General features: G+C 35.1%; 446 protein-coding genes, 2 tRNA genes, 12 pseudogenes and 2 CRISPR repeat arrays (2 of these 462 only partly in view). Of the genes and pseudogenes, 301 read left to right on the forward strand and 159 right to left on the reverse strand.

The features are described 5' to 3' along the window. Positions 1–2,169: pseudogene (locus IPH11_13625) on the reverse strand (class I SAM-dependent DNA methyltransferase) (it extends 599 nt beyond the left edge of the window). Positions 2,170–2,328: 159 nt separating this feature from the next. Here IPH11_13625 and IPH11_13630 point away from each other — a divergent pair. The 28 genes from IPH11_13630 (at position 2,329) to IPH11_13765 (ending at position 26,712) form a co-directional block, all read left to right on the forward strand. Then, positions 2,329–2,607, forward strand: coding sequence for a T9SS type A sorting domain-containing protein (locus IPH11_13630; protein MBK6914625.1), 279 nt, complete (start codon positions 2,329–2,331; stop codon positions 2,605–2,607). 56 nt (positions 2,608–2,663) lie between these two features. After that, entirely contained in the window at positions 2,664–4,025 is a 1,362-nt protein-coding gene (locus tag IPH11_13635; GenBank protein ID MBK6914626.1) for a T9SS type A sorting domain-containing protein, read from the forward strand. 125 nt (positions 4,026–4,150) lie between these two features. After that, positions 4,151–6,694 carry a T9SS type A sorting domain-containing protein gene (locus IPH11_13640; protein ID MBK6914627.1) on the forward strand — a complete coding sequence of 848 codons (2,544 nt, stop codon included), beginning with the start codon at positions 4,151–4,153 and terminating at the stop codon, positions 6,692–6,694. 711 nt (positions 6,695–7,405) lie between these two features. Beyond that, positions 7,406–7,570, forward strand: a complete 165-nt coding sequence (locus IPH11_13645) for a hypothetical protein (protein ID MBK6914628.1) — start codon at positions 7,406–7,408, stop codon at positions 7,568–7,570. Between the two features lie 421 nt (positions 7,571–7,991). Continuing rightward, complete coding sequence (gene miaB / locus IPH11_13650) at positions 7,992–9,344, forward strand: tRNA (N6-isopentenyl adenosine(37)-C2)-methylthiotransferase MiaB (protein MBK6914629.1); 1,353 nt, start codon at positions 7,992–7,994, stop codon at positions 9,342–9,344. An 18-nt stretch (positions 9,345–9,362) separates the two neighbouring features. Next, on the forward strand, positions 9,363–10,088 hold the full coding sequence (locus tag IPH11_13655) for an SPOR domain-containing protein (protein ID MBK6914630.1): 726 nt from the start codon (positions 9,363–9,365) through the stop codon (positions 10,086–10,088). A gap of 14 nt (positions 10,089–10,102) precedes the next feature. After that, positions 10,103–10,873 (forward strand): ribonuclease Z, encoded by a 771-nt coding sequence (locus tag IPH11_13660; GenBank protein MBK6914631.1) that lies wholly within the window; start codon positions 10,103–10,105, stop codon positions 10,871–10,873. 79 nt (positions 10,874–10,952) lie between these two features. Beyond that, on the forward strand, positions 10,953–12,059 hold the full coding sequence (locus IPH11_13665) for a sigma-54-dependent Fis family transcriptional regulator (GenBank protein MBK6914632.1): 1,107 nt from the start codon (positions 10,953–10,955) through the stop codon (positions 12,057–12,059). A 53-nt stretch (positions 12,060–12,112) separates the two neighbouring features. Beyond that, complete coding sequence (locus IPH11_13670; GenBank protein ID MBK6914633.1) at positions 12,113–12,622, forward strand: hypothetical protein; 510 nt, start codon at positions 12,113–12,115, stop codon at positions 12,620–12,622. 27 nt (positions 12,623–12,649) lie between these two features. Beyond that, positions 12,650–14,101 (forward strand): glycosyltransferase, encoded by a 1,452-nt coding sequence (locus tag IPH11_13675; protein ID MBK6914634.1) that lies wholly within the window; start codon positions 12,650–12,652, stop codon positions 14,099–14,101. After that, positions 14,082–14,819, forward strand: a complete 738-nt coding sequence (locus IPH11_13680; GenBank protein MBK6914635.1) for a tetratricopeptide repeat protein — start codon at positions 14,082–14,084, stop codon at positions 14,817–14,819. The genes IPH11_13675 and IPH11_13680 overlap by 20 nt, the downstream gene beginning before the upstream one ends. A 32-nt stretch (positions 14,820–14,851) precedes the next feature. After that, the gene (locus IPH11_13685) at positions 14,852–15,466 is read left to right on the forward strand and encodes a DNA-3-methyladenine glycosylase (protein ID MBK6914636.1); all 615 of its coding nucleotides are present in this window, start codon (positions 14,852–14,854) and stop codon (positions 15,464–15,466) included. Further along, positions 15,463–16,509: a glycosyltransferase family 9 protein gene (locus tag IPH11_13690; GenBank protein ID MBK6914637.1), complete on the forward strand. Its 1,047-nt coding sequence runs from the start codon at positions 15,463–15,465 to the stop codon at positions 16,507–16,509. The genes IPH11_13685 and IPH11_13690 overlap by 4 nt, the downstream gene beginning before the upstream one ends. A gap of 17 nt (positions 16,510–16,526) precedes the next feature. Then, positions 16,527–17,306 carry a DUF3108 domain-containing protein gene (locus IPH11_13695; protein ID MBK6914638.1) on the forward strand — a complete coding sequence of 260 codons (780 nt, stop codon included), beginning with the start codon at positions 16,527–16,529 and terminating at the stop codon, positions 17,304–17,306. Positions 17,307–17,425: 119 nt separating this feature from the next. Continuing rightward, positions 17,426–18,433 carry a CPBP family intramembrane metalloprotease gene (locus tag IPH11_13700; GenBank protein MBK6914639.1) on the forward strand — a complete coding sequence of 336 codons (1,008 nt, stop codon included), beginning with the start codon at positions 17,426–17,428 and terminating at the stop codon, positions 18,431–18,433. Further along, complete coding sequence (locus IPH11_13705) at positions 18,411–18,764, forward strand: zinc ribbon domain-containing protein (protein ID MBK6914640.1); 354 nt, start codon at positions 18,411–18,413, stop codon at positions 18,762–18,764. Before IPH11_13700 ends, IPH11_13705 begins: the two co-directional genes overlap by 23 nt. Continuing rightward, positions 18,761–19,576: a phosphatidate cytidylyltransferase gene (locus IPH11_13710; protein MBK6914641.1), complete on the forward strand. Its 816-nt coding sequence runs from the start codon at positions 18,761–18,763 to the stop codon at positions 19,574–19,576. The genes IPH11_13705 and IPH11_13710 overlap by 4 nt, the downstream gene beginning before the upstream one ends. Positions 19,577–19,587: 11 nt before the next feature. Next, a complete protein-coding gene (gene rimO, locus IPH11_13715; GenBank protein ID MBK6914642.1) occupies positions 19,588–20,886 on the forward strand; it encodes a 30S ribosomal protein S12 methylthiotransferase RimO in 1,299 nt (432 codons plus the stop codon). A 15-nt stretch (positions 20,887–20,901) separates the two neighbouring features. After that, on the forward strand, positions 20,902–21,285 hold the full coding sequence (locus IPH11_13720) for a hypothetical protein (protein ID MBK6914643.1): 384 nt from the start codon (positions 20,902–20,904) through the stop codon (positions 21,283–21,285). An 11-nt stretch (positions 21,286–21,296) separates the two neighbouring features. Then, entirely contained in the window at positions 21,297–21,776 is a 480-nt protein-coding gene (locus IPH11_13725) for a hypothetical protein (GenBank protein ID MBK6914644.1), read from the forward strand. A gap of 49 nt (positions 21,777–21,825) precedes the next feature. Continuing rightward, on the forward strand, positions 21,826–22,128 hold the full coding sequence (locus tag IPH11_13730) for a GWxTD domain-containing protein (GenBank protein MBK6914645.1): 303 nt from the start codon (positions 21,826–21,828) through the stop codon (positions 22,126–22,128). 41 nt (positions 22,129–22,169) lie between these two features. Further along, positions 22,170–23,111 (forward strand): 1-phosphofructokinase, encoded by a 942-nt coding sequence (locus IPH11_13735; protein ID MBK6914646.1) that lies wholly within the window; start codon positions 22,170–22,172, stop codon positions 23,109–23,111. Positions 23,112–23,120: 9 nt separating this feature from the next. Next, positions 23,121–23,450: a hypothetical protein gene (locus tag IPH11_13740; protein ID MBK6914647.1), complete on the forward strand. Its 330-nt coding sequence runs from the start codon at positions 23,121–23,123 to the stop codon at positions 23,448–23,450. After that, positions 23,428–23,748 (forward strand): hypothetical protein, encoded by a 321-nt coding sequence (locus IPH11_13745; protein MBK6914648.1) that lies wholly within the window; start codon positions 23,428–23,430, stop codon positions 23,746–23,748. The genes IPH11_13740 and IPH11_13745 overlap by 23 nt, the downstream gene beginning before the upstream one ends. A gap of 401 nt (positions 23,749–24,149) precedes the next feature. Then, positions 24,150–24,875 carry a BamA/TamA family outer membrane protein gene (locus IPH11_13750; GenBank protein MBK6914649.1) on the forward strand — a complete coding sequence of 242 codons (726 nt, stop codon included), beginning with the start codon at positions 24,150–24,152 and terminating at the stop codon, positions 24,873–24,875. Continuing rightward, complete coding sequence (locus IPH11_13755) at positions 24,865–25,371, forward strand: UbiA family prenyltransferase (protein MBK6914650.1); 507 nt, start codon at positions 24,865–24,867, stop codon at positions 25,369–25,371. Before IPH11_13750 ends, IPH11_13755 begins: the two co-directional genes overlap by 11 nt. A gap of 326 nt (positions 25,372–25,697) precedes the next feature. Continuing rightward, positions 25,698–26,333, forward strand: coding sequence for a ribonuclease HII (locus IPH11_13760; GenBank protein MBK6914651.1), 636 nt, complete (start codon positions 25,698–25,700; stop codon positions 26,331–26,333). Continuing rightward, a complete protein-coding gene (locus IPH11_13765) occupies positions 26,320–26,712 on the forward strand; it encodes a YraN family protein (protein MBK6914652.1) in 393 nt (130 codons plus the stop codon). Before IPH11_13760 ends, IPH11_13765 begins: the two co-directional genes overlap by 14 nt. A gap of 195 nt (positions 26,713–26,907) precedes the next feature. Here IPH11_13765 and IPH11_13770 read toward each other — a convergent pair whose 3' ends face one another. From IPH11_13770 to IPH11_13795, 6 genes are all read right to left on the reverse strand, one after another. Further along, positions 26,908–27,894, reverse strand: coding sequence for a T9SS type A sorting domain-containing protein (locus IPH11_13770; protein MBK6914653.1), 987 nt, complete (start codon positions 27,892–27,894; stop codon positions 26,908–26,910). Between the two features lie 32 nt (positions 27,895–27,926). Continuing rightward, positions 27,927–28,535, reverse strand: coding sequence for a hypothetical protein (locus IPH11_13775; GenBank protein MBK6914654.1), 609 nt, complete (start codon positions 28,533–28,535; stop codon positions 27,927–27,929). 17 nt (positions 28,536–28,552) lie between these two features. Next, positions 28,553–28,711: a hypothetical protein gene (locus IPH11_13780; GenBank protein ID MBK6914655.1), complete on the reverse strand. Its 159-nt coding sequence runs from the start codon at positions 28,709–28,711 to the stop codon at positions 28,553–28,555. 361 nt (positions 28,712–29,072) lie between these two features. Then, positions 29,073–29,339, reverse strand: a complete 267-nt coding sequence (locus IPH11_13785; protein ID MBK6914656.1) for a T9SS type A sorting domain-containing protein — start codon at positions 29,337–29,339, stop codon at positions 29,073–29,075. Positions 29,340–30,033: 694 nt separating this feature from the next. After that, a complete protein-coding gene (locus IPH11_13790) occupies positions 30,034–31,596 on the reverse strand; it encodes a hypothetical protein (protein MBK6914657.1) in 1,563 nt (520 codons plus the stop codon). Positions 31,597–31,961: 365 nt separating this feature from the next. Beyond that, positions 31,962–33,260 (reverse strand): hypothetical protein, encoded by a 1,299-nt coding sequence (locus tag IPH11_13795; protein ID MBK6914658.1) that lies wholly within the window; start codon positions 33,258–33,260, stop codon positions 31,962–31,964. A 1,184-nt stretch (positions 33,261–34,444) separates the two neighbouring features. Here IPH11_13795 and gdhA point away from each other — a divergent pair. Continuing rightward, positions 34,445–35,806: an NADP-specific glutamate dehydrogenase gene (gdhA, locus tag IPH11_13800; GenBank protein MBK6914659.1), complete on the forward strand. Its 1,362-nt coding sequence runs from the start codon at positions 34,445–34,447 to the stop codon at positions 35,804–35,806. A gap of 64 nt (positions 35,807–35,870) precedes the next feature. Here gdhA and IPH11_13805 read toward each other — a convergent pair whose 3' ends face one another. Continuing rightward, positions 35,871–36,326, reverse strand: a complete 456-nt coding sequence (locus tag IPH11_13805; GenBank protein MBK6914660.1) for a hypothetical protein — start codon at positions 36,324–36,326, stop codon at positions 35,871–35,873. Positions 36,327–36,587: 261 nt separating this feature from the next. On the opposite strand from IPH11_13805, the gene IPH11_13810 reads away from it, so the two are divergent. The 3 genes from IPH11_13810 to IPH11_13820 all read left to right on the forward strand — a co-directional run bounded on the left by IPH11_13810 (position 36,588) and on the right by IPH11_13820 (position 40,175). Beyond that, positions 36,588–37,937, forward strand: coding sequence for a cysteine--tRNA ligase (locus tag IPH11_13810; protein ID MBK6914661.1), 1,350 nt, complete (start codon positions 36,588–36,590; stop codon positions 37,935–37,937). 273 nt (positions 37,938–38,210) lie between these two features. Then, complete coding sequence (locus tag IPH11_13815) at positions 38,211–38,864, forward strand: hypothetical protein (protein ID MBK6914662.1); 654 nt, start codon at positions 38,211–38,213, stop codon at positions 38,862–38,864. A gap of 282 nt (positions 38,865–39,146) precedes the next feature. Then, positions 39,147–40,175, forward strand: coding sequence for a T9SS type A sorting domain-containing protein (locus IPH11_13820; protein MBK6914663.1), 1,029 nt, complete (start codon positions 39,147–39,149; stop codon positions 40,173–40,175). A 69-nt stretch (positions 40,176–40,244) separates the two neighbouring features. On the opposite strand, the gene IPH11_13825 is transcribed toward IPH11_13820, so the two are convergent. The 4 genes from IPH11_13825 to IPH11_13840 all read right to left on the reverse strand — a co-directional run bounded on the left by IPH11_13825 (position 40,245) and on the right by IPH11_13840 (position 45,681). Next, entirely contained in the window at positions 40,245–41,726 is a 1,482-nt protein-coding gene (locus IPH11_13825) for an FAD-binding oxidoreductase (GenBank protein MBK6914664.1), read from the reverse strand. A 286-nt stretch (positions 41,727–42,012) separates the two neighbouring features. Next, positions 42,013–43,341, reverse strand: coding sequence for a hypothetical protein (locus IPH11_13830; protein MBK6914665.1), 1,329 nt, complete (start codon positions 43,339–43,341; stop codon positions 42,013–42,015). After that, positions 43,338–44,246: a tRNA (adenosine(37)-N6)-dimethylallyltransferase MiaA gene (miaA, locus tag IPH11_13835; protein ID MBK6914666.1), complete on the reverse strand. Its 909-nt coding sequence runs from the start codon at positions 44,244–44,246 to the stop codon at positions 43,338–43,340. Before miaA ends, IPH11_13830 begins: the two co-directional genes overlap by 4 nt. A gap of 7 nt (positions 44,247–44,253) precedes the next feature. Next, the gene (locus IPH11_13840; GenBank protein MBK6914667.1) at positions 44,254–45,681 is read right to left on the reverse strand and encodes a cyclic nucleotide-binding domain-containing protein; all 1,428 of its coding nucleotides are present in this window, start codon (positions 45,679–45,681) and stop codon (positions 44,254–44,256) included. A 129-nt stretch (positions 45,682–45,810) separates the two neighbouring features. Here IPH11_13840 and IPH11_13845 point away from each other — a divergent pair, with 129 nt between their 5' ends. From IPH11_13845 to IPH11_13890, 10 genes are all read left to right on the forward strand, one after another. Then, positions 45,811–46,374, forward strand: a complete 564-nt coding sequence (locus IPH11_13845; GenBank protein MBK6914668.1) for a sigma-70 family RNA polymerase sigma factor — start codon at positions 45,811–45,813, stop codon at positions 46,372–46,374. After that, positions 46,371–46,616 carry a hypothetical protein gene (locus IPH11_13850; GenBank protein MBK6914669.1) on the forward strand — a complete coding sequence of 82 codons (246 nt, stop codon included), beginning with the start codon at positions 46,371–46,373 and terminating at the stop codon, positions 46,614–46,616. The genes IPH11_13845 and IPH11_13850 overlap by 4 nt, the downstream gene beginning before the upstream one ends. A 24-nt stretch (positions 46,617–46,640) precedes the next feature. Beyond that, positions 46,641–46,886 carry a zinc ribbon domain-containing protein gene (locus tag IPH11_13855; GenBank protein ID MBK6914670.1) on the forward strand — a complete coding sequence of 82 codons (246 nt, stop codon included), beginning with the start codon at positions 46,641–46,643 and terminating at the stop codon, positions 46,884–46,886. Between the two features lie 30 nt (positions 46,887–46,916). Beyond that, on the forward strand, positions 46,917–47,294 hold the full coding sequence (locus tag IPH11_13860) for a rhodanese-like domain-containing protein (protein MBK6914671.1): 378 nt from the start codon (positions 46,917–46,919) through the stop codon (positions 47,292–47,294). Positions 47,295–47,595: 301 nt separating this feature from the next. Then, positions 47,596–48,426 (forward strand): peptidylprolyl isomerase, encoded by an 831-nt coding sequence (locus IPH11_13865; protein MBK6914672.1) that lies wholly within the window; start codon positions 47,596–47,598, stop codon positions 48,424–48,426. Between the two features lie 19 nt (positions 48,427–48,445). Continuing rightward, positions 48,446–48,970, forward strand: coding sequence for a peptidylprolyl isomerase (locus IPH11_13870; GenBank protein ID MBK6914673.1), 525 nt, complete (start codon positions 48,446–48,448; stop codon positions 48,968–48,970). Between the two features lie 50 nt (positions 48,971–49,020). Beyond that, the gene (locus IPH11_13875; protein ID MBK6914674.1) at positions 49,021–51,702 is read left to right on the forward strand and encodes a TonB-dependent receptor; all 2,682 of its coding nucleotides are present in this window, start codon (positions 49,021–49,023) and stop codon (positions 51,700–51,702) included. Positions 51,703–51,734: 32 nt separating this feature from the next. Beyond that, complete coding sequence (locus IPH11_13880; protein ID MBK6914675.1) at positions 51,735–55,412, forward strand: hypothetical protein; 3,678 nt, start codon at positions 51,735–51,737, stop codon at positions 55,410–55,412. 33 nt (positions 55,413–55,445) lie between these two features. Next, positions 55,446–56,474: a PorV/PorQ family protein gene (locus IPH11_13885; protein ID MBK6914676.1), complete on the forward strand. Its 1,029-nt coding sequence runs from the start codon at positions 55,446–55,448 to the stop codon at positions 56,472–56,474. A 51-nt stretch (positions 56,475–56,525) separates the two neighbouring features. Then, entirely contained in the window at positions 56,526–58,022 is a 1,497-nt protein-coding gene (locus tag IPH11_13890; protein MBK6914677.1) for a T9SS type A sorting domain-containing protein, read from the forward strand. A gap of 555 nt (positions 58,023–58,577) precedes the next feature. Here the strand turns inward: IPH11_13890 and IPH11_13895 are convergent. Continuing rightward, complete coding sequence (locus tag IPH11_13895; protein ID MBK6914678.1) at positions 58,578–60,218, reverse strand: hypothetical protein; 1,641 nt, start codon at positions 60,216–60,218, stop codon at positions 58,578–58,580. 415 nt (positions 60,219–60,633) lie between these two features. On the opposite strand from IPH11_13895, the gene IPH11_13900 reads away from it, so the two are divergent. From IPH11_13900 to glnA, 7 genes are all read left to right on the forward strand, one after another. Further along, the gene (locus IPH11_13900) at positions 60,634–62,451 is read left to right on the forward strand and encodes a carbamoyltransferase (GenBank protein MBK6914679.1); all 1,818 of its coding nucleotides are present in this window, start codon (positions 60,634–60,636) and stop codon (positions 62,449–62,451) included. 3 nt (positions 62,452–62,454) lie between these two features. After that, positions 62,455–62,871: a hypothetical protein gene (locus IPH11_13905; GenBank protein ID MBK6914680.1), complete on the forward strand. Its 417-nt coding sequence runs from the start codon at positions 62,455–62,457 to the stop codon at positions 62,869–62,871. A gap of 94 nt (positions 62,872–62,965) precedes the next feature. Beyond that, positions 62,966–63,124, forward strand: a complete 159-nt coding sequence (locus IPH11_13910; protein MBK6914681.1) for a hypothetical protein — start codon at positions 62,966–62,968, stop codon at positions 63,122–63,124. Between the two features lie 130 nt (positions 63,125–63,254). Beyond that, positions 63,255–63,398 carry a hypothetical protein gene (locus tag IPH11_13915; protein MBK6914682.1) on the forward strand — a complete coding sequence of 48 codons (144 nt, stop codon included), beginning with the start codon at positions 63,255–63,257 and terminating at the stop codon, positions 63,396–63,398. Further along, on the forward strand, positions 63,395–64,204 hold the full coding sequence (locus IPH11_13920) for a glycosyltransferase (protein ID MBK6914683.1): 810 nt from the start codon (positions 63,395–63,397) through the stop codon (positions 64,202–64,204). The genes IPH11_13915 and IPH11_13920 overlap by 4 nt, the downstream gene beginning before the upstream one ends. A 165-nt stretch (positions 64,205–64,369) precedes the next feature. Next, positions 64,370–64,816, forward strand: coding sequence for an Lrp/AsnC family transcriptional regulator (locus IPH11_13925; GenBank protein ID MBK6914684.1), 447 nt, complete (start codon positions 64,370–64,372; stop codon positions 64,814–64,816). A 27-nt stretch (positions 64,817–64,843) separates the two neighbouring features. Further along, a complete protein-coding gene (gene glnA / locus IPH11_13930) occupies positions 64,844–66,271 on the forward strand; it encodes a type I glutamate--ammonia ligase (protein ID MBK6914685.1) in 1,428 nt (475 codons plus the stop codon). Between the two features lie 72 nt (positions 66,272–66,343). On the opposite strand, the gene IPH11_13935 is transcribed toward glnA, so the two are convergent. The 7 genes from IPH11_13935 to IPH11_13965 form a co-directional block, all read right to left on the reverse strand. Continuing rightward, positions 66,344–66,682: an ArsC family transcriptional regulator gene (locus IPH11_13935; GenBank protein MBK6914686.1), complete on the reverse strand. Its 339-nt coding sequence runs from the start codon at positions 66,680–66,682 to the stop codon at positions 66,344–66,346. A 5-nt stretch (positions 66,683–66,687) separates the two neighbouring features. Beyond that, complete coding sequence (locus IPH11_13940) at positions 66,688–68,133, reverse strand: NOL1/NOP2/sun family putative RNA methylase (GenBank protein MBK6914687.1); 1,446 nt, start codon at positions 68,131–68,133, stop codon at positions 66,688–66,690. Then, positions 68,134–68,469, reverse strand: coding sequence for a hypothetical protein (locus IPH11_13945; GenBank protein MBK6914688.1), 336 nt, complete (start codon positions 68,467–68,469; stop codon positions 68,134–68,136). Positions 68,470–68,553: 84 nt separating this feature from the next. After that, positions 68,554–68,976: a nucleoside 2-deoxyribosyltransferase gene (locus IPH11_13950; GenBank protein MBK6914689.1), complete on the reverse strand. Its 423-nt coding sequence runs from the start codon at positions 68,974–68,976 to the stop codon at positions 68,554–68,556. A 1-nt stretch (position 68,977) separates the two neighbouring features. Beyond that, positions 68,978–70,102, reverse strand: a complete 1,125-nt coding sequence (gene bshA / locus IPH11_13955) for an N-acetyl-alpha-D-glucosaminyl L-malate synthase BshA (GenBank protein MBK6914690.1) — start codon at positions 70,100–70,102, stop codon at positions 68,978–68,980. Then, positions 70,099–71,436 (reverse strand): M28 family peptidase, encoded by a 1,338-nt coding sequence (locus IPH11_13960; protein MBK6914691.1) that lies wholly within the window; start codon positions 71,434–71,436, stop codon positions 70,099–70,101. The genes bshA and IPH11_13960 overlap by 4 nt, the downstream gene beginning before the upstream one ends. Beyond that, the gene (locus IPH11_13965) at positions 71,433–71,654 is read right to left on the reverse strand and encodes a hypothetical protein (protein MBK6914692.1); all 222 of its coding nucleotides are present in this window, start codon (positions 71,652–71,654) and stop codon (positions 71,433–71,435) included. The genes IPH11_13960 and IPH11_13965 overlap by 4 nt, the downstream gene beginning before the upstream one ends. Positions 71,655–71,748: 94 nt before the next feature. Here IPH11_13965 and IPH11_13970 point away from each other — a divergent pair, with 94 nt between their 5' ends. The 10 genes from IPH11_13970 to alr all read left to right on the forward strand — a co-directional run bounded on the left by IPH11_13970 (position 71,749) and on the right by alr (position 83,677). Further along, positions 71,749–73,716, forward strand: coding sequence for an alginate lyase family protein (locus tag IPH11_13970; protein MBK6914693.1), 1,968 nt, complete (start codon positions 71,749–71,751; stop codon positions 73,714–73,716). Between the two features lie 3 nt (positions 73,717–73,719). After that, positions 73,720–74,583 (forward strand): carbohydrate kinase family protein, encoded by an 864-nt coding sequence (locus IPH11_13975; protein ID MBK6914694.1) that lies wholly within the window; start codon positions 73,720–73,722, stop codon positions 74,581–74,583. A 3-nt stretch (positions 74,584–74,586) separates the two neighbouring features. After that, on the forward strand, positions 74,587–75,498 hold the full coding sequence (rfbD, locus tag IPH11_13980) for a dTDP-4-dehydrorhamnose reductase (protein MBK6914695.1): 912 nt from the start codon (positions 74,587–74,589) through the stop codon (positions 75,496–75,498). Then, a complete protein-coding gene (locus IPH11_13985; GenBank protein ID MBK6914696.1) occupies positions 75,495–77,327 on the forward strand; it encodes a glycoside hydrolase family 13 protein in 1,833 nt (610 codons plus the stop codon). Before rfbD ends, IPH11_13985 begins: the two co-directional genes overlap by 4 nt. Before the next feature lie 3 nt (positions 77,328–77,330). After that, positions 77,331–77,564: a hypothetical protein gene (locus tag IPH11_13990; protein ID MBK6914697.1), complete on the forward strand. Its 234-nt coding sequence runs from the start codon at positions 77,331–77,333 to the stop codon at positions 77,562–77,564. A 93-nt stretch (positions 77,565–77,657) separates the two neighbouring features. Beyond that, positions 77,658–78,110, forward strand: a complete 453-nt coding sequence (locus tag IPH11_13995; GenBank protein ID MBK6914698.1) for an HAD hydrolase-like protein — start codon at positions 77,658–77,660, stop codon at positions 78,108–78,110. 254 nt (positions 78,111–78,364) lie between these two features. Next, the gene (locus IPH11_14000; protein MBK6914699.1) at positions 78,365–81,007 is read left to right on the forward strand and encodes a carbohydrate binding family 9 domain-containing protein; all 2,643 of its coding nucleotides are present in this window, start codon (positions 78,365–78,367) and stop codon (positions 81,005–81,007) included. Between the two features lie 250 nt (positions 81,008–81,257). After that, positions 81,258–81,330 (forward strand) — tRNA-Arg (locus IPH11_14005). A gap of 24 nt (positions 81,331–81,354) precedes the next feature. After that, positions 81,355–82,104 (forward strand): hypothetical protein, encoded by a 750-nt coding sequence (locus IPH11_14010; GenBank protein ID MBK6914700.1) that lies wholly within the window; start codon positions 81,355–81,357, stop codon positions 82,102–82,104. A 424-nt stretch (positions 82,105–82,528) separates the two neighbouring features. Then, a complete protein-coding gene (gene alr, locus IPH11_14015; protein ID MBK6914701.1) occupies positions 82,529–83,677 on the forward strand; it encodes an alanine racemase in 1,149 nt (382 codons plus the stop codon). Between the two features lie 24 nt (positions 83,678–83,701). Here the strand turns inward: alr and IPH11_14020 are convergent, their stop codons facing one another. The 5 genes from IPH11_14020 to kbl form a co-directional block, all read right to left on the reverse strand. Continuing rightward, complete coding sequence (locus IPH11_14020; protein ID MBK6914702.1) at positions 83,702–83,848, reverse strand: hypothetical protein; 147 nt, start codon at positions 83,846–83,848, stop codon at positions 83,702–83,704. A gap of 15 nt (positions 83,849–83,863) precedes the next feature. Continuing rightward, positions 83,864–85,321 carry an FAD-dependent oxidoreductase gene (locus IPH11_14025; GenBank protein ID MBK6914703.1) on the reverse strand — a complete coding sequence of 486 codons (1,458 nt, stop codon included), beginning with the start codon at positions 85,319–85,321 and terminating at the stop codon, positions 83,864–83,866. Between the two features lie 110 nt (positions 85,322–85,431). After that, positions 85,432–87,273 (reverse strand): peptidylprolyl isomerase, encoded by a 1,842-nt coding sequence (locus IPH11_14030; protein ID MBK6914704.1) that lies wholly within the window; start codon positions 87,271–87,273, stop codon positions 85,432–85,434. A 130-nt stretch (positions 87,274–87,403) separates the two neighbouring features. After that, positions 87,404–87,907 (reverse strand): O-acetyl-ADP-ribose deacetylase, encoded by a 504-nt coding sequence (locus tag IPH11_14035; GenBank protein ID MBK6914705.1) that lies wholly within the window; start codon positions 87,905–87,907, stop codon positions 87,404–87,406. Between the two features lie 99 nt (positions 87,908–88,006). Beyond that, positions 88,007–89,197 (reverse strand): glycine C-acetyltransferase, encoded by a 1,191-nt coding sequence (gene kbl, locus IPH11_14040; GenBank protein MBK6914706.1) that lies wholly within the window; start codon positions 89,195–89,197, stop codon positions 88,007–88,009. Positions 89,198–89,404: 207 nt separating this feature from the next. On the opposite strand from kbl, the gene IPH11_14045 reads away from it, so the two are divergent. Continuing rightward, positions 89,405–89,647, forward strand: a complete 243-nt coding sequence (locus IPH11_14045; GenBank protein MBK6914707.1) for a hypothetical protein — start codon at positions 89,405–89,407, stop codon at positions 89,645–89,647. A 440-nt stretch (positions 89,648–90,087) separates the two neighbouring features. Continuing rightward, positions 90,088–91,218, forward strand: a complete 1,131-nt coding sequence (locus IPH11_14050) for an ATP-binding protein (GenBank protein ID MBK6914708.1) — start codon at positions 90,088–90,090, stop codon at positions 91,216–91,218. Between the two features lie 365 nt (positions 91,219–91,583). On the opposite strand, the gene tdh is transcribed toward IPH11_14050, so the two are convergent. After that, a complete protein-coding gene (gene tdh / locus IPH11_14055; GenBank protein ID MBK6914709.1) occupies positions 91,584–92,606 on the reverse strand; it encodes an L-threonine 3-dehydrogenase in 1,023 nt (340 codons plus the stop codon). Between the two features lie 202 nt (positions 92,607–92,808). Further along, positions 92,809–93,222, reverse strand: a complete 414-nt coding sequence (locus IPH11_14060) for a hypothetical protein (protein MBK6914710.1) — start codon at positions 93,220–93,222, stop codon at positions 92,809–92,811. Between the two features lie 137 nt (positions 93,223–93,359). Here IPH11_14060 and IPH11_14065 point away from each other — a divergent pair, with 137 nt between their 5' ends. From IPH11_14065 to IPH11_14080, 4 genes are all read left to right on the forward strand, one after another. Further along, a complete protein-coding gene (locus IPH11_14065; protein ID MBK6914711.1) occupies positions 93,360–95,126 on the forward strand; it encodes a M14 family metallopeptidase in 1,767 nt (588 codons plus the stop codon). A gap of 76 nt (positions 95,127–95,202) precedes the next feature. Next, complete coding sequence (locus tag IPH11_14070; protein MBK6914712.1) at positions 95,203–96,138, forward strand: hypothetical protein; 936 nt, start codon at positions 95,203–95,205, stop codon at positions 96,136–96,138. Positions 96,139–96,156: 18 nt separating this feature from the next. Next, positions 96,157–96,804 carry an NADH-quinone oxidoreductase subunit F gene (locus tag IPH11_14075; GenBank protein MBK6914713.1) on the forward strand — a complete coding sequence of 216 codons (648 nt, stop codon included), beginning with the start codon at positions 96,157–96,159 and terminating at the stop codon, positions 96,802–96,804. A 60-nt stretch (positions 96,805–96,864) separates the two neighbouring features. Continuing rightward, the gene (locus IPH11_14080) at positions 96,865–98,262 is read left to right on the forward strand and encodes an MBL fold metallo-hydrolase (protein MBK6914714.1); all 1,398 of its coding nucleotides are present in this window, start codon (positions 96,865–96,867) and stop codon (positions 98,260–98,262) included. A gap of 174 nt (positions 98,263–98,436) precedes the next feature. Here the strand turns inward: IPH11_14080 and IPH11_14085 are convergent, their stop codons facing one another. Next, on the reverse strand, positions 98,437–99,558 hold the full coding sequence (locus IPH11_14085) for a T9SS type A sorting domain-containing protein (protein ID MBK6914715.1): 1,122 nt from the start codon (positions 99,556–99,558) through the stop codon (positions 98,437–98,439). An 889-nt stretch (positions 99,559–100,447) separates the two neighbouring features. Between IPH11_14085 and IPH11_14090 the strand changes: the two genes are divergently transcribed. From IPH11_14090 to fumC, 3 genes and pseudogenes are all read left to right on the forward strand, one after another. After that, entirely contained in the window at positions 100,448–100,846 is a 399-nt protein-coding gene (locus IPH11_14090; GenBank protein ID MBK6914716.1) for an energy transducer TonB, read from the forward strand. A gap of 7 nt (positions 100,847–100,853) precedes the next feature. Next, entirely contained in the window at positions 100,854–102,932 is a 2,079-nt protein-coding gene (locus tag IPH11_14095; GenBank protein MBK6914717.1) for a hypothetical protein, read from the forward strand. A 220-nt stretch (positions 102,933–103,152) separates the two neighbouring features. Then, positions 103,153–104,543: pseudogene (gene fumC, locus IPH11_14100) on the forward strand (class II fumarate hydratase). A 105-nt stretch (positions 104,544–104,648) separates the two neighbouring features. Here fumC and IPH11_14105 read toward each other — a convergent pair. Then, positions 104,649–105,074, reverse strand: coding sequence for a hypothetical protein (locus tag IPH11_14105; protein MBK6914718.1), 426 nt, complete (start codon positions 105,072–105,074; stop codon positions 104,649–104,651). Positions 105,075–105,222: 148 nt separating this feature from the next. Here IPH11_14105 and IPH11_14110 point away from each other — a divergent pair, with 148 nt between their 5' ends. From IPH11_14110 to IPH11_14120, 3 genes and pseudogenes are all read left to right on the forward strand, one after another. After that, on the forward strand, positions 105,223–105,972 hold the full coding sequence (locus IPH11_14110; protein ID MBK6914719.1) for a hypothetical protein: 750 nt from the start codon (positions 105,223–105,225) through the stop codon (positions 105,970–105,972). After that, positions 105,920–106,249 carry a hypothetical protein gene (locus tag IPH11_14115; GenBank protein MBK6914720.1) on the forward strand — a complete coding sequence of 110 codons (330 nt, stop codon included), beginning with the start codon at positions 105,920–105,922 and terminating at the stop codon, positions 106,247–106,249. The genes IPH11_14110 and IPH11_14115 overlap by 53 nt, the downstream gene beginning before the upstream one ends. Before the next feature lie 95 nt (positions 106,250–106,344). Beyond that, a pseudogene (locus IPH11_14120) lies at positions 106,345–108,354 on the forward strand (pullulanase). Between the two features lie 222 nt (positions 108,355–108,576). On the opposite strand, the gene IPH11_14125 reads toward IPH11_14120, so the two are convergent. Next, on the reverse strand, positions 108,577–111,723 hold the full coding sequence (locus IPH11_14125; protein ID MBK6914721.1) for a PAS domain S-box protein: 3,147 nt from the start codon (positions 111,721–111,723) through the stop codon (positions 108,577–108,579). Positions 111,724–112,122: 399 nt separating this feature from the next. Between IPH11_14125 and IPH11_14130 the strand changes: the two genes are divergently transcribed. After that, positions 112,123–112,890, forward strand: coding sequence for an ABC transporter permease (locus IPH11_14130; GenBank protein ID MBK6914722.1), 768 nt, complete (start codon positions 112,123–112,125; stop codon positions 112,888–112,890). Here IPH11_14130 and IPH11_14135 read toward each other — a convergent pair. After that, a complete protein-coding gene (locus tag IPH11_14135; GenBank protein ID MBK6914723.1) occupies positions 112,887–114,557 on the reverse strand; it encodes a cation:proton antiporter in 1,671 nt (556 codons plus the stop codon). The two genes, IPH11_14130 and IPH11_14135, sit on opposite strands and share 4 nt — an antisense overlap. Positions 114,558–114,613: 56 nt before the next feature. Further along, positions 114,614–115,402 carry a universal stress protein gene (locus IPH11_14140; protein MBK6914724.1) on the reverse strand — a complete coding sequence of 263 codons (789 nt, stop codon included), beginning with the start codon at positions 115,400–115,402 and terminating at the stop codon, positions 114,614–114,616. A gap of 109 nt (positions 115,403–115,511) precedes the next feature. On the opposite strand from IPH11_14140, the gene IPH11_14145 reads away from it, so the two are divergent. Beyond that, positions 115,512–115,829, forward strand: a complete 318-nt coding sequence (locus IPH11_14145) for a hypothetical protein (GenBank protein ID MBK6914725.1) — start codon at positions 115,512–115,514, stop codon at positions 115,827–115,829. Between the two features lie 60 nt (positions 115,830–115,889). On the opposite strand, the gene IPH11_14150 is transcribed toward IPH11_14145, so the two are convergent. The 3 genes from IPH11_14150 to IPH11_14160 all read right to left on the reverse strand — a co-directional run bounded on the left by IPH11_14150 (position 115,890) and on the right by IPH11_14160 (position 117,791). Continuing rightward, positions 115,890–116,501, reverse strand: coding sequence for a hypothetical protein (locus IPH11_14150; GenBank protein MBK6914726.1), 612 nt, complete (start codon positions 116,499–116,501; stop codon positions 115,890–115,892). A gap of 44 nt (positions 116,502–116,545) precedes the next feature. Next, complete coding sequence (locus tag IPH11_14155; GenBank protein MBK6914727.1) at positions 116,546–117,187, reverse strand: right-handed parallel beta-helix repeat-containing protein; 642 nt, start codon at positions 117,185–117,187, stop codon at positions 116,546–116,548. Positions 117,188–117,485: 298 nt separating this feature from the next. Further along, entirely contained in the window at positions 117,486–117,791 is a 306-nt protein-coding gene (locus IPH11_14160; GenBank protein ID MBK6914728.1) for a hypothetical protein, read from the reverse strand. Between the two features lie 197 nt (positions 117,792–117,988). Here IPH11_14160 and IPH11_14165 point away from each other — a divergent pair. From IPH11_14165 to IPH11_14265, 21 genes and pseudogenes are all read left to right on the forward strand, one after another. Continuing rightward, positions 117,989–119,040: pseudogene (locus IPH11_14165) on the forward strand (branched-chain amino acid aminotransferase). Between the two features lie 227 nt (positions 119,041–119,267). Next, entirely contained in the window at positions 119,268–119,900 is a 633-nt protein-coding gene (gene lexA / locus IPH11_14170; protein MBK6914729.1) for a transcriptional repressor LexA, read from the forward strand. A gap of 12 nt (positions 119,901–119,912) precedes the next feature. After that, complete coding sequence (locus IPH11_14175) at positions 119,913–120,152, forward strand: hypothetical protein (protein ID MBK6914730.1); 240 nt, start codon at positions 119,913–119,915, stop codon at positions 120,150–120,152. 6 nt (positions 120,153–120,158) lie between these two features. Beyond that, positions 120,159–120,584: a hypothetical protein gene (locus IPH11_14180; GenBank protein MBK6914731.1), complete on the forward strand. Its 426-nt coding sequence runs from the start codon at positions 120,159–120,161 to the stop codon at positions 120,582–120,584. A 165-nt stretch (positions 120,585–120,749) separates the two neighbouring features. Next, the gene (locus tag IPH11_14185; GenBank protein MBK6914732.1) at positions 120,750–121,571 is read left to right on the forward strand and encodes an isoprenyl transferase; all 822 of its coding nucleotides are present in this window, start codon (positions 120,750–120,752) and stop codon (positions 121,569–121,571) included. Beyond that, positions 121,540–124,034, forward strand: a pseudogene (bamA, locus tag IPH11_14190) (outer membrane protein assembly factor BamA). Before IPH11_14185 ends, bamA begins: the two are co-directional and overlap by 32 nt. Positions 124,035–124,070: 36 nt before the next feature. Further along, positions 124,071–124,598, forward strand: a complete 528-nt coding sequence (locus IPH11_14195; protein MBK6914733.1) for an OmpH family outer membrane protein — start codon at positions 124,071–124,073, stop codon at positions 124,596–124,598. Positions 124,599–124,657: 59 nt separating this feature from the next. After that, a complete protein-coding gene (locus IPH11_14200; protein ID MBK6914734.1) occupies positions 124,658–125,176 on the forward strand; it encodes an OmpH family outer membrane protein in 519 nt (172 codons plus the stop codon). Between the two features lie 2 nt (positions 125,177–125,178). Then, positions 125,179–126,225: a UDP-3-O-(3-hydroxymyristoyl)glucosamine N-acyltransferase gene (gene lpxD, locus IPH11_14205; protein ID MBK6914735.1), complete on the forward strand. Its 1,047-nt coding sequence runs from the start codon at positions 125,179–125,181 to the stop codon at positions 126,223–126,225. Positions 126,226–126,416: 191 nt separating this feature from the next. Further along, positions 126,417–127,835 (forward strand): bifunctional UDP-3-O-[3-hydroxymyristoyl] N-acetylglucosamine deacetylase/3-hydroxyacyl-ACP dehydratase, encoded by a 1,419-nt coding sequence (locus tag IPH11_14210; protein ID MBK6914736.1) that lies wholly within the window; start codon positions 126,417–126,419, stop codon positions 127,833–127,835. Positions 127,836–127,838: 3 nt separating this feature from the next. Beyond that, on the forward strand, positions 127,839–128,615 hold the full coding sequence (gene lpxA / locus IPH11_14215; protein MBK6914737.1) for an acyl-ACP--UDP-N-acetylglucosamine O-acyltransferase: 777 nt from the start codon (positions 127,839–127,841) through the stop codon (positions 128,613–128,615). Then, a complete protein-coding gene (locus tag IPH11_14220) occupies positions 128,612–129,364 on the forward strand; it encodes a hypothetical protein (GenBank protein ID MBK6914738.1) in 753 nt (250 codons plus the stop codon). The genes lpxA and IPH11_14220 overlap by 4 nt, the downstream gene beginning before the upstream one ends. A gap of 17 nt (positions 129,365–129,381) precedes the next feature. Next, complete coding sequence (gene panB, locus IPH11_14225) at positions 129,382–130,197, forward strand: 3-methyl-2-oxobutanoate hydroxymethyltransferase (protein ID MBK6914739.1); 816 nt, start codon at positions 129,382–129,384, stop codon at positions 130,195–130,197. A gap of 37 nt (positions 130,198–130,234) precedes the next feature. After that, entirely contained in the window at positions 130,235–131,350 is a 1,116-nt protein-coding gene (locus tag IPH11_14230; GenBank protein MBK6914740.1) for a hypothetical protein, read from the forward strand. A gap of 114 nt (positions 131,351–131,464) precedes the next feature. Further along, positions 131,465–132,464 (forward strand): annotated as a pseudogene (gene rfaE1 / locus IPH11_14235) (D-glycero-beta-D-manno-heptose-7-phosphate kinase). After that, a complete protein-coding gene (gene rfaE2 / locus IPH11_14240) occupies positions 132,464–132,937 on the forward strand; it encodes a D-glycero-beta-D-manno-heptose 1-phosphate adenylyltransferase (protein ID MBK6914741.1) in 474 nt (157 codons plus the stop codon). The pseudogene rfaE1 and the gene rfaE2 overlap by 1 nt, the downstream one beginning before the upstream one ends. Before the next feature lie 4 nt (positions 132,938–132,941). Next, positions 132,942–134,132: a hypothetical protein gene (locus IPH11_14245; GenBank protein MBK6914742.1), complete on the forward strand. Its 1,191-nt coding sequence runs from the start codon at positions 132,942–132,944 to the stop codon at positions 134,130–134,132. Next, positions 134,111–134,410 carry a hypothetical protein gene (locus tag IPH11_14250; protein ID MBK6914743.1) on the forward strand — a complete coding sequence of 100 codons (300 nt, stop codon included), beginning with the start codon at positions 134,111–134,113 and terminating at the stop codon, positions 134,408–134,410. The genes IPH11_14245 and IPH11_14250 overlap by 22 nt, the downstream gene beginning before the upstream one ends. After that, a complete protein-coding gene (locus IPH11_14255; GenBank protein ID MBK6914744.1) occupies positions 134,373–137,444 on the forward strand; it encodes a hypothetical protein in 3,072 nt (1,023 codons plus the stop codon). Before IPH11_14250 ends, IPH11_14255 begins: the two co-directional genes overlap by 38 nt. After that, positions 137,444–139,537: a ribonuclease R gene (rnr, locus tag IPH11_14260; GenBank protein MBK6914745.1), complete on the forward strand. Its 2,094-nt coding sequence runs from the start codon at positions 137,444–137,446 to the stop codon at positions 139,535–139,537. Before IPH11_14255 ends, rnr begins: the two co-directional genes overlap by 1 nt. A 14-nt stretch (positions 139,538–139,551) precedes the next feature. Continuing rightward, positions 139,552–142,698: a PD40 domain-containing protein gene (locus IPH11_14265; GenBank protein MBK6914746.1), complete on the forward strand. Its 3,147-nt coding sequence runs from the start codon at positions 139,552–139,554 to the stop codon at positions 142,696–142,698. A gap of 58 nt (positions 142,699–142,756) precedes the next feature. On the opposite strand, the gene IPH11_14270 is transcribed toward IPH11_14265, so the two are convergent. Further along, a complete protein-coding gene (locus IPH11_14270; GenBank protein MBK6914747.1) occupies positions 142,757–143,023 on the reverse strand; it encodes a zinc ribbon domain-containing protein in 267 nt (88 codons plus the stop codon). A gap of 94 nt (positions 143,024–143,117) precedes the next feature. Here IPH11_14270 and IPH11_14275 point away from each other — a divergent pair, with 94 nt between their 5' ends. The 9 genes from IPH11_14275 (at position 143,118) to IPH11_14315 (ending at position 150,068) form a co-directional block, all read left to right on the forward strand. Further along, positions 143,118–143,810: a hypothetical protein gene (locus IPH11_14275; GenBank protein ID MBK6914748.1), complete on the forward strand. Its 693-nt coding sequence runs from the start codon at positions 143,118–143,120 to the stop codon at positions 143,808–143,810. A 101-nt stretch (positions 143,811–143,911) separates the two neighbouring features. Next, complete coding sequence (locus tag IPH11_14280) at positions 143,912–144,862, forward strand: ribose-phosphate pyrophosphokinase (protein ID MBK6914749.1); 951 nt, start codon at positions 143,912–143,914, stop codon at positions 144,860–144,862. A 15-nt stretch (positions 144,863–144,877) separates the two neighbouring features. Beyond that, entirely contained in the window at positions 144,878–145,522 is a 645-nt protein-coding gene (locus IPH11_14285) for a 50S ribosomal protein L25 (GenBank protein ID MBK6914750.1), read from the forward strand. A 14-nt stretch (positions 145,523–145,536) separates the two neighbouring features. Further along, entirely contained in the window at positions 145,537–146,115 is a 579-nt protein-coding gene (locus tag IPH11_14290) for an aminoacyl-tRNA hydrolase (GenBank protein MBK6914751.1), read from the forward strand. Positions 146,116–146,143: 28 nt separating this feature from the next. Continuing rightward, positions 146,144–148,354 carry a sodium-translocating pyrophosphatase gene (locus tag IPH11_14295; GenBank protein MBK6914752.1) on the forward strand — a complete coding sequence of 737 codons (2,211 nt, stop codon included), beginning with the start codon at positions 146,144–146,146 and terminating at the stop codon, positions 148,352–148,354. Positions 148,355–148,424: 70 nt separating this feature from the next. After that, complete coding sequence (gene rpsF / locus IPH11_14300; GenBank protein ID MBK6914753.1) at positions 148,425–148,829, forward strand: 30S ribosomal protein S6; 405 nt, start codon at positions 148,425–148,427, stop codon at positions 148,827–148,829. 36 nt (positions 148,830–148,865) lie between these two features. Next, the gene (locus IPH11_14305; GenBank protein MBK6914754.1) at positions 148,866–149,366 is read left to right on the forward strand and encodes a single-stranded DNA-binding protein; all 501 of its coding nucleotides are present in this window, start codon (positions 148,866–148,868) and stop codon (positions 149,364–149,366) included. Positions 149,367–149,379: 13 nt separating this feature from the next. Next, on the forward strand, positions 149,380–149,610 hold the full coding sequence (locus tag IPH11_14310; protein ID MBK6914755.1) for a 30S ribosomal protein S18: 231 nt from the start codon (positions 149,380–149,382) through the stop codon (positions 149,608–149,610). 14 nt (positions 149,611–149,624) lie between these two features. Further along, complete coding sequence (locus IPH11_14315; protein MBK6914756.1) at positions 149,625–150,068, forward strand: 50S ribosomal protein L9; 444 nt, start codon at positions 149,625–149,627, stop codon at positions 150,066–150,068. An 85-nt stretch (positions 150,069–150,153) separates the two neighbouring features. Here the strand turns inward: IPH11_14315 and rpmB are convergent, their stop codons facing one another. After that, entirely contained in the window at positions 150,154–150,384 is a 231-nt protein-coding gene (gene rpmB, locus IPH11_14320) for a 50S ribosomal protein L28 (GenBank protein MBK6914757.1), read from the reverse strand. A 201-nt stretch (positions 150,385–150,585) separates the two neighbouring features. Here rpmB and IPH11_14325 point away from each other — a divergent pair, with 201 nt between their 5' ends. Beyond that, positions 150,586–151,197: a threonylcarbamoyl-AMP synthase gene (locus tag IPH11_14325; GenBank protein ID MBK6914758.1), complete on the forward strand. Its 612-nt coding sequence runs from the start codon at positions 150,586–150,588 to the stop codon at positions 151,195–151,197. Between the two features lie 14 nt (positions 151,198–151,211). Here IPH11_14325 and IPH11_14330 read toward each other — a convergent pair whose 3' ends face one another. The 4 genes from IPH11_14330 to IPH11_14345 are packed head-to-tail and all read right to left on the reverse strand — an operon-like array spanning position 151,212 to position 156,964. Beyond that, complete coding sequence (locus tag IPH11_14330; GenBank protein ID MBK6914759.1) at positions 151,212–151,985, reverse strand: SDR family NAD(P)-dependent oxidoreductase; 774 nt, start codon at positions 151,983–151,985, stop codon at positions 151,212–151,214. Between the two features lie 11 nt (positions 151,986–151,996). After that, positions 151,997–153,034 (reverse strand): AmmeMemoRadiSam system radical SAM enzyme, encoded by a 1,038-nt coding sequence (amrS, locus tag IPH11_14335; protein MBK6914760.1) that lies wholly within the window; start codon positions 153,032–153,034, stop codon positions 151,997–151,999. Positions 153,035–153,061: 27 nt separating this feature from the next. Continuing rightward, positions 153,062–154,492, reverse strand: a complete 1,431-nt coding sequence (gene pyk / locus IPH11_14340) for a pyruvate kinase (GenBank protein ID MBK6914761.1) — start codon at positions 154,490–154,492, stop codon at positions 153,062–153,064. After that, positions 154,493–156,964, reverse strand: coding sequence for an AAA family ATPase (locus IPH11_14345; protein MBK6914762.1), 2,472 nt, complete (start codon positions 156,962–156,964; stop codon positions 154,493–154,495). Positions 156,965–157,112: 148 nt separating this feature from the next. Here IPH11_14345 and IPH11_14350 point away from each other — a divergent pair, with 148 nt between their 5' ends. After that, positions 157,113–158,243: an aminotransferase class V-fold PLP-dependent enzyme gene (locus IPH11_14350; protein MBK6914763.1), complete on the forward strand. Its 1,131-nt coding sequence runs from the start codon at positions 157,113–157,115 to the stop codon at positions 158,241–158,243. An 86-nt stretch (positions 158,244–158,329) separates the two neighbouring features. Beyond that, complete coding sequence (locus tag IPH11_14355; GenBank protein ID MBK6914764.1) at positions 158,330–158,881, forward strand: DUF2911 domain-containing protein; 552 nt, start codon at positions 158,330–158,332, stop codon at positions 158,879–158,881. A gap of 49 nt (positions 158,882–158,930) precedes the next feature. Here IPH11_14355 and IPH11_14360 read toward each other — a convergent pair whose 3' ends face one another. Further along, positions 158,931–160,277 (reverse strand): phosphomannomutase, encoded by a 1,347-nt coding sequence (locus IPH11_14360; protein ID MBK6914765.1) that lies wholly within the window; start codon positions 160,275–160,277, stop codon positions 158,931–158,933. 252 nt (positions 160,278–160,529) lie between these two features. Here IPH11_14360 and IPH11_14365 point away from each other — a divergent pair, with 252 nt between their 5' ends. The 3 genes from IPH11_14365 to IPH11_14375 all read left to right on the forward strand — a co-directional run bounded on the left by IPH11_14365 (position 160,530) and on the right by IPH11_14375 (position 163,064). Then, a complete protein-coding gene (locus IPH11_14365) occupies positions 160,530–160,766 on the forward strand; it encodes a hypothetical protein (GenBank protein MBK6914766.1) in 237 nt (78 codons plus the stop codon). Positions 160,767–160,908: 142 nt separating this feature from the next. Continuing rightward, positions 160,909–162,372: a S46 family peptidase gene (locus IPH11_14370; protein MBK6914767.1), complete on the forward strand. Its 1,464-nt coding sequence runs from the start codon at positions 160,909–160,911 to the stop codon at positions 162,370–162,372. Next, the gene (locus IPH11_14375; GenBank protein MBK6914768.1) at positions 162,315–163,064 is read left to right on the forward strand and encodes a S46 family peptidase; all 750 of its coding nucleotides are present in this window, start codon (positions 162,315–162,317) and stop codon (positions 163,062–163,064) included. Before IPH11_14370 ends, IPH11_14375 begins: the two co-directional genes overlap by 58 nt. A gap of 117 nt (positions 163,065–163,181) precedes the next feature. Here the strand turns inward: IPH11_14375 and IPH11_14380 are convergent, their stop codons facing one another. From IPH11_14380 to IPH11_14400, 5 genes are all read right to left on the reverse strand, one after another. Then, positions 163,182–163,676 (reverse strand): DinB family protein, encoded by a 495-nt coding sequence (locus IPH11_14380; GenBank protein MBK6914769.1) that lies wholly within the window; start codon positions 163,674–163,676, stop codon positions 163,182–163,184. Between the two features lie 19 nt (positions 163,677–163,695). After that, positions 163,696–163,908 carry a type II toxin-antitoxin system HicB family antitoxin gene (locus IPH11_14385; GenBank protein MBK6914770.1) on the reverse strand — a complete coding sequence of 71 codons (213 nt, stop codon included), beginning with the start codon at positions 163,906–163,908 and terminating at the stop codon, positions 163,696–163,698. A 2-nt stretch (positions 163,909–163,910) separates the two neighbouring features. Then, the gene (locus IPH11_14390) at positions 163,911–164,102 is read right to left on the reverse strand and encodes a type II toxin-antitoxin system HicA family toxin (GenBank protein ID MBK6914771.1); all 192 of its coding nucleotides are present in this window, start codon (positions 164,100–164,102) and stop codon (positions 163,911–163,913) included. 144 nt (positions 164,103–164,246) lie between these two features. After that, positions 164,247–164,663 carry a VOC family protein gene (locus IPH11_14395; GenBank protein MBK6914772.1) on the reverse strand — a complete coding sequence of 139 codons (417 nt, stop codon included), beginning with the start codon at positions 164,661–164,663 and terminating at the stop codon, positions 164,247–164,249. Positions 164,664–164,844: 181 nt separating this feature from the next. Continuing rightward, the gene (locus tag IPH11_14400) at positions 164,845–165,480 is read right to left on the reverse strand and encodes an SDR family oxidoreductase (GenBank protein ID MBK6914773.1); all 636 of its coding nucleotides are present in this window, start codon (positions 165,478–165,480) and stop codon (positions 164,845–164,847) included. A gap of 275 nt (positions 165,481–165,755) precedes the next feature. On the opposite strand from IPH11_14400, the gene IPH11_14405 reads away from it, so the two are divergent. Then, on the forward strand, positions 165,756–166,736 hold the full coding sequence (locus IPH11_14405; GenBank protein MBK6914774.1) for a hypothetical protein: 981 nt from the start codon (positions 165,756–165,758) through the stop codon (positions 166,734–166,736). 9 nt (positions 166,737–166,745) lie between these two features. On the opposite strand, the gene IPH11_14410 is transcribed toward IPH11_14405, so the two are convergent. The 6 genes from IPH11_14410 to IPH11_14435 form a co-directional block, all read right to left on the reverse strand. Next, positions 166,746–167,168: a hypothetical protein gene (locus IPH11_14410; protein MBK6914775.1), complete on the reverse strand. Its 423-nt coding sequence runs from the start codon at positions 167,166–167,168 to the stop codon at positions 166,746–166,748. Between the two features lie 50 nt (positions 167,169–167,218). Then, positions 167,219–167,446, reverse strand: coding sequence for a T9SS type A sorting domain-containing protein (locus tag IPH11_14415; GenBank protein ID MBK6914776.1), 228 nt, complete (start codon positions 167,444–167,446; stop codon positions 167,219–167,221). After that, a complete protein-coding gene (locus IPH11_14420; GenBank protein MBK6914777.1) occupies positions 167,359–167,991 on the reverse strand; it encodes a hypothetical protein in 633 nt (210 codons plus the stop codon). Before IPH11_14420 ends, IPH11_14415 begins: the two co-directional genes overlap by 88 nt. Beyond that, entirely contained in the window at positions 167,970–168,836 is an 867-nt protein-coding gene (locus IPH11_14425) for a hypothetical protein (GenBank protein ID MBK6914778.1), read from the reverse strand. Before IPH11_14425 ends, IPH11_14420 begins: the two co-directional genes overlap by 22 nt. Before the next feature lie 164 nt (positions 168,837–169,000). Further along, complete coding sequence (gene gldC, locus IPH11_14430; GenBank protein ID MBK6914779.1) at positions 169,001–169,339, reverse strand: gliding motility protein GldC; 339 nt, start codon at positions 169,337–169,339, stop codon at positions 169,001–169,003. A 5-nt stretch (positions 169,340–169,344) separates the two neighbouring features. Further along, positions 169,345–169,701, reverse strand: coding sequence for a thermonuclease family protein (locus tag IPH11_14435; GenBank protein MBK6914780.1), 357 nt, complete (start codon positions 169,699–169,701; stop codon positions 169,345–169,347). A 60-nt stretch (positions 169,702–169,761) separates the two neighbouring features. Between IPH11_14435 and IPH11_14440 the strand changes: the two genes are divergently transcribed. Further along, positions 169,762–170,316 carry a hypothetical protein gene (locus IPH11_14440; protein MBK6914781.1) on the forward strand — a complete coding sequence of 185 codons (555 nt, stop codon included), beginning with the start codon at positions 169,762–169,764 and terminating at the stop codon, positions 170,314–170,316. Positions 170,317–170,515: 199 nt separating this feature from the next. On the opposite strand, the gene IPH11_14445 is transcribed toward IPH11_14440, so the two are convergent. The 3 genes from IPH11_14445 to IPH11_14455 are packed head-to-tail and all read right to left on the reverse strand — an operon-like array spanning position 170,516 to position 173,050. Further along, positions 170,516–170,821: a GTP cyclohydrolase gene (locus IPH11_14445; GenBank protein ID MBK6914782.1), complete on the reverse strand. Its 306-nt coding sequence runs from the start codon at positions 170,819–170,821 to the stop codon at positions 170,516–170,518. Positions 170,822–170,837: 16 nt separating this feature from the next. Further along, positions 170,838–172,118, reverse strand: coding sequence for an MFS transporter (locus IPH11_14450; protein MBK6914783.1), 1,281 nt, complete (start codon positions 172,116–172,118; stop codon positions 170,838–170,840). Next, complete coding sequence (locus tag IPH11_14455) at positions 172,115–173,050, reverse strand: hypothetical protein (protein MBK6914784.1); 936 nt, start codon at positions 173,048–173,050, stop codon at positions 172,115–172,117. Before IPH11_14455 ends, IPH11_14450 begins: the two co-directional genes overlap by 4 nt. Before the next feature lie 129 nt (positions 173,051–173,179). On the opposite strand from IPH11_14455, the gene IPH11_14460 reads away from it, so the two are divergent. Both IPH11_14460 and IPH11_14465 read left to right on the forward strand, forming a co-directional pair. After that, positions 173,180–174,655: an aminotransferase class V-fold PLP-dependent enzyme gene (locus IPH11_14460; GenBank protein MBK6914785.1), complete on the forward strand. Its 1,476-nt coding sequence runs from the start codon at positions 173,180–173,182 to the stop codon at positions 174,653–174,655. Between the two features lie 119 nt (positions 174,656–174,774). After that, on the forward strand, positions 174,775–175,515 hold the full coding sequence (locus IPH11_14465; protein MBK6914786.1) for a cytidylate kinase-like family protein: 741 nt from the start codon (positions 174,775–174,777) through the stop codon (positions 175,513–175,515). Positions 175,516–175,534: 19 nt separating this feature from the next. Here IPH11_14465 and IPH11_14470 read toward each other — a convergent pair whose 3' ends face one another. From IPH11_14470 to IPH11_14485, 4 genes are all read right to left on the reverse strand, one after another. Then, positions 175,535–176,281, reverse strand: coding sequence for a LytTR family transcriptional regulator DNA-binding domain-containing protein (locus IPH11_14470; protein ID MBK6914787.1), 747 nt, complete (start codon positions 176,279–176,281; stop codon positions 175,535–175,537). A 70-nt stretch (positions 176,282–176,351) separates the two neighbouring features. Then, positions 176,352–177,407 carry a histidine kinase gene (locus IPH11_14475; GenBank protein MBK6914788.1) on the reverse strand — a complete coding sequence of 352 codons (1,056 nt, stop codon included), beginning with the start codon at positions 177,405–177,407 and terminating at the stop codon, positions 176,352–176,354. Positions 177,408–177,424: 17 nt separating this feature from the next. Beyond that, positions 177,425–178,171, reverse strand: coding sequence for a hypothetical protein (locus tag IPH11_14480; protein ID MBK6914789.1), 747 nt, complete (start codon positions 178,169–178,171; stop codon positions 177,425–177,427). Positions 178,172–178,374: 203 nt separating this feature from the next. After that, positions 178,375–179,595: an aminotransferase class I/II-fold pyridoxal phosphate-dependent enzyme gene (locus tag IPH11_14485; GenBank protein ID MBK6914790.1), complete on the reverse strand. Its 1,221-nt coding sequence runs from the start codon at positions 179,593–179,595 to the stop codon at positions 178,375–178,377. Between the two features lie 265 nt (positions 179,596–179,860). Between IPH11_14485 and metG the strand changes: the two genes are divergently transcribed. The 10 genes from metG to IPH11_14535 all read left to right on the forward strand — a co-directional run bounded on the left by metG (position 179,861) and on the right by IPH11_14535 (position 189,249). Then, on the forward strand, positions 179,861–181,897 hold the full coding sequence (metG, locus tag IPH11_14490) for a methionine--tRNA ligase (protein ID MBK6914791.1): 2,037 nt from the start codon (positions 179,861–179,863) through the stop codon (positions 181,895–181,897). A 21-nt stretch (positions 181,898–181,918) separates the two neighbouring features. Continuing rightward, a complete protein-coding gene (locus IPH11_14495; protein MBK6914792.1) occupies positions 181,919–182,821 on the forward strand; it encodes a hypothetical protein in 903 nt (300 codons plus the stop codon). Between the two features lie 62 nt (positions 182,822–182,883). Then, the gene (locus IPH11_14500; protein MBK6914793.1) at positions 182,884–183,957 is read left to right on the forward strand and encodes a S8 family peptidase; all 1,074 of its coding nucleotides are present in this window, start codon (positions 182,884–182,886) and stop codon (positions 183,955–183,957) included. A gap of 134 nt (positions 183,958–184,091) precedes the next feature. After that, positions 184,092–184,319 carry a hypothetical protein gene (locus IPH11_14505; GenBank protein ID MBK6914794.1) on the forward strand — a complete coding sequence of 76 codons (228 nt, stop codon included), beginning with the start codon at positions 184,092–184,094 and terminating at the stop codon, positions 184,317–184,319. After that, the gene (locus tag IPH11_14510; protein ID MBK6914795.1) at positions 184,316–185,473 is read left to right on the forward strand and encodes a peptidylprolyl isomerase; all 1,158 of its coding nucleotides are present in this window, start codon (positions 184,316–184,318) and stop codon (positions 185,471–185,473) included. Before IPH11_14505 ends, IPH11_14510 begins: the two co-directional genes overlap by 4 nt. Continuing rightward, positions 185,463–186,068 carry a peptidyl-prolyl cis-trans isomerase gene (locus tag IPH11_14515; GenBank protein ID MBK6914796.1) on the forward strand — a complete coding sequence of 202 codons (606 nt, stop codon included), beginning with the start codon at positions 185,463–185,465 and terminating at the stop codon, positions 186,066–186,068. Before IPH11_14510 ends, IPH11_14515 begins: the two co-directional genes overlap by 11 nt. Next, on the forward strand, positions 186,034–186,462 hold the full coding sequence (locus IPH11_14520; GenBank protein ID MBK6914797.1) for a hypothetical protein: 429 nt from the start codon (positions 186,034–186,036) through the stop codon (positions 186,460–186,462). Before IPH11_14515 ends, IPH11_14520 begins: the two co-directional genes overlap by 35 nt. Before the next feature lie 185 nt (positions 186,463–186,647). Continuing rightward, the gene (locus IPH11_14525) at positions 186,648–186,869 is read left to right on the forward strand and encodes a hypothetical protein (GenBank protein ID MBK6914798.1); all 222 of its coding nucleotides are present in this window, start codon (positions 186,648–186,650) and stop codon (positions 186,867–186,869) included. Further along, positions 186,870–188,144, forward strand: a complete 1,275-nt coding sequence (locus IPH11_14530; GenBank protein ID MBK6914799.1) for a peptidylprolyl isomerase — start codon at positions 186,870–186,872, stop codon at positions 188,142–188,144. Positions 188,145–188,256: 112 nt separating this feature from the next. Further along, positions 188,257–189,249, forward strand: coding sequence for an AAA family ATPase (locus tag IPH11_14535; protein ID MBK6914800.1), 993 nt, complete (start codon positions 188,257–188,259; stop codon positions 189,247–189,249). 377 nt (positions 189,250–189,626) lie between these two features. Here the strand turns inward: IPH11_14535 and IPH11_14540 are convergent, their stop codons facing one another. The 4 genes from IPH11_14540 to ppk1 are packed head-to-tail and all read right to left on the reverse strand — an operon-like array spanning position 189,627 to position 194,236. Beyond that, positions 189,627–190,670, reverse strand: a complete 1,044-nt coding sequence (locus IPH11_14540) for an AI-2E family transporter (protein ID MBK6914801.1) — start codon at positions 190,668–190,670, stop codon at positions 189,627–189,629. A 17-nt stretch (positions 190,671–190,687) separates the two neighbouring features. Beyond that, positions 190,688–190,930 (reverse strand): NifU family protein, encoded by a 243-nt coding sequence (locus IPH11_14545; GenBank protein MBK6914802.1) that lies wholly within the window; start codon positions 190,928–190,930, stop codon positions 190,688–190,690. A gap of 12 nt (positions 190,931–190,942) precedes the next feature. Continuing rightward, positions 190,943–192,055: an Mrp/NBP35 family ATP-binding protein gene (locus tag IPH11_14550; protein ID MBK6914803.1), complete on the reverse strand. Its 1,113-nt coding sequence runs from the start codon at positions 192,053–192,055 to the stop codon at positions 190,943–190,945. Between the two features lie 51 nt (positions 192,056–192,106). Continuing rightward, a complete protein-coding gene (gene ppk1 / locus IPH11_14555) occupies positions 192,107–194,236 on the reverse strand; it encodes a polyphosphate kinase 1 (GenBank protein MBK6914804.1) in 2,130 nt (709 codons plus the stop codon). A 338-nt stretch (positions 194,237–194,574) separates the two neighbouring features. Between ppk1 and IPH11_14560 the strand changes: the two genes are divergently transcribed. Next, entirely contained in the window at positions 194,575–195,720 is a 1,146-nt protein-coding gene (locus IPH11_14560; protein ID MBK6914805.1) for an anion transporter, read from the forward strand. Positions 195,721–196,147: 427 nt separating this feature from the next. On the opposite strand, the gene IPH11_14565 is transcribed toward IPH11_14560, so the two are convergent. Together IPH11_14565 and IPH11_14570 are read right to left on the reverse strand one after the other, a co-directional pair. Continuing rightward, positions 196,148–197,194, reverse strand: a complete 1,047-nt coding sequence (locus IPH11_14565; protein MBK6914806.1) for a deoxyhypusine synthase — start codon at positions 197,192–197,194, stop codon at positions 196,148–196,150. 78 nt (positions 197,195–197,272) lie between these two features. Then, positions 197,273–198,310 (reverse strand): NAD(P)-dependent oxidoreductase, encoded by a 1,038-nt coding sequence (locus tag IPH11_14570; GenBank protein MBK6914807.1) that lies wholly within the window; start codon positions 198,308–198,310, stop codon positions 197,273–197,275. A 95-nt stretch (positions 198,311–198,405) separates the two neighbouring features. Here IPH11_14570 and IPH11_14575 point away from each other — a divergent pair, with 95 nt between their 5' ends. From IPH11_14575 to frr, 7 genes are all read left to right on the forward strand, one after another. Then, entirely contained in the window at positions 198,406–199,134 is a 729-nt protein-coding gene (locus IPH11_14575) for a hypothetical protein (protein ID MBK6914808.1), read from the forward strand. 120 nt (positions 199,135–199,254) lie between these two features. Further along, positions 199,255–199,707, forward strand: coding sequence for a 50S ribosomal protein L13 (gene rplM / locus IPH11_14580; GenBank protein ID MBK6914809.1), 453 nt, complete (start codon positions 199,255–199,257; stop codon positions 199,705–199,707). After that, a complete protein-coding gene (gene rpsI, locus IPH11_14585) occupies positions 199,708–200,094 on the forward strand; it encodes a 30S ribosomal protein S9 (GenBank protein ID MBK6914810.1) in 387 nt (128 codons plus the stop codon). Positions 200,095–200,278: 184 nt separating this feature from the next. After that, positions 200,279–201,115, forward strand: a complete 837-nt coding sequence (rpsB, locus tag IPH11_14590) for a 30S ribosomal protein S2 (GenBank protein MBK6914811.1) — start codon at positions 200,279–200,281, stop codon at positions 201,113–201,115. Between the two features lie 39 nt (positions 201,116–201,154). After that, positions 201,155–202,012: an elongation factor Ts gene (locus tag IPH11_14595; protein ID MBK6914812.1), complete on the forward strand. Its 858-nt coding sequence runs from the start codon at positions 201,155–201,157 to the stop codon at positions 202,010–202,012. 70 nt (positions 202,013–202,082) lie between these two features. Next, positions 202,083–202,796 carry a UMP kinase gene (locus IPH11_14600; GenBank protein MBK6914813.1) on the forward strand — a complete coding sequence of 238 codons (714 nt, stop codon included), beginning with the start codon at positions 202,083–202,085 and terminating at the stop codon, positions 202,794–202,796. A 33-nt stretch (positions 202,797–202,829) separates the two neighbouring features. Further along, positions 202,830–203,384, forward strand: coding sequence for a ribosome recycling factor (gene frr, locus IPH11_14605; protein MBK6914814.1), 555 nt, complete (start codon positions 202,830–202,832; stop codon positions 203,382–203,384). A gap of 570 nt (positions 203,385–203,954) precedes the next feature. Here frr and IPH11_14610 read toward each other — a convergent pair. The 3 genes from IPH11_14610 to IPH11_14620 all read right to left on the reverse strand — a co-directional run bounded on the left by IPH11_14610 (position 203,955) and on the right by IPH11_14620 (position 208,110). Next, the gene (locus IPH11_14610; protein MBK6914815.1) at positions 203,955–205,100 is read right to left on the reverse strand and encodes a T9SS type A sorting domain-containing protein; all 1,146 of its coding nucleotides are present in this window, start codon (positions 205,098–205,100) and stop codon (positions 203,955–203,957) included. Between the two features lie 173 nt (positions 205,101–205,273). Beyond that, positions 205,274–207,007: a matrixin family metalloprotease gene (locus tag IPH11_14615; GenBank protein MBK6914816.1), complete on the reverse strand. Its 1,734-nt coding sequence runs from the start codon at positions 207,005–207,007 to the stop codon at positions 205,274–205,276. Between the two features lie 26 nt (positions 207,008–207,033). Beyond that, positions 207,034–208,110, reverse strand: a complete 1,077-nt coding sequence (locus tag IPH11_14620; protein ID MBK6914817.1) for a hypothetical protein — start codon at positions 208,108–208,110, stop codon at positions 207,034–207,036. 348 nt (positions 208,111–208,458) lie between these two features. On the opposite strand from IPH11_14620, the gene IPH11_14625 reads away from it, so the two are divergent. The 10 genes from IPH11_14625 (at position 208,459) to IPH11_14670 (ending at position 218,100) form a co-directional block, all read left to right on the forward strand. Next, on the forward strand, positions 208,459–209,115 hold the full coding sequence (locus tag IPH11_14625) for a L,D-transpeptidase (GenBank protein ID MBK6914818.1): 657 nt from the start codon (positions 208,459–208,461) through the stop codon (positions 209,113–209,115). Further along, positions 209,102–209,707, forward strand: coding sequence for a hypothetical protein (locus IPH11_14630; GenBank protein ID MBK6914819.1), 606 nt, complete (start codon positions 209,102–209,104; stop codon positions 209,705–209,707). The genes IPH11_14625 and IPH11_14630 overlap by 14 nt, the downstream gene beginning before the upstream one ends. Positions 209,708–209,757: 50 nt before the next feature. Further along, entirely contained in the window at positions 209,758–211,767 is a 2,010-nt protein-coding gene (locus IPH11_14635) for a BamA/TamA family outer membrane protein (GenBank protein ID MBK6914820.1), read from the forward strand. Positions 211,768–211,833: 66 nt separating this feature from the next. After that, positions 211,834–212,709 (forward strand): YicC family protein, encoded by an 876-nt coding sequence (locus tag IPH11_14640; protein MBK6914821.1) that lies wholly within the window; start codon positions 211,834–211,836, stop codon positions 212,707–212,709. A gap of 1 nt (position 212,710) precedes the next feature. Continuing rightward, positions 212,711–213,286 (forward strand): guanylate kinase, encoded by a 576-nt coding sequence (gmk, locus tag IPH11_14645; protein ID MBK6914822.1) that lies wholly within the window; start codon positions 212,711–212,713, stop codon positions 213,284–213,286. 5 nt (positions 213,287–213,291) lie between these two features. After that, positions 213,292–213,588: a DNA-directed RNA polymerase subunit omega gene (locus tag IPH11_14650; GenBank protein MBK6914823.1), complete on the forward strand. Its 297-nt coding sequence runs from the start codon at positions 213,292–213,294 to the stop codon at positions 213,586–213,588. Positions 213,589–213,611: 23 nt separating this feature from the next. Next, positions 213,612–214,841: a bifunctional phosphopantothenoylcysteine decarboxylase/phosphopantothenate--cysteine ligase CoaBC gene (coaBC, locus tag IPH11_14655; GenBank protein MBK6914824.1), complete on the forward strand. Its 1,230-nt coding sequence runs from the start codon at positions 213,612–213,614 to the stop codon at positions 214,839–214,841. Next, positions 214,838–215,638: a uracil-DNA glycosylase gene (locus tag IPH11_14660; GenBank protein MBK6914825.1), complete on the forward strand. Its 801-nt coding sequence runs from the start codon at positions 214,838–214,840 to the stop codon at positions 215,636–215,638. The genes coaBC and IPH11_14660 overlap by 4 nt, the downstream gene beginning before the upstream one ends. Before the next feature lie 191 nt (positions 215,639–215,829). Further along, positions 215,830–217,476, forward strand: a complete 1,647-nt coding sequence (locus IPH11_14665; GenBank protein MBK6914826.1) for a tetratricopeptide repeat protein — start codon at positions 215,830–215,832, stop codon at positions 217,474–217,476. Between the two features lie 183 nt (positions 217,477–217,659). After that, positions 217,660–218,100 (forward strand): hypothetical protein, encoded by a 441-nt coding sequence (locus IPH11_14670; GenBank protein ID MBK6914827.1) that lies wholly within the window; start codon positions 217,660–217,662, stop codon positions 218,098–218,100. Between the two features lie 185 nt (positions 218,101–218,285). Here the strand turns inward: IPH11_14670 and IPH11_14675 are convergent, their stop codons facing one another. Continuing rightward, the gene (locus IPH11_14675; GenBank protein MBK6914828.1) at positions 218,286–218,537 is read right to left on the reverse strand and encodes a hypothetical protein; all 252 of its coding nucleotides are present in this window, start codon (positions 218,535–218,537) and stop codon (positions 218,286–218,288) included. Positions 218,538–218,783: 246 nt separating this feature from the next. Between IPH11_14675 and dnaB the strand changes: the two genes are divergently transcribed. Both dnaB and IPH11_14685 read left to right on the forward strand, forming a co-directional pair. Next, positions 218,784–220,115 (forward strand): replicative DNA helicase, encoded by a 1,332-nt coding sequence (gene dnaB / locus IPH11_14680; protein MBK6914829.1) that lies wholly within the window; start codon positions 218,784–218,786, stop codon positions 220,113–220,115. A 35-nt stretch (positions 220,116–220,150) separates the two neighbouring features. Then, entirely contained in the window at positions 220,151–221,026 is an 876-nt protein-coding gene (locus IPH11_14685; GenBank protein ID MBK6914830.1) for a DUF1460 domain-containing protein, read from the forward strand. Between the two features lie 13 nt (positions 221,027–221,039). Here the strand turns inward: IPH11_14685 and IPH11_14690 are convergent, their stop codons facing one another. Further along, positions 221,040–221,930, reverse strand: coding sequence for an NAD(P)-dependent oxidoreductase (locus tag IPH11_14690; GenBank protein MBK6914831.1), 891 nt, complete (start codon positions 221,928–221,930; stop codon positions 221,040–221,042). A gap of 256 nt (positions 221,931–222,186) precedes the next feature. Here IPH11_14690 and IPH11_14695 point away from each other — a divergent pair, with 256 nt between their 5' ends. From IPH11_14695 to priA, 6 genes and pseudogenes are all read left to right on the forward strand, one after another. Next, positions 222,187–222,918 (forward strand): hypothetical protein, encoded by a 732-nt coding sequence (locus IPH11_14695; GenBank protein MBK6914832.1) that lies wholly within the window; start codon positions 222,187–222,189, stop codon positions 222,916–222,918. 6 nt (positions 222,919–222,924) lie between these two features. Next, positions 222,925–223,941, forward strand: coding sequence for a dTDP-glucose 4,6-dehydratase (gene rfbB / locus IPH11_14700; protein ID MBK6914833.1), 1,017 nt, complete (start codon positions 222,925–222,927; stop codon positions 223,939–223,941). 21 nt (positions 223,942–223,962) lie between these two features. After that, on the forward strand, positions 223,963–225,396 hold the full coding sequence (locus tag IPH11_14705; GenBank protein ID MBK6914834.1) for an SLBB domain-containing protein: 1,434 nt from the start codon (positions 223,963–223,965) through the stop codon (positions 225,394–225,396). 67 nt (positions 225,397–225,463) lie between these two features. Then, the gene (locus IPH11_14710) at positions 225,464–226,507 is read left to right on the forward strand and encodes an LD-carboxypeptidase (protein ID MBK6914835.1); all 1,044 of its coding nucleotides are present in this window, start codon (positions 225,464–225,466) and stop codon (positions 226,505–226,507) included. 127 nt (positions 226,508–226,634) lie between these two features. Then, positions 226,635–227,180 (forward strand): hypothetical protein, encoded by a 546-nt coding sequence (locus IPH11_14715; protein ID MBK6914836.1) that lies wholly within the window; start codon positions 226,635–226,637, stop codon positions 227,178–227,180. Next, positions 227,180–229,643, forward strand: a pseudogene (gene priA / locus IPH11_14720) (primosomal protein N'). Before IPH11_14715 ends, priA begins: the two are co-directional and overlap by 1 nt. A gap of 32 nt (positions 229,644–229,675) precedes the next feature. On the opposite strand, the gene IPH11_14725 reads toward priA, so the two are convergent. Next, the gene (locus IPH11_14725; protein ID MBK6914837.1) at positions 229,676–230,500 is read right to left on the reverse strand and encodes a YIP1 family protein; all 825 of its coding nucleotides are present in this window, start codon (positions 230,498–230,500) and stop codon (positions 229,676–229,678) included. 169 nt (positions 230,501–230,669) lie between these two features. Between IPH11_14725 and IPH11_14730 the strand changes: the two genes are divergently transcribed. The 6 genes from IPH11_14730 to IPH11_14755 are packed head-to-tail and all read left to right on the forward strand — an operon-like array spanning position 230,670 to position 235,258. After that, positions 230,670–232,046 carry a tryptophanase gene (locus IPH11_14730; GenBank protein MBK6914838.1) on the forward strand — a complete coding sequence of 459 codons (1,377 nt, stop codon included), beginning with the start codon at positions 230,670–230,672 and terminating at the stop codon, positions 232,044–232,046. A 46-nt stretch (positions 232,047–232,092) separates the two neighbouring features. Continuing rightward, positions 232,093–232,554, forward strand: a complete 462-nt coding sequence (locus tag IPH11_14735) for a DUF4905 domain-containing protein (GenBank protein MBK6914839.1) — start codon at positions 232,093–232,095, stop codon at positions 232,552–232,554. Further along, complete coding sequence (locus IPH11_14740) at positions 232,551–232,919, forward strand: hypothetical protein (protein MBK6914840.1); 369 nt, start codon at positions 232,551–232,553, stop codon at positions 232,917–232,919. Before IPH11_14735 ends, IPH11_14740 begins: the two co-directional genes overlap by 4 nt. Before the next feature lie 23 nt (positions 232,920–232,942). Beyond that, positions 232,943–233,482, forward strand: coding sequence for an AmmeMemoRadiSam system protein A (gene amrA / locus IPH11_14745; GenBank protein MBK6914841.1), 540 nt, complete (start codon positions 232,943–232,945; stop codon positions 233,480–233,482). Between the two features lie 42 nt (positions 233,483–233,524). Beyond that, a complete protein-coding gene (gene amrB, locus IPH11_14750) occupies positions 233,525–234,343 on the forward strand; it encodes an AmmeMemoRadiSam system protein B (protein ID MBK6914842.1) in 819 nt (272 codons plus the stop codon). Next, on the forward strand, positions 234,344–235,258 hold the full coding sequence (locus IPH11_14755) for a DUF2520 domain-containing protein (GenBank protein MBK6914843.1): 915 nt from the start codon (positions 234,344–234,346) through the stop codon (positions 235,256–235,258). Positions 235,259–235,263: 5 nt separating this feature from the next. Here IPH11_14755 and IPH11_14760 read toward each other — a convergent pair. Then, positions 235,264–236,258: pseudogene (locus IPH11_14760) on the reverse strand (inorganic phosphate transporter). 1 nt (position 236,259) lies between these two features. Next, positions 236,260–236,871: a DUF47 family protein gene (locus IPH11_14765; GenBank protein MBK6914844.1), complete on the reverse strand. Its 612-nt coding sequence runs from the start codon at positions 236,869–236,871 to the stop codon at positions 236,260–236,262. Positions 236,872–237,025: 154 nt separating this feature from the next. On the opposite strand from IPH11_14765, the gene IPH11_14770 reads away from it, so the two are divergent. From IPH11_14770 to IPH11_14800, 7 genes are all read left to right on the forward strand, one after another. Next, on the forward strand, positions 237,026–238,522 hold the full coding sequence (locus IPH11_14770; GenBank protein MBK6914845.1) for a glycine--tRNA ligase: 1,497 nt from the start codon (positions 237,026–237,028) through the stop codon (positions 238,520–238,522). A 3-nt stretch (positions 238,523–238,525) separates the two neighbouring features. Beyond that, positions 238,526–239,659: a hypothetical protein gene (locus tag IPH11_14775; GenBank protein MBK6914846.1), complete on the forward strand. Its 1,134-nt coding sequence runs from the start codon at positions 238,526–238,528 to the stop codon at positions 239,657–239,659. A gap of 113 nt (positions 239,660–239,772) precedes the next feature. Then, complete coding sequence (locus IPH11_14780; GenBank protein MBK6914847.1) at positions 239,773–241,284, forward strand: hypothetical protein; 1,512 nt, start codon at positions 239,773–239,775, stop codon at positions 241,282–241,284. A gap of 168 nt (positions 241,285–241,452) precedes the next feature. Further along, complete coding sequence (locus IPH11_14785; protein ID MBK6914848.1) at positions 241,453–241,593, forward strand: hypothetical protein; 141 nt, start codon at positions 241,453–241,455, stop codon at positions 241,591–241,593. Between the two features lie 62 nt (positions 241,594–241,655). After that, positions 241,656–242,744: a hypothetical protein gene (locus tag IPH11_14790; GenBank protein ID MBK6914849.1), complete on the forward strand. Its 1,089-nt coding sequence runs from the start codon at positions 241,656–241,658 to the stop codon at positions 242,742–242,744. An 11-nt stretch (positions 242,745–242,755) separates the two neighbouring features. Further along, on the forward strand, positions 242,756–244,030 hold the full coding sequence (locus IPH11_14795) for a PQQ-like beta-propeller repeat protein (protein ID MBK6914850.1): 1,275 nt from the start codon (positions 242,756–242,758) through the stop codon (positions 244,028–244,030). Between the two features lies 1 nt (position 244,031). Beyond that, the gene (locus IPH11_14800; protein MBK6914851.1) at positions 244,032–244,538 is read left to right on the forward strand and encodes a T9SS type A sorting domain-containing protein; all 507 of its coding nucleotides are present in this window, start codon (positions 244,032–244,034) and stop codon (positions 244,536–244,538) included. Between the two features lie 47 nt (positions 244,539–244,585). Here the strand turns inward: IPH11_14800 and porQ are convergent, their stop codons facing one another. Then, positions 244,586–245,521, reverse strand: a complete 936-nt coding sequence (gene porQ, locus IPH11_14805; protein MBK6914852.1) for a type IX secretion system protein PorQ — start codon at positions 245,519–245,521, stop codon at positions 244,586–244,588. 246 nt (positions 245,522–245,767) lie between these two features. Between porQ and IPH11_14810 the strand changes: the two genes are divergently transcribed. From IPH11_14810 to IPH11_14820, 3 genes are all read left to right on the forward strand, one after another. Beyond that, complete coding sequence (locus tag IPH11_14810; protein MBK6914853.1) at positions 245,768–246,820, forward strand: hypothetical protein; 1,053 nt, start codon at positions 245,768–245,770, stop codon at positions 246,818–246,820. A 9-nt stretch (positions 246,821–246,829) separates the two neighbouring features. Further along, complete coding sequence (locus tag IPH11_14815) at positions 246,830–247,576, forward strand: polyphosphate polymerase domain-containing protein (GenBank protein ID MBK6914854.1); 747 nt, start codon at positions 246,830–246,832, stop codon at positions 247,574–247,576. A 199-nt stretch (positions 247,577–247,775) separates the two neighbouring features. Then, on the forward strand, positions 247,776–248,450 hold the full coding sequence (locus IPH11_14820; GenBank protein ID MBK6914855.1) for a DUF4956 domain-containing protein: 675 nt from the start codon (positions 247,776–247,778) through the stop codon (positions 248,448–248,450). A gap of 66 nt (positions 248,451–248,516) precedes the next feature. Here IPH11_14820 and IPH11_14825 read toward each other — a convergent pair whose 3' ends face one another. After that, positions 248,517–250,166: a phytase gene (locus tag IPH11_14825; protein MBK6914856.1), complete on the reverse strand. Its 1,650-nt coding sequence runs from the start codon at positions 250,164–250,166 to the stop codon at positions 248,517–248,519. A gap of 284 nt (positions 250,167–250,450) precedes the next feature. Here IPH11_14825 and IPH11_14830 point away from each other — a divergent pair, with 284 nt between their 5' ends. Both IPH11_14830 and pckA read left to right on the forward strand, forming a co-directional pair. Continuing rightward, a complete protein-coding gene (locus tag IPH11_14830) occupies positions 250,451–251,668 on the forward strand; it encodes an aminotransferase class I/II-fold pyridoxal phosphate-dependent enzyme (protein ID MBK6914857.1) in 1,218 nt (405 codons plus the stop codon). Further along, the gene (pckA, locus tag IPH11_14835) at positions 251,665–253,311 is read left to right on the forward strand and encodes a phosphoenolpyruvate carboxykinase (ATP) (protein MBK6914858.1); all 1,647 of its coding nucleotides are present in this window, start codon (positions 251,665–251,667) and stop codon (positions 253,309–253,311) included. Before IPH11_14830 ends, pckA begins: the two co-directional genes overlap by 4 nt. A 159-nt stretch (positions 253,312–253,470) precedes the next feature. Here the strand turns inward: pckA and IPH11_14840 are convergent, their stop codons facing one another. From IPH11_14840 to IPH11_14885, 10 genes are all read right to left on the reverse strand, one after another. Continuing rightward, a complete protein-coding gene (locus IPH11_14840) occupies positions 253,471–253,794 on the reverse strand; it encodes a hypothetical protein (protein MBK6914859.1) in 324 nt (107 codons plus the stop codon). Between the two features lie 33 nt (positions 253,795–253,827). Then, complete coding sequence (gene nuoF / locus IPH11_14845; GenBank protein MBK6914860.1) at positions 253,828–255,150, reverse strand: NADH-quinone oxidoreductase subunit NuoF; 1,323 nt, start codon at positions 255,148–255,150, stop codon at positions 253,828–253,830. A gap of 4 nt (positions 255,151–255,154) precedes the next feature. Continuing rightward, positions 255,155–255,628 (reverse strand): NAD(P)H-dependent oxidoreductase subunit E, encoded by a 474-nt coding sequence (locus tag IPH11_14850; protein ID MBK6914861.1) that lies wholly within the window; start codon positions 255,626–255,628, stop codon positions 255,155–255,157. A gap of 65 nt (positions 255,629–255,693) precedes the next feature. Continuing rightward, complete coding sequence (locus tag IPH11_14855) at positions 255,694–256,083, reverse strand: four helix bundle protein (GenBank protein MBK6914862.1); 390 nt, start codon at positions 256,081–256,083, stop codon at positions 255,694–255,696. A gap of 54 nt (positions 256,084–256,137) precedes the next feature. Beyond that, positions 256,138–257,391, reverse strand: a complete 1,254-nt coding sequence (locus tag IPH11_14860) for an NADH-quinone oxidoreductase subunit D (protein MBK6914863.1) — start codon at positions 257,389–257,391, stop codon at positions 256,138–256,140. Positions 257,392–257,397: 6 nt separating this feature from the next. Then, a complete protein-coding gene (locus IPH11_14865; protein MBK6914864.1) occupies positions 257,398–257,886 on the reverse strand; it encodes an NADH-quinone oxidoreductase subunit C in 489 nt (162 codons plus the stop codon). Between the two features lie 4 nt (positions 257,887–257,890). Continuing rightward, a complete protein-coding gene (locus tag IPH11_14870) occupies positions 257,891–258,412 on the reverse strand; it encodes an NADH-quinone oxidoreductase subunit B (protein MBK6914865.1) in 522 nt (173 codons plus the stop codon). Continuing rightward, positions 258,403–258,771 (reverse strand): NADH-quinone oxidoreductase subunit A, encoded by a 369-nt coding sequence (locus tag IPH11_14875; GenBank protein MBK6914866.1) that lies wholly within the window; start codon positions 258,769–258,771, stop codon positions 258,403–258,405. The genes IPH11_14870 and IPH11_14875 overlap by 10 nt, the downstream gene beginning before the upstream one ends. A 131-nt stretch (positions 258,772–258,902) precedes the next feature. Further along, positions 258,903–259,394 (reverse strand): hypothetical protein, encoded by a 492-nt coding sequence (locus tag IPH11_14880; protein ID MBK6914867.1) that lies wholly within the window; start codon positions 259,392–259,394, stop codon positions 258,903–258,905. A gap of 53 nt (positions 259,395–259,447) precedes the next feature. Beyond that, complete coding sequence (locus IPH11_14885; protein ID MBK6914868.1) at positions 259,448–260,518, reverse strand: glycosyltransferase family 39 protein; 1,071 nt, start codon at positions 260,516–260,518, stop codon at positions 259,448–259,450. A 138-nt stretch (positions 260,519–260,656) separates the two neighbouring features. On the opposite strand from IPH11_14885, the gene IPH11_14890 reads away from it, so the two are divergent. The 4 genes from IPH11_14890 to mdh all read left to right on the forward strand — a co-directional run bounded on the left by IPH11_14890 (position 260,657) and on the right by mdh (position 265,075). Further along, entirely contained in the window at positions 260,657–261,628 is a 972-nt protein-coding gene (locus IPH11_14890; GenBank protein MBK6914869.1) for a hypothetical protein, read from the forward strand. Positions 261,629–261,654: 26 nt separating this feature from the next. Further along, a complete protein-coding gene (locus IPH11_14895) occupies positions 261,655–263,406 on the forward strand; it encodes a hypothetical protein (protein MBK6914870.1) in 1,752 nt (583 codons plus the stop codon). Positions 263,407–263,603: 197 nt separating this feature from the next. Continuing rightward, positions 263,604–264,014 carry an ATP-binding protein gene (locus IPH11_14900; GenBank protein ID MBK6914871.1) on the forward strand — a complete coding sequence of 137 codons (411 nt, stop codon included), beginning with the start codon at positions 263,604–263,606 and terminating at the stop codon, positions 264,012–264,014. A 95-nt stretch (positions 264,015–264,109) separates the two neighbouring features. Beyond that, on the forward strand, positions 264,110–265,075 hold the full coding sequence (gene mdh / locus IPH11_14905) for a malate dehydrogenase (GenBank protein MBK6914872.1): 966 nt from the start codon (positions 264,110–264,112) through the stop codon (positions 265,073–265,075). Positions 265,076–265,149: 74 nt separating this feature from the next. Here mdh and rpmA read toward each other — a convergent pair whose 3' ends face one another. Continuing rightward, entirely contained in the window at positions 265,150–265,407 is a 258-nt protein-coding gene (gene rpmA / locus IPH11_14910; GenBank protein ID MBK6914873.1) for a 50S ribosomal protein L27, read from the reverse strand. 16 nt (positions 265,408–265,423) lie between these two features. Next, positions 265,424–265,732, reverse strand: a complete 309-nt coding sequence (rplU, locus tag IPH11_14915) for a 50S ribosomal protein L21 (GenBank protein ID MBK6914874.1) — start codon at positions 265,730–265,732, stop codon at positions 265,424–265,426. A 198-nt stretch (positions 265,733–265,930) separates the two neighbouring features. Between rplU and IPH11_14920 the strand changes: the two are divergent. Then, a pseudogene (locus IPH11_14920) lies at positions 265,931–267,373 on the forward strand (phosphotransferase). After that, positions 267,370–268,101, forward strand: a complete 732-nt coding sequence (locus tag IPH11_14925) for a nucleotidyltransferase family protein (protein MBK6914875.1) — start codon at positions 267,370–267,372, stop codon at positions 268,099–268,101. Before IPH11_14920 ends, IPH11_14925 begins: the two are co-directional and overlap by 4 nt. A 305-nt stretch (positions 268,102–268,406) precedes the next feature. On the opposite strand, the gene IPH11_14930 is transcribed toward IPH11_14925, so the two are convergent. The 27 genes and pseudogenes from IPH11_14930 to IPH11_15060 all read right to left on the reverse strand — a co-directional run bounded on the left by IPH11_14930 (position 268,407) and on the right by IPH11_15060 (position 299,278). After that, positions 268,407–270,179, reverse strand: coding sequence for a VCBS repeat-containing protein (locus IPH11_14930; GenBank protein MBK6914876.1), 1,773 nt, complete (start codon positions 270,177–270,179; stop codon positions 268,407–268,409). Positions 270,180–270,459: 280 nt separating this feature from the next. Then, complete coding sequence (locus IPH11_14935) at positions 270,460–271,467, reverse strand: hypothetical protein (protein MBK6914877.1); 1,008 nt, start codon at positions 271,465–271,467, stop codon at positions 270,460–270,462. 55 nt (positions 271,468–271,522) lie between these two features. Then, entirely contained in the window at positions 271,523–273,691 is a 2,169-nt protein-coding gene (locus IPH11_14940) for a S46 family peptidase (GenBank protein ID MBK6914878.1), read from the reverse strand. A gap of 131 nt (positions 273,692–273,822) precedes the next feature. Continuing rightward, positions 273,823–276,218 (reverse strand): annotated as a pseudogene (gene ccsA, locus IPH11_14945) (cytochrome c biogenesis protein CcsA). A 31-nt stretch (positions 276,219–276,249) separates the two neighbouring features. Continuing rightward, complete coding sequence (locus tag IPH11_14950) at positions 276,250–276,639, reverse strand: cytochrome c maturation protein CcmE (GenBank protein ID MBK6914879.1); 390 nt, start codon at positions 276,637–276,639, stop codon at positions 276,250–276,252. 5 nt (positions 276,640–276,644) lie between these two features. Further along, complete coding sequence (locus IPH11_14955) at positions 276,645–277,241, reverse strand: cytochrome c maturation protein CcmE (GenBank protein MBK6914880.1); 597 nt, start codon at positions 277,239–277,241, stop codon at positions 276,645–276,647. 9 nt (positions 277,242–277,250) lie between these two features. After that, a complete protein-coding gene (ccsA, locus tag IPH11_14960) occupies positions 277,251–277,952 on the reverse strand; it encodes a cytochrome c biogenesis protein CcsA (GenBank protein MBK6914881.1) in 702 nt (233 codons plus the stop codon). 31 nt (positions 277,953–277,983) lie between these two features. Further along, positions 277,984–278,649, reverse strand: coding sequence for a heme exporter protein CcmB (locus IPH11_14965; protein ID MBK6914882.1), 666 nt, complete (start codon positions 278,647–278,649; stop codon positions 277,984–277,986). After that, entirely contained in the window at positions 278,646–279,290 is a 645-nt protein-coding gene (locus IPH11_14970) for an ABC transporter ATP-binding protein (GenBank protein MBK6914883.1), read from the reverse strand. Before IPH11_14970 ends, IPH11_14965 begins: the two co-directional genes overlap by 4 nt. Next, positions 279,283–280,968, reverse strand: a complete 1,686-nt coding sequence (locus IPH11_14975; protein MBK6914884.1) for a hypothetical protein — start codon at positions 280,966–280,968, stop codon at positions 279,283–279,285. Before IPH11_14975 ends, IPH11_14970 begins: the two co-directional genes overlap by 8 nt. 1 nt (position 280,969) lies before the next feature. Then, positions 280,970–283,135 carry a VCBS repeat-containing protein gene (locus IPH11_14980; GenBank protein MBK6914885.1) on the reverse strand — a complete coding sequence of 722 codons (2,166 nt, stop codon included), beginning with the start codon at positions 283,133–283,135 and terminating at the stop codon, positions 280,970–280,972. Then, on the reverse strand, positions 283,062–283,541 hold the full coding sequence (locus IPH11_14985; GenBank protein ID MBK6914886.1) for an acyl-CoA thioesterase: 480 nt from the start codon (positions 283,539–283,541) through the stop codon (positions 283,062–283,064). Before IPH11_14985 ends, IPH11_14980 begins: the two co-directional genes overlap by 74 nt. Beyond that, positions 283,538–284,302: an outer membrane protein assembly factor BamD gene (gene bamD, locus IPH11_14990; GenBank protein MBK6914887.1), complete on the reverse strand. Its 765-nt coding sequence runs from the start codon at positions 284,300–284,302 to the stop codon at positions 283,538–283,540. The genes IPH11_14985 and bamD overlap by 4 nt, the downstream gene beginning before the upstream one ends. A 71-nt stretch (positions 284,303–284,373) precedes the next feature. Further along, entirely contained in the window at positions 284,374–285,003 is a 630-nt protein-coding gene (locus IPH11_14995) for a hypothetical protein (GenBank protein ID MBK6914888.1), read from the reverse strand. A gap of 41 nt (positions 285,004–285,044) precedes the next feature. After that, on the reverse strand, positions 285,045–285,899 hold the full coding sequence (gene htpX, locus IPH11_15000) for a zinc metalloprotease HtpX (GenBank protein ID MBK6914889.1): 855 nt from the start codon (positions 285,897–285,899) through the stop codon (positions 285,045–285,047). Positions 285,900–286,401: 502 nt separating this feature from the next. Further along, on the reverse strand, positions 286,402–286,797 hold the full coding sequence (locus IPH11_15005) for a response regulator (protein MBK6914890.1): 396 nt from the start codon (positions 286,795–286,797) through the stop codon (positions 286,402–286,404). A gap of 382 nt (positions 286,798–287,179) precedes the next feature. Continuing rightward, positions 287,180–287,824 (reverse strand): response regulator transcription factor, encoded by a 645-nt coding sequence (locus tag IPH11_15010; GenBank protein ID MBK6914891.1) that lies wholly within the window; start codon positions 287,822–287,824, stop codon positions 287,180–287,182. A 40-nt stretch (positions 287,825–287,864) separates the two neighbouring features. Further along, positions 287,865–291,200, reverse strand: coding sequence for a PAS domain S-box protein (locus IPH11_15015; GenBank protein MBK6914892.1), 3,336 nt, complete (start codon positions 291,198–291,200; stop codon positions 287,865–287,867). 40 nt (positions 291,201–291,240) lie between these two features. After that, positions 291,241–292,302, reverse strand: a complete 1,062-nt coding sequence (locus IPH11_15020) for a PAS domain S-box protein (protein ID MBK6914893.1) — start codon at positions 292,300–292,302, stop codon at positions 291,241–291,243. A 165-nt stretch (positions 292,303–292,467) separates the two neighbouring features. Then, a complete protein-coding gene (locus IPH11_15025; protein ID MBK6914894.1) occupies positions 292,468–293,325 on the reverse strand; it encodes a phosphatase PAP2 family protein in 858 nt (285 codons plus the stop codon). Positions 293,326–293,506: 181 nt separating this feature from the next. After that, complete coding sequence (locus IPH11_15030) at positions 293,507–293,995, reverse strand: peptidylprolyl isomerase (protein MBK6914895.1); 489 nt, start codon at positions 293,993–293,995, stop codon at positions 293,507–293,509. A 258-nt stretch (positions 293,996–294,253) separates the two neighbouring features. Further along, complete coding sequence (locus IPH11_15035; protein ID MBK6914896.1) at positions 294,254–294,559, reverse strand: hypothetical protein; 306 nt, start codon at positions 294,557–294,559, stop codon at positions 294,254–294,256. A 309-nt stretch (positions 294,560–294,868) separates the two neighbouring features. Then, on the reverse strand, positions 294,869–295,471 hold the full coding sequence (locus IPH11_15040) for a hypothetical protein (protein MBK6914897.1): 603 nt from the start codon (positions 295,469–295,471) through the stop codon (positions 294,869–294,871). Between the two features lie 8 nt (positions 295,472–295,479). After that, positions 295,480–295,941 (reverse strand): hypothetical protein, encoded by a 462-nt coding sequence (locus IPH11_15045; GenBank protein ID MBK6914898.1) that lies wholly within the window; start codon positions 295,939–295,941, stop codon positions 295,480–295,482. 119 nt (positions 295,942–296,060) lie between these two features. After that, positions 296,061–296,726 carry a response regulator transcription factor gene (locus IPH11_15050; protein MBK6914899.1) on the reverse strand — a complete coding sequence of 222 codons (666 nt, stop codon included), beginning with the start codon at positions 296,724–296,726 and terminating at the stop codon, positions 296,061–296,063. Next, the gene (locus tag IPH11_15055) at positions 296,692–297,939 is read right to left on the reverse strand and encodes a sensor histidine kinase (protein ID MBK6914900.1); all 1,248 of its coding nucleotides are present in this window, start codon (positions 297,937–297,939) and stop codon (positions 296,692–296,694) included. The genes IPH11_15050 and IPH11_15055 overlap by 35 nt, the downstream gene beginning before the upstream one ends. A gap of 112 nt (positions 297,940–298,051) precedes the next feature. Next, positions 298,052–299,278, reverse strand: coding sequence for a class I SAM-dependent RNA methyltransferase (locus tag IPH11_15060; protein MBK6914901.1), 1,227 nt, complete (start codon positions 299,276–299,278; stop codon positions 298,052–298,054). Positions 299,279–299,815: 537 nt separating this feature from the next. Here IPH11_15060 and IPH11_15065 point away from each other — a divergent pair. The 4 genes from IPH11_15065 to IPH11_15080 all read left to right on the forward strand — a co-directional run bounded on the left by IPH11_15065 (position 299,816) and on the right by IPH11_15080 (position 302,356). After that, positions 299,816–301,102, forward strand: coding sequence for a hypothetical protein (locus IPH11_15065; protein MBK6914902.1), 1,287 nt, complete (start codon positions 299,816–299,818; stop codon positions 301,100–301,102). Positions 301,103–301,486: 384 nt separating this feature from the next. Continuing rightward, positions 301,487–301,792, forward strand: a complete 306-nt coding sequence (locus tag IPH11_15070) for a hypothetical protein (protein MBK6914903.1) — start codon at positions 301,487–301,489, stop codon at positions 301,790–301,792. A gap of 18 nt (positions 301,793–301,810) precedes the next feature. After that, a complete protein-coding gene (locus IPH11_15075) occupies positions 301,811–301,981 on the forward strand; it encodes a hypothetical protein (protein ID MBK6914904.1) in 171 nt (56 codons plus the stop codon). 219 nt (positions 301,982–302,200) lie between these two features. Next, a complete protein-coding gene (locus IPH11_15080) occupies positions 302,201–302,356 on the forward strand; it encodes a hypothetical protein (protein ID MBK6914905.1) in 156 nt (51 codons plus the stop codon). A 3-nt stretch (positions 302,357–302,359) separates the two neighbouring features. Here IPH11_15080 and IPH11_15085 read toward each other — a convergent pair whose 3' ends face one another. The 3 genes from IPH11_15085 to IPH11_15095 all read right to left on the reverse strand — a co-directional run bounded on the left by IPH11_15085 (position 302,360) and on the right by IPH11_15095 (position 305,211). Beyond that, positions 302,360–302,629, reverse strand: a complete 270-nt coding sequence (locus IPH11_15085; protein ID MBK6914906.1) for a hypothetical protein — start codon at positions 302,627–302,629, stop codon at positions 302,360–302,362. A gap of 246 nt (positions 302,630–302,875) precedes the next feature. After that, a complete protein-coding gene (locus IPH11_15090; protein MBK6914907.1) occupies positions 302,876–303,559 on the reverse strand; it encodes a TonB-dependent receptor family protein in 684 nt (227 codons plus the stop codon). Continuing rightward, entirely contained in the window at positions 303,559–305,211 is a 1,653-nt protein-coding gene (locus IPH11_15095; protein MBK6914908.1) for an outer membrane beta-barrel protein, read from the reverse strand. Before IPH11_15095 ends, IPH11_15090 begins: the two co-directional genes overlap by 1 nt. A 394-nt stretch (positions 305,212–305,605) precedes the next feature. On the opposite strand from IPH11_15095, the gene IPH11_15100 reads away from it, so the two are divergent. The 33 genes from IPH11_15100 (at position 305,606) to IPH11_15260 (ending at position 336,957) form a co-directional block, all read left to right on the forward strand. Next, positions 305,606–306,298 (forward strand): response regulator transcription factor, encoded by a 693-nt coding sequence (locus tag IPH11_15100; GenBank protein ID MBK6914909.1) that lies wholly within the window; start codon positions 305,606–305,608, stop codon positions 306,296–306,298. Positions 306,299–306,482: 184 nt separating this feature from the next. Further along, positions 306,483–308,210 (forward strand): circadian clock protein KaiC, encoded by a 1,728-nt coding sequence (gene kaiC / locus IPH11_15105; GenBank protein MBK6914910.1) that lies wholly within the window; start codon positions 306,483–306,485, stop codon positions 308,208–308,210. A 463-nt stretch (positions 308,211–308,673) separates the two neighbouring features. Then, positions 308,674–309,426 (forward strand): ABC transporter permease, encoded by a 753-nt coding sequence (locus tag IPH11_15110; protein ID MBK6914911.1) that lies wholly within the window; start codon positions 308,674–308,676, stop codon positions 309,424–309,426. Between the two features lie 17 nt (positions 309,427–309,443). Beyond that, a complete protein-coding gene (locus IPH11_15115; GenBank protein MBK6914912.1) occupies positions 309,444–310,229 on the forward strand; it encodes an ATP-binding cassette domain-containing protein in 786 nt (261 codons plus the stop codon). 31 nt (positions 310,230–310,260) lie between these two features. Then, positions 310,261–311,127 carry an MCE family protein gene (locus IPH11_15120; GenBank protein MBK6914913.1) on the forward strand — a complete coding sequence of 289 codons (867 nt, stop codon included), beginning with the start codon at positions 310,261–310,263 and terminating at the stop codon, positions 311,125–311,127. 228 nt (positions 311,128–311,355) lie between these two features. Further along, positions 311,356–311,505, forward strand: coding sequence for a lmo0937 family membrane protein (locus IPH11_15125; GenBank protein ID MBK6914914.1), 150 nt, complete (start codon positions 311,356–311,358; stop codon positions 311,503–311,505). 113 nt (positions 311,506–311,618) lie between these two features. After that, positions 311,619–312,689, forward strand: coding sequence for an AI-2E family transporter (locus IPH11_15130; protein MBK6914915.1), 1,071 nt, complete (start codon positions 311,619–311,621; stop codon positions 312,687–312,689). A gap of 545 nt (positions 312,690–313,234) precedes the next feature. Continuing rightward, positions 313,235–313,486, forward strand: coding sequence for a GlsB/YeaQ/YmgE family stress response membrane protein (locus IPH11_15135; protein ID MBK6914916.1), 252 nt, complete (start codon positions 313,235–313,237; stop codon positions 313,484–313,486). 193 nt (positions 313,487–313,679) lie between these two features. Then, positions 313,680–314,096 carry a YtxH domain-containing protein gene (locus tag IPH11_15140; protein ID MBK6914917.1) on the forward strand — a complete coding sequence of 139 codons (417 nt, stop codon included), beginning with the start codon at positions 313,680–313,682 and terminating at the stop codon, positions 314,094–314,096. Between the two features lie 7 nt (positions 314,097–314,103). Further along, the gene (locus IPH11_15145; GenBank protein ID MBK6914918.1) at positions 314,104–314,508 is read left to right on the forward strand and encodes a hypothetical protein; all 405 of its coding nucleotides are present in this window, start codon (positions 314,104–314,106) and stop codon (positions 314,506–314,508) included. Between the two features lie 18 nt (positions 314,509–314,526). Beyond that, complete coding sequence (locus IPH11_15150; GenBank protein MBK6914919.1) at positions 314,527–314,712, forward strand: hypothetical protein; 186 nt, start codon at positions 314,527–314,529, stop codon at positions 314,710–314,712. Between the two features lie 76 nt (positions 314,713–314,788). After that, entirely contained in the window at positions 314,789–315,007 is a 219-nt protein-coding gene (locus IPH11_15155; protein ID MBK6914920.1) for a dodecin domain-containing protein, read from the forward strand. A 70-nt stretch (positions 315,008–315,077) separates the two neighbouring features. Next, positions 315,078–315,620, forward strand: coding sequence for a cytochrome c family protein (locus tag IPH11_15160; protein MBK6914921.1), 543 nt, complete (start codon positions 315,078–315,080; stop codon positions 315,618–315,620). A gap of 244 nt (positions 315,621–315,864) precedes the next feature. Then, positions 315,865–316,299, forward strand: coding sequence for a hypothetical protein (locus IPH11_15165; GenBank protein MBK6914922.1), 435 nt, complete (start codon positions 315,865–315,867; stop codon positions 316,297–316,299). A gap of 133 nt (positions 316,300–316,432) precedes the next feature. After that, positions 316,433–317,443: a hypothetical protein gene (locus IPH11_15170; protein MBK6914923.1), complete on the forward strand. Its 1,011-nt coding sequence runs from the start codon at positions 316,433–316,435 to the stop codon at positions 317,441–317,443. 201 nt (positions 317,444–317,644) lie between these two features. After that, positions 317,645–317,830 carry a CsbD family protein gene (locus tag IPH11_15175; protein ID MBK6914924.1) on the forward strand — a complete coding sequence of 62 codons (186 nt, stop codon included), beginning with the start codon at positions 317,645–317,647 and terminating at the stop codon, positions 317,828–317,830. A 98-nt stretch (positions 317,831–317,928) separates the two neighbouring features. Beyond that, positions 317,929–318,357 carry a hypothetical protein gene (locus IPH11_15180; protein ID MBK6914925.1) on the forward strand — a complete coding sequence of 143 codons (429 nt, stop codon included), beginning with the start codon at positions 317,929–317,931 and terminating at the stop codon, positions 318,355–318,357. Between the two features lie 359 nt (positions 318,358–318,716). Beyond that, the gene (locus IPH11_15185; protein MBK6914926.1) at positions 318,717–319,328 is read left to right on the forward strand and encodes a LysE family transporter; all 612 of its coding nucleotides are present in this window, start codon (positions 318,717–318,719) and stop codon (positions 319,326–319,328) included. Between the two features lie 30 nt (positions 319,329–319,358). Continuing rightward, on the forward strand, positions 319,359–320,030 hold the full coding sequence (locus IPH11_15190; protein ID MBK6914927.1) for a MarC family NAAT transporter: 672 nt from the start codon (positions 319,359–319,361) through the stop codon (positions 320,028–320,030). 570 nt (positions 320,031–320,600) lie between these two features. Continuing rightward, positions 320,601–321,020 (forward strand): hypothetical protein, encoded by a 420-nt coding sequence (locus IPH11_15195; protein ID MBK6914928.1) that lies wholly within the window; start codon positions 320,601–320,603, stop codon positions 321,018–321,020. Between the two features lie 522 nt (positions 321,021–321,542). After that, a complete protein-coding gene (locus IPH11_15200; GenBank protein ID MBK6914929.1) occupies positions 321,543–322,034 on the forward strand; it encodes a hypothetical protein in 492 nt (163 codons plus the stop codon). Positions 322,035–322,046: 12 nt separating this feature from the next. After that, positions 322,047–322,796 carry a PEGA domain-containing protein gene (locus tag IPH11_15205; GenBank protein ID MBK6914930.1) on the forward strand — a complete coding sequence of 250 codons (750 nt, stop codon included), beginning with the start codon at positions 322,047–322,049 and terminating at the stop codon, positions 322,794–322,796. Between the two features lie 546 nt (positions 322,797–323,342). Then, a complete protein-coding gene (locus IPH11_15210) occupies positions 323,343–324,032 on the forward strand; it encodes a response regulator transcription factor (GenBank protein MBK6914931.1) in 690 nt (229 codons plus the stop codon). Between the two features lie 427 nt (positions 324,033–324,459). Continuing rightward, positions 324,460–325,941: a DUF4070 domain-containing protein gene (locus IPH11_15215; GenBank protein ID MBK6914932.1), complete on the forward strand. Its 1,482-nt coding sequence runs from the start codon at positions 324,460–324,462 to the stop codon at positions 325,939–325,941. 419 nt (positions 325,942–326,360) lie between these two features. Further along, complete coding sequence (locus IPH11_15220; protein MBK6914933.1) at positions 326,361–328,643, forward strand: glycosyltransferase family 4 protein; 2,283 nt, start codon at positions 326,361–326,363, stop codon at positions 328,641–328,643. After that, positions 328,640–329,584 carry a glycosidase gene (locus IPH11_15225; protein ID MBK6914934.1) on the forward strand — a complete coding sequence of 315 codons (945 nt, stop codon included), beginning with the start codon at positions 328,640–328,642 and terminating at the stop codon, positions 329,582–329,584. Before IPH11_15220 ends, IPH11_15225 begins: the two co-directional genes overlap by 4 nt. A 178-nt stretch (positions 329,585–329,762) precedes the next feature. Next, positions 329,763–330,788, forward strand: a complete 1,026-nt coding sequence (locus IPH11_15230) for a zinc-dependent alcohol dehydrogenase family protein (GenBank protein MBK6914935.1) — start codon at positions 329,763–329,765, stop codon at positions 330,786–330,788. A 93-nt stretch (positions 330,789–330,881) separates the two neighbouring features. Next, entirely contained in the window at positions 330,882–331,100 is a 219-nt protein-coding gene (locus IPH11_15235; GenBank protein MBK6914936.1) for a hypothetical protein, read from the forward strand. Positions 331,101–331,529: 429 nt separating this feature from the next. Continuing rightward, positions 331,530–333,035 (forward strand): OmpA family protein, encoded by a 1,506-nt coding sequence (locus IPH11_15240; GenBank protein ID MBK6914937.1) that lies wholly within the window; start codon positions 331,530–331,532, stop codon positions 333,033–333,035. Positions 333,036–333,364: 329 nt separating this feature from the next. Then, positions 333,365–334,177 carry a DUF4382 domain-containing protein gene (locus IPH11_15245; protein MBK6914938.1) on the forward strand — a complete coding sequence of 271 codons (813 nt, stop codon included), beginning with the start codon at positions 333,365–333,367 and terminating at the stop codon, positions 334,175–334,177. Positions 334,178–334,206: 29 nt separating this feature from the next. Next, entirely contained in the window at positions 334,207–334,704 is a 498-nt protein-coding gene (locus tag IPH11_15250) for a hypothetical protein (protein MBK6914939.1), read from the forward strand. A 51-nt stretch (positions 334,705–334,755) separates the two neighbouring features. After that, complete coding sequence (locus IPH11_15255) at positions 334,756–336,165, forward strand: OmpA family protein (protein MBK6914940.1); 1,410 nt, start codon at positions 334,756–334,758, stop codon at positions 336,163–336,165. A gap of 117 nt (positions 336,166–336,282) precedes the next feature. Continuing rightward, positions 336,283–336,957 (forward strand): OmpA family protein, encoded by a 675-nt coding sequence (locus tag IPH11_15260; GenBank protein MBK6914941.1) that lies wholly within the window; start codon positions 336,283–336,285, stop codon positions 336,955–336,957. Positions 336,958–337,108: 151 nt separating this feature from the next. Here the strand turns inward: IPH11_15260 and IPH11_15265 are convergent, their stop codons facing one another. After that, the gene (locus tag IPH11_15265) at positions 337,109–337,384 is read right to left on the reverse strand and encodes a GIY-YIG nuclease family protein (GenBank protein ID MBK6914942.1); all 276 of its coding nucleotides are present in this window, start codon (positions 337,382–337,384) and stop codon (positions 337,109–337,111) included. A 385-nt stretch (positions 337,385–337,769) separates the two neighbouring features. Between IPH11_15265 and IPH11_15270 the strand changes: the two genes are divergently transcribed. Then, positions 337,770–337,997: a hypothetical protein gene (locus tag IPH11_15270; protein MBK6914943.1), complete on the forward strand. Its 228-nt coding sequence runs from the start codon at positions 337,770–337,772 to the stop codon at positions 337,995–337,997. Between the two features lie 9 nt (positions 337,998–338,006). On the opposite strand, the gene IPH11_15275 is transcribed toward IPH11_15270, so the two are convergent. Next, positions 338,007–338,699 carry a response regulator transcription factor gene (locus tag IPH11_15275; protein MBK6914944.1) on the reverse strand — a complete coding sequence of 231 codons (693 nt, stop codon included), beginning with the start codon at positions 338,697–338,699 and terminating at the stop codon, positions 338,007–338,009. Further along, positions 338,692–339,729 (reverse strand): histidine kinase, encoded by a 1,038-nt coding sequence (locus IPH11_15280; protein ID MBK6914945.1) that lies wholly within the window; start codon positions 339,727–339,729, stop codon positions 338,692–338,694. The genes IPH11_15275 and IPH11_15280 overlap by 8 nt, the downstream gene beginning before the upstream one ends. 553 nt (positions 339,730–340,282) lie before the next feature. Here IPH11_15280 and IPH11_15285 point away from each other — a divergent pair. From IPH11_15285 to IPH11_15365, 17 genes and pseudogenes are all read left to right on the forward strand, one after another. Beyond that, positions 340,283–340,945 (forward strand): DUF4395 domain-containing protein, encoded by a 663-nt coding sequence (locus IPH11_15285; protein MBK6914946.1) that lies wholly within the window; start codon positions 340,283–340,285, stop codon positions 340,943–340,945. Between the two features lie 23 nt (positions 340,946–340,968). Next, positions 340,969–342,120, forward strand: a complete 1,152-nt coding sequence (locus IPH11_15290) for a hypothetical protein (protein ID MBK6914947.1) — start codon at positions 340,969–340,971, stop codon at positions 342,118–342,120. A gap of 26 nt (positions 342,121–342,146) precedes the next feature. After that, positions 342,147–342,617, forward strand: coding sequence for a hypothetical protein (locus IPH11_15295; GenBank protein MBK6914948.1), 471 nt, complete (start codon positions 342,147–342,149; stop codon positions 342,615–342,617). A gap of 283 nt (positions 342,618–342,900) precedes the next feature. Continuing rightward, positions 342,901–343,599: a hypothetical protein gene (locus IPH11_15300; GenBank protein ID MBK6914949.1), complete on the forward strand. Its 699-nt coding sequence runs from the start codon at positions 342,901–342,903 to the stop codon at positions 343,597–343,599. Positions 343,600–343,641: 42 nt separating this feature from the next. Next, positions 343,642–344,323 (forward strand): annotated as a pseudogene (locus IPH11_15305) (alpha/beta hydrolase). Between the two features lie 164 nt (positions 344,324–344,487). Beyond that, positions 344,488–344,631, forward strand: a complete 144-nt coding sequence (locus IPH11_15310; GenBank protein ID MBK6914950.1) for a hypothetical protein — start codon at positions 344,488–344,490, stop codon at positions 344,629–344,631. Between the two features lie 315 nt (positions 344,632–344,946). Next, positions 344,947–345,534 (forward strand): RNA polymerase sigma factor, encoded by a 588-nt coding sequence (locus IPH11_15315; protein ID MBK6914951.1) that lies wholly within the window; start codon positions 344,947–344,949, stop codon positions 345,532–345,534. Continuing rightward, positions 345,512–345,967 carry a hypothetical protein gene (locus IPH11_15320; GenBank protein ID MBK6914952.1) on the forward strand — a complete coding sequence of 152 codons (456 nt, stop codon included), beginning with the start codon at positions 345,512–345,514 and terminating at the stop codon, positions 345,965–345,967. Before IPH11_15315 ends, IPH11_15320 begins: the two co-directional genes overlap by 23 nt. 115 nt (positions 345,968–346,082) lie before the next feature. Beyond that, complete coding sequence (locus IPH11_15325; protein ID MBK6914953.1) at positions 346,083–347,753, forward strand: serine hydrolase; 1,671 nt, start codon at positions 346,083–346,085, stop codon at positions 347,751–347,753. A 30-nt stretch (positions 347,754–347,783) separates the two neighbouring features. Further along, positions 347,784–348,230: a hypothetical protein gene (locus tag IPH11_15330; GenBank protein ID MBK6914954.1), complete on the forward strand. Its 447-nt coding sequence runs from the start codon at positions 347,784–347,786 to the stop codon at positions 348,228–348,230. A gap of 419 nt (positions 348,231–348,649) precedes the next feature. After that, the gene (locus IPH11_15335; protein ID MBK6914955.1) at positions 348,650–349,054 is read left to right on the forward strand and encodes a VOC family protein; all 405 of its coding nucleotides are present in this window, start codon (positions 348,650–348,652) and stop codon (positions 349,052–349,054) included. Between the two features lie 227 nt (positions 349,055–349,281). Further along, complete coding sequence (locus tag IPH11_15340) at positions 349,282–349,986, forward strand: DUF4386 domain-containing protein (GenBank protein MBK6914956.1); 705 nt, start codon at positions 349,282–349,284, stop codon at positions 349,984–349,986. Between the two features lie 174 nt (positions 349,987–350,160). After that, on the forward strand, positions 350,161–351,021 hold the full coding sequence (locus IPH11_15345; GenBank protein MBK6914957.1) for a GNAT family N-acetyltransferase: 861 nt from the start codon (positions 350,161–350,163) through the stop codon (positions 351,019–351,021). Positions 351,022–351,348: 327 nt separating this feature from the next. Continuing rightward, positions 351,349–351,744, forward strand: coding sequence for a CPBP family intramembrane metalloprotease (locus tag IPH11_15350; protein MBK6914958.1), 396 nt, complete (start codon positions 351,349–351,351; stop codon positions 351,742–351,744). A gap of 212 nt (positions 351,745–351,956) precedes the next feature. Continuing rightward, a complete protein-coding gene (locus IPH11_15355; protein MBK6914959.1) occupies positions 351,957–352,427 on the forward strand; it encodes a hypothetical protein in 471 nt (156 codons plus the stop codon). A 175-nt stretch (positions 352,428–352,602) separates the two neighbouring features. Then, a complete protein-coding gene (locus IPH11_15360; protein ID MBK6914960.1) occupies positions 352,603–353,238 on the forward strand; it encodes a phosphatase PAP2 family protein in 636 nt (211 codons plus the stop codon). Positions 353,239–353,240: 2 nt separating this feature from the next. Then, a complete protein-coding gene (locus IPH11_15365; protein ID MBK6914961.1) occupies positions 353,241–353,672 on the forward strand; it encodes a DUF3052 domain-containing protein in 432 nt (143 codons plus the stop codon). Positions 353,673–353,918: 246 nt separating this feature from the next. Here IPH11_15365 and IPH11_15370 read toward each other — a convergent pair. Further along, a pseudogene (locus IPH11_15370) lies at positions 353,919–354,059 on the reverse strand (transposase). Positions 354,060–354,478: 419 nt separating this feature from the next. Here IPH11_15370 and IPH11_15375 point away from each other — a divergent pair. From IPH11_15375 to IPH11_15460, 18 genes are all read left to right on the forward strand, one after another. After that, a complete protein-coding gene (locus IPH11_15375; protein MBK6914962.1) occupies positions 354,479–357,115 on the forward strand; it encodes a hypothetical protein in 2,637 nt (878 codons plus the stop codon). Continuing rightward, entirely contained in the window at positions 357,105–358,082 is a 978-nt protein-coding gene (locus tag IPH11_15380) for a hypothetical protein (GenBank protein ID MBK6914963.1), read from the forward strand. The genes IPH11_15375 and IPH11_15380 overlap by 11 nt, the downstream gene beginning before the upstream one ends. Positions 358,083–358,094: 12 nt before the next feature. Continuing rightward, positions 358,095–359,339: a hypothetical protein gene (locus IPH11_15385; protein ID MBK6914964.1), complete on the forward strand. Its 1,245-nt coding sequence runs from the start codon at positions 358,095–358,097 to the stop codon at positions 359,337–359,339. Between the two features lie 7 nt (positions 359,340–359,346). Next, positions 359,347–359,859, forward strand: coding sequence for an SLATT domain-containing protein (locus IPH11_15390; protein ID MBK6914965.1), 513 nt, complete (start codon positions 359,347–359,349; stop codon positions 359,857–359,859). Positions 359,860–359,885: 26 nt separating this feature from the next. Continuing rightward, the gene (locus IPH11_15395) at positions 359,886–360,152 is read left to right on the forward strand and encodes a hypothetical protein (protein MBK6914966.1); all 267 of its coding nucleotides are present in this window, start codon (positions 359,886–359,888) and stop codon (positions 360,150–360,152) included. Continuing rightward, positions 360,149–360,652 carry a type II toxin-antitoxin system VapC family toxin gene (locus IPH11_15400; GenBank protein MBK6914967.1) on the forward strand — a complete coding sequence of 168 codons (504 nt, stop codon included), beginning with the start codon at positions 360,149–360,151 and terminating at the stop codon, positions 360,650–360,652. The genes IPH11_15395 and IPH11_15400 overlap by 4 nt, the downstream gene beginning before the upstream one ends. Then, positions 360,645–361,496 (forward strand): DUF1156 domain-containing protein, encoded by an 852-nt coding sequence (locus tag IPH11_15405; GenBank protein ID MBK6914968.1) that lies wholly within the window; start codon positions 360,645–360,647, stop codon positions 361,494–361,496. The genes IPH11_15400 and IPH11_15405 overlap by 8 nt, the downstream gene beginning before the upstream one ends. Positions 361,497–361,582: 86 nt before the next feature. Next, positions 361,583–362,350: a hypothetical protein gene (locus tag IPH11_15410; GenBank protein ID MBK6914969.1), complete on the forward strand. Its 768-nt coding sequence runs from the start codon at positions 361,583–361,585 to the stop codon at positions 362,348–362,350. Positions 362,351–362,373: 23 nt separating this feature from the next. Further along, positions 362,374–363,684, forward strand: coding sequence for a hypothetical protein (locus tag IPH11_15415; GenBank protein ID MBK6914970.1), 1,311 nt, complete (start codon positions 362,374–362,376; stop codon positions 363,682–363,684). Between the two features lie 3 nt (positions 363,685–363,687). After that, entirely contained in the window at positions 363,688–364,125 is a 438-nt protein-coding gene (locus IPH11_15420; protein MBK6914971.1) for a hypothetical protein, read from the forward strand. A 13-nt stretch (positions 364,126–364,138) separates the two neighbouring features. Then, a complete protein-coding gene (locus IPH11_15425; protein MBK6914972.1) occupies positions 364,139–365,938 on the forward strand; it encodes a DEAD/DEAH box helicase family protein in 1,800 nt (599 codons plus the stop codon). Then, the gene (locus IPH11_15430; protein MBK6914973.1) at positions 365,911–366,987 is read left to right on the forward strand and encodes a hypothetical protein; all 1,077 of its coding nucleotides are present in this window, start codon (positions 365,911–365,913) and stop codon (positions 366,985–366,987) included. Before IPH11_15425 ends, IPH11_15430 begins: the two co-directional genes overlap by 28 nt. A 14-nt stretch (positions 366,988–367,001) precedes the next feature. After that, positions 367,002–367,547, forward strand: a complete 546-nt coding sequence (locus IPH11_15435) for a hypothetical protein (GenBank protein MBK6914974.1) — start codon at positions 367,002–367,004, stop codon at positions 367,545–367,547. A 2-nt stretch (positions 367,548–367,549) separates the two neighbouring features. Then, the gene (locus tag IPH11_15440; GenBank protein ID MBK6914975.1) at positions 367,550–367,783 is read left to right on the forward strand and encodes a DUF2188 domain-containing protein; all 234 of its coding nucleotides are present in this window, start codon (positions 367,550–367,552) and stop codon (positions 367,781–367,783) included. Positions 367,784–367,794: 11 nt separating this feature from the next. After that, a complete protein-coding gene (locus IPH11_15445; GenBank protein ID MBK6914976.1) occupies positions 367,795–368,142 on the forward strand; it encodes a hypothetical protein in 348 nt (115 codons plus the stop codon). 747 nt (positions 368,143–368,889) lie between these two features. Further along, entirely contained in the window at positions 368,890–370,698 is a 1,809-nt protein-coding gene (locus IPH11_15450) for a hypothetical protein (protein MBK6914977.1), read from the forward strand. 8 nt (positions 370,699–370,706) lie between these two features. Next, the gene (locus IPH11_15455) at positions 370,707–371,141 is read left to right on the forward strand and encodes a hypothetical protein (protein ID MBK6914978.1); all 435 of its coding nucleotides are present in this window, start codon (positions 370,707–370,709) and stop codon (positions 371,139–371,141) included. Continuing rightward, the gene (locus IPH11_15460) at positions 371,129–371,437 is read left to right on the forward strand and encodes a hypothetical protein (protein MBK6914979.1); all 309 of its coding nucleotides are present in this window, start codon (positions 371,129–371,131) and stop codon (positions 371,435–371,437) included. Before IPH11_15455 ends, IPH11_15460 begins: the two co-directional genes overlap by 13 nt. A 67-nt stretch (positions 371,438–371,504) precedes the next feature. Here the strand turns inward: IPH11_15460 and IPH11_15465 are convergent, their stop codons facing one another. After that, on the reverse strand, positions 371,505–372,023 hold the full coding sequence (locus IPH11_15465) for a hypothetical protein (GenBank protein ID MBK6914980.1): 519 nt from the start codon (positions 372,021–372,023) through the stop codon (positions 371,505–371,507). A 177-nt stretch (positions 372,024–372,200) separates the two neighbouring features. On the opposite strand from IPH11_15465, the gene IPH11_15470 reads away from it, so the two are divergent. The 26 genes from IPH11_15470 (at position 372,201) to cas2 (ending at position 396,340) form a co-directional block, all read left to right on the forward strand. Then, positions 372,201–372,908: a hypothetical protein gene (locus IPH11_15470; GenBank protein ID MBK6914981.1), complete on the forward strand. Its 708-nt coding sequence runs from the start codon at positions 372,201–372,203 to the stop codon at positions 372,906–372,908. A gap of 1 nt (position 372,909) precedes the next feature. Further along, a complete protein-coding gene (locus IPH11_15475; protein ID MBK6914982.1) occupies positions 372,910–373,509 on the forward strand; it encodes a hypothetical protein in 600 nt (199 codons plus the stop codon). Positions 373,510–373,532: 23 nt separating this feature from the next. Next, positions 373,533–374,432 carry a hypothetical protein gene (locus tag IPH11_15480; GenBank protein ID MBK6914983.1) on the forward strand — a complete coding sequence of 300 codons (900 nt, stop codon included), beginning with the start codon at positions 373,533–373,535 and terminating at the stop codon, positions 374,430–374,432. A gap of 128 nt (positions 374,433–374,560) precedes the next feature. Continuing rightward, entirely contained in the window at positions 374,561–374,722 is a 162-nt protein-coding gene (locus IPH11_15485) for a hypothetical protein (protein ID MBK6914984.1), read from the forward strand. Positions 374,723–374,779: 57 nt separating this feature from the next. Continuing rightward, a complete protein-coding gene (locus IPH11_15490) occupies positions 374,780–375,346 on the forward strand; it encodes a host-nuclease inhibitor Gam family protein (GenBank protein ID MBK6914985.1) in 567 nt (188 codons plus the stop codon). Beyond that, positions 375,330–375,746: a hypothetical protein gene (locus tag IPH11_15495; protein MBK6914986.1), complete on the forward strand. Its 417-nt coding sequence runs from the start codon at positions 375,330–375,332 to the stop codon at positions 375,744–375,746. The genes IPH11_15490 and IPH11_15495 overlap by 17 nt, the downstream gene beginning before the upstream one ends. A 17-nt stretch (positions 375,747–375,763) precedes the next feature. Next, on the forward strand, positions 375,764–376,519 hold the full coding sequence (locus IPH11_15500) for a DUF932 domain-containing protein (protein ID MBK6914987.1): 756 nt from the start codon (positions 375,764–375,766) through the stop codon (positions 376,517–376,519). 98 nt (positions 376,520–376,617) lie between these two features. Further along, entirely contained in the window at positions 376,618–376,815 is a 198-nt protein-coding gene (locus IPH11_15505; protein MBK6914988.1) for a hypothetical protein, read from the forward strand. Positions 376,816–376,827: 12 nt separating this feature from the next. Then, positions 376,828–377,013 carry a hypothetical protein gene (locus IPH11_15510; protein MBK6914989.1) on the forward strand — a complete coding sequence of 62 codons (186 nt, stop codon included), beginning with the start codon at positions 376,828–376,830 and terminating at the stop codon, positions 377,011–377,013. A 935-nt stretch (positions 377,014–377,948) separates the two neighbouring features. Continuing rightward, positions 377,949–379,763 (forward strand): hypothetical protein, encoded by a 1,815-nt coding sequence (locus IPH11_15515; GenBank protein MBK6914990.1) that lies wholly within the window; start codon positions 377,949–377,951, stop codon positions 379,761–379,763. 207 nt (positions 379,764–379,970) lie between these two features. Then, complete coding sequence (locus tag IPH11_15520; GenBank protein MBK6914991.1) at positions 379,971–380,447, forward strand: hypothetical protein; 477 nt, start codon at positions 379,971–379,973, stop codon at positions 380,445–380,447. 7 nt (positions 380,448–380,454) lie between these two features. Beyond that, positions 380,455–381,831 carry a hypothetical protein gene (locus IPH11_15525; protein ID MBK6914992.1) on the forward strand — a complete coding sequence of 459 codons (1,377 nt, stop codon included), beginning with the start codon at positions 380,455–380,457 and terminating at the stop codon, positions 381,829–381,831. Continuing rightward, positions 381,828–382,085, forward strand: a complete 258-nt coding sequence (locus IPH11_15530; protein MBK6914993.1) for a hypothetical protein — start codon at positions 381,828–381,830, stop codon at positions 382,083–382,085. The genes IPH11_15525 and IPH11_15530 overlap by 4 nt, the downstream gene beginning before the upstream one ends. Position 382,086: 1 nt before the next feature. After that, positions 382,087–383,445 carry a type III-B CRISPR-associated protein Cas10/Cmr2 gene (gene cas10, locus IPH11_15535; GenBank protein ID MBK6914994.1) on the forward strand — a complete coding sequence of 453 codons (1,359 nt, stop codon included), beginning with the start codon at positions 382,087–382,089 and terminating at the stop codon, positions 383,443–383,445. Then, positions 383,438–384,553 (forward strand): hypothetical protein, encoded by a 1,116-nt coding sequence (locus IPH11_15540; protein ID MBK6914995.1) that lies wholly within the window; start codon positions 383,438–383,440, stop codon positions 384,551–384,553. The genes cas10 and IPH11_15540 overlap by 8 nt, the downstream gene beginning before the upstream one ends. A gap of 2 nt (positions 384,554–384,555) precedes the next feature. Next, the gene (cmr4, locus tag IPH11_15545; GenBank protein ID MBK6914996.1) at positions 384,556–385,353 is read left to right on the forward strand and encodes a type III-B CRISPR module RAMP protein Cmr4; all 798 of its coding nucleotides are present in this window, start codon (positions 384,556–384,558) and stop codon (positions 385,351–385,353) included. Positions 385,354–385,355: 2 nt separating this feature from the next. Further along, positions 385,356–385,739 (forward strand): type III-B CRISPR module-associated protein Cmr5, encoded by a 384-nt coding sequence (gene cmr5, locus IPH11_15550; GenBank protein MBK6914997.1) that lies wholly within the window; start codon positions 385,356–385,358, stop codon positions 385,737–385,739. Positions 385,740–385,743: 4 nt separating this feature from the next. Next, positions 385,744–386,583 carry a type III-B CRISPR module RAMP protein Cmr6 gene (gene cmr6, locus IPH11_15555; GenBank protein MBK6914998.1) on the forward strand — a complete coding sequence of 280 codons (840 nt, stop codon included), beginning with the start codon at positions 385,744–385,746 and terminating at the stop codon, positions 386,581–386,583. A gap of 243 nt (positions 386,584–386,826) precedes the next feature. Further along, complete coding sequence (locus IPH11_15560; GenBank protein ID MBK6914999.1) at positions 386,827–387,102, forward strand: hypothetical protein; 276 nt, start codon at positions 386,827–386,829, stop codon at positions 387,100–387,102. A gap of 65 nt (positions 387,103–387,167) precedes the next feature. Then, entirely contained in the window at positions 387,168–389,918 is a 2,751-nt protein-coding gene (locus tag IPH11_15565) for an ATP-dependent helicase (GenBank protein ID MBK6915000.1), read from the forward strand. Positions 389,919–390,016: 98 nt separating this feature from the next. Then, a complete protein-coding gene (locus tag IPH11_15570) occupies positions 390,017–391,057 on the forward strand; it encodes a hypothetical protein (protein MBK6915001.1) in 1,041 nt (346 codons plus the stop codon). 147 nt (positions 391,058–391,204) lie between these two features. Then, on the forward strand, positions 391,205–392,329 hold the full coding sequence (locus IPH11_15575; protein MBK6915002.1) for a hypothetical protein: 1,125 nt from the start codon (positions 391,205–391,207) through the stop codon (positions 392,327–392,329). A gap of 11 nt (positions 392,330–392,340) precedes the next feature. Continuing rightward, the gene (locus IPH11_15580) at positions 392,341–393,099 is read left to right on the forward strand and encodes a hypothetical protein (GenBank protein ID MBK6915003.1); all 759 of its coding nucleotides are present in this window, start codon (positions 392,341–392,343) and stop codon (positions 393,097–393,099) included. A gap of 424 nt (positions 393,100–393,523) precedes the next feature. After that, positions 393,524–395,011 carry a CRISPR system precrRNA processing endoribonuclease RAMP protein Cas6 gene (gene cas6 / locus IPH11_15585; protein ID MBK6915004.1) on the forward strand — a complete coding sequence of 496 codons (1,488 nt, stop codon included), beginning with the start codon at positions 393,524–393,526 and terminating at the stop codon, positions 395,009–395,011. Further along, positions 394,918–396,006, forward strand: coding sequence for a CRISPR-associated endonuclease Cas1 (cas1, locus tag IPH11_15590; GenBank protein ID MBK6915005.1), 1,089 nt, complete (start codon positions 394,918–394,920; stop codon positions 396,004–396,006). Before cas6 ends, cas1 begins: the two co-directional genes overlap by 94 nt. Before the next feature lie 58 nt (positions 396,007–396,064). After that, on the forward strand, positions 396,065–396,340 hold the full coding sequence (gene cas2 / locus IPH11_15595; protein ID MBK6915006.1) for a CRISPR-associated endonuclease Cas2: 276 nt from the start codon (positions 396,065–396,067) through the stop codon (positions 396,338–396,340). 236 nt (positions 396,341–396,576) lie between these two features. After that, positions 396,577–398,512: a CRISPR direct-repeat array (repeat unit 35 nt; unit sequence ATTGCAATCGAATGGTGTCGTTGACATATTGAAAC). A gap of 378 nt (positions 398,513–398,890) precedes the next feature. Here the strand turns inward: cas2 and IPH11_15600 are convergent. After that, positions 398,891–399,229 carry a hypothetical protein gene (locus IPH11_15600; protein MBK6915007.1) on the reverse strand — a complete coding sequence of 113 codons (339 nt, stop codon included), beginning with the start codon at positions 399,227–399,229 and terminating at the stop codon, positions 398,891–398,893. A 22-nt stretch (positions 399,230–399,251) separates the two neighbouring features. Next, positions 399,252–400,570: a CRISPR direct-repeat array (repeat unit 34 nt; unit sequence TTGCAATCGAATGGTGTCGTTGACATATTGAAAC). 308 nt (positions 400,571–400,878) lie between these two features. On the opposite strand from IPH11_15600, the gene IPH11_15605 reads away from it, so the two are divergent. Together IPH11_15605 and IPH11_15610 are read left to right on the forward strand one after the other, a co-directional pair. Then, positions 400,879–401,490 carry a nucleotidyltransferase domain-containing protein gene (locus IPH11_15605; GenBank protein ID MBK6915008.1) on the forward strand — a complete coding sequence of 204 codons (612 nt, stop codon included), beginning with the start codon at positions 400,879–400,881 and terminating at the stop codon, positions 401,488–401,490. Beyond that, positions 401,483–401,893: a hypothetical protein gene (locus tag IPH11_15610; GenBank protein MBK6915009.1), complete on the forward strand. Its 411-nt coding sequence runs from the start codon at positions 401,483–401,485 to the stop codon at positions 401,891–401,893. The genes IPH11_15605 and IPH11_15610 overlap by 8 nt, the downstream gene beginning before the upstream one ends. Before the next feature lie 308 nt (positions 401,894–402,201). Here IPH11_15610 and IPH11_15615 read toward each other — a convergent pair whose 3' ends face one another. The 19 genes from IPH11_15615 to IPH11_15705 all read right to left on the reverse strand — a co-directional run bounded on the left by IPH11_15615 (position 402,202) and on the right by IPH11_15705 (position 413,875). Next, positions 402,202–402,789, reverse strand: a complete 588-nt coding sequence (locus tag IPH11_15615; GenBank protein MBK6915010.1) for a type IV secretion system DNA-binding domain-containing protein — start codon at positions 402,787–402,789, stop codon at positions 402,202–402,204. Then, complete coding sequence (locus IPH11_15620; GenBank protein ID MBK6915011.1) at positions 402,759–404,120, reverse strand: ATP-binding protein; 1,362 nt, start codon at positions 404,118–404,120, stop codon at positions 402,759–402,761. Before IPH11_15620 ends, IPH11_15615 begins: the two co-directional genes overlap by 31 nt. Before the next feature lie 25 nt (positions 404,121–404,145). Next, positions 404,146–404,715, reverse strand: a complete 570-nt coding sequence (locus IPH11_15625) for a hypothetical protein (protein ID MBK6915012.1) — start codon at positions 404,713–404,715, stop codon at positions 404,146–404,148. A gap of 242 nt (positions 404,716–404,957) precedes the next feature. Beyond that, a complete protein-coding gene (locus tag IPH11_15630; protein MBK6915013.1) occupies positions 404,958–405,284 on the reverse strand; it encodes a hypothetical protein in 327 nt (108 codons plus the stop codon). A gap of 98 nt (positions 405,285–405,382) precedes the next feature. Beyond that, positions 405,383–405,724 carry a hypothetical protein gene (locus IPH11_15635; GenBank protein ID MBK6915014.1) on the reverse strand — a complete coding sequence of 114 codons (342 nt, stop codon included), beginning with the start codon at positions 405,722–405,724 and terminating at the stop codon, positions 405,383–405,385. Positions 405,725–405,861: 137 nt separating this feature from the next. Then, a complete protein-coding gene (locus IPH11_15640; GenBank protein ID MBK6915015.1) occupies positions 405,862–406,041 on the reverse strand; it encodes a hypothetical protein in 180 nt (59 codons plus the stop codon). Continuing rightward, on the reverse strand, positions 406,038–406,862 hold the full coding sequence (locus IPH11_15645; protein MBK6915016.1) for a WYL domain-containing protein: 825 nt from the start codon (positions 406,860–406,862) through the stop codon (positions 406,038–406,040). Before IPH11_15645 ends, IPH11_15640 begins: the two co-directional genes overlap by 4 nt. Before the next feature lie 167 nt (positions 406,863–407,029). Beyond that, positions 407,030–407,734, reverse strand: coding sequence for a hypothetical protein (locus IPH11_15650; protein MBK6915017.1), 705 nt, complete (start codon positions 407,732–407,734; stop codon positions 407,030–407,032). A gap of 25 nt (positions 407,735–407,759) precedes the next feature. Beyond that, positions 407,760–408,938, reverse strand: coding sequence for a leucine-rich repeat domain-containing protein (locus tag IPH11_15655; protein MBK6915018.1), 1,179 nt, complete (start codon positions 408,936–408,938; stop codon positions 407,760–407,762). Positions 408,939–409,210: 272 nt separating this feature from the next. Next, entirely contained in the window at positions 409,211–409,591 is a 381-nt protein-coding gene (locus tag IPH11_15660; GenBank protein MBK6915019.1) for a TIGR03987 family protein, read from the reverse strand. 51 nt (positions 409,592–409,642) lie between these two features. Further along, entirely contained in the window at positions 409,643–409,912 is a 270-nt protein-coding gene (locus IPH11_15665) for a hypothetical protein (protein ID MBK6915020.1), read from the reverse strand. A gap of 82 nt (positions 409,913–409,994) precedes the next feature. Then, positions 409,995–410,177, reverse strand: a complete 183-nt coding sequence (locus tag IPH11_15670; GenBank protein MBK6915021.1) for a hypothetical protein — start codon at positions 410,175–410,177, stop codon at positions 409,995–409,997. 141 nt (positions 410,178–410,318) lie between these two features. Next, positions 410,319–410,726, reverse strand: a complete 408-nt coding sequence (locus IPH11_15675) for a hypothetical protein (GenBank protein ID MBK6915022.1) — start codon at positions 410,724–410,726, stop codon at positions 410,319–410,321. Between the two features lies 1 nt (position 410,727). After that, positions 410,728–411,009, reverse strand: a complete 282-nt coding sequence (locus IPH11_15680; GenBank protein MBK6915023.1) for a hypothetical protein — start codon at positions 411,007–411,009, stop codon at positions 410,728–410,730. 454 nt (positions 411,010–411,463) lie between these two features. Beyond that, complete coding sequence (locus IPH11_15685) at positions 411,464–411,673, reverse strand: hypothetical protein (GenBank protein ID MBK6915024.1); 210 nt, start codon at positions 411,671–411,673, stop codon at positions 411,464–411,466. 13 nt (positions 411,674–411,686) lie between these two features. Then, a complete protein-coding gene (locus tag IPH11_15690; protein MBK6915025.1) occupies positions 411,687–412,184 on the reverse strand; it encodes a hypothetical protein in 498 nt (165 codons plus the stop codon). Then, positions 412,181–412,828, reverse strand: a complete 648-nt coding sequence (locus IPH11_15695) for a hypothetical protein (GenBank protein ID MBK6915026.1) — start codon at positions 412,826–412,828, stop codon at positions 412,181–412,183. Before IPH11_15695 ends, IPH11_15690 begins: the two co-directional genes overlap by 4 nt. Continuing rightward, entirely contained in the window at positions 412,825–413,619 is a 795-nt protein-coding gene (locus IPH11_15700) for a hypothetical protein (protein MBK6915027.1), read from the reverse strand. Before IPH11_15700 ends, IPH11_15695 begins: the two co-directional genes overlap by 4 nt. Further along, a complete protein-coding gene (locus tag IPH11_15705; GenBank protein ID MBK6915028.1) occupies positions 413,588–413,875 on the reverse strand; it encodes a hypothetical protein in 288 nt (95 codons plus the stop codon). Before IPH11_15705 ends, IPH11_15700 begins: the two co-directional genes overlap by 32 nt. Before the next feature lie 455 nt (positions 413,876–414,330). Between IPH11_15705 and IPH11_15710 the strand changes: the two genes are divergently transcribed. The 11 genes from IPH11_15710 (at position 414,331) to IPH11_15760 (ending at position 423,578) form a co-directional block, all read left to right on the forward strand. Beyond that, positions 414,331–416,241 (forward strand): hypothetical protein, encoded by a 1,911-nt coding sequence (locus tag IPH11_15710; GenBank protein MBK6915029.1) that lies wholly within the window; start codon positions 414,331–414,333, stop codon positions 416,239–416,241. A 740-nt stretch (positions 416,242–416,981) separates the two neighbouring features. Next, complete coding sequence (locus IPH11_15715; GenBank protein MBK6915030.1) at positions 416,982–417,524, forward strand: NADAR family protein; 543 nt, start codon at positions 416,982–416,984, stop codon at positions 417,522–417,524. A gap of 83 nt (positions 417,525–417,607) precedes the next feature. Further along, positions 417,608–418,132, forward strand: a complete 525-nt coding sequence (locus IPH11_15720; GenBank protein ID MBK6915031.1) for a hypothetical protein — start codon at positions 417,608–417,610, stop codon at positions 418,130–418,132. Between the two features lie 242 nt (positions 418,133–418,374). Then, the gene (locus IPH11_15725; GenBank protein ID MBK6915032.1) at positions 418,375–418,737 is read left to right on the forward strand and encodes a hypothetical protein; all 363 of its coding nucleotides are present in this window, start codon (positions 418,375–418,377) and stop codon (positions 418,735–418,737) included. Positions 418,738–418,934: 197 nt separating this feature from the next. Beyond that, complete coding sequence (locus tag IPH11_15730) at positions 418,935–419,333, forward strand: hypothetical protein (GenBank protein MBK6915033.1); 399 nt, start codon at positions 418,935–418,937, stop codon at positions 419,331–419,333. Between the two features lie 458 nt (positions 419,334–419,791). Next, positions 419,792–420,337: a hypothetical protein gene (locus IPH11_15735; protein MBK6915034.1), complete on the forward strand. Its 546-nt coding sequence runs from the start codon at positions 419,792–419,794 to the stop codon at positions 420,335–420,337. Positions 420,338–420,487: 150 nt separating this feature from the next. Continuing rightward, complete coding sequence (locus IPH11_15740; protein MBK6915035.1) at positions 420,488–421,216, forward strand: tetratricopeptide repeat protein; 729 nt, start codon at positions 420,488–420,490, stop codon at positions 421,214–421,216. A gap of 22 nt (positions 421,217–421,238) precedes the next feature. Continuing rightward, positions 421,239–421,922 carry a hypothetical protein gene (locus tag IPH11_15745; protein MBK6915036.1) on the forward strand — a complete coding sequence of 228 codons (684 nt, stop codon included), beginning with the start codon at positions 421,239–421,241 and terminating at the stop codon, positions 421,920–421,922. A 420-nt stretch (positions 421,923–422,342) separates the two neighbouring features. Next, positions 422,343–423,194 (forward strand): recombinase family protein, encoded by an 852-nt coding sequence (locus IPH11_15750; GenBank protein ID MBK6915037.1) that lies wholly within the window; start codon positions 422,343–422,345, stop codon positions 423,192–423,194. 23 nt (positions 423,195–423,217) lie between these two features. Next, positions 423,218–423,346 (forward strand): hypothetical protein, encoded by a 129-nt coding sequence (locus IPH11_15755; GenBank protein ID MBK6915038.1) that lies wholly within the window; start codon positions 423,218–423,220, stop codon positions 423,344–423,346. 19 nt (positions 423,347–423,365) lie between these two features. Further along, positions 423,366–423,578 (forward strand): hypothetical protein, encoded by a 213-nt coding sequence (locus tag IPH11_15760; GenBank protein ID MBK6915039.1) that lies wholly within the window; start codon positions 423,366–423,368, stop codon positions 423,576–423,578. Between the two features lie 345 nt (positions 423,579–423,923). Here the strand turns inward: IPH11_15760 and IPH11_15765 are convergent. Further along, a tRNA-Asn gene (locus IPH11_15765) sits at positions 423,924–423,995 on the reverse strand. 498 nt (positions 423,996–424,493) lie between these two features. Between IPH11_15765 and IPH11_15770 the strand changes: the two genes are divergently transcribed. The 14 genes from IPH11_15770 (at position 424,494) to IPH11_15835 (ending at position 441,039) form a co-directional block, all read left to right on the forward strand. Beyond that, the gene (locus IPH11_15770; GenBank protein MBK6915040.1) at positions 424,494–425,384 is read left to right on the forward strand and encodes a 4Fe-4S dicluster domain-containing protein; all 891 of its coding nucleotides are present in this window, start codon (positions 424,494–424,496) and stop codon (positions 425,382–425,384) included. A 2-nt stretch (positions 425,385–425,386) separates the two neighbouring features. Continuing rightward, entirely contained in the window at positions 425,387–426,622 is a 1,236-nt protein-coding gene (gene hybB, locus IPH11_15775; GenBank protein MBK6915041.1) for a Ni/Fe-hydrogenase cytochrome b subunit, read from the forward strand. Position 426,623: 1 nt separating this feature from the next. Next, positions 426,624–427,739 carry a hypothetical protein gene (locus tag IPH11_15780; GenBank protein ID MBK6915042.1) on the forward strand — a complete coding sequence of 372 codons (1,116 nt, stop codon included), beginning with the start codon at positions 426,624–426,626 and terminating at the stop codon, positions 427,737–427,739. 11 nt (positions 427,740–427,750) lie between these two features. Beyond that, positions 427,751–429,616 (forward strand): HAMP domain-containing protein, encoded by a 1,866-nt coding sequence (locus tag IPH11_15785; protein MBK6915043.1) that lies wholly within the window; start codon positions 427,751–427,753, stop codon positions 429,614–429,616. Then, the gene (locus IPH11_15790; protein MBK6915044.1) at positions 429,616–430,413 is read left to right on the forward strand and encodes a response regulator; all 798 of its coding nucleotides are present in this window, start codon (positions 429,616–429,618) and stop codon (positions 430,411–430,413) included. Before IPH11_15785 ends, IPH11_15790 begins: the two co-directional genes overlap by 1 nt. A 36-nt stretch (positions 430,414–430,449) precedes the next feature. After that, entirely contained in the window at positions 430,450–431,619 is a 1,170-nt protein-coding gene (locus tag IPH11_15795; GenBank protein ID MBK6915045.1) for a response regulator, read from the forward strand. A 266-nt stretch (positions 431,620–431,885) separates the two neighbouring features. Next, positions 431,886–433,175 (forward strand): PQQ-like beta-propeller repeat protein, encoded by a 1,290-nt coding sequence (locus tag IPH11_15800; GenBank protein MBK6915046.1) that lies wholly within the window; start codon positions 431,886–431,888, stop codon positions 433,173–433,175. A gap of 8 nt (positions 433,176–433,183) precedes the next feature. Beyond that, complete coding sequence (locus IPH11_15805; protein MBK6915047.1) at positions 433,184–433,711, forward strand: hypothetical protein; 528 nt, start codon at positions 433,184–433,186, stop codon at positions 433,709–433,711. A gap of 471 nt (positions 433,712–434,182) precedes the next feature. Beyond that, positions 434,183–434,635: a T9SS type A sorting domain-containing protein gene (locus IPH11_15810; GenBank protein ID MBK6915048.1), complete on the forward strand. Its 453-nt coding sequence runs from the start codon at positions 434,183–434,185 to the stop codon at positions 434,633–434,635. A gap of 176 nt (positions 434,636–434,811) precedes the next feature. After that, on the forward strand, positions 434,812–435,900 hold the full coding sequence (locus IPH11_15815; protein ID MBK6915049.1) for a PQQ-binding-like beta-propeller repeat protein: 1,089 nt from the start codon (positions 434,812–434,814) through the stop codon (positions 435,898–435,900). 1,135 nt (positions 435,901–437,035) lie between these two features. Further along, positions 437,036–437,311 carry a T9SS type A sorting domain-containing protein gene (locus IPH11_15820; GenBank protein ID MBK6915050.1) on the forward strand — a complete coding sequence of 92 codons (276 nt, stop codon included), beginning with the start codon at positions 437,036–437,038 and terminating at the stop codon, positions 437,309–437,311. 560 nt (positions 437,312–437,871) lie between these two features. Further along, positions 437,872–438,504 carry a hypothetical protein gene (locus IPH11_15825; protein ID MBK6915051.1) on the forward strand — a complete coding sequence of 211 codons (633 nt, stop codon included), beginning with the start codon at positions 437,872–437,874 and terminating at the stop codon, positions 438,502–438,504. A 186-nt stretch (positions 438,505–438,690) separates the two neighbouring features. Continuing rightward, entirely contained in the window at positions 438,691–440,109 is a 1,419-nt protein-coding gene (locus IPH11_15830) for a tetratricopeptide repeat protein (protein ID MBK6915052.1), read from the forward strand. A gap of 57 nt (positions 440,110–440,166) precedes the next feature. Continuing rightward, positions 440,167–441,039, forward strand: a complete 873-nt coding sequence (locus IPH11_15835; GenBank protein MBK6915053.1) for a shikimate dehydrogenase — start codon at positions 440,167–440,169, stop codon at positions 441,037–441,039. A 186-nt stretch (positions 441,040–441,225) separates the two neighbouring features. On the opposite strand, the gene IPH11_15840 is transcribed toward IPH11_15835, so the two are convergent. The 6 genes from IPH11_15840 to IPH11_15865 all read right to left on the reverse strand — a co-directional run bounded on the left by IPH11_15840 (position 441,226) and on the right by IPH11_15865 (position 451,209). Further along, entirely contained in the window at positions 441,226–443,238 is a 2,013-nt protein-coding gene (locus IPH11_15840; protein ID MBK6915054.1) for a PQQ-dependent sugar dehydrogenase, read from the reverse strand. Then, positions 443,235–446,966, reverse strand: a complete 3,732-nt coding sequence (locus IPH11_15845) for an alpha-amylase (GenBank protein MBK6915055.1) — start codon at positions 446,964–446,966, stop codon at positions 443,235–443,237. Before IPH11_15845 ends, IPH11_15840 begins: the two co-directional genes overlap by 4 nt. A 95-nt stretch (positions 446,967–447,061) precedes the next feature. Beyond that, positions 447,062–448,237, reverse strand: coding sequence for a hypothetical protein (locus IPH11_15850; protein ID MBK6915056.1), 1,176 nt, complete (start codon positions 448,235–448,237; stop codon positions 447,062–447,064). After that, a complete protein-coding gene (locus IPH11_15855) occupies positions 448,237–449,073 on the reverse strand; it encodes a GMP synthase (protein ID MBK6915057.1) in 837 nt (278 codons plus the stop codon). The genes IPH11_15850 and IPH11_15855 overlap by 1 nt, the downstream gene beginning before the upstream one ends. Next, positions 449,074–450,210 (reverse strand): carboxylate-amine ligase, encoded by a 1,137-nt coding sequence (locus IPH11_15860; GenBank protein ID MBK6915058.1) that lies wholly within the window; start codon positions 450,208–450,210, stop codon positions 449,074–449,076. A gap of 42 nt (positions 450,211–450,252) precedes the next feature. Continuing rightward, positions 450,253–451,209 (reverse strand): hypothetical protein, encoded by a 957-nt coding sequence (locus tag IPH11_15865; GenBank protein ID MBK6915059.1) that lies wholly within the window; start codon positions 451,207–451,209, stop codon positions 450,253–450,255. Between the two features lie 239 nt (positions 451,210–451,448). Between IPH11_15865 and IPH11_15870 the strand changes: the two genes are divergently transcribed. Together IPH11_15870 and IPH11_15875 are read left to right on the forward strand one after the other, a co-directional pair. Beyond that, a complete protein-coding gene (locus IPH11_15870) occupies positions 451,449–452,387 on the forward strand; it encodes a hydrogen peroxide-inducible genes activator (protein ID MBK6915060.1) in 939 nt (312 codons plus the stop codon). Between the two features lie 5 nt (positions 452,388–452,392). Then, positions 452,393–452,794 carry an acyl-CoA thioesterase gene (locus tag IPH11_15875; protein ID MBK6915061.1) on the forward strand — a complete coding sequence of 134 codons (402 nt, stop codon included), beginning with the start codon at positions 452,393–452,395 and terminating at the stop codon, positions 452,792–452,794. Here the strand turns inward: IPH11_15875 and menE are convergent. The 9 genes from menE to IPH11_15920 all read right to left on the reverse strand — a co-directional run. Continuing rightward, positions 452,786–454,249 carry an o-succinylbenzoate--CoA ligase gene (gene menE / locus IPH11_15880; protein ID MBK6915062.1) on the reverse strand — a complete coding sequence of 488 codons (1,464 nt, stop codon included), beginning with the start codon at positions 454,247–454,249 and terminating at the stop codon, positions 452,786–452,788. The two genes, IPH11_15875 and menE, sit on opposite strands and share 9 nt — an antisense overlap. Continuing rightward, entirely contained in the window at positions 454,249–455,145 is an 897-nt protein-coding gene (locus tag IPH11_15885) for a 1,4-dihydroxy-2-naphthoate polyprenyltransferase (protein ID MBK6915063.1), read from the reverse strand. The genes menE and IPH11_15885 overlap by 1 nt, the downstream gene beginning before the upstream one ends. Positions 455,146–455,152: 7 nt before the next feature. Continuing rightward, positions 455,153–455,986 (reverse strand): 1,4-dihydroxy-2-naphthoyl-CoA synthase, encoded by an 834-nt coding sequence (gene menB, locus IPH11_15890; protein ID MBK6915064.1) that lies wholly within the window; start codon positions 455,984–455,986, stop codon positions 455,153–455,155. Positions 455,987–456,033: 47 nt separating this feature from the next. Continuing rightward, positions 456,034–456,855 (reverse strand): 2-succinyl-6-hydroxy-2,4-cyclohexadiene-1-carboxylate synthase, encoded by an 822-nt coding sequence (gene menH, locus IPH11_15895; GenBank protein ID MBK6915065.1) that lies wholly within the window; start codon positions 456,853–456,855, stop codon positions 456,034–456,036. Continuing rightward, positions 456,852–458,636 (reverse strand): 2-succinyl-5-enolpyruvyl-6-hydroxy-3-cyclohexene-1-carboxylic-acid synthase, encoded by a 1,785-nt coding sequence (gene menD / locus IPH11_15900; GenBank protein MBK6915066.1) that lies wholly within the window; start codon positions 458,634–458,636, stop codon positions 456,852–456,854. Before menD ends, menH begins: the two co-directional genes overlap by 4 nt. Beyond that, complete coding sequence (locus tag IPH11_15905; protein ID MBK6915067.1) at positions 458,620–459,090, reverse strand: chorismate-binding protein; 471 nt, start codon at positions 459,088–459,090, stop codon at positions 458,620–458,622. The genes menD and IPH11_15905 overlap by 17 nt, the downstream gene beginning before the upstream one ends. Next, positions 459,045–459,926, reverse strand: coding sequence for a chorismate-binding protein (locus IPH11_15910; GenBank protein ID MBK6915068.1), 882 nt, complete (start codon positions 459,924–459,926; stop codon positions 459,045–459,047). Before IPH11_15910 ends, IPH11_15905 begins: the two co-directional genes overlap by 46 nt. 211 nt (positions 459,927–460,137) lie before the next feature. Next, positions 460,138–461,025 carry a ribosome small subunit-dependent GTPase A gene (rsgA, locus tag IPH11_15915; GenBank protein MBK6915069.1) on the reverse strand — a complete coding sequence of 296 codons (888 nt, stop codon included), beginning with the start codon at positions 461,023–461,025 and terminating at the stop codon, positions 460,138–460,140. A gap of 139 nt (positions 461,026–461,164) precedes the next feature. Continuing rightward, positions 461,165–461,373: the 3' end of a hypothetical protein gene (locus tag IPH11_15920; protein ID MBK6915070.1), read on the reverse strand. Its footprint extends 1,225 nt past the window's final position; the window shows 209 of its 1,434 coding nt (coding positions 1,226–1,434); the start codon falls outside the window, past its right edge; its stop codon occupies positions 461,165–461,167.

Raw genomic sequence — 461,373 nt, forward strand, 5'->3', positions numbered from 1 at the left:
TAATCTAAACCTTTTTGTTTTTTCAACACGATCAATGATAAAATTTGATTTTTTCAACAAAACTGGATCAATGTTTTGTAACCATAAACACCATCTTTTTTTATTATTTATAAATTCATCACCACCTGTGTATCGCCTTATTGCCACATTTATGAATGGTTCATTTTTAATTGCTTCTTCTTTTTCCTCATCCGTTAATATCAAATGTCCTTCATCTATTGGCATACTGCCATAATTCATTTCAGGAAGCTTACAAATTGGTGTTTTTCTATTCACTAATGTGTTGTCTTTACCTTCCACTAAAAAAGGGTTAATATTTTTTACTTTTATTTCGTGTGGCTCGCCTTTAATATCTTCATATTCAAATAAATATTTTTCATTAGTATCATAATTAGCAAAGCCAATTATGACAACGTGTACTGCGGCCTTACCTCTTGCTTCGTTAGACCATTTAAATGTTCTGTGAGCAAAGTGTATTTTTATTTGGTATCTGTTAAAAAGTTCATTCCATAAAATACCAACCTGCTCACCTTGCGAAACAGAATTGGTAGAAACAAAAGCAACTTTAATATTTGTGTTTTGTATGTATTGAGCTGCTTTGATATACCAGCAGGTAACGTAATCGAGAACCCCTGCACCTTTTACACCGACAAAAATATCATCCATATTTTTTTTTGCGTTGGATTTTGTTCTTTCTTGCCAATGAATGGTGGATTACCAAAAATATATGAAAACCTATTTCCATTGGTAAGAGAATCCCATTCACAACGGAGTGCATTAATCTTATGGATATTAGCTGCTTTTCTTAAAGGCAAGCGAATATAATATTTACCAAATTCATCAGATACCTTCATATTCATCTGATGGTCGATCAACCACATTGCGACTTCAGCAATACGTGCTGGAAATTCTTCAAGCTCAATACCATAAAACTGGTCAACTTCAATTTTAACCATCTGGTTAATATTTATCTGAGCTTCATCGAGAGCTTCTTTATTGTATTTATAAAGTGTGAAGAGAGTGGTCTTTATTATTTCAAGTTCAAGTAATCGCAATTCCCTGTAAGTGATAACGAGGAAATTGCCGCAGCCGCAAGCCGGGTCAAGAAATTTTAATTTAGAAATTTTTGAGTGAAATGCTTCAAGTTTGTTTTTACTTCCCTTGGCATTCTCAAACTCATTCCAAAGTTCATCAAGAAATAAAGGTTTTATTACCTTAAGAATATTTTTTTCAGAGGTATAATGAGCACCGAGATTTCTTCTTTCGGTTGGATTCATTACGCTCTGGAACATAGAGCCAAAAATAGCAGGTGAGATTTTACTCCAATCAAGTTGACAGCATTCCAGCAAAGCCTGGCGCATTTTAGAATCAAAACTTGCAGTTGGCAATGCTTCTTCAAATAATTTACCGTTTACATAAGGAAACTCAGCAAGCTGCTCATCCAGATTTTTGAAACGATCCTCTTTAGATGTATTTAATACCTGAAATAATTCCTGAAGTTTTGGTGCAAGATCGGAGCCATCTACACCAGTCCGCTGCTCGATAAAATCCTGAAATTGCTGTTTATTAAAGATGGTAGTGTCATCTGCAAACAGACAGAATAAAAGTCTAACTAAATAAACCTCTAAAGGATGACCATCATAACCAATAGCTTTAAGCTGATCGTGCAACTTGCCCATAAGTTCGGCAGCTTTAATATTTGCCGGATCTTGTTCTTTGTAAACTTTCTTTTGAAGACCTATTAAGTAACCAAAATGCTGAACATTTTTTACAAGTTGGCTAAGTGTAAAATCAGTTTCAGTTTCTTCTTCAAGATCATAAAGTCTAAAGTTTTCAAAATCGGATATGAGGATGTATTTGGGTATTTCGTATTCTTTAAGTCCGTCTATATAATCTTTGGCTTGCTTATAGGCTTTGTCGAGGTTTTTTCCACGACTTTTCATTTCTACTAAGATGGTCCCTTTCCACAGTAAATCTATGTAACCATCCGTATCATCAAGTTTTTTTTACTCTGTGTTCAAAGGTGGAGACTTTTCGACTGGAAATACCAAAGACATTAAAGAACTCAATAAGAAAAGGCTTAGCATCAGCTTCTTCATTAGATGCATCCTGCCATTCTTTAGAGAACTTAACAGCACGGGTTTTTATTTCATTCCAACTTAAAGGCATATAAAAATGAATTATATAATTAACACTACTAATATAATTTAATGAAGATTCTACTGGTTAATTTTTATTTAGTATAGCTTTAATGATTTATACTATTGTGCCCCTCACAGTCTTAACACAAAACTCCCCCTACTCAAGTATTCCAAAACAGTAAAAGTAATTTTCAATCAGCCAAATGGGTTTGGGTTAAGCAGGGATTATACAAATCCATTTAATCCAAGTACAAAAATTAGTTGGCAGTCTCCAGTAGGCAGTTGGCAATCTTTAAAAGTTTATGATGTACTTGGAAATGAAGTAGCCACACTTGTAGATGAATACAAAGCGGCAGGAACCTATGAAGTCGAATTTGATGCAGGCAAACTCAGCAGCGGAGTTTATTATTATAGTCTGCAGGCGGGTGGTAAATCGATAAGTCGTAAGATGACTTTGCTGAAATAATATTTTGTAACCTTCGAGGTTTCTGCATAGCAAACTTGAAGTTTTTGGTTTAAAAAATGCCCGGGCAGCCGGGCATTTTTTTATTACATCAATTGATATTCTTTAATGTAATTGTTACTTTAATATTAAAAGAAAATGAAATTATATTATCAGGTGAGAAAATGAAAAGAATATTATTAACAATTATTGTTTTTGCTACAATTAATTTTGCTCAAACATATCACACTATAACGCTTGATGCCATTCTAACTGATTGGAACAATGGTGCAGAGCAATATACTGCGCCAGGCTCACAGAATGTTAATTGGTACTTTACCTGGGATAATTCTAATTTTTATCTTGCAGCAGAGAGGACATTTGGAAGTACTTTTGGAAACCAAGATGCTTTAACAATATTTATTGACACCGATGCAAATTTAACACCTGCCAATGGTACAGGTTCTACAACTGGTAATCTCTATCAAGGTGTTACAGCTACATTGCCATTTTCAGCAAATTATTCTGCAAGAATTGAACGATCTTATAAACAATCGGATCGCTGGGATGGTTCAGGCTGGACAACCATTACTAATAACATTCAAGATTTTAATAACGGTGAAACAAGAACAATAAGAGAAGTTAGTATTCCTTGGACTGAGATTGGAAATGGATCAAAACCAAATGAAATTTACTTTCTAGCATATATCAGCTACTCTACAGGTATCTTTGCCAGCGTTCCATTTGGTAACGAAACACAAAATGGAAATGGTGCTAACAAAAATTTTGGGAGCTATTTTGGTGGATTTCAAACTACATCAGGAATTAATCCGAATGGAACAACTAATACCCCTCTCCCCGTCGAACTAACCTCCTTCTCAGCAACTACTATTGGTTCTTCTGTAAAACTTAACTGGCAAACTGCAACTGAAGTGAATAATTATGGCTTTGACATTGAACGGAACACACCCCTCAATCCCCTCTCCAGAGGGGAAGTTGAAGATATGTGGGAAAAAATTGGTTTTGTAAATGGCAATGGAAATTCTAATTCACCCAAAGGTTATTCTTTTGTTGATGATAATGTTTCTGCTGGCAGTTATTCATACAGACTAAAGCAAATTGATAATGATGGACAGTTTGAATATTCCAAAGTTATTGGAGTTTCATTTATGAAACCTTCGGAGTTTAGCTTGGCGCAGAATTATCCTAATCCATTTAATCCGACAACTACAATTCAATTCACTCTGCCTCAAGCAGGTAATGTAAAGCTAACTTTGTTTAATCTGCTCGGTCAGAAAATCAAAACGTTAATAAATGAGTATAAAGAATCCGGTGTGCACACATTAAACTTCAACGCAAGCGATTTAAACAGCGGGCTTTATATTTATAAATTAGAAGCAAACGGTTTAGTCAAAACACGCAAAATGACATTGGTAAAATAACTTAATGCTGCCTTCGGGGTTGCTAATCAGAAATTTCGAAGGCAGTGTATTTAATTCACATTTTTTTAATCCTCCCCATGCTTTTAAATTCATTTAAAAAAATATCAGCACTTTTACTTATCCTATTGCTTAGCACATTTGCGACCTCTATTTTTGCGCAGGATTTTTTAATTCAAGGATGGTATTGGGATTATCCAAAAACTACAAGTGGATTTTTATGGGCTGATACGCTTACAAATAAAGCATCCGATTTGAAAAACGCAGGCTTTACTTATATTTGGCTTCCTCCACTTTCACGGGCAAGCTTCGGTAACAGCAGCAATGGTTATGATCCAAAAGACCTTTATGATTTAGGCGAGTACGGGCAGGGGGCAACCGGCTTTGGAACCCGCACCGATGTTGATGAATTAATCACTCAATTCAATTTAGTTGGATTGAAAGCAGTTGCAGATGTTGTTTATAATCATCGAGACGGTGGAAGCGCTGAAGATAATCCACCATTAAAATCTTACATCACCTCTTTTGACTGGCCGAAAGCAGACAACGGCTACAATCCATTTCCCTTTGATAGATTCAGAGTTATCCTTCCAATTGGAGGCTCAACAGGTAATGGGGCGGGGGATTACTACTTTAAAGTTAGTTCAGCATCAGCGCACAGCAGGTTTGATAATTTTAACTATCGCATTTATATGCAAACAAATCTTAAAGGCTGGCAGGATTTATCAAACCAAAGTGAGTTAGAACCAAATGGCGGATCAGATTGCGATCCTGATCAAACAAATAATGAAATAGAACTTGGACGAAATATGGATGCAATCAATGAGGATTATTCCGGATGTCGTACTGATGAATTTCATCTTTCTCTAACAGCCGGAGATTTTAATTCTGCCGGTGATACTATTTTTATTTATTTCAGTAAAGCAAGCAGTGATTACTCGGATATGCGTATTTACGGTCTGTGGTCAGGAACAAGAAGTGCAGATATTGTAAGCGAATTGATCTATCAAACCTACACTGATTTTACAACCATGCCAAGCAGCTCTGGGGCGATGAATTATGAAAACTTCAAACCAAACTCTACAAACACAACTAAACTTGACGGCGATTGGGACTGGCTCTGGTTCTTTTATGATTACGATCAAAATGTGCCGGCGACTAAAACTGCTTTAATTGATTGGACAAAGTGGTTATGGAATGATGTCGGCTTACGCGGTTTAAGAATGGATGCTGTAAAACATTTTCCGCCTGAATTTGTTGGCGATCTTTTGGACAATCTTCATTCAAACGGAATTGACCCCGGATTAGTTGTAGGTGAATTTTATGATGCTAATACTGGCTCGTTAAAGTACTGGCTTGATCAAGTTTATACCTATATGGATAACTCGACTAAATTATCAATCACTCCACGAGTGTTTGATTTTTCTCTTCGTGACGCTTTGAAAAATGCCTCTGATTCTTATGGGAATGACGTAAGAAATATTTTTACTGCAAGTGTAGTTGATGCACAAGGAGTCAACGGCTCGAATGTAATTACTTTTGCAAACAATCATGATTTTAGAGACAGCACTCAAAAAATTAATAATGATCCTATTCTTGCTTATGCATATTTACTGACAAACAATCAGGTTGGTTTGCCGTGTGTTTTTTATCCTGATTATTTTGAAGTCCCCGGCTTTACAAATGGCGGATTGAAACAGGAAATTGATGCGCTGATAAACGTTCATAAAAATTATATTTATGGATCTTCAGCCAGAGATTACCTGACAAAAGTAGGAACGACATACGACCCTTTTTACTTTTCTGGAACTTTAACTACAACACTTGTTTACCAGTTGATGAGTACTCCTTCCGGCAAAGATGTAATTGTTGGGATTAATTATGCCGGCGATCCACTCGACATGTGGGTCGGTGTAAATCCAGGCGGCTTATCTGAAGGTGCATTTTTAGGCGATCAAATTGGTAATGCAATGCTGTCAACTTTAACGGTTTCTGGCGGAAGAGTGAATATTAAACTTCCTGCACGCAGTTATGCGGTGTGGGTGGAAAATGAAAATCCATTACCAGTCGAGTTAACATCATTTACTGCTTCGGTTATTGGGAACTCAATAAGACTTAACTGGCAGACGGCAACTGAAGTGAATAATTATGGCTTTGAAATAGAACGAAACACACCCCTCAATCCCCTCTCAAGAGGGGAAGTTGAAGGTATGTGGGAAAAGATTGGATTTGTAAATGGTAATGGAAATTCTAATTCACCCAAAAGTTATTCTTTTGTTGATAATAATGTTTCTGCCGGAAGTTATTCGTATAGACTAAAGCAAATTGATAATGATGGAAAGTTTGAATACTCCAAAACAGTAGAAGTTTCATTTATTAAACCAGATGCATTTGCATTAGAGCAGAATTATCCCAATCCATTTAATCCAACAACAAAAATAAAATACACCATCCCCTCTGTCACCCTGAGCTTGTCGAAGGGTGACGTTTATGTAACATTGAAAGTTTACGATGTTTTGGGAAATGAAATCGCAACACTCGTAAATGAACAACAGCAGCCCGGAACATACGAAGTTGAGTTTAATGCTGATAAACTTTCCAGCGGGGTGTATTACTACCAAATAATAAGCGGGAGTTTTATAGATACTAAAAAAATGGTATTACTGCGATAATTTTTATTGTAATGTGATTTCGTTTATGGAAATGCCGCTGTCTCAAAAGTCAGTTTTTGTCGAGGCTGTGTCAAAAGTAATTTTTACTGTCACACTAAGCCAGTCGAAGTGTGAATTCATTAAATAATGTCAGTCTTCGACAAGCTCAGGCTGACAAAATGAGACTTTTAAGACAGCCTCCTAAATATAAAAACAGAATTGAAGCATTAGATTCCGATCCCGATTCATCGGGACGAAATAAAATTTTATAAACACGGCATTTATTTTGTAATACTGGTACGTAAATCATCAATTATGAATGTTATTTGAAGTTTTTGTTAAAGTTGGTAATACAAATTGAGTCACAAGTTTAGTTACAGTTTTATTATGAGATAAATATTTTTTTTGCAGATTTAATAAAAAAATATTGGACATTGGAGAAAAATATTTGTAGTTTCACTTGTGCTTAATTGAATTGTAGAGACAAACTGAATCAATAGACTACCTTAGATTCGATTTGTTGTTCTGTAAAATTAAACTATTTCAAAATCAAAATTATTTTTTAAGACCCGATTTTTGGGAAATCCGGATTGCTGTACGCAATACATTGATTAACAAGTTTTTCTGGATTTTCATAATCGTTAACAATCAAGCATTTATATATTGAACAATTAATTACTAATCCTGGAAGGGGAGCCAGAAATGACTCATAAAAATTAAAGGAGTAGTATTATGAACAGTGAAGCAATTCTTATTACGGTGATATTTCTTTTTCTTGCCATTGTTATCGGGTTTTTAGATACTTCATCAAACAAAGTTGAGAAGCAAGAACAGAATAATCATGTGAATGGACAAGATCAAATTTCATCGTCAGAAGCTGCCATCGTTAATAAGTAGCTTATTGACCATTGTAAATGAGTTGTGTTTTTATAGGTGCATCTCAACAGTGAGATCTTAATTTTAGAATTTAATAATAGTCCCGCTTAGTCTTGATTTAATAATGGCAGGCGGGCTATTTTTCCCTCTGCCAAAAATTTCCCTTAATTTAGTGAGTGCTTCTTAGCTTTGAAATTATTATTATTGCAATTAATTAACTACAAATAATTTAAGATTACTATGTTTAGCTTATTAAAAATGGATAAAGAGGACCTGCAAATAGGCGGGGAGATAGTTCAGGAACAACGCAGAAAACGCCGCATGGTCTCCATCGTGCTGCTTGTATTCGGATTTATAATCCTGAATTTAATTCTCTGGGCGCTGACAAAGGTGTGAATTTTTCCACTTAAATCTGTGAACGAATTTATAGCAAATAGTATTTATGCATACTAAAGATAAAGTTTATGTAGAGACCTACGGTTGTCAAATGAATGTCGCCGACACCGAAATAGTGCTCGGCATTCTTAAAAAAAATAATTATGAAGTGGTTGAAAATCCGGCTAACGCTGATGTAGTGTTATTGAACACGTGCAGCATTCGCGATAACGCCGAACAAAGGATTTACGGAAGGCTTGGCAATTTTAAAAATTTAAAAAATTCAAAACCCGAACTGGTAGTAGGTATTCTTGGCTGTATGGCAGAACGATTAAGAAAAGATTTAATTGATGAAAAGAAAATTGTTGATTTGGTAGTTGGTCCTGATGAGTACAGAAGAATACCGGAATTACTCGAAGTTGCTTTTGCAGGTGAAAAAGGAATTGGTGTTCGTCTTTCACGCACAGAAACTTATGATGATATTATCCCTTACCGCGAGGATGGTCTTCAAGCCTGGATATCGGTTATGCGCGGCTGTGATAAGTTTTGTACTTTCTGCGTTGTACCATTTACTCGCGGAAGGGAGCGAAGCCGTTCGCTCGATTCAATTATTGATGAGATTAAAATTCTTTCCGAAAGAGGTTTTAAAGAAGTTACTCTTCTCGGGCAAAATGTCAACTCATACATGGATGGGGCAAATGATTTCGCCGACTTGCTTGCTGCCGCAGCTTTAGTAAACCGCTCGATCAGAATAAGATTCACTACATCCCACCCGCAGGATTTATCCGATAAACTTCTTTATACCATTGCAGAGCACTCAAACATTTGCAAATATATTCATCTGCCGGTGCAGTCCGGTTCAAATCGTATTCTTGAATTGATGAACAGAACTTACACTGTTGAACATTATTTAAACCTAATTGATAAAGCAAGGAAAATAATTCCTGCAGTTAGCTTTTCAACCGATATTATTTCCGGCTTTCCAACAGAGACCGGGGACGATCATCAAATGACATTGGATGTCTTGAGACAAGTACAATATGACGGCGCTTATATGTTTCAGTACTCTCCCCGCGAGGGTACTAAAGCGTTTCAGATGAAGGATGATGTATCGGAGCAGATCAAAACTAAAAGACTTCAGGAAATTATTGAACTGCAGGGAAAAATAGCTTTTGATATTAATCAAAAAATTGTAGGACATGAAGAGATAGTGCTTATTGAAGGATTTAGCCGTAAGTCGAAAAATTTCTTTGCTGGAAAAACCGATTCAAACAAGGTTGTAATTATTCCTGCAAATGATAAAATAAAAGTCGGTGATTATGTTCGAACAGTAATTACTAAAGCAACCCAGGCTACTTTATTTGCCGATTTTATTTCATTAGGAAATAATGATATTATACTTGAATCCATTTCAGCCTGATTTATTCTCAGTGATAGTATGAAAAAAGTTAAGATTTTATTTTTAATTATTTCGCTGTTTAGCTGCATACCATCTTTAGCTCAGGATATTGATATTGTTCCCTATTTAAAAATGATCGAGAATGGTGAGCGGGATGCTGTTTTGCAAAAACTTCCGAAATTAAATGAAGAAAATCCCGAAAGCCCCAACCTTACATTTTTGCAAGCTGTATTGACAGAAAACGGGCAGCAGGCAGTTGTGCTCTATCAAAAAATTATTAATGATTATCCCGGCACAAGATACGCTGATGCGGCTATTTTTAGAGTTTACAGCTACTATTATGCACTCGGCTTATATCAAACAGCAAAAACTTATCTCGAAAAACTAAAACGGGAATATCCTCAATCGTCATATATTAAAATTGCGGATCAAAATATTCCTTCTAAAGACGAACCATTAAAAAATGATGAACCGGTTACGACAAATAAAAAAATAGAAGACGAAATTAAATCTGATTCTAAAAATTATAAATTCACCATTCAGGCGGGGGCATTCAGCAGCAGTAAAAATGTCGAGCAATTGAAAAATGAATTCCAAAGCGCCGGTTTGTATTCATTTATAAATGAAAAAGAAGTTGCCGGTACTATTTTTCATGTTGTGTTTGTTGGGCGTTATGAATCAAAGCTCGAAGCGGATGATTCACTTCCAGTAATAAATAAACAATTTGGAATTGAAGGCAGAGCTGTTGAACTTCAATTTAAATAACTTTTCGGTATAAATTGAAAATCCATTTTATCGGAACCGGTTCGGCTAAAACTTCTCTCAATAATTATCATACTTCGCTTTTAATTTCTTCCCATAAATATAATTTATTGATTGATACCGGCGACGGAATTTCTCGTGCTCTGCTTAAATCGAGTATTGACTTCAATTCAATCAATGCAATTTTATTAACTCATTTACATCCTGATCATTTCAGCGGGCTTGCATCTTTGCTTGTGCAGATGAAACTTTGTAAGCGTAAAAATCCATTGACTATTTTTATTCATCAGGAATTAAAAAAGCCCGTTGAAGATTTTATTTATCAATCCTATCTTTTTTATGAACGAATGGATTTCAAAATTATTTATAAAACTTTTATTCAAAATGATAAGATTGAAGTTGCCGAAAGCCTTGCTTTTATTTCAAGGAAAAATTCTCATCTCGTTCAATACGAACAATACGATAAAGAAAATAAATTATCTTTTTACAGCGGCAGTTTCCTATTCACTTGTGAAGGGGTAAATATTTTTTTCACGGGTGATGTAGGAAGCGAAAAGGATCTGCTTATATTTAATGATCATTTGATTGATATACTGATCAGCGAAGTGACTCATCTCAAATTCGAAAGTCTAATCGAATTTAAGTTCAATCACAAATCAACAAAAATTTTCCTTGTTCATCTTGATGAAATAAGTAGCAAATCATTAAGTCTAATGATCAAAAATCATAGCGAAGAACTCATCAGGGAATTTACAATTGCCAATGATGGGCTTATAGTTTCGAATTAGTACTGCATTTTACAGCCTTTAATTGCGTTTTAAAAAATCTTATATTTTCTTGTAGAATAAATTATATTCTAAAAAATAAATGACATTAGAAGAATTCAAAAAAAAATTTGGAATAATTGGCAGATCGAAAGAAATAAATGATCTTGCCGATATCATAATGCAGGTTGCTGTCTCCGAAATATCGGTTCTGATTTATGGAGAAAGTGGAGTTGGCAAGGAAGTTTTTGCCCGTGCTATTCATGGTTATAGTAAGCGGGCATCGAAGCCACTAATAAGCGTTAATTGCGGTGCTATCCCCGAAGGATTGATGGAAAGTGAATTATTCGGGCATAAAAGGGGTTCATTTACAGGTGCAGTTGAAAGCCGCAAAGGATATTTTGAAATTGCTGACGGCGGTACTTTATTTCTTGACGAAATTGGCGAAACACCTTTAACCACGCAAGTAAAATTGCTGCGCGTAATTGAAATGAAAGAATATATAAAGGTTGGGGCTGAAACGGTTAGCAAAGCTGATGTTAGATTAATTACTGCTACTAACCAAGATTTACAGCAGCTTGTCAATGCAAGAAAGTTTAGAGAAGATTTATATTTTAGATTGAAAGCAGTCACACTGCAGTTACCCCCCCTTCGTAAGAGAAAAGAAGATATTGATTTACTTGCGGAACATTTTATACAGGCGTATTGTAGTGCAAATAGTATCATGCCGCCGCAGCTAACTAATGATGCAATATTGGTATTACAGGAATATAATTGGCCTGGTAATGTTCGAGAACTTAAAAATACAATCGAAACTGCTGTGACCTTAAATCGCGGAAAAATTATTGATGCTTCAGCATTACAACATTTGCTAATCCAATCACCGCCTATAGAAGATTCTGAAAGATCACTTCCCGTTTTTCTAAAAAAATCCTCAGAAGAGGTTGACCGTGAATTGATGTATCGTGCGTTATTCGAACTAAAAAAAGATATGATTGAATTAAAAGATTTAATTAAGGAGAGAAATTCAGAAATTCTCGTTTCCCCAGCTTTTCAATCTCCGCAGGAAGTAATTCCGATTCTAGAATTAGAAAAAGAAGCCATCAAAAATGCGTTAATTGTTGCCAAAGGCAAAAAACGAATGGCTGCAAAACTGCTCAAAATGAGTGAACGAACTCTTTATCGCAAATTAAAGGACTACGAAATTTGAATTTTAGTATGTTTGAATCAAACAAGATCAACACGAATCGAATGAAGCAGAGAATGAAAAAATTATTCATCGGGTTGACTCTTATCTTGTCAATCAATGTAGGTTTAGTTAATTTTGTCGGGTGCTGTTCATATTCTTTTACTGGCGCCTCAGTTCCCGAGCACTTGAAAACTATTTCGATTCCAATTGCTGATGATAGAAGCGGATCTGGTGAACCAGGATTAAGAGAATCTTTTACGAACACACTTGTTCAAAAATTTATTGATGACAATACTTTTCAGGTAGCTGAAAAGTTAAAATCAGACGCAGTGCTTGAATGTGCAATAACCTCTTTGAAAGATGCCCCCGCAATTGTTACGGCAGGCGAAAATGTAAGCTCAAGAAGAATTACTATTTCAATACAAGTGATTTACCGTGACCTTGTTAAGCGAACTGTAATTTATGAAAAAACATTTTCTAATTATGGTGATTATATTTTGATTACAGATCGGGCACAGGCTATTCAAACTGCGGTTGATAAAATTACTGAAGATATCCTTTTGGATACCGTTTCAGGTTGGTAATATTTTGTAATTATTTTTAGGTTTATTATGGAAGACATAGTTTTAATAGGTTATTTCCTTTCGCTAACAATTTTATTCATCTTTGGACTTCATGGATTTATTATGATGTATTATCATCATAAGTACCGTGATGTTAAACATAAACAGAAAAAAGAAATTGATACAGATTCAATTGTTACAATTCAGCTTCCCCTATATAATGAAATTTATGTAGTTGAAAGATTAATTGATGCTGTCTGTGAAATTGATTATCCAAAAGATAAAATGGAAATCCAGGTGCTTGATGATTCGACTGACGAAACAATTAATGTTGTCGCAAAAAAAATTAAAGAAAAATTCGATCTCGGTTTTGATATCAAACATGTTAGACGTCAGTCAAGAGTAGGATTCAAAGCAGGTGCTTTAAAAGAAGCTATGAAAAGTGCCAAGGGAGATTACATCGCAATTTTCGATGCTGATTTTCTTCCGCACAAAGATTTTTTGAAAAAGACCTTATCATTCTTCGCTGACGAAAAAGTTGGTATGGTGCAAACAAGATGGGAGCATCTCAACGGTGATTATTCAATCCTTACTAAAGCACAAGCTCTCGCTCTGGATGGTCATTTTGTAATTGAACAAACAGTAAGAAACAAAGCAGGGTTCTTTATTAACTTTAATGGTACCGGCGGTGTTTGGCGCAAGAAGTGTATCGAGGAAGCAGGCAACTGGCATTCAGATACATTGACAGAAGATCTTGATTTAAGTTATCGTGCTCAGCTTATCGGATGGAGATTTGTTTTCTTAAAAGATTTCACCTCCCCTGCAGAACTTCCTTCCGAAATAAATGCTCTCAAAGCACAGCAATTTAGATGGACAAAAGGGGCAATTGAAACTGCTAAAAAAGTTTTACCTCTTGTTTGGAAGTCAAAAGTTCCACTAAGAATAAAATTGCAAGCTACTTTTCACTTAACCAACAACCTGGTTTTCCCTTTTATTTTGCTTGCAGCTATTTTAAATGTTCCATTAATATTTATCAAGAATAGTGGTTCGCACGAAGCATATTTTGCGATTATGTCTCTATTTGTTCTCGCTTTCATAAGCTCTTTTTTATTCTATCTTTATTCACAAAAAGATATTCGCACTGATTGGCGAAAGAAGATTGTTTTATTTCCACTATTTATGGCTGGAAGTATGGGCTTTGCTGTTAACAATTCGCGTGCAGTGATTGAAGGATTACTAAGCCGCAAAAGTGAATTTGTTCGCACCCCTAAATTCAAAGTTGAAAAGGATGGTGATAGCTGGAAAGGAAATAAATACCTCAATAAGAAAATCAATTTTTCGGTTTATGTTGAATTACTTATGGCAGTTTATTGTTTAGTGGGAATAATTTCATCTTTGTACTTTTTAGAAATTGCCGCACTGCCGTTTCAGTTTTTATTTTTCTTAGGTTTTTCTTTCGTATCATTAACTTCAATCAAACATGCCTTTCAGAAAACCTGATTTCAGTATCAGTGGCAAAAAGGTAGAAGAAATTTTTGAAGCAAAAGTCCGGCTGATTTGTGAGTACGACAGACAAAGTCCTTTGTTTGTTAAGTTAGCTGCAAATTTAATTGAAGAAAATAATGTTGAAGAAGCTCTGACAATATTAAATCAGCGGCTAAATGAATTTCCTATTAACCCCATCGCCTTAATATTAAGAGGCAAAGCTGAAACTCTTCTCGGACATTATGATGATGCAATTAATGATTTCAAACTTTCTGGTGATCTAATCAACTCACCGCAAACCTCTGAATATTACTTAAAGGAGCTTGAAAGTATTCGCAAACAACGATCGCTTTTTGAAACAGGCTCCAGAAAATCATTTTTAATGGATAATAATTTTACTCCTCCAATAACCAACCAATTCAGTTTCTCTGGTTCTCCTGGTGAGGATAATATAATTGAAATTGAAGAAAGGCTTGAAAGACTTGCTTCAGAAATATCGGGCGCTAAGATTAATATCAGCGAAAGCACTGATTTAGACAACAACGTTTCACTGGTAGATTTATCTGAAAAAAACATTATTATCTCGGAAACTCTCGCGAAAATTTATGCCGCTCAAGGCGAAATCGAAGAGGCGATTAAAGTCTACGAAAAGCTAATAAACAAGAGTCCTTCTCAAAAGGATTATTTCACTTCAAAAATTTTAGAACTCCGCTCTGAATTGGGCAATCAATAAATTACCTGCCTAAATTTCCTTTTCATTGTATAATGAAAACTACATTTACTTTTGATAAATTACCTCTAAAGTTTTATAAACGTGATGTTTTAATTGTGGCAAGGGAATTGCTCGGTAAGACTCTAATCAGAAAAAAAAATAATTTAACTTTTGCGGGAATTATTGTGGAAACAGAAGCATACAACGGAAAAACAGATCAGGCAGCACATTCCTTTAACGGGATGACAAAAAGAAACGAAACTATGTTTAAAGGTGGAGGCTATCTTTATGTATATTTTACTTATGGGAACCATTATTGCTGCAATGTTGTAACCGGTAATCCTGGTGACGGTTGTGCAGTTCTTATTCGTTCAGTAGAACCAATAAATGATATTAAAACAATGACAATAAATAGATATTCTAAATCTACTATTTCAGATAAAGAATTATTAAATCTTACAAATGGGCCGGGGAAACTTTGTAAAGCATTTTCAATTGATCTCAAAGATAACGCTGCAAACTTAAGCGATGATCAAATATTCATACTTAATTCTAATAAAAATAAATTAGGAAATATTTCAACTTCGAAAAGAATAGGCATCAGTAAATCGGTTGATCTCCCCTGGCGATTCTTCATTACTAACAATAAGTTTGTCTCACGAAAATGATCGTACCCGAAAGTTTACTTATAGTTAGAACAGATAGAATCGGAGACGTTGTTCTTTCTTTACCGATTGCAAGATTAATTAAAAAATATTATCCTGCTTGTAAAGTGACTTTCCTCGTTAGAAATTATACCGAGTCAATCGTTTGTAACAACCCCGATATTGATGAAATTATAATTCTTAAGGAAAAAGGAAAGAAGATAGCACTCAATGAAAATATTAATCAGATAAAGAAGAAACATTTTGATTCTGCATTGGTGGTTTACCCTACCTTACCAACTGCATGGATTATCTATCAAACTGGAATTAAGCACCGGGTGGGCACTGGTTACAGGTGGTATTCTTTTTTATTCAATCACAAAGTTTTTCAACACCGTAAGTATGCAGAGCATCACGAGCTTGAGTTTAATATAAAGATGCTTACCAGGTTCGGTATAGATGAATCAATTACGCAAGAAGGTATTAAATTCAATATCAGTGTTGATTCTAATTCGATATCTAAATTAAAAACACTTTTAAAGTTAAATGGATGGCAGCCAAATAAAAAAATTATCATTGTTCATCCTGGAAGCGGCGGAAGTTCGGTTGATCTTTCTCAAGAAAAATTTAGAGAACTGATTAATAAATTAAGTCCGATGGAAAATCATCTCTTAATTGTTACCGGCACCTCGTCGGAGAAATTATTGGCTGATAAATTAACTGTCAATACTCAAGCTATTAATTTAGCCGGTGATTTAAACCTGAATGAATTAATAGCACTGATAAGTTTATGCGATATTTTTATTTCAAACTCAACCGGACCTATTCATATTGCTGCAGCACTCGATAAATACACGATTGGGTTTTATCCTAAAATTGTTGAATGTTCTGCTAAAAGGTGGGGACCTTATTCTACAAAAGGTTTTGTTTTTGAACCAGCAATTGACTGCTCAAATTGCAACCGCCGGCAGTGCGAGCAATTGAAGTGTATGAATTCTATAAATACAAATGATGTATTAAATAAAGTAAACGAAATTATTTATAATTTATCTTCACAACGGAGCTAAAAATGTTCAATCGTAAAATGACAAAAATATTTGTTCAATTAGTAATACTGATTCCATTTGTAGTGGCTGCGCAAACTACTCAAGTTGATTTCAGAAAGTTAGAAAACCATGCATTTAAGGAGGGTGAGAAACTTACTTTTGATGTTAAGTATGGTTTTGTTACAGCCGGCATTGCGACAATGGAAATCCCGGAAATAAAAAAAATATCGGGAAGAAATACCTATCATGTAACATTCGAAGTAAACACAGTTCCAAGTTTCGACTGGGTCTATAAAGTCCGTGATCGTTATGAAACTTATCTTGATGTCGAGGGAATTTTCCCATGGCGTTTTGAACAACACATTCGTGAAGGTAGTTACAGCCGTGATTTCTCTGCTTTCTTTGATCAGCGCAAAGGTAAAGCAAAAACCTCCGAAGGCGAATATGATCTTCCGCGTTACACTCACGATATTGTTTCAGCTTTGTACTATGCTCGAACTCTCGACTATTCAAGCATGAAAGTTGATGATAGAATTCATCTGCAAAATTTTTATAAAGATAAAGTTTATGATCTTGATGTAAAATATCTCGGCAGGGAAACCATCAGTGTTGAAGCTGGAAAGTTTGATTGCATAATTGTAGAACCACTTGTTAAAGAAGGAGGGTTGTTCAAAAACGAGGGGAGTATTGTAGTTTGGTTGACCAATGATGCACTAAAAATTCCAATAAAGGTAAAGACAAAAGTTGTTATTGGTTCGATTGATGCTGAACTTACTAAATACGAGGGAGTTGCAGGAAAACTTACTTCGAAGAAATAGCTGACTTAACTGAAATTTTAGGAATCATTAGAAAGATTTTGATTCTCACTTTTATTTCTGTTGAGTGTGTTCCTTCCAATAGCTAACTTACTATTATCATATTATAAAAATAGTTTTAAATGGACGGACAACAAGAAATAGAACCTGATAATCACGATCCAAACGAAAAGCATTCCGGTGAAATTCAGCGGGTGAAAAATTCAGATAATATTGAAATGAATTTTGATTTTTCACCAATAGCAGCAGGATTTATTGGACTGTTCGGCGGATTTTTTCTTTACCAATTTGTTGGCGGATTTTTAACTCTTTTGGTTTTAGGGTTTGATATTGAGAATGCACCCGTCACTCCGATGCGGTTGATGACAATTGCAGGACAGATTTTATTTATACTTCTCCCGGCACTGCTGTTCGCAAAGTTTTTTTACAATAATGTTTCGGCAGTGATGAGAATTAAAATTCCTAAACTAAAAGAGTTTAGTCTTTTTACGATTGGAATTGTATTACTGACTCCCCTGCTTCAAACATATCTTTATATTCAAAATTATTTTATAGAAGTTCTTGCAAAAAATAATCAGTCTGTTCAAACGCTAAAATCATTTTTTGACTCTCTCGATCAGCTTGTTGAAAAAACTTACGGCGAATTACTAAATGCAAACTCGTTCCCCGAAATGTTGTTCGTAATAATAGCTGCTGCAATTGTACCCGCTCTCTGCGAAGAATCAATGTTTCGCGGGTTCATCCAAAAAAGTTTCGAGCTGAAGATAAAACCATTTTATGCAGCTTTAATTACTGCAATATTTTTTGGGCTGTACCATTTTAATCCTTATGGTTTGTTGCCGCTAATTGCATTGGGCTTGTTTTTTGGATTTGCTGCTTATAAAAGTAATTCGATTTTAATTCCAATCTTTTTACATTTTATTAATAATCTTACTGCTGTCATTCTTTATTTTATTTTTGGCGAAGAAGAGCTGAACAACTCCGCTGTTTTAAGCGGCGAGGATTTACTTAATCAATCGATTTTATTCTTGATTCTAATATTATTTTTTACAGCTTTAATCATATCAATAACGAAATATTATAATAAACAATCGCAAGGAGAAGAAAATGCCGGTATGCCCGAATTGTAAAAGTGAATACGTGCAGGGGATAAAATTCTGTCCTGATTGTCAGACTGCACTTGTCGAGCCTTCAGAAATTGAAGAGCACATTCTTAGTGAAGAGCAATGGGTGGTGGTTTATACTTCAAGCGAAGAATATGAAATTGAAATGCTTCGCGATAATCTGGAAAGTGCAGGAATTGCTGCTGCTATGCTTTCACAAAAAGATAGGAGTTTTCCTGCACCTGGAGATTTATCTATTGTGAAATTGTTGATTAAAAAAGAAGATCTGGAAACAGGATTGATTTTCATCCAGAATTTTCTTGATAGCAAAGAAGAAACAGAAGACGAGGATCAATGAAAGCCGGCAATACTGCCACGAGAATTATTGTCTCTATTTTTGGTATTCCGATAATTATTGCTGCAAGCTATTTCGGTAAAATTTATTTTCTTTTGTTTATTTGTGCGATTGCACTGACAGCTTTCCGGGAGTTCAGTCAGATTGCTGAAAAGAAAAATGCATTCGTGAATAAATCAATCGGGTATGCGGCAGTAATTTATTTTATACTTAATTCATACTACTCGATTTGGGATGTGTATTCATCGGTATTGGTGTTAGTGCTTATTTTGCTTTTAGTTGAACTTTTTAGAAATAATAATTCGGCTGTTATGAATTTGTCCGCCACATTGCTGGGTGTATTTTACATCGGATTTTTTATGAGTTCATTAATTGGAATGAGAGAGATGTTTATTGACCCATTTTATTATCGCGGAGGATACTTGATAATAAGCATAATGGCAGCAATATGGATTTGTGATTCTGCAGCATATTTCGGCGGCACAGCTTTGGGCAAACATAAACTTTTTCGCCGGGTCAGTCCAAACAAAAGTTGGGAAGGGGCAATATTCGGTTTAATCTTTGCCATTCTAACTATGCTTCTCGCAAAAGAAATCGTGTTGCAATTCTTGTCATTCAACTTGATATTTATAATTGGACTTACTGTTGGTGTGTTTGGACAAATTGGCGACCTGATTGAATCATTGTTTAAACGAGATGCACACATTAAAGATTCTTCATCAATCATTCCCGGACATGGCGGAGTGCTCGATAGATTTGATTCCTTGGTGTATTCAGCACCGATTATTTTTTTACTGTTGAAATATTTTTATTAGAATTAGAAAGAATGAAGTCACGCGAACATAAAATAAATGTACTTACATTAGGCTGTTCAAAAAATACAGTTGATTCAGAGCGGCTGCTTAACCAATTGAAGTTGAATAACTTCAGTATTTCCGAATCACCTGAAAATGCAGATACACTTATTATTAATACCTGCGGTTTTATCGAGTCGGCTAAAAAGGAATCTATTGATACAATACTAAACGCTGTCGCTCTTAAAAATGAGGGTAAGTTGAAAGAGGTGATGGTAGTCGGATGTCTATCAGAAAGATATAAAGATGATTTGCGAAAAGAGATTCCGGAAGTTGACAGCTATTTCGGGACTGAAGCTTACGAAGCAATATTAAAAGAACTCGGCGGCGAATTAAAACGTGAATTAATTGGTGAACGCCGCTTAACTACACCGGCGCACACAGCTTATCTGAAAATCTCAGAAGGCTGTGACCATCCTTGCTCCTTTTGTGCCATCCCAATTATGAGGGGAGGGCATAAATCAGTACCCATTGAGCAGCTTGTTAAAGAGACAGAATCTCTTGCGGCAAAAGGGGTAAAAGAATTAGTAATAATTGCTCAGGATACAACTGACTATGGGAAAGATATTTATGATAGGCGAAATATTGTTGAACTTCTCGATAAATTAAGCAAGGTGGTGGGAATAGAATGGATAAGAATAATGTATGCATATCCATCTCATTTTCCCGATGAATTGATCAATGAAATTGCTGCTAACCCCAAAATTTGTAAATACATTGATATACCGTTGCAGCATATTTCGGATAAAGTTTTGAAATCAATGCGGCGTGGTGTTACTTCAGCAAATACAAAAGCACTCGTCAAAAAATTGAGAGAAAAAATTCCGGGTTTAACTTTACGTACTACAATAATAGTTGGTTATCCAAATGAAACGGAAGAAGATTTTAACGACTTGATAAAGTTTGTTGAGGAATCAAAATTCGACAGGCTGGGTGTATTTACTTTTTCGCCGGAAGAGAATACTACAAGCTTCCCGCTTGGCGATCCAATTTCATCCAAAGAAAAATTGAGAAGAAGAGAAGTAATAATGGAGTTGCAAAAGGAGATTTCTTTTTCAAATAACCTAAAGTTCGTCGGCAAAAAAATAAAAGTTCTTATTGAATCGCTGGAAGGACAATATTATATCGGTCGCTCATATCGTGATGCACCTGAAGTTGATGGCGAAGTATTAATACTGTCCGAGGGAAATAAATTAGATATTGGTAATTTTTATGATGTGGAAATTTATGATAATAATGAATATGATTTGTTCGGAAAAATTATTTTTTAATTGAAAGTCAATTGTATGAAAGCATTTATAACTGCCTTATCAGTTTTATTATTTATCTCAAGTGCTTTTGCTCAACCGGATAATACTTCGTTGAATAAAAAGCAAAGGGTGAAATATTACCAGGAATTTTTATGTTTTTCCTCCGGCAAAGAAAACTTAACAAGGGTGGATGTTTTTATTCAAGTGCCGTATTCGGAAATTCAATTTGTAAAAAACGGGCAGAGCTTTATTGCTCAATATTCACTTACTATTTCCGTGTTCGATGAAAATCGCGAGAAGCTCATTAATGAAAAAATATGGAATGAGAAAATTATTGCTGATGATTTTGATCAAACTTTATCTAAAGAGAATTTTAATCTCAGTTTAAAATCTGTTGAGCTTAAGCCCGAAATTATGTAATTCGAACTGCAATGGAGGATAAGGATTCACGAAAAGAATTTTCGGTAGATAATAATTTTACAGTTCGCGATTTTTCTTCTGGCGTAAACATTAGCGATTTGATGTTGATAGCGAAACAGGAAGTTATTGACGGGAGTAATAAAATTCGTCCAAATGTCTCAAAGGATATTCTGGTTCAACGTGACGGCATTCAATTATTTTATGAGATTTATTCTGATTCATCCACTGATGTTTTAATGGATTATTCTATTACTGACAATGATGAAAATGTCGTTCATAAACAAAATGAAATTATTAATCTGAAAGCCGGTACAAATCAGATTTTCAAAACTATAAAAGACTCGGCTTTATCTTTAGGATCTCATAAACTACTGGTATCAATATTCGATTTAAAAGTAAACTCATCACTTCCGCCTCGAAAATTTTTATATCAAGATGGAGCGGCGTGCCCGGTAATGTTCAGGATCTGGAAAAAGCTATTGAACAGATGACTTACATTGCCTCGGACGATGAGCTTGATGTTATTGAAGAAGCAAACACGTGAGGATAAAATCAAACGATTTTAGATTTTGGAAAAGCAAAGACCCCAACCCGCAGGATGAACAGAATGAAGTCTTTAACGAATATTATCGCCGCGTGGCTTATGCAAATGAACAGTTTTCGCATTACAACGAAGGCTGGCAAACTGATCGGGGATGGTGTATATTCTTTTGGGTCCGCCAAACAATATTGATCGTCACCCTTTCGATTATGATTCAAAGCCCTACGAAGTTTGGCAATATTACGATATTAATCGTCAATTTGTTTTTCTTGATGACACGGGTTTTGGAGATTATCGTTTAGTTACTCCACTTTACGGTGATGATTACAGGTACCGCTGAAAAATGATCCTCACTGTAACCATAAACCCTCTCCTTGAAAGAAGACTTTATTTTTCAGAAGTCTCCTTAGGAAAATCGCACCGAAGCGCGAAAGAATTTCTTAAGTCCGGCGGAAAAGGCATAAATGTAAGCAGTCAGTTGAACAGACTTGAAATTCGAAACCTTGCTTTTCTTTTCCTTGGAGGAATAAACGGCAAACTTCTCCGAAATACTTTAAATGATGAAAAAATAATTTTTACCGCAATCAGCACAAAACAAGAAACGCGAAATTGCTCAGTTATCATTGATGAAAGCAAAAGTATTGCCACCTCCTTCTTTTCTCCTAATGCAATTATTTCAATTGAAGAGTCAAACGAATTTAAATTAAAACTCGATAAGATTATTCAGAATTGTGAGATGGTTGTGTTCTCCGGCAGTTCGCCGTGTGAAGAAGCTGATGATATTTTCCCCTTTGGAATTGAAGCCGCAAATAAATATGATAAAATTTCCATCTGTGATACATACGGCTCTCATCTTAGCGCCTGTCTGGAAAAATCACCCACCATTGTACACAACAATATTGACGAAGTAGAATCATCGCTGAATATTTCCTTAAAATCTGAAAAAGGAAAAACTGAATACCTCGAATCGCTGTATTCAAAGGGAATTAAACAGGCTTATCTTACTGACGGAGAGAAGGAAATTTATGCTTCCACTCTTGATTATAAATTTAAAATTATTCCTCCCAAAATTGCTGCAATTGACTCAACCGGCAGCGGCGATGCATTCACTGCCGGGATAGTTTATGGCTGGCATCACGATTTAACTTTTGACGAAACGATTAAACTTGCCTGCTCGCTTGGCAGTGTTAATGCCGGCGGTTTTTCTGTTTGTGAAGTTCTTAAACAGCAGGCAGAAAAATATTTGGATGATCGTTCAGATACTCTCAATCGGGAAAAAAAATGAAATTGTTAGATGTTACACCGAATAACATATAGCTTACTTCTTATTTTATTTTCTTTCTCATCGTCATTTCCACAATCAATAAAAAAAATTGTAGTTGGAAGCAACACTTTCACCGAAACACAAATACTGCAATGGGCTCAGGTATCTCCTTCACTTTCGGTTTATCCCGGTTTAACTGATTCAATTAAAAATAGATTAGCTTTAATTTTAGTAACCGCGGCTATCTCAATTCAAATTTCGATGGTATTCAAATTGAACCTTTATGATTCGGCGTTTGTAAACCTTACAATAAATTTTACCGAAGGAGAAGCGACTTATGTCAAAAAATATTTTTATTGAAAGAGAGGACTCCTCGATAATTGATTTTAATTCTTATTTCGATTTTCTGAAAGGACAGATTTTTAATAAATATTCATTAGAAGAATCAATCAACGAAGCATTAACATTTGCCGAGAATAACTCCTACCCTTTTATAAAAATCAAAATTGAAGGAATATTTCTTTATGATGATTCTGCTTCAGGTGAACATTTCACTGATATAAATCTACTGATTGATGATGGACAAAAAAGCACAATTGATAAAATAGATGTGAAAGGAAACACATCAACTAAAGATTATGTAATTACGCGGAATTAAGAATCGAGCAGGGGGAGGAATATTCACAAACTATGATTGAAGAACTTCCTAATCGCTTAAATAGATTAAGGTATTTTGAACCAGTTGCAACACCGCAATTTTTAATTAATACAGAAAAAGAAGGTGTGCTCTGATAGAGGTAAAAGAAAAACAGACAAATAACTTTGATGGAATTGTCGGATACATCCCTGCATCGAAGGAGGGTGAAAAGGGTTATGTCACAGGATTGGTTAATGTTTCTTCGTAATTTATTCGGTACCGGACGGGCGGCAGCATTTCACTGGCAGCAGTTCAATCGTTTCTCGCAGGATATTGAAATAAAATATCTTGAGCCCTAGCTGCTTGGTTATCCTTTCAATATTAATGGAACTTTATATCAGCGGAAACAGGACACAACTTATGTGCAGAGAAAACTGGAAGGCAGTCTTGAATATCTTGCAACTGAAGATATATCAGCCGCGGTTTTAGTGGGGACCGAATCAATTATCCCTTCTCAAAATGCTAACAATTACACGCGGATATTTAATTCGTCAATTCTAACTACCGGAGTAAATCTGAAAATTGATACACGTGATGACCCTTATGCACCAAAGGGTGGTGTTATGTTTATCAACAGTTATTCGTTGAGTAGAAAAAAACTAATTGGGCCGCAAGAATTTATTACCCCTGATCTTGAAACGAACATCAACCTTCAACGATTCACTTTCTCTTTCTGGGGATTTTATGAATTGTTTACAAATCAGGTAATTGCGGTTGGAGTAACGGGCAAAGAATTGCGCGGGTCATTTTTTGAAGAGAGTGATTTATTCAGGCTGGGGGGAAACAATTCTCTGCGCGGTTATCGCGAAGAACAATTTCTCGGTTCGCGTGTTGCATGGTCGAATCTTGAATATAGATTTCTTCTTACGCGCCGCAGTTATGCTTTCGCTTTTTTCGACACAGGCTATTATCTTCGTAATGCGGATGAAGAAAGAAATATTTTAAAGAGCGAAGATTTCAATATTGGTTACGGTATTGGTTTAAGTATCGAAACAGGACTCGGTGTGTTAGCAGTTAGTTTCGCATTGGCTAAAGGCGATTCATTCAGCGACGGTAAAATCCATTTTGGAATTATCAATGAATTTTAATAAAATTATATTGTTACTAAAACTAACGCGTCCGGTTAATTTTATAATCACCGCAGTTTCAGTATTGGTGGGTGTAATTATTTGTGCTGAAGTGCCGCCATCATTCCTGATAATTTTATTTGCAATGTTGTCCGCTGCTTTTAGTTCCGCAGGAGGTAATGTTATCAATGATATTGTTGATATTGAGATTGATAAGATCAGTCATCCCGAAAGAGCGCTTGCTTCAAATTTAATATCGGAACGAACTGCGTACATCTTTTATGTTTTGTTGATAGCTGCTTCGATTGTTTTAGCATCAATGATAAATCTTAATTCGTTCATTCTTGTAAGCACGGCAAATACTCTACTCCTGCTTTATTCATTCTATCTAAAAAAAATTCCTTTGGTTGGAAATCTTGTAGTATCAATTCTCACCGGACTGACTTTTATTTATGGCGGAGTTGTTGCTGGAAATATTAGCTTTGCCCTCGTCCCTGCAGGTTGCTTTGCTGATTAATTTCATTCGAGAAATAATTAAAGATATGCAGGATGCAGAGGGATAGCAAAAATCAGGTAATAACTTATCCAGTGAAAAATGGATTTGATTCGGCAAAAAAATAGTTCTTGTCTCTTCGATAATTTTAATCGTGTTTACTTTCTTTCCATTCATATTTAATTTTTATAAAATTGAATATTTTGTTTTAGTGATGATGATTGTAAACCCGATGCTCGTTTTATAATGTTAAATCACTTTATGATAATTATACAAATAAAAATCTTAAAGACTAAGCGGGTTACTAAAACTTGCAATGGTTTTGGTTTAGCGGCAATTTACTTTGGCAAATGAAAAATTTTGACAAATCATATTTGAGTGATAAAGTAAAATTTATCGCCGGCGTTGATGAAGCAGGAAGAGGACCACTTGCCGGACCTGTAGTTGCTGCTGCAGTGATTTTCCCGGACAATATTTTTATTGACGGAGTAAATGACTCGAAGCAGTTGAGTGAAAAGGAGAGGGAAAGACTTTTGCCTGAAATTATTTCAAAAGCAATTTGTGTCGGAGTTGCATCCGTTAGTCATGGTGTGATTGATACGATAAATATTCTTCAATCATCTTTGCTTGCAATGAAGATTGCTGTCGGAAGGATGGAGCAAAATCCTGATCTTATTTTAGTTGATGGAAATAAATCTTTTAACTCAGCAATTCCTGTTCTAACAATTGTTAAAGGAGATTCGAAATCTTTTTCGATAGCTGCTGCTTCGATAGTTGCAAAAGTAACCCGCGACAGAATTATGAAGCGCCTTTCTGTTTATTACCCCTTGTACCTTTGGGAAAACAATAAAGGTTATGCATCACGGTATCATATCAATGCAATAAAAAAATACGGTGCTTCGCCGCTTCACCGTAAAACTTTTTTAACAAGGATATTAAATCCATTTCAGCAAAATATTATTGAGGTTGAAAATGAATCACGATGAAAATGAAAAAGAATTTCCTTCTACCCGAGCAAAGGGGGATGAAGGCGAGGAATTAGCAGTTGAACTTTTGAAAGGAAAAGGATTTGAAATTGTAGAAAGAAATTACCGTTACGGTAAAGGAGAGATTGATATAATTGCAAAAGATACTGCAAAAGATTTTTTGGTTTTTATCGAAGTCAAATCAAGGAAGAATTTGGAATTCGGTGAACCGGAATACGCTATAACGCAAAAGAAAATTAAGCAGATAAAAAAAATTGCCGAGCTTTATCTTTACGAAAAAAATATTAAAGAAGCCGACTGCAGGTTTGATGTAGTTGCAATCCAGTTTGGACAAAGCGCAAAACCTCAGATCAACTATTACGAAAATGCTTTCGAATAAAAAATGGAGCAAGAATTTTATGAGAATTCTGAAAAATTAAAATAATAATTCTTGTAATGGCAATGTCAACCAGAGAGAAATCAATAGATTACCATGGCAATACAGTCAGCAGTCTCCGAAACATCAAAAAAAGGCAGCCTCCGTTAGCTGACGGATATGGCTGCCTTTATTGTTAAGAATAAATTATACTAAACTTTATTTCAGATAAATCATCTTATTTACCTTTCTGTAATTTTCTCCGCCGTTAACTGCAATTGCTTCAACGGTGTAGTAGTAAATTCCGGAAGGTAAACCGGATGCATCAAATTGGACTTGATATGTACCGGTCTCTTTTGATTCGTTTACTACCTCCCTTATATTTCTTCCAAGCTCATCAAAAATGGTCAACTTTACTTTACCCTGCAATGGAACAGAGTATTGTATTGTTGTGGTTGGATTAAATGGATTCGGGTAGTTAGCCGTCTGATCAACGAAGGTAGCTTCCTCATCCAAACTGTTGTCATCTAATGCAAGCTCGCTGTTAAGACTTGCTGATGTTTTGCTGTAGATTTTAATATCGCTATGCCAAACAGTTGAAGGATTTACTCCGACATTCAAAGTGTAGGTGTAACTGCCCATTGGTTTGGCAGAAATATCTGCGTGCTTTACTCGTGAAAAAGTTTGTCCTGCATTCAGAGTAATATTTTTATTTAATATTTGTTTGGTTCTTCCGTTGGGGGATTTCTGAGTTATCCAAATATCATAAGTCTGTGCAGCGGATTCGTTATTTGTCGTGGAGTAATTGATATCAAATATTCCATTACCCGAGGTGGGTGTAAGAGTTAGACTTGCAGTAACGTTATTCGTTGCCATGATTCCGTGAGGTCCGGGACCGCTTGGAGTGGTTTCGTGACATACTGTACATTCTTTAAGTGTTCCCGCATATCCCTGCAAAGTTATGTTTTGTAAATTGTCGTTTGCCTGAATGGTGGGGAGAATTGCGTGTGGACTGCCGTGACAGGCAGAGCAGTTTAATCCGCCGTGACCTTGGGACTCACGAAACAGCTTGCCGGGTTCTTCAGCATAATTACTTCCATGACACAAGGGATTACCGCAGCTTGGTTCATCAAGCCAGGGTCTTCTACCGTTACTTATTGATGAAGCTACTTCGCCCATTGTTCCGTGACAATTCTGACAGGTCATCGGGTTTTACGGATCTTTTCCCATTACATCTCTTAAACATTGAGTGTTTTCGCCGGGGTGACATTTGTAGCAGGTGGATATTTCATTTTGCGGAAAATGTTTTTATGCTTGTCGTGAATTACTTCAGAAAATATTCCTGCTTCGGGATCGCAGGTTGTGCCGAGTGCATTATCAGCGTGGCAATTTGCACAAAGATTAGGACCGTTTTTATTAAAGCCCGGTTCATTTTCATGCTCATCAAGAATATCCTGCTGTGAACTGTGACAGCCTGATGAAACGCAGCTAATCTCATTACTCACAGGAATAACCACATCGGTGGTAGCAAGTATCGTACTGCTTCCCACAGCCTTTGCTACAAGATGAATTAACTGATATGGATTTTCAGTTACGAGGTTTGCATCCGTGTAAGGCGTGATAGGAATTCCTGTAGCAACGAAGAAGTTCCCGCTTGGCAGAAGCGAGCCAGTCAATCCATTTCCGGTTAGTCCGACATTTAATGGAAGGGGAGTGGGAAGATTAAACAACTGCTGGGCGTAATCCCAGAAATTAGTTTTGCCAACTGAGTAAGTGTTCCCGGGAATTGAATACTCAATTGTGTAACCGGAAGTAACCACTTGAGGATCACCCGTAGGTGATTTCAAGATCAGTTGAGCGTATGTTATTGTATGGCGGCAGTACCGCTATTTTTTGAAAAGTCTTTATTCGCACAATGCATTCCGAGGTCATTCCAACCAACCAGAACATACTGTTGTGAATAAGAAGGAGAAATAAAAATGAAAAGAACAACGAAAAGAGCAATACTGAATAAGTATTTCATTTTAACCTCCTATTTAATCAACCATAAAAGTTGATTAATAGTTAATGAATACCCCCCTTAAAGGGGGCTGAATTAGTTCGATAATTATTTAGTTGACGATTAGCACATTTAGGGACATTTGACCAAAATATATTTTTTAATGTTATTGTTTTGAATAAAAAAGCGGTTTTGATAAAAGCATTAGTTGGATTTATTAAAAAGTTTTGTGTATGAATTGTTTTATCAGAGATAGTAATGATCGGACATTTTTGTTTGTCCTTTTTTAATTGATAGATAGAATAAGAAGGGGCGGGGAAATAGAAAAATATATTTTAGAGGCGAAGGATTTCTTCGCCTCTAAACTAATTTGTTTTGTTTATAATTATTTAATTAAGATCATCTTTTTATCATCAACAAGAGTAGTTACTTCTCTGCCGAGTATGTCGAAAACTTTTAGAGTTACGTTTCCGGCATTTGGAATTTGATATTTAATTGTTGTTGATGGATTGAATGGGTTGGGGTAGTTTTGTGCTAATGCATAAGTTAACGATTCAAGTTTGACTAGATATGAAATATTATCGTAGATTTTTTTACCAAGTGTTTCCGAATCATTTTGTTCATTGGATAGATGATAATAATATTCACCCATAACTTCTGTAACTAATCTAAAATAATATTCATCTGCTGTTACTTCGCTACAATCAACAGAGTAGTTGGTAATATCGTGATCAAAGAGAGTGTTTTTATCGAATGTAACTTCATCAAACAGCCCGACGACTTCACCGGAATTTGCATTTACTAACTCTATCTTATATACTATCTCATCATTATCACTTAAAACAGTCTGGGCAACCTCAGGATTTAAAACAAAATAGTATACAGAGAATAAAAGCTGGGAGGTTGGATCAATATAAAAATTTTCTGTTCTAAAATATTGATTAAATTCGCTTACCCCCGGTATTGGCAAAGTATCTGATTTCTCAATAAAAAGGATATTTTCACCATCTAACCTTAAGTCTCCAAAGCTGAATACGAACTCAGCCTCTTCCTTTCTCACAACCCCAGTTCTTGAATATCCCGGTTCGAGGGAAGTAATTTTGGACAAAAAGTTTGTATTACTCTTCTGAAGGTGAAAAGGAGCGGTTGCATTCTCAAAAACTACTGCCTTGATCTGCGAAAAATTACCGCCGCTTGATAGTTGAACTTGTATTCCGTTTTCATTAAAACTTCCTGCCGCTGTATAACCAAAAGCAGTACGCTTAATCCATCTGCAGGATTCACCATTGTTTTGAGAATAAGCAATTACAGAATTAGTGACTCCATTTTCTGTTGTAGAATTGTTATTAGAATAATTTACATTTAAAACCTGCAGCATAAAAATCACCCCCTGATGTTATCCAAAAGGGCCTGACTAAAACCCGTGATACCCAAATTAAGTCTGTTTCTTCTCCCGCTACCACTTTGCTGGGATTTTCGTGTCTGCCTGCCTTCCAGCTAATGATTGCCTGATTAAAATCTGTGAGACTTACTGAGGGGTATTCGTTTGTACTGTAGCCGGCACCCGTTGAAACGTTGTATGAATTAGGTTCAAAATATCTATTGCCGTATGGAACACCACTGACATAGCTGTGTAAATATCTAATTGAAGAATTTGACTGCTGCCATACAATATGAAGATTATCACTGTTATCTCCGACAATGGACGGATTTAAAGAGTATTGATTTGATGTTGGTAAATTGAGTGGACCTTCAGTCAACCATTGACCGCCGTTGTAATATTTACGCCAGTACTTTAAGGGAGAAAATGAAGATGGTTTGTAAACAACAAAAATCTCGTGAGCCGTATATGCTACTACGGGTTTAATATTCCCGAAATAATTTGGATCAATTCCGGTTTCCGGTATCTGGGTAATAACAGGGATATCGTTGTTCAACAAATACTTTTCAGCAAGAAAAATACCTGCTAAACCGGTCATTCCCCCTTCATAAACTGTTGCAGAAGTATACCCATCAAAATCATCAATAGATGGATTTTTCAATTGAAGATCATATTCTTCGGCAAAGATAATTTCATTTAACCAGGCGCCGTTAAAATCCGTGGTATTGCTTTGTGTGCTCCAGATTTTACCATAAGAAGGGTAAACAATATGATATTTCCCCTGACTGTCTAAAACAATCTTTCTCTGCCCGTTACTTGTAAATGCATCTGATTGAGCAGAAGTGAAATGCCCTTTGTAGTTGGCAATGAATGATCCCCCCAGGGGAATGTCGTCAGGTACTTTTATGTTTTGTAGTGTCGTACTTGTACTTCCTGTATTCCAATTAAGAAATGTCCAGTTTGTCCCATAGCGTTGTGCGGTTATTGGCAGGGCTTCGATGGTGTATCTATCATTTATAGGATCCTGATAAGTTCCAATATTATTTGAAGTGTTCCAATGACGGGCTAAATAATCAGCTCCATTGTTGAAAACAATATTCGAACTAACACTAAATCCATATTCGACTCCGTGCCAGAAATCAATATGCTCACCTGGAGTAACTTGATCACCTATAGAATATTGTTGATTCGGGAAACCAAATTCTGCTTGTGTTAATACTATTTTTTCTGATGAAAAAGATGTTCCGCTTAAATCATTTGTAATTTCGATGTTTCTGAAAAATGGGGTGAAATCTTTTTCAAGATTTCCGTGATTCTCCCAAATTTTTATTGTACTATTCATTAACAGAGGACCATAGTGTAGTATATAATTCTCATCATAATATGAATATTCAACGGTCCTATATTCATCAGTAATTGTAATTCTTATATGAATATCTGGAGAATGAGTTAATCTTTCTTTTGCCATTCTTAAATCAAGATAAAATGCAATGATTGTTTCTGGTTCAGTAGAATAATTTCTGATCACTTTTATGTAATAGTATCCATATCCGAGATCGTCATTAGAATCATCATCCAGTGCCCCGGGGTCTTCAATCCAATCAAATCCCTCGCAAGCTGTTGTTAAATTTGCGTCAACCTCGAAAACATCTTCAGCAGCATCAAATTCTTCTGTGTATTCGTAGTTAACACCATAAATTGGTGAATTGTCGCTTTTAATTGCTATTATTTTATAGCTGGAATTTTGATAGTCTTTTATATTAGTGTAAAGTTCTGGTCCACCTGTTGGACAAACGTTTGATTTTGAAAATATTACGAGCTGAAAATAAAAGTAGAACGGATAAAACTAAACAGGTGTTTAAAATCGACTTCATCGTTTGATTCTCCTTTTGATTAATTTTGAGTACCAATAAATATTTTGCCTATTATTCCTGCCCCGCCAGTAGCAAATATTTTCCCATTAGTTAAATACACACCGTAAAATGCACTGTTGGGTTGGTTCAGATCATATGAGTAGTCTTTCCAATCCACACCGTTGAAGTGAAGTAATGTAAATCCATCGCCAACTGAAACTATTTCTCCAGTCGATTTATCTGCTCTGATCTTTTCTAAAATGCCTGGAGCTTGCTGAAGTATTTCTGTTACTACACCATTCAAATATCTGTAAGTTTTTGAACCTCCGACAAAATAATCATAGGGATTCCATCCAAAAACTGTTCTAAAGAGTGTGTTACCATAATTCAATCCCTGCAATTGATCCCAGCTCGTTCCATTAAATATTAACGCAATGCTTGGTGTACTCAATGCACTTCCACAGGCAAGAATAAAATTATTTGAAGTGCCATAAATATCTGTAATTGGAATTGGGTCAGAGTTTTCGTAAACAATATTTGCATTTACCCCATCCCAGTGAATTATTTTTCCCCACGCATTCCCAAAATACATATCACTGCTGCTCGTACCCCACAGGCTGGTGTAAGGAATGTTATCTATGAATACATCATAATCTTCGGTTAGATCGCTCCACACTGTGCCATCGAAATGATAGACAGCACCTCCAACTGTCCAAATGTCATTATCTGAAAATCCGTAAATCGCAACGCCGCCGGCTTTACTGATTGGTTTCCACTCCACTCCATTCCATTTAATTATTCCATAAACCGTATCATTTATTTTAACTCCACCACAAGCCCAAACATTATTCTCATCAGTGCCCCAAACATCATAAAGTGTATTTGGGTAACCCGCATCTCCAAATGTAAACTCCTGCCAAGTGTAATTGTGGCTTGTGGGGGCTAGTGTTTTTTGCATTACTATATTACTTGTGTCTGTTTCTTCACCAAGACTGTCAACCCTTACTGCAAAGTATGTGTAAGTTGTATCAAGCATCAGCCCTATTCCGTTATCGTCATCAGTTATTGTTGTGTCGGCAACTTCAAGTGGAAATTCTGCAATTATGGTTTCTGTACTATTAAAACTTCTCAATACCTTTATTGAAGACTGAAGACCGTGAACTGTTGATTGTACCCTAAAAGTAACACTTCTGTGCGTGAAGCTTTCAATACTTACTGTGATTGTATCTTTGATAATATCCGGCGGCGGCAAAACAGGAGGCGGCTCGCTGCTGTCGCAGGAAAGTGAAGTAATGAGCAGAAACAAAGCAAAACTGAGATAACCGAACAAGCGTACCATAAAAGCACCTCCATCAAAAAACACATTGAAGAAAAATAAGGAGTGAAAATTAAATGGCAGGAAAAATTATCCGTAACCAAAATTGCACTCCATAATTTCAAGACAACGAATTGGTTAGAGCAACAATAATATCGTTACTCCCCCAAAAATTTTTGTTACAACAAAGATGAATTTTGTTTAAAAAATCAATCAGTAATAAAGTACGAAAGTGTTTTGAAAATATTTCAAGTTTGTAAATAAATGTTCGGGTAAAAATAAGTTCATTCAGGTAAATACAATAAATAAAAAGTTATTTATTAACTGATGTTACGCACTTTGTGATTTCTTAGTGTCTTTGTGACTTGGTGGCAAAAGAAAAAGTAAGAAATTAAGTCACCAAGTTTCACTAAGGAGAATTCTTGTAAATTCAATTTATGCGTAAGGTGATTTATTAATTCTGCTTTAGTCGCATTGCCATTTGTGCGGACAAAGATGGGAAAATTATAATTTAATCTAATCACTCATTTGTCGTAATAATCTAGCATAGGAATAGATAATTTAACAAGTGAGCTATAATTTCGATGGGACTCTTCTACAATTCACAATCTCCAACACAGCGCTCTTAAATTTTACGCTATTGAGAAAGCAAAAAATTCTAGACTTATTGGAGCGCTGCGATGGATAATCGTTTTATACCTAATTAGATAATTTTAACTGACATAGAATTACATAAACATATTATTATGGACAAGTTTTAAAACTAAAAATGAATAAAACAACATGAAAAGTAACAGGAGCATACTGTAAAAGCATTTCATTTTAGCCTCCTAATAATCAGATCAAACGATCAGACTAAAAGTTATAAAATACCCCGTGGGTTCCGGGGCTGAATTAGTATTCGTTTTATTTAGTTGCTGTTGAAGCTGCAATGGGACATCGCAAATAAGTAATTTCTTACAATAAGATTTTATCTGATAGCAGATTAAAAATAGTTTTGATTGCACATGCTGATGGAAGGGCAAATGGATAATTGCTTTGCCAAAGTTACTCGGTGAAAAATTTCCTGTAATAAATTTTACTACACAACTTTCACAGAAATTACTCTTTCGCTTGGTTCAACAAGGTGATAGTTTCACATCAAAAATGGAAGCGTTATTTAATCAAAAGCTTTCACTAAAATAACTGAAACAATCAAGGAGGTCTCTATGTCCGATTACGTAAAAGATCTAATGGCAGAAGTAAAAGCCAAACATCCATCCGAGCCTGAGTTCCATCAGGCTGTGCAGGAAGTCGCCGATTCACTTTCACTTTGTTTAGAAAGACACCCGGAATACCGTGCAGCAAAAATTCTTGAAAGAATTATTGAGCCGGAAAGAACAATAATCTTCCGTGTTCCATGGGTTGATGATCAAGGGGAGGTGCAGATTAACATAGGTTACAGGATTGAAATGAACAGCGCAATTGGTCCATATAAAGGGGGATTGCGATTTCACCCGTCAGTCAATCTTGGCATATTAAAATTTCTCGCCTTCGAACAGGTATTTAAAAACAGCCTGACTACATTACCGATGGGCGGGGGTAAAGGCGGATCTGATTTTGATCCCAAAGGTAAAAGCGATTTGAAGATCATGAGATTCTGCCAGGCATTTATGAGCGAACTATTTCGCCACATCGGTCCTGATACAGATGTACCGGCAGGCGACATTGGTGTAGGCGGAAGAGAGATCGGATATTTGTTCGGTCAGTATAAAAAATTACGCAATGAATTTACCGGAGTGCTGACAGGCAAAGGATTAAACTGGGGTGGTTCACTTGTTCGTCCCGAAGCAACCGGATACGGTTCTGTTTATTTTGCTGCGGAAATGTTATCTACTAAAGGACAAACACTTGAAGGAAAAACATGTCTTGTTTCCGGCAGCGGAAATGTAGCACAATACACAGTTGAAAAACTTTTGCAGCTTGGTGCAAAGCCCGTTACGCTTTCAGATTCAAACGGATATATTTACGATGAGGAAGGCATCAGCAAAGAAAAACTCGCATTCGTTATGGAAATGAAAAATGTACGTCGGGGCAGGATAAAAGAATACACAGACAAATACAAAAATGCTGTTTACACCGCCCTTGATCCGAATGCTCCATTCAATCCATTATGGAATCACAAAGCTCACTGCGCATTTCCGAGTGCAACACAAAATGAAATCAATGCGAAGGATGCACAGAATCTTGTAAAGAACGGAGTAACGGTTGTCAGTGAAGGTTCAAACATGCCCACCACCCCTGACGGTGTAAATATTTTCCTCGATTCTAAAATACTTTATGGTCCGGGTAAAGCGGCTAATGCCGGCGGCGTGGCAACATCAGGATTAGAGATGTCGCAGAACAGCATGCGTTATCCATGGACAAGAGAAGAAGTTGATAACCGCTTAAGAATGATAATGCACAGCATACATCAAACTTGTGTGGATACATCTGCCAGATTTGGAACACCGGGTAATTATGTGAATGGTGCAAATATCGGCGGCTTCCTTAAAGTTGCCGACGCAATGATGGATCAGGGAGTGGTTTGATTAATTAACAATTAAAAATGAATAATTAAAAATTAAGGCGGTCTTCGGATCGCCTTTTTATTTTTTAAGCCAATGTGATGCTGATTCCTGGAATTAATCCGAGAGTGATTTCGATAGCGCTAAGTTTTATTTCACCGATCTTTATTGTATCCGAAAAGTCGCTTGCTTTGAAAAGGCTTTTAAGCATCAAAACGGTAATTCTACTTTCACCTGCCTTATCAAGCATTTTTTGTCGTTCGTTTTCAGGTATGGACTGAAGACAATTGAATCCAATTTTTATTACAGGAGGAATAGCCAGACCGACAGTTATCCCCTTCAATTGATATCCTGCCTCAGAGAAAAGCGAAGTGTTAGTGTTCAGGCTGCTGATTATTTCCTGCAATTTAACTTCGCTGCCGGATTTGAATTGCTCAATTATTTCTTTTTTCTCTTCATCCCACAAATTTTCTTTTAAGTCAACCATTTTATTTTTGACCGAGGAGGTTGATGCTTTTACTCTTTCATAAAAATTCTCTGCCATTGTTATTCTTTCTATATAGTAATTAATCTTAATTCAAAATTACGGATACTTTTTTATTTGAGGAAAAATGATTTGTCCCTTCCTTTGTGAAACTTAGTGCCTATGCGCTTTAGTGCAGAAAATTCCTTGCAGTAATTAAAGAATAGCCACCAAGGCTCCAGGACACAAAGAAACACTAAACCTATTTTCTAAAAAATAATTTTGAGTTATTTCAGTATATTTTAAATGAAAATGAAATTTGATAATTAATAAGAAAAGATTATGCTGATACTTTATAACACACTTACAAAAAAGAAAGAAGAATTTAAACCCCTCAATCCGCCGAATGTAAATTTTTATATCTGCGGACCAACCGTTTATGATTACTTCCATATCGGTAATGCACGTTCATTTATAATCTCAGATATGCTGCGAAGGTATCTCATCTATAAAGGCTACAAAGTAAAATTTGTAATGAACATAACAGACATTGATGATCGAATAATAAAAAAATCCATTGATGAAAAAATCAGTTTCAATGAAGTTGCTTCGAAATACACCAAAGCTTTTTTAGAAGACATAAGTGCATTGAAATTAAAACCTGCGGATGTTAATCCTAAAGCAACAGAACATATTGGAGAGATAATTAATCTCATCAAGACTCTCGAAGAAAAGGGAATCGCTTACAATGTTGATGGTGATGTTTTTTATGATGTATCGAAATTCGAAGGATACGGCAAACTCAGCAGCAAAAATTTAGAGCAGCTTGAATCTGGTGCGCGAGTTGAAATAAACGAAACTAAAAAAAATCCGCTTGATTTTGCATTATGGAAAAAAGCAAAACCCGGTGAACCTTCGTGGGAAAGCCCCTGGGGCAAAGGCAGACCCGGATGGCATATCGAGTGCTCTGCAATGAGCTGCAAACATCTCGGCGAATCTTTTGATATTCACGCCGGCGGAAATGATTTAATTTTCCCCCACCACGAAAATGAAATTGCGCAGAGCGAAGGCGCTACTGGAAAACCTTTCGTGAAGTACTGGCTGCATTTTGGATTTCTGAATATCAATGAAGAAAAAATGTCAAAGTCGCTCGGTAATTTTTTAACTGCAAGAGATATTCTGAAAAATTATTCAGCAGAAGCAATTAGATTATTTTTTGCGCAGGCTTATTACCGTGGTCCACTGAATTTTAGTGATGAACTTTTGCAGGCAGCACAAAAGGGAGTGGAAAAGTTTGTTAATCTTGCTCAGAAAATTAATGATGAATTGAATAAAGACAATTCCGAAGGAGTTTATCCTGAAATAGATATTAAAAAATATTTGGATGAATTTGAAACCGTAATGGATGATGACTTTAACTCAGCGCAAGGCGTTGCTGTGATTTTTGATTTTGCGAAAGAAGTAAATAGAATCATTGCCTCGGATCAAAAAATAAAAAAAGATTTTTTTGTAGATGTAAAAAATTTCCTAACAAAAACTGCAGTTGATGTTTTAGGAATTATGAATTTTGATTTAACCGTTAAAGGTGGTGGTGAACTTGAAGATGCTTTAATTAAATTTTTAATTGAACTGCGTAACAATGCTAAAAAAGAAAAAAACTTTTTGCTTGCAGATAAGATACGCGGGGTGTAGTGTAATTTACATTGATATAGCTCATCAAATAATCAACTGGCAGCAAATTTCTTTTTCTCAAAATTGAAAAAAAAAACGATTTTTCCCGATGTTGAGAAGACAGAAATATATATCCATTGTTTTTTGTTGATTTTATATTTTAGTTTTGTGGTACAGTTGTTGGCAAATTATTATTAAGTATAAATGGAGTTAAGCTAAATTATCTAGACTAATTGGCTTTCTCCTAATTAATATTTTTTATAATTGTCAGTAATAATTCTGAAAGGGGAAAAAATGAGAAAAGTATTATTCATTCTACTCTTTATTTCATTTAACGTTTTAAAAGCACAGGAAAACAAACCTTTTTCTAATTTTGACATCGGTTTTTATGGTGGTATTAATTTTTATAATACAGACAAAATTAGAGGTGATTTTCTTGTAGAGTTTAAAACGAATCTCATATCTTCACTTAAACTGAAAGCCTCTGCAGGTTATTTTAGGACAATACAACCCTATACTTACAATTACACTGTAAGAAAATACTCTGAAAATATTATTGATACTCTTCCAAAATTTTTTGCAGCTAAATATAATTTAGTAAGCAAAAATTATGATATTTTCCTGATTACATTAGGCATTCAATATTTGATTGTTAATAGTATCTTCTCGCCATATCTTTCGGTAGATGCAGTTTATAACTTTATGAATACATTCATAGAGACTTCACCGTCTGAAGTCTGGTCTTATAATTCAATTGATGAGATACCTGATGAATTTAAGGAAAACCAAAAGGAGGAAGAGCTGCTGAATAATTCGTATGGAATAATATTGGGAGCAGGCACATCATATCATATTTCTTCAAAATTAAATCTTGATATTAGATACTTGTTCAAATACGATAGTAAGATAGTCAACACGCACCATATCATTATAGGTGTTTATTTTTAAAGTAGTAGAGAAATGGATTTAATAAATAAAACTCTTTGGATTTTGCTTCTTGGTTTTTTAGCAGTTGAAATTTTTCCTCAGGAACAATCTTATATCTCAACAAATGGAAATATTGACAATTCATTCCTCAAAAGAAGTATTTATAATGTATCAACCATTACTCAATTGAAAAATAATAATTCTGCCGAAGTTTTAGATAGTCTTATTTGTATATATTTAAACGGAATTAGAATTAAAATTACATATAATTATAATGTTGATTTATCATTAAATTTTTTCACAATGGCTGAGTGGTATAATGGCGAATGGATCATTTACGATAAACATACAAACACATACAATTCTGAAGGAAATCTTGAATTAGTTCTTTGGGAATGGTTTAATTCTTCATCAGGAGAATGGTTTAAATACGCGAAGGATGTTTATAATTATGATTCTTTAGTTAATAGGGTTGTTTATTTACGTCTGTATTTCAATGGTCAGGAATTTGAGAATGATTTTAAATATGAAAATTTTTATGATGCTTCAAACAATTTAGTATCATCAGTAAATTATGATTGGATAGATAGTATATGGACAAACAGTTCTAAATCTATTTATACATATACTCCAGAGAATGTAATTGATACAGCTTTATTTCAGATTTGGACAAACAACCAGTGGATAAATTACCAGTTGAATATTTATGAGTATGATGAAGAGCTTAATATCATTTCTAATTTAGCAAAAAGATGGCAAGAAGATAATTGGTTAAATTTTGGTTCGGGGAAATTTGAGTATGATGTTAATAATAATTTAGTGTTAGAAAATTGGGAAATAGCATATAATAATACCTGGGAAAATTGGTGTAGAATATTTTATGAATATGATGATAATAATACTTTAATTCATCTATTTGGTGAAGAATGGGTAAATGGACAGTGGGTACCGGAAAATGAACCTCTACGAGTTACAAACCCAGATGGTATTTTAATCGGGTTCATAGCTGAAGAAATATTTCTATATTATAGCCAACCTACAAGTGTGGAAAGTGAAAAAAATATTGTGGAAGAATATCTTCTTTCCCAAAACTACCCCAACCCTTTCAATCCGTCAACAACAATTAAATATCAAATTCCAAACGCCGGAAATGTAACTCTAAAAGTTTACGACATCCTTGGAAGAGAATTAACTACGCTTGTTGATGAATTTAAGAATGAAGGCAGGTACGAAGTAAACTTCAATGCAAGCAAACTTGCAAGCGGAGTTTACATCTACACAATAAAATCAAATGATTTTACTGCTTCGAAAAAGCTAATGTTGTTAAAGTAAAGTCAAACGAGTAACGTAAAAGGAAAAAGTTATAATTAAATTTAAGGGCAATCTTAGCCGGCTGCCTTTTTATATAAAAGACTGTCCGAAAATATTCCCTCTTCCCAAAATTAGATTTGGATCAAGCGCTTTTTTAATTTCAAATATCTTTAAAATTGTTTCGCGTCCGTACATTTCCAGTAAGTAATCTGTTTTAATTTTACCCACCCCGTGCTCTGCGGAGATAGTTCCGCCGTAATTTATTGCTGCAAGGCAAATCTCGTGATAAATACTTTTACCGGTTTCAAATTCATTTTGATTTTTAGGCAGCATATTCAAATGCAGGTGCGAATTTCCAAAATGCCCGTAAACCACGAAGTCTAATTTTGCATCCTGCACTAATTTTCGTGAAGCAGAAAAAAGCTGCCTGAAAAATTTATCTGGTACAGCAACATCAGTTCCGAGTTTGCGAAAATTATTTTTTACAATGTACTCATTCACCTTCCAAGAAATTGCGTGACGAAATTCTCTGATCTTTGAATTATCATTTTCAGTAAATGCAAACCACGCAGTTTCTGCATTGCCGGCGTTTTGATTTATTAGTTCAAGCCATTTGTTGACTAAAATATCTTCGCTTGCAGAGTCAGCTTCCTGCTCAAACCATATTGCTGCTTTTGCATCTTGTGGAATATTTTGAAAATCTACAGATAAGAATTTGAGTGAATGCTCATCGAAGAATTCAAGTGCGAGCGCATCAATTTCATTTTTAAAATTATTATTCCTTGCCTCAAATGAAAGACTCCGTGCAGAGTCAAGAAAATTAAATGCCGCAGTTTCATTATTAAAAAAGACTACACAGGAAATGACTTTTTCAGGAAGGGGCAGTAATCTTAATTTCGCTTTCGTTATAATTCCAAGTGTTCCTTCCGAGCCAATGAATAGATCAATCGCATCCATTCCATCTTTAATAAAATACCCCGAGGCATTTTTTGTCAGCGGCATCTTGTAATTAGGAAGATTGAGAGTGATAATTTTATTCGATTCAGTTTTTAATTCCAAAATATTATGATCTGCTTTACCCCCACCACGTTTGAGTTTAAGCGATTCACCGGTTGGGAGAATAATATATAATTCTTCAACAAAATTTCTTGTTGCACCGTACTTAAAAGTTTTAGCTCCGGAAGCATTTGTAGCAATTGTGCCGCCGATAAAACAATTCGTCTCGGTTGGATCGGGCGGATAAAATAATTTATTTTCTTTCACTTGCTTTTGCAGGTCGGCAAGAATAACAGCGGGTTGAACAACAGCAAACTTTCCCTCAGAATTTATTTCTAAAACTTTATTCAGCTTTTCAGTTGAGATTACAATTCCGTTTTGAGGTACGCGTGCGCCGGTCAAGCCGGTGCCGTTGCCTGCTATTGTGACGGAAGTTTTGCTTCGATTTGCCTCAACAATGATTTCTGCAATTTCATTTTCATTGACAGGAAAATAAACGGCATCGCAGCATCCTTTGAAGTTTGAGGCATCAGTCAAAAAGTTTTGTATTTCGTCTTGTGATTTTTTTATCAACATAATTTTTGCCACTAATTACACGAACTTTCACGAATTAAAATTAGTGTCAATTAGTGAAATTCGTTTCTGTAATTTCATTTTCATTAACAGGAAAATAAACAGCATCGCAACATCCTTTGAAATTTGAGGCATCAGTCAAAAAGTTCTGTATTTCGTCTTGTGATTTTTTTATCAACATAATTTTTGCCACTAATTACACGAATTTGCACGAATTAAAATTAGTGTCAATTAGTGAAATCAGTGGCTATCCTTTCCGGGTTTTTCTTGATGCAATCAAGTTGAATGATTAAATAATCTCCCTCAAATAATTCAGATATTTTTTTTGAATTATTAAATCCGGGACACCAATTTTATCCATCTTTATTTCGGGATTAAGATTCATCAAATGAAATAATATATCAAGAGCTTCATACATATTTATTTCGGGAAACGAAGTGTCTCTTAAATGATGAATCAATTTTAATGTATTGAACCCATCAAACCAAAATATCTTTTGCTTATTAATTTGCTCGGTACTTTTTGATCTACCGATAATCGAATTCCAGCTTTCGATAAATTTCTTTTGAATCAGGAAATTTTTCAATTCGATATGAATGTACTCGGCTTCTTTCAAATATTCTTCAGCAGTCAAAATATTTTGCGAGTTGAATATCCGCAGCCAATTGTTTAAGATTTCAAAACTTGCAGGATTAAAAAGTTTGTATTCGTCACGCGAGCTTTGTAAAAAACGATTCACTCTTTGTCCTGTTCCAAAAGGTACTCGCCACGAAGAACGTGAGGAGGGAGTGATAGTGGTTCCATTTATAGTTTGTACAAAAAAATGTTTGGCGAGTTTTTCAAGAAAATAAAAATCCTCTGCAGCTTTACGTTTATTCATTCCATCAACTTTGATATAACTTTCAACATCACAAATCATAGTTGACCCGAGAGTGTGCAATGCAAATGGTGAGTCAGCGTACTTTAGTCCGAGCACATAATATCGAAGAAAAGTTTCATAACAAATTATTGCTTTGGTGTTTTCATCATTGCCCGAGATATCATGAGCAAATCTAACTACACTGGCGTTGGATTTATTATAATTAAAATAAGAAATGATTGCTGTGAGATAATTCTTTTCAACTTTGCAATCAGCATCGAGGCAGATTAGTAATTTTTTTAGTAATGAATTATAATTATAAATATTGAGTGCTGTATCCATTCCAATTTTTCTTGCAAGCCCTACCCCGGCATCCTTTTCCGGAAGTTCATTTCCTGAAGAAGAAGCATCTATCAATGCTATTCTTAAATTACTTTCGATAATCTTATTTAAAAACTCAGCTCCATTTATCTTAAAAATAATCTTACTGATTAATTCAATCGAAGATTTATTTCCGGCTTTAATTCCATTTGAAGAAGAAGCAGAATTATTTATCACAAAAAGAAAAAGAGAAGACGAAAAATATTTCCTATCCATTTCGGAAAGGCTGTTCAGAAGAGAAATAATATTTTGATATTCATCAATCGCAGGGATGACTATTACATTGTCTATTGCCGATAAATCACTACAAATAATTTTTCGATCACTTGCAGAAAATTTGTTTAAATATTTACGAACTATTTCGGGAAGCTGACTCACGTTTTTATAACCGGGAAAAATTGCTCAACTAAGTTTTTCGTCTTTGCAAAATCAGGCTCTTCAAACCAATTGATTCGTACACCTTCTCGTTCCATTTTTCTGAACCACGTCATTTGTCTTTTTGCGAAGTTGTGAATTGCGCTATTAAGTTTTTGAAACATGTCGTTAAAACTTAATTCACCGGTCAAGTATAAACTGATGCAACGGTACTCGAGTCCGAAATAATTTAATCGTTCAGGTGTGATACCTTTTTCTAAAAGATTTTTTACTTCATCAATCATACCTTCACCTAATCTTTTTTTTAGTCTATTAGTGATTCTGTTTTTTACCTCAGATCGAGATGGAGCTATTCCGATTACTAATGAAGATAGTTTTTCGGATCTCAATAGCGGCTCATCATCGCTTTGATTAATGATAATTGCTTTTATAATTCTTTCTTTATCAATTAAGTCGGTTGTATTGTGGAGATTCCCGGAAGTTGTTAAAAGTAATTGACGAAGTTCGTCAATACTTTTATGTTCAAGTTCAGATTTTAATTTAGAATTAAACTCTGCTTTTTTCAATTTATAATTTTGCAAAATAGAGCTAAGATAAAGTCCTGTTCCACCTGCAAGGAATGGAAGTTTTTGCCTCGAAGCAATGTCATCAAAAGTTTTGTAAAATAATTTCTGAAAATCGAAAAGACTAAAATCATCAGTAGGTTCACAAACATCAACAAGATGATAAGGAATCTTCACCGTCTCTACTAAATAGTCTTCATAATCTTTTCCTGTTCCGATATTCATTGAGCGGTAAACCTGACGAGAATCGGCAGAGATGATTTCTCCGTTAAAATGATAAGCAAGTTCAGCAGCTAATTTTGTTTTACCCGTTGCGGTAGGACCAAGGATGGTGACAAAGTCCATAAAAAAATCAAGAGATAGGGAGTTTAATAATTATAGTTGTGCTTTCTCCAAGATCACTTTCAGCAGAGATAGAACCTCCGCAGTCTTCAATTATTTTTTTTGCGAGATAAAGACCTAATCCAACGGAGTTATTTTTTCCGTGAGTGAAAAATTCATCAAAAATATTTTCGAGCTGATATTCAGGAATTCCATTTCCCTCATCCTTAATTTTAATTTCAATGTTGTCTTCAAATTCATCCGCTGAAATAAAAACATTTCCGCCAAGCGGCATTGCTTCGTAAGCATTTTTAATAATCTGATAGCAAGCCACTGAAAAGTCTGCCAGGTTAATTTTTACACTTTTCTCCGCTTTTATTTTTTTGAGAATTTTAATATCACTCCGGGAAATTGCTTCCTTAATTGTAGGCAGAGAATTGTTTAATAAATCTTCAACTAATTGAATTTCACTATTGAAGAATTGAGTGTGCGTAAAAAGTTTTTTTGTGCTTGAAATTATATTTTTAGAAAGGAAAGCCAAACTGATGGCAATATTTCTGATGTTTTCCGATTCAGTTTCGATATCAGTATTAAAAACTTGCTGGATGGAATCGAAATTATATTTAATAAATGTAACATATCTTTTCTCACGGTCCACTCTGTCAGTATCATAATCATTGATAACAATGTTTTCCACAATTGCCTGTTCGATTTTAATTTCTTCAGGTTGAGATTTGTCAGAAGACTCAGATATCTTTTCCTCGATTTTATTTTGAATTTCAAAAAGATCTCTCCCTTGATTATCATCAAAAATATCTTCATCAATAACTAATGATGAACGTATTTCTTCGTCTCTATTATTTAGAAATGCCTCGTCTGATCCCTCAGCAATTATTTCATCATCAATCTTCTCTACCAGGTCGGGGGAGGGAGGTGTGTCTATTTCGAGTTCAGGTTCAAGTTCAAGGTCAAGTTCAAGGTTAGGTTCAGGTTCAAGTTCAAGTTCAGGTTCAGGTTCAAGTATTTGATCAGGATTTAATGAATTAAAAATATCGGTTGATTCACTTTTCAGATTATTAAGAAGAACATTGTCTGAGATTGTTGTCCCTCCTGCCAGAAGTTTATTTACTAATTGTGGGGCAATGCAATAAACAGTGCAATTGGTATCTGCAACCGCGGAAGAAATTCTTTGAGTGTTATCTGTAATTTCTTTTTCGCCAAAAAAATCAAAGTCAGATTTATTCAATAAAATATTTCTCTCAGAAAATTTAATTTTAACTTTGCCCTGAACAATCAAGTACATAAATTCAGGCTGGTCGCCCCTCTGAAAAATAATATCGCCTTCTTTAAATATTTTTACACCTTCCTGACTGAAATCAATTCCGGTGCGATCAATCGAGATTCCCTCAAAGATTTTATTTTTCTTGAGCAGATCAAAGGTCTTCTTATTAAGAGTCATAATTTTATTTATATTTGAAATAGAATAATCTCAAAAAACTTTTGTATAAAAATAGAAAAGTAAATAGCTATTCCGAAAACATAATTAACAAGATTATTGAATCTTTGAATTCAGAAATGCATCAAAAGTATGGACGAAATAAAAATTATCGAGCTTGCTAAAAGCGGAGATAGAAAAGCACTCGCTTCACTGGTCAAGATGTACGAAAAGACTGTGTACAACTTTGCATTTAAAATTTGCCGCGACAGAGATAAAGCGGAAAACATTATGCAGGAAACTTTTTTTAGTGTTGTAAAATCTCTTCATCAGTTTGACGGCAATTCTAAGTTGTCAACCTGGCTTTATAGAATTGTTACCAATCATTGTTTGATGGAAGCACGAAAATTTAAGAACCGTCATTTTAGCTCACTTGATGATGACGAAGATGGAATGTACGAAAACAAACAAGTTGTTGATTGGTCTGCGGTGCCATATAAAAGCACCGAGAATATTGAACTTCGAAAAATATTAGATGAAGCAATTAGTAAACTTTCACCGGAATATAGAATGGTTTTTCTCTTGAGAGATGTTGAAGAGTTCTCGACAGAAGAAACAGCTAAAATAGCCGAGCTTAGTGTGCCTGCTGTAAAATCCAGGCTTCATAGAGCGCGGGCATTTTTACGAAATGAAATTAACGAGGCATTTAGAAAATGAAAAAGGAAAAAGTAAGCTGCAAAGAAGTGATTCATCATATCTGCGAAAGTCTCGGCGAGGATTTAAACTCTGATAAATGTATTGCTATAAAATCACATCTTGATGAATGTGCCAACTGTAAAAATTATTTTCAAACTGTAGAGGTGACGATTGACTGGTATAAAAAATATAATATTGAATTACCGGATGAAGCCCACAATAAACTTATGTTACTTCTCAATTTAAACGATCAAGAAAAATAAATTAAAAATTAAAAGGAGTTCTCAATGCCCATATTTGAATATCAATGTCAGGAATGTAAAACGAAATTTGATGTATTTCATAAATCTCAAAATCAAACCGAAAAAATAAATTGTCCGAAATGTAATTCAGATAAAAGCAGAAAATTGTTTTCAACTTTTAGCGCGGCAGTGAGTAATTCTGGGAGCGATTCTTACGGCGGTTGCAGTGATGGGAATTGTACAGTACCAAATTCCGGTGGTTGTGCATCTGGAATGTGTGGGTTAAATTAGTTATAAATCATTCACAATTCAAGGTGCACAATGAAAACTTTAAATTCAGTAATTGTATTCTTATTTCTTTTTCAAATATTTGGATGTGCTCAGCAGGCGGACGAAAATAATATGATCGTTCAGCAGCTAAAAGAAGAGATGAAAGCAAATGAGAATTTAATTATTCTCGACGTTCGAACACCGGCTGAGCTTAAAGGTCCACTCGGTCAAATTGATGGAGTGATTAACATCCCTGTTCAGGAATTAGAAAGCAGGCTGGGGGAATTAAAAGAATATAAATCAAATGAAATCGCAGTAATTTGCCGCACCGGAAATCGTTCTGGGGTTGCAACCAAAATTCTGCTGCAAAATGGCTTTAAAGCTAAAAATGTTTTGGGCGGCATGACAGAATATATCAATCAAAAATAATTTTTTGCTCATTGGATATTTGAATTGTTGTATTCTCCATTCCTTCATTAACTTTTAAGTTTTTTTTAGCTAACAGCTTAAATTACTTAGGCTGTTTGAAAATAATTTTTTTTATACATCTGTAAATTAAATTTTCCCTTGCAACTAATTATTAATTTTACAATTATTGAAATGTCATTTGACAAAGTTTAATTTTTTAGTTCCAAAATTTTATAAGCATAGCAGGAGAAAGCAGATAGTAAATTTTTACAATTAGTGGTTTTGGAAAAAATTTATTATGCGTTTAATCGCAAAATAAAATATGAAGTTTCGAATTCTCATTTTATATGTAATGATTTGGTGCAATTTATTTGCAGGCACAGAAAAAAAAGACGACCCCGTATTAGCCACGATTGGCTCACATCAAATAACACTCTCCGAATTTTCTGACCGATACACAGATTATTTAGTATCCGCCGGCGTGCAGGATAAATATTATATCCGCGAAGCAATTCTAAATAATCTGATCAACGAAGTTATCCTTTATTATTATGACGATAATAAATCAACCTTCAACGATTTGGAATACAGTAACGAGATGGAATGGGTGCGCAAGCAAGCGATACTTGCATTTTTAAAAGATCAGGAAGTTTATGCAAAAATTAGCGTAACCGAAGATGAGCTTCGTGATGCTTTTGTAAAAGTTAATGAAAATATTTCAGCACGTCATTTGTTTACTGCAACGGATGACGAAGCAAACAATTTGTACAACCTGCTTCAAATGGGATTTGATTTTAACACATTAGCAAAGCAGGTTTTTACAGATTCGGTTCTGCAAAATAACGGCGGCTACCTTGGTTATTTTACTTGGGGCGACATGGATCCTGAGTTTGAAGATGCAGCTTTCAAACTAAAAATTGGTGAAATATCCAAACCTGTAAAAACAGCGCACGGTTACAGTATAATAAAATTAGAAGACAGACAACCCCACCCCTTACTTACCGAATACGAATTTCAAACCAAAAAAAACAAACTGGAACAAACTTTAAGATTGCGTAAACGAAATCCTTTCGAGCGAAATTACTTGAATCAGATTTACGACAAGAGCAAAGTAATTGGTTGTAAAAAAAACTATAAAAAAACTACAGGATAATACTTTTCTGAAATTTAAATTGCTAAATATTCTTGATGCGGCAATTGTTTCCGATTCTGAATTGATTGATTATTATAAAAATAATATTCATTATTTTACGTTGCCCGAAGAAATAAATCTTCAGGAAATTATTGTTGATCGAAAAGATCTGAGTGACAGTCTATTAGAATTGATAAAATCGGGAAAAGATTTTGGTGAACTCGCCCGAAATTTTTCGCTGAGAGATTGGTCAGCAAAAAATAACGGTGAAATTGGTTTTTCACCAATTGACAAATTTGGAAACCTGAAAGAAACATTTTCTAATTCAAATGTTGGTGAATTAATAGGTCCGGTTAGAATTGAAAATTATTATGGACTATTTAAAATTTTAGGTAAAAAAGATCCGAGACCGATTGAGTTTTCGATTATAAAAAAAAGTGTTCGGGATGCATTCATCTTCGAACAAAGAACTAAATTAAGAGATGAATATATTAATAAGATTCGAAATGGTTTGGAAATCAAAATTGATTACAAACTGTTGGCTTCTTTTAATATTTTAGGATAGTATAGTTTGATTAGCTATACTTTTAATAAAGCGTAATTAAGGAGTAATCTATGAGAAAATGTTTACTATTATTTCTTGCCCTTATTTTTTCTGTTAACTCCAATACCTTTGCGGGAACCACCGGAAAGATTGCGGGAAAAGTTACAGATAAAATTACCGGCGAGGCTCTTCCTTTTGTTAATATTACAGTTGAAGGTACTAACTACGGCGCGGCAACTGATCTTGATGGTAATTATGTGATACTAAATATTCCGCCGGGTAAGTTTAATGTTAAGGCTCAATACATAGGTTATCAGGCGGTTATTGCGCAGGATGTCCAGGTTAGCATCGACCTTACAAGCACAGTAAATTTTGAATTAGGCGAATCGGCAGTTGAACTTGAAGCTGTTATTGTTGAGGGTCAAAAAGAATTAATCAAAAAAGATATTACGTCAAGCCAGTCGTTGGTTTCTTCTGATCAGATTGAAAACCTCCCCGTACTTGAGCTTAATGATGTGCTTCAATTACAAGCTGGTGTTACTAAGGGTGCAGACGGCAGTTTTCACATTCGCGGCGGCAGAACAAGTGAGATTGCTTATTGGGTAAATGGTATTTCAATCACCGATGGCTACGATAACAGCCGGGGTATTGAAATAGACAACAGCAGTGTTCAGGAGCTTCAGGTTATTAGCGGAACTTTTAATGCCGAATACGGAAATGCGATGTCCGGCATTATTAATACTGTAACTAAAGAAGGGGGGCGAGACTTTCACGGAGACATTAAAGTTTACAGCAGTGACTACGCAAGCAACTTCACTTCTTACTTCACTCATATTGACGATTTCAATCCTTTAGCAAATTACAATTTGCAGGGAAGTTTGAACGGACCGATTCCTTTTACTAATAATGCCATAACATTTTTTGCAAATGCAAGATATGTTTATGATGATGGGTTTTTATATGGGATCAGAAAATTTAATGTTGATGGATCTGCCGGCGACGGTGAATTTGTCCCGATGAATTGGAGCAAAAGATATCTCGGTCAAGCAAACCTTTCTTATTGGGCTACTTCTGATGTAAAACTAAACGGCGAACTTCTTTATTCTAAAGAAGATTTTCAGAATTACGGGCACGATTGGAAATGGACTCCCGATGGAAATGTAAAAGATTTTTCTAATAGCTATAACAGCACACTGACTATCACTCACTTACTTTCCTCTTCCACTTTCTACACAGTCAAAGGTTCTTACTTCTTTAAAGATTTTAATGAATATCTTTACGATAATCCATTCGACTCAAGATATCAACATCCGGACTCTTTAAGCACTGTTTCTTATGCATTTCATGATAAAGGAACTAACCTTCACAGGTTTTTCCGCGAGACAAATTCTTTAATCGGTAAAATTGATTTCACAAGCCAGGTGCAAGAAAATCACTTGCTGAAAATTGGAATTGAAGGAAAGTATCACGAATTAAATTTTGATGATTACAATCTTGAACCGCTTAGAATAAACGGAGTTGAAGATTCTGTTTTCTCTCCGGCAATTCCTTCCGAGAGTGCAACGAACAGAACAAAATACACCAATGAACCAATCGAATTTGCTGCTTATGCGCAGGATAAAATTGAATTTAATAATGTAATCATTAACATCGGGTTAAGGTTGGATTATCTTGATGCAAGAGGTAATGTTTTAGTTGATCCAAGCGATCCGAATATTTACCTGCCGTTAAGACCGGGTTTAGATTCTCTTTCTATTAGTGAAAGAGAACCATTCTTTTATAAAAAGTCAACTCCCAAGTGGCAGCTCAGTCCAAGGTTTGGAATTGCATATCCTACAAGTGCTACGGGGGTGGTACATTTTTCTTATGGACAGTTTTTACAAATTCCGACATTCCAATTTTTATTTAATAATGGCTCATACAAAGTCCCTGAGACAGGGAGTAATTATGGAATTTACGGTAATCCTGATCTCGAACCTCAAAGTACAGTTATGTACGAAATTGGTTTCAGGCAAGAATTTATGGAGGCTTTTTTAATTGATGTTACAGGATTTTATAAAGACGTTCGTAACTGGATTACTGCAGGACCATTTTTCCCGACAAGAAATCTTGTTACATATTCCAAATACATCAATAAAGATTATTCAAACGTAAAAGGAATTACTCTTACCGTAAATAAAAGATTCCTTGATAATTATTCCTTTGATATATCCTATACATATCAGGTTGCCGACGGCAGTAACTCAAGCCCGGAAGATGAGTTTAACTCTCAACTCGGCAACAGCGAACCAGCTTTATTCATTTTACCGTTAGATTGGGACCAAAGACATATCCTCAATTTTAATTTGTACGTCGGCGGTGCAGATTGGGGCGCAAGTTTTCTCGCACGTTACGGAACAGGTTTACCTTACACACCCTCCATTACCCAGTTCACTGCGGATCGCGGTATCTCATCAGGCTTGCAGCGAAACAGCCGCCGCAGACCAAATCAATTTACAGTTGATGTAAAAATCAATAAACTGTTTGATGTTTTTGGCTACAATCTCAATGTCTTTTTAAGTGTGTTTAATTTATTCGACGCCCGTACAGTCGTAAATGTATTTGGGGATACAGGTCAACCGGACTATACAACCCAGGGGCAAAACATTGGCGAAGATCCTAACCGCCCAAATTCAGTTGAAGAATATCTTCGATTCCCATGGAATTATGGCGAGCCTCGTTTAGTTCAACTTGGTTTTGAATTTTCATTTTAACAACTATGATTTTTTATTCAGGAGATAACTTGATGAAATCTTTAATCAAAATAACTTTACTAACACTTTTAGTCATAACAATTTCTTCCGGTGCCTATGCACAGCATATTCCCGGCAAAGAGCGCGGGGATCCTGGTCTCCGTGCTCAAGGACAAATGGAAGGAAACAGAATTCGTACTTCTGTTTTTAATTTTGGATTGACAGGAAGAGAGAGCGGAACCTTTCCTATTTCTGTACAAACTCCTTATGAATGGCCTAAAAATACCGGACAGGTTTATCTTGCTTTGCAAGGTATCTTTGTCGGCGGTGAAGTGACAGATGATAACGGCGAACTTCAAAGAATTATTGATGTGATGAGCTACAGAACTTCACCCGAAGGTAACAGTTGGAACTTCGAACCTGTGCCTGGATATTACAGCTCTGATCGTCAGGAAATAGCCACAAGTGTTGATGAAGGCACATGGCCTGCTTTCTGGCCCGATAAGCTTGTTGATGAAGTTGATCCTGGCTGGCCCGGCAGTTGGAACGGATACTTCGGTAAAAATAAATTTAATGCGGATCAGGAAATGTTCTATCGCGCTTCCGACGATCGCTACAGTAGATACACAGCCTACTTTCCCGATGAAACCGATCTTACTCGAAAAGGATTAGGAATTCTTCTTGATGTACGAGTGCTTGCGTGGAGCCAGGTTTTAGTCGAAGATGCTTTATTCATTTTGAATAGCATTACAAACGATGGGAGTAAGGATATTAATAAGGTTGGTGTTACTATTTGGTATGCTGACTTCGTGGGTGGTAACGGCGATTCGCAGGATGATATTTCCGAGTTTGATTTGATGCAGGATATTGCATGGACTCGTGACGCTGATAATCACGCTCCTGATTTTGGAAGTGATCCTGTTGGAATGGTTTCAATAACTTTTCTTGAAACCCCGGGCAACGCAGGGGATAGAATTGATAATGATGGTGACGGCGAACTATTCGGACCTATTGTCACCGAAGCTCTGTTAGTTGGTGAAAGCGATCCTTCAATTACTGATTCCGATCCAAGAAGAACGGACGGGGTTGACAATAATGGAAACGGCTTAATTGATGAAAATAAAACTCATATCGTTTTTGATCAGCAGGAGGGTGTACAATATGCTGACTATATTGATAATAACGGTAATGGCGAATCCAATTCCCCTGTTGTCACTTCAGACATGATTAATCTTGCCAGCGGCGATCAATGGAAAAGATGGCCCGCAAATCCTGAAAATGATCCGCTTCAAAATGGTATTGTTCATTTATTAATGATTGAATCCGATGATTTAGGTCGGGCGTTTAGAGATAATATTGATAACGATGGCAACGGTGAGGATGGCAGCCCGGTTATAACTCAAGCAATGATTGATGCTGCCGCACTTGATGCTCCTTATTACCGTTATAAAGTTTCAGACAATGTCATTCTTTATGATGTTAAAGCTGAAGATCTTGGTAATAAATATGCTGATGGTGTTGATAACGATCTCAATGGGGCAATTGATGAATTTCTGGATGATGGAATTGATGAAATGGTTGATGAAGCAAGATTCGATGGTGTTGACAATGATGTTGATTGGAATGTGCTGACTGATGATGTTGGACTCGATGGCGTTCCTCAAACAGGTGACTTTGGTGAAAATGATGGTAAGCCAACCTCTGGCGCAGGAACAGGTTTACCCGGTGAACCCAATATTGATGTAACCGATGTTTCAGAAACAGATCAGATTGGTATATCAAACGCTGATTATTTACCAGCCGGCGCTTTGAATATTCAAAGTGATGCAACCATGTGGTTTGACTTTATGATTCCGGGAAAATTTTACGATCCGCAGGAAGTTGTTGCAGGTGAATATGATCTTTTTGTTTCTTCTTCGTTCTTCCCATTAAGATCCGGGCAGACCGAACCTTTTTCTCTTGCAGTAATTTTTGCAAATGCTCCGTTGCCCGATCCTAACAGCGAATTGAGGAAAGCAGAAATTATTAAGAAGCGTGGACGTGCACAGGAAACATACAATAACGATTATCAGTTTGCTAACGCACCTCTTACCCCAACCCTGACCGCAATTCCCGGTGATAACAAAATAATACTTTATTGGGATGATGTTGCCGAATCTTCCTTCGATGCATACATTGACGCTATTGGCGGTAATGGACATGACTTTGAAGGATACAGAATTTATCGCTCAACCGATCCGGCATTCGAAGATCCACTTGATATCACAAGTGCTTATGGCTCAAAAGTATTTCGAACCCCGCTTGTTATCTTCGATCTTATTGATGGAATTCAGGGATTGGACTCAATCGGTTTCGATGGCGTCAAATATCAATTAGGAAATGATTCAGGATTAAAGCATTCATACATAGATTCAACCGTGCAGAATGGTTTTACTTATTATTATGCTTTGGTTTCGTATGACTTTGGCTACAATGCAGGAAATATTATTCCATCTGAAAGTCCGGTGCGAGTTTCTTTGCAATCTGATGGATCGGTTAAACTTGGTCCCAATGTTGTGCGTGTAACTCCTGAAGCACCTTCTGCGGGGTACATCCCTCCAACCTTAGGGGATATTTCTCTTGTGGAAGGTACAACAACGAGCACTATATCTTATGACATTGTAGATATAAATAAAATAAAAGATGGACATGTTTATTACATATCTTTTGAAGACACATTGAAAATTGGCAACCCCGTCCTTTCAGAAGATGATACTCTAACTACAAAATCTTACACTCTGAAAGATTCAACTGATAACGTTGTAGTTATAGATCAGTTTAATTCAGTAAGCGCAAGTGTTGAACAGCCCCTTGTAGATGGATTCAGATTAAAATTTGACAATGAAACAAGAGTTGAAAAAAATCCCGAAACTACCAAATGGAATAATGAAAATATACCGGCTTTCGTTTTTGAATCGTTCGTATGGCCAAACCCATCATTACGAGGTCAAGCTATTCCAAACGATTATGTAGTCTCTTTTGGAGATGTCGGATTTGGTTCTTCTTCAGAAATAAAAATAGGGACATTAACTTTTCCATCGAAACCGGTAAACTTTAAAGTATTTAATCGAAGTACTAACGATTTTATTCAATATGGATTTATAGAAGCCGATACAACTTACGGAGGTCCTGGCAAATTAACTGCCAATGGCGCTGTCAAAGATCGAATTATTTTCTTGGAAAAAGATGCCAATGATTCGCTCATATTTACGTGGTGGTTTTATTTAGGCAGTGAACCCGATACTACACTTGGACAATTTTATCCTGTTAGTGGTGATACAGCCACAATCTTTTTACGTAAACCATTTCTGGCTTCTGATGTTTTTAGATTTGTTGCTCACGAAGGACAAATAAATAATCAATTAGCTAAAGAAGATTTGGAAAATATTAAAGTTGTTCCAAATCCATATATTGCAACAGCACTATGGGAACCTAAAAATCCTTACAACAGCGGCAGAGGTCCTCGATCATTGCATTTCACTCACTTGCCAAACAAGTGCACTATTCGAATCTTCACTGTTAATGGTGAACTTGTAGATGTGATTGAGCACGAGAGTCAGTTTAATGACGGCACTGCTGAATGGGACATGCTTACAAAAGATAATTTGTCAATTTCTTACGGCGTTTATCTCTATCATATCGAGGCTCCCGGGATTGGTGAAAAGATCGGCAAGTTTGCAGTGATAAAATAATTTTTGAATGGAAAAAAACTTTAAGGTATAAAAGTGAAAAAATTAAAAATAATAATCTTAGTTGTACTTTCTCTTGCAATATTTCAACCTGATGTATTTGCAACAGAAGTTAAAAAGACCGGCACAACCGCTGCAAAGTTTTTAAGCATTGGCATCGGTCCAAGAGCAAATGCAATGGGCGGGGCATTTACCTCTTTATCAAATGATGTATCAGCACTTTACTGGAATCCTGCGGGCATTGCACTGATTCCCACTTACGAAGGTATGTTTACTTACACAAAACTATTTGCAGATATAAATCTTAACTATTTTGGATTCGTAGTTCCCGCAGGCGAAATGGGTACTTTTGGGTTTGCCGTTACTGCACTTGATTTTGGTCAAATGGATGTAACAACCGAATTCTTCCCCGAAGGTACAGGTGAAAAATTCACAGCCGGCAGTTATGCATTCGGAGTTTCTTATGCAAGACAGATAACGGAAGATTTCCTTGTCGGTTTAAATATCAAATACATTCGAGAAGATATTTACAACTCAAGCGCCGATGGATTTTCATTTGACATTGGGACAATCTTTACCACCCCGTTTTACGGAGTAAGATTTTCGAGCAGCATAACAAACTACGGAACGAAGATGCAAATTACAGGCGATGATCTTTTAGTAAGGCACGATCCCGATCCATCTGTAAACGGTAATAACGAAACAATAGATGCTCGATACGCAACCGATCAGTTTGAACTCCCCCTTCGATTACAGATCGGCATATCCAAAGATTTCCATTTTATGGATGACCAAAGATTAACTTTAGCAGTTGATGGAATTCATCCGAACGACAATGGTCAATATCTTAATGTTGGCGGCGAGTTAGCATTGCTTGATGAATTAATTTTTCTTCGTGCAGGTTATAAAACCTTGTTCCTCGAGGATAGCCAGGAAGGATTGACTCTCGGTGCAGGTATAAATTATAGTGGTTTAGAATATCTAAAAATTTCAGTAGATTATGCCTATCAAGAATATGAATTCTTAGGTAATACGCACAGCTTCGGTATAAGTCTGGCGTTTTGAGAAAAACAAACAACTAAAAAATATTCCAATAAACAAAGAAAGGAATAAACAATGAAAAAAAATCTGCTACTATTTGCACTTATAATACTTGGTGCAGTGGCTGTCGTTAATGCACAAGTTAATGTGACATTTAACGTAGATATGTCCGTAAAGGAAGCCGAGGGTCAATTTACTCCCGGAACTTCCGAAGTTCAGATGAGAGGTGATTTTGACGGCTGGGGTGCCGGTGTTGTATTAACAGACCCCGAGGCTGACTTAATCTACTCTTACGAATTCACTGGTATTGCAGTGGATAGTGTTTTCAATTTCAAATTCTTTTATACCAATCCTGATACCTGGGAAGGTGATCCTAACCGTCAATTTACTGCTCCTGCAGGCGGCGGTGAATTTTCGGATTATTTCGATCGTGACAGCGTAATTAATATTACCGCTGATGGAAACATCTTATTCCAGGTTGATATGTCCGTAATGGCAGAGATTGGAATCTTCGATATAGTATCTGATTCGGTTCAAGTTAGAGGAAATTTTAACGGCTGGGGTGATGGTGAGCCTTTAAGATCTAAACTGAATCAGGATGTTATTGATCCTAATAAATTCTTCCTTGATGTTTCATTTACTTCAATAGAAATTGGAGCTACACAGAATTATAAATTCTATGTTGACTTAGTTGATCCAAGCCTCTGGGTTGATGGTTGGGAAAGACCATTATCACAGGGTGGTGGAAACAGAGACATTGATTTTGAAGGTATCAATAATCAAGTTGCTCCTGAAGTTTGGTATGATGATGTTGATCCTGATTGGGTAATAGAAGATGGTAAAAATCTTTCTGTAGAGTTCAGAGTTGATATGACTCCTGCTACCGATCCTCTGTTACAAGCTGTTCCATTCGATCCTGCTACCGATACATTATATTGGATTGGCGAACAGCCCTCGTTCGTTAGAAGTCAGGGATGGGTTGATACAGATAACATGATGGTCTTAGTGTTAACTGATCCTGATGCTGATCTTATTTATACCGCAACAGGAGATCTTGTTGACCCAACTTTTAATTCATTCCAATACAGATATGGATGGAAAAACGGAAGTAATTGGACATTAGAACCTGCCGGCTTTGGTGACTTTGCCTACAGGATCCGTTATATCGGACAGGATTTACCTCGCAGTTTCCCGGTTAACCCCTGGGTAATGCCTATTGATACCTGGACTAATGCTGAAACTAAAACCGATCAGGAATCTGATCCTTATACTTCATTAGTTAGTGTTGAAGATCCTCAGCTTAATCCTAACACTTACTACTTAGCTCAGAATTTCCCGAATCCATTTAACCCTTCTACTTTAATTCAGTATAGTGTTCCTAAAACCAATTTTGTAACTATTAAAATTTACAATGCTATTGGACAGGAAATCTCTACATTGGTTAATCGTGAAGTAACTGCCGGTGTTCACGAAGTTAATTTCAATGCTAATAATCTTAGCACAGGAGTTTACTTCTACACAATTAAAGCAGGTGATTTCACTTCTACAAAGAAGATGTTATTGATTAAATAATTTTCTTGGCTCGATTGTCTCCTTTATAAAAAGTCCCGCTGTTAAGGCGGGACTTTTTTTATAAATGTAACTGATGGAGTTGCCACCAGTACTGATTTAGTTACCGTCAGTACTGATAGGGGCATGACCAGTACTGATAGGGGCGTGACCAACACTGATAGAGGCATGACCAGTACTGATTGAGGCTCCACCAGTACTGATTGAGACACCGTCAGTACTGATAGAGGCATTTTCAGTACTGATTGAGATTCCACCAATACTGATAGCGACTCGCCCAGTACTGATAGAGGCATGATAGAGAGTTCCACCAGTACTGATAGCGACTCGCCCAGTACTGATGAAGGTAATATCAGTACCGGTGACGGATCCGCCGGCGCAGAGAGTGAGATAAACTGTACGAATTTTAACGATTTTCGAGCTTTTTGATGATTTTTAGAGGGAATGATTGATAGTGGGAAGGGATTATAAAGTGAATATTACTCGAATTATAAAAACCTCCGATAGTGTTGCCATCGAATAACATAATTATGTCTTTTGCGTAAGGTGAGTTAATAATTATTTTTGCTTAACCGCAGTTTCTAATTGTTGAAGAAGGTTTGCAGCGCCGGGGTAGTGTGGAGTTATTTTCAGGCACTCTTTAATGGAGTTTAATGCTGAGTTGTAATCCTTAATTCCAATATAAGCGCCGCATAAATTGTATAGTAATTGATCATCTTTGTTGATGAAGTTTTTAGATTGACTTAAATAATTTATTGCTGAGGAATAGTTTTTCCGGGATAAGTCAATAATACCGAGCCACTTTGTTGAGAATGCATCGGGTTGAAGATCATATCTGATTTTTAAGTATGAATAGGCTTCATCATACTTATTAATCTTCAGCAGCTCATTAGCTAAAAAATTATAATACTCAACCACAACAGGGTATTGTGAAATCAGAATATCCGCCTGTTGTTTGAATAAATCAAAATTACCTTTTTTGAGATAATAGTCAGCAACTTTTCGATGCGCCGGCTCCCATGCTATCTTATCAACTACAACATCGTAGGCAGTTGAATCAATAAAACTTTTTCGATCAATTATTTCTGAGAGAAGTTTCTTTTTCCCTTTTTGAATAAAAGGCCAATCATTCTTTAAAAGTTTAATTCTGTAATCCGCCATGACAGAATCAAAATCAGAGAATAAAAAATTGGCTGAGGTTAAACTATCCTGCATTTCGTTTGATAATTCTTGAGCAGTTGTTTTTGGCAGCAGTCCCTTTTCTTCCATCCTTTCATAAAAAAGTTTTCCTATTAACTTATAACCTTCAATGGTGGGGTGAAGATGATCGGTCATTAAATTATCACCGATAATTCCATCTGGGCTTAAGGAGTTTAACCCGGAATCTAAATCAAGCACTTCAGCCGAATATTCTTTGCCGAGTTGTTTGATTATATCATTTATCTTTTCGGGTGCACGAAAACGTAAAGCATCTAAATCCTTTGCCAGGCGGAAAAGTGAATCAGCTTCGTGAATTTTATTTTGAAGCAGCATCTCTTTAGCTAAATTAAAAACTTCATTAGCTGAAGGCAGGGTAGTATGTTTTAACGAAACAAATGGATTTTGATTTTTTAAATTGCTTGTGAGGGTTCCCATCATCACAGGAATGTCATTGTCTTTAGCCATCTCAAGTATGTCCTGCATGTTTCCTTCAAACTGTTCAAGCCCAAGATTATATTTCTCCGAATTAAGTTCGATGTATTGGTCTTTTGCCATACGCGACATCAAAGTGCCATTTTCATTTTCCTGCGGATCATCACTAAACCAACCCATTACATCTTTAATAATATTACGGAGCAATTCCACAGTTTTAAATCTACCTAAGTACAAAATAAGATTGACCATTGTTCTTGAAGTTCCGAGTGACTCCATTGAGCCGACGCCAAGCGCACCATAATATTCGTTGTGTCCGGCATAAATAATTACAAGATCAGGTTTTTGTTCAATCACGCCCGGCATCAAATCACGAAGGGTGTAGCTGTTTACGGCAGTCATTGCAATATTAACTACTTCGATTGTGGAATTAGGATAAACTAATTGAAGTCTTTGCCGCAAATATCTTGAGAATGAGCCGATCGGCAAATAAGGATAACCTGCGGCACTGCTCCCCCCCAATACAAAAATGCGGAAAGTATTTTTCTTTTTAACAGCATCAAACACATCTTGATTAGAATAAGGAAGGTTCTCGGTTGAGAAGAAATAACGACGCGCTATTTCCGGGTTTAATAATAATTTACCTTTTGCAGCATTGACCCACTGAGAATTATCGTAACCGTAACCAAAAAGGCGGAGTGATAATTCAAGAATTACAAAAAATACTACTGGTATAAAAAGAAGAAACAGGTAATAATATTTCGGAGGTTTATACTCCGGTGCAATTTTTTGTACGGCTTCAGTTTTGTGCGATTCTTTTTTACGTGCTTTAATAGCGAATCCCTCTTTAATTTTTATATCAATATATCTGAAATAGTTTTTCCTTCACGAAAATAGCTTTATAAATAAAAAATAAAAAGTATTTTTATAATAAGAATAAGAATAATTATTGATTGGTTTTAAGAATTAAAAGCTAATATTTATGTACATCCTCGGTATCTCAGCATTTTATCACGATAGCGCAGCTTGTCTTGTAAAAGATGGAGAAATCCTTTCTGCTGCTCAGGAAGAACGCTTTACAAGAAAAAAACACGATCATAACTTTCCACAAAAGGCAATAGAGTTTTGTTTAAAGGATGCGGGAATAAAAGCTGAGCAGCTTGATCTTGTTGCGTTTTATGATAAACCATTCTTGAAGTTTGAACGATTGTTAGAAACTTATCTTGCTTATGCCCCGGTTGGAATAAAATCATTCATCAAAGCAATGCCATTGTGGATAAAGGAAAAACTTTGGATGAAGGAAATGATAAAAAACAAACTCGGATATACAGGCAAGATTATATTCCCGGAACATCACGAATCTCATGCAGCATCAGCATTCTATCCATCGCCATACAACAAAGCCGCCATCCTTACTATGGATGGAGTTGGTGAGTGGACAACAACAAGTTACGGCATTGGTGATGGAAATGATATTCAACTTTTAGCAGATATAAAATTTCCGCATTCGATAGGATTGCTATACTCTGCTCTTACTTATTATACAGGATTTAAAGTAAACTCAGGTGAATATAAAGTAATGGGTTTGGCTCCATACGGTGAACCAAAATACAAACAAATGATTTATGATCATCTTATTGATGTAAAGGAAGATGGTTCATTCAGAATGAATATGGAGTACTTTAATTATTGCCAGGGACTTACAATGACAAACGAAAAGTTTAACAATCTTTTCGGAGGTCCGCCAAGAGAACCTGAAACTAATTTAACTCAAAAGGAAATGGATATTGCAAGATCGTTGCAGGAAGTTACAGAAGAAACCGTATTGAAACTTGGCAAGCACGTTTACAAAGAAACCAAATTAAAAAATCTTTGCCTGGCGGGAGGAGTTGCACTTAACTGTGTAGCGAATGGAAGATTACTTCGTGAGGGACCATTTGAAAATATTTGGATTCAACCAGCAGCAGGAGATGCAGGCGGAGCACTTGGTGCAGCTTTAATCGGTTGGTACAAGTATCACAACAATCCAAGAATTGCTGATGAAAAATCAGATTCACAAAAAGGTTCGTACCTGGGACCTGAGTTTGATGAAAATGAAATTCATTCATTCATTCAATCAAACAATCTTGCTGCAAAAAGATATGATGACGAGCAGCTAATAGAAAATGTTGCAAATCTCATCAACTCAGAAAAAGTAATTGGATGGTTTGATGGCAAAATGGAATTCGGTCCTCGCGCACTTGGTTCACGTACAATTATTGGTGATGCACGTTCACCAAAGATGCAGGCTACGATGAATATTAAAATAAAATTCAGAGAAGGATTTCGTCCTTTTGCTCCTTCTGTTCTTTTTGAAAAGGTCAGTGATTTTTTTGAGATTGAAAAAGCAAGTCCGTATATGCTTCTTACCGCTGATGTAAAAAAAGAACGAAGAATCGCAATGACAGATGACGATCATAAAAAATGGGGAATAGAAAAACTAAATGTTGTTCGTTCAGATATTCCTGCAATTACTCACGTTGATTACTCAGCCAGACTTCAAACAGTTCATAAGGAAACAAATCCTCGTTACCATAAACTTATTTCTAAGTTTAAAGAAAAAACAGGATGTGCAGTTATCATTAATACTTCTTTTAATGTAAGAGGAGAGCCAATTGTCTGCACTCCAAAAGATGCTTACAAATGTTTTATGAGAACTGGTATGGATTATCTTGTTTTAGGCAATTATATTTTAAGCAAGGAAGATCAGAAACCTTTAGAAAGTGATAGTGATTGGAAAAAAGAATTTGTATTGGATTAAAAAATGTTAAAAGATGAAATAAAACATATTGATAACTCTGATGAAGCAGTTAAGAAAACAGGATTAACTGTTGGAGTGGTATTAATTCTTGTTTCTTTATTGTTGTGGTATCTTGGTAAATATTCTTTTATGTATTTCTCAATAGCTGGTGGATTGTTTGTTATACTTGCGTTTATTGCAATTCCTGTTTTGCGTCCATTTCATAAGCTCTGGATGATGCTTGCATTGTTGATGGGATTTGTGATGTCGCGGGTTATTTTAACAATACTCTATTATCTTGTATTAACTCCTATTGGTTTAATAGCAAAGCTTGTTGGCAAAAAGTTTATACCATTGGGGTTTGATAAAAATGCAAATACTTATTGGGAGAAGAGAGAAAATACAGCTAAACAGCAAATTGATTATGAAAGACAGTTCTAAAATGCGGACAGGGCAAGCCCTATCCCTACAAAATCAAAATGTAGGGGAGTGGCTGGCCTCTCCCCAAAAAAGAAATTATTAAGGAATAAATTTTATGAGCAAATTATCTATACTATCTGAGTTGTGGGAATTTTTGAAAGTAAGAAAAAAATGGTGGCTTCTGCCTATCATTTTATTTTTGGTTCTGCTTGGCGGACTTATTATTCTTACACAAGGTTCTGCATTAGCTCCATTTATTTATGCAATATTTTAAAGCCCCACCAAACCTCCCCTAAGGGGAGGCTTAGGGCAATTGAAATACTCTTAATCTAAATGTTGTAATTTTATTTTTAAATATTTCCTTAAGCCCTCTCCTTAGGAGAGGGTTTGGGTGAGGCTGATTTATGCAAACTAAAATAATTGTAGAAAAGAAAAAGAAACGCGTTCCTGTTCCAAAGAAACCGCCAAAGGTAGAAAAGAATCCGAAAGCTTATGACAGAGATGAGGAGAAAAAGAAAACTCGTAAAAAGATTTCCGGTGAAGAATGAATCAGCCCGAAGTTTCACTAATTATATCCTTTTACAATAGGATTGATTTTCTGAAATTAGTTTTTGCCGGCTTGCAAAGACAAACTTTTAAAAACTTCGAAATCATTATCGCCGATGATGGATCAAAAGAAGAAGTCGTGAATGAAATTGAAAAACTTTCTCGTGAGATCAATTTCCCAATTGCTCATATCTGGCAGGAAGATAAAGGTTTTCGAAAGAATAAAATATTAAATCAGGCTATCGTTAATTCTAATTCAACTTATTTAATATTTATAGATGGGGATTGTATTCCTCATCGTGATTTTATCGCAGAACATTTCAGCCATCGTCAATTAAACATTTGCTTAACCGGAAGGCGGGTCAATTTATCACAAAAACTTTCCGAAAGTCTTTCAACTAAAAAAGTGAAAGAAGGAATTCTCGAAAATCAATTTTTCTTATTAAAGGACGGACTATTAGGTAAATCCACTGATGTAGAAAAAGGTTTTTTTATTCGTAATAAATTTCTCCGAAAATATTTCAATAAGAAAAAAAGAGGATTGCTTGGCTGTAATTTTTCAATCTATAAAAATGACTTATTAATAATTAATGGTTTTGATGAAAGATACATTGCCCCTTCCATTGGTGAAGACAGTGATGTTCAGTTCAGGCTTGAATTAGCTGGAGTTCGTGTCCGATCTTTAAATAATATAGCCGTGCAATATCACCTTTATCATAAACTTCAACCCCGCCCAATTGAAAATCTTCGTTTATTCGAAACCGTAAAAACAGAAAAGCAAGCTTTCTCAAAATTTGGCATAAAATAACTGCTTCGTAATATTCACTTCTTTAATTATTTAATTCTATCGGGTGATTATCCTAAATAATTCAGTAAAATTTAGCGATCACTATAAAAAATTCTTGCATAATATAATCTGCACCTTTATCTTTGCAGTGTAATTGTATTATTAGTTAAATAAATAAGGCTAAATATGCTTGATGACTTAGATATTAAAATACTAAGAACGCTCCAAAAAAATGGAAGAACAAAAAGAAATAAACTGGCAGAAGAAGTAGGATTATCAATTCCCTCTGTCAGTGAAAGATTAAATAAACTAGAAGAAAAAGGAATCATTGAAGGATACTATACAAAACTAAACCGAAAAGCATTTGGTTATGACATAACCGCTTACATTTATGTTTTAATGGAGTCTTCAAAACACTATCCTGCTTTAATTTCCCGCGTTGATAAAATATCGGAAATTCTCGAATGCCATTCAATTTTAGGTGATGGTTCACATTTATTGAAAGCTGTCGTTAAAAATCGAGAAGCTCTCGAAAAATTATTAAGTCAGATCCAATCTTTCCCCGGCGTTACTTCAACAAAGACTACTTACGTTTTATCTACAATCAAAGAAACAACTTCAATTACAATCTAAATTATTTTATAGAAAGGTGAACAACTTATGGCTAAATCGGAAACTGCAGTAAATAATATTCTAAAGTTTATAAAAGATAAAGGGATAAAATTTGTGGATTTAAAGTTCATGGATTTCCCCGGACAGTGGCAGCATTTTACAGTTCCTGTCACACAATTCAACGCAGGTTCATTTGAGGAGGGGTTTGGATTTGATGGTTCATCAATCCGCGGATGGAAAGCAATTCACGAAAGCGATATGCTTTTAATTCCCGATCCGGGAACAATGTTTGTTGATCTTTTTATCGAAGCCCCAACACTCAGTTTAATTTGTGATGTATATGAACCGGCAACAAAAGAAAAATATTCACGCTGCCCGCGGAACATTGCGCAAAAGGCTGAAGCTTATCTCATCTCAACAGGATTAGCTGATACAGTTTATTACGGGCCCGAAGCTGAGTTTTTTATTTTTGATGATGTCAGATTTGATTCGCAGCCTAACGGAAGTTTTTACGTTGTTGATTCAATAGAAGGAAAATGGAATAGTGGAAGAGAAGAAAATCCAAACCTTGGTTATAAGCCAAGATTTAAAGAAGGATATTTTCCCGTTCCTCCAACAGATTCTTTAATGGATTTAAGAAATGAAATGGTAACCAATCTTATCAATTGCGGAATTGATGTTGAAGCGCAGCATCACGAGGTTGCAAGCGGCGGGCAGTGTGAGATTGATTTACGTTTTATGCCTCTTGTAAAAGCTGCTGATCAGTTATTGATGTTTAAATACATAGTGAAGAACACTGCAAAGAAGAATAACAAAACCGTTACATACATGCCTAAACCAATTTTTGGCGATAACGGAAGCGGTATGCATGTTCATACTTCACTTTGGAAAAAAGGCAAACCACTTTTTGCGGGATCAGGATATGCAGGATTGAGCGAAATGGGATTATACTTTATCGGTGGATTGTTAAAACACGCAGCAAGCTTACTTGCATTTACAAATCCAACTACAAACTCTTACAAACGATTAGTCCCCGGATTTGAAGCTCCCGTTAATCTTGCATACTCACAAAGAAACAGAAGTGCATCAATACGAATTCCAATGTACTCGTCTTCACCAAAAGCAAAACGTGTTGAGTTTAGATGTCCAGATGCTTCAGGCAATCCTTATCTCGGATTTTCTGCAATGCTTATGGCAGGATTAGATGGAGTGATAAACAGAATTGACCCCGGTGAACCACTTGATAAAGATATTTATGATATGGAACCGGAAGAATTAAAAAATGTACCTTCAACTCCTGGCAGTTTGGAAGCTGCATTAAAAGCTCTGGAAAATGATCACGAGTATTTACTAAAAGGTGATGTATTTACTGAAGATGTAATCGAAACATGGATAAAATATAAAATGGATAAAGAAGTTAAGCCAATGGCTCTTCAACCACATCCTTATGAATTTAGTCTGTATTACGATGTTTAAGTTTTAATCTCCGTGACTCTGTGGTGAAAAAAAATAACCGCAGAGGCACGGAGACACAGAGGAATGCAAATATTATTTTTCTATCCATTCCTTCCAAACTTCCGGTTTGTAACCAACAGTAACCAATCTTTCATTTCTTACAACTGGTGTTTTTAAAAGTAATGGATCAGCTAACAATTCATCTTCAATATCAAAAACCATAAACTGCATTCCGCGATCTTTAAATCTTTTGCTCTCTCTGTCTATCAAATCGTCTAAAGGAATTACCTGGGAAATATTATCAAGTTCACCTTTAGCCAATCCTTTTTCAGTTAAATCTCTAAAGTGAAATGGAATTCTTCTCTCTTTAAAGTAGCGCTCAGCTTTTTGAGTTTCTTTACACTTCTTTGTGCCGATAATTTGGATAGCCATCTCGTTTATTTTGGAAAGTCCTTCGTAATTTCTTGCGTTCGTTTAGAGCGGGGGAAGCGGCTTTTAATACCGGTGTCGGTAATAACAGCGGTGCCTAAAAGATATTCCTGAAATTTAACTGCACATTGTCCGGTGCAATCTGATTTGGTTTTTATTGTTCCCCCCTCCACATAGGTTTTTAATCCTGATGTTGAATTAATTTGAAAAACATTTTTTGTGATCACATTCTCTAAAAATTCAGCGGCTTGAGTTTGAAGCACCAATGACCCATCCTTGTCGAAAGCAGCCAATTTAATTCCGTATCTTCTCATTAAAGAAAAACTTTGTTCTGAAAAATCTTTATTCAACATGTATAAGTCTTCATTGCGCTGAACAAATAAATACTTGTTAAATTCTGTATGATCAATACCGAAATGGTCAGCAAGATAATTTAGTTTATCGCTGATTAGTTTATCGGTGCTTTCCATCAATCTTATTGAAGCATAGGGTATTGGCATCAAATTGGGCGATTTAGTTTCGCCGGTCTTTTTAAGTTTTGCAATATAAAACCCTTCGCTGTCAATTTCCCAGGGTATAATTCTCCTCGAAAATTTAAGTGAAGTATCATAGTGCTGACCACCATACTGGACAAACCCATCGTGGGTTTTCAACGGAATATTAATGCTTACCAGTTCCAATGGATATTTATGAAGGACTTTATCAATAACAAATTCATTTTCTTCGGGTGTCATTGTGCAGGTTGAATAGACAATTTCGCCACCTACCTTTAACATTTTTATTGCGGCAACAAGTAATTTTATTTGCAAGTCTGAAAGTCGCAGTGCACGTCTGTGAGTCCACCAATTGTTAACTTCATTCCGCTTTTGCATAATCCCGAGACCGCTGCAGGGGGCGTCAACAAGAATCTTGTCGAAGTATCCTGAAAAATATCTGCTAAGATTTTCTCCTTTATTGTGAATCACTGCGGTATTTATAAGATTCATTCTTTCAACATTGTAACTCAGACTTTTGATTCTATCAGTCTGCGATTCATTAACGAGAAGTGAGCCGCGATTATTCATCATTGCAGCCATCTGTGTGGATTTACTGCCCGGGGCGGAACATAGATCTAAAACCAAATCTTTTTCTGTCGGGTTTAATATCATTGCAGGTACTGCTGATGAAAGACTTTGAATGTAATACAGCCCAATTATATGTTCAATTGTTTTTCCAACATAAATAAATCCGCTTTTAATCTTAAGTAGATTATTTGGAAAATCTAATTCTTCAGTTTCAATTTTATAATTATCATAAAGTTTTTTACGAAGAAATTCTGTGGTTGTTTTAAGAGTGTTTACCCGGATGTAAACAGCGTAGTCTTTCTCTATATATTCAAGATATTGTTTTGATGCATCTTCTCCATAAAGAGAATTTAGATAGGCGATAATTTCTACGCTTACAGGTATAGCCATTTAGTATCTTACCAGATTCAGCATTCGAAAGATTTCACTAATAATGTTTGAGGAGTATTTAATCTCTATACCCGTTTTTGATAAGGTTGAAAGAATATCTTTGATAATGTTATCAAGATATAACTCATATTTTTTTACTGACTTATTAATTTCATCTCCATCATTTGGAATCAAAATTTCAGCCGGCAGTTTTTTGTTTGAATAGATCAGATATTTGGCGCGGTTGTAATCATTAACTTGTAGAAAACTCTCGCCGTCTGAATTTAGTATTTCAAAACTCCCGAAAAATTCTTCACCAAGATGCAAAGCTTTACCGGGCAGTTTTACTTTTTGCAATTTATCTGTTGAAATAAAATCATCCGGAAAATTTTTTATTCCCCGGTAATAATTTTTTCAACATACTGCTTAATAAATTCTTTATCATTCAACTGCATTTTTCCGGATAAAATTTTTAACACACTTAGTAATTTCGTCAACTTCGAGATACTGCTTGACAGTTAAAAGTTCAGAATTGCACCCGGAGATCATAGCCGAGACTTTATCAACATCGCTGCTGTATAATGCCAGCACAGGCTTTTTCAATTGATAGAGAGTATAGGCTAATTCGAATCCAACACCTAAAGATGCTCCGGAAACTTCGGCGATTACCATCTGACAACTTTCCAACCATTTCATATCTCTTTTATAAATCTGCTTATCCGTAAGAGGGAAGGCGGGTTTGAAATTAGAATTTAATTCTGATAGTGCAGTATGACCGAGAGAGTTAACAATCGCGATAATTTCTTTATAATTTTTTTGATAAGAGGTGTCGCCTTTAATAGCACCAGCACAATAGATAATCATTTTAATTTTCTAAAATATTTTGATAATGTTTTTCATACATCGGAACTACTTTTGAAACATCGAACAACTGTACAGCGCGCTCTCGTGCATTTTTTGAAAAGAGGGAATATTTTTTTTCATTAGTCAAAAGATCAATTGCATATTTCGCCATACGTTCGACATCACCGATCTCAGCGATAAATCCGCTCTCATTATGCTTTACAAGTTCCGGCAGCCCCCCCACGCTTGAACTAATTACAGGTAAACCGCATGCCATTGCTTCAAGTGCAGCTAATCCAAAACTTTCGGATTGAGAAGGAATCAAAAATAAATCAGCCGAGTTTAGAATTTCTACAAGCCCATCTTGTTTGCCTAAGAATTTTACATCGTCGCATAGATCAAGCTGACGGCAAAGTCTTTCGCATTCAGATCGCTCGGGTCCATCTCCAACAAGTAAAAGTTTTGATGGCACTTCTTTTTTAACAAGATCAAAAATTCTGATCGTATCGGGAACACGTTTAACAGGACGAAAATTAGAAGTGTGAATTAGAATTTTTTCACCCTTCGGAGCAATGTGTCTTTTGTGTATGCAGTGCTCAAGAGGTTTAAATATTGATGTGTCCACAAAGTTTGGAATTACTTCGATGTCCTTTTCGATATCATAATTGGTCAAAGTTTTTTCTTTCAAAAATTTAGATACTGCAGTAACCCCATTGCTTTCTTCAATGCTGAATTTTACAAGCGGCAAAAAAGATGGTTCAAGTCCAACCAAAGTTATATCAGTTCCATGAAGGGTAGTGGTAATTTTTAAATCCTTTTTTGTTTTCATTACTTGTTTGGCAAGAAAAGCACTGATAGCGTGTGGGATAGCATAGTGAACATGCAGCAGATCCAATTTTTCGAATTGAGCAACCTCGGCCATTTTGCTTGCAAGAGCAAGTGCATAAAGTGGAAACTCAAACAGCGGGTAGCTGCTTGTTTCAACTTCGTGAAAAACAATATTCTCTACGAAATGATTTAGTCTGAAAGGCAAAGCGTAACTGATGAAATGAACTTCATGCCCGCGCTGCGCAAGATATTTTCCGAGTTCTGTTGCAATTACTCCGCTGCCGCCGTAAGTGGGATAGCAGGTTATTCCTATTTTCATTTTTCTTCTACTTTTTTATCTACTATTATTTTGTGATCAAGATTGGAAATATTGTCTATAATATTATAAACCAATTTTACAGTTTTTTCAATTTTATTAAAATTAATTTTTTCAAAATCGTCTGAAGGTTTATGATAATCACTCAGCATGTAATCATAAAAGAAAACAATCGGGATTCCATGCTTAGCATAATTATAGTGGTCACTTCTATAATAAATTTTTTCAGGATCATTAGGATCATCAAATTTATAATCAAAGACGAACTGAGTACTTTTATTATTTTCAGTTTCAACAATCTGTTTTAATTCGCTGCTAAGTTTATCAGAGCCAACAGAAAAGATAGTGTCTATACTTTCTCTACCCACCATATCAATATTTATTTGCGCAGAAATTTTTTCGAGTGCAGGGAAATTATTAGTAAAATACTCCGAACCAAATAATCCTTTTTCTTCAGCAGTGTGGAATACAATCAACACAGATCGTTTATTATTTCGATTGGCTGCTAAGACTTTGGCTACTTCAAGAACAGATACTGTGCCGGAGCCGTCATCATCTGCGCCGTTGTATATTTCTCCATTCTGAACGCCGAGATGATCGTAATGTGTGCCAACAGCAATATATTCATCCTTCAGTTGCTCGTCTGTGCCCTCAATGACTCCGACTACATTATATGCTTTTCGAATTTCTGAATATACGTGAAAATTAATTTTAAATTTTTCACTCATTATAAAATGCGGCAGCCTCGAATTTGATTTTGAAATTGAAACAAGCGAATCATAACTGAATGGTTGATTATCAAAAAGTCTTGGCAGTGAATTTCTATTAAATGACAGTGAGACGAAATTCTCTTTGTCTGACGCTGCATCGTAAAGTTTAAAATTTGGACGTGCGGCAAAGCGTTTGATAAATTCCCAATACATTTGATACTGCTCGGATATCGGAATTATGCATCCAAGTGCGCCGTGGTCCTTGGCATTTTTAATTTTATATTCATTTGATGAATAGTCGGTTTCGTCCTCCCCCTTAAAAAAATCTTCACTTTCGTCAGATGGCTCGCCGGAAAATAAAACAACATACTTTCCTGCGACATTAATATCAGAATAATCATCATAATTGTTTCTTTGTGCCGTTATGCCATAACCCGCAAAAACAAGTGCGGTTGTTGTGTCAGCATCAAACGCGTCTTCCATTCGGCTGAAAAAATCTTCGCGGAAATTAAAACTATGGACAAGATTATTATCATCAAGGAAATTCAAAGTGGAATTAGTATCAATCGAGCTAACCGAAACATCAAATGGTTGTAGATAGCTGGAGTCAGAAAAGAACGGCTTCACACCGTATTTTTTAATTGAGTGGAAATGTACAGCGCCGCTAATCTTTCGCCTTTCGTCGTTGCTTCTCTGCCTTCTAATTCATCCGAAGAAAGAAATTCCAGATTTGTTTTAATATTGTTGATGTTAAAATCATCATTTTTTTGGTTAATTATTGAGTTGCTGCTGCAACCCATAGCTATTGTAAGAACAATAAGCGTTAATCCAATTATTTTTTTCATAAGAATTATTTAATGATTTAATATTGATATATACCAGTCAAAAAATACTTATTCTTTTTATTTTAAACTAAACCAATTTATTAAGTTGAATTTGATGCAATTACACAAATACCTGAAACTATTCGATAGTAATTACCTAAAAGAGAAAATATTTAGGCGTGAGATTGAAAACTCATTCCCCACCGGTAAAAATTATGCTCTTCCTAAAGTAAAATATGCAACGAAAGAGTCGCTTGATAGTTTTAAAATGAATTTTCCTTTTTCTTTTTATGCGAGAAATTCCTCTGCTGATTATTCTACATGGCTTGAACGAATTGAAAATAATGCTAATACTATTTCATCGGCAGATGAACTGATTGATAATATTTTTACTTTTTTTAATGGAGAGAAATTCTCCCTTGATGAAAAAATTAATTGGAATACAGATAATAAATCTAAATTTACATGGGCTGAAGATTTAAGCTGGAAAATAGATTATCTAAACTTTCCACAGGGAGTCGATCCGGAATATGCATGGCACCTTGGCAGGTTTGAATTTGGTTTCATTTTAGCTAAAGCATATTTGCTTACGTCTAATGAAAAATATTTACAAAAATATGTTGACTTCCTTAGTGAGTTTAGCAGTATGGCGACATATTGCACAGGAATTCAGTGGGTCAAATCATCAGAAGTTTCAATTCGACTTATCAACTGCCTGTTAAGTTTCGGAATGGTTATCCATTCTCCATCAATTAATGATACAGTAATAAATTCTTTCCTAAGACTAATTTTACTTCATGCTGTTTACATAGAGAACAATCTTGAAACAAAAATATACCGCGGCTATGAGTATCTCCTCAGCCTGTTAAGTCTTGGAATGGTGGGGGTTCTTTTTGCCGATACGCAATATGGAAAAAGAAATCTGAAATTTGCCTTCGCAGAACTTGAACAGGAAATACGTTCTCAAGTTCACAAAGATGGTGTAAGTATCCATCAGTCTGTGTCGTATCACGAATTGATTATTAAAATATTTTGTTTAGCAGAAAAGTATCTTCAACAGCCGGGCAAAAAATTTTCAGAGGGTTATAAAACGATTTTGAAAAAATTATTCTTAGTTCAAAAAGAATATCTGCGAAAAAATGGCACTGTGCCTGCAATTGGCGACGACCTTAATTTTACATTGGCTCCTTTCAATCATTGCAAAAGAAACAGCGATGTTTTGGCAATCGGGGCAGTATTATTTAGCGATACCGCCTTAAAAATTGGCGATCAAAATCTAACAGCCGAAGTGTTATTTCTATACGGAATAAAATCTGCAGAAGAGTATTCTTCAATGGCTGCCTCTGAAACTGAAATTAAATCCATTGGATTTTTATCTGGCGGGCATTTCATTTCTCGAAAAGAAAATGTTGAGATATTTATTGAAGCAGGAGAAATTGGAAACAAAGGCAGGGGTGCGCCAGGGCATAATGATACTTTTACTTTTGAGCTGTACTATAAAAATAAGCCAATTATAGTTGACCCCGGGACGTATTCTTTTTATGCCGATCCAATTTTAAGGAATCAACTCCGATCGGTCAAGCGGCATAACACTTTTTATATTGATAACAAATTACTTGCCGAATTCGAAGGTTCATTCAAAATAAAAGAGGATTTTACAAAACCAAAAATCCTGGATTGGCAAACTTCAGAAACTGAAGACTTACTTTCTGTACAACACCATGCCTATGCTCGTCTTTTTGATCCGGTGATTATCAAACGGACTTTTCATTTCCAAAAGGATAAAAATATTTTAAGAATTAAAGACGAATTTTACGGCGGGGCAGAACATCAGATTTCAGGGAACCTTACTTTTCATCCGGATGTGTTGGTCACCCAGACTAATGCTAATGATTTTACAGCTGTTAATAATGATGCTGAGGTTCAAATAAGCATTAAATCATCTGCAGATAAAACTTCCGTGAAAATTCTTCCAGCCGAATACTCAAAATGTTACGGAGCATTGGCACAAACAAAAAGAATTTTTATCAATACTGTAGATAGACTTCCCTGTTTTATAATTACTGAAATAAATCTTTTATAAAAAATGAAACTCTTGATTATTGGGCAAGCTGTAGTTGACACAATAGAATTTATAGACGGTAAAACTTTATTGCTCCCGGGGGGAATCCATCATGTTTGCGCAGGAATTTCGATTGTTAGATCTGAAGATGATGAAATGTTTTTATGCACATCCTTCGATGAAGAAAGCAAATCATTGTTTGAAAAGTCTTTTTCTATTTTTAATAACAAATATGTTACGAAGGTAGATAAAATCCCTCACGTTCACCTAACCATTTATCCGGATAGGGAGCGTGAAGAAAAGTACGATAGTATTAATCAAAACCTTTATCTAAACATCAATCATTGGAATAACTTTGATGGAATCATTATTAACATGATCACCGGTTTTGATGTAACGATTGAGGAGGCTGAATACATTAGAAAAAATTTTAAAGGAAAAATTTATTTAGACGTTCATACGCTTTCACGAGGGTTAGATAAACATTTCAATAGAAATTTCAGATTAATTCCAGACATTGAAAAGTGGGCGAAGTCAGTTGATATAATCCAAATGAATGAAAGTGAAATTAAGACCATTAGTAAATTGGAATCGGAAAGAAAAATTGTTGAAGAACTTTTCAGCCTTGGAATTATAATAATTTTAGTTACAAAAGGAGCCGATGGAGTCCGTGTTTATTATAAAAATAAAACAGAAATTTCCTCTCTTTTCATTTCATCATTAAAAATAAAAGCTGTCAACACAATCGGTTGCGGTGATGTTTTTGGGGCAGTATTTTTTTATAATTATATTAAAACTAAAAATATAAATCTTGCGCTTCACAAAGCCGTTCATGCTGCATCATTGACCGCCGCAGGATTAACTCCAGATGAAATTAAAAATTACTAATAAATGTTACCGAACAGAATAATTAAAAAAAGAATATTGATAACCGGTGCCAATGGAATGCTCGGACAAAGGCTGGTGAAAATATTTTCACAGTATAATAATTATACTCTTCTTGCAACTTCAGTTGAAAACGAATCAGTTATAAGAAATATTGACTACGCTATTTGTGATATTTCAATAAGAGATGATATTAAAAATCTAATTCTGAATTTTTATCCCGACGTTGTTGTTCATACTGCTGCTTTCACCAATGTTGATCTTAGTGAGAAAGAGCGCGAACAATGCTGGAAGATAAATGTTAAAGCTGTTGAGTACATTACTGAAGCCTGCCGTGTGCTCGGTAACCATCTTATCCATATATCAACAGATTATATCTTTGACGGAACAAGTGGGCCGTACAACGAAAATGCCCCGCCAAATCCTCTTGGTTATTATGCGAGAACTAAACTTGCAAGTGAAAATGTTTTAAGAATGAGTGGAGTTGATTTTACAATTATCAGAACTAATGTGTTGTATGGCATAGCAGACAGCAGGCCTGATTTTGTTCGGTGGGTTATAAATAAACTTAAATCTAATGATAAAATTAATATTGTAACTGACCAGATAAACAACCCCACCTTTATTGATGACATGGTTCAGGCTATAAGTAAAATAATAGAATTTAAAAAATATGGCGTTTACAATATTGGCGGAAGCGAGTTCATTTCAAGATATGATTTCGCTTTGAAGATTGCCGACTTTTTTAACTTAAATAGAGATTTAATTTTTGCAATTGTTACTAAAGATTTAAACCAACCTGCACGACGACCATTAAAAAGCGGTTTGATAATTACAAAAGCTCAAGCCGAATTAAATTATAAACCATACACAATAGATGAAGCTCTCACAAGAATGAAGGAGGAATTAAATTTATGAAATATTATTTTCTCTTTATTTTTTTAACAGTTATGCTGAATCATTCTTCAAAAGTATCTGCACAAAACAACTTCCCAAACTGGGCTGAAGGAATTATTTGGTATCAGATATTTCCCGAACGATTTGCAAATGGTGATTTAAACAACGACCCCAAGCCAGAAAAGGTGTTTATTAATCAGATTAAGATTCCTGATGGCTGGAAGATTACTCCCTGGACAAGCAACTGGTTTGCACAATCTGATTGGGAAAAAAAGGCGGGTGGTAAATTCAGCGATCATCTTGTTGAAAGAAGATATGGCGGTGATATTCAGGGAATAATTGATCATCTTGATTATATCAAAGAACTTGGTATTGGGGCTATCTATCTCAATCCAATTTTTGAGGCTGTATCTATGCATAAATACGATGGATCAAGCTATCATCATATTGATATAAACTTTGGACCGGATCCTGAGGGGGATAGATTATTAATTGAATCGGAAATTCCGGATAATCCGTCCACCTGGAAGTGGACATCAGCTGATTTGCTCTTTCTGAAACTAATCGAAGAAGTGCATTCAAAAGGAATGAAAATTATTATTGATGGTGTATTCAATCATACCGGCGTGCAGTTCTGGGCGTTTCAAGATATTGTTAAGCGGGGTAAAAATTCAAAATATGCTGATTGGTATATTATAAAATCATTCGATGATTCATCAACAGAGAAAAATGAATTTGATTATAAAGGCTGGTGGAACGCAAAATCTCTTCCCGAATTTAATAGAACAAAAGAAGACTTACATCCCGGACCGAAACAATATATATTTCATTCAACAAAAAAATGGATGGACCCAAATAACGATGGTGATTGTAACGATGGAATTGACGGCTGGAGGCTTGATGTTGCTCGTGATGTACCTATTGGATTTTGGCGGGACTGGAAAATACTCGTAAAGTCAATAAATCCCGAGGCTGTAATTATTGGCGAGTTGTGGGAACTGTCTCCCGAGTACGTTTCCGAGGATGGGGTTTTTGATGCTCTGATGAATTATAATTTTGCTTTCGCTGTGAATAATTTTTTTATTGCTCAAAAAAATAGAGTGACTGTTTCAAAATTTATCGAGGAACTAAAAAAAATAGACCAAACTTATCCGAAAGATTATTTGAACCTTCTGCAGAACTTAGTGGATAGCCATGACACAGAACGAATATCTTCAATGATTAAGAATCCTGACAGGCAGTACGATCGCGACGGCTCAAATGGAAATCAAAATTATAATCCCGGGAAACCAAATGCAGCGGCTTATGAAATTCAAAAAATTATTGCCGCATTTCAGATGACATACCGTGGTTCACCGATGATTTATTATGGCGACGAAGTGGGTATGTGGGGTGCTGACGATCCGCACACGCGGAAGCCTATGATTTGGAGTGAATTAAAATATGATGATGAAATTATAACTGAGAAATCAGATTTTAAAAAAGGTTTCGGATCATACAAGGTTGAACAAAACAAAGGACTTCTTGAGTACTATAAATTGATCAATAACTTTCGTTCAAAAAATCTGGCTGTTCAAAAAGGCTCACTGGAATTTCTTTACTCGAATGATGAAAAAAGCGTTTTTGCTTTTTCCCGGACATATAATGATGAAAAAGTTATTGCTGTTTTCAATGTTGGAAATGTTGAGGATAATTTTATTATTCCGCTGGATGCCAAAGCGGTTTTGTTCAAAGAAATTTTCTCAGGTGAAGAAGGAATAATCAATTCTGATGAAACTGCCGAAGTGTCTCTATCAGTATCTATACTTCCGCACAAAGTAAAAATATTCAAAATGATAAAGTCTAAATAAACTATGATTAATAAATACGACGCTTTTATTTTTGATCTTGATGGAACCATCTACCGCGGCAGTTCCTTAATACCCGATGCAGATAAGGCTGTAAATTCTATTAAAGCGTTGGGGAAAAAGGTGATTTTTATTTCAAACAAAACTACAGGAAATGTTGATGATTATTTCTCGATATTAAATAATTACGGAATTAATACAACTAAAGATGAGATAGTAAATGCCACTGTGGTCTTATAAAAATTCTTAACTGAAAATCATGCTTCGAAATCATTCTACGCCATCGGTGAGAAAATATTTATCAAAGAGATTGAATCAGCAGGATTAAAATTTGTGGACAATCCGGATAAAATTGATTTACTTTTAGTCACGCTTGACCGCACATTAAACTATGAAAAGCTTGAAATAGCAGCCCGTGCTTTAGAGGCGGGTGCAAGATTCTACGCCGCAAATATTGATGATACCTGCCCAGTGGATGGCGGTGAAGTTTTGGATGCAGGTGCTACTATTTCCGCACTTGAAAAACGTACGCACAGAAAACTTGAAATGAATTTTGGCAAACCCTCGCAATTTATGTTTGATGAAGTGACTTCAAGATTAAACACTGCTCCTTCTAAAATTCTTTTAATTGGCGATAGACTGGAAACCGATATCACAATTGGATTTAATTTTGAAATTGACACTGCACTTGTTGACACAGGCGTAAAATTTTTTGCTAATGGAACTCCTTTAATCAAACCCACCTACCACCTCAATTCAGTTGCTGATCTCTTAATAAATTTGTAAAAGCTATTCCGTAGCAAAGTGGGAGAAATATTTTTCAGTATATTTCTTCCAAAGGATAATTTTGTAAAATCAGCCTCACTTTTGCAACTATAATATTAAAATTATCTGCCTTATCAATTATTATCACCGCTTATCTAAAACTAATTATGTCTTCCTAACATTAGAATTAGATTAACCTAAAAGATTTTAGAAAATTGATTTATTACTATACGCGTGTTTTCTTATGAGCGACAGAAAAAATTTTAAGGATTTATATGATTAAACATATTTTACTTTTAGTATTGCTTCTTTCATTCAATTTATTTGCTGGTGGAGATGACACTCTGATAGCTCCAAAGATAAGTATTGAAGCTATTCGCTTGAATGAACTTATTGAAATTGACGGAATGCTTTTAGAAAATGTCTGGCAAAACTCTAATAGTATTTCTGATTTTAAACAAAGAGATCCAATCGAGGGCGCAAATCCAACCGAGAAGACAGTCGTTTATGTCGCCTATGATGAAAATGCAATTTACATTGGCGTTCGGATGTTTGATTCATTCCCCGATTCAATAATTCAAACTTTAACCCGCCGGGATGAGTATGTTAGCTCCGATAGATTTTCTCTTTTTCTTGACCCCTATAACGACAAGCGAAGTGGATTCTATTTTACAATTAATGCTGCCGGTTCAATTTCTGATGGAGTTCTTTATAACGATAATTGGGATGATGATAGTTGGGATGGGGTGTGGGAAGCTAAGGCAGTAATTGATAATGAGGGTTGGACTGCAGAAATGAAGATACCTTTCTCTCAGTTAAAATTTAATTCTATTATTGATGCACGATGGGGTATAAATTTTAAACGGGACATTGCAAGGAAAAATGAGCGGGATTATTTAATCTATGTCCCTAAAAATGAAAATGGTTTTGTATCGAGATTTGCTGAACTATACGGACTCCAAAATATTAATCCACCCGGCAAATTAGAAATCCTTCCTTATGTAACCGGTAGAGCAGAGTATTTGCAGCATCAGCCGGGAGATCCATTTAATGATGGTTCGATTTATACCCCCGGCTTTGGTGTTGATCTTAAAACCACACTCGGTTCCAATTTGACTTTGAATGCAACTGTGAATCCCGATTTCGGGCAAGTAGAAATTGATCCAGCGGTAATAAATCTGAGCGATGTCGAAACCTTTTTTTCTGAAAAGAGACCGTTCTTTATTGAAGGGTCTTCGATTTTTGATTTCGGAGTGGGTGGGGCAAGTAATTATTGGGGATTTAATTGGGGAGGACCTGACTTCTTTTACAGCCGAAGAATTGGTCGTCCGCCGCAGGGAAGAATTTCCTCTGCAGACTATGTCGATGTTCCTGAAGGTACTCACATTCTTGGCGCTGTAAAATTGAATGGAAAGATCAATGATAGCTGGAATATTGGTGTTCTTAACGCACTGACGCAAAGAGAATATGCTGATATCAGTTTAAATGGATTTCAATCTGAAGAAGAAATTGAACCGCTTACATATTACGGAATATTTCGGGCGCAAAATGAATTTGATCAGGGTAAGCAGGGGTTGGGGTTTATTTCAACCCTAACCACACGTTCATTTCAGAATCAAAATTTAAACAGTGATTTGAACAAAAATGCATTCACCGGCGGTGTGGATGGATGGACATTTCTTGATGAATCTAAAGCATGGGTATTTACCGGATGGATGGGGCTAAGTAATGTATCCGGTTCTATAGATCGTATGACTAATCTTCAAAGAAATTCTACTCACTATTTTCAGCGGCCCGATGCTGATTATCTTGGAGTTGATTCTTCAGCAACATCTTTAACAGGCTATGCTGGCAGATTTTATTTGAATAAACAAAAGGGGAATTTCTTTTTTAACTCTGCTTTTGGTTTTATCACACCCAAGTTTGAGGTAAATGATGTCGGGTTTTTATTCCGCTCCGATGTACTTAATGCTCATATTGGCGGGGGATATTCCTGGACTGAGCCAACTGAACTTTATCGCTTTGCTGAATTAGGCGGAGCTTATTTCAGGAATTATGATTTCGGAGGAAATAAAACTGGTGAAGGTTTATTTCACTTCGGTTATGTCCAACTATTAAATTATTACTACGCAAATTGGAATCTTGCATACTATGCCCCCTCGATTAATAATAGAAGAACTCGCGGCGGTCCTTTGACATTAAATCACGAAGCCTACTCGGCTAATCTTAGTTTAGGAACTGATAATCGCAATAAATTAATTCTTGAATTGAATTACGGCACATATTTATCAGCGGACGAAGATGATTATAGTACCAGCCTCAGTATCACCTGGCGACCTCTTTCAAATCTCTCATTTTCATTTGAACCTGGTTTTGATCAGTCATTTACTAATACTCAATGGATAGGTGCTTTCGATGATCCAACTGCTGTCTCTACCTTTGACAAACGATATGTATTTGCTGAACTAAATCAGTCAACCATTTCAGCAGGGATAAGATTGAACTGGACTTTCACACCACAATTAAGTTTACAGCTTTATGTCCAGCCTTTAATTTCATCGGGTGATTATTCTAAATTTAAAGAGTTGTTAACTCCTAAGAGTTATGACTACCTTGTTTATGGCGAGGGCAATTCGACTTTCGATGAAGATAATTATATCGTTGATGCAGATGGAAATGGACCTGCAACAGAAATTTATATCGGCAATCCTGATTTTAATTTTAAATCTCTTCGCGGAAATGCGGTATTAAGGTGGGAGTATCTGCCAGGGTCTGTGTTATATTTTGTGTGGACGCAAACGCGAACACATTTTGAAAACACTGGTGACCTTAATTTTGGCAGCTCAATTGATCGACTTGGATCGGCGCGTCCAGATAATATTTTCATGGTAAAATTCACTTATTGGTTCAATATGTAATTAATATTTTTAGAATATTTTTAAGTAAGGCTGTCGAAAGGCAGCCTTTTTCTTTTCTGTAAAATCAATTGTGAGTATTTTAGATTAGTTAATTTTAGATTCTAAATCTCTGGATCAGTTCAGTGGATAGTGCATCCCCACCAAAGCGGGGTCAGTCGGAGATGAAAAAAAAATATAACTGCCCCCGTAGCTCAGTGGAAAGAGCAGTCCCACTGGGATTGGTCGGAGTTGAAAAGAGAAAAATAAGACTGCCCCCATAGCTCAGTGGAAAGAGCAGAAGTTTCCTAAACTTTTGGTCGGAGGTTCGATTCCTCTCGGGGGTACAAATAATTATGATTGCAGTTTAATTGCATTTCGAAAAAAATCAATCAAGCATTGATACAAAATTACTTCAGCAAAGACTCACCGCTCTTTGGGCATTTAGTGAGTCTGCTTTGGGGGGATTTCTTCATGCCTTTAAACTTCCATTTACAGGATTAATTGTCAGCAGCGCTGCTGTTCTGATAATTTCGGGAATAGCTCGTTACGGGTTTAAGAGGGGGGAGATTCTAAAAGCCACACTAATAGTTATTCTTGTAAAAGTTGTTGTAAGCCCGCATTCTCCAATCAATGCTCATTTCGCTGTTTTACTGCAAGGCTTGATTGGTGAAATCCTATTTGCTTCAAAAAAATATTTTACCATCACTACTGTTTTCTTTGCTGTGATAACTGCTTTGCTTTCAGCAACCCAAGAAATATTAGTACTTACTTTATTATTTGGATTCAGCTTGTGGACTGCAATTGATTCGTTCTTCAAATATGTATTGACTGAATTTCCTATCACCATTAATGCGCAATCTGATTTTTCATTCTCACAAATGATTATCAGTATTTATTTAGCGGTTCATTTTATCGTTGGTTTACTGAGTGGATTTTTTTCGGTAAGCTTATTAAAAAATATTTCTGAAGTACATGTTATCAAAAAAGATTTCAAAACAATTATTAAAAGCGCAACTGCTGATAAAAAATCCAGGCGGAAAAAAATTTTGGTGGAGGAAATCAACAGGTGCTATTTTAATCTTAATTTTAGCTGCAACGGCGGTTTATTCATATTTTAATGAGCCTGAAAACTCATTATATCTAACTATAATAATTATTCTGCTTCGTTCATTTGGAATCACAATAATTTGGTATTTTATAATTGCCCCGTTTGCTAATAAATATATTTCTAAATACTATAGCCGGCAAAAGTCAGAACACGCAAATGAAATCAATGAGATATTAAATTTGATTCCGATTTTTAAAATGATTGTTTCAGAAAGTTATTCTTTAACTGCTGATCGAAAAGGTTTGGAGAGGTATAAAACTTTTTTAATTCTTGTCCTTTCAAATATTATATTTTTCAAGGAGGAGGTAATTGTTACAGCGGAAATGAATGAATAATTGGATCTAGAAGCAATCTTTTTCGAAAGTAATCCAGCGTTGGATTAAAATGTGAATTTAGAGTTAGTTAAGTCTTATTATAAAATAATATTAGCGTAAATGAATAAAGCAGTTAATTATCCAACAATAAGTTTAGATGAGGTAATCCGCCCAACAGTTGTCGAAGTGGATTTGAATATTCTCAAAAATAATTTTATCAATATTAAATCCTATATTGGGCGAACTAAAATTATGCCGATTTTAAAAGCTAATGCTTATGGGCACGGACTAATTCGCACAGCTCAATTGTATCAACAATTAAATGCTGATTATCTTGGTGTTGCAGTTGTTGAGGAGGGGATGCTGCTTCGATTAAATGGAATCAATGTCCCCATACTTGTACTTGGTGGAATTTGGGGTAATCAAATTCCGCTGTTCTTAAAACATAAATTGACTATTACTGCTTCGTCAATAGATAAATTAAATCAGATAGATGATACGGCAGCAAAGATGAAATTAAAAGCAAAAGTGCATCTTAAAATTGATACCGGGATGGAGCGTATTGGTGTTCACTATTACTCTTCGGAGAAATTTATTGAAGCTGCACACAAGTTTAAAAATATTTTTATCGAAGGTATTTATTCTCACTTCGCAAATGCTGATTCAGGTGATGTAAGCGAAACGAAGCTACAGCTTGAAAGATTTCATTCTGTGCTAAATTATCTTCAAAAATATTCTATGAACATTCCTTTAAAACATATCTCTAATTCAGCGGCAATAGTCCAAATGCCTGAAGCTAATTTTGACCTGGTACGACCGGGAATTTTACTTTACGGCATTTATCCATCAGAAAAAATTAAAAAGAATATTTCAGTCAAACCTGCTTTAGTTTGGAAATCAAGAATAGTTTATTTTAAAGTAATTCGTGCCGGGGATCCAGTAGGTTACGGCTCAACGTGGAAAAGCGATCATCAAATAAGAGCAGTGACTGTACCTGTTGGCTATGGCGATGGATACTTCCGCAGTTTGTCAAATAAATCCGAAGTAATTATCCGCGGCAAAAAATACCCCGTGATAGGAACTGTTTCAATGGATCAGATTGTCGTTAATATTGAAAGTGACAGCGCCTTCAATGGTGATGAAGTAATTCTTTTAGGCGAAAGTGAAAAGGAAAAAATATCTGCAGCAGATTTAGCAAAACTCGCTGGAACAATTCCGTACGAAATTCTTACAAATATAAATACTCGTGTTCCAAGAATTTATAAATAGATAAACACCCGGCAGAAAAATAAATTAATGTTTTCTTACCATCCTTAGCATTTTAATATTTATTATAATAAATCTGAAAAACTGATAAATCAGATTTGTTCTCATAAATTTTGTAAATCCTGTTGGAACAGGCGGATAATAACTTTGCTCATAAGGTTTTCTTTCGTTCATAATCTCTCCAATTTTTTATTCGGGAATAATTCTCCAAAATGGTTTTGCTTTGGCTTTATAAATAAAAGCATGGTGTAAAAAATGTTTTATCCAATGCCCCGCTAAACCAATTTCACCAGTAGTATATTTTAATTGACGGCCAGTATCGGGATAAGTTTCAAAATCCGGAATAATGGGATACATAGTCATAGAAACAGCAGTACCCTTGAAAAAATTTGCACCTGCAGAAGCTATGCAAGCTGCCCCCATTTTAGCCATTGACGCATGTCTGGTAGGTCTATCCGCTTTGCCTTCCATCATATCAGTAATATTTAATGCAATTTGTCTTGCCATAACCCCCGACGGCATCCCGGTTCTGGGAGGGGTGGGGAATATAGATGTGCCATTCGGGCTTTGCATTGGCTTTGAAATAGCATGCGGAGGCGCAAATGCAATTCCGGCGACAAAGATATTTTTATACTTCGGATTCTGATAAATGCTTGGCCAATCAGACGATTTCCAATCTGAATAATTCTTCTTTGAATAATCAGCATCTACAAGCATAAAACTATTTGCTGCAAAAAGATCTTTAGTTATTTCCTCTCCTTGTTTGTTAAATGATTTTAGCCCCACACCGGAGAATGGAGGAAGAAGCATTGCAAAATCATTTTTTATAGAATGTTCAGCACCGTCAAGAGTTTCGTAAAATACTTCACCCGGTGCAGCTTCTTTCACGTGTGCCTGTGTTATCCAGCTTATTCCTCTTTCGGTGTAAAGTGATTCAGTGAATATTCTGGAATGAGTAACATAACCACCCCGTTTAATGTGCATTCCTCCGATTCCAAAATCACCAAGTTCTTTTTCATTGGATAACCAAACTAAATTTGCTTTATCGCGTACTTTGTTCTTACGAAGCAGATATTCAACATTAAAAATATACTCGAACGCAGCACCCTGACAAGTGCAGTTGCCGTGTCCGACTCCAATCAATAAAGTTTTTTTCTCGCCTTTCTTCATTCGTTGAATTAATTCATTTAATGCGCTAAAAGTTTTTGCTGCATGATCATAAGTACAAACAGATAGGCTGTTAAATTCTGGTCCAAGACCTTTTGTAGCGGCAAAATTTAATTTTGGACCGGTAGAATTAATTAGATAATCATAGCTGATTTTTTCTGTTTCACCTTTTCTACTCTCATTTGTGTACTCGATTGTAACGAAGGGGTTTGAAGTTGATTGGTCTCCGTCAGGATGAATACTAACGGCGCGAGCCTGATGAAAGTATATCCCCGTTTTTTTGTAAACCGGCGCCAACTCGAATGTTACTTGCTCTGGTCTCATAGCACCGACCCCCACCCAGATGTTTGAGGGAATCCAGTTCCATTTGCTGTTAGGTGAAATCACCACAACTTCATGTTTGGATGAAAGTCGTGTCTTAGCTTGAAGTGCCGCAGTTTGTCCGGCTATTCCCGCACCAAGAATCACTAATCTTGCCATACTTTTTCTCCTTAAATTGAGTAGAGATTTTTTGTTGAAGAAAATTAACAAGAAATCATTTACGTAATGCTTTGTAATAGACTAATATTAGAAAAAAGTATTCCGGGCTGCTAGGGTAAAAGTTGAATGTTTTTTCCAGATTTTTTCGCCCAGTTATACCAGGAAGAAAGGTAGGGGAATGCACTAATAGCTCCGCCGAAACCAATATACCGGTATGTGAACATATTCAACTGTGTTGTAGCTAAATTATTTAAAGCTGAAGAATAAATAGTAACTCCATATTTTTTTGCAAGCAATGAGGTGTAAGAATCAAACTTTTCACTTAGCTTATTTGCTTTAGCATCAATTTTTAATTGGGGTTTTAATTGTTCAAATGTTTCGTCGGGTAATTTTTCTATTTTCTTTTTCCCGATCAATTTAAACAATGAGTATCCTTCCGGTGTAAAGATGGGACCAAAAATCTCTCCCACCTCCATAGTAGCAGCATTCTTTCCAATATCTCCGTATTGATTTGAATAAAACCAATCAAATTCACCATTAGCATTTTTGGTTAATTCTCGTTCAGTAAATTTAGCAGCAAGCTCTTCGAATGATTTTCCACTTTGCATTTCTGTTAGAACAGTTTCAATCGTTCTTAAATCCTTACAAAGAATTTCAACAATTTTTAATTGAAGATTTGATTGCGCACCATTTCGGTTCATATAGAATTGATATACTTCATCATCGCTCACTTCGATTGAATCGAGAAAACGATTACGAAGAGCCTGCGAAAGGTAGGTGTCTTCCCAGATTTTCATGTCTTCGTTTACTTCAGGAAGATTATGAAGGCCCAATCGGTATCCTTCACGAGTAATTAATTCCTGTCTAATCATATACTTAACTGTTGAGGAAAGAGCACGCAGTATTTGGTTTCTGTCACTTGATCGAACAGAAAAACCTGTTTGGATCAAATCGTATAAAAACTCTTTCAAGCTCACAGGATTTTTATCAAATAGTAAAAAATCCATTGTTAGTGTATCTGCACCAAACTCATCCATTATTTGGTAAATATCAGTTTCGGACAAATAAATTTTTGAAGAATCATTAGCTGACAGAAATTTTGCATTTTCGTTGATTCTTAAAATTATTTTTTCAGAAAGGGATTTTCCAAGATCATTGTTGGCGTTTATTTTTACTCCTGAAAGTAATTTTTGAAGATAAGCATTTCCTTTATTCATGCTTCTTCTTTCATTTATAATTTTCTTTACATTATTTGTCAACTCAAGTTGCTGCTGCTCATTTAAACTTTGCGGGACTTTTTCAATCAACTTGAAAATAAACCATCCATCTTCGTAATGAATAGGTGGGGAGATTTCATTAATGTGCAAATTATAAAGTTGATTTTCTATCTCTTCATCTTTTAGATCACCAAAATATATTTTGACATTATTGGTTTGGTAAGTGCTATCGTGTTTTACAATTAACGAGTCAAAAATATCAGGCAGCATGATAGAATTAAATAATTGAAACACTTTAGAAGAATCATAAGTACTGATTACATCCATGTTCAAAATCGTTAAACTTTTTTGTAATCCGTCGTTTAAGTCTTCTTCAGAGACAGTAAATTTATTTTTAACTTCAAGGTTAAATAAAGCGTCACGTACAAAAAGTTTTTTCAACGAATTAAGACTAAACTTAATATAGTCCATATTTTCCAAACCGAGTTCTTTTGCCTGCGTAGCCCAAAGTTTTTCAGCTATAAGTGTGTAAAGAAAATTAATTTTTATGGAATCAGGATTAGTTTCGCCCGGCATAGGATGGGGCATCAGTTCAAATCTGTTTTTGAATTCTTTTGAACTAATGATCTCTTCGCTGATTAATGCAATCGGATCTTTAACAACTTGTGCGAATAAATTAATGTTTAAAGTACTGATTAAAAATAATGCGATGGAAAAAAAATGTTTCGGAATCATTTGATTTGATTGGAAGGTTTAAAAATTAGATGTAACCATCACTGGCTGATATGTTTTATTTAAAATTATTTTTTCGAAAAGTAGTTATGCTCATAAGACTGAGTAAAATTACCGAAAGTGTTTTGTAAATTTAAAGTAAATATTTTTTGTAAACCGATTCAGTTTTAGTATCAAAACAAACAAATATAACTTTTGTAATGCCTGGCTTGGTGCTGATAAATTCCTTTACGATCTTGATTGCAATTTGAGTTGCCCGCTCGAGAGGAAAGCTGTAAATGCCGGTTGAAATTGCCGGGAATGCGATTGTTTTAATTTTATTTTCGACAGCCAGTTTTAAAGAATTCTTATAACAGCTTTCAAGCAGATTATCTTCATTATATTCGCCGCCATTCCAAACAGGACCAACAGTATGAATCACAAATTTTGCGGGAAGATTATAACCATTTGTAATTTTAGCCTCACCTGTTTCGCAGCCGTTTAATTTTCTGCATTCTTCAAGTAATGTCGGTCCGGCAGCACGATGAATTGCACCATCCACTCCGCCCCCACCAAGTAAAGAGGAGTTTGCTGCATTTACAATTGCATCCATCTTTAGTTTTGTTATATCACCTTTTACGATTTCTAATTTTATCATTGTCCAAAATAGGATTAGAACTCAGATTTCTAAGATTTCCCTGATTAACACTGATCAGAGTAAATCTGCTTAATCGGCGAAATCTGCGTTCTATTGTTTTTAAATGCTCATTTCTTTCTTCACTTCAGAAAATTTTTCAACAGCAAAGTCTAAATCTTCTTTTGAATGCGCCGCAGAGATTTGCACACGAATTCTTGCCGTACCTTTTGGAACCACCGGGAAAAAAAATCCAATAACGTAAACACCTTTCTCTAACATTTTTGTTGCCATTGTTTGAGCAAGAACTGCATCGCCAAGCATAATTGGTACGATTGGATGAACACCATCCTTTATGTTGAAACCGGCAGCTTTTATTTTTTCTCTAAAATATTTTGTGTTGTCTTCGAGTTTATCACGCAGGTGAGTTGTTGAAGATAACATTTCTAAAACTTTTATTGAAGCCGCAACAATATTTGGGGCAACAGTGTTTGAAAATAAATATGGACGCGAGCGCTGTCGAAGCAGACCAACAATTTCTTTTCTCGCGGAAGTATAACCGCCGCTTGCACCGCCAAGTGCTTTGCCTAACGTCCCTGTAATAATATCTACCCTTCCCATAACATTGTTGTGTTCGTGAGTTCCTTTGCCGTGTTTACCCATAAATCCAACTGCGTGAGAATCGTCAACCATGACCATTGCGCCGAATTTTTCCGCAAGATCGCAAATATTATTTAAGGGTGCGATAAATCCATCCATCGAAAAAACACCATCGGTTGAAACTAGAATATTTTTTGCATTATTCGCTTTTGCTTCTTTGAGTTTTTCTTCAAGGTCATTCATATCACAATTTTTATAACGATAGCGCTGAGCTTTGCACAATCTTATTCCATCAATTATGCTTGCGTGATTTAATTCATCGCTTACGATTGCATCTTCTTCACCGAGCAAAGTTTCAAATAATCCGCCGTTTGCATCAAAGCAGGATGTATAAAGTATTGTGTCTTCCGTTCCCAGGAATTCAGATATTTTCTTTTCAAGTTCTTTGTGGATTTCCTGAGTACCGCAAATAAATCTAACAGAAGACATTCCAAATCCCCATTTATCAAAGCTGTCTTTAGCGGCTTGAATTATTTCAGGATTATCAGCTAATCCTAAATAATTATTTGCACACATATTAAGAACTTTCTGTCCGGTTGTAACTGCAATGTGCGCGCTTTGGGGGGTGGTAATTATTCTTTCTTTTTTAAAGAGCCCTTCTTTTTCGATGTTGATTAGAATGTTTGCGTAATGTTGTTTTATGTGTTCATTCATAATGATTCCTCAATTTTTTGAATCTGGATGTTTGATGCAGGACTCTGGATACTATATCCCGGATACCTGAATTTTATTTTGATTTTCAATTTGTTTCTTAAAATTAAGAATAAAATATTTGATATGTATAGATATAAAGTTTAGAGAACAGGTTTAACCGATGCCGGCTCTATTATTAAAGAAGGTGAAACTGCTACTGTTCCCGTTATGCTTTTCAATGCAAAGCTTTCGCAGGATGTTGCAAAGGATCTTTATGCTGAAGGAATTTATGCTGTCGGTTTCTTCTTCTCGGTAGTCCCGAAAGGGCAGGCGAGAATAAGCACGCAGTTATCCGCTGCTCACGAAAGACATCATCTTGAAAAAGCACTCGCTTCTTTTATTAAAGTAGGAACGAAGTATGATATTCCCGGAAAGACTAAGCAGGAGATTATTGATAAGTACGGGATGTGAGAAATCAAATCAACTTTTTAGATCAGAGTTGATTGAAATCATCTCTGATTTTTTGATCAATTCCAATTTCACATCTCCCCCAATTTCAATACTTTTAAACCTGCTTCACGGAACGTTGTGTGTAGTAAAGCTGCCAATAGTTTTTAATAACAATTCATAAGTGATGCTATGTACCGCAGAACCAAATACGGTATTCTGGATACTAGTTGGTTGTTGCTGGATGCTGGATATATTAAGGATGATTACAAACCTTGCCTACCGACAGGCAGGTCCCTGATACCAGATAATTATTTATAGAGTATAATTCAGTTCTCTTCCTGCCTTGATTCATATCGTTTAGCAAATTCATAACAATAAGCGATCGTAATCGAAAAATACTATAAGAATTTGCGATTATAATCGAAAAATCTTATGTTTGAACCAAAAATAAATAAAAACCTATGATAAAGAGAGAAATTCAAGATTCCATTGAATCCAGAATGTTCAAGGGAAAACTCATTGTAATTTATGGTGCAAGACAGGTCGGTAAAACTACTCTTATAAAAGAGATTGGAAGAAAATATTCTGACCAGGAAATTTATCTCAACTGTGACGAGCCGGATATTAGGAAGTTATTAACTGATGCAACCTCAACAAAACTTAAAAATATTATTGGACAGAAAAAACTTGTATTGATTGACGAAGCACAGAGAGTAAAAAATATTGGCATCACGTTAAAACTTTTTGTGGATGAATTGAAGGATGTTCAGGTAATTGCAACAGGATCGTCATCATTCGATTTATCAAATCAAATCAACGAGCCGTTAACCGGAAGAAAATTTGAATACACTCTTTATCCATTATCAATGAGAGAACTGAGTAATGAATTTGGGTGGCTTGAAACAAATAGACTTTTAGAGGACCGAATACTATATGGTATGTATCCGGATGTTGTTCTCAATCCAAACGAAAAGAAAAATCTGCTTAAGGATCTTACAAGAAGCTATCTATTTAAAGATGTTTTAAGTTATCAGGGCATTCGTAAACCGGAAGTACTGGATAAACTTTTACTTGCGCTTGCTGCACAAATTGGCAGCGAAGTTTCTTACAATGAACTTGCAGGAACAGTTGGCATAGATAAAGATACTATTAATAAATATCTCGATATTTTAGAAAAAGCTTTCGTGATTTTCCGGTTACATCCATTCAGTCGGAATATCAGAACTGAAATTACAAAGATGCGAAAAGTATATTTTTATGATACCGGAATTCGGAATGCTTTGGTGTCAAATTTTAATTCACTTGCTTCAAGAAATGATAAAGGAACTTTGTGGGAGAATTTTTTAGTATCCGAAAAACTTAAAATGAATTCTTACTTAAACATTGATGCGAAGACATATTTCTGGAGGACTTCACAGCAGCAGGAGATTGATTACATTGAAGAAATTGAAAATGATTTATTTGCCTATGAGTTTTCGTGGAATGTAAATAAGAAAAAGAAAATCCCGTTAACCTTTTTAAAGGCTTATGGCACTAAAGAATCAGAAATTATTACTACCGAAAATTATGGTAAGTTTTTAGGTATTGTGTAGTAAAAGAATTATTTAACTGACAAGGAATCTAGATCCTCAAAATGTTTAGCATAAATGGTTTTTATATTTTTTCTACCATAACCCTTAACCATTCAATATCTAATTCATTTTGAAAATATGCTTATTTGAGTGCCTACTTAATACATTTCAAACTTAGGCAATGTTATTATCGCCTTGTGAATTTCAATAGATAATTCACTTGCCAGTTTTCAAACTTCAAAGTTTTTATAACTCATAATAGTCACTCAATAACATATATTGTTTACAATTTCAATTACATTATACCTGGTATCATGAATCAGGTATCGGTTATTCTACTTCATCATAGAGAATTTAGGATTAAAGTCCTGTATCAAGTATTCAGTTTACCATTCAAGAATAACTTTACCAGAATTACCCGATTTCATTATCTCAAATCCTTCCTGGTAATCATCAATCTTGAATCTGTGAGTAATGATTTGAGTAATATCTAATCCGCTTTGTACCATTGCTTGCATCTTATACCAGGTCTCGAACATTTTTCTTCCATATATACCGCGAATATTCAGACCATTAAAAATAATTTTTGTCCAATCAACTGCACCGTTTGAAGGAAGAATTCCAAGCAGCGCGATGTTTGCACCATGAAACATTACATCAATCATATCATTAAACGCACGAATGCTGCCGGACATCTCTAATCCAACATCAAAGCCTTCTTTCATTCCAAGTTCTTTAACGATGTCTGACAATTTTTCTTTTGACACATCCACTGCGCGGGTAACTCCCATTTTTCGTGCAAGTTCCAAACGGTAGGGGTTCATATCTGTAATTACAGTGTTGCGTGCGCCCGCATGAATTGCTACTGCAGCAGCCATTATTCCTATTGGTCCTGCCCCTGTAATAAGAACATCCTCACCGAGTAAATCATAACTTAAAGCCGTGTGAACAGCATTTCCAAAAGGATCGAAAACAGATAAAATGTCTGTGGAAATTTTTGGATCGCAATGCCAGATGTTTTGAACAGGAATAACAAGATATTCGGCGAAGCAGCCGGGACGATTAACTCCCACACCCTTTGTATTTGGACAAAGATGCCCGCGACCGGCGCGGCAGTTTCTGCAAGTTCCGCAAACAATATGTCCTTCACCGCTGACTAAGTCTCCAACCCTTACGTCGTGAACATTTGAGCCAAATGCTTCAATCGTTCCAACATACTCGTGACCGACATGCATTGGAACAGGAATAGTTTTTTGTGCCCACTCATCCCAATTATAAATATGAATGTCAGTTCCGCAGATTGCAGTTTTATGAATTTTTATTAGTACATCATTTGGTCCGTAATCCGGGACGGGAACTTCATCCATCCAGATTCCAGGTTTAGCATATTTTTTTACGAGTGCTTTCATTTTTTTCATGTGCATTCCTTTTAAGAAGTGATTAATGAGGAATAAAATATGAATGACTGATTAATTTCTATTCCTTGCTTATCAAAAATAATATTTTGAACTGACAAAGGATAATTAAAGAGGTGGAATAATTTAAATACAATAAATCGAATTGGCTTTGAAAAAAAATTGCAAATGAAATTTGAAGTGAAAACTTCAAAAATCAGATTATAGAATAAAGAGAAAACTCTGAAGCAATTTTTTGAGCAGGAATTTCTTTTATTTTTTTATGCTGCTCTTCAAACCAGCTAATATCAATATTATTTACTTCAGCAGTTTCTTTTAACCAATTAATCTCAACATCAGAAATACAGCCGTCAGAATAGATTAATTTCAAAGCATCACCAAGAAATGATTTAGCAACTTCGCTGTCGTTAAACTTAATTGGATCATCGGGAATATATTTATTAGCAAGCAGTCCGCTGATTGTCTCTTCATAAAAATCATTTGCAAAACCAAGCTTTTGACAAAGTTTTTTAAGAATACTTTTTTCTGTTTCGGTTAATTGCTTGTCTTTTCTTGCTGTGATAAACAAGCCTTTTAGGTAATTACTTTTATCCAATAAGTTGATGTTCATTTCTACCTTTTTGATTTTTATATGGCTAAACATAATAAAAGTTATGTGAGATAAAAATTCAATTATTATTTCGTTTATTATTTAAATATTATTTTTATATCACTCTTAATCATCGAAAACAAAATGGAAATTCTTAAATGAAAAAAATGATCAGCAATTGTCTAACGGCATTTTTTGTTTGTTCTGCTTCATTGTTCGCGCAGGATAAATTCTCTCCCGATTGGCTTACTAAATTTGAAACTTCAAACTACCTTGAAACTGAACGCTATGACGAAACCATGCAGTACTTCAAAGCACTTGATGCAGCGTCGGAATATGCAACTCTTTTTCCGATTGGTAAATCACCACACGGAAGGGATATAAATTGTCTTGTCGTTTCGAAGGATAAATCATTCTCACTCGAGTTATCAAAACAATCCGGCAAACCGCTGGTACTGATTATGTGTGGTATTCACTCCGGTGAAATTGAAGGCAAAGATGCTTCAATGCTTTTGCTTCGCGATATTCTCGTAACAAAAGAATCGGAAAAATATTTAGATAATGTAAACCTGTTTGTTATTCCTATTTTTAGTGTTGATGGACACGAAAGATTTAGCGAGTACAACAGGATAAATCAAAATGGTCCAATTGATATGGGATGGAGAACTACTGCTCAAAACTTAAATCTCAACCGTGATTGGATGAAAGCAGATGCGCCCGAAATGCAGGCAATGTTAAAATTAGTTTCAGCATGGCAGCCGGATTTTATTGTTGATACTCATACAACTGACGGTGCTGATTATCAATATCAAGTAACGTACGGCTTAGAGATTTACGGTAACATTTATCACGGGCTGGCTGAGTGGAACAAAAAAAAGTTGATTCCTGAGATGATCAGTTATGTCGAATCAAAAGGCTTCCCTATGTTTCAATATGTCGGCTTCAAAGATTGGGCGCAAGGTGTTGAATCTGGAATTGTGGATTGGGCGTCTTCTCCAAGATTTTCTACCGGATATTTTGCACAGCAAAATCGCATTTGTCTTTTGATCGAAACACACATGCTTAAACCTTATAAAGATAGAGTATATTCGACAAAGGCTGTGCTTGAAGCAGTGCTGCAGATTGTAAATAATAATTCTACCGAGCTTCTTCAATTAAATAAAAATGCCGATGAAAATTCTATAAAAGACTTCACTATTGATAAAAAATATCTTCCCCTCAATTTTAAAACTAATGATGATTTTTCTTTTACAAATTTTAAAGGATATAAATTCTATCACGATTCATCAGCTATTTCGGGTGGGGATAAAATCGTTTACACTTCTGAACCTCAGGATTTTTATGTAAAACTTTTTAATAATGTCAAACCAACCGACTCAGTTTCAATTCCTAATGCATATATTATTCCACAGGAGTATTCATCACTTGTTGATAAAATGAAATTGCACGGAATTTCAGTTAGCCAGATTTCGGAAGAGAAACAATATCAAGTAACACGTTATAAATTTAAAAATGTGAAGTTTGATCCGTTCCCCTACGAAGGAAGACAGCATGTCAGTCTTGACTTCGACACATTTACAGAAGAAGTAAAAATTGCGGCAGGATCATTTATCGTTCCAACCGATCAGCGAACAGTTAGAATCATTGCTCAATTGCTCGAACCAAAAAGCGGCGACTCATTTGTTCAATGGGGACTTATAAATGCTATCTTCGAACAAAAAGAATATTTTGAAAATTATGTGATGGAAAAAATTGCCGAAGAAATGTTAAACAATAATAAAGACCTTCGAAAAGAATTTGAAGAGAAATTAAAATCCGATGAATCCTTCCGCAGCAATTCTTACGAAAGATTAAATTTCTTTTATCAACGTTCGCCCTACTGGGATGAGCAGCTAAATTTATACCCGATAATGAGAATTGAATAAACTGTCTTTGTTGCTATTTTTGTCTGAAGAAATTTCTTTATTTATCTATGAATAAAATATTTTCAAAGGGGTCTGTATGAATACAATTAAAAGAATAATCGCCATTGTAGTCCTTCCACTTTTATTTACAATAGTATCGCTTGCTCAGCAAACGCAGGTAAAAAAAATTGCGGTTTTGCCATTCACTTATAACGGAGTAGATTCTGTTTTTGTGCAGACTGCTGACGCAATGCTTCGACTTGAAATCAGCAGGCTCGATTCATTCAACTTAATTCAGCAAAAGCTTACTTCTGAAGTGCTCTTAAATAATGATTGCATTTTTTCAGACAATGATTGTGCAGTAAAAATTGGAAATGAATTAGGCGCTGAACAAGTTTTAACCGGTAACCTATCTGCACTCGGTGATAAAATAATTGTGCAATATTTTTTAATTGATGTGTTGACTTCCGAAGATATTATTATTGATCAGATAACTGCGGCTAATGTTGAAGATCTTGAAGTTGTTATGAAAAGAATTGCCAAAAGTATTAACGAAAAAAAATCTATTAATCAAGATGTCGAAGTTGGACAGGTTACTGAAACGGAGACAAAAAATTCATTACGACGCGGCTCAAATAAAAATTTTGGCGTTTCATTCGGGTATCTTTATCCATCAAATGGCTACGATGAAATTGATAATTCACTTGTATTTGATTTACGCTACGGCTTTGAACTTGATGAAGCTGCACTTGGTTTAATGCTTGGAATCAGAAGCGGATTTGCAATGAATATTTATGGGCAGTATCTATTTACCAAAACTGACTTTTGCCCCTACCTCGGAGGTGCGCTTGGCTTTCATTGGGTTTCGCACGATTTTTACAGCGACAAAGCCGATGGTTTTGAGTTCTCCATTAATACCGGCATCAGAGCATTCCGTACTTACTCCTTCGAGATACTTATTAATTTTGAATACATAATGACTTTCAACAAATTTAATGATAGAGCATTTGTGTTTACAGTTGGAATATTGTAATTATTCTTGAGTAAAAATTTGAAAACCGCTATCGTTATTGGTGCCACGGGTTTAGTAGGCAAATTTCTTTTACAGAATTTGTTAGTTGACGAGAGATATTCTTCTGTAAAAATTTTTACAAGAAAATCGCTTGGAATTACGAGCCCCAAACTAAGTGAACATATTGTCGATTTTGAAAAACTTCACGATTGGAAAAATGAAATTACCGGCGATGAACTTTATTCTGCTATGGGAACGACAATTAAAAAAGCCGGAAGTAAAGCTGTTCAGTACAAAATTGATTTTTCTTATCAATATGAATCTGCACTCGCAGCATTTCAAAATGGGGTCGAAAAATATTTATTAGTTTCGTCAGCGGGGGCAAATGAAAATTCGGGAAATTTTTATTTGAAAATGAAAGGTGAACTAGATAGAAAGGTTTCTTCTCTTGGCTTTAAAAATATTTTAATATTCAGACCTTCAATTCTTGCAGGTGAAAGAAATGAAAAACGTACCGCTGAAAAATATAGCATCGCCGCAATGAATATCCTCTCAATGATAATACCCCCCTTAAAAAAATACAAACCTGTTGAGGCAGAAACTATTGCTAAATTTATGATTAATAAAGCAAATGAATCACTTACAAAAAGTCAGATAATATTTGAGTTAAATCAAATATCAGTTTGATTTTTTATCAACTATCATTCTTATTTTTGCAGAACACTCATTCACATTAAAGGTGCAGATTTGAAAATTCAATTTATCGGGGCGGCTCAAACAGTAACAGGTTCTCAGCATTTATTATCCATCAATGGTAAAAAAATTTTACTTGATTGCGGCTTGTTTCAAGGCAAGCGAAAAGATGCATTCGAAACAAACCGCACTTTTCTTTTTAATCCCTCTGATATTGATGTGATGCTTTTATCGCACGCACACATTGATCACAGCGGCAACATCCCCAACCTTACTAAAAGCGGTTTTGAAGGCTCCATTTATACTACTGCGGCTACTGTTGATCTTTGTCAGGCGATGCTTCGCGACTCAGCGCATCTGCAGGCAAGAGATGTTGAGTTTGTGAACAAGCGCCGTAAAAAACAAAATAAAAATCTCTTCGAACCGCTGTATGAACAGGAAGATGTCGAAAAAGCAATGCAGCAATTCATCGGTGTGCAGTATGATCGCGCCGTTGAGGTTGTGCCCGGAGTTCGCGCGACTTTCACCGATGCCGGACATATACTCGGCTCATCGGGAATTATTCTTGATATAAATGAAAAAGGCAAAAGCACCCGCCTCGGTTTCAGCGGCGATATCGGTCGCTCCGAAATGCCGATCATTCACGACCCCAATTTCCCGCGCGAGCTTGATGCATTGATTATGGAAAGCACTTACGGCGGAAGACTTCACTCAGTAGCAGATGAAGTGGAAGAGGTTCTTATCTCAACTATTATGGAAGTGGTAGAAAGGAAGGGGAAGATTATCATTCCTGCTTTTGCTGTTGGAAGAACCCAACTGCTCGTTTATGTTTTGCACAAACTATTTAATGAGAATAGAATTCCTGTGCTGCCGATTTTTGTTGACAGCCCCCTTGCTGTTGATGTAACTAATATTTACAGAATGCATCCCGAATGTTACGACCGCGAAACTTACAGAGTGTTCCTTCAGAACCACGAAGATCCCTTTGGATTCGGCAGGCTTACTTATATCCGCGATGTGCAGCAATCTAAAGAACTGAACGACTTTAAAGGGAGCTGTATTATTATCTCCGCTTCGGGAATGGCGGAAGGCGGAAGGATACTTCATCATCTGAAAAATAATATCGGTAATCCGAACAACCTGATTTTGTTTGTGGGTTATGCCGCACAAAATACACTCGCACAAAAAATTATGGATGGGGCAGAAGAAGTAAATGTCTTTGGCGAGCCATACAAAGTAAAAAGCAAAATAAAAAAGATGGATTACTTCAGTGGTCACGCAGATCAACGTGGACTTTTGGATTATTTAGATTTTTGCCCGCAGCAGAAACTCAAAAATATATTTCTTGTGCACGGCGATCCGGAAGAAGCAGAAGTACTGCAAGCAAAAATAAAAAGCAAAGGCTACCGGGGAGTTCATTTCCCCAGGCGGGGGGATGTGTTTGAGATGTAGAGAGCAGTCTCCTTTTTTCAAATGTAGGGATCGGTCTCCTGACCGATCCGGTAAGAGGTGATACAAAGCTGAAATGTTTTTTTGAACGATTAATCAGTGCGACCCACAACGGAACGGACGGGAGTCCGTTCCCTATTATATTAGGCATTTAGAAGTAAATTTTTTTGAACAAATTTATCTAAGCAAAATCATTTTCTTTGTTTCCACAAAACCACCTGCTCGAAGTTTATAGAAATAAATCCCCGATGATAATTGCGAAGCATTAAATTCAATCTCATAACTTCCTGAGACTTTATATTCATCCACCAACCTTGCAACTTCATTACCTAAAACATCATACACCTTCAATTGAACTATTGACTCATTGCCAATCTGATAATTAATTTTTGTTGATGGATTGAAAGGGTTGGGGTAGTTTTGGGCTAACAGGTAATTCTTTTGTATACTAATTTCATTTTCTAACAACGTAGGATTACCTAAATTTCCAGCACAATCTATTTTTGAAGCATAAATATCCCAATTACCAAAGCGATGATCCTGCCAAGTTATTATAGCGCCGGCTTTACCGTCACTTACTATTTGGGCAAATGCTTGATCACCAGTTGCTGTACAGATCGGAACACCATCCAATTTCCATTGAATTACACCATCCTGATTTACTCTTTGTGCATAAATACTTCCTTGATCTCCACCATCACCCCAAGTAATAATAGCGCCTCCGCTTTCATCTTCAACAAGTTGGGGATCACTTTGTTCGAATGGAGTAGTACAAATTGGTATTCCATTCGTTGTCCACTCTACAACTCCATCTGCATTAATTTCTTGCGCATAGATATCGGAATTTAAACCATTTCGATAATCATTCCAGCAAATGATAGCGCCACCGTGATTATAGCCTACAATTGCAGGTGAATAGCCTCGAGCTGGATATCTGCAAACAGATTCTCCATTTATTTTCCATTGAACAACGCCACTAGAATCAATTTTTTGAGTAAATATTTCTTGAATCCCGTTTCGAAAATCTTCCCACGTTATAATTGCACTGCCACTGTTATTAGAGATAATTTGAGTATTTTTTTGAGTCTGTGTAGATGTACAAATAGGTACTCCATTCGCATTCCATTTAACTAAGCCATTTGAATTGATACTTTGTGCATAAATATCAGAAAAAGATTCACTGCGACTATCTTCCCATACTATTATTACCCCTCCGTTTATATCACTCACAACTTTAGGCGAACCTTGAGAATGCTCGTAATTACAAACCAAAATACCATTTAATGCCCACTGAATCATCCCCTCTGAATTTATATGCTGTACATAAATATCACTATTCGTCAATATGCGAGAATCTTCCCAGGTGACTATAGCCCCGCCTTTATTATCACTTGTTATTGTCTGATGTTTCTGATTATTATCCTCTACACAAATCGCTACCCCATTTGTTATCCATTGCACAGTGCCGGTTGAATCAATCCTTTGTGCATAAAGGTCATAATCTTCACCATTCCTGAGATCCTGCCAGACAATAATACAACCGCCATTCATATCACTAGTTATTCGCGGACGTACATATCCCGCGGCAGTCCTTTCACACACAACCACACCCTCAAGCGGCCAGCGAATTGTTCCATTTGAATCTATTCTTTGTGCATAAATATCAAAATTATAAAGAATCCCGCTTCGCTCATCAATCCAGATGATTATAGCACCCCCCTTACCATCGCTAATCATTTGAGGATAGTACTGATCATTAATAATGGTGCATATCGGATTATTTACACTTGGGTCACTTGACCACTGAGCGAGTATATTTAAGGCATATACACTTGTGAGAATTATAACCAATCGTTTCATACTAACTCCACATAGTTAATAAATCGCTTGGGTTAAACGTAAATAATAATTTCATAATTGTCCAGCGAATATTTTGGTAACTCTAAGATAATAAATCCCGCCAAAGTAAAGAGTAAATATATCGGGGCTGCTGCACAAGCTGATTCATTAACCGTAATTCTTCTTTTTTATTTACTTAACCTGTACATCAGTCACTTAGAATATTAATTGGATTTGATTTACATTTTAGTCAATAAGGGAAACTAATCATATTATTTCGTTCTCAACAAAACCAATTTTTGTTCGAATATCTCTATAAGAAATAAATAATTATTCTTAAGGTTTTGTAATGAAATTAAAATTTACTTTTGCATTGTTCTACACTTTAGTGCTGTTTCTGCTTTTAGGTGCAATGGCATTTTCTCAATCAAAGTCTTCCGATGATAATGGATATTTAGCCTTTGCTTCAGTGATGCCCGAACTGCAAGGAGGAATGAGTGTATTGATAAAAAAAATTAATTATCCTACTATCGCTAAGCAAACCGGGCTCGAAGGAAAGGTATTCGCAATGGCTTATGTCAATGAAAAAGGCAATGTAGATGAAGTCAAAATCATTAAAAGTTTAGGAGGCGGCTGCGATGAAGAAGTGATTAGAGTTCTTTTTGCGTCCAAGTTCAAACCGGGAATGCACGAAGGTAAACCCGTAAAAGTAAAAACAACGATATCTGTGGTTTTCAAATTGAAATGAGTTAAAGATGAAAAAATTTCGTGATATAACTTTTAGAGCTAAAATTCAGACTACCCTTTTCGCAGTCGCCGTAATAGCAACATTGATGGTTGTAAATAACCTTATTAATTTTTACACTATTACTTCAATAAACGAAGCTTTAAACACAAAAATTATTGTATCCCGCGATCATTTATCTCAATTAAAAACTGAATTCCAGGATTTACAATTGAACTTATTGAAATTTTCAATCACTGGATTTGAGGATCAGTTCAATACCAATTTCAAAAGGGTCGAAAAGGATAAACAAAAAATTTTGGAAGTTATGAATATTCTTAGAGATTCGACTATGAGAGAAATATTTGAAAATAATTCTAAAGATCTTGATGGCATTTTAAATGAATATTTTGGATTGGTTGTGGACGGAACGTTAAGTGCAGCCGCAATGAAAGACTTTGAGATGGCTTCTTATATTGCCACTTCCTCTGGAGAAGAACTGAGTAAGAAATTTAATGATCAACTAAACGAGGTAACTTCAAATATAGAAAAACTAAAAAGTGAATATGAAGAGCAAGCCCAGATGACAATGTCACGGGCTTTAATTGGGATGATTGCCGGGATGATAATTGGTACACTCGTCTTTTTAATTTCCTTTTTTAAAATTATACCCACAATGACAAAACCTGTTAGTAAATTCAAAGAATTACTTCACGAATATTCACTCGGAAATTTTACCGGTACAATGGAATGTAAAAACAATGATGAATTTGGTCAAATGACAAACATGCTGAATAAACTTCGCGAATCACAGCTTGAAAAGATTTCGGCTGCTGAAAAAATTGCAGCGGGTGATCTCGAGGTAAAACTGCATTCTCTTTCCGAAAATGATCTGCTTTCTGAAAGCTTTGAGAAAATGCTTGATAACCTTCAAAAACTTGTTCTCGAAATAAATCAACTCACAGACGAATCAATCAAAGGCAACAGCAGTGCCCGTGGAAGTACGGAAACTTTACAAGGCGGATATAAAAAAATAATTGAAGGAATGAATGGTACTCTTGATGCTGTTTATGACCCTATCAATGAGGCAGTAAGGGCACTGGAAAAAATAGCCGCAGGTGATTTAACCGTTGAAATAACGAAAAATTATCAGGGAGATCATCAAAGAATAAAAAATTCAATTAATCATGCTTCTGAATCACTTAGCAAAACATTAAAAGAAGTTTCAAAAGTTGTAAGTGCAGCTGTAAATTCTGCGGATGAAATAAACTCCAGTACAGAAGAAATGGCTGCAGGCGCACAAGAACAAAGCGCACAAGCTGGCGAAGTTGCAATTGCGGTTGAAGAAATGTCAAAAACAATTTTTGAAACAACACGTAACACTACTGAAGCGGCTGAGGTGAGCAGGAATGCTGGAACTACTGCAAGAGATGGCGGAAAGGTGGTCGAAGAATCAATCGCACGCATGGGCAGAATAGTGGAAGTTGTTAGTAAAAGTTCAGCAACCGTTATTGAACTTGGTAAAAGCAGTAATGAAATTGGCGAAATAATAAAAGTGATTGACGACATTGCAGATCAAACTAATCTACTTGCTTTAAACGCAGCTATAGAAGCAGCTCGCGCCGGCGAACAAGGCAGGGGGTTTGCAGTTGTGGCGGACGAAGTCCGAAAGCTTGCAGAGCGAACAACAAAAGCAACAAAGGAAATCGCTGGAATGATTAAACGCATTCAGACTGATACTGCTGACGCTGTGGAATCAATGAAGCTTGGGACTGAGGAAGTGATACATGGTAAGCAACTTGCAGAAAAAGCGGGCAGTTCATTGAAGCAAATAATTACAGGAGCTGAAAATGTCGCTGATATTGTTTCACAAGTCGCTGCGGCAAGTGAACAGCAGTCACGAACCTCTGAGCAAATTTCGCAGAGCATCGAACTTATAACAAATGTTACGCAACAAAGTGCTGTCGGAGTTAGTCAAATAGCTCATGCAGTTGAAAATTTAAATGATCTTACCAATAATTTGCAAAAACTGATTCAAAACTTTAAGCTCGACGAAGTGTTTATCCGTGAACAAAATATTAATTATCGAACGGTTATGCCTGTTGAGTAGGTGATTCAATAGGAGTCATGTGAATAATTTAAATGCCCGTCAAATTATTGATGGGTTTTTTTTGTTATTCAACCAACGATTAAACACTTTTCCCGGCTCAAAAGTTGACCTCACTAACTTACTATCTGAAAATATTTCCATAATTTTACTTTTAAGAAATAGTCAAACATAATTTAGATAGACTATAAATTATTTTTAAAGGAAAACAAGGAGAAGTGATATGACACACCGAATTGAAAAAGACACAATGGGTGAAATCGAAGTTCCATCAGATAAATATTACGGCGCTCAAACCGCCCGCTCGTTAATGAACTTTAAAATAGGGGAGAGAGATTTCCACGCGAGTTAATCCGTGCACTTGGAATATTAAAAAAGGCTGCCGCACTAACTAATAAAGAACTCGGCACACTGCCTGCAGATAAAGCTGATCTAATTGTCAAAGCTGCCGACGAAGTTATTGAGGGAAAACTTGATGAACATTTTCCATTGGTCGTTTGGCAAACTGGGAGCGGTACGCAGACAAATATGAATGCAAATGAAGTTATCTCAAATCGTGCAATTGAAATTGCCGGCGGTGAAATGGGAAGTAAAAAACCCATCCATCCAAATGATGATGTAAACAAAGCGCAATCCTCGAACGATACTTTCCCCACTGCAATGCACATTGCCGCCGTTGAGGAAGTCCATCGCAGATTAATTCCAATGGTTACAAAACTTCGCGATGCTCTTGCCGTCAAAGAAAAAGAATTTAAAGACATAATTAAAATCGGAAGAACGCATTTGATGGATGCAGTTCCATTAACACTCGGACAGGAATTCAGCGGATATGTTCAAATGCTTAATAACGGTTTGGATAGAATAAATGCCGCACTTCCAAGATTATATGAGTTAGCTCTCGGCGGTACAGCCGTTGGCACAGGATTAAACACCCACCCCGAGTTTGCTGTTAAATCTGCCGGGCACATCGCAAAGCTGACAGGAAAGAAATTCGTTACTGCACCTAATAAATATGAAGCACTCGCAACGCACGATGCACTTGTTGAATTCAGCGGTGTGTTAAAAACGCTTGCCGCCTCCTTAATGAAAATTGCAAATGATGTTCGCTGGCTTGGCAGTGGTCCACGCTGCGGCTTAGGCGAACTTAATCTACCTGAAAATGAACCGGGTAGTTCTATCATGCCGGGAAAAGTAAACCCCACCCAAAGCGAAGCAATGACGATGGTATGTGCACAGGTATTTGGAAATGATGTTGCAGTTAACTTCGGCGGTGCGATGGGTAATTTCGAGTTGAATGTTTTTAAACCTGTTATCATTTTCAATGTGCTTAATTCAATAAGATTAATCTCTGATGCCTGCGGAAGCTTTACAGATAATTGTGTCGTTGGAATTGAAGCGAACAAAACGAATATCAAAAAGCATTTAGACAACTCGTTGATGCTGGTAACTGCACTCAATCCTCATATAGGTTATGACAACTCAGCTAAAGTTGCAAAGAAAGCTCATAAGGAAAACACCACCCTTAAACAAGCAGCTATGGATCTTGGCTTGTTGACACCAGAAAAGTTTGATGAAGTGGTAAGACCGGAGAAAATGGTTGGACCGGGGAAATAAAATATAAATTTGCTGCCAGACTGAACTTGTCGAAGACTGACATAATCTAATTGTCACACTTAGAGGGAATAACCACTGAGTGTGACAGTTAAATATTAAAAATAATTACTTAGAAATAATTTCAATCAAAGCGCTTGCTACCGTTCTATCCTTGTTGTCTAACAGGAACACGCGATATAATCCCGGTTCGGTAAACTTCATATCGCTGTCGGAATTTTTCTCAAAGAAGACGTAGCTCATATCACGTTCGATTGTATAATCAAACTTTTTATAAAATTCAAAGTCCTTATTTCTTTCATTGAATTTGTCAAACTGAATATGAACATCCGTAAGGTTGAGCGCATTATCTGATTTCACCATTACGGTCAAATAACCTGTTGTGAATCTATCGCTAACTCCAACCTCGCCATCATTCGAATCATATCTTTCACAGAAGTAAAGAACAGGTTCACTTTGAGCAAAAACTGTAGTAAGCGATCCTGAAACAAAAAGCACGCAAAGAGCAAAGAGAAATAAAATTTTCTTTTTCAACTGAATATCCTTTTTTTTAATTGTTGAAATGAACATACCTGAATAATGGGTTACTAAAAAATGAAACGGAGTTTATTTTAGGGTAAGAATTATAGCATTATTGCTGGAAGAAATCATTATTTTTGATTTCAAAAATCTGGAATAAGTTTTGGATAATTGGAATGGAATAGTATCACTTTTATTTGCTTGCATAGAATTTCTGTTGCTTTTCAATCTTATCGTATTTATCGAGAAGAATCGAATCAATGTTATTGCAATGATAATGATTGCACTGCTTGCATCATATCAGACTATGGAATTTTTAATGTGCCAGGCAGGCTTACAGGCTTCATTTTATCCATATCTTGCATTTGTGGTAATAAGTTTTCTTCCGCCATTAAATTTGTATTTGTCGCTTACACTAACTTCAAATAATGAACTAAATAAAAATTATTTTTTGATTTTCATTCCGGCAATTACATTTTCAATCTATTACTTATTCGTTATTCCTAAATTTGCCGTAACAAGCTGCACTGTTTTATATGCAAGCTATCATTATCCTTTAGGGGATTTGTTTGGTGCATTTTATTATTTGCCAATTTTGATTTCGATAGCCTTACTAGTAAAATTTCTTCGTCAGGTTGGACTTGAAAATGGCAAAGCAAAGTCTATGTCGTCAAAACTGCTTGCCAAAGTTTTACTTTTTGGATCAATCTTTATCAGCGTTCCGGTTTTAGTTGGATTTACCTTAATGTTCGCCGGCAATTATTCGGTCATCTCTGCGATGGAAAGTATATTGTGCAAGTTTGCATTTGTGTACGCAGTGTGCTTAAGTTTTATTTGTTTATATAATTCACCTTTTAACGATGGACGAAATTATTTTAAATATTTATTTCGTAGTAAACAACGGCATAGTTGAAGAATTCAGAGCCGTCTCCTACAAACACGATGGCAGCGATGATAAAAAAATTGAATTCTTAAAAAGTCACGCTAAAGAAGATTTTAATAAATCTATCTTCTTTGACGCACCTTCGGACAAGAATGGAAAATTTATGAGCTATAATAAATTTTATAAACTTGAAAAACGCGGAATGCATATTCAACTGTTCGAAGAAATTTTTGAAAAGTTCGGTGTACCCGAACATCCATTGATTTGTGTAACTCCCGTAGTTGATGGTGAGATTTATTCACAATAACTAAAATTTCAAAAAAGAAATGAAAAAATTATTTTTTCGTTCGATAATATTTTTAATAACAATAACATTTTTAGGAAGTGCCTTGTACATTTCAGATAACCCAAAAAGCAGTTAAACAAAAAGCACAGTTTCAATTGAAACAAAATGAACTTGATAAATTTTACTCAGACAAAAAGCTTGGCTCATTTGTTGAAAATGGGAAAACATATTTTAGATTATTTACTCCAAATGCCGAAAAAGTTTCTCTCGTAATCTTTGATAAAGTTGATGAAGTAAATGGGAAAGAATATGAAATGTCAAGAGATGAAAATGCCGTGTGGGAAACTTCACTTTATGGTGAACTTTTCGGGAAGTTTTACAACTTTGCCGTAAAGCATAAAAATAAAAACGCTGTGATTTGCCTTGATCCTTATGCAAAGGCGGTGGCAAGCTATAATACATATTTTACTCCACGAAAATCCATTATTGTAAAAGAAGATAATTACGATTAGCAGAATGATGAATGGATACAAAGAGATTGGCGCGATCTAATCGTTTACGAAATGCATATTCGTGACATGACTGAGCACCCCTCCTCTGGTGTTACTAAACGAGGAACTTACAAGGGCTTAATTGAAAAGGAAAAACCGGCGGAATAGATTATATAAAAAATCTGGGCGTAAATACTGTAGAGCTTTTACCTGCTCAGGAATTTGCAAACATCGAAATTCCATTTAAAGATTCTCTGCGTGGAAAGTATAACACTTGGAATCCATACGAACGCAACCATTGGGGATATATGACCGCTGCATTTTTTGCGCCCGAGTCATATTACTCTGAAAATGTTCGTGAGATAGAAATGAATAAATGGAGCGGCGCTGATGCAGAAGCTGTCAACGATTTTAAGGATATGGTGAAAGCGTTTCATAAAGAAAATATTGCTGTAATTATGGATGTTGTATATAATCATCTTTCCGAATATGAGTATGGTAATTTAAAAGAAATTGATAAAGAATATTTTTTCAGATTAAATGAAAAGGGAAATTGCACGGAAGTAAGCGGATGCGGTAACGATCTTAAAACTGAAAGACCAATGCTTCGCCGCTTAATTATTGAAAGTATTTTATATTGGATGAAAGAGTATCACGTTGATGGCTTCCGTTTTGATCTTGGAAAACTAATAGACTGGGAGACTATCGAAACAATAATCTATGAAGCAAAAAAAATAAATCCCTTTGTAATCTTTGTCTGCGAACCATGGGGCGGGGGATATGATCCGGCTGGATTTTCTTTGCGCGGGTGGGGTGCATGGAATGATCAAATTAGAAATGGAATAAAAGGTGAAAATCCGATTAACGGTCCTGGCTGGATTTTCGGAAATTGGTATGGAAATAATTCTCCGCAAAGAATTAAAAGTTATGTGAACGGAACTCTTACAAAAGATTCGCTTGGCTTATTTCAAGAAGCAAGTCACTCTGTAAACTATCTCGAATCTCATGATGGTTATTCTTTTGGCGATTTTATCAGAATAGCCCTTCGTGATGTTAGACCGGATGAGATAATTAGCGACATTGATAAAAATGTTAAGCTTACTCCAACACAACTGAAGCTTAACAAACTTGGTGCACTGTTCCTTTTCACTTCGCGTGGAATTACAATGATTAGTGAAGGGCAGGAGTTTGCACGAAGCAAAGTTATTCCTCTCACAAATCAAAACGATCTGCATCGAGGAATGATTGATCACAATACTTACGATAAAGATAACGATGCAAATTATATTAATTATAATCATCACAAAGTTGAATCAGGATTTATGGGATTTCTATAAAGGCTTAATCGAACTGAGGAAAGAATTTAAATCATTCAGAAGAGCAGAATATGATGATGTTATTTTCATACCTGTTCACGATAATGATTTTGCACTCGGTTATGAAGTGAAACACAAAAATGAGGATTTCGTAGTCTTGTTTAATGCTAATCCATTAAAAGAGGTTGTTGCCGAACTGCCAGCAGGTAAATGGGATGTTCTAGTTAATTCAGAAAAAGCCGGGATAGAGGTGATTGAAACAGTTAATGGAATAATTTCCGTCCCCTCATCGTCTGGTTTGGTTTTAAAGAAAAATTAGTCAATAATTCTTTAACTCTAATTGCCGCTCAGTCCTTTGCGCAACGATTTTTCTACAGCCTGTTTCAGTACACTGATGTTCACAGGTTTACGGAATACATTTTCAATACCAAGCTCGTGATAATATTCGGTAAGATTCAAGTCTACGTCGCCGCTTAAAATTATTAATGGCGGTTTTCCTTAACCTCAGAACGTGAAATTTCTTTAACTAATTGTATGCCGTTCATTTCAGGCATATCATGATCAGAAATAACAAGGGCGGGTGTTTCGGCAATGATTTTTCTATTGCTTCTTTTCCATTCGAAGCAATTTCAACTTCATATTCAGGAGTTATGCTTCTTAAAATTTTAGTATATAGAAGCCTGTCGGTTTTATTATCATCTACCAAAAGAATTTTTGATGAAGCGACAGGTAAGGTAAATCTGAATTCAGTTCCTGCACCAAATTCACTCGATACAGAAATCTCACCACCGTGCTTCTCAATTATTTCTTTAACAAGTGATAATCCTAATCCGCTTCCTTTTTCTCCTGCAGTTCCTTCCGAAGTAAATTTAGAATCAATGCTGAAAAGTTTTTTTATGTTTTCAGGTTTTATCCCCACCCCGTCATCCTTAACTGAAAATTCAATAAACCGGGGTTCCGCAGCTTTCTTGCCGGAGATAATTATTTTTCCGCCGGCGGCAGTGAATTTGACAGAGTTAGATAATAAATTGTTAAAAACCTGATAAATCAGATTTCTATCTGCGAATATTAAAACTTCATCTCCAACAGAAGAGGAGACCGTAATTTTTTTAACTATTGCAGATCCAGTGATAGTTGTTAAAGCATCTTTGATAATTCCCGCTGCGGAAATTTTTTGAGGTTCATATTTTATTCTGCCGGCTTGAAGCCTTGTCCAATCAAGAAGTGAATTTACAAGATGGAGCATTGAATTAGATGAATCCTGAATATAACGAACGTACTGCTTTCGCTCTTCATCACTAAGTTCTTCATCATTTAAAAGCAAATCGGTAAATCCAAGAATTGAACTGAAAGGCGTGCGCAAATCGTGAGAAACGATTGATAAAAATCTATCTTTTGTTTCGCTTACTTTCAAAAGATTTTCGGTTGACTTTTTTAATTCCTCTTCAGCTTTCTTCCGGTACGTTATGTCGCTGACTAATCCATAAATTTTTTGAATAATACCTTTATCATTGCGGACAAGATTTACTTTTATTCTTACCCAAACAACATTTCCAAATTTGCTGATAATTCTCAGCTCAAACTCGCCGGTTTCTTGAATTTTACTTTTAAGAAGATTCCTTAATTTCTTTTTGAGAGTGGAAAAATCATCGGGATGAATAATTTTTATGAATAGCCTGCCATCGCTTAAAAATTCTGTCTGTGAGTATCCTGTAATTTTATCAACGGAGCTTGTATAAAAAACCGGCAGTAAAAATTTACCTGATCGCTCGAAGGTGAACAAGAAGTCGTCAATGTTTTCAGTAATGCTTCTATATTTTTCTTCTGATTCACGAATAGCTTTTTGTGCTCTTTTCCTTTCGGTTACATCGCGCGCAATTATAACGAGGTAAACGTTGTTGTCTTTTTCGAATCTCGCAACAGAAATTTCAGCATAGAAAAATGATTTGTCTTTTCGTTTAGCAAGAAATTCAAATCTGTGTGGAGCATCTTTATCTCGTTCGCGAAGTCGAAAGTACTCAGCAACTTTTAAAATATCATCGTTCGAAACAAGATCGAGAATATCTTTATTTTCAAGTTGATTGCTTAATTCATAACCAAATATTTCTGAGAAAGCATTGTTTGCTATTATTATTCTTCCTTCAGATTCAACTGCCATACCGTCGAATGCGGAGTTGAATAGGGATTGATAGAAACTAAGCTGGCTCTCAATTTTTTTATTTGCGGAGTTATCTTTCAGAAAGCAAAAGATGCAGTAAAGATTATTTTGACTGTCAAATTTTGGGAGGAAAGATGCAGTCACTTCAGTTTTAATTTCGTTTCTGCCAAGCAAATTCAACTCTATTTTTACAGTTTCATTTTTAATAAAACCTTTTAGTGCATCAAAAGAATTGAATGTGGAGGAGGGGTCAACAATTGAAAAAAAATCTTTACCGGATAACTCCGTATTGTTTAATTGAATAATATTTTGAAACGATTTATTTGAAAATGCAGTTTTTCCATCTTTATCTATCTCACAAAATGCTTCGGAAAAATCGTTGATGATTTCCATCAATTTCATTTGCGAATTTTTTATTTCTTTTTCAGCTAATCTTTTTTCTGTAATGTCTAAACAATAGATAAGCAGTTCGTTTTCAACAATTGATTTTATAAAATTTAATTCTACAGTTTTATTAGTATCCCCGACTGTCCAAATCAGATTAAGTTTTTTTATATCGCTTGTTTGAAGTTCAGTTCTAATCTCTATTAATAGTTCGGGCGTAATTTCTTTAAAAATATCAGTCAAAGGTTTCTGATTGATTGCTTCAAAATCCTGCAAGAATATATCGGAGCACCCCTCATCCCAATATTTAATAAGATTATTCTCTGAAAGTATAATTAAAGAAAAACCCAAAAGTGAGTTTGCAATTTTGTATTGATCATAATGTTTAGAATTCTCAATGAGCAAATTCTTTTCTTCTTCGGAAGAAGTGATATCGAGCAAAAAGAAATAGATAGAATCAAGTAAACCTGAATCTGTCAGATGAGGATAAATATTACAATCAAAAATCAAATTTTCCCGTTGCAGAGTTAAATTCAATTTTAGTGATTGCTGCGTTAGTTCAGTTTTAACTTGTTCAATTTTTTCTGTAAGGGCAAAATCAGAATTAAAAATAGAAGTTATCTCAATATTAAATAATTCAGACTCAAACACAGGAAATCGGGTGAGTCTATTTCCACCACTTAAAACAATATTTCCAAATCTATTTGTGACAAACACTAAACCGGGAAAATTTTTTAAAAATGTTTTACCAAATTGCGATTGCGACTTTAACTCATCGTTCGTTTCGGCAAGTATTCTGAAATCTTCAAACACAATTATTCCGCCGTCAAAGTTTTTTTTGTTATCAAAGGCAGGGGTGCATTTTAATAATAAATTAACAGTGCTGCCATTTGATGATTGAACGCTCCGGATGTCTTTTTGAAAACCATACCCGTTTTTTAATTCTTCAATATGATCATCGAGGGAAAACAGATGCCACAATTCAGATTCGTCGAATTGAGTGCTTAGAAGATTCGAAAATGGAAGATTGTATAAGTCCCCGAGATTTTCTAAAGAAGCATTGATGTACGTAACAACATAATCTCTTGAAAAAATCAAAATGCCAATTGGCGCAGAATTTAATTTATCTGATATATTATAATCCATTAATGTTTAAGCTTAAGTATCCCATATATTTTTTACTAACGACAGGACTTTATCAATAATTATGCAAAACATTGTTGGTTAATGCACTTAAGAAATTATCATTCCTTTCGTAAACCAATTCATTGGAGCTTTAAAAAATGAATTTTTAAGTGCTTAAAATTAAAACCCTTACAAGGATTAATGAATTCAGAACACTATTATTATTAATAAAGAGTTTTGAAACTAAAATTGCACAATTTTTTTTTAAGCATCGGCTTTTGTCTCATTTTAAGTTCAAGTTCAATTTAATTTTCTTTTAAATACATTAAATCCAATTTTACTTGACAGTAATTATTAAGCGCTAAAAAGTGGAATAGCAAAAAATTTATAAATTTGAATGCAAACATTAAAAAATTATCTATGAAGCTATTACAAAAACTCGGCGAAAAAAGTTTGTTGTTTTTCCAGGAGTTTGGTCAAGTTGCCAGACTATTTTGGGAAATAATAAGAAATTTTACTTCTATTCCAAAAAGCAGAAGATTAATTCTTTACCAGATGGAACACATCGGTGTAAATTCAATTCCATTGGTTTTAATCATTGCTGTTTTTACCGGAGCTGTTTCGGCATGGCAGGCGGCGTATCAACTTAAAGGTGTCGCCCCGATTTCATTTTTGGGGGGGGCAACAAGTCGGGCAATCATCACCGAATTAGGACCTGTGTTAACCGGAATTGTTATTGCCGGTCGAGTTGGTGCATCAATCGCTGCAGAGCTTGGTACAATGAAAGTGACCGAGCAAATTGATGCATTAGAAACGATGGCAATTAGTCCCGTCCGATTTTTAGCAATGCCCAGATTCTTAGCTTCCGTTATTATGATGCCGATACTTGTAACGTTTGCAATCGTAATTGCCATTGGAGGCTCTTATCTTGTTTCAAATTATTTTTTGGGTGTTTCATTTGCTGTTTTCTTTAATTCAGTAAAAAGATTTTTTATTATTCCTGATTTGGTAGCCGGACTTGTAAAAACAATTTTCTTTGGCGGAGTAACTTCGCTCATGGGCTGTCATATCGGATTTAGAACTGAGGGCGGAGCAGAGGGAGTGGGATTAGCGACTATTCGTTCTTTTGTTTTTTCTGCTGCGTTGATTCTGATTCTGGATTATGTTTTGTGGATGACAATTTTCTAAAGCGATTTCAATCTTTCGATAAAATCTGTCTCATCTTTTATTTCTAATAATTCTTCTATTTTTTCCCTATCTGAAAATTTCTTTGCAATTTCTGCAAGCAATGTTAATTGAAGCTCGGGATTGTCAGAAGGCGTGATAAGTAAAATGATAATTTTTGCCGGCAATCCGTCGGCAGATTGGAAATCAACGCCGAAATTATTTCTGGCAATTACCAGTATTGGTTTTTTGATATTCATCTTTGCATGCGGTATTGCAAGATAATTCGCTATTCCCGTCGGTGTTAATTCTTCACGTTTCAAAACATCTTCTAAAATTTCATCTTTATTATTCTTAAAATTTATTGCAGCTACCAATTCTTTTATTACATCATTTTTATTTTTCTTTATAGGTTTAATGATAGAAGTATTTTTGATAAGATTGGATAAGGAGAATAAATCTTCATTCGAAATAAACCTGCTCATTAACGGAGCGCTGACCATCGAAGTTACTAATGCCAATACTACAAGCGCAACAAAAGTAGATTCACCGATCAAACCGAAGTCAAGTGCTATAATTCCAAGAATAATTTCCATTGCACCGCGAGCATTCAAACCAAATCCAATAGTGAACGACTCTGATTTATTTAGTCCACCCAGCCTTGCACCCGAAAAACCGCCAATTAGTTTGCCTGCGAATGCGAGGAATACTATAATGACAACGATAACAATGTCAAAATTAGAAATGAAGTTTACTCTTAAACCAATTGAGGCGAAAAACAAAGGGGCGAAAATATTAATGATGAATTGATGAAGTGTTTCTTTTGTCCGTACTTTAAGATGAACAGAATCTCCAACGGCTATACCGATAAGAAATGCGCCGAGAATTGCATGCACTCCAATGTATTCTGTGAAAGCAGCGCCAAGAAATCCGCAAATTAAAATGAAATTTAATATGCCTGCTGGAAATGAAAATTTAGATTGAATAAAATTGATTGCATAACTAAATAACTTCCGAAGAGGAAATAAGACAATCAAAACAAAACCAGAAATTGCGAAAAGAGTAAAAGTTAAACCAAAATTTCTGTCGTCAGTTCCGATAAATCCAAGTAATATTGAAAAAAATATCCAGCCGATTAAATCGTTCAGCATCGCAGAAGAAATGATGATATTACCAATTTTAGTTTTAAAGATATTCATATCCATCATCATCTTTGCTATGACGGGTAATGCAGAAATTGATAATGCAATTCCTATGAATAATGCAAAAATTATTTTTGGATTTTCATTGTTCATTCCCAATAAATCAGGGAAGAAATATGCTACGGTGAATCCAAATAAAAATGGAATCAAAATTCCTAAACTGCTGACACTGAAAGAAACTTTTCTGTTACGGATTACCGTAGATAAATCAACTTCCATTCCGCTAGAAAGAAGTAAAAGTATAACGGATATTGTTGTCAATCCTTCAAGAGCAGATTTGAGAGGTCCAAAATCCGGGAATATTATTTCGTGGTAGGATGGTGCGATCATTCCAAAAACAGTCGGACCAAGAATTACACCTGCAAGTATTTCGCCTACAACAGCCGGCTGATTTAGCTTAATAAAAATCTCCCCAAACAATCGGCTAAAAATTAGCAGCAGAGAAATGCTAATTAAAAATAAAGTTACTTGCTCGGAATCTAAATTCATTCAATCACCGGATTATCAATAAATTAGAAGGCAAATTTTCGTACGAAAATTCTTCTTCATCTTGGGAAAATTCTATCAATGAATTTCAGCTTCCTTTTCTGTGCGCTGACGACAAAAAGATCAACTGCTGATTGCCTTGCATAGTCACTCGAAGCCCAACCTTCTTTTCCATAAATACATTTAGTCTTGATGTTAATACCTTTCAGGTTCAATTCTTTTACAAGCAACTGAAGTTTATCTTCTTCAGATTGAAGTTGTTCTGTTTTCAGTTTATCAATTTTTTCTGCGGAATTAAAATCAATTGTTGTTGAAGTTAGACCGGGAAGATTAAAATCTCTTACTAAAATAAATTCGTCTGCAGAGTCTGCTAATGCGAACTGGTAAGCCGTCATTATAGTTTTTTCACTTTGTTCCGAAAAATTTACATTGATACAAAATTTTTTAAACCCCGTGGGGTTTATAGAAGGCGATTTCAATATCAAAGTTGACATCGAAGCCTCACGCATAATTTTACGAGCGACCGAACCGAGGTAAAATTTTAATATGTTTTCCTTTTCGAGTGCACCGCTTATTAGAAGGTCGAGTTTTTTTTGCTCTGAAAATTTTAATATTTCATTTGCCGGATCCCCTGTTGCCCAGGTAAGATCAGTTTGACTTTCTACCAGCCCGGCGGATTCGATCAATTGCGAAATCATTTTTTTTGAGAATTCGTTTTTTTCACTCACATGAATTAGAGATAAATCAGCCGAGAACAAATCCTTCAATCTGACAGCTTCTTTTAGCAAAGCTTTCCCTGTTGGCGAAGAAGTAACCGCGAGTCCGATTTTTTGAAATATTTTTTCCATTATATTTTCTTCTAATTACTTGATGCTTCAAGTTAATACGAGTTTTAAATAAATCAAATAAAATTTTGGCGGGAAGAATGATTAATTGTTTAATTGCTGAATTGTTAAATTGTTTAGGGAAAAAATTTTTGCGAATGAGACTGACGCAAGTGTGATCAAGCATGAAACAGGTGTGGTGAAGACTGACGCAAGTCAGGTGAAGCTTGACGCAGGTGTGGTCAAGCATGACGCAGGTCAGGTGAAGCTTGACGCAGGTGTGGTCAAGCATGACGCAAGTCAGGTGAAGCTTGACGCAGGTGTGGTGAAGATTGACGCAAGTTCGGTCAAGCTTGACGACGGAATGGTTGGGCATGATTTAAGCGTGGTTGAGTCCAACGGAAAAGGCGTGCAGTCCAACCAAGCTTTGGTAGAGTTAGAAAAGTATTAAAATGAGCGAAAAACGAACCTCCGATGGCATTGACATCTGAGGTTTCTGAGAATGGATATTTTATTTCAGAAGTATCATCTTACCCATATCTGAAAAAACGGGAATGTCTCCTTCCCCCCTTACCATTATCTGGTAGATGTATATGCCTGTGGCTATGTCGCTGTAATATGGTCCCATCGGGGCTTCAAAACTGTTTGCTCTTTCTCTTTCTTCTGTGTTGGGCTGAAATACTACTTCATAATAACCTTTATTCTGCCACTGATTGACAAGGACTTTTACTAGTTCGCCTTTTATATCATACACGTAGAGCTTTACATATCCCGGTTCTTTTAACCTGTATGGAATTATTGTTGAGGGGTTAAACGGGTTTGGATAATTACTCAACAATCTAAATCCATCATCGCCAATGGGGGGATGTTCTGTCATTCCTGTTATTGTCACTGTCACTTCTTCACTTGGTTCTGATTGATTATTCTGATTATCAAATGCTGTAACTAAATAATAGTATTTTTTTTCTTTGTTAGTGATTGGGAGATTATCATAAAATAAAGTGTCGCTTGTTATTCCAACTATCCGGGTAGTGTCATAGATAAAATTAGTTACTGTGTCGCGGTAGATTCTATAATGTGAAAAATCTGCTTCAGTGTTTTTATTCCAGGTTAATTTTATCAATCCATCTTCAACAACAGCGCTTAAGTTATGCGGAGGACGTGGTGCTAAATCATTATACGTGTAACTCCAACCGTAAGGACCGCCATAGAGACCAATGTCACTTCTGCTTCCATCCTGTCAAGTATGTTGGGATCTCCGGCATCAATCAGGGGAGAATATTTTTGTAAGTGAAAATCAAGATCGCCCTTTGTTGAGTCGTCATTTATTACCATTGGGTCAACTTCAAGGTTTGTGCTGTCTGGTGTGAAACCAATATAATTAACATCGTTATTCCAAGAATTATTGTATTGAATTAATATGTTATAATCACTGAATATTTCAACACCAATGTCTGAATTTGTAATAACATTGTTTTTCAAAACTGATTGATCTCCTGTTGAGATTGCTGAAAAACGATAGGGTCCAATTATATAGTTATTATTTGCCTGAAGGTTTTGTACACCTGCATTACGAATACCATGACCAATATCATCACTTTTCGATATTACAACATTATTAAAAACGCTTGCTGAGTCGGAATCAACCAATACTATTCCAGAACTAGCTATATCATAGACTATTACAGTATTGTTTGATATTATCGGTCTCGATCCAAATGATTTAAATATTCCCATTCCTTTTAAAAATAAAGTTAGAATCAATTTCCGGATAATATAAGCTTGTGAAACCACCGGAATAAATACCATATCCCCCATCCTCATAGGTAAGTGTTGAAACATAATTATTACTAACGGAAGGACTTGAATTAAAAATATTAATGCCAATGCCAGCATCAACACAAATATTCTTATAGACTGTTAAATCAGTAATCCCGGTAATTGTTTTACTAAGTGCAATCGCAGTAGAGGCAAACCTAACTTTGTTGAGTGTTACTATACAGTTTTTGTCTCCTGTGCCAGCAATTCCCTATCCCGATACCAGGTACTAAATTTTCATTAGCAAGTACAGTAAAACCTTTCAGTAAGCAGTTATCTTCAAAAACAACTATATCATTCCACTCAAAGATAAAATTAAAGCATCAATCACACAGCTATCCATACCTGCACCAATAAGCGACAATCCGGGAATCATAACTACCTGCTCTTTGTAAGTGCCATTGGCAACGTAAACCGTATCGCCAAATGTGGAGATGTTAATGCACTCCATAATACTGTCGGCGGCGGTTTCCCAGGTTGTGTAGGGTGGGGTGCTGCTGCCAGTGGGACTGACGTACCTAACGGTACTAATTAACAATGAAGAATTAAGAATTAAGAATGAAAGCAGGAGAGGAAGGAATATTTTTGGTTTCATAGTAAAGCCCGGGATTTTTGTTTTTAATTTAAGGAAGTTATAAGAGAAAAGACAGGTGGGAGATGAAATAGATTCTGCCTCAGTTCTTTGTCGTTGTCAGTTTTTAATGGTGAATAGTTTAGCTTTATCATTTTTAAGTGTGAAGAAATTTCCGTAAAATTGAACCAAAGATTTAATCAAAAAATTCAGGCAGCATAATGGAAAAAATAAAATATCAGATTCGGGAAAGAGTCGGTAAAGTAGTCATTCCTGAAAACTTAGGGTTTGGAAAATATTTTACTGATCATATGTTCGAAATGGATTATGATCCTGTAAAAGGCTGGCATAACGCAGTTATAAAACCTGTTAATGATTTATCATTTCATCCCTCCTCTATGTTTATGCATTACGGTCAGGCTGTTTTTGAAGGATTGAAAGCCTTTAAGACCGTTAATGACGAAGTAGTGATATTTCGACCCGAAGCTCATATTGAAAGACTAAATAATTCTTCACGTCGTGTCTGCATCCCTGATGTTGATGCTAATTTTATTCTTGAGGCAATGAAAGAATTAGTCTTAATTGAAAAGATTGGATTCCAATAAAGCAAGGTGAAGCACTTTATATCAGACCATTTATTTTAGGTTCTGATCCGGTGCTTGGTGTTAAGCCTTCCTCAAACTTCAAGCTGATAATATTACTTTCTCCAGTTGGTGCTTATTATCCCGAAGGATTTAAACCCGTAAAAATTCTTGTTCAGGATGAGTACGTTCGTGGAGTTCGCAAGGGATTGGGCGAATGTAAAACTCCTGCTAATTATGCAGCAAGTTTGCTTGCCGCCGAAGAAGCAAGAAAAAAAGGTTTTACTCAAGTTTTGTGGCTTGATGGAATTGAACAAAAAAATATTGAAGAAGTAGGCACAATGAATATTTTTATCCGCTTTAAGGATGAAGTAGTAACTCCAAAACTTACCGGCAGTATTCTTCCCGGTGTAACACGAAGATCGGTAATTCAAATCTTAAAAGATTGGGGAATGACTATCAACGAGCGGTTAGTTTCAATTGATGAAGTTATTGATAAGTATAAAAGCGGAAATCTACTTGGAGTTTTCGGCACCGGCACAGCCGCAATTATTACTTCAGTTGGCTGGCTTACTTATAAAGATTTTACAATGACAATAAATAATGGTCAACCCGGTGAACTCGCAGTAAAACTATTTAATGAACTTACTTCTTTACATTATGGATTAAAACCTGACACACATCATCATTGACTTATGTAGAAAAAAAGGAAGTTGTAGTTTCATAAGCTTTATTTTATAACCTTTCTATGAATAGGATGAACTAGTTAAAAAAAATTAGTTCATCCTTTTTTTTGCTTTTTTCTGAAATCTAAAAAAAATAAAAACTTTACCCACCTCATAATTTTTAAAATTCTCAAAATTTCTCTTGACAAGTGCTTTTATGTTCACTATGTTTGTAGTGAACAAAGGAACACTTTATGAAATATAAATTAACAGACCGCCAGCAGCAGATTTTAAGTTTCATCGAACAATACCGGGATGAAGTAGGCTATCCTCCAACGCTTCGTGAAATTGGGAAAAAATTTGACATCTCCTCAACCTTTGGAGTTAAAAGGCATTTAGACGCTCTTGTAAAAAAAGGCTATTTGAATATAGAAAGCAATGCGAGCAGAGGGATAACAATTCTTCAGAATAACGATAACTATTTGAGAAGAACAAATACATTTACTCAAGTACCAATTGTCGGAAGAGTAGCAGCCGGAACACCAATTAACGCAGTAGAAAACCATGAAGGATCAATTGTTATTGATCCCCAATTCATAAAAAAATCTGAAGATTGTTTCGCTTTAAAAGTGCGAGGAGATAGTATGATAAATGCCGGCATTTTTGAAGATGATCTTTTGATTGTTTCACCAAATGAAGAAACAATCAACGGTGATATTGTTGTGGCAATGCTTGATGATGAGGTTACTGTTAAAAAACTTGAAAGAAAAAATTCGACGATAAGACTAATGCCCGAAAATGATAATTATAAACCAATTGAAGTAAGCAGCAAGAAAAATTTTTCAATTGTTGGAAAAGTCTTAGGTGTCTTTCGCTGGATAAACTAAAAGGAATTAAAAATGAAATCTGAAATATTTTCAAACGCAATTAAAAGAAGAACTTCATTACAATTTTTATACGGTTTAAATGAAATTGTGATAGACCCTTACTTTATTAGCACAGATAAACTTGGCAATAAAGTTATCTACGGCAGAATGGAAAAGTCCAGCGAAGTAAAAAGATTTGAATATAAAATGATAGCTAATATTAAGATCTTAAATAAAAAAAGATTTTCACCAATAATTCCAATAATATCATGATGCCATATGAACTTAACACAGAAAAAAAATATTGATTTATTAATTGACCATTTCTGGAAACAAGGGTATTTAACTATCAGCCGAAAATTTGGGACTTATCTTCCGGAACCGACAAAAATCGGGGGACATGAAGTTGATATAATTGCAAAGTACAAAAATGATTATGCAATTGGAATCATCCTAAGTGAAGATGATCTTGAATCATATTCATTATCGGATAAACTGACTTTCCTCGCTTCGCGTCAAACCAGGTGGACAAATAAAAAGGTAGTTCTGTTTGTTGGTGTACCATTTCAACTTTATGGGAAAGCAAAATCAATTATTCAAAGCCTTAATGAGGAAGTGAAAAAAAATATCCGATTGATTCAAATTATTGACCCTTCAATAAATCAGAAAGTTATTAGAAAAAAGCAAAGAACTCTTTTTTCCTAAAATTATTACCCTCAGATTATTAAATCCTGCAAATATCTCATTGCTTCGTACCCGGAGCAGCGGTGATTTTCTTCGTGCATTCATATATTTTAGTTATTTTAGTTACCTTGACATTAAAGTGCTATAAATTTATTTTTGGGCGCTCTTTTGGAAACAGGAAATAAATTGGCTAAAAAACAAACTGAATCAGATAAAAATACTCAATCAAAACTCAAGTCATCAGGTGAAATTCCTAAACACATTGCCATAATTATGGATGGCAATGGAAGGTGGGCAAAGAAACGTGGTCTGCCGCGTGCCGCCGGTCATAAAAGAGGTGTTGATACCGTTAGAAATATTGTTGAAACTTGCACACAGCTTGGAGTTAAATATCTTACTCTTTATACTTTTTCAACCGAAAACTGGAAAAGACCGCAAGAGGAAGTTTCAGTTTTGATGAGGTTACTGCTTCGAAGTTTGAAAGATAGAACAAGCGAACTTCATGAAAATGATATTAAACTTACAACAATTGGCGATATTTCGGCTCTGCCGGTTGAAGTTCAGAATCAATTATTAGAAGATATTGAGAAAACAAAAAACAATAAAAAAATGGTTCTGAATCTTGCGTTGAGCTACAGCGGAAGATGGGAAATTTTACGAGCTATAAATAATATTTCAGAGGAACTTAAAGAAGGAAAAATAAATGCTGGTGAGATTGACGAAAGAATATTTTCCAATCACCTCACCACATGCAACATGCCCGATCCGGATCTGGTTATTAGAACAAGTGGAGAATTTAGAGTAAGTAATTTTTTGCTATGGCAAATTGCTTATTCGGAATTTTACATTACCGATGTGTACTGGCCTGAATTTAACAGAGAACATCTTTATGATGCTATTAGAAATTTTCAGAAACGTGAAAGAAGATTCGGTAAAGTTAGTGAACAATTAAAAAAGAATGATAAAGGCGTAAAGAATGTCTCTGATTCCCCTAAAGAAATTGCTTAATCTATTTTTATTCATATTCATATTTAGTAGTCTTTTATTCGCTCAGGTAAATCCCCGAAGTTATAAAATACTTGGTATTGCGGTTGAGGGAAGTATATCCGCTGATGCCGCTACAATTATTGTAAACAGCGGACTTAAAGTTGGTGATGAAATACAAATACCCGGTGATCAAACTTTAAATGCAATTCGTCAGATCTGGTCGCTTAATATTTTTTCGGACATTCAAATTCAAATTGAAAAAGAAGTCTCTGAAGGAGTTTTTCTATTAATTAAAGTTCAGGAATATCCTCGTATTGAACGAACTGTATTTGAAGGAAATGATGAGCTTAGTGAGAAAGATATTGAGCAAAGAATTCCCTTCATTCGCGGGCAAATTTTAAAACCTCAGGATGTTGCGAATCTGAAACAACGATTGCTGCAGGATTATAAAAAAGAAGGATTGCTAAATGCTAAAATCAATCCAAAATATTATTCGTTTTTCGCCGCAGATTCTTTAGACGACGAAATCGAAGTTACCTGGCGAAATACGATTGATCTTTCCGATGAATATAAATTATCCTACGAGCCTAATGATCCTTATTATTCTAATCTTTTAACAAAAATAAAAGATAGAATTTTACTCAAATTGGAAATTACAGAGGTGGAGGCAACAACTGTCCGCGAAATAGATTTTAACGGTAATGTTTCACTTGAAGATGATGATTTGAAATCTGCGATGGATGAAACTTCAGAATCAGTTTGGTGGAAATTTTGGAGCAGTGCCGAGTTCAACCCCGACGATTACGAAAAAGATAAAGAAGCTATCATAAATTATTACAGAAGAAATGGCTATCGTGATGCTGACATTATTAGCGACTCAATTCAATATTACAACAATAACGAAGATATGCGGATTGTAATTAATGTATTCGAAGGGACACAATACAAAATAAGAAATATCAATTGGGTTGGTAATACGGTTTACACTGCAAATCAGTTGAGCGAAAGATTAGATTTTAAAAAAGGTGACATTTACGATTATGCGAGATTCGAACAAAACTTGAAAGGAAATGAAAAGCAGAGCGACATCTATGCAATGTATCTGGATAATGGATATCTAACATTCAATCTTACTACTACCGAAACGAAGATCCCGCAAGATTCAATTGATGTTACAATAAGGTTGGAAGAAAGAAATCAATTTCGAATTGGAAACGTAAACATTGCCGGAAATGACAAAACAAAAGACAAAGTTATCCGTCGCGAACTTTATACGGTGCCGGGAGATTATTTTAATCGCGGCTTTCTTTTCCGCAGTATTCAACAGCTTGCAAACCTTCAATACTTTAATGTTGAAAAACTTTATGGACCTTCGGGAATCTCTACAAAACTAAGCAGCGACAGCACAGTAGATGTCGGATTCAATGTTGAAGAAAAGTCCAGTGATTACCTGAATGCTTCCGTTGGTTACAGCGGCAGTTTCGGCTTCAGCGGTGCGATGGGAATAACCCTTACCAATTTTTCTATTGCCGAACCATTCTCATTGGGGGGTGGACAAATATTAAGCTTCAACTGGCAGTTTGGTGTCGGTTCAATTTATAGAACATTTACTGTCGGATTCACCGAGCCCTGGTTATTTGATACCCCAACCTTAGCAGGTTTTGAGGTTTTCGATACACGTCAGCAATATATTTATGATTTAAGACAGTCCGGCGGAACTTTGCGTTTGGGAAGAAGATTGAAATGGCCTGATGACTTTTTTTATCTCTGCTTGGGTTTAAATATCAATACAATAATGTTATTGAAGGACAGAATTTTTATGCAGAAGGCGTGACAAATCAATTTACCGTTGGAGCAACTTTGAGCAGAAAGAATATTGATAATCCGATCTTCCCCTCCTTCGGTTCAAATTTTTCTTTAGATGGTGAAATTTCCGGAGGTCCATTCTTACCTGGTGACGTTGATTATCTAAAAATTAGTTTTACTGCTGAGTGGTATAGAAAATTATTCAATTCAAACAGGTTAGTTCTTTACACAGTTGCTGACCTCGGTTACATTGACGAGATAGTTAAAGGCACGCAGATCCAACCATTCGAATTTTACTACATGGGCGGCAATGGATTAGTAATTGCTACATCCCCCTTGCGCGGCTACGATGATCGAACTGTCGGACCGAGAAATGCAAACGGTGATGTTATTGGAGGAAGGGTGATGACACGATTTACAACCGAATTTAGATTTGCAGTTGCTCTCGAACCGATTCCGCTTTATTTATTAGTTTTTGCTGAAGCTGGAAATGTGTTTGAAAATTTTGACAAAACAGATATTTTCAACTTACGTCGTTCAGTTGGTATCGGTGCAAGAATTTTTATTAATCCCTTAGGATTAATTGGTTTTGATCTTGGATATGGATTTGACAGGCAGCTTACAGATAGTAAAGACCCTGCATGGTTATTCCATTTTCAGTTTGGCAAAGGATTTTAGTTAATTATTTAATATTAAATTATAAAAGGAAAAAAAGTGAAAAACTTTCTGATCACAATTGTGTTATTGATTCTTCAAACAACAATTATTTTTGCTCAAGCGCCTCAAAAGACAGGCTATGTTGATTCTCAAATAATTCTTACTCAATTTCCTGAAGCTATAAAAGCTCAAGGAGACCTTGATGCTATTACCAATTTATGGAGTGCACAGCGCGACTCTATGCAAGTTGCTCTTCAACAAGGTTATGCTGATTATCAAAAACAAGCCGAAACAATGGCCCCTGATAAAAAAGCAGCAGCCGAACAAAATCTTATTAAAATGGAGCAGGACTTGCGACAGTTCTCACAGGTTAAATTTGGACAAGGAACAGGCGAAATTTATTTAAAGCAGGAAGAAATCTTCAACCCTGTAAAAGCAAAAATTTATAAAGCGATTGAAGATGTTGCTAAAGAAGAAGGAATGCAATTTGTTTTCGATAAAAGCGGTGATATAATTCTTTTATATGCTGATTCCGCTTTCGATATAACTTTTAAAGTGCTTGATAAACTAAAGCGCGGCTTGTAAATAATACGCAGTGCAAATTTTAGGTTAAATATTTTTGTGACGAAATTTTTGAGGAAACGATGAAAAAAATCTCTTTGCTTATTACTTGTGCATTTCTTTTTTTTGCTGGATCATCAATTGCACAGTTAAAAATTGGTTATGTTGATTCGGATACAATTATGGAGAACCTTCCTGATGCCCAGGATGCAAATCAGAAGCTGGATGCTTTGGTTAAGGAGTGGCAAACAGAACTTTCCAAACTCGAGCAGGAATGGAAAACCAAGTATGATGATTACGATAAGAGAAAATTAATAATGACGGATCAAACCCGTGCCGAAACTGAGCAGGAACTTGTTAAACTTGAGAAGCAGGTGGGTGAATTCCGCGAAAAGAAATTCGGGAATAATGGTGAACTTTTTCAGAAGCAGGATGAAATAATGAAACCTGTCCAGAATAAAGTATTTAATGCTATCACCGATATTGCTAAAGAAGAAGAGCTTGATTTTGTTTTCGATCGCAGCGGCGATGTACTTCTGCTTTATGCTAAAGAAGAGTATGATATTACTGCAAAAGTTTTAGAGAGATTAAAGCTCGAATAAAAATGAAAATTAAAATAAGGGATATTGCCTCCTTAATTGGAGGCAGCATTTTCGGTGATGATAAACTTGAAATACGGCGACTTTCAAAAATTGAAGAAGCATCTGACGGCGGTTTAACTTTTCTTTACTTGCCCGCATATGAAAAGTATTTTACTTCTACAAAAGCTTCCGCTATAATTGTTAAACCTGGATTCAATAAAACCAGAGATAATATAACTTATATCGAATGTGCCGATCCGAATAAAGCATTCGCAAAAATTTTAATTCACTACTTCACTCCGGATTTCCCGCTTGCGGGCATTGATTCTACAGCCTTTATTCATCCCTTAGCCAAAATAGGCTGCAACGTTGCGATTGGTAAAAATGTTGTCATCTCTGCTGATTGTAGAATAGGAGATAACACAAAAATCTTTCACAATTCAGTATTACTTGAAAAGGTCTCCATCGGCAGTGACTCTGTTATTTTTCAAAATGTCAGCATCAGAGAAGAATGCAAATTAGGAAACAGAGTAATTATTCATGCAGGTGCAGTTATAGGATCTGATGGCTTTGGATATGTTACGGACGAAAAAGGTGTTTATAACAAAATTCCTCAAATTGGAAATGTAATTTTGGAAGATGATGTGGAAATTGGTGCGAATGTTACAATTGATCGCGCAGCACTTGGCTCAACAATTTTAAAACGAGGGGTTAAGATAGATAACCTTGTTCAAATAGCTCATAATGTTGTAGTTGGAGAAGATACTGTAATGTCGGCTCAAACTGGAATCTCTGGAAGTGCCAAAATTGGGAAGCATTGCATTTTTGCCGGGCAGGTGGGGGTTGTTGGTCATATTGAAATTGGTGATAATGTAATCGTAATTGCTCAGTCCGGCGTATCAAAATCAATTAGTAAACCCGGTATGTACTTCGGAAGCCCGACAAAAGAGTTCGGCCATGCAAAACGAATAGAGGCACATCTTCGAAATCTTCCGGAGTACGTGGAGAAAATAAAAATGCTGGAAAAAGAGATTTCTATTCTCAAAGAAAAAATCGATAGTGAAAAATAGCCTCTAAATAGATATTTTTTTTCACCGAGTTATTGCATTTTACTTTCGATAGATATTTTTGATTTCACAAAATCATTTTTACAAAATGTGACCCAAGATATTTGAATGTCGCTTTAATTGTATTTCAATATCTATCTTACTATTTTTTTAAATACATTAAGAATATAAAATCAAAACTTTCAGGAAACTAAATGCTTGAGCTACAAAGAACTATTTCGCAATCAATGACTATTTCAGGGGTGGGGTTACACACAGGAACGTTTTGCACAATGACTTTCAAACCTGCACCCGAAAATTATGGAATCAGATTTATTCGCCTGGATCTGGGCGGAAGACCAGAAATTTCAGCTACGGCTGATAATGTAGTTGATGTTTCCCGCGGAACAACTCTTGGAATTGGTGAAGCGAAAGTTTATACTGTTGAGCATGTTTTGGCTGCTATTGTAGGTCTTCAAATTGATAATATAATTATTGAACTAGATGGGATCGAACCTCCTATTGGTGATGGCAGCGCGATGCCTTATGTAGAGCCATTATTAAAAGCCGGCTTTCAGCAGCAGGAAGCACCAAAAGATTATTTGATAATTGATCAAACGGTAATGTACCACAACGAAGAAAAACAAATTGATATAGTTGCACTTCCACTTGATAGTTATCGCGTAACCGTAATGGTCGATTATCAGAATCCGGCTTTGGGAAGTCAGCACACCGGTATGTTCGATCTTGAAAAAGAATTTGTAAATGATTTTGCACCGGCAAGAACTTTTTGTTTCCTAAGTGAGATAGAACAATTAGTCAATGCTGGTTTAATTAAGGGTGGTGATATAGACAATGCAATCGTAATTGTTGATCGAAATCCTTCTCAGCCGGAACTTGATACTCTTAGCGAAAAACTTGGAATACAAAATAAGCTAACGCTTGGCGAAAATGGAATATTAAATAATGTCAAAGTCAGATTTAAAAATGAACCCGTGCGGCACAAGCTTCTCGATTTGCTTGGCGACCTTGCTCTAATCGGCGCACCAATCAAAGCTCAAATACTTGCGGCAAGACCCGGTCATAGAGCCAATGTCGAATTTGCAAAGATGGTTCGAAAACTATATCAGCAGAAGAAACTAGTTAAAAAATATCAGTTTGTTAAAACTGAAGGCGTTGTCTTCGATATAAATGCAATTCAACGAATACTTCCTCATCGTTATCCCTTTTTACTTGTTGATAAGATTATTCACCTCGAACTTGATAAGAAAGTGATCGGAGTTAAATCTGTTACTGTTAACGAACCCTTTTTTGTGGGGCATTTTCCGGGTCAGCCAATTATGCCCGGAGTACTGATCATCGAAGCTATGGCTCAAACGGGAGGGGTGCTGCTTCTCAATGCGTTTATTAATCCAGCAGAAAAATTAGTTTATTTTATGCAGATAAATAATGCTAAATTCAGAAAGCCGGTTGTGCCGGGCGACCAATTGGTTCTGGAAATAGAATTGACAAGCAAGAAAAGCAAAGTTGTGATGATGAGCGGGAAAGCTTTCGTAAATGAAACTTTGGTAGCCGAAGCTGATTTTATGGCGGGTGTTGTTGATAGAGAACAATCAATGAAGGATCAGAATTAGTTTATGAATCAAATTCACCCCACCTCTATAGTTAGTCTAAAAGCAAAACTTGGTGATAGAATTATCATTCACCCTTACACCATAATCGAAGATGATGTCGAAATAGGCGACGATTGCGAAGTCGGTCCTTTTGCCGTGCTTTATAACGGAGCAAGAATTGGTAACAGAGTTAAGATAAAACAATCAGCCTCGATAGCAAATGCGCCTCAGGATATCGGTTACAAAAATGAACCCACAAATTTTTATGTCGGAGATGATAGTATTATTCACGAGTTTGTTGCATTACATAGAGGGACTAAATCAACAGGCAAGTCTGAGGTTGGTAAAAATTGTTACTTGATGGCTTACTCCCACGTTGCTCATGACTGCATTGTCGGAGATAATGTAATACTTGCTAATGGAGTGCAGCTTGCCGGTCATGTGCATATTGAAAATTATGTGACTATTGGTGGATTAACCCCAGTTCATCAGTTTTGCACTGTTGGTCAACATTCCATGATTGGCGGCGGTTTTAGAATTACACAGGATCTGCCTCCGTACATTCTTGCCGCAGGCTACCCGTTAAAGTTTTCGGGATTAAATGTTATCGGTTTAAGAAGAAGAGGCTTTTCAAACGAAGATATTTTCGCATTAAAAAAAGCTTATGGATATATTTATGATAATTCGTTAAATGTCTCCCAGGCAAAAACTAAAATTGAAAATGAGATGATAGAAAATAAATTTGTCAAAAATGTTATTGAATTTATAAATAATAGTAAGCGTGGTTTGATAGGAAAATGAAATGGAAGCATATTGACACTGGTTTGAATACCGGTTTTTTTAACATGAATTTTGATTTACAAATTGCCAAATCATTACCGGAAGATACAGCCGTTTTAAGAACTTACAGATGGCAGCCTTTTTGTATCTCATTAGGCGCTAATCAAAAAAAAGATTCTATAGATATTTACTCAGCCAATAAAGACAATATTGATATTGTTAACAGACCGACCGGGGGCAGAGCAATTCTGCATTCTGAAGAATTGACCTACTCAGTCATACTACCAATTAATTCAAATTCGTCAGCAAAAAATATTTATCATGAGATAAACATTGCACTTAAAAAAGGACTGACTTTTTTTAACCCAAAACTTGAAGCTATTCAACTTGAGAGTGTGCAAGCAGATTTTCAATCCTTGTATAAAGAAACAAAAGGGATAATCTGCTTTGCAGTACCGGCAAAGAGCGAATTAAAATACAATGGAAGAAAAGTAGTTGGGAGTGCGCAGCGAAAATTAGATAACACCATCCTGCAGCATGGTTCTATTTTATGCGGCGATTATCATCTCAATATTGTGAATTACATGAAAATATCTGATGCAGAAAAAATAAAATTAAAAAATGAAATTGAAAACTCTACAACCACACTTGGTCAAATTTTAAGCAATAACGTTGATTACGAAATTCTTTCAGAATCAATTTTAAAAGGCTTTGAAAAATATTTTGATTGTGCGTTTGACAAACAAGCCCAATTTGAATTTACACTATAACTTCAGGCATAACTAAAATGAGTACCGAACAGGAAATCAAACGGATCACAACAAAAAGTCTTGCTTTGCTAAAAAAGAAAAAGATAAAAATCACTGCTTTAACCGCTTATGATTTTATCACTGCAAAACTTTTAGACAATGCCGGAATAGATATTATACTTGTTGGAGATTCGCTCAGCAATGTATTTCAAGGTAATGAAACCACCCTTCCGGTTACGATGGACGAAATGATCTACCATACAAAATCAGTGGCAAAGGGAGTAAACAGAGCAATGGTTGTGGTTGATATGCCTTTTATGTCGTATCAACTAAGTATTGATGAAGGCTTCAGAAACGCCGGAAGAATAATGAAAGAAACATCGGCGAGCGCTGTAAAACTTGAAGGGGGTGAGAGAGTCGCCGAAACAATCAAAAAAATTACCGAAGCCGGTATTCCGGTTATGGGACATGTTGGATTAACTCCGCAAAGCATCCATCAATTCGGAAGTTATCGGGAACGCGGCAGGTCTAAAGCCGAAGCAGATGAAATATTAAACGATGCAAAGACAATTGAACAGGCTGGCGCTTTTTGTATTGTGATAGAAAAAATTCCTGCTTCACTTGCGAAAAAAATTTCGGCTTCAGTTGTTGTTCCAACGATAGGAATTGGAGCCGGTGTTTATTGTGACGGACAAATTTTGGTAACACCGGACATGCTCGGGTTGAATATGGATTTTCATCCAAGATTTGTGAGACATTATTCAAACCTTGCTGATACAATGACAGAAGCTTTTAAAAAATATATTGAAGACATAAGGGATAAAAAATTTCCGTGCCCAGACGAAAGCTATTAAACTGCAATACACTTTAAAATCCAACCTGAACTAATCAATGAGCAGCTTTAAAAAAATAGTGATCCGCGCATCTCTATTTCTCTTTTGTAGCTTAGTTTCCTTCGCTCAATCGAATACTCAAATCTTTCTTGAAGGCGCTTCAGTTAACGGTATCGAACGATTCGGCGACGAACTTTGGATTTCAACCTATGGACAGGGAATTTATAAATACTCCTATAAAAATTTAGTTTGGGAAAATTATTCAACTAAGAATAATAATCTTGAGAATGATTTATTTTATTGTATTGCGGTAAGCAAAGAATTTGTTTGGGCTGGCAGTGCTGAAGGATTATTCATTTTTAATAAAAAGAAAAACAAATGGACAAAGAAAAAATTTTCACAGGGAGGGGAGTTCGGAAATTGGATCAGGGCATTAGAATTTGATAACGATAAAAATTTACTTTGGATTGGCAGATTCAGAAACATCTCATTTTATGATGTTAAAAAGCAAACCTACACCGATATAGATCGTACTCAGGGAACCGATTTGAAATCTAATACCATAAAAGCAATCTATCTCGATGGTGATAGTTTAATTTGGTTTGGGTCAGAATCAGGCATACATAAATATTATAAAAAAAAGAGTGCGCCTGACCCTAAATCATGGTACTACTTAACAAACAAAGGCAGATATTTTAATGGTGAGGGTAAATCAGTATCAGTCTCTGATTTTCTATTCGAAGGTGGGAACATCTGGTTTGCAACTGATGAGTTTGTAACAAAAGAAGACCCGGAATTTAATCTTGGAGGTCTTTTCAAATTCAATAGAAAACTTGATTGGAAAAAATATTATAAAGGTAATGGGCTTGCTGGTAATGGAATTTATTGTATCGAAAGATCCGGGAATTATATCTGGGCAGGGGTTTATAGTTTTGATAGGAATCAGCGAAAGGAATATGGAAAAGGAATTACCATTATTAATAGATTAAATGGGAAAATTGAAACGATAGAGTTGAATGAACTCAATATCACTTCTTCTGTTGTCCACGCAATGTATTTTGATGGTAATGCAATCTGGCTGGGCACGGATGACGGGTTAGCTAAAATAAATTTGCGAAATCCGCTTGCCGACTGGACTTTAAAAAAAGAAATTAAAAAAAAGAAAAGTAAATAGTACAATCGTTGGGCTAAGCCATCATTTATTCAATGATTCTTAGGACCAACCTCTTCATAAGTGGATAAATAATAACTATTTTAAATTATTCAATTAAATTATTATGGATTACAAATGAATGATGTTGCTTTTAAGCGAATAAAATATTTAGAGAAAAAATTTTCTGGTAAAAATATTATTGTAGTTGGCGATATGATGCTTGACTGCTATTTCCGGGGCGATGTTAAAAGAATTTCTCCCGAAGCTCCCGTACCTGTGATCGAAATAGAAAATGAATTTTTCAGGTTTGGCGGCGCGGCAAATGTAGCATTAAATATCTCCAAGCTTGGCGGCAATGCTCTCCCGGTTGGAGTTATCGGTAATGATAACGATGGAAAAATATTTAAAAATTTAATCAAACAGTCAGGAATTTCTGATGATGGGATTTTCCCTGACCCGAACAGACCAACAACCACTAAAACAAGAGTGATAGCTCAAGGGCAGCACGTGGTTAGAATTGATAAAGAAACAAAAGTCAATATCAATGATAAGATTGAGGCAAAAATTCTGAGGTTCATTTCATCAAAAATTAGCTGGACTGATGGAATAATTCTGGAAGATTATAATAAGGGGGTGCTAACTGCGGGATTGATTAAGGCGATAATCGCATTAGCGAAAAAGAACAGTATAATGATTACGGTTGATCCAAAGTTTAATAATTTTTACGAATATAAAAATGTAAGAGTTTTCAAACCTAATCGAAAAGAAGCTGAAGATGTACTTGGAATGAAAATTAGTTCCGACAAAGAAATTGGATTCGCAGGAAAAGAAATTCAAAAAAAACTTGGTGCAGATTATGTGCTCCTGACTCTTGGAGAGGGGGGTATAGCTATTTTTGGAAAAAAATAAACCGGAGAGAAGATTACCAACAAAAGCAAGAGTGGTGGCTGATGTTTCTGGAGCTGGAGATACAGTTATCTCAACTCTAACTATGGCACTCGCCGCAGGTGCTGATATTTATGAAGCATGCTACCTTGCCAATTTTGCAGGAGGCTTGGTTTGTGAGGAGGTGGGTATTGTCCCAATTGAACATAAAAAATTATTTGGTGCTGTATATGGAGAGGTAAAAAAATAATGATAGTTACGTTAGAACAGATAATTGACATTAGAAATAAATTAAGGTCCGAAAATAAAAAAGTTGTTTTCACGAATGGATGTTTTGACATATTACACGCCGGTCATATTGATTATCTTTCTAAATCTAAAAAATTAGGAGACATCCTTATTGTTGGAGTAAACAGTGATTCTTCAATCAAAAGAATTAAAGGCGATAAGCGTCCTATAATGAATGAAGTTGACAGAGCTTTTATTTTATCAAACCTTAAACCCGTAGATTACGTTATCCTATTTGATGAAAATACTCCTGCTGAAATTATAGATCAGATTATCCCGGATATACTTGTTAAAGGTGCTGATTGGGAGGTCGCAAAAATTATTGGCAGAGAAGTAGTTGAAAAAAACGGGGGTGAAGTTAAAACAATTACTTTCGTTAATGATGTTTCTACTTCCAAAATAATTGATAAAATTCTGAAGAGATACACTCATTAAATGTATGAGCAAACTCACAAACAAAGGCATGGAAGAGAAATCTAAAAAAATCAAACCGAAACGAAGTTTGTTTCATAAAATTGTTAATGTGTTCATTTATACAGTTTTAACGATTTTTGTAATCTTCCTGCTCATATTAGGATTTTCTCAAACCTCCACCTTTCGTGAAATGCTGAGAACTAAACTAATCGATATTGCCAATCAAGAATTAAACGGAAAGGTGTATGTTGAAAGAATAGATGGAACCATTCTGTCTTCAATTATTCTGCACAATACAAATATTACAATGGATGGTGATACACTATTCAAATCTGAAACGATTGAATTAAAAACCAGTCCTCTTAAGATTTTATTTAAGATAATTTATCTGCGCAAATTTGAATTACGAAATGCACAATTAAATCTCACTCGCGATGAAAACGGTGAATTGAATATTGCCAGACTTTTCCCGGCGGCGGAGGATACTGATGAAGCTTCATCGCCATTCCGTTTCAAAATTCAGGTCGCTGATTTTAAACTTATAGATGTAGATTTTAATTTTAGAAATAGTGGAGTCACTCAACTTTCGGATTATGATTATTTCAATTTGGATGATCTTTCAATTAATAAAATCAATCTTGCGTTCTCGGCATTTGCAGATATAGCAAATAACTCATATTCATTAGACTTAGCGGATTTTAATTTCACATCAAACATTAAACAATTTGGTCTAAAAAAACTTTCGGGAGATTTTCTCGTTAATAATGAAGGTATAGGTATAAAAGATTTACTTCTCGAAACTGAAAAATCTTCATTGACGCTGAATGGCGCTTTAAGTAATTTTAATTTGTTCGACACCTCCGGCACAAATATTTACAGTGCCAAAATCAACTCACGGCTAATTGTGAGTAACTTTAACTTTAACGATCTTAAAATATTTACCCCATCCTCCGATATTTTACACGGAGATGCTGCTTTTGATTTACGACTTAATGGAACACTTAATAACCTTGTCTTTCCAAGTCTTGAAGTCGCATTTAATAACACCCATCTTGGCGTAAAAGGACAACTGAATAATCTATTAGATCCTGATCAGTTATACATTAATGCGGATTTTTTGATACTTATATTGATCAGAATGATATTAACAATTTACTTCCTTCACTCAAGCTGCCGGTTTATAATGAATATGGCTTGCTTCGTTTTGATAGTTTAAGCTATACAGGAAAGCTCCTTGATTTCAAATCTAATTTTCATTTAACAACGGACAAAGGCGAACTACTTGGAATTGCAGCATTAAACCTTGAAAAAGAGGAAATGGAATACGATCTAAATTTTGAAACTAAAAATTTTGATGCCGGAACATTCACCGAATTTCCACTTCAACTTAATATGAAGGGTTCTATAGTTGGAAGCGGAACAGCAATTTCTACCTTGAAAACAAATTTTATTTTGAGTGCAGAAAATTCATTACTGGGGAGTAAAATTAATTAATCAGTTCAATATAAAAGCAGCAGCGGAAAACAAAACAATTAATTATGATATTAATTTGATCTCTGATGCAGGCGATATTGATTTAACCGGTATGATTGATTTTACGAATCAGAATTCCCCTATGTACGATATTAACGGTTCTATTTTAAATTTAAATCTTGCAAACGTCTTTCAGGATTCAACACAAAAATCAAATTTAAATTTTTATGTTAACGCCTCGGGCGAAAAAATTGATCTTGATTCGACAAATTTATTTTTATCACTCATCGTTTCTAACTCAACTTATGCTGGCAAGACTATTGACAGCACGCGCGCCATTGTTGATCTTCGCAATGAAGTAGATGGAACAAGAATCATCAATCTAATATCTGATATTGCTGACATAACTATCAGTGGCAAGTATGAGCTGCTTCCAACAATATCATACCTTGTGGACGAAAGTACTTATTTAACAAAAGCATTCTCTGATAAAGTTGATCAGATATTTCCTGAACAATTACAATTCAATGAAAGTTTAATATTAGTTAATCCGCCTTATTTCCCTAATAATATTAAAAAAGTGGAGCCATTTAACCTGAGCTATTTTGTGGATTTTAAAGATTTTTACTTAGCCTCTCTTTTCCTGGGTGATAGTCAATTAGAACTTGATGGAACTTTAGACGGAACAATCTCAAACAAAGATAATCGCTTAAATATTTCTTCCACCACCCATTTGGACTATCTCAAATATTGGGGCAATGACGATGTGTTTTTCCTTTCTGATATGAACGCAAATCTCGACATTGCAAAACCTAACAATGCCTCACAGATTGAAGCACTCGATATTAAGTCAGAAGTATATCTTCGAAGAATTTTTCTGGGCAGTGATTTTTATGACTTAAAGTCTAACTTGAACATGAAAGAAGGAAAAGCTGAAATATCATTTGATGGAACCTTAGAAGATTATTCAAGAATAAATATTGACGGAAATATTAATTTAATCGGCAGTAATTTTATTTTAGAATTGGACACACTAATAGGCAGTTATCAGGATTTTATTGTCCAGAACGACGGGGTAATAAATATCTCTTACAATGAGAGCAAATTTTTTTTCAATACATTTAATTTGAAAAGACCAATTTCAGGAGAATTAAATTTGTCAGGATTTGTTTCTATTGATGGAGAGAATGATATCAAAATTAAGTTGAATAATTTTCGAGCCGCCGATCTGGGACGCAATATTGCAGGATTAAATGACATTCCTGATGCCGTTATAAATCTTGAAGCACAAATTACCGGATCACTTGATAAGCCTGTTATTAGCAGCAGTTTAAGCCTCGACAGTTTAAATTATAAAGAGAAAAATTTTGGTAGCATTACAGCAGCGCTTGATTATCAAAGCAAAAATCTTAGTACACTAATAAATTTTTCAGAACTCGATAGTGCTACTTCTACTACCGGAATAAAGATTTCTGGTAATTTCCCGATTGATCTGGGATTAAATACAAATGAAGAAAGGTTGGGCGATAATAGTTCTGTAGATTTTCAGGTACAGGCAAAAAATTTCGACATAGATATTTTTAGCACTATCATTCCCCAGGTAAAAAAGATCAGTGGTAAGTTAAATGCAGAACTAAAAGTAGAGGGTACATTGGGTTCATTGAAACCAACTGGTTTTATACAACTCGATAATGGGTATTTTATTCCATCAGCCAATAATTTAGAGTATAATGCTTCTTTAAATATTTTGATGGAAGAAGATAATGTTCGTTTTGAAAAGTTAAGTATTCGAAACATTGATCAGACAGAGGATGGGGGTGAAATATCAGGGACCGGTTTAATTATTCTGGGAGCTGATGGAATAGAAGATATCAATATTAAATTAAATGGTAAGCTAAAGATACTTGGAGAAGAATCGAAGTACGTTAGCCCCTCGGTTTTTGGTGATCTTGTTATTGCTACTCACGAGACTATTGAATTAAAACGTGAAGGCACCCGTATGTATCTTAGTGCTCCGATTGATGTTCAAAAAGCTGATTTAAAATTTACTTTAACTCAAAGTGCTTACGAAAATTCCTCGGCAAAATTTAATTATGTTTTTACGAAATACTCTAATCAACTAGTAAATCAGAGCCCTGACTTTGACAGCCTAATTTCTTTGGCTAATTTCAGAAGTAAAACCTTAGTAAGGCGGGCATCAAAACCAAGCTACTTTGATTATAAAATCAGTATAAATGTTGAAGATGAAGCTAAGGTCATTTTTGTACTTTCAAAAAAATTAAATCAGGATTTGACTGCAATTCTTGGAGGCAATTTTGAGTATGAGCATACGGGAGGGAGTACTATTGCAAGAGGTGAACTTAATTTGCTGCAAGGCTCGCAGCTTCAGTTCTTCAAGTCATTTGAAGCCGCTGGCACAATCAAATTTGAAAATGATATTGCTAATCCTTATCTCGATGTTACTGCATCGTACAGAGATTTTTATTACCCCGCCGATTCAAGTTCCTCCGGAAGCGAAATCCCGATTGCCGTTAAAATCAAGCTCAAAGGTTTATTAAGTGAGTTGAATAAAAATTTTATAAGTGATAAAGAAAATATTGCAGTCTATTCTACAAATTATAACATTGATAATGATCTTCCCGATGCAAACAGAGATGCTTCAGATGCAGTTATGTTTATCTTAACCGGTAATTTCACCGATGGCGTTAGTCAGCAGGATAGAAACGCGGCAGCTTCAACTGCCACCTCCTTAGCAGGATCACTTTTTTCGGGATTGTTAAATAAACAGTTCGGCGATTACGTCAGAAGTTTACAGCTTCGTCAGGTGGGTGCAACTACTAAGTTTTCACTTATGGGCAAAGCTGGAAATTTCAGATACGAGATAGGCGGTTCAACTGATGTATTTCAGGATTTGAGCCAGGCGAGTGTAAAAATTGAATATCCATTCTACAAAAATTTTGTTATTAGAATTGAAAGGAAAGAAGCCATCTCACAAACGACAGTCGCAAGTGAAATGATTAATGAATTAGGATTAAAATATAGGTTTGAATTTTAATGAAAAAGAAAATTGTTTCATTCTTCAAGAAAAACTCTTCTGCGTCTTTTAAAACAAAGGATATAGCACACAAATTAGATTACACTTCAGATCACGATTATCAGGAAATGAAGTCCGTCCTTCATTCTCTGACTTCAGAAGGCTACCTTTCGCGGACAGGAAAAAGATACAGGCTCAATTTAATTTCCGAATCTAATAAAGTGACCGGTATCTTCCAATTGAACGAGGGGGGATATGGTTTTGTGATTACACCTTCTAAAAATAATCCTGATATTTTCATCGCATCAAGGAATATTTCTACTGCATTTCATGGTGACACGGTTGAAGTTTTGTTATTTGCCAAACAGAAAGGAAAAAATCCCGAAGGGCAAATAATAAATATTCTTAAACGACATCGAAGCCAGTTGGTGGGGGTGTTAAAAAAATCGAATTCATTTTATGTTGTGAAACCTGACGAAGCGATGATTCACAGAGATATCTACATCAATTCCGAATATTTGCATAATGCGAAGGTTGGAGAAAAGGTAGTTGTCGGAAATATCAAGTGGGAATCATCAATGCTTAATCCCGAAGGAGAAATTTTTGAAGTATTAGGTACGCCAGGCTCAATAGATTCAGAAGTCACTTCAATTGCGATGGAATTTAACCTTCGAAATAAATTTTCACCGAAAGTGTTGAAAGAAGCAGAGCAGATTGAATTGATCACAGAGGCTAAAGAGTTGAAATCACGATTAGATTTTCGGGATGAAATCGTCTTTACTATTGACCCTGAAGATGCAAAAGATTTTGATGATGCTTTATCAGTGAACAAATTAGAGAACGGCAACTTCAAAGTTGGAATTCACATCGCAGATGTTAGTCATTATGTAAGACCCGATTCAGAACTAGATAAAGAAGCGCTTCAACGCGGTAATAGTGTATATCTTGTTGGCGCAGTGATTCCAATGCTTCCAGAAAAACTTTCAAATGGTGTTTGTTCACTAGTCCCGGGTGAAGATCGGTTAACTTACTCAGTGATTGCGGAGCTTACTTCACGTGGGAAGTTAGTGGATTATAAAATGGGGAAATCAATTATTCACAGCAAAAGAAGATTTACTTATGCCGAAGTTCAGGAAATTATAGAAACCGAACAAGGAGATTTTAAGGAACAAGTGATTGCGCTCAATTCGCTTGCACGCACATTACGGAAAAAAAGAATGCGCGAAGGCAGCATCGAATTTTTTTCTTCGGAAGTAAAATTTAAATTAGATGAGTCAGGCAAGCCTGTTGAAATAATTTTGAAAGAAGCTAAAGAAAGTAATATGCTTGTTGAAGAATTTATGCTTTTAGCAAATAAAATTGTAGCGCAGCATATTGCCCAGCCAAAATCTACCAAAGCCAATTCCTTTATCTACCGTGTTCATGATAAACCCGATCCTGAGAAGATAATTGAATTTGCACGATTCGTAAAATCACTTGGCTATCATTTTGATGCTCAATCAATGTCGTCAATAAAATTTAATGAACTCATAGAAAGTATCCGTGGTAAGGAGGAGGAAGCAGTTGTGAATGAACTTGCTATACGTTCTATGGCAAAAGCAGTTTACTCACCGCAAAATATCGGGCACTACGGATTGGGATTCAAATACTATACTCACTTTACTTCGCCAATAAGACGATATGCGGATTTATTGGTTCACAGACTGCTATTTGGATACACAAAAAAATCAGATGTAAAAAAATATTCTTTTAAGGAATTGCAGGAAATTTGTGACTATATTTCACAGACTGAAAGAGATGCAGTTGATGCTGAAAGACTATCAGTAAAATTAAAACAAATCGAATTTCTTGAAGACCATCTTGGTGAGGAATTTCATGCAGTTATTTCTGGTGTGACTTTTTTTGGAATTTTTGTTAAAATTACATCAATCTTAGCAGAAGGTTTGGTGCGGGTTAAGGATTTAGAGGGCGATTTTTATGTTTATGATGAAAGGAAATATTCCTTAGTTGGACGTAAAACAAAAAAACAATTTCGTCTCGGCGATAAAATAATAGTGAAATTAATTAGGGTTGATTCTGAAAAAAATGAGTTGGATTTTATCATTGTAGAATAATTTTGGTAAATATTATGAACAGATACATCATTAAAATAATTTTTTTACTCCTCATAAGTGCAATAAATCTTTTCCCGCAGTTCGGGAAGAACAAAGTGCAGTATAAAGATTTTACCTGGTATTACATTCAGACAAATCATTTTGATATTTATTTTTCGCAAGAAGGTAAAACACTAACTGAATTTACTGCCAAGATTGCAGAAGAGTCTATTGAGTCAATTCAGAAAAGTTTTGACTATTCAGTAAACAATAGAATCACTATTATCGTTTTTAATTCGACAAATGATTTTCAGGAGACAAACGTAATTGATTCCTACCTCCCTGAAGGTATCGAAGGATTTACTGAATTGTTTAAGAATCGAGTTGTAATTCAATTTCATGGTTCATATCAACAATTCGAACACTTGATTCACCATGAATTGGTTCACGCCGTAATTAACGATATGTTTTATGGTGGTTCGCTTCAAAATATTATTTCGAATAATATAACGCTCGATTTACCAATTTGGTTCAATGAAGGAATGGCTGAATACCAGGCGCTTGGTTGGGATGTTGATACGGATATGTTTATCCGTGATGCAGCCACAAATGAATATCTACCCGATATTCAAAATCTAAATGGATACTTTGCTTATAGAGGCGGACAATCTGTATTTTATTACATCTCGCAAAAGTACGGTGAACAAAAAATCAGCGAACTGATTAATAAGATAAAAAGCACAGGTAATTTTGAGGATGGGTTGAAAGAGAGTATCGGGATAACTCTTAAGGAATTAAACGAGCGCTGGAAAAAGGATATTAAAAAAACTTTCTGGCCTGATGTTGCAATCAGGAAAGACCCCGATGAATTTGCAAAGAGATTAACCGATCCGGAAGAGGAGGGGGGATTTTACAATACAAGTCCGGCAATTTCTCCGCAAGGTGATAAAATTGTTTTTATCTCTAACCGAGATTATTACTTCGACGTTTATCTTATGGATGCGATTGATGGAAAAGTCGTGAAAAAATTAGTTGAAGGAAACAGAAGCCCCGATTTTGAAGAGTTAAACATTTTGACCCCGGGTATTAGCTGGTCCCCCGATGGATCTAAAATAGCACTTTCTGCAAAAAGCAATGGTTGGGATGTGATCTACCTTATTGATGTTGAAAGTGAAGACAAAGAAATTCTTCCGTTAACTTTTGAAGGAATCCATACTGTGGCGTGGTCACCTGATGGCAACGACATTGCTTTTATTGGTCAAACCGCAACACAAACAGACGTTTATGTTTATAATATTGAATCGAAGCAATTAACAAATATTACGAATGATATTTTTAGTGATCTAAGCCTTTGCTGGTCAAATGATGCTAAGAAAATATTTTTCTCCTCCGACAGAGATAATTATCTAAGGGCAGATTTAACCGCTGACTCGGTAAAAATTAAAAATCACAATTATAGCCAGACAGATATTTATTCAATTGAATTATTAACAAAAAAAATCATTAGACTTACTGATACACCAATTAGTAAAGAATCATCACCTGTTTGCAGTGCTGATGGAAGTGAATTATTATTCATCTCCGATTTAAATGGAATAAACAATATCTATAAATTGAACCTTGATCAGAAAAATGACCCCATCCCAATAACGAATTCAATCAGTGGAATTTATCAGCTTTCAACTTCTACTGATGGGAAAAAGCTTACGTTTTCTAGTTTGTATGAATCATCGTTTAATATTTTCCTTCTTACAAATCCATTCGATGAAGACTTGGAGCTCGATGAACTTCCGAAAACAAATTATATTACAAAACTGCTTAATAAGAATAATGAAAAAATATTAGAGATCGAAGCATCAACTGATGAGAACGATTCATCTAAAATAGGAACAATGGAATTCTTTACCGGCAATTATGTCGATACTACCAAGGTTTATGGAAATAATATTCAAATAGATTTTGGAAATTATGTGTTCGGAAAAGATTCTGTTTTGGTCTCTGATTCGCTTAAAGAATTATCGGGCGAGAAAATAAGACCGGTAAATAACCTGGACGAAAATGGAAATTATTATGTGAATAAATATAAAATCACTTTTTCACCCGACTTAATTTATGCCAATGCCGGGTACAGTACGCTCTATGGTTTACTCGGCACAACAGTACTTTCTTTTAGTGATGTGCTTGGCAATCACAAGATAATTGGTTTAACAAGTCTTCAAATTGATCTAAAGAACAGTGACTACGGGCTAGCATATTATTATTTGCCGAAGAGGATAAATCTTGGAATTGAAATGTTTCATACCGCAAGATTTGTTTACCTCACAAGAGGATTCAGTGACAATCTTTTTCGCTTCAGAAATCTTGGTATTTCAGGTTCGGCAAGTTATCCAATAAATCGTTTTTATAGAATTGACGCAGGTCTTAGCTGGCTTAATCTATCTAGCGAAAATCTGGACGATCCATCAGAGCCGACTGATAAAGTATCGTACGTAATTCCGAGCGCAAGCTTCGTTCACGACAATGTTTTATGGGGTTACACTTCACCCGTTGATGGTACTCGATATAGATTTGATCTTTTAGGTAATCCGGGAATTGGCAAAACAAATCTTAGTTTTTACTCCATCCTTGGAGATTATCGAACATACTGGAGGTTCTGGAATGATTATTCGTTTGCGTTCAGATTATCAGGCGGTTACTCGGGTGGTGCAAATCCTCAAAGATTTTTTATTGGTGGAATCGAGAATTGGATTAACAGAAATTTTGCTTCTACAACTATCCCTCTTGAGTCAGCTTCAGATTTCGCATTTCTTACACCTGCCTTACCTTTGCGCGGTTTTGATTATGCAGAGCAAATCGGTACTAAATATTCCTTGCTGAATCTTGAATTAAGATTTCCATTAATTAGATACTTACTAACAGGTGCATTACCATTTCTTTTCTCTAATGTTGTTGGAGTTGTATTTGCTGATATTGGCACTGCTTGGAATCGGAATCAAGATCTTAAATTTTTTGAGAAAGATATTAATAACAATATTGTTTCAAGAGATTTACTAATGGGAACAGGGGTGGGTGCAAGATTATATTTGCTCTACTTCCTTGTTCGATTTGATGTTGCGTGGGCATACAATGTGGATAAATTTTCCAGCCCTAAGTTTTACATCTCAATCGGGGCAGATTTTTAATCCATCAACTATAGTCGAATTAAAGAAATATCAGATAGAAAAAATCACAGTGTTTAACTTAACCTAAATTTTCTTTTGGTTTTGGTACGCTGGTTTTTGTATTTGTAGAAGATTTTGATTTGACTGAACTGCTGGACGCAGTTTTATTTTTATAATCAGTTTGATAGAACCCGCTGCCTTTAAAAATAGGGATACCACCGGAACTAATTAATTTTTTTACCTTTCCGGCACACTGAGGACATTTTTCCACAGGCGCAGCTTTGATAGATTGAAAAACTTCAAATAAATTCCCACAATTCAGACATTTATACTCATAGGTCGGCATAATAATTTCCTAAATATTTATTCAAACATAAATAATTATCTCGAATTTTTTATAAATTTGATGCACCAATATTCAAAATTGATTCATTTGATTTATGAAAAAAAATATTCTGTATCAAAAATTATCTTTAAGTCTTGCTTTTATTTTCCTGTTAGTGTCATTTTTTATTTCTGGCTGCTTGAATTATATCCAGAACACAAGCATCTATCCGGATGGTTCCGGGAAAATGACAATAACTTACTGGATGAAAACTTCCGAACAGGAATTTTCGCGGGTAATTAATAGGATTGGAATTTTTAATGCCGATTCTATTAACCACGAATTCACTTCAAGCTTTATTCAAATTGAAAATATTAGCGTGTATGCCGATACGACTGATAGTACAACGCATGCAGTAATTAAAATTTCATTCCAGTCCGTTGACTCTCTTAATCAAACCCGTGTATTTCGGGATTCACATTTTAATTTTAGGGAGGGGGCTTCCGGTCAAAAAATATTCTCTCAATTTATATCTCCAATTGCAACTGGATTTGGAATAGACGGCTCAAAATTTCAAGTTAGTTATATTTATACTTTCTCCGGTGAAATAATAACTCATAATGCACAATCTCAAGATAAGCAGTCTTTAACCTGGCAATATTCGCTTGACGAACTCGGAAGCGGCAAAACTATTTCGGTAACCTTTAGACCTTACAAAATCAAAGAAACGCCAGTTTGGATATATGCTCATTCGGGTATAGTGCTATTAGGAGTCATTATCTTCCTTTTTAAGAAAAAAAAGGAGTAAAAAGTTTAATTCAGTAAAATTAAACTTAATCTTTTGTTGACATAACAGGGTCTATTCTTTATATTTGGCGTCTATTTTAATTACCACTTAGCTATTGAACAATGTCCTTTTTCGATTTTAAGATATTTGCAGGCAGTTCCAACTATCCACTTGCTGAAAAAATAGCAAGGCAGTTGAATAAATCCCTGGGGTTGATCGAACTAAAGCGGTTTAGTGATGGAGAAATTTGGGCTAAGTATCGCGAAAATATTCGCGGGTCAGATGTTTTTATTGTTCAGTCCACTAATCCTCCGGCTGAAAATCTATTAGAACTTTTAATAATGATTGATGCTGCTAAAAGAGCTTCTGCCAGAAAAATAACAGCGGTAATTCCCTATTTTGGATATTCGCGTCAAGATAGAAAGGATCAGCCAAGAGTTTCTATCACGGCAAAGTTAGTTGCAAACCTTATCACTGTTGCAGGCGCTGATCGAGTGATGACTATGGATTTGCACGCGGCTCAGATTCAAGGATTTTTTGATATTCCGTTTGACCATTTATACGGATCATCTGTATTCATCGGTGAGTTTGATAAAATTAAAGAGAACCTTGCAGTAGTCTCGCCAGATGTTGGCGGAATAAAAATAGCGAGGTCTTATGCAAAGCGTTTAGATTCTCCACTTGTGGTGATTGATAAAAGAAGGCCAAGCCAAAATCTTACAGAAGTGGTAAATATTATTGGTGAAGTTGATGGGAAGAATGTTTTGTTAGTTGATGATTTGATTGATACTGCTGGAACTTTTGTTGGTGCAATTGAAGCACTCAAAGCAAAGGGAGCAAAGGATGTGTTTGGTGCAGTAACCCATCCATTGCTTTCGGGACCCGCAACCGAGCGTATATTAAATTGCGGTATCACAAGTCTTTTTGTTTCTGATACTATTCCTATTCATAATGATGAAATTGTTAAAACTAAAATAAACATCGTGTCAGTAGCTGGCATTTTTGCAGAGGCTATCAGACGCACATTTAAAAATGAATCAATAAGTTCGCTTTTTGATGTTGATAAAGGATAATCTGTTGGAGAAAAAATGAAAAAAATAATATTAAGTGCAAGTAAAAGAATGACCGGGAACAAATCACTCATTAATCAAGCGAGAAAATCAGGGAGAGTTCCTGGAGTTTTTTACTCAGCTCATCATGAACCAATATCAATTGAAGTTGCTGAAAATACAATAAACCCCTTAGTTTATACTGCTAAAACTCATTTGATAGGATTAGAGTTGGAAGGTAAAGAAGAATCTGAATGCATCCTGAAAGATGTTCAGTTCGATCCTGTTACAGATAAAGTAATTCATTTTGATTTAATCGGATTGACTAAAGGTGAAACAATTGAAGTTGAAGTGCCGGTTAAAATATTAGGAAGTGCAGTCGGTGTTAAAGATGGTGGAATCCTTCAGCAAGTTCTTCACAAAGTTCAGGTAGAATGTTTACCCAAGGACATCCCGGATCATATTGAAGTTGAAGTTACAAATTTAAAGATTGGTGCTTCTATACATATAAAGGATCTGCAAATGGACGCGATCAAGTTTACTAATCTCCCTGATAGTGTAATTATTAGTGTTACACATCCTAAAGTTGAAAAAGAACCGGTTGCAGGTGAAACAGCAGAAATTACAGAACCAGAAGTTATTGGCAAGGGTAAACCTTCTGAAGAAGAAGAAAAAGAGAAATAATATTTTTTATTTCTGTGAGAGTAATTCTTGGAATTGGAAACCCCGGCAGCAGATATTCTCGAACGAGACACAATGTTGGTTTTATGTTTTTAGATTACCTGGCTGTTAGAAATTCAATTTCATTTCAACCTTCCGATTTCGATTACCATTTTGCTTCAGGCAAAATTGGAGATGAAGAATTTTTGTTAGTGAAACCCAACACATTTGTTAATAACAGTGGATTGGCAGCAATACAATTGGTTGAAAAATATAATCTGAATTTAAATGCTTTGTTGGTAGCAGTTGATGATGTCAATATTGAATTCTCTAAATTCAGAATTAGAGTTTCTGGTGGAGATGGCGGACACAATGGATTGAAATCTCTAATTTATCATTTGAACAGCGACCAGTTTGTTCGCATTAGATTTGGAATTGGCTCTGTTGATTTAATCCAGAGTTTGTCAAATTATGTACTCGGTGATTTTTTAGCAGAGGAACAAATTAAAATGAATAAAACTTTTAATTCCGCTGCTTCAATTGTTGAAATATTTATAGCTGCTGGAATCAAAGCTGCACTTGATAAAAATAGTAATTCAAATACTTTACCTAATTAATAATTCAATTTTCTAAAAGGAATTAATTATGGATCTATCATTTCATATTGTCCCATTGTTTGGTGTACTTGCCTTAATTTATACAGTTTGGAAATCGTCCTGGATTTCAAAAAAAGATCCTGGCAACGAAAAGATGCAAAAAATAGCAAGCCACATCTCTGAGGGCGCAATGGCATTTTTGAAAGCTGAATATAGAGTATTGATTTTCTTCGTTATAATTGTTGCCCTCCTCCTTGGCTTTACCGCCGATTCTGATGTGTCTTCTCCATTAGTCGGAGTCTCTTTTGTTGTTGGTGCATTTTGCTCGGCACTGGCTGGTTTTATTGGAATGAAAGTCGCAACTAAAGCAAATGTTCGTACAACTAATGCTGCACGAACCAGTCTTGGTAAGGCATTGGAAATAGCATTTGCAGGTGGTTCGGTAATGGGTATGGGTGTTGTCGGACTTGGTGTTTTAGGTTTAGGCGGTTTGTTTGTTTTGTATTCTGATATGTTTGCTTCCGGCGCAAATTTTAATCAACAAAATTTAATAAGAGTAATCACAATCATCACCGGTTTTTCATTCGGTGCTTCCTCTATTGCCTTATTCGCAAGGGTCGGTGGTGGAATTTACACCAAAGCAGCGGATGTTGGAGCGGACTTGGTCGGCAAAGTTGAAGCAGGCATTCCTGAAGATCATCCATTAAATCCTGCAACGATAGCCGATAACGTTGGTGATAATGTCGGTGATGTTGCCGGAATGGGCGCTGATTTATTTGAATCCTATGTTGGTTCCATAGTTGGGACAATGGTTTTAGGCGCATCATTTTTTGTTATTGAAGAATTCAAAGGTTATCACAATGGATTAGGCGCTGTACTCCTGCCGTTAGTAATTGCCGGAGTTGGAATTGTTATGTCGATCATTGGAACTTTTTTTGTCCGTGTGAAGGAGGGTGGTGATCCTCAAAAAGCTTTAAATTTAGGCAATATAGTTGCCGGTTTATTAATGATCTTTTCTTCATGGTTCATTATTAAGTGGGCGTTGCCCGAATCATGGTATTTTCAGGATCCACTATTTGAATGGGCTGATCCTATTAAAGGAAATTATTATAGTTCCACAGGTATATTTATTGCGACGGTTGTTGGAATAGTATCGGGTTCCTTAATTGGAATTATAACCGAGTACTACACAGGCAGCGGTAAGGGTCCCGTAAAAAGTATAGCAAGACAGTCAGTCACCGGTGCTGCAACCAACATCATTGCCGGACTTAGTATTGGAATGCTATCAACCGCTTTACCTGTGATCATACTTGCTTTTGCTATTATAATAGCATTTAATTTTGGTGGTCTTTATGGGATAGCAATCTCAGCAGTTGGAATGCTATCTATATTAGGCATTCAACTCGCCGTTGATGCATACGGTCCAATTTCGGATAATGCCGGCGGTATCGCTGAAATGTCCGAACTACCAAAAGAAGTTAGAGGAAGAACAGACAAGCTTGATGCAGTTGGTAATACCACAGCTGCCATTGGAAAAGGATTCGCGATTGGCTCAGCGGCATTGACTGCCTTAGCGCTTTTTGGCGCTTATATGACATCTGCAAATATACAGGCAATTGATATTTCGAAAGCTCAGGTTATGGCAGGCTTACTGATTGGGGCAATGATTCCATTTTTGTTTTCAGCTCTTGCAATGATGGCGGTTGGAAAAGCTGCTATGTCAATGATAGAGGAAGTAAGACGGCAATTCTCAATGATTCCCGAATTAAAAAATGCTTTAAATATAATGCGAAAGAATACAGGGAAAGAGAAATCCGAATGGTCTCAAGAAGATGTTAATGTTTTTGAACTGGCTGATGGTAAGGCTGAGTATAAAAAATGTGTGGAAATATCAACTAAGGCAGCTATCAAGGAAATGGTACTGCCTGGTTTACTTGCAATAGTAGTTCCTGTTGTAACCGGACTATTAGGCGGTAAAGAAATGCTTGGAGGATTAATTGCTGGAGTGACAGTTTCCGGTGTGCTAATGGCGATTTTTCAGGCTAATGCTGGAGGTGCCTGGGACAATGCAAAAAAAATGTTTGAAGAAGGAATTGAAGTTAATGGACAGAAATATTTTAAAGGTTCAGACGCACACAAAGCCGCAGTTGTTGGCGATACAGTAGGTGATCCTTTTAAAGATACTTCCGGACCATCATTAAATATTTTATTAAAACTGATGTCGGTGGTTGCACTTGTTATTGCACCACTTATTAAATAAATAAACAAAATAATCCATAAACCCTGCTCTCAGCAAACTGAGGGCCTAATGACCAAAGGGAGTTGTTCCTATGAAAAAACAAACTTATGAAAGTGCTGTTCTAATTAACGCAGCACTTGATGATGAACAAATTGATCAGATCCTTTCCAAAATAAAGGATAACATCACAAATAATGGTGGTGAAGTTTTGGAGATCGATAATTGGGGCAGAAAGCGTTTAGCTTATACGGTGAAGAAAAACAAAATTGGCTACTATGCAATATTTCGTTTCATTGCCCAACCAAGCATCGTTGCTAAACTTGAGAGACTGTACACTCTTGATGAAAACATTTTAAGATTTTTAACAATCAGTTTGACTAAAGAAGCACTTGAGCAAATCGAAATTAATAAAGCGAAAGTTATTGCCGAGACTGAGGAAGTTATCGTCCCGGAAGTGGTCCCTGAAGTGCTTGAAGGTGAGGGTGATGAAGAATAAAAGTGATTTAAATCTCATTATAAAAGGGAGTTATTTATGGCTGATCTAAAAATGCCTGAAATAAACTATGTTATAATTGCGGGCAATTTGACCAAAGACCCGGTCTTTAGAGAAACAAATAATCACACACCTGTTGTTAATTTTTCTGTTGCTTCTAATCGAAGATATAAGGACAGTAACAATCAGTGGCAAGAGGATGTTTGTTATGTTGGTGTAGTTGCCTGGAATAAGCTTGCTGAAAGTTGCCGTGAAAGCTTAAAAAAAGGTTCGGCTATCTTAGTTGATGGCGAACTTCAAAGCAGAACATGGAAACCGGAGGAAGGTCATAGCAGGACGATTGTTGAAATTAAGGCGAGGAGAATTCAATTTCTTAATAGGCGTCTGAAAGGCTCTAATGGCGATAATGGGAATGGTTCTTTTGTCGAAGATGAATATATCGTCGAGGATGATTCTCATATTGAAGGCAGTTCTATTGATTATACCGAGGATTCGTTCGATAAATTTTTATCAAATGAAGAATCTGATTTATTAAAATAATTTGGAAAGAAAAATGAAAAAAGAAATTAAACAAAAAAAAGTGTGTAGATTCACACAAAACAAAGTGAAGTATATTGATTATAAGGATATCAAATTATTACAGCGGTACGTTTCCGAGCAAGGTCGAATTATTCCGAAGCGGATTACAGGTACTAAATCTATATACCAGCGAGAACTAGCAATTGCCATAAAAAGAGCACGGCACCTGGCTTTGCTGCCTTTTGTTTCAGACACAGTAAGATAATTTAGGAGAATAACATGAAAGTAATTTTAAGACAAAGTATCGAAGGACTCGGACAAATTGGTGATGTTCTTGAAGTAAAAGATGGCTATGCCAGAAATTTTTTACTACCGAGAAATATCGCTTACACAGCACTAAAGGGAAATTTATTTGCTCTTGAAGAAGAGAAAAAAACAGTCAGGAAAAAAATCGGTAAAGAAATCGAAGCCGCTGAAAAAATTGGGTCCGAACTTGAAAAAGTTTCTGTGACAATTCCTGTTCAGGTAGGTGAAGAAGATAAAATTTTCGGTACTGTTACCAGCCAAATGATTGCTGATTCTCTTAAAGAAAAGGGCTTTGATATTGATAAAAGACGCATTGAAATTGAAGAGCAGATTAAAGCTTTAGGCATTTATACTGTAAATATAAAACTTCATCAAAGTGTTAGTACTCAAATCAAAGTTTGGGTAGTTAGAGAATAAATATTCAATATTTAAAACTAAAAAGGAAAGCATTGCTTTCCTTTTTTGATTTTAAATCTGGCCCTATAAATGGATTGTAAGAAATTTAGATCATATTACTTCTAACAAGCCTGGCAACTTCTGACGTGCCATTTTTGGAAATACCTTTTAAAGCTTTTGCTGATACTTTCAAAGTTATAAATCTGTTTAATTCCTGAACCCAGATTCTTTTCTTCTGAAGATTCGGAAGAAATCTTCTTTTTCTTCTATTATGTGCATGGGAAACGTGATTGCCCGAAATAGGACCTATCCCACTTATTTGGCAGCGTCTTGCCATGTTAAACTCCTTTTTTCTCGTTTCAAAATTGAATTGTAAATATAATAAAATCTTCTCTAAATCAAGACATTCTTCAATTAATAAAAATCACAAATTTCTCTATTAAGTAGTTGATTTTGCATTTTGAAATTTTAATAATATTATTACACTTAAAATTAGACCAGATCGAACAACAAAGGTAATTTGAAATAGAAGGTAATTATGGAATATTATGATCTGCATCCTGAAACGCCACAGCTTAGATTTATTAATAAAGCTGTCGAAAGACTTAAATCTGGGGGCGTTATTATATATCCGACAGATACGATTTATGGACTTGGGTGTAATATTTATGAGAAATCTGCACTTGAAAGAATCTTTAGCATAAAAAGCGAAACCGGGACAAAACTTCTTAGTTTCGTTTGTGCGGATTTAAAAGATATCTCCAAATATGCTTTCGTTTCTGATTATGCCTATAGAGTCATGAAACGATTACTTCCCGGACCATATACTTTCATACTTCCGGCTGCTAAACAAGTTCCCAAGAAATTATGGAGCAAAAGAAAAACCATAGGCATTCGAGTCCCCAATAATCCAATTGCTTTAAAATTGACCCGGGAACTTGGTAATCCTATAATCAGCACGAGTGTTACCAACAGAAAAGGGGAAGTGCTTTCTGATCCTTTCGAGATAAAAAATATTCTCGATTCCTCAGTGGATCTAATGCTGGCAAGTGGAAATCTTGGCGGAAGCCCATCCAGTATAATTGATTTAAGCGGCGAATCACCCGAAATTATTCGTGAAGGTGTCGGCGATGTAAGCTTGTTTCAATAAATCTGGATTTATTTTTATTGATTTCTGAGCACTTGAGTAGAAGATGCCTGCGCAAGTGGAGTCAAAATAATTTCATTAATATTAACGTTCTGCGGTCTTGAAGCACAAAATAAAACTGCTTCGGATACATCGTTAGGGGTTAAAGGTTTTAACCCTTCATATACTTTTTTAGCTCGTATTTTATCACCGGAAAACCTTACCTCGGCAAATTCTGTCTCTACCATTCCCGGATCCACCGAACTAACTCTAATGCTTTTATCAAGTACATCAAGTCTTATAGATTGTGTAAGTGCTTTAACAGCAAATTTTGTCGCAGCATAAACATTTCCCGATGGGTAAACTTCATGACCGGCAGTTGATCCAATATTAATTATGTGACCTGATCCGCGATCTATCATCAAAGGGATTATCTCCCTGGAAACATACAATAAGCCTTTTATGTTAGTATCTATCATTTCTTCCCAGTGATCAATATTTGCAGTATATATTTTATCGAACCCTCGTGCAAGTCCTGCATTGTTTACTAAAATATCAATTGATTTCCATTCAATTGGAATCTTATTTATTGAAGCTTTTACTTCAGTATAATTTTTAACATTTATTTGAAGAGGTAGGATTGAGATTTGATATTTATTTATTAGTTCGTTCTTTAGCTGATTCAATCTTTCAATCCTGCGGGCACAAAGAATTAAATCAGCCCCTTCCTTTGCAAACGCAATTGCACAAGATTTTCCAATTCCGGAAGATGCACCGGTGATAAAAACTTTTTTTCCGATAAGATTATTCATTTAATGATCCTTTATTTTTTAAAATTATTAAATATTCCATTAAGTTTGTTTAAACATTTCGGGCACTTACCATCCAAAAGTTTATTGAATCGCACCGAATGCCAATCTCTTTCAATTAATGAATAATGACATACCGGGCAATAAGTAGTCTGCCCTTCTCTATTATGAATGTTGCCGACATAACAAAATTTTAGACCAGTCTTAAGAGCTAAGTTTCTTGCTTGAACCAAAGTTTTTGCAGGCGTAGCAATTTTATCTTTCATTTTAAAATCAGGATGAAATGCCGTGAAATGTAATGGAATTTCATCCCCGAGGTTTTTCAATATCCAATCGCACATCCGCTGGATTTCATCATCGGAATCATTTTCGTTCGGAATTAGCAGCGTAGTGATTTCAAACCAAACTGAAGTTTCATATTTTAACCAGAGCAGCGTATCCAAAATATCATCGAGATGAGAGAAAGTTATTTTGTGATAAAATTTTTCGCTGAATGCTTTAAGGTCAACATTGGCAGCATCAATAAACTGGTAAACATCTTTCCTTGCTTGTTTATCAATGTAACCAGAAGTTACCATTACATTTTTAATGTTTACTTCACGAGCTATTCGTGAAATATCAATAACATATTCACCAAAAATAGTGGGATCGTTATAAGTATAAGCGATAGAGGGGGTGGAATGTTTTATCGCAAGTGAAACTACGTCTTCAGGTGTCGCAGCTAAGGAGTTAGTTTCATCGAGGCGTGCTTTGCTGATTGACCAATTTTGACAAAACTTACAACCAAGATTACATCCGGCTGTTCCAAAACTTAATACACTGCTGCCTGGTAAAAAGTGATTCAATGGTTTTTTTTCAATTGGATCAATTGCAAAATCTGTAGGTCTGCCGTAACCGGTAGAATACAACTTCCCTTCAATGTTCTGTCGTATGAAACAAAATCCAACTTGACCATTTCCGATCTCACAATAACGCGGACACAGAGTACATTTTATTCTCCCGTTTGGTAAAGCTTCCCACCAATCAGCAAGTTTTAATTCTATTGCCTTCATCATTGAGAATAAATATTTACGAACTGATTACAAGGTTTCAAATTTAATCCAGTTAGTTCTGCTTTTCTCAGAGTATGGGGCTGCTGCTGCGAATATTACAATATCGTTCTTCTTAACATGTCCTGAATCAAGAATAATTTTTTTTGCTTTGTCAATTGCGAGATGCTCTTTATCTATTTCATCCATGTAAAGAGAGATAACACCTCTTTGCAGGCATAAAGTATTCATTGTATCAAAATTGTTCGAGATTGCAATAATTTTTGAATCAGGCTTATACTTCGATAATATTCGAGCAGTTCTCCCGTGAAATGTAAAGACAACTATTGCCGCTGCATTTATTTGATCACTCATTAATGAAATTGCTTTACCGACAGAGTCAAAAAGATTTTCATCTAATTCTTTCGGAAGCTCAAATTGGATTGAAGGTTTTGCCGGCAGATTCTTTTCGGAATTTGAAACTATATCGGACATAATTTGTACAGCAGTAGTTGGATATTTGCCCACAGAAGTTTCACCACTCAGCATCACAACATCAGTTCCATCCCACACAGCATTTGCAACATCGGAAGCCTCAGCTCGCGTTGGCACAGGGTTGTGAATCATTGATTCAAGCATCTGTGTAGCAGTAATTACAAGTTTTCCAACTTCATTGCATCGCTTAATAATATTTTTTTGAATCACAGGAACTTCTTGTGGGGGGAGTTCAACACCGAGATCGCCGCGAGCAATCATAATTCCATCTGAAGCATCGAGAATTTTTTCAAATTCATTCAGGGCTTCTTTCTTTTCGATCTTTGCAATGATTGATTTAGTAACACCTTTTTCTTTTAACCATTTTCTTAATTGAATGATATCTTCGGCTTTTCGTACGAAGGATAAGGCTATATAATCCACTCTTTCGTTCAATGCAAAATCAAGATCTCTAAAATCTTTATCTGTAATGGAAGGCGTAGAAAGTTTCATACCCGGGAGGTTCATTCCTTTTTTCGGTTTTAATATTCCTCCTTCCTCTATTTTGCAAATAAGTGAAGTGATTTTCTTCTCGATGATTTTTAGTTTAATAAGTCCATCATCAATTAGAATTCTTTCACCGACCAATGCATCTTCAATTAGTTTTTTGTAGGAACTTGAAACTATTTTACTATTACCTTTTATTTCGTCAATAGTTATTTCAATTTGATCATTTGCATAAAGAATAATTTCAGATTGGTCAAGTTCACCAATTCTGATTTTTGGTCCCTGCAAATCAACGAGGATAGCTAATGGAGTATTTTCTTCGATACACGCAGTATGGATATTAGTATAAATTTCACTGTATGATTCATAATTACCGTGAGAAAAGTTCAAGCGTATTCCACTCATTCCTTTTTGGATAAGCGCTCTAATTGACTCAACCGAAGATGTCGCGGGACCTAAAGTGCAAAGAATTTTTGTTTTATTAGCTCTATTAATATTCATTCAATTATTACTACCTCTTTTCGCAACAGATGAGACTAAAGGAGTTCTTGCTTTATATCTCACCGCTCGTGCTTTCATGTACATATCTTTAATTTTTTTCTCAACGAGGTAAAAGACAGATTCTTTTTCATATCCTTTTGCCCCTCGCTTTCCAGCTTTTGTAGAGGTTAGTATCTCAATACCTTCTTCAACTCGTGTTATCGGGTAAATATGAAATTGTTTATTCTTTACTGCATCAATCACTTCATCCTTTAACATTAATTCTTTAATATTGAGTGCAGGGATAATCACACCTTGCGTTCCTGTTAATCCGAATGACTTGCAAACATCATAAAATCCCTCAACCTTTTCATTCACTCCTCCTATTGGCTGTACATCTCCCTTTTGGTTTAGAGAACCGGTAACGGCAATTGATTGTTTCAGCGGTAATCCTGAAAGTGTTGATAATAATGCAAAAATTTCCGCACAAGAAGCGCTGTCTCCGTCCACGGTGCCATAGGATTGTTCGAAAACCAGGTTGGCATTAAAGCTTAGCGGTAAATCCTGTCCAAAGGTTTCTTTGAAATAACCCGATATTATCAGTACACCTTTATTATAATGTCTTCCGCTCATTCCGGCTTCACGTTCAACATTTATAATATTACCATTTCCAAGTGAAACAGTTGCGGTAATTCGGGTAGGTCGCCCGAAAGAATAAAAATCAGCATTGTAAATTGCGAGACCGTTTACCTGCCCCACCCTTTCGCCTGTAGTATCCATCAAGAAAGTTTTGTCTTCAAACATTTCTGTAATTTTTTCTTCGAGAAGTCCGTGACGTTCACGGCTAAACTCATAAGCTTTTTTCACGTGTGCAAAACTAACGATATTGAAACCATCGTCCTTTGCCCAAAAACTTGCCTCACGGGCAATGTCAGCAATTTTAGAAAAACGAGTTGTGAGTTTATTTTTTTGTCCTGCAAAAATTGCAGCTGTTTCAATTAAATAAGCGATAGCAGATTTATCAAACTCAAGCAGACTTTCTTCTTTGATTAGTTTCTTAATTACTTTGACGTACTCGTTTATTACTTTATCTGAACGGAGTATTTCATAATCGAAATCTGCTTTTATCTTGAACATTTTTTTGAAATCATATTCCCTTTCTGAAAGCAAAGAATAAATTGCTTGAGAACCAAGCAGAATAACTTTGGTTTCAATGTTAATTGGCTCTGGTTTAAGTATCAAAGTTGACATTTGAAAAAGGCCCGGGACATCCTGTATTTCAAGTTGTCGATAAGTAAGCACACGTTTTAAAATTTTCCAAACCCCAGGTTCTTCGAAAAGATGAAGCACATTTAATACGAGATACCCGCCATTTGCTCGTAACAGTGAACCGCCTTTAATTCTGGTAAAATCACTGTACCACCCACCTTTGCCGTCATTAAGGCGTTCAATTGTTCCGAAGAGATTTGAATAAGTGGGCGATGTTTCAATAATGATAGGGCACATCATTGTATCGGAATTATCAAGAATAATATTCACTTCATATTCTTTGAAGTAATCAATGGTAAATCCCTCTTCAGTGGCTTCTCCTTCAGGTTTTAATCCTTTAAATACCTGGATATTTTCTAAAATATTTTCCTCGACAGAATTAAGGTAAGCCAATATTTTAGAATCTTTATAACTCTCCTTTAGATTACCAATAACTGCATTGACGACTATCAATGTTACTTGTCTTTCAAGTTCAGCTATTTTTTGTTGAAATTTTTGACTTAGTTTTAATCCATGCTTAAATAATTCTTGGAGCTTATCCTGGTGGCTGGTGTAATTCTTAAAAATATCTTGTGCTTGCTCTTTGGTTAGTTTCCCTTGTTTCAGTAATTCCTCCACCTGGTAAATAGGCACGGGTGTTCCATTTATAATTGGCAGGATATCGGGGCGGGCACTTTCGCCAACTTTTATCTGCCCAAGCGAAAAATTTTGTTTTCTAATTAATTCATCAAAAGAGGTGAGAAGTTTCTGTTCTTCTGAAGTATAATCTTCAATGATCTTTTTCTTTCTGTTTTGATAGTTTTCGCTTTCAAGCGACTGTGGAATTTTTTCTTTTAGAATTGAAACGGCGGAATTCAATTCTTGTTTGAAAACTTTTGCTTTTCCTTTCTCGAATATTAGAAGAGTTGGCTGATCGGGATTTCTAAAATTATTTACATAAGCGTAATCATATAAACTAGAGCAATCATCGCTAATTGTCTCGAGCATTTTTTTTACAGTGGTTGCTTTACCAGACCCGGAAAGCCCGGTGATAAAAATATTATAACCAGGACTTTTTAAGTCCACCCCAAGTTTTATGGCTTTTAAAGCTCGTTCCTGACCAAGTATGCCCTCGAGAGGTTTTACATCAATGGTGGAATCGAAATCAAATATGGCAGGATCGCAACGCCATCTTAAATCTTCCGTATTTAATTCTATGTGTTTTAGTGTTTTTGGTGATTTCATATTTCCCCTAATAATTTTTTTTGCATTTTTCTCTTAATCTTTTCTCAAAACTAATCATTAAAAAATTTATTATCAAAGAAAGTTTCGATGACCTTTTTATTTTAACGCTCACAGTTTTAGTTAATTTTAAAATTATTTAGGAATTGCGATGAACCTTCAAAATGTCAGAGAACTTTTCCCACATATTAAAAGAAATATCATCTACTTAAATCATGCTTCACGAGGACCGCTTTGCACACCAGTGATTGATTCAATAAATAATGCAATCGCCGAGCAGTCAACTGAGCGGATTGACGACTACCCATCATTTCTTAATATCATGGTGGAGACACGTGAACTCTTAAGTAAAATGATCAATGGCAATTCTGATCGAATTGCTTTTTTAGATAACACCACCAATGCGATTAATGTAATTGCGAACGGCATTAATTGGAAACGAGGGGATAGAATATTATTGAATGATATTGAATTCCCGGCGAATGTCTATCCGTTTCTAAATCTCAAAAGTGAAGGAGTGGGAGTGGATTTTGTAAAATCCGAAAATGGAATCGTTTCGGCGGAAAAAATAATTGAAGCAATTAAACCATTAACAAAATTAATATCCATTAGTACTGTGCAGTTTCTATCAGGCTATCGCGCTGATATTGAACTGATTGGGAAAGTTTGCAAAGAGAAAAATATTATTTTTTCTGTTGATGCAATACAGGCCTTGGGTGCTGTTCAGATTGATGTAAAAAAATGTAATATTGATTTCCTTGCCTGCGGCTCACAGAAATGGATGTTAGGACTACAAGGCTTTGCTTTTATTTATGTAGCAAAATATTTACAGGAAACTATGCAGCCTAAAAATATTGGCTGGCTATCTGTTGAAGATGCATGGAATTTGCTTCATTATAATTTGAAGTTGAAAAATTCTGCGCTTGCTTTTCAAGGCGGAACCGTAAATAATTTTGGGGTTTATGCACTCAATTCTGCTTTGAAACTTTTTTTCGATTACGGTTTTGATAACATCGAATCAAATGTAATCCGTAATTCAAAATACGTTATCCAAAAACTGAATGAGTTAGGGTTTACTTCCTCATTAACCGGTTTAAATGAAAAAAATATTGCCGGGATAGTTAGTTTTGCTCATCCGAAATCTGAAGAAATTTATCGGAGTTTATCCAGGGAAAAAATATTTATATCCTCGCGTGAAGGCTTTATTAGAATATCTCCTCATTTCTATAATACTAAAGATGAAATAGATTATTTAATTTCTGAATTTAATAAGTACTGTTAAATTTGGTAGAAAATTATTCCGTAAAAATTTTTAATATTATTTTTATATTGAATTATATATTAACAAGAAAATGTTTCAGGAGTTTTATGATCAGAATTTTTTCGACAGTATCGTTTACAGCATTAATACTTGTTCTAACTCTACTCTTCGCTGATGGAAATTATGCTCAGGATAGAAAGATTAGAGTTAGTCCAAAGGCGGGTGTATCACAGACAGTCGGGCTTACTGATATTTCTATTTCTTATAGCCGCCCCGGAGTAAAAGGCAGGAGCATTTGGGGCGAATTGGTGCCTTATGGCAAAGTCTGGCGAGCCGGTGCTGACGAAGCAACAAAAATTACTTTCAGCACTGATGTTTTAATTGAAGGCAAAAAGCTTTCTGCTGGAAGTTACAGTTTCTTTGTTATTCCAAATAAAAATGAATGGACAATTATTTTTAACAAAGTTGCAGACCAGTGGGGAGCTTTCGAATATAATGAATCGCAAGATGCACTTCGGCTAAAAGTTAAAACTCAATCCATTGATTTCCAGGAATGGTTGACTTATTCATTTTACAAGACTTCTGATAGCACTGCTTTAATTTCATTGGTCTGGGAAAAAATGAAAGTAATATTTAAAGTTGAAGGTTCTAAAAAATAAATTTATTTTCAACAGTCATTATATCAGCCATTAATTAAAGCGAGATTAATTATGACCTAATGATATCTAATAATTCAATCGTTTTAAATTGCATTAGTTCAATATTATTTCTGCTTTCTACATTTAATCTTAAAATTGGTTCAGTGTTCGACATTCGTACATTGAAACGCCAGTCATCATATTCAACACTTAATCCATCAAGGTTATCACGTTTTCCTCCGGGAAATTTATTTTCAATCTCTGCAATTTTTTCCAGTGGATTTTGTACCGTTGAATTTATTTCCCCCGAACAGGGATAAGCAGCTATCATTTCGCTGACTAATTGAGATAAAGTTTTATTTTCTTCACTCATAAGTTGAATCACAAGAAGGAAGGGGATCATTCCACTATCGGAATAAGCATTATCTCTAAAGTAATAATGAGCTGACATTTCACCACCGTAAACAGCATTTACTTCTCGCATTTTTTGTTTAATATAAGCATGCCCGCTTTTTGAAATAACCGGAATGCCGCCATTGTTATTCACTAATTCAACCGTATTCCATACTAAACGGGGGTCGTGAACGATTTTTCCGCCGGGATTATTTTTAAGAATAGATTTAGCTAACAGCCCAACGATGTAATAACCTTCAATAAAATTTCCGGTTTCATCAAAGAAAAAACAGCGGTCGTAATCGCCGTCCCACGCAACGGCAAGATTAGCTTCGTATTTTAATAATGCATCTATGGTTGGTTTCCTGTTTTCTTCGAGTAATGGATTTGGAACTCCATTGGGGAAGCTCGAATCGGGGTTATGAAATACTTTAATCATTTCGATCGGGAGTTTATTTTCTATTGCATCAAGAGCTGGTCCTACGCAGCCATTACCAGCATTAACAACAACTTTGAATGGACTGATTTTCTTTGGATCGTAAAATTTGGAGAGGTTATTTATAAATTCGTTCATAACATTTAATTGAGTAACAGTTCCCCTTTGGCTTGCTTTCTCTCCCAGATTATTGTTCAGGATCATTTTTTCAATTTCACTTAAGCCGGAATCATAACCAACCGGTACTGAACCTTTGCTCACGAACTTCATTCCATTATACTCCGGAGGATTATGGCTGGCGGTAATCATTATTCCACCATCAGCATCAAAGTGTGGAGTAGAGAAATAAATCATTTCTGTACCGCATAAGCCTATGTCAATAACATCCGCACCGGCATCGGTTAGTCCAAAAATTAATGCATCACTTAATTGCGGAGACGAAATTCTTACGTCGTGTCCAACAACGATTTTTTTTGCTTTAAGATAATTACAAAAGGTTCGTCCGATTTTGTACGCAAGCTCGGCATTAAGTTCTGAAGGTATTTTACCGCGTATATCGTATGCTTTGAATGAATTTAGTTTGTCCATTGTTTCTCCATTAAAATTTAACAAGAAGGAAATATTCGTATTCTTTATAAAATCGGTGCTCAATTTATAAAAAAATGAGTTCGGGACAATCAAAGAAAAAGTGAGTGGTGATTTTTTTTTCAATAGACATTTACAAATACTCTGATTAAATTTGCAACAAAAATTTTTAAGGAGAATCTTATCGCAAATTCTGATACAATTAAATGGCATTTCGCAAAGTGTAATAATTCCAGATGCAATTCAATTTTCTTGGTGAACCCTGAGGAAACTCCCGGCGACCTTGGATTTATTTGTCCGGATTGCAGCAGGAAAACTACTACTTCGCATATTGTGCAATGTTCAAGCTGCAAAACAGTACTAAATTTTGTTAGAGCTAATCCAAGTGAAGAAAAAGTTGTTTTTACTGTTCCCAAATGTTCGCATTGCATAGGCACGATTGAAGACGAATGGGAAGTAGAACCATTATATCAGCCCGAGTCTTACATCTGAACTGCTCAACGTTTTATTTTCAACTTTTATTACTTTTAAACAGGGGATGCATTGCTATACCTTAAACGATTTACTATTTCTAATTGTAGAATCTTCTTTCAAATTAAACCCAATCAATTTTCATTAAACCTAAGGAATTTTTATGAAATTTTTTATTTCTAAATCATTTAAAATTTTCTTTCTGATTTCGTTTTTTACTTTGCTTTTTATTCAGGCAGTTCCTGCTCAGCAAACTTATCAAAGTGTTGACTTTGATACGGTGAAAGCCGGCAGATTTGACACCGGTAAAATGTGGACATTTGAATACCCGCCGTTAGATTATTTTCAAGAAGCATATAATTTTTCGCCTGATCAGCAATGGTTGGATAATGTAAGAATGTCTGCGCTTCGGTTTGCTTCTTATTGTTCAGCTTCTTTTGTCTCTGCTGATGGATTAGTGATGACAAATCATCATTGCGGACGGCAAAGTGTTACGGAAGTTTCACAGGAGGGGGAGAACCTTCACGAGACTGGTTTCTGGGCACAAACATTAGCTGATGAAAGACCTGTACCTGGACTTTTTGTAGATCAATTAGTTTTAGTGCAGGATGTCACTGATGAAATTCAAGATGCTGTTGATAATGGTGAAACTTACGAGCGGCAATTAGAATTGAAGGACAGTGTTATTGCTTCAATCGAAAATCGTGAAGCTGAAGCAACGGGACTTGAAGTTTCTATCACAGAGCTTTATTACGGCGGCAAATATTCCTTATATGGATACAAAAGATATAATGATGTCCGTTTAGTTTTTGCTCCTGAAGATCAAATCGGATTTTTTGGCGGCGACCCGGATAACTTTACTTACCCCCGTTTTAATCTTGATTGTACTTTCTTCCGCGTTTATGATGAAAATGGAAATCCTCTTAAGACAGATAACTATTTTAAATGGAGTTCAAATGGTGCCGCAGTCGGTGAACCAATTTTCGTGGTTGGAAACCCAGGCAATACAACTAGATTAAAAACTGTAGCCCAACTGGAATATTTCAGAGATATTCAGTATCCAAGAACGATTGATATTTTAAAAGACCTGTACAACACTTACACTAAAATGATAGAACTTCATCCTGAAAATAAAATGGAACTTCAGGATATGGCTTTTAATTTTTCCAATGGTCTTAAATCCTATTACGGCAGAATGGACGGTTTAAATGATCCGGTTATGATGCAGCGTAAAAAAGATTTTGAAAAGAATTTTAAAAATGCCGTTATGTCTGATTCTGACTTAAAAGAAAAGTATGGCGAATCCTGGGATAAAATTGAATCCATCAGAAATGAACTGAGAAAAATTTCAAATGAACTTTTTATCCTTAACCAAAACAGATTTACGAGCACACAATACTTTTTTATTGCTCAGGATGTTATTGAACTTGCCAACGAACTCAATCTGCCCGAAGATCAGCGTGATGATCTCTATAAAGGTGAAGAACTTCAAAATACAATCAACTCTTTAATTCCGGAAGATTTTGATTTTGAAATGAATAAAATGCTTTTGGAAACCAAGTTACCAGAATGCAAAAACTTGTCGGAGTTGATTATCCTTTACTTAAAAAAATTACCGGCGGACTAAAGGGAAAAGAAGCTGTTGAATATATGCTCGAAAATTCTTATCTGACTAATGTTGATAAATTAAAATCACTTATTGAAGAGGGTGGTGATGCAATATTAAATTCAAACGATCCATTTATTTATTTTCTCCAAAATTCCGAAGAAAAGGCGGCTGAGTTAAAAGCAAAATCTGACGAACTTCTTGGCGAAGAAGAAATTTACAATCAGAAATTAGGTAAAGCTGTGTTCGAAGTTTATGGCACTTCAATTCCGCCTGATGCAACATTTACTTTAAGGATTGCTGATGGCGTTGTTCAGGGGTTCCCTTATAATGGAACAACTGCCCCCGCGTACACAACTTTCTACGGAATGTATGATCGTTACTTCGCATTTAATAAAGAATATCCGTGGAGTTTGCCGGACCGATGGAAAAATCCCCCTGCAGATTTTGACTTAAGCACCCCTCTTAATTTTGTTTCGACAAACGATATTATTGGTGGTAACTCAGGCAGCCCCGTAATAAATATGAATGGCGAGATCGTCGGTTTAGCTTTCGACGGCAACATCGAAAGTCTCCCGGGTGATTTCATTTTCCGTACTGAAAAAAATAGAACTGTATCTGTACATTCTTCTGGTATGATGGAGGCGATAAAAGTAATTTACAATGCTACCCGTCTTAGCAACGAATTAAAAAATGGAAAGATTTCTGAATAAGAAATTCCATTTTAATTTAAAAAGCTGAAGATAATATGTTCACTCTTTTTGAACATGAAATATCTTCAGCTTTTTTATTTAAGAACGTATTTCTTTTCGATCGTCCTTAAAAATTTCTTAACTCATTTGCTTCACTAAAAATTTATTTATTTGTCTTTTGTGGCGAAGGATATGCATTACAGCATGTTCAAGTATTTGTTCAAAATTATATTCTTCGTTCCAGCGCGTCATAAATTTAATTTTACCAAGATTGTTTTCAATCAATTCACGATTTAGATCGTAAAGATTTGTGATGTTGAAATAAAGCATATTATAAATTTCACGAATTGCTTCTTCAGTAGTTTCCAATTTCATCTCGTTCGCATTCGGAATTTCGAATGGAATGTTTAATGCTTTTAGAATATAACCAGCATATCCATAACCACTGCGAATTATGTGCCTCGTAATAGTTTGAATTGATCTGCAATCTTCATCATCAGTATCTTTATCCACCATAGTTATAAATTCTTTTTGAGATGTATGTTTGAGCACGTCAACATATTCATCAACTGCTTTTTGATAAATATCTGTTATTGCACCGAGAGCACCGATACGGGCAAAATCTTTTTTCATTTTTCTTCTCGAATAAGATCTAATTAAATACTAAAAATTCACTTTCAGATTTAGCAACTGGAATCTTTTGTTTATCCGCAATCAGCCCTTGAAGATGGAATTGAATAGCTTCATAAATTCTTTTTTCAGTGTCTCGTTTTGTTTTGCCAGTAGCAACGCATCCGGGTAAATCTGGCGAATAAGCACTGAAGCCAGTTTTTGTTTTTTCGTAAACTACTAAATATTTTTTCATAATTATCCTTTCATTTGTGCTTGTTTCAAGATACTGTTAAGAGTTCCAGGTGCCATTTCATCTGACATTCGATGATGAGAAACAGTAACAAGTCCCTTTTTAACGGAATGTCTAAATTGTTTATGGCTCCCTTTCTGTCTCACCAAGTACCAACCGTCATTCTCTAATAGCCGAATAATTTCTCTTACTTTCAATCTAAATTAATACAGAATTAAAATTTCATGTTACATTAGATAAAATACTTTAATTATAGTATAATTTACAAAAGCCGTTTTAATAATCTAAGAATTGATTGCTATCTTTTTATTTTATCCATGTAAAAAAATCTATGACTGAAATCATTTCGTTGTTTTCCCTTCATACGAATTTGTAAATACACTATCTACCGGTTCCCATAATTCTATTTTATTATTTTCCGGATCAAGAATGTGAACGAACTTTCCATATTCATATACTTCAATAGAATCAAGAACGGTAACGCCGTTGGATTTCAATTCTTCAACAAGCTGTTCTAAGTTCTCAACTCTGTAATTGATCATAAAGTCTTTTTCGGAAGGAAGAAAATATTTTGTATTCTCTTTGAATGGACTCCACTGTGCATATACTTTCTCAGATGGAGGATCGGAATTTCTAAACTCAAAAAGCGAACCATATTCATTGGTTACCAATCCTAAGTTGGAATTATACCATTGTTTAATTTTTTCGGGATCTTTGCATTTGAAAAAGATACCGCCAATTCCAATTACTTTTTTCATTTTGATCTCCTGTCCTTGTTCGATTTGATTTTGTTTAGAAATTGTTTGCGTCTGGTTTTGCGGCAAAGTGAAACTACAAAACACGACTAATGCTAATATTATTTTATAAAAAATTTTTTGGAGTATATTCATTTTACACCTATATGAATTTAAAAGTAAAGGTAATAATTAAATATCGAGTCTAACGATTAACAATTCCAACTGTTTTATCGAAAAAAGTTTTATCACTTAACTGAGTGAGTATAAAATGAGCAACGTTTGCTCTTGAAATTGTTTTAGTTATAAAATAATTTCCGACATTGGTCCCAACCTTATATTCACCTGTCAACTTACTGTTTGTCAATTGCCCGGGACGAACCATTGTCCAGGCAAGATTGCTTTTTATAATTAATTTTTCTTGTTTGGCTTTATCTCTAAAGTAAAAGTAAAGAATTATAGGAATTGTAAAAAGCGTGTAATATAATCCAAGCTTAAATCGGCTGTCATTTATCCCGAGAGTCGTGATACAGATAAATCTTTTTACATCATGCTTTTCCATAGCAGCAATGATGTTCTTTGTTCCTACAGAAAGAATATTTGTCTTGATGAAAAAACGCTTATGACCGAGCGAGGATATTACAGCCTCCTGATCATCAACCGCGTCCAGCACATCGCTGAGGTTTAAAACATTTCCCTTTCGAATTAAAAGATTGGGATGTTTTATTGTAACTTTTTGCGGATTGCAGACAAGTACGGTTATTTTGTGTCCGAATTCTAATCCCTGTTTAACAAGTTCTCGCCCGGTTCCCCCTGTTGCCCCAATTATTAATAACTTCATGGTTTACCTGATTAGTTTTTTTTCAATTTTAATTTAAGTGATAAAATTCTGTTATTGATCAAAATTATATGAACGGTAGATTCGATTAACAGGCTTAAATAAGATTATCTCTGGAAATTATTTTTTTATTATAATTGAATGTAAAAATCACTTCATAAAAATGGTACTTCTTTTGTCATTTGACAATAATGTACTTAACATTAAATTTTAGCAGTTCATTCAGCTAAATATTAATACACACTGAAGTTATTATTAATTATAATTCGGAATTAGATATGAAAAACAACATCCTCTTTATCGTTATTGTAGTTTTGTCTGCGATTCTAACATCCTGCAGCAGTGATAGTTCAAATCCAGTGACTCCCACTGTGCCATTTAGCGCAACTCCTGTAATAGATCTTGTTTCACCCAATGAGTATAAAAGTGAAAAGGGCGGACTTTATGATAATTGGATAAACGAGATTCCTGTTACACAAAAATCAGCAGCATTGAATGAGATATCGAAAATAGAGGCGCTGGACATTTCCGGCAATCCTTCTGATACAGGGAAAGTGGTAATGATTTCAATTGGAATGTCGAACACTTTTTACTCCTTCGAAAAATTTCAGGCTTTCTCGAATACTGATCCTGATAAAGCGCCGGAATTGTTTTTATTGAATGGTGCACAAGTCGGGCACGATGCAATTGAATGGGCAACGGACGATAGACAAGATTGGGAAAAGTTAGAAGCAAAGCTAGATCAGCAAGGTCTAACTACTAAACAAGTACAAATCGCCTGGATTTATTTAGCTTATCGAGATCCGGTAGAACCATTCCCAACTTCAGCAAAAAATTTACAAGGATATATTCAGACTGTTTTAAATACTTTGCAATCAAAATATCCAAACATTAGAATTGCTTATCTCACAAGCCGGGAGTATGCAGGCTACTCAATGCCGAATGCATCTAACCCCGAGCCTTATGCTTATGAAAGCGCTTTTGCTGTTCGATGGCTTATCGAAGATCAAATGAACGGAAAAGCAGAGCTTAATTTTGATCCGGCAAAGGGTGAGGTAAAATCTCCGATTATTGTTTGGGGTCCTTACACCTGGGCTGATGGTTTAAATCCACGCAGTGACGGATTAACATGGGCGCGTGCTGATTTTAATGACGAGGATGGGATGCACCCAAGCGATCAGGGCTATTCAAAGTTAGGAAATATTATGCACGATTTTTTTAAGACTAACGAATTATCAAGTTCCTGGTTTAACAAATAATATTTCAAATCAAATTTGTTTATGATCAGATGAATCTTGCTGCCGGGATTGTTTTCTCAGTTCAAGTCCTCGCACAATCACGAATGCGATCAAAGCGAAAATAAAAAATAGCAAGAGCATCCACGCCACGCTTTGAAGAGTATCAATCATTGTTCTGTAAACCTCAAGCACCCAGCGTTCGGTTGTAAGTTTTAATACGGTCTCACCTTCTACACCTGTGCTGATGTATCTTTCCAAATCCCACACGCGCACCCCTCCTGATATTCCCACAACGTATATCGCAAACAAAATATATCTTGACCATGCTGTGTAAATATCTTCATTTACCAAGCGATGCAGAATTTTGTGGATTGACGACTTAAAAATGAAAACGATAATTGCACAAACCGCAAATGCAATTAAAAAGTTTATGATAAGCAGTGTGATGAACAAAGTATTCTCCTAAAATTATTATTGAACAAATTAAAACTTTATCATTGAATTTATTTAATTAGAATCATCTTTCTTGTTTCTTTGTATCCTCCCGCCTCTAAAGTATAAAAATACATTCCGCTGTTTAGTTCTTTTGCATCAAAATTGATTCTATAAGTCCCCACCTCTCTAATTTCGTCAAGAAGTGTTATTAATTCCTGCCCCAGCAAGTTGAATATTTTAAGTTTACATTGGTTGTTTGCGGGATTGAAAATTCTATAGTCGTATTTGGGTTGAATGGATTAGGATAGTTGGGTAGTAGTAAGAATGTTGAAAATACCGGAGGAGTTTCGCGAACAATGGTAACATTGTTCACCTCTACCATAAATTGTAATTGACCGATCGCTGAATTATTATCTCTGACTTGAATAGTAGCAGTATGCAAGCCGAGAGAAATTGGTTGACCTGTTATATTCGCAACGACAGTACCAATGCCCGGGGTGGAATTTTCCAATGCAGTAAGTCCAGGTACCCCGATGTCACCTGGAATAGTCCATAATGTGTCATCATCTACATCTTGAAACTCAAAATTCCAATTGTACGAAGAATCCGTAAAAACCGATACTGTATCAGGCCAACTACCTGTAAATATTGGTGCGTGGTTTGTAGGGGGTGGGGATTCATAATCATAACGATAAATGACACTGAATAAACATACTGCCCATCCATGATTCTCATCCGGTGTTTTAATGTAAACAGGGTTGTAATTTGTCGAATTCTGTAATATTGTGTCCCATGTTATGCCGGAATTAGTACTTTTAATTATTCCATTAATTGATCCCAAATCTCCACCAACAAAACTTGATCTGTATTTGGCACTACTGATAGTCCTGGTTTCCAACCCTCTGCCTGCCAGCTGAATTGAAGATTCCAAGATAAACCACCATCGGAGGTTATATATAAATGTGAATCAATTGGTAAATGATCAATATCTGTCATCAGAGCATAGCCTATTTCACCGTTAACAAACGCTACATTATCAACTTGAAATCCTAAATCAATATTAGCTGCTATCCAGCTATTACCTCCATCCGTTGTTCTATCTAGTAAACCTTCACTGCCACTTACTATAAAATTCAAAGAGTCGAAAACTGTAATACCACCAAATCCACTGACTGACGGAAAGAGTGTCAATTGCCAAGATTGACCCATATCGGAAGTTTTCATAATTATTCCGTGTAAATCTGATGATCCATAAGCACCGGCGAACCAAATGGAATTCCCAACTTTTGCTATCTCCCCCCAGTAAACTGGTGTTGGTGCAGGATGGGTTAATCGAATCCAGTTAATGCCACTATCAGTTGTATGAAGGATACGTCCTGAACCATTATCTCGACCGGAAGCAGCCCAACCGGATTGTAAGTCTTCCATAAAAATTGTACTGAGACTGTAATTCCCGGTCGGGGTGTTTTGCGGTTCAAACGTACTCCCCCCGTCTGTGGTACGAATTATTTTGTAATCTGAACTGATACTAAAATCGCCTATGAACCAACCGTTCAAACTATCGACAAAATTAAAACCATAAAAATCATCCCCGGGATTATTATATACTATATTCCATTGAGCAAAAACATCAAACACACAAAACAATTCCAAGATTACGAATACGATTATAAGTAAACGATTCATGGTGACTCCCAATATTTAAATAATCATTTATTTTAAAATTAAGAAATAATTGTTTGATTCTCCATTTTGTTCTCATTCTCCAAAGTCAATTGTTCATCAAAACTCTCTATATTGATTTTAAAACATAGTCCTTTGGTGCCCATCAGAAGGCAGGAATTGTAAAACTAAACTGCTTTATCTTCTTCCAATTTCTTTGAAAACTCTCTCGCAAATTTTCTGATCATTTCTGCGGCTTCGATATTGTTGGTGGAAGATTGAAAAGTTTCCGCCATCTTCTGGAAAATTTGCTGGAAGTGTAAATACATATCACCCACCATCATATCTTTTGTCCACAAGTCAATTGCAAGGGTGAGTTTATCTTGCGGATCCCACAACGACAGCATTAATGTTTTTGCTTCGCGGCTGCCATCGAATCCTGCATCTGTAGCAGACCAGTTAATTTTTACAGGCATGTTTTTTTCATCAAGCTTCACAGTGATTTTTATTTCTGATGTTTTATTCATTTTGATTAATACTTTCTATAAACCGCAAAACCGTTTTTAACTAATTCATCATTTATGTTTAGAAGTTTTCCCTTTTCATTTTCAAGCCAAATTTCGGCGAGATATCTTCCGTACTTTTCTTTTGCGTCTTTAATTGTTTCGATAAGGATTTCTTTATTCAAAATCTGACTGCGCAAATAATCCCGCGAGACTAATCCTTTGCTGCGTGTTTTACCTTTTAATTCCGGCGCATCAATTCGCATCAGTCTCAGCTTTTCACCCTTAATCCACGTATGCAAACCGAGGTCAATATCAACCGTGCAGGTGTCGCCGTCATAAACTGCTGTAACAACTGCTTTGTAATGATAAAGTTTGTCTTTCATTTCTATCCTTTTATTTAATTTAGATACGAGTTATTTTATTAATACAAACAAGAGAAAAATATGATCAAAAAATATTCAATAACTCTGTGCCTAATTTTAATATTAGTTGCTGTTAATTCAAAAGAAATATTTTGCCAAAATGATTTTAGTGCAGGCTTTTACGCCGGAGGCGGATTGATCACCGGCAACTCTTTTAGCCAGGGAAGTTTTAGTTTTTCCATTTTTGTCGAAAGCGGGTTTGAAATTATTCCAAACGTAACCCCTCGTTTAAGTTTTTTATATACGCAGGATTTTAACTCAATACTTCCTGATACAAGGGATAAGTACTATCCATTTTTAATGGGAATTGATCTTAAAGGAATCACCACTCAATATTTTGATAATAAAATTTTTCTCGAAGAAGGGGTGGGGCTGCTTGCACTTAATGATAGAATGTTCAGTGATACAAATGTGTGGGATTACGGAACTGTGCTTTCAGTTCTAATTGGAATAGATTTCCGTAACTTCAATTTGAAAGGAATTAAGTTAGGCTTGGGCACAGAGTATGGTTTAACTTTTAATAATACACTTGCCAATTACTACTCACTCCATTTGCAAATGCAGTATGCGATGTAATACATCATTATAAAATTTATTCATCTATAATTGTGTTCAAAGGCAGCATTCTTACGAAGGGAACGGACTCCCGTCCGTTCCGTTGTGGGTGGAGGTGTTTAATCGTTCAAGAACCATTTCAGCTTTGAATCACGGCTTACCGGCTCGGTCAGGAGACCGATCCCTACATTTGAAAAAAGAAGACCGATCCCTACATTTATTAATCCGAAAGTGCATTCAGCCAATCAGCTAAAAACTTCTGATGACTTACTGGAGTGAACTCGATAATTTCATATTCAGCAACATCAGCAATTTTGTACGGGTCAGATTTGAAAAATTGATTAATGTCCTCCAAAGATTTTGCCCTGCAAACAACCACACCCCCCTGGCGTGTCGGCTGTGGTCCCGAAACAAGAAGTAATTTTTCATCATAACCTTTTTGCAAATATTCCCTGTGTTTCGGGCGAAGTTCGTCCATTACTTCAGGATCGGCTTTGTATTTTACTATTACAACAAAATGTTTCATAAATATCTTTCAAAAATTATTTAGAATTTTTCTTGCCAAAGTCAGCATCAACTTTTATGAATCTGGCTATAATAAAAGCCGGGAGGGTGGAAATACAAACCCAGATAAAAAATAACTGATAACCAACTTGCTGTTGTATCCATCCGCTTATCATGCCCGGCAGCATCATCCCGAGTGCCATAAAGCCTGTTGCTATTGCATAACTCGATGTTTTATATTTCCCTTCAGAGATATAAATTAAGTACATCAGAAAAGCAGTGAATCCAAAGCCATAACCAAACTGTTCTAAAATTACGCAAAGATTAATCAAGAAGAAATTAGAAGTTTGTGAATAAGCGAGATAAACATAAACAAGATCAGGAAGATTAATTGCAATGAGCATCCACCAAAGCCAATGTTTTAAGCCGTTTCGTGCAACTGCAATACCGCCAAGTAATCCGCCAATTGTTAGCGCAATAATTCCCGCAGTACCGTAAACAAATCCAACATCTGAAGTTGAAAGTCCGAGACCACCGACTATTTGTTTATCAAGCAGAAAGGGGGAAGCAAGCTTTACTAACTGCGATTCACCCAAACGATAAACCAGAATAAAAGAAATAATTAAAAAGATATTCTTCTTCCGAAAAAACTCTGCGAAGGGTTCAACGAAATTATTTTTAGCCTGTGCAGAAATACTTTCATTAGTAATTACTTCCACGCCGGGCTTGGGAAGTGCAAATATCTGATAGATAAATAGTAGAAAAAATATTCCACTGATGATCATAAATACCACCGACCATGCGAAGCTTAAATTATTAAAAGATGTTTCAAGATTTCCAGCGAGAATCACAAACAACCCCTGCCCCGCAATATTTGCAATTCGATAAAACAATGTCCGCACTCCAACGAACAATGATTGTTCGTGTGGATTGAGGGCAAGCATATAAAAACCATCTGCAGCGATATCGTGCGTTGCCGAAGCAAAGGCGAGCAGCCAGAATATCGCCAGTGTTATCTGAAAAAAAGAAGAGGAGGGGATAGTAAACGCAATTGCAGCAAGCAGAGCAGATATGATAAACTGCATAGACAAAATCCACGCGCGTTTTGATTTCAACACATCAACAAACGGACTCCAAATCGGTTTGATCACCCACGGCAGATAAAGCCAGCTTGTATAAAGAGCAATATCCGTATTAGAAATTCCAAGCCGCTTGTAAAGAATAACGGAGACGCTCATTGCAAGTACGTAAGGAAGCCCTTCGGCTAAATATAAGAAGGGGATCCAGCTCCAGGGCTTAAGAGATTTTTTATCTATCATTTAATGTTGGAGTTTTTTATGATTTGTTTTTGAGCAAGAATAAATGCCCCCTCCAAAGCAGAGAATAAAGGTGATTGGATTTTAACTTCAGGTAGACTGTTTTTAATTTTTTGCCGTACAATACTTGAATAAATATTTTCATTTTCAAGCAAGCCTCCCATCAGGCATAAATTAAATTTATTGTTTCCTGTTTTATTGATGACCGCTTCAACAAGACTGATCAGTTCATCAGATTCATCATTAATAATTTTTCGTACGTGATCATCTTTATTGTAAAAAGTGATTATCACTTCAGCTAGTTTAGCAATATTATAATCTGTCGAATAAATTAAATCAATCAGTGAATTTCTATCATCAACAGATAATTCATCTTTTAAAAATTCAAACAGATGACTTTTGGGAATTACGCCGTCAATCTGTTTAGAAAAAATATTTAATGTTTTTCTGGCAATTGAATAACCACCACCATCATCGCCAATAATTCTGCCATAACCTCCAAGAGTAAAAAAATTGTTATTCTCCTCCTTTACAGCGATTATTGATCCTGTGCCGGCAATTAATACCGCGCCGTGCTTTCCTGCGTGAGCACCTTCGAGAGCAATTCTAATATCACTTTCTATAAAAATATTTTTGAATGATTTACCTTTCGAATGGGAATATGCATTCAAAATACTCTTAAAATTATCAGCTTGATGTTTCCTTCCTGCACCCGCTGCACCAATAATAATTGCTTCCACTTCTTCAACTTTCAGATTGTATTTATCAATGCATCGTTCGATGAGAGAAAATAGATCAGCAGCAGTTCTATTTGCTTCATTGATTAAAATATTTGCAGCCGGCCCAGTGATTTCGAAAATCGTTTCACCGTCAAGGTCGTATAAAGCGCATTTTGATTTTGATCCGCCGCTGTCTATTGCAATTATTGATTTCATTTTTACTGAGTTTGTTTTACAAAATAAAAATAGAGAAAATCGTTACTAATTGAAAAGTTTCGATAAATCTTTAATCTTCTTCAAACAGAATTATTTCTTTATTTTGCATAAAAATAACTAAGGTTTATTATGAGTTCACTCGAAGAATATTTCCATCCATTTAGAGAAAATATAGTTGGCTGCAATCAAACTTTTGAAACTGCCTACGGTATTCAAAAATTAATCTATGCAGATTGGATTGCAAGCGGAAGACTTTACAAACCAATTGAAGAAAAAATGTGTGAGTTGTTTGGACCGTTTGTCGGCAATACCCATTCGGAAGCGAGCGAAACGGGAACACTGATGACTCAGTCATATCATCTTGCGCAGGAGATAATTAAAAAGCACTGCAATGCATCAAAGGATGATGTGATTATTTCTGCCGGTTCAGGAATGACGGCAATGGTAAATAAGTTTATCAGAATTTTAGGACTCCGGGTTCCAGAGCAACTGAAAGATTTTATTTGTCTTCCTGAAGAATTGAAGCCGGTTGTTTTCACAACGCACATGGAGCATCATTCCAACCAAACTACATGGCTTGAATCTATTGCTGATGTTGTGGTCATCGCACCCGATAAAGAGGGTTGCGTTGATATTAATGATTTTATTATTCAGCTTGAGAAATTTAAAAACCGAAAATTAAAAATCGGTTCCTTTACGGCAGCCTCAAATGTTACAGGTATTATTCCTCCATACTATGAGCTTGCAAAGTTGATGCATCAAAATGGCGGCTATTGTTTTATTGACTTTGCCTGTGCTGCGCCTTATGTTAAAATAGATATGCATCCTTCTGATCCTTTGGAAAAACTTGATGCAATATTTTTTTCACCGCATAAATTTCTTGGCGGTCCGGGAACTTCTGGCATACTAATATTTGATTCCAAACTTTATAAAAATAAGATTCCCGATAATCCAGGCGGCGGCACGGTGGATTGGACAAATCCATGGGGGCAGCATAAATTTGTCTCAAACATTGAAGCGCGCGAAGATGGCGGAACGCCTGCATTTCTTCAAACTATTAAAGCCGCTTTGTGCATTCAGTTGAAAGAAAAAATGGGTGTTAAAAAATTGCGTGATAGGGAAGATGAACTTGTAAAAATTGTTTTTACTGAATTAAGAAAAACTCCCGGACTTCGTATTTTGGCAGATAACATTGAACATCGGCTTGGTGCAATTTCATTTTATGTAGATAATATCCACTACAATTTAATTGTGAAATTATTAAATGATCGCTTCGGAGTGCAGGTGAGAGGAGGGTGTTCCTGTGCCGGTACTTACGGACATTATCTGCTGCACGTTACTCCCGAACAATCACATAATATCACAGAAAAAATTAATCACGGTGATTTATCCGAAAAACCGGGGTGGGTAAGGTTATCAATTCATCCAACAATGACTAACGAAGAAATATATTTCATTGCAGACGGTGTTAATCAGATTGTCAAGAATATTTCTTTGTGGGCGAAAGATTACAAATATGATTTACATAAGAATGAATTTGAAAATATTTTAAGAGAAAGTGAACATTCAAAAATAATTAGACAATGGTTTGAAATTCCCGATTAGCAAAAAGCAAAAGTTTTGCTTTATCAATCAAACTTGATTCTTTCTGAAACAAATTTAAATTACAGGCGAAAATAATTTTGTCCTTTGGTTAATTATCAAAACTACAAGGAGTTTTTGCCATGTTAACTTTAGGTGCCTACGAAAAATGTCGTCGTTATATTGAGGCTCATTCACATCAATCCGGGCAATTAGAGCTTAATGAAATTAAATCGAGTTGTCCCTGTATAACAATTTCACGAGAAACCGGTGCGGGGGCGGGGTTTGTCAGTCAACATCTTATCTCCTATTTGCAGGCTGCTACTAAAGATAAATCTTGCGAGTGGACTTTTTTTGATAAACTGCTTATCGAAAAAGTTTTAGCAGATCATAATCTTCCAGGACAATTAAGTGAATTTATGAAAGAGGATAAGTACAGCAACATTTCTTCAGTCGTAAATGAACTGCTTGGAATTCATCCTTCAAAATGGACGCTGCTTCATAAAACAACCGAAACTATCATTCAACTTGCAAGGATGGGGAACGTTGTAATTGTTGGAAGAGCTGCAAATGTTATCACGGCTAAACTTCCAAATACTTTTCATGTCAGGCTTGTTGCTCCATTAGAAAATCGTGTACAGAAAATGATGAAGCATTATTCTATGAGTGAAAAGGAAGCTGGTGATTTTATTAAACGGGAGGATAATTCACGAAAGAATTATGTGAAGTCAAATTTTAATAAGGATATTGAAAATCCCCACCTTTATCATTTGGTTGTGAATACAGGATTAACTACGTATGAAGAGGCTGCAAGATTAATTGGACATGGAGTAATAAATAAATTCCATGCAAAGTTCGTCACTAAAGAGGCGGTTTTATATTGATAAGACATCGCTTGAAATTTCATAAAAGAGTTTTAAGTCTGTTCAATCCTGTTTTACTTACAGGAAGTTGAACATCATTCTTTAGAATTATTTTGTAGGATTCATTCGGCTGCATTTCAAGTTGTTTGATGTAATCAACACTTATAATATATGAACGGTGCACCCGGATAAAATTGGCGTTAAGGTATTTCTCAAAATACTTCATAGTTTTTTTCTTCAAGTATTTTGAATTGTCCGTGTATATCTGTACATAATCATCCTGTGCTTCAATCCACCTTATTTGATCGAGAGGGAGGATGGTGATTTTTGTGCCATCTTTAATTACTACCCTTTCGAGTTTTTCAATTTTCTTTTCGTTATGATGAATAATGTTTTGAATAGTATGTTGATAAGAAATTTTATCTTGAAGATTAATTTTAGCTTTCTTCAAAGCTTCCTCAAATCTATCCTGCGGCATTGGTTTTAATAAATAATCTGCAGCATTCACTTCGAAAGCTTTGATAGCATAATTATCATAAGCAGTTGTAAAAATTATCACGGGATGATTTTCGAGAAGCTCAAGCATTTCGAAGCCGGTTAGCTTTGGCATTTGAATATCGAGGAATATTAAGTCCGGTTTTTCTTCGTTGATTTTTTTTATAGCATCAAATCCATTTGAACATTCCGTGATGATTTCGATTTCAGGATGGGTGGAGAGATATTTTTTAGTTATCTGTCTTGCCAATGTTTCGTCGTCAATTATTATTGTCTTTATTTTATCGTTCATAATTTTTCCTGAATTAGTGTTAATTAGTGAAATTAGTGGCAAAAATTCTTGCCACGAATTACACGGATTTTCACGAATTATTTTTTAATGGAATATAAATGTTCACTATAAATTTACCATTTTCTTTCTTTACTTCGAGCAAGTTTTCCTGCTGATAAATCAAGTCCAATCTTTCTTTTATATTTTTTAATCCGACACCTGCTCCTTTTTTATGCGACTCGCCGTCAAAGTTATTGCTGATTGAAATTACTAAATAATTTTCATGTCTGCTGCAGGTTAGTTTTATTAAAATTTTATCAAACGTTTCATAGACTGCATGCTTTATTGCATTCTCAAAAATAGGCTGTAAAATCATACTTGGTATTTCAACTCTGCCGCACTCAGGATCAAACTCTTCTACGTATTCAAACTTATCCTCAAATCTGACTTTTTCTATATCGAGATAGAGTCTGATATTTTTTAATTCCTCGCTGAGTGAGTTTTTTTGTTGATCGTTGTTTGCGAGTGTATATCTTAAAAAGTCTGCAAGTTTAATTATCATTTGTTTAGCACGCGCAGGCTCAATATCCGTCAATGCGCTCATAGAATTTAAACTATTAAAAATGAAATGAGGATTTATCTGAAATTTTAGTGTTCTCAATTCGGCGTGTGTGATTAAATTTTTTAGTTCCGCTTCTTTAACAACTTTTTCTCTAAGATTTGCTGAATAACCTATCAGATAATAAAATGAAGTGATGACAAAATAGAAAAGGATACCAAGCAAAAACCTCCATGCAATTGAGCCTCCGAAGAATGGAATATAATCTTTATTGTCATTTAAAATTAAATTGATTAAAAAATATCCAAGGCTCAACCAAATAACTGTAGAAAAAATAGAACTAACCAAGTGGTTAACTAAAACTTTATAAATTTTTTCATCGAAAGAAATGAATCTTGCCGGATACCAGAAACTTAGTCCGATAACTGCGAGCAGAAAATTAAACACCAAACTATCAGCCAGTGCAAGTAAGTAGCTTATATTTAAACTGAATGTTATTAAAAGAAAATAAAAAATTGAAACAAATAACCATGCCACTATGTAGATGATTATGTTTTTAACATCACTCAGAATCGGATGGCTGTTCATAGTTTAATAGATGGAGATTAATATCTTGCTTTAATCTCACCGCCGCCAAAAAGTACAATACCCTTGATAATAAGTCTGCGACTGCTGTCTATAACCACACTCGGATGTCGTACAATTTTATTACTGAAGCCGCCAAAAAGAGGAAGAACGTCCAGAGTAACATTCCAATCTTGCGGCACAATAAAAGTACTGCCGCCGAATACAGCGATCAAATCAATAAAATTATTTCCTTCGGCAAGTTTGCATTGGCTAAGATCAATTTCGGAGCCGCCGAAAAGCGATGTAACACTGCCTCCTTCAAAATGATCGCTGAGGATTATTTTATTGCCCCCTCCAAAGATAGCAACATCGTCAACTCTGTTTACATTCGTTGTAGTAGTTCGGTTAAAAAATCCTTTGTGAGTTTGCGTATTGGCTGTCGTTTCACCTCTTTTGTGCAGGAGGATGTAAACTCCAATAGCAATAATTATAACGGGAACTATGACTTCATCATCATAACTAATAAAATAAAAAACCTTCGGGATTAAAAAGAACACTCCAAGAATTACAAAAATGGAGCCGACGAGTTTCTTATTGCTTTTTACAATTAGAATTAGTCCGGCAAAAATAAAAAATGAGGGCCAGGAAAAAATTACATCTGCAACATCGAAGTTAAAAATGTTCATAGAGTTGAATAAGAACATCACTCCAATGAAGATCAAAGCGGCGCCGAAAACCAACCTTGCAGTTCCAGTTCGGGTTCCTGTTTCAATATTTTCGTTCATTTTTATTTTCCTTTGGCTTTTATTTTTCTCGCAGGCAAAATAATTTTCAATAATCACCAAATAAAGTACTATTCGGTGAATTGCAGGAAATCATCGGTAAATGGTAAAGATTCAAGTATTAAAAACTTGTTCTAAACCTCGATCTTGAACTCGACCTTGAACTTGAACTTGAACTTGACCTTGAATTGAACTTCAGTCCGCTCTTAAACTTTTACTTTCGCTTCGTCCAATTGCGCTTTTTCAACTTTCTGAAGCGCTTGTTCAAGATCAGCGATCAGATCGTTTACATTTTCAATTCCAACAGAAATTCTAACCAAACCTTCTGTAATTCCACCAGCCAATCTTGCTTCTTTGCCCATAGAAAAATGTGTCATACTTGCAGGATGCTGAATCAAACTTTCAACTCCGCCTAAACTTACAGCAAGCTGAAAAAGTTTAACCGAGTTCATCATCAATCTACCGGCTTCTAATCCACCTTTTAATTCAATTGTTATCATTCCGCCAGAACCCTTGTGCTGCTTTAATCCCACCTGATATTGAGGATGAGATTTTAAACCAGGATATCGAATTGATTCAACTAAGGGATGTTGCTCTAACCACTCAGCTATAATCTGGGAATTTTCGCAATGCTTTTCCATTCTTAATGCAAGAGTTTTTAACCCGCGATGGACAAGAAATGAGTTGAAAGGATCAATAACTCCGCCAAGTTGATTTAATGTTTTTCGGAACTGCAAATAAGTTGGCTCATCTTTCACAACAATAATTCCACCAACAACATCGGCATGTCCATTTAAAAATTTTGTAAGACTGTGCATAACAACATCAGCGCCAAGCGCAATTGGATTTTGCAATGCAGGACTCATAAATGTATTATCAACAACAACCGCAGCATTATTCTTATGTGCTATCTTTGATATTTCTTCAATATCAGAAATGCTAAGAGTAGGATTTCCGGGAGTTTCTAAATAGACTACCTTTGTATTTGGTTTAATTGCCTTTGAAACATTTTCAACAATGGATGTATCAACAAATGTAGTTTCGACACCAAATTTTTTCATTATTGTATTTAGTAAAGTTGTTGTTGGTCCATAAACAGCGGATGAACAAACAACGTGATCACCAGCCTGAGTTAGTGCTGCAAATATTGTGTGAACCGCAGCCATTCCACTGCCGCATCCAAGTGCTTTGTGTCCGCCTTCAAGTGCAGCAATCGCATCTTCCATAGCCTTGATGGTAGGATTTAACATTCTTGTGTAAATGTAACCTTTTTTTTCGCCTGCAAATTTTGCTGCGCCATCGTCTGTTGATTCAAATTTGAATGTAGATGTTTGATAAATCGGTGGAACTACAGAGCCATATTCATACTCATCAATACCTGAATGAACACACATTGTTTCAAAATTTATCTTTGAATGATTTTCCATATTGATCTTCCTAAAAATGTTTTATAAAAATAATGAACAAAATTAGGGAAAATTTATGAAAGCTTGAGAATATTCTCAAAAACGTTTTATGTGATTTGCTCAATTAATGATAAAAATATTATGTTTTATTAATATTGGCTTGATCAAAAATTAGATTTATTTGAATATAAAATAGGTTATTCGTAACAGAGTAAATGTCTATGTCTTTCTAAAATTCCTTATATTTCCCACTCAAATTCTGTAAATCTTAATAACGATTCTAATTTTGGCAAAAGAAAAAATACTTGTTACTTCTGCACTTCCTTATGCAAATGGTCCGATCCATCTGGGGCATTTAAGCGGCGCATATCTTCCTGCAGATATTTATGTGCGTTACAAAAGATTAAATGGTGATGATGTTGTTTACGTTTGTGGTTCTGATGAACACGGTGTACCAATAACAATTAGTGCAGATAAAGAAAAAGTTTCTCCTCAGGTAATTATAGATCGCTATCACGAAGCCAATAAAAAAGCTTTTGCAAGATTTGGAATGAGTTTCGATAATTACTCGCGCACAAGTCTTCCAATTCATCACGAAACCGCTAAAGAATTTTTCCTTGAATTTTATAATCGTGGATTATTTGTTGAGAAAAAATCACTCCAGTTTTATGATGATAAAGCAAATATGTTTTTGCCTGATCGTTATGTTGAAGGTACTTGCCCCAAATGTGGTAACGAAGAAGCACGCAGCGATGAATGTGAAAATTGCGGTTCGCTCTATGATCCATCAGAATTAAAAAATCCTAAAAGTAAAATTTCCGGTGGAACGCCAAAGTTGAAGGAAACATCGCACTATTATTTCCCGCTTGGCAAATATCAACCTGCTTTAGAAAAGTATGTTGATGAGATGAATGAAAAGTATGGATGGAAAGAAAACGTACTTCAATATTGCCGTGGTTGGTTTAAAGATGGATTAAAAGATAGAGCAATTACCAGAGATTTAGATTGGGGAATAAAAGTTCCTGTTGACTCTGCTGCCGGAAAAGTAATTTACGTTTGGTTTGAAGCAGTGCTTGGATACATATCATCCACAAAAGAATTATCTCAGCAAAAAAATGATCCAGAACTTTGGAAAAAATATTGGCAGGATATAAAAACTAAATACATCGCATTTATTGGTAAAGATAACGTAGTATTTCACACAATAATCTTTCCGGCAATCTTAATGGCGTGGAATGAAGGTGGAAAGGAACAATATTGTTTACCTCAAAATGTTCCTGCAAATGAGTTCTTAAATTTTGAGGGAAAGAAATTTTCTAAGAGTAGAAATTGGGGAATTGATGTTGATGAGTTTTTAGATTTGTTTGAACCTGATTTGCTTCGTTATACACTTGCAGCAAACTTGCCTGAAACACGTGATACGGATTTTTACTGGAAAGAATTTCAATTAAGAAATAACAGCGAGCTTGCTGATATTCTTGGCAATTTTATCAATCGTACTTTTACGTTTGTGTTTAAACATTTCGATGGAAAAGTTCCTGCTCTTGGAAAGTTTGAAAAAATCGATGAAGATATGCTCAAAGAAATTTCAGAATATCCGAAACGAGTAGCTGATTTTTTTGAAAAGTATAAAATTCGCGATGGCGTGAATGAAATTATGAATCTTGCTCGTGACGGCAATAAATATTTTAATGATACCGAACCTTGGAAGACTGTTAAATCTAACAAAGAAAGATGCGGAACAACTTTAAATATTTGTTTGCAAACAATTTATACTTTAGCAGAATTATTTTCGCCGGTGCTTCCATTTTCAACAGAAAAATTATTTAAAATGTTAAACGCAAAACCAGTTGATTGGAAAGATTGCGGTAAACCTCAATTAAAAGAAGGACATCAATTGAATCAAAGTGAAATACTTTTTCCAAAAATTGAAGACGAAAAAATAGAAGCTCAGGTAACCAAACTTCCTAAGCCGGAAGTTGAAAAAGAAAAAGTTGGACTGATTACTTACGATGATTTTATGAAAATTCAACTCCGTACCGCAGAAGTTATTGAAGCTGAAAAAGTTCCGAAGAGCGAAAAACTTTTAAAGTTAAAAGTTAAATTAGAAAATGAAGAAAGACAGGTTATTGCAGGGATAGCAAAATCTTACCAACCGGAAAATTTGATTGGTAAAAAAGTAGTGATCGTTGCAAATTTGCAGCCTGCAAAGCTAATGGGTTTAGAATCAAATGGGATGATATTAGCCGTTGAAACTTCAGAAGGTGGTTTGCAGGTTTTGAATTTACCTGATAATGTAAATAATGGAACAAGAGTCAAATAATAAATTTAAGGGAAGAATAGAATGAAAAAAGTTTTGTGGATAATAGTTTTTGCTTCAATTGCAGTTTTAACTCAATCAGAAAACAAATTATCCTCGCAGTTAAAAAATGTTTTAATGAGTAAACAAAGCAATGATAAAGTGCTTGTTTGGATTTTCTTGAAAGATAAAGGCAGCAACACAAATTATTTTCTGAGCAATCCCGAGCAGGTTGTAAGTGAAAAATCACTTAATAGAAGAAGCAAGGTACTTTCAAAATCTTCATTGATCTCCTATTACGATATTCCAGTAAATACTGATTATATCAACGAATTACAAATCAATGGATTTGAGATCAAAAATAAATCTCGCTGGTTAAATGGTGTTTCGGGATATATCGAGTCCTCAAAACTCAGCCGGCTATCAGATCTGCCATTCATTAAATCAATTGACATTGTTCGAGGATATAAAAATGACGAAATAAAAAATGAAAACACTAATCCAATTTTTACAGATAATCAATTAACTAAAAATCCTGATCAGCCAAATTCATTCAACTACGGAAATTCATTCACACAGCTTCAACAAATAAATGTACCGGCACTGCATGATTTGGGTTACTTTGGGCAGGGGGTAACAATTTGTCTGATGGATGCTGGATTCAACCGGCTTACTCACGAATCTTTTAGCACTATGAATATTATCGCTGCATGGGATTTTGTAAATGGTGACTCAAACGTTGGCGACGAAGGCGACATGGGAAGCGGTTCTCACGGAACGGAAACACTTTCTACCATTGGCGGATTCAAAGAAGGAAAATTATTGGACCGGCATTCGATGCAGATTTTATTCTTGCTAAAACTGAAAATACCGACAGTGAAACTCCGGTTGAAGAAGATAACTGGATTGCCGCACTCGAATGGGCTGATAGCATTGGCGTTGATGTAACCTCCACTTCACTCGGATATCTTGATTATGACCCTCCTTTCCAAAGCTATACCTGGGAAGATATGGACGGGAACACTGCGTTGATAACAATTGCCGGTGATATTGCCGTTAGTCTTGGAATAGTAGTAGTAAACTCCGCCGGCAACTCAGGATTTAATTCAAGCCATAATACACTTGGTGCGCCTGCCGACGGCGACAGCATAATTACTGCCGGCGCAGTCGAAAGCAATGGTCAGCGATCATCGTTCAGCAGTGTTGGTCCTACAGTTGATGGCAGAATAAAACCGGACGTTATGGCGATGGGTGATGGTGTTGTAGTTGCAAGCCCTTCAAATGATCATCAATATACCACTGCTTCGGGAACATCATTTAGCTGTCCTTTAACCGCCGGTGTGGCTGCACTTATTCTTTCTGTTAATTCTAATCTCACGCCGATGATGGTGCGCGAAGCAATGTGGAATACTTCCTCCAATCATAACAATCCAAATAACTCAATAGGATGGGGCATACTAAATGCTTTTGATGCATCAAATTATTTCCCTATTCCTGTAGAACTTGAATCATTTTCAGCTAACGTTATTGGAACAGATGTTTTATTAAACTGGATTACTTCTACCGAGAAAAATAATTCCGGGTTTGAAGTGCAAAGAAAAACTAAAGAGGAAAATGAATTTAAAACATTAATTTTTATCGAAGGAAATGGGACAACAACCGAACAAAATTCCTATTCTTTCATAGATAAAAATTCACCATCCGGTTTTATTACCTATAGATTGAAGCAAATTGATTTTGATGGCAGTTTCGAATATTCGAATATAATTGAAGTTGAAGTCATTTCACCAAAAGTATTTTCACTTGAACAAAATTATCCGAATCCATTCAACCCGACAACAAAAATTAAATATGTTATTCCAAACATCGAAACATTGCAAGGAGCTTCCCTGCAAGTAACACTAAAGATTTATGATGTACTTGGAAATGAAATAACTACACTTGTAAACGAACAACAACAACCCGGCACATACGAAGTAGAATTTAATACGGGTCAAACTGTCAATATTTCCAGTGCTGTTTATTTCTATCAATTAAAAGCAGGAAATTTTGTCGAAACAAAAAAAATGATTCTGAATAAATAACTGATTGCGGGTATAAAAGATTAGAAAACACAAAGATAATTGTGCTATCACAATCAAATTACCTTGTTTTTCATAGCCCTATTGGGTAAAATTTAAAATTAAATTTAATAACATTTTATAGGAGATAAATATAAATGCGTTCACCTTTTCTTTTTATGATCATTGGATTATTTGGCTTGCTGCTTTCATCATGTTCGCCTGAACATTCCGAAATAATAGTTTCAAAATTCGATGATACAGAGATCACGATGAAAGAGTTCGAAGAAGCTTATGCAAAAATGTCGGCGGAATTGAAGAAGCAAAAACAGATTCACTTCCGAAACTTCAAAATTTTCTTGATCTTTATACCAATTTCAAAATGAAATTAAGAGACGCCTCAATCAGAGGCTTTGATAACAACGAAATCCTTTCTGCTGAGTTATTAGATTATCAAAGGAAAGTCGGTAGTTCATATATTTTAGAAAAACAAGTTGTGGAACCTGCGGTTGAAAAACTCTATGACAGAAGAAAAGAAGAATTAAGAGTCAGCCACTTGATGGTGCGCGCAACAGCCGGAAGCAATATTGATTCATTAAGACAAGTTGCTCAAATTTATCTTGACAGCATTAACAACGGCGCTGATTATGAAACTATGGTAAAACGTCATTCTGATGACAATTTTTCCAAAGCATCCGGCGGCGATATTTTTTATGTAACAGGTGGGCAGCTTCCCTGGGAGTTTGAAGATGCTGCTTATAATACTCCTAAAGGTCAAATATATCCCGCTCTCGTTCAAACTAAATTTGGATTTCACATTATTAAAGTAACCGACAGAAAACCGCGCATCGCCAAAATTAAGGCAAGCCACATATTAATTAGTTACCAGGACAGTGAAGGCAAAATTGATTCTGCAGCAGCGAAATTAAAAATGGATACTGTTCTTGCCAAGCTAAGTTCAGGCGAAAGTTTTGAAGAGGTAGCAAAACAATATTCAATGGACCCAGGCTCAAAGGATAAAGGCGGCGATCTTGGATTTTTCGAACGTCGTATGATGGTAAAAGAATTTGATGAAGTTGCATTTAATCTTGAAATTGGTCAAGTGTCCAATGTTGTTAAAACAAATTTTGGTTATCATATTATTAAGTGTACAGACAAACAACCCATCCCTCCATTCGAATCAGAAAAAGAAAATTTGAAAAAAGTTTATCGTCAGGGAAGATTCAATGACGATAATAATATTTTAGTTGACTCATTAAAGGCGAAATATAATTTTCAGCAGAATCAACAAACAGTCGATTTTTTACTAGCCAATAGTGATGGTTTCCATTTTGGTGAAGAACATCCGAAGAAAGATGAGATCGGTGCGATGACATTGTTCACTGCAGCAGGCAAAAACTTTAATGCATTGGACGTTCTGCAGAGAATAGGACAGGATAAAGAATTCGCTTCCAAAGAATTAAAATCAGAAGCATTTGAACCCGCTCTTAAAAAAATCTCCGGCGAAATGCTTTTTGGAAGAAGACGCAATGAATCTTGATAAACGCGATCCACAGTTTGCTTCTCTTATGAAAGATTATCGAGATGGAATTTATATTTTCAAACTTCAAGAGGAAGAAGTATGGAATAAACTTTCCGTTGATAGTACAAAACTTTATAACTATTGGGAAGAGAATAAATCAAATTATGTTATGCCTGATAAAATAAGTTTCAGTGAAATTTATTCTGCAAAAGATTCTTTGATTAATCATTACTATTCATTGCTTCAGTCGGGTGAAAATTTTGATTCATTAGCATTCAAATACACCGAACGACCAGGATTTAAAACTAAAGCAGGAAATTATGGACTGGTTGATGTGACTTCTTCCGTCCTTTCACGCGAAGCTGACAAGCTCAAAACCACTGGCGAATATTCAACCCCGTTTAAGAATGGTGCGGGTTATTCTATCTTCAAATTAAATTCGAAAGAAGCATCAAGATTAAAAACTTTTGAAGAAGCCAAACCAGAAGTTTCAGGCACCGTGCAGGAAATGGAAAGCAAGCGGTTGGAGAACGATTATATCAGTGGACTAAAGAATACTTACAACCCGCAATATTTTTATGAAGAGCTTCAAAAAGCTTTTAAACAAGAATAATATAGTTATTGGTTTTCTCACCGCAGTTATTTTCGTAAGCTGCGGTGAGGAAAAACCGAAAGATGGATATCTTGCAAGAGTAAACGATACCTATCTTTCCGCAGAGGAATTTGAAAATCTCTCAAAATTATCTTCTTTAAAAGGCAAATTCCGTGAAGAAATTATCAGGCAGTGGATAGAAAAAGAGCTGCTGTACCAGGAAGCAAAATCTGATGGTATCACGGACGAAGTCGAATACAAAAGGATAATAGAAAATTCCCGCAAAGAACTTGCAGCTTCATTTCTATTAAAAAAAATTATTGATGATGCTTCATTCAATTTTGAAACTGAAGATATTAAGAAATTCTATGAAAATAATAATCAGCTTTTTATATCACGGCAAAAACTTTTTTAATAAACAAAGTTGAATTTGAAGATGAAGATCAGGCAATACAATTTAGAACAACTGCTGTTGAGAGTGATTGGTACAAAGCAGTAAATGCATTCAGCGGCGATTCTGTTTTTCTTTCTTCTGTGATCAATTCGCTGTTCACAGAAAATGATTTCTTTTCTGCCCGATCTTTCAGATTAGTTAATGGTTTGTCAGCGAATGAAATTAGTATTGTTTTTGAAAATGAAAACCATCATTATGAAGTACTCCAATTGCTTCAGAGTTATGAGACAGGTGAACTAATGCCGTTCGAAGCTGCACGAAATATTGTCGAAGCGGAATATCTTGCGGTTAAAAGAGAAGAAATTATTGATGCTTATTTAAAAGATCTTTACTCAAATAATGAAATTGAAATTATATACGGAAAGTAAATGAAAAAAATTCTGTGTTTGGCGCTAATAGGGTTACTAAATTTTTCGGCAATGGCTCAACAGGTACTCGATAAAGTTGCAGCTATTGTAGATAATGAAATTATTTCACAAGGTGAACTCGACTTTCAAACAGCATTATTTGCATCTCAAAGGAAGGTTGATATTAATACCCCAGGGCTTAAAGAAAAAATTCTGAACTCAATGATCGAAGACAAACTTGTATATGCCCAAGCTAAACTTGATTCAATTGAAGTAACCGATGATGAAGTTAATCAGCGTATTGATTATCAAATCAATTCTTTTATCCAGCAATACGGCTCGAAAGAAAAAGTCGAGCAGGTTTATGGAATGACAGTAGAAAAAATTAAGCGCGAATTAAAAGATGATGTCAGAAAAAACCTGATGGTGCAAATGCTTCAACAAAAGAAATTTGGGAATACCGAAGCATCCCGCAGGGAGGTGGAAGAGTTTTACAGCCTCTATAAAGATAGCCTTGGTGTGATTCCTGAAAAATTGAAAATCTCTCACATCTATATAAATCCGAAAGCTTCGGACGATTCAAAGAAAAAATATTATCAACTTGCTCAGTCGCTTTTAGATTCAATTAAAAATGGTGCTGACTTTGGAACTCTTGCTATTAAGTATTCCGAGGACCCCGGCAGTGCTGCTTCCGGCGGCGATCTCGGATTTGTTAAAAAAGGTGTTTTCTATGCTGAGTTTGAATCAGCCGCTTTCGATTTACAGCCCAGAGAATTGTCAGCAGTAGTTGAGTCGCCTGTTGGATTCCATATCATACAGCTTCTTGAAAGACGCGGCGAATCAATTCACACCCGCCATATACTAATTAAAATAAAAGCAGACGATCAAGCTGATCTAAGAGCAATCCAATTATTAACTGATGTTCGCGACAGCATTATGCAGGATGTGAGTAAGTTCAAATCTTTCGCTGTCAAATATAGTCAGGATAAAGAAACCGCTCCATTTGGCGGTGATCTTGGAACTTACTACATCAATCAGCTTGATAAAAACCTTTTGGATGTTGTTTCTAAAATGAAGCAGGGGGAAGTAAGTTTTCCGAGACGAATTGAATACTCTGCCGGAAATTACGGCTACCACATTGTTTATCTTGAAGAAAAAATTCCACAGCATCCAGCCGATCTTGAAATTGATTATGCCGAGTTGAAAAAACTTGCCGATGAACAGAAAAAGCAAAAAAAATATGAAAGCTGGATGGCAGAATTAAAATCTCAAATCTTTTGGGAAGTAAAAAATTAAGTTTCCGAAAAATTATTAAAAAAATCTCTAAAGAATTCTATCGTTGTCATCCTGAGCCTGTCGAAGGATGGCTTTCTCTTGAAAACATAATAATTAAAAAAAAGGTTGATGATTGAAAGACTCAGATTCACAAGTTGATGACATAAAATTAGTCGAAGAACTTAAAACAAAAGTATCTTCAATAAAAAAGGAACTTGCTAAAGTTATTGTCGGGCAGAATGAAATAATTGATCAAATAATTATTGCGTTGCTGTCAAATGGTCACTGCCTGCTCGTTGGGGTGCCGGGACTTGCAAAGACACTGCTGATAAAATCATTAGCCGATGTGATGGATCTCAAATTCAACCGCATTCAGTTTACCCCCGACCTTATGCCCAGCGATATCACCGGCACAGAATTAATTGAAGAAGATCCGCTGACTAAAAGAAGAAATTTTCGATTTATACCGGGACCTGTTTTTGCTAACATAATTTTAGCAGATGAAATAAACCGTACCCCTCCCAAAACTCAAGCTGCACTTCTCGAAGCTATGCAGGAACATAAAGTAACTGCTGCCGGAGTGAGCTATAAGCTTGATGAACCATTCTTCGTACTGGCAACACAAAATCCTATTGAACAGGAAGGAACCTATCCACTGCCCGAAGCTCAGCTCGATCGTTTTATGTTCAATCTCTGGCTCGATTATCCCAGCTTTGATGAAGAACTAAAAATAGTTGAAACAACCACAAGTCAGTATTCGGCAAAATTGCAAAAAGTAATTAATGGTAGTGAATTAACTTCCTTTCAGAATTTAGTTAGAAGAGTTCCTGTCGCTGATAATGTCATACAATATGCAGTAAAAATTGTAAACCTAACCCGTCCTGCAAATCCTGAAGCTCCAAAGTTTATAAAGGATTGGATTACCTGGGGCGCCGGTCCGCGTGCGTCACAGTATTTGATACTTGCAGCAAAAACAAAATCAATTATCGAAGGGAGATTCACACCGAATATTGATGATGTGAAATCAGCCCTGATTCCAGTGCTAAGGCATAGGATCATCACCAACTTCAGTGCAGAAGCTGAAGGAATCAGATCTGTTGAAGTGATTAAGAAATTGATCAACTAACACCTCCGAGGTTTAGGAAAACCTCGGAGGTTTTGTAATCGTCAAATCTAAAATTTCAATATACTACTGTAAAAATCTGCAATAGGGTCCTGAAGCTTCATGGTCGTATTGTCAAAATCTGCAATAGGGTTCTGAAGCTTCATGGTCATATTGCAAAAATCTGCAATAGGGCTTTGAAGCTTCATGGTCGTATTGTAAAAAGTTGCAATAGGGAACTGAACGTTCAAGGCTGTATTGTAAAAAGTTGCAATAGGGCTTTGAAGCTTCATGATCGTATTGTAAAAGTAAGCAAGCCAATCTGGCAAAAAAGTTTGCCATTATAATCTTCTGAATCAAAATATGTATAGAATTTTGGTCAGCATGAGCGATAAGTCTTTTTAGAGGCGGGCTATCTTGTAATTCTTCAAGGTAAAATATACCTGTGAAGCAGCGGTTTTAACTACTGTTGCTGTCGGAACTGCCAGAAGCATTCCTAAAACTCCAAACAACTGACTGCCTGCGATAATAAGAAGAATTATAACTATCGGGTGCATATCAACACTTTTAGAAAATACAAAAGGCTGAACTATTCCATTATCCAAAGTGTAAATGGTAAGTAAAAGTAGAGTGATGTACGGAATTTGCGAGAAGTCACCATATTGAATCACGGAAAAAACCATTGCGGGGATACCCCCGATGACCGGACCGAAATAAGGTACAAGGTGACCAAGTCCGGCAAGCAATCCTAAAGGGAGGGAGTTATCAATGCCGATAAAAAATAAACCGAAACCCATTGTAACACCAACAAAAGTTGCGTCAAAGATCCATGCGCGCACGAATCTTCCAAGTTGATTAGAAATGCCTTTCAAAATCCAATAAGACATTTCAAAATATTTATTAGGAACTGCCTGTAAAATCCCGCGAAAAATTCTCCTGCTGTCCTTCAGTAAAAAGAATGTAATGAACGGAACAATAACAAGAATAGCAACTATTGAAACGATGCCTGAGAGCAAGTCACTAATCCTATCGAACGAGTGAACTATTTGATAGGAAACAAAATCTTCAACCCGCGTAACAAGTTCGCCGGGGGTATAAAAAGGCAGGTAGGTGTAAATCTCCTTATCAATTTTAACTAAGCTGTCGTGAAGAGAAAAATCGTGAAGCGAATTGAGCAATTGGTTTAACTGAAAGAAAAATTTTGGAATGAAAAAAGAGAGCAATAAGTAAATTAAAAATCCAGCGGATGCAAAGACTATTAATGTAGCCGGAAGTTTATTCATACCATTTTTTTCAAAGATGGAAACAAGCGGAATAAATATGAAAGTCAGCAAAACCGAAATGACTAAAATCACTACAACATCTGCGAGTAAATACAAAATATAAAAGCTAATGAGTAGAGCAGCAGCCAGGAGAATATAAGTGGATTTTTTAGTTGTAGTCATTTCAAATTATTCCAATACTAATTTATGATTGCTTCAACTCGTCTGATGTCCGGCACATCAAGCAGAAGCTGCCGCTCGATACCGGCGCGCAAAGTCATCGGCGACATCGGACAGGCGAGACAAGCACCCGAGAATTTTATTTTTACAATTCCATCTTCCGAAATGCTGATTAGTTGAACATCACCGTCATCAGCCTGAAGGAAGGGGCGGACTTTCTCAAGTGATTTTATTACTTTTTCATTTAAGGATATATCAACCATAATGGTCATCTTTTAATCTTCATCATCAAGAATAATTTCTACTTTTTGCTGTGGTTTTGAATTGCGCAGATTTACCTGCTCAATCAGGTTATCGGCAATCTGAATCATGATAGTTGCGTGTTCGGAATCAGGAATATCATAAACAATCGGTACGCCTTTGTCTCCGCCGATTCTTACACGCGGGTCAATCGGAATACCGCCGATAAACGGAGCCGAAAGTTCATCTGCTAATTTTGAACCCCCTCCGGTTCCGAAAATATCATATTTTATATTAGTATCAGGAGCAATAAAATAACTCATATTTTCAACCACTCCCAGAATAGGAACATTAACCCGTTCAAACATTTTTAATGCTTTTCTTGCATCAATTAATGAAACTTCCTGGGGGGTAGTAACTATCACCGCTCCGGTAAGCGGAATGGTTTGAACAAGTGTCAACTGAATATCGCCGGTGCCGGGAGGCATATCAAATAATAAATAATCAAGCTCGCCCCAATCAACATCAGACATAAATTGTTTTACGGCACCGCTTGCCATTGGTCCACGCCAGATGACAGGAGCGTTATCCTCAATAAGTAATCCAATAGAAATAAGTTTAATACCATAGCTTTCAAGCGGAAGCATCTTCATTGTTGTTTTACTTTGATAGACTTGCGGTTTGCCCTTTATTCCAAGCATCATTGGAATGCTTGGACCATAAACGTCTGCATCAATCAATCCTACTTTAGCTCCTTGTTTAGCTAATGCTACTGCTAAGTTTACAGCAACTGTACTTTTACCGACCCCTCCTTTACCGCTTGCAACAGCGATGGTGTTCTTAACTCCCGGAAGAATTGCATCTTTCTTCGGGTCAGTGTGTGCCGTTACATTAATAGTTTTTGATACGAGTTTTAGTTCTATTGATTTGAGAGAAGGAAAATCTTTTAAGATTAAATCTGAAAAGTGTGAAATAAGCTTTTTGTCTATTTGTGCTTGTGGAAGCGGTACAACAATTTCCGCAGTAAGACTGCTTCCGTTTTGTTCAATGGTTTTAATTGAATTAAGTGTTAAAAGATTTTTATTGATTATCTGATTGTCAGATTTCTTAAGTGTATTTAGCAAAGTTGATTTAGTTATTTCTATCATTATTTAATATATCCTTGTTATGGTGTATTTATCTGTAAAATATTTAAAACATTATCTTATTGTTTTAGAAAAATTTCCGGATGACTTCATTGCATTATTCATAAGCCACTCTTGAGAGTTTATTTTTTTTGAACCGTCTTTGGCTTTAACGAATTTGTAAGTCATATCAGAATAAAGTTCCCTTGCCTTAATATTATCTTTAGAATAAATTTTTAAAACGTTATTTCTAATTTCTTCTTTCAGACTTACACTCTCTATCGGGAAAATAATTTCCACTCTTCGATCAAGATTTCTTTGCATTAGGTCTGCGCTGCTGAGGTAGAATTCTTCATTTCCATTATTATAAAAATACAGGACCCGGCTATGCTCAAGAAATCTTCCAACTATACTTCGCACAGTAATATTTTCGCTTAAATCTTTAATTCCGGGCACAAGACAGCAAATCCCTCTCATTATCAATTCTATTTTGACACCGTTATTAGAAGCTTCGTAGAGGGCGCTGATCATCATAGGATCAACTAACGAATTCATCTTCATTATTATTTTGCCTTCCGATCCGGCTTTCACATTTTCTATTTCTTTTAGAATAAGATACAGAACTTTTTCGCGCATATTTATTGGTGCCACAAAAAGTTTTTTAAATTCAGATTGTTTGGAGTATCCGGTAAGGTAGTTGAATATTTCGGAAACATCGGTGCAAATATCTTCGTCGCAAGTAAAAAATCCTAAATCAGTATAAAGTTTTGCAGTGCCTGCGTTATAATTGCCTGTTGAAAGATGCACATATCTTTTTACGCCGTCAAATTCTTTACGCACGATCAAGGTCATTTTTGCGTGCGTTTTTAATCCAACTAAACCATAAACAACATGTACACCAACCTTTTCAAGTTCTTTTGCCCAGTAGATATTGTTTTCTTCATCGAATCGGGCTTTCAGTTCGACAAGAACTGCGACTTGTTTTCCACGCTCAGCAGCTTCAATTAATGATCTGACAATGGGGGAGTCAGAACCGACACGGTAAAGAGTTTGTTTAATTGCCTGCACGTCAGGATCAGCCGCCGCTTTTTTTATCAGATCAATTACGCTTGAGAAAGAATCAAAAGGATGATGAATTAGAATATCTTTTTTGCGCATTGTTGTAAAAATATCTTCTTCATCTTCAAAATCTTTTGGTGTAACAGGGTAAAAAGGTTTTTCCTTTAACTGATGAAGTGGCAGATTGTAAAGCGACATTACATCACTCATTCCAAGTGGGCCATTAACAACCTGTACATCCTCGCGTTTAATTTCGAGATTTTCGATAAGCGTATCAAGCATAAACTCAGGCATCTGCCCTTCAACCTCAAGCCTTACAACGCTTCCGAATCTTCGCTGCTTAATGTTTTCTTCAATAACACTTAGCAAGTCATCAGCTTCATCTTCTTGCAATTCGATATCGGTATCTCTTGTGATTCTGAATTTGTGAGCTTCAAGGATTTCAGTTCCGGGGAAAAGAAATTTAAGATTGGCTTTTATCAAATCGCCAAGCCAGATAAACCGTGCGGAGCATTTTCCATTCACCTGAATTTTCTTTTGCGGGTCAATTATTTTATCAATCTGCATCAATCGCGGCAGAATGCTCGGGACTTTAACTCTTGCAAAATGATTTTCGCCGTTCGGCATTTTTACAAGTATAGCAAGGTTTAAACTCAAGTTTGAAATGTACGGGAATGGTCTGCCGGGATCAAATGCAAGGGGGGTTAAGACGGGATATATTTCTTTAGTGAAGTAGTCAGTAAGTATAGCTTTTTCTTTCTCATTTAAATCGTTATATCTTAATACAGATACGCCATAGTTTTTAAGTGTCGGAACAATCTCTTCTGCCCACAATCTATGGATCTCTTTAATCATTGGCTTCAAAGTTTTTTCAATCTTCTGAAGTTGAACTATAGGAGTTAATCCATCAATGGACGGTTCAGCAACTCCGGCGGCAATTTGTTCTTTTATCCCTGCAACTCTTATCATATAAAATTCATCAAGGTTGGTGCTAAAGATTGAGAGAAATTTTATTTTTTCGAGTAAAGGAAGTTCAGGATTAAGCGCTTCGTCAAGTACCCGGCGATTAAATTCTACCCAGCTTAAATCACGATTGAAAAAATTAGCGGGATTATTATACTTTTTTAGTAAATCTTTTGTGCTCATATTATTTCTGTTTTCGGATTGAAATATAAATTATTTAGTTCTAAAATTCTGTGATAAAAGAAATAATTAGCTATTATTGTGCCATCTAATGAATATTTCTTCAATCGTTTTTCGCTGATTATGCTTAAAATTCACCTATTGATTTTTCAAAGCAATTCGCATCGTAAATTTTGGAGAATAAAGAGGTAAAAAAGATAGAATTAGTTTCTTTTCGTATTGAAGAAAATTTTTTTAATGATAATAATTTGTAAAAATTGAATTTCAATCTGGCTTTTCATGCTTTTGTAATAGCAGTTACTTTGATTGGTGTAGCCATAGGACGATACCCAAAACTGCGAATGAACCGGGCGACAATTGCGCTGGTCGGGGCGGTGGTGCTTGTTCTTACCGGTGCACTTTCTCTTGATCAGGCATTTTCCGCAATTGATATGAACACAATAGTTCTGCTGTTAGCGATGATGATAATTAATGCTAACCTTCGAATGTCCGGTTTTTTTGGAATTATCGCCGACAAAGTTGTACAAATCTCACGCACTCAAAATGATCTTCTAATTATAATAATTTTTACTTCCGGCATTCTATCTGCACTCTTTTTAAATGATACAATAGTCTTAATGTTCACTCCGCTATTGTTAGAAATTACAAGGAGGGGTGATATAAATCCAATTCCATTTTTAATAGCGCTGGCAACTTCAGCAAATATTGGATCAGCGGCTACTATAATTGGTAATCCACAAAACATGCTTATCGGAATCAGCTCAGGAATTGATTTCAGGACTTTTGCATTTTATCTAACTCCAATCTCAATAATCGGGTTGATGGTCGCCTTGATCGTAATAAAAATTATTTACCGAAAATCTATCCGATCGAATAAGATTAATTTTTTAAAACATAAACCAGCCAAACCATACAAACCACTTCTGTATAAAAGTATCATAGCTTCAGTATTAATGTTGATAGCTCTAAATATTGGAATGTCAATTACTCTTGCAGCTATTGGTGGGGCTTCATTGCTGTTAATTACACGAAGACTTAAACCTGAAAGAGTTTTTAGAGAAATTGACTGGACACTTTTAGTATTTTTTGCATCACTTTTTATAGTTACTCATTCGATTGAAACTACCAGATTATCTGAAGAGATTTTCAGCTCAAATGTAGTTTGGATAACAAATGATTTATGGCGTTTTTCCGGAAGCGCTATGCTGCTAAGTAATTTGGTTTCGAATGTTCCGGCAGTACTTCTTTTCAAACCAATTATTAAAATGATGAATAATCCTCAAATAGCATGGTTAGTTTTGTCTATGGCAACGACATTTGCTGGAAATTTAACATTGATAGGTTCTGTGGCGAATCTTATAGTTGCCGAATCAGCGAAGAAGGAGGGAGTTAAGCTATCTTTTAAGGAATATTTAAAAGCAGGTATTCCTATCACTATAGCAACCGTTATTTTGGGTGTAATTTGGTTCTTGATCATCTCCGGATGAACGCTTGAAATAATAACTAAATATATTTTTATTTAATTATTTTTTATGAAATCCATTTTTATCCTCAGAGCCAAACGGGGATCGAAAAATCCCAATTCCAACAAGAAGATAAATCAGGATAACCAATAAGATCAAATAAAATAGATTAATCATATTCTCCTTCAAAGAATAGATATTATTAATATGACACTTATCGGAAAATTATTAGAGAATTTTTTAGAAAATTGTCTTGAAGCGGTCTTTTTGAAAAGATTTTATATTGAAATGAGGTAGAAATGCAGAAGAGGCTTTCTCAAAAGTGTCATTCTGTGGCGATGCCATCGGAATCTAATGCTTCCATTCTGTTTAATATTTACAAGCTGATCCCGATGTATAGGACAGGATGACAAAAACTGACTTTTGAGACAGCCTCCTCAAGTCTAATTGATTATTTTGCAGCGATTATTTCGTTGGCAAATAATTTTTGAAATTCTTTTGGTTTTCTTTCTTTCCAACTTCCTTTATGATAAGCATACCCGGCAATCAACGGAAGAGCAATAGTTGCCTCTGCATAAACCATTTGTTCAAAAGTGGTAGAAACTTTTCCCCAACTGCTCGCTTCTTTTAAAGTTGAACCGGATAAAGCACCATCTCTTTCATCAGCAACAGTGATTTGAACGGCATATTTGTGCATCTGTGCATCTTCCTGTAGAATATCTGCGGCAACAACAATGTCTTGCGTGAAGTTTTTAGGAACCCCGCCCCCAACCATGAATATCCCGGTCTCCCTGCAATTTAATTTTATTTTTGTCAGTTCAAGAAAATCTTTTGCAGAGTCAACAGAGACATGTTTATCGGGATTATTTGTTTGATGCATGATAAATCCGAACCCGGCAGAACAGTCAGAAAAAGCAGGAACAAATATGGGAACATTCTTTTTATAAGCTGCGTAGATAACCGAGTCATCTACTTTTGGTCCGCCATTCATTTCAAGATATCTGCCAAACTCATAAAGAAATTCTCTAGAGGAATAGGGCTTTGGATCCATTGTATCGAAAATTTTTCCACAAGTTTCGTCGCAAACTCTTAGCTCATCTTCATCAATAAAAGTATCGTAGATTCTATCAATATGAAGGTCTCGCATTTCATTATCATCAACAAACGGAGAACCAATGTAGTGCTTAAATCCAAGTGCTTCAAAGAAATCCTGATCAACCATAATTGCACCTGTCGAAACGATTGCATCAACCATGTTATTCATAATTAAATCATAAACAATTTTTTTCAAACCTGCACTGAATAAACTTCCGGCAAGTGTGAGAATGATCCCGCAGTCTTTATCTTTTTGCATCATATCAAAAATTTTTGCTGCACGGTTCAAATCGCGTGAAGAAAAAGCCATGTATTCCATTGCATCAACTAATGGCACTACATTATGTTTTTTAATATCTATGTGTCTGATAACATCTTTTAAATAATCTTTTTTCGTTGACATTTTATACTCCTTCTTTTTTCTTTCAAATATAAATAATCTTTGATAAATCAAAGTATGTTAGTGGAAAACATTTTTCCGTCAGAAAAATAATTTGGCAAATTTTAACACACCCTGTTTCCATGGAACACGATGGGAAATACCGCTTGTGTTTTCAAATTCGTTAAGATGTTCTAAATACCATTTGTAGTTTCTGACTAATGCATCTTTGTTTGAGAATTTTGGTTTAAAGCCGAGTTTTTTTTCTGCTTTTTCAATTGAAACGAAGGAATCTTTTGAGGCAGTTTCATAAACCCACTTATATAGCGGCGAAAGTTTCAGCGCTTCCAAAATTCTTAGCAGCCAGATAATAGGTGTTTCGGGCAGTCCAACAATCTTTTTACCGTAACCGGTATAGTCCAAAACTGCCTGATAATCTTCACGCATAGTAGTGAATTGTTTTGCTCCAATATTAAAAGTATCATTTACTATTTTTTCATCGAGTTTACAACACAAATAAATTGCCTCGCAAAGATCCTCCACGTCCAACAATTGATATTTATTTTTACCGCTGCCTATCATTGGGAAGCCGCGTTTATCTTTCGCCCAATCATAAAACAAAGCAAACACACCCAATCTTTCGGGTCCGATAAATGATTTGGGACGTATAATAGGGACACACATTCCCTCTTCTCGTTTTTTCAAACATTCTTCCTCTGCCAAAATCTTAGCTTTGCCATAGTGTCCAACTCCATCAAGTTTATCGTATTCAAACAAAGGGTGGTGATCAGGAATTCCATAAACAGCAGTAGAGGAAATGTGAATAAATCTTTTAACATTATTTTTTTGTGCTTGTTTCAGGAGTAATCGGGTTCCCTCAACATCCGTTGTAAAAATTTCATCAGCAGTATAAAGTGGAAGAGCAGCAGCAGTGTGAATCACTATGTCAATATTTTTTAATGATTTTGAAACTATCGTTTCATCACGAATATCACCTGTAATGATTTCTACTTTGTCATTCATGTCCTTATAATTAAAAGGAACAATATCGAGTGATACTATTTCATGCCCTTGATTATGCAAATAGCGGACGAGATTTATACCAAGAAAACCGGCTCCGCCTGTAATTAAAAATTTCATTTTAGCTCCGAGTGATGCGTTGACATTTTAAGTTAATTCTTCTATCTAATCTAATTGAGTTGAATTAACCTATTCTTAATCGTAATTTCGATTAAATGAATTTTGAATATTTAAATAACAAAAATAAAAAACTTTATCTGAGTTTAGCTTTATCTGCTCTGACTCATGTATTTATTTTTTTGTTTTTAGCTTTTTTATTAGGGATAAAAATTAAGAAGCCGATTGTAAACCCCATCTATTTGAATTTCAGTAACGTTACCGAATACCCTCGGGATGAATATGAAACTACGAAGTCGGAACCGGAGGATTCCAAAAAATTAAAACAGACGAATGAGAACACAAAAGAATTAGTTGAACCAATAAAACAAGTACCATTGAACTACCATTTATTTTCTGATTTAGATGCTGATACTTCTGATTTGCAACAAGTATATTTTGAAACTACACTTGACGTGACGATAAAATATCCCGCTGGGTGGACATTTATTGATCAAAATGTTAAGAATAAATTAGATGGCGTGACATTCTGGTTACTTAATTCAGAAATTAAACCTCCGCCTTATGTTCATCTCGAAGTACTTGATAAATATTTGTTCAATCCCGCAAGATTTAATGATAGTTTGAAAATCTCTGATTTCTGGATCTATTATGCGGAACCGAAGGAACTGGAAGGACAGATAACGCAAGTGCTCTACATTCGTACGGATATTGATGAGGATTTTAGTTTAAAAATTATGGTTAATAATTGGGAAAATTATAGAAATTTTCAGCCAAAATTGCTTGGAATGTTAAAAACCTTCGATTTTAAGCGATCTCTCTTCTAACTCTTCTCATCAATTTATAGGCAATGAAATGTTTTAGAGTTAATATTCTTGACTTTCTACATACATAAAAGTATCTTTACAAACTTATTTGATAAAATTTATCCAATTTGGAGTGTATTCTTGAAACAAGAAAAATTAACAAGATTTATTACCACTGAAGACGCGAATCGAAAGTGGTACATAGTAGATGCAAAAGATAAAGTCCTTGGTCGTTTGGCTACAGAAGTTGCCCGAGTTATACGAGGCAAACATAAACCGATTTTTACCCCCAATTTCGACACGGGTGACTTTGTTATTGTAATAAATGCTGCTAGCGTTCGGTTCACCGGCAAACGAGAAACTTTGAAATCTTATTTCTGGCATAGCGGTTATCCGGGTGGGCTTAAAAATGCCAAATTGCAGAATGTCCGTGCTACCAATCCAGAATTTATTATTGAGAATGCCGTTAAAGGAATGTTACCCAAAAATCGTTTGGGTAATAAATTAATTAAAAAGTTAAAGGTTTATGCTGGAGAAGTTCATCCTCATGCAGCACAGAAACCTGAAGTATTAAGTTTTTCGGAGAAAGTATAAATGGCAGATCAAATTTTTATCGGAAGAAGAAAAACTTCTGTAGCACGTGTAATATTGAAGAACGGTGAAGGAAAAATCACAGTCAATGGTATCGAATTTGAGAAAGCATTCCCGCAGGAATTAGACAGAGAAGATATTATAGCTCCATTTAGAGTTACAGAGACACTTGGTCAGTATGACGTTAGAATAAATGTTAATGGAGGCGGCACTACAGGACAGGCTCAAGGTATCAGACTTGGTATTTCGAGAGGTTTAGTTAGTATAAATCCTGAATATAAACCCCTCCTTAAAGCCGAAGGATTTATGACACGAGATCCAAGAATGGTTGAGCGTAAAAAATACGGACAACCGAAAGCTCGTAAACGATTCCAGTTCTCTAAGAGATAATTACGGAGTTCAAGTTCAAGTTCATGTTACTTTTTCTTGAACTTGAACTTGAACTTGAACCTGAACTTTACCATAAACTTGTACATTTTTTAAACAACATACTTTCGGATTTACCTCCTGTGCTCCGATGAATCGGGGTGGAAGGCAAAGATGAAGAAAGTAGCAGAAAACAACAGGAGACATTATGAAAAAAATTGAGATAACTCAGCTTATCGAAGCTGGAGCGCACTTCGGACATCTTACCCGTCGTTGGAACCCTAAAATGAGGAATTACATCTTCATGGAACGAAACGGCATTCACATCATTGACCTTAAACAAACACAATCCTTACTTTACCAGGCGGCTGAAATTTTATCGAAATTTGTGGCTGACGGTAACAAAGTACTTTTTGTTGGAACTAAAAAACAAGCAAAAGGAATTATTGAATCAGAATCAAGACGCTGCGAAATGAATTGGGTCAGTGAACGCTGGCTAGGCGGTATGCTTACGAATTTTTCTACAATTAGAAAAAGTGTTAAGCGGTTAACAAATATTGAAAAGCAGGAGATTGACGGAACGTTTGATAAAATTACCAAGAAAGAAAGACTCTTTCTTACCAGAGAAAAAGATAAACTGAAAAAAATTCTTCAGGGAGTTGAAACAATGGCTAAACTTCCAGGAGCCATTTTTGTCGTTGATATTAAAAAGGAAGCTATTGCTGTTCAGGAAGCAAAAAGATTGAATATTCCGGTCTTTGCTATTGTAGATACAAACTGTGATCCAAATGAAGTTGACTATATGATTCCCGCTAATGATGACGCAGTAAAAACAATTGAAATCATTACTCAATTTCTTGCTGATGCAGTTATCGAAGGTGCGGTTAAAGCAAAAGAACTTAAAGCTGAAGAAGCTGCTGAGAGGGAAAGATTACGAAAGGAAAAAGAAGTAAAAGATTCTGAGGAAAAGAAAAAAATAGCTAAAGCAAAGTCTGAACCTAAAACCGACGAAAGTGAAGCGACAACCGACTCTACACAATCATAGAATTGATTTTTAAATTTTAATAAAGGGAAAAATATTTAAATGGAAATTAGTGCAACTCAAGTAAATGAATTGAGAAAAAAAACCGGCGCGGGAATGATGGACTGTAAAAAAGCCCTCACCGAAGCTAATGGTGATATAGAAAAAGCTATCGAAGTACTTCGTAAAAAAGGTGCTGCCGTAGCTGCTAAACGTGCGGAAAAATCTGCTAATGAAGGAATTATTCTTACTAAAGTTTCGAGCGATAAAAAAGAAGGCGTTATTCTGCAGATAAATTGCGAAACGGATTTCGTTGCAAAGAGCGAAGATTTTATTTCCTTCACTAACGCAGTCGTTAATACTGTCTCTGAATTAAAACCCGAAAATGTTGACACTCTGTTAGAAAAAAGTTCTTTAATCAGCAATGGAATAAATGATCTGCTCGGCAAGGTAGGGGAGAAAATTGAAATCTCCCGATTCAAAATTGAAACAGCGCCGGATGGTCTAATCGTAGATTATATTCACATGGGCAGCAAGCTCGGTGTATTAGTCAAGTTTGAAAACGCACCGGCTGACAACAACGAACTTGCTGTAATAGGCAAAGATATAGCAATGCAAGTGGCTGCAATGAAACCCATCACCACTTACCGCGAAGAAGTGGCTAAAGATGTTGTTGAAAAAGAAATAGATATTTATAAAGAACTTGCCCGAAAAGAAGGCAAGCCCGAAAACATGCTTGATAAAATTTCTACCGGCAGATTGAATAAATTCTACCAGGAAAATTGTTTATTCGAACAGGCTTTTATTAAAGATAATACAAAAACAGTCGGCTCGCTTATCAAGGACTTTAATTCTAAAAATAATACGCAAGTTAAACTTTCACTCTTCCACCGGTTCCATCTTGGTGACGAAAGAAAATAATTGATTCTTAAAAAGGTCTTAATTTATTTAAGACCTTTTTTTTATATTAAAACATAATAAAATAATTTTAATGAAAAATCTTAAGTATAAAAGAGTGCTGCTAAAGCTTAGCGGCGAATCATTATTAGGCGATAAAGGATTCGGCATTGATAACAAAATCTTAGAATTCTTCTCCGCAGAAGTATTGAAAGTGCACAAGGCAGGGGTACAATTAGGAATTGTTATTGGGGGAGGAAATATCTATCGGGGACTATCCGCACACGCTCAGGGAATTGACCGCGCCACCGGTGATCAGATGGGCATGCTGGCAACTATGATAAATTCTCTCGCATTGCAAAATGCCGTTGAGAATAGAGGCATTCACACAAGATTAATGAGCGCAATTAAAATGGAAGAGATTGCCGAGCCTTACATTCGCAGGAGAGCAATCAGACATCTTGAAAAAGGCAGGGTTGTTATTCTTGGCGCAGGTACGGGGCATCCATATTTCAGCACCGACACTGCAGCTTCGCTGAGAGCAGTTGAAATTGGTGCAGAAGTTATTGTAAAAGGCACCCGGGTAAATGGCGTTTATGATTCTGACCCTGAAAAAAATTCCGATGCAATTCAGTTTGAACATATAAGTTATATTGATGTAATTCAGAAAAACCTCCGCGTGATGGATTTAACTGCGGTTAGTTTATGCCAGGAAAATAAATTGCCGATGATTGTTTTTAATATGGATATACCCGGAAATTTATTGAAACTTGTCTTGGGTGAACAAGTCGGAACAATAATAAAATAATTTTATAATCTGAAAAAAGTTTAAGGTGCTGCAATGGAACAAGTAATTAAAGACGCTCAAAACAGAATGAACAAATCTATTGAAGCTTTAAGGGCAGAGCTTGCCAAAGTACGAACAGGTAAAGCTACTACCGCATTGCTCGATGGAATTAAAGTTGATTATTACGGTACACTTTCTCCTTTGACTCAAGTCGGCAATGTATCGGTGCTTGATCCGCATACTTTATCTATAACTCCGTGGGACAAGTCAATGGTTTCTGTAATTCAACATGCAATTCAGGAAGCGAATCTCGGCTTTAATCCTATCAGTGATGGAACGAATCTTAAAATTCCTGTGCCCCCCCTTACAGAAGAAAGACGAAAAGATTTTGTTAAGCTGACAAAAAAATTCGGTGAAGATTCCAGGGTTGCGATCAGAAATATCCGCCGCGATGCTAATGATCATTTGAAGCGTGAAGAAAAAGACAAGAAAATTTCTGAAGATCAATTGAAAGAAGCCGAAGCTAAAATTCAAAAGATGACTGACGAACATATAAAAATGATTGATGATGTTTTAAAGCACAAAGAAAAAGAAATCATGGAAGTCTGATAATACGTTTGGTTTTTATTTAGAGGTAAGCTTTTATTTTTTAATTCGATCTGCTTTTTAACACTGTCCCTGCCTGACTATATCCAAAAAATAAGATTTTGAGCACTCTAAACGACCCTGGAAGACGACTACGCTAAACCGGAAGATGTCGCCGCGTTGATGGTAGATGCATACGCAAGTTTGGTAGATGTCTCCCTAAGCTTCGTAGTTATCGCCGCCGATTGCGGGAATATCGCCGAAGACTTTGGAGACGAGTACGCCTCGTTTTTACACATCTACCGGCATTTGGTAGATGTGTACACGCGGACGGAAGACGACTCCCGGGAAGCCGTAGAGTGCTATATAACGAAGGAAGACCCCAAAAAATTTAACGGTAGATGATTATAAGGCTAAGTTTTTGAAAACGAGGCTGCGAATTTGACTACGGAACGATGTTTTTGTGTACGGGGCAGCGTACAAGGGAATATTGATAGTATCAAATATCATTTTTTTGAAGTGATAAAAATTGATGTAAAACTATAAAAAAACCTCCGATGGCATTGCCATCGGAGGTTTAAAATTTATGAGAAATTACTTCAGAAGCATCAATTTTTTCGAAGCAGTAAAATCATTAGATTTTATTGTGTAAATGTACACTCCGCTTGCAAGCTTGCTTGCGTTGAAGTTTACTTCGTACCTGCCTTCATTCTTAAATCCATCAACAAGTGTAGTAACTTCTCTGCCGAGTATGTCGTAAATTTTTAAAGTTACATCTCCGGCATTTGGTATCTGATATTTAATTGTTGTTGACGGATTGAAAGGGTTGGGGTAGTTTTGTGAAAGATCGTATGAGTCAACTGCTAAGTTACCTTTATAAGAAATTTCTGTGTAAGAATTCTTTCCTAATATTTCCGCATCTGCTTTTATGTCTGCGGCAAAGTATTCTGCATCAAAGTTATTATCAACTATAAGTTTTAATACAACTGTTCTATTACCAATTCCCGAAGTGTTTATCTGGTATGAGATATTTTCGTAAGGAATAACGTTGTCCTTATTATAAGTTACGTTATCATACTCACCTAAGAGTTCTCCGGTCATTTCATCAATCAGTTGTATTTTAAATGTTAATTGATCGGTACTGCTTAAACTGTTGACTGCCGACGCCGAATCTTTCGTTCCGAAAGCTACACTTAAAACTAAATTAGAATTATCAGTAAGAACAAATGAGTTTGAAACAAGAGCATCATTTAACTGGGAAGTATTTTCAAATTGAATGTCATTATCGAATTCTGTAAAGTTTATAGTTTGGTTATCAGCACTAACATCACCAATTATAAAATAAAACTCGGCTTCTGCTTTCTTTATTATTCCTTCTCTGCCGGAGTTATTGACGATCAGGTTTTCTTTAGCAATACTTCCAACACTTGGTGTTACATAAAAATAGTATGGAGATATCAACCTGAACCCAACTGCATACATCGAGTTTAAGTCTGGCGCATTGCTTAGTTGAATATCCTTACCCATTGTTCCAAAAGATCTGATAGAACCCCAGCGCCAGAATTTATTTGCACTTCCATTATTCTCACTCCAGGCAGTTATATCATTACTATTAACATAGGCGGTGGTTGGTGATGCAACATTATTGCCGTACTTGTCAAAAGTTGCACCCCAGCCGAGTGCACTTTTAACTCGTCTAACAGTTCTAATTTCCCAGGCACCAATATATCTTTTTCCCACCCAAACAATTTTTGGGTAATCACCAACAGTTATTATAGAAGGCTGCTCGTTGTAAGTGTAACCGCTTCCGTTGGAGACATTTTCAGTCCCTGAAACCGTGATACTATTATCTGATTCTTTGAACAGTGAGCAATAATTAATATCATTTGATTGTTTCCACGCAAGATGGAATTTTATAGTACTTCCGTCTTTCTTAACGCTAATGTTGGGTTAGTTGAATTGAAGTTAGTTCCTGATATAAAGCCTTCAATTTCATCCATATACCAGAGGATGTCGCCATAAACTTCTGGTAAATATCCAAAACGATAATATATTCCCTCTTGATAGCTTAAATCTTCTATCCGCCAAGCAACCATCAAGTATCCATTTGTACCGTATGCCACAACCGGTGATGCATCAATAGAATAATTATCATCATTTAGACCGGAGACATCTTGAACAGTTCCTAATGGTAACCCAACCATATTGAAATGGGCTATTTTGATTTTAAAATGATCAGAAGAAGTTCGTTCCTGAAATACAATTACCACTGTACTCATCTGAACATCTAATGACGGTAGTTTCGATTCGAGTGTTGAAAGTGGTCTTCCATTATTTGCAATGGACCAGGTAACACCGTTATCAGAACTGATTTCATACCATGCGTACCCCATGCTTGAATAAACTTTATGTAAATATCCGTTATAATCGGTTCTTACTACTTTTCTCTGATTATTATTTACATAAGCTTGAGTCGAACTTGAGTGATTAGGGTATTTATACAAGTTTGTATAGGTTTGGTTACCAGTTGGCGTGATTGTGCGCGGATTACTCGAGGACTTATTATCTGTCCACCAGACAAAGTTATAATTCTTACCATTAATTAGTTTTGGTGTAGGTGCAGTTATAGGACCAGATTCATATTGATAGATTTGTCCTATTGAACCTAACGATTGAGTGTTATCAAATTCGGTTTCTGCAATTAAATTTATTGTGGCTTTATACTTGTATGTAGCCATAAAAGTTGCATCATCTATTTGTTGATCCATAACTGAGTTCAAGGAAATAAGGGAATTATTCTTAAACCATCCACCTTGGTGATCCTGATTGCTATTAAACTTCCTTTCTATTGTTTGATAACTCTGATTAAGGGCATCGAAATGTCTTGTAGATCCATCATTAAAAGCAAATAGTTTTTCATTATTAAGTTCATTTTGTGTGTCATAATTTTGGTAATCAACATTTATTGTTCCTCCGTATGAAACTGAAGCATCAGGATTTACAAATTTATTCTTCACCGCAACTCGATCGTAAATCACATTTATTCCTTCAATATCATAACTATGAAGTGTCCTTTTATTAGGATTAGATATATCATAATACATTACAGTAGCTGAATTATTTGAGTGACATAAACCGAGTATGTGTCCCAATTCGTGTAATGCTACGGCTTGTAGGTCCTTGGCATTTGGTGGATTCTGTTGAAGCGAGAAAGAATGATACCAGTTATTTAATAATAAAACCCCTTGGCAATTTGTTTCTGGATACCAAGAAACTGCAACCCTACTTTCAGTTTGTCCTGAAGAGAGCCATTCATCACCATCCTGAACGAACTTTATAAAAATGTCAGCATCATTAGAACTAAAAGTTTCAATAACAGTAAAGGGGACAGCATTTTCCCAAGTATTAAAAGCAGCTTCAAATGCGGTTTTTTCTAAATCATCAGCAATATCATCTGTACCGTTTGCAAAATAATATTTAAGTTCTGATTTATACCAGTGTCCTCCATTAATTGTATAATTACCCATATTTGGGCAAGATGAGTTTTCACAATCTTCCCATTGAGAATAACCCGTATCAAGAAGTATTGCTAAAAAAACCGTAGTTATTAATATTGCTCTTTTAACATAAGTAAAATATGATTTCATAACACCTCCGTGATTTTTATATGTTTTTATTTACCGTGATATATTATTCCATTGTATATATCACAAATGAAAATTTCATTACCATCACCCCAAATACCAAATAATGATTGAAAATTTGGAGGGGAGTTTCCATTAAAAATATCTATTTCCTTCCAGTCTGTTCCGTTGAATTGATAAGGAAATTTATTAAATCCCACAGCCCAGATATCCTTTTCATTTCGTACAAATGAGTTATATAAACCATTCGGTGACGAAGTTGATACAACTAATGACCAACCTCCTGTATTAATTTCTCCGTTGGTAGCTGAGGTCGAATAAATTCCGTTCTCATTGAAAGTGAATGCCTTATCTTTTAATACAATTAAGCCGTGAGCCCCGAACTTTCCATTAAACAAGGTTGTTTTATCAATGGGTTTAAACTCGTCGCCTGATAGTTTATAAAGGAAAAGGGAATCAATTCCAATTAGGTAATTTGTAAGATAAACATTAGTTCCGTAAACGCTAATCGAAGGTATGACAGACACACTCCTAATAAGAAATCTTGACCATTCATCATTTTTAAATCGAAAAACATCTTCTGCTGTCGTAACCCAGAAATGATCCTTTTCAATTCCAAATACATCCCAATATCCATTAGGCATTTTTGAAGTATCACCAAAAACTTCAGTCCATACACTACCGTTAAAATGCATTACAAATGGTGCTTCTCTTTCAGGATTACTAAATCTTGTTCCGCCAAATGCCCAGACATCATTTTGTTCTGTTCCCCAAACGCCACCAACAATTGCGGAACCACCCCCCGGATCTGTAATTGGTGTTCCTTCAACTGCTCTCTTCCATGCTGTTCCGTCGTAATGCCACAAACAATTTCTCACATCACCTGTGAAATGCGAACCCCACACATCTGTTGGTGCGCTACCCCACATTGATTTTAATTCAATAAAAGTTGGTAAATTTTCATAATCAATGCTATCTATCGTCCAAACATAATCTCTTCTTCCGGGAGGGAGTAAATCAGTAGATCCCACTGCGTTTTCACTGCAGTTAAATGATACCGATATAAGAATAACCAAAATGAAGGCGGGGAAAAATAATAACTTCATATTTCCTTCCATATTTTAATGTGTAAATGTATCAACTATTATGCCAATCCCCCCGAAAATTTTGCTAAAACAAATAATTTTTTTTAGAGTCGGTAATAAAGTTACAAACGCTTCATCAAAACTTACCGAATCGTAAATAAATAATACAGATAATAAACTGTGCCTTAGAAGAAGAGTAAAAAATTGCATTAAATTAAACCAGGTTGTTAAAATCGTCTTCAGTTTTCAGATCTAAAAAAAACAAGCACTTGTATTTTATTTTAATTCGTTTATTTACTCCCAAATATTCTGCCTTTTCTTTAATTTGACCTATAAAATTTAATTAAGATAATTTACTCCAATTCCTGAATGACAAGATTTTTTAAAATGATAGACTTTAGGGTTATCAGAAATATCAGCTTTATGATCTTAAGCATTCTGATTTTTCTTGTCGGGGTAGTGGTATATGGAATAATTTTAAACTTGAGAGAGGTTACTCTTAAAGAAGCAATGGCACTTAAAGGAATTAAAGAATTTCAAAAAGTAAATATTGTGATTGATAGGAGCGCATTCAGTCTGTCTTTATTTGATGACACAACATTAGTAAAAACTTACAAAGCCTCTTTCGGAAGAAATGTTAAAGAGCCAAAAAAAGTTGATGGCGATGGGGCTACACCTGTTGGTGTGTATAAAATTTGCAGTATTGATACAGCAAGTGAGTATCATAAATTTTTTAGAATAAATTATCCCAACCTAAAAGACGCCGAAGAGGTTTTAAGGAGAGGGGGTATTTCGCTGAAGGAATTTGAAAATATTAAATTCAATTATTATTATTCTGACTGTACTCCGTTCAGCAAAATTTTAGGCGGTAATATAGGCATTCACGGAATCGGAAGGCTTAATTTTATTTTCAAAAATCTGCCGTTTGTTTATAATTGGACAGATGGTTCAATCGCTTTGAGCAATGAAAATATTGACGAGTTGTATTCAGTAGTTAAGAAAGGAACTAAAGTTGTTATTAAATAGAAAAAATATTTTTCCCCTTTGCGGAATCATTGCAATGCTTATTACAACTTGCAGTGATAAGGAGGAGGACCCTGCATTTATTGAAAATTTAGATAAACCCGCTTTCGTTTTAGAGCAGGCAAAAAATGTAATCGGCGATAATGTAAAATTTGCAGTGAAAGGAAATTTCTTACCCGATTCAGCAATCGAGGTGGGTGCAGCTTATGAATTTTCAAATCCTTCAGAATGGGGGATAAAATTTTATTTACTTTCTGTGGTTGGAGGAAAGCTTCAAAAAACATTTGAGACAGAATTGCTCGACGGTTCGTTGAAGGAATGCCTTATTGATAAAATAAAAATGAAAGGATTCAACCACGAGTTAATTTATTACAATTCAAAATCATATTTTTTCGGAAGCGGCGGCGGTGAAGTTTACTCTTACATTATTGATCTAAGTGCGAAGGAAATTTATTCAGCGCACTTGCTTTCAGAGCGCAGCAGCAATTCATTGTCTCTTTCCAGCAATGTAGGAGATACTCCGCTGAAGGCTTTTTTTGTTGGTTTGTTTAAGAAAGATTTCCCTACTCTTTCGTTAAGTGAAGATGCAAAATAGAATGAGACCGGCTAAGCGTCATTTAAATAATTGGGAATGAAAAAACAGAAATGACTTTTAAGCTTACAGTAATTTCCTCAGCAATTTTCCTTTCCTCTATATTATTTGCCCAGGAAGCCGGCAAGTATGAATTATCATCCATTGGTTTTGAGGGGAATGAAAAATTATCGTCTTCATTATTATTTACAGTTATCGAATCAAAAGAAAGCCCCGGCTGGTTCTGGAAGTTTCTCGATTCATTCACCCCCTTTGGCTCTGCAGCCGTTTATTTTGATACAGCAAATCTTTCAATTGATCTCAGAGCAATTTCATCTTTCTATTTAGTCAATGGTTTTTTTGAAACTTCGGTTAGTTATGCTTATTCTATTGATTCAGTTGATAGCACAGCAGATGTTAGATTTCTTATAAAGGAGGGGAAGCCCGCTTTATTCGGTAAGCTTAATTTATTTGGATTAGAACAAGTGCCTGAACCCGTTCTATATCCTTTCTGGGATGAAATAGTAGTTGATACAACAAAAAGATTTTCACAAGAAGCAGTGCAGCAAAAAATTTCTAATTCAATTGTTCACCTGCTGAATTCGGGATATAAAAATGCAGTATTTGACAGCTCAATTATTCATAAAGATACTCTGAGGAATAAAGCTGATTTAGATATTTATTTTAGCCCGGGGTTAAGATTTATTATAGATACGGTTATTGTAAATCTTACCGGAGAAGGGCAAGCTGAAGTTAGCGAGGAGTTATTAAGAGAAGTTGCCGGAATTAAGAGCAGCGAATTTTACAGTCTTGAAAAATTAAAACTTAGTCAGACCCGTTTGTTTAGAACCGGACTTTTTAATTCTTTCATTTTCACTTCGGTGGATGAGAATGAAATTGGCGATCGCGTGCCGTTAAGGCTTGATGGTTCCATCGGAAAGATGAATGAACTATCGCCCGAAATAATTATGAATAATCAGCAGAGTGCTTTTAATATTGGTCTCGGTGCTTCTTACACCAGAAAAAATTTTCTCGGTCGCGCACGTAAATTAACTCTCAGTACCTCATTTGGTGTACAGGATATTTTCAATGTTGATTACGGAAATCTTATCCAGGGATTTTCATTTCGCGACACAACTTTGCTCGGTTATCTTGACTCCCGCTTAAGCATTGATCAGCCGTTTCTTTTTGGAAAACCCATTTTTGGCAAGCTTGAGTTTTATGCAACCATAAATAAACAAGCAACATTTAATAATACAATCTATGGTTCAAAATTAATTTTTGAATTTGAATTGCCGCGTTATACCTTTATTAATTTTTTAAATACTTCGTACAATGTTGAAATCAGTAATGAAACTTACCGCACACTAAATCTTACTTTTGCCAACAGATTAATTTCAGCCATAGGTACAGAATTCGGTGGATCCCACACTGACGATATTCTATTCCCAACGGAAGGATATAATCTTTCTATTCAATTGGAAGAGGCGAATTCGCTCCCATATATTTTTAAAAAAATATCAGGTTCGGTTTTCGATGGCGCTCTCTTTTACAAAATTGTAGCTAACACATCATTCTACTTTTCTTTAAATCAAAAACGCACTACCATATTTGCTGTAAAGGAAAAAGTCGGTTACCTGCAAACATTTTTTGGCGATTATCTTGACATTCCACTTAACAGAACTTTTTATTCAGGGGGTAGTAACTCAGTCAGAGGCTGGCGCGCAAATCAATTAGTTCCGAGAGGGACACCGCTTATTTTACTTCCGACAATAAATGGAGTTAACGTTAAAGGCGGGACTTTCCTTCTTGAAGGATCAGCCGAGTTAAGATTCATATTATTAGAAAGTATCGGCGCTGCAATATTTTTTGATTATGGAAATACATGGCTCGGTTATAAACAATTCAGATTTGATGATGTAGCTCTCGCTGCCGGATTTGGCTTTAGATATTATACTTCAATTGCACCTTTCAGATTGGATTTTGGTTTTAAGCTTTACGATCCTGCTGATAAAAATTTTATCTTTCACAAAAATTACTGGGATAATCTCGAAATTCACTTCGGCATTGGCGAAGCTTTTTAACCAAATTGTTACCTTTGTTTACTGCCTAAAAATCCTTAATTTTAGCCCTCAATTTTAGAGATAATTATGATTTACAGTATGACCGGTTTCGGCAAAGGGTTAGCCACAAATAATGGACTTTCTGCCGAGGTCGAAATAAAAAGTGTTAACAGCCGATTCCTTGAAATTTTCCTTAAAATTCCTTCTTCACTTTCAAGTCGCGAGTTAGAGATTCGGGAAATTCTTCGAAATGGAATTAAGCGTGGAAAAGTTAATGTATTTATACAATTAAAAAATAATGGAATCGAAAGCGACTTTCCTGTAATTGACGAGGCGAAGGTTGCGCATTTTTTAACGGAGCTAAAAAAAATTAAAAAGAAAGCCAAACTGACCGAGAAGATTAAACTCGAACATTTTTTAGCCAACCGCGAAATTTTTTCCAATAACAATTCTGCTTTTTCTGATGATGAATTCAAAATCGTTGTTGAAGCAATTAAAGTTGCTATCAAAGATATGATGAGTATGAAAAAGAAAGAGGGGGAGGTTCTTAGAAAAGATTTATCTGTTAGAATTAAAAATATTCAACAGAAAGTGCAAGAAATAGAAACCTCTTACTCCACTGAGGTAAATATTTATTATTCGAAATTGAAAGAACGCATAGCTTCACTCTTACAAGATTCTAATTATGATGCAGACAGGTTGAAAACCGAATTAGCATTAATCGCCGACAAAGTTGATATAACCGAAGAAACAGTCAGACTAAAAAGTCATTTGAATTATTTTCTCGAAAGTCTTGATCACAGTGATGAAACAGGAAGGCGGCTTAATTTTTTATGTCAGGAATTGAATCGTGAAGCAAATACAATTTCTTCAAAATCTCTCTCGGTTTCAGTTACACATACTTCCGTAGCGATCAAAGAAGAAATTGAAAAAATTCGCGAGCAAATTCAAAACATAGAATAGCTTGAATAGTCCAATAGGAAAAATAATCGTAGTTGCAGCACCAAGCGGAGCCGGTAAAACCACGCTTGTCAGAAGTGCTCTGGCAGAGTTTCCGCAAATTGTTTTTTCTATTTCTGCCACAACACGTAAAAAACGCCCGAATGAAAAAGACGGAATTGATTATTTCTTTATTACTGAAGAAGAGTTCTTAAATAAAATTGAACAAAACCAATTTGTCGAGTGGGAAAAATTTTACGATTATTATTACGGCACTTACAAATATTTCGTTGATGATAATATAAACAACGGCAAAAACATTCTCCTTGAGATTGATGTAAAAGGGGCGCTGTCAATAAAAAAAATTTACCCTGAAGCAAAACTGATTTATATTGCACCGCCGACTAAAGAAGAGTTGATAAATCGCCTTAAAAAAAGGCAGACAGAAACTGATCAGGACCTCAAAAAAAGAATTGAGAGAATAGAATTGGAATTGAGTATGAAGGATAAATTTGATTATATTTTAATCAACAATGAATTAAACAAAGCTGCTTCCGAAATGAAAATTTTAATAAATAATCTTTTAAATAAAGGAGAATAAATAATATGTCAGGTATCGAACCAATTGACTTAAGAGAACTCGATAAAAATGTTGCTAACGTTTACGAAGGTATAGTTGTTGCCTCTAAAAGAGCAAGACAGTTGAATGATGAAAACAAAATCGAATTTCAGGCTTTGATCAGCACGATTCCAACTTCCAATGCAACTGATGACGACGCAGAGGATATTCTAAATCCGGCTCAATTAAAAATTGCACTGGAACATGAAAAAAAGGACAAACCGCATATTCAAGCCATCAAAGAAGTGTTGGCATGTAAATTTCAATACGACTATAAAAAGTAACTTAGAATTTTATTCTAAATGTCATGCATTCCGAAACTCTTAAAGGAAAAAAAATCCTTCTCGGTGTAACCGGATGTATAGCTGCTTATAAATCTGCTTTCCTTGTTAGAGAACTTGTTAAATTTGGAGCCGAGGTCAAAGTTGTAATGACTCCCTCGGCTGTTCAATTCATCAGCCCCCTTACTTTATCAGCACTTTCCCAAAATAATGTAATTGTAAAAATGTTCCCCGACTCTCAGCAATCAGGAACAGATATGACCACCTGGCATATTGATTATGCACTCTGGGCTGACTTAATGATTGTTGCTCCTGCTACAATAAACACTGTTGCAAAAATTGCTGCCGGCTTCGCTGATAATGCACTTACAACTCTGGTTACTGCTCTTCGCTGCCCTTTAATCATAGCTCCCGCTGCCGATGTGGATATGTACACTAATCCTATCACAAGGCAGAACCTTGCTAAGCTTGAATCATTCGGTCATTACATTGTGCCTGCGGAAGAAGGCGAACTTGCCAGCGGATTAAGGGGGATGGGAAGACTGCCGGAATTAGAGAAAATTATTGATTCTGTTTCTCTGATACTTTCCGGTTTTCGTAAAGATTTAACCGGACAAAAAATTTTAGTAACCGCCGGACCAACCTTCGAGGATATTGATCCCGTAAGATTTTTAGGGAACAGATCTTCAGGTAAAATGGGTGTTTCCATTGCCAAAGCTGCATGGCTTCGCGGCGCTGATGTTACTCTGATTGCAGGACCGAATTCGCAATCACTTTATCCCGAAATAAAATTAATCAACATTCGTTCTGCGACCGAAATGAAAAAAGCAGTTGATAATGAATTAAAATCAAATAACATTTTGATTATGGCTGCTGCAGTTGCCGACTTCAAGCCGATCAAAGTTGCTGATAGAAAAATCAAAAAAGATATTAAACCGTTCTCGCTTCAACTTACGCTTACTGCTGATATTCTGTCCTCACTCAAAAAGGAAAATAAATTCGTCGCTGGATTTGCACTCGAAACCGATAATGAATTGAAGAATGCAAAAACGAAAATGGCTGCTAAAAATCTCGATATGATTATTTTAAATTCATTGAATGATAAAAAAAGTGGTTTTGAATACGATTCAAATAAAATTACCATCCTTAACAAGTCAGGGAGAGTTACCAAACTTTCGCTGATGTCTAAATTTTCCGCAGCCAATAAAATCCTTTCTGAAATTATTAATAACATTTCAAATTCATCCTCAGTATGAATCAAAAACAGAAAGAAATTCTAATCAGCTCATTAGAACTTCAAAAAGAAATTTTTGGTGATGAACTTTTCGCTTCAAAAGAGAATCTAAAAAGAAAAACTGAAATAGTTTACGAGACACCTAAATCTAAAAACAAAAAATCAACTGCCGAAAAAATCGAATTGCCAAAACCTGCTGCCCCCTCTAAAGTCAAAGAACCTCAAGTAGAAATATTTAATGCTACAAAAGAACCTTGGAGTGATTCAATCTCGCTCGATGAATTAAATAAACGGATTTGTAATTGCACCAAATGCGATCTACACAAAGGACGCAACAAGTTTGTATTTGGTTCCGGCAATCCCGATGCAGACGTAATGGTAATTGGCGAAGGTCCCGGCGCAGAAGAGGATAAGCAAGGGCTTCCTTTCGTCGGAAGAGCAGGGCAGTTGCTTACCGATATTCTAAAAGCAATAAAATTCTCCCGTGATGAAGTTTATATCGGCAACATAGTTAAATGCCGCCCGCCCGAAAACCGTACACCTACCCCCATTGAAATGGAAACATGTATTCCATATTTGAAAAAACAAATTGAGCTGATAAAACCGAAAGCAATTTTATGTCTCGGTTTAACAGCTGCACAAGGCTTGTTAAAAAAGAAAGACTCGCTGACAAATATGCGCGGCAAAGTTTTTCTTTATGAAGGAATAAAAGCGATGGTTACCTATCATCCCGCAGCACTCTTGCGAAACCCAAATTGGAAAAAAGGCTGCTGGGAAGATGTAAAGCAATTCCGGAAAATGTTTGATGAGATAGTTTAAAATAGCTTTTCATAAAAATTTTAATCAATGATTAAAGCAAAATTAATTCAATGACTAACACTGGAAAAAGTTCTGTTATTCATACCGATGGGAGGGATAAATACAATATTGTGCAAAGAATTTTGTTAGCGGTCATTGTAAGACTGACAAGACGAGTTTAGAAAGACTAATATCAAAAAAAACTGAAATAAATGAAAAATATAATATTGACCATTTTAATGACCACCATCTGCAATACATTATCTGCACAAGTCATTCCCGATTTTAGTAGAGATATAAATTTTGCCGAAAGCAAATTACTTGAAATACATCCAAAACTAAGATTTGATGTAAAGGAACAAGAAAAGGTAAAACAAGCATTTTTAAGACTAAAAACAAAAGCAAATAAATTGACTGTACAGCAATTTAACATTGAATTGGTAAGGATTTTTGCATTATTAAATGATGGTCATACTATGGTTGTACTTGACACTAACCAACAATGGCTACCGTTTCGTTTATATCAGTTTGCAGACGGCCTATATATAACAGCAATTGAAGAAAATAAAAAACAATTTCTAGGAGCAAGGGTGGATCGTATCGGTAACTTGTCATGGAAAGAAGCTGTACAAATAGTAAAACCTTTCATCTCGGCAGATAATGAATGGTGGGTTAAAGAAAAAGCACCTATTTTTCTTTCTTCAGTTGATTTGCTGCAATTTGTGAATATTACTACAAACAAAACGGTTGAACTAACAGTTGAAAAAAACGGCAAGAAAGAAGTCCTTTCTTTTGAAGCAAGATCTGGAGATTATAAACATATACGTTGGATGGGATGGGGTGAAATGTTTGGTCCATTTATAAACCTGGCAGCCTTTAAACCTGAATATCTTTCTTTTGATTTTAGGGAAAACAAGCCTGAAATACCTTTGCATTTACGCTTAAGACAACCATATCATTTCAATTTTATTGATTCAACAAAAACTTTATTTTTTCAATATAATTTTGTTCAAAGAAATTGGGATGATTTGACAAGCAAACATTTTTTTGATTCACTATTTAATTATGCTGATTTACACAAAATAGATATTAAACGGTTTGTAATTGACATACGATACAATAGTGGTGGTGATGGAACCCTCCTTAAACCATTTATTTTACACCTGATGCAAAGACCTTGGTTACAAGAATACGGAAAACTTTTTGTAATTACTGGTAGAAAAACATTTAGTGCAGGAATTATGGCCTATTCAGAACTTATAAAATATTCCAATGCGATTTTTATTGGAGAACCTGGTGGTGCAGGTCGGAACCATTATGGCGATGCTACAGAATTAGAATTACCAGATACAAAAATAAGATTTCAGATTTCCACTCTTTTTTGGCAAACTGGCTTTCCTTCAGATACTTCTCACTTTTTCGCTCCAGATTTTCCAGTCAGTTATGAAGCATTAACTTATTTTAGTGGTGAAGATGATGCAATGGCAACTATTGATAAAGGTCTTATAAAACTAACAAACTTGGTAAGAAGTAAAACAAATGATGAAGTAAAACTTGCCTACAAAAATTACAAACAGTGGTTTCAAACACACGAATACTGGTGGAAACCCTTTTCTGAAGATGAAATGAATACGGCAGGTTATGACTTACTTGGTATTGGTAAAATTAAAGAAGCCATTACAGCTTTTGAACTGAATTCAGTGGAATATCCTGATTCATGGAATGCTTGGGACAGCCTTGGAGAAGCATATTATGCAAATGAAGAAATAGAGAAGTCTATATTTGCTTATGAAAAGTCCTTAAAATTGAACCCTAATAATTCTTCAGCTATAAAAATGTTAAAGAAAATGCGTGACTAAAACAAAAACAACAAACCGCTAACAAAGGCTATATGCAATTAGGGTTTCAGTGATAATTCAAGCATTTTACCCCGCATAAGATTTCGTGTAAGTGGACAGGAAGAAGCCCGCAATCACTTACTGCATATAGCCTCAACCGTTATGCACAACACGTGGACAAAAAATAGCTGACAAATTATAATTATGAAACAAATAACACTACTATTATTGATTGGGTTTGGACTGTGGGTAGGTTGTTCTCAATCCATTGAAAAAGATGACCCGCAAAAATTAAAGGACATGCTTGTTGACTATTTTGACGGAATTAAAAATGTAGATTTAAAAAAGATGAACGAAAACACAACTACTGATTATTTACTTTTTGAAAGCGGAAAAATTTGGAACAACGATAGTCTTTATAGACATCTCCAAAATCGTACTGATACAAGGATTAAGTTTCGATTTGATAACTTTAAAATTTACGTGGACAATGAAAGTGGACACATTTCATATTTCAATTATGGTGACTTCTATGTTGGTGATACTTTGCGTAACACAAAGGAATGGGTAGAGAACGCAACATTCAGGAAAGAACAGGGTAAGTGGAAAATAGATTTTTTACAATCAACCTTAAAAAGTAAATGAATAAGTGACTTCGGTACACAAAAGAGAATTTATAATAGGTGCCCATAGTTTTATCATTCCCCAAACTTCGGCGCATGATGGAAGAATCCCATCCTTCCAAATACGACAAACTCTCTCTCCCAAATAGAAACCTTAAACTTCTTTGACATAACTGTCATACTAATTGATAAAAATGTCACACTCCATTAGCAAACTCGTAACTGCCAGTATGAAAAGCCCACTGCCGAAGTAAAAAAGCGCACTGCAAAGTTGAAAAAGCTTACTACCGAGGTAAAAAAGTCCACTGCAAAGTTGAAAAAGCTTACTACCGAAGTAAAAAAGTTCACTGCAAAGTTGAAAGAGCCCACTGCCGAAGTAAAAAAGCCAACTGCCAAAGTAAAAAAGCCAACTGCCAAAGCAAAAATCCCAACTGCAACAATGAAAATTCTTTCATCCATTAAATTCCTAATTCTAAATTCTACATTGTACATTGTAAATTGTCTATTACCTTATTTACATTAAACAATTTTTATACGATATTTGAACCCCGAATCATCGGAAAAATTTAATTGTATTAATTCGAAAGAGATTTACAGTAATTGGCTAAAGCAAAAAATTATATATCATCAGAAATTGATAAACTCATTCCCGCAGACGTGAAGCCGCCTGCTGCTCCGGAAATAGAAGCTTCAGTACTCGGCGCAATGCTGATTGAAAAAGAAGCCGTACCCAAAGCATTGGAATTACTCACCCCCTCCAGTTTTTATCTCAAAGCACATCGCCTGATATTCGAGGCAATGGTCAGCCTGTTCGAATCAAGCGAACCGATTGACACAGTAACGCTTTACGAAGAACTGAAAAAGAGAGAACAAATAGAAGACGTCGGTGGTGCAGTTTACCTCAGCAAACTTTCACAAAATATTTCTTCTGCTGCCAACATAGAATTCCACGCAAAAATTATTTTAGAAAAAGAAATTTTAAGAGGATTGATTTCCAGCTCACACGAAATTGCAAGAGCAGCATACTCCGGCACTGATGATGCATTTGAAATATTAGACCGTGCCGAAAGAAAAATATTTGAAATAACAGAATCACATCTGAAAACATCCTTCAAGTCAATGGATAGAGCAGTCCGCGAAGCTCTCGAATACATTGAAGCAATTCATTCATCTTCCACACAAAAATTTTCTGTTCCCACCGGCTTTTATGAATTAGACGAAATGCTCGGCGGCTTGCAAAAATCCGATCTTGTTATTATAGCTGCAAGACCCTCCATGGGAAAAACTGCACTCGCACTATCATTGGCTCGTAATGCTGCAATTGATCATCAAGTGCCGATTGGAATTTTCAGTCTTGAAATGTCCACAATGCAATTGATAATTCGTTTACTTTGCGCCGAAGGAAGACTTAATGCGCACTTAGTCCGAACCGGAAAACTTCCGCAGGAGGAGGGAAGAAAGCTAAGTAAAAACGTACATAAATTAATTAACGCTCCAATTTATATTGACGATACTCCGTCACAAACTGTTCTTGAGATAAGAGCGAAAGCAAGAAGATTAAAAAGCGAAAAAAATATTGGGTTGATTATAATTGACTATCTGCAGTTGATGCAGGGACCTTCAAATGCGGAATCTCGTGAGCGGGAAATATCTCACATCTCACGCTCGCTTAAAGCACTCGCTAAAGAATTAAACATTCCCGTCCTGGCTTTATCACAGTTAAATCGTTCGGTGGAAACAAGAACTGATAAACGCCCCCTGCTTTCAGATTTACGCGAGTCAGGTTCAATTGAACAGGATGCAGATGTCGTTATCTTTTTAAATCGCCCGGAGCAAAATGGAATTAAAAATTTTGACGATGAGAATAAAACTCCAACAGAAGGAATCGCTGAAGTCATCATTGGCAAGCAGCGAAATGGTCCTACAGGTGAAGTGAGATTAGCATTTATAAAAGAGTATGCTCGTTTTGAAAACTTAGCTCATCAAAGACAGATTCAGGAGTATGCTGCTGTCCAAACTGACGATGATATTATTTGACGGAAAATCTATTATCCGATCAACGGTGGAAAAAAATGAAATTGACTAAAGCTGCGTTGTTAATCTTTTTATTATTTATTTCAGTAGGTTTATCTGCACAGGTATTTTCCGAATCCGATGTAGAAATTTGTAATTCGAAATTCGACCTTGCTTTTGAAAAATCGCTTAGTCAAAAACCAATCAACGAAATAATAAGTGAAGTAGCAAAAACATTTCTCGGTGCTGATTATAAAGCCTCAACTCTCGAAAACTCAAGTGATGAAAATTTGGTGATCAATCTATCTGCGTTTGATTGCACAACATTTATCGAAAACGTAATTGCTATTTCAAGATGCATCCAAAGAAATAAAACTACATTTGAAGATTATCTTGCGGAGTTGCAGTTTATTCGTTATAGGGATGGGCAAATTGATCAATACCCTTCACGCCTGCATTATTTTTCTGATTGGATTTTTAATAACTCAAACAAAAAAATCTGCAATGATATAACTAAAAATCTTGGCGGTGTACCAATTTCATTTCCTGTAAATTATATAACAACTCATCCCGATAGTTATTCGCAATTGAAAGCAAACGAAGAATTTATTTCGTTAATTCGAAAACAAGAAAAAGAAATAAGCAGTCGAATGTATTATTTCATTCCCAAAAGTTCCATAAAAGAAGTTGATGAAAAAATAAATGATGGTGATTTGATAGCTTTCACGACAAATATTGATGGACTTGATATCGGTCATGTTGGTTTGGCGATCAGGATGGGGGATGGTAAAATTCATTTACTTCACGCTCCGGTTGTCGGCTCTAAAGTTCAAATTTCTGAATTACCACTATCGGATTACATTAATAAAGTAAAGAAGCACACGGGAATTATCGTCGTTCGATTAATTGATGTAAACTCTGCCGGGTTGAAATAATTTACTAATTATCTCAACTTTTTCGCCGCTCCGATATTATCTCCATTAAACTTTCTTCAATAGATTTTGATTTGATACCAAAAGATTGGAGTTTATCGGTGTTTAGTGAAACGTCTTTCACTTGCGGATAATTTGGAATTTCCTTCATTGATATTTTATTCAGAAGATTTTTATTATAACCGGCAGTTTCACAAAGTAATTCTCCAAGTTCAAAACGGTCTATTCGATTTAGTCCGGCAAAGTTTATTGTTTCAGATTTTATGTCAAGCTCAACAATTTCAGAGATCATCCTCGCAGCTTCAATTAAACTCAACGGAGTGCGAAACTGATCTATAAATAAATTGATAGGAATATTTTGTGAAAGACTATCAAACATTCTATCAAAAAAACTTCTCGAGTGATTTAACCCGAACCCGAATAATAGTGCCGTGCGAAGGATGAGATAATTATCAAAAGTTTCTTTGATTTTCGTTTCACCTTTTAATTTCGTTTCAGCATAAACAGATATTGGTTGAAGTAAAGCATCCTCTTTCAACATTGATCCTTCATTACCTGAATAAACAAGATCTGTAGATGTATAAATTAATTTTGACTTGAAGTTTTCACATTGCTGAGCAATTAGTTCAGTTGCAGTCACATTCACTCGCTCATAATCTTCTAAATTATATTGTCCGTTTAGGATTGGGTTAGTTATGGCAGCCGTGTGAATTACAATCTGCGGTTGAAATGATTCGAAGACTCCGCGAGTGAATTTCTCATCAATAATGTTTCCACGAACAAAATTATGACGAGTACAATTTCCTGCATTCGAGTGATACAGTGTCAGAATTTCATTTTTTTTTGAAAGCGAAATATTCAGATACTGTCCTAACAATCCACTTCCGCCGGTAACCAAAATTTTCATATTTTAATCCAAGGTTTCTTTTGCAACAATTATGAACGATATAAGTAACGGTAAAAAACAAACTGCGAATTAACACTAATATTTCAAAAAATTAAATTCGTGTAAATCAGTGAAATTCATGGCATAAAGTAATTTTTTTATCCCAACCTTAACTCTCCAGGTAGAAATTGAACAAAGTCTAAATAGAAATACCAAAAGGTTAGAATTGGAATTTCTAAAGTGCTTTGGTAAATTTATCAATAACTTAAGAAAGATTATGAAAAAAATATTCCTGTTGATAGTAATACTATTAACTTTAGCCAGTTTGATAAAAGCACAAGGAAGCAAAATGTTTGACGCACCCTTCGGAATGGGTGGTGGATATCTTCCAACCTGGAATTTTATTAACACTTATGAGTTGAACAATACTTTGTTATCTGCAAATTTTCCCGCGGTTACAAAATCTGGTTTTTTCAGTTCAGGTGGAGCCGGATTTGCTTATATCGGTTTCGTGCCCAATCTTCGGATTGGCGGAATGGGTTTTGGCGGTTCAACTTCCGAAAAAACATTAGCTGGAAATGAAAATCGAGAAACAGTTGTTTCTATCAGTGGCGGCGGCGTTACTATAGAATATACTTTCCCGTTTATAAAAAACGTCGGCGTTTCTTTAGGAACTTTAATCGGAGGGGGCAGTTATCAAATCGAATTGTTCAAAAACAGCGGATCATTTTCCTGGAATGAAATTATAAATGAAATCGGAACTTCAACTGCAACAGCAAATTACAACCGAAGATTAATAAATAACTTTTTTCTCATCAGTCCCGCAATCAATATTGAAATTCCGATTTATTACCTGGCGGCTGTAAGACTTGGTGCCGGTTATTCTTTTACGCTTGGCGATAACTGGGAAGTAGAAAATGGTTTGGAACTTTCAAATGTTCCATCAAAAATTAATGGCAACCATTTCTATATTCAAGCTGGAATATTTTTGGGATTATTTTCTTATTAAAATTTTATGAAAAATTTATTGGTTACAGGCGGAGCTGGATTTATCGGCAGTAATTTCCTCAATTATATTCTGAACGATACAGACGAGTACAACATTATAAATCTTGATAAACTAACCTACGCCGGAAATCTTGAAAACCTAAAATCAATTGAGGCGAAAAAGAATTATCGTTTTATAAAGGGCGATATCTGTAATTCCGAACTTGTTAGATATTTGTTTGAAAAATATAAAATTAAATATGTAATAAATTTTGCTGCCGAGTCACACGTTGATAGAAGTATTCTCGGATCAAAAATATTTTTTCAAACTAATGTAATAGGAACAAATGTTTTGCTTGAAAATGCCAGACAATTTGAAGTGGAAAAATTTCTTCAAGTCTCAACCGATGAGGTTTACGGCAGTCTTGGTTCTGAGGGCTATTTTACAGAATCAAGTAATCTCTCACCAAACAGCCCTTACAGTTCGAGCAAAGCTTCAGCAGATATGATGGCTTTAGCATTTTATCACACCTACGGACTTCCGATTGTCATTACCCGCTGTTCAAATAATTATGGGACTTATCAATTTCCTGAAAAGTTAATTCCACTTATGATCATTAATGCACTCAATAATAAAAAGCTCCCTGTTTACGGTGATGGAATGAATGTGCGTGATTGGATTTATGTCATTGATCATAACATTGCAATTAGAAAAGTTTTTGAGAAGGGAGATGTTGGAGAAGTTTATAACATTGGTTCAAATAATGAAAAGCCTAACATTGAAATTGTTAAATTGATATTGAAAAAATTAAATAAATCGGAGGAGCTAATCCAATACGTAAAAGATCGCCCCGGTCACGATAGACGTTATGCGATTGATTCAACTAAAATGAAAAACAAACTCGGATGGCAGCCATTGTACCCATTTGAAACTGCAATCAACGATACAATTGATTGGTACCTCGAAAATAAAAATTGGTGGGAACGAATAATCAACGGTGAGTACACAAAATATTATTCACTTCAATACGAAAATATTAATTAGAAACTTAAATCAGAGACTTAAATGAAAATTCTTCTTAAAACTTTTTTATTCATTTCTATTATAAACATTTCTTTTGCTCAGATATCAACAACCGATAATTCAAATTTATTTTTGAGCACTTCAACATTAAACGTCTCAATAGGCGGAAGTTTTTTAGTGACAGGTTCATTCTCTGCACTAATTACTGAGCGAGTTGATGCTTTTGTCACAAGGATTTATACTGAAGCGAAAGAAAAATCTCTCAGAATCACGAACGACCCTGAAGAGTTGTTAAAGTTGAAGAAGGAACTTGAAAATTATTCGCTTAGAAATATCACATTAAAACGAGTCAATGGCGAAGTATTAAAACTTGATTTGCTGAAGTTCAGAGTAAACGGAGATTTTATTAATAACCCCTACCTCAAAAATGATGACGTACTTTTATTCGAACCAATGGATCTTGAAATAAATTATTTCTCAATTAGCGGCGCAGTAAATAAACCGGGTAAATACCCTTTTGTTGACGGGGATAAAATATCAGACGCAATTGAACTTGCTCTTGGATTAAATAAAGCATACGATAAAGTACTCCGTTATGAAATTCGCCGGCTTTCTTATGACGGAACAGAATTACAAAAAATTGATACCGGGTTGAATGCCGATTACGCATTACAACGAGGCGATCGCATTGTGATTCTCACCGATGAAACGCAGCGAAGAGATTTTAATGTACTCGTTCTTGGTGAAGTAAATTCACCCGGTTTAATTCCTATTAATAAAACTGGTTTACCTCTTAAACAAATTATTGAAGAGGCGGGGGGATTAACAAACAGTGCTTCATTAAATGGGGCAAAAATATTTACCGGAAACAGTATAACATTTCTTATGCAAAAGTTATATGGATTCAAGACTGAAGACTACTACACTGAAAATCAGCAAAAAATATTTAACGCTTTGGTTGACTTACAATCCAAGATGATGATTCGTATGTCTAATCTAACAGAAGTTGACACCACTTATTTTTTTCTTGAAGATGAGTTAAGGGTGCTTACAGAAAGTGCTGCAATAGATTTCAATAAAGTTTACGAAGAAGGTTCTCCCGAATCACATTACATTGTAAAGGATGGGGACGTTATTTTTATCCCGCAGCAAGATCACAATGTATACGTATATGGACAAGTGCCACAACCGGGAAAAATTCCTTTTGTGCAGGACGCTGATTATCAATCCTATATTGAAAAAGCAGGTGGATTTGGAGAATATGCTGATGATGAAGTAATGCTTATAAAAGCCCATAGCAGGGAATGGCTGCCGATTACCGAAAATGAGTACAAAATTGAAGAAGGTGATTTTATTTATGTGCCCCGTATCCCTATCCATTCTTTCAATTATTACGTATCACGGTTTGGAACTTATTTAGGTATAGTAGCAAGTGCTGCAACAATTGTTTTGTTACTGATACAATTTGGTAAATAATACTTAAAATTATTTTCTAATTTCTGTTCTGAAAAATTAATTCGAAAGAAATTCTACTGAAATAGAAATGAACAGAAAAGTTTTTCTAAAAAAATCGGCTGCTGCCGGCTTTGCACTTCCGCTTATTGGAAATTCCTTTTTAAGGGAGGTGGGTATACACCCTATCATCAAGCCTTCGAAATTAAGTAAAGGTGATACTCTTGCTCTCGTTACTCCGGGAAGTTACATAACTGAAGACGAACTTCAGCAATCAATTGATAATCTTCAGCAGCTCGGTTTCAATGCTGTTTATTCGAATAAACTTCTTTTACAGAATGGATATTTCTCTGCAACTGATGCAGAGCGTGCAAATGATTTGATGGATATGTTTAAACGGAAGGATGTTAATGGAATTGTTTGTGCTCGCGGCGGCTATGGCTGTGCGCGTATTATGCCTTTGTTGGATTATGATGTTATAATGTCAAACCCAAAAGTTCTTATCGGTTACAGCGATGTTACAGCTCTTCATCTTGGTATATTTAAAAAAACAGGATTGATAACATTTCACGGACCTGTTGCTACTTCTACATTTAATGATTTTACAAAAGAATATTTCGATAAAGTCTTGATCAATCCTCAAAAAGACACCGTACTCATAAATTCAACAAGCGGTGAAGATGAAAATATTTATGGAGTTACAACATTAGTGAATGGAGAAGGAGAGGGAATTTTAACAGGCGGAAACCTTTCCATTGTCGTTTCACTTATTGGAACTGAGTTTGACATCGAAACAAAAAATAAAATAATATTTCTTGAGGAAATAGGAGAAGAGCCTTACCGCATTGATCGTATGCTGACTCAAATGATTCAGGCAGGAAAGTTTGATAATGCCGCAGGAGTAGCGATGGGAATATTTAGGAATTGTGAATCAAAATTAGATAACCCATCCTTTGAAAAATCTTTAACTTTAATGGAAGTTCTGCACGATAGGCTGGGCAATTTGAAAATACCTGTTGTTTATGGAATGTCCTTCGGACACGTTAAAGATAAATTCACTTTGCCTTTTGGCATCAATGTAAAACTAAGTGCAGATGTGCAAACCATTGCGCTGTTGGAAGAAGCTGTGAATTAATGTAAGGCTGCGAATCTCAGAAATGTAACTTGCTCCGTTTCTAAACGTATAAAATAAAATGAAGTCTATTTCGAAAATTCTGATATTTTAACTAATGAAAATGAAACACTTATCAAAAGGAAATTTTATGAAACACTATTTAATTTTAATATCAATAATAATTAGCGGTACAATACTCTCCGGCTGTCTTCAATTCAAAACAGTTTCGTACGAAGTAACATTGTTTACAGAAAACAGCGGTGAGGTGATAATTCAAATCAATGATATTCGATCGGATGCAAAAACTGATGAAGCATTTGAAGAAGATAAAACAGCACTATTCGAAACTATACTTGGAAGTCAGCAGTTTATAGATGATATGAACAATGAAGGAAAGTTTATTTCTTCCCGTGATTTATTTGTGGAGAATGGAAAATTAAATGGAAAAGGAGTTTACCGCTTTGATGAAATTGGTAAAGTTGAAGGGATGGTGTATGACGATGAATTCTACTATATTACTTTCGAACCTTTAGATTCTATTGTCTCAACAAATGGTCAAATATTTATCACAGATCAGTACAAAAGAATTGTCTGGGATAAATCATTTAAAACACTAAAATTTCAAATGCTAAGTAATGCATTTGAATTGGAAAGTTACCGTGAACTGGCACCCTTCTATCCGACGAAAAAATAATGTTTGTTGAATTAGTTTTTCCTCTGCCTTTTAGAAATACATTCACCTATACAGTACCGGAGGAGCTTGAAGATTTTATAAAGGTTGGTGTGCGTGCAGTCGCTCCCTTTGGCAAAAGAACAATAACAGGATTTATCGTTAAAGCTGCATTAACAGCCGAGAAGATTGAAAACATAAAACCGATAATAGATGTACTTGATGAACTTCCTGTCTTTGATGAAAAATCATTGAAGTTTTATAACTGGCTTTCAGATTATTATTTATCATCACTTGGAGAAGCACTGCGATTAGCTGTTCCGCAGGGGACAGACATTGAATCAAAAAAAGAATTCAATCCGATAGAAACTTTTGTTTGCAGCTTCTTTCAAAAGAACAAAATAAAAACTCTACGCGATCAAAAATACTTAAAGTAATTTCTGAGCATGAAGAAATTAGCTTGTCTTATCTTCAAAAATCAATAAATAAAAAAAATATTTATTCTTCTCTTCGAACACTTCAAAACGCAGGAGCAATAACTGTTATTGATGAATTGGAGAATGCAAGAGTTAAAGAAAAAACAGTTAAGTATATCAAACTGAATCTGCCTCTTGCTGAAATCTATTCTTACTTACCGGAAATTGAAAACAGATCACCAAAGCAGATAAAAATCCTTCTTGAATTAATATCTGCAAAAGGAAAACCACTACCTTTACAGGAAACTCTAAAAAAAACTGATGGCTCAAAATCTTCTGTTGATTCACTTGTCGAAAAAAATCTTATCGCTGTCTTCGATAAAGAAATAGAACGTATTTATTCGGAGTATTATAAAGAAGAGCATACAAAACTGAAACTTACTAATCAGCAATATGATATTGTCAATGAAATCGACACCGAAATTACTTCCGAAAAGTTTAGAACATACTTACTCCACGGAGTTACAGGGAGCGGCAAAACACAAGTCTATATTGAGTTGACAAAAACTGCACTTGCCGCAAATAAAACTGTACTGATACTTGTTCCTGAAATATCGCTGACGCCTCAAATGACTTCGCGGCTGTTTAATAATTTTGGTGACACCGTATCGGTTATTCACAGTAGAATGTCTTTGGGTGAAAGATATGATTCGTGGCGAAGAATTTTAAAAGGAAAATCCAGAGTCGTTGTTGGTGCTCGTTCAGCATTGTTTGCACCTCTTAAAAACATCGGATTGATTTGTGTGGATGAAGAACATGATGCCAGTTACAAACAAACAGATCTAATTCCACGATACAATGCGCGGGATGCTGCTATTATTCTTGCAAGCATAAATGATTGTCCTGTTGTTTTAGGCTCTGCTACTCCCTCCATTGAAAGCATGTATAACGCAATTACCGGGAAGTTTAAATTAGTTGGATTGCCGGAGCGAATTGATGATGCCAAAATGCCTGCTATCAAACTTGTGAATGTAGCAGTTGAAAGAAAAAGAAAAAGATGGATAATGTCTTCTCTAAAATTCTTCTAGATCACATTGAACAAAGGTTGAAGAAAAAAGAAGGTGTAATTATTCTTCAAAACAGAAGGGGTTTTTCAACTCAACTATACTGCGAAGATTGTGGTGAGTTGGAAGTATGTGATAATTGCTCGGTTCCGATGGTCTATCATATTAATAAAAATATTTTGCAATGTCACTACTGCGGCTTAGAAAAGAAAACACCACCTGCCTGCACGCACTGCGGTTCAATTTCGTTAAAATATTTCGGGGCTGGCACGGAAAGAGTAGAAGATGAGTTGCAGTTCTATTTTCCAAATGCAAAAATCAAAAGAGTTGATTCTGATTCAATCTCTAAAAAAAATGCTTTAGGGAAAATTCTTCTTGAGTTCAGCAAGGGTGAAATTGAGATTCTTGTTGGTACACAAATGGTTTCGAAAGGATTGGATTTTGCACGCGTAACATTGGTGGGGGTAATCTCTGCAGAAACAACTTTGTGGCTTCCTGATTTTCGTGCTGACGAAAGAACTTTCCAATTGCTCACTCAAGTTGCGGGCAGAGCCGGAAGAAGCAAAGTTGAAGGTGAAGTTGTCATTCAAACTCAGAATGAAAAGAATTTTACGCTTCAAAAAGTTTTGCATACTGACTATAAAGGATTTTATGAACGAGAAATATTTGATAGAGAAAAACTTGGATACCCGCCATTTACAAGAATTGCATTGATTGAAACAAAAGATATGGATTTAAAAAAAGCCGAAGGTGCTATTAATGATTTTTACAAATATTTAATTGCTTACAGCAGACAGTTAAAAATCACCCATCCAATACCCGCAATGATTGCAAGATTAAAAGGGTTGTATAGATTTCAACTTGTAATTAAAAGCAGTCGTAAAACAGATCCTGCCGGAAAAATACTTCGAACTGCTATCTTGAATTCATTAGTGGAATTCAACAAACGATCTCGCTACAAAGATGTGAGAATACTTTACGATGTTGATCCTCAATCAATTATGTAGAGACGTAGCGAACTACGTCTCTACATTTTTAATTAGCCGTTCAGAAAACTAAGGAATGGCACTGCCTTAGAAATAGCATAGAACATCAAGCTCCCCAAAATCCAAACAAGCAAAACCATTGCAATATAATTTATCGTACTTTTTACTCTAAACATCTTCGCTAATCCAATACCAACAACTATATATGCCCAAATCGAAATTGGGTCGAGTTTTGCAAGAAGCCATCCGACCATGGTTGACTTATCTGCGTCAATAAAAGTCGCCACGCTTATATCATTCATTAGCTTACCAAATGCCAATGCTAATATCGCAGCCAAAATAATTTGAATCATCGAGATGTAACTTGTCAATCCGCTTGCAACCAATGCTGAAGAATAACTGCCGCTTCCTTTCAGTACTATTTTAGAAAAGAAGAAATAAATTCCCGAGATAATAAAGAAGAATATAAATCCAATAACAAAAATTGAAACAGTTTGAATTACCATTCCAATTACACCCCTGCCTTGATCCATCTGGTCCATAATTTTGTCAATTTGCTCATCAGCTTGAGATTGTGTCATTTGACCATTTTTAACTGCATCAGCAAAACTTTTTTCGATATTCTGTTTTGCTTTCTCTTTCATTTGAAATGCTATTTCACTGTTGCTCATCATTAATATTTGTGATAAAGCTACAAGGACCAGTAAGATGAACATTGGCAAAGCCCAATCAACTGTTCTTGCTGGAAAGTTAGATACTTTTTCGAATGTTGCTGCGGGTTCTGTGAACACTCCGATCATTTTATCGGAATGACTTAACTCCTGTTCTGCTGGAGTTTCGATTTGCTGATCCTGATCGGTTCCTTCAAAGTTTTCCATCTGATCTCCAAATTATTTTTTTTGTGTTAAGCGAACATATTTAAAGTCGACTCAAAAGGCAATCAAATTTTTACAAACAGCAGTCAAAATAAGTTTTTATTTCGGCTTCAATACTTAGCCTGATTCACTAAATTTGAATTATAAAATTTTAAAACTATACGGAAGCATAATGAAAACGAAGACAATCATTGAACCATTCAAAATTAAATCTGTCGAACCGATAAAATTTACCAATCGCAGCGAAAGAGAAGTGCTATTAAAAGAAGCAGGTTCCAATCCTTTTATGCTTCACGCCGAAAATATTTTAATTGATCTGCTGACCGACAGCGGAACTTCCGCCATGAGCGCAAAACAATGGGCGGGAATAATGGATGGTGACGAATCTTATGCCGGTTCAAAGAGTTTTTACAGATTTGAGGCTGCAGTTAAAAAAATAACCGGAATGAACTTTATTATTCCGACTCATCAAGGAAGAGCAGCCGAGAAAATTCTTTTCTCGATAGTTGGAGGAAAAGGGAAATACATCCCGAACAACACACATTTTGATACTACAAGAGCAAACATAGAATTCTCCGGCGCCGAAGCCGTTGATCTGTTAAACGAGGTGGGGAAACATCCTGAAATGCGTGCAGACTTCAAAGGGAATATGGATGTTAAAAAACTTGAGTTATTTATTCAAAAGGTTGGGGCAGAAAATATTCCTCTTTGTATGATAACTATTACAAATAATTCCGGCGGCGGGCAGCCTGTTTCAATGCAGAATATCCGTGAGACAAAGCAAGTCTGCAAAAAATATGACATCCCGCTTTTTATTGATGCGTGCAGATTTGCCGAGAATGCCTGGTTCATCAAGAAACGAGAAAAAGGATACGAAAATAAAACTCCATTAGAAATTGCACAGGAAATATTTTCTTATGCCGATGGTGTTACGATGAGCGCTAAAAAGGATGCGCTCGTAAACATCGGCGGTTTCCTTGCTATGAATGATGAAGAGTTATCCATGAAATGCCGCAATCTTTTAATTGTTACCGAGGGGTTTCCAACTTACGGCGGATTAGCTGGCAGAGATCTCGAAGCAGTTGCGCAGGGTCTTGAAGAAATCCTCGACGAGCATTATCTTGAATATCGAATTCGCAGTGTAGAATATCTCGGTGAAAAGCTTGTAAATGCCGGAGTTCCAATTATCGAACCTCCTGGCGGACATGCGATTTATATTGATGCAAAAAGATTTTTACCCGATATTCCGGCAGATCAATATCCGGGGCAATCAATAGTTTGTGAGTTGTATCTGGAAGGTGGGGTTCGTGCAGTAGAAATCGGCAGTGTGATGTTTGGAAAATATGACGAGAATAAAAAATTGATTCCTGCAATGATGGAACTTGTGCGATTAGCAATTCCACGCAGGGTTTATACACAAAGCCATATTGATTATCTGACAGAAATTATAATTGAAGTATTTAAAAACCGAAGCAAACTTCATGGTTATAAAATAATTTATGAAGCGCCCATGCTTCGTCATTTTACTGCAAAATTTCAACCTTTGTAACCACTAAAATTTTTATTGACAAAATGTGAAAAAATTATTTTGATTAATGAAACTTCTAAAACTATACAGCTATAGTAACAATAAACAAATCTGGCGGATCATTCCAACTACAAGCGATAAAATTGCAATTGAAGAGAGAACACCCGATAAGCAAGTTTTTTTCTCCTGCTTTCATTTGAACGATGGACGAAAAATATTTTCTGATTACCAGTTAGATGAAAAATACTGGATAGGTATTGAAGCCATTCATAACGACATAATTTATTTTCACAAATACGAAAAACCTGATATGCCGACGCATAGAGGAATAATCGCTCTTGATATTCCTTCGCAACGGGAATTATGGCGCAATGAAGATTATTATTTCTCTTTTATTAGTGATGAAAAAATATTTTGTAAGAGGCAGTTCTTTGAATCCAGTGAATATTTTTCTGTAAATCTATTGAGCGGTGAATCCGATGATAATCTTCTTATTGAAAAAGATGATATTGAAGAAAAAAACTATTGACTGAAAATGAATTAAATTATGACTCGTATAAATTCCCTCAAAAGTGGTTTGCAAACGAAAGCGATTCATTAATTAATGATAAAAAGTTAAATGAACTTTTAAATAGCGAACCTGTTGCTGGTAATATTGAATTTATTACGGTTAATGAAAACCTATTAATCAGTTATAATGTTTTGGAAAAGGGTAATCTTTTTACCAATAATTTTAAAATGATTAATTTAACCACAGGTGAAATTAATTATGAAACTACTTTAGCTGATTATTCGAAAACGATGCTTTTGGATTCATTTTTTATCAAAGATAATTATTTATTTTTATTAAAAGGTAAAAATAGTCTTGATGTTTTTTATCTGAGTAAATTATAGCGAGGATGAAATGAACTTGACTGATGAAGAAAAAAATATTGCTTTCAGCAGCACGATTTTCTATTAATGCAGTGTACGACAACTCAACCCCACCGCAAATTGATTATACTAAATATCCAAATCTTAAAATTAATACGGGGGCATTTGTTACATTAACAAAAGGAAAAAGATTAAGAGGTTGTATAGGCAATATCATTGCCGAGCAGCCACTATTCCAAACCGTTTGCGAGATGGCAGTTCATGCTGCTATACACGATCCAAGGTTTCCACCACTTCGCAAAAGTGAACTTGACGAAATTGAAATTGAAATATCGGTGTTATCCATTCCTCATTCGATAAATTCATACAATGATATTGAAATTGGAAGAGACGGATTGATCCTCGACGAAATAAATTCGGCAGTTTTACTTCCGCAAGTTCCAATAGAACACAGTATGAATAAAGAACAATTCTTAAGTGCGCTTTGTGAAAAAGCTGGATTGCATCCAAACACTTGGAGAGAGCGGCAATTAAAATTAAAAACATTTACAGCATTAGTATTCAGTGAAAATAAAAACTCGTAGCACAGTCTTCAATCTGTGCCCGTACAATGAACGGAGCAAAAAATGAAAATAAGACCAGCGGCAGTAGCCGGATATTTTTACCCCGGCGATCCGATAAAACTTCTATCGCAAATTAATAAGTATTTATCTCAAGTAGTATCTAAAATTTCTACAAATAAAATATTTGGAATTGTTTCACCACACGCCGGTTATCAGTATAGCGGTCTTACAGCTGCTTATGCTTATAATATACTAAGCGACAAATTTATTGAGAATGTCATAATCATTTCACCCTCTCATCGTGAATATTTCCCCGGATGTTGTATTTATGCTGGAGATGCTTATTCAACTCCACTCGGAATTGTTGAGGTTAATAAAGTAATGTCGCGTGTAATTGTAGAAGGGAGTAAAAATATTTTTTTTGGTGAGAACGGACATAAACTTGAGCATGCGCTCGAAGTGCAAATACCATTTCTACAATCGGTTCTCAGTGATTTTTCTATTATTCCAATTGTGATTGGTGATCAATCCAAAATATTTGTTGATGAGTTAGCTGAACAACTTGCAAAGGTGGTGGATGAAAAAACGATAATAGTTGCAAGCTCGGATATGTCCCATTTCTATTCGGCAGAAGAAGCCAATAGACTTGACAGTGTTGTCGAAGAAAATATTAATCAGTTTAATTATGATGGATTGCAAACTGCTCTTGATGAGAAGAAATGTGAAGCCTGCGGCGGCGGTCCGATAGTTTCATTAATGAAGGCTGCCTCTATGAAAGGCTATAAAAATTCTATTGTGCTTCATCGAAGTGATTCCGGTGATGAAACCGGAGATAAATCTGAAGTGGTCGGGTACTTATCCGCGGTAATTTATGGTGACTGATTGAAAATAGAAAAAAGAAAAATAGGGATTATTGGTGCAGGCAAGTTTGCATTTTCATTTGCACCAGCCTTATTGAAGAATAATTTTAGAATTGAAAGCATAATTAGCCGCAGCCTGCAATCAGCACGAACTCTTGCGGTCAAAGTTTCTGCAAAAAATTATTCCAACAAAATATCTAACCTTTCAAGTGTGTGTAATTTAGTTTTCATTTGTGTACCGGATGATCAGATTAAAAAAGTTGCAATCAAAATTTCAAAATTAAAATTGCAGTTTGAAAAAATTATTTTTATTCATACTTCGGGAGCAAAAACGAGCGAAGAATTAAGCAGTCTGAAAATAAAAGGTGCACAAACTGCTTCTTTTCACTTGATGCAAACTTTCCCATCTAAAAAACAAACTGAAATATTAAATACTTTTACAGCAATTGAATGCAGTAATATTTCGTTACAAAATGAATTAATCCACTTTGCAAAATCATTAAAACTGACGGCGATAATCCTTTCTGCCAGTGATAAAATGCTTTATCATTTGGGAGGAGTCTTTGCTGCAAATTTTCTTTCGGCAAATTTTCTTTCTGCTGAAAATATTTTCCCGGCAAAATTAAAAAAACAATCTGCTAAGATTCTTAAACCAATCGCAGAAGCAACCTTAAGAAATATTATTAAACATTCTGCCGCTGAATCAATTTCCGGGCCTATTGATAGGGGAGATGTGGAAACAATAAAATCCCATGTTCGTGCGCTAAAGTTGAATGATAATTGTGAAGAAAGCCGGCTGAATCTTATGAGTTATTTGGTTCAATCAAAAATTTTACTCTACGGAATAAAGAAGAAGTACGACAGGCTAAATTCAAATCATAAAAAGATTAATGATTTTATTGATGTTGAACTTAAAAATATAGTCCGGATGTTATAGACAGATTAAAACCAATACTTAAAATTTGTCGAAATAAAATAAGTAAGCATAGCGAAACCAGCCGAGAGAGGAATAGTAAGAATCCACGCCCACAAAATATTTTTAGCTACTCCCCACCTGACTGCTGAAACACTTTTAACAGATCCAACTCCAATAATTGCTCCGGTAATTGTGTGAGTTGTACTGACCGGAATTCCAAGAATTGTCGCAAAATAATAGTTAACCCTGCTGAAGTTTCAGCACTGAATCCACCAAACGGGGTAAGCTTTGTAATTCGCATTCCAAGTGTGTTGATTACTTTCCAACCACCTAGTAATGTTCCAAGAGCAATTACCGTATAACTTGCAAATATCGTCCACGTCGGAACATAAAAAGTATCTCCAAGAATTCCGTTTGCAAAAAGTAAGACTGAAATTATACCAATTGTTTTTTGAGCATCATTCGAACCATGACTCAAGCTGTACACTGCAGCGGAAACAAGTTGAAGTTTCCTAAAATGTTTATCAACTTTTCTTGGTGCTTGATTTCGAACCATCCATAATGTGACTATTGAAAAGAAATAAGCAATGAATAACCCAATTAAAGGTGCAAGAAAAATGAATAAAACCACTTTGGTATAACCTGAAACAATAATAGCACCGATGCCCGCTTTTAAAATTCCTGCCCCGCCGTAGCCGCCGATTATTGCATGCGAGACACTAATTGGAAATCCAAGATGTGTCGCAGTTGCTGTAGTAATTATTGCGCCAACAACACCGGCAAATACAACGTAATTATCTACAATATTTACGTCAACAATTCCTTTACCAATTGTTGTTGCAACACTCACACCAAAAACAAAAGCAGCCAAAAAAGTAAAAAGTGCTGCCCAGATAACAGCTTGGATTGGTGTTAATACCCTTGTAGAAACAACTGTCGCAATTGAGTTTGCCGCATCGTTCATTCCATTATAAAAATCAAAAACGAGTGCGAGGATTATAATAAAATAAACAAACTCCATACTAATTGTTCTTTAAAAAGATAGCGAGAATAACGTTTGCAGTTGATTGACATCTGTCGGAAGTTCGTTCGAGCAGATCAAGTATCTCTTTCTGTTTGATCAAACTGATTGCGTCGGTTTCAGTATGGAATAACTCTTTAATGGCTTGTTGATAAACATGATCAGCTTCTGTTTCGAGGTCTTTAACCGTCTTTAGTTCATTTAAACTTTTTACTTTTAAATCCTGAATTGCCTTACCGAGTTCGGTGACTTGTTTGTGAACGATTGAGGCCAGCTTATCTGCATGGTTAATCTTTTCAGTAATGTTAAAAGTTTCAACCCTTGCACAGGCGCCTAAGAGCATATCGCTTATGTCATCCAAACGTTTTACAAGCGCGAGAATATCTTCTCTGTCAAATGGAGTAATAAAAGTTTTATTCAATCTCTTTGTTATGCGTGAAGTAATTTCGTCGCAGCGGTGTTCAAGCGGTTTTAGTTTTAGATAATTATCCTTTTCGATGTGACTAAACGAAAATAGATTATGTGTGTGTGAAGCCATCTCTTCGATGAAAGTGATCATTTCCTTAAAGTCTTCGAAATACTTTTCTTCTTTAGGCAGTAAATTTTTAAACATATTCTTTCGAAATTTTTATTTCAAAGATAGAAATTAAATCAACAAAAGGGAAAATTTTTAGGGGTTAATAGAAAGTAAATCTCCTTCTGATTATCGAAGCTGTTTGCTATATTTGTCACCAAATTTTCAATACTCATTTTAAGGAGCATTAGCCATCGAAAAGAAAAAGAATAAACCGAATGATACTTTAGATAAAATAGTCTCACTTTCAAAAAGGAGGGGATTTGTATTTCAATCAAGCGAAGTTTACGGCGGCTTGAACGGCTGTTGGGATTACGGTCCTCTTGGTGTTGAACTTTTGAAAAATGTAAAAGAAGAATGGTGGAAGTTTATGACTTACCGCGAAAACATCGAAGGACTTGACGCTTCAATTTTGATGCATCCCCGCGTGTGGGAAGCCTCCGGTCACGTGGCTAACTTTACCGACCCGATGATTGATTGCAAGCAATGTAAAGCAAGATTTCGTGTTGATGTGCTTGCTGATTCACTTGCTGATAAGAAAAAACAAAAGGCTCTTGATGGATTGAAAGAAGTTATAAATACTAATTCCGATTTAACCGCACTCTATGAAAAAGTTATTTCAACTGCTGAAAAGGAAACTCTTTTTGATACCATTCTCGAAAATGATCAACTCGGCAAACTTTTACTTGCCGAATTGAACTGTCCACAATGCGGAAACAAAAATACTTTTACTGAAGCACGCAAATTCAATTTGATGTTCAAAACTTTTATTGGACCTGTTGAAGACAGCAGCGCCGTAGTTTATTTGCGCCCGGAAACTGCTCAGGGAATTTTTGTGAACTTCTTGAATGTTCAAAGTGCTGCGCGTCAAAAACTTCCATTCGGTATCGCACAGATTGGAAAAGCATTCCGAAACGAAATTAACACGAAGAATTTTCTGTTCCGCACACGCGAGTTTGAACAAATGGAAATGCAGTTCTTCGTTAAACCATCCGATGATAAAAAATGGTATGACTATTGGAAAGCTGAAAGACTTGAATGGTTCAAATCACTCGGAATGACTCCAACTAAACTTCGCTATCACGATCACCCTGCAAATAAGCTTGCACACTATGCTAAAGAAGCCACTGATATCGAATACGAATTCCCCTTTGGGTGGGGCGAAATTGAAGGCATTCATAACAGAACAAATTTTGATTTAACACAGCACGAACAATTCTCCGGCAAGTCGTTAAAATATTTTGATGAAGAAGCAAAAGAAAAATTTATTCCTTTCATTATTGAAACTTCGGCAGGTGCAAGCAGATCATTCATGGCTTTTCTTGTTGATGCATACTATGAAGAAGAAGTAAACGGCGAAGTTCGATCTGTATTAAAATTTCATCCTAAACTTGCGCCAATCAAAGCAGCAATTCTTCCTTTGGTAAACAAGGATGGGATGCCTGAAATCGCACGCAATATTGAAAAAGATTTGCGAAGGAATTTTAAAGTATTTTATGACGACAAAGGCGCAGTTGGCAGAAGATACCGCCGTCAGGATGAAGCCGGTACTCCATATTGCATCACTGTTGACACTCAAACTCTGCAGGATAATACTGTGACAATTCGAGAGAGAGATTCGATGGAACAAATAAGAATTGCCGCAGATCAACTTTCAAATTATTTAGTCAACAAACTTTATTCAGAATAGATAATGAAAAAAATCTTCATCTGGATTTTATTTGTTTTCTCTATCTCGCTTCAAGCTCAAAAGTATGATTCTGTTGTAACAACCGGGGTCAAACAAATTTATAATATTAAATTTATTGAGGCTGAAAAAACATTCAGAAGTCTAATTGCAGATTATCCCGATAAACCTGCAGGAAGATTTTTCCTCGCGATGGTTGATTGGTGGAAAATTCTGATTAATCCTGATAACGAATCCTATGATGATATATTCTTCCAAAAACTTGAAGATGTGATTTATCAATGTGACGAATTACTTGATAAAAATCCCGATGATGTTGATGCACTTTTCTTCAAAGGGGGAGCAATCGGTTTTCGCGGAAGATTGCGAGCCTACCGCGAAAGCTGGATAAAAGCCGCTGATGACGGCAGAGAAGCGCTTCCGATAGTTGAGCACGCTTACAAACTCGATCCAAATAATCTTGATGTTCAACTCGGTTTCGGAATTTATAATTACTATGCGTCTGTAATCCCTAATGAATATCCATTGATAAAACCACTTATGATTTTCTTTCCTGATGGTGATAAGGAGAAAGGAATTGAACAGCTTACCAGCACAGCGGCAAATGGTAAGTATGCAAAGTACGAAGCGCGTTATTTCCTGATGACTCTTTACTACACCTACGAAAAAAATCCATACAAAGCCGAAGATTACGCAAAGCTGCTTACATCTGATTTCCCGGACAATCCTGTCTTTGAAAGATGGTACGGGAGGGTGGCAGCAAAAAAAGGAAATTACGTTCAAGCTGATTCGATTTTCAGAAGTGTTTGGAATAAAGCTGAGATGGATTTGCCCGGTTACAATTCTCCTAAAGCAATTAGGGAAGCAGCCTACTACATCGCATATCAAAATCGTGTCACTGCTAATTATGATTCTGCGATGGTTTATTTTAAAAAGTGTGAAGAGCTTTCTCGACAAATTGATACTGATGAAGAATCCGGCTTTCTTGTTTACTCTGTTATGTATCAGGCGCAAATAAATGATACGCTTGGCAAAAAAGAAACAGCAATTGAGCAGTACGAAAGTCTGCTCGAAATGAGAGACTACGGTAATGCTCATTCAATTGCAGAGAATAACCTTGAAAGATTGAAAAAGAATTAATCTGAACGTAGAACCGCTTCCTTCTCATTAAACCTATCCCCAAAATTATTATTGACATTCTCAAAATAATTGAGGAAGTTTTGAGTGTTAATAACTTAATAGTTGAGGTTTATATGAAAAAGATACTTCTCATAGTTCTTTTAGTGTTATTCGTTTCAACTACCCCTGCCCAGGTAAGTCAAACAGTTCAAATAACAAATTTTAATTTTGATTGTATTAATCCGTCATTCATCAAAAGCCCAGATTTTATTTCTGGAAAGGCTTTTTTAGCAGAAGTGCATCGTGGTGATTCCAGCTTAATTTTTGTCGGGAATTACAATAACGATAATGATGAATTTACTTTACAACAGGAATTTCAACCTGCTGCTTCGCAGAATTCTAATCCCATCGGTCATTGGTCTGATTGGAATGAAATTCGTATCTACTATTTCACTTATCAAAATGACAGTTGGGATATTGCTACACGAACATTCAATGATAATATTTGGAGCGATGATATACTTATTACCGAATCACCCGAGGATGAAGCCGAAATAACTTTAGTCAATATTTATTCAAATTATTTTATCACACAGTTTTTGCCGGCAATATTATTTCAAAGAGATAGTTCGATTTATCTTGCGGAAATTATTAACGACTCTGTAAAAACATCTCTTGTCTTTCAAAAAAATATTTTAGGCGCATTCTCTTCGCCCGCAGCTTTTTACATGAGTGATGATGGTGCCATTACAGTAGCCTCGATTCTTAACAATACTCTCGGGCAAACTCAAGTGGTATATCGCGAACGAAATTCTTTTGACGATAATTGGGGATTTATAACAACTGTTCTCGATAGCGGTAAAATTTATCACATCAGTTTTATAGACGATTTTTTCCCACAGTTTTTTATTGAAGCAGATTTTGGGGAGGGTAGGACAGCATACAACATGGAATCCTGGCCAACAAATAATCAGTTGATCCCGCTGCAAGAACCTGCTTTAGGAGAAATCTCAAATCTGCAATCCGATTATATAAGCGTTATTACATTAAAAAAGCCAAATGGTTTTTATATTTACGGAGACTTCACTTACCGTTTAACAAGAAACGATTCAGACTATATTCGATCGAATTATTTTAATTACGGACAAGAGAACTACGATTCATTGGTTTTCACCAAAAAAAAGAAACCAATATCTTCAGTTGGCAATGTTGGGTTTGAAAGTTTAGGAGAACGGCTTTACACAATATGGGAAGATAGTGCGAATGGATATATAAATCTATTTGGAAAGAAGCATGTCATACCAGTTGGAGCAGTTAAAGATGAAAAAATTGTCGAAGGATTTATGCTCGAGCAGAATTATCCGAATCCATTTAACCCAACAACAAAAATAAAATATACAATTCCTTCAACTCCCCTCTCCTTTGGAGAGGGGTTGGGGGTGAGGCTTCTTGTGTATGACGTACTTGGCAACGAAGTAGCCACACTCGTAAACGAACCACAGCAGTCCGGCACTTACGAAGTTGAGTTTAACGTAGGACAGGCTATCAGCCTGTCAAGCGGAGTTTACTACTACCAATTAAGAGTTTACCCCGTAAGCGGGGTGGGTGGTTTTGTTGAAACTAAGAAGATGATTTTACTCCGCTGATTTATTTCTTAAAGATGACATCCAACTATCGGGATGTCATCTTTTTGTTTTCACGCATTCAGGTTATTGACTTTCTTCTTTTCTATTTGTAATATGCTTTCGAAAATTTTATCAGGTGAGGTAAATAACTTATTTCATATTCTTTAATTAATATTTCAGGAGGTTCTGATGAAAATATTTGTTGTTCGTTCAGTTCTTTTCTCTGCGGCAGTTTATTGTTTTATTGCTGCTAATTATAATAACACGAATTCCAATTTATTTGGAGATAACAACAGTGTACCCCCCCCTCCAATGTTGCTAAATATGTAACACCCTATGGCACAGGCGATCACTCTAGCTCAAGCTGGAGTAATGCTTACTCGCTTCAGGATATGATTGATAGTTTGGCTTCGAACACAATTTACAATCTCATTGATTCAACTTTTGTTGTTGATAGTATTTTTATCAGCAACCTTAGCGGCTTATCTTTCATTGATAAGGGAAAAACCAAGACAATACTGCAAGGGCAATCAAACCCCTTTGATGATGACCCTTACCTATGGAGCATTAAGGGGTTTGATCTTGAGAATGCTGATAACATTACAATCAAAGATATACAGATCAGAAAATTCAGAGGATTTGGGATAAGAGTGGACGCAGCATCGAGTTACTTTTACGCTTACAATGATTCGATAGTTAATTGCGGATGGGCGGCAAGAGAGGATACCTCTGATACCTCCTCTATATTAATTAAATCACCTTGCGGAGTAAAGCTGTTTGGCGATGATGCAACGTTTAGGAGATCATACATAATGAATTCAGGCTGGGATGGAATGCAGATAGCTGGTTACAGAATTACAGTAGATACTACAATAATCTACCACACAGGGATGGATTTTCCCGATGCTGAAAGTCAAGGTGATGGCGTTCATATGTTCAAGAATCCTGATCCGGATAGTTCATATTGGGTTCCTTATGGTGAAGATTCAATTCGTGTTTGGAAGACTGGGCAGGCTACATTCAGATTAGTAAATATAAACACGGTAGAGCCAAAAAAATCCGGGATAGAAGGTGGTTGGGATTCGATATATTATGATCAGGATTCAATCCCATATTTGTTAGAGAAACCGCTTGTGCAAGTAACAAATAGTACCGTAATTGGCGGCAAAGGAATAGGTATCACACAAGATGATCACCCAAGAGTTGGGCATTTCTCAACGAAGATTGAAAATTGTAAAATAGGTTCATTAGACCCAAGCAAACCAACATTCCGAATAGACTGGGCAGATGCTTTAACGACCCCCACCACTGCCTGGATAAAGAATAATACATTTTATAGCCCGGCAGATTATCATCCTCAAGGAATAAACTGTCCAGTTGCAGAATATTACACAGACAGCACTGCTGTATTGTATTCAAACAATAACTGGAGAGTAGGTACAAAAGACAGTACATCTTGTGTCACTCATAACTTGCCTTAAAGGAGAAGAAAATGAAAAACATAACACTTATAATTATAACTCTGATAATTACTAATCTTGTTTCAATTGATGCCCAAGACATTTTATGGAAGAAGAATTTTGGCTTAAACACGGCAGATGATTTTGGTAGAACTGTTATTGAGCTAAGCGATGGCAGTATTATAATAGCCGGTTATACTGGCTCTTATGGTGCGGGGGGGTTTGATGTTTGGCTAATTAAAACTGACGCCGATGGGGATATCCTTTGGAATAAAACTTACGGAGGTAGCGAGGATGACTATGCCTATTCTATAAAACAGACAGATGATGGAGGTTTTATAATTGGCGGAGCAACAAATTCTTCCGGTGTCGGCGGTTTAGACTACTACTTAATAAAAACTGACTCGGATGGCGATACACTATGGACCAGAACATTCGGGGAAGGTAATGATGATATCTGTTGGAGTTTAGCTTTAGCGGATGATGGCTATGTATTAGCAGGAGGAAAGAATATGCAGCCTGATCATCCAGATATTTGGATAATTAAGCTTGACACTATCGGAAATTTTATTTGGGAGAAAACCTATGGTACAAGCGCCGATGAAATTGCCTGGAGTATTGAAGTAACCTCTGATAATGGTTATATCATTGCTAGTCACAATCCAATCAATTCATATGATGGCTGGTTAATTAAACTTGATTCGAATGGGGATTCTCTTTGGACTAAATTCTATGGAGAGGATCTGGGGGATATATTATTATACGCGACCCAAACTCAAGATGGGGGGTATATATTGACTGGACGATTTTCCGAGCACACTGGTGGTTACACAGGAAACGTTTGGTTAATAAAAACCGATTCACTCGGCAATGTAGAATGGGAAAAAACTTATGATTACGCCAATGATTACGATATCGGTTACTCAGTTCAACAAACCTCTGATGGCGGATTTATTATATGCGGCTCAGCCATTGTTGATGAAGGTGCCGCTTTTGGATGGATCATAAGAACAAATGAATTTGGCGACATACTATGGACTCAGGAAGTTCATAGTTATGTAAAATCAAACATTCTTTCGTCAATAAACACAACCCTTTTTTCGGTTATCCAAGCTAGTAATGGAGATTATGTTGTTACAGGTATGCAACCAATATTACCGGTTTCTGATCATGCTCAGCAGGTAGTTTTATTAAGAATTGCCTCCGACATAGTTCCCGTCGAACTGACAACCTTCACAGCCACTGTAGAGCAAAACTCCGTTTCGCTTAACTGGCAAACAGCAACGGAGACAAAACAGCGGGTTTGAAATGCAGAGGGGTCAAATGTCAAACGTCAATGGTCAAACGGATTGGCAGGTCATCGGTTTTATTCCAGGGTTTGGTACTACCACCGAACCTAAGAGTTATACTTTTGTTGATGAAAATCTCTCTGCAGGAAAATATCAATATAGATTAAAACAAATTGACTTTGATGGAACGTTTGAATACTCAAATACAGTTGAAGTTGAAATAAATTCCCCAACAGAATTTTCACTTGAGCAGAACTACCCGAATCCATTTAACCCAACAACAAAAATAAAATATACAATTCCTTCAACTCCCCTCTCCTTTGGAGAGGGGTTGGGGGTGAGGCTCCTTGTGTATGATATACTTGGCAACGAAGTTGCAACACTCGTAAACGAACCGCAGCAGCCAGGCACGTATGAAGTTGAGTTCAACGTAGGACAGGCTATCAGTCTGTCCAGCGGAGTGTATTACTACCAGTTGCGGGCTGGGGGATTCACTCAAACTAAAAAAATGCTTCTATTGAAATAGAACCTGCTGATTATAAAAAAGGCTGCCACAAATGACAACCTTTTTTACTACAATGTTGTTGAAATACTAATGCGGTGAAGTGCACCGATTAAGCCAAGGGAGGAGTAACCGTAATCAAATTGGTAACTTGAAATCTTTGCCCCCAACCCAACGTTAAATCCTGCAATACCTGCAGTACTGCCAATCTTCAATTCTGTTCTTTTTTCATTATCATATCCAAAACGCAGCTTCATAACTTTACTCAAAGTAAATTCTGCTCCAACCGTAAAGGCTTTTAGTCTGGAAAGAAAATCATCTCTGTCTTCGTTAAGTTTATGAAAGTCCACTGATAATTTAAGCGGCAAATAAGCTAATTTTTTTGAAACACCAACGGCAACATCAATCGGTAATTTTTCTTTAGTGTCGTAATAAGAAGAAATCTGTCCGCCAAGATTTAATGCAGCAAAACCAAAGTTCCAATTTGAATTAGGAATTGCATAATGCAAACCAAGATCAACAGCCATTGCACTCGAAGAGCGATCTGCAATGCTTGAGTAAATTATTTTTGCATTAGCACCGTAATAAAAATTTTCATAAAGAATATTTGAGTAGCCGATTATAAAAGCAAACTCACCTGCACCAAACTCTCCGGTCTTTGCTCCGAACTCATTCGCCTCTGTAAAATTGCCGTAGTTGATATATTTAATTCCCGCACCGAATCTTCCAATTCCTTCAAACTCCTGCGAGTATGATAGACTTGCAAGATTTATATCGAGCAAATGTTTGACGAATGAAAATGAAACAGGTCTTTCTGTCAACAATCCAATTCCAGATGGATTATAAAATATAACATCAGCGTCATCATTGTTGGAAGTATAACTACCGGCTAACGCACCGGAACGCGCGCTGTTATCAACCCGCAAAAATTCGTAAGTGTTTTGAGCCTCGATTTGAATCGAAAATAATATTAAAATAAGTGCAAAGAGTGATACTGTTTTTTTCATACTAATCCTTAAAATTTCAACTGCTTATTTAAGGAATCTTACCAATAAAGGCAAGGGAAAATCTAAGAGTAAAAAAAATTATTCTTCATTAGAATAACGCACCTCAATAGATTGGGAAAAGCCGCTCTATCCGTTCCTTGAACAATTTTCTGCTTAGTTACCAATTTCATCCCCACATTTATTTTTATAATTATCCACTTTTTTACCGATATTTGATAACAATTTTTTAACATACAATTATCAGGCATGAGTTCTGTACAAAAAACAGTTTTATTATTATTCATAATTATACTTGCCGTTGTAATTTATTTCCTTCCGGTGAATCTTCCGCTTACTTTATCAGCGAGGGCAAAAATACTACCCGCTTCCGAATGGATTGTTGCCAAAAACGATAACGGGCAAATCGTCACCACCTTGTTCGATCATAAATCCGGTGTTCATAAGAATTACTCGGTCTCTAATTTTGAAAGGGGGGATGATGTCCGGCTGATTTTTAGAAGTGATTTGAAAATAAATTCATTCGTTAATACAACAGACACGATTGCCAAATTATATTCAAATGAAATTGAAAGACAGCTAACCGCTCTTAAAGGCTCACTCGAAGTTGCTAAGGCTTCATTAAAATTAAATCAAACCGGTGATAAAGCGTCACTAATTAGAATGGCGGAGGAGCAGCTTGCCTTTCAAAAGAAGAATGCAGAAGAACAAAGAAAAATTTTATCCAGGCAGGAACAGCTTTATCAAAAAGATCTAATCTCGCAGGAAGAATATGAAATTTCAAAAGGAACTGCTGAACTTAATGATCTTCAAATTGCAATTGCAAATGCCAATCTTGAAACTGTTCTTACAGGCGAAAAAACCGAACAGATAGATTTCATCAACTCACAAATAAAATCCTTTGAAAACGAAATAGCCGTTCTTGAAAAACGATTTGCTGATTTTAATATCATACCGGCTATCAACGGAACTATTTCTAAAATATCTATCGGGGATACTTTATTAAGTATTCAAAACACGGATGAATATTTGCTGATGATCCCTGTTAATCTTAAATATCAAAAATACATTTCTATCGATGAACAAGTTTCATTCTATTCAGAAACAAATCAAGCAGACTTTTATGGAAAAATTATTTCAATCAACAATTCAGTTCAATACCTTCTTGGTGAACCTGTTATAATTGTCACCGCTGCAATCGAAAATAATAAACAGCCGCTAAACACGGGACTAATAACCGAATGTGAAATTCACTGCGGCAGCATTCCAATTGCAGATCACATAAAAAGATTTTTTAATTGAAGTTAGTTAATGAGAATCGAACATAAATATTATCTCTCCGAATCCGATATTTATAATTTCAAAAGGGAAATGACGCCGTATGTAAGGTACGATGCATTCGCACTTAATCACGAAGATAGAAATTATACGGTTCGCAGTGTGTATTACGATTCAGATTCTATGCAATTCTATCACGAAAAAATTGAAGGATTAAAAGTCAGGAAAAAACTTCGCATCCGCGGTTATAATAATTTTCACGGCGAAAAAGTTGTTTACATCGAAATCAAAAGAAAAAGTGATTGCTACGTTTGGAAAAATCGCGCACCGCTTTTATTCAGCGATATCAATAAATTTTTGAATGGAAATTCTATTGAGGATTTAATTCTTACAGCCGACAAAAATAGTTTTGCAATTACCGATGCAAAAAAATTTCTATATCATTACTATAAAGATCAGCTTCATCCCACCGCCTTAATTTCTTATGAACGCGAGGCTATGTTCGGTGCGATGAACGACCGCCTGCGCATAACAATTGATAAAAATCTTCGCTATCTTATTTTGCCGGACATTTCCGAACTTTTTAATGAAGATAAACTTCAATATGTTTTTAACGGAACAGTTATTCTCGAAATTAAATCTGACTACGGCTATCCGGTTTGGCTCAGGGATTTAATTAGCAGGTATCATCTTCGACGGAGTGCAATTTCAAAATATACACTAAGCCTTGATAAGCAAGCTAACCGCAACCCATTTGAAAAAATGATATGCACTCTTTAAACTCCGATCCATTACTACATAAAATTGGCAGGAGTAAATTACTTCGTGAACCTTCGAGTCTTAGAGCCTTAGTGGCAGAAAAGAAAACACTCGTACCGCAAAGACGCGAAGTCGCTAAGTTGCACGAATTAAAAATCACTAAACTCTACTCTAAGCGTAACCTCAATAATTCATTAATAAACTCGCATTAAGTAAATAAATGCTACAAGATTTTCAAAACATATTCGCCACCTCCATCACTCTCGGCACAGTATTGCAGAACCTTTCCGTTGCAGTATTGTGCAGCTTATTAATCGCCGTCTTTTATAAATACTCCTACAAAGGACCCGGCTACTCCGCTTCATTCGTTCATTCACTCATTGCTCTCTCAATGATAACAGCAATTGTTATAATGGTAATTGGGAACAACCTTGCACGCGCATTTGGATTGGTGGGGGCAATGTCAATTATTCGATTCAGAACAGCAGTAAAAGACACGATTGATATTGTTTTTATATTCTTCGCACTCGGCATTGGAATGGCAGCAGGGGTGGGGCTTTACAGCGTTGCATTTGGCGGCACAATTTTTATCGGACTCATTTTGCTTGCACTTTCAAAGACAGATTTCCTCATCATCAGAAAAGAAAAATTTCTCCTTCAATTCAGATACCACGCTGAAGATGGCATCGAAGCTTCATACATTCCCGCACTAAAAAAATACTGTAAAAAATTTACAATGATTAATGTAAAATCAATCGGCAGAGAAGATGAACTTGAAATATCATTTTACGTAAGCATCAAAAACAAAAACCAGAATCCCGAATTCATCAAAGAACTCTCCGCACAAAAAAGCATCTCCTCAGTAAACTTCTATTTTGATGATGAAAGTTTGTGAGAGGTGTAACATCGAATGATTAAAAGCTAATCCGTAACTCTTTAACCGATTGCTCCAACTTTAATTCTATTTCAACAAAATCATTTTACGGGTTTGAATGAACTCACCCGCTTTCAGTTGATAGTAATACACCCCGCTGGATAGACTGCTGCTCAGTCCTACATCAAATTCTAATTCGTAGCTTCCTGCGGGTTGGGTTTCATTCACGAGTGTGGCTGCAACGATGCCGAGAACATCAAACACTTTTAAAGAAACCATAATGTCACCCTGAGCTTGTCGAAGGGCGACAGATGGAATTGTGTATTTTATTTTTGTCGTCGGATTAAATGGATTTGGATAATTCTGCTCAAGTGAAAATTCTGTCGGTGATGTTATTTCAACTTCTATTGTGTTTGAGTATTCAAATGTTCCGTCAAAATCAATTTGTTTTAGCCTGTAAGAATAAACACCGGGTGTAAGATTCAAGTCTTCAAAATAATATTCGTTCAACATCATACTGTTACCCTTCCCTTGAACGAAACCAAGCACTTTAAATTCATTTTCATTTCCACTTTTTCGCTGGACTTCAAACCCGGAGTTGTTTAATTCGGTAACGGTTTGCCATTTCAGTTTTACCTTGTTTTCTTCTGCTGTTGCTGTGAACACTGTCATTTCAACGGGAGTAAGACCTAAAGCACTGAAAATATCATCCCATCCAATGGCAGCTACTTTAGAGTCATTATTCAAAGCCGCAAATAAGCCGGCTGGATAATCAGGCAGATATTGTTGGAAGGAAGCAATACCGTCTGTATTGGAAACACCGGTTAATTTTAAAGTCCCAAGATATTCCCACGTTTGCCTATCGAAAAATTCATAGTGGTTCGTTCCGGAAATTATTTGATCTGAAACAACAATCAATCCATAGCCGCTGTCAACTCCATTTTGTGCCGGACAGTTAAAAATAATTATGCCTTCCGCATCTGCATCAAAAATTCCATTTCCAAAATGATTAGACCCGTTTTGAAGATAAGCTGTGCCGTCGGGATTATAAACATAAAGTCCGCTTCCGCCATTTTCATCGGGGATATAAATTCGCTGATAAAAATTATCTGCCGCCATTGTTTCAAGACCGGTTTCAGGAGTGAACTCATCAATATAATCTCCAGTAACTGCGTCGTGAACGTAAACAATATCATCGGCAGAAACATATATTCTCTTATCACCATTTGTAAGTTTTAAGATGGTTAAGTTTGGTTCGGAATGAAGATTAACCCCCGCCTTATTAAAATTAAATAGGAAATTCAAATCAGGAAGACTAAAAACACTCACCGTACTTGAAGGTTCACCAATTGCAACATAAAGCCGGCTGGATTCCTGATCAACTGCCAAACCATTTACCTGGCTTCCGGAAAAAGTAGCGTGCGTAAGCGGCGGCATTTCATTGCCGACAAATGGATATTTCCAAACCTCTACCAACTGATTACCTTTGGCAGAAACAAACATCAGCGATTCTGTGCTGTCCGGAGCTTTCCAAAATTCAATCGTATCAATATTGTCCCCTGCTCCACTAACTTCAAAATCGGGGTCAAGTATTACTTCTTCAAAATAATCTACCGAGCATTCATCCATCTGCTGTGATAATATCGGTCGAGTACTAATTAAAACGAAAATGAACCCGAAAAACAAAAGTTTGGGATCGGTAAAATTTTTCGGTAAGAATAACAGCAATTTTTTCATAAAGAACTCCTCAAAATTTTTTTATTTAAATCACAAATTTTCTGCCGCAATTATTATTGGAAAAACAACGAAATTCGATTCGATAAGTTATTCTATTAACTTACATTTTAACTGATTGTGAAATTATTACTGGTAAGATAAGAAGTTGATCGAACCTTTCTTAGGTAAAATATTCTGACTTATAAAAGTAATTTTGAAATTCTCTTGTTTGTGAAGAGCACGGCAAATAATTTACACTATTAAAATTTTTAAATTTATAAAATCATATTAAAGATGGAAATCAGATGAGTCTAAGTTTAATTGCAAAATCAATAAAGCCATCTCCGACATTAAAGTTGAATGAAAAGTTCGCCATTCTAAAAGAGAAAGGTGATCCTGTAATTCATCTTGGCGGCGGAGAGCCTAAAAGTCGTGCGCCGATGGATGCACTATTAGCAGCGGCTGCACATCTCAACACAGGAGAAATTCGTTATGCACCTGCAGATGGAACCCCAGCCTTAAAAAAAGCAATCATCAGATATACTGACGAGTTTTACGATCGAAAAGTTGCTCCTGAAAATATTATCGCTTCGGGGGGAGCGAAACAAGCAATAATGGTAGCACTTCAGGCAATTCTTAATCCGCAGGAAGAAGTTATTTTTCCCGCCCCCTATTGGGTCAGTTATCCGGATATGGCAAGATTAATTGGAGCAATCGGCGTTCCCGTTCTGCCGGAAGATGGAACTTTTTATCCAAGACTGCAGGATATCGAACAACGCGTTGGCTCTTACACGAGAGCGGTTATCATCAACAGTCCGAACAATCCTACCGGTGCAATGTACTCCGAAGAATTTATTGCTGATATTGTTGAATACTGCGAGAAGAAAGATCTTTGGTTAATTATGGATGACATTTATCACCGTTTAATTTTTGACGGAAGAAAGCCGATCAACTGTTACAAATATGCAAAACGATTAGATGAAAATTCTAAACTGATAGTAATAAACGGAGTGAGCAAACAATATGCAATGACAGGTTTCCGGATTGGCTGGGCTGTCGGAAATAAAAAAGTAATTGAAACGATGAGTAATATTCAAGGGCATCAAACTTCCGGTCCTTCTATTCTTCTTCAAGTGGCTTCCGCTGCAGCAATAAACGGTATTCAATCGGGGGTGGAATCGCTAAGAACCACGCTTGAAAATAATCGTAATGTTTTAATTGATTTGCTGAATTCTTTTGAAGGAGTGAAAGTAACAAAACCCGACGGCACATTTTATTGCTTCGCTGATTTCAGCGCTTACGAAAAAAACTCGAACAAACTATCGGAATTTTTAATTGATAAAGTACAAGTGCTCACTGTGCCGGGAAAAGAATTTGGTCTGGATGGTCATTTAAGAATTAGTTATTGCGGAACAATAAAAGATATTCAGGAAGGAATTGAAAGAATGAAATGGGCGCTCGATCCTAACTCTCCAAATGAACTTTATATTGGCGACCGCAAATTAGTGAGGGATTGGTCATGAGTAAATATTTAGAATTCAATACCCCCGCCACGAAAGAAGCAAAAGAGTTAGCTTCTGATTTTAAATTATTCAATCATGGATTGGTTCAACTCGACCGGGTCTTTTGGAATTTATCCGACGAAGCTTTGTACGAAGAAATAATTTTTCGTAACGAAGGAAGGATCACCAAAGAAGGACCTATCGTAGTTCACACTGGCAAACATACTGCCCGCGCTGCGGCTGATAAATTTATTGTGCGAGAAGAAACTACTGAAAATAAAATCTGGTGGGGGGTCTACAATCGTCCTTTCACACCAGAAAAATTCAGTTCGCTAATGGGACGCGTGCAGGCCTTTTGTCAGGGTGAGGAATTATTCGTTCAGGATTGTTACGCCGGCGCAGATCCAAATTATAAAATGCCGATCAGAATAATTACTGACAAAGCTTGGCATAGCTTGTTCGCAAGAAATATGTTCATTACTACAGATGACAAGGATGAGCTAAAAAAATTCATCCCTGATTTTACGGTAATCGCACTTACGGGTTTTAAAGTTGATCCTTCACTTGATGGAACGCGAAGCGATACAGGAATAATATTAAATTTTGCAGAGCGAACTGCCGTAATCGCAAACACACTTTACGGCGGTGAAATTAAAAAATCAATTTTCACTCTCCTTAATTTTCTACTCACATTCAAAGATGTATTGCCGATGCATTGTTCTGCAAATGTTGGCGATAAAGGCGATGTTGCTCTGTTCTTCGGATTAAGCGGAACAGGAAAAACAACGCTCTCTGCCGATCCCAAAAGGAAATTGATTGGTGATGATGAACACGGTTGGAGCTCTGACAGCGTTTTTAATTTTGAAGGCGGGTGTTACGCTAAGGTGATCAGACTTTCTGCTGAAAGCGAACCCGAAATTTACGCAACCACCAAACGCTTCGGAACGATTCTCGAAAATGTTGTGTTCGATCCTGTAAGCCGTCATATTGATCTTGACGATGATAAAATTACAGAGAACACACGCGCATCATATCCGCTTGATTTTATTCCTAACGTTGTACCCGAAGGATATGTACGAACTCATCCGAAAAATATTATTTTCTTAACCTGCGATGCCTCCGGTGTTTTGCCTCCAATTGCAAAATTAAATCCTGCACAAGCGCAGTATCATTTTATAAGCGGCTACACTTCAAAAATTGCCGGCACTGAAATTGGTTTGGGTATCGAGCCGCAGATTACATTCAGTGCATGCTTTGGTGCGCCGTTTATGGTTCGCCATCCTTTTGAATATGCAGAAATGCTGAAGCAAAGAATGCTGAAACATAATGCAAATGTCTGGCTTGTTAACACAGGCTGGGTGGGTGGAAGATTCGGTGTCGGAAAAAGAATAAGTATTCGGCACACAAGAAATCTACTGAACGCTGCTCTCGAAGGTAAACTGGATAAAGCAAAATACAGAAAAGATAAATTGTTCGGTTTTGAAGTCCCTCTCTACTGTCCTGATGTACCTGAAGACGTTCTTGATCCTTCAAGCTCGTGGGGAAATAAGAATGAGTACTGGAAAAAATACGATGCACTTGCCGCCCGCTTTATAGATAACTTCAAGCTATTTGCAAAAGGCTGTAGTCAGGAAGTAATTGACGCCGGACCGAAGCGATTGTAAAATCATTTTTCATTTAGAGGTTGTCTTAATTTTCTGAATGAAAAGAACTTCACTTGGTAAGAATAATAAGAAGCAAAAGAGTATTTTGAAAAAAGATGTGAGAAGTAATATCAGATTACTTCTCACTTATAAAGGAAAAGAAATACTGACTAAGATAAATTAAAGTTTAGCCAGCCATTTTTTGAAAGTTTCCAATTTGATTGGATTGGGGATGGCTTCAATGATTCTTAGCAAATTCTTTTTATCTGCACAGTTCATTAGCTGTACGCCGCCGTTAGTTTCAACTTTTAATGCGGTGGTAACTTTCCCCCAGCTTTTATCAAGGGCTTTATCGCGTGCGCGCATACCTTTGATGTAAGATTTTACATCCTTTGAATCAGTGAGAGCAAAGACAACATCGCGAACAACAAAGCATCGCTTCCTGGTTTTGGAAACCCATGCAGTGCGAATTTTTTTTGAATTGAACGACTTTACATCTGACATTATTGAACCCTTTATATAGTGATTAGAAGTTAATTAGTTCTTAATATCCGCTAAAGGAATTGCTGTGTTTCTCATTGAATGAACTTTGTTGGCAACGGGAATGTCCATTTTGATGCTAACCCGTTTTTCAAAATAATCCCTGAACCTTTGAACCATGAATTTTACAGGCCAGGCAGCGGCTTCACCAAGAGCACAAATAGTATTGCCTTCTATATTACTTGCAACTGTAATCAATAAATCAATATCATTTAGTGAACCTTTGCCGTCAAGAATTCGTTCTAATATTTTTTGCAGCCACCCTGTACCTTCTCTGCACGGGGTACACTGCCCGCAGCTTTCGTGATGATAGAATTTAGCGATACGAGCAAGCACTTTCACAAGATCGGTATCCTCATCCATTACAATAATACCACCCGTACCAATTGCAGAGCCGACTGTGCGTAAAGATTCGGCATCCATTTTTACACCTTCCAGTTGATCACCACGCAGGGGGGGCATAGATGAACCGCCGGGAATTACACAAAGGATTTTTTTATTTCCGGGAACACCACCGGCATAGTTGTAAATAATATCTGTCAATAAAGTTCCAGATGGAAGTTCGTAAACACCCGGTTTGTTCACGTGACCGCTTACACCAAACAATATTGTCCCCGGATGTTTAGGTTCACCAATTTTAGAAAACCACTCCCAGCCTTTATTAATTATTGGAGGAACATTTGTGATCGTTTCAACATTATTTATAGTTGTGGGATTACCCCATAATCCATTTTGTGCCGGAAAGGGAGGTTTAACTCTTGGATAACCTCTTTTACCTTCAATCGAATTCATCAGTGCTGATTCTTCACCACAGATATATGCCCCTGCCCCTTTGTGAACATAAATATCACAGAAGAAATCGGTGCCGAAAGATTCTTTCATTTTTTCACCAACGAATCCGCGTGCATAAGCATCAGCTAAGGCATTTTCAAAAAGTCTAATCCATTTATGGTACTCACCACGGATATAAACATAAGCGACCTTTGCACCAATTGCATAGCTGGTGATTAAAATACCCTCAATTAGTTGATGAGGATTAAATTCAAATATTTGTCTGTCTTTGAATGAACCAGGTTCACTTTCGTCGCCGTTGATGCAAAGATATTTTAACTTGTCGGTAGTCTTCGGCATGAAACTCCATTTTAACCCAGCCGAGAATGCTGCCCCACCCCTGCCGCGTAATCCTGATTTTTTTACCTGATCTATAATATCATCGGTGGATTGGGAGAAAGCCTTTTTTACAGCAGTGAAGCCGCCGTTCTGCAGATAAACATCAATAAGGTGGAGGTCTTTAATATCAGGAAGAACTATTTTTTCCATATTACTATTTAAAACTTTCTATTATTTGATCAACTTGATCAAGGGATAAATTTTCATAATAGTCTTCGTTGACTGCCATCATTGGTGCCGAGCCGCAGCTTCCCATGCATTCAACTTCTTCGAGTGAAAATTTTTTGTCTGAAGTAACCTGACCATTTTCTATTTTAAGTTTTGAACGAACATGATTCCAAATATCATAGCCGCCGCGAAGTAAACATGATACGTTTGTACAAACTTGAAAATGATATTTTCCCATTTCATGCTGATGATACATTGTGTAGAATGTTACCACACCAAGTACTTCTTCAAGTGAAACTTCAAGTATAGATGCGACTGACTTCATTACTTCGCCGGAAATAAATCCGTTTTGTTCCTGTGCCAGCCAGAGTAACGGCATAAGCGCTGCTTTTTTTGTCGGATACTTTTTAAGTATCTGATCAATTTTTTCTAAGTTTTGTTGTGTGAATGTAAATTCCATATTATTTGCCTGAGATCGATTTTGTGTTCAAGTTCAGGTTCAAGTTCAAGTTCAAGTTCATGGAGTTATGGGTTGTATGTTTCATTATCTTCATAAATTCTATCCGATGTGCTTTTTATTAAGCCAATTAACATTGAAACAATTTCAAAAAGAATTTCTTTGCCTTTAGAGTTTTCATCAGTTTCAATTTTTTTCTTTATTAATAATACATCTAAACAAGCAGCACTCTCAGTAGCAGAACCACGGGCTATATCGTAATAACGGCTTTTATCTTTACTGCTAAATTTTCCCGATCCCTCAGCGATATTTAATGGAATCGAAGTAGAAGCCCGATCCAATTGATCGCAAGCACTGATTCTTTCTTTTTGTTTGCATAATAACTTATCTGCAAATTCAACAAAATCCAGGGATCGTTTATAAACATTCAGTTTTTCATGACTAAAAACTTTTTCCATTAATTCCTTCTCTTAATCTTGAACAAAAAATTGAACCTGAACTTGAACCTGAACTCATTTGTCCGCCTCTCCCATAATCGGATCAAGACTACCAATGATAGCTACGACATCCGAAACCATGTGTCCTTTAATTAAGTGAGGCAGTGATTGTAAATTATTAAACGAGGGAGAGCGAATTTTACATTTCCAGGGATGCCCCTCACCTTTGCTGACGATATAAAATCCCAGTTCACCTTTCGAACCTTCGATAGCACTGTAAATTTCACCGACGGGTGGATTTATTCCAAAGTTAACAATCATAAAATCGTGAATCAATTCTTCCATGCGTGAATAAATTTCACCTTTTTTCGGTAAAACTTTTTTCGGTTCATTTGCCGAGATTGGACCCTGCGGCATCTTGTCGAGTACTTGCTTAACTATCTTTGCGCTTTCACGAGCTTCATCGGCACGGATAAAATAACGAGCGAGACAATCACCTTCAGTATATGTGGGAATATTAAAATCAATTTCACTGTATTTAAGGTATGGGGAGACTCTTCTCAAATCATAAGCAATTCCGGTAGCGCGTAAATTAGGACCGGTCATTGCAAGATCAATCGCATCTTGCTGAGAAATAACCCCTACGCCTTCAAGACGTTCGATAAAAATTCTGTTTGTATTTAACAGTTGTTCACACTCTGTCAAATTAGGTTCAAATTGATCAATAAACCATCGTGCAATTTTCTCGGCTTCCGGCTGAATGTCATTAGCTACTCCGCCAATTCGTGTATAGCTGTTTGTAAATCGAGCACCGCATAGGATATCCCAAATATCAAGGATTTTTTCCCTCTCCCTTAACGTCCATAAAAATACAGTTAGTGCTCCTACATCCATAGCAAGCGAACCAATTGCCACAAGATGCGAAGCAATTCTTGAAAGTTCTGCAACGAGCATCCTGATGTATTGTGCACGAGGGGGTACTTCGATGCCGGCGAGCTTTTCAACTGCTGTAACCCATGCAACATTGTTTGCCAATGGCGAAAGATAATCTAATCTATCGGTGTGAGGTATATATTCATGGTAAGACATGTTCTCGGCCATTTTTTCATAGCCGCGATGAAGATAGCCAAGATCAGGAACGCAAGCCACAACAGTTTCGCCGTCTAATCTCAATAATAATCTGAGTACGCCATGAGTAGCGGGATGCTGCGGACCCATATTTAGAATCATTTCATTTTCAAGCGCGTCTTCAACGGTAATAGTAGTATCAGCATCGAGTAATGCTTGAATAATTTTAGGATGAACTTCGTCTTTTTCTAATTTCTGCATATTGCCTTACTTCTTAGGTAGTGGTAAAGATCCTGGAATGCCTGTTAACGGAAAATCTTTTCTTAAAGGGTGGTATTCAAATTCTTCGGGCATGTACATTCTTCTCAAGTCAGGGTGGGTATTAAATTTAATTCCATACATATCATAAGTTTCGCGTTCCTGCCAATTAGCAGATTTCCACACAGAAGTAACAGAGTCAATAGTACAATCTGATTCATCAACATTAGCTTTTAATCGAAGTCGGAAATTATTTTTTAATGAATAAATATTATAAACAACTGTGAATCTATTTTTTCTTACCGCCCAATCTATTGCAGTTATATCTGTACAGAATAGAAACTCTAATTCGGGATTTGATTTGAGAAACTTACAGACAGGAATTATAAAATTCTTATCGAATGAAAGAGTCAGCTCGTTTCTAAAATCGGTGGTATCAATTTTCAATTCAGGGAATTGACCATTTATTTTTTTTAATAATATTTCTTTGAATTCCATAAAATTAATTATTCTGAATTACTGTCAATTCCGGAAGTTTAACATTTTGAAAATCTCTTGCTTTTGTGTTACCAATTTTTTCCTGAATCTGAATAAGTGCATTCAAAAGATTATCAGGACGGGGAGGGCAGCCGGCTAAATAAATATCTACCGGTAAAAATTGATCAATCCCCTGCACAACAGAATATGAACGATACATACCGCCGGTTGAGGTGCAAGCGCCCATAGCAATCACCCATTTTGGGTCGGGCATTTGATCGTAAATTTTTCTAACAACAGGAGCCATCTTGTAAGTAACTGTCCCGGCAACAATCATCAAATCACATTGGCGGGGGGTAAAGCGCATCACTTCAGACCCGAAGCGCGCAATATCATACTTCGGATCGCCGGAAGCCATCATCTCGATTGCACAGCACGAGATTCCCATCGGCATTGGCCAAACTGAATTTTTTCTTGACCACGCAATTAATGCATCAACCGTGGTTGTAAAAAATCCATCCTGTGTCAGCTTTGCTTCTAATCCCATTTGAAAGCGCCTTTCTTATAAGCATATAAATATCCAAGCTCAAGTATAATTAGAAATATCAACATCGAAATAAAAACACTTATGCCACTCTCTTGAAACATTCTTCTAAATTCAACAGCCCAGGGGTAAACAAAAATAACCTCTATATCAAAAATTATAAACAGCATTGCAACAAGATAATACTTAACAGAGACTCTTTCGTGTGTGGTACCAACCGGTTTCATTCCACTTTCATAAGTAGAATTTTTCTCGCCTGTCGGTCTCTGCGGTCCGAAAATGCCGGAGGAAAAAACTGTTGCAACTGCAAATATTAAAGCAAATGCAATTACAAGAAATACGGGTATGTATTGTTCAATCATTTTATTAGTTAAAAATTTGATGTGCTAAATTATTCATTTTTTATTTGATTGTCAATTTAAACATTATTCTTATCACCTCCTTTTTTCATAATGAATTCGGCAGTGACAAAGCCAACATCAGAGAATAATTATCATTCTATTTTATAAAGTACTGCCGGTGGATAACTTGTAAACACAAGCGCTGTTAATCCGGGGTGTTCAGACTGCGGGTCAAGCAGCGAAATAAACTCCCGCCTTAATTGAGCTTCTATCTCGCTGAAGTAGAGATATTTCACTTTGTTATTTCTCAGGGTGGTTATAAAATCATTATAATTATCTTCGAGAGGGAGTGGTTTGAATTTCATATTTAAATAATAAGCGATATGTGCTTTACGAGCTGCAATTATTACCTCATCCTGAGGCGGCTTAATATTTTTGTTAAACCAATCCTTTATTACTAATAATTCATTCGGACCGGAATTGATTATCCCGGAATTATAATTGTAAGCTTTAACAGCAGTGATACAAACTAAAATAGAAAGAAGTATTATTCTCAATGCGGCAGGTATTTTTTCAGTGACGGGATTATTCCTATTTAAAATTGTACTGACTGCTATTGAACAATAGAATGGAATCAGGAACATTGAAAACCTTTCACCATAGAATAACAACAGTAGCAAAGCGAAGAAGAAAAAATTTACCAACAAATACGCAAACCCGATAGTGTTGATTTTTTTAGAGGCTTATTAAAAAGGAGTAGAAAAAATCCAAGTGCGATAAAAAGTCCTATATGCCAGCCGGTAAGCTTTTCCATATCACCTAAATAGTGATCGGGAATATTATTTAGTGTATTCGAAATAAATAATCCAGGATCTTTTAAGATGACCTGCGACATTGATGTAAAGGATTTACTTTCTTTAAACCAAAATTCATCCCATCCTATTTTACCTTTTCCGTAAAGTTCATAGGCAATGTTTTTATAATTTTCATTATAAAAAAAACTCCCTTTTTCTTTTAAGCAATAAATCCCCCAAGGTGAAATAGTTAAAATAAAAACTGAAATAAAAAGAGCTGATACAATCAGTCTCTTTTTAAAATCAATTTTCCAGTAATTGATAAATAAAATCACTATAACAAAACTAAATAAGAAAAGTCCGTTATATCTTGTCAAATATGAAAGCCCGCCGAAAAAAGAAGCAAGCAAAATATTAGTTGTGTTAAATTGGTTTGCTTTGAAAAAGAAAAACACAGCAGCACTTACTAATGCAATAAAAAACATATCCGTGCCTGCACTGTAAGTGTATTGAATGAATATTGGATTTAAGATGATTAAAAGCGTAACAGGAGTTGCAACTAATGGTGAAAAAATATTTTTTAATGTTTCGAAAGAAAAATAAATTATGAATGCGGCAGAAACTAAACCAAGAATAATTCCGCCGGTAAAAAAATCTCCGAATGCCAAACCAAAAACGGAAAGAACCATTGGATAGAGCGGTCCATGGAACTGTTCAATCTGCACGGTGCCCTTAAGAAAATGTTGTGCAGCGGGAACATAGTTCCAATAAAAATCCGTTTCGACTCCGTAATCTCCAATCTTGTGAAGCGATAAACTGATCAACCCTAAAATGATTGAATATGAAATAGCGAAGATAAAACCAAGATGTTTATATTCGATTATCTTTTGCAATTTCATAAAAAGTGAGTTGGCGCTTTGTTCATTGCTAATTTCAACTTTAGAATTTTTACGAAGTTTATTTTTTTTGGGCATGCGTGAATTATTTTCCTGTAATATGTTTCTGTATGATTTATTTAAAAATACTGAAATCGAGTAAATGATTGGTTAATAAATTTTTAACCCGCAAAGAAATAATTCTTTTTTTATTTTGAAGTCGAAATAAAAACTAAGATGACAAAATACTTTTTCATAATAATTATTCTTTCACTATCTGTGATTTCCTGTGAAAGATTAACTGAAACCTCAATCGCTGACGACGGTCTCCCCCCGGCTGTACCGGTTGGATTAAGAATCGTCTTCAGTTATGACGGAGAGGTTGGTTTGGAATGGAATGCAAATAACGAAGCTGATATTCGCGGCTATAACATCTATCGAAGAGAGAATAAGGCTGCTTCAATATTAATCGCTTTTACATCCGACAGTTATTTTTTTGATGATTCATTGAATTACGACTCGCAATACTTTTACAAAATTAGCGCCATTGATTTAGCGGGAGAGGAAAGCGCCGCTTCTTCAGAGGTACTTGCTGAACCCGAAAATATTTATTCTCCTATCGCTCCAAGGTTTCCGGCAGTTAATGCAAGGAATTGGGAAGAAAATTTATCTGTTTACTTAAGCTGGGAAAAAAGTTTTGAATCCGACGTCGAAAAGTATTTTGTATTTAGAAGTGAAGAACAGACTTTTATTGCCGACACAAACTCATTCATTGGAGAATCAACTCAAAATTATTTTAGCGATACAACTGCTTTGAAATTGGACACTAAGTACTTTTACAAAATTGAAGCTATTGATAAGGGTGGGTTGATAAGCACTCCAAGCGAGGAAGTGAGTGATGAAATTTATCAGTCTGCGTCTTTGATCTTTCCACAGGACAGTGCAGAGGTGGTTTATTTCGATTATTTTAAAATCAAAACAATCAATAAACCAGCAGCTTATCGGATAAGTGTGATGACTAATCCATATTTTAGCGAGTATTGGGCGACTGAGTTTTACTCTGAAGCAGCCGATGATACAATATCTGTGCGCTTTAACCCCGATTATGTTGACGCGAACGTTAGATACTATTTGCGAATTGCTGTTTACTCAATTAGCGAGCAGCCGAACAGTATTTCTAATCTTTATAATTTTATAATAGTACCTTAAATTGAAACTAAAATTATTCTAAAATATTGAAGCAGCTATCCGTCGTATTTATTCTTATGTTTTCTATTTTGGTATCAGCGCAGGAGAATCCTGATTCATTAGAATTAATTCAAACCGAGATACTTCCAAATGTTTTTAAAACAAGTTTTGAAAAACAATTAAATACTTTTTCACTTCGAGGTGGTTTTTTATTCAACACTTCGATGAATAAATTAAGCTTGAAAGTGAATGAAGATTATTATTCAACCTTTGTTCGTTCTACTACTAAAAGCATTCGGGATGAACAATCTCTTGCAATTCTCTCTTCCTACTTATTCTCCTCTGATTTTTCACTCGGCAGTGAAATAATAAATAATATTTTTTCCGACAGCAGAAAGATTGAAATCAATCAAGCTTCTGTATCCAGTGCCGTATTTTTTTCGCAATACATTCCATTAGAAAAAATATACTTGACACCTTTTTTAGGCTACTCAAATAATCGTCAGATCGGCGAAAATGATTCCGGACCGGTTTATGGAATTGAAGGACTTGCTGATGAACTTGCTGTGGATGAATTTATTTTCCTTTCACAACTGAAATTCAGAAATGAAGATATCTCTCCCAGAAAAAACACACTCAGAAATTTGCAGCTTGTAATTACAAATTATTTTCAGCCGGAAGTTAGTAACTCAATCACGGCGGGGTTTATTCAAAACAGAAAGGATTTTTATTTCACCGCTGATTCACTTGTCTCTCAAACTTTCGATGTCGCAAACAATATTCAAAGCCGTACTGAATCTAACTATCTGATTCAGGATAGATTAATCTACAACAATTTGTTTGAAGATTTTTCTCTCGACTTACTTGGACGATTAAATTTTAAATCAATTGACCGGGATACACGTTACCGAATAAACAGCCTCCAATCTTCTTCGGTGTTTGATACACGAATTGAAGAATTTCGTATTGAACTCGAATCAACGGTTGCCTATTCTTCTGATTCATTCGACGCATTACTACGGGCAAATTATGCCGAACGCGATGAGAAACATTTAACAAAAAGATTCGAAGGTATTGATGAAAGTTTTTACCTCGAAAGATCAGAATCAGAAAGCAATAAAAATAATGTTTCACTTCGTGCTTCTGTTTCAATAACAAGCGGCTGGAAAATTTCTAAACGTGATTATCTTTCTCTGAATTTTTTCCAAAGTAAGCTTAGGTACGATACGCCAAGCCTGGATAATAGCGACGACCGTGATGAAATTCTTTCAATAGTGCGTTTGAAATATTCAAGATTCATAAATTCACTTTTCGAAGCCTTCATCACTGTCGAAGGTACGTTGAGTCACGTTGTTTATTTATTTTCGGACAGGAGTTCCAACAATAATTTAAACAGAATATTAGCTTTAACCACCGGCGGCAACTACAAAGGAAAAAATATTTCATCTATGAATAGTTTCACTGTCTCGGCTAATTATACCGTTTACGATTTTGAAGATCTTAACCCGAACTACAGAAGTTTTTCGTACAGGCAGTTTACCGCGCTCGATTCTTCCTCGATAAAACTTGATAAAAATCTTTCGTTAATTTTTTATGGGTACGCAAAATTATCAGAGCAGGGTGATTTGAAGTGGGCAAGTTTTTCAACTAAACCGGTTAGGTTTAATGAAGAACTACTGGCTGAGCCAAAAGCTTCAACACAATTTGCAGGATTCATTTTCGCTGCCGGAGCAAGATTATTTTCATTGCGAACTTTTAAATATGACAATGAAGAAAAATTATTGACTCAAGGTATTTAAGCATAGGACCGATTTGCGAATTGACGAAAACGCTTGGCACTGATTTATTTGTCAGACTAACCGGCTGGTACGAATTTATCATAGTCAATAAAATTGATCAGAAGGAACAAACCAGTTTAAATCTTCAAATGAATTGGAGTTTTTAGCGTTGCAGGTAAAAATATTTTTCTTATTTTCCATTAAAAATTTAGAATACTTTGCCGGAAAACAAATATCACCTCGAAATAGACAGCGATCCGAATAATTTAATTACGGTTGAAGAATTCGTTAATTACTTCGGCAGGGATTTAAATCTCAGTGAAGAAAAGATTGCCCACTTGCTGCTCACTGTTACAGAAGCAACCACCAATGCCATCATTCACGGCAACAAATGTGACCCTAAAAAATTAGTTGTAATTGATGTTTGGGTTGAAAACAGCAGCCTTTTTATTTCGGTTAAGGACAGTGGAAAAGGATTTGATCCTTCTGCTTTGCCTGACCCGACTGAGACAGATAATTTGTTAAAAGACTCAGGAAGGGGTGTGTATCTTATGAAAGTTTACATGGATGAAATTAAATTCAATGTCACTGATCAGGGAACTGAAACTCTTCTAATGCTAAAATTATAGCACTCTCTTTAAAACTCCTTCCTTTGCAATTAGCACACCACATCAGTAATTTTCAACTGTAATTAAATTATTATTTAAGAAATACAGGAGAAATTATGTCACGCAAAAAAATATCTTTGATAGGTGGAGGACAAATCGGCGGAGTTCTCACTCAGTTAATTGCAACAAGACAGCTTGGTGATGTCGTTCTATTCGATATTGTCGAAGACATGCCGCAAGGTAAATGCCTCGATGTTGTCGAAGCTTCAAGAATTGACGGCTTTGACGTGAATGTTAAAGGCACAAACAATTATAAAGACATTGAAGGTTCTGATATTGTTATCATCACTGCAGGACTGCCGCGTAAACCCGGAATGAGCAGAGATGACTTGCTTGTTACTAACGCAAAAATTATGAAAAGCGTTGCAGAAAATGTAAAGCAGTATGCACCAAATTCAATTGCAATAATTATTTCCAACCCCCTTGATGCAATGGTTACTCTATTTAAAAAAATCACGGGCTTTGCTGCGAATAAAGTTATCGGACAAGCCGGTGTGCTTGATTCGTCACGCTTTGCTACATTTATCGCGTGGGAACTTGGCGTATCTGTAAAAGATGTAAACGCAATGGTACTTGGCGGACACGGCGATACGATGGTTCCGATTGTACGATATGCAAATGTAAATGGCATCCCTGCAATGGAATTGCTCGAAAGAAAATATAAAGATAAAACCAAAGCTGCTGAAATAATGAAAGCAATGGTTGAAAGAACCAAAGCTGCCGGCGGCGAAGTTGTAAAACTTTTAAAGACCGGTTCAGCTTTTTACTCCCCCGCTTCATCAGCAATCTCAATGGCAGAATCAATTATCTATGACGAAAAACGAGTGCTTCCGGTTTGTGCTTATTTAAATGGCGAATTTGGATGCACCGGCTATTACGTTGGTGTTCCGGCAGTGCTTGGTTCAAACGGCGTTGAAAAAATTGTAGAGTTTGAACTTAATACAGAAGAGAAAGCACAATTGGATAACTCAATTACCGCGGTGAAAAATCTTGTTGTTGATATGGAGCGATTGGGATTCTGATTTAAATAAAATTTCGATATAAAAAACCCGATCCATTTCTGAATCGGGTTTTTCATTTCAAAACCTATTAAATTTTAGTTAACAGGATGTACGCTGATGAATTGTCTATCGCCGCGTTTAGTTTCAAATTTTACTACTCCATTCACAGTTGCAAATAAAGTATCGTCGCCGCCTTTCATAACGTTTGTGCCTGGATGAAATTTCGTTCCGCGCTGACGAACTAAAATATTTCCTGCAAGCACTTGTTCGCCGCCAAATCTTTTAACGCCGAGCCGCTGTGCGTTGCTGTCTCTTCCGTTTCTTGTTGAGCCTTGACCTTTTTTATGAGCCATTATTTAATCTCCTATTTTAACCGATCTTTGTTACTTCAATTCTTGTTAACTGCTGTCTGTGCCCGTTCTTTTTATCGTACCCCGTCCTTCTTTTTTTCTTAAAGACAATTACTTTATCGTCTTTAAGATGTTGGAGTACACGAGCGACAACTTTTACTCCGGAAACTTTTGGGTTTCCTACTTTTGTTCCTTCGTCGTCTGAGTAAAGAAGAATGTTATCAAATACAACATTCGTATCTGTTTCTTCTTTCAATTTCGGAACGTAATATTTTTTGTTTTCCTCAACTTTGAACTGTTGACCTAGTATATCTACGACTGCGAACATTATTTCCTCTGATTCTTAAAAATTAGGTGACAAATGTAACAAAATTGCCTTGATAAGTCAACCATAAGAGCAATGTTTTTCTTTAAAATCTTTCTTTCATAAACGAACCGAGGCTGACTATGATTATAATTTCTTATGAAAATTGGCTTTTTTTTAAGAAATTCAAACAACTGATATTTTTTCTCAATTTAATTTAATATGAAAACGATAGAAGAAAGCCTAATTAAACTTTTTTTAGAACGACTTGGAGTTCTACCCGAAAGCGTAATTCCTCTGCCGCGGTCGGGTTCTGATAGAAAATATTTCCGATTGAGCGGGAAAGGTTTATCTGCGATTGGCGTGCTCAATAATAATTTAAAAGAAAACTTAGCCTTCATTTCATTTACAAAATCTTTTACTACCCTTGGGCTGAATGTTCCGAAAATCTACTCTGAAAAATTAAGTGATAACATTTACTTGCTTGAGGATCTTGGAGATAAATCATTGTTTCAACTCGTTGAGGAAAAAAGATTGGATAATTTATTTCCGCAATCGCTGATAGACAAATATCAAACAGCACTGAAGCATTTACTAAAATTTCAGATTGAAGCGAAAGACAAAATTGATTTTTCAATTTGCTATCCGCGAGCAGATTTCGATAAGCAGTCAATGATGTGGGACTTGAACTATTTCAAATATTATTTCCTAAAACTTGCAAACATAAATTTTGCTGAACAGGCGCTTGAAGATGATTTTGATTTGCTTTCATTTTTTTTATCGGGAGCAAAAAATAATTTTTTTCTATACCGTGATTTCCAATCAAGAAATATTATGATTAAAAATGACGAACTCTATTTTATTGATTATCAAGGTGGTAGGAAGGGAGCTTTACAGTACGATGTTGCATCGCTGCTGCTTGATTCAAAAGCCAATATTCCTTTTGAATTGCGCGAAGAACTTCTGAATTTTTATTTGAACGAACTCAAAACATATTTCCCGGTCGATGAAATTGAATTTAGAAAATTTTACAAAGGATTTGCTTTAATAAGAATTTTACAGGCGATGGGCGCTTACGGTTTCAGAGGATATTTTGAAAAGAAAGAGCACTTCCTGAAAAGTATCCCATTCGCAATCAAAAATCTTGAAGAAATAATTAATCAGAATTTTCCACTCGAATTGTCTGAATTACAAAAAGCATTTATTCAAATTATTTAATCGGAGAAATTGAAAAGTATTACCGGATCAATGCAAACAAGCGGAAACTTAACTGTAAGAATTAAAAGTTTTTCATACAGAAAAGGCATACCGAAAGACGATGCAGGCAATGGTGGTGGTTTTGTTTTCGATTGCCGGATGCTTCATAATCCCGGAAGGTATGATGAGTTTAAGAAACTAACAGGTAAAGATCAACCTGTAATTGAGTTTCTTCTTTCTCAAACAGATGCTTTAGAATTTACAAATAATGTTTGCAGCATAATTGACGGGGCTGTGAATAACTATCTTAAAAATAATTACACAAATTTGTTAGTTAGCTTTGGATGCACTGGCGGGCAGCATCGCTCAGTTTTTTGTGCGGAAGTACTTGCCAAACATTTGATTGAAAAATTCAATATCAAAATTGAATTGCAGCACACCGAAATGAATAACTGGCTTCGACAATGAAAGCAATGATTCTCGCTGCAGGTTTAGGCACAAGATTAAGACCTCTGACTAACACAATTCCAAAAGCCTTGATTCCATTGAATGGAATTACTTTGCTTGAAAGAACAATTAAAAAAATATCACTCGCAGGTTTTGATGAAATAATAATAAATGTTCATCACTTTGCTGAACAAATAAAAAAATTTCTTGAGCAGAAAAAATATTTTGGATTAAATATTTCTATCTCCGATGAATCAGATGAACTGCTCGATACGGGAGGAGGTTTGAAAAAAGCAGTGTCGTTTTTCGATGATGCAGAACCTTTTCTGCTTCACAATGTTGATGTACTGACTGATTTAAATTTAAACGAATTATTAAATTCACATAAAAAAAATAATTCAATAGCCACACTTGCTGTGATGAAACGTAAAAGTTCGCGGCAATTTCTTTTTGATGATGAAATGAATCTTTGCGGCTGGCAAAACCAAAAGACAAACGAGAAAAAAATTAGCAGACAAAAAATAACTCCTTTCCAACAATTTGCATTTTGTGGAATACAAATTCTTGAACCAGCAATTTTTGATTTCTTTCCAGGAGATAATAAATTTTCATTAGTTAATTTTTATATTCAGGTTAGCAGGGCAAAAACGATTAAAGGATTACTAACTAACTCGAAATACTTTTATGATTTGGGAAGCATCAAAAAGCTGACTGAAGCGGAAAAATTTATTTCACAAACCAGATCATAAAAAAATCGAGCTGTTGCCGACCCGCCTTTTCATTCATGTTTTTCATCTGACGTTTGACATTTACCGTTTCACATTTGTGTATTCACTTAAGATTTACGCAGTCTGATTTCTGGAGACTTAATTTATTAAAAAATTTTCCGGCATCTCATTTCTTACAAAATAAAATAACGGAAAACTCCTAAACACTGAGCTAAACAGAATTGATTTAAATTCAAAACTTTAATCGTTCAGCACAACTCCTTAATTACGAACCAAGGGAGTAAGTTAGACCTTAATCCGTTAATCTGCTGATCCAGCATTTAATACTATTTTAGCAAAATCATTTTACGAGTCTGTACAAATCCAGCAATTTTTAATTGATAAAAATAAATCCCTGATACGAGTTTACTCGAATCAAATTCAATCGAAAGATTTCCTGCTGATCTAAATTCATCAACTAATGTGGCTATCTCCTTTCCAAGAACATCATATACTTTTAATGTTTGATGAATGCCTATAGGTGACTGCCAACTAATCTTTGTACTTGGATTAAAAGGATTTGGGTAGTTTTGATCTAAATAAAAAACCCCCGGAACTACATTTCCGCTTTCATCAACGCCAGTAAAATCTCCCTCAGTTATTGTTTTATACTGATCAACCGGAAGATTAGTTATCATGTCAATATTTCCGCTGGGCCAGAGAATTATTAATGAATCAATTATTGCAGCATCACTTAATCCAAAATGGACATCAAGACTATTTTGACCATTAAAACTATTCTGTGCTGAAACATCTCTCTGCTGCCACATTGGAGTTCCACCTATCATTGATTTTAATTTTATCCTCGTTCCAATTGCAGATTTATTTGATTCTTCACCAATTAGTTTTAATATCAACCAATGATTTCCATTTGCATTATCATTTCTAAAGATTCCTCTACCTGGAGTTAACCCCGAAATATGAATATCCAGGTCACCATCATTTTCATAATCGCCAATCGTTACACCACGCTCAAATGCTGCCTGTGTAAATACGGTAGCCTGGTTTTCAAAAGTTCCATCACCATTATTTTTAAAGTAGTACGTTTGCCCTTCACTTGTAATTACAACATCTAAAAAACCATCGTTGTCAAAATCACCCCAACTATTAGCCAGACAGCTTACGCCTGGCAGTGCCAAGTTGCCTGCAACGTTTGTAAAAAACCCGTTATCATTTTTATAAAGTCTGTTTTGTGCACCAGTATAATTTGTTAAAAAAGCATCAAGATCACCATCGTTGTCATAGTCAATCCAGTTATAAACTTGTCCATCCTGAAGATCGGTGCCCAATGGTGCTGAAGTGATTCGTTCAAAATCAACAACTCCATTATCTATTAATAAATTTTTATATAAATAATCTTTAGCTGCAACACCAGCTGGACCACTTCCAATAAATAAATCTATATCACCATCCGTATCATAATCTGACCAGGTTGCAACCGTATAAGGAGCAAGCAGTGTAACGAATTCGTATCCAGTCACTTTGGTAAAAGTATAATTTGGAGGTCCATCATTGTGAAAAAGAACATTCGGTATTGATCCTCCAGGTACGAAACCTGCTGGATGTACAATTAGTAGATCTACATTACCATCATTATCATAATCTCCCCAGGTGCACGTCCAGCCTCGATTGCCAATACTATCAGCAATAGCGCCGGAAGTTATTTTCGTGAAAATTCCGCCCCCATCATTTCTGAATAAAAAAGATTTACCGCTTGCGATAAACATATCAAGGTCGCCATCATTGTCGTAATCCGCCCAACTGCTTCCGCTTCCTATTACACCATTTGGCGGAACCAGGGGTGAGGTTTGACCTTTAAAGGATAGATTCGGAATAAAGTTTCCATCAGCCAACCCTTTGTAGAGATAATCGTTATTTGCAAATAAGTCCAGGATTCCATCGTTATCAAAATCAATCCACGCTGTGCCGGGATAGCCTCTTGGGAATGAATCAGTAACAACGGGATTATTTGTATCGGTGATTTGTGTCCAGCCGTTTTGAGAATAAAGATTTACGCTTGAGGTTAAAACAAAAAGAATTAGAAGAAGAGATTTTTTCATTACAACACCTTTATTTTTTTTTGACTCAAAAATAAATTGAAACATTAACTAAAGAGTTAAGTCCGATAAAGGTTTACTTTTTGACTGATCTTTTTTTACTATTTTACTAAATGTTTACCATCGAATAGCCGGAAATAGATAGGAAGGTTATGTTTGTACAGCCTCAGAATTTACAATTGATTTTTTATACTCAAGCGAGTCATACCTGTAAATGATTTGAAAGCTTTATTAAATGAAACTTTGTTGTTGAAACCGACTTGATAACCAACTTCGATTGCAGTTAATTTTTTACCATTCTTTTCAAAATTGTTTTTGCTTCTTCAATCCGATAATGATTGATGAATTCAAAATAATTCATTTTAAATTGCTCATTGATTATCTGAGACAAGTAGTGCTTTGGTAGATCAACAATTTTTGCAAGCTGCTCCAATCTTAATTCACCGTCCCGCCAAAGATTACCCTGAAGCATACTTTGATTAATTTTTTCGGCAATTTTTTTCCCCGATTTTTCATCTATTGGAGAATTTTTATACTTCTTAAACGGAATTTTTTCATGACTGCCTTGATCAGCAGGAAGAGTATCGTTAAAAATATCAGGCTGTATCAATCCAAGGATAGTAATTATTAAAATGAAAAGAGACATAACAAAAGAAATAGCATAATCCCATTCAAGTTTAATAAGATTAAATTCATCAAGAACCATGTAGCTCAAATACGAAATAGCAATTCCGAACGTGGCGAAGGAAAGAAATAACACCCACCTTTTAATAAGTTTAAACTCTGCAAATACTTTTGCCTTAGTCAAAATAATAAAGCCGTAGAATAATAAATGAATAATGCTGATCCAGGGAATAGCTTTTAAAACATAACCTAAATACAAAATAGGTACATGCCCTGATTTCATAATTTCACTTTTTGAATTGGAAGAAAGCATGAAGAGCGGAATTGATAAAAGAAAAAATATTAAAAAAGGAATAAAATGATAAACATACTTATACTTGCGTTTAGCACCCTCAAGCTGTTCGATGTATAAAAACAGTAGTGGTCCATATAAAAAATAAAAAAGTTGAACAATCCCTAAAAAATGCGGAAAGTAGATGTTATACCTTGTCCAGTATAAAACGTAATCTATTAAAGTTAAAGAAAAGAGAATTAAAACAAGCGACAGATAAACTCTTATGTGTTTTAAATTTTTTTTAGTTAAAAAAATAATTGCACCTACGATTAGTCCAATCAGCGCAAAGACTAAAAACATAATTGTCCAATTATCAAAAGAGGGCTGTTGCATAAATTTTATTTTTGATTAACCATAAAGATCGTCAATCTATATTTCTATCTTTCACTTAATCTATCCCCATCTCCTCGAGCAAAAAATCTGCACCGCCGATTTTCTGTGTCACCCAAAGTACATATCGAATATCCACACCAATTGAGCGGCTGTAATCTTCACTCCATGCATAATCATTTATCGTCGCTTCAAAACATCTGTCGAAATTTAAGGCAACTAATTCGCCGTTGGCATCAAGCACGGGGCTGCCGGAGTTGCCGCCGCTTGTGTCTGTGTTATAAAGTATAGCTACGGGAACCTGCCCTAAATCTTCTTCAACAAAATCTCCAAAATCTTTTTTGTTATAAAGTTCGCTCACACTCTGCGGAAGTTTATAGTCGCCATAACTTCTTCCTTTCTCGATTACACCTTTCAAAGTCGTTATTGGCGAAAAGTAAGTAGCATCAGCAGGGGAGTAGCCTCGCACATAACCATAAGTTAATCGCAAAGTTCCGTTTGCATCAGGGATAAAATTTTTATTAAGCCACAATTTTTTTACTTCAAGAAATTTTGCAAGCAGAACATTCAACTCGCCCTCGCGCGCTGAAGCTTTAAAATCTTCTTCAGCTTTCATAGGTTCAATTTGTTCAGCAAGTTTTATCAAGGGATCATCAATGTTATTTAATTCATCAAGCGATTTATCAAACATCGAGATAAAATTTTCTTTAGCCAACAAAACAGATTCGCCGTAAACTTTATCAAAGTATTCTGAAAGCTTTACATCAGCATCTTCACTTTGCCTGAATTCATTTAGCAAGCCAAATGAAATCTCTGTATAATTGACTGCATCGGAAAACATCTTCTTCATCACTTTTTTATCAAGCTCCGGAAGAAACTGTTTAAAAGTATTATTTATTGAATTCAACAATTGCTGTCTGCCTTCGGAAGTATAAACTTTTTTTCTTTCAGCTTCCGGCTTCTGAATTTCATTTCGAAATTCATAAAGAATTCTTGCAAGATTATAAGCAGTCACATTTCTTGAAAGCATACTGAGAAACAACGGTTTCATTCCATTATCAAAGGATTTTTCGTAAACCTTTTTAATTTCGGGAAGCACATCGCCATATTTTTGTTTTAATTCTGCGCTCGAATTAATGAATGATTGAAGCTGCTCTTCTTCTTTCAATTTTTTATCAACAAGATTTAGCCGCTCGAGCCCGACTAACTTACCTCTAAAATTTTTTTCAGTGTTTGCCAACCCCTTTATGCGAGACGATAATTCCAATTCAAGCGTCGGATTATTTTTCCCCGCCTCAGTGTACATATTTATCATCCAGCTAAAAAGATTTTGAATGTACGGCAGTTGATATTTCTGCTGATAGACTAAAAATTGCGCAGGTTGGTTTTTGAAAGTTCTGCCGGGATAATCAAGTATAAATACGAAGTCATTTTCATCAACTCCATTAGGATTTACATTCAAATATTTTTTAGGATGATAAGGCACGTTATCTTTTGAAAAAGTTGCAGGAGAGCCATCGGGGGCAACATAAGCACGAAGAAAAGAAAAATCGCCGGTGTGTCTTGGCCAAACCCAGTTATCCGATTCACCGCCAAACTCGCCAATAGCACGGGGGGGCACATAAACCAAACGAATATCATTAATAGTTTTATAACGAAACAAAACATAAGATTGTCCCGCAAACATTTCGGAAACTTCGGCTTTGATCGTCGAATCTTTTTTCTCCTCTTCCAAAACGATCTGTTTGATTGCTGCGGAGATTGCATTTATTCTTTCGGTAAAATCATTGGCACTATTTGCTGCGGAAAGAATTCTCGAACTAACATCTTCATACGAAACTGTAATGCGGCAGGTCAATCCGGTTGCGGGAATTTCTTCTTCGCGAGTTCTGGCGATCAATCCATTTTCAAGATAATTATTTTCAACTGTACTTACTTTTTGCACTGAACCAAAAGAGCAATGATGATTGGTAAGTATCAAACCATCTTCCGAAACGAACGAGCCTGTGCAACCGCCAATTCGTACAAGCGCATCAATGAGACTTACTCCATTAGGGTTATAAACTTCATCAACATTTATTTTAAGTCCTGCAGAATTAAGATCAAGCTTACTGATTTCGCTAAGCGGGTACATTCCTTCATCAGGTATGGTTGGAATTGTTGCGAGCGAAAAAATTGATATAAATAGCAGCGAACTTTTAAAAACAATATTGTTGAGCAGTTTCATAATACAACTCATGTATGATTAAAAAATTTATTTGAAATATAAGGAAGTTAAGCGAAGAGAAAAATGAAATTGAAAATCGAAAAACAATAAGAGCTGACATTTTTTTGAAGCATGCCAGCCCTAAAATAAATTTAACCAATCAAAGATTCTTTTAATCTTCTTGCAACCGAAACAAAAAAACCGATAAACATTACCAATACACCAATCCAAACAAAACTGATGAAAGGTTTAATACTTGCAGTAACTGTTAGTACTTCCTTTGGTTGAGTTGTTACTTGAGTTTTGTTGACAATATTGGAAACAATAAACACAGCCTGCTTTGTTGTCGGATCAATTTTCTGAACCTGAACTTTTAAATTTGCATCATTAAACTGAGCAGCAATAAAATCAAAGTTACCCGTAGTGCCTTGCATTACTGTGGAGTCAGTGTAAGTCTTTCCATCTTTTTGTACAGTTATAACAGCACCCATTTTTATAGAGCCGCCCGTAGTCATTGCAGACATATCCGGTTTTATGAAACTTTGATACAATATTGTTGCATCGTCGAAGTTTGACTGTGAACCAAGCTCAAGTGAAAGCGATTGACCTTCAGAATTTTCACCTCTTCCTTCATCGTAACCGAGGGGGATATATAAATATCTTTTGTAAGAAGTGAAAGAATATCCGGTTCACGCATAAGTCCATTATTAAAATCGCTGATGTACATTACAGGAGCAACCGAATAGTCACTGCTGCCGTTTTTCAAATTAATGTTGAAAGCATATTTTGTATTATTCTCAATCGGGGAATAACCGGTGAATGTCATATCAAAACCAAAAGCGGATTTAGTTTCATTCTTTATAAGGTCAACATCAACTTCTTCACTAAAAGAAGCCGAGCCAATTACACCAAGTATAAATAATGCAATGCCGATATGAGCAACATAAGCTCCGAGCATCTTCATATTACCTTTAACTATCTTGATGGCAATCTCCAGATTTACAAACAGGGCGAAGGCTGTTGTTAATGTTAAAACTATCATCATCAGATCATTAACAGCGCCAAGTGCAGCAACTAAAATTGTGAAGAGAACCGCCCCTCCTGCAGAGAGTGCTGACTTCTTAAGTATTTCCTGACTTTTTGTGTCTTTCCATTTTATCAGCAAACTAAGTCCGTTTAATAACCCAATAATGATAGCAATCGGGACATGCATTTCATTGTAGAAAAAAGTATCAACAGCGCTTCCCCAAATCGGTGCTGAAGTTCCAACTAAAACGATAGTAGCTGAAGCACACAAAACAACTGCCGAAGTAAATAATGCAAGCTCTCTCGAAAGTAAACCTTCTTCAATTTGAACATGCTCGCCAAGATATTTCCATCTGAACAGCAACATCCCGAATCCAAGCAGGATAAATGATCCGATAAATATTACAAGGAATAAATAAACCAGCATTCCAGGATCAACGAAAGAATGAACCGAAGCATCACCGAGGATTCCGCTTCGAGTCAAAAATGTGCTGTACAAAACTAAAACGTAAGTCATCAAAGAGAGAATGATATTAGTACGCGCATATCGTCCGATACCTCCTTTAGCCTGACTTTTTCTTTGCACAAGCAGAGTATGAATTGAAGCTGTACCGACAAGAAATGGAATAAGGCTTGAATTTTCCACAGGATCCCAAGCCCAGTAGCCGCCCCATCCTAACATTTCGTAAGCCCAATAGCCGCCCATCATTATTCCCAATCCAAGAATACCTGTTCCTGCGAGCACCCACGGAAAAGCCTGCCGCACCCAATCACGATAATCATTTTTCATCATCGCCGCCATTGCAAAAGCAAAGGGAACAGTTGCCATCGAGAATCCCGTAAATAATGTAGGCGGGTGAATCTGCATCCAGAAATTAAGAAGCTGCGGATTTAATCCTTTGCCATTGATAACAACATCGTTAACGGCAATGCCGGAAGCACTTAATACATTATAAAGATCTTCACTCATCTTAACGAAAGTTGTTTGCGAATTAGGATCTGTGAAAATAAAATTTTGCATGAACGGTGCATTTAGAAACTGAGCGCTGATGCTTTTTGCATCAATAAATACCGGTGTTGCCCATATAAACTCAAAAGGATTTTTGAACCAAGGCGAAACCATTATCAAGAGGAAAGTAGTAGCTAAAGTGAAAACTGCCATCACTCTCGGTTCAAGATCACCCCGTTTTGAAGAATAAGATTGCAGCACAACTCCGACAATCGAAGTTAATAGCAGCCACAACATAAAACTGCCTTCCTGCCCGCCCCAAAATGAAGAGACAAGAAAACCGGTATTTAAACTGTTGTTGCTGTAGCTGAAAACATAGTGATATTGATATTGATGAGTGAGCAGCAGATACCAAAGAATGGTTGATGCCGTAATGACAAGCATCGTCATTGTGTGATATGCTATTCTGCCGTAATTAAGTGTGTTGGTATAGCCGCGAAAATTCAAGTAGAACATTACCATTGCTATAACACTACTCGCAAGAGCGAGCGTAAGTACTATACTACCGATCATTTTTTACCTCGAATATTTTTTTTTCGAATCATTACATTGTTGAAGTTTGAACTTCTTGTCCTTCATATTTGCTCGGGCACTTTGTCAAAATATCTTTTGCATGAAAGTAACCATCTTTATACTGACCGGTTACTACCACACTTATTGCACTTTCAAAGTTATTCGGGATTGTACCGTCGTAAACAATTTTCATTTCGTTTCCGTTCTCGTCAACCATATAAAAAGAGAATGTTCGCTGCTCTTTATTGATTTCATAGCTTTTCTCTTTTACCCAGCTTCCGGTTGCCTTGAATGTTTTATCCGAAGCCATTACATTTTTGAAATTACTTTCGTAATTGATGTTGCTTTGAGTAAGCAAGTATCCCATTAATCCAAGGAAGAGCACAATTATTGCTCCACCGAATATATATTTATTTTTCATTTTGTTTATCCTTTGGTTTGTTTTTCAAATAATTTTGTTTTTTTGTCTATTGAATAAAGAAAGAGAACAATTCCTGCCCAAACAATTAATACGATTACCATTACAGTGTAGATTGCATTTTTTGCAATGAATATCGAATCACAAATAAGAGTTTGATTCGAGATATTTCCAGTTAGTACAATTGTTTTGCTGTTAGAAAAATCTACCGGCAATTTCTTTGTGTAAATAACATCAAGACTATTTTCATTTTGATCGGTAAGACTGAAATAAGTTGTGTCATTAGTGGTTGCAATACTTCTTTTTTCAAGTGTGCCGATGAATGAAATTTCAGATTGACTATTTATAATTTCAACTTTATCGCTTTCAAAAAAAACTGTTCCTAATGATAAGTAATATAAAATTGCACCTGCTATGATTGTTAATCCGGCTAACTGAAAGAAAATATTTTTAGATGATGTTTTTACTTTATCATCCTTTTCAACTTTTTTTAATCTGCTGTCAAGAGTGCTGACATAAAAGAAAACTTCAATCCATAAAAGCAGAACTATAACAGCAACTACAGCAATTGCATTATCCTGTAAAAAAATATAAAAACTATTCAATTTGTCATCTCACTTTATTAACTGTTTATCAAGTTTTTCTTTATGAAGCAAAGTACGGTAACCAATCTTCCACATCCAGAAATATAAAATTGTAAAACCTGCCAGCGACAAAAAGAAAATCAAAAGCATATTGGAGTTCATTCTAAAATTTACAACCGGACCGGAAGTAGTATCATCAGCCGAACCGGGGTGAAGTCCTTTCATTATTCTCGGCATAATAAAAATGAAGAAGGGGACAGTAACAAAAGCAATAATTGAATAAACTGCCGATAAAGTTGCGCGTTTCTCTTCTGATTCAATTGAAGAACGAAGAGCAAACCACGCTCCATAAATAAGCAGCAGAGCAAAAATACTTGTTTGCCTTGGATCCCAATTCCAATAAGTTCCCCACGCAAATTTTGCCCAAACCGCACCGGTGACTGTTGCCAGAATACAAAAGATCATCCCAAGTTGTGCTGCGGCATAAGATTTTACATCGTCGTCAAGATTTTTTTTACGAAGATATTTGAAGCTAAAAATTGTTGACATTAAAAATGCAATCACAGTCAGCCATGCAGTTGGAACATGAAAGAAAATAATCTTCGCATTTTCTTCCAGCCCGGGAATGTAAGGAAATTCGTACCACTTGCTTGGATTCTCAACAATGGGAAATGCAATTCCTGCAATTGAGACAAATGCTAAAAGTAAAAGTAGAAATATTTTCCAGATCATATTTTTCATTCTTTATTTTTAATTAGAAAACTTAATCTTTCCAGATAAACTCGAATAACATATAAGATGCAGTTGTCATAATTACATCATAACTGAGAACAATTGCAAGTTCAAACTTAGCTCTTTCAAAGCTTATGCCATCCATTGAAAAAATTGTTAAACGTACAGAAGTCAAAATCAGCGGCAGTAATATCGGGAAAGATAGAACAGGATACAATGTCCCTTTTGCTCCGGCTTTTGCAATTATTGCTGCGATTATAGTTGAAGAAACCGCTAATCCAATATTGCCTAGTATAAATGAGTATAAAAACAGGACAAAATTTTCTAAAACAAATGCTTCAAAAAGTGTTGAATATAGTAAAGCGATCACAATATTCATGCAGAAAACTAAAATTGTATTAAAGATTAACTTGCCTGTAAAAATTGTTGACGGTGATGCCACAAGTTGAAGCGCGAGCGTAGTGCCTCTTTCTTCTTCAGAAACAAATGCCCGTGAAAGGCCTGACATGGCAGTAAAGAAAATTATCACCCAGAATAATCCCCCTGTCAGTTCGGGAGTAATTTTTTCATCACCTATTGAAAAAAGAATTACACTTATTGCAACGATGATAAACATAGCAAGTGCATTGACTGCATAACGCGTTCGCAATTCAGAGTTGAGATCTTTTCTAAATAATGAATATGCTTGTGCTATCATATTAAATTATTTCTTTTGAATAATTCAAGCTGTATAATGCTGGTACAAAAGCTTAAATCTGATTTTTCATTCGAGGCTACAATTACAATCCCGTTCTTTCCTTCCTGTTCAATTATGTGGTAAACGGAATTTTTTCCTTCTTCATCAAGATTTGAAGTCGGTTCATCCAGAATTATTAATTGCGGCGAGTGAACAAGTGCAAAAACAAATTTCAATCTTTGCTTCATACCTGAAGAGTAGGTTTTTACAAGGTCATCTTTTCGGTCAAAGATTAAAAAGTGATTTAATAAGTATTCAGTTTTTTCCTTATCGAATTGTATTCCGCGAATACTTGAAAACAAATTTATGTTTTCCCACGCAGAAAATTCCTCATAAAGAATTAGGTAGGGTGAAACGAAACCAATGTGATTATAAAGTTTAATCTCGGCTATTTCATCCGAATCAATTTTATGAATAATCTTTCCTTTCGATGGCGAAATAATTCCTGCTATAATTTTCACAAGAGTAGATTTACCCGAGCCGTTTGCTCCGGCAATACCATAAATGCCGTTTGATGAAAACTCAAAATTCAAATCGTTAAAGATAAGTCTTCTGCCAAAAGTTTTGTTAAGTGATGCAGCAGCAACAGAATAATTACTCATTAAAAATTACCAGCTTGCCTTTCACAATTTCATCATTCATTTTAGTAACGTAGATATAAATGCCGGTTGGAAGTCTGTTGCCGTCGTTATCAAGACCATCCCATTGCACAACTCTTTTATAAACTTTATTTCCAATTTCATCAATAATATCTTTATTAATAATCCTTAAGCCCGAAGAATTATAGATCAGGTTCATTGAAATTGAATAGATATTTAAATCCACTTCCAGCAAAGTTCCAGATGGAACCGGAATATAAACTGAATTTGCAATTTGATCATATTTAAATGGATTTGGGAATGCATAATCAATATTATTTCCGTTCGGCGAGATGCTGTCAACACCGATAATTTGGTTGTTAAGTATTTCAGCACCAGACCACACAGCTTCATTGGAAACAATAAAATCAGCCGAATAATTTTCGGTTAATGCTCTGCTGCCACTTGACGAGTCATTGAATAAAATATATTGAAATGGAAAATTTCCATTTGTGTTATTAATTCCATTAATGTAATCACCATTGGTTAATAATGCAGTCAGAGTATCACTGTCAGCACTATTTACGAATCTTATAAAATTATTAGCTGTGGGCTTCGAGTTAATATCAACCTCTTTACTTGGGGGAGAGAAAACGGTGGTAGTTAAAGGTTTTATCAAAGGATAATTTTCTGCTTCTTCAAAAAATCTTCCCTCTGAAGTTCTATAATCTGTAAAGTATGTCCAGATCCCAAATTGATTAAGGGCAAATGGGAAAGATTGTCCTTCTTCTTCGATGCTTGTGTTGATAGCATCAATTGCTCGCTTGGACGGCATTAACTCCCATTGTCGTTTAATAATATCAAATCCAAAATTATTTTGAAGGAAAACATTCCAGATAGCAAGGTTGTAGCCATTTTGATTCGCCAGAGAAACAAAAGTATTGTCAAAGTAGTTTTTCATGTAACCGTAATAATCATTCACGTCATCGTAAACAAATTCTTCCATCGAAGTAGAAGTTAATTCATAAAAGAAAAGATCCTCGATGCGGAAAATATAATTCCCGGCTTGAATAGAATGATGAAACTCGTGAGCTGCAGTGACTTTTGCAGCCTCGATGCCATGAGTAAAAAAACCGCTGCCAAAATCATCGTCAATTGTAATGAATGACGGTCCGGTGTTTGCATTTCCCGTGAATTCGAAGGTTGTAAATCCGTAAGCGCTTATATCAGAAATGTAAACATCGTAGTGATTATCGCCGCCGGCGTTATTATCATCAGGAGGGGGTGGATATCCGAGATAGTTTATTTCAAAATTGTAACTTGAATCGAGTGCTGCTGCCAATTCGTTTACATCATAAGTGGGAGCGTCTGCACCCGAAGCGTTATAATGTATTATGAAGAAGCCTCCCGGTGTTATCAAGCTGTCTGATTTTAGTGGTCTATCCAAAAGTACTTTTAGTGTTCTTTGCTGCTCGGCTGTAAACAGATTCAGGTTCTCTTTTATTGAGTTTACTAATCCAAAGCCGCATTTATTCTCTGGATAGGAAAGGCTATCCGATAAAGGTGATTCGCTGGCAACAGGGTTGTGCAGTTTGATCATTGTATTGAATATAGAATCAAGCTGAGAGGAAGTCAACTGTTGAGCAGAGGCAATCTGTTGAGCAATTAGAAATATGGTTAACGTCATTAAAACATTTTTCATTTTACAATCTCTTAATTTTTATGCAGCCATCAACTTGATCGGTATAAACAAGGTGATATCTTTTTGAATCTAAATTTTTAATAAAATAAGAAGTTAAGTGTTCGGCGAAAGCAATGTTAGTTGTTAAAATTTGAGTTCCCTCCTTAATGAAAGAAATCCTCTTTAAAGATTTTTTTTCAGGAAGATAAACAAAGAGATAATTCAGACCATTAAATCTCATCTCCCCAAAAAATAATTGATTCCTGTCAGTTATCCTAAAATCTTTTAGGTCGAAATTATTCTCCAGCACATTTGCATTATCTCCTGAAGTAACTACGGCAAAATTCTTTTTCTCGTTATTGAACAAACTGATAGAAGAGGCAGAAAATTTATTCAAAAGGTCACCGCTAAAAGTTCCGACAGGTTTAATATTATCAGCACTAATCTCAATCAATTTTTTGGGAGAGGAGTTATCCTTTGAAATTTTATATTGATATAATTTATATTTAGCGTCTTCTTCCAGCCAATAGTACAGATCCTCGTTGTTGGTAAAAGAAATATTTGCTGTTAGAGCATTCACAGAAAATAATGGGTAGCTTGTAAACAAATACCTGAAATCACGATATTCATAAAAGCCAAACTCCAGCAGTTGCTCTTTTGTGAATGCTAAAACAACCGCTGATTTTTTATCATCCGATTTTCTCTGCTTAATCTTAATATCTTTTATAATTCCGGGCGAATAGATTTCAGTGCGCTCGAATTTATTATCCTCAAAATTGATATCTAAAATTTCAATCAATCGTTTGTTGATTGAGAAGAAATAAAACGATTTCTCTTGTGCATAATTATCAGCCACTAAAATATTATTGTGCTCGCCGGAAAGGGGGTAGCTGTAAAAAAACGTTGGAATTCCTTCCGGGTCTCTGACAATTAAGTTCAAAGTGTTTGTGTATTCTTCAATAAAACTGAAATCAATTATTCCATCATTTTCTTTATCGAAGTAATTTATTTTTGATGGTTTTATTGCCGGCAGGATCGAAACATCGTCCGAAAAACTATTAAGATTAGTAATAGAATAAAACTCGCCATCTTCATTCACCGCTGTGATTCCATTGATAAACTTGCTGTAAAAAGGCAAAATGGTTTTTATTCCTTTTCGCTGAAGATAAGGAATTTCCTGGTAGAATCTGTTTTCTGATTTACCAAAAATAAAACTCACTGTGCCCGATTTAATATTTAAATAAGCAAAATCGAAATAACCATCTTTGTTAAAATCGCCGTATATAAATTCATCAACATCGAGGGTAGTTCGAATCGAAATCCGCTTATCATATTTGGAGGCAAAATCACCATAAATTATTTCGATTGAATTTTTGGTTGAGTAGATTAAATCCTGGTATCCATCAAAACTAAAATCAAATTTACTAAGAGATTTAACATCACTCTTAACATTAAAGGAACGAACAAACCTGTAGTGATTGAAACCATTATTATAAAAAATTTCAATTCGATTTTCTAAAAGGTTGAAAGCAGCTATATCGGCATAGCCGTCATTACTAATATCTATCAACACTGCAGTACTGTATGTGCTTCCTTGAACTACATTGTTTTGCAAGAGTTCATTATTTTCAAATTTGAATATTGAAAGTCCGTCAAAAGAAGCACCGCAAACCAGTAATTCCGTTCTGCCGGCAAAATTAGTGAAGCTGTTTATATGCTCGGGGTAAGAATTTAGTTTTATCTTTGTTGCAATTTCAGGTTTGCCAATTTTATTAAAGTTCAAAATTCCGACTTCACGGTTTAATCTTGAAGTATAAAAATAACCAAGTACTCTACGTTTATTGTTAAAGACAGGTTGAAGATTTGAGATTGAGGTAGGAATATTAAATTCACCGTTTACCACAGTTTTTCCCCCAACCTGTCCTTCTAAAGAAAGAACTTTTTGTGAAGCCGGGTTAAACAAAATAAAATCCGCATAGGCATCGTCATTAAAATTTAATGTAAAGCTGGAAGAAAAACCGGCGGAAATTTTTTGGTGAGAATATTTACAGAAACCATTAATAGGAATTTGAGCAGAAAGTTCCACCGAAATTATCAGCGGCAGAAAAATAAATTTAAGGTTTAACAGATCTCTCTTTAAGTCGCGCATCTCTTCTTTGAAGGGCTTCCTCATATCTTCTTTTTTCATCTTCAGTTTCAGGTATCACTTCATTCGCTTTGACCGGATTACCATTTTCATCTAAACTTACAAAGGTGAGATAAGCTGTGTTTGTATGAACTCTCTTTCCTTCAAGAAAAGATTCCGAGAAGACTTTTACACCCACCTCCATCGAAGTGTTAAAAACCCGATTGACCGAACCAATCAGCGTCACTGCATTTGCCAATTTTATTGGATGATGAAAATCAATTCTATCTACCGAAGCAGTTACACAAACACGGTGACTATGTTTAGAGGCTGATAGTGCCGCACAAATATCAATCCAGTGCATCAACTGCCCACCTAACAAATTACCAAGCTGATTTGTGTTGTGCGGCAGAACAAGTTCTGTCATTACTATTGTTGACTCGCTGACTTTTTTAGGAGCAGCACTCATTTTGAAGCGGATAATTCTGTTTCAATAGATGATTTTAATTTTTCAACTTCAGCGTAATTTTCATCTACCGGATATTTTTGGAGGAAGCGGTTTATTTCGGTTAATGCTTCGCTATTTCTTTCTCTATCAATCAACAGTAGAATTTTTTTATAACTTGCAAGCGGTGCATACTTTGTATCGTGAAAAATCTCAAGCACATTATTGTAATAATAAATTGCTGCATTTGAATAGTCCATCTTTGAGTAGATCTCAGCATTATTAAATTCTTTCAAGGCAAGTTTTTCATTTAATTCTTTAATTTTTTGATCTGCTGAATTCACTCTTTCATCAAGGGGGAAGAAGTCAATAAAAGCTTGATACTCTTCGATGGCTTTTGTTGTATAACGCTGATCGAGTGAGTAATTTGGGGAGAGACTGTAATAGCATTCAGCAAGAGCGAACTGTGCATTCTTTACAAATTCGCTTGCAGGCATGTTCGAAATCAATTTACTGTATTCGTAAGCGGCAAGTATAAATTCCTCGCGGCGGAATCTTGTTTCACCGAGATAAAACTGTGCGTCATCAATGATTGAACTTCCTGGATATTGTAAAATAATCGCCTGAAATTCGTTTACTGCTTCTTCATAATCTTCATCATTAAATAAGCTCATTGCATAAGCAAATTTTTCTTCTGAAGTTAGATTGGTTGTGTCCTGAAGTGAAGAACAGCCTGCAGCAAATAAGGCTGCAAATAATATCGAAAATAAATAAATAGATTTCATCGGGTAAAAATTAGTTTGAAATTAGTAAACAATTATAAAGAAAATACGAGCGGCTTCAAAGGTAATTATTCCTACTTGCTTCTGATTGTAAAAAATAAAATGACCGAAACTGCTGCGGTCGTAATTACTATTACCGGTTCAATAAAACTTGATAAAAATGGTTCGGATGGAATATTGCCTTTCGTAAATGGGAATGACTCTGACTCTAAATCCTTAATCGTTCCAACTGCAATTGTGTCGGCAGATGAAAATGAAAATGGGAAAAATTTTATGCTTTTCCCTGACAAAGTATAATTTCCGCTCAGTCTTAATTTTCGTTCAAGTTTTAATTCACCAAACATCCCGTCCCGAAAAATTTCTCCATATTCAACTTTAGTTTGATCAATGACAAGATTAATCAATGTGCAATTAGATGGTGAACTTTCAGGCAGAATTGTTAATCCTTTTTTCTGCAGCGAAGAAGTTATTTGATTAGAAAAAATATAATATTCTTCGCCCAGATTGAATTTGGTTTTAACTTCTTTGAATTCTCCATCAAAATTTTCAGAAATTTTATTGGAAATTGAATCGGTGAATGAATAAAAAATTTCCAGATTAGTTTTACTCTGTGCAAAAGACGAAATGGAGAAAAAAAGCAGGAGGATGAATACAAGAGGTATTCGTGCGATTCTGATTTTTTGTCTGTCTTTAAATATTATCATTCTTAAATTTTAATTTCCTTCGTTTGAAAGATAGTAAACAATTATCTTCTGCCTGAACTAATTTCCTGCAATCTTTTTATTCTTTCTTCCACCGGAGGGTGTGTTGAAAACAATTTTGCTAACCCACCACCTTTAAGAGGATTTACAATAAACATGTGCGCAGTTGATGGATTTACATGATCAACTGCTTTAATTTGGTTCACACGGGAAATTTTCCCGAGTGCAGAAGCAAGACTAAGTGGGTTTCCGGTAATGTTTGCAGCGCCTTCATCGGCAGCAAATTCCCTGCTTCTCGAAATGGCGAGCTGAATAAGTGTTGCAGCAATTGGTGCTAATATCATCAAAACTAAAGAACTGATGCCACCCCCTCGCTCATCATCATTGCTTCTTCCGCCGGAGAACATTGCTGCCCATCCAGCCATTTGCGCCAGGTATGTAATCGTTCCAACTAAAGTTGCTGCGATAGTGCCGGTAAGTATGTCTCTATTTTTTATGTGCGATAATTCGTGCGCTATCACTCCGCCAAGTTCTTCATTATTTAACCCTTGCAAAATTCCGGTAGTTGCAGCGACTGCTGCGTTCTGTGGATTTCTGCCTGTTGCAAATGCATTAGGCGTTTGATCGTTAATAATATAAACTTTCGGCATTGGGAGTGAAGCCTTTTGGGACAACTCCTCAACAAGATTATAAAACTTTGGCGCATTCTCTTTCGTCACTTGCTGCGCGCGGTACATCTTCAGCACTATTTTATCAGAAAACCAATAGGAACCGAAATTCATTACTAATGAAAATATCAGTGCAATCGTCATTCCTGTTCTTCCGCCTAGCAAATAGCCCGGAAACAAGAAAAGCACCATGATCAGTGTCATTAAGAAAACTGTTTTTAGCGTGTTCATTTATATCTCCGTCTTTTCAACTTAAAATTAATTTTATCATTTATGTTCCGCATATTCGATATAAGCTTTTGATGGCATTGTCACTGAAATAGTTAAGATGTTCCTATTATTTCAACTTCATTTTTAGACAAACCTCGAAAGTTTCACAGATTTGCGTTAGGCGATTTAATCATTAAATCTGTTTTTATATTACGAAATTAGTGTTTAAGTACTTCTAAAAAAAAGTGAAAAATGTTACTCTTGAAATAGTCAGGGTTTAATGTGACTATCCGCATAATTTTATCTCGATCACCGAAGGAAATGCATTACAATTGACTATTACGAACGGAGGAGATTCAAAAAATAAAACTCGGATCGGGTGGTTTTGCTTAGAAGAAATACTTTTTTTAGAAACGATTGGAATTATTTTTACACTTTTTAGCTCTATTATGAGCACTCGATAGATACGTAAGAAGAATCTAAAAACATCAGTTTAAAATATAGAGTTCATATCGGGGGAAATTCATTTTAACATCATCGTTTTGATTTTATTTATAAATTCATTATGATCTAAAATTGGTTTACTGATAATGCCTTGTGCCATGCTTTGATTTATGAAATTCTCTTGTGTTGGCAAAATTGAATATGCAGTAACAAGCAAAATGGGTATCGAACTGATACCATTCATCGAAGTCTTTATATGACGTGAAAGTTTAATCCCATCCATTTTAACGGTATTTAGAAAAGTGTTATTCAAATTTATATCCATTAAAATAAGTTTTATCTCTTCGTTTGAGAGGATTTGAATTGCTTCATCTCCATCATCAAGTATAAACGCTTCAATATCGGTCCGTTTGAATAAACATTTATAAAATTCTCTTGTAAGCGCATCATCCTCAATAATTAATATTTTACTCATTATTACTTTCCTTCCACATTGATTTGACTAACTGCACTTTGATACGCCCTAATTGTAAGATTTGCTTTCAAAATTTCCTCTTCGGTAAATTTTACTTTATTATTTAGATAAAATAATGCTGTCATAAATCAATTTCTTAAATAATGCGTAGTATAAATCTATATTTTCCATTCTTTTTAATAATATTTGTTCAATAATTGCAATTAATTGTTGGCTTCATTTGTATCTAAACCAACAATTAGATAGAGAACCAACTACTGATGTCAAATAATATGCCGTTTACCTTTAATCAGAATAAATATTCGGTTGGAAAGACTATGCTCTGAATGATTTGTTAAAGGATGATAAGATTATACCGAAGAAATTTATTATCACTCATCTTTTACTCCACTAATTTGTGCCTGATAGCATAAAGGGAGATATCCGCATTGTTTTTAAGTTTTGTTTTTTGGAGGATGTGTGCCCGATGTGTGCTGACAGTTTTTGAACTTAGTGAAAGCTCATCAGCAATTTGAGAGACGGTTTTGCCGCCGGCAATCATAAGAAAAATTTCATATTCGCGGTCTGAGAGTAGTTGATGAGGATACTCAACACCTGGTTTTTTTATCTCTGAAGCTAAAAGTTCTGCAAGTGATTGTGTGATAAATTTCCTGCCTTCAAGAATTTTATCTACTGCATTAACAAGTTCTTCCGGTGCGCTGTCTTTGGTTAGATAACCAGCCGCACCGGATTTAATAACTCGGAGTGCAAATTGTTCTTCGGGATACATACTTAATACTAGAACAGGAATTTCGGGTCTTAAAGCTTTTAAATCTTTTAATATTTCTAAACCACTTTTGCCCGGCATATTTAGATCGAGAATGGCGATATCCCATTTATATTCATCTAAAATTCTCATTACATCATCACTGTTTGCTGCTTCGCCGTAATGTGTGTCGCGGAAACTTTCATCTAATATTTTTTTTAACCCCTGCCTTAAAATTTTGTGATCATCAGCCAGAAGAATGTTTAGTTGATTCCTTTTCATTTTAATCCTTTATACAAAAATAAATTAAACGTTGATAAATTTATTCATCTTTAATCGGAACACTAACAAAAGCACTCGTACCTGAATTTGTATTGCCAATAATTTTTAGTGATCCTCCAACGGCAGCAATTCGTTCACGCATTCCAAGCAGTCCGATTGAGGCTGGATTTTTTATTGAGCTGTCGTCAATGCCCTTGCCGTTATCTTCTACAAGGAGAATAATGTTTTCTTTTTCGACATAAACTTTTACTTTCACTTCATCAGCTTCCGAATGTCTTACAATATTCGTTAATAGTTCTTGAAAAACTCTGAACATGGCAATCGTTTTGTCTTTTGATAAATTTATTGATTGATCCTCCACAACATAAGAAGTTTTTATTTTAGATCTGTTCGCAAATTCTGATAATTGCCATTCGAGGGAATCAATTAATCCAAGCTGATCAAGAATCCCCGGTCTTAAATCAGACGAAATTTTTCTTACGGTATCAATAGAGTCTTCGATCAATTTGATAAGAGGCACTACTTTTTGCTCATTATTCTCTTTATCCGGCAGATTTTTCAAAAGATTTACCAGATCAATTTTAACTGCTGTAAGATTTTGACCAAGTATGTCATGAATTTCTCTGCTGATTCTTGTCCGTTCCTCCTCCCTTGATTTTTCAAGCCGGTTTGATAAAGTTTTTAACTGCGCGCGTGATAGTTTTATTTCTTCTGTTAGTTCAATCTTCTTAAATGCAATACTGATTTGTTTACTGATTGAATCGAGGAATACAATTTCTTCATCGTCCCATTTTCTAATCGAATGAACTTGATTGATGACAAGTAAATAATATCCTTCCTCATGAAAAGCGAAGGGATACCAGAGCAGGCTTTTTATCTTCATTTGTTTGTGAAGTAAGTCAGCCGAACCGTCTGTATAAAAATTTGGATTAATTTCATCGGCGTGACTTGTTATAAGTTTTTTAGTCTTTAGAATATATATTGCCGAACTGTTAAAGTAATTCAATGGATAATTTGCTTTTGTAGATTGTACATCAGGTTTATTTGGATCAATCCATTCGCACAATCCCATAGCCAAATTATTATTAAAGTTTACATTATAGATTAAGGCTCTATCTGCCGAAAGAGTTTCGCCAATAATTTGAATGGAGCTTTCTAATATTTTTAATTGCTGATCAGTTGTTATAATAATCTCGGAAATTTTATTTGCAGCGATTGCGAATTTTAATTGCTTCTTAACCGATACCTCCATTTTCTTTCGGGCGGTGATATCAAAAAGATACCCTTGAAGCTGAACCAATTCATTCTTTTCATTAAACTCACCAACCACATTTTCAAGAACAGTGACTGTCTTTCCATCTTTTGTAACTAAATTTTCCTCAAACAGCGTTAATGATTTTTTCTCTCTAATTAAATCTAAAAATTGTTCTCTATCTCTAGTGGTTTTATACAAGGAGTTGGAGCTTACTTTCATGATTTCATCAACAGAAGCGTAACCAAATATTCGGGCAAAGGCAGGGTTACATGTTAAAATTTTTCCATCAGTTGTAGAAATGAAATCACCGGAAAGATCTTCCTCGAAAAATTTTCGATACCGTGCCTCAGCATTTCGCAAGGCTTCTTCGACTTCTTTCTTTTCTGAAAGATCTACGATAACGCCAATGAATTCGGAACTTCCGGGTTTGTTCACTAAAATTGATTTATCATAAAACCATTTATACTGTCCATCTTTGCACAACCAGCGGTACTCCATTTCGAAGAATCCTTTACTTCGAGCGAGGTTATATTTTTCAATTGCGTCCGTTAAATCGTCCGGGTGAAGTCTTATGTGCCAGAAGTCTGGTTCTGCTAAATATTCTGAAATAGAGTAGCCGGTTACAGCTTCTACGTTTCCACTAACCCATGTTGCATCAATATTTTTATCGTTCGGAGATTCATAGATAACTACAGGAAGAGAATCCATTAACAAACGAAGATGCTGTTCGCTTTGACGAAGTGCCTCTTCGGCAAGCTTACGATTTGTAATATCTTGAATAGTTCCGAGCATCTTTATCGGTTTGTTATAATTATCATATTCAAGCTCACCCAAGCCGTGTACCCACCGTTCGGTACTATCAGTTGACCGAACGATTCTGTATTCTTTATCAAAATTTTTATGATTAAGCAAAACTTCATTTTGAAAATGATTAATCATTTCGTTTTTATGAGCCGGGTGTAATAAATTTACCCAGCCTTCAATTGTGTGCGGATAAGATTTGGTAATTCCAAAAATACTATCAAGCAATTCGGAACTCTGCCAAATTCCGGATTCTATATCGAGTACATAGCTGCCGATTTTTGCAACAAGCTGTACTTGCTTTAAAAAATGTTCACTTTCTTTGAGTGCGGTTTCATTTTGTTTGCGTTTGCTTATATCGCGAATGATAGCCCACATACCATTAGGATTATTTTTGGAATCACGCATTAAAATAGTGCGAAGCTCCACAGGAAAAATTGTTCCATCTTTTTTTATGTATTCCTTCTCGTAAACATCCGAATATCCCCGAACAAGAACCTGTTCCTTTACAATTTTATCTTCAATCGAATGCCACCTCCTGGGGGTTATGTCTTTGTAAGTTAGAGACTTTATTTCGTCATGTTCAAAACCGAGCATTCGTGTGTACTCGATATTGAATTCAATCAGATGACCAGCCATATCTGTATGAACGTAAGCATCTCTTAAGTTTTCATATAGCTCCCGATATTTCATTTCCGAAGCCCTTAAAACAGACTCGGAAATTTTTCGCTCTGTAATATCGCGTACCGTACCTAAGACAAACTGCTGGTTATCAATAGTGATCACACGTCCAATAATTTCAGTATAGAATTCACTGCCATCTTTCCGTCTAAGTTTTATCTCTAGTGGAATACCTTCTTTCTCTTTTTTTGAATTAAAGAAAACTATAGGCTGCTCATTTGTTGTTAAATTAAAGGCAGTTAGTTGAAGTAATTCCTTTTCAGTGTACCCGGTCATTTTACAAAAAGCCGGATTGACGAAAACATAACTGCCATTCAAATCCGATAGCGCAATTCCTTCGGTTGCTTGATTAGTGATTGCATTAAATTTTTTCTCACTCTCTTCAATTTTAGCTTTAGATAATTTAAGTTCTAATTCGATGTATTTCTTTTTTTCTTCTTCCTTAAAAAATTCCAAAGCAAAGGAAATATCAGAGGCAAGCTCGTCAAACAGCTTCGTTTCTTCTGCAGTAAAAAAATCTTTGTCTTTTGAGTATAAATTAAAAGTACCCACAACTTTCCCATATACTTTGATAGGGAATGCAGCAGAAGAATTGAATCCATATTTAATAGCATCTTTATGCCAGGGAAGCAATTTCAAATCTTTTAAGATATTATTACAAACGACATGCTTTCCGGTTTTAAACGCCCTGCCTAATTGGACCTTTACCCCTCACCTTATGCTCTAAATCTATTCTTATTTTTTTTAGATAGCCCTTCGCTTTGCCAAAAGAATCAATCACTTTTACTCTTGAAGAATCATTATCGAGCATCCCGATCCATGCGAGTAAAAATCCGCCATGCTGGATTGCAATTTTGCAGACTTCTTTAAATAACTTATTCTGGTCTTTAACTCTTACGATTGATTGATTTACATCGCTGAGGATGGAATATATCCGATTCAACTTAGAAATCTGATTAAGCAGCCGCCTCTCTTTGGATTGATTCCGAAATACAAGTACTACGCCGATAATATTTCCATTTTCATCTTTGACCGGCGCTCCACTGTCAGCAATGGGTATTTCAGTTCCATCTTTTCTAATTAATATCGTATGATTGGCTAACCCAACAACAATCCCCTCCCTTAGTACACGATCGATCGGGCTTTCAACTTTTTTTCGTGTTTGCTCATTTATAATTTTAAAAACAGTTGATAATAATTTTCCTTTTGCTTCTGATTCTTTCCAGCCAGTAAGTTTCTCTGCGGTCTTATTCATCAAAACAACCCGGCTTTTCAAGTCAACCGAAATTACACCGTCGCCAATACTGTAAAGGGTGACTTTCAGCTTTGCTGACACTTCTCCTAATTGATGAATCAGCTTTGCTTCTTTTGAAATATCTTTTACAAGTACCAATACGGCTTTACGATTTTGATATTTTATAGTGTGTGAAATTATTTCGACATCAATTTCTTTTTCATTTTTAAATTTATGCTTCCAAACACCTGAATGCTGCAGCGCTGGACGTTTTGAAGATATATTTTTCATTAGTTTATCTGCATCACTTTTAGGGCGAATATCTTTTAGCGTCATGGCAAGGAATTTTTTCCGAGAATAGCCGTAAATTTTTATTGCAGCATCGTTAACATCAAGAAATGAGAGTGACTTAAGATCATACACCCACATTGGGCGGGGGTAGTTTTTAAAGAATAAGTTAAAAGAATTGTCAGTTGATTTCGTGACCATGGGGTTTAGTTTCTTCATTTTCAACCTATAAATAATTTAGATATGAAAAAAAACTGTTTAGTGTATCAAGATTGATAATCCACAAAAAAATTTTATTGAGATGTGAATAATCGCAACATATCAGAATAATTTATTTCAATAACTGTATTGAACATAGTAAAAAAAGAAATCAAATTGAATAGACTAAAAATTTACGGCGAGATTTATTCCATAACCCGATGGAGAAATGATTGGTGAAAATTTGAATCCGAGATTTTTATTTTTTGTGTTTTCTCGGCGCTCGTCATTTACCAGCACTAACAAATTACCAATGAAAGTACCTAATCCAGCCGCTAAAACTGTATCTGAAAACCAATGATTATCAGAATAGATCCTTTGATATGCGGTCAATCCGGCGAGGGTGTAAAGACCAATTGATGCGTAAATATTTTTTATCGAAGCTGCTAAAACCGATGATGTGGTAAACGCCACTACTGTATGCCCCGAAGGAAATGAGTTATGAGGGTTATCAAATTCAAAAAAATTGAATGTGGTTGAACCTTCGTTTGTAAAAGGACGGCTTCTTCCACTTATGATTTTGATAATTTGTGATGTACCGCCGGCAATCAAAAGTGCTTCAAAAAGTACCCTGCCCGTGTTTTCTATTTCTCGATTATGAGTTAGCAGACCAGTCGTAAATAAACCTAATGAAAGAGTACCCGCAAAAATTACGTTTCCATATTTTTCACCAAAATCTGTGATTGATTTGGTTGTGGAATTTTGGTTATGAGAGACAGCATCTCTAATTTCTTGATCCAATGTAAAGGCTGCGGCAAGTCCGCCGATAAATCCGGCAGTGTAAATTAAATCAGTGCTGTTGGTTTCTGAAAAGCGGGAGAAGAATCGGGAAGCATCGTCCAAACCATAATCAATTTGATCACCAATTTCATGATATATCGAATTATGCAATGAGTCAGAATAATTGCATGAATCAGTCTGCGCTATTAAAGTGTGTGAGACAAATATTGTAAGAGAAAGTATTTTAAAAAGATTTAGTTTCATATAGTATAATTAAAAAAATTGTCACGAAGATAAGCTTTATAGCGGAAGTATTTTCAAGCAAGAATTGATAGTCATTCCATATAACCCGGATGATTTGAGATAAAACTTTCAGGTTAAATTAAATTCAAATCATCCTGGTATAAATTTTATGAACAAGCAACTTAAAAGGAGTTTAAATTTTCTAATTATGATGATGATCCCCGGCGCCGTGAGCATGCCCATGAGAAATTTCTTCCTGAGTAGCATCACGAACATCAAGAAGATGTATGTCAAAATCTAAATTGACACCAGCGAGTGGATGATTGAAATCAATTATGATTTCACCATCCTTTATTTCTTTGATCAAAAAAGGCATTTGTCCTCCATCGGGAGTATTCGCATAGTAACTTTGTCCGACTTCTAAATTCATGTCTTCGGGAAATTCTGTTCGTTTTACAGTTTGAATCGCTTCGGACTCATATTCTCCATAGGCATCTTCAGCATCTATATGGACATTTTTTTTACTCCCGATAAGCAAAACACTAAGTTCTTCCTCAAGCTTCGGAATAATTTGTCCGCTTCCCGTTAAAAAAGATAAAGCGCCGCTCTTTTCCGTTGAATCCAGAATATTTCCCTGCTCGTCTCTTAGTGTGTAGTTAAATTTTATTACACTTTGGACATTTATAGGCATGAACACTCCAATTATTTTTAAAAATTATAAATTATTTTACTAAAAATAAATTTAAGGAAAAAATAATTGGAAGGATATTTTGAAGAATTGAAAGGCACTGATAATAAAAAGTTGGATCGGTCAATGACCGATCCATCCCACATACCTTCAACATTTTAATTCTTTGTAATATAAATATCTGAGCAAAAATAAAACTCTTTTGAGGATATTTTATTTTCTCAAGCGGCAGACCCTTCCCCCAAAAGGGTATGCAACAGTTTACAGTTTTTGTAAACCGGATAGATGATCAGCTTTTGAGTTTTCGGTATCGGTGATAATAACATCATCATTTTTTTTTATCAAATTAATGACCAAGCCTTTCATCCAATCGCCTGTTTCTTTTCTATATATTGTCATTAATGATTTCCCGGCAGTCAGAGCTTCAATAATTTCATCGCGATTCCAGGTATATCCTTTCCCGATCTTCCTGGTCTGGTCTTCATGAACTTTTACGTAAGTTATATATCCTTGCTGTTGATCAGCGTATCTAACTGCAGATATAAGATAGTCTGCCCATTTGTTCATAAATGTTGCCTCCCTATTAATTTGCTTCTCCAATAATTCTAAAATTAAAAATCAACCCTCCCTCTTCCTCTTACCACGTTACCGCCAGCACTTAAATTTGTTACAATAAAGTAGATAAATGACACTGCAATTCTAAGATACTTTTAGGGGAATAGCATTAGTATTTTGTACTAATTTTTTAGCAAAATTTTAGTACAAATGAAGAAATATTAAAAGTACTTTAGTACAAATACTAAATAAAAGTAACAATTACATGGCAATGCTTAGCAATTAACTTTTATTAATTAAACTTCGGTGGATAATGAAATGTCAGTCAGGATCGACTTTTTCCGAACTAAGAATGCTCTGTTTGTGTCTGAAGTTAATTAACAATCGTGGGTTATCAATTCTAAAAAATGTAAAAAAGAGAGCTACTCCCATTTCAAAAAAGAGCATGAAAAAAAATGGAATATCACTTGCCGGTACCTTAATCAGATATGGTAAAAATTTTATTAATATGGAAAGTTCGTAAAGGATTAAAACTAAAAGTGGAATATTCAAGCGATTATTCGAATGCGCTTCAATAATTGTAAAACTTAATATTTTATAGAAAATAAAAAGGTGAATAATTAGCATGATCATTAGATTCATCGGAATTAAAAACCAGGTAATCAATAATAGAGCGACAAATAAATAGTCTGATTCTTTAGGTTTTTTACCCTCGACTGCATAAAGAGAAAGATAGAGTAGCAAGGTTCCTAAATTAAATTGCAAATTTCCATTATATAAAAATACAAATCTTAGTAAATGTGTTAAAGGGTCAAGGATTCCCAGTACTAAAAAAAATATAAACCACTTTGTTTTAGATTGTCTAAATAATGGAAGTAACCAGACAATTTCTGAAATTAGACCAATGATTCTACTTATTTCCATTACTTCTCTTAGTTACAAAATGGTGGGCAATAAGTTCCAAACTCAAGCGTAGATAATCCGAATGTAATGGATAAGACTTCTGCACGCTGTTCAATATTCAAAGATGTTCCTTCTCCCCGATATAATAAGTCATACACAACTGAAGAACTGTAAACTGTAAAAACATCTTCGCTATTTACTTTTAAATTTATTTCTTCCGATTGTGGAAATAACACATCACGCTTTGCATCAAGAATGATCAAACCGGATTCAGTTATCTTGAACATGATTGATTGTCCAGCCTGTTTCAGCAGAGATTCTAAAAATGATTTTGATACAAGAGTAATTTTACCGACTGCACCAAAATTAGTATTTGCTTCTTCACTTGAAATAATTTTACCTGCTTGTTGTGCAATCGTCAAAGAACTTAGAAATAATAATAATGCAAGAATGTAAACAGTTGGGGTTATATGTAAAACAAATTTATTCATAATAATTCATTTAATATTTTTATCTGTGTAAAGTTAAAGAGAAACTAACTCTGAGAAAATTACAAATATTTTTAATTGCTTTATGCTTATCGAATCCACTGTTCTGTATTAATAGTTTGTCAATTATGCTTCCTAATAAAATTCACAGCAAATTTTACAAGTTCAGATTTATTTTTAACATCTGCTTTCCGCATTAAATTAGCCCTATAGTAATCAATGGATTTTTTACTAAGGAATAATTGCTCTGCTATTTCTTTACTGGTTAACCCTTTCGAAATCAGATCGAGAATCTTTATTTCTTTCTCACTATAATTTGTTGGCGAATCGTTAGCAAATTTAGGAGACTGCTCAAAATCCTTAACCAATTTTTGAAGCGATAATTCATCCCACCTGCTTCCAAAATACTTCTTCCCTTTAAAAACATTTTGAATAGCAAAGTACAATTCACCCTCAAGTATGTTTTTATTTATCAAACCCATAGCACCTGATTTATAAGTCTCATACACATAATCTTCACTTTCAAACATAGATAAAAAAAGTACTTTTACCGATTTATCTTCAGCTTTAATTTTTTCAAATGCTTCTATGCCGGATAAACCAGGCATAGAAATATCAGCCAGCACAACATCCGGTTTAACCTGGAAGTATTTTTTATAAAGTTCTTCGCCGTTTTCTGCCTCGGCAACAACAACAAAATTTTGATTGTCGCTTAAAAGCCGTATTACACCCTGCCTGAACAGGGTATGATCATCAGCTACTAATATTTTGATAACCGGGTTTAACATCGTTTTTTTGTTTTAATGGAAATGAAGCCATTATGACAGTTCCCAAATTTTCAGAGGATTCAATTTCAAATGTTCCGTTTAATCTTTCAACGCTTTCCTGCATACTCATCAATCCCATCCCGTCAGAAACGTATTTGTCATTAATCAATTTTCTTGGACTAAATCCTATTCCATCATCTGATACGTATAAAGTTAAAGTGTGATTTTCAATTGAAAGTTTTACGTTAAAAGATTTTGCTTTTGAATGACGCAAAATATTATTTAATGCTTCCTGCACTACCCGATAAATACAAACTTCAACCTCTCCCCCTAAATTTATTGTCTGATCCGGAATTTGAATGTCATAAGTTAATCCCGATTCTTTTGCGACGTTATAACAGGTCGATTTTAGTGCTGTAAATAAACCAAGCTGATCAATACTCATTGGTTTTAATTCGTGGGCAAGAGAACGAGTTTCTTCCAGTGTGGATTCCAAAATTTCTAAAGTTCTGTCCACTTCATCTCCATTCAAACCCGACTGGACATAATTCTTGTATTTACTGACATTCATCTTTATCAACAATAAGTTTTGTGCGATTGAGTTATGCAGAATTTTAGAAATTCGATTTCGTTCATCTTCTACACTTGCCTGCAAATTTATTGATGCGCTGCGAAGCAGATTTTGGTAATGCTTCATTTGTTCATCGTAGGATTTCTTAGAAGTAATATCCCAAAAATAAAGTTGAGCCATGTCCAAAAATGAAATTCCATTACAATTTACTTCATAAAATCTATCATCAATCTGAATAGTTTTTGTAATCGTTTTGTCTTCCCTAATCAATTCTATAAAATTAAAATTCATCTCGGGTAAAATATTTTTTATTTTAGTATCATCAAGTTTTATTGCAGGAAAAAGTATTTTTGCTGATTTATTTATTCCTTTAATCTCACCAAATGGATCAATCCTTAATATTGGATTTGGATCCAGTTCAGAGAAAAGTGCAAGTAATTTGGAAGTGTTTATTTCAAACTGCTGTTGTTCTTCTCTTCTCTTTTTTAGTATTGGATTGTAAACATGTCTGTAAGAAGCATAGATGAAAACTATCAGCAGCAAAAATATTAAAATCGAAATGTACAAAGGGCTATAAATATCCTTTGTCAAATTTGTGTAATCTGAAATCTTCTCCTGTTGAAAAGACAAAAAGACCGTTTGTATGTAGTTTATAAGAAACATTTAAAATTATTTCTTTTTATTTCGATTTAACCCGCTAAAACTTAAACAAATGTTTAATAAACGAAAAGAGAAATTTTCCTTGTATAATTTTCTTAATATTTTCTAAACCTATTCATCGAAACTTGAGGTTTGGTTTGGTGACAGGGGGGAATTTTTCCCGATTCTTGCTGCCGGTCTGATATTTTTTCTTTTTGCTGCCCTCATAGCTGTCAACCTGTAATAGAACTCCCTCAAGCTTGCCATTGACTAATGGAGTCCGTTTTGAAGTTTTAAGTCCGATAAATTTTCTTAACTCCGGATCACCCGTGTAAATAAAGGCTGAAGTTCCTTTGCAATTTGTTTTTAAGAAATCTCCAAGCTCTTTGTAAAGAACTTCAACTTCACTTCTAATCCCGAGTCTGATTCCATAAGGGGGGTTGGTAATCAGTACTCCGTTTTCAAATTGATTTATATGCTGAAATGGTCTAACAGATAAATCTATATTTTCAGAAAATGGAAGTCTTGATAAATTTTCTTTTGCAACTTCAACTGCTATTTGCGATTTATCACTTCCCGAAATTAATCCTTTTGGTAAAGGTCTTATTTTCAATTCGTATTCTTCTTTAACTTTTTCCCACAAATTATTATCAAAATCCGGCAGATAAAAGAAGCCAAAATTCTTTCTAAGCACTTGGGCGGGAATTCTGCAGTAGTGCATTAATGCTTCACAAACAATTGTGCCCGAGCCGCACATACAATCGAGGAGGGGTTTTTCCCCATCCCATTTACTTAATCGGATAATCGCAGCGGCGAGAGTTTCCTGCATCGGTGCTTCGCCGGCAAGAAGGCGGTAGCCTCGCTTGTGCAACGATTCCCCTGAAGTATCAATACTCAAAACAGCTTTGTCTTTTTCGATGTGAAGATTGAACCTGACATCGGGATTGACTGTTTCAACATTCGGTCTTTTTCCGAATTTAGCTCGGAAGTAATCTGCAATTCCATCTTTTAATACCTGTGACGCATAAAGCGAATTATTGATTGAACTTTTTGTAACCGATGAAGTAATTGCAAAAGTTTTATCAACAGAAAATATTTCATCCCATTTAATTTTTTCGGCAATTTTCATTATTGCATATGAGTTGCTGCAATAAAAACTTACTATCGGGGCAAGTACACGGGATATTGTCCGGGCAGTATAATTTATTCGGTAAAGCGAAATTTTATCAGCCTCAAAATAAATACCCCGATAAATTACTTTTGTGTTTTTCGCGCCGAGCTCAATCAGTTCCTCTTCGCAAAGCTGTTCCATCTTTCCTGGAACCTGCGCAAAGAACTCATTATTCTGAAGGTATTCGTACATTAATAAATATTCCTTACTGATAAACTTTCTAAAACAATTTCTCTCTTATTTCTATAACAAATATAACAACACACCAAATAGTTTGACTAAGAATTTTAAGAATTGAAGATCAATAAAATCTAACCCGATTTATTGAAGGAAAATCACTTCTGTCCGAAAAAATTTTAAAATAAAAAAAAAAAAATTTTTTTTTTTTTTTTAAAAAGGATTTTTTTAAAACAAAAACCAATCCCCCTTAACCAAAAATAAATTTAATTTTTCCCAAAAAACACCTTTTAAAGGGGGTTGTTTTATTAATTTTTTTTTTTTTTTGGCTTTGCCTTCCCCCCCCCGCAAAAATCTTCGGTAAATTAAAAAAAAAAAAATTTTTTCCCCGTTTTCATGTTTTCATATTTTAAATAATTTAAAATTTTATTTTGAAAAACAACCAAAATTTTTTTTTTAAAAAAAATATTTTTGGAAAATATTTTATACTTTTTAAGGCACAGGTAATCATTAAGTTTGAGCCATTATTTTTATACATTTTATGGTGGAAAAATGCTCTCACGTTTTTTGTTTGTCCTTTTATTTCTCATTTCAAACTTGTCATTTACGCAGACAAATCAAAAATTAATTAAAGAGGGTGCCCCCAATGTTTTCATTAATTGCGGTTACTGTGATCTTAATTTTATTAAAGAGCAAATTCCAGTTGTTAATTATGTCAACGACAGAAACGATGCAGATATCAGCGTCTTATTAACAACACAATCAACCGGTGCCGGTGGTACTGAATACTCTTTATTTTTTTATGGGCAAAAATATTTTGATGGTGTAAACGATACTATAAAATTTTCCTCGGAGCCTTCAGAAGCACAGGATAAAATCAGAGACAAAACTGTTGATGCGTTAAAACTTGGCTTGGTAAAATATCTCTCCAAAAGTCCCATTGCTGATCAATTAATAATCACTTTCAAAAAGCAGGACGAAAGCAATGAAACGATAGAGGATGATTGGGATTTCTGGGTTTTCAAAACCAGCTTAACCGGAAGCTTGAGCGGTGAAGAAAGGAATAATTTTTTCTATTTAAATGGTTCCGTTTCGGCTAACCGGGTTACTGAAGATTTAAAACTTAAATTTTCAGTATCGAATTCATATAACGAGAGCAATTTTAAATATATTGATGGAGTTCAAGAAGTAAAAATAAAAAGCCTGAGTCGAAATCAAAGTCTTTATGCCTCGAGCTTTTTTTCAATAGATGATAATTGGTCCTGGGGATTTTCTTCAGACTTATACAAATCAACATATTCCAATATTGACCTGAGTTTAAGGCTTTCACCTGCAATTGAGTATAATTTCTTCCCTTATTCCGAATCAAACAAAAGACAGTTGAGAATTGATTACGAAGTATCTCCAACGTATAACAAATACATTTCCGAAACAATTTTTTTCAAGACGAATGAAAATCTCGTTAGCCAGGAATTATCAGCCACACTTTCGCTGATTGAGGAATGGGGGAGTACAGAATTTTCAATCAGCGGTGCAAATTATTTCCATGATATGAGCAAATATGAAATGGAGCTTTATGCAAGTATTTCCTGGCAGTTGTTCAGAGGATTTTCTTTAAGTCTCTATGGCAGTTTTTCAAAAATCAGAAATCAAATCTCACTTGAAAAGGGGGAGGCATCACTTGACGAAGTTCTTCTTCAGCGCAGACAGTTGGAAACCGGTTACTCCTATTACGCCGGATTTGGAGTTTCGTTTTCTTTCGGTTCAATCTATAATAATATAGTCAACCCGAGATTTGGCAACAGCAGCGGCGGAACTACAATTATTATTTCGGATTAGTTTACTACTTCGATATTGTTGAGACATCTAATAAGCTAATATTTACTATGTGCAGAAATTGCTCTTAGAAATAATTACTGCTCGCTCATCTTCAGATATACACTAAAAATACTTTTATCAACCCTATTGAATTATGCTATTTAAATTGTTATTTTTTAACCACAACGAATTAATAAATAATATGTTCTGGTTTATTCAATTATTTATTTTATGTCGTTTCTAAATTCGAGGGGATCGATAGGTTTCATTATTTAATCAACAATTTTTAAATCAAATTTAGGAGTATTGTTTATGAAAAGCTCTGTCCTAATGTTCGTTGCCCTGGTTTTTGTGCATCATTCATCTTATTACAATTGAATTGCTCTACGCAAGACGAAAAAAGTAATGACCAAAGATGAGATGATTGCAAGAGGAAAATACCTCACGACCATTGCCGGTTGTAATGATTGCCATACCCCCAAGATCATGACTGAAATGGGTCCGATGCCCGATACAAGCAGGCTTTTATCCGGGCAACCTGCGAACGAATCAAATTATGCAATTGATCCCAATGTTGTGGGACCGGGCAAGTGGATGCTCACTAATGGTCATCTCGCTTCGTGGGTTGGTCCGTGGGGTATTTCTTATTCCGCTAATCTGACTCGGATAATGCAACCGGCTTGGTGCTGTTTCCGAAGAAATGTTTATTAAAACTCTCAGGAAGGAAAATTGAAAGGGGTAGGCAGACCTTTATTACCTCCGATGCCCTGGCCAAATTTTGCACAGATGACAGATGATGATCTGAAATCAATCTATGCTTACCTGCGAACCATAAAACCCATTAATAATCCCGTTCCTTTGCCCGTGCCGCCGGACATGCTGGCAAGTATGAATAAATAGTTTTTTGGAGCAATGAGATAGAGGCTGTATCATTACTCGCTTTTTGTCAACCTGTCCCGATACATCGGGATCAGATTCTCATTTGTTTTGAAAATCGAAGCATTAGATTCCGATGGCATTGCTATGGAATGACATTTAAGAGACAGCCTCCATCTTTAATAAATAGAGTTTACTTCTAAAAGCCAAAACCGAAAGTGATAAAAATTATCTTGAAAGAAAGTGCAGTCGTTAGACAAACATATTGATAATCTTGTTTATGAGTTGTATGGATTGACCGAAGAGGAAATAATGATTGTGGATCGAAGAATAGAAGCAAATATTCGCACCATTGCTAAATTATTCAAATTCCTTTCTGCCCGCAACTATTCATGCTAAAAATTACCTCAAACCTCGAAAATCGTTAAATTTCGCACATAAGATGGTTCCTTCTGTAAATAAGATCACATCTTCTGTATCGCAGATAGCATCTTCTGTAAATAAGATCATATCTTCTGTACCGCAGATAACATCTTTGATACATAAGATCATATCTTCCGTATCGTAGATAGCATCTTCTGTAAATAAGATCACATCTTCTGTACCGCAGATAGCATCTTCTGTAAATAAGATTACATTTTCTGTACCGCAGGTGGTATCTTCGGCACCCAAGATTCTATCTTGGATACAGTATTTCTAATCTTGTGTGCCAATAAAAAAAAATTAGGCGAAGTTTTAAATAAAAAAAATCCCGCAGCAAAAGCAGGATTTTAATTTAAATCAAATAGGTTGAGTTAAAATTTAAGACGTGAAGTCAGAAGACTTATTAATAATTAAAATTCTTCGCTCCCATCCATCATTCCTTCACCATTACGGGGATCTTTTTTAGGTTTGTAGTTATTAAAATTAAGACGGACACTAAGCATTACAATCGGGGATTCCTTTTAAAGCTATTATAGGTTGAAAAATCCGGACCGGAAGAACTGAAACATGATTTGATGTTCCGAAAATATTCTGCACCTGAAGGGTGAGGGAAAGCATCTTTTCAAGAAAATCTTGTTTTGCAGAAATATCGGCAGAGTAAGATTCTTCCCAAGTCCCTTGTGATGAAACAGTGGGACTGTTATAATTCAGGTTCAGTTGAAGCTGCGTATCTACCCCCAGCTTAAAAACATTATTCAGCCGGGTGTTCCAGTTAAAACTTTTTCGGGAGAAAGATTCACCGTATAAAACTCCTTCAATTCTATAATCATAAATATTAGCCATAGCGTTTACGTTCCAGAATTTGAAAAGATCAAAAATGAACATAAACTCTGTTCCCGTAGAATAATCTTTTCCAATACTAGCCACCGAATTTAAGCTTACATTTTCTTCATAAACAGATCTGATCCGGTCAACTTTATTATTTGTAAAACGATGATAAACTTCGGCTGAAATCGATACGCTGCTAATGTAAGTTTGAATACCGCCTTCATAGGAATCTATTAATTCAGGAAGTAGGCTGGGGTTCCCGATACGAACATTGTTTGCGTCAATCCATGTAATGAATGGTTCAAGGTCCCATCCTCGCGGGCGTTGAATCCGGCGTGTGTAGCTTGCCATCAATTGAGTGCCTTCGCTGAATTTGTAAGATGAATGCAGGGTGGGGAAGTAGTCCCAGCGGTCAATTGTAAAATTCTGATCAGTATTAAGAAGAGTAATTGATCTGTAAGTATATTCACTTCTAAACCCTCCTGAATTCCGAAATCTCCAAACTGATCTGAGTAAATTCCATAGAAAGCCTGATTATTACTTTTGAATTTATTCAGGTTGCTAAACAGGGGCTGAAATTGATAAACACCTGAAAGAGTGTCATAAGTAAGCAGTTCATTATTCTCATCATTGTTTTGAAGATCGCCGGCATAACCGGATTCAAATTTTCTTGTCTCGGTCAGAGGTAACGTATAATCAATTTTAGCTTGAAAGCTTCTTGAAGGACCGAACTCATTTGTTCTTTGTCCATAAAAAACTTTATCATTTGAAATTGATTCTGTAATAGTTGAATCATCACCATTATCGTAACCGAAATTTAATTCGGTTTTTATTTCATGTCCTTTGCCTTCAAATCTATGAATATATGTCAGGTTAGCGCCGGCATAATCACCAATTCGATCACTCGTACTTGTACTTTTATATGTCGAAACGGAGGGGTCGAGAGATGTCCAGTTTTCAAAATCAGAATTGAAATTTCGCAAGCCATTGCGCGTTCCATAACGTCCCATTAGATTTATAAATTCACTTTCCCCCAGATTGAATTCCATTCCGGCTCTAACGCCCAACCCAATTCGTCCCCATTCAGTATCGCCTGAAGAATTAATAAATGAAGTTGTACTTCCGAAAAGGTATGTGTTTTCCTGCAACCTCGTTCCGGGAGAAATTCTCTTGTTGTAATCCATTCCCAAAACATACGTGACGTCTGAGGTTTTGTATTGAAATAAAAAATCACCGCCGTACTTTTCATTTAAGCCGACATTCGTATTGACAGTTCCACTCAACCCGAGGTTTTGATTTTTTTTCAAAATAATATTTATGATTCCAGCAGTACCTTCGGGATTATATTTAGCGGAGGGGTTAGTAATGATTTCAATATTCTGAATTGAGTTAGCCGGTATCTGCTGAAGCGCATCCTGCCCGCTGATTATTGAAGGTCTGCCGTCAATCAACACAGTAAAGTTTGAACTGCCCCGAAGGCTGACATTGCCGTCAATATCTACCGTGACAGAAGGTACATTTTGTAAAACATCAGCGGCGTTACCTGAAATGACAGTCTGCATTTTATCAACGTCAATAACTTTTTTATCAATCTGGTAGGAAACCGGCGAACGTTCACCCTCAACAACTACGTCGTTTAATTGGAGTGCATCGGGTACAATAAGAACATCGCCAAGAATGATCATTCTTTTATCGGCTGATAATTCTACATCGAACCTTTGGGATTGGTAACCGATGAATCTCACATCAAGTAAATATTTTCCAAAGGCAATATCACCCAACCTGAATTGACCATTCACATCAGTAACAGTTCCTGTGATAACGGATGAATCCTGAATTGACAGTAAAACAATATTAGCATATTCGATAGCTGCTTTAGAATCATTATCCAGCACACGACCAGCAACCATGCCGACATCTTTTTTCTCAAAATTCTTTTGAGCGAATAAATTTATACTGTTAGTCAGTATAATAAACAAAAGTAGTAAATAGATTTTTTTCATAGTTGAAATTACGAAGGTGTATTTATTTGTAAAAGGGATAATTATTTACTTAGGAGTTGTATCACATTAAAATTGTCATAATTTTGCAGGAAGTTAAAAATAGATATTTCCTGAATTATTAGACAGATAGAAATCTCTATGGGTTTAAAAGAATTTAGAATAAAAAAACTCCTATTATGAAGATTGATTTCAAACTCAGTACAATATCCAATGAATAATTTACAACTGAATCCCGTTTTAATAAACAGCATCGGAGATATCTCCAATGCAAGTTTAAAATTAAAAGAAAAAAATTTTCACATGATGATTTTTGAACACTTGAAAATATTTAGTATTTTTTCATTTGCAAATTTGACCGATACATTACATTTATTAAGTAAGTTTGTAAAGTAAAATGAAAAAAATCCGAATATTGCTTGTTGAAGACAATCGCCTTTTGCGAGAAGGCATTTCCGATTTGCTTAAAAAGCAGCCAGATATGGCAGTTGTTACGACCGTCGGTAATGGCGAAAACATTTTGGCGCTAATTGGTAAGCTAAAACCAAGTATCGTACTCCTGGATCTTGGTTTACGAAGTCAAAACAGTTTGCATATTGTAAAATTAGTTAAGAAAGATTTTTCTGAAATAAAAATAGTTGTGATGGATCTTGTACCATTACAAGCAGATGTTTTTCAATTTGTGCAAGCCGGTGTTTCAGGATTTATGTTAAAAGATATAAGTGTCACAGAATTTTTAAAAACTCTTCGATCAGTTTATGATGGAGTGCAGGTTTTACCACCGAATTTGACCGGTTCACTGTTTTCTCAAATCGTTGACTATGCAATTAACGGATCCAAACCGTCTGCAATTGAGGAGTCGGTTCGAATGACAAAGCGTGAGAAACAAGTTATTGAACTGATTGCAAATGGTTCTACCAATAAAGAGATCGCGCAAAATCTTCATCTCTCAACCTACACGGTCAAAAGTCACGTTCATAATATCCTTGAAAAATTAGCGCTTAACACACGTGTACAAATTGCAAAACACGCCCACCTTTCTGAAGCTTACAAAACCGCAATAGAAACAACCTCAATACTCTACGAATAATTCTGTTTTTCTTTAACTACACCAGTTAAAGATTTAATCCCTTTTTCATCCCTTTGGACTATTTTTTTGATTCACGAGTTTTTCTATAATCTATCGTGAAATATTATATAACTATAAACTCTTCAATTTTGTATGACAGATCAAATGTGGATTGAAGAATCAAAATTTATTTGGACGAGATATTATGAAAAAAAGAGAAGTAAAATTTAAAAGAAGAACCCTTCTAAAATCCCCTACTAGCATTCAGGGATTTGATGAAATAACAAGCGGCGGATTGCCAAAAGGCAGACCAACACTTGTATGCGGGGGTGCAGGCTGCGGCAAGACATTATTTGCGATGGAATTTCTTGTTCGAGGTGCAACTGTTTACAATGAGCCCGGAGTTTTTATATCATTCGAGGAAACGGAGAAAGAATTAATATCTAATGTAGCTTCCCTGGGGTTTGACCTGGCTAATCTTAAAAAACACAAAAAGATTTGGCTCGAGCATATTAATGTTGAGCGGGGAGAAATAGAACATAACGGTGAATATGATTTAAAAGGATTGTTCGTTCATATCCATAATGCTATAGAAAGTATTGGCGCTAAACGAGTTGTGCTGGACACTATTGAAACGCTTTTTTCAGAACTGCCTAATCCTACTATGGTTCGTACAGAACTGCGAAGGTTATTTAGCTGGTTAAAAAAGAAAAATGTAACAACAATAGTAACAGGGGAAAAAGGTGAGGGTACACTAACACGACAAAGTTTGGAAGAGTACGTTTCCGATTGTGTTATTCTGCTGGATCATCGCGTTACCGATCAATCATCTATACGACGATTGCGCATTATTAAATATCGCGGTTCAACTCACGGCACTAATGAATATCCTTTCTTAATTGATGAAGATGGATTTTCTGTTCTACCGGTCACTTCGCTTGGATTAAATCACGTTTCGTCCAAAGAAAGAATTTCAACAGGTATTCCGCGGCTTGATACAATGATGTCTGGTAAAGGTTACTATCGCACCAGCACTATACTCGTTTCCGGCACTGCAGGTACTGGAAAAACAAGTCTTGCAGCTCAGTTCGTTGAAGAGGCTTGTAAACGAGGTGAGCGAGTGCTTTATTTTGCTTTTGAAGAATCTCCGAGTCAGTTCATGCGCAATATGTCTTCGATAGGGATACACTTAGAGCCCTGGGTAAAAAAAGGATTGCTTCACTTTCATGCAACCCGCCCAACACTTCATGGATTAGAACATCATTTAACAACAACCATAAAATTAATTAATAAAGTTCAACCGCAAATTGTAGTTCTTGATCCCATTGATGCATTTATTATTGGAAACAATCAAACCGAAGTTAAAATAATGCTGCTACGTTTAGTAGATTTTTTGAAGATGAGGAATATTACTGCATTGTTTGCAAGTCTTTCCAATGGAGGCGAAAACCAGGAGCTTACAGATATGGCGATATCATCATTGATAGATACCTGGATTCTATTGCGTGATATTGAAATAGGCGGTGAACGAAATAGAGGATTGTATATTCTTAAATCGCGCGGAATGGATCATTCAAACCAAATCCGTGAATTTAAACTCACAGATCATGGAATCGAACTGCTGGATGTATATGTGGGTCCTGAAGGTGTATTAACGGGTTCAGCCCGATTATCACAGGAAGCCAAAAATGATGCAGAGCAATTAGCACGTCAGCAGGAAATTGATCGCAAACAATCTGGAATAGAACTTAAACGTGCTGCATTGGAAGCTCAAATTGTTGTATTAAAGTCCGAGTTCCAAGAAGAAGAATCTGAAGCGATAAAGCTTATCGAAATGGAAAAAGCATACTCTAAAAAGTTTGCTGATGATAAAAGAAATATGGCAAAGAGCAGGAAGGCTGATAAGTTGATAAAAAAAACTTTAATAATGTAATCATAAATAAAAGAAAACAACAAAGGAGAAAATCATGAGCAAAGGTCAGGATAGTAAAAAGGGTTCAAAGAAAGAACCTGCAAAAACAATGAAAGAAAAAAAAGCTGCAAAGCGTGATAAGAAAAATGAGAAAAATAAACCGGGATTACTCAATCAATAGTTTTCCTTCTTTGATTGTTGAGTTCACCTGGTAGATGTTCTCCAATTTTGTTTTAGATCTAGCATTTGAGAGGTTAAATAAATTTTAGAACCTGCTCAAAGGAAATTATTATTCAACCAACAGATGTAGTTCCTTTTTCATCCCTCTGACTGATTGTATAAAATAATATTTCTATCTAACATCATCCCATAATAAATTGTCATAAATGTATAAATGGAAAAAAATATTTCACAACAGTCCAAAACTGAAAAAGAAACAACTGAAATTGCAATAGACGAATCTCCTGAGATTATAACTGATTCGATGTTCAAAAAATTCTTTTTGGAAGTAGCCTCGATTACGACTTTTACTTTTCGCTTTTTTAAGGAAGTAATTAAACCTCCGTATGAGTTTAATGAAGTAATGAAACAATCTTTTCTGATTGGTTACAAATCACTTCCTTTGGTAGCGATTACCGGATTTATAATTGGACTGGTGTTAACTATTCAATCAAGACCTACTTTGGCAAAGTTTGGATCTGAGTCTTTGCTGCCTGCTATGGTTGCAGTTTCGATTATACGTGAAATAGGTCCGGTTATAACTGCGCTGATCTTTGCAGGAAAAGTTGGATCAGGAATTGGAGCAGAATTGGCTTCAATGAATGTTACAGAACAAATAGATGCGATGCAGGTCTCAGACACTAATCCATTTAAATATCTTGTTGTCACAAGAGTTGTTTCTGCAACCTTAATGCTTCCGATCCTGGTAATTCTTGCTGATGGTGTTGGTTTATTAGGATCATTTGTCGGTGTTAATATTAAAGGAACCGTGAGTGCTTACTTATTTTTTTCTCAGATATTTCAAAGTCTGGAATTTCAAGATCTGCTGCCTGCTATCGTAAAAACTTTTTTCTTCGGATTTGCAATCGGACTAATAGGAAGTTATAAAGGATATAATTCGAACAAAGGTACCGAGGGTGTCGGGCTAGCTGCAAACTCAGCAGTTGTATTATCATCACTAATGGTTTTCATAATAGATATGATAGCGGTGCAAATTACAAGTGTGCTTCAAAACTAAATTGAGCAATTAGAAAGATGCAAGACAATTCAATCAATATAGAAGTTAAAACTGAAACTGATAATGAGCAGAAGAGTGATGTTGTGATTGAAATGCAGCATCTAAAGAAATCATTCGGGAATAACCACGTATTACGGGATATTAATCTGGTTATTAATAAAGGTGAAAACCTTGCAATACTCGGTCAATCCGGAACCGGCAAATCAGTACTTATTAAATGTATTGTTGGATTAGTAGAAATTGATGACGGCAAGCTTTTAATATTTGGACAAAATATTTCTGAACTGAAAAATAAAGACCTGATTGAAATACAAAAAAGAATTGGTTTCCTTTTTCAAAGCGGTGCTCTTTATGATTCTATGACAGTAAGAGAAAATCTTGAATTTCCTCTTAGAAAAAAAATAAGTTCTATTCCGAAAGATGAATTAGAATCACTTATAAAAGAATCATTGCACGATGTAGGACTTGATAAAGCAATTGATAAAACACCTTCAGAACTTTCCGGAGGTATGCGTAAGAGGTTAGGTTTAGCACGAACATTAATTTTAAAACCAGAAATAATGCTTTATGATGAACCTACAACCGGGCTGGATCCTATAACATCAAAAGAAATAAGTAACCTTATTCTTGAAGTGCAAAAAAAATACAATACTACTTCCATCATCATAACACACGATATTGAATGCACAAGGCTAACAGCAAATCGAATAATAGTCATTAAAGATGGGGTGTGTGCGGCAGAAGGGACTTTTAACGAACTGGAAAAATCCGCAGACCCATGGATAAGATCATTTTTTGAATAAAAAAGAATGCAATTAAGCAGGAGTATTTAAAATGAAAAAAAATTCAACTAATAAAATCAAGCTTGGGATATTTGTTACACTTGGTTTAGTGGTTTTGATTTTAGCAATATATTTTATCGGTGAGAAACAACAATTATTTAGAAGCACATTTCGTTTAACCGGAGTTTTCAAAGATGTCGGCGGACTTCAAATTGGTAATAACGTTAGATTATCAGGAATTAATATCGGGACTGTAGAAAATGTTAGCTTGATTAGTGATACTTCGGTCAGAGTAGAAGTATTGATTGATGAAAGCACGCGACAGTTTATAAGAAAAGATGCAGTAGCAAGTATTGGGTCAGAAGGTCTTATGGGTAACAAAGTTTTAGTTATAATTCCGGGAACGGGTTCACAGAAAGTAATAGAAAACAATGATGTTATCGCAACAAGCCGACCCCTGGAATTAGATGAAATTATGAAATCACTAAAAACAACTATTGATAATACTTCCCTGATTACAGGAGATTTGGCTAAGATCACAACCAATATAGAGTCAGGTAAAGGAACAATTGGAAGGCTTATGATGGATTCATCCTGGCGACAAAATATTCAATCTACTATAATAAATTTAGAAAAGGGCTCAGCAGGATTTAAAGTGTTCATGGATAACGCACAAGAGGTGGATGAAATTCTTGCATCATTTAAAGCAGTAATTGAAAATACAGCCACTATTACAGAAGATTTAGGAAAGATTACAACCAATCTTGGAGAAGGAAAAGGAATAATTGGTAAACTTTTTATGGATGAATCGTCTGCGCAAAATATCGATTCTACTTTCTTTTACTTGAAAGAAGGTTCAGCCGGGTTTAAAATTCTAATGGAGAAAGCAAAAGATAGCTGGCTGCTGTGGGGATTTTAATTCCTAATACAAGTTTATCAGTATCGGGTTCTCTTCTGTCTCAGTGTTAAAATTTAAAGATTTCGAAACGGTTAGAAATGGCATTTCTCTGATAGACTCAATAATGTTGCAGTTTAACAAAGTTACTCAGCTAAAGGATGTAGTTCCTTTTTCATCCCAATGTCCGATTGAAACATTTTTCTCTTCTTCATACTTTATTATTGAAAATTAAACGAAAGGATATTTACAATGTTATATACAATCGCTGTTGTTCTTATAGTTTTATGGCTGCTTGGGTTAGTCACTTCCTATACAATGGGTGGAGTTATTCACGTTCTACTTGTCATTGCTGTCATTATGGTTTTAGTAAACATTATTAGTGGACGACGCTCAGTCTGAATATGAGTTGAGCTATAAATAATTTAGTATTAAACGTGCTAAGGTTATGGGATTAAATCAACATTTGTACTGTGTTATAGGAATATTGTAATGTTCATTAATAGTATATGATTTTGAAAGAACAAATCAATTCTTCTGGTGAAATACGCTTCCTTTTGGTTGCGGCGGCACTTGTAATAATCATGGCAGGAATTTTCCTAGCCCAATCAGTCGTTATATTATTTCTTGTTTCAGTATTTCTTGCTTCGCTCGGAGTCCCTTCGCTACTCTGGTTAAAAGAAAAACATATTCCTTCTGGAATTGCAGTGTTCATGGTTATGGCTGTTATGATAATCATTCTGCTTTTAATTGGCGCACAAATTGGCACATCCTTCAGCAGTTTTATAACTGAACTACCCTCATTGCAATCTCGTATTCGAGAGCAGGTTGTAGAGTTCAATGCCATGATCTCAAGCAAAGGTTTTGTAATTGAAGAGAAATTTTTTCTTGAATATATTAACCCCGAAGCAATAATGAAACTTACTGCAGGTTTTTTAACCGGATTGAGTTCTGTTCTGTCCGATCTCGTTTTAATCCTTCTAACAGTAACCTTTATTTTACTTGAAGTCTCGAGCTTTCCGATAAAACTTCGCGCTGTGCTTGGAGATCCAAAACAGGCGTTTCCTCAATTCACAAAGTTTGTTAATGACATGAAACGCTATATGATTATTAAAACCCTCATCAGTTTAGCCACGGGCATTTTGGTAGCGATCTGGTTATTCATTCTGGGTGTGGATTACCCAATACTCTGGGGTTTTATAGCTTTTCTACTTAATTACATTCCTAATATAGGATCTATAGTTGCCGCTATTCCAGCAGTGATTTTAGCATTTATTCAATTTGGAATCGGCAGCGCTTTAATGGTGACAGCGGGATATGTAGCAGTCAATTTTATAATAGGAAATATGATAGAACCACGTATGATGGGAAGAAGACTTGGGCTCTCCACCTTAGTTGTCTTTCCTTCATTAATTTTTTGGGGTGGTTTGCTTGGCTTGGTAGGTGCAATTTTATCTGTTCCACTCACTATGGCACTGAAGTTTGCGTTTGATAATAACGAAAGGACAAAATGGATTGCCGTATTGCTTGGATCAGAAAAATTCGATGAATATTCTGTCCCAATTTCAAAGAAGAATAAATTATAAAAAATCTTCTGAAGGCAGACTTTTCATCTAAATGATGTAGTTCCTTTTTCATCCTTTTGTACGATTGTACCAACCTGAATTACTTCATATCATATAATAGAAATCATTAAACCATTTGATGAAATGTCTTTTGCGGATCACTAATTCAGAAACCGCAAAAAATGGTTCTCAAGATCATGATCTCTGATTACTGAGATCCAGAATACAAAAATATTATGAAAGGAAGAGAGTTATGTCACTTATAACATTAGTAATTGTTCTGGTTGTTGTTGGAGTAGTATTATGGCTTATCAACAGCTATATTCCGATGCAATCTACCATTAAGAAAATTTTGAATGCGGTAGTAATTATTGTAGTTGTTCTATGGCTATTAAGCGCCTTCGGAATAATAGATAATATCGATACGATTCGTATTGGAAACTAGATAATTATATCAGTATGATTTATCCTTATTTGAATGAATTCCGTTAAGGAACACTTAAAATGAAACCGATGGACATTGGTTTTAGGTGCGAATTATTTGCAAAAAATATAAGAGGTCAATTATGGAGATTATAGGAACTCTAGTTGTCGGTTTAATTGCAGGCGTAATTGCAAAATTACTAATGCCCGGTAAAGACCCGGGTGGCTGCATAATTACTATTCTACTTGGAATTGCCAGTGCATTTGTTGCAACTTATCTTGGTAAATTATTAGGTGTTTATGAACCAGGTGATACCGCCGGTTTTATTGGTGCAACTATTGGAGCAATAATTATTTTATGGTTCTACAGGATTATCCTTAAGAAAAAAGAGTAAGATATTATTAATATCGCACATTATTATGTGTACTTTTTTTATAACTCTTTCTTGTAACCACTTAGAATTTTATTAGCCTAAAAGATGTAGTTCTTATTTCATCCCTTTGCCTGATTGATTCAATTAGTGTTCGTATTTAAATTTCATCAGAAATAAAATCAACAGAGATATTACATTTAATTAAAAGGAACATATTATGTCTGGTAGCAATAACGTTAAAGGTTTTCTTCTTGGATTTCTAGCCGGCGGTGCTGTAGGTGCAATAGTTGCATTATTAACTACACCCAAAAGCGGCAAAGAACTTAGAGGAGATATAAAACAAAAGTCCGGAGAATATTTTGATGAAGCTGATAAATATTATCAAGAGAAAAAAATTAAAGCCGGTAAAATATTTAATGAAGGTAAAAGAAAATATTCTTTGATGATGAATGATTTAAAGTCAAAACCTGAAGAAATTCTAAAAGATGTTGAACGCGTTTATAATGATGCAAAAATAAAAACAAAAGAGGTTTTACATTCCGGTAAAGAAAAATTAGAAACTGAAACTGAGAGATTAAAGTTTTCAGTTAAAACCGGAATGGATGCTTATAATGAAAATAAGAAGCCTTAATTAAAAAATGGAATTAGTAGAAATATTAACGGTAGTATTGCTTGTCTCAGCATCAGTCCTTTGTATTGCACTGATTTACTTTGTTTATCAGATTGTTAAATCAGTGCATTCCATTAGTTTAAATATCGAGTCATTATCACTTAGACTTAATCCACTAATCGAATCAACTCTTAATCTTTCGAATAAATTACACCTCATCACCTCTGAAGTTGACTCTCAACTTCAGATGACCAGATCAATGGTTAGCATCGTCCGGGAGCATGTAGATAAAATTTTAAATGTAGAGATAAAAATTCGTGATGGGATAGAGAATGCCGTAATACCTATATTCAAAAATGTAAACGCCATAGGTGTTGGGTTTGCATCGTTCTGGAGAAACTATAAAGCGGGAAAGCAGAAAAAATTAACCTAATAATGAAAGAAAAATAAGATGTCTAACTTAGTAATATATTTAATCGGGACAGCTTTCGTAGCTGGCGGTTTGGCATGGGGAGCCAATGAAATGGGCGTTCCACCTGTTTGGATTGTTATTAGTGTCATAATCATAATTGGTTTGGGCATTATGGCGGCTGTGTCAAAAACTCGCCAGAAAGAAAGTTCTGATACTAACGGTTGAATAGCACTAGTTGTCGTTTAATTATAATGAAAAAAAATTGGTAATTATTTTTAATTAATTTAAAAAAGGAGTTATTATGAGTACCCACATTAATGAAGGCGCAGTAAAGATAATTGAAATCATCGGCATCTCTTCAAAAAGTTTTGATGATGCAATCGATCAAGCGTTAAGTAAAGCTTCAAAAACAGTAAAAGGAATAACTGGAATTGAAGTAACAAAACATATGGCAAGCGTTGAAGCTGGTAAGATCAAACAGTACAAAGTAAATCTTAAACTTGCTTTTCCTGTTGTATAAAATTGAAATTGTAGGTATGTCTGTACAAATTAAATACTAGCCTGATTCAAAACTATTTATAGGAGGTTTTATGAACCACTCATTTTATTATCTATTAACGATTATTCTATTACCGTTTACATCAATATTATCCCAAAGTGGTGGCAATACCTTTGTGGGTGTTGAATCCTGCGGTATGTGCCATAAAACAGAAAAGCAAGGCAGTCAGCTTTCAATCTGGCAAAACACTGCTCATGCAAAAGCATTTGAAACCTTGAAAACGGATACTGCAAATCAGATTGCTAAAGCAAAAGGTTTTTTAAAACCGGCATCTGAAACCTGGGAATGTTTAAAATGTCACGTAACTGGTTATAATCTTGATGCAACAATGTTAGGTAAGAAGTTTAAAGTTGAAGATGGTGTTCAGTGTGAGACCTGCCATGGTGCTGGATCATCTTATAAAGATATGAAGGTAATGAAGGACAAAAAATTGGCAATCGAAAAAGGATTAATTGTTCCTGATAAACTTGAAGAATTTTGTGTAAGCTGTCACAATAATGAGAGTCCGACTTTTGTAAAAATGGACTTTAATGAAGCCTGGAACAAAATCAAGCATGAGGTTCCAAAGGAATAGAAATAATTTTATTTCTTGCTTCACCTAAAGAGTTTACTGCATAAGTTCAATTATCACCCTGAATTTATTTCAGCATTAATATTTTTGAATTATTCAGACCCTGAAACAAATTCAGGGTGACAATTAACAGTTATCTCACTAACCCTAAAGGATGTAGTTCCTTTTTCATCCGCTTGGTCTATTTCGTTACCCATGTCCATTGAATAAGGTTTCTTGGTTAACTAACTTAATGAAAGGAATCACCATGAAAGCAATAATAGCTTTTGTCTCAGGCATAATCATTTTTGGTCTCGTTATCCCCATAAATGCAGGCGGAAAAGGTGAACTACAAAAACATTTCAGTGATGTTGCAAACAAAGTAAAAGCAACGGAGAATGCAGCAGAGAAACGTGCGATCCTTGAAAATTCATTTAAGGATATGTCCGAAGCTTTAGATAAAGTACAAAGTTCTTTCTTAGTTTCTAAAGAAGATAAAGATGGAATTGAAAACCTTAAAGCTACACTAAAAGAAAATCAGGATGAGCTTGCAGGAATTAATGGTTATGAACGTGTGCCTGATTCCCAGCTAAATAATTTTTCTAATTACGTAGTACAAAATATGGCCCAAGCTGATCAGGTGATAACTATCAGCCTCGTTGCGGCATTATTGATCATAATTATAATTATACTTATAGTATAAAATCTTCTTAAAATCGGTTATTTCAATGCGAAAACCGAAAAATCAATCGGTCAGTGGCACCTCGCAATGCATTCTTTTATTATGGATGAGTTGCGCGGTGCTCATTGCTTTCCTACCCTCATGCAGCCCTAGAATGTCTGTTCTAGAGGAATCGAAACAGACAGAGTATAATTCGCTCAAGACGCAGTACTCACTTATATTCTTCATACATGGTGATAGTGATTATATATATCTCGATACCAGCGATAACGAGTACAAGGCAGATGAAGAAACTGTAATGAATGCAGAAAAAATTGCAGAGCAGAATCCAACGGCAGAGGTATTCATATTTCATCAAAAACCTCGAGGACACTTTCTGTTCTTTTTTCCGCTTAAGGATGGCGAGTTCTATTACTATCGGAACGGAAATCTTATTGCGAATGAATCCTATTGGCGTGATCAGGAAAAATCAAATTTAGATTTTGAAGCTGAAATTTATCACCTGTATCATGTAGCTAATCAAAACAAGTTCATTAAGATGTTTCTCTATTTTGGTCATGAAATTCCTGAGTTTGGTGGGGAAGGTTACGATGAATCTTATCCAGATCGGTCTTTTACTATCGATGATCTTGCGAGCGGGATGAAAAGCTTTACATCTGATTCTATAAAATTCGATCTTACAGTACTCTCTACTTGTTATGGAGGCACCCCTAATACTATAGGTAAACTCGTACCGTTTGCACAAACAATTATCGCTTCTCCTGAAAACCTTCATTTATCTTATTTTGATATTAGCGCGTTAGAACAGTTAGATGTTAATTTAAAAGATGGAGATGTTCCTGCATTTGCAAAACGATTTGCCCGCCAATCGTTTGATAAGCTAGCAGGTAGTATAGAAACTACAGTTAGTGTTGTTGTGTATGATATAAAGCAGGTACAGAATTATTTAAACTCCGTTCAGAAAGATTATGATCTTATTTTGGATAGTTTGAAAAGATTGACGCAAGCCGATCAGGAAGCGTTAGAGCATTGCGATTGTGCCGATATTCCAGCATATCAGATTTCAACTATTAATAACGGAGTTGAAATCTTATATCGCCCGGCAAGGTTTGGAAGATCAAAAAATAAACAAAGTCATTCCGGCTGGGAATGCTGGAAAAATTAATTTCACTAAGTGTAAATGAGCAAATCAATTAAATTGCTACAGTTCTGTTTGTTCTTTAGAAATTTAATCACCCAATCGATGTAGTCCTTTTTTCATCCCTTAGACCGATTGTATCAACCCTCCGAACTGCTTATAATATTATAGAGAATCCTTAAAGGATCACATAAAGCATTTGCAATAGAAATTAAAAAGGAGTAACAAATGAATGAACTTGAAATTAAAGGGAACTGGAATGAGGCATCAGGTAAACTAAAACAGCAATATGCAAATCTTACTGATGATGATTTACTTTTTGTAGAAGGAAAAGAAGAAGAACTATTAGGCAGATTACAGAAAAAACTTGGAAAAACTAAAGAAGAAGTGCAAAAAATAATTTCGAAGTTTTAGAAGTTCGTCGCAAGAAACCTAATGTATCCTAAATGTGCAGGATTAAGGAAGATTCGATTAAATAATATTAAATGTTCTAAACAATCATAAGGAGAATTATGAAAACCAAATATTTCATCTTAGCAGGAAGTCTGCTAATTGCAGGATTATTTGTTACCGGTTGTACCGACAATCGAGACAATGACAAAAACAATGTTGAACAGGCAAACCAGGATATGATTGATGCACAGATCCAATTTGAAAAGGAATGGCAGCAATTCAAAAGCAATGCTGAATTAAAAATTAATGCTAACCAGCAAAAGATTGATGATTTCAAAACAGCGATGAAAACTACAAGCACAAGGTTTAAAGCTAAATATGAAAATGAAGTGCTGACATTTGAACAAAAAAATATCGAGCTAAAAAAACAATTAAATGACTTTAAATATGAAAGAAAAGAAAATTGGGAAGTGTTCAAAACAACATTTAATAATGATATGGATATAGTCAGTAATGCACTTAACGATATTTTCTCAAAGAAAGATTAACATAAATTATTCTTTAATGAAATGAATATGGCAACTGATGAAATGATATTGGATAGTGATCGATTTGTAATGCTTGATTTAGTCAATACTTTAATTGAAAATCAAACGACCAGAGTCTATCCCATTGTTAGATTGTTTATCCATCAAATAAAATTCTTTTCCTAACGTTGAAGCCATAAATAGTCATATTGAAAGTACGATAAAGTTTGAAGAAAAAAGAGAAGATCTGTTTACAATCACTCTTAATATTGATGAGGATTATAAAAATCAGTTGTTCAGGTAAATATTAGAAAAAGTAACATCTTGGTTGTTAAACATATAACTATTTGCCTGAACATTCTGATCGAAAGATTATAAGTATGGATTATATTTTTTTTCTTAAAGGGATAGCTATTGGTTTCGCTATGGCGGTACCGGTAGGACCAATTGGAATTATGTGCATCCGCAAAACACTTACCGAGGGTAAATTACATGGAATGGTAATCGGTCTTGGCGCTGCAACTGCTGATTTGTTTTACGCCAGTGTTGCTGCATTCGGACTTACATTTATTTCAGATACACTTGTTAGTCAAAAATTTTGGATACGATTGGTTGGCGGTACGCTTCTTCTGTTTCTTGGGATAAGAATATTTCGCAAACGTCCTAAAGATCCAAAGTTTCGCACCGAGAACGGTGGTATGTTACGATCATATCTTACTACAGTTTTTTTAACGCTCACAAATCCGTTAACAATTTTTGCTTTTCTCGCAGTGTTTGCTGCACTTGGTTTTGATAGCGAGCTAAAATATTTTTCTGCCGCTGTTCTTGTAGCCGGAGTTTTTATTGGTTCGTGTTTGTGGTTTTTCATACTTAGTTCGGGCACTATTCTTTTTCGACATAAATTAGACATAGTCGGATTGCAATGGGTAAACAAAATTGCTGGTATCTTAATTATTATTTCCGGACTTATTGCTTTTGGGAGTTTGTTATGAATTTTTTTAAACAATCAGATAATAATAAATATGAATGATGTAACCGGTTTCTTGTCATCTATTTTAGTGACATTGATAACATTACTTCCTATTGTCAATCCGCTTAGCACTGCAGTACTCTTACTTGGTATCAGTGAACACCTAAGTAAAAAGGATCTTAATCGCCAGATTGTTTTAGCCTGTATTTACATGACAGCAATCTTAGTGGTTTTCTTATTGGCTGGTCATTTCATAATGATCTTCTTTGGAATTTCTATTCCGGGTATTCGCATAGCAGGCGGTATGGTAATTGGATTTCTTGGATTTAAAATGCTGTTTCCAGCTGAAGCAAAGCTTACAAAGGAAGAAAAGCAAGAAGCGAATAAAAAAAGTAATATCTCATTCAGTCCGCTTGCAATGCCAAGTTTAGCAGGACCCGGAGCTATTGCAACAGTAATTACAATATCATCATCCATTGATGGGCGACATGGTTATGATAAGGTATTTGCTTTTGGAGGAGCAATTCTAGCAATTATTATTACTGCAATTATCTCCTGGCTGGTTCTCCGCAGTGCAGGTTTTGTAAGCAGAATTCTTGGCGTAAATGGAGTTGATAGTCTTTCGAGAATAATGGGTTTTCTTCTGATATGCATAGGAGTTCAATTCGCAATTCTTGGTGTGCAGGATCTGATATCAGATTCAGGATTATGGCAAAAATTGTAAGAAGAGTATTATGGTTGCTCAAAACACTTTTTTACTGAACATCAAAATAATCTGATATAGACTTTACATCTTTATTCAGATTGCTTTCAATAAAAGAATTAATCCCTTTATCATCCCTTTGCTCCATTGTTGTGAGCACCAAATAGATGCATCTTATTATTACAAATGATGTATAAAATATTAAAAGAAAATAAAACTGAAATTATTAAAGCATTTAGTTTATGCTCTTTGGGACTACAATATTTTTTGTGATAATGGAAGTTTTAGCCGGAGTATTGATCTACTGAGAAGTGTAATAAGACTTTGTTTAATAAATCAACTCTTTTTTATGTGCTTTGTATAATAAGGGTTTCAATCACTCATCCTTAAGTTAGAGGTAATTTATGAATCTTATACAATTATTATTTGCTGTAATTGTCTTCTTCATAGTTTTCAGATTCTTCAGAAGCAAGATTAAATCTGTCAAGGAGAGAAAAGAACTGGATAGTTTATTTCTTTAATCATTAAAAGGCTCTTTGATTATTATTTGAAATAAAAATGGACTATGAATAAAAAAGAAAGAGATAAAACATGTTAAACATGATTGTAAAAATTCCAATTAGACTATGGTTATCTGGATTTAAAAAATCACTAGTTACGTTATTTATCATAACAATAAGTTTCCCTGTATCAGCTCAATTGTTATCGCCAACAAAAATCCTATTAACTTTTTCTGAACCAATGTCCAGAGAAACTATTTTCGATCCGGCTAATTACCAGGTAATCGCTAACGATAACATTTCTGTTGAGGTAATTAAAGTTGGTTTGGTTGAAGGTGATTCTTCAGTCGTGTTGTTTTTTGATAAAGATGAAGAATGGATAAGTTTTCAAATAACAGTGCATAATCTTAAAGATAAAGCTGGCAATTTTATAAATGCTGATAAAAACGTCGCAAGTATTGATAATATGTTAATGAAAACAATCCCGATAACATTATTAGATAATAAATGATTAAGTGAATACTAAATCAGAACGTGAGAGTTAGATAATTTATGCCACAAGCCATTAGTCTCAGTATGCTATTATTATAGTCAATAGAATTTTTAACACCCATTACAATTGTAGGCTTTATGGAAGTTTTTCTGCTTATTGTTTTTAAAATTTGTTATTAGAAAAATTAATAGTCGGGAATTCCTAACTATGAGACCAACCAAAAAATTTCAAGAACCATCATTGTAGAATATTGATTAACCAATCGAATTATTTTTTAAATAGTTCCATCCAAAAGGTCTAATCCTTTTTTCATCCCTTCGCTCTATTGGAATCAGTCTATAAATCGACGTAATCTAAATTGTAAATAAAAAGGAAAAACTCATGAAAAATTTAATTGCGTCTTTTATACTATTTATTTGCTTTTCACTATTTGTTCAAAATGAAGTTGCGAAATGAATAAAACAGAAACAGTAATTAAAAAGTGATTTTGTTTTTTCGTTCTGACAAAAAAAATACATAATAAATTCAAAGGAGATAGAAATGAAAAAAGAAATAACGTTAAAAAGGATGCTTGTAGTGTTAATTATTTTTGCCGCAGTAACGTACCTCGGCTGCGAACAAAAGAATGATAAGGCAGATCACCCGGACAATGAAATAACTATGACTGACAATCCAAAAAGCAATCAGGAAGAACCAAAGAATGAAGTTGTTGAAACAAAAGTTGTAATACCTGATTTGAAGGGTTCGTGGAGCGGAACATTTGACGGAAGAACAAGTGTTCTAAATATCACAGAACAAACAGACAGCAGTTTTTCCGGTAAAATAACCATCAATTATAGAACAGTTACAAACCAGGAAATAAAAGGAACTTTGAATCCCAAAACAAATGAATTCACTATGACAGATCAATTACACAGTCGTTATCAGGGAAAGTACAAGGGGGTATTATCAACAAACAATAATAATTTCACCGGAACTTTTACAATGGACAATGACGGTACAAAATACTCATTTAACCTAAATAAAAAATAAAGGAACACAGCTATGAAAAAAGTAATTTTATTTCTATTAATTCCATTTACAGTTTTGATGGTTACTTCTTGTGATACAAGTAATGATCCAATTACTCCAGCACCGGAAGGTAACATCTTTGTATCCTCAAATCCTGCAGGAGCAGAAATCTGGATAGATGGAACAAACACTTTAAAGACAACAGCCGATACGATCAAAAATGTTGACGAAGGGGTACACTCAATTACATTAAAATTGGAAGATTATATAGACACAACTTTTTCTGTTAGTGTTACTGGTGGACAGACAAGCGTAGTATCTAATGTTACTCTTGTTACTAATATTCTTACAGAGTTATTTGGCCCGGTTAAAATTTATGAAACCACCGGAACAAGCGCAAACGAGCCAAGCGGATTGGATCTTTCAACCGGAATAGCCTATGGAGTTTCTTCAGATCAAAATAATCTTGTGGATATTTATTATTCCAGTTCAGGATTCCTTGTTCAGAGCGCGGATCTTTATCCAAATCTTATAAGAGAAACAGATTTCTACGTTTCTTCGGCAACCAACATATTTGATGGTGAGGATTCACCGTTAAGAAATACTGGAACATGGACTGATAACATTGGTGATAGAGAAGACAATTACGTATTTCTTTATGATCACGATGGTAATTACTCCAAGCTTAAAATAGTAAACTGGGGCGGCGGTGTAATCGGTGAACCAGCCTGGGTTGAAGTTCAATGGTATTATAACAACACAGTGCTGGATAACCGTTTTTAATGCTTTAAGAACTTATACGTAGAATTTTAGTAAGTCCAATATTATGAGGCTGTCTCAAAGTCTATTATTGTCACCCTGTCTGTTAGCTAACGGAAACGGATGGCAATGCCGATACTTATGAGACAGCCTCATCAATTTTAAATTTCAGATTTTGGATTTACTTTTCCACTCGTACGACAACTAAAACTCGACCTATAAGATTCTCTCATATTCTTGTTCAATAAAGTTATAAAGTTAAAATATTTATTTATTGGTTAATCTAAACTAAAAGGAAAATAACCATGAGTGAAGGTCAAAACACAAAGAAGGGTTCAATGAAAGAACCAAAGAAAACTATGCAGGAAAAAAAGAATGATAAAACGGATAAGAAAAATATAAAACAGAATAGAGGAATTCTTAATCAATAAAATCGTAAAATAGATGTAGTTCCTTTTTCATCCTTTGGATTGATTGATTTTACATCCAAATTAGTTGCATCTTGAGATTAGTAAAACGAGTAGGACTGATTTGACTTTTAAAAGTTTTGTAATTAAAAAAGATAATACGATGAAAAAAATAAGATTGTTGCTGATAGAAGATAACCGTCTTCTTCGTGATGGAATATTTTCTATTCTTAAACCCTATAAAGATATTTTAATAATAGCCGCTTCAGGAGATGGTAAAAGCACTCTTGTAAAAATAAAACAGTTGAAGCCCAATGTGGTTTTATTGGATTTAGGATTACGAAGTCAAAACAGCTTACATGTTGTGGAAGTAGTAAAGAATGATTTTCCGCAGGCTAAAATAATTGTTATGGATCTTGCACCAGCGCAGGCTGATATTTTGCAGTATGTAAAAGCTGGCGCAAATGGCTTTATTCTTAAAGATGCTTCGCTAAATGATTTTTTGAAAACGATACGAACAGTATTTGAAGGAGCCACTGTGCTTCCGCCTTTATTAATTGATTCACTTTTTTCTCAGATTATTGATTCTGCGGTAAGAGAAGGCAAAGTAAAATTGAAAGAAGCATTTCGGATGACAAAACGTGAACGTGAAGTTATATCATATCTTGGAGATGGAATGACCAACAAAGAGATCGGTCGAAAAATTCACACTTCAACTTATACCGTTAAAAGTCATATCCATAATATTATGGAAAAACTTGCACTGCATACGCGTTTAGAAATCGCAAATTACTCCTACACAACTGAAATATTGGATACAGTTACCAGGCGTATTTCCCTGATTAATACTTAATAAGCTTCTCAATGATTATTTTCAAATTGAAATTCCTATCACGCTCTTCAGTTGGCTAACAGATGTCGAAGTGTGAATTCATTGCAAAATATCTGTACTCAGCAATCCATTTCTGGATAAATGTCAATTAAATAAATCTGGAGGATGTAGTTCCTTTTTCATCCTTTAGAGCGATTGAATATTGTTTTGATTTTGTTGACTATAAAACCAGAAAAAAATAATCTTTTAGAAAGCAAATGATACTTGTTAGTGTTTCGTCATCGAACGAAAAATTCAGAATCTTTTTAAAACACAATATAGTTTATGTAGTTGAGAAGAAATTCAGTAGAACATTATCATTATCAAAAAGAACAAGTTATGTATTGAGGCAATTATTCGTTTCAATTACAAAACTAATTTTTATAGAAATATTCGCAAGGGTTCGCAAATGAATATATTAATGGTTTACCCAATGTATCCGGATACGTTCTGGAGTTTTAAACACGCATTAAAGTTTGTATCAAAAAAAGCAAGCTTTCCACCATTAGGACTTTTGACAGTTGCTTCAATGCTACCCAAAGATTGGAAAAAAAAACTAATAGATATGAATGCTACCCTATTGATGGATGGTGATATTCTTTGGGCAGATTTAGTTTTTATCAGTGCAATGTCAATACAAAGCGAGTCCGCCAATGAGGTAATAAAAAGATGTAATGAGTTGAATGCAAAAATTGTTGTCGGTGGACCTTTATTTACTAGCAGTCCAGAACTTTATAAAAATGTTGATTACCTGATTCTCAATGAAGCCGAAATTACCCTCCCACATTTTTTAGAAGATCTGAACGAAGGAAATCCTAAACATAAATACATCTCTGAGGATTGGGCAGATATTACAACCACACCTTTACCGCAGTGGGATCTTGTATCAATGAATAATTATACTTCAATGAATCTTCAATATTCACGCGGCTGTCCTTTTGATTGTGAGTTTTGTGATATTACAGTTTTGTATGGAAGAAAACCTCGCACAAAAACAAAAGATCAGGTGATTGCTGAATTGGATGCTTTATATTTTACAGGCTGGCGTGGTCCTGTTTTCTTTGTTGATGATAATTTTATCGGTAACAAAGTAAAATTGAAAAAAGAAATTCTTCCTGCAATTACTGAGTGGAATGAAAAAAGGGGAAATCCTTTTTACTTTAATACGGAAGCATCAATAAATCTGGCTGATGATGAAAAACTTATGCTTCAAATGGCTAAAGCAGGTTTTGAAGCTGTGTTTATCGGTATCGAAACACCTAATACAGAAAGCCTTGTTGAATGCAATAAAGTACAAAACAGCAATCGTGATTTAATTGCAAGCGTGAAAAAAATTCAGGATGCTGGTCTGGAAGTTCAAGGGGGGTTTATTGTTGGATTTGATAATGATCATCCAAAAATATTTGAAGAACTTACAAATTTCATTCAGAAAAGCGGAATTGTGACTGCAATGGTTGGATTACTAAATGCACCAAAAGGGACGAAGCTTGAGAAAAGATTACTGAGCGAAGGAAGAATGACAAATGATTTTACAGGAAATAACACTGACTTTACAATCAATTTTATTCCAAAGATGGATTCCAAGAAATTACTTGATGGATATAAATCCATTTTAAAAACAATTTATTCGCCAAAATATTTTTATGAACGCGTGATGGTGTTTCTAAAAGATTTTGAACCTAAAAAGAAAAAAGTATTTCATCTTAACCGCAATTACATTCTTGCATTGTTCAGATCAATATTCAAATTAGGAGTGATTGGTGAAGAAAGAATTTATTATTGGAAATTATTTCTGTGGACGCTGTTCCGTAAACCGCAGTTGTTTTCATTAGCAATCCTGTTTACGATTTACGGATTTCATTTCAAAAAAATATCCTATGGATTTTATTGAGAATGCCTATCGGGAATTAACGATTATTTTATTAGAATTGTCACACATTCTGAAAATAAAAATTAATGTTATCTATAAAAGCTTGGACATTAAATGATGAAGAAATCGCATCAATTTAATATGTCATCGAATAAGTTAAATCCGAGTCACTAAGATATCCGAATTTCATTTTTTAATTTTCAATTAGATAGATTTACAATTCTTCGCTTCTGCGATTAACTTTTAGTTTTTACTCACCCATAGGATGTAGTTCCACTTTCATCCCTTTGAACCATTGAATTAACCCGCATGCCTGTATAGTTTGTAAATGTGTTTTAGTAATGATAAGAAGATAATCGTTTCTGCCAATCAACAACTTGTAAATGTTATTATAGTTTAAAAAACAAAATACTTTTTTGTAATTAAAATGGATATTTATCTTGAAACAAAACACTACAAAATCAGCACTCAAACGAATTGCATTCATTGGAAATTATTTACCGCGACAATGCGGAATTGCAACATTTACAACTGATTTGTGTGAAGCAATCGCATCACAATTTAAACGTACAACATGCTTCGCACTGCCGGTCAACGATGTAGAAGCTGGCTATGCATATCCGACCCGTGTTCGATTTGAACTCACAGAAAAAGATATCGATTCTTACCGGCGAGCAGCCGATTTTCTAAACATTAATAATGTTGATTTGGTTTGTCTGCAATTTGAGTATGGAATATACGGCGGAAGAGCTGGCAGTCATATCCTCTCTCTTTTGCGTGAACTGCGAATGCCGATAGTTACAACTTTACATACTATACTAAAAAATCCTGATCCTGATCAGAGGCGGGTATTGGAAGAAGTTGCCGCTTTATCAGATCGCTTGGTTGTTATGAGTGAACGCGGTTCTGAATTTCTAAATGATGTTTATAATGTACCTTTGGAAAAAGTCGATATGATTCCACACGGTATCCCGGATGTTGCGTTTGTTGATCCAAGTTTTAATAAAGATTTATTTGGGGTAGAGGGTAAAACCGTTTTACTAAGTTTTGGTTTACTCTCTTCCAGCAAAGGAATTGAAACCGTCATATCGGCATTACCCGACATTGTCGCTCGTTACCCTGATCTTGTTTATATCATTGTAGGGGCAACACATCCTCGTGTCATTCAACAGGAGGGAGAAACTTACCGCTTGTCCTTGCAGTGGCTTGCTCAACAGAAAGGCGTGGAAAGTAATGTTATTTTTTACAACCGCTTTGTTAGTTCTGAAGAACTTGTTGAATTCATTGGTGCAGCCGATATCTATATTACACCTTATCTAAACGAAGCACAGATTACAAGCGGCACTCTGGCTTACACGTTAGGGGCAGGTAAAGCTGTTATCTCTACTCCATATTGGTACGCGCAAGAAATGCTTTCGGATGGAAGGGGTGTGCTGGTTCCATTCCGCGATTCTGCAGCTTTGGCTGAGCAGGTTATTAACTTATTAGATAACGAAGCCGAACGTCATGCAATGCGCAAGCGTGCTTATATGTTTGGACGTGCGATGATCTGGTCCGAAGTTGCACAACGTTATATGGAAAGTTTTGAACGCGCAAGGGTGGAGCGTCGTCATTATATCCAGCCGGGATTAATAGCTAAAGCATTAGATAAATATCCAGGTGAATTACCTCCCCTAAAATTAGATCACTTAGAAAATATGACAGATGATACCGGGATGTTCCAACATGCACTTTTTACAGTTCCAAATTATTCACACGGCTATACAACAGATGACAATGCGCGCGCTTTATTAGTCAGCGCTCTGCTTGATGAACTCGGTCATGACGAAAGTTTAAAATTGTCATCCCGCTATCTTTCTTTTCTTGGATATGCCTTTAATACACAGACCCATCAATTTCGGAATTTTATGGATTACCAGCACAATTGGTTGGAAGTGAAAGGTTCAGATGATAGCCATGGACGCGCATTGTGGGCGTTGGGCACAATATTGAATCGAGGTAACATACCTGCGCAGAATAGTATGGCGGCATGGTTATTTGAACAAACTTTACCTGCTATTTTATTAACTACAAGCCCGCGTGCATGGGCATTTGCTCTAATTGGCATTAATGAGTATTCACAAAAATTTGCTGGTGACCGTAGAGCAGATAAGGTCAGAGATGAATTAGCCGGACGACTGCTGACACTATATCAGAATAATCTTTCTGGCGACTGGCACTGGTTCGAAAAAGAGCTTTCGTATTGCAATGCTGCTCTGCCCCATGCTTTACTAATTTGTGGCACATCGATGTCTGACAAAGCTATGACTGATGCCGGATTGGATTCGCTAAATTGGCTTGCCGATTTGCAGCGCTCAAGTGCAGGGCATTTTGTCCCGATCGGTTCTAACGGGTTTTATAAGCATGGAGGAGAACGTGCCCGTTTCGATCAACAACCAGTTGAAGCACAAGCAATGGTATCGGCTTGCCTCGAGGCTTTTGGAATTACCAGAGACAAATTCTGGAACAAGGAGGCTCGAAGAGCATTTGAATGGTTTCTCGGACGCAACGATTTAAATCTTCCCATTTACGATCCTACTACAGGAGGTTGCAGAGATGGTTTACATCCTGACCGTGCAAATGAAAACCAGGGAGCGGAATCTACACTTGCCTTTCTTCAGTCATTATTGGAGCTGAGTTTGGCTAAACAAAAACATTTATCTATGGAGGCATTATTAAAATGAACAATCAACATGCAGAACTTTTTCACCGTAATAAATTAAATCCGATTCTTAGAGCTGATAATTGGCCATATCCTATAAACAGTGTATTCAATGCAGGCGCTGCACTAATGTCTGATGGAACAACATTGCTACTGTGTCGCGTAGAAGATAGGCGGGGACTTTCTCACTTTTGTTCTGCACGTTCTGCAAATGGCATTGATGGCTGGCTGATTGATCCACAGCCAACTCTTTTACCTGATCCGGATAAACATCCGGAAGAATTGTGGGGTATTGAAGATCCACGCATCACTTTTGTGCCGGAATTAAAGAAGTATGTTGTTGTTTATACTGCGTACACCCGCGATGGTCCCGGTGTTGCTTTGGCACTTACAGAAGATTTTAAAAGTTTTGAGCGTTATGGAATTATAATGCCGCCGGAGGATAAAGACGCTGCACTTTTGCCACATCGCATTGACGGCAACTGGGCTATGATTCATAGACCCGTCAGTGCACCAAGAGCACACATGTGGATTTCTTTTTCACCAGACCTAAAGAATTGGGGTAAACATGTTTTAATGATGGATGCCAGAAAAGGGGCGTGGTGGGACGCAAATAAAATTGGTTTATCTCCCCCGCCAATTGAAACATCAGAAGGCTGGTTAGTGATTTACCATGGAGTAAAACAATCCTGTGGAGGTTGTATTTATAGATTAGGACTCGCACTGTTTGATTTAAACCGACCAGAGATTTGCTTTAAACGCGGTAACGAATGGATCTTTGCGCCCGAAGAACCTTACGAAAAGAATGGGGATGTTGGAAATGTGGTTTTTCCATGCGGTTACACTATTGCACCAGATGGGGATACAATTAATATTTATTATGGTGCTGCGGATACCTGCATTGGCTTAGCAACAGGAAGTATTAAAGAAATGTTAAGGTGGCTTGATCAACATAGTTCTTAGAATTAAAAGAGTATTGTTGAAATATTATCTATTCAAATTTATACTCGCCCAAAGGACGTAGTTCCATTTTCATCCCTTTGATCGATTGGATTCCCAAGGGCAACTGAGTAATATAGGATAGCAAAGCTATTAACAATTTGTTGATTTAGAATTTAATTTTTAGTGTAAGGAGCAATTGATGAACGCATTAGTATATCACGGACCTGGCAAACGCAGCTGGGAAGAAAAACCGAAACCCACGATTAAGGATTCTACCGATGCAATTGTCAGGATTACAAAAACAACGATATGCGGAACTGATCTCCACATAATGAAAGGAGACGTTCCTGAAGTGGCTGATGGGCTAATACTTGGGCATGAAGGAGTTGGAGTTATTCAGGAAGTTGGAGCGGGTGTCTCGAATTTTAAAGCTGGCGATAAGGTTTTAATATCCTGCATTACTTCTTGTGGAAGTTGTGATGCGTGCAGGAAAGGAATGTATTCACATTGTGAAACCGGAGGTTGGATTCTTGGTCATTTGATTGATGGGACACAAGCAGATTATGTGAGGATACCGCATGCTGATACCAGTCTTTATCATATTCCGGATGGTGTGGACGAAGATGCCATTGTAATGTTGAGTGATATTTTACCGACAGGTTTTGAATGTGGAGTTCTTAATGGACAAATCAAACCTGGTGATACTGTTGCAATTATTGGTGCAGGACCAATTGGACTTGCAACTTTACTCACTGCTCAATTCTATTCTCCTGCTGAAATTATTATGGTTGACTTTGATGAAAACCGATTGAATGTAGCTAAAACATTTGGTGCAACAAAGCTTGTCAGTAAAAATGCTGCTGAAGAAATAATGAAGCTGACAGATGGAAAGGGAGTTGATGTTGCTATCGAAGCGGTGGGGATAGCCGCTACATTTGATATCTGCCAATCAATTATTGCAGCCGGCGGGCATATAGCAAACGTCGGTGTGCACGGTAAAAGTGTTGAGTTACATCTCGAGAAGTTGTGGTCAAAAAACATCATCATTACGACCAGACTTGTTGATACGGTGACTACACCAATGCTTTTAAAGACAGTTCTTTCAGGAAAGCTAAAGCCCGAAAAGTTAATTACTCATCGGTTTGCGCTAAATGAAATCATGAAAGCTTATGACATTTTCGGAAACGCTGCAAAAGAAAAAGCTATCAAGGTTATTCTTTCTTAATAAGTAAATGGAAATACATTATGTAAAGAGTTATATCACATTTGAAATGAAATCAAGGCACAATCATTCTAACAAATATAATGAGGCAAGTAAATGGAAGAACAAAAAGTGATAGTTGGCGAATTTGAAAATGAATTATACGCTGAAATTGCAAAAAGAGAACTTGAGTCTGCTGGAATAAATGCAAATATTCTTAAAGAGGACTCAGATGTGTTCATAGTATTCTCTGAAGAATCTAAAGGAGTGCAACTAGTGATACCAGGAACTCAACTAGAAGAAGCTAAGAAAATTCTGAACACAAAATTTTATTAGTTAAGGAAGTGCAAATCTCTCATTAGAAAATTGTGTTGATTACACGATCTCAGTGAATGTCAGTGCTGCACGGTTCCTTTTTATTTAGGATAAAAAAAGTTGAAAAGTAGTTAATCTGAAAAAATGAACTCAACCATAAGAGTTAGTTCCTTTTTCATCCCTTTGCTCGATTGAATTGACTTGCGCCTTCTGATAGTTTGCAGTGCGTTTGAGAAAAGCGATTTAATAAAAAACTCTTCACATGTTCAGTTATTACGAATAAAATAAATACGCTGCCTGAACAAGTGATAGTGATTCTAAATAATATTTTGATGTATTCGTTATTATAAAACTAATAGTAGATGTAAAAGTACATTATTAAATAAACAGGTTAATAATAAAGGTACATTTTGTACATAATTTCAATAACAAAAACATAATGAGGTAAAAATGAAAAAACTAATCTACTCGCTTATACTGATTTGTTTGGCTGCAATCAGCCAACCTATACACGCACAATTTAGCGATTACTCAACAAAATTCGGATTACAACTTAATGGGTTGCTGCCCGATACCGAATTTGACAAAAAGGGTATTCCTAATAATGCTGACTTTAAATTCTCTTATCTTGGAAGGATATTTCTTCGCTTTGAGTTAGGAACAGAAATCCTTGAAGGAGAGGTAGGTGCAGGGTATGGTACACTTTCCGGCGTTGATTTTACTAATAGTGAATGGAAAACTACAATTATCCCTATAGATTTCAGGCTCATATTAAGTCCATTCAATACTAAGGGATGGAATCCTTACATATTTGCCGGGGCAGGTTATCTTAATTATAATGTGGAAACCAGGCCCGTATCTCCCACGCCAATTACAGGCGGTGATCTTAAAGATAGTGAATGGAGTGCGTTTATTCCTTTTGGTTTAGGAATTGAATTTGCACTTTCAGAAACAGTACTTTTAGATATCTCCGGCGGTTATACCCAGACATTTACCGATAATCTAAACTATTATAATAACAAAGAGGCTTATTCTGGTGTTACTACAGTTAATGATGGTTACTATTCCGCAGGACTGGGTATTACGTTAGTTAGTGGGTGGGGTGGTTCAGATCATGACAATGACGGATTAACTAAAAGAGAAGAAGATGAACTTGGAACAGATCCAAATAATCCGGATACAGATGGTGATGGTTTAATGGATGGCGAGGAAGTTAATAAATATTTTACTAACCCACTTAACCCGGATTCGGATGGCGATGGCTTGAAGGACGGGGAAGAAGTACTAAATTACAAGACCGATCCAAATAAGGCTGATACGGATGGCGATGGCTTAAAGGATGGGGAAGAAGTATTAAATTACAAGACCGATCCGTTGAACGCTGACACAGACGGTGATAACTTAAATGATGGTGACGAAGTCTTGAAATACAAAACCGATCCGAATAAAGTTGATACCGATGGTGATGGTTTAAAGGATGGCGAGGAAATACTGAAATACAAAACTGACCCTCTAACAGTTGATACAGACGGTGGATCAATTGGCGATGGTGTTGAAGTTAAACGCGGAACAGATCCTCTTGATCCTTCAGATGATGTAGTTAAGGTTAGTGTTGCTCCTCCTGTTGCTTTTGAAGGTATTACCTTTGCATTCGATAAATCTAAAATCACTCCTGAATCGGAAAAAATTCTGATGGATGCTCTTAATACTTTAAAGAACAATGAAGACGTTTCTGTTGAAATAAGTGGTCACACAGATAATGTTGGAAGCGATGCTTACAACCAGAAGTTATCTCTAAGAAGAGCTGATGCTGTTAAAGGCTGGCTCGTTTCTAAAGGTATATCTTCTGATAGATTGACTTCTGTTGGCTATGGTGAATCTAAACCAAAAGTTCCAAATGATACACCTGAAAACATGCATTTGAACCGAAGAGTCGAATTCAAGCAGATTAAGTGATTTCAGTTATTATGAATAAAGGGTGCCCTCGGGCACCCTTTTTTATTATTAAGTCAACAGAATTTTTTTACATTAAGGATTTTAGAATTTTTTCCTTAAAAAAATGAACTAAATATTACACCAGAATATTCCCCGAAATACAACTTACTTTCAACCAATAGGATTAACTCTCTATTCATCCCTTTGTCCGATTGATTTGACCTGCACCTTCTGCTACCTTGTAATGCGATTAAGAAAGATAATTTAAGTTCATCGTTAAAGCGAAAGAAATCGTAAATGGTAATAAAGTCAATGGTTCTAATCTGTTAAGTTAAAAAGGAGACCTTTCGATGAGATACATAAAAGAAAATTTAATTCCTTTTGCTGTCTTTGTGAGTTTTTTTATAGCAGTGCTATTTTACACTAGTTGCAGCGAGTCAACTTCACCTGAAAACAGTCAGGGGCAAATTACAATTACAATGGTGGATTCACCTGCCGGTTTTGATCAGATAAATATTTCAATATTAAGAGTTGAAGCTCATGTAACCGGCGCTGATTCGAATAATGGGTGGGTGGTAATAAACAATATTGAGGCAATTTATGATTTACTGAAATTAAAAAACGGGGTTACCGCTATTATCGGAAATAGCTCATTAGGTATCGGACACTATTCACAAATAAGATTGATAATTGGCACAGGCAGCAATATCGTAGTTGATGGAGTTACGTATCCTCTTGAAATTCCAAGTGGTGAACAAACGGGAATAAAATTAAATCATGAATTTGAAATCCAGGAGGGGCTTAACTATGAGTTATTCTTAGATTTTGATGCTGAGCTTTCAATACTACTTACCGGAAGCGGACAATATATAATGAATCCTGTTATCAGAATTATACCCGCTGAAATCTCAGGCAGCATCTCAGGAATAATAATTCCGATAAATTCCGATGCTTCAGTTTATGCTCAGAGTGGAACGGAATCAATAAATACAAATGCTGATAAGACCACCGGCATATTTAAGTTGATGGCAATTATAGAGGGGACATACGATGTAACAGTGTCTTCAGGGAACGCAGCATACAACGATACAACAATTTCGAACGTTGTCGTTGTGGCAAAACAAAATACTGATTTAGGAGCCATCAACTTAAGTCTAAAATAATATTAAAATTCAGAAAAGGAGATTTAATTTTGAAAAAGAATGTTTTATTTGGCTTGGTTTTAGCCTTGATGTTAGTCTTAATAAAACCAGTTTCAGCACAGGATCATGGATTTGGAATCGGACTTATTGTAGGAGAACCAACTGGCTTAAGTGCAAAACTATGGACATCAAAAATAAACGCTTTTGATTTCGGCTTGGGTGTTGGGTTAGGTGGTGACCGTATCAAATACAATGGTAACTACGATAATACCGGGAGGGTACATTTTCATATGGATTATCTATGGCATTCATTTAATGCGATCAGCTCAACCGAAAGATTCCCTCTTTACTATGGTATTGGAGGCAGGTTTAATACGGGGGGCGGTTATGATGGTTCTATCGGAGTCAGAGGTGTATTTGGTGTAGCATGGTTTCCTCATTCAACACCAATAGATGTTTTTGTTGAACTGGTTCCGGTATTCCAGTTGACTCCTCTAACCGGGTTAGGAATTGATGCAGGTTTAGGAGTAAGATATTTCTTTGAATAAAGGAAAAATAATTGTGCGTAATTTTTTATTAAATAAATAAAGGTGATCAAAATGAAACTAGTTACTTTAATATTCTTCATACTTTTGGGTTTTTCGCAGTTTAGTCTGTCTCAAGATTTAATTGAAACCCCAAAGAATAACTCAATGTCAAATGTTTTCGGCTTGACTGTCGAAGCTGGAGCAACCCTGGGGCTGTCCGATTATAATTCGAATAAAATTAATTATACGGCAAAGGGTTCCTTGGAATACTATCTCCCTTCAACAGGAAGTGGGAATTTTGGATTAAGACTATTTGGACAAACAGGATTTATTTCGGGTAAGGATGCTCCATTAGGTGCAAACAATTTAACGAATGAATTTGCAACAAGAATTGATGCAATTGGCGGCGGAATATTTTACACACTTTCTTTAGGCGATGTCGTGTATCCTTGGCTTGGAGTTGGTGCTTCGAATCTTTGGTTTTACCCGGAAGATGCCAACGGAAATAAATTGCAAAATGCTGCAGCAGAAAATTTTAATACATTTATGATTGGTTATAATGGCGATGCTGGTGTTCGATTTATGGTATCGAAAAGTATCAGCATCAATATAATGGGTGGCATAATTGTAGGAAGCGAAGATTTCCTGGATGATATAGAAATCGGTTCCAATAATGATATGTTATACACTGGTACTGCGGGTCTATCCTATTATTTTGGCAGAGAGAAAGATTCCGATGGTGATGGTGTCCCTGATTCGGAAGATGCATGTGCAGACACTCCGTTAGAAGCTAAAGTTGATGAATTTGGTTGTCCGCTTGACTCCGATGGCGATGGTATTCCTGATTACCTTGATAAATGCGCTAACACTCTTACCGGCGTTAAAGTAGATGCCTACGGCTGTCCACTTGATACTGATGGCGATGGCGTTCCAGACTATCTCGATAAATGCGCTAACACACTTGTCGGCGTTAAAGTAGATGCTAAAGGTTGTCCGCTTGATACCGATGGCGATGGTGTTCCAGACTATCTCGATAAATGCCCTAACATACCAAAAGGAATTGTAGTGGATTCTAAAGGATGTACTATTGAGAAGGATACTGTAATTATTATACAGCCGACTGAAGTTGAATCTTTAGTTCTTAGCGGCGACACAAATTTTGAATTTAATAAATCAGCACTCCTTTCTAGCGCATACACTGCTCTCGAAGGCGTTGTAAATACCATGAAGGAACATTCCGGATACAAATGGGAAGTCGGTGGTTATACTGATGCAATTGGTTCAGATAATTATAATATAAAACTTTCACAACAAAGAGCCCAATCAGTTGTAGATTATCTCGTAAGTAAAGGTGTTGAAAGAAATAATCTTACAATAGTAGGCTATGGAGAAGCTAATCCAGTTGCTACAAATGACACAGATGAAGGAAGATCTATGAACAGAAGAGTTGAAATAAAAATACTTTCAAAAGATAGCAAGTAGGTTTTACTCACTTATGATTAAACTTGATCGAAGCGGCATTATTCAGGCCGCTTCCTTCATCTTTATAATGAATAATAAAATGAATGTAACATACTAAAAAGTCATGGAAAGAAAATAATGAAAAAAATAAAAATCATACTATTACTCTCATCATTATCTATATCAATTCTTATTTATGGTTGTGGTGCAAGTAATACTGTTAAAGGTGGAGTCATAGGAGGGGTCAGTGGTGGTGTAGTTGGAGGAATTATTGGCGATCAATTGGGCAACACAGTTATGGGCGCAATAATAGGTGCTGCAGTTGGTGGTACTGCAGGGGCTTTGATTGGGAACTATATGGATAAGCAAGCTGAAGAAATGCAAAATGATATTGAAGGTGCAGAAATAGAGAGAGTTGGCGAAGGTATAAAAATTACTTTTGATTCGGGGATATTATTTGCAACTAACTCTTCAACGCTTGAACCTCAGGCGAGATTAAATATTAATAAACTTGCTATGATTTTAAACAAATATCCCGATACAAATATTTTGGTAACAGGGCATACTGACTTTGATGGTACCGAAGAATACAATCAGGCTTTATCCGAAAGAAGAGCTAAGTCAGTATCAGATTATGCAATGGCTCAAGGAATTATTTCCTCAAGATTTTCAATTATTGGATTAGGCGAAACTGAACCTGTAGCCTCTAATGAAACAGATGAAGGCAAGCATCTAAATCGAAGAGTTGAGATTGCAATTTTTGCAAATGAGGATCTCAAAGACGCAGCTGAAAATGGCGACCTTAATTATTAGCTGATACTAATTTTTAGAGAATCACTTTGTGTTGAAAAGAAATTATGAAAAGCTCAAAATATTGAGTTTCTTACTGCACAAGGTGTATCCAATCAATAGAGAACTTATTCTAACTTTTACAATTTCTTGTCTGAAATTTTTAATGATTAAGTCATCTTACGCAGTTGTCATGCTGATGGCATTGCCTTTCAGCATCTAATAATCTGCGTAAAACAGATTCCAATCCCGATTCATCGGGACGGAATGACATAATTATTACTTTTGCGTAAGGTGACTTATTAAATATAATTTTCCAGGGTCTGTATCTCGACGTAAAACCTTTCTCGAAAGAGTTGTGGTAGGATAAAAGCAATTCAGGATTGGCAGAAATACCAACGTAAAACTTATCAGTCGAAAAGGATTTTAGTATGTAGAGGAAATAACTCATAAAAAATAAAAAACCCTGAAAGTTAATCAGGGTTTTATTAAGCTCCGCAAACTTAAATTACTTAGAACCTTCTTTTCAAACAATAAAGAACTATATACTTACCAATACTGTGTTAAAATGTTGGCTGGGAAGTGATTTTCAGCCAATTCTTCATTCCATAAACCTTTACTTTCTCGGAAAGCATCCTCCCTCACCAACCAGTGTCATTAACTCTTACTATACTTGTCGATAAAACTACTCACAATTTTCAATAATATATTATCTAGTCCTCCCTTAAAAAGCGGAATAAGTTGTTAAAGTAGAAAAAATAAATAAAAAAGTGAAAAAAGATTTGGTTTAAAATGCAAGATTTAAATAATTTAGATTAAAAACCTTGCAGATTATTATGATAAAAAAGACAGAAAAGAAATCACAGATCAGTATGTTCTTCTCATTGAAGGATACCTTGGATCAGAAACATCCGTTATTCATATTGGAAGAAAGAATTAACTGGCAGCAATTTGAAGATGCTTTCAGTCCTCTTTACTGTTTAGATAAAGGACGACCGGCTCTGCCGATACGATTGATGGTGGGGTTATTGATATTAAAACATCTGCCTATCATAGAGGTTTGACTTCAAAAATTATAAGTTTGCTATGATTGATTTGTAGTCTCTGCCAATAGGAATAGAAACTCCATTAACCTCAACCGCTTCGGCTGTGTATGATTCAATCCTGGTTATCGGAACGATAAAAGACCGGTGTATTCGTTTAAAGATATTTGAAGGTAAAAGAGACTCAATTTCATGAGTACTCATTTTTGAGATGTACTCTTTTTTTGTTGTAATGATTTTGATGTATTCTCTTTGACTTTCAATATAAAGTATCTCTGAGAATAAAATTTTCACCTTCCTTTTTTGCACATTTAGAGATATAAAATCTTTTATCTCCTGGCTTTCACTTAAATCCTGTTTTTCTCTTTCTGCTTTTTTTACCTTATTTACGGCTATTAAAAATCGTTCAAATTCGAATGGCTTTAATAAGTAATCTGTTACATTTAGATTAAACCCCTCCACTGCATATTGATGATAAGCTGTTCTAACAATTACTGAAGGCGGATTTGTAAGAGTCTTTAAAAATGCCATACCTTTTAATTTAGGCAGATGAATATCTAAAAAAATAAGGTCAGTACTATTTTGCCTTAAGTAGTCAGTTGCCAGAATAGCATCTTTAAAAGTAGCTTGTAATTCCAGGAATGGAACCTGCAAAATATAATCCGTTAAAACTTTGACTGCTAACGGCTCATCTTCTATTATAATGCATTTTATTTTAGACATGGCTTGCCAGGTTAATTTTTAAAGAAGCTGTAAAAACAGATTCGCCTTGTTGAACAGATAGATTGAAATCCTTATATAGTAATTCCAGTTGGCGTCTCAAGTTAGAGAGACCGATATTTTCTTTTGCACTGCGATCTTCAGGAAATTTTTCTGTAGAATTTTTTACAACAAAAATTAAAAGACGGTTATTAACTGATAGATGGATATCGACAAATGGCTGATTTCTTGTTTCAGATACGCCATGCTTAAATGCATTTTCAACTAATGGGATCAGCAACAACGGCGGTAATGCTTGTTTCATATCTTCAATGTCATAGTTAAAATTAACACTTAAAGTATCATCATAACGCAATTTTTCAAGGGCAATATAGTCATTGATAATTTTTAGTTCCTGTTCTATAGCTATATACGCTCCACCAGTTTCATATAGCATAAAACGCAAAATTTTCGACAACCTTAAAATTGATTCCGGGGCAAGATCAGATTTATCTCTTGCCAATGAATAAATATTATTTAACGTGTTGAATAAAAAATGTGGATTGGTTTGTGACTTAAGATAGCTTAATTCTGCTTCTTGTTTTTCAATACGCAGCTGCTGTGCATCAGCTCTTAATTTTCTATAATTATGAAAATGTCTAATGACTGCAAAAAATAGTATCGCAAAAATGCTTGACCCGAATTGATCACCGACCCCTTCCTTGCAACTAGTGTATGATGCAAAATCATTATAGATATGTAATTGGATACCCAAGTAGCGCCACGCAAATAATCCAAATGAAAATAAAAAAATCTGAATGGCTAAAAGTGAAATGGATTTGATTTTATTTTTCTTGTTTAATCGGGGGATTGTGTATTCAAAAAAAAGGAACATAACGAGCAGTATATAAACCGCCCGCCAAATTTCATTTACGGCATATTGAAAAAAAGACACTGGATGCTGTGCTAAATCCACGATCAACCAAAGCAACAAATAAGCAGAAGTAGTCCACAAATAGAAAGTGATTCGTTCTTTATTAATTTGCAGTTTCATCAGTCCTGTGTATATATATAAAGATATGATAATTTAATTTAGTTAAATAACGATTCAAAAAAATAAAATTGACAGCAACAGCATAAAAAAATCGCCAAATATTGTTGATAATTTCTGCATGCAGCGTAGCAGTATAATTTGCTAAATCTATAAACAGCCACAAGCACAGATGGCAAAGCCAACCCATAAATAAAATTTAAACCGTTCTCTATCAATTGATATCTTCATCGGGGTATCTATAAGCTTCAGCAAATACTTAACTTTTCCATTTTGCAGTCTCCGTATTTTAGTTTCCGATGCACAAATATAAAGAGGTCATCCAAATATATTGAGATCGCTTTCCCTTCAATATAACTTCTTCATACCATTTACGGGTTTATCTGTAGACATAATTACGCCGCTGGTTTACCATAACCCGCTGTATGTTGACACTCTATTTCAGTTATTTGTTTGATTGCATATTATTGCATCAGAAAATAAATTTCAAAATAAACTAAATCAAAACTACCATTGTGAATATTGTGAAACTGAAAGAGGGAAAGGATATTAACTTATGAATAAAATAATTTACTTTGGAGAAGATGTTGAAGGGTATAACATTCCTGTTTTAAATGAAAGGGAAATAAGAGCTGCAGCGGGAATATTATTTTTAATGATGTTTATCTCAATTATGGTAGTTATTCTTAAAGGGGATTTTTTACTGCTCAAGTATGCTATTACAATATTCCTTACGGATATTTCAATACGTGTTTTTATTAGTCCTAAATTTTCTCCCTTCTTAATAATGGGACGATTGATAGTCAGGAATCAAGTTCCCGAATATGTTGGTGCTGCGCAAAAAAAGTTTGCATGGATTATTGGTGTAGTCTTGGCGGTTACAATGTTAGTACTTGTAGTCATAGTAAACTCATTTAGCCCAATATCAGGTATTATCTGTCTGATCTGTCTAGCATTCTTATTCTTCGAAACAGCGTTTGGTATATGTCTGGGTTGTAAATTTTATTCAATATTTTATAAAGAGAAAGCTCAGTACTGCCCTGGTGAAATTTGTGATATAAAATCAAAACAAGAAATTCAAAAAACATCTAAGCTTCAGCTACTTCTTGTTTTTGGATTTATCGCATACATTTTCCTGATTGTCTTTGTATTCAATGATAATTTTAATAACAAACCATATGACTTGTTTGGGATTGAAAGTTCTACACAAGCTAAATAAAAGATAATTAAAAAGGAGCAAAAATGAGCACAAACAAAATGAAATATTTCTTATCTCTTGTAGTTTTAAGCAGCTTGCTTTTTACGCAATCCCTGATGGCGCAAGAAGGAATAAAAGGCAACCTGGTTACTGCAGATTGGTTAGAGAAAAATCTTAAAAATGCTGATGTGGTAATACTCGATGCATCACCTTCATATATATATATGGCAAATCACATTCCCGGCGCACTTAATTACGACATATTTTCCTATGGCGTTAAAGAAATGCCTGTTACTGAAATTGAAAAGCGCTATCAATCCTGGGGCATCAGTCCAGGTAAAAAAATTGTAATGTACGATCAAGGCGGCTCAATGTTGGCAACCAGACTTTTTTTCTCTCTCAATTATTATGGCTTCCCAGTAAAAAATTTATTTATACTTGATGGCGGACTCTATAAGTGGCAGGAAACAGGACTACCGATAACAAATGAACAAACACCTACACCGAAGACAGGTTCTTTTACCATTACAAAACTTAACGAGGATACAAGAGTTGATCTGCCGGAATTCCTCAACGCATCCGGCGACCAGATCAACAATGTTTTAATTGATGCACTTGATGCCAATTGGCATTTTGGAGGATTAAACATCTTTGGCAGACCCGGACATATCCCAAATGCTATTATGATACCTGCTGCAGATTTTTTCAATCAGGACAAGACATTTAAATCTGCAGAAGAAATAAAAAAGATACTTACATATTTTGGTATCAAATCTGAACAACAAGTTTACTCTCAATGTGGTGGCGGAATTGCTGCCAGTGTACCGTTCTTTGCTATTAAGTTTCTACTTGGATATCCGAATGTGAAACTATATCCTGGTTCGCTGTTGGAATGGGCATCTGACCAGAGAGAACTTCCCATCTGGACATATGCTGCCCCGTTTTTGACAAGGGAAACCGAATGGCTACAGGGTTGGGGGGGCAAAATGATGAGAATGTACGGAATCACACAAATAAGCATTGTGGATGTGAGACCAGCAGATGTTTTCAATCAGGGACATCTACCTTTTGCAATAAACATTAGTTCTGATGTTTTAAAAACAATATTACTAATCCTGAAAAACTGGCTGAAATACTGGGTCGGTCGGGTGTTAATGCGTCTCACGAAGCGGTTATCATTTCGGGCGCAGGTTTAACAAAAGAATCGGCTTTAGCATTCGTAATGCTTGAGAAGCTTGGACAGAAAAAAGTATCTGTCTTCATTGACTCACTAGGAAAATCTGTACGACTTGGTTTAGCGTTGACAAATGATACAACCGTTGTCGGTCCAAGAAAATCTCCGATGGACTTGTCTATACTTCCTACAACATATCCCAAAAATTTCCTTAAGGAGGTGATAATTTCAGACGCAAAGAATACCAAAGGAGTTTATCCAAAAATATTTATTGCTTCTGGCAAAAATGTGCCTGTCAAAGTCTTGGACAACAAAGTTGTTCATGTACCCTACACTGAACTTTTGGATGCAGACGGCACACCCAAAGCAGCAAATGAAATATGGAACATCTTAATAAAAGCTGGACTGTCAAGATACGCAGAGCTTATTTGTTTCTCTGATGATCCGGGTGAAGCGGCAGTCAATTATTTTATACTTAAACTGATGGGGTATCCTGATGTGAAAGTTTGGGTAAATTAGTTTAATGAAACGAAAGGTTGTAGATGCAAAAATTGAATTTGAAAAAGAAAATGATGGAAAAGTTAAAAGCGTTATGTTATACCAGGGAGGAGGAATAATGCCCGCTCCCAAAATTCAATAACTAATTACTTACAGGAATCCTGTAGTTCTACACGATTTGAAACAACAATGTAACTGATGTTAATTAGTTTTGTTTATATGTTTTCCAATTCAAATGAATAAATGATCTATTATTGTGTATCATTTACAAAACAAAATCATTTTTATTCGAAAGGAAATACCTATGAAATATTTATTCAGAATTCTAACTATAATAATCTGCATATTACATTATAATTTATTTGCACAGCAGGAAAATGATTTATCCGGTATTTGGGAAGGTAATCTGATTATCAGTGCTGCAGTTGAAATGCCGATAGTTTTTAAATTTGAGAAGAATGATGAAAGCGGCTACGAATGTAAAATGGACAGTCCAAGCCAGGGCGCTAAAGATATTCCTATTGAATCTGTTACCTTGATAAATGACTCTGTTCTTGTGGATGTTAAAGTAATTGCCGCTATTTTTTCGGGAGAAGTAAATTGGGAAAACCTGGAAATCATTGGCAAATGGAGTCAGGGTGGTCAATCATTTGATCTTACAGTAAAAAAAGTAGAGAAAGCCACTACATTGAACAGACCTCAGGAACCTAAAGAACCATTACCGTACAACAGTGAAAATATTTTCTTTGAAAATAAGACTGATAAAATATTTTTAGCAGGTACACTTACTTTTCCAAAAGAAGGGCAAAACTTTCCGGCAGCAGTATTGATCAGCGGATCAGGTCCACAGAACAGGGATGAGGAACTTATGGGACACAAGCCATTTCTGGTATTGTCCGATCACTTAACAAGAAACGGCTATGCTGTCCTCCGGTTTGATGATAGAGGTGTTGCTGAATCAGAAGGTGATTTCAGATCTGCAACAACGGAAGTCTTTGCATAAGATGTTTTAGCAGCAGTTGAGTTTTTAAAAACCAGGAATGAAATTGTTCATAGTAAAATCGGATTTATAGGACACAGCGAGGGAGGCGTAATAGCACCAATGGCTGCAGTTCAAAATGAAGAAATTGCATTTATTGTTTTATTAGCCGGAACAGGACTGCTGGGTGAGGAGATACTCTATCTTCAAGCAAGATTAATTGCAGAAGCTGACGGAACACCGGAAGAGGATATTAAAAGAAGTCTGGAATTTTCATCTGTTATTTATGGCGCAATTAAAGAATCAGAAGATTTTGTTGTTGCAGAAAAGAGATTCAAAGAACACTTCTGGCGTGAGTATCCAGGAATGACCCAAGAGGAGAAACAAAAAATCGGTGATCCTGAAGTATTTTTGGAGATGCAAACAAGAATTGCACTTACACCTTGGTTTTAAATTCTTTTTAACTTATGATCCTGCGCCAGTACTTCAGAAAGTAAAATGCCCGGTACTGGCACTCATCGGGGAAAAAGATTTACAAGTGCCTCCGAAAGAAAATCTTCCCGCTATTGAAGAAGCATTAAAGATGGGCGGTAATACACAATATACGGTAAAAGAGTTGCCCGGTTTGAATCATTTATTCCAGACTGCAGAAACAGGTTTACCAGTTGAATATGGAAAGATTGAAGAAACAATGTCACCTCTTGTGCTTGATACAATAAGTAATTGGCTACACGAGAATATTAAATAGTAGATTGTCTTTTCGACCATGGGGTGAAATCTTAAATTATTTTATTTTAAAATTGATGGTATATCCTTATGTAAATGTATGGAGAGGTGAAAATTGATTATTCGTTTGAATATGAATTTAATGATAACAGTAAATAATTTCATTTAAATTAAATAGAAAAAATAATGATGCGCTATACTGGATTAACAGTTTTTATTCTCTTTTTTGGAATAGCAATGTATGAAGCCATAATAAAGTTTAATTGGATTGAAGCAATTATATATACATTGTTAGGAGTACTCTTTGTAGTTGCTGAAAAAAGAAAATGAATATTCATCTCCAAATATAAGTTGGAAGGTTATAAATAATAATAACTTACAGAAGCTTGATAAAAAGGATATTAAAATAGAAGTAACAGTTTTAATGTATATCCCCAATAGTTCATCTGCATTATTTAAAGATATATTTCAGCTGAATACTAATAAGCTTATATTAATTGTATGCTTAAGAGTTAAACACGAATAAAACTATTTAAATAAATCGAAGAAAAAAGGCACGTATGCCATCAAATATTTTTAACCATTTAAAAAATGCAACTTTTTTTGCTTTACCCGATTATAATATTATAAAAAGAAAAAAATATTTTGAATGAAGAGAAGCTCCTTGGGGAGGTTGAAAATGATCCCCAGAAATTCGGGGAGATATACGACGCATTTTATAAGAAAATTTTTGGTTATGTATTGAGAAGAACTACAAATTATGACGCAGCCAAAGATATTACTGCTGAAACTTTCATTAAAGCTTATACCAGTATTGGAAAATTTAAGTGGCGTAATATCTCAATACTTTACTGGCTTTACAGCATCGCCACAAATGAGCTTAATAAATATTTTAACAGCCATAAGTATTGTCCGGAGTCCTTAAACAGGATACATGAAGAGTATGGTTTTGATATAACAGATTATTCAAATGCCGAGACCGAAAGGATACAGCTCGAGGAAGATCTAGAAAAGCACCGGGAGTTTATGAGAATAAATAATCTTATTAAAAAACTCGATGTAAAATACCAGGATGTAATTTCATTAAGATTCTTTGAGCTGAAATCTATAAAGGAAATAGCCGTTATCCTCAATAAAAAAGAAGGAACTGTCAAATCACTCCTTTCACGTGGTGTTGATAAATTAAAAGAAAATATTACTTGGAGAAAAGATGAAAAAAGAAGATGTCGATAAAATGCTAAGCGATATAGATGTACCTGTTATTGATAATGTAAAGCACCAACAGGAATTAAAAATACCTTTGTTAAGCTTTAAAAGATCATCAAGAGCAGGATTATGGCTACTAGTTGTGCCGGTGGTGGTTGCTGTTACATTTTTATTTAAATATGTATTGGGTATATACTCACCTTTGATTGATGGAATCCGAAAATTCTTTGATGCTATTGACAATAACCAGTTTCTCACTTACTTAATCCCTGTCATTTTTATAGGGTTCCCTTTTACTGCCATGATTATAAACCTTCTGGCATTCTGCCATTTTACCTTTATCAAAGAAAAAAAAGAACTCCTTATAACCGTAAAATACCGGCCCTTTAACATAGCCATATTTCTATTTTCATTCGCGACAGTTGTTTTCTTCTTATTGCCGGACAAGTTATCTTTTTAACGGGACAGTCATTGCCGGCGATAAATCAAGAATGGGATATCGCCAATCAATCGGATATAAAATTCAGACTTAATTCAATAACCTAAATTAATATTTATTATATAATGGACACTAAATGAAAAGACAAACACTAATTCTAGCACAGATTCTAATTCTCACCTTTGGTCTTATGTTAAATCTTACTTATGCTCAACAAAAAGACGATGATCAACTGGTCACCTACTTTGATAAAATACTTTTGGAGCAATTCAAAACTGATGAACCGGGTGTAACGGTTCTGGTTTCCCGTAATGGGCAGATTATTTATAAGAAAGCATTCGGAATGGCTAACTTGGAATTAAACACACCCATGCAAGTGGATAATGTTTTCTGGGTTGCCTCTATAGGTAAACAATTTACTGCGGTGGCAATATTACAATTGATGGAACAGGGAAAATTAAATTTGCAGGATGAAATCACAAAGTTTATTCCCGATTATCCTACACAAGGAAATAAAATCACGATTGAGCATTTGCTGACGCATACATCGGGTATTCATAATTATTCAGGCATGGAAGACCCGGAAAAAAAGCTAACAACGGATTGCACACCAAACGAAGTAATTGACTTTTTCAAGAACCTGCCAATGCGTTTCGCCCCAGGTACAAAATGGGAATACAGTAATTCAGGCTATTTTTTATTGGGTTATATCATCGAAAAAATTACGGGAAAACCATATTCGGAATACATTGAAGAAATTTTTTTCAAGCCGCTTGGTATGACCAATTCACTTTTCGCTAGTAATAAAAGAATCATTAAAAACAGAGTTGGTGCTTATAGTCAAGGGAATAATGGTTTTGAAAATTCCAAACATTTGAATGCAACCATTATTTACTCTGCAGGTGCAATACAAACTACTGTAGAGGATTTTTATAAATGGCATCAAGCCGTTCATTCTTATAATTTTGTAAAAAAAGAAACACTTGATAAAGCTTTTACAAGATATAAATTGACAGATGGAAAAGAAACGGATTACGGCTATGGTTGGAAATTAGGTTACGTTTACGAGAGCCCCTCTATCTGGCATGGCGGTGGTATCGAAGGTTTTGGAGCGATGGAAATCTATTTGCCCAAAGAAGATGTTTTTGTTGCCGTTTTTTCTAATTGCGATTGTATATATCCCAAAGATATTGCGACAAGATTGGCAGCGCTTACAACTGGTAGACCTTACGAATACAAAGAAATATCTAACGGAAATACGAATTTAAAAGGATATACTGGTGTCTATGAAAATCAAAAAGGTCAGCAACGAATCATAACTGTGACGGGAAATAAGTTGTTTTCTCAAATTGGCAGAGGTCCGAAGTCTAATCTAAAAGCGTATCAAGAAAATATGTTTTTCTTTGAGGATGATCCAATGCAGACAATAGAATTTTATAGAAATAAAAAGGGCGAAATTGAAAAATTATTAACCAAAAAACTGAACGGAAACGAGGCTTGGAATAAAACTAATAAACCCATCCCGGACTCAAACGGAATAAAAGTGGACGGAAAAATATTGGAAACTTATTTGGGTGAATATGAAATTACAAATGAAATGAATTTCTCGGTCACTATTGAGAAAGACAGAATTTTCATACAAGCCCCAGAACAGGATAAATTTGAAATTTTTGCCGAAACTGAAAATAAATTTTTTACGAAAGTTACTGATGCTGAATTTGAATTTGTCAAAGACCATTCGGGCAATGTAACCAAAGTAATTTTGAATCAAGGCGGAAGAGAAGCAGATGCGAAGAAGATAAAGTAGAATATACAAAATTGGGAAAAGAATTTAGTTATGAAATTAAGTACATATAATATATCTCGTGCTAAAGTGAATCAAAATTTGATAATTGAAAAAGATAAGGTCAAAATTTTATTTGGTTGGCTTGGTACAATAATTCTTCTACTCATTATTCCAATAAAATTATTTCGTTTCTTTGAAATTAGTTATAAATCACAATTAATAATTGGAATCGCTCCAAGTTTACTTGGCCCAGCCGGATTATTGCTATTAATTTTATCAAGCAAAAGTAAACATCTAAATCTAAGCATCATTCAATCAGCAATTTTAGTAGCTCTAATTGCATTAGGTATAGAATTTGCACAATTACTTCCGCGACCTGAAATTCTTAAATATATACATTATAATTTTGATTGGTTAGATGTAATTTCGAGCTTAATAAGTGTAACAATCGCTTATTTATTTGCTAAATTTTTAATTAATTATTTACGTGATAAATAATTTGTATAAAATATTAGTTAATCTATTTATGTTTTTAATTAACCAATTGCATAACAAGTGGCGAAAGGCGACAGCGTTTTTGCATTCGGCATTTTAGAAGTTTTAGAGTTAGTCGATATGTTTTAACAATCCTGTTCGAAGTAGTCGTTCTAATTAATAAACTTGCAAAATCTTCGGCAGTAATTTTTTAATCGGCGTTGTTGTTATGGACTGCGCCTTAGCCGCAACAACGATATGCAGCAGCTTATAAGACGACACAACATTAAAAAACAGAAAGACAAAATGAATAGACTTATACTAATTTTTTCAATTGCAATAGTTTTTATAAGTTGCAATCAGACAAGTAAAACAAACAAGAAAATAAATAAAATGGTCAAACAAAAAACGAAGCGACAAACACAACTTCAACTAATAACACAATCCCTAAGGTAACTGGAATTGGTGGAATTTTCTTTTATTCAAACAATCTGGAAGAAACGAAAGAATGGTACACTAAAAATTTAGGGATTGAAATAAATGATTGGGGTTCTTCGAGTTTTGAATCAAGAAACGTTAACAAACCTGACGAGATAAATTCTCTTCAATGGAAACCTTTCAAAAAGGGAGATGAATATTTTTCTCCATCACAAAAAGATTTTATGATTAATTACCAAGTCCAAAATATTGAAAGACTTGTAAACAAACTCAAAGAAAACGGAGTAACCATACTTGACAGCATTGTGACTTACGATTTTGGAAAATTTGTTCATATTATGGATCCAGAGGGAAACAAGATAGAACTTTGGGAGCCAATCGACAACGAGGGCGAAAAGACAACTGAATAGGATTTGAAAGCAGACTGAGATAAAAAAGCCGAACGCATAATAGAGTATTTATTGTATTTGGGCTGATGACGCATTTGGAGTTCTTAACGCTTTTTTGCTGGCTTTGCTAACGGGGGACAAGAAAACGTTTCAAACTCCCAAACACAACAAATACGCAAATCGTTGTTCGTCTTTATGAAATGTGGCGATCTAGTACATTAGCATCTTATATAAAACTTAATAAATTAATGAATTCAAACAAAAAGACATCAAGAATTATATTTTTATTTTGGGTACTATATGCTGTACCCGCTATTTTTAGTCTGCAGTATGTCCAACCCAAATTGATTGTACTTGGAGATGCCGTAGCGACATCAAATAACATTATTGGTCATGAGTTTTTATTTCGTATGGGGATTGTGAGTCATCTTTTAGCACAAATCTTTTTGTTGTTTTTTGGGATGACTGTTTTTCACCTTTTTAAAGGAGTTAATAAAACATGGGCAGCCATATTTTGGACATCAATATTGATGACTGTTGCCATAACTTTTATCAATACACTTAACTTTGTCGGTCCTCTCATCGTACTCAGCAAGGCTGATTACTTGAATGTATTTCAACAAGATCAACTTCATGCATTTGTAATGATATTCCTCAGACTAAGCAACTTTGGACAAGCACTATATGAAGTATTTTGGGGAATGTATCTTTTTGCATTTGGATTGCTCATCATAAAATCAAGTTACATTCCAAGATTTCTGGGTGTATTGCTTATCATCGGAAGTATAGGCTTTCCGATAAATACTTTTACAAAGTTACTTATCCCGGAATTTTATCCAGCGCTATTTACACAAATGACGATGTTTTTTAGTGGTCTTGGGGTACTCCCGACCCTCTTTTGGATTTTGATTGTAGGTTTAAAAATTAATACGCAAACAATTGACAAACAATAACGAACGCATAACAGCGGTTTAGCAAAAGTGGCGGCTCTGTGCTTAGAACAGTTTTGTGGTTACATAAAATGCAGTTCTCCGAATGAAAAATTGAGCTGAAAGGCCCGCCCACCGCAAATCTGCAAAACATTAGCTGTAAGTATACGAGACAATATAACTTTCAGTGGACAGAAAATGAAAAAAAATTATTTAACGACCAGACTTATACTAAATGAATTAAGTTTGAATGATGAACAATTTATAATGGAGTTAGTAAACACGCCAGAATGGATAAAATTTATTGGTGATAGAAATATCAGAACGCAAGAGGACGCAAGAGTTTATATTCAAAAAATAATTGATAATTCAGCTGTTAATTATTGGATCGTAAAACTACAAGAGCAAAATATACCAATCGGTATAATAACTTTTATCAAACGCGATTACTTAGAACATTACGATATTGGTTTTGCCTTTCTTTCAAAATTTACTAAAAAAGGTTATGCATATGAGGCTACCACAACTGTATTAAATGATATAATAAACGACCTTACTCATACACACATTCTTGCTACAACAGTACAAGAAAACATAGATTCAATAAAACTTTTAGAAAAATTGGGATTTCGATTTGAAAAAGAAATTGAAGACGGAAACGATTTATTGTTGGTCTATTCTATTTCAGTTGACAAACTATTAATTAATCAGGTAACACATAACTTTTTTAACTTATTTACAAATGCAAGTCAACAGAAACCTATTTTGGAAAAAATTCAGAATATATGTTTACCTGAAACTATTATTATTAAAAAGAGTAAAGACAAAGAGGATATTCTCAATATAAACGCATTTATTGAACCAAGAAAAAAAATTCTTTCAGATGGGACACTTACGGAATTTGAGGAATATGAAATATTTGAAGAAACAAGAGTGGTCGCTAATATAGCGCAGCGTTTTTCTAAATATCAAAAGAAAGGATACTTGAATGGAAATTATTTTGAGGAAAAGGCAATAAACTATTTCAGTATATCAAGACAAACAAAGGTTGGAAAATAGTCTCTGTTAACTGGGAAGACGAAAATATTTAAAATCATATCTAGGATACTCTAAATGAATACAGTATCAACACGTGACCGAATCGGTTCTTTTTTGAATCACAACAAGATCATCGTAGTAATCGAACTTGTGGTTATATTGGGACTCGCATTGGCTTCCTCAAGTCCGACTGGTATCGTTCCGATCGTATGTGTGATTGGATTTTCCTTTTGGGTGCGAAAGGTTGCTTGGCGCGACATCGGGTTTGTCCGCCCAAAAAACCTTCCTATCATCGTCCTATTGGGTGTAATCTTCGGTATTGGATTGCAGATTCTTGATAATTATTACTTGGGCCCCCTCATACGTCAACTGACAAACACTCCAACCGACCTATCACTATTCAAATCCTTGAGCGGCAATGTTACAGCTCTTGTAGCCGCCATCGCACTCAGTTGGACTATAGCAGCTTTCGGTGAGGAATTGATTTTTCGCGGGTACCTTATGAATCGGATAGCTGATGTTGCCGGGCGAGATCAAATGGGGTGGGTAATTGCACTCGTTGGGTCAAGCTTTGTTTTTGGTATCGTTCATCAGTACCAGGGTTTATCAGGTGCCATCGGGGCTTTCAAGACAGGTTTGCTGTTTGCTTTTATGTATTTAGCTACTGGACGAAATTTGTGGTTGTCCATAGTTACACACGGCGTCTATGACACATTCGGATTTGTACTTCTATTATTGGGCTAACAGAGTGTTTGGCAAAACAACTTCACATAACAGCACATTTGTAATAGGCGGGTACGTGCTCCGAAGGCGGGTTTGGTTTTACAGAAAGTTCAGTTCTCCGAATGAACAATTCGTGCTAAAAACACGCCTATCGCAAATTTGCAAAACGTTAACGGAAAACCCGAGACTGCGACAACAAACTTTCAGACAGACAAATAACAAATAGGTTAAGAATGGACACAAAACAAATCATAGAAACCTGGGAAATTCACAACAGGATAAACCTGTATTTACTGAACTCTATTAAAGAAGAACATCTTGTAGATATTTCCGCTTCTAAAGGACGGAACGTAGGCGAACAATTTGCCCACATTCATAACGTGAGGCTAATGTGGCTGAAAGCAGCTGAGCCAGGATTACTGAAAGGGCAAAATAAAATTGAGAAAGTAACGGTTTCCAAAAAACTTTTGATGGACGAACTTAGTAATAGTTCAACAGCAATAACTTCATTGCTGCTAAACGGATTTGAACAGGGAAAAATCAAAGGATTTAAACCGCACCCAGCAGCTTTTTTTGGTTATCTCATTTCACACGAAAGCCACCACAGGGGACAAATTATGCTTTGTTTAAAACAATCAGGTCATGCAGTTGACCAGAAAACTCAATACGGAATTTGGGAATGGGGAGCGAAATTTACTGAATAAATAATAGGGATTTTATGCTTTTGGAATAAACCTAATTTCTTAGTTAGCTTGTCTACCATACGATCCCGGGCTCATTATATGGGCTCATCGCGGCAGGCGTTAATGTTCCAAAGCCAGAAAATTTTCAACACCAGCAGCAATAAAGATTTATGTTTTATCATCACGCAATACCCGAATGAAGACAAACTTTGCATCTGTTATTTCAATTATTGGACACCCTCTTTTAACTCTTTCCATTTTTGCCATCATTGCATTATTTGCATACGAAGAATTTCAAAGAGCTTTTTTACATTCATCATTTATTGTAGCTGGTATTTTTTTACCCCTTGCAATAAAAATGTATCTGAATTATAAAAATGGCACTTACACCAACTTTGATGTTTCTGATAAAACACAAAGGCAATCGTGGTATGGATTTGCTATTTTGATATTGCTAATAGTTACTATTATTTTATTTGCAACAGACCAACCCCGGACATTGCGGTTATCTGTTTTATTTTCGTTGATACTCGTGGTTACCTCTCAAATAGTAAACTATTTTATAAAAAGTTCATTACATGTATCATTTAATATTTTTTTATCTTTTCTCATCGTGCCTATGAATTTTATTGCAGGATTACTCTTCCTGGTTTTTACGATACTTATTGCATGGGCAAGATTAACTTTGAAGAGACATACAATCAAAGAAATTATCGCCGGTGCTTTCATCGGATTAATTATCGGCATATCATCTTTGTTATGTATTGGAAAAATCGCTAATGGGCAACCCTTCAATATTAAAATAGATTATGAAAATATCAAAATTAAGTAAATATGAAAACCACAGGATATTCAAAAACATCATTAGCAAAAAAGCTTGGTATAAAAGATAATTTTAATATCAGGATAATCAATGCACCTGAATACTATTTCAAACTGTTCTCTGACCTTCCAATCCACCTAGAGATCAATGCGAACCGTGCAGGTAAAAAAGATTTTATTCATTACTTCGAAACTTCTGCTGAAACACTCAATTCAACTTTGCCTAAACTGAAAAAAGAAATTCAACCCAACGGAATAATCTGGATTTCCTGGTATAAAAAATCTGCAAAGAAAGATACTGACATTACCGAGGATATTATCCGCGATATTGCTTTAAAAAATAGTATGGTGGATATTAAAGTCTGTGCAATAGATGAAATTTGGTCAGGACTCAAATTAGTTATTCGATTGAAAGACAGAATACTTAAAGATGGAAAACTTTAATAAAATGGATATTCAAAATTCGCCCAATTTTAAAGTGTGTTTACTGCTGTTGATAAGCTTTGCTGATTTAAAAGGCTGTAAATCTGAGTTGTTTTATTATCTTCATGCCCCAACAACTCTTTAACTATATAGTCGACCCTTAAAAACCCAAATTTCTTTTGGGGAGTAAATAACTTGATTGAAAAAAGAAATAATCGGCGAAATAAAGTGATGATGAAAAAAGTAATGAAAAGATGATCTCCATTTTCTCATCATCCTCTTAAAATTATAGGCTGCTGCTGATAACATTACATTTATCGCATCACCTGTTATCCCTTTGTAGAAATTTCTCTTCATTCTGTGATCTGATTTCAGATGTCCTATCATCGGTTCTATTGCAGCTCTTCTGCCAATATGAGTAATGAATATTTCTGATCCAGTATGTCTTTTAACGAAAAGAATAAACTGATCTGTGATTATCCCCCCTGCCTTTGCCATAGGCATGGCTATGGCATTCTTACATTTTAAACCAAATCTTTTTTCACTTTTTTATTTGTTTTTTTCTACTTTAATAACTTATTCCACTTTTTAAGGGAGGACTAAATAGTAGAAAAACTGTCTGCTACCTTCCCAGTTTTCACTTCATTAATTTCTTTTTGACAAATAGGAAGCTTCTATGATCAAATTAATCTATAAAAATGGAACCTTTTGGGCATAATTATAAAAATTGAAGAATGAAATTAGATTTCAAGAATATTTCTTGAATTTTATTGTTGATTTTTATTTTGAATTAATTTAAGTTCACATCAAAAATAATTAGGATTATTATGAGTTACTCGAAAATTCTTAAACCCCGGACTGAAGTTCTTAAAGGTGATGGCATTCAAGGAATAATTGATTTGGAAAACCTACGAACACAGAAAAAGAAAACGATTGAGTCATCACCAAAAGAACTTCTTGATTTGACTTACCCAACAAGTGATATAAGAAATGTTCTCTCGAAACTTCACGAACGATATAACTCAACCGAGCAAACCGCTGGACTATTTTTATTGGAAGGTTTCAAAGGTAGTGGTAAGTCACATCTTGAATTGTTAATCTATCATTTGCTCTCACATCCTGAACTAGGCAGCCAATGGATGAGTGATCATAATATTAAGTGCACCCTACCTAATAACATTCTTACACTAATTAATAAATTCACTGATTTTCCAAGTAATTTTCTTTGGAGGGTTATCTTTGAAAAACTTGATGCCGCTGACTTACTAACTGGAAATGAATTACCAAACCTTGATCAGTTACGGTCCGCATTAAATGGAAGAAGGATTGCGTTAATTTTAGATGAGTTAGAGATAGGCTTCGAACTAATAAATAATGAATTCAAAGCAAAGAACTTAGCATTCCTTCAGATGCTTAGTGAAGAAGCTCAACGATCTGAAAATTCCGCAATTACAATTTTTGCATCTGTCTATGATTCACATAAAGAACCCGGAGCGACATTAAAGAGAGTTCCGAGAGTTGAGATAAAGTTTTCTGAACCTAAAGATAGAAAATCAGTTGTCCTCCATAGGATTTTCTCAAACTATAAATCACACGATAAATCTAAAGTAGAAAACATCGTTCAAAGTTTTGTAAATCAATGGAAAAAGAATGAAGTAAAAGTAGACGAAAAATATATTGACTCCTTTCAGGAAAGTTATCCATTTACACCTGAAGTAATTGATATGTTGTTTAACCGTGTGCTTGTAAAGGATTTTCAAGGTAATAGAGGTCCGCTAAGTCTACTAGGCCGAATTGTTCAGCTTACAGCAGAGAAAGAGGATATTGTTTCAACAGCGCACTTTGATTTCAATGATAAAAGAATTCGGAACTATCTGCTTGATCTTGATAACAATCAGACATTACTTCAATGTGCACAAAATGATTTTAGGGACTTGCAAACAATTAAAAGATCAAATGATGTTATCAACTCAACACTAATATCTACTTTATGTTCTTCAGGAACTGTTAAGGGTATTAAAGAAATTGAGCTAGCAAGACAGGTACTAAAACCTGGTGATGATTTTAATGATTTCCAGGCAAGTATTAATACCCTCGTAAAATTTGGATCTTATTTCCACAAATCGGAGGATACATATTACTTTGATACTCAGGAGAAGCCATTCGCTAAAGTTGAATATCGTTCACTGAGAATTCCGCGTGAAGATGCTCTTGATTTTGCCCTATCACGCTGGGGCCAGCACATATTTAACGACTCATCAGCTATTGTATTCAGGGACGTGGCTCAAGTGAAAAATGATTTGCTGAAGCTCGAAAAAAATTCACCAAGATTTATTTTAGCACCAAAACGGTTAACAGATACTGAAAGAAAAGAGATATACCAGGGAGTTGAAAACCGGAATCTTGTAATTCTTCTTGAACCAAAGTCAGACGTATTTAACATATATGAAAATCAGGATATAATTAAATGGGCACAACTATCTTTAGCTGCCAAAGAGCTGAAATCAGGTGCCAGTGACTATGAACGTAAGAGACAGTATGAACGTATAGAAATAGATAATCAAAAATATGTTGACGATGCGTTCAAACGTGCTGGTATTGCCTATGTAATGGTAAGACTTAATAAAAACGAAATTGATTTCGAACTTGAATCAGTTGGAAATGCAGTTCAAAAAAATGAAGTTATTGAAAGTCTCAAAAAGAGTTTCTATCCACGACAAATCTTTGAAGAACACCTTCAGGATGAACTTGGCAGGTTCAAATCAATTGGCAAGAGCTGGCTCGTGAATCAATCAATAAAGGATGTAAAAAACACGTATAGAAAAACCTTAGGCTTCCCTGTTGTGCTGGCCGAAACCAACTTAATAGATGCAATTAAAAATCTATGCTTAAATAAACTTATCGGATTAGCACACCCAAGAGAGAAATTCTGTGGCTCGCATCCTAATTACAGTGGCTCTGAATGGGATGACGTTCAGGTTGTTGAACCATTTTTAGATGATAAAACTGATTCAGGTTTTATTCCGCACAGACCAGTTGAACGGTCTGTTGAACAAGAATTAAATGATATTGGTGTACTCACTGATAACGGAATTAGCGGCAGAATTATCCCGGGAGCAGAACCAATAAATATTAGTACGGCTAATTTTAAGTCCATTGGTGAATTGAGACAAGAAATAGCTTCGAGATTAAATGAAAAAGAAAATGGTGTCATTGAGAATATCCGGTTTACAATCTTTCTTGAAAAAACTTCAATTGATATTAGCACGTTACCTTCTTCACTAAGAGGATCATTATCTGGTAATGGTGATCTCAATTTCGAATTAAATATCTTCAAGTCTGGAAATTTCTCGAAGTCACAGATCGAGCAGCTATCAGAGCAACTACCTTCGTATCAGGATGCTGTTTATAAAGCTACACTTAAAGGTTATGTTAAAAAAGAAGAACCAGTAAATGAAAAATAGTTTTGATTTTAATACAGTATTTGATCTTCTAACAACACCTGGTGAAAGGATACCTTTAATACATAGGTGGATGAAAGAGAATGTCTGGTCTGAATCAGCTTTCAAATCAATGGACATTAAAACGTATTTTGAATCTGGTGAAAAACAAATTCAGAAACTTGAAGAGTTGATATTAACAAGCAGTAATGGAATTTATGATGAACTTTCTGCTCTTGCAGAGAAGAATTCTTCACTGCTTGAAGAACTAAAACAATCTAAAACTGCTTTAATCATATTTGATGGTACTTCTATAAGAGAGTTGCCTTTGCTTGAAAGTCTGGCAGTAAACACGGGTTTTCAAATAATAGAATCAAATTACCAAGCATCGGCACTTCCAAGCGATACTGTATCATTTGTCGAGCAAAGATTGGTTGGAAAAAGTATTTCGCCATCCCAACTGGAAAGTAGAAAAGAATTAAGTAGCCGAAACATAAAATCATATTATTATGATACTCCTATACGACATTTCGAAATTAAATCATCCGAGTTGAATTATCTTCTATGGTCAAGTTTTCCTGATGGTACATATACAAATTTTGAAGCCAGGAATTCTCTTCACTTTGAAACTTTCATAAAACAGTTTGATCTCGTGTGGAAAAATATTGTTATGGCAATACCCAGGGGATACAGAATTATAATCACGAGTGATCACGGTTATGTATATCTTAATAATGGTTTCGAATCACAGTCAAAAGGTGATATGGCTTTGAGATTTCTTAACCAGGAAAGATTCAGATATTACTCTGAGGATGAAGAAATTCCACTAAACAATTCTGAACTAAAAATAATATCTAACCGCAGATTAGGAATACTGAAAGGCAGAATAAAAAATAGACCGAAAGGACAATCAGCGAATAAAGTTTTTCGTCATGGCGGTTTATCTTTAATGGAAGTATTAACACCATGGTTGATAATTCAGAGGAGTTAGCTGAGGTAATGTATGGAAAAATATTTCGACAAATTTCTTGAAAACATAAAGCTAACTCAGTCCCAGAGGGAAGATGCTAAAACTAAATACGATGGAGTTTGTGAAAAACTTCATAACTATTATTATGAGGATACAGAATACAATGGTTCGACTAAATTATTAATAGGTTCTTATGGAAAAAAAACAAACATAAGACCCGCAAGGGATGTAGATGTGATATTTAAGATGCCAGATGAGAAATTTGATCAATACAATAATGCCTCAAATGGACAATCCAACCTTCTACAAAAAATTAGATCTATTTTAGAAGAGAAATATCCAAACACCGCGATTAAAGTATTTGAAAAAGTTGTTGTCGTAGAATTTTCTGAATCAAAACATAATGTTGAGTTGTTGCCAGCATTTGAACAGGAAGATAAAAAATTCAAAATCCCCAATTCATCACAATGTGGTTCCTGGGAAATATGGAATCCTAGGGCAGAAATAGATAAAATAAATACTTCAGATATAAGAAATGATGGTAGAACAAGAAGACTGGTTAGGATGATTAAAAAGTGGAGTGAAAGATGTTCAATAAATCTTAAGTCTTACATTATTGAAAACTTATCGATGAAATTTTTAGATGACAACAATTACAAATTCACTTATACTGATGTTATGTTATACGATTTCTTTGAGTTTCTTAAGAGCGAAGTTGACTCAAGAAATTTATCTTATGTTGAAACTGCGTGTAAAAGGGCGAAGAAGGCTATAGAATACAAACAAGCTGATAAAATAATAAAAGCAATTGCTCAATGGAAAAAAGTATTTGGTAATGATTTTCCAGGTCAGAAATTACTTAAAGAAGCTACAACAAGTGAAAAATATTATGCACCAAAAGAAGAATTTATTGAGGATTACTATCCGGTGGAATTAGACGAAAGTCAATACGTTAAAATAAACTGTAAAGTTACCCAAGATGGTTGGCGACCAGCATTACTCAGTAATTTAAGATTTTTACAAAAAAGGCTAAAGCTGCTCTTCTTTATCGAAGAAACAAATGTTGATGAACCATTTGATGTTATGTGGAAGGTTAGGAATTATGGTGATGAAGCCAAATCAAGTTGTGATTTGAGGGGGCAAATTTGGAGAGATGGTGGAAATAGAGAAAGAACTGAAAATACTAAATACTATGGTGATCACTATGTAGAGTGCTATATAATAAAAAATGATAAATGCATTACATACGATAAGTTAATAATCCCAATCAGAAATTAGGAACATTATGGATGACACAGCATATGAAATTGTAAAAGAATGTGAAAGAGAGGAGGAAAATTGTTTATACACATCGACTACTTTCTTTTACTGGTTAAAGTCTCTAAGAAGACTAAGAACATTTTTTATCATCACTCCACTACTCTTGGGTGGATTTTCAGGAGTTAAAATACTTACTTCATCAGAGATTGACTGGGTTAAGTATATAGTTGGGATATCTGCACTACTTGCCGGCATTATTCCTAGTATCTATTCGGCTCTTAAATTAGATCAAAAAATAGAACAAGTTGATTCAGCAGCATCAAACTACAAAATATTTCAAGGAAAATTTCGCAGATTAAAAAATATTGACTCGAAGACATCTGGTTTCAAAGACGAGTTTGATCAAGTTATAGAACAATACGAAGCTCTTAAATCTGCTAGTTTAACTCCACCAGAAAGATTTTTTGCTAGAGCAAAATCTAAAATCGATAGGGGTCACTATGATTTTTCAGTTGATATAAAAAATAATAATAAGTAAATCAAATATGCATTAAGGCAAATTATATGGCAAAGATCAAGCAACAAGATAACAAGGAAAAAGTAGGTACAATTCTCGATAAGAACATTGTTAAAAAAATTAAAGACCGCTCACATCGAGAAGGAAGATCTATTAGCGAAATTATCCAGGATGCAATTCTTAAATATGAAGAGATTGAGCCAACAAAGCTTGAACTGAGAAAAGCAGCGGTGGCAAGATTTTGCTCAAAGCCCTTTAATCTTAATCAGAATGAAATAGAAGAATTATTAACCGAGGATTACTACGAACAATGAATCTATTACAGATACCCCAACAACAGCCGGTAATAATAGATACGAATATTTTTGTCTATGCTGCACAACGTGACTCAAAACAGTGTATTAAGCTTTTAGAGAAATGTGCCACAGATGAAATGTTTGGAATTTTACCAACTCATATTCTCGCGGAACTCACTCATGTTTTGCTGCTTGCTGAAGCCAGAGATCTTGGTTTGATTAAAGGTTCTAATCCGGCAAAACAGCTTTCAGAAAATCCAAACAAGATAAAAGCATTAAACAGATATGAAGTTTTAATTCGTGACTTACTTTCTATCGGATTAAAACTCGAATCTTTACAAAGAGAAGATTTTTTAACTGCAATGTCATTGCAGAGGCAATATGGTTTACTCACAAACGATGCATTGTTTTTAGCAGTTGCAATAAGATTAAGAGTAACCGCTGTAGTTTCTGCCGATTCTGTTTTCAAAAATATTCAAGGAATTTTTCTGTATTCACCAGATGATATAAATGAATAATACAAAACGAGCTATAGAAGAATCATTTCCAATTGTTGAAATAAACAAACTTGCAGTTCCTGAACGTAATGCGTTCAAGCCTATTTACACTATGCATAAGTGGTTCGCCCGCAGATCTTCTTCTGTGTTCCGTGCTATACTGCTCGCAGCAATGAAACCTGCCGGGACTGATATTATGGAAGAATTCTATAAAGACCATACTAACGATCCAGATACTAATGGCAAAGTTATTTTGGATCCGTTTATGGGTGGCGGAACAACTGTTGTTGAAGCTTTACGACTTGGCTGTAAAGTAATCGGTATTGACCTTAACCCTGTTGCCTGGTTTATTGTAAAAACTGAAATTGAACCTGTAGATATTGATGAGTTAAAAAAATCATTTGAAAGACTTTCTAATAGGATTGTAAGCTGGTCCGGAAAGCCATTAAAAGAAACTTTACTTGATCTTTATAAAACAGAATGCCCTTCTTGCGGAAACAAAGATGCTGATATTATTTATACGTTTTGGGTCAAGTCAGCTCCCTGCACTACTGGAACTTGTGAGCATCAAACACCGCTTTTCTCAGATTATATTATTTCGCATAAAAAACCATCTATAAGATATTATGAAGATTGTGAATGCCCGGAATGCAATAAAAAGTTTGATTGGGAAATTGAACCCGTTGCTCTTATTGGCAACAAGTCTTTGATGATAAATGCTACCCAGTTTTCTGCGGGAATTGGTAGAGCGTCTGCACGATGGTCTTATGCACCGGAAAAATCTAAAACAGAATGCCCCTGGTGCAGCAAAAGTGTAACGCCGGTGATTAAAAAAATAAAAAGAAACGTAAAAAAGTTCCATTAAATGTTTTATTCTGTCCTTCCTGCGAAGAAGTCTGGCAGTACAGAGGTGAACTAAAAACAGATTCTATTGTTGATTGTCCCACTTGTATGCATTCATATAATCCTAATGAAGGCAATCTTCCCGCAAAGGGAAAGTTTATTTGCCGTGGAACGTGTAATGGAAACGTTGATGCTATAATAAGCGCAATAAGAAAACTGCCAAAGAACCAATTACTCGCACTACGACCTTATGCGATTGAAGGTTATTGTGAACACTGTTCTGGAAATAAAAACGGTAAAAACAAAAAAGAAAATTTCTTCGAGATGGACGAGGATGAAGATATTGACGTAACAGATAATAATTCTTCATCAATATTAGTAAAAAATAATGGCAAGTTCTTTAAGAGATTTACTTCACAGGATTTAGCCAAGTTTCAGCAAGCAAAAGAAATATGGGAACAGCAAAAATCTACGCTACCCTATCCAAAATCTGAAGTACCAGTTGGAGAAAAAACCAAATCTGGTTTGATCGCACATCACTATAATTACTGGTATCAAATGTTTAATGAAAGACAGCTTTTAGCACTTTCTACTTTATTTAAGGAAATTGATAATGAAGAAAATCAAGTGTTAAAAGAAATGTTACTGAGTGCATTCATAACTGCTTTAGAGGGTAATAATACATTTTGTAGGTATACTATTAGCGGTGGTAATAAATCTCAAGGAATCTTTTCAAGACACGACTTTCAACCAAAACTTACATCTACAGAAAATAATCTTTGGGGATCCGAGTATGGTCATGGAATGTTTTCAAATAAATTCAATCTTGTAATTGAAGGAAAAGCTTTTGTCTCGAACCTTATGATAGAAAAATAGGGCTTGATGATAATAAGTTCGTAATGAGTAATGAAAAAATTCAACCAGAGAAAGGAAAAGCTTTGATACTGTCGCAGAGTTCTGCTTCAATCAGCCTAAATAATAATTCTGTTGACTATATCATAACAGATCCGCCTTATGCTGGAAACGTAAACTATTCGGAGTTGTCCGATTTTTTCTACGTGTGGTTAAGAATTCCATTGAAAGATATTTATCAGCAATTTCAGCCAGAACAGACCCCAAAAGCAGAGGAAGTCATTGAAAACAGAACAAGGGGAAAAACATCCGATGATTTCAAAGATGGATTAAAAAGTGTATTTCAAGAAACTTACAAGGTTTCGAAAGATAGCGCTTCTTTAATATTTACATTTCACCATTCGGAAGATTCAGCTTGGGAAGCACTTCTTGATGCAGTGTGTGAGGCTGGTTATTTAATTGAAGCTGTTTATCCAATTCACGGCGAAGCAGAAACTTCACTTCATCTTATGAATAACGAAGCAATTTCATACGACCTTATTCACGTTTGCAAAAAACGAGAGAGAGATTCGACGACTAAACGATCTTGGGCTGGAGTAAGGCAAGAAATTAAAAAACGTGCAAGAGAGGAAATAAGAATAATCGAATCAGGGAGATATGGACATGAAACTCTTCCTGCACCAGATGTTAATATTCTCCTTATAGGAAAATGCCTGGAATTATATAGCAAGCACTACGGAAATGTGGTTGATTACAAAGATCAGCCCGTTCCAATTAAAGAAGCTTTAGAAGAAATCAAGATGATGGTTGATCAGTTATTAACCAAAGACAATCCATTACCTCAAGAGTTAGAAGATATTGATGTGCCCTCTTATATTTATTTAACGGCACTCTGTTCAAATAAGGAAATAACTGTTGACTCAGTAAGCAAAATAGTAAGAGGGATTATCGAACCATCAGAATTGAGAGAATGTGGAATAATTGTAAAGGGTAGAGAAAACAGAGGAAGAACATTTGAAGTTAAACAGCCAACTGAAAGATTGAACGAATTAAAAGAAAAATTCCGAAATGGCAGCAGTTCTCAGCAAACACTTTTTAATGATACAGAAATCCATTTGCCTGAGAATATTCTATTGGTGGACGTACTTCACTTTTTACTTGGGCTTGCAGAGTCTGGCGACAATTTATTACCCTGGCTTGAAAAGTTTGGTGGATTAAAACCAAAGATACGTGCAGCATTAGAACATATGATGAGAGAAAATAAAAATTTTGTATCACCAGCCAAGAAAGTTCTTGGACTTTTAGACGAGCGCACACTGTTTACTAATACAGATATTTCTCAACAAGGTAAAGGATAATCTATGCCAGGTTATGTTCTTGTAGAGCAAAAAAGTCTTACACCTCCCCGTCCTTCAGGACAAGGAGTCAAAGCAAATACACAGGAAATTGGATTCAGCGATTTTTTGAGAGAATTGAAACAGGATGAATTTCCATTTAATGAAAATAGCAGTTTGCGTGTTGTAGGAATTGAAGATGTCTTGCTCGCTTCAAGACCAAATATGGATGAGTTTTGCCGACAAATAAGAAACACACTTCAAAGCGCTGGCAATTATTTCTTTTCGAAAGGATGTGGTGATGTTCAAATTGTTTTCAGAGGTGAATTAGTAAGAGGAGCTCATTTGATAGTAAGACATCCAACTTCAGATATAAATATCTACCTGATATTTGGATCGCCAGCCCAAGAAGAAATAAATGGTCAGTGGATTTATAAAAGTAGTTTTAATCTAAGTGGTAATTAAATAAGAGGAAAAGATGTTTACAGCAGAGCAAAAAGTAGAATATATGCCTAAAGTTGGTGAACGTGTAAAAGTAAAAGGTCGTGAAGATCTTGGTATAGTTGAAATTTATCGTGTTAGCGAACTCTATGGTATTTATCAGGCAGATATAATGTATGAAGATAATAATGGAAGACATCTTCAAAGCTTTCCCGTTGAGAGATTAGAGCCCGCTCCAGATTTATGGCAGAGAATAATCCGTAATGACCTTGATTCATCAGTTGATTTTTTACTGAAGCAATTAGCTTTTCAATTGCCGCTCCAGAATAATGGTGGACAGCTTTCCAATAGCAGAACAGATCTTCTCCCCCATCAGATACTGCTAACCCGCGATGTTGTTTCAATGAGACATAGAAGATTACTTGTTGCAGATGAGGTTGGTTTAGGAAAAACAATTGAACTTGGGATGATAATTAAAGAATTAATCAGTCGTGGTGAAGCAAGCAGAATACTTATTGTGACTCCAGCCGGTTTGATTAAGAACTGGCAAAGCGAATTAAGAGATGCATTCAGATTAAATTTTGAGATACTTGGAACTGATTTTACCGACCAGGGTTTTGCTTCCTGGGAGAATCATAATCGTGTAATTGCTTCAATAGACACAATTAAACGACCACAGCGATTGGAAAGATTACTTGGAGGTCCCAAGTGGGATATGATCATCTTTGATGAAGCACATCATCTAAGCAGAACACGATATGGGAAAAAAGTTACGCCAACACTTAATTACAAACTTGGAGAAGCATTACGATCCCATACTAAAGATTTAATATTTTTATCAGCGACTCCACACCAGGGAAACGCTTATCAATTTTGGTCTCTAATTCAACTTCTTGATGAAACATTATTTGATTCTGAAGAAGCAATGATGGAACACCGGGGATTTCTAAGTCGTGTTATGATAAGAAGAACAAAACGAGAAGTGACAGACAAGAATGGAAATCCTATTTTTATGCGGAGACAAGTTCACACACAATCATTCCAGCTTGCATTATCTGAAAGAAACTTTTATGAAAAACTAACCGATTATCTGCGTGAAGGGTATAATGTTGCCGGTGTTGGTAATGGCGAAGGCAGAACAACAAATCAGCAGCGTGCAATTGGTTTTGTAATGACTACGTTTCAGAAGATTATGTCATCAAGTATCAGGGCAATAAAGCAAGCATTGAGAAGAAGACTATTAGTTTTACTAATTAGAAAGCAGCTTGAACTTTCGAATAGGAGAGCTAAGTCCAGTTCACGATCTATTGCCGAAGAGCTTCTTGAGTTGCAAGACGAAATGAGAAAACTTATTTCTGAGATTATACAGATCCCTAATATTCCATCAAGGCATCCGGAAATTGATACGATACTTGCACAGACAACTCAACGTGTAAGCAGAACATATCAACCAGAAGAAACAACTGAGTGGTCACTGGATAGTGATGAAGAAGGTGAAGATGGAATTTATGCCGATGCAAATATTCCGGATGAAATTCAAAAAGTAAAAGAATTATTAAGCATCGTTCCTGATGAAGTTGACAGGAAGTTTGATACACTTACAAGAGCAATCGATTCTATTCGTAATTCAAATCCAAAAGAAAAATTTGTAATCTTCACCCAATACGTTGAGACTCTTAATTTCTTAAAAGAAAAATTAGAAAATATTTACGGACAGGATAAAGTTGCCCTAATTAAGGGTGGTCCGCTCGATAACAAGATTGAAGCAAAAGAAAAATTTTGGGATGAGGACGGTGCACAGTTCTTAATTTGTACATCTGCCGGGGTGAAGGAATAAATCTACAGGTTGGTCATATTCTGTTTAATTATGATCTTCCCTGGAATCCAATGGCAGTTGAGCAAAGGATAGGTCGTATCCATCGATATGGGCAAAAAGAAACTTCACAGGTTTATAATTTAGTTGCTGAAGACACCGTTGAAGAAAAAATATATCAGCTGTTAAATTCAAAGTTAAGAGAGATAGCAGAACATATTGGCAAACTGGATCCAACTACTGGTGAGCCCGTTGAAGATTTTAGATCAGAAATTCTGGGATATATGGGTTCATCACCAAATTATCTCGATTGGTATAAACACGCTTTGGTACATAAAGATTACAAACGAACCGAGAAAGAGATTGAGGAAGCAATGCAGAAAGCCATTCAATCGATTGAAGCGCTGAAAAATCTAACGATGGATTTAAGCTCCTTTAATTTGCAGGATTACTTAAGTATTGAAGGAAAATTTGGACTTAGACATTTGAAACCTTTAATTGAAACAGCAATTCTAAGACTGGGTGGGTCTATAATTCCCCGAGGTGATTTTTATAGTATTGTAACACCAACGCCTATTTCCAATTTCACAAATGTAGCTGCAAAATATGAACTCGTAACTTTTGACAGAGAGTTAGCAATGCGGAAAAGACAAGCTGAACTAATGGGACTGGGTCATCCACTTGTTGATGCAATCATTCAATACTATCAGCAAGTTACAATGGCGGGTGATGTCACTACTCTTCCCAAAAGCGATTATGATGAAAATGAATATGTGGTTGTCAATACTCAATTTGCAATTGATGTCGAAGGTGGTTCGCAGCATAAAGAAGTTAAAGCAATAAAAATAAATAATTCAGGAGATGTTCAAATATTACAGGATGAATGGCTACTGAACAAATTAGAGAAGAAACAGTATAATGGTGCAAATCAAACTACAATTGAACTTAACTGGCAAAAAATTAAGAGCAATTATGAAGGAGCAGTCGGAGCGATATTATCACAAATAAAATCATCGGTTGAAAATCCGGTTGGTGCCAGGGTGAGGTTGTTGGGAATAACAAAAATATCTTAATTGAAGCAAACAGTATGCAAATAAGAATTAACAGTGAGCCCGGACTTCAAAAATTACTAAACTCTTACTTAAAGAGAGGCGAAGAAATAAAAAAATTTATTGAAAAAAACGGATTAAAACGATTTAGTTACAAAAAATTTGTTGCTGATTTAGGAGAATATTGTTTCTACACATATTGCAATCATGTCTTTATTCCGGGATCATTGAAGCAAAGCGAAAAGGCTACGGCCCCATATGATTTTGAAGGTACTTTTATTAGAAACCAAATATTTAAGAAATTTTGGGATAGAACATGTTTAATAGAAGTAAAGACAAGACACGCTCAAGAAAATGATCCATATTTATTGGGAATTAAACTTGAAAAATTTCAGATATTAGCATTTGTTTTTCTTAATGAAAACTATAGCTGTAATTACATTAGTCTAATTGACCGGGATGGACTTCAAGGAAAAATTACTGGTAAACAGAATAGATTGATATTTAAAGATGATAATATTGAGAAAATAATCTCATCTGGTAACTTTGAAAAAATTATTCCAACAAAAAATAAAGGTGTGTAGAAATGTCTAAGAAAAATCAACATGTTGTTCCACGTAAGGATGGGTGGGCTGTTAAAAGCGAAGGAAGCTCTAAAGCTAGTGTCATAAAACCGACACAAGAAAAAGCTATCAAAGAAGCAATAAAGATTGCAAAAAATCAAAAATCTGAAGTCGTTATACACGGTCGGGATGGCAAGATCAGAGATAAAGACAGCTATGGAAAAGATCCTCATCCACCAAAAGATAGGAAACACTGAGAGGGTTACTTATGGAAGAAGAAGTATATAAAATTAAAGCAGTGGAAAATATTGTCCGTGCTTTTATACACCTCCTTCCAAAAGGAGAAGCTATTGATAAGTTATTATTTAGTTTGAAAGACGCCAGTGAATATGCTGAGCAAGAAGAAATATTATCATTCATTGAATCACGAGTGGGCAGTATTGTAATTAACCAACTGAAAGAGATTAACGAGATTGAAAAAATCAGCTCCATTCTGAAAGAGAAATTGGGTAGTATTACTGAAGTATCTAAACAACTTTGCGAACACATAAAAGATCAAGATAATTTCAATGCAGAAATTAAAAAATTATTGGAAGAGTCCAGGATCAGATACTGATTGAGTTCGAAGATGTAAATAAAAAACTTGATATTCTACTAAGTCGGAGTGAAGGTTCGTTCACATCTTCGGATAAGGAAGTTATAGCTTCTCTGTTCAAATCATTATTTGAAAATTTTGGTAAAAAATTAACAGAATTAAAGTATAATGAAGTTTTAGAAAGTATTGACGCAATAAAACAGTTAACTGGATTTAAGAAAATCGATGAAGTACTCCAACTTGAAGTATTATCCTATGAAGCTGAACTCAATTTGAAATTGGGAAAACAACAAGTTTCTGGGAAGATAACTGAGCAAATTATTAGCAAAGAAAATTATTCTATCAGGATCTGTGACTATCTACTTTACTATGCCTCAATTATGAAAGATAGATCATTATTTGACAATATTTTGTCAAAGTATAAGTCATTCGGAGTAGAACAGAAAAAATTACGATGAAGGAAGTCTTTTGGCAATATATTTCTGGTAACCATATCACACTCCTAAATTTATTATGTAATGATGATAGCTATTCAAGTATTAAGGAGGAATTTCTAGATTCAGCCGGTGCTAATTTCTTTGCTGGGATGTCTCTATTTCATATTAAAAAATATGATTTGGCAAAATCATATTTCAGGGACGCTTATGAAAAAGAAAAACTTTTGTTCACCAGTATTATAAATTGTTAAATGACGCATTTAATATTATTGATCGCAGGTCAGCAATATTTTTAATTACTGAATCTGAAAGGAAAACATTAATTGCTGTTTTGAAAGAATTATCAAGTGATGGTTGTGTAGAATATTTTGGGAAAGCTCCTGCGCAATTAAAAGAAGAATATTTTATCCAAAGAATAACTATTGCACTGCACATTGGTGACAAAGCTGGGCTAGAAGAATATCAAAAATGTCCCGACGAACTAAAGAATAGAGAAGGCGTTAAAGGAATATATGCCGACGTTCTATACTTCAATGATAATTATGAAGAAGCCAATAAAATTTTAGTAGAACTTTACTCAATTAATAGTGATTTTAATTTCATAACAAAAATACTAAGCACTTATTTACAAACAGGTAAATATGAAGAAGCATTAATATTTTCTGAAGGTATAAAAAAATTTGATGATGAAGGCATAATTTATTCATTGGTTATTGAAGCATACGCTAAATTGAATGAAATAGAAAAGGTAATTGAATTTGCTTCGGAAAAAATCACTCATTGTAAATATCCAATTTATATATACCGTGTAATAGGAGATCTGTTTTCTGACATTGGTGATTTCCTTAGAGCAAATGAATTGTATTCAAAAATGATAGAAGCAATACCCTATGACAATTATGCACCAAGGATTCTATTTGCAAAACATCTTAAATCTAAGAATGCGATAGAAATTTGTTTAGAATGTTTGGAACCTTACCTCAAGTACAGTTATGAAGCTCAAAAGCTATTTGTTTATGATGCTGTAAAAACAGAAAACGAAAAATATTTTAAGAAAGCAGAGGAAATAATTGAAAAAAATATTACCGGAGATATAGATAAGACCTATTGGATTGGTAACAAAATAGAGCTTGAATTTAATAGAAAAAGATATCATACAAGTCTGAAATTTCTTAAAGAATTGTATGAAATCGATACGAGTTCAAAGGTTGCGTACAAACTAGCTCATTTGAAACTGCTATTAGGTGATAAGGATGTTGCCGGACTAACAAGCAAATTAGAGAACGAAGAAAATCCCCATTTCATTATGATGGCTGCAAACTGCTATTATGTGTTAGGAGATTATGAAAGAGCTGAAAGTCTAAGTCTAAAATCAATTGCAGTACACGGAAATAATTTTGATGAAAATTTGTACGCACAGTTTATACGAATTAATCTGGGTCCTAAACCTGGAATGCCTGATATTGCGGAAATTGAAGAAGTATCGAATGATTGCACAGTTTTATTGGAATCCGATTCACAGCAAATCTGGATCGGAATTACTTCCAGACCAGAATTATTAGTGAGAGAGAATGAGTTCAAGTTTGCAGATACATCATTTTTCTTTAGGGGCGACGAAAATGTAATTCACTTAATTGGAAGCAGTAAGAATGATCCTGTGGTATTCGATAAAAAAAATTGGATAATAAAGGATATTTGGAAAATAAAAACTAAAGTTGTCAGGCATTGTATAATGGAATATACGAGTAAAGTGCCTGACTCAAGTTTTTTGAAACTAGTTGAACTCAATGAAAATAGTCCAATCGAATCTATGATGCCTATTTTAGTTGAAGGCGAGATTTATGAAAAACAAATTTTAGCTGATTATAATTTTAGAAATGGAATTGGATTGCCACTACACCAAGTTGCATTACGTAAAGGAAGAAATATTATTGACGCTCTTTTGTATGTACTTGAAAAACCAAATCAGCTTTTTTTCACTGGTGAAATAAATTTGGTTAGTATTAAAGAACAAAAAATTGTTCTATCTCCCTCTTCAATTTCAATGATATCCTTGATCGGAATATTAGATATTGTCATTTCTACTTACAGTGACCAATTGATAGTCTTAGAGAGTACAAAAAGTATTTTATTGATATAGTTGATAAAATGAATACTGAGGAATATGCTATTGCAATGTCAATGGGATCCGATCAGGGTCGATTCATCGGAACAGATTATACCAAGGACTTTAAGAGAAAAAGAATAAAGTTTTTTAATGAAATAATTCAAGCTTTGTCGAAAGTAGTAGTAGCTACCGAGGCACTGAGACCAGAGGAACTGGATGAAAAATCTAAATATATTGAATTAATATCTCGCCAAGATTATGAACATTTGAAATTTGCAAGTGAGAATGGCTATATATATTTACTTGATGAACTGTTCATTAGAAAAGTAAGAGGATTGTTCAATAAAAATATTGATGTTATAAATACCGCTTCACTGTTATATGTATTGTTAGATCAAGAGATTGATGTGCTGTTAGAAAAATTGAACAATTATCGGTTGGGGGATATAATTATTTATTTAATTTGGAAGCATTAGAATTTATTACTGAGAGACTATTTGATAAATACAAAATTATAGGTAGTGATAGTAAGTATGGTGTTTTGTTAAAAATAATTCACAATGTATTATCTCAGTATATGATTTTCACAAACAATCTTAAAGTTGTCGTTAACTATCTCAACTATCTTTATTATCATAATACAGATAAAAGGGCAGAATATTTAATTCATTCGTTATTGAAAGAATTGTGGCGCTTTATCAGTTTATACAATCTTGATCCAAATGTATTGCTTGGGGAATTAGAATTTATTTGTAAGGGAGACAAAAAATAAAATTTTATTTTTCCACGAGATGTTGAAAGAAATTGATCAGGAATACTGAGAAATATTTTAAGTTTAATCAGTCGATCATATCTGGAAGTTCAATTCTTTTAATCCTAGATCTGAGCTCGATCAAATCCTTTCTTCTGATTTTATCTTTAAAGTTTTTTTTCTCATAAAGCTTCCCATCTCGTAAATCTAGTTTATAGCCTGTTTGAATATTATGAGCGTGTGGTAAAAAGGGAAACGGATCCGGATCATATCTATGTATTCTCCAAATTTCACCTTGAGCTTTAACTGTCTCTTCATTTAGTGGTTTAGGTACACCATCTGGAAGAATGGATTCGTGAAGAACAACTTCTTCATACTCACTCCAAGCCTTAAAGTCAATGTTTGACACAAGATTTACTAAGTGCTCTTCAGTCCAATCAATATCCAGCAAATCAGACTCATGTCCTAGTTTTAGAACTACTATTACAGCTGTTTGAAGATCAATCTTTTCTTCAGGTATCTTAATTTTTTGAGCTATGGTTTTTCTTGCATTTCGGCTAACTGCTATCCAATTGCTCAGTCTTTCTTGGTTCAAGTATTTATCCATTTTTTAACAATAAGTTCAAGATGGTTTGAATGAGGCCTCCTCATAGTGTCAGCAACTATCCAATCATTACTGTTAAAATAATAACGAGAGCTGCCCAATCGCAAAGATTTTTTGATTGAAAAGTCACAAATAATAAATGGTATAAGAATAGTAACTAACAACTAATTAGGAGTTACTATGTCTTTTACTATTGGAGCAGACCCTGAGTTGATCTGCCACAGAAACGGTCAGTTCGTTCCCGCTCATAATTTTTTCAAATCTAATTCTAGCTTTGGGTTAGATGGCTGCGAAAGTACAGCTGAAATAAGACCAGGTTTTTCTGAATCACCTATTGATCTTACAAGCAAAATATTTCAGATACTCGATTATGGTCACGACAAAGCACCTGACCTTGAGTTTATTTCTGGGCATTATGTTGATGATTATTCTATAGGGGGTCACACGCATTTTTCTATCGATCCAATTCCTGAAGTTATTGAAGGATTGGATATTGTTTTAGGTTCACTCAGTAACTGTATTGATGATAAAATGCAGAGACAAAAAAGAGAACGAAGCGGTTACGGTAAACGTGGGGCGTACAGAAGAAAGAGCTATGGTTTTGAATATCGTACACCAGGTTCGTTTCTTCTATCACCTTCAGTCACACTTGTTCATTTTACTTTATCAAAGCTTGCTGTTGTTGGAGTTCTTGAAGATAAAGTTGACTTCAATGAACTTAAGAACAGACAGCATTCAGCAAATTTTCTTCGTCAGCTAAAATATTCACTTCATACAATTCCAGATGATTGCAGAGAAGGACTTAAAGAACTGGATACACTTCTCGGCAAAAGATTAAACTGGAGTGCCGATATACTTCCAAATTGGGGTTTAAGGAGGGCAGCATAATATGCACTGTCATAACTGTAACGATCCAATTAACAATGATCAAGCAAGATTGGCATTTGAAGAACCATATTGTGAAGATTGCTTCGACAATATGTTCAACTACTGCTGCAGGTGTGATGGAGTTATCTATCGTGAATCTGCCTACTATAATGATGAGGGCGATCCATACTGTGAAGAGTGCTATCAAGACAACTTTGATGATGATGCCCCTGACAATCCTGATGTCTCAGATTCTGATAGAGAACTTGTTGTAAAACTATCAAGAAGCTGGTTACAAGGAAAAATAGAAACAAGAAGACCCCTGTTCATCAACGATAAAGATATTCTACTCAGAACAATCAAAGACAAAGTAGGATTGGTTGATAATCCCATTTACGTTTTTGGATTAACAGATAGAGATGAATATCAACTATCAGTAAGTGCTGATCTGTTTGATAGAGTCCAAACCTTCGTTCAGCTTAATGATATTAAAGCTATTGTTGTATCCAGTCCTGGGTGTAACAGACTTGGGATATCATTAACACTTCGTAAGAATAATCAGAAAGAAATAATTGAACTGATTAAACAGATAACCACAGTTAGAGAACTGGTTCCCGCCTAAAAATTAACAAGGAGTAAAATACAATGTGTGGAATAATGGGATTTTTTTCCTTCGGGAAAACTATGCCCGATAAAGAAAAAATAACAAATATGTTTTCACTTTTAGAATCCCGAGGAAGAGACGCTTCGGGATATGCTTTTATAAGAGATAACAATCTGATAGTTAACAAAGCTGCCATAAAATCATCTGAGTTTGTAAAAACAGAAGACTGGAAAGAACTTGAACTTCCATCTTCAATGATCTTACATACCCGAATGAAGACTCAGGGGAGCGAGAAAAATAATGCAAACAATCATCCTCTGTTCTCAAAGAATGGAATCGCAATAGTTCATAACGGAATAATCTATAATGATAAAGAGATCTTTGGCAAAAAACAGCGCGATGCGGAAGTAGATAGTGAAAGCATTCTTCATCTTCTTTCAATGAAAATGAAAGGTGATAAAATCAAACGATTATTCGAGCGTGTGGAGGGTTCGTTTGCAGTTGCTGTGCTTGATAAGTACCAACCTGAAAGATTAGTTCTAATCAAGAAAGATAATCCAATTGATCTGTATTACGATTCAAAGGATGATATCTTCTACTTCTGCAGTGAACGTGAAATAATGCAGGAAGCATTAAACATTGAGAAAGTATCTGTTCGTGGATTTAACCTGGGAGAAAAAGACTTTCATTTCTATGAGATGCAGAATAACTATGCATTATTTATAAATAGGGAAGGAGTTGAAAGTTATCAGAAATATTACCCATCAAAAAGTAAATGGTTTGATAGAAGATATAGTTATCCGTTGGCCTCTGATTTTGAAGAGATGATCATTGAATGTCCGTGGTGTCTGTCTCCGACTACCTACTACAATGGAAAACTATTTAATAAATGTCAGGTATGCGGGGCTGAGATAAATGAGGAGGATTTATATGTCATATAGTCCGAAGATAAAACCAGAACTGGTAAGAGAACTTTACCTGCTTAAGCATTCAAACACCAGAAAGATACCGATGACAAAATTAGTTAATGAAGCTATTACACAATACTTAGAAAGGAAAACAAAAGTAAATGGAAAAGAAGAAAGCAATACAAATGGCTTTGAAAATTACAGAGTCAGTGCTTGAAGTGCTGAAGGATGAACTCACTGATGATAAAATTAAAATGGAAAAAGTTAAAGTGAAAAAAAATGAAAAAAGAAACGATAAAAAAAGTGCTGGCAACGGCAGGTAAGGTCGCGATTGATATTCTGATAGTTATTCTAACCAGAAAATTTCCGAGGAGATAAAAATGGAAGTAAACTTTTTGGATGAGCTGCTTCAGGAAGCAGAGTTAAAAGAAGAAGAGCAGACTGAAGCTTACTTTGATCTGCTCCTGCTTCAGATAAAGCAGCTTACAAAACAGATTGAATACAACTTCTCCCAAAGCGAGAAAGAATGTTCTATGATTAACAGTTTTGTTCTTCATAAGAATGCTCAGCTGCAGGAAAAGATCAGATGGCTGGAGATGAAGCTTGAAGCTTTCATTCGAGAAAGGAAGGAGAAAACAATTGCTCTTCCTAACGGAACACTTAAGATGCACAAGAAACCAGATAAGGTTGAAATAGAAAATCTTGATCTGTTCTTAAAGAAAGCAAAACCGGCGATGCTTACTGTTGTTCCTGAAAGTTATAAACCAGATATGAATAAGATCAAGACTTACATAAAAACAAAACCTGTTCCCCCTGGAGTTAAAGTAATTGAAGGTAAAGAAGAATTCACATATAAACTAAGAGAAGAAAGCGAGGAAGAAAATGGCAGAACGAAAGAAACTGGAACTGGAGTTGAACAAGATCGTGCACTTGGAATTACTATTTGATGAGCCGATGGTTGGTCAAAGCAGATATGGAGAATATTATCTCTACTCAGTAAAGAATGGAACAGATCAGGAATACTCATTCTTTGCACCTGCAGAAGTAAATGAGCAAATTAAATCACTTCGTAAAGGTGATAGATTTGAAATCACAAAACTTGCAGAACAGAAAGGGACGAAGATTGTAACCTCGTACAATGTCAAAGTAGAAAAGAAAAATCTTGAAAGTCCTGTAAATGAGATAAACAAAAGTAACGGCACTGATTACTTTTACGACCTGATGCTCACTTCCTGCAAAGATGCGGTTCGCATTCAAAATGAACTTGGTGGACTTATGGATGCAAAATCTCTTGCTGTTACTTTGTTCATTGCAAGGGCTAAAATAAATGGTAACGGACATAGTTAAAAAGGAGGTGAGTTAAGTTGACTGAACAATTAGAAAAACGTCTATCAAAGTTTACATTTCCTGTTACTGAGAGGAGGGTGTTCTTTGATAATCCTTCAAAGGGATTGGACTCAACTAAAGAATACAAAGCAATAATCAGAACTGATAAGAACAAGCTTATCTCTATAATGCAGGACTCTTATCAGTTGATTCCGAATCGTGAAGTGATTATGCCTCTGCTTGATCAGCTTCATCAGCTTGATACCAGATGGCATTTTGATAACTCACATTCGTTTGTGGATTCAAAAAGAATGAGACTGCAGGTTACTTTTCCAGAACTTAAAATGAATGACGGAAGAAGTGATATTGCTTTGTCGTTGTTTCTTCACAACAGTTACGACGGCAGTGAAGGCGTTAGAATGTATTGGGGTGCCATTCGCGCTATCTGCTCAAACGGAATGGTATTCGGCGAAGTGCTTTCAAAATTCTATTCAAAACATACAAGCGGAATAAATCTGGGCAATCTGAAAGAACAGGTTGAATCAACTTATAACCAGATACCAGTTATTAAAGAAAGAATCTCAATACTTCAGAAGATTGAAGCAACTCAAACAATTTCAGATGAGATAAATAAGAAGCTTGGCAAGAATGCAGCAGCCTATGTTGCTGAGCAGCCAGCTCCTGAGAGCCAGTGGATACTTTATAACTATCTCACTTACTACATATCACATCTTATTGATAGAAGGATGAGAGCTTCATACCAAATGAAGGTTAGTAAATTATTCAAATTATAAATTAGAAAGGTTCCTGTAGGAACAGGATTAAATGCGGACCAGAAGCTTACTACTTCATATCAAGGCCACGCAGCCCTTCTATATTTTAAGGAGTTAAAATGGATGATGAAGAAGAGTTTGAAGAAAAAATTATTATTGTAATTGAAGGTGGAATGGTCACTGAGGTCTATTCTTCAAATGCAACTGGAAAGATAATAGTTGTTGATATGGATTGTAGAAAAACAGGAGAAGACTCAATAACAGAATTTCCTGGCCCGAGACTCAGTTCGATGATGAAAGAGTTGAGGAGCTATTAAAGGATAGATAAGATGACATATAAAGAATTAAAAGATCAACTGGAGGACCTGAACGAAGATCAACTTAAAATGGATGTGACTATTTATGATACTGAAGATGATGAATTTTTTGGTTGCTATGCTCCAAATTTAAGTTTCAGTGAAGAAGATGATACTCTTGATGAAAACCACCCTTACTTGACCATCAAGAATGGGTAGTCCGAAAATGATCTGCAAGATATTGCGTGGAAAATAAAAAAGGAGAACTAGTTTCTCCTTTAGCTTGAGAATATTTTTCTACCAAAAAAATTTTACAAACTCGTTTTGTATCCAGAATCGAAAAATCCTTATGCAAAGTTTATGCGAGCTCGATCAGGTATTTGAGGGGGGCTATGGGACCCTACCACCCTATTGGGAAGAATGAGTTTGAATTCTCTATTTTATTTATTTGTTATTAAGAACACCTAAATTCTTTTTCATAAAATCCATCGGATTATAAAAATATTTATTCAATTCCTCGTTGGTCATTGTAAGCCAACTTGCACACCCATAATTGTAAAAAGATTTTCTTATCTCAAGATGCAAATGATCAAATGAACCTCCTTGTTTTATCTCTTCCTTCGGAGTGTATAATCTTGCAAGCTTAGTATCTTGATTTACTTCCTATCCATTCTTCACAAATATTTCCTGTAAATGTTTATTGACAAGTTCCGGTGATTTTTCAGTCTTAGTTGATGAAAAATATCGCTCCCTGATTTCATTGATATACTCTTTTTTTGCGGCAATGCTCATAGATAACCTCAAAATTGTTGGTTACCTATATTATGATCCAACGACCTTTTTCTTAACCTACTTTGGTTACTTTATTTTTGAACCAATGCGAGTAATTAAAATATTCGAAAAATAAATTGCTTTGTAGTTAAGTTATTTATTATGTTTCTCATGTGTAAACTTCTATTAAGTAGAAGTAAGTGATTGGTTAATTTTCAGTAATCAATTTTATTATCGGAATAAGGGCATATTCATATGGAAATATTCGATAGGTTATTAAGATGTACAAGTGAGGGGTACTGCACCAAAAGCACCTTGTATTTTATAGTTATATCCTCCCACCTTTATATCAAATTATTAAAATCAGCATTTATGGTTATCGTATGAGGATTGATAAGAACTATACTTTTTACCTGGGCGGTTATGATGCCGAGATGTATGAGATAAGAAAAATACTTGAGCATCATAATCTTTCTTTCTTTGACAAGAACCTTTCCTGGGGAGCTAAAGCTTCAGATTATAAAGATAATTTGAATTCTGTTAAAAAAACCGAAATCCCGGTTCTGATTGAACTAACTATTGATATGCCAATTCCACTTAATACAATAATAATTGATCATCATAACGAAAATGAGAGCAAGCCATCCTCAGTTGAACAGATTGCTGTGTTGTTGGGTATTGAATTGAACAGATGGCAAAAATTAATTGCTGCAAATGACAAAGGGTATATACCTGCAATGAAAAATATCTGTGCCTCAACTATTGAAATAAAAGAGATAAGGGAATTTGACAGAAAAGCACAGGGAGTTACAGAAGAAGATGAAAAACTTGCTGAAGAATCGATTATAAAGAACAAAAAGGAACAAAATGGGATAACTATCATCAAGTCGTTGACGGAAAAGTTCAGCCCGATAGCTGACAGGATGTATGGTAAAACTAGCAATCTATTAGTATACACAGACGAGGCATTAACGTATTATGGAGAAAAGAAAAAACAAATTCTAAATAAATTTAATAATCTAGTTGACGGTGGGAAGGCATACTACGGCGGAAAAGATTTTGGATTTTTTGGCTTGGCAAAGGGAAAGGTGACAAATGATGAAGTTATTGAGATAAAAAACGAAATACTTGAGATGAAACCTGAAATGAATGAAAAGTTATACAGCCATCATATTTTTATTTTTCCATTTAAGTGGAGAAAATGGAAAGTTGATGACCAGTCATTATTACACGACAAATTTGATGTTGAATTTTTTCTTGAGGAACTCAAAAGCAGCAACTGGGAACCTAAACCATTCGATCTCAACCTACCTGATCGATACAACGAATATAACTATTTCTATGATTATGTGAGTGAAATATTGTATGATCTAAGTGATGAACTAACAACAAACGATATTGATAAGAATTTAATTAACCACTTTGAGTATAATCTAAAAAATGATACTTATTATAACATTAAGCTTTGTGGCATTGAGGAACCACTTACTTTAATTATTGATAGTATTCTTCTTAATATATATAGCACAGGTACTGCTGTCCTATCTTTTCATTTGAGAAATCATAAATATGATTCTAAAGAAGATATCCTTAAAATTAATAAGTATGGGCGAAGGTTATTTGTTCCTTTTTTTGATCTTCAACCCGATTCTATTTACACAGGCAAAAATGATAAGACGAATGTTGACAGAATTTTATATGCAACCAAAAAAAATGAAATCCCTGATGCGATTTGGATAGGAAATAAAGAACTCGAAAAGGACGATAAACATTGTTATGAGGATTTTGAAAAGTACAAAGACAAGACAAACTATAAGCACAAACCATTTCTTTTGCCAAGGTTTATTGATGGGCTATTCCCTGATAACTTCTTTTTATCGGCTGAACAGAATGGTTATTTGAATTATACTCAAAAAACTAAGGATACTAGATTTAAAATTCATTTAAGCCCCGTATTAGATGATCGTATGCACGTTGTCTGCTGGTATGGCAATACAGATCTAGTGAATCAATTAAATAAAATCAAAGAATGTAATGATTTAGATCTTGGGTCTCATTACGTAAAAAAAAACATTATTCATACGAAACAGATGAGTGGTGGTACAGTTATATTTTTGTTGATTCACCTACGCCAATGCATACTGATAAATTTATCAAGCAAAAATTATTACACGAGAATACTTATTCAAGGTGGGTAGAGTGGAGCACTTTGTTTGGACTTTCACGTTTTAGTTTTGTAATGCTTACTTCAAGTTTTTCCGCTTTAGAAACTAATGAAGTCACATTTTTAGTAAGGCATTTGCAAAGCTTGTATTATAAGATGGCGGAATTATGTTTGCTGCAAAGAGCAACAGTGCTAAGTTTTTCAAATGAAATAACCTATGTTTCGAATTTACTGAAAAACGATGACGACGAAAAAGATTACAAAAAAAATCAGTGAACTTTATAAGCATTACATTCTTTTTGTCAATAAGATTTACTTTAGAGAGATAACTGCACAAGAGCAAGGAATCGAAATTTATGATATGATGCAGAAAATTATGCGAATTCCTTCAGATGTCAAAGATCTTGATAATGAGATGGAAGAATTAAATCACTTTGCAAGTATGACGGCTGAGAAAAACAAAAATGAGGAAGCAATCAAGCTGACAAAGGTAGCTACTATATTTTTAATACCAACATTAATGGCAAGCCTGCTGGGAATGAATGTGCTACCTGATTTTGTAAACATTCCCACAATTCTCTTAAGCACAAAACCAGTTTGGCCCTTTTGGATTAGTCTGATTATAATATTCATTATTACATATGTAACGATCAAATTTAATCTGATCCGTTTCATTCTTAATTGGTTCCCGAAACAGAATAAAAATAAAAAAAAGTGAAAAGTTTATGAACGATTACAAACTTACATTTAAACTAAAACAGCACACACCACTTATTCATTTTCAGCACGACCAGCACGGGGCAACTTTACGCGCAAGCGAATTAAAGCCTAAGCTTGATAAGTTCATTTTAATGAAATTGGGTAAGGAAGCAGATAAGTCATTAACAGAAAACGAAGCAATATATAAAAAAGGATTAGAAGAAGCTAAAGCAAAAAAATGGTTAGTCGGAAAAGGTGAACATCCAGCTTTGGAATATAAGGTGAGGATAGAAGAATCAAATGAAGTAGAATATTATTTACCATTACCACTTAAGGTAAAAGAAAATCGAAGTGAAAAACTGGTTGGTTTCATAAAAGGACAAATGAACCTAGATATTTCAATTCTTGCGCCCACTCCATTTTTTGCAAATGCAGATAAAATTAAATTCTTGAGAGGTAAAGATGAATTAGATGAAGAAATGACTAAAACAGAAGATTTGAGATTCGCATTTTACGCCAATAATGAAATTGAAATTTCTATTAAAACATTTAAAGACGGATTAAAAGAAAAACTTGAGGAATTGATCATTCCCTATTTCTTGATGAATAACTTTGGGACGAGACAAAACAAAGGTTTTGGTTCATTTACTGTAGTAGAAATAGAAAGTAAAGCTATTAAGAGTGACAATAAATTATTACAGTCTATTTTTGCTTATAATTCTAAAAATTCATACTCTGATTTAAATAAATTATTCCAATTTATTGGAGATGAATATCAACTCTTAAAAAGTGGCAAGAATTATCCCAACTATGAAAAATCTGAATTGTTTAAATATTTTGTTGATAAAAATATTAGATGGGAAAAGCGATATATAAAACAGAAGATCAATGCGAATCGAATTTTAAATAAAGAACTGTATTGGAAAAATAAATCAGCACCGATAGATATTGAAGACAAAACTAAAAATGAATATAATGATTGGAATGATAAACAAAATAATAGTTATCAATACATTAGAGTACTATTAGGACTAGCTGAACAATTTGAATATACAGTCTTTGCTGAAAAAAAAGATAATAACGGGGTGTGGATTAAACTAACTTTGCCAGATTCGAATAAAAAATATATAGTGTCTTTAGAGCACAAACCAAAACCAAATGAAGATAAAATAGAGCGATTTCAATCACCTATATTTTTAAAAGTTATTGACGGAATAGTTTACTTAGGTATAGACGATTCTTACGAGAATATATTAGGTGAAAAATTTGAATTTAAGTTAAAGTTTAAAGGCGACAATAAAGGAATTATAAAAAGTCTTGGAACATTAAATGTCCCAAATAAATTTATCTTAAGTGATTTTATTCAAAAACATTTATCAAGTAATTGGAAAAAGATTCAATGAACTACACAGCACTTACAATAGGACCAATCCACAAAACACTGCAAAGCGTTAAAAGTACCAAAGCAATTTGGGCAGCAAGCTATATGTTTTCTTATCTCATCAAGGAGATAATAAAACAAATAAATAATAAGAATGATATTATTATTCCATATTCTAAGGAAGTCGAGATAAATGGAAAGAAGGAAAATCCTTTAGCTGAGGATTTCAAAAAGAGAGCTGGACTTTTCCCGGATAGAATTATACTAAAAAGGTAAAATTGATATACAAAGAATTATTGATGAGATACTAACTGGTTTTGGTAAAAAATCAAAAATCCCTATTGCCTATTTAAAGAATTACATAAACTGTTATCATTTATCAGTTGAGCTTGCAGATAACGAAAATATAATTTTACGTATCTATCAACTGCTTGATTCATTAGAACTTCAGCAAAGGGTTCTTGAAAATGCAAACCTCAACTACATTGAAGAATTTCTTGAAAAGATTAATCCTTATAATTTTCTTCTCAAATCAGAATTTGAAGAACGTCCTTTTCCTAGTACAATTGAAATAACAACTTCTGAATTTGAAAAATTAGAAGGGTATATTGAAGCAGCGAAAGAGTTAAGAAAAAAGGATGACGAAGAGAATCAAACCAATTTTATTAAAGCAATTAAAAAAATTGCAGACAATAAATTCAGAAACTACCAAAAATACATTGCCGTGGTTCAGGCAGACGGCGATTATATGGGGGCATTTATTAAACAGCTATATGGGCTCCCAAATAAAGATCATTTAATCAAACAATTCTCTAAAAACTTGCTTTCCTTTGCAATTGAGTCTGTTGAATTAATTAAAAAATTTAGCGGTACACCAATCTATGCTGGCGGTGATGACTTGTTATATTTTATGCCGGTCGCTCAAACAAATACTGATGGTAATATCACTTTCATTAATAAAACCGTATTCAGTCTAATTGCTGAGATTGATAAAATATTTAATAAATATTTTACGGACTTTAATGAAGAAGGAATAGACTTTAAAGGAATAATAGCTCAGGTTAAGAAAAAACCATCAATGTCTTACGGTGTTTCAATAAGCTATTATAAATTCCCTTTGAATCAAGCGCTTGAAGAAGGCGTAAATCAACTATTTAACATTGCCAAAAAAACAGATAAGAAAAATGCTGTTTCATATACAATTCTCAAACACAGCGGGCAGTATTTTGGTACAACATTCCATAAAGATGAAACTTCATATACAACATTTAACGAATTAATAAAAGAAAATCTAACCGGTGATAATTTTATCCATTCCGTTATTTATAAACTAGATCCACAGAAAGAAGTGATTAAAGAAATTGGGAAAATTGCTGCTGCCAATAGAGCCGATACTTTTAACAATTTCTTTTTAAACAACTTTAATGAAAGTGTGCATAGGGATAAGAACGATAGGAATAAACTAGTTGGATTCTTGACTAAAACAAAACAACTTTTTATTGACATTTATAATGAAAATGAATTAAATAATTCAGAATTGGGAATTGATAAACAAAATGAAATCAATCTTAATAAAATATATTCCGCGCTTCGGTTCATAGATTTTATTCACAACAAAGAAGAAAGAGATGACTAAAAAATATTTAGTAAAACTTACTCCGCACGATAGATTTTTCTTCGGCGGTGAAACAACCTTTGGCGAAGGAGATATTAAAAATTACTTTGTCAAATCCAATCATTACCCTCAGCAGACGAGTCTTTTAGGATTAATACGCTATCAGCTTCTTCTGAAGAATGGATTAATGAAGAATGATAAAATCGCGGATAAAGCAAAAGCCGAAACACTAATTGGCAAAGAAAGTTTTAAACTGGATAATGGTTTTAATTTTGAAGCAATAAAAAGTCTTTCACCTGTTTTCATAACTGATGGAAACCTTCATCTGTTCCCGGCAAACCGGGAATATCAATGGTATTTTGATAAAGAAACCAAAGCCGAAGTAAAAGAGATGCGCCAGATTTCTTTTCACATAAATGGTAAATGTAGTCTTTATGATAAAATTCCGGAACTGCTTAAATATGATGCTAAGGAAGAACTCCCCGATCTGTTGGTAGATAAAAATAAAAAACTTTATAGATACTCCCAGGTATTCAAAGAGTATAAGCAGGTTGGAATCAGAAAAGATTACAAAGGTAAAACTCAAGACGATGCTTATTATATTCAGATTTTTTATAAGATTATGAAAGGTTATTCATTTGCTTCCATAGTTGAATTAGATGACAATTTTATTTTTGATCAGAAGGAAATAAGGGTAAATTTTTCTTCAGAGGCTATTGTATTCCTTGGCGCAGAGCAATCTAAATTCAGAATGGATGTTACTGAGACTAAAAAAGATTTTGATCAGTTGCTACCTGATTATGAAAAATCGGATAATTCGGCGAAAGTCGTTTTGGTAAGTGATGCTTATCTGCCTACAAACGATATTCTAAATGAATCTGATTTTGCCATTACAGATATAGTTGATTTCCGTTCGCTCGAAACCTCTGTGAACGACACAGAAAATTATTCAGCCTTTGACAGAAAAAAGATAAAAACCAATGTGGTTTGGAAAAGCGGAAAATATAATTTTTTCAAAAAAGGTTCTGTATTTTTTGGTGATACAAACACTATAAGCAAAAAGTTGAATAACGACGATTTGCAAAAAATAGGATATAACATTTATAAACCAATAATAAAAAAGAGTTAATTATGAGTTACAAAACAGATGCATATCTTACAACGTGCTTAACAAATATGCACGTTGGCAGCGGCGAGGCTAACTATGGGGTTGTTGATAATCTTGTTCAACGGGATTCAATTACCGATGTGCCTATAATTCATTCCTCATCTCTTAAGGGAGCTTTGCGTGAATTTTTTAAGGATGAATGGAAAACTGGTACTGATAAAGATAAACTCAATTATATTTTTGGGCCCGACACTTCTCGCGACCCAGGTACACCAAACGGAATCGGACATTACAAATTTTTTGAAGCTAATCTCGTTGTCCTTCCAGTTAGAAGTAATACAAAGCCATTTTATCGAGCAACTGCAGATTTTATTCTGAAAGAAGTTAACGAAAAAGCAAAAGCATTGGGCATTACTTTTAATATAAATCCTTTTAATCAAATTACAGTTATGGGTGGGATTCCAAAAGTGAGTGATAATAACAGACCTATGTTGGAAGATTATCAGGCAGAAAACGGGTTATCTTTTATTCCTACAATTACAAACCATTTAGGAAATGACCCAGCACTTTTCCACGAGGATGATTTTAAAGAACTAGTGAAGCATTTACCCGTTATTGCACGTAACCAGCTCGAAAACGGTGAAAGTAAAAACCTTTGGTACGAAGAAGTTGTGCCGAGAGAAAGCAGATTTGTATTTTTTGTTACAAAATCTGATCAGTACCAAACAGAATTTGATGAATTAATCCAGAAGCAAACAATTCAAATTGGCGGGAATGCATCGATCGGTTATGGTTATACAAAAATTGAAAAGTTGAGTTAGCTATGAATAAAAAAGTAAATGAATTAATACCAAAAGCGTTGGCGGCAATCACTGCTAGCGAAATGGCGTCAGCAGATTCAGTAGATAAAGAATATAAAGGTTATATCGCTTCAATGGGTGCAAGTATTATCCAATCTGGATTAATTGCTACAATTGCTTTTTATTCTAATAAACAGTCTGGCAGTGCAGATAAACGATTGAAGTTAATGAAAGCAATTGTAAAAACGATATTGAATACAAACTCGGATGAAAAACTGCTTGATTATTTACTAACTGGCTCACATAATGGTACTAACAAACCTGAAATAGATAAATTCGAGAAACAAATTTCTGACGCCCTAATCGCATTAAAATTAGCATTAAGAACTTTCCAACAAAAAGAGTAATGATATGAGAAACACCGGATTCCTTTTTTATAAAGAGTATTTCAAACCTCTTAAGTTTGAAAACGGAAAACCAAAAAAATTGAATTTTAATAATGATGATTTGTATTCGCTCAAGCTAAATTACAATGTTGCTGAATTATTTTCTACAGAAGATCATTTTGAATTAGCTACTACTTATCCTGGTTTACTAATTGGGTCGGGTTATAATCATGAAATCGGGGATCAGGATAATGAACTCAAACTTGGTTTCTTCTTCGATTATACGACAGGGTTACCCTGCATTCCCGGTTCTTCAGTTAAAGGTGTTTTAAGGGATGCCTGTGAAAAAGCTGAAGGGAAATATGCTTTAAGTATAATTAATGATTTGTCATTGGGTGATAGAAATGCGCAAAAGGATAATGATAAGATCAAAAAATCAGCTAAAGAGTTTTTGAAAAAATATCAAGCGCATTTTGATCCTATTGATATAACAAAGGCATTAAGCAAAAAAAATCCCTCCCATTTTATTAATTGGGTTTTCAACGGAATTGGCATAGAGGGAAAGAATTTACCTTTGAAAAAAAGAGATATCTTTTTCGACGCTTTTCCAATAGACTCACAAAACGAGAATGGAAAATTTCTTGCAAATGATTATATAACTCCGCATGATAATCCATTAAAAAATCCTGTCCCTATTCAATTTATGAAAGTACTTCCTCAGGTAACATTTCAATTTAGTTTTAGATTATCTGACGAACCTTTTTCAAAAAATATTAAATTGGAATTATTTAGACAAATTCTTTTGGATCTTGGTGTAGGTGCAAAAACAAACGTTGGCTATGGACAATTCAAAACAAATGAGTAATTAATAAAAACAATTACGGGAAAAAAATGAAATTTTATTCTGTTTATACTGAAAGTTGCAAAAAGATGCAGAGAAGTTAAATCTTTTAACCGAATTAAATAATATTATTACGAGGATTGAAAGTAATCAAACTTCTAAATTTCTTGAGAAATACAAATCTCCGGCTGTCGTAAAAAGAGCTGGTAGTTATAGATTTATTGGTTACGAAAAATCTTTGATGAAGGTAAAATCATTTTTATTGTTTTGTTAAAGATTTTAATAAAAGGTAAAACTGAATATGAAAAATTTTGCGATGATAGCGATGCATATTGTAAGAAGTTATTGCCTGAAGAAAGTTGGTTCCATATACAAATTAGCGATAAGGAAAATGCTAACATAAAAGAAAAGTCAAAACTCAGTAAGACTGAAAGTGATTATTTGTTTACTCCTATTCCTGATGATTATGAAGGAAGTCTTATGATCTATCAATCTAAAAGATTCAATGAGAATATTAGAAAAGTGATTACAAGACTCACATAGCTGAAATAATTAGGGATATTTTTGAAAATGAGGAATCTTTATTGCAGACGGAGAAAAGTCATAAGGTGTATAGTAACCTTATCGTTTATTATAAATTCTTTTCCAATTCAAATCTTCTGTTTTTATACCAGACAGTTAATACAAATACCGGTGAAAGAATAGACAAACAAGAATTTGAAAAAATATGTTCTTCTGCTAATACTACTGAAGATATACTTAGAGTTTCTTTTCGATCATATCCTGAATATGTTCTTTGTGATAATGATATTTGGCTTGAAATTCAGAATGAATCAGAAGGGAACTTAGCTTTATCTACTGAAGAAGCAAAGATTTTCAACTCAATAATTCACAATAAATATGAAGAACCACTTTTCCCACTATTCATTAATGGTAGGGCTGGAAGTGGGAAATCTACTTTACTCTATTATACTTTTGCTCATATTTTATTAAATCACATTATCCAAACAAAAAAGTTAAATACACCACCGCTTTTTTTAACTTATTCTTCAAAGTTATTAGCAACCGCAAGCACCAGTATAAAGAAAATCTTAAAGACTAACGTTAAAATACGTACAAAGCTTTCTTCCGAAAAGGTTAATTATGTTGATAGCTATTTAAATTCTTCTGACTATAATAAATCGTTCAAAACATTTAGAGGATTTCAAAAAGAACTTCTATCATCTATCAAAAAAGAACAATTTGAAGATCAAAACTATTATAGTTTTTCTAAATTTAAAGAAGATTGGAATAAGTATTGTAAGACCAATCCTTCGAAATATGTTCGTGGTATAACCTCAGAATTTGCTTGGTACGTTATAAGAACTTTTATTAAAGGAATATTAAACTCAGGTGAGGAATTTTTAGAACCAGATGACTATAAAACTCTTCCAAGAGAATTAAAAACTGTTGAACAAGATACTTATGAGAAAATTTACGAGTCGGTGTTTGATAGCTGGTATAAAAATCATTTAAGAGATATTCATTTTTGGGACGATCAGGATTTAACCAAAACTGTATTAGAAAACATTGACAAATTAAAACTTGAATATCCCGCAGTTTTTTGCGATGAAGCTCAAGACTTTAGCAATATTGAGTTAGAGTTGATTTCAGAATTATCATTATTTTCAAAAAGAAAAATTGAATTTAGAGACATCAAGAGAATTCCGCTCGCTTTTGCTGGTGATCCTCTTCAGACAATAAACCCTACTGGATTTAAGTGGGAGACTATTCAAGCAAATTTTTATGAAAAAGTTCAAAACGATTTTGGTAGATATGGTAAAATCCCACTCAATTTTAAAGAACTGAATAATAATTATAGATCCAATAAACCAATTGTAATCTTCAATAATATAATTCAGCTTATTCGCACTCTATTGTTTGATCTTAAAAATATATCCCCTCAAAAATCTTGGTTTACAACAGAATATTCTATTAATCCAACATTAAAAATAAATGACCTTTCAATAATTGAAGAAGCTTTAATGGAAGAAGGCAAAACCAGGACAATAATTATACCTTGCGAAGAAGATCAAGAAAAAGATTACATACAGAATAGAGACTCTTTTCTTAAAGAAAAAGCAATTGCAAATGATGAGGTGGTTCAAAATATTTGGGGACCTATGAATGTCAAGGGTTTAGAATATAATACAGTTATAGTCTATAATTTTGGAGATTATTTGGCTAATAGTCTTTCGATAAATTTGAAAGATTTAATAGGTTCTTTACTTGCATCTGATAATTTTCAGATCAATTTAACAGAAAGTAAAAGAATCGAATTAGAGTATTTTTTAAATAAATTATATGTAGCTACATCCAGAGCAAAAAAGAATCTTGTCATCGTCGATACTGATATGGGAAATAAATTTTTGTGGTCTGTTTTTAATGATTTTATTAAGCAATTGCCTATTAAATATTCGATTGAGAATAACGATTATACTACAAATTGGGATGAGGATAATGAAATCTCCGAATTCCAATTTTCATCAGAAGTATTAGATTTAGCAGATGATAAGCCAGAAGATCTTGCTGATCAGTATTACAAGGATGGTTTAAATTCGTCAAATCCAAGAAAGTTAAGAACCGCTGCAGAATATTTTAAAGCAAGTAAAAAACCAACAGAAGCCAATAGAGCCTTGGCAAAAGCTTTAGAATTAGAAAATAACTATTTAAAAGCAGCAGAATATTATGAGAAGATTCAAGACGGAGATAAAGCTATCCAATGTTTATGGAAATCGAACGATGCTAATAGATATAATAAAATACTTTCTGTTTATGAAAACTTGCCTAAAAATCCAAATAATATTTTCTATTTAGCTAGTGAATTTGTTCTTTCCGATAATAAGAAAAATAACTCGATTCTATTTTTAAGATATTTTGCAAGCCTAATACGCGATAGTGAGAATCTCGATTTTTATATGCTTGCACATAAAAGTTGGGAAAATATTTATAATGAAATGCTCATAGCATTAGAACTCTATAGCAGAGATACTGCTACTCTAAGTGATTGGGATGAGGCGATTAAAATTCTTAAAAGTTTAAGTGAAAAGGGAATACAACTAAAAAATAAACCAGAATACATGACTTTACTTTTTAACTTGAAGCAATACAAAGATATTATAGAGGAGTTAACAGCTGCAAACGATCTTGAAAGTGAACTATATTTGAAATCAAGTGCTTATTCAACCTCATACCCTAAAAACTTAGAATACTATTATAAGCTCAAAGAATTTAAGATTATATCAGATTTATACTTATTAAATGAAAAAGAAGCAGATAATCTTAATAAAACTCAAAAGAAATTATTTTTAGTTCTCTAATTGAAACCAAAAACCCGGGAAAAATTGAATCATTTCTTTCCAAACAGTCAGATTATATTAATGAATTTATTGATGATGAACTTTTTCAAAAGATATGTATGCTTAGCTATAAATCTTCACATTATTCATTAGGAATGACTCTGATTAGATTAGTTGAAAGGCGGGATGATAAATTATTTTCTGAAATGTTAAAAAATATGATTACTACCTCTGATAGTAAACTACTGACTTTTCTTCTCGCCCTTTTCATCTACCAGGAAACAATACATAACCGAATTTATACGGTTGTTGATATCCTGGAAAATAAGCGTGCAGAGTTTACTTTCTTACCATTTAGTCTTATTAATAAACCCACTCTAGAAAAAGTATTACTATATGCCTTAGCAAATAAAGATGATATTTCTAAGGTAAATATTGAACAAAGAAAAAGGATCCAAGACTATGTAAAGGAAATGTTGGTCGATGATAATCGATGGCTTGGAATCAGTGATATTAATATGGCTGGTGCTGCTATCGAAAGATTAAATATGCACATTAATGCCAGAGATTTCTATGAAAAAATTTACCGTAATGATTTTGCATCACCTGACGATAAAGAATTTGCAAAAAGAAGATGGTTAAAAGTTAAAGAAAAACAAGCTCACCAACTTCAAAATGAAGAAGTCAAAAAACAAATCTTTGATGATATAGATAAATGGTATAAAAACTGGAATTTTAATTATCTTTTTAGCCTCGATGAACTAGAAGAAAATCCAATTATTGATAATAAATTTGAATTAACACTGACCGAATCATATAAAACGGATAAAAAGATAATAACACAAAAATCTAAACCTGATATTAAGCTTATAATTTCATCTGAAAATGTCGATCTTATTTCTATCAAATCGATCTATAGTAAGAACGTTATTAAGATTGATAATGTTGCAAAAAGCGAAACGATCTATTTTGATTTGAACAAAAATATTCTGGAAAGTAAAGAAATAAATATCTTTGAAAAAAATGTGGAAGAAAACATCAAAGAGTATAAAATTTCTGATTGGGATATGGTTATTCTCTTTGAAATTCTAGATGGTTCCAAACTATTAAAAATCTGCATTGGTAAATCCTCAAATCCAATTACTGGTATATATGTTTAATTTGTATTCAAAGATTTTTTTATAAATAAAATATGTATTGTTTAATGATTTATAAAATGAAAAAAGTTATTTTATTAGAGAAATATAAATTTTAACTAAATTATAAATTAATTAACAAAAGTAAAAACATTTTTAAGTGAGGTTACAATGAAACATATATACTCTTTTCGCAAAGTTGTTAGAATCGCTAAACGTGATGCACGGAATTGGAGATGGACATTATGGCCCTTTCTTAAGGATAACAGTAAAGCTCGTGTACCAAGGGAAGGGCAAACTGAGACTCCTGCTTACTGGGAAGAACTTTTTCAACTGGGTGAGAACCTGATAGCTCCTATAGTGGAAGTTTGGAAAGAAATAGACACGAAATTAAAGCCCGAATACTGCGATGCTAAAAAAGATGATGACAGGGCAGACAAAGAACTTGAAAAATTAACAATAGAAAAAGAATCATCTTTTAAAGAATACAAACAAGCAAAGGAAAAATTAAACGAGTTTAATCCACCGGCTTTGGATAAAAACTGGGAATTTGTTTTACTGATTATTATTGGTGTTTCTGAACTTTTTATTAACAGATTAAGTTTTCAATTATTCGGGGAGAGTGAGTTATTTACAAATATTTTTTCAGTTGGAATTGGTGTCGTAATACCGTTATTAGCATTTTGGTTTGGTTATTTATTAAGACAAAATGTTAAATCTACTACTGAAAAAGCACTCCTATTTGTTATCCCGTTGGGAGCTTTAGCCGTAATGTATGTTATTTCAGTTTTAAGAACTGCTGTATTTGAGGGAACTGGAATTGTAAGGACTTTAAAATTAGATTTATCCGATACCCAGCTTACAATATTATTCTATATAATCAATATTGTGTTCTTTATAGGAGCAACGGTAATCTCTTACTTCGCCTCCCACCCCCAGGGGGAAATTTATAAACAAGCAAAAAAAATATTTAAAACTGCTCTCAAAGAATTTAAGCTGGATGAAGAAGAAGTTAAAAATGCTGCCAACAGATGTGAAAAAACCGAAAGCAGATTAGAAAAGATTACTCATAAGCGAGCAAAGATTCATCAGAAACTGCTTGCTGAAGCGATGAGTATTAAGGAATCTGCTGAATGGCTGATGAAATCATACAAGTCAATGAACTTAAGACACAGACCGGATTTTCCTGATTGTTTTAAGCTGCAGCATAACGCTCCAGAAATACCTGACTCTTTACAATACTTAGATTGGAATTGTGAAGAAAAAGAAAAAACAGAAACAGTTAAAGAAGCATAGAAAGCTAAAGTATGAAAAATATATTTCAATCTCTATTCATTCTCTCTTTGCTTTTTCTTTTTTCCTGTGATGGTAGTGATATTCCTAAAAACGATAGCAAAGTTGTCTGTGTTTTATTCGATCTTTCAGAAACCACTAATACACCCGCAATCAGAAAAAACTATTTGGAAAAGTTTAAACTGATCCTAAACTCTATGAATAGCGGTGATGCAATTGAAGCAGCTTTAATTACTGAGAAATCTTTATCTGAATTAGATCTTTCTATTAATTGCGATTTCACGAAAATTATTCCCTTCACTGATACCGATCTAGCTGAAAGAATAGCAAAGATACAATCAGATTCCATCATCACTTTAAGAAAAGACTCAATCCTTGCTGTTGCCGATTCTATTTTATTCAAACCAAATAGAAAAATTTCTAAAACAGAAATTATTGGTTCTCTTCAAGTGGCGGAAAGAGTTTTCAAATCTTTCAAACAACCCCGCAAAATACTAGTAGTCTTTTCTGATATGATTGAAGATTCCAAGGATTATAATTTTGAAAGAGAAATCCTCAACTCTAACAGGATAAGGAAAATTATTGATCTGGAAAAACAGAAACATAGCTTACCTGATTTTAACCAGGTCAAAGTTTTCGTAGCCGGTGCTACTCACGAAGATTCTCGCAAGTATAATCAAATAAAATATTTCTGGTTCGAATATTTCAAGTCTTGTAATGCTAATCTTGAACCTCAAAATTATGGCGCTGCATTGATAAATTTTAATGAGTAATTTTTTACGCTAACTTTTAAAATTCTGAGTTGAAGCCTCTTACATAGTAATGCCGATGACAAAGGTTTTTAGAAATACGCTTACCATTGTTACTTGATTTGAATAAAGATTATCCTCCACTCAATTTAAGTGAGCAACTTCATGAATGATGTTTTTTTCGAAAAGATATTTCTTAATCACTTTATAATTACACTCCGGTTCAAAAAAGATATTACATTTCATTTTATCACGGCTCAAAACTCTACGGTTTCCTTTCCAGGGTTTTCGAATGGCATCAACCCCCGCAGGATGAAAAAAAGTCAACGATGTTGTAATTTATCCCTGCGAATCAGGCAGGATCAATTATAACTCAGGCGATGAGTATCACTTCGGTATAACTTTTTTAAAAGATGATTTTGAATTAATCGAGAAGTTAAAAAAGAATTTGGCTGCTATTCCCCATTCTAATTTCCCCGGTGATTTAACAAATGAAACTGTAGAATTAATTGACATTTCTGAAATAAATGCCTGCCCGGAATATTCACCCTCTCAGAACAATATTTATAATCTGAAATTTTTAACACCGCTAAGAATGGAAAGAAAGGAAGCAGACAAGCAAAAGGGTAAACGTTTTTTTGATACTGAATATTTTGATGTTCAACAGTTTTTCAAACTGCTTTACAAACGTATCTCCGATCTTTATAAACTTAATTTTAATACTTTCCCCACTGATGCTATTCCTGAAAACCCTGCTGCAGAAATAATTGAAAAGTGCTTTATTTGGGTGGACATGCCAAATGAAACCCACACATTCGACGGGATTATCGGAACAATTAAATTCAAAGCGGAGCTAAATGATTTATGGAAAAGAATACTACACTTCGGACAGCTTGTTCATGTTGGGCAGCGCTCCGCTTTTGGCTTCGGTAAATATGTTCTGATCGGTGATGGGTTAGAACCCTCCATAGTTACGCCTGTAAAAACATTTTTAGATCTGACACTCGAAAAAGAAAATTTACACAAAGCATTTTACCACATAAAATCCAACAGCGATTTTGCCGGAGTTGATGGAATATCTCCTGAATTCTTCGAGCTATCACTTAAGGAGAATTTAGAGAACCTGATAAAACAGGTTCAATCCGGTGAATATCAATCCGAAGATTTGCAAGGGGTACTTATTCCTAAATCGCAATCTAAAATCCGTGCTCTTGCCATACCCGCGGTTAAAGACCGTCTGCTTCAAAGAGCTGTCGTGCAAATCTTAAGCGACCCGATTGACCATTTGCTCGAAGAAAACTCATTCGCTTTCCGAAAGGGTTTATCTAGGGCTGGAGCTGCACGCGCTATAAATCAGGCACGCAAAAACGGCTATCATTTTGTTGTCGAATCTGACATTCAATCTTTCTTTGATACTGTCAACTGGGAATTGTTGTTTAAAAAACTGGATGTCCTTTACGGTTATGATCCTATTTGTGATATAATTAAGAAGTGGGTTCAAAGTGATGTTGTTTTTAAGGGCATAAAAATTAAACGATTCAAAGGCTTGCCGCAGGGGGCTGTTATTTCTCCATTGCTCGCAAACTTATTCCTTGATGAATTTGATGAAGCTTTACAAAATGACTTTAAACTTATCCGCTATGCCGATGATTTTGTTCTTCTTTGTAAATCTAAAGAACAAGCTGAAGAGGCGTTGGAAAAAGTTAAGTCATCCCTCAAAAATATTGATCTTCAAATTGCACCTTCCAAAACCAATATTGTTTCTTTCGATCAGGGGTTTCAATATTTAGGTTACTTATTCGTCAAATCTATTATTATTGAAAAGAGTGCTGCTGAAGAGAAATCTTTTCTGGGGAATCATCTGAAATTAACGAGACTTCCCTGCCTGCGGATAGCTGGATCAGCACTATCAACTTTGAAAAAATTAAGCCTGTAAAAAAAATATTCCCTGCCGAAGCTAAACCTATAAACTCAAAGGAAAGTCTTGAGATTATTTTAGATAAATATCCTCTTTACATTAGTAATAATTCCTTCATCCATGTTGATTCTGACAGCATTGAAGTTATTACTAAAGTTGATTCTGAAGAAATAGAAGTTAAATACCCCTTAAATGATATTGGCAGCATAATAATACTTGGATCAAATAGAATAACAATGCCCGTAGTCTTTAAATTGAATGAGAATGCAATTCCAATTTACTTCTGTAAACCAAATGGTGAATTAAAACTCGAAATAAATGTAAGCAATAATAATTTCGATCTTTGGTTAAAACAGGCTTCACTATCCAAGGATGACGATTTTGTGCTGTCATTTGCGAGCAAAGTAGTACAGGCAAAAATCAATAATCAAAAAGTCATAGCCCGAAGAATACTTGAAGAGGAAAATACTGCAGAAGGATTCAATTCATTTATATCTAAAGCACACAAAGCAAATTCACTAAGCTCGCTTCGGGGAATTGAAGGAAGCTCTGCCGTACTTTTTTTTGATATACTGAATAAATCTTTACCAGCAGAATGGAAATTCGACAAACGGACAAAAAACCCGCCTCAAGACCCCGTTAATACAATGCTGTCTTTTGGCTATTCAATATTATATCATCATATCTCCACCGCTTTACAAATAGAAGGACTGAACCCGCAAATTGGTTTATTTCATCAGTCGAGCAACCGGTACTTTCCACTTGCTTCAGACATTCAGGAAGAGTTTCGTCACATAATAGATATTTTGGTGATTCACCTCGTCCGCAAAAAAATGGTTTCGCTTGGCGATTTTGTATTAGACCGCAGGAATCTTTACCCCTGTTTGATGTCGAAAGATTTTATTAAAAAATTCATTAGAATAATCGAAGAAAGATTAAACGTAAAATTTAAACCTCAAAGCTTATCGAAGGAACTGAGCTATAAACAACTCTTTCATCACCCGGCACGGTAAATTAAATCTTCCATATAGAAAGAGCGGATGATATATTCACCATTAAATATAAGATAATATGATTCATTTAATAGTTTACGATATTGCAGATGATAAACAACGTAATAGCATTAGTAAATTGCTTGAAATTTATGGCGTACGTGTTCAGAGATCTGTATTTGAGTGTAACCTGAATGAAGTGCTATACAAAGAATTGCTGGACAAACTCCAGGACCTTTCCACCGAAGATGTGGATATGAGAATTTACCCTTTATGTAAAGAATGTTTTGCAAAAGTAATGGGAATTGGAGAAGTAAAACGATTCCCGGGTTTACGCGGATACGAGATAATTTGAGAACTTGCGAGCTATGATTATCAAAAGTGAGAAATGCACCAATTGTTACGTTTTTAACTTGTTTTCTAACAAAATGAAAAATTATGCCCCGCAAACCTTTATCTGCTTATTAATCAATACTTTGTGGTGATGGGATCTCAGAGTATTTATTTAACTTTAAAAAAATGATAAAAAATGCGCGTGCCTCGCAAACGTGCTTGCAAATGTTTATATTTATATAGCTTATAAGCATAGCTATTGCAATCGAATGGTGTCGTTGACATATTGAAACAGGTACAATTTGAGCCGATTTTTCTAAATATTTATAGATTGCAATCGAATGGTGTCGTTGACATATTGAAACTGCATTTTGCAGCGTAAATAAATTTTCCATTTTTATTGCAATCGAATGGTGTCGTTGACATATTGAAACTCTTCAAAAGTTTTTACTAATACTAAGTTTTTTAATTGCAATCGAATGGTGTCGTTGACATATTGAAACAATTGATATAAATAATATCCAAAAGAACCAGAGGTTTTATTGCAATCGAATGGTGTCGTTGACATATTGAAACAAATTCATAGTTTAGATTATCATAGACAGTATTGTTAATTGCAATCGAATGGTGTCGTTGACATATTGAAACGGATTGTTCCAAGATTTGAACTCCAAAACTTTACCAATTGCAATCGAATGGTGTCGTTGACATATTGAAACTAAACGGAGCTAATCCTACAGTATCATCATTTTTATTGCAATCGAATGGTGTCGTTGACATATTGAAACAAAGACTACCAAACCTAATCCAATCTTCAAATAATAATTGCAATCGAATGGTGTCGTTGACATATTGAAACATATTAGGTAATATCCAAATAAGTAAAGTATATCTTATTGCAATCGAATGGTGTCGTTGACATATTGAAACTTTAAAGGTTTAAAAGTAAAAATGGGTATTAGAATAGATTGCAATCGAATGGTGTCGTTGACATATTGAAACTAAACGGAGCTAATCCTACAGTATCATCATTTTTATTGCAATCGAATGGTGTCGTTGACATATTGAAACTTTATTGTTTGTTTTTTTGATTGGAAATAAAAAATTGCAATCGAATGGTGTCGTTGACATATTGAAACTCAATGTTTTACAATAATACGCAACTCCCTTTTCTTATTGCAATCGAATGGTGTCGTTGACATATTGAAACTAATATGATTGTTATTGAGATTGAAATGAACTATGTATTGCAATCGAATGGTGTCGTTGACATATTGAAACAAAGACTACCAAACCTAATCCAATCTTCAAATAATAATTGCAATCGAATGGTGTCGTTGACATATTGAAACTCTATTCCCAAGGAGGGAATCAATAATAGATCTAGATTGCAATCGAATGGTGTCGTTGACATATTGAAACTAAACGGAGCTAATCCTACAGTATCATCATTTTTATTGCAATCGAATGGTGTCGTTGACATATTGAAACTTTATTGTTTGTTTTTTTGATTGAAATAAAAAAATTGCAATCGAATGGTGTCGTTGACATATTGAAACTCAATGTTTTACAATAATACGCAACTCCCTTTTCTTATTGCAATCGAATGGTGTCGTTGACATATTGAAACTGTTATCGGTGTTTTCATAATTTCCTTTTATTTTATTGCAATCGAATGGTGTCGTTGACATATTGAAACTAGAGACAAAATTTAGGAGGTACATTTTGCTTATGATTGCAATCGAATGGTGTCGTTGACATATTGAAACTTTTTGGAGGTTCGTTTAATATTGGCGTTAATTTAGATTGCAATCGAATGGTGTCGTTGACATATTGAAACGTACCTTTGTACTCTAAATTGACTGGGTCTTCTCCATTGCAATCGAATGGTGTCGTTGACATATTGAAACTAACTGGAATCATGCCAGCTAAACAACCCCAATAATTGCAATCGAATGGTGTCGTTGACATATTGAAACAAATTTTTTAGAAAGCTAGATTCCATCCAAGATGAATTGCAATCGAATGGTGTCGTTGACATATTGAAACAAATCAATCACTAAGAGTATAGCTGAAAATAATATTATATTGCAATCGAATGATGTAGTTGACATATTGAAACTTATCAATGGCAATTGATAAATTTGTTACTTCGTTTTATTGCAATCGAATGGTGTCGTTGACATATTGTGAAGCAGCCTCCTCCAAACCCATACAAAAGAGGGGCGTAATGCAATGAATAGATTCGTGGACTTATTTAATTGGTGGTACGGGGCTTGCCCTGTCTGTGCAGAACAGTTAAAATTAAAATTCAATGGAGTCGGTGAATTAAAAAATTCTTTCTCTCAATTGTTCATTTTTAATTGTTAATTTGCACTCGCCTGGTGTCGTTGACATATTGAAACTCTATCATTTGTAGGTATTTTTCGATACCTTCTTTAATTGCAATCGAATGATGTCGTTGACATATTGAAACTAGATTGCTGCTCCCTGCTGATTGGTAAGTACTATAATTGCAATCGAATGGTGTCGTTGACATATTGAAACAAATAATGGTAAAGTTTTTTCGAAATCACTCATTAATTGCAATCGAATGGATTCGTTGACATATTGAAACGCCAAAGTTGCTTCCGAAATATCCGGTAATCTTTGATTGCAATCGAATGGTGTCGTTGACATATTGAAACGCCAAAGTTGCTTCCGAAATATCCGGTAATCTTGGATTGCATTCGAATGGTGTCGTTGACATATTGTGAAGCAGCCTCCTCCAAACCCCTCCAAAAGAGGGGCGTAATGCAATGAATAGATTCGTGGATTTATTTAATTGGTGGTACGGGGCTTGCCCTGTCTGTGCAGAACAGTTAAAATTTATATTCAATTGAGTCGGTGGATTAAAAAATTCTTTTCTCAATTGTTCATTTTTAATTGTTAATTTGCACTCGCCTGGTGTCGTTGACATATTGAAACATATTAAGCCCAGTCATAAGAATTTGAATAGCTTTTTATTGCAATCGAATGGTGTCGTTGACATATTGAAACTAAAAGGTATCTTTTTGATATCCAATATGTCATTTACATTGCAATCGAATGGTGTCGTTGACATATTGAAACATTACCGCATTCATTCCACCTGCCAAAGCAAAGAAGAGTTGCAATCGAATGGTGTCGTTGACATATTGAAACTCAAATGACAAAGAAGAAATCATATCTTCTATCTCTATTGCAATCGAATGGTGTCGTTGACATATTGAAACACATTGTACGTCTCCTTATGTTTGTGTTGTTGAATTATTGCAATCGAATAGTGTCGTTGACATATTGAAACGTTTCCTCAACTCCGTACATTGTAACTCCTTTTGTATTGCAATAGAATGGCGTCGTTGACATATTAAAACTTGTCATTTCTTGCGATTTATCCTGAGAAATTGTTAATTGCAATCGAATGGTGTCGTTGACATATTGAAACAAAGCCACATCACCGGGACTTTTATCATCTAATATTATTGCAATCGAATGCTGTCGTTGACATGTTGAAACACTGTTAGCCCTCTGGCGCGCATATCTTCGAGTATATATTGCAAACGAATGGTGTCGTTGACATGTTGAAACCTATGGCGTATTTCTCCCAAAACCAAGCGTAGGATTGCAAACGAATGGTGTCGTTGACATATTGAAACAGTCCAGAACATTGGCGTTGAGAACGGGTTTGTCTTTCAATTACAATCGAATGGTGTCGTTGACATATTGAAACGCAGCACCTTTGAGTCAGCCTTCTACTACTGCTTTGAATTGCAATCGAATGATGTCGTTGACATATTGAAACTCAGACATAAGATAAGAATGATTAGGATCGGTTATTAATTGCAATCGAATGGTGTCGTAGACATATTGAAACAAGATGTAACCTCAGTTGTAGAATTTACTGATACAATTGCAATCGAATGATGTCGTTGACATATTGAAACTCGTAAACGCTTCCAGTTCCACCCACCATAAACATAATATTGCAATCGAATGGTGTCGTTGACATATTGAAACATATTAAGCCCAGTCATAAGAATTTGAATAGCTTTTTATTGCAATCGAATGGTGTCGTTGACATATTGAAACGTTGGATAGCTTTTCCAACCAGGATGAAGATATTTAATTGCAATCGAATGGTGTCATTGACATATTGAAACTCAAATGACAAAGAAGAAATCATATCTTCTATCTCTATTGCAATCGAATGGTGTCGTTGACATATTGTGAAGCAGCCTCCCTCGACCCCTAGAAAAGAGGGGCGTAATGCAATGAGTATATTTGTAGACTTATTAAAACGGTGGTACGGGACTTATCCTGTAGCAGCAGAACAGTCAAAATTAAAATTCAGCGGACAAGGTGAAGTAAAAAAATTCTTTCTCTCAATTATTTATTTTTAATTTTTATCAGCGCTATGAATTGCGATCTAATATTTTTTCTAAAATCTTTGTTTTGATAATTAGACGCCATTCTGTATTTTTATGGCTACTAATGTAGCCAATTGGTTACCAAAGTATCCACTAAATCAGGTCATCATAAATGATTGTTAACAGAATATTAGATTATATTTTATATTCACCCGGACTGATAACAGTACTGCGAGAACTGAATTTACGCAGGCCAGGGATTAGCGGCAGAGAGATAGCAAGACTTACAGGTATTACACATAGATCAGCATTAAAAGCATTGGATAACCTGGAAGCCTTAAGATTAGTGGAAAGACAGGTTATAGGTAAAGCTTACTCTTTTACTGTAAACCGGAAACATTATGTCTATCAATATGTAATTGCCCCGATTTTTGAAGCGGAGAAAGAGTTGGGAAATTCCATCAACAATAAAATAAAGAAAACACTCGGAAAATTTTCTATAAGCATAATACTCTTTGGCAGCGTTGCCAGAAAAGAAGAAAATTATGAAAGTGATCTTGATATTTGCATAGTATATAAATCCGGTAGGCGTTTGTTGGAGGAGAAAGTAAGTCAATTGCGTGGTGACCTTTTCAGCAGGTACGGGATATCATTGGCACCTTACTATATAAGTGAAAAGGATTTCAGATCAAAAGCTAAAAATAGGAAGCTCCCTGTTATTAACATTCTTAGAGAAGGCAGGGTTATTTCCGGTAAAACTATAACGAGAATGATAGATGGTTAAGAAAGTATCAAGAAAGCGAATTGATTATTCTAAATTTGAAGATTTTTTAAGCGTTTCAAAAAATTTTATTGCTGGTGCCGAACTTGCAGTAAAATCTGAATATTATAATGCCGCCGGTTTGTTGATTATTCACGCTGCCATCGCAATAGCCGATGCAATAACGATCAGATTTTCTTCAACAAAATGTTCTGGTGAAAATCATTATGAAGTTATTAAACTACTAAAAGAAACAGCGCCCCGCACACGTGATACACAAAATGCATTAAACCATTTTGAAAAATTAATTGACCATAAGAATGCAGTTTCATATCAGGGTGATATATATGTTAAACAAGATATAGAACAATTATTAAAACATTTTGATCGTTTTTCTAATTGGGCTTATTCACTGCTAAAAAATTAGGCTGATGTTTATTATAATTTATTATTATGCTTTTCAGCATGTCGGATCGATCAGGAGACCGATCCCTACATTGTCTTGATTGAATGGTGTCGCTGAGTTATTGAAAAGAAAGCATTTCCCAACCACTCTCAAGGAGGGGAATTAGGAAGCATTGCATTTGATTTGGTCCTTTGATTTTCTTAAAGTCCTCTCCTTTGGATTGGGTTGGGTGAGGCTTTTTATTTTATAAAATATAACCGAAGACAGAAGAGGCAAGCCTCTCCCCTGCTTTTAATTGGTATTGGGGTTTAGTTAGCGGGCAGTGTAAATTAATCTTTTGAAGGAATTGGAGCGAATGATTTTTGAATAATTTCTTCTACTTCTTTTACGCTTTTGCCATACTTTTTATTAGAAAGATTTATAATTTCCTGCGCAGTTTTTTTATCTCTGCCGTTAACATCATTAATGGTTTCAAGAGTGAATGGAGAGATTAATTGATTTTTATTTAAAGTTGAAATCAGTGCAGTCCAGTTAGGAAGATTTGCCATATCATATTTATTAAAAACCGGGAGGAATTTTTCTTCGAGCATTTCAGCATCTATTATTCCAAGACGGAAGCAAATCATCGTTCCTACATTACCAATGATTGAAGCGAGAATATTCTTGGGGATTTGAGATGTAAATTGATTTGCCAGTACAAGGTTTATTCCAAATTTTCTTCCCTCAGAAAGTAAAGAAATAAAATTTTGAGTAGAAATACTTTGAAATTCATCAATGTAAATGGTAAAGTCTTTTCTTTGTTCAACCGGCAAATCCAATCTTTCCAATGCTTCGCTTTGCAGTTTAGCCAGAAGAAACATTCCTAAAAATTTAGAATTGGTTTCGGTTAATTCACCTTTAGCAAGATTGATGAGCAATATTTTTCATTATCCATAATATCTCTAAAGTCAATAGTGGAATGTTTTTGAGCAAAAATATTTCTAACCATAGGATCAAAAAGAAAATTCTCAAACTTGCTGCTAATATAACCACCCATAGAACTGCCTTCAGAGTAAGTTCGCAGGTAATCAGTCCTTTCCAATATTTTTATCCAATTATCTAATATCGGATCATGCATTTTGAGAGGCAGCCATCTTTTCCAGTATCCTTCCTGCTGAAAGATCCGATTAAATTCTAAAAGAGTTCCGGGATCATTCTGGTCGGACATCGCTAATAAAAGATTCATACGCATGTGCTGATAAAAAATGGGACCAGCGAAGGTGCTAGCCTCAGTGCCATATTCATCATAGAGCAATTTGTTAAAAATTGAAATGAATTCCTGAACGACGAAATGCTTTTGTCTTTCGTATTTATATTCAAGAATATTTATACCTACAGGAAAATTAGTCTCCACTGGATTAATAATTACCACATCATTTTTACGGGAAGCAGGAATATTGTTGAGAATATCATAGAAGAGATCTCCGTGAGGATCAATCAAACAAACGCCTTTATTGTTTTTTATATCGGACATCAACATAGTTTTTAGAAGAGTGGTTTTACCGGTGCCTGTTTGTCCAACTGTATAAACATGACGGCGTCGGTCATCATAAGAAATGCCAACAATATTACTTGAATTCCCTACTTTCGCTTTACCTAAAACTACAGCTTCTTCGTTACGGAATGTTGAAGGAGCTGCTTTTAATTTAGATTTTAATAATTTGATGAATGGAACATCATCCCCGTTAAAAAATGGTAGTCTGAAAAGGCATAATGATTCGGCAGTATCAAACAAATAAGGCAGGGATTTCAGCTCAGAATTGAGTAGAGAGTTCTGGTTAAAAGAAAATTCAAGATTACTTAGTGAGGCTATATTTTCCTCTAAGATTTTTCCGGTTAAGTTTATGCTGTTGTACCCACCTTGCAAATAGACTGAATAGGAATCGCTGTTCTCTTCCTTTAATGCACCTGAATGTTCTGTTATAATGGAATTGTAAGTTTCCTGTACTGTAACAGAAATTGGTGAGGGGCTTGCTAACCGAGTTTGGACGAATGCGGCATTATCTCTTAACCCGTAAAGCATTCTTGAAAATTGTCTTTGGAATACACTTGCCCGATCTCTGAGCGTTGGGAAAAGGTTATCTTCTTTTTTGTTGATGGAACTAAGACTTATTTGGGAATACTTTTCACAGTTTGAAATTTGTGATTCAAAAAAATCAACTTGTGCAGGACTGAGAGTAGTTGGTCTGAATATTGTACTTATGAGCAAAGGAGATTCATCTAAGACAGCTAATCTAAAAAAGCCGATCGGAGCCAGAATTTGTGAATATAAATGGATACAAATAAGTGATAATCGAAGAAGGATTGGATATTATTTTTTCTGTTCTGTCTTTTTGTTTAAAGCCGAACCCTGATTGGATCTCACTTTTCTTAAAAGAATCAAGTAAAGTATTTTCGATCCTGCGAGTAGTTTCTTTGACAAATTTAAACTCAAAAGGATTAAGAATAGATTTAATATCGGCTGAAATTAATTCCTCAAAGGTGTACTCCTCGAGGTAAATTCTGATTAAGTTAAGAAAGTCTATCCTGTAATTTTCAGCTTCCTCCCCGCTTATATTATTTATTTTGACTAGTAAGCTAATGTCAATACTCTTACCGGGTTGAAAGATATTTCTAATCTCATAGGTGAATCTCTCATCTCCTGAATTAAGAATTGAATTTATAAAATCAAGTTCGCGTTTATATCTTTCTCTCCAGTGTTCGTCTTTTGATTTTTCGGTAATTAGGGGAGAGTATATAGCAGTGACTTTGAAAGCAAAGAAAATTTCTTTATCAATTTTAAGAAGGCGGTTAAATTTTAGCATTATTCTTACCCATCAAAAGTTTAATAATGAAATATTTATTTTAATATTTATAAAAACTGTTATAAATATATCAAATGTATGAGGTTAAATTTAAATAGATTTATTGCAATATATTTTTAATATTTACTTTATGAAAAAACAAATTGTAATAGAAGAAACATCAAACCTCTTGCGTGAAAAGTTTCAAAAACTAATTCAGAAGAAACAAGCTGAAAAGGAAGAAAGCAAAAAAAAGATACAAGTCAACGCGAAGACAAACCTAAAAAGCAGTGAACATAGCAAGCTAAATCCCCGATTACTTTTCTGTCATTCCCTAAATCTTTTCTCCAGCTTGCATCTTCATTATTCTTTAACATTTCGCGGCTAAGAATATTACAGGCATCAATAAAGGCGTTATGCTTTCTGCTTCGTGAATCTTCTAATGCTTCTTTACCTTCATCAGAAGCCAGATACCATTCAACTCTAATTCTGGAATACTCAACAGCATAGTTTATTAAATCTTTTTTAAGTAAGAATAATTTAGTCTGATTAATTTGATTAAATATTTTTTTTGCTTGTTCTGGTGACATCTTATTATTGCTTTAATAATAGATATTCTAATTTCCAATAAATAATTTTGATAATTCCATTTCCATCTGAAGAATTACATAGATAGTAAAGTAGCCATTCATATATTTATTATAGATTTTAGATGTTCCGCAGTAAATCTAAAAAACCGGGGATGTGGAGTTAGTACTATGAGGTTATTTGAGGTAACTGCGTACTCACAATAATTTTTTTCTTGCCAATCGGTTACTTCACTATAAAGCAGTTTGTATATATGCCAGTTTGCTTTCCCCATTAATATAATTTTCCTATCCATTTTGTTGAAAAATTTTTTTATCAAACTTCTTCGCTCTTTAAAGTAGGAGGTCTTATAATCATCCCTACAACTAACACCAAATATGTCTTCGTAAGACTTTGGATATTCATCTTTAATATTTTTATTTGCAAGTGGATACAAGTTCATAATAAAAATGTCTTTTTGAATAGATCCTATGTCTTGTAGTGTAATTTCAGAATTAAAAAATTTTGAAATTAATCTGTAAACAGGAGAATTAATGATACCAAACTTTCTTTGATAAAAATCGTCTCCCAGTGCTATAATTAAATCTTCATTTGTATAATATTTTTTTTGTCTCTTTTATAAAAGTCTAATAATGACTTGTCATCGTCTTTATTCAAATCCCATATGCCACCTTCTTCAATGATACAGAAAATGTACTTTGCATCTGGATTACCAAAACCCAGCAAATTATTCAGTGCCATAAGTGAATCTGTTTTCAAGCTTTATTCTCTTTCAAAAAAGCATTTGTGATTTGAATTATTATATCCTTTAATTCTAATGGTTCAATAATTTTCATTGCATCCCACCAGCTAATGCACCAAGCAGCTAAACGATTTGTGATCGGTTGATTGGTCTTTAATATAATATATCCATCTGATTGCTTTTCTATTTCAAAGTCTTCGAACCATATTTTATAATAAAGTTCCTGCTCAACTTGTGGAACAAATTTCAAAACAATCTCTTTTATATCACCAGATTTAGTTTCTATAAAATCTTTTTTGAATTTCTTCTGAGTAAGTGAAATATTTTTAATCCGACTTAAATAGAAAGTTTTAAGAGTTGTTTCATTTTCCTTAATCGCGTGAATGATCCAGTTACTATTGCTTTCTATAAGCTTATAAGGTTTGAGGTTGTACGCGGAAGTAATATTATCTGTCAGTTTTTGATACTCAATCTTGATGATTAATTCTTCTGTCACTGCTTTAGCTGCTAAGATAATTTTCGAAAAGAATCGGGGATCAATCTTAGAATAAGTTTTAATCGAGTTGCTGAAATAATCTGAGTTGAGTTTTAGTGATAGGTAATAAGATGATAAAGCAATTAGATCTTCCTTCTTAGGTCTATTTTGAATTATTATCCCCGATTTTCTACCAAAAGCTTCTATACCCAAAGAACGATAATACTGCAAAGCTCTTGATATTGTTATCTCTTCAACATTGTAAAAATCTGCAGCTTGTTGTTTGGTGATTTGCTCACCGTTTAATACACGGGCAAGCAGTTCAATATTACGGTTGGTTTCCGATAAATTTTGTTTACTCATAATTCATCTAATAAGTTATTCAAATTTATCATTCAGTGATAAGATATTAAAGTAACTGTAGCATATTTTTTCCACCGTTATGGAACTGATTATATTATTATTGATATGGTACTTCTTCGGTGGTTGCTTAAAGGGATGTGCAAAGACTATAATTGGTCTGATAGCTTTCATTTTACTATTAAGCTTTCTTTGATCAATGGGAATATTTTTAATAAATAAGAATTAAACTTGCGATAACTTGGGTGATAAATTTGGAAAATTTTATTATTGTTTATTGTTCCACAATATAATTCTTTATTTTCTTTGAACTTTTCAAATTTAAATTTGTTCACACTATTATTCTTAAATATCTCCTGAAAGTATTCCCGATATTTAGCAGATAGGCAGAAAGTCAAATGGTCTTTTTGTTTCCAATTATCGTACAAATTTTTTCGATATATTTCTTCATCTTTTAACTGATCAACAACTGAAACTCCAAAAAACTCGACAGCCTTATCATAGTTAAAAGGCATAAATCGTGCATTTGTTATAAACACGTCATTTGCAATTGTTTGATCCAGGTTTTCTTTTTGTAAGTACTCTATGATTTTCTTTACCCCACTCTCAAAAGTATTAGGTTTTGCGGCTCGCTGTTCAAATTGGCATCGTATTAGTAAATCATCCAAGGAGGGGTTACTGGAATAGTACTCCACATCATTCAACTTTAACATTTTAGTTACATCTTTGACGCAACCAGAATCCCAGTGTTCTTCCATACCAATAAACCAATAATATCCATCGGGATTTCCATAACCTCTGAAATTAAATAGCATCGTATAAATAAATTCTTTTGTAACATTATGTCCATTATAAAACATATTTGATAAGCTCAAATTAGATCCTCTTATGATATTCTTATTATAAAACTAAATTTATTTTATCACTTCTACCAGATTTCATTAAAAGATCATATATACTATCACTATTAAGAGAGGGATTTTTTGAAAGATTTATTTCTTCAAGACTTGCCATCTCAAATATATCATCGGGAATATTTTTTAATCTGTTACCGCTGAGGTTAAGAACTTTTAAGTTTGGTAATGCAGTCATCTCTAAAGGTATCTCTTCAATCTTGTTATCTGCCAGATGGAGCACTTTTAATTTCTCAATTCTAAAAAGTGTTTTTGGTAATTCCTTAATTTCATTAGAGTACGCATACAAATATTCAAGGTTCTTTAGTTGGAATATTTTATCCGGTAAATTCTTTATCCCTTCGTTACTTATAATTTGTAATTCTTTAAGATTATAAAGTTCAAACATATTATCGGGTAATTCTGTTATGCTTGTTCGTTCAAGTTTGAATCCTTCAAGATTAGTTAATCTATGAAGAGAAGAAGGCAGCTTTGTTAAAAACTTCAGCTTAAAGGAAAGCCATATAAGATTATTTAAACTTGTTAATTCTTCCGGGATTTCACTGATAAGTAATTCATAGAGTTCAAGCTTTTTAATCCAGGTACAACTTAATATAAATTGAGGGAATACTTGAAAATTAAAATCATCTATAATCAGCTCCTCTGATTTATTCGCAATGCAACTGAAGATGGATTTACTCACATAGAAATATTCATTTATTGCATCGTATGAGATTAATTCCGCTTCGTCCTTATTCTGTGCGTAATACTTTTCTACTTCTTTATCTGGAACTACGAAATATTCAACCCCTTCCTCAATTTTATAGACTTCCTTCAAAGTATTTTTTACCAAATCAAAAAACATCTCTATCCGGATTGGCATAAAGCTGCTGAACTTTTCAGGCACTTCAAAAAAGGGTGTATCTCTGAAATAGTACTTAGCCTTTGCCGATGCTTCATCGTTGTAACCAAACTTAGATTCAGCAATGGTATAAGTCTCATTGTATTTTGTCTTTGCAAAGAAGGTTACAAAAAATTTGTCCTCTTTAAATAAAGTAAGATCAATAAATGATTCGTACTTTTTGTCTGGAGTATATTCAATTAAAATTACTCCGTGATAATCTCCCACCTGAACTACATATTTAGGATCACTGTAAGTATCTAGAACTCTGGACTCAGGTCTCATAAAAATATAACTCCATTTTTTATGATGGAATTATAGATTAATCGAATATGCATTTCTTATCATTGGATGATAAAAATTTCATATACAGGTGGGATTAAAAAATTATAAAAAAAATTACAAATCCGATTCTCTGGAGGAAATCAGATTAACCTGAGAATGAGTTTGAGGTAATCCACATAAAAGCCAGGGGGGCCGTACTAGGTACCCAGATTGTCGACAAGATTATTCAATACTCTAAATATTATTATCTGAAATGCGAAAGTGGCGGGGTTTTAGTTCTTCATTCCTAAATACATACCTCCGAAGTAAGGTATCAGCCAGATTACCCAAACTACAATACTGAACTTGTGAAATCTATTTTTCATTGATTCATCTTGATTTATAATTACTCTTGTTGCCCATATCGCGTGCAGCAGCATAAGCCACAAAGCAATTTGTCCAGTTAACGTATGAGGTTCTAATATATCAAAGGGTCCTTTTCCTAAAAGATGCATTGTATAAGTTCCTGATATATCGAACGCAAAACCAATCCAGAAAGCAACTACGTGCCAGGGTTTCAAATACCTTGCTATTTTTTCAGCCCAGACCCCAATAGAATAAAATAGTAATGCAAGCGTGATTAGAGTTGCTGATATTATAATCAAAGTTGGCATAATCAAATATAATTAAAAGATAGGGAGCTACCTGCTCCCCCTTTTAATTAACTAAAACATTTCACTAAGTGATTCAGCATCCGTATTATTCTCAAGCTCAATCGATCTTTGTGTTTGTTCCATTGCAGAGTATTTAATATCATAAAATTCAGGATACAGATCATCGGATATGATCGGAAGTTTGTCAAGTTCATCAGCAAACTGTCCAAGAGTTAAATCAGTTCTGTCATACAACTCTTCAGGAATTTCAAATCCGTAAATCAATTCGAGTTCTGACAGCGATTTTATAAAATCAACCTCATCCAGGTTCTCATCAAACAAATCAGAAATAATAGTGTCTGAGCTGTAATGTTTTTTGACCTTAGATTTTGAATCCAGCAGTGTAGCCAGGGTTTATAAATACCTAAGCATAATCTGGCCCTGGTTTAGTTTCTCTCATTGATGGAGTAGTAAATGTTCTAGCTTCATCAAATGGATTTTTAGGTTTTTTCTGTTGAGCAAGTAGCTTATTAAAAACTACATCCGCTTTTTCTTTAGGTCTATTCTTTTGCTTTTCAAGCATTTGTTTATCGATATTATTTTTCATTTTAATTCCTCCATAATTTAGTTAAGCCCCTGCTCGAGGCTTAAATTATTGGTTTATAATTGATTTTGTTGTTTAATGCTTTAGCTACAATTAATTTTTCCTGATATCATCACTTATATTGATTAGTTGTTCAGGGATGCCTCAAACATCGTAGATTCTCTTTCTTGATTTTAATTCTCTAACAATATCTGCTGGAGCATAAAACACCATATCCTCCCAGCCAGTTGTTTTTATATATCTGAATCGATGATAGTTGTATGCAATAGCTGTTATTACACATCCCAGCGGAATATCTGTTTCCTTATAAAATTCAATTGACCTTTTTAATTCACTGGCCCTGCATCCGCTAGCCTTTATATATGCCTCAAGTGTAAATTCTCTATCAATCCATTCTAAGCAGATAATTATTTTATCAATGTTATTTTTTAATTCATTCTGACTTTCAAGAAATTGTTCATCTCTCTTTCCCCAATGAAATCCATCAATGCCTAAATGCTCAATTGCGTCGATTACATCGATTATCAATTCTTTATCAAATTCCTGTTTCATTTTAAGTTCCCTCCGTTGGAAATATAAGGTGCTTGTAATAAGCCGCAGGTACAGTTCCAGCTTTTACGCCTTTGTAAATGGCTGATTTAGGGTTACAATTTCGTTTCCAGTCGTACTTGTTGCTCATATATCGGAGGACGTAGGGACTTACATATTCCTGCATTTCCTTTGACAGCAGCTCGGATGCTTTGTACATTCCGTATTTGGTCCAATACTCTACTACCTTACCCCCCCCAAATTTTTTCAATAGTCTTTGTGTCATACTGTAACTTGTGTCCCTCATTTTTAAGTCCTCTATTTTTCGTCATATTTTTATAGGTTTAACTAACCGTCCCTATCAAGGTTAAAGATATCTTTCACTTTCTCTTTGTAGTAGACCTGCTTTCTTTTAAGTTCAGGTCGCTAAAGGTAACCAGAGGTAACCTAAAGGTAACCAAATGTTTTGTTTTTAGTTTAAATTCGCAATAGTTACCCCAGTTACCCGGTTACCCCAATTTTCAAGTTGGCTGGAGAAAATAATTAATTATTTTTTTTTCTTCCCCAGCTAAAAAAATTTTCTTAATTAATTATTTATTTTCTAATATTAAAAAATATAGGTAACCAGGTAACCTACCCCCCTTTCTTTAGTTTTTAGTTTAAATTCCAACAATCCAGAGGTAACTTTGGGGTAACCTAAAGGTAACCGGGGTAACCAAATTCCAGCACAACCAGGGTAGATTGTGCTGGGTAATATGTAATTACTTACTTTCATATACTTTCATTGATATTCCATCAAATTTTCTTGTCGTTTCCTCAACTCCTTTTAACTTTAATCTTTTCAGTGTCGCCTTATAATTATGATATTGAAAGTGATACTTGCATATCTTACTCATATACCTTGCCGGAATTACTCCGTGCAAATCAATAATACTTTCAACCATTGCAGCAATATCTATTTTCAGTCCCATTTTCTCTTCTTGCTCAGTCATCGGGAATATTTCTTCCAGCAGAAAATACTTGGCATCTTTTGCTTTTTAATCTTTCAGCAAATTCTTCATACTCATCTTTTGATAATGCTTTCAATATGTTCTTTGCTTCTGTTTCAATCGGATGATTTGCAAGCTCCCTATCGTAATCTAACTTGAAAATAATATTTGCAAATTCCGAGAGTTCAGCTTTTATATCAGGTTCAAGATCCTTGAGACTTTTATAGATAGTTAACTCACTAACTTTTTTTGCCTTCTCATTTCTAATTACATTAAACCTTCTGTCCTCATCATCCAGAAATATTGCGTGTTCACTATTCGAGAAAAGAATGAAATTCATAAAGTTGCTTGTTTGGAATGTATCAACACCCTTAATTTCAATACTCTGGTATGGGGCTGTAATTAAATCTTTCAACGATTCCTTACGATGAAGATTTTCTTTTGCATTACCTGCACTAAACACTTCATTGTATCCACGAAGAAAACAGTTCATATCAATCTTGTTAAAGTTTTTGCAATGTGACTGCCATTCATTAACTGAGACTGCTTTTCACCAAAGAGCGGCATTAATATTCTGATAAATAATAAATCCTTACCAATACCCTGAACATTTGATGTAATTAACCAGGCTGTGTATGACTTTACTCTTGCCTGCAGAATGAATGCTATCCAGTTCAGAAATCTTTCAAGATATTCTTTCTGGCCAAAGATGTTAATCATAATCTCATAAATAACTTTACATCTTCTTTCTAACTCATCGACTGCCTGATTCAGGGCCAGGGGTGGTAGGGTAGTATAATCCTCCTTCATATACTCACTCTCTTCAAATAAATTATAATATTTATCATTCAAACCCCCTTTCAACCCTGGGTTAAATATTATTTCCCGCCTTGGCAAATAAGATCTAATATTCGGATCTATATTTTTCTGTACGCAGTAATTATCAAAATCAGCAGCGTTCTTGAATATGTAAAGCGGACCATCACCATTAAAGCTTAAATAATCTATCATTGAAGGACCACCAACAGATTCATTCCAGAACAATTTACTCTTTGCAGCATCTATCTCTCTGCTATCCTGCCAGTATGTTTTGCTTTCAGAAGAACAGAAAATATAATACTGCCCCGCTTCGTTCAAATCAATGAATGCATTATGTGTATGCGGATGTGTTCTCTTTGAATGATCGCAGTAAGGACAGAATATTTTTGTTTTGCCTGAAATCTTTCTAACCTTCTCCCTCGTAACACCATCTTCAAGAGTAACTTCATCATCAAGTGAAATTGTTCTCTCTTCTTGCTTTGGTCTTCCTGGTTTTTTCTTTTTGTTTTTAATTGGTCATCATCAGGATTAAGAAATACTACATTACCTTCGAGATCAATGTAATTGTGTAAATGTGTAATCGCATTCGGATTCATCTTGAAGTAACGATTACCATCAAAACAACTTTTATCAATCTTGGGAAACTTCTCTATCCAGACTTCTTTCATCGCATCCAGTTCCTTGAGTGAAATAGTTCTGGATAATGGAACAATCACTCTGAATTTATCAATTGCTTGAATGCTTTCACCTTCATCACTTATTGTTTTTTGATGATTAACTGTTGTATGCAAGAACCAAGAGAACTGAGTTGCCTTCCAGTTTTCTTTGAATTGCTCGAGTGCGGGATCATTTTTATCAAAATCCAACGTCAGAAAATAAACTTCTTCAACATTCTCTTTTATTTTATGACCGTCTTTAAGTTTTGATGGCAGGTATGAAGTTGTTTTAACAAGATTGTTTAATTCAGATTCATTCCAATTTATTTCAGAAAGGATCCAACCTTTATTTTTTTTACCTCCCTCTTCTTTGGTAAGATCGAATGTTACTTCTGGATTGTAGGAATATTTTAATTTACTATTATTTTTCTCCGTGTTTGTTATTGAATTCATTTTTATAACCTCGATTTGATGTAGATGTAGAATAAGAGTGAATGATACTCTTTAAGCTGCGAATTGAGTTTCCATATTTCATTGGTTCTACTTTTGCGTTCATTGTATAATATTCCGCAACAGCATCGTGGATGTCGTTAGTGGATTCAAATACAAAGGTTGTCAGTCCTTGTTTTCTGGTGTGCTCAATCAGCTTGTAGCCTGTGGTCAGTAAATATGCAGAGAGGTAAAAATCCTCGTTTGAATAAGTCTGCATTAGATTAACTCCGATTAAATTTATTCAGGTGGAATGCCCCCTCTGATGAAAGAGCATTCCTATAAATTATGTTTTCAGTTGTAAATTATTCGGGTTGTCTATTGGCGAGTTTTGAAGTGGTCTTTTGCAGGTTTTCAAAGCAAACTTCATACTGTCTGCTCTTATTTAATATATTTAAATTTCAAATATGCCGTCAAGTAACAATTAAAATAAAAATCATTAGAATACATTCATCATTAAATCTGCTAACATTGCTAGCATTTGCTGATTGAAAAAACATGCATTTTCATGCCAAAATCGCAGTCCTAACATTCACAATTTTGTTTAAGGTCTTCTTTACTACATTCCTTTAAAAGGGTTCGGTGTAATATTTCTTTATTTTAAAAGGGTAATCTTTCCAATTTAATAAAGCATTAAGCAATTTGACTTTTAGAATAATTTAAAGGGATGGAAAATTGAAACAACAAATATCATTTGACGACGGCACAGGTTTAATAATTGAGACACTCGATCTTGATTTTAAGAATGGCTTTAAGAAAGAAACAGGCGTTCAAAATTCCGGTGAACTTAGAATTTTTATTCCAGATTGGAATAAGATAATTTCCTCTGAATTATTTGTTGATCCTTTTCTAAAAGTACCTGAATTTAAAAATATTTCTGAACTCAATCTCGCTTTTTATTTAGAGTATTATCGAGCTACGCATTTTGATGTAAAGGGTCAATATCTCCGCAGTACATTAAAGAATACTCGAACATTCAAGATAAATTCGATGGACTATAATAATCTCATACGGGAACTGCTTGTTAAGCAGGGAAAAACCTGGCCCACAAAGAAGGAAGAGGAAGATGCAAAGTTAAAAATTGAATATTCAATTTTAGATGTGACCGGCCATTCTGTTCAAAAATTATTTTTCAAAGCCGCCTATGATGAAATTGCTGAAATTGATCAAACATTGCATACACAAAAACGTTTTTCGAAAGAATATTTTAAGAAAATCGTTCAATATTTTGTGAAAATTAATACTCAGAATATTGGCGAAAATATTGAGAATAAAAAAGAAAAATTTAGAACGACATATACAAAAAGAGAAATTGATGAATTAAAAGACTTCCTAACTGAAGATCCGATTTTCGAAGAGTTAAGATCAACAGATTTCAGTAAGGTACTAAAAACAGTAAAATCGATGCTTTCCAGATATCCTCAGAATGAGCAACAGTCAACTGAATTAAAAGAAAATAAGGACAATAAAACACAAACAGTCGTAAGCAATGAGGAGCTTAATAAAATAGTAAATGAAGCGCTTCAATCGTTGGATGAATTTCTTGTTGGAAAGAAAAGTAAAGAAAAAATAGAAAAGACTCAGAATTGGATAGATAGAATAAAGCACATTCATTCACAACCTGAACCCCTTAATCGTGCTGTTCTTGTGTATATCAATGATACGTTCGCCAGTACACAGGGAATGGTTGAGCAAATTAATTTAGAAATTGAAATGTTATTCCGACGTTGTTATAGGGAATGGGCAAAAAAAACTTTTGATGAATTAAATAAGAACGAAAACCTTACTAAGCCAGAAAAAAGGTTATTTATTCTAATGCATATAGGTACACCATATCTCGGTTACAGAACTCCAGTATTTGATCCACTTTTATTAAAATATCTTAACTTTAAAAATCTTAACCTATATACCTTTTTGCTCTCTTCAGTCTTTAAACTTCATAAAATTAATGATATCGATCTTAAATTAATAAATGTACAGTTATTTCTATCTTTTCTAAAATTTTATGTATTCTGGCTAAGTTTAAGTCGGTCAAAAGAGAACGAGCGTAAACAGAATTTAGAGTACAAAAAAAGATTCGTAGTAGATCAATTCATGGAAAATAAATCTTGGGATGAAAAAGATCTTGATACATTCAAAGTGGAGAAAAACGAAAAAGAAAGTGAAATTTCTAAATATGAAGAAATTGATTTAAAGGATATTGAAATAGACTCTGATGAACCTGAGAGTGAAATGCTTAATCTCACGGGACATTTTAAGAGTTTTTCTGTATTGGAAGAGGACACTTCAAAAACTGAAACAGATAAGATTAATTATCATACGATGTCGGTTAAAAAACCTGGTGTTGATGTTAAAAGAGCAATAAATGTCAATCTTAAAGATTTTTTTTTCAGAGACATAATTGAAAAATACTGTACTGCAGAAGAACAAGAATTGCTATATGAACACTTAATTAAAAAGGAACCTTATGAAGAGATTGGAAAAAAACTTAAAATTTCCACACCTGCAGTTTTGAAAAGAATAAATAAAATCTTAAATAGATTATCCCAAGAATCAGAATTAAAGGAACTATTAACTGAAATGTAATTAGGTGCGGTTTATATAATCTGTAATACATTCTTAAAAATTAAATTGGCTGTGGTAATATTTATAGTTTTAGCTAGGTTAATATTATCTGCTCTTCTTTCCCATTAATAAGTACGGGGGAAAACTACACTACAGATTTTAATAGGTCCCAGCGGGAGAAATCCCTGACGGTCAATCGGAAATATGGACAGACGTGACTGTTTCCACCGCAAGACTAACGTCACGGCTGGGACTGAATATTTGGTTAATATTATCTGCTCTTCTTTCCCATTAATAAGTAAAGGGGAAAACTACACTTCAGATTTTAATAGGTCCCAGCGGGAGAAATCCCTGACGGTCAATCGGAAATATGGACAGACGTGACTGTTTCCACCGCAAGACTAACGTCACGGCTGGGACTGAATATTTGGTTAATATTATCTGCTCTTCTTTCCCATTAATAAGTAAAGGGGAAAACTACACTTCAGATTTTAATAGGTCCCAGCGGGAGAAATCCCTGACGGTCAATCGGAAATATGGACAGACGTGACTGTTTCCACCGCAAGACTAACGTCACGGCTGGGACCCCTTTTATTTTCAAAGCTGTCATGGTTAGCTACAAACTGTAATGGTAGTTGTAAATATAACGTACTAAGGTAAGGAAGGCTAGGAGACCTCCCTGAACTGGAAATATTTTATATACAATGAGTCCCATTTTAGATGTTTAGTCAATTAGGGTATGGGGCGATAATTTAATTGGCATGGTATCAGTCCCACATATTAACAATTTAAAAATAGGAAGTTTAATTATGGAAATAACAATCACAAAAGTAAAAGAAGATAGCGGCTGGCTCAGTTGTATGTCGGCTTATCCGGTTACGTATCAAGGAACACAGTACAAAACTTGTGAAGCTTTATTTCAAGCGCTGCGATTTACAAACCATCCTAAAATCCAGAAAGAAATACTAGGATGTAAATCTCCAATGGGTGCAAAGATGATTGCCAGAAGAGAACGAGAATTACTTGGTAGAGGAAAAATGTGGGACGAAGCACCAAGTGATATTCCTTTAATGAAGGAATGCTTAGAGTTAAAACTGGAGCAGCATCCTGAACTTAAAGAAAAATTATTAGAAACTGGAAATGCAGTAATCATTGAAGATTGTACTACACACGATCGTGAATCTGCAAGATTCTGGGGTGCTGTGAAAAAGGGTGGGAAATGGGTGGGTGAGAATGTATTTGGAAAGCTCTGGATGGAAATTAGGGATGAGACGATTGAGGATATGAATAAAGAAAAAAAATAATGTTAATTAATAGCAGCTCTGCATATCAGGGTTGCAATTTAAAAAAAATAAAAGGAGAAAATTAAATTCAAAATGAAATAAAAATGTTTACCTCAAAAAATGGCCGTACAATAACGATCAATGGGATTTCGGTTACTCCAATTGGTGGATCGGGATTAAAGCTAGAAGCAAAACTTATCGAAAATATGAGTCCTTGCGAACTTTCATACTTCAGGCCCGTAATTGTAGATTTTGATAAGATATACTGCCAATCCAATAGACTCCAAAGTTTAAGTGATGACCTTTCCGTCTCCTTTACCTTAATAGAATGTGGGACAGTATCTACGCGAGTCATAATGTTGACACCAACGGATCAAAAACACAGGGAGAAAATTTACCATGCCGCTTTAAAAAAAGCAGTGAGGAATAACTCCAAATTATTGTTGAGTAAAAACACAGAAATCCACTTCAGTAATCTTACAGACGAGGAGAAGAAAAAGAATGCAGAATTCAAATATTTAACTGAATTTACTTTAACATTTCAAAGTGACAATTACAAAAAAGTATTTTCGGCATTAAATAAAATAATAGACGAGCTTAAATCAGAAACGAAAAAACAAATTGAATAAAAATGATCAAACGGGTCTGGATAACGGGCCCGTATTTATAAAAACAAAATAACGGAATTCAAATAATGAATAAACGCAAATCAAGAAAACCGATAGCAACAATTTCAATTGTAGATTCTCTAGATGATTCTGACGTTCAAAGATTTGCAAACAAGAAAATACTATAGATTGAAAGTTATTACTTATTCTGTCTTCAATTCCAGTATGTTCTGGACCCCTTCGAGTTCAAGGAGGTGATTGTTTTGAACTCAAACTTGATCCCTTTATTATACACTCTTCAACCTGGTTACAAGGATGCAGATAAGTGGATAGACCAATTATTAAATCGTCCAGATACGATTAATTGGCAGGCAGCATTTAGTTATTCACTTGATACAGATAAGGTAGGTGCATGCATATTTGATGTTGATCAGAATATAGGTGTTAAGGTATATGATAAATTTTTCACTTTCAAAGTTGATAGAATAAAAAAAGGGGTACCTGGTAAACCTTATGTTTATCAATTCGAGTGCGATGTGACCGTCGAGAAAGATGTAATAGTGATGGATGTAATTAATTCGGATGGAAGTAGGCCATTCTTTCCCAAAATGGTAATACTTGAATAATTCAAACAAGTGGCGGGGGATAACCCGCCTCAATTTAATTAGGAAATTAAAGTTCAAAAAAAAACAAAAGTTACTTTCAGACTAGGTGCTAGTTCAGCATTTGGGATATAAAGCTGTGGAATCTCAACGTATGTTTTTCATTTTACGCTATGATTAATAATTAACACATTTATAAAAATTCAAACAGGAGAAATTTTATGAAATTTCCTTTATTTAGTACAATGTTTATAACACAACCACCCTATGAAGAACCTTTCTTTCAGATACTGCTCAAGGGTCAAAATATTTTAGGAGTTCAAAAAAATAGTGGGGGCACTATGAAATTTTGGAAAACGGATAGAGAGGTACAGGACAATGATGTGCAGGGTGTTTATGCATTTGAATGTAAAGATAGGCATCAAATTACCCACTATCTGATTATATCTGTCCTGGATCTGATAGAAGAAGATGAATATAAAATAAATGAGCAAGCATATCTCTTTACTTTCATCGATGAAATTGATTCCAATTATGTCCGAAAGGTTGAAGAAAAAATGATAGAGATTAAAGAGAGCGCTTTAGGCAATTATAAAGAAAGATTTATTGAAGCCAGCTAATAATAAAATCTTTGTTAAGGTTAATGCTGTAATCTAAGTCAAAAATAAGTCTAAATCGCCTCTAACAATTCAAATTTTGAAGCAGTCATTTTATTAAATATTACATTGGGTCAGTTATGCGACGAAAGTCCTTGACGGAGTTCAGATAGTTCCGACTCCTTACTATCGGCGCTGACCCTTCATATTTATATAAGCCGTTATTTTTTTGCCACAAAACTATAATGGTAGTAGTATTCTGTGGCAAGGGTCTCATTTCCCCTCTTTAAGAATACAACCAGGTCCAGCGGTGTTTATTAGTTGGGCCGACTAATATTTTGGTCCGATGTTGGCGAAAGCCTAGGACGGCACAATTAGTTCCTGCCACACTAATATCATCGGGCCTCTTTTATTACCAATAGTTCATTGACTCTACTAATTGATACAAATAATATTCAATTATTAACTAAAAAGGAAATTTTATGAAAATAACAAATGAAAACTATCTAGTAACTCTTAATAAAGTTTTGGATGATATTGATACCAAACCGCACAATAAAGTGTTACCAATCCTTGAATTACTAAATAAATTTGATAGAAAGGACATTGTAGTACTGAAGGCCTTGACTCATATTCATTTTCGTCGCAAAGATTATGCTAAAGCTTTGCACTATGTACTAAACGCACTAGACATCGATCCAGAGGATACTCAAGCGCTTAAGTATAAAGCATGGTTATACGATCAGACTGGAGATAAAAAATTTTATATTAAAACTCTGGAGCATTTGATTGCGTTAGGTAAAGCAGATTTTGAAGTGTATGATCAATACGCCGAGTATCAGGAGAAGAAAGGACTCATACTTAATGCATTAGGAAGCTATACAATGGCACTAAGTAGTGATGAGAGTTTTCACCAAGCAATTCACGCGGCAATAGGTGGGCAAATTGCTACAGTAAGTTGGGTGCTTATGGTATTGCGAATGAAATATATGATACTGTACTGCTGGTACATCCAGATGATAAAATAGCTCTCTATGGAAAAGCATATAATTACTATCTAGACAATAAGATAAATAGTGCGGAAAAGATCTGCAAAAAATTAGTTTCTGACCATTCAGACTTCCAACATCCAAAAGATCTAGTAGATTTAATAAATAAACAAAAGGAGAAAAAATAGTATGGAAGATTTTATGTTTTATGATCCGGAAGATTTTTTTGATCGGGTTACAGAAGCGTTAAGGAGAGGGGATTTCAATGTAGCAGAAAAATTACTGGAAAAGTATTTAAAGAGTCATTCTGAAGATACACAGTCACGATTACTAAAATCATTAATACAGGGAACAAAGGGTGATCTATCGGGAGCAATTACACTACTAGAGGAGATATTAATTATTGATAATTCAAATGATCTCGCCCTATATAGTCTGACAAATTATTACTATATGTCTCTCGACTGCAACAAAGCAATTGAATACTGTGATAGGTTTATTGCTCTTGAAGGTACTGAAGATAGTGAGAAAGCAATCGATCTTAGAAAAATTAAAGTCCAAAGTCTTTATGCTCAGGGTAAATATAGTGATGCATTAGAGCAAATTGAAGATTTACTAAAACTAAATCGTAAAGATGAAAAAATGATCATATATAAAGCTAAAATATTCAATATAAATGGTTCTTACGACGCAGCAAAAAAGATATTAAATCCAATTATACCTGCTATCGCTGATGACGGATTGTTAGGGCATGCATACTACATTTTGGCAACGTCATATTATCACTTAGGTCAGTCGGATAAGTCTGATGAATTTTTATATAAGTCAGCGGAATTAAATGACGAGTTTGGAATGCGATGGCTAAAATTAAAGTTGGCTGCGGAATGGAATCAACAAATGAATCAGAACAATAACTGAACTTTAAATAGGAATAATTATTATGAAAAATGGGAAATTTGTTATTATAAGAACAAAGGAAGCTGTGCTACCATTTGGCTGCTCAAAAGTACCGCAAGTATTTGATGAGGAAGACGAATTATTATTAATTCAGGCGGTCAAAGAGAATAAAGATATAGCATTTGTAAAAAATGATTTAGATGGATTGTCAGAATTTGGCTGCCTGGCAAAAGTAAGCAGTTATGATTATGATCATTCTTTTGCTAAAGGTCTACAAACAGAATTTGGAGGAATAAATCAGGATTTACGGGCTATTGGTCACGCAATGATTCCAATGTATAAAAAATCGGATCTTTTAGAATGTATTAGGAATAAGCAATTGGAAAATCAACAATTCTCGGATATTTCCGAGGTTGAATTTTTGCTCTTTGATAGAATCAGTGTGAACGCAACATTAGATGAAATTAATATTAATTTCCATCAGGACACTGAAGAAAAGTATAATCAAAATAATTTAGGGAAGTTAAGTAATATTATTTTTGAAAATATTTTTGAACCTTTATCCTTTGACTGTATTCATTCTTTATCCTTTTATGCACTGAATAGATTTCTGCAAGGTTGCTCAGCAAAAAACGATCAATTCAAAAAGACGTTTTTAAAATCCAATTCGGAAAACCTGAGAGTTAAATCAATCATATCTTTATATGAGAAAGGTTTACTCAGATAACAATCAACATAAGCGGTGTAGCAGCCGCTTACTTAATAACCTATAATTCGGTATAAGAATACAGAGTTATTTAGGTTATCCAGCGCTAACAACTTCTTCCAATGTAATAGCGTTAGTACTGCAATTGGTGGGAATGATATTGTTGGAGTATCCCTTCCATAAAAATTTGGTTTGATGTTGTTGAAGTTACAATATCAACTCTTTGGGAATTAATTCAGTGAAACTAAGTGATGAACAAATTTCAAAGTTTCAAATATTGTACAAAAAAACTTTTAATGAAGAATTGACAAAAGAAGCCGCATTATCAAAGGCCATAAAACTTTCTAATTTAATAAATGTTGTTCGTACAATTAAAAATAGAAAAGTATAATTAGTAGCAGCCGGTAGTCCGGCTGCTTAATAAACGCAGGAGGATTAATAATGATAAAGACAAAATATTTTGTATATGCAAGAAAATCTTCAGAATCAGAAGACAGACAGGTTGAATCAATTTCTTCGCAAGTTGATGTTTTGAAAAAACTAGCTGAAGAAAGAAATTTAGATGTAGTTGATATTCTTACGGAAGCTAAATCGGCTAAAGCACCTGGTCGTCCAGTGTTTAATAAAATGCTTGAGAGGGTTGGTAAAGGAGAAGCTGATGGTATCATATGCTGGAAAACAGATCGGCTATTTCGAAATCCTGTAGACTTTGGCACAATAAGTTGGATGTTACAAAAATCAATTATTAAACATATCCAATGTAGTGATAGAAGTTATTATCCGGAGGACAATGTTCTTCTAATGAGCGTTGAGCAAGGAATGGCTAATCAATTTATCAGAGATCTTAGTAAAAATACTCAGCGAGGATTAAAAGCAAAAGCTGAGAGAGGCTGGTATCCAGCACAACCTCCGCTTGGCTATCTTCATAACCCCAATAAGAGAAAAGGTGAAAAGGAAATGATGAAGGACCCTGCACGATTTGAAATGACAAGAAAGATTTTTGATTGGATGCTTAGTGGTACTTATCTGCCATCTCAAGTTATTGATAAAGCTGCCAAAGAACTTGGTTTAACAAACAGATTTAATCGAAGCGTTGGAAGAGCAACTATTTATCAGACACTTAGAAATCCATTTTATTATGGATACTATGAATATCCCAAAGGTAGTGGTAACTGGATTAAAGGTAAACACGAGCCAATGATTACCAAAGTTGAATATGATAGGATACAAAAGCTTTTAGCTAAGAACGAAAATCCAAAATCTGAAAGTAAGATTTTGCATTTACAGGCCTGATTAGATGTGGTGAATGTGGTGCAATGATTACAGCTGAGGATAAAGTAAAGAATCAGAAAAATGGTAATGTTCACAACTACACTTACTATAGTTGTACAAAAAGAACAAAACATGTTTGCTCTCAAAAAACAGTTGAAGTAAAAATAGCTTGAAGAGCAGATACAAGAAATTTTGCAAAGCATTGTTATCCCTGAGGAGTTTATAAAATTTGCGATTGAAGTTATAGATAATGATGTTGAAGGTGATTCCAAGAAAAATCGTGAGTTTATTGAAACGTACAAAAGAGAATTGCATAGTCTAGCTAGGAAAAATGATAAACTGATGGAGATGAAATTAGGTGACCTGATAGATGAAGAAGAGTTCAAAAGCAAAAGATCAGAATAAAAGAAAAGAGAATTGGAATTAAGAACGTTGATTGAAGATTTTGAATCAAAAGATAGTCACACTGCAACTGGTGTAAATGATTTATTATTATTTGGTCAGATTGCCCCTGACGCATTTCAAAATGCTACGCTAGAAGAGAAAAGAATAATTTTGAGCTCTCTTGGTTCGAACCTCTTAATAAAGGATAGAAAGTTGCAAATTCAGTTCGAAAAGCCACTTTCTTATCTAAAAGATATTGCAAGTTCAGTTAAGGGGAAAAGAGTGAAAAAAGGTCGGTTAGAACCTGCGCAAGTAGTAATAAAAAAAGGGACTTACAGTGATAACGAAACCATAAATCCCTTAGTGCTCCGCGAGCAGGACTCGAACCTGCAACCCTTCGGTTAACAGCCGAATGCTCCACCATTGAGCTATCGCGGAAAGTAAAAAACAAAAAATCAAGCACCGCAAATAACTGTCGGTTAACATCCCGATGAATCGGGATCCACCATTGAGCTATCATGGAAGTTTCAAATAATTAAATACATCATTTACTTCTCAAAATTCGGAAGTCAAACATAGGTATTATGAAGTATTTAGTCAAGAAATTTGGCAAAAATATTCGCTAAAAATTGCAATTAAAATGTGTAATGGCGTACTTCTTTAGGATCTATCAAATTAAAAATTATCAAAACTCTAATTTTTCATATTTATCCATTACTTCTCTTTATAGATAAATTTGAATAATAGCTTTTCATTAATGAGAAATAATAATGTTACTTCTGCCAATTTTTAGCAATACGCACAGATAATTTTAGGTGATTTTTGTTTGTAATCAAATCATTGATCTGAATATTCGGAGCTAATCTGGTGGTATGATTTTTTAGTACAATTTATTAGAAATTTAGAAGTTCTAAAATTTTAAGGGAATTATTGAAGATGAAAAATCAAAATCGCCGTGATTTTATAAAATTTTCTGTTGCTGCCGGAGTTGGCTCAACATTACTAACCGGTTCAGCTCAAGCTGGTCCAAAAAATATTTTGTCACCTGACAGGATGGGAGTGTTAGTTGACACAACTGTTTGTATTGGCTGCGGTAATTGCGAATTGGCTTGCCGTGAAGCTCACAACCTCCCCCCGATCAACGAAGAAAAAAATCAACAGCTAATTCAAAAAAAGTCCAGACGTCCCGACGATACCTCACTTACAGTAGTAAATAAATTTTCTAACAAAACTGAAAAAGATATTTTTGTTAAAGTACAGTGCATGCACTGTGATCATCCAGCGTGCGTTTCTGCCTGCATAGTCGGAGCTTTTTCAAAGGAAGAAAATGGCTCTGTTATTTGGGATACAGATAAATGTATTGGTTGTCGTTATTGCATGGTTGCTTGTCCGTTTCAAGTCCCTGCCTTTGAATATGATAAGGCAATTAATCCTTCGATATTAAAATGTGACTTTTGTTTCAATCGAACCGCAGAAGGATTACTGCCTGCTTGTGTGGAGAATTGCCCAATGGAAGTAATGCTTTATGGACCTCGAACCGAACTGGTTAGAATTGCACGTGAAAGAGTTAAAAAATTTCCTGATAGGTATGTTAACCATATTTATGGTGAAGCTGAGGTTGGTGGAACTTCCTGGATGTATCTGGCATCGACTAATTTTTCTGATTTGAAATTTCCAAAGCTTGGTAAAAATGAAGCTCCCGGTGTTTCTGAATCAATTCAGCATGGGATATTTTCCTATTTCATTCCGCCCATTTCACTTTATGCCTTGCTGGGAGGAATAATGTGGATTACTAAGCGAAAAACGGATAACAGGGGGGAGGAATAACCATGGGAATTACACATGTTGCTGCTCCTCTAAAGAAAAAATATTTTACTCCCGGAGTAATGGTGCTTTGTGTTTTAGCTCTTAACGCTTTGATTGTTTTAACACTTAGACTAATCTTTGGAATTGGGAGCGTTACAAATTTAAATAACCAATACCCCTGGGGTTTATGGATTGGAGTGGATGTTGCCGCTGGTGTTGCATTAGCCGCTGGAGGGTTTACTTCTGCAGCTCTCGGACATGTCATGCACAAAGAGCAGTATCATGCCATTGTCAGACCGGCATTGCTGACTGCGATGCTTGGATATACTTTTGTAGCTGCGGGAGTTGCAACTGATATTGGCAGATGGTATTTCATCTGGCATCCATTAATTATGTGGAATGGCAACTCTGCTCTCTTTGAAGTTGGTATCTGCGTTATGATTTATATGTCAGTTTTATATATTGAATTTCTTCCAATCGTGACTGAAAGATTCATCGGCAAGGTTAAGTTAAAAGGATTGCTTTCATTTTTGAATAGTCCGCTTGATAAATTACTTCGTTTACTTGATAGGGGACTTTCAAAAACGATGTTTGTTTTTATCATTGCAGGTGTTGTTCTTTCTACACTCCATCAGTCTTCTCTTGGTACTTTAATGGTTATAGCCGGTCCTAAAATGCACCCCCTTTGGCAGACACCAATTCTCCCTCTGCTATTTTTAATTTCTGCAATTTCAGTCGGGTTTCCAATGGTAATTTTTGAGTCGCTGCTGGCAGCTCGTTCGTTTGGACTAAAACCCGAAATGAAAATTCTTTCTAAACTGAGTACAATTGTTGGACCGCTGCTTGGTGTTTACCTGGCTTTCAAGCTGGGTGATATGTTTATAAGAGGTACATTTATTTACTTAACCGAATTTTCGACAGCAAGTGTAATGTTTGTTATTGAACTTGTCGTTGGAGTAATAATTCCGCTTCGAATGTTCTTTTCCGATTATGTCCGGCACTCCCAACTTCTGTTGTTTATTGCCTCTTGTCTGGTTGTGTTCGGAGTTTTATTAAACAGGATTAATAATTTTATAGTAGCTTATAACCCACCTTATTCATTCGGTTCGTACTTTCCATCATTCGGCGAAATATCACTTACTGTTGGGTTCGCAGCGCTTCTGGTACTCATCTACAGATTTATTGTAATTAACTTTCCTGTTATCAGCCGGGAAGAAATTTCTGTCGCTTCTAAAACGAAATATTCAATAAGGGGATAGAATGAAGACGAAAATTTTATTAATGATAATTATTGGTTTAATTAATGCTCCTTCTTTTTCACAAACTAAAACTCAAAAGCATTCGGAAATTAATGTTGATTGCAAATCGTGTCACACCTGTGACGTTCCCACAAAAAAGCAGCCCTGCCTTGTAGAGTGCCCGCGCGGCTCGATGATTACTATTCATCAGCTCCCCGAAGATGCACCCGGCGTTTTTGTACTTGATCAATTGTCTTCCAAATATCTTCCGGTTATTTTTTCACACAAAAGCCATGCACAAATGATTCAAATGACGGGAAGCTGCGAATCGTGTCATCATTATAATACTCTTGGTCCTATTCTTTCTTGCAATAACTGTCATGAAAAAAACAGGGAACGCGATGACCTCTCGAAACCCGATCTGATGGCTGCATACCATAGACAGTGTATCGGCTGTCATTCAGATTGGAATTCAAAAAATGACTGCAACTCATGCCACCTCCCTAAGAAGGGAAATGAAAAATTAAGTGAGAAAGATGTCAAAAAATATATCGATAAAGATCATCCCAAAGTTGAAACACCGGAGAAAATAACTTTCAAAACTGATTATGATAAAGGAAAGCTTGTAACATTTTATCATAATGAACATGCTGAAAGGTTTTCGCTCTCGTGTGAAAGTTGTCATCAAAATGAAAGCTGCAGTAAGTGTCATGCGGAGCAAAAAGATTTGAAGAAATTAAAAACACTCGATGAACATCACAAGCCTTGTTTTAGCTGTCACGGTAAGGATGAGTGCAGTACCTGTCACTCTTCTACAGAAAAAAAGCCATTTGATCATTTCACTTCGACCGGGTGGCAGTTAAAAAGTTATCATCAAAAACTAAGCTGTACAAAATGTCATTCGAATAAGAAAAAATTTGAAAAACTTAATAGCAATTGTCAGAATTGCCACGACATTTGGAACAGTGAAACTTTTGATCATAAAGTAACAGGCTTATCACTCGACGAAAATCATTCCGCTTTCGATTGTTCTGATTGTCATATTGATAATGATTTTTCAAAATCACCGGTTTGCGCTAATTGCCACGATGATTTTAATTATCCGGCACAGAAACCGGGCAAAATATTAAAAAAGTAGGTTGATGAATTATGTTCAATAAAATTGGTTTTAAACTGATTTTTATTGTTGGTGTTACAGTACTATTAATTATTGGCGGATTTGCCTTCATAAATATCACAAGTCACAGCACTGATTTGTTAAATGAAGTTGAGAGGCATGCAAATCAACTTAGTGAAACAGTTAAGTACAGTACTCGTTATGATATGATGCTCAACCAGCGGGATCATATTCATCAAGTAATTAATACAATCGGGGAACAGCCCGGCATTCGTGATGTGAGAATTTTAAACAAGGTTGGCAAAATTATTTACTCAACGAAGCTATCTGATATTGGCAAGATGGTTAATAAGCGCGCAGAGAGCTGCTATGCTTGTCATGCGGAAGACAAACCACTCGAAATAATTTCGATAAAAGAAAAGACAAGAATTTTCAGACTCGATCCTGATTCAAGCCGTGTGCTGGGAGTGATAAATCCAATTTATAATGATAAATCATGCTGGCAGGCAGAATGTCATGCTCATTCGCGGGAGAAAATTGTACTTGGCGTACTTGATGTTACAATTTCATTGGAGGAAGTGGATAAACAAATTCAAAATAGTGAAATGGAAATCGCTGTGTTCGCCGTTATTTCAATTTTGATAATCAGTTTCATTATTGCTTTCTTTGTTAAAAGGTGGGTGGATAAACCTGTGAATGTATTACTCGCTGCAACAAAACAAGTAGCCGATGGAAATTTGAATTATAAAATTGAGCAAAGCAGTAAAGATGAAATTGGAAAGCTTGCCGGTTCTTTTAATAATATGACAAAAAAATTATCTGAAGCCCGCTTGCAGCTTTTCCACTCTGATAAACTTGCTTCACTCGGAAGGCTTGCTGCCGGTGTAGCACACGAGATAAATAATCCTCTTACAGGAGTATTGACTTACAGCAGTTTCCTTTTGAAAAGAACAAAAGGCAATCCTGAACTGCAGGAAGATTTAAATGTAATTGTTCGAGAAACTTTACGTAGCAGAGAAATAGTGAAAAGTCTTTTAGATTTTGCTCGTCAATCTGTTCCCAAGAAAAGCTCTTCAAATATTCATGAAATAATTGAAAGAGCAATTGGTGTTGTAGAAAATCAGCTTAGTCTAAAAAAAATTGTTGTGAAGAAGAATTTTGATGCAGCGCTGCCTAAAATTATTCTCGATGCAAATCAAATGCAGCAGGTTTTTATAAATCTGCTGGTTAACGCTGCAGATGCTATTGGAAAAAAAGGGGGGACAATCAATATTACAACATCCGAACTCAAACTTTCTCCGCTTGGATTATTACAAATTAAAAAAGCTCAGTGCAGCAAACGGCACAGTCTAATAGATAATGAAATTAAAATTGACGGCAAACCATCGGTTAAAATAAAAGTGAAATCTGATTCCGCTGAAGGATTCATTAATCTCGACCCGATTTATGGAAAACATAAAAACATTTTTCCGGTGAATTTCAATTCTTCGAATGATTTGAAATTTCTTTGTCCTGAATGTGAAACTAATTTGCTTATTGATTCGAGGGTTTGTCCTCAGTGCGGTTCTGGTCTCATTAGTTTTACCACCCCTCCTCAAGGAACATTCGAGTGCTGCACAAATCAAGGGTGCAACTGGCAGTCCTGGGATTTAGTCGGCAAGGAATCGAGGCTAGATTATCTCGAAATAAAAATCTCTGATACAGGGTGTGGTATCGCAAAAGAAGAACTTGACAAAATCTTTGAGCCTTTCTTCTCAACAAAAGGGCAAAAGGGTACAGGACTTGGGCTGGCTGTTATCTGGGGAATTATTGATAACCACGATGGAATTATTTCTGTTGAAAGTGAATTCGACAAAGGCACAACATTTTCTATCAAACTTCCTATTCAAAAAATATAGTGAAAAAAGAAAAAGACATATTAGCCATTGATGACGAGCAGGTAGTGGTAAATGCGATTGTAAAAATTTTAGGCAACGAAAATTTTTCTGTGGATACATCCACAAATAGCAGTGAAGCATTAGCTAAAATAAATTCGAATAAATATAACCTTATCATTTGTGATATTATGATGCCTGATGCAGACGGGTTTGAAATATTAAATCAAGTACAAAAAAGTGCTGCTTCCACACCTATTATTATGTCATCGGGTTATTCAACTATAGAAAATGCTGTTCGTTCTTTGTATGAAGGAGCAGTTGATTTCGTTCCGAAGCCTTTTACTGCTGATGAATTAATCAGTTCGGTGAAGAGGGCTTTAAAATATTCCGGCTTGATAAAATTAAATTCAGAATTTGAAAATCAAAAAAATTTATTCTTTGTTTCCTGTCCGTCAAAATATCGCAGACTTGGATACTCAACCTGGTCATTTACTGAAAGAGACGGAACGGCTATAATTGGAATGACTGATATTTTTATAAAAAGCCTTGAACAAATAGAAGAGATAATTTTCCCGGATGGCATTGAGGAAGTAGTTCAGGCAAATAGCTGCTTGCAAATTAAAACTTCTGATGGATTACTCCACGATGTTCTTTCACCAATTTCCGGAAGAATAGTTGAGAAAAATTTTGAACTGGTCAATCATAAAGAAATTCTTGAAAAAGATCCTTACTTCAAAGGATGGGTCTACAGAATAATACCAACGGATTATGAATATGAATCTAAAAATCTTATTCCCTGCAGCTCAGATAGATGTTAATAAAATTTTGAATAATAACTTAAGGGAGATGAAACAATGACACTTTTATTTTTTGTACTTGCAGTAATTATCTTTATTACCGCCGATGTAATCATCCGACACTTCGGAAGAAAATTCCAGGAAAATAAATCACGCAAAGAACGCGAAACAGTACTTTCCGTTAGTCTAAACCTCGATTTCAGCAAAGAAGCAAAATCACTCAAACGTGTTGAAGTTGAAAAACCAAAAGCACGGATTCTCTGTGTTGACGATGAGCCTGTGATATTAGACAGTTTTAGAAAAATCCTCGTACTTGAAGGTTATTCCGTTGATACTGTTGAAGACGGAAGAGAAGCGTTAAAGCTTTTACAAACTCATCATTATGATTTTGTTTTTACCGATTTGAAAATGCCTAATATGGATGGGGTTGAAGTTACAAAATCAGTTAAGCACCTGCGTCCCGATATTGACGTAATAATCATTACAGGTTATGCCTCCGTTGAAACCGCTGTGGAAACTATGAAATTCGGTGCAATGGATTATGTTCAAAAACCTTTTACTGAAGATGAGCTGATTGCGTTTGTTAAAAAAACTTTAATTAAAAGACAGGATAGAATTGAAAAACAACTGAAGCCTAAAGTGCACATCACTCATTATCCGGGCATAGAGCAGATAGGCGGGGGTGAATTTCAAATTCCCGGAGGAGTATTTATTTCTCCTGGACATTGCTGGGCAAGTATGAGTGAAGACGGCAACGTAAAGGTTGGCTTAGATGATTTTGCAAAAAAACTTATCGGCAAAATAAATGATGTTGAACTGCCAAATCTTGGAATGAAAATTAATAGCGGACAGCCTCTTTTTACAGTTAAACAAGGAAGCAGGACAATCACCTTTAATTCACCGGTGAGCGGGCAAATTTCGCAGATAAATACTTTGTTGAAAAATAATCCCGAAGCTTTGGATGTAACCACCTACGAAAATAACTGGGTCTGTGTAATTGATGCTGACGATCTCGATTCTGAAATTCAAAGATTAAAAATCGGCAAAGCTGCAGTAACATTTTATCAGGAAGAAATAGAAAAAGCAAAAGCAATCGTAAAGAAAATTGAACCCGGCTCGAAATCGAAAAGTGAAGCTGATGAAAATGGAGAGCTGCATGTTGGTGAGCTTGAAACATTAGATGATTTCGGATGGGACAAATTAACGTCAGAGTTTTTTAGAAAATAAAATAACTTAGTTGAAATTATAAAGGCTATCTCAAAAGTAATTATTACTGTCACATTGAGTGGTGGCATTGCCACCATCGAAGTGTGAATTCAGTCTTCGATGGCATTGCCACTCAGACTGACAAAATGAGATTTTTGAGGCAGCCTCAGTCTTTTAAATATAATCAATTGTTCCAGGGCTGTTCAGAAATGGGCAGCCTTTTTTATTAGTTGATATTTCATTTCTTTGTGCTTAAGTTTCAAACAAAAATATTTAGGGATAAAAAAATGACAACAAAAAAGCTTCTGTTCAAAAACTCCCGGCCCCTAAAGTATTTTATCTTTAGTCTTACTTTTATTGTTTTTGCAGTGATATTAACAAGCTGCGAACAAAACCCCACTGCCCCAAACGAACCGCCCAAACCACCCGGCTACCAGGAAGATATTTACTGGCCTAGCCTTGCCGATAGCCCCTGGCCTATGAACCATCACGATCCACAAAGTACAGGGAGGAGCAAATTCGTTGGACCAGCTTCAGTAAAAAGCATATCATTCCTCTCTAGTGGCGAGCTTCAAAACAGTATAGCCATTGGCTTAGAAAATAACATATTATTTTCTCCGACACGAGACTCTGCGAGTTTGTATTCAATTAATTTTGACGGACAAATTTTATGGACAATTAATATACCTTCCTCAGAAATTTTCACAACACCTCTGGTTGCTGCAGATGGTACCGTGTATTTTTTTACAAGACAGTTCAATGATTGGAATTTATATTCAGTTGAAAAAAATGGAAACATCAAATGGAGTTATAAACCCGGTGGGGGGTTAATGACACTTGGATTAAATATCGGAATTGATGGGACCATCTATTTTATTGATGGCTTACAAAATCTGGTTGCGCTTGATAAATGGGGCAAAGAAAAATGGAAACTAAACGACAATCGTTTTTTCTCTAATATGTATTCCTCATTAAGTTTTTCCCCCGATGGTAATGACTTATATATACAAGGACTTTCTGATGTTACATTAATTGCTGTTAGTATTATCGAGCATAAAGTCATTTGGACTTGGGGGCAACGCCCTTTATACAATTCTCCGGTGGTGGATTCTGAAGGTCATATTTATGTTTTTCCATCATATAACCAACAATCAGACGAACCAAAGTTTTATAGTATTAATAAAGATGGCACGATAAGATGGGAATTTCAATATAATCCATCAAGTTACGATTACTATCTGGGGTTAGACCCAACCATCGATAAGGAAGGGAATGTTTATTTTGGAAGCGATACTATTTACTCACTTAATTATGCTGGAATGTTAAATTGGAAATATGGAATTAACTCGGATTCTTTGTCTGATAACAATTCATCTCCTTTAGTATGTGATGCTCAGTCCAATATTTATCTTGGAACTTCTGAAAAAAAAATAATTTGCCTGGATAAAGAAGGTCAAGTACGATGGATCACGACACAGACTCAAGAAAGAGCCCTAGGTTACTCACCAGTAATCAATAATTTAGGAACACTGTTCTTCCCAACATTTCGTTCAAATAATATCATTAAAATTAAATAACTTGACCTATGAAAAACTTATCTCTAAAATTTGTGCTTATTTTTTCCAATATCTCATTTTGTCAAATACCTTATTCACCTGCAGTTGAAATTTTCTTAGGCTTAGAAAACGCTTCTGTCTCTCATACTATCAATATGAATTCTTTTGGAGCAGTATTTGGATACACATACAATGGTAATCATTCTTATGAAATTACAAATTATTATGATCACCTTGATTATGAAGCCCCGCCTAATTTATCAGAAGGTAATTGGGCTGGATTCGATTTTGTTTTTTCATCAACATCTCCACCTACATTTGATATTTACGGCTTTGGATTTTATAAAGTAACTATTGATGAAGGAACTTCATACTTTTTTTTAGATTATCGTGATCAGAGATATGGAAGTTATGAATTATACCCTCCCCCAAGTTATGGTCACGATGCTGATATCTGGATAAAATATGATGATAACTTAAACCAATTTTTTGTCAAATCCGACGGGGGCTTTGACTGGAATAATCCCGTACCGGTGGGTGCTATTCTTAGAATATAGGATATTAAACAAAAAGGAATTCCCTTTACTGATTTATTTCCTGATTTCTGGCAAAACTGCTTAGTGATAGGTACTTATATATATCAACCGCTTCAAATTGTCTGGGGTCCAAATCCGGACCAGTCAAATATTTCTAAATATTATTTATATCGCGAAATTGATGCGGGTGGTTTTACTAAAATTGGAGAGTATAACTATCAAACATTTAACTATAAGGATAAATCTTTACTCTATGAAGATGTAATACCGCATCATTCCGTGTCTTATTACGTCACTTCCTACAATGGAATGGAATCAACTCCAACAAACATAGCTACAGAAGATTATTTTATTAATTTCGACTTGAGCAACGGACTGATTCTTACAAAAAACGGAAATCATCCAAAGCTGGTTTGGGTGCCCAATAATACAATTCAAAATCTTACGGGTTATAAAATTTATAGAAAAGTTGATGATGAACCATTTTATTATATGGGTATGGTAGGTACGAACACATTCACGTACACCGATGGTGAAGTAAATCTAAACGTGAACGAAAGTGCCATACAGTATTATGTTGCAGCAACAAACGGTGGACAAGAGGATCCAACAAACACAGTCACAGCAATAGGAGATTATAATCCTCATAAAGAAAATCAGCAAGGCGAAAAATTATCAGTCCTAAAATATTTTCTTTCAGATAATTACCCCAACCCCTTCAACCCAAACACAAGCATCAGCTATTCAATTCCGGAAAATGCTTTTGTTACTTTGAAGATTTATGATGTGCTTGGAAATGAAGTTGTAGTTTTAATCAACGAACAAAAAGAGTCGGGCAATTATCAGATTGATTTTAATGCAAGTGAACTTTCCAGCGGAATTTATTATTACACATTAACCGCAGGAAACTTTACGAGCACTAAGAAGATGATCCTGGTGAAGTAAAAGCCTCACCTCGTACCCCCCAAAGCGGGGCAAGTCACCTCTCCAAAGGAGAGGGGAGTATCTTGAATATAATCAATTGTTCCAGGGCTGTTCAGAAATGGGCAGCCTTTTTTATTAGTTGATATTTCATTTCTTTGTACTTAAGTTTCAAACAAAAATATTTAGGGATAAAAAAAATGACAGTAAAAAATCTTCTGTTCAAAAACTCTCGGCCCCTAAAGTATTTTATCTTTAGTCTTACTTGTGTTGTATTTGCAGTGATATTGACAAGCTGCGAACAAAACCCCACCGCCCCAAACGAACCGCCAAAACCTCCCGGCTACCAGGAAGATATTTACTGGCCCAGCCTTGCGGATAGCCCTTGGCCTATGGAGCATCACGATCCCCAGAATACGGGTCGCAGCCAATACGGCGGTCCGAGAATAGGCGAAATTGAGTGGAGCCTTGACAGCATTTTTATTCGGAATAGCATTGCAGTCGGGGCAGATTCATCGATTTATGTTTCAACCGGTGAGGGTTTATATGCAATAAAGCCAAATGGGCAAACTAAATGGTTTTTTGAATTCCCGGAGGAGGGAGGAATAAGTTATAGTACTCCATTAGTTGCCGCCGATGGAACTATTTATTGTAGTTCCAATGGAATTACTAAAAATTTCTACGCAGTCAATGCAAACGGGACGTTAAAGTGGCAAGTGAAAGACATAGACCTTAAAATGAATGCGATAAATATAGGATTGGATGGAACTTTGTATTTTATTCAAAGCGGAGGAACGCTAACAGCGTTAAGTAGGTATGGTAAAATATTATGGACATACACTGACTCAAGATTTTACGGTGGAGATAATTCCGGGTTGTCGATTTCACCCGATGGAAAGACACTTTATCTATTCACGTATATTGTAGAAGGATGGCTTGCTGCATTTGATATTGAAAGTAGAACAATAAAGTGGAATTTTGGCGATGCTATCTCTGGTCACCCCGCAGTAGACAATGATGGCAATATTTATCTAATCGCTAATGTTGATTCTATCTACCAAGGTATCGCTGCGGTATATTCCCTCGATCAACAAGGAAGAATAAGATGGAGTCAACCGCTTTATTCTGGACATGCATATTTTTTTAGTACTCCAATCATAGACAAAATGGCAATATTTATTGTGGTTATGATAGTTTATATTCTTTTGATTACAATGGGATGCTTCGATGGAAAAAAGCTCTTTGTACTGATTGCCCACTCGGATTTGGTATTATTCGTTCGCCGCTGATATGTGATAATAGTGGTACAGTTTACGTTTCTATTCATTACGATGATTTAGTCTTAAAGGAAATCACAGCATTCAAAACTGATGGTTCCATTCTCTGGAGTTTAACACCTTCATTTTATATACGAGGGCTTTATTCAATTGTGATAGGCTTTAAGAATGATATTTTTTATCCTAATTATGAAGTATATAAATTCTTCAAGATTATTTAAAGGAGGCTAAAGTGAAAAAAATTAAACTTATTTCGTTGATTATATTAATAACAATTTCGAATGGCTTTTCTCAAGAATTGTTTAATGGACCCCAAAGAGAACTCTATCTTTATGGTGTAAATCTGCCCTCCTATCCTCCATTATATGAAGTTAAAGATACATTAAACGCTTTATCTGTCCTTTGGTGTCGTGCTACTAGTGATGATGATAATGGTTATCTCTGTTCTGTTTGTCCACAGAATTCATTTGTTACGATCACCAATCTCCCAACTGGAAGTTCGGGTTGGAATATTTGCAATGATGATGGGGAGCAATTTCCGTATTTCGGCTATTCGTTCTACAGGATGAATAATAATAAAACCGGGGACTATTTTTATCTGGACTTTAGAGATTGTAATTATAATTCTTCCATTACCTATGGTTATTTGAGCACAGACATTATTATAAAGTTTAATAAAAATTACGACGGTAATAATCATTCACGTTATGAATATACTGTAAGCAATCAACCAATCGAACCTATTACTAATGGCGATATTTTAAGAGTTTGGAATATTGAAAATCTCAGTCCCCCCAGCCATATATTCCAAAGACAGATTGCTTCCCTGATTTTTTGGCAAAACTGTCTCGTACTATTTCCTTCGCCCGATAACCACCCCCGTCTTATTTGGGGACCTCATCCTACTTTTAATGCTACACACTACAGAATTTACAGAGCAGTTAGTAACTATCCCGTTAATCCTTTAATTCTAACTTATTCCTTAATCTCAACGGTTAGCTCTTCTACCTTTGATTATATAGACTATGCTGTTACAATTCTGCCTGGTTATCAATATGCTTACTATTATTTAGTTGGATGGAATGGAACTACTCAGTCAGACAAAACAAATTATGTAAGCACTCAAGCAGAATTTCAAAAGCCTTTAATGGATATCCCTACCGATTTTAGCATATCACAAAACTACCCCAACCCCTTCAACCCAAACACCAACATCAGTTATTCAATTCCGGAAAATGCTTTTGTTACTTTGAAGATTTATGATGTGCTTGGAAATGAAGTTGAAGTTTTAATCAACGAGCAGAAAGAGTCGGGCAATTATCAAATTGATTTTAATGCAAGTGAGCTTTCCAGCGGAATATATTATTACACATTGACAGCCGGAAACTTTACGAGCACAAAAAAGATGTCGCTGATTAAATAACGGCTTCGTTTTTACAGAGATTCGACCCCAACGAAACCTCCAGGGTTTAGTGCCGAAGGCATCCATTCGGAGAAAACCTCGGAGGTTTTTTATTCGCAGTCATCCAGTGTGAAGTAATTCCTTTTACTGATGCTGCGATTTATCTTAATTGCAGGCTATTTTATCTTATCGGCACCGTAATCTTTGTTTTTCGCACGTTTTATTACTCTAAGCGTGCCGGTGATGTCATCTTACGATAATAATTTACTAAATTATATGGATAATATTAGAAATAATCTAAATAATACTAAATATTATTCAAATAATACTAAGTCTTATCCAAATAATAAATAATATTATTTACATAAATATATTATTTACTTAAATAATAATATATTTTACTTAAGTAAATTTGATTATTATTTATATAATCTTATATAATATTTGAATAAATCTATTTATTACTTAAATAATAAATAATAAATTGTAAATAATAAATCAAATATTTTAGATAATATTTGATATTATCTGCCAGAATTTATAAATTGGGTGCGTTAATACTAAACTAATGAGGATTTTTTATGCCAAAGCAGGACTATATACCAAAATTAAAGCCCAAGCTTTTCACGTGGGTTAAATCTTTTCTCGTAAATTTTCCCGCGCTTGCACCCGGCCTTGGAATTTCTGCCCCCTCTATTACCGATCTGACAAACCGTCTTAACGATTACCTGACCGCTTACACCGAAATGATAAGTCTGCGTGCAACATACCACGCCAAAGTCGCCGAAGTGAAATTGAAACGCAAGCACGCCATTTCCGAAGTGGGTGGGGTAAGATCAATTGTAAAAATTATGAAGGCGAGCAGTGCCTACACCCTTGCAGTAGGAGAAAGTTTACAAGTTGAGCTTGACGCGCCTGTGCCCGATAGGAACAATATGCAGCCGCGCTTTAAGGCAGAGGTGGATGCAAATAGGATTGTAAAATTATATTATAAGAAAAGAATTGCCAGCAGAGTGAATGCGTATTGCCGACGCGGAGGCGAAAAAGATTTTACTTTTATCGGGACCGATAGTATAAGTCCTATGCTTGATCCCCGCCCCAACCTAACCGATCAGCCCGAGGAAAGAGAGTATTATTTAATTTATGTAATTGACGATGTCCAGGTTGGAAAGAAATCGCCTTATCTAACAGTGACAGTTAAGGCAAGGGACTAGGGAAAAAACTTTTCTTTGGTCGGCGCTAACATCTGTGAATAATTGGATTGCTTCAAATTGTTCATTTTCAGCTTGTTTTAAACAGCCTATAACAAAAAATACTTTAAAAACTATACTAATTTTATATTGATTTTAAGCAATATTAGTGATAGATTTTGTTAGAAAATAAACTCTTTGGAGAAATAAATGTCTCTTTACGATTCCGACTTTTCAGGTGATGAAAACCTTGAATTTGAAAAAACCAATATTGAACAAGAAATTAAAAAATGTAAAAAGTCAATTGACGACGGCAGGATTTACAACTCCCTCGAATATATCGAAGATGTTTTACAGTTGTGCATCGAAGCCGATAAGAATGAAGACGGGTTATACTTTTCTGAAAAGCTTATAGAAATTTTTCCTTATAATGCCGAGTATTGGGTGAAACATGGTATTTGCCTTAGCGGGCTGCTTAGATTTGACGAAGCGATAAAATCATTTGAGAAATCGCTGTCACTAAATCCCGCCGATACCGAAGTACTGCTTGATAAAGCCACTGCCGAAGAAAGCAATGAAATGTTTGAGCAGGCTAAAGAATCATTGAACCAAATTTTATCCATTGAGCCAGGGCATGACGAAGCATATTTCAATTTAGGATTGATCGCACAAAAGGAAAATAATTTTGAACAAGCTGCAGGCTATTTCAAAAAAGCGATTGAGTTTGACGAAGATTATTCCGAAGCATGGTATGAGCTTGGCTTTTCTTATGAAAATCTTGACAAGCTTACGGAAGCACTCGAAGCCTATGAAAAATTTCTGGATCTTGAGCCGTATCATGCTAACGGCTGGTTCAACCGGGGGGTAGTGCTCGTCAGACTGAGTAAAACAGAACAGGCGATTAATAGTTACGATCTTGCATTGGCGCTCAAGGAAGATTTTGCAAGTGCATGGTTTAACAAAGGAAATGCTCTTGCGGACCTCGGCAGGTTTCAACCGGCGATTGACTGTTTCAAGAAGTCGCTCGAACTGGATAAGGACGATGAAGCATCTTTTTATAATATTGGAAATATTTATGAGGAAATGGGTGATCTTCATAGCGCAATAAAATATTATACCGAAAGTATAAAAATAAATGATCAGTACTATGAGGCATTCATTGCGCGTGGTTACTGTCACGATGCATCAGGGAAATTTCAATTAGCACTCAAAGATTTTAATAAAGCAATTTCGCTTTCGCAGGATAGGGCAGATGCCTGGTACGCCCGTGCTGATCTGGAGTACTCCCTTGGTCAGCTTCAAAACTCAATACTCAGTTACAGAGAGGCATTGAAAATTGAAAAGGATAATTTTGAAGTTTGGTTTAACCTTGCTGAAACACTTTTTGAACTTGGCGATTGGCTTGAAGCTTTAAATTCATTTGATGAGTGTATCAGGATAAACCCTAAAGATGCTAATTCATATTATGGAAAGGCGAAAGCAAATTTTATTTTAAGCAGACCGCAGGAAGCAGTTGAATGTTTGAAAATCGCCTTTACGCTTGATCCTGAAATAAAACAAGAGTTTGAAAAAGATTACCCTGAAATAAAATCATCAAGATTATTCAAAAAACTTCTTGGTGAAATTTGATAGTTCAATAATCTGACGTGTATCAAAAATATTTTTGTGTCATAAAATAAAATAGATATGAAAGATTCATTTAAAACAAATACTAAGCTGCTTGGTTTAATCGGTCACCCGATAAAACATACATACTCCCCCTACTTACACAATGTCGGAATCGAAATGACAGGAGTAAATTATGTGTATCTTCCTTTCGATGTACTTCCGGCAAATTTAAAAAATGCTGTAAAAGGAATTTTGACGCTTGGTGTTGCCGGTGTAAGTGTAACCCTCCCTCATAAAGAAACCGTAATCAGATATTTAAATGGACTATCTGAAGAAGCATCAACCATCGGAGCGGTTAATACAATTGTAAATGATCTTGGGAAACTTCAGGGATACAATACTGATGCAGAAGGAGTTTATGCAACATTGCTGCCGTACAAATCTCAAATAACGGGGGAGGAAGTTTCGGTAATTGGAGCAGGTGGTGCATCCCGATCGGTCATCTACACTTTAATCAGACACTTTCAGCCAAAAAAAATAAATCTTATCAATCGCACTGAACAGCGTGCTGAGGTTGTGAAAGAACATTTTGCTGCGAAGATGAGATACGATTCTTTCCAGGTGTTCGAACTTTTTCCACCTGATTTAGTTAGTGTGTTTAAGAATTCCAGTTTAATTGTAAATGCAACTGCTATCGGAATGTTTCCGGATAACGATGATTCGATAACCACATTATCCAAATCATTTTCGAAAGATCAGATTGTTTTTGATTTAGTTTACAACCCCCCTAAAACCAAACTGATGCAAATTGCAGAGTCTGAAGGTGCAAAAACTGTTGACGGTTTAACGATGTTAATTCACCAGGCAATTAAATCGTTTGAGCTATGGACAGGCAAGACGCTTGAGTTTGACAAACTTTACCGCGCATTAATTTCAGTTATAATCACCTAATTTAATATTAGATAAGCGACCACAAGCCAGGCAATCCCTTTTGCTAAAAAGAAAAAAAATCCTATCACACCTATTTTCTTTAAATGGTTTTTAAGCATCTGCCAACAATTTTATAAATATTAAAATATCCCGGATGAAATTATTGAATGATCCCGGGCAGAATTAATCCTAATCATTTTAAAAAACTTACCTCAATAAAATCATCTTTTTAGTTTCAATATAATTTCCGGAATGCAGTTGATAATAATACACACCGCTTGAAAGCAGTAAATTTTCGTCTGTGTTGAAATCTACTTCATAAGTGCCTGTAGGTTTATATTCATTCACTAATGTTGCAACTTCATTTCCTAACACATCAAACACCTTTAATGTAATTAATATGTCACCCTGAGCTTGTCGAAGGGTGGCAGAGGGAACAGTATATTTTATTTTTGTTGAAGGATTAAATGGATTCGGATAATTCTGTTCAAGTGAAAATTTATCTGGAGATTTGATTTCAACTTCGATAGAATTTGAATACTCGAATGTTCCATCCAAATCAATTTGCTTTAATCTGTATTGGTAGATACCTGCGACAAGATTTTTATCCACAACCGAATATGTATTTGCTTCAGTTGTAGTTCCATGACCATTCACGAAAACAATCTTTTCCCAATCTTGATTAGCATTTACTTTCCTTTCTACATCAAAACCTGAGTTATTCTTTTCGGAAGCTGTTGTCCATCGAAGGATAACATCACTATTATTAACTTCCGCGGTGAAGGAAGTTAATTCAACGGGCACAGTAGTAACAATAGCAACAGCAGTGTTGCTGTAGTTTGAAACATAGCTGTCATTAATAGCTGTTACTCTGTATGTGTAAGTATCTATCACAGAAACATTATCTGTAAAGGAAGTTTGATCAGCACCCACCGTTCCGACAATTTCGTAAATATTATTGCTGCCTTTTCTTTCAATTCTGAATCCGGTTTCGGAAGATGAATTATCAGACCAGTTCAGTTCAACAATTGAAGGATCAGTTGGATTAGCAATCAAGCCGGTTGGTGCTTCAAGTCCGGGGATGAATTCATAAATTTTTCCATTAGCGCCACATACATAAAATTCATAATTCATATCAGCACCGAAAGATAAAATGTTAGAAGCTGCTGTGAGCAAAAAAATATTTGAGCTGTCAGCAGGATGTAACTGCCAGATTTTTTTTGAGCAGTAGTCGCCATAAACATAATCGCCTGTCAATTCTGTTCTGCGATTGCCGCGATAAATAAATCCGCCGGTGATTGAACAATTTCCTCCTGCATGCTCAAATTCAAATATCGGAAATAGATAGTCGGTTCCGGTACAACCGCTTGTATTGTAGGGATGGTTTCCTTCGTAACATCTCCAGCCGTAGTTCCCGCCATTTTCGATCACATCAATTTCTTCCCACTGATTTTGTCCAACATCGCCGCACCAAAGTTCACCCGTAACAGGATCAAAGCTGAACCGCCATGGATTGCGCATCCCATAAGAATAAATTTCTTCTCTATAACCTTGTGTATTATTATAAAAAGGATTTGTAACAGGAATTCCATAGTTTAATCCGCCTTGTGGATTGTCAACATCAATACGTAAAATTTTTCCGAGCAACACAGATAAATTTTGTCCGTTATTAAAAGGATCGCCCGCAGAACCGCCATCACCCATTCCAATGTATAAGTAGCCATCCGGACCGAAGGAGATTTGCCCGCCGTTATGATTTGAGAATGGCTGATTAATTTCGAGCAAAATCAACTCGCTGTTTTTAATAGCTGAATCAGGATTAGCAGCACTTACTTCATATCGGGCAATCACAGTTCGCAGGGGAGAGTCAGCAGTGTAATCAACATAAAAATAACGGTTGTTTTCATAATCGGGATGAAAAGCCAGACCGAGTAAACCGGTTTCTCCACCACTTGTTACTTTATCGGTAATATTTAAGAATGTTTTACTCGTAGTTGTGTTTCTGTTATTTTCAAAAACTTTAATAATGCCCCCCTGCTGAACAATAAAAATTCTATCAGTTCCATCTCCAGAATTATACAAACCAACAGGACTTGAAAACGTTAAACTTGGAAATGCTTCCTGAATTTGAAACTGAGCGTTCAATTCAACGGAGGTGCATGTTAATAATGATGAAAAAAACATCATCACAATTGCTGATGTTAATCGGAGATTTTTCAAACTTTACCTCTTTTATTTTTTATTGAAATTGTATTTCTTGTTTTAGTTTTAATAGTTTTTTTAGCCTTTACCGGAAGTTCAATCAATCTTAAGAATTCATCAACTTTAAATTGGCTTCTAACTGAAACGTCCAACATTCTTTTCGTGTGGTTGATCATTTTCTGAATTGTTGTATTTTTTTTCTTCATTAACAATTCCGACCTTTTAACCATAGACCCTTTAGGGTTTTTACTTTCAGAGCTCTTCGCAGTTTTTTTTGATTTGAGAGTTTTTCTATCATCAAAAAAATGATGCTGTAAATAAAGCAGCATCAGCCAGATAATTAATTCTTCAAAACTTTCTTTGTTAAAGTACTTAATATCCTCGTGTGCATGTACTCTTAAAAATATTGAAGTTTCATTTTCAGTAAATAAATTTTTAATAACTTCAACAGGAAGAAATTTATCTTTCATTTGATAAAATTGTTTAAGAAATATTTCATTTGAAAGCATCTTAATTAAATAGATATTCTTGTAATTATGGTTTTTGTCGAAGCCAAGAATTTCAAATACTTCAAATAATAATTTTTCAATGAGAAGATTAGTAAAAGATTCATTCACATTTTTTGAATTAGTGGACAGATTCTTAAGGACAAGTTGAATAAATAAAAGAAGATGGAATTCAGCATTATCTTTTTTTATTAAAGGTAAAACATTTTCTATGTCGGCGATCCATTTTTTGTTTTTGGGATCTTTTTTTATTTCAAGAATATTTAAGATAAGTTCGTTCAGACTTTTTATATCTTTAAAAAAATCTGATTCGATAACTTTTGCATCCACCTTCATATCAAGAATCAACATCTCTTTTAAAACAGTCTGGAATAAGAATGACAGAGCAGATTTAAAAGATTCTTCACTTATATCAGAAAATAAAAAGCTTATAAATAATTTTACATTTGTTGTATCAAATAATTTTAATAACGAAGAATGAAGCGGTAATAGCTTTTGTTCTAACAACGCATGCTCAATTGATTCAACACCTCTACCATTAAGGAAATTACAAAGTGATTGAAATTCACCAGCAGCGTCAAAGATTTCATGGAAATTTAAGCAGACTTTGTAATCATAAGCTCTAAGAGTGAATGTTAAACCAAGCTCAAAAGATTCCTTTCCAGAGAGAAGGTACTGAAGTTTTGTCCGATGATCTGTATAAATATAAAAATGCTGGACATCATTTTTAAATTGAAGTGCATCTGCAATTTTTTGACTGAAGAAAAATTTTTCATCGCTGTTGATTTTGCTCTTCATTCTTCCACTCGAAAATTGAATATAACCAGTAGTTTCTGTATAGGAATTATTAAAAATGATTAATGCTTTTTCATCTCCCGAGCTATTAGTGCAAGCAAAAACATTTTCATCAACTTCATTTTGAGTAGTTACAAAATCATAAAGATCAAAATTATCCACCTGACTAAATAAGCGGCGTTTTTTCATTAATGGAAAAATTTCTTTTTGATGACGACTAACCAGATTCTCATCTACCATTTCATTATAATATGCACGCTGGTATTCCATTCCATATTTTTCGGAGAAACCTTCTATTTGCCCATGACCGAACATCGGCAGCCCTGGCAAAGTTACAAGCAGTGTAGCAACTCCAAAATATTTATCACCTTTCCCAAATTGATTTATTGCAGTTTCTTCATCGGGATTGCTCATAAAGTTCACATATCTTTTCAGAATTTCAGGATTAAATTCCAGAGTATTCTTAATTAGAAGTTTATATTTTTCATTTTCCTCCTTCATCATCATATGCATGAAGGCACTGTTATAAACGCGATGCATTCCCAATGTTCGCACAAAATAACCTTCCATCAACCAAAAGGCTTCTGCAAGTAAAAGTGTATTTGGCATTTCTTTATTAATTCGATCAACTACTTCTCGCCAGAACTCTTCGGGAATTAAAGCATCGAATTGTTCGCGGGTCATTGAATGATCTGCACGGGAGGGTATTGCCCCACCAGTCCCCGGCTGAGGAAACCAAAGCCGCTGAAAATGTTTCTTGGCTAATGTCATTGCGGCATCAAATCGTATTATCGGAGTTTTCCTTGCAACATGCATTATCATCTGAATCAGTGCTTCCCGAACTTCTGGAATTAGTAAATTTAATTGTGCCGTGTCATTCCACGGCATGTTTGTTCCGTCATTTCCGTGATAAATATAACGTACATTGCCGGTGTATTTATCAATTCGTTGAAATACAACTGCTGCATCCGTTCTCGAAAAATATTTATCTTCAATTCTAATTTCTACTCGATCATCTTCAGAAAGGTTTGGACCGAAAAATGAATAGCCGGGATAGGGGGGAGTGTCAGATTGTATAAAAAAATCCGGCTTTTCAATCATCCACTTTGAATAAATACCTGTATGATTTGGCACCATATCACTTGCAAGTCTGATCCCCCGTTTCCAGCAGCGTGATTTAAGATTTTCAAATGCGGGTTCACCACCGAGAGCATCTGCAATAACATAATCATAAAGTGAGTAAGCCGAAGATGCAGCGTCAATATTGCCTGTAAGATGCTTTATCTTTTTAGATGCGCTGCTTCTTTCCCAAATTCCAATTAACCAGACAGATGTAAAATTCCATTTGGCAATAGAGTCAAGTTCTTCATCCGGAATTTGATCGAGACGTCTTATCTCACGCTGATATTTTTTTGAAAGCTGATCAAGCCATACATACGCATTTTTTGCCAGCATAACTACTTCAGGCATCCAGTCAGTGTCCTCGGTAAAGAGTTCTTTCTCTTCATAAATAAAACTACTTTCATCTGAACTCAGTTTATCTCCGGCTTTTATTTTTAATTTTAATCTTTCAAAGTATTTCTGATCAAAATCATAAACCGGTACGGGGGGAGTCGCTTTTTCGCCGCCGCCATGTTTTACAAATAATTTATAGTCTTCATGTAATAAATCTCTGCCGGATAAAATTTTTAATCTGAAATCCGCCGGAATGTAAATTTTCCAGAAAGTGTTAATGAACTCAAGCTGAGCCTCAATGTCAAAAGGATTAGCAACAATTGGTTTGCGAAGAAAAGCGAATAAACTGATCTTTTCTTTACCAACAGGTTTTTCTTCTTCAAAATGTTTTTCGATTAGTTCGAGCAATTCGCTATAGCGTGTTTTCTCTTTAATTGTTCTATCCGAATACAATTCATCAAGCGGACGAGCAGCAGGGTTAGTGTTTTCAATGTGAAGCAGAATAAGTTCTTCTAGAATTATCTCACGATTGCTCTTGCTGACCGAAGCTGAATTAAGAAACTCTACTGGTGTTAATTCAGATTTGTAAACTGAAATTGGAGGGAACTCTTCAACGAAGGAAAGTAAAACTTCATCAAGATTTTTTTCATCTAAACTTAATTTTATTTTTTCAAGTGTTCTTCCGAAGATGCCGGGATTTTCATCCTCCTCATATTGTCTGATGATAAGATGATAAATCTCATGGATCAAACCGAGTGCGTTAATTTGTCCAGGTGTAATTTGTTCACTAAATCTTCCTTCATTTCTTCGCACGGAATTAATCTTTTCGGAAACAATTCTTGCCTGAGTAAAATCTGCAATGATGAGATTTCCTATCGTTGAAAAGAGAGAGTCTTCTATCTGATATTTCTTTCGGCTTGAAATATTTATGTGAAGATCGAATCGAATTGAAGTGGAAACAGATTTTTTATTACGAGCACGGCTTTGCATCAGTATTCCTAAACACAATTATAAAGATGAAAAACAAGATTGATTTGTGTGTTAATATAGCAAATCTTTTTTAGAATAGTAAAAACTCTGAAGCGTTACGGATGAAAGGCAATGCTCGAACCAACCCACGTTTTGTTTTTGTTAAAATCAACACCCATCATTTTTCCTTTGCTCATGCGGATGAGGTTGTTTACTAGAACTGGTGCTTTATTCCAAAGGAACATCATTCTAATTTCAACTTTTGAAGGTTCGTCGGGGGTTTCAATCAGCGGGGCGTATTCAATTTTCTGTTGGAGTATGTAATTATTTCTTTCGTTAATTCTCTGCAGTTTTTCTTTTGTCGGTTCAACATCAACACCTAAACCAGCAAACGAGAATAAAGGTTTTAATACGTATTTATGCAGATCATCGGGGATGCTTTGAAGATCGTTAAGGTAGTAACAGTGCGGAACATATTTCCCTTTGAGTACAGGCAGAGAATGTTTACTTATTCTGAAAAACCAATTTGGATGCCCCACCCACTCAACTTCTATATCATCTCTGAAATCAAAATTGAAGTTTAAATTTTTACGCTCAAGTTCGTCAAAGATTACACGATTGTAAATTCTTTTGATTGGAATTTCTTTTCCTTTGTCTTTATAGTAAAGTTTTGCTCCGTGTTTAATGACTTTTGTAATGCACACAGTTTTAATTCCAGTTAGTCTTTCAGTCGCGGCAAAGTCAATTCTTGTTTTTTGTTCTTCGGGATGAATCTCCAAAAGAATAACATTTTCAGAATTTTCATTTCCGACTATGGTTTCCTTAAGTATTTCCTGATAGGAATTAAGATTGTGACCGGAAAAATAACTTTGAAAATTTTCGGGTATCTCAAAATGTTTTCTGATTTTGTCATTAAAGAAAGCTTGATAACCATAAAGAGAAGGGAAACCCTGCAACTCAATTAATTTTGGGACAAAGCTTCCTTCTTCACTTTTACAGATTGCAAAATCAATTTGTAAAAATATTGGATGATCAGAGTCACCGGAGACTTTTAAATGGCTTGGAACGGCAGTTAAAGAATTTGTCAGAAAGTGTTCAGATTGAATTTGAAGAATTAAATCATCACAAGCTGATTCTAATTCTTTAGTAAGTTCTGCAGATAGAAATAGAGGAGTTTCCGAAACTCGAAAATCAGTTGGATAAATTAATGATGTGTTCAAATCATTAAGAAAATTATTGTATGCAGTTTCTGTGAACTGACTATTAAATTTTTTTCTTAGCTCTGGTATCATTAGATAAACACCGTATTAAGTTCTTCGATAGCAATTCTCAAGAAAGTAGGAAGCACGGTTTTACGAGTCAGCTTAGTAGCATTTGGATCTTCAAGCAGCCTTAACATTTCATCATACCTTTGTTCGCCGTACTTATCCGTAACCTGTTTTTTCCTTTCATCTTGTTTGAAGTGATACAACATACTGTTGGTATCAGCTTCAGGATGAAATTGAGTACCCATAATTTCATTTGATATTCTTACTGCCATCAAAGCTTGTTGATGCTCTTTGGACTCTGAGGGATCTTCAATTGCTAAAATATTTGCTCCAAGTTCTTGAATAATTTTTTCATCCGGGTTGATGACGTGATACTGTCTGAAGTCGGCAGCAAAAAATGGATCAGTAAGATTTTTTAATATAGAATCAATTTTCCCGGCATCGGTTCGGATAAAAGGAAGTATCCCGAAGGATTTTTCATAACGTTCAGTTACGTCTGCAAATTTAAAATACCTTGCCATCATCTGAAAAGAATGGCAAATAAAAAAAATATACTTTTTCCGATCCGAATTATTTTCATTGAATGACCAAAGGTTATCGAGCAATTTAAAATAATCTGAATCCCACTTTTTCCCCTCTCCCTCAAAAGGGCTTCCCGGGCCTCCGGAAGAAATATAAATATCAAAATCTGTTGATGGAATTTCATCTTTGTAACGAGTATCAAAAACTTCATAGGCTATGGGAGTATTATTAATAAGGCGGTCTTGTGCGGAGACAATTTCTTTTATACAGCGCATTCCTTCATTGCGCTCATTATTGTATAGGTCTATTATCGCCACATTAATTTCTTTGCTGCTCATTTATTCCTTTTGTTTTTTGTTATTAGTTTCTTCCAAACCAACGTGGGTTTCTTCAATGATATAATCCACAACGGATTTCGTATCATAAGTCTGTTCCCAAACATCAAGCTGCCTGTCTGCGCCTGTCCCGGTTTTGAGAATATTCATTACATAATTTATTTCTTCTCTCGAACCAAGTTCATCAACAACGTCATCAACAAAAGCAAGAAGTTCTTCAACAAGTGAGCTGAATGGAACTTCCTCTTTTTTCCCGAAGTCAATTAATTTGCCTTGAATTCCATAACGGGCAGCACGCCATTTATTTTCAGCAATAAGTGCGCGGCGGTAAAGTCTGAAACCAAGATTTTGTTTGATGAGTTTATAAAGTTTAACTACAACAGCTTGCATTAAAGCGGCGAGTGAAATTGTTTCATCAACCCGCATGGGAATATCACAAACTCTAAATTCTAATGTTTCAAAAACAGGATGAACGCGAATATCCCACCAAATCTTTTTGCCGTTATCAATACAGTTGGTCTTGACAAGTAGTTTTACATAATTATCATATTCAGCAAGGCTTCCGAAATAATCGGGAATTCCGGTGCGTGGAAATCTATCAAATACTTTGCTTCGATATGATTTGAATCCGGTATTTCTTCCAAGCCAGAATGGTGAATTGGTTGACAGAGCAAAAATGTGCGGTAAAAAATATCTTGCTGCATTCATTATGTGAATAGCGGTTTCTCTATCATCCAATCCAACATGAACATGTAAACCAAAAATCAAATTTGCTCGTGCAACTTGCTGCATATCTTCGATAATTTCTTTATATCGCGGATGGACAGTAATTCGTTGATCTTTCCAGTGAGAAAAGGGGTGGGTTCCTGCGGCTGCAATTCTTAGTCCTTTTGATTTTGCAAGCGCTGCAATCTTTTTACGAAGATTAGTAACCTGCACACGAGCATCTTTTATATCCTTGCAAATATCTGTCCCCATTTCAACAACGGATTGATGCATTTCAGGTTTAACATTTTCAGCAAGGATTAATTTCCCGTCTTCCATAATTTGCTGAATGTGTGAGCGAAGTTCTCTTGTTTCAGGATCAACTATCTGAAATTCTTCTTCTATCCCGAGTGTAAATAGATTTCCCTTTGTCATTTATTTCTCTTTCAAAAAATATTATGAATGATTAATAAAATATCATTTAAGCGGTTTATCGTTTGCATAATGCTTTATGAACTCACCCCAGGTTAAATTATTCTGATTCGGCTTGTGTGCCTTCGCCCTTCTGATAGCCATATTAGCGGCGGCTTCAACAATCCACTCGAAATTTTCCTGCCCGACAGAATTTACGTCAGCATCCGGGGCGGGGTTGCAGAAATCTATTGCGTACGGCACTCCGTCCCTGACGGCAAGCTCAACGGTATTAAAATCATATCCTAAATAATTATTTATCTTTAATACAATCTCCTTTAATTGATCCAGAAATTTTTTCTCGAAAGGTTTCGGATTTTGCACGTATCTTAAATGGTGAGGCTGTTTCGGGTCATATTGCATTATGTGAACGTCACGGCGGTCAAGACAGTAACATCTAAAGTATTCAGTGAAAATTATTTCTTCCTGCAGCATCATCACAAGCTGTCCTGTTTCGTTGTAAGCTTTGAAAAAATCTTCAGCATTATTAAGCTTATAAACATTTTTCCAGCCGCCGCCGGCAAATGGTTTGAAGTAAGCAGAAAAACCGACATATTCGAATATCGCTTCCCAATTCCACGGATAAGCAAGATTTCTAAATGAATTTGAATTAGTGTCAGGTGGGTGTTGATTAGAGGGAAGCAGAACTGTTTTTGGAACAGCGACACCAATTTTAGTTGATAAGGCATTGTTAAAAAATTTTTCATCTGCGCTCCACCAAAATGGATTGTTGATAACGGCAGTGCCTGTCAATGCTGCATTTTTCAAAAACCCTCTGTAAAACGGCACGTCCTGAGAAATTCTATCAATGATAATATCATAACCGCAAGGTTCGCCCTGTACAACTTTATCGAGGCTGACAAATTCTGCTGAAATACCTTCCTCTTTTTTAGCATTTATTCTTTCAACAAATGCTGGAGGAAAAGTATTTTCTTGTCCAAACAAAATCCCTATTTTTTTCATATTTAAGTCCTCTTATTGACTAATTGTTTAATATTATTTGAAATCAAAATTGATTTTATATTTAGAGCAATAATCATTTTTCGGAAGGTCAATTTTCTAATTCAAATATATGAAATAAAATATTGTTTTCAATAATTTTACTGATAAATGGTTTTAAATTCTCCTTGTCTTGCTTATAAAAACGAAACAATTTCGTGAAATACAAACTGATTATTTAATTATATTAGTATAAAAAAATTATGACACTAACTCAATTAGAATACGCAATAGCTGTTTATAATTATAAAAGTTTTTCAAAAGCTGCTGAACATTGTTTTGTAACTCAGCCAACATTGAGCATGCAAATTCAAAAACTTGAAGATATACTTGGTGCTCAAATATTTAATCGCTCTAAAAATCCAGTTGAACCAACCAAAATTGGTGTGAGAATAATTGAACAAGCAAGGATTATTATTCAACAAAAAGATGAGCTGCAAAGAATTTTAGCTGAAGAAAAGGGAGACTATAGCGGGCGAATTAAAATCGGTATTATTCCAACAATCGCTCCGTATTTACTGCCGCTGTTTCTTAAATCATTCATTAACAAATTTCCAAAGATTGAACTAATTATTGATGAACTCACTACGAGTGAAATCATATCAGGACTTAATAAATCCGTTCTTGATTTAGGAATTCTTGCTCTGCCGATAAATGATTTTAACATTGTTGAGGAGAGTCTTTATCTTGAACCGTTTGTTAGTTTTATCCCAAAAGAGCACAAGCTTTTTCTAAAGAAATCATTACAAGCAGAAGATATTTATTCAACCGATTTGCTTCTTTTAAAGGAGGGGCATTGCTTAAGGGATCAGATTTTAAAAATATGTCGAAGTTCTGAAAACGACTGGAATACAAGATCAAAAAAAATCTTATTTGAATTCGGAAATCTCGACACATTAATTTCTCTTGTTAAGCAAAATTTTGGTATTACTCTATTACCAAAATTGTCGCTTCTATATTTAAAAAGCGAAGACGATAAAAATCTTGTTCGTCCGTTTGAAGATCCTGTCCCCGTCCGTGAAGTAGGAATGGTTTACAGCAAGGGGTTTATTAAACAGCATATCACTCATGCTATCAAAAATGAAATTCTACTAACTTTGCCTGAATCTCTTAAAACAAAAAACAACACTAAAATTGTCTGATAAATATGTACACAACTAAAGCTAAAATTAATTTTTATGATTGCGACCCTGCTGGCATAATGTTCTTTGGAAATGTTTACAAATTATGTCATTCTGTTTATGAGGATTTTATTAATTCTTTACCGCTTGATTTTGATTTTTGGGGTGGAAATGATTTTGCAGTTCCAATATTGCATAGTGAAGCTGACTATCTTCAGCCGTTGAAAACAGGGGATGAAATAAGTATTGAAATGTCAGTTCTATTATTAAAAAAATATATGTATGAACTTTATTTTGAAATTAAAAATAATAATGGGGAATTATGCGACCGTGTTAAAACCACTCACATTTTTATTGACAGGGAGACAAAAAAGAAAATTGAAATGAATGATAAAATTTTCAACGCCCTGAAGAAGCATCTAAAATAAATCGCCTTCATTTTTAGACATATACATTTGGATTATTTTTTTGCGTAAAACTTTTCCAAGCGATGATTTCGGAAGTGAATCAAAAATATGAAACTCTTTTGGAATTTTATAATCAGCTATGTATTCTCGTAAATTCGACTTCATTTTTTCGAAATCTATTCTAATATTCTCATATGGGACAATTGCAGCAATTGTTCTCTGCCCCCATTTTTTATCATTGATTGGAAATACACAAACCTCTTTTATACCTGGAAAAATTTTAATGGCTGCTTCAACTTCAAATGGATTTATATTTTCTCCACCCGAAACAATTAAATCAGATCTTCGACCTTTGATAAATAAATATCCATCTTCATCAAGATAACCAACATCTCCAGAATAATATACTCCATTTGATAATTTTTGTGAAGTTGCTTCTGAATCAAATAAATATCTGTTAAATAATGTCTCGCCCTTCACGGTAATTTCTCCAGATGTATTTGCAGGAAGTTTTTTCCCGCTCTCATCGCCAATAATTATAACATTTGGTGGGATGGGCTTTCCAGCAGAACCACTTTTAAATTTGAATTCAGCGGGCGTGAGAATGGAAATGAATGATGCGGTTTCTGTTGATCCATAAACTTTGTGAATATTCCATCCAAGAGTAATCGCAGATGCGATCAAATCGGTGTCAATCCTACCCCCACCAATCAATACGATTCGTAATTCCGGATTTGGCGAAATCTTTTTATCCACAAATTCTTTTAGTTGAGGTGACACAAGTGATAAGAGAGATGGTTTTTCTTCTTGAATACTAGTTCCAATTGATTCCACAGATAAATCGTCCGGTAATATTAGAGTGCATCCTGCGAATAAAGCACGTGTAAAAATTGAAAATCCCCCAATGTGATAGAATGGTAAACTTGCCAGCCATTTATCATCTTCGGATTGATGAAGAATCTGATCTGCGGATTTAAAACTCTGATACAAACTATTGAATGACAACTCCACTGCTTTTGGTTTTGAGGTTGAACCGGAAGTAAAAATTATTACAGCAGGATAGGATAGATTAAACTGTTCATTCTTTTTTTTGACAGGTAATTCTGAGCTTAAAATAATTTCTAAGCAAGGTTTGGAAAATTCAGAAAATATTTTTTTTTGTGAAGAAGAAATTAAAACGATTTTACAAAAAACAATTTGATTTTCAATTTCAGCTTTAGTTAATCTTGTGTTTATTAAAACCGGTATGGCTTCAATCTGCCACAGAGCCAAAATCGAAACAATAAATTCCAGATTGTTTTCCGAGAGAACAGCCGCGTAATCTCCCTTACTTATTTTTCTTTCAAAAAGAATTTTCTGAAATTGCATTACCCGAGAACTGATTGCAGAAAAATCAAAACTATTTCCGCCGGATTTAATTCTGAAGGATGGATGAATTAGGATTTTTTTTGTCGTAAGATTGCTCTCAATATTCATTAAACAATTAACCCGATTGAAAACAAAAGCCCGAACAGTGCTGATTCTTTTGCAGTAAGTTCAAGAGCTTTATTTAATTCATCCGCGTTTTTTGAATTTAACATTTTTATCAACTTTAAAATTATTGGCAAACTGATTAACGGAAGAAGTATGAAAAAATGATAATCAAACAATACAAAAAATATTAATGGTACCAGAAATGCAAACAAACTTAGAATCAAGTATTGGTAAAAAGAAAAGATTTCACCAAGTTTAACTGCGAGTGTGTATTTACCGGCTTCTTTATCTTCTTTAATGTCTCTGTAATTATTTACAACAAGAATATTAGTGATCAATGCTCCAACAGGGATTGAAGCGATTATAGATTCAACAGTAATATTCTGATGATGTAAAAAATAAGTGCCGCAAGTTCCAACCAACCCAAAAAAAATAAAAACGAATACATCACCAAGCCCATTGTAAGCAAGCGGAAATGGTCCCGCTGTATAAGCCAATCCAGCCAAGATCGAAACCATTCCAACAATTAATATCACCCAGCTTGTTGAGTAAACGAGATATAAACCAAGCAGAAATGCTGAGGAGAAAACTAAAATTATTCCAATAGTCATTTCTTTTTTTGATATTAATTGGCTAACAAGCACGCGCAAAGGACCTTTTCTATTTTCATTATCTGCCCCCTTTAAATAATCATAAAGATCATTTGTAAAATTTGTTCCAACCTGAATTAGAATGGAACATAGAAAAGCTACGAAGGAGTAAATAAAATTAAATTTTCCATCATGTACAGCAAGAGCTGAGCCAACCATTACAGGAACAAGCGCAGCCGGCAGAGTACGTGGTCTGCTTGCAAGAATCCAACTTTGAAATTTTGAAATATTTAGTTGCCGATTTATCATTTGCGACTTACGGCAGCTTCGGATATTTTTTAAAATCAGGCTTTCGTTTTTCGTTGTACGCTTTTTTGCCTTCTTGAGCTTCCTCACTCATATAATAAAGGAGGGTAGCGTTTCCGGCAAGTTCTTGAATACCAGCCTGTCCATCAAGTTCTGCATTGAATGCTGATTTCAGAAGCCTGATAGACATTGGACTATGCTGTAGAATTTCCTTTGCCCAATTTACACCCTCCTCTTCAAGTTTATCGAGCGGGACAACTTTATTTATTAATCCCATTTGTAAAGCTTCCTCAGCATTGTATTGCCTGCATAAGTACCAGATTTCACGGGCTTTTTTTTGTCCAACTAATCTTGCAAGATAACTTGAACCAAATCCTCCGTCAAAGCTGCCTACTTTTGGACCGGTCTGACCAAAAATTGCATTATCGGCTGCGATTGTCAAATCACAAATAACATGTAATACATGTCCGCCGCCAACGGCATAGCCAGCGACAAGGGCGATTACAGCTTTCGGAATGCTTCTTATAAGTTTTTGAAGGTCAAGAACATTTAATCTTGGAACACCATCCTTGCCGACATAACCTTTGTCACCACGGATGCTTTGGTCCCCGCCGGAACAAAAAGCATATTTTCCATCTTCAGCAGGGCCGTTGCCTGTGAGCAGAATAACTCCAATTGATTGATCTTCGCGGGCATCAGAGAAAGCCTCATACATTTGAAATACTGTCTCAGGACGGAAAGCATTTCGCTTTTCAGGTCGGTTAATAGTAATCTTTGCGATACCATCAAATTTTTCATAAATAATATCAGAGTAATCTTTTACTTTAGCCCAGTGATGTTTCATTGTTTCCTTTTTAAATATTTATTCAAAAATAAAGAAATGTTTTGAAACTATAACTTCATAAGAAATGAATTTAAAACTTCACAAAATTTATTTGGATTTTCGAGATGTGTATTGTGTCCGGTACCTTCAATGCTAACATGCTGCGAGAAGGGAAGTAGTTCGGACATCAATTTATTTATTTCAGAAAATTTAGTATCGGATGATCCTGTAATCAAAAGTGTTTTTTTATTTAAATCTTTTAGCTCACTAAATAGTACCGGCATTGCACCAGTACCGAAGCCAATCAAAGAGTTTGCAAGTCCAACCGGGTTATTTTTAAGTTTAGCGTTTCTAATTTCATCTAAGGTTATTTTATCAAGTTTTGTCTGTGAATCAAATAAATCAAGATTCATCCAGTAATCAACAAATTCAGAAACTGGATGATTCAAGATAAATTGAGCAAGTTCATTATCTTTTTGAACTCGCATTTGCCGTTCACTCTCATTTAATATACCGGCAGTTGAACTTTCGAGAATCAGTGCTTCGACGAGATTAGGATTATGAATGCTAAAATTTAGTGCCGCTCTGCCCCCCATTGAATAACCGCATAAAATAATTTTATTTTTACGAAAATATTTAATACCAGCTTTGATTATTTCTGAAATAAAATCAATATTATAATAAGATAAATCAGCCGGGCTGCTAGTTTCGCCATGCCCGATTAAATCAATTGCAGCGAGATTATATTTCCCATCAATAAGATTAGTGATTCTCTTCCAGTCGTTAGAATTTCCGCTAAAACCATGCAGGAATAGTATCAAATCATCTTGAGGATTGTAAAATCGTAAAAGGTTTAAGTTGATGAAAATATCTCTGTATGCAATTTTCATTTTTCGATAAAATGCAAAATGCTTATCAACGTAGTCCAGTATTTATTTCTGAGTGTAAGCGATAGTTTGGCATCTGTTTTTATTTCGAGCACAGTAAGCTGTTTTATTTTGAGGGCTTTTTTAATTTCAACTTCCAGATGAGTCCAGCTTTTAATTGCCGTATGCCTGCAGTGAAATGCAGTTACTATTTTCTTGAAATTCAAATTATGTTTTGAGAGAAAATATTTTTCGAACTCATATTTATATTTAGCGATAGGTAGAACTTCAAATATTCTGCCGCCGAAATTATTTATCAATATTACTACAATTGGAATTGTATTTTTTATTGATATTAATAATGAGTTTATGTCATAATAAAATGCCAGATCGCCTGATATAAGTATTGCAGGTTTTTTATCTGCTGCAGCAATACCGAGCGCTGTTGATGTAATGCCGTCAATTCCACTTGCCCCGCGGTTAAAAAATATGTTCAAATTGCTGCTTGATAATAAAGTGAAATAGTCGAAATCTCGTATTGGCATACTGTTGGACAGCATTATTGAAGAATTGGATTTGATAGAGTTTAGTACAACCTCTGAAACTTTACATTCATTTGGAAAATTTGAATTGCTGATGATTTTATTTTTTAATAATCCAGCGGCTCTGTCCGCTTCCTGAATGTATTCAATCCAATTTTTATTAATTCTATTTAGTTTATTCACCGGAAGTGCATCTAGTAATTTGCAGCAGAATAGGCTGGGGTTAACTGCAAATACGCTCTTTGTTTTTTTTGCAGGATCGAAACAATCTCCGAACTCATTTATTAAATATTTAACAGCATTCGTTTTTTCAAAAAAGATTTCTAATCCTTTGGAGGTTACAGTTCTTCCAAAGTGAAGAATCAATTCAGGGTCGAATTTGATTAAAAAAATTTCTGAACGAAGCAGCGCATCATAATTAGTTATTAAATTATTACAATCAATATTTCCAAATCGCAAGCCTGAAAGAGCATCGGCAAAAATCGGGTAGCCAAGTATGGCTGATAATTTTATCAGATTAAATTTATTCTGCTCGTTAAAAGATTCCGGTCCTGCAATTAAAATTCCTCTTTGTGATGTATTGATTGACTTTAAAATTTCTTCGAAGGAAACTGATTGATTTAATTTATTGTTACTATTGATTGAACTTCGTTTTAAAACAACTTCCTTCGACTGAAATTCAGGATAAAATTTATTATCAAAGTCATCTGTAAAAGAATTTTTCTCAAAAGGTTTTCTAAAAGGAAAATTTATGTGAACAGGACCGCGATCTCTGAAAGCAGAAATCTTAAAAGCATTTATTGCGATATTTCTTATCGCGACAAGTTTTCCGGGAGATAACTGTGGTAAGCCTGGATTGCAAAACCATCTAATGTGATTATGATACAAATCATTTTGATTTATTGCTTGATTTGCCCCCACGTTTTGCAATTCGGGGGGACGGTCAGCGGTACAAATTATTAGCGGCACTCGCTGCTGATAAGCTTCTACTATTGCCGGATGTAATTCAACGGCGGCGGTGCCTGAAGTACAGACTACTGTTACCGGGGTTTGCGTTCGTTTTGCTAAACCAAGCGCAAAGAAGGCAGAACTCCTTTCATCAATTATAAAATAACTTTTAATTTTTTTACTGGAGGAAAATGCCTGTATTAGTGGTGTATTTCGCGAGCCGGGTGATATGCAGCAATGTTTTACACCGAGAATTTCAAGCTGTTTGACAAATATTTCAGCCCACAGAAAATTTCGGTTAACTTTTATTTTCATTATTGAAAAGGGAAACTATCGTGTGTAATTTCAATTCCGTTTCTTTAAACTCATCTTCGGGCTCAGAATCCTGCACAATACCGCTGCCTGCGTAAGCATAAAGAGTATGATTAATTTGTAGTGCGGATCGAAGTGATATAACAAATTCAGCTTCACCTAAAAGATTAAACCAGCCAATAATTCCAGAATATAGTCCGCGTTTTTGTTCTTCAAGTTTTTTAATCAAATGGATTGCGTTTTCTTTTGGAACTCCGCATACGGCAGGGGTTGGAAATAATTCTTTCAAAGTTGAAAACAAAGATTCATCCTTTTTTAAAGTTACCCGGAACGATGTGCTGATATGCTGTATGTTGGGTAATTTTTTCGCCGTCAATGGATTTTCGATATTAATATTGACTGTAATAGGTGTTAAAACATTTTTAATGTATTCAACAACAAAATTATGTTCTCGAATATTTTTTCAGACATTAAAACATCTTTTTCGATTGATAAGTCTTCTATTTCATCTTTACCGCGAGGTGCAGAACCGGCGAGAACTTCAATCATCATTTTTCCTGCTGAAAATAATGCAAGTCTTTCGGGTGAAGCGCCAAAAAAATTTGATTTACCATGGTGGTAGCAAAAAATACTACAGCGGGGATAACTGGTTCTGAGGGATTCGGCTAAATAATCTAAATTCGGTTCGTTATTTAATAAAAGTTCAATTCGGCGCGATAGAACTACTTTGTCAATATTATTTTCCAAAATATTTTCAAGCGCATGTGTAACAAATCCTTTCCATTTCTTTTTTTCCTTTGGAGAATTTCCACTGATAGATTTTATTTTTGCTTGAAGAACTTCTTTTTCAGTTTGATCAAACAGGGATTCAAGTTTCTTTTTTATTCTTTCTTTTATTTTCTCTATATGAGTTGTAGAGCTAAAACTTACATTAAATACTAAAAAGTTTTTTTGATTGGTTCGGAATAACATTACTTCAGGAATAAACCATGTTGAGTCGTCAAATTCAGTCCAAATGTCTTCGGAACGTTCGGGTTGAAATTTCATAGCTCCAACGAAAAGTGGGATATTCAATGGCTTCGAAGAATCCCAATTGGAAATTACATTCGACTTAAGTTCATTCATTTTTTTCTCGGTTGCAACGAATCTCGTTTCACCGTTTTCGGAAATTTTATATACTTCGTCCAATCCGATAACCACGTAATCTTCAGAAGGCTTTTCAAAATAAAAAGATCTTTCAAAAGATTTTAGCGAAGTGTTAAGATTATGTTTTCCAATTGGTCCGGTAACCAAAAAATAAAATTTACTAATTCGCTTTGGTTGCCGTTGTTTTTGTCATTGAATTTTAAGTCAGTTAAAAATTTTTCGAAGGCGGAAATTGAATCAGAAATTAAAGTGTTCATAATAAATTTGGTTTATTCCTTTAATATTAAATTATTTCAAACTATTAGTCATCTGGAAAAATATGACAATAAAATTTAGCATATAATTTTGTTAATAACTTTCAGAAAATAATATCCTCCTCAATAGTTTCCAAAATTCTCAGATAACTATTGTATCTAATTTCAGAAATTTTTCCGGACTGCACCGCTTCTATAACTATACAACCGGGTTCGTGATTATGAGTGCAAGTGCTGAATCTGCATCCTGAAATCAATTCATTAAACTCTCTAAAATAGTGTCCCAAATCCTGTCTTTGTATTCCATAAGGATCAATCTCTCTGATCCCGGGCGTATCTATTATATAAGTATCCTTCTCAACTTTAACTAGAAAATTAGTAACTGTGGTGTGTTTACCTTTTTGATTAAAGGAACTGATTAAACCAACTTTCAAATTTAAAGATTGGTATAGTGAATTGAGGAGAGAAGATTTCCCAACTCCTGAGTGCCCCCACAATAAATTTATTTTACCATTTAATGATTGATGGAGTGATTCGAAACCATGTCTGCTTATAGTGGACGTTAAAAAAACATTATAGCCAATATCCTCATAGATTGTCTTCCATTTAAGAAAAGTTTTTGTGTCATCCAGATCTATTTTATTTATAATAATATTACATTTTATGGAAGAACTTTCGGAGGCAACAATAAACCTATCAACAACTTTACTATTGAAATCGGGATGTTTAATGCTGGTAACTATGAATAGCTGATCAATGTTGGCGGCTATAATTTGCTCCAGTCGTTCACCTCTATACGATGACCCTTTAATCTTTGGAGCTTTGCATGACAGATAATTTTTACGGGGAGCAATTTTAGTTATTACACCGGTTCCATCTTTATTCAAATCTATTTCAACCAGGTCGCCGGCGACAGCAATATCCGTATGATATTGTTTGTTTTTTTTTAAGTGAAAGTCATTTTTTATTTTACCTTTAAGACTGCACCGGATCAAATTGCTGCTGTCTTCAGGAAGGAAGTAATAATCTTTACTTTCAACTTTACAAATAATACCTTGAATAAATTCTCCATTAAAAATAAAAAAGCGTCACTAAATTAGGACGCTTTACAATTCTAATCAATCTAAAAAACTAAAAACGATACGTTGCGGTCATTACCATGTTATCGAGAGTAATTTCCTGAATCGTACGGGAAACATTGTCGCCGTAATTATCTCCAAAGTCATTCCACCAACCATGAGCATAACCAATATCAATTCCTAATGTTTCGGCGGCAAGAAAACCCAGACCCGCAGTAATATATTTTTTATCATAATCTGAGTTGTCATTTTTGAACGCTG

This window comes from Ignavibacteriales bacterium (assembly GCA_016709155.1).
Classification (GTDB): Bacteria; Bacteroidota; Ignavibacteria; order Ignavibacteriales; family Ignavibacteriaceae; genus JADJEI01.

Excerpts from the sequence above, each read along its gene's own strand:
- pyk (MBK6914761.1), bottom strand. The coding sequence starts at position 154,492 with ATGAATATTAATAGAGCTAATAAAACAAAAATTCTTTGCACTTTAGGT.
- IPH11_13935 (MBK6914686.1), bottom strand. The coding sequence starts at position 66,682 with ATGGCTATCCAAATTATCGGCACAAAGAAGTGTAAAGAAACTCAAAAA.
- rplU (MBK6914874.1), bottom strand. The coding sequence starts at position 265,732 with ATGTTCGCAGTCGTAGATATACTAGGTCAACAGTTCAAAGTTGAGGAA.
- cmr6 (MBK6914998.1), top strand. The coding sequence starts at position 385,744 with ATGAGAAACACCGGATTCCTTTTTTATAAAGAGTATTTCAAACCTCTT.
- IPH11_15225 (MBK6914934.1), top strand. The coding sequence starts at position 328,640 with ATGAACAATCAACATGCAGAACTTTTTCACCGTAATAAATTAAATCCG.
- menD (MBK6915066.1), bottom strand. The coding sequence starts at position 458,636 with ATGAAAATAAAAGTTAACCGAAATTTTCTGTGGGCTGAAATATTTGTC.
- IPH11_13970 (MBK6914693.1), top strand. The coding sequence starts at position 71,749 with ATGCAATTACACAAATACCTGAAACTATTCGATAGTAATTACCTAAAA.
- IPH11_15655 (MBK6915018.1), bottom strand. The coding sequence starts at position 408,938 with ATGAGACCTGAGTCCAGAGTTCTAGATACTTACAGTGATCCTAAATAT.
- IPH11_15780 (MBK6915042.1), top strand. The coding sequence starts at position 426,624 with ATGAAGACGAAAATTTTATTAATGATAATTATTGGTTTAATTAATGCT.
- mdh (MBK6914872.1), top strand. The coding sequence starts at position 264,110 with ATGTCACGCAAAAAAATATCTTTGATAGGTGGAGGACAAATCGGCGGA.
- IPH11_15235 (MBK6914936.1), top strand. The coding sequence starts at position 330,882 with ATGGAAGAACAAAAAGTGATAGTTGGCGAATTTGAAAATGAATTATAC.
- IPH11_14310 (MBK6914755.1), top strand. The coding sequence starts at position 149,380 with ATGAAAAAAGAAATTAAACAAAAAAAAGTGTGTAGATTCACACAAAAC.
- IPH11_14460 (MBK6914785.1), top strand. The coding sequence starts at position 173,180 with ATGAGTTCACTCGAAGAATATTTCCATCCATTTAGAGAAAATATAGTT.
- IPH11_14370 (MBK6914767.1), top strand. The coding sequence starts at position 160,909 with ATGAAATTTTTTATTTCTAAATCATTTAAAATTTTCTTTCTGATTTCG.
- IPH11_14480 (MBK6914789.1), bottom strand. The coding sequence starts at position 178,171 with ATGAACGAAAATATTGAAACAGGAACCCGAACTGGAACTGCAAGGTTG.
- IPH11_15260 (MBK6914941.1), top strand. The coding sequence starts at position 336,283 with ATGAAAAAAATAAAAATCATACTATTACTCTCATCATTATCTATATCA.
- IPH11_13905 (MBK6914680.1), top strand. The coding sequence starts at position 62,455 with ATGTTAAAAGATGAAATAAAACATATTGATAACTCTGATGAAGCAGTT.
- IPH11_15060 (MBK6914901.1), bottom strand. The coding sequence starts at position 299,278 with ATGTACGAATACCTTCAGAATAATGAGTTCTTTGCGCAGGTTCCAGGA.
- IPH11_14640 (MBK6914821.1), top strand. The coding sequence starts at position 211,834 with ATGATTTACAGTATGACCGGTTTCGGCAAAGGGTTAGCCACAAATAAT.
- IPH11_14355 (MBK6914764.1), top strand. The coding sequence starts at position 158,330 with ATGATCAGAATTTTTTCGACAGTATCGTTTACAGCATTAATACTTGTT.
- IPH11_15755 (MBK6915038.1), top strand. The coding sequence starts at position 423,218 with ATGATTACAGCTGAGGATAAAGTAAAGAATCAGAAAAATGGTAATGTT.
- IPH11_14395 (MBK6914772.1), bottom strand. The coding sequence starts at position 164,663 with ATGAAAAAAGTAATTGGAATTGGCGGTATCTTTTTCAAATGCAAAGAT.
- IPH11_13920 (MBK6914683.1), top strand. The coding sequence starts at position 63,395 with ATGAATCAGCCCGAAGTTTCACTAATTATATCCTTTTACAATAGGATT.
- IPH11_15785 (MBK6915043.1), top strand. The coding sequence starts at position 427,751 with ATGTTCAATAAAATTGGTTTTAAACTGATTTTTATTGTTGGTGTTACA.
- IPH11_14520 (MBK6914797.1), top strand. The coding sequence starts at position 186,034 with ATGAAGAGCTTCAAAAAGCTTTTAAACAAGAATAATATAGTTATTGGT.
- IPH11_14660 (MBK6914825.1), top strand. The coding sequence starts at position 214,838 with ATGAATCAAAAACAGAAAGAAATTCTAATCAGCTCATTAGAACTTCAA.
- IPH11_15480 (MBK6914983.1), top strand. The coding sequence starts at position 373,533 with ATGTGTGGAATAATGGGATTTTTTTCCTTCGGGAAAACTATGCCCGAT.
- IPH11_15200 (MBK6914929.1), top strand. The coding sequence starts at position 321,543 with ATGAAAAAAGAAATAACGTTAAAAAGGATGCTTGTAGTGTTAATTATT.
- IPH11_14675 (MBK6914828.1), bottom strand. The coding sequence starts at position 218,537 with ATGGATGAAAGAATTTTCATTGTTGCAGTTGGGATTTTTGCTTTGGCA.
- IPH11_15070 (MBK6914903.1), top strand. The coding sequence starts at position 301,487 with ATGACCAAAGATGAGATGATTGCAAGAGGAAAATACCTCACGACCATT.
- IPH11_15285 (MBK6914946.1), top strand. The coding sequence starts at position 340,283 with ATGAATAAAATAATTTACTTTGGAGAAGATGTTGAAGGGTATAACATT.
- IPH11_14435 (MBK6914780.1), bottom strand. The coding sequence starts at position 169,701 with ATGAAAGACAAACTTTATCATTACAAAGCAGTTGTTACAGCAGTTTAT.
- IPH11_15475 (MBK6914982.1), top strand. The coding sequence starts at position 372,910 with ATGCACTGTCATAACTGTAACGATCCAATTAACAATGATCAAGCAAGA.
- IPH11_15510 (MBK6914989.1), top strand. The coding sequence starts at position 376,828 with ATGACATATAAAGAATTAAAAGATCAACTGGAGGACCTGAACGAAGAT.
- IPH11_15190 (MBK6914927.1), top strand. The coding sequence starts at position 319,359 with ATGAATGATGTAACCGGTTTCTTGTCATCTATTTTAGTGACATTGATA.
- IPH11_15610 (MBK6915009.1), top strand. The coding sequence starts at position 401,483 with ATGGTTAAGAAAGTATCAAGAAAGCGAATTGATTATTCTAAATTTGAA.
- alr (MBK6914701.1), top strand. The coding sequence starts at position 82,529 with ATGAATAAAGCAGTTAATTATCCAACAATAAGTTTAGATGAGGTAATC.
- IPH11_15690 (MBK6915025.1), bottom strand. The coding sequence starts at position 412,184 with ATGAACTGTTTTCTTCGTGGATACAATGAAGTGTTTAGTGCAGGTAAT.
- IPH11_13805 (MBK6914660.1), bottom strand. The coding sequence starts at position 36,326 with ATGGCAGAGAATTTTTATGAAAGAGTAAAAGCATCAACCTCCTCGGTC.
- IPH11_13665 (MBK6914632.1), top strand. The coding sequence starts at position 10,953 with ATGACATTAGAAGAATTCAAAAAAAAATTTGGAATAATTGGCAGATCG.
- miaA (MBK6914666.1), bottom strand. The coding sequence starts at position 44,246 with ATGGACTTTGTCACCATCCTTGGTCCTACCGCAACGGGTAAAACAAAA.
- IPH11_13765 (MBK6914652.1), top strand. The coding sequence starts at position 26,320 with ATGAATCACGATGAAAATGAAAAAGAATTTCCTTCTACCCGAGCAAAG.
- IPH11_15855 (MBK6915057.1), bottom strand. The coding sequence starts at position 449,073 with ATGAGCAGCAAAGAAATTAATGTGGCGATAATAGACCTATACAATAAT.
- IPH11_14230 (MBK6914740.1), top strand. The coding sequence starts at position 130,235 with ATGAGCAGCTTTAAAAAAATAGTGATCCGCGCATCTCTATTTCTCTTT.
- IPH11_15425 (MBK6914972.1), top strand. The coding sequence starts at position 364,139 with ATGTTTACAGCAGAGCAAAAAGTAGAATATATGCCTAAAGTTGGTGAA.
- IPH11_15715 (MBK6915030.1), top strand. The coding sequence starts at position 416,982 with ATGGTATCAGTCCCACATATTAACAATTTAAAAATAGGAAGTTTAATT.
- IPH11_13820 (MBK6914663.1), top strand. The coding sequence starts at position 39,147 with ATGGCTGAGTGGTATAATGGCGAATGGATCATTTACGATAAACATACA.
- IPH11_14455 (MBK6914784.1), bottom strand. The coding sequence starts at position 173,050 with ATGAAATCAATAATTGCAATAGACAGCGGCGGATCAAAATCAAAATGC.
- IPH11_14665 (MBK6914826.1), top strand. The coding sequence starts at position 215,830 with ATGAAAAATATAATATTGACCATTTTAATGACCACCATCTGCAATACA.
- IPH11_13655 (MBK6914630.1), top strand. The coding sequence starts at position 9,363 with ATGAAAAAAGTTAAGATTTTATTTTTAATTATTTCGCTGTTTAGCTGC.
- IPH11_13965 (MBK6914692.1), bottom strand. The coding sequence starts at position 71,654 with ATGAAAAAAATAATTGGATTAACGCTTATTGTTCTTACAATAGCTATG.
- IPH11_15365 (MBK6914961.1), top strand. The coding sequence starts at position 353,241 with ATGAAAACCACAGGATATTCAAAAACATCATTAGCAAAAAAGCTTGGT.
- IPH11_14705 (MBK6914834.1), top strand. The coding sequence starts at position 223,963 with ATGAAAATTCTTCTTAAAACTTTTTTATTCATTTCTATTATAAACATT.
- IPH11_14440 (MBK6914781.1), top strand. The coding sequence starts at position 169,762 with ATGATCAAAAAATATTCAATAACTCTGTGCCTAATTTTAATATTAGTT.
- IPH11_14930 (MBK6914876.1), bottom strand. The coding sequence starts at position 270,179 with ATGAAAAAATCTCTTCTTCTAATTCTTTTTGTTTTAACCTCAAGCGTA.
- IPH11_13635 (MBK6914626.1), top strand. The coding sequence starts at position 2,664 with ATGCCCGGGCAGCCGGGCATTTTTTTATTACATCAATTGATATTCTTT.
- IPH11_15405 (MBK6914968.1), top strand. The coding sequence starts at position 360,645 with ATGAATAATACAAAACGAGCTATAGAAGAATCATTTCCAATTGTTGAA.
- IPH11_13940 (MBK6914687.1), bottom strand. The coding sequence starts at position 68,133 with ATGGCTATACCTGTAAGCGTAGAAATTATCGCCTATCTAAATTCTCTT.
- IPH11_14820 (MBK6914855.1), top strand. The coding sequence starts at position 247,776 with ATGCTACAAGATTTTCAAAACATATTCGCCACCTCCATCACTCTCGGC.
- menE (MBK6915062.1), bottom strand. The coding sequence starts at position 454,249 with ATGAATATTGAGAGCAATCTTACGACAAAAAAAATCCTAATTCATCCA.
- IPH11_15875 (MBK6915061.1), top strand. The coding sequence starts at position 452,393 with ATGTACACAACTAAAGCTAAAATTAATTTTTATGATTGCGACCCTGCT.
- IPH11_15705 (MBK6915028.1), bottom strand. The coding sequence starts at position 413,875 with ATGCAGACTTATTCAAACGAGGATTTTTACCTCTCTGCATATTTACTG.
- IPH11_14685 (MBK6914830.1), top strand. The coding sequence starts at position 220,151 with ATGAAATTGACTAAAGCTGCGTTGTTAATCTTTTTATTATTTATTTCA.
- tdh (MBK6914709.1), bottom strand. The coding sequence starts at position 92,606 with ATGAAAGCACTCGTAAAAAAATATGCTAAACCTGGAATCTGGATGGAT.
- IPH11_13795 (MBK6914658.1), bottom strand. The coding sequence starts at position 33,260 with ATGGTACGCTTGTTCGGTTATCTCAGTTTTGCTTTGTTTCTGCTCATT.
- htpX (MBK6914889.1), bottom strand. The coding sequence starts at position 285,899 with ATGAACACGCTAAAAACAGTTTTCTTAATGACACTGATCATGGTGCTT.
- IPH11_14450 (MBK6914783.1), bottom strand. The coding sequence starts at position 172,118 with ATGATAGATAAAAAATCTCTTAAGCCCTGGAGCTGGATCCCCTTCTTA.
- ppk1 (MBK6914804.1), bottom strand. The coding sequence starts at position 194,236 with ATGAGCACAAAAGATTTACTAAAAAAGTATAATAATCCCGCTAATTTT.
- IPH11_15270 (MBK6914943.1), top strand. The coding sequence starts at position 337,770 with ATGATAAAAAAGACAGAAAAGAAATCACAGATCAGTATGTTCTTCTCA.
- IPH11_15175 (MBK6914924.1), top strand. The coding sequence starts at position 317,645 with ATGAATGAACTTGAAATTAAAGGGAACTGGAATGAGGCATCAGGTAAA.
- IPH11_14870 (MBK6914865.1), bottom strand. The coding sequence starts at position 258,412 with ATGGGATTAGAAGCAAAGCTGACACAGGATGGATTTTTTACAACCACG.
- IPH11_14570 (MBK6914807.1), bottom strand. The coding sequence starts at position 198,310 with ATGAAATTTTTAATTACAGGCGGAGCCGGTTTTCTTGGTATAAATCTC.
- IPH11_13840 (MBK6914667.1), bottom strand. The coding sequence starts at position 45,681 with ATGACTCTTAATAAGAAGACCTTTGATCTGCTCAAGAAAAATAAAATC.
- IPH11_14405 (MBK6914774.1), top strand. The coding sequence starts at position 165,756 with ATGAAAAACAACATCCTCTTTATCGTTATTGTAGTTTTGTCTGCGATT.
- IPH11_15180 (MBK6914925.1), top strand. The coding sequence starts at position 317,929 with ATGAAAACCAAATATTTCATCTTAGCAGGAAGTCTGCTAATTGCAGGA.
- IPH11_14795 (MBK6914850.1), top strand. The coding sequence starts at position 242,756 with ATGAAAAACATAACACTTATAATTATAACTCTGATAATTACTAATCTT.
- IPH11_14860 (MBK6914863.1), bottom strand. The coding sequence starts at position 257,391 with ATGCAGAAATTAGAAAAAGACGAAGTTCATCCTAAAATTATTCAAGCA.
- IPH11_14360 (MBK6914765.1), bottom strand. The coding sequence starts at position 160,277 with ATGGACAAACTAAATTCATTCAAAGCATACGATATACGCGGTAAAATA.
- IPH11_15415 (MBK6914970.1), top strand. The coding sequence starts at position 362,374 with ATGAGTAATGAAAAAATTCAACCAGAGAAAGGAAAAGCTTTGATACTG.
- IPH11_14840 (MBK6914859.1), bottom strand. The coding sequence starts at position 253,794 with ATGTCAGATGTAAAGTCGTTCAATTCAAAAAAAATTCGCACTGCATGG.
- IPH11_15700 (MBK6915027.1), bottom strand. The coding sequence starts at position 413,619 with ATGAATTCAATAACAAACACGGAGAAAAATAATAGTAAATTAAAATAT.
- IPH11_15410 (MBK6914969.1), top strand. The coding sequence starts at position 361,583 with ATGCATTCATATAATCCTAATGAAGGCAATCTTCCCGCAAAGGGAAAG.
- IPH11_14785 (MBK6914848.1), top strand. The coding sequence starts at position 241,453 with ATGAAAATATTTGTTGTTCGTTCAGTTCTTTTCTCTGCGGCAGTTTAT.
- IPH11_14385 (MBK6914770.1), bottom strand. The coding sequence starts at position 163,908 with ATGAAAAAATATTTAGTAGTTTACGAAAAAACAAAAACTGGCTTCAGT.
- IPH11_15090 (MBK6914907.1), bottom strand. The coding sequence starts at position 303,559 with ATGGCAAGCTACACACGCCGGATTCAACGCCCGCGAGGATGGGACCTT.
- gdhA (MBK6914659.1), top strand. The coding sequence starts at position 34,445 with ATGTCCGATTACGTAAAAGATCTAATGGCAGAAGTAAAAGCCAAACAT.
- IPH11_13845 (MBK6914668.1), top strand. The coding sequence starts at position 45,811 with ATGGACGAAATAAAAATTATCGAGCTTGCTAAAAGCGGAGATAGAAAA.
- IPH11_14980 (MBK6914885.1), bottom strand. The coding sequence starts at position 283,135 with ATGAAAAAAGAAGATATGAGGAAGCCCTTCAAAGAAGAGATGCGCGAC.
- IPH11_15230 (MBK6914935.1), top strand. The coding sequence starts at position 329,763 with ATGAACGCATTAGTATATCACGGACCTGGCAAACGCAGCTGGGAAGAA.
- pckA (MBK6914858.1), top strand. The coding sequence starts at position 251,665 with ATGAGTAAATATTTAGAATTCAATACCCCCGCCACGAAAGAAGCAAAA.
- IPH11_14245 (MBK6914742.1), top strand. The coding sequence starts at position 132,942 with ATGAGCAAACTCACAAACAAAGGCATGGAAGAGAAATCTAAAAAAATC.
- IPH11_13770 (MBK6914653.1), bottom strand. The coding sequence starts at position 27,894 with ATGACCTGTCAGAATTGTCACGGAACAATGGGCGAAGTAGCTTCATCA.
- IPH11_15050 (MBK6914899.1), bottom strand. The coding sequence starts at position 296,726 with ATGTTAAACCCGGTTATCAAAATATTAGTAGCTGATGATCATACCCTG.
- IPH11_14595 (MBK6914812.1), top strand. The coding sequence starts at position 201,155 with ATGGAAATTAGTGCAACTCAAGTAAATGAATTGAGAAAAAAAACCGGC.
- IPH11_15025 (MBK6914894.1), bottom strand. The coding sequence starts at position 293,325 with ATGAAACTAAATCTTTTTAAAATACTTTCTCTTACAATATTTGTCTCA.
- IPH11_14625 (MBK6914818.1), top strand. The coding sequence starts at position 208,459 with ATGACAAGATTTTTTAAAATGATAGACTTTAGGGTTATCAGAAATATC.
- IPH11_15660 (MBK6915019.1), bottom strand. The coding sequence starts at position 409,591 with ATGCCAACTTTGATTATAATATCAGCAACTCTAATCACGCTTGCATTA.
- IPH11_13990 (MBK6914697.1), top strand. The coding sequence starts at position 77,331 with ATGATTAATAAATACGACGCTTTTATTTTTGATCTTGATGGAACCATC.
- amrA (MBK6914841.1), top strand. The coding sequence starts at position 232,943 with ATGAAGAAAAAAATATTGCTTTCAGCAGCACGATTTTCTATTAATGCA.
- IPH11_14380 (MBK6914769.1), bottom strand. The coding sequence starts at position 163,676 with ATGAAAAAAGATTTTGCCCGTATCGGTGCTCTCGGTGCAATAACAGAT.
- IPH11_15100 (MBK6914909.1), top strand. The coding sequence starts at position 305,606 with ATGAAAAAAATCCGAATATTGCTTGTTGAAGACAATCGCCTTTTGCGA.
- IPH11_15265 (MBK6914942.1), bottom strand. The coding sequence starts at position 337,384 with ATGAGTTATTTCCTCTACATACTAAAATCCTTTTCGACTGATAAGTTT.
- IPH11_14780 (MBK6914847.1), top strand. The coding sequence starts at position 239,773 with ATGAAAAAGATACTTCTCATAGTTCTTTTAGTGTTATTCGTTTCAACT.
- IPH11_14855 (MBK6914862.1), bottom strand. The coding sequence starts at position 256,083 with ATGGAAAAAGTTTTTAGTCATGAAAAACTGAATGTTTATAAACGATCC.
- IPH11_15400 (MBK6914967.1), top strand. The coding sequence starts at position 360,149 with ATGAATCTATTACAGATACCCCAACAACAGCCGGTAATAATAGATACG.
- lpxA (MBK6914737.1), top strand. The coding sequence starts at position 127,839 with ATGAATCAAATTCACCCCACCTCTATAGTTAGTCTAAAAGCAAAACTT.
- IPH11_13900 (MBK6914679.1), top strand. The coding sequence starts at position 60,634 with ATGTACATCCTCGGTATCTCAGCATTTTATCACGATAGCGCAGCTTGT.
- IPH11_14925 (MBK6914875.1), top strand. The coding sequence starts at position 267,370 with ATGAAAGCAATGATTCTCGCTGCAGGTTTAGGCACAAGATTAAGACCT.
- IPH11_14085 (MBK6914715.1), bottom strand. The coding sequence starts at position 99,558 with ATGATTCAGTGGGCATTAAATGGTATTTTGGTTTGTAATTACGAGCAT.
- rnr (MBK6914745.1), top strand. The coding sequence starts at position 137,444 with ATGAAAAAGAAAATTGTTTCATTCTTCAAGAAAAACTCTTCTGCGTCT.
- amrS (MBK6914760.1), bottom strand. The coding sequence starts at position 153,034 with ATGAAGGCAATAGAATTAAAACTTGCTGATTGGTGGGAAGCTTTACCA.
- IPH11_15730 (MBK6915033.1), top strand. The coding sequence starts at position 418,935 with ATGAAATTTCCTTTATTTAGTACAATGTTTATAACACAACCACCCTAT.
- IPH11_15360 (MBK6914960.1), top strand. The coding sequence starts at position 352,603 with ATGAAGACAAACTTTGCATCTGTTATTTCAATTATTGGACACCCTCTT.
- IPH11_13860 (MBK6914671.1), top strand. The coding sequence starts at position 46,917 with ATGAAAACTTTAAATTCAGTAATTGTATTCTTATTTCTTTTTCAAATA.
- IPH11_14375 (MBK6914768.1), top strand. The coding sequence starts at position 162,315 with ATGCAAAAACTTGTCGGAGTTGATTATCCTTTACTTAAAAAAATTACC.
- IPH11_14615 (MBK6914816.1), bottom strand. The coding sequence starts at position 207,007 with ATGAAATCATATTTTACTTATGTTAAAAGAGCAATATTAATAACTACG.
- IPH11_15155 (MBK6914920.1), top strand. The coding sequence starts at position 314,789 with ATGAGTACCCACATTAATGAAGGCGCAGTAAAGATAATTGAAATCATC.
- IPH11_14830 (MBK6914857.1), top strand. The coding sequence starts at position 250,451 with ATGAGTCTAAGTTTAATTGCAAAATCAATAAAGCCATCTCCGACATTA.
- IPH11_15630 (MBK6915013.1), bottom strand. The coding sequence starts at position 405,284 with ATGTCACCAGAACAAGCAAAAAAAATATTTAATCAAATTAATCAGACT.
- IPH11_15865 (MBK6915059.1), bottom strand. The coding sequence starts at position 451,209 with ATGAAAAAAATAGGGATTTTGTTTGGACAAGAAAATACTTTTCCTCCA.
- IPH11_15115 (MBK6914912.1), top strand. The coding sequence starts at position 309,444 with ATGCAAGACAATTCAATCAATATAGAAGTTAAAACTGAAACTGATAAT.
- IPH11_14575 (MBK6914808.1), top strand. The coding sequence starts at position 198,406 with ATGAATTTTGAATATTTAAATAACAAAAATAAAAAACTTTATCTGAGT.
- cmr5 (MBK6914997.1), top strand. The coding sequence starts at position 385,356 with ATGAATAAAAAAGTAAATGAATTAATACCAAAAGCGTTGGCGGCAATC.
- IPH11_14135 (MBK6914723.1), bottom strand. The coding sequence starts at position 114,557 with ATGAATTTAGATTCCGAGCAAGTAACTTTATTTTTAATTAGCATTTCT.
- cas2 (MBK6915006.1), top strand. The coding sequence starts at position 396,065 with ATGATTCATTTAATAGTTTACGATATTGCAGATGATAAACAACGTAAT.
- IPH11_14125 (MBK6914721.1), bottom strand. The coding sequence starts at position 111,723 with ATGGATTATAATATATCAGATAAATTAAATTCTGCGCCAATTGGCATT.
- IPH11_13720 (MBK6914643.1), top strand. The coding sequence starts at position 20,902 with ATGAAAGCATTTATAACTGCCTTATCAGTTTTATTATTTATCTCAAGT.
- IPH11_15625 (MBK6915012.1), bottom strand. The coding sequence starts at position 404,715 with ATGCTAAAATTTAACCGCCTTCTTAAAATTGATAAAGAAATTTTCTTT.
- IPH11_14130 (MBK6914722.1), top strand. The coding sequence starts at position 112,123 with ATGAAGCTATTACAAAAACTCGGCGAAAAAAGTTTGTTGTTTTTCCAG.
- IPH11_14650 (MBK6914823.1), top strand. The coding sequence starts at position 213,292 with ATGTCAGGTATCGAACCAATTGACTTAAGAGAACTCGATAAAAATGTT.
- IPH11_13645 (MBK6914628.1), top strand. The coding sequence starts at position 7,406 with ATGAACAGTGAAGCAATTCTTATTACGGTGATATTTCTTTTTCTTGCC.
- IPH11_14880 (MBK6914867.1), bottom strand. The coding sequence starts at position 259,394 with ATGTTCCTGATTCCATTCTATTGTTCAATAGCAGTCAGTACAATTTTA.
- IPH11_14545 (MBK6914802.1), bottom strand. The coding sequence starts at position 190,930 with ATGGTTGATATATCCTTAAATGAAAAAGTAATAAAATCACTTGAGAAA.
- IPH11_13740 (MBK6914647.1), top strand. The coding sequence starts at position 23,121 with ATGTTACACCGAATAACATATAGCTTACTTCTTATTTTATTTTCTTTC.
- IPH11_15455 (MBK6914978.1), top strand. The coding sequence starts at position 370,707 with ATGAATACTGAGGAATATGCTATTGCAATGTCAATGGGATCCGATCAG.
- IPH11_15835 (MBK6915053.1), top strand. The coding sequence starts at position 440,167 with ATGAAAGATTCATTTAAAACAAATACTAAGCTGCTTGGTTTAATCGGT.
- IPH11_14220 (MBK6914738.1), top strand. The coding sequence starts at position 128,612 with ATGAAATGGAAGCATATTGACACTGGTTTGAATACCGGTTTTTTTAAC.
- rpmB (MBK6914757.1), bottom strand. The coding sequence starts at position 150,384 with ATGGCAAGACGCTGCCAAATAAGTGGGATAGGTCCTATTTCGGGCAAT.
- IPH11_13700 (MBK6914639.1), top strand. The coding sequence starts at position 17,426 with ATGGACGGACAACAAGAAATAGAACCTGATAATCACGATCCAAACGAA.
- IPH11_14985 (MBK6914886.1), bottom strand. The coding sequence starts at position 283,541 with ATGAGTGCTGCTCCTAAAAAAGTCAGCGAGTCAACAATAGTAATGACA.
- rimO (MBK6914642.1), top strand. The coding sequence starts at position 19,588 with ATGAAGTCACGCGAACATAAAATAAATGTACTTACATTAGGCTGTTCA.
- IPH11_14775 (MBK6914846.1), top strand. The coding sequence starts at position 238,526 with ATGAAAAAAATCTTCATCTGGATTTTATTTGTTTTCTCTATCTCGCTT.
- IPH11_14265 (MBK6914746.1), top strand. The coding sequence starts at position 139,552 with ATGAACAGATACATCATTAAAATAATTTTTTTACTCCTCATAAGTGCA.
- IPH11_14935 (MBK6914877.1), bottom strand. The coding sequence starts at position 271,467 with ATGCAACAGCCCTCTTTTGATAATTGGACAATTATGTTTTTAGTCTTT.
- IPH11_15255 (MBK6914940.1), top strand. The coding sequence starts at position 334,756 with ATGAAACTAGTTACTTTAATATTCTTCATACTTTTGGGTTTTTCGCAG.
- IPH11_14025 (MBK6914703.1), bottom strand. The coding sequence starts at position 85,321 with ATGGCAAGATTAGTGATTCTTGGTGCGGGAATAGCCGGACAAACTGCG.
- IPH11_13705 (MBK6914640.1), top strand. The coding sequence starts at position 18,411 with ATGCCGGTATGCCCGAATTGTAAAAGTGAATACGTGCAGGGGATAAAA.
- IPH11_13780 (MBK6914655.1), bottom strand. The coding sequence starts at position 28,711 with ATGAAATACTTATTCAGTATTGCTCTTTTCGTTGTTCTTTTCATTTTT.
- IPH11_14035 (MBK6914705.1), bottom strand. The coding sequence starts at position 87,907 with ATGATAAAATTAGAAATCGTAAAAGGTGATATAACAAAACTAAAGATG.
- IPH11_13925 (MBK6914684.1), top strand. The coding sequence starts at position 64,370 with ATGCTTGATGACTTAGATATTAAAATACTAAGAACGCTCCAAAAAAAT.
- IPH11_15295 (MBK6914948.1), top strand. The coding sequence starts at position 342,147 with ATGCTTGAGAAGCTTGGACAGAAAAAAGTATCTGTCTTCATTGACTCA.
- IPH11_15505 (MBK6914988.1), top strand. The coding sequence starts at position 376,618 with ATGGATGATGAAGAAGAGTTTGAAGAAAAAATTATTATTGTAATTGAA.
- IPH11_14965 (MBK6914882.1), bottom strand. The coding sequence starts at position 278,649 with ATGATAGCACAAGCATATTCATTATTTAGAAAAGATCTCAACTCTGAA.
- kaiC (MBK6914910.1), top strand. The coding sequence starts at position 306,483 with ATGAAAAAAAGAGAAGTAAAATTTAAAAGAAGAACCCTTCTAAAATCC.
- IPH11_15825 (MBK6915051.1), top strand. The coding sequence starts at position 437,872 with ATGCCAAAGCAGGACTATATACCAAAATTAAAGCCCAAGCTTTTCACG.
- IPH11_14710 (MBK6914835.1), top strand. The coding sequence starts at position 225,464 with ATGAACAGAAAAGTTTTTCTAAAAAAATCGGCTGCTGCCGGCTTTGCA.
- IPH11_14330 (MBK6914759.1), bottom strand. The coding sequence starts at position 151,985 with ATGAATAATCTTATCGGAAAAAAAGTTTTTATCACCGGTGCATCTTCC.
- IPH11_14305 (MBK6914754.1), top strand. The coding sequence starts at position 148,866 with ATGGCTGATCTAAAAATGCCTGAAATAAACTATGTTATAATTGCGGGC.
- IPH11_14495 (MBK6914792.1), top strand. The coding sequence starts at position 181,919 with ATGAAAAAAGTTTTGTGGATAATAGTTTTTGCTTCAATTGCAGTTTTA.
- IPH11_14445 (MBK6914782.1), bottom strand. The coding sequence starts at position 170,821 with ATGAAACATTTTGTTGTAATAGTAAAATACAAAGCCGATCCTGAAGTA.
- IPH11_14210 (MBK6914736.1), top strand. The coding sequence starts at position 126,417 with ATGCTTGAGCTACAAAGAACTATTTCGCAATCAATGACTATTTCAGGG.
- IPH11_15325 (MBK6914953.1), top strand. The coding sequence starts at position 346,083 with ATGAAAAGACAAACACTAATTCTAGCACAGATTCTAATTCTCACCTTT.
- IPH11_14485 (MBK6914790.1), bottom strand. The coding sequence starts at position 179,595 with ATGGAAAATCATTCAAAGATAAATTTTGAAACAATGTGTGTTCATTCA.
- IPH11_14940 (MBK6914878.1), bottom strand. The coding sequence starts at position 273,691 with ATGAAACTGCTCAACAATATTGTTTTTAAAAGTTCGCTGCTATTTATA.
- IPH11_14350 (MBK6914763.1), top strand. The coding sequence starts at position 157,113 with ATGAACCTTCAAAATGTCAGAGAACTTTTCCCACATATTAAAAGAAAT.
- IPH11_14950 (MBK6914879.1), bottom strand. The coding sequence starts at position 276,639 with ATGAAAAATAAATATATATTCGGTGGAGCAATAATTGTGCTCTTCCTT.
- IPH11_14065 (MBK6914711.1), top strand. The coding sequence starts at position 93,360 with ATGAAAAAAATGATCAGCAATTGTCTAACGGCATTTTTTGTTTGTTCT.
- IPH11_15635 (MBK6915014.1), bottom strand. The coding sequence starts at position 405,724 with ATGAACTTGTATCCACTTGCAAATAAAAATATTAAAGATGAATATCCA.
- menH (MBK6915065.1), bottom strand. The coding sequence starts at position 456,855 with ATGAAAATTGCATACAGAGATATTTTCATCAACTTAAACCTTTTACGA.
- IPH11_15680 (MBK6915023.1), bottom strand. The coding sequence starts at position 411,009 with ATGAGGGACACAAGTTACAGTATGACACAAAGACTATTGAAAAAATTT.
- IPH11_13735 (MBK6914646.1), top strand. The coding sequence starts at position 22,170 with ATGATCCTCACTGTAACCATAAACCCTCTCCTTGAAAGAAGACTTTAT.
- IPH11_14115 (MBK6914720.1), top strand. The coding sequence starts at position 105,920 with ATGGACGAAATTATTTTAAATATTTATTTCGTAGTAAACAACGGCATA.
- IPH11_15195 (MBK6914928.1), top strand. The coding sequence starts at position 320,601 with ATGTTAAACATGATTGTAAAAATTCCAATTAGACTATGGTTATCTGGA.
- IPH11_13760 (MBK6914651.1), top strand. The coding sequence starts at position 25,698 with ATGAAAAATTTTGACAAATCATATTTGAGTGATAAAGTAAAATTTATC.
- IPH11_14565 (MBK6914806.1), bottom strand. The coding sequence starts at position 197,194 with ATGTCAACGAAAAAAGATTATTTAAAAGATGTTATCAGACACATAGAT.
- IPH11_13685 (MBK6914636.1), top strand. The coding sequence starts at position 14,852 with ATGAAAACTACATTTACTTTTGATAAATTACCTCTAAAGTTTTATAAA.
- IPH11_14890 (MBK6914869.1), top strand. The coding sequence starts at position 260,657 with ATGACAAAATACTTTTTCATAATAATTATTCTTTCACTATCTGTGATT.
- IPH11_15290 (MBK6914947.1), top strand. The coding sequence starts at position 340,969 with ATGAGCACAAACAAAATGAAATATTTCTTATCTCTTGTAGTTTTAAGC.
- IPH11_15145 (MBK6914918.1), top strand. The coding sequence starts at position 314,104 with ATGGAATTAGTAGAAATATTAACGGTAGTATTGCTTGTCTCAGCATCA.
- IPH11_14155 (MBK6914727.1), bottom strand. The coding sequence starts at position 117,187 with ATGGTATTTATTCCGGTGGTTTCACAAGCTTATATTATCCGGAAATTG.
- IPH11_15165 (MBK6914922.1), top strand. The coding sequence starts at position 315,865 with ATGAAAGCAATAATAGCTTTTGTCTCAGGCATAATCATTTTTGGTCTC.
- IPH11_15125 (MBK6914914.1), top strand. The coding sequence starts at position 311,356 with ATGTTATATACAATCGCTGTTGTTCTTATAGTTTTATGGCTGCTTGGG.
- IPH11_13875 (MBK6914674.1), top strand. The coding sequence starts at position 49,021 with ATGAGAAAATGTTTACTATTATTTCTTGCCCTTATTTTTTCTGTTAAC.
- IPH11_15040 (MBK6914897.1), bottom strand. The coding sequence starts at position 295,471 with ATGGAAATAAGTAGAATCATTGGTCTAATTTCAGAAATTGTCTGGTTA.
- IPH11_14670 (MBK6914827.1), top strand. The coding sequence starts at position 217,660 with ATGAAACAAATAACACTACTATTATTGATTGGGTTTGGACTGTGGGTA.
- IPH11_14865 (MBK6914864.1), bottom strand. The coding sequence starts at position 257,886 with ATGGAATTCAAAGAAATATTATTAAAAAAAATAAATGGTCAATTCCCT.
- IPH11_15815 (MBK6915049.1), top strand. The coding sequence starts at position 434,812 with ATGACAGTAAAAAATCTTCTGTTCAAAAACTCTCGGCCCCTAAAGTAT.
- IPH11_15385 (MBK6914964.1), top strand. The coding sequence starts at position 358,095 with ATGGAAAAATATTTCGACAAATTTCTTGAAAACATAAAGCTAACTCAG.
- lpxD (MBK6914735.1), top strand. The coding sequence starts at position 125,179 with ATGAAAATTAAAATAAGGGATATTGCCTCCTTAATTGGAGGCAGCATT.
- IPH11_15390 (MBK6914965.1), top strand. The coding sequence starts at position 359,347 with ATGGATGACACAGCATATGAAATTGTAAAAGAATGTGAAAGAGAGGAG.
- IPH11_15885 (MBK6915063.1), bottom strand. The coding sequence starts at position 455,145 with ATGATAAATCGGCAACTAAATATTTCAAAATTTCAAAGTTGGATTCTT.
- IPH11_14800 (MBK6914851.1), top strand. The coding sequence starts at position 244,032 with ATGCAGAGGGGTCAAATGTCAAACGTCAATGGTCAAACGGATTGGCAG.
- rpsF (MBK6914753.1), top strand. The coding sequence starts at position 148,425 with ATGAAAAAACAAACTTATGAAAGTGCTGTTCTAATTAACGCAGCACTT.
- IPH11_14270 (MBK6914747.1), bottom strand. The coding sequence starts at position 143,023 with ATGCCGACCTATGAGTATAAATGTCTGAATTGTGGGAATTTATTTGAA.
- IPH11_15520 (MBK6914991.1), top strand. The coding sequence starts at position 379,971 with ATGACGACGAAAAAGATTACAAAAAAAATCAGTGAACTTTATAAGCAT.
- IPH11_14815 (MBK6914854.1), top strand. The coding sequence starts at position 246,830 with ATGAGAATCGAACATAAATATTATCTCTCCGAATCCGATATTTATAAT.
- IPH11_13975 (MBK6914694.1), top strand. The coding sequence starts at position 73,720 with ATGAAACTCTTGATTATTGGGCAAGCTGTAGTTGACACAATAGAATTT.
- IPH11_14500 (MBK6914793.1), top strand. The coding sequence starts at position 182,884 with ATGGACGGGAACACTGCGTTGATAACAATTGCCGGTGATATTGCCGTT.
- IPH11_14600 (MBK6914813.1), top strand. The coding sequence starts at position 202,083 with ATGAAAAATCTTAAGTATAAAAGAGTGCTGCTAAAGCTTAGCGGCGAA.
- IPH11_14475 (MBK6914788.1), bottom strand. The coding sequence starts at position 177,407 with ATGAACAGCCATCCGATTCTGAGTGATGTTAAAAACATAATCATCTAC.
- IPH11_13810 (MBK6914661.1), top strand. The coding sequence starts at position 36,588 with ATGCTGATACTTTATAACACACTTACAAAAAAGAAAGAAGAATTTAAA.
- gldC (MBK6914779.1), bottom strand. The coding sequence starts at position 169,339 with ATGAATAAAACATCAGAAATAAAAATCACTGTGAAGCTTGATGAAAAA.
- IPH11_14060 (MBK6914710.1), bottom strand. The coding sequence starts at position 93,222 with ATGAACATCAACTTATTGGATAAAAGTAATTACCTAAAAGGCTTGTTT.
- IPH11_13690 (MBK6914637.1), top strand. The coding sequence starts at position 15,463 with ATGATCGTACCCGAAAGTTTACTTATAGTTAGAACAGATAGAATCGGA.
- IPH11_15570 (MBK6915001.1), top strand. The coding sequence starts at position 390,017 with ATGCTTAGCTATAAATCTTCACATTATTCATTAGGAATGACTCTGATT.
- IPH11_14160 (MBK6914728.1), bottom strand. The coding sequence starts at position 117,791 with ATGAAACCAAAAATATTCCTTCCTCTCCTGCTTTCATTCTTAATTCTT.
- IPH11_13850 (MBK6914669.1), top strand. The coding sequence starts at position 46,371 with ATGAAAAAGGAAAAAGTAAGCTGCAAAGAAGTGATTCATCATATCTGC.
- IPH11_15120 (MBK6914913.1), top strand. The coding sequence starts at position 310,261 with ATGAAAAAAAATTCAACTAATAAAATCAAGCTTGGGATATTTGTTACA.
- IPH11_15160 (MBK6914921.1), top strand. The coding sequence starts at position 315,078 with ATGAACCACTCATTTTATTATCTATTAACGATTATTCTATTACCGTTT.
- IPH11_14325 (MBK6914758.1), top strand. The coding sequence starts at position 150,586 with ATGGAATATTATGATCTGCATCCTGAAACGCCACAGCTTAGATTTATT.
- IPH11_15575 (MBK6915002.1), top strand. The coding sequence starts at position 391,205 with ATGAAACATATATACTCTTTTCGCAAAGTTGTTAGAATCGCTAAACGT.
- IPH11_15320 (MBK6914952.1), top strand. The coding sequence starts at position 345,512 with ATGAAAAAAGAAGATGTCGATAAAATGCTAAGCGATATAGATGTACCT.
- rpsB (MBK6914811.1), top strand. The coding sequence starts at position 200,279 with ATGAAAAAAATTGAGATAACTCAGCTTATCGAAGCTGGAGCGCACTTC.
- IPH11_15205 (MBK6914930.1), top strand. The coding sequence starts at position 322,047 with ATGAAAAAAGTAATTTTATTTCTATTAATTCCATTTACAGTTTTGATG.
- IPH11_14885 (MBK6914868.1), bottom strand. The coding sequence starts at position 260,518 with ATGCCCAAAAAAAATAAACTTCGTAAAAATTCTAAAGTTGAAATTAGC.
- IPH11_15580 (MBK6915003.1), top strand. The coding sequence starts at position 392,341 with ATGAAAAATATATTTCAATCTCTATTCATTCTCTCTTTGCTTTTTCTT.
- IPH11_14715 (MBK6914836.1), top strand. The coding sequence starts at position 226,635 with ATGAAACACTATTTAATTTTAATATCAATAATAATTAGCGGTACAATA.
- IPH11_15330 (MBK6914954.1), top strand. The coding sequence starts at position 347,784 with ATGAAATTAAGTACATATAATATATCTCGTGCTAAAGTGAATCAAAAT.
- IPH11_15530 (MBK6914993.1), top strand. The coding sequence starts at position 381,828 with ATGAACTACACAGCACTTACAATAGGACCAATCCACAAAACACTGCAA.
- IPH11_14090 (MBK6914716.1), top strand. The coding sequence starts at position 100,448 with ATGAAATTAAAATTTACTTTTGCATTGTTCTACACTTTAGTGCTGTTT.
- porQ (MBK6914852.1), bottom strand. The coding sequence starts at position 245,521 with ATGAAAAAAACAGTATCACTCTTTGCACTTATTTTAATATTATTTTCG.
- rpmA (MBK6914873.1), bottom strand. The coding sequence starts at position 265,407 with ATGGCTCATAAAAAAGGTCAAGGCTCAACAAGAAACGGAAGAGACAGC.
- IPH11_15375 (MBK6914962.1), top strand. The coding sequence starts at position 354,479 with ATGAGTTACTCGAAAATTCTTAAACCCCGGACTGAAGTTCTTAAAGGT.
- IPH11_13725 (MBK6914644.1), top strand. The coding sequence starts at position 21,297 with ATGGAGGATAAGGATTCACGAAAAGAATTTTCGGTAGATAATAATTTT.
- IPH11_13865 (MBK6914672.1), top strand. The coding sequence starts at position 47,596 with ATGAAGTTTCGAATTCTCATTTTATATGTAATGATTTGGTGCAATTTA.
- IPH11_14315 (MBK6914756.1), top strand. The coding sequence starts at position 149,625 with ATGAAAGTAATTTTAAGACAAAGTATCGAAGGACTCGGACAAATTGGT.
- IPH11_14140 (MBK6914724.1), bottom strand. The coding sequence starts at position 115,402 with ATGGAAAAAATATTTCAAAAAATCGGACTCGCGGTTACTTCTTCGCCA.
- IPH11_14995 (MBK6914888.1), bottom strand. The coding sequence starts at position 285,003 with ATGATAATATTTAAAGACAGACAAAAAATCAGAATCGCACGAATACCT.
- IPH11_15645 (MBK6915016.1), bottom strand. The coding sequence starts at position 406,862 with ATGAGTAAACAAAATTTATCGGAAACCAACCGTAATATTGAACTGCTT.
- IPH11_15820 (MBK6915050.1), top strand. The coding sequence starts at position 437,036 with ATGGATATCCCTACCGATTTTAGCATATCACAAAACTACCCCAACCCC.
- IPH11_14180 (MBK6914731.1), top strand. The coding sequence starts at position 120,159 with ATGAACTTAACACAGAAAAAAAATATTGATTTATTAATTGACCATTTC.
- IPH11_15740 (MBK6915035.1), top strand. The coding sequence starts at position 420,488 with ATGGAAGATTTTATGTTTTATGATCCGGAAGATTTTTTTGATCGGGTT.
- IPH11_14275 (MBK6914748.1), top strand. The coding sequence starts at position 143,118 with ATGAAAAAAAATATTCTGTATCAAAAATTATCTTTAAGTCTTGCTTTT.
- IPH11_15420 (MBK6914971.1), top strand. The coding sequence starts at position 363,688 with ATGCCAGGTTATGTTCTTGTAGAGCAAAAAAGTCTTACACCTCCCCGT.
- IPH11_15185 (MBK6914926.1), top strand. The coding sequence starts at position 318,717 with ATGGATTATATTTTTTTTCTTAAAGGGATAGCTATTGGTTTCGCTATG.
- IPH11_15210 (MBK6914931.1), top strand. The coding sequence starts at position 323,343 with ATGAAAAAAATAAGATTGTTGCTGATAGAAGATAACCGTCTTCTTCGT.
- IPH11_14470 (MBK6914787.1), bottom strand. The coding sequence starts at position 176,281 with ATGAACGATAAAATAAAGACAATAATAATTGACGACGAAACATTGGCA.
- IPH11_15030 (MBK6914895.1), bottom strand. The coding sequence starts at position 293,995 with ATGCCTATAAATGTCCAAAGTGTAATAAAATTTAACTACACACTAAGA.
- IPH11_13675 (MBK6914634.1), top strand. The coding sequence starts at position 12,650 with ATGGAAGACATAGTTTTAATAGGTTATTTCCTTTCGCTAACAATTTTA.
- IPH11_15800 (MBK6915046.1), top strand. The coding sequence starts at position 431,886 with ATGACAACAAAAAAGCTTCTGTTCAAAAACTCCCGGCCCCTAAAGTAT.
- IPH11_15870 (MBK6915060.1), top strand. The coding sequence starts at position 451,449 with ATGACACTAACTCAATTAGAATACGCAATAGCTGTTTATAATTATAAA.
- IPH11_15860 (MBK6915058.1), bottom strand. The coding sequence starts at position 450,210 with ATGACAAAGGGAAATCTATTTACACTCGGGATAGAAGAAGAATTTCAG.
- IPH11_14730 (MBK6914838.1), top strand. The coding sequence starts at position 230,670 with ATGAAAACGAAGACAATCATTGAACCATTCAAAATTAAATCTGTCGAA.
- IPH11_15345 (MBK6914957.1), top strand. The coding sequence starts at position 350,161 with ATGAAAAAAAATTATTTAACGACCAGACTTATACTAAATGAATTAAGT.
- IPH11_14810 (MBK6914853.1), top strand. The coding sequence starts at position 245,768 with ATGAGTTCTGTACAAAAAACAGTTTTATTATTATTCATAATTATACTT.
- IPH11_14400 (MBK6914773.1), bottom strand. The coding sequence starts at position 165,480 with ATGAAGTTATTAATAATTGGGGCAACAGGGGGAACCGGGCGAGAACTT.
- IPH11_15735 (MBK6915034.1), top strand. The coding sequence starts at position 419,792 with ATGAAAATAACAAATGAAAACTATCTAGTAACTCTTAATAAAGTTTTG.
- IPH11_15675 (MBK6915022.1), bottom strand. The coding sequence starts at position 410,726 with ATGAAACAGGAATTTGATAAAGAATTGATAATCGATGTAATCGACGCA.
- kbl (MBK6914706.1), bottom strand. The coding sequence starts at position 89,197 with ATGAATGAACACATAAAACAACATTACGCAAACATTCTAATCAACATC.
- IPH11_15810 (MBK6915048.1), top strand. The coding sequence starts at position 434,183 with ATGGGTATGGTAGGTACGAACACATTCACGTACACCGATGGTGAAGTA.
- IPH11_14530 (MBK6914799.1), top strand. The coding sequence starts at position 186,870 with ATGAAAAAAATTCTGTGTTTGGCGCTAATAGGGTTACTAAATTTTTCG.
- IPH11_13855 (MBK6914670.1), top strand. The coding sequence starts at position 46,641 with ATGCCCATATTTGAATATCAATGTCAGGAATGTAAAACGAAATTTGAT.
- IPH11_15135 (MBK6914916.1), top strand. The coding sequence starts at position 313,235 with ATGGAGATTATAGGAACTCTAGTTGTCGGTTTAATTGCAGGCGTAATT.
- IPH11_13745 (MBK6914648.1), top strand. The coding sequence starts at position 23,428 with ATGTCAAAAAATATTTTTATTGAAAGAGAGGACTCCTCGATAATTGAT.
- IPH11_15245 (MBK6914938.1), top strand. The coding sequence starts at position 333,365 with ATGAGATACATAAAAGAAAATTTAATTCCTTTTGCTGTCTTTGTGAGT.
- IPH11_15240 (MBK6914937.1), top strand. The coding sequence starts at position 331,530 with ATGAAAAAACTAATCTACTCGCTTATACTGATTTGTTTGGCTGCAATC.
- IPH11_14505 (MBK6914794.1), top strand. The coding sequence starts at position 184,092 with ATGCGTTCACCTTTTCTTTTTATGATCATTGGATTATTTGGCTTGCTG.
- IPH11_15470 (MBK6914981.1), top strand. The coding sequence starts at position 372,201 with ATGTCTTTTACTATTGGAGCAGACCCTGAGTTGATCTGCCACAGAAAC.
- frr (MBK6914814.1), top strand. The coding sequence starts at position 202,830 with ATGGAACAAGTAATTAAAGACGCTCAAAACAGAATGAACAAATCTATT.
- IPH11_15720 (MBK6915031.1), top strand. The coding sequence starts at position 417,608 with ATGTTTACCTCAAAAAATGGCCGTACAATAACGATCAATGGGATTTCG.
- IPH11_15805 (MBK6915047.1), top strand. The coding sequence starts at position 433,184 with ATGAAAAACTTATCTCTAAAATTTGTGCTTATTTTTTCCAATATCTCA.
- IPH11_13710 (MBK6914641.1), top strand. The coding sequence starts at position 18,761 with ATGAAAGCCGGCAATACTGCCACGAGAATTATTGTCTCTATTTTTGGT.
- rpsI (MBK6914810.1), top strand. The coding sequence starts at position 199,708 with ATGGCAGATCAAATTTTTATCGGAAGAAGAAAAACTTCTGTAGCACGT.
- rfbB (MBK6914833.1), top strand. The coding sequence starts at position 222,925 with ATGAAAAATTTATTGGTTACAGGCGGAGCTGGATTTATCGGCAGTAAT.
- IPH11_15750 (MBK6915037.1), top strand. The coding sequence starts at position 422,343 with ATGATAAAGACAAAATATTTTGTATATGCAAGAAAATCTTCAGAATCA.
- IPH11_13950 (MBK6914689.1), bottom strand. The coding sequence starts at position 68,976 with ATGATTATCTATTGTGCTGGTGCTATTAAAGGCGACACCTCTTATCAA.
- IPH11_14175 (MBK6914730.1), top strand. The coding sequence starts at position 119,913 with ATGAAATCTGAAATATTTTCAAACGCAATTAAAAGAAGAACTTCATTA.
- IPH11_15830 (MBK6915052.1), top strand. The coding sequence starts at position 438,691 with ATGTCTCTTTACGATTCCGACTTTTCAGGTGATGAAAACCTTGAATTT.
- IPH11_14050 (MBK6914708.1), top strand. The coding sequence starts at position 90,088 with ATGATAAAGAGAGAAATTCAAGATTCCATTGAATCCAGAATGTTCAAG.
- IPH11_14560 (MBK6914805.1), top strand. The coding sequence starts at position 194,575 with ATGAACCGGGCGACAATTGCGCTGGTCGGGGCGGTGGTGCTTGTTCTT.
- IPH11_15310 (MBK6914950.1), top strand. The coding sequence starts at position 344,488 with ATGATGCGCTATACTGGATTAACAGTTTTTATTCTCTTTTTTGGAATA.
- IPH11_15380 (MBK6914963.1), top strand. The coding sequence starts at position 357,105 with ATGAAAAATAGTTTTGATTTTAATACAGTATTTGATCTTCTAACAACA.
- menB (MBK6915064.1), bottom strand. The coding sequence starts at position 455,986 with ATGAAACATCACTGGGCTAAAGTAAAAGATTACTCTGATATTATTTAT.
- IPH11_14020 (MBK6914702.1), bottom strand. The coding sequence starts at position 83,848 with ATGAACGAAAGAAAACCTTATGAGCAAAGTTATTATCCGCCTGTTCCA.
- IPH11_15280 (MBK6914945.1), bottom strand. The coding sequence starts at position 339,729 with ATGAAACTGCAAATTAATAAAGAACGAATCACTTTCTATTTGTGGACT.
- IPH11_14695 (MBK6914832.1), top strand. The coding sequence starts at position 222,187 with ATGAAAAAAATATTCCTGTTGATAGTAATACTATTAACTTTAGCCAGT.
- IPH11_15055 (MBK6914900.1), bottom strand. The coding sequence starts at position 297,939 with ATGTTTCTTATAAACTACATACAAACGGTCTTTTTGTCTTTTCAACAG.
- rfaE2 (MBK6914741.1), top strand. The coding sequence starts at position 132,464 with ATGATAGTTACGTTAGAACAGATAATTGACATTAGAAATAAATTAAGG.
- IPH11_13815 (MBK6914662.1), top strand. The coding sequence starts at position 38,211 with ATGAGAAAAGTATTATTCATTCTACTCTTTATTTCATTTAACGTTTTA.
- IPH11_14825 (MBK6914856.1), bottom strand. The coding sequence starts at position 250,166 with ATGAAAAAATTGCTGTTATTCTTACCGAAAAATTTTACCGATCCCAAA.
- IPH11_14725 (MBK6914837.1), bottom strand. The coding sequence starts at position 230,500 with ATGGAAAACTTTGAAGGAACCGATCAGGATCAGCAAATCGAAACTCCA.
- IPH11_15020 (MBK6914893.1), bottom strand. The coding sequence starts at position 292,302 with ATGAAGAAACTAAACCCCATGGTCACGAAATCAACTGACAATTCTTTT.
- IPH11_13910 (MBK6914681.1), top strand. The coding sequence starts at position 62,966 with ATGAGCAAATTATCTATACTATCTGAGTTGTGGGAATTTTTGAAAGTA.
- cmr4 (MBK6914996.1), top strand. The coding sequence starts at position 384,556 with ATGAGTTACAAAACAGATGCATATCTTACAACGTGCTTAACAAATATG.
- IPH11_14690 (MBK6914831.1), bottom strand. The coding sequence starts at position 221,930 with ATGAAAATTTTGGTTACCGGCGGAAGTGGATTGTTAGGACAGTATCTG.
- IPH11_15445 (MBK6914976.1), top strand. The coding sequence starts at position 367,795 with ATGGAAGAAGAAGTATATAAAATTAAAGCAGTGGAAAATATTGTCCGT.
- IPH11_15035 (MBK6914896.1), bottom strand. The coding sequence starts at position 294,559 with ATGAACAAATGGGCAGACTATCTTATATCTGCAGTTAGATACGCTGAT.
- IPH11_15745 (MBK6915036.1), top strand. The coding sequence starts at position 421,239 with ATGAAAAATGGGAAATTTGTTATTATAAGAACAAAGGAAGCTGTGCTA.
- IPH11_15395 (MBK6914966.1), top strand. The coding sequence starts at position 359,886 with ATGGCAAAGATCAAGCAACAAGATAACAAGGAAAAAGTAGGTACAATT.
- IPH11_13880 (MBK6914675.1), top strand. The coding sequence starts at position 51,735 with ATGAAATCTTTAATCAAAATAACTTTACTAACACTTTTAGTCATAACA.
- IPH11_13785 (MBK6914656.1), bottom strand. The coding sequence starts at position 29,339 with ATGGGTGAATATTATTATCATCTATCCAATGAACAAAATGATTCGGAA.
- IPH11_15110 (MBK6914911.1), top strand. The coding sequence starts at position 308,674 with ATGTTCAAAAAATTCTTTTTGGAAGTAGCCTCGATTACGACTTTTACT.
- IPH11_14045 (MBK6914707.1), top strand. The coding sequence starts at position 89,405 with ATGCTTTTCAATGCAAAGCTTTCGCAGGATGTTGCAAAGGATCTTTAT.
- IPH11_14510 (MBK6914795.1), top strand. The coding sequence starts at position 184,316 with ATGAAATTAAGAGACGCCTCAATCAGAGGCTTTGATAACAACGAAATC.
- IPH11_14095 (MBK6914717.1), top strand. The coding sequence starts at position 100,854 with ATGAAAAAATTTCGTGATATAACTTTTAGAGCTAAAATTCAGACTACC.
- IPH11_13825 (MBK6914664.1), bottom strand. The coding sequence starts at position 41,726 with ATGTTGATAAAAAAATCACAAGACGAAATACAAAACTTTTTGACTGAT.
- IPH11_14790 (MBK6914849.1), top strand. The coding sequence starts at position 241,656 with ATGATTGATAGTTTGGCTTCGAACACAATTTACAATCTCATTGATTCA.
- IPH11_15670 (MBK6915021.1), bottom strand. The coding sequence starts at position 410,177 with ATGAAAAATAATATCGATAAACAAATGCTTGAAAAGCAAAAGAATAGA.
- IPH11_15850 (MBK6915056.1), bottom strand. The coding sequence starts at position 448,237 with ATGATACCAGAGCTAAGAAAAAAATTTAATAGTCAGTTCACAGAAACT.
- IPH11_14280 (MBK6914749.1), top strand. The coding sequence starts at position 143,912 with ATGTCCTTTTTCGATTTTAAGATATTTGCAGGCAGTTCCAACTATCCA.
- IPH11_15045 (MBK6914898.1), bottom strand. The coding sequence starts at position 295,941 with ATGAATAAATTTGTTTTACATATAACCCCAACTGTTTACATTCTTGCA.
- IPH11_15515 (MBK6914990.1), top strand. The coding sequence starts at position 377,949 with ATGAGGATTGATAAGAACTATACTTTTTACCTGGGCGGTTATGATGCC.
- glnA (MBK6914685.1), top strand. The coding sequence starts at position 64,844 with ATGGCTAAATCGGAAACTGCAGTAAATAATATTCTAAAGTTTATAAAA.
- IPH11_14540 (MBK6914801.1), bottom strand. The coding sequence starts at position 190,670 with ATGACTACAACTAAAAAATCCACTTATATTCTCCTGGCTGCTGCTCTA.
- IPH11_13755 (MBK6914650.1), top strand. The coding sequence starts at position 24,865 with ATGAATTTTAATAAAATTATATTGTTACTAAAACTAACGCGTCCGGTT.
- IPH11_15435 (MBK6914974.1), top strand. The coding sequence starts at position 367,002 with ATGCAAATAAGAATTAACAGTGAGCCCGGACTTCAAAAATTACTAAAC.
- IPH11_15525 (MBK6914992.1), top strand. The coding sequence starts at position 380,455 with ATGAACGATTACAAACTTACATTTAAACTAAAACAGCACACACCACTT.
- nuoF (MBK6914860.1), bottom strand. The coding sequence starts at position 255,150 with ATGGAAAAAATAGTTCTTCCTGATATTAAAGACCTCCACCTTATTGAT.
- IPH11_13985 (MBK6914696.1), top strand. The coding sequence starts at position 75,495 with ATGAAATATTATTTTCTCTTTATTTTTTTAACAGTTATGCTGAATCAT.
- IPH11_14975 (MBK6914884.1), bottom strand. The coding sequence starts at position 280,968 with ATGAAAAATGTTTTAATGACGTTAACCATATTTCTAATTGCTCAACAG.
- IPH11_14765 (MBK6914844.1), bottom strand. The coding sequence starts at position 236,871 with ATGTTTAAAAATTTACTGCCTAAAGAAGAAAAGTATTTCGAAGACTTT.
- IPH11_15010 (MBK6914891.1), bottom strand. The coding sequence starts at position 287,824 with ATGAAAAGGAATCAACTAAACATTCTTCTGGCTGATGATCACAAAATT.
- IPH11_14875 (MBK6914866.1), bottom strand. The coding sequence starts at position 258,771 with ATGATTGAACAATACATACCCGTATTTCTTGTAATTGCATTTGCTTTA.
- lexA (MBK6914729.1), top strand. The coding sequence starts at position 119,268 with ATGAAATATAAATTAACAGACCGCCAGCAGCAGATTTTAAGTTTCATC.
- IPH11_15150 (MBK6914919.1), top strand. The coding sequence starts at position 314,527 with ATGTCTAACTTAGTAATATATTTAATCGGGACAGCTTTCGTAGCTGGC.
- IPH11_15005 (MBK6914890.1), bottom strand. The coding sequence starts at position 286,797 with ATGAGTAAAATATTAATTATTGAGGATGATGCGCTTACAAGAGAATTT.
- IPH11_15065 (MBK6914902.1), top strand. The coding sequence starts at position 299,816 with ATGCTCTCACGTTTTTTGTTTGTCCTTTTATTTCTCATTTCAAACTTG.
- bshA (MBK6914690.1), bottom strand. The coding sequence starts at position 70,102 with ATGAAAATAGGAATAACCTGCTATCCCACTTACGGCGGCAGCGGAGTA.
- IPH11_14850 (MBK6914861.1), bottom strand. The coding sequence starts at position 255,628 with ATGGAATTTACATTCACACAACAAAACTTAGAAAAAATTGATCAGATA.
- IPH11_14465 (MBK6914786.1), top strand. The coding sequence starts at position 174,775 with ATGTTAACTTTAGGTGCCTACGAAAAATGTCGTCGTTATATTGAGGCT.
- IPH11_14735 (MBK6914839.1), top strand. The coding sequence starts at position 232,093 with ATGAAACTTCTAAAACTATACAGCTATAGTAACAATAAACAAATCTGG.
- IPH11_14425 (MBK6914778.1), bottom strand. The coding sequence starts at position 168,836 with ATGAATCGTTTACTTATAATCGTATTCGTAATCTTGGAATTGTTTTGT.
- hybB (MBK6915041.1), top strand. The coding sequence starts at position 425,387 with ATGGGAATTACACATGTTGCTGCTCCTCTAAAGAAAAAATATTTTACT.
- IPH11_14620 (MBK6914817.1), bottom strand. The coding sequence starts at position 208,110 with ATGAAGTTATTATTTTTCCCCGCCTTCATTTTGGTTATTCTTATATCG.
- IPH11_15215 (MBK6914932.1), top strand. The coding sequence starts at position 324,460 with ATGAATATATTAATGGTTTACCCAATGTATCCGGATACGTTCTGGAGT.
- IPH11_15540 (MBK6914995.1), top strand. The coding sequence starts at position 383,438 with ATGACTAAAAAATATTTAGTAAAACTTACTCCGCACGATAGATTTTTC.
- IPH11_14030 (MBK6914704.1), bottom strand. The coding sequence starts at position 87,273 with ATGATTCCGAAACATTTTTTTTCCATCGCATTATTTTTAATCAGTACT.
- IPH11_14295 (MBK6914752.1), top strand. The coding sequence starts at position 146,144 with ATGGATCTATCATTTCATATTGTCCCATTGTTTGGTGTACTTGCCTTA.
- IPH11_15300 (MBK6914949.1), top strand. The coding sequence starts at position 342,901 with ATGAAATATTTATTCAGAATTCTAACTATAATAATCTGCATATTACAT.
- IPH11_13915 (MBK6914682.1), top strand. The coding sequence starts at position 63,255 with ATGCAAACTAAAATAATTGTAGAAAAGAAAAAGAAACGCGTTCCTGTT.
- IPH11_13890 (MBK6914677.1), top strand. The coding sequence starts at position 56,526 with ATGAAAAAAAATCTGCTACTATTTGCACTTATAATACTTGGTGCAGTG.
- ccsA (MBK6914881.1), bottom strand. The coding sequence starts at position 277,952 with ATGATCTGGAAAATATTTCTACTTTTACTTTTAGCATTTGTCTCAATT.
- IPH11_14515 (MBK6914796.1), top strand. The coding sequence starts at position 185,463 with ATGAATCTTGATAAACGCGATCCACAGTTTGCTTCTCTTATGAAAGAT.
- rfbD (MBK6914695.1), top strand. The coding sequence starts at position 74,587 with ATGTTACCGAACAGAATAATTAAAAAAAGAATATTGATAACCGGTGCC.
- IPH11_15170 (MBK6914923.1), top strand. The coding sequence starts at position 316,433 with ATGTCTGTTCTAGAGGAATCGAAACAGACAGAGTATAATTCGCTCAAG.
- IPH11_15340 (MBK6914956.1), top strand. The coding sequence starts at position 349,282 with ATGAATTCAAACAAAAAGACATCAAGAATTATATTTTTATTTTGGGTA.
- IPH11_13680 (MBK6914635.1), top strand. The coding sequence starts at position 14,082 with ATGCCTTTCAGAAAACCTGATTTCAGTATCAGTGGCAAAAAGGTAGAA.
- IPH11_15485 (MBK6914984.1), top strand. The coding sequence starts at position 374,561 with ATGGAAAAGAAGAAAGCAATACAAATGGCTTTGAAAATTACAGAGTCA.
- IPH11_14970 (MBK6914883.1), bottom strand. The coding sequence starts at position 279,290 with ATGAGTAATTATTCTGTTGCTGCTGCATCACTTAACAAAACTTTTGGC.
- IPH11_14070 (MBK6914712.1), top strand. The coding sequence starts at position 95,203 with ATGAATACAATTAAAAGAATAATCGCCATTGTAGTCCTTCCACTTTTA.
- IPH11_15440 (MBK6914975.1), top strand. The coding sequence starts at position 367,550 with ATGTCTAAGAAAAATCAACATGTTGTTCCACGTAAGGATGGGTGGGCT.
- IPH11_14550 (MBK6914803.1), bottom strand. The coding sequence starts at position 192,055 with ATGATAGAAATAACTAAATCAACTTTGCTAAATACACTTAAGAAATCT.
- amrB (MBK6914842.1), top strand. The coding sequence starts at position 233,525 with ATGAAAATAAGACCAGCGGCAGTAGCCGGATATTTTTACCCCGGCGAT.
- miaB (MBK6914629.1), top strand. The coding sequence starts at position 7,992 with ATGCATACTAAAGATAAAGTTTATGTAGAGACCTACGGTTGTCAAATG.
- IPH11_15275 (MBK6914944.1), bottom strand. The coding sequence starts at position 338,699 with ATGTCTAAAATAAAATGCATTATAATAGAAGATGAGCCGTTAGCAGTC.
- IPH11_14000 (MBK6914699.1), top strand. The coding sequence starts at position 78,365 with ATGATTAAACATATTTTACTTTTAGTATTGCTTCTTTCATTCAATTTA.
- IPH11_15685 (MBK6915024.1), bottom strand. The coding sequence starts at position 411,673 with ATGGGACTGAAAATAGATATTGCTGCAATGGTTGAAAGTATTATTGAT.
- IPH11_15490 (MBK6914985.1), top strand. The coding sequence starts at position 374,780 with ATGGAAGTAAACTTTTTGGATGAGCTGCTTCAGGAAGCAGAGTTAAAA.
- IPH11_15095 (MBK6914908.1), bottom strand. The coding sequence starts at position 305,211 with ATGAAAAAAATCTATTTACTACTTTTGTTTATTATACTGACTAACAGT.
- IPH11_15795 (MBK6915045.1), top strand. The coding sequence starts at position 430,450 with ATGACACTTTTATTTTTTGTACTTGCAGTAATTATCTTTATTACCGCC.
- panB (MBK6914739.1), top strand. The coding sequence starts at position 129,382 with ATGAGTACCGAACAGGAAATCAAACGGATCACAACAAAAAGTCTTGCT.
- IPH11_15355 (MBK6914959.1), top strand. The coding sequence starts at position 351,957 with ATGGACACAAAACAAATCATAGAAACCTGGGAAATTCACAACAGGATA.
- dnaB (MBK6914829.1), top strand. The coding sequence starts at position 218,784 with ATGCTGATTGAAAAAGAAGCCGTACCCAAAGCATTGGAATTACTCACC.
- IPH11_14200 (MBK6914734.1), top strand. The coding sequence starts at position 124,658 with ATGAAAAAAATCTCTTTGCTTATTACTTGTGCATTTCTTTTTTTTGCT.
- IPH11_15845 (MBK6915055.1), bottom strand. The coding sequence starts at position 446,966 with ATGCAAAGCCGTGCTCGTAATAAAAAATCTGTTTCCACTTCAATTCGA.
- IPH11_15465 (MBK6914980.1), bottom strand. The coding sequence starts at position 372,023 with ATGGATAAATACTTGAACCAAGAAAGACTGAGCAATTGGATAGCAGTT.
- IPH11_13695 (MBK6914638.1), top strand. The coding sequence starts at position 16,527 with ATGACAAAAATATTTGTTCAATTAGTAATACTGATTCCATTTGTAGTG.
- IPH11_15770 (MBK6915040.1), top strand. The coding sequence starts at position 424,494 with ATGAAAAATCAAAATCGCCGTGATTTTATAAAATTTTCTGTTGCTGCC.
- IPH11_14345 (MBK6914762.1), bottom strand. The coding sequence starts at position 156,964 with ATGAAATCACCAAAAACACTAAAACACATAGAATTAAATACGGAAGAT.
- IPH11_13670 (MBK6914633.1), top strand. The coding sequence starts at position 12,113 with ATGAAAAAATTATTCATCGGGTTGACTCTTATCTTGTCAATCAATGTA.
- IPH11_14635 (MBK6914820.1), top strand. The coding sequence starts at position 209,758 with ATGACTTTTAAGCTTACAGTAATTTCCTCAGCAATTTTCCTTTCCTCT.
- IPH11_15605 (MBK6915008.1), top strand. The coding sequence starts at position 400,879 with ATGATTGTTAACAGAATATTAGATTATATTTTATATTCACCCGGACTG.
- IPH11_14285 (MBK6914750.1), top strand. The coding sequence starts at position 144,878 with ATGAAAAAAATAATATTAAGTGCAAGTAAAAGAATGACCGGGAACAAA.
- bamD (MBK6914887.1), bottom strand. The coding sequence starts at position 284,302 with ATGAAATCTATTTATTTATTTTCGATATTATTTGCAGCCTTATTTGCT.
- coaBC (MBK6914824.1), top strand. The coding sequence starts at position 213,612 with ATGCATTCCGAAACTCTTAAAGGAAAAAAAATCCTTCTCGGTGTAACC.